Source organism: Nocardioidaceae bacterium, from assembly GCA_018672315.1.
In the GTDB taxonomy this organism is placed as follows: domain Bacteria; phylum Actinomycetota; class Actinomycetes; order Propionibacteriales; family Nocardioidaceae; genus TYQ2.
This window is the reverse complement of the sequence record CP076053.1, coordinates 1378711-1834046: the sequence shown is the minus strand read 5'-3', so window position 1 is coordinate 1834046 and position 455336 is coordinate 1378711. Positions and strand designations below refer to the sequence as shown.

The window sequence follows — 455336 nt, the reverse complement described above, 5'->3', positions numbered from 1 at the left end:
TGACGACCATCGTGCAGCCGGCGGCGACCGCGGGACCGATCTTGCGGGTCCCCATCGCCAGCGGGAAGTTCCAGGGCGTGATCATCAGGGTCGGCCCGACCGGCTGCTTCATCGTCAGCAGGCGCGTGGCGCCCGAGGGGTCGACGCTGTAGCGCCCCGCGACGCGGACGGCTTCCTCGGCGAACCACTGGAAGAAACCGGAGCCGTAGTCGACCTCGCCGGCCGACTCGGTCAGCGACTTGCCCATCTCCAGGGTCATCAGCAGGGCGAAGTCGTCCTTGCGGCGCTGGATCTCCTCGTACGCCCGGCGGAGGATCTCCCCGCGCTCCCGGGGCGGGGTGGCGGCCCAGTCGGCCTGCGCGGCGACGGCGGCGTCGAGGGCGGCGCGCCCGTCGTCCGCGGTGGCGTCGGCGACCGAGGCGAGCACACCACCGGTCGCGGGGTCGAGCACGTCGAAGGTGCCGCCGCCGTCGGCCCCGCGCCAGGTGCCCCCGATCAGGAGGTCGGTCGGCACCTCGGCGAGCAGCGCACGCTCGCGGTCGTCACGGGCCGCTGGGTGGGCTCCTGGGTGGTCCTGGCTGCTCACGGTGTTCCTCTCGCCGGGGAGGGCCCGGCGAGTCGCCGGGTCCGGTCGTCCCAGCCTCTACCCACCGGCCCTGGCGGCGTACGCAGGGCTCGTGCCCGCGCTCGCGTGGCAGGCGACGGCTTCTCCCCCTCAGGCGGGGGCGAGCGCCTCGTCGACGGAGTCGTGGATCGGGAACACCTTGGCCAGACCGGTGATGCGGAAGATCTTCAGCAGCCGTTCGCTGGTGCACACCAGCCGCATCGTGCCGGCGTGCGCGCGCACCCGCTTGAGCCCGCCGACGAGCACGCCGAGCCCGGTGGAGTCCAGGAACTCGACCCCGCCCATGTCGACGACCAGGTGGATCACCCCGTCGGAGACGAGGTCGCTGATGGCGTCGCGCAGCTGCGGCGCGGTGTAGACGTCGATCTCACCGGCGACCTCGATGACTGCGCGGTCGCCGTCACGACGGGTGTCGAGGCTGAGTTCCACGGGTTCCTCCCGGCATCGAGGGGCAGTCGAGGGGGGTCGAGGTGCCTCGCGGCGCCCCGGGTGCGGGAGTCCGCGTACCGACAGCATAGGACGGAACCGCGCCCGTGGCCTGCAACGAGCGACATCCGCACGGCTGCAGGACAGGTGTCCTCGCGCGCGTCCGCGGGCAAGAGGAACCCATGTTGGCCCTCGGCGTGATCCTGCTCGGTCTGTCCTCCATCGTGTTCGTCGTGGCGCTCGTGGCCGGGTCCGACGACCCGGCACCGCTGGCCATCGGCGGCCTCGAGATACCCATGAACGCCACCGTGCTCTTCCTCGTGGGTGCCGCGACGGTGCTGGTGTTCATCGCCGGCCTCGAGCTGTTCCGGTCGGGCACCCGCAAGGGTCTCGAGCACCGGCGAGACCGCAAGAAGGTCGAGAAGCTGGAGAAGAAGCTCGCGACGCAGGACTCCACCGGCAAGGACGGCAAGGACTCCACGGCTAAGGACTCCTCGAAGGCCGCGGCCGGGGCGACGGCAGCGTCCTCGGGTGCTGCCGGCTCCTCGTCCGCTCCCTCGACCGGCGGGTCCTCGTCGTCGGCGGCTCCGGGCACCCCGGGGGCCTCGGGCGGCTCCGGTGCCTCGGCGCCCGGGGGGTCGACGTCGCGCGGCACGACGGCCACCACCGCCTCGGGCGCGGCGACGACCACGGGCGACCGCGGCGGTGCAGGCAGCTCAGGCGCGTCGGGGAAGTCCGCCGGCAAGGGCTCCTCGTCGTGGAAGTTCTGGAAGTCCTGAGCCCCGAGACCGTGCGCGCCTAGGGACCGGCCCGCGCCGCGCGGACGACCTCGTCCCAGGCGCTGAGGCCGAGCACCGGTGCCACGTCGGCCCCGGTGGCGACGCTCACGACCTCACCGGCCACGACGCATCGCACGAGGCGTACGTCGTGGGCCATGGCCACCGTGGACGCCGCGGCGCACGCGTCCTGGTGCTGCTGCACCGCCTGCGCGGCGGCGAGGGCGGCCAGGTCGGCAGCCGCGGCCGCTCGCCGGCTCGCCTCGAGGACGCCGCCGAGCACCCCCACCACCACGGTGGCCAGGACCAGCACGGCACACAGGCCGACGAGCAGCAGGCTGGCGAAGCCGCCCTGCTCACCTCGCCGGCAACCTGCCGACGGCCGGGTGGGTCGCGCGCGGGTCATGGCAGGACCTCGCGGACGGCGGTCGCCTCGGCATCGACGGTGGCGTCGGTCAGACCACCGAGCGCGGACCCGAGGAGGCCGCCGAGCGCCGTGGGGACCACGGGCATCTCGACGCGCACCCGCACCAGCTCCGCTCCGACCTCGACGTGGACCGCCGAGGCGCCCTCCGCCACCCGTCGGGCAGCGGTCCGGGCGGCTGCGACCGACTCGCCGCGGGCCGCGACCCGGGCCGCCTCCCGGGAGGCGTCGATGGCCGCGATGCGCAGGGCGACCAGCGAGATCGCCCAGACCAGGGCCAGGGTCACGAGCACGAGGCTGGGGATCACCAGCGCCGCCTCGGCGGTGACCGCACCCCGCTCGGTCCGGCGGGTGCCACGCAGGTGGCGGGGGCTCAGCGGGCGGCGGGGGCTGAGCGTGCGGCGGGAGGGCGCGACCCCGGTGGGTCCCCCGCTCCCACCGGGGTCGCGACGCATCAGCCGATCCCGCCGATGAGGCCCTTCACGATGCCCTTGACGATGTCGACGATGAAGCCGGCGACACCACCGCTGGCGAGGGCCTTGTAGAGCAGGAAGGCCATGCCGGCGCCCACGCAGAGCAGCACGGCGAACTCCGCGCTGAGGGCTCCGCGGTCGAGGGTGCGGACGGCGTGGAAGCGACGCTGGACCCGGGTACGGAGGCGGGCGTTGGGTGAGGTGGGGCGGTTGCTCTGCACGGTCATGGTGTTCTCCTCGTGGGCTGCGCCCCGACCTGGTGCCGTGGCGTCGAGCAGGACTCTGCTGGCGACCGCGGCGATCTCCGAGGCCTCCGCCGACCGGTGGTGGAGAACGACTCGCGCACCCCGCCCGGCAGGACAACCGGCTCGCGGGCCTCACAGGCCGCCGAGGAGCGGCACGACGAGCGAGGCCACGAAGGGCACCACGCCGATGCACAGCAGCGCCGGCAGGAAGCAGGCGGCGAGCGGCAGCGTCGCCCGGACGCCGACCGCCTTGGCGTGCGCGGTCGCGGCGGCACGCGCCTCGCGACGCAGCTCCTCGGCGACCCGGTCGACGACCTCGACGACGCGTGCACCGCTGTCCAGCGACCGCAGCATCGCCGATCCCAGCAGCGCCGTGGCCTCCTGCTCGGCCACGGGCCGCCACACGGCGTACGCGTCGAGTCCCGCCGCGGCGCGGCGGGCGACCGCGGACATGGTCTCCCCCGCAGGCCCCTCGACGGTGCGACCGACGAGCCCTGCCGCCTCGGTCGGGGCCTGTCCTGCGCGCAGCAGCGCCGCGAGCAGGTCGACCGCATGGGGGAGGTCCGCCGCCAGCCGAGCCCTGCGTCGACTCTCCCCCGGAGGCTCCTGGCGGCGCAGCCACACCCAGACCCCGACCGCAGCGACCACGCCCGCGGCCGTCCCGACACCGGGCCCCAGCGCCAGGTTGCCGACCAGGAGCAGGGAGCCCGCGGCCATCACGCGGGAGCGGGGGGACACCGGTCCGTCGCGCTCGGTGCGCGGCGCGGCCCCGCGCCGCAGCCGACGCGCGCCCGCTCCCCGGGACCCGGGACGGGGACCGGTCGCGGACCCGGGGCCGGACAGCGGCAGCAGCCACCACGCCGCCGCAGCGGCCAGGAGCATCGTGACGGGTGCGACGGCAGGGACGACGACGCTCATCCGGTCATCCCCTGGCGCTCGATGCGCTCCATCCATCCCAGCCCGGCGAAGGCGAAGGCCGTACCGGTGGCCGCGCAGGCGACTCCCGGCCAGGTCATCAGGAGGAAGGCCGCCGCGCCCCCGCCCCCCAGGGAGGCGGCACCCACCAGCACCCACGGCAGGACCGCCATCAGCCGCGCGGTGGCCCGGGCCTCCGCGAGCTCCCCCTGCACGAGGCGCCGACGGGCGGCGACGTCCCGCTCACCGGCCGCGACCTGTGCGATCACCGGGGCCAGGGTCGCTCCGCTGCGCGCGGAGACCTCCCAGGCGTCGGCCACGCGGTCCCAGACCTCGACCCGCGACGCTCGGGCCAGGTCGCGCAGCGATGCCGGCACGTCCACGGCCATCGCGCTCGCCCCGACCGCGGGCAGCAGCGCGGGGTGGTCCGCCGCCACGCGCCGCAGGGCCGTCCCGGGCGGCACCCCGGCGCCGAGCTCGCCGACGAGGAGCTCGCAGGCGACCCCGGCGGCCGTACGCCGGCGTTGCTGGTCGCGGTCGATCCGCGCACGCCGCAGCAGCACGACCGCGCCGAGCACGCAGCAGGCGAGGACGACGCCGCTGCCCACCGCCGGACCGGGAGGGTCCCACGGGCCTGCCACCGCCACCGTGACCGCTGCGCCGACGAGCAGGACGCCGCCGCGAAGGCCCGTAGGGCGGGGCAGGTCCGCGGCGACCTGCCCCGGCGTCGCGGTGCGGGACCCGCGGCCCGCTCGGCGGCCGACCGGGGTGCCGCCCCCGCCCGGCGGCAGCATCATCGGCCAGACCAGCAGCGCGCCCGCGAGCCCGACGAGGAGCACCGCCGTGCTCACACCGGACCCCGCTCGCGCAGCAGCTCGAGGAGCACGGGCGCCCCGGGTCCCTCGCGCATGGTGTCGTCACGGTCGAGGGAGAGGGCGAGGAGCACGCGGACCAGGTGGTCCTCGCCCACCTCGACCACGCCGATCTCGCCCACCCGGCGGGAGCCGTCCGGCCGGCGCACGAGGTGCACGACCACGTGCAGCGCGGCGCCGATCTGGCTGTGCGCCGCGTCCCGCGGCAGCCCGGCGGCGAGGGTGAGCGTCTCGAGCCGGGAGACCACGTCCACGGCCGAGTTGGCGTGCACGGTGCCGCACCCCCCTTCGTGGCCGGTGTTCAGCGCGGCGAGCAGGTCGACCACCTCGGCACCCCGGACCTCCTGCGGAATCCAGCGGGAGTTTCCCGGGATCTACGCGGGGGCGTCCACTGAGGAAACTCGGCTGGACGAACATCGCGTCCGATGAGGAAACTTCGCCCGTCCACTCGGGAAACTGCCCGTCCAGCCAGGAAACTCAGCGGCAGCCGTCCGCGTGGGTGTGTGCCTGGGCACGACGAAGGGCCCGGAGCTAGACAGCTCCGGGCCCTGCGGGGGTGAGGGTTCGTAGTCAGCGCCGCCGCGGGCGCTTGTCCTGGACCGAGTCGAAGATGCCCCTGATGGGCTCGAGGGGGTGGCAGCCGGCCACGCGGCGGCTGGTCCGCAGTCGTGCCACGGCATCGCGGCGCTCAGCGGGGACCGGGACGTCTTGGCCTTCCACATGAACGGTTGCGCCGTCTGGCGCCACGTCGCGCACAAGTAGGTCGGCGGCCGTGGGTGCGACGTAGGCGAGTGCGTCCATCCCGGGGGTGTAGAAGTCCCGGCCGGCTGCGGTCAGGTGCCACCGGTCGATGACCGATGCCGTGGGGCGATGTGCCCATTCCACGAGGCGTTGTCGGTGCAGAGTCGGACTCGTCTGACCGAGGCTGAGTCCGCGGCGTCCCCAAGACATCAGGCAGTCCGCAAGGTGCCGGTGGGCCGGGCAGGGGTGGAGCTCGCGGTCGCGGCGGAGCGGCTCGGTCCACCACGACAGCGAGGGGACGGCGCAGAGCTCCGAGCCGGCTCGTCGGGACCACTGGTCGAGGACCTCGTGGGATGGGATGACCTCGGCGGCTCCGTCCAGCCACCTGAGGAGCGATGTCCGGTGGCGTTCTTGGGGTGCCGGGCCGGTAAAGACACTGGTCGGGTCGAGCAGCAGCCACAGCGAGAGGTCGCCGAGGATGGCGGTCTGGTGCAGTTCGGCCAACGTCTCGACGCTCAGCGCTTGGGCGCCTTCGACGACCAGGTGTCGGACGGGTCCGTGGATGAGGTGGACGAGGGGTCGGAGTAGGTGGCGTTCGCCAACTGCTCGCGGGCGGCTGAGTCCGACGGCTCCCAGCGCGTCGAGGAGGTCCTGGCTGAGGGTCGCGAGGCCGCTGCCGGTCTCGCCGGGCGCGGGTCTCACCCAGGCGGTGTCATCGAAGCTGGCGGTGGCCGCGCGCAGAGCCCGGAGCAGGTCCGTCAGCTCGGCCGGCGCTACGAGCGTCGCGACCGTGGTTGGCGCTGGGGTCATCGCTCGGCTGCACAGGTCAGGTCGACTGGGTATCCCGCGATGGCGTGGATGGCTCGTTGGGCTTGGGCGATGGTGATGGGGCCGCGTTGGTTCAGGTCGCGCAGTTCGAGGAGGAGCTTGGACCAGGCTCGCCACGACCCTTTGGCGTAGTGGGCGTCGATGGCCGCGAGGACGTCTGGGTCGGTGTCGGCGGCGCCGGGGTGGTGGGCGCGGATGTTGTCGACCATCTGGTCGGTGGCTTGGTAGTCGAGGAGGATGCGCCGGTCGATGCGCGTCCCGATGGCCGGTTGGGCGTCGAGGTGCTCGAGCAGGTTCGACCCGGCCAGGATGATGGCGAACTGCGGGAAGGGGTGGTCCCATAGCCAGCGGAGCTGTTCGAGGGCCTTCGGGCTGATGTGCTGTGCCTCGTCGACGATGAGCAGGGTCGGCTGCCGGGTGAGATGCTCACGGGCGGCCTTGCGCATCTCGGCTGCCGTCCCGTCCACGGGGGCGCCGATGACGGCTGCCGCGATCTCGTCCCACAGCTGCTTGTCGGTGTAGCCGCGCGGGATGTTCGCGGTGGCGGTGTGGACGTCGGCGACCGCAGCCACCGCCGCGAGCAGGGTCGACTTGCCTGACCCCCAGGGCCCTGAGACCGCAATGGCCGCGCCGCGCTTCAGAGCGCTGGGCATCCCGGCCGCCAGTGTGCTCATCTGCCGCGTGACCACCAGCCGGGACCCTTCGACCAGGTTCCGCTGCAGACGAGCCGGCAGCTGGCCCTCCGCGTCCTCGATGCGCCAGGGCCTGCGCTTCAAGGTGGGCTCGCTACTCATCGTCGCTGCCTTCCTCGCTGTCGGCGTTCTGGCCGTATGAGTCGGCCAGATCTTCGAGCTGGTCGTCGCTCAGCGCATCGGGTGGACGCACCTGCGGGTCCTGGCGCCCTCGGCGGGGTGACCTGCGGTTGCGGGTGGTGCCACCCGCAGGAGCCGCTGAGGGCCTCTGCGACGGCGAGGTGGCGGTGACGCCCTCGTAGGTGGGCGGCAGGTCCTGGTGGTCGCGGCCCGCAACTTCTGGTCCGACGGCCTCGGTTGCGTCGCTTTCGGAAGCGTCCGCGAGCGCGTCCCCGACCTCGTCCCAGGCGTCAAGCGCGTCGTCACGAGCCTGGCTCGCCCGCTGCTCCGCCACGGCGCGTTGCGTGAACCTGTCTCGCTGTGCCCGGTGCTGGTGCCCCTTCTCGACCTCGCCGACGGGGGCCTCGTCGCGGGGCGAGACCGTGCCGATGAAGCGGCCCTTGCGGTCGTACGCGTAGAGGGTGTCGGGGTCGAGCAGCTGCCGCAGGGTGATGCGCTCGCCGGGCTTGGCGGTGTCCGCGAGCGTGTTCGAGAGCCAGTAGCGGCCCTCGAAGTGGAGGCCGCGGGTGGCGTCGTAGGTGCGCTCTCCGGCGTACCGGGCGACCGCGCCTTCATCCTCCTCGGTCAGGGTGGGGCCTTCGTAGACCTGCTCCTGGGCGCGGAGGTCGGCGTAGACCTCGAGGCGACTTCTGCCGGCGTACGGCCCGGACTGGTAGGGGGTGGCGATGTAGGTGGCGAACCAGTCGTCAACCTCGGCGACGACAGCCTCGAAGGGCAGCTCGCCGTGGTCGAGTCGTTCGTCGGCGATGTTCTTCCAGCCGCGACGGGAGCCGGCGCCGTCGGCGAAGTGACCGACCAGCGACAGGTGCATCTGCTCGTGGTCGCCGTTGGACTGCGGTGTGTGGGACGCGATGGGGTCGTTGCCGATGCCGAGCCGTCGCGCGGCGGCCTTCGCGTCGGTGCCGATGAGGTTGCCGTGCTGGTCGGACACGAGCAGCCGGGCCACACCGGAGACTTCGACCGTGCGGGAGGGGTCGCGCGGGTCCGGGCAGCTGTAGCCGATCGCGGCGGCGGCGAGGAGCACTCCGGTGTCTTCTCCGCGGGCTCCGTAGGGCAGGACGCTGTAGGCGAGCGGGAGGCCGCTGGCGCGGTCGCGGATGAGGAGCAGCTTCGGTTCGATGAGCTCGCCGTTCTCGTTGCGTGCCGACAGCTTGAGGTCGTACTCGTCGATGGACCAGGTCTCGTTGACGCGTTCGCGGCCGGTGAGCGGCCAGGTCGCCTCGATGGCCCGCTGTGCGGCCGACCCCTTCCGCGCGCCCTCACGCACGGCTTTGCTGACGTTGTCCCAGGCTCCGTAGAGCGCGCTGCGGGAGTAGTGGTGCAGGCGGTGGGTCGGGTCTGCGTGGATGGCGCGGATGGCGTCGATGGTGCGGCTGAACCGGCCGAAGAAGGACACCTCGGCGGGGGTGAGCTGCAGGTCATTCGCGTCCTGGTAGCGGTAGAGCCACGACGGCAGCGGCTCGGTGCCGGTGACGGGCTGGAGCTCCTCGACCTGCAGTTCGCAGGCGGCACGCCACCACGTGTTGATGGTGCGGACGGTCACGTCCGCGCGACGAGCGGCGACCTTCTTGTCGTCCAGGGTCACCTTGCCGGTGATGGTGCCGCGCTCGAGGAGGAACAGCACCGCGGCGTCGCGCGTCGCCTCGCTGGTGCGCTTGCCGTGGTCACCCAGGCCGCGTCGGCTCCCGGTCGGCGAGGAGCGCCGCTGGCGGGCCTCCTCGAGGCTGACCGCCTGCCCACTCACGACGCCACCGCCGTCGAGCCCATGGCCGACGTGGTCGAGAGTGGCCGGGCTTGTGTTGGCGAGTCGAGCAGGGACCGCCCGGTCTCGTGACTGGGGTCGCAGACCCAGCAGTCGCCGATGGTGTGCGGCGCGCCCACCACCAGGTCGCCCTCCTGCGTCCGTGCCGCTGGGAAGTGGACGCTGCGGTAGGGCACCCGGTGGGACAGGACCCGAACCCCCAGGACGCGGCTGAGCTCCTGGTCCGCGTCAGTCGTGGGGAGCGTGTGGCGCAGGTAGGTCAGAGCCCGGCGGAGGTCGTCGGCGACCTTGCCGCGCACCCACCGGTCGACCTCGATGTGACCTGGCCGGGACGCGTAGTGAACGCGGTCGAGCAGGAGACCGCCCTCGACCCCGTCCCGGTGGACCCACACCGGTCGGCGACGGCCCACGAGCTCAGGTGCCTCGTCCGGCTCGCCGTCGGTCTCCGCTGCCGAGGGGCTCGGCTGGTTGGCCGCCAACGCTGCCGAGAGTGCGGCGTGCGAGGCGAAGCGCAGCCCGGCCGGCTGCTGGTGGGTGACGAGGTGTCGGGCGCTGGCTTCGAGGAACGCGACGCCTCGGCGGTCGAGCCTATCGGCGAACTCGGTCACGATCGGGTCGCACCACGTCGCCAGCGCGTCGGCTTGACCAGCGAGGGTGGCGGGGAAGCCTGTCGCGAGGAGGTCGTGCGCGAGCTGCTCGCCGGCGACCATCGCCGCCTTCTGGACTCGCGAGGGTCGAGAGTCGATGAGGTCGCTCTGACTGCTGCGGCGGCGGTTGGGGGTCACCGTGATGACGCCTGGCATCGGCCGAGCACGACCGCCGCGCCGACCTGCGCCGTTCTCGACGGTGCCGGAGGGTGCGGGTCGGCCGCCGACGTTCGGGTCTGCGCTCACGGGGACCACCCGGTCGAGGGTGGCTGCGAGGGTTCGGTTGAGTGACACGGCGCCACTGGTGCCTGGGCACCCCTGAAACGGCGCCGCGAGCACGCCGAAATCACTGTGCATCGCTTCTGCAAAGCGGTGAACGGTGACGTACGGCGGCGTGCGACCGCTCGTGCGCCCCCAGCGCTGCGAAGGTTCGCCTCGTGAGCGAGCAGGCGGCGGGACCCCAGCGCCGCTCGCCTCTGGACAACCTCACCCCGGCCGACTTCGTCGCGGGCGGGTGGCCGCACGGTCGTCTCGTCGTGCCTGCTGAGGCGTTCCGGACCTACGGCTTGACGCGTGACCAGGCCAGGGCGCATCTGCGAGCGGTTCGGGATCTGCGCCAGCTGGTGCTGGACTACGAGAAGTACCTCAAGGTGAAGAACACGACCCAGCTCGCGTTCTCCGCGCGCATAGGCGTGAGCGTCAACCGGCTTTCCGCACTCCGATCGGGAACGGCGTGGCCATCCTGGCGGCTGGCGGCGGTCCTCCGTTCGGCCGTCCCTGCAGCCGAGGTCCTGGAGCGCGGCCGGACTGACGGCGACCTCGACGACCAGTAGGCCAGACCCAGGCGGCGTCGCTGCTGCCCGGCTCTTCCGCACCGTGACGGCGCGCACTGAGGGTGCGTCTGTCTCGCGGCGTGTAGAGGTCTGCACGGCATCTCAACGGGTCTGGTGGCGGGTGGATGAGTGCAGGATAGAATCGAACATGTGTTCGAGTCAATGGGGTGGTGCGGGTGGGCGGCGATGAGTCGGCGAGTGCGGTAGAGCCGCACCTGCCGTGTGGGCGGTTGCCTGACGGGGCGTGGCTGTTCGCGCCGTTCGGTGAGGTCCTGGTCACCAACAGTGGCCGGTCGGTGGTGTGTCACGCGTGCGGTGATGCGCTCGCGGCCGTCTCGGCGGGGCACCTGCGGCGGCACGGGTTGTCGCTGGCGGGCTACCGCGAGCGGTTCGGTCTGAACCGAAAGACGTCGCTGGTGGCACCTGCTCTGGCGCAGGTGCGGCGTGAGGAGGGCGCGCGGCGGTGGGCGGACAACGTCAGCGTCCGCGAGGGGCTGGCGGTGGGTCAGGCGATGGCGCGATCGGGTGAGCTGCACGATCTGGGGGTGGCGGCGCAGCCTGCGGGCAGCCGCCGTTCCCAGGGGCGTGTGGCGGCGTCGTCTGCGGGCGCGTCGGGGTCGTTGCGGTCACATCGGCGGCAGCGCTCGGAGTCGGCGCGGCTGCGATGGACGGAGGCCGCCGCGCATCTGGGCTTCGAGTCCCTGGAGGCCTACCTGGACGACCGCCGGGGACAGGATGCGTCAGCGCACCGGGTGCGAAAGGAGCTCGGATGTGGTGGTTCTGCAGCTGCCCGGCTTCTGCGCGGTGCCGCGCCGCCCGGCCCGGGCGCGTAGGCGTGGGGCCAGGTTGGTCAGCGGACTATGACGATGGCGCCGCGTGCGGCTCCGCTGGCGATCTCGGCGTTGAGGCGCTCGGCGGAGATCTCGTTCTTCGAGTCGATAGCGTTCTGCGCGAAGATCACCGGCACTTGCCCGGCCGTCGCGACTGACTTTGCCCAACCCGGGTCGAGGTCGTCGAGCGGGAAGTTGCCCCGCGAGCCGTCCGGGAGGGTCACGTACAGCTTCGCCGTCGAAGCCCCGAACGGAGACAGTTCCAGTTCGACAGCGTGCGACGTCTGCCAGGAAGTCGGGGATGCGCTGATCGTGTCGAACCCGAGTGTGGGTAAGACAGCGACCCAACCGTCGTAGGAGCGCTGTCCGTCGCCGGCTGGGAACACGCCCATCGGTGGGAGCTGCATCACCAGAAACAAGTCGGGTGCCAGGCTGGCCGACCACTGGAAGTCTTCGCTGAGGATGAAGGTGGGTCCGCTCACACGCCGATCTTGCCCTATGCGTTGCCGCGCTGCGACGTCAGAAGCGCCGCGGCGGCTCGGCGAAGATGACGGTCCCGCGACCACCGCGTGACGAGGTGACCGCGAGACCAGCAACGGCAGGCGCTATCTCGCTGGGGGTCGGGGTGGGGGCAGGTGTCTGCTGCTCAGGGGTGTCCATCCCGTCGAGGGTCCGGCTTCTCGAGGCTTGCGCACGAGGCCGTCGTGCGCTGCTGTCGAGAGGGGTGTCGCCCGTCGCGACCGACGCCGGGAGGCGACCTTGGCCGCTCTCCTGCCGCTCCACGCGTCCACCCGTGACGTCGGCCGCGGACGTCTGCGGCCACAGCGCTTCTGCTCGCGGATGTCGCCGTCGCAGTCGGTGGCGTTGCGGTGTCGGCACCCGCTGCTACGGTGCTGCGCAGAGGTGGACGTGAACACCTGAGCGATGTGAGAGCCAGCCCGCGCCGGCGTTCTCGCACTCGAGCGGAAGCAGACCTGCGGCATCACGCGAGCAGCACACATTCGTTCATCCACACCTGCACAGGGGCGACAGAACGGGCGCGGCCGTCGACGACCCCTGGGACCAGGAACCACGATGAACCACTCCAAGCTCAAGAAGCGCGTCCGCGACCTGCAGTCGATCACCGGGATGGGCTACCAGGCGGCACGCGCCCACGTCCTCCGCGACGGCGGCGTCACCGCCTCACTCGAGTCCGGCTACGAGCTCCGGCACTTCGTCACCCCGGCCGCGATCCGCGCCTGGTTGCAGGTCAACCACCCGGCGGCGCTGGACTGCGCCCGCGGACGGCACTTCTACCCCCCGATGCCGATCGGCGAATGCGTCGCATGCGGGGTCTGCCTCACCGACGGCTACACCGGCGACGGCGACGAAGCCGAAGTCCACCTGAGCGAAGAAGAGTTCCTCGAGCAGTGCGTCCAGGTGAACGCCTACTACGAGTGGGCGCCTCCGCTGAGGTTCCTGTTGGAGCGGGGCGAGTTCGACAGTCAGGCCGCCTACCGTGACGCCGCCCGGGCTGCGACGCCGGACTCCGCGTTCTGGTCTGACGAGGACGGACTCGATGACAGCAGGTCGGAGCCGACAGCCTCTGCGACTGACCCATGGGGTCTGCAGGTCTGACGCACTGGGGCAGAGAAGCTCACGGCCGCAGTACCGCAGCTCGCCCCGCTACCCAGACGGTTGCGGGGCGAGCCGACCGGGCGGCATCGACGCGGCCCCGTCGCTTCATGCCGGCGCTGACTCCCGCTGCGAGGTCGTGTGCCAGCCGTGACAGCCGCGGCAGAAGTAGCTGCGCACCTCACGCCGCCGGCAGGCCTCGTCATCCGTGTCGCTGTGATGACGGGCGGCCGCGGCTGCGTGGAGCACCTGAAGGCACTCGGCCTTGTCGCGGAAGCGGCGCTTGCCGGTGACCCCGCACCGACCGGCCTTGCCCCGCGGCCCCACGCGCGCGTGCCTCCGCCGACTCATCGGGCTGCCGCGATCACGAAGCCGTGCGCCGGCAGAACGCCCTGGATCAACCGCCTCAGCCACCCCGGCCCGGACTGGAGCTGGGTCGTGAGGTCATCGAAGGCCTCTACGTAGCCGGGATCCTCGTTCATCTTCTGGACGTGCCGCCGGAGCGATCCGGCAACGCTCACTCCGCCCCGGCGCGCCCAGCGCCGCAGCGGAACCCAGTAGCTGGCCACCTCGCAGCGCGCACGCTGCCAGCTGCTTCGCGGCACCTGCCCAGCACCCGGGCCTCGGCCCGGAAGTCGCTTCTCTCCGTCACTCACTTCGTGTCTCCTCTGCCGCTTTGCGGCTGTTGTCGCACCCTGTTGGCACTCGTCGTAGGAGCCGACGGTAGACCCGTCCTCGGCGTGAGCGCAAGGCTCTGACAAGAAATCTTGCAGCGAGTCCCGTCTTGTTGCAGGTGAGGCGCTATCCGGGGCTATGATGAGGCCGTGGACGAGGAGACGAGAGGCCCGCGCTCGGGTGAGGATGAGTCCGAGGGCGCCATCGGAGATGGTTCGAGCGCGTACGAGGTCTGGTGGGTCGCCGGCTCCGAGCCGGGCGCCACGCGGTTCGGCCAGCTGGCCCAGCGACTGAGGCGAGATCAACGGCTCTCGGTCGAGAGAGTGGCGACTGAGGCGAACTTGTCGGTCGGTTCGGTCCGCGCCGTCGAGCAAGGTCGCCGCGCACCCTCCAGAGACTCTGCAGTTCGGCTGCTCACAGCGCTGCTGCCCGAGGACGCTGTCCAGGTGCATGAGGGCGGCGGCGACGCGGCCGCCGACCTCGAGGTGCTCGACCCGAACACCGGTCAGCGGGTCTTGATGCAGTTCAAGGCGAAGTCTGCGGGCGACAACCGTCGATGGTCCGCAGATCAGGGCTCGGTCTCGGAGACTCCGCTCGAGGCGCGTCTACGGGAGCGCTTGGAAGGGATGAAGTTCGACAACGAGGCGTTCGCGCGTGGCATCGCGCCAACGATGGCGGTCCTCGAGTCGTTGCCTCGCGAGGTCTCCACGGAGGGCATGTCTGCGGCTCTCACGACGATGGCCGCGCGCGTAGACGCGTTCTGGGGGTGGGCCCGCGAGCCCGCCGACGACGCTGCTCTGGGGTCTCTGGTGCGCCGCGCGGCGACCTTGAACGGGCTGCAGGCTCACCGCACCAAGGAGCTCCTGCACCTGTGGGACGCCACCGCGTCAGGTCAGGCGTCCACGAGGGAGCGCGAGGTGCTGCGCGAGGTCGAGCAGCTTCTGGACTCGCTGGAGGCGACCAGGGAGCTGCAGCGACTGGAGCGCGAAGGCGACGACTCCCAACCTTCGGAGTGACTGCTCAGCGGATGTTCTCGCGCCCTGCCTGCGCTTGCTCGTCAGAGCCCTCGGCCGTGCGCTGCCGTTGCAGGAGGCGCTCGGTGAGGTCGACGGTCGCGAGGTACCACCAGAACACCCAGTCGAGGAACGCCTCGTCGTAGTCGCTGCGCTGCCGCTCTTCGTTGTGCCGCATCGCGAAGTCGTTCGCGATCTGGAACAGCGCGCCCTCGTCCTTCCGGAAGAGGCTCGAGATGAGCAAGGCCCGGTGGCGTTCGAGGACGGCGTACAGGGCGTTGCAGGCGGAGACCTTGTCGCGCCGCGTGGCCTCGCGAGCGCGGAAGAGGGCCAAGGCGTGGCGGACGCGTTCGCCGGTGTCGTCGCCGGGCAATGCCGCCATCCTCGCGGCGAGGTCGGCTCGACCCTCGTCGACCACAGCCACGAGGCGGCCCTGGTCATCACCGTCGTCAGCGAGGCGGAGACCCAGGCTCGACCGCTCCAAGATGCGGTTGACCTCCCACCGGTACACCGCCCGCCCGACACTGGCCGAGTGGCCGACGTGGTGCCAGGCGCAGTCCTGAAACCCGTGCATCCAGCGCGTTCGCGGAAAGCCGGCCAGATCGTGGATGACCTCGATGAGGTCGAACAGGTTCACCGGGTCCGCTGAACCGTCCGGATCCTCGAGCAACGTCTCGACGTCGGCGTTCCACGAGACGAGGCGGCCGAGACGCTGCTCGATGGCCTCGTCGGCTCGCCAGTCGTGCTCGTCGGGACAGTCCTTGCCGAAGTGATGCTCGAAGTAGCCGCGAGCCTCCAGGTCCGCGACCAGCGCCCGGAACGCCACCGCGACACCGCCGGCGTCGAGGCCCCCGCCGGCGCCGCCGCGCCCCCATTGAGAGTAGAAGGGCCTGGCCGCGCGAGGGTGCGGCAGCGACTCCGCTCTCGTCAGCAGGTAGCTCACGAACTCCGACGCCGCCGACTGCGCCGAGGACTCCTTGTGGTGGCCGGTGGCCCACGGGTCGCCCCCGACCTCGCGGGCCCGCCGCGCGGCCGTCTGGAAGTCCTCAAGCGGCTGATCGCCGGTGAAGGCGTCCACGAGCAGCGCCTCCACGCGGTCGTTCACACCGCCGGGTGCAAGAGCTGCGATCGACTGCAGCTCATCGCGGAACGTGTCGCGGGGCCAGCGCAGCTCGTAGTCGTCGTCCTCGGCCACGTCTCTCCTCAGGGTCGGGGACCTCTGTCCACCGTGACACAACGCCGGCAGCGGTCGACAGAGGCTGGAACTCGCCCGCACTGGGGGCGTGCTCTCAGCGTCGGACCTGCCCAGTGCCGTGTAGACCTCTACACGCGAGGTGCATGCCGGGGACGCCGAGGGAGCTGGTGCGCGGTCTACGCGCTCGCGGTGGCGGCCGGGCCGGTCAGAGGTCTCGTCCTCGCAGCGCGGCGATGAGCTTCAGCAGGTCCTCACGCAGGCGCGGGGTGGCGCCAGCGAAGACGTGCAGGAAGCGGAAGCCGACTGCGAGGGACGCGATGACCAGGACGCAGGCCAGCGCAAGCACCACCGAGCCGCTGTCTGACGACAGCGCGCAGCAGACCACAAGGGTCGTCGGGGTGGCGAGCACGGACTTGGATGCCATCTCGTGTTCCTCGGGCAGCAGAAAGGCCCGCACGGCGGCGGGCCTCGGATGGGCGGGCACGCACCTCAAGGCGTGCCCGGGCAGCGGTAGCTCCTCTCAGTCAGGGGTCATGAAGACAGGGTGTGCGCCGGCGAGAACATCGAAGTCACGGCGGTAGGCCGACCGTGTCGTCGGGAGGCCGGGCACGGCGGGGTGGCGTGCTGCCAGCGCGTCACGCACGCGTCGGGGAGCCGGCGGCGGCAGCCCGCTTGGAAACGGGCTGGGGCCGGCGGGCGAGGAGCGCAGCGAATGCGCGATACCCCTCTACCTGTTGGATTTTCCCGGAGAATTCGCTGACCTGCGGCCTTGGGTCTTGGGAGGCGAGCACGTGAGGCACAAGGTGCGGGGACGTCCGCGGCCGGTGGAGGGCAGCGGCAAGGCGTTCCCGCAGATCCGGCAGTTGCCCGTCGGCGACGACACCTTGCCCCGCGGCGGCGCCGGCGCGGGGACGCGGGCGTCGTTGAGTCGGTTCGCGAGGAGGTTGGGAACGTGCGCTTGCGGGTGGCGCTCCGCGGCGAGCCGGCGGGAGAAGGCACGGAGCTCGTGGATGATGCGGGTGACCTCGTCAGGGCGGGCGGGTTCGGGTCGCTCGAGCTCGCCGAAGTGGCGGTCGAGAGCCTCCTCGTAGCCGTCCTCGAGGTCGTACAGATGCTCGCGCCCTGTCAGGTCGTCATCGTCGAACTGACCCGCGGGGAACTGGTCGAACCAGTCGCCTGGCACCGGGACGCTTCCCATCAGGGCGTCACCTCCACCTGCCGAAGTGTGGGCAGGCATGACGGCCCCACACAGCGACACGGTGACAGATCGCCGCTCTGTCACCGTGGAGGCGCGCCGAGGGTGTGCTGCCCCGGGCTGACGACTTCCTTCGCGCAGGCGCGATCCTCCCGGCGTGTGACAGCCTCGCACGCGCCGCGGCCCGGCGACGGGACCGCGCTGTCGTGGCGCGTCGCGGGGCCGGTGCCGTCAGACGGCGCCGAGGGCCCTCGGCAGGACGGCGTCGACGTGCGCACCGACACGGGGTCGCGACACACTGCGGGGATCCCCTGCTGTGAGCTGTGGCATCCACCGAGACTCTGCTCTGGTGAACGAACCGCCGCCGCGGCTCCCTCTGACCTGGCATCTGTGGCGCACGGCGACCGGAAGCCCTGACCGACGAGCGAGCACCGGGGCCACCCAAAGCGCCGTTGCCAAGGCGTCCAGGAGCAGAACCTCGGGCAGTCCCACGCGCTTCGTGTCGCTGACGGACCGCCTGCAGGGCCGAGGCGATCGAGGCTTCTCGTCACCCAGGGTGCGCACGGAGCTGGGCTGCGGTGGTCCCGCCGCCGCGATGCTGCTGCGGCGTGATCCCTGAACTGGCTCATAGGGTGAAGGCATGAGGGGGACTGTGCACTCGGTGGCGTGGGAGCACTGCACGAGCAAGCTCAAGCTGGCGGGTATCGAGGCCGAGGGCCGTCTGCGGATGCCGGAGTCGAGCGACAGGTACGGGTGGGGACCCACGGCGTGGCTCAGCAGCGGTTGCCAGTTCAACCCTCCCTGCTGGCGAGCGCTGTTCGGGCTGAATGAAGTGGCCAGGGTTCGTTCGTTGAACGATGACTCCAGCCTCGTGGGCGGTCAGGCGCAGTCGGGGTGGGATGCGGCGGTGTTCCCGGGCAGCGCCCACCAAGGCGGCCCAAACGGGCTGTGGCTCGCAGTGTTCAGGCCAGAGCTTCTCGCGTTCGTGCGCGCCGCTCCCGGTCCGAACGAATGGCTGGACCCGTTGGCGCAGGGAGACTTCTCGTGAGCTGCTGCACCCCGACCTCGACGCCGGGCTCCAAGGTGATGTCGAGGGTGCCGAGCCAGTGGCTCAGCGCCATCAGGAAGCCGATGAGGTCATCCTCATCCAGGTGGGCGTCCAGGTCGACCCCACCGCGCGGATGCACCCGAGCGACGGCATCGCGGGCCTGCTGAACGCTCTGCGCAACGTGTTGGGGCACTTCAGACAGGTCGCTCGGCGTGGTCACGCTGACCACAGTGCGCACCTCCGCGGCCGGGCACCACGGTCCACGCGGTCTCCGCACCCAGGTCCTGGCACCCGATGCCTGACTGCGCGTCAGCGCCGCAGCCAAGATGACGGGGACGTCACCAACAACAACGGTGACGCCATCTGCGGGTTCGGTCGGGCTCAGGCGTCGAGGCGCACGCGGTACGCCTCGCCGATGCGACCAGACTCCACCGCCATCACCACCGCTGAGATGAGCGCGCTGCCCGCGTCTGTCGGTGCTCGCCACGATGCTGCGTAGATGAATGAACGCCCTGCCGAGGCTCCGACCCAACTGGACTTCGTGACGGACGGCAGCCACGACCGGGGGCGCCACATCGTCCGTACGGTCACCGGCAGCTACCTCCTCGACCTGACCCAGCGGCGCCTGATGCGCACACCCACCACCCTCACCTGCGGCACACAGGCGATGACCCTGACCTTCGACGTCGACGGCCGCTGGCTGCCGCTCCGGGAGCTCAACGAGTGCGAGGTCGGCAAGCCCCTGCGCGCGCGGGTGCTCATCGCCGGGGTCTCACAACCCCTGCGGAGCTCGCCGGTGCAGTGCATCGAGGCGACCGACTGACCACCCGAACAAGAAAAGAACCGACGGCCGAGCCCCAAGTGTCAGGGCACCCGGACCTGCGCTCCTAGCGCCAGTCGGCCCGAGCGTGCCGCGGAACTCGGACGTCAGAGGTCGCGCTCGGCGGCGGCGCGGGTCAGCTGCGCGACTCGGCCCTTGGACAGGCCGGTCGCGTCGGCGATGCGTGCGTAAGACCAGCCGCGCGCCCGGAGCTCCGCGACGGCACGCAGCCGCGCCAGTGCGACCTCGTCGAGCGCGTCGTCCAGCGCAGCGTAGAACTCCCCGACGGCCGCGACGGTCTCTACAGGGCCCGGCACCGCCTCGAGCCGGGCGGCCTCAGCCGTGATGGCGTCCTGCAGCTGCTGGGAGAGCAGTGCGGGACGGTACCCGTCCCGCCGTCGTCGAGGTGGCACCGCATCACCCTCGGTCCGTGTAGAGGTCTACACGAAACAGGCGCGCCGAGCCGCCTCCCCGGTCGGAGATGTACTGACGAAACCCTGACGGAAGTGGGGCGGCGAGCGTGCAGGGGGACCTCGCAACGATCCGAGGATGCACGCGCTCAGAGCCCCACCCGACACGCGCACCCGCGCCGGGCAACGCATCTGGCAGTGCTTCGTGCTCGTCGGGCTCAGCTCTTCGCAGCGCTATCCACAGGCGCGGCGGGCTGACCGGCCCTGAGCCATCTGAGACCTACAGTGGCTCCGCCGGCTTCGGCCGGACTTGTTCGCGAGCTGCGGTGGGTTGCGCACAGCCGTGAGTCGTCGTGAACGGGGTGCGTGAGGCCTCGCAGTCAGGACGATGCGAGACCGCGGGCGGGAAGGTCGCTCCGCAGCCTGGTGCCTTGCCGGGTCATCGCCGTCGGATAGGAGTTGAGTGATGTCGGGATGGGGTTCGGACGCGCCCAAGCGCGTCATCCCACCACCGACGCCGTCGATGATGGCGCGCCATCGTGTCGCGCCGGGCCTCGGCAAGGCGCGCGACCCCGACGCCATCTACCTGTTGGACTCCGGGGTCGCGTTCGCATTCGCGTACGTTGACCGGCTCGAATTGCTCTCGCGGCACTACGCCGGCCAGGTCGTGTACACGGGCGCCGTTTGGCGGGAGTGGCAGGACCGAGCGGACTCTGCATACAGACCAGGTCAACCCGGCGAGGACGCCGAGGGGCGCGCCCGGCGGCAGAGGCACAACGGGCTCCGCGTCGCCGCGGGCCGGCTCGTCAAGCAGGCAGAGATCTTGTTCGGTCCCCCCATCGAGCTCGACCCGCGTGAGCACGGCGAGGAGATCGCCGCGCTGAAGCGGCAACTTCTCGACCTCACCGGACACGATCAAGATCCGGAACTCGTTCCAGCCGAGGACCTGACACACGCGGGCGAGTGCGAACTTGTCCGCTACGGGGTGGTCCTCCGAGAGGCCGATGCCCGACAGGTGGTGGTGCTTTGCGCCAACGACGGCGGCGCACGAAAGCTGGCGCGCGCACAAGCGCTTGCTCAGCGTCAGATGCACGGGGTCCTCGAGGAGATGGCGGAGGCAGGTTCTCTGACTGCAGGTCAGGTACGCGCCCTATACCTCAAGATGACGCAGGTGACCGAGCTTCCCGCGGTCGACCGGCCAGACCTCGGTCCTCCCGCCACCTGACAGCTGTGAGCCAGCCGCGCAAACCCACTCCGTAGGACGACTCTGGGCGAGACCCGTCCCGGTGAGGGCAGCGCGGTCCCTGCGGCGGGTCGTCTGATCAGTTGAAGGCGGGCACGTACCCGGCAGACTCGAAGTCGCGGCGCAGGGCTGCCGGGTCGTCAGCGTGCCAGAGTCGCGCCATCGTCCCGAGGCCGACCAGCCCCTCGGTGTAGGCGTACAGGGCGTCGCGGGCCAACGTCGCGGGCGGCTCGATCTCCCCGGCCTGCGACGTCACGGTCTTGGCGAAGTCAGCAAAGCCGTGTCGCCGAAGCAGTTGAACCGCTGCCAAGCCCTTGACCCGCTCCTTCTCGTCGGGGTCGAGCCAGCGGAGCCTGTTGCACCTGATCGCAGCTGCCTTCACGCTGACGTTGAACGTGGCGGCGACCGCGCACGTCAGAAGCTCGGCGTCCTCACCGTGCAGCTCTGAACCGGCAGGGCCGACGCCGAGTTCTGTGACGAGCGCCTGGACGCCACCCTTCGGCATCAGGAGCTCGCCGGCGAAGTCGTTGGCTCGCCACTCGTGCTTCTGTTGCTTTCCGTCGCGGTAGTCAGGCAGCACCACGTTGGCGTCACCAAAGAGCAGATGCGCGAGTTCGTGAGCGATGGTGAACCGCTGCCGGGGCACGGGGTCGGTGCTGTTCACCAGCGCGAGCGCCATCGCCGCCGCCCCCGACGGCGCCTGGACTCCGTCCGTCACGAGGAGCCCGACGAGGTCCGTGTCGAGCGGCTCACGGGCGACCATCAGCCCGAAGGTGGACTCGACCAGCGCGCTGATGTCTTCGATCGGCTCGTCGCCGAGTCCGAGTTCCGAGCGCACCTGGGCTGCCAGTTCTGTGCCCTGGTCGATGTGGCGCCGGGACGGGCTCGGGAGCTTCTCGATCTTGAGGAAGGAGGTCGCCTCCGCGGCTACGAGACCGTTCAGCTGGTCCCGGACCTCCAGCAACTCGCGGGCACGGTCTTGGGCTTCCGGGTACTCGGCGTCTGCGTGCGCCAGGCGGGCCGCCAGGGCCAGTTCGCGCGACCGCTGCGGCGTCTGGTCGGGCTCGCCGAGCAGCGAGGCTACTGACACACCGAGGGCGACCGCCAGGACTCCGAGCTCCCCGGCCCCTATTCCGCGCTTGCCGCTGAGCATCCGGCTCATCGCCGCCTTCGACAGGCCTGCGCGGCCGGCGAGCGCGGTCTGGGACAGGCCAGCCCGTGTCATCGCGTCGTGGATGCGCGCCACGATGGCGTCGGTGCCCGCGGCGGGGCTGTCGCTTCGGGGAGTGGTGTTCATAGGTGGATGCCTCACTCTCAGACTACGGACTGTTGCAGTTTCCGCAACTCGAAACGGTGCAGGCACGCCCGCCACGCGCAAGGGGCTTGCGCGGGCTTTGCGCAAGGAGTCTCAGCGCCGGCGCCGGCGCGCGGGTGGCGTCGACGAGGTGTGCGCGGTGAACCGGATGCCGCGCAGCGGCACCGGGCATCGTTGGCGATGTGACCACGTTGTTCGAGCACTACGACCTTCCTGAGCCTCAGCGCATCGGAACAGCTCATAGCCTCGCCATCGAGAAGGAGCTCGGGAGGCTCAAGCGCGCGGAGGACGCAGACGACCCTGGCCAGGTGCTCGGGGAGCTGAAGTCCTCGCTCGAGGCCATCGCGAAGGTCGTGCTTGACCTGAACGGGACGCCTGCCCAAGGTGCCGCCCCTTTCGAGAAGACCCTCAACGCCGCGCACGACCTCCTGGCCGACCAGCCGGGAGTCGAACTGGCCGTCGGTGGTCCGTTCGCTCGCATCGCCTCAAGCGCACGCAAGGCCGCCGGGTCGATGGCCCAGATCCGGAACGAGTACGGCACTGGACACGGCCGGTCGTGGACGCCGGAGGTGAAGGACGAGATGCGCCTCTTGGCGTTCGACGCCTCGATGCTGTGGGCTCGATGGGCGCTTCGTCGCCTCGACCGGTTCGCCCAGGGCCGTCCTGAGACCCTGGTGCGCGACCTGATCGGCGATCCCTACGGACAACTCACCTTCACCGCCGGCAGCCTCGGTGTACGCCTCCGGGAGGCCAACCTGCCCGCGCAAGAACCTCGGCACGCGCGCGCCATCGGGGTGGCCGTCGGCCAGCGCTCCGCCTCAGGGACCTTCGTGGTGACCGACGACGGAGTCCGAGCACCCATCGCCGACCCGGACCTCGCGACCTGGCCCGCCGACTACCGACTCGGCGTCGCCACCGGTCTCCTCTTCACTCCACAAGGCGCGTCGACCAGCAGCGCCCACACTCTCCGCTTGGCCGTACGGGTCCTCCAGCCGGTGACAGACCGCTCCGGCGAGGTCGCCGATCTCCTTCGCCGCACCATCCAGGCCACAGCGCCGCACCCCATCGCGAGGGACCCCCAGCTGCTCGCGGAGTTGCAGGCGCTACTCCAGGCTTGTGCCGCGCAGCGACCGTGGGAAGAGCGGCCGGTCTGGCGCGAACTGGCCCAGCACTTCGGGCTCGCGTGAGTTGAGCCCACCTGGGCGATGCCGCAACGATGCCGGTCCTTCGGGCCCGGTCGAGGTGGGTGCAGTGGAAGCTTGCGCCGCCGCCGGCTGGCCCGGCGAGCCGATGACGAAACCCTGACGGAAGGCGGCAAGGTGTGGCCGGTGTCCACGGCCTACAAGCGACGGTCCTGCGGGAACTGCTCCGCACCCCTACAGCAGCCGGGCAGCGGCCGCCCCCGGCGGTGGTGTTCCCCCGCGTGCCGACAGTCCGCCTACGCCCGACGCCGCCGTCGCGAGCCCGTGCGCAACGAGTGGTGGACCCCGGCGGAGCTGCGGGCCCGCGTGCTCGCCGAGCACCGCATCGTGCTCGACGCCGCAGCCTGTGCGCAGTCGAAGCTCGTCGATGAGTACCTCGGCCCCGACCACCAACTGCCCGGACGGCGGGACGCGTTGGCGTTCGACCACTGGCACGACCTCGTCGACCACGCACTGGGTGACTGTGAAGGGGCGCCGGCCGTTGTCTGGCTGAACGCTCCGTACCTACCGTCGAAGACGCTCTACGAGTTCCTCGGCCGCGCTGTCGCGACCGCGGCGGCGGGCACTACGGTGCTGGCGCTCGTCCCGTCGGCGACGGGGACTCGCTGGTGGTGGGACCACGTGCTCGACGGCGGCGGGTCGGTGGAGTTCCTCCGCGGCCGCTTGGCGTTCACGGGACCGCACGCCGGGTCGGGCTCTGCGACTGTTGCGCCGTGGGCGTGCGCTCTGGTGACCTGGAGACCACCACCGCAGCCCGGTGGGCAGCGTCGGTCGGCGGCGCCGACACCCACGTGCAGCGGGTAACGGACGGCCCTCCAGTACCGACCCCGGAACTGCCGAGACTGCTTGTGAGCGGGATAGCCTCTGTCCCTTACGCAACTATCGGGAAGTGCGGATGTCGAGAAACCGACTGCAGCTGGTCTGGCCGAACAAGGAGAAGCGGCTCCTGACCCACGGCAGCGACACCTACGAATGGGTCGACCCGGAGGACTGGCGCTCCAGCGAAGTGCGGCTGCTTGAGCCGGTCAACGACGTAGGTGACGCGTCTGCCGGCAACCTGGTCATCCACGGCGACGCGCTGCATGCGCTCACGAGCCTTGCGCAGCTTCCTGAGCTCCGAGCCCGCTACCTGGGCAAGGTGAAGCTGGTCTACATCGACCCGCCTTTCAACACCGGCCAGGCGTTCACGAACTACAACGACGCGGTCGAGCACTCGGTCTGGCTGACGATGATGCGTGACCGACTCCGTCAGATCCGCAGCCTTCTCGCAGAAGACGGCACCGTCTGGGTGCACCTCGACGACGTCGAGGTGCACCGGATGCGGTGCGTGCTCGACGAGGTCTTCGGCTCTGAGAACGGCGTCGCCAGCTTCCTCTGGCGCAAGGTCGACAGCCCCAACGACAACAAGGTCACCGTCACGCCCGATCACGAGACGCTGCTGGTCTACGGCAAGCGGAAGAACGTCGCCAGCGCGTTCAGCCGCAAGCCCGACCTCAACCTCCTGAACGCCTACGGCGGGGAGGACTCTGAGGGCCGTCGCTACCGCGACCGCCTGCTGAAGAAGAACGGCAAGAACAGCCTGCGCGAAGACCGCGAGACGATGTGGTTCCCCATCACCGACCCCGACGGCGGCGAAGTCTGGCCCATCCACGACGACGGACGTGAAGCTTGCTGGTCCCTCGGGCAGAAGCGCGTGCGAGAGCTCATCGCACAAGACGCTCTCATCTGGAAGAAGCGCCCCGACGGCGACGGCGGCGAGAAGTGGGTCCCCTACACGCGCGAGTACGCCTCTGAGACTCCCTCGCGTCCCTGGCCGACGATGTGGACCGACCTGCCCACGACTCGTCAGGCCAAGGCGCACCAGCGCGCGTTGCACCCCGGCGTCCGGGAGGTCTTCGCGACACCCAAGCCGGAGCAGCTGCTGCAGCGCGTCATCGAGATGGCGACCAAGCCTGGCGACATCGTCCTCGACTGCTTCGCCGGAAGCGGCACCACCGCCGCTGTCGCGCTGAAGATGCAGCGGCGCTTCATCACCATGGAGGTCGAGGAAGAGACCGTCGAGAACTTCCTGGTTCCACGACTCACCCAGGTCGTCGAGGGCGCCGACCCGGGCGGGGTGACGGCCGGGACCACCGAAGTCCCCGCAGCGCCGCTCCCCGAGGGCGTCGACCTCGAGGCCGTGAAGGCCGCCGTGAGGACGATCGGGGCGCTGTCTGACGAAGCTCTCCTTGATGAAGTCCTCGAGCCAAAGGCACGCAAGCAGCTGCTCCGTAGGCTGCGCGCACTGTCGAAGTCGACCATGGTCGACACAGGGACGGGCTGGGACGGCGGTTCGGGGTTCCGCGTCCTGCGGGTCGCGGAGTCGATGTTCGTCGCAGACGACGACGGCGACCTGTACCTCGCCGAATGGACCCACCGCACCGAACTGGACCGAGCCGTGTGCGCGCAGCTGCGCTACACCTACGAACCCGCCGCCCCGTTCGTCGGACGTCAGGGCCGGTCCCGCCTCGCCGTCCTCGATGCGATGGCGACCGAAGGCGCCGTCCGCCTCCTGGTCGATGCACTCGGACCAGGCGAGACCCTCCTCGTCGTGGCACAGGCCATCGGCGACGGGGCCGAGGCCCTGCTGCGAGACCTACGCAAGGGCTCCAAGATCCGGAAGATGCCCAACGACCTCGCCCGCGCTGGCGTGCTGCCGAGTCAGGTGGTCCAGCTCGAGGGCGCGACGGACGGTGACGACTCGTGAAGACACTTCTCTCCGTAGAGCACGACGAGGCGGCAGTCGCGGACGCCGCGGCACGCCTGCAGCTGCGACGCCCCAACGCACAGGCGCTCGACAAGGTCGCAGAGGCCACCGCAGCCAGCCCCGGCGTCAGCCTCGAGGTCGTCTGCGCGATGGCCACCGGAGTCGGCAAGACCTACCTCGCCGCCGGCGTCATCGACTACTTCGTCGCCGCGGGTGTCAGGAACTTCCTGATCGTCACACCTGGCTCGACGATCCAGCGCAAGACGGTCGACAACTTCACACCAGGACACCGGAAGTCCGTCATCGAGGGCCTCAATTGCGTCCCGACCATCGTGACCCCCGACAACTTCAACACCGGCGCCGTCGCCTCCGCCCTCGACGACGACGAGCAGGTCAAGGTCTTCGTCTTCAACATCGACTCACTGACCCCGCCGACCAAGGGGCGCCGCAAGCGCACCCACTCGTTCACCGAGTGGGTCGGCGGGGACCTCTACAAGCACCTCTCGGAGCTCCAGGACCTCGTCGTGCTCTCCGACGAGCACCACACCTACTCCGACGACGCAGAGGTGTTCGCCAAGACAGTCCGCTCGCTCGAGCCGGTCGTCCTCGTCGGCCTGACCGCAACGCCGACCCCCACCGACCGACAGAAGATCATCTTCGAGTACCCCCTGGCCAGGGCCATCGCCGAAGGGTTCGTCAAGACTCCGGTCCTTGTCGGCCGCACCGACTCCTCCACCGACCGCGAGCTGCAGATCCGCGACGGACTCGCGATGCTCGCCGCCAAGCAAGAGGCAGCAGACGCCTGGGCTGACTCCCAGGGCCGCGAGCGCGTGAACGCCGTGATGTTCGTCGTCGCCGAGTCCATCGCCGACGCCAACGACATCGGCCTGCTGCTCCGCAAGCCCGGCCTGTTCGAGAACGACTACAGCGAACGCGTCCTCGTCATCCACTCCGACGCCAGCGAAGAAGCACTCCTGCGCCTCGCCGACGTGGAACGTCCAGACTCCAAGGTGCGGGTCATCGTCTCGGTCTCGATGCTGAAGGAGGGGTGGGACGTCAAGAACATCTTCGTCATCTGCTCTTTCCGCCCCTCGATCTCCGAGACCCTCACAGAACAGACCCTCGGACGGGGCCTTCGACTCCCATGGGGCGGCTACACCGGCCGGGAGTTCCTCGACTCAGTCGAAGTGCTCTCCCACGAGCGCTACGCCGACATCCTGCGTCGCGCCGATCAGCTCCTGGACGGCCTTGTCGCCGAGCGCATCGCAGCGAGCACGCCCAGCGACGAGAACGCGCGAACGACCTCGAGCAGCCCATCGGAGGGAAGCGACGCCCCCTCCGCGGGCGACACCCCTTCACCGCAGCCCACGTCGCCGCACACGATCTCGACGACGGCGCCTGGCACGGGACCCGACGTGGGTGTCGGCCCTGAACTGATCGGAACCTCCGGCAGCGGCGGTCTCGACGCCTCCCACCACGACCGCGGCGTCTTCGCTGACAAGGTCGACGACGAGCCCGCCCCGGCCGTCGTAACGATCGAGGAACGCAAGGAGATGGGCAAGAGCGCCGCCGCGGACAAGCCACGCACGCTGACGTTGCGCCACGACTTCGAGGTCCCCCGCGTGCGCCGCGAGGTCGCCGGCCGACCAGCCCTGACGCTGTCATCCATCCCGGAGGCGGACTTCAGGGACCTCGGACGTCAGATCGGGGCCCACGACACCGCGAAGCTCTCGCGGATGGAGCTTTCCGTGGTCGAAGACGGCGAGTCGCCGTCCGGGTTGAAGCTGGTCCCCAAGGAAGTCGAAGGCGTCAGCCTGGCCGCGTCGATCGTCGAGCTCCCGCTCGAGGACGTCCAGCGGTCCTTGAAGCAGGGACTGCTCTCGGTGAGGTTCGTGCGCTCCTCCGCCCCGGCCGACGGGAACGCCGCGAACCGGCTCGCGAATGCCCTCATCGAAGGGGCGGGTGGCGAGCGCAAGGTCGCGCCCTACGTCAGCCAGACCATCAAGCTCATGACCCAGTTCCTGGCGAAGAAGCATCGTCAGTCCCCAGACCAGTACGAGAACCACGTCGATGAGAGCTACAGCCTGCCGGCGGAGCGGCCTGTTCTCCGCAAGCGAGAGTCCAACAGGTACGGCCAGTTCGACCGGAAGGCCTCCTACAGTGGCTGGTCGAAGAAGGCGGCATACGAGGAAGCCTGGTTCGACTCCGAGCCCGAGCGCGCCTTCGCCAACCTCATCGACTCCAGTGACTCCGCCATGGTCACCAAGTGGGCACGCCTGCACATCGACGACCTCGTGGTGGAGTGGGAGGGCGGCCGCTACAACCCCGACTTCGTCTTCACCACGGACACCGGCGTGCACTACCTGGTCGAGGTGAAGGGTCAAGACCGCCTCAAGGACGCGGAGGTCCTGGCGAAGCGTCGGGCCGCAACCGAGTGGGCGCGCTTCGTCAGCGATGACGGCCGGTCCGGCGAATGGCGGTACCTCTTCGTGCCCCAGTCCGAGGTCCGGACACCGCTGTCCACGCTCATCAACCGCCTGACCGCCGAGTAGAAGGCGGAGACGGCTCAGCCCGAAGGACGCCCGCTCCGCACACCCTGCCGAAGGTCGCGGAGCCGCCGAAGTCTCGCCACGTTCACCGGGTCGTAGGCGTAGGTCTCCGGCCGGTCGAGCAGCTCATTGAGGACCTGGAAGAAGCGGGTCATAGACCACCCCAGGGTGTCGTAGACGTGGCTCTCCATCACACCCGAGTGCTTCCAGCGTCGGCTGGCGATCGCGAGGACCGCCTTCTCCTCGTCGGTCAGATCCGCGGCGGTCGGCGCCGCGGCCTCACCTGCGGTGTCGTCGGACGGTGGCTGCTCCACTCCTGCGACGGTGCCCGCGTCCGCGCCGACGTCAGTTGGCGGCCGCGCCCGTCGGTGCCAGCGAGGGGAACCACGGAGACTCCGCGACGACCGTGCCGGTCGCTGAGACCGACCACACGTCGACGCCGCCGGGTCCCCGGCGGCAGCCCAGGCGCGCGGTGGCGGCCCCGGCGAGCTCGGCGGGCACGACCACCGCCAAGCGAGCCTCCCGACCGTGCGCGACTTCGGCTCGCGTCTGCTCGAGCACCGAGCAGGCCTCGTCGAGGTCACCCGCACAGTCAGCGAAGGCCAGGAGGAGCGTGTCCGCACCTCGACGCGCCATCAGCGCCGTCGTGTCAGTGGGGAGGACGTCCCAGGCCCGTTCCAGAAGGACGTCGAGCACCGGGGGCAGCAGTTCGTCTGGGTTCACCTCGGAGACGTTACGGCGCTGTTGGCACCGGCCCAGAAGTTATCCACAGGCGTGGCCTATCGGCCAGGCTGGGGGCGCTGGTCCAAGGCGAGGACGCCGAAGGCCGCCCAGGTGGAGTGACACCGGCGCAGCGCCTCGGCGGCGCGGGGCGGCGCCCGCCTTCCGTGCTTGAGGACGCGTGGGCGTGTGCCGGGGCGCGGCGGGGTCGGGGGGCGGGTGTGTCCAGGTGCGGCGGGGAACGGACGGCCGAACCTAGGATCGGGGCGTGAGCGATGCAGATGCGCTGCCGGATCCGGGCTTGCCGTGGCCGGCGATCCGGATGTGGGTCCGGCGGGTGCTGGCGCTCGGGTGGCTGGCGCTCGGAGCGGTGCTGGTGCTGCTGGTGGGGCTGCCACGCCAGTGCGCGACCACGGGGAGCCGCACCGACTTCGTCCGGACGTGCGAACCGATGTCGGCCACGGCCCCGGAGGTGCTGGTGTTCTTGCTGGTGCTGGCGATGCTGCTGGCCCCGGAGTTCTCCGAGTTCGAGGTGCCGGGGCTGGTCGCGTTCAAGCGCAGCGTCGCCGCGGCCACCGGTGAGGTCGAGGACCTGCGTGAGCAGGTGGCGGCGGTGTCCCAGGACGTGAAGCTGTCCTCGGCGTCTGCGGCGGAGGCGAGGGTGGCCCAGCAGTTCGTCTTCCCGCTACTTCGGGAGACCGGTGAGGCGCTCGGCGTCGCGACAGGCGCACCGCCGGGCACCGTGAAGCCCCGGGTCGCGCTGAGTGCGCCCGCGCAGGCGCAGGCGGCGTTCGTGGCGGGGTTCACCGGCCTGGACTCCCTGCTGCCCGGGCCGACGCGTCTGGTCGGGTTCACTACCGATGGTGAGGGGTGGGAGGCGCCGCACGCCGATGAGGGGACCGAGGAGCTGGTCGGTGAGCTCGAGCGGCTGCTGCACGAGGCGACAGCGGCCGACCCGGCCGGCGGACCAGGGGAGTCGTGGGACTTGCTCTACGAGCGCAGCCCGTCGGATCCGTCGTTGCTGCTCGTGGTGGCTCCGGCGCGCCAGTCAGGTCAGGTCGTGGCCGCGCTGGGCGTCATCGCCGACACCAGCGCCGACACCGGCACCAGTCCAGGTGACAGCGCAGGTGGCGGACCAGGTGGTGAGATGGGCGTCGACGGGCCGGTCGACGCGGCGAGTGTGGAGGAGCTGGCTGTGGCTACGCAGACGGCTGCTGATGTGTACGCGACGCTGCTGGTGATGCTGTTGGGAGAGTCCGCCCCGGTATCGCGGGTATGATGGGGGCGTTGCACAGTCCCGGAGAGGACGGTAGGTAGTCATGGCGACTCGTATGCGCATCACACCCGAGCAGCAGGCGCGGGCGCTGCAGGAAGCGCTGCGCTCTCCGCGCGGGGTGACGATCAAGCTCACGACGGGGCAGAAGCGCGCCCTGGCACAGGCGAGCCGTGACGGTGCCGCGAAGAAGGACATCACGGCCCTCCGTCGCCGCACCGCCTCTTCCTGACCCTCGACCCGCTACCCGCCGCGTCGAGGCGCAGCGGACCCTGTCGACTGCCCGTCGCGGGCGCGTCGACTGCGGGAGCCCATGCAGGCGGCGTCCGGGGTGCCGGTTCGTGGCGGCGGGTGCCCCGCCGGCGCGCGGTCGTGCTGTTGCGGCCCCTTGGAGGCCGCGACCGACTTCCGCCGCGTCGTCGCACTCGCGCCCTGACCCGCTCGCCTTGCCGCTGCTCCCTGAGCGGCAGGGACTCAGTACCAGGAAACCGCCCCTGGATCGTATTGGTCCAGGGGCGGTTTGCATTCGGCAGCATCAGTCGCCGGTCACCCAGGGGAGCTGCTGGTCCACGAGAACCTCGACGCTCCCGTTGCGCGTGAGCAGCCAGCCGTCGGCTTCGAGATCGCGGAGCTGCACCCGCCTGCGGCGAGCGTCTTCGGCCGCGGCCTCCTCGGCGAACCAGTCGTCCTTGACGGGCGGGGGCGGGTCGTAGAGCTCGGTGGCTAGGAAGAACTCGAGGTCGCCGAGGGTGACGCGGCGACCCACCGGAACGAGGCGGGCCCTGCCGGCCCGGTTGAGGGCAACGAGGACGGGCTCGTTCGGGTAGTAGTGGCTGAGGTCGCCGAGCTGCGAGGTAGAGAGCCGGTCAAGGTCGCCGGGGTCTCCTCGCAACAGCTCCACGTTGCCGTGTTCGTCACTGCGCACCAGAGGCAGGTGCGCCAGGTCCGGGTGGTCGGGGTCGTGTCGAACGGTCGGGGGGCGCCGTTCCGGCGGTGGCCAGGGCAGCCTGAGGGTGAGAGCCACGTGGACTCCTTCGCGTCGGTTGTGACGACCGTCTGGTCGTGCGGACGCGCGGAGACCGTTGATGCCCGGGCGGGAGCGGCAACACAGGGAGTTTCCCGACTGGACGAGGCAGGGTGCGGGAGTCTCCCGACTGGACTGGAGTTTCCTGCTTGGACGCCAGGAAACTCCCGCTGGATTCCGCACCTCCCCGACGACGACACGGTCGGGTCTCATCCGCAGCGACTGCCTGACCAGGTCCCGCACCGTCACCTCGCCGCTGCCCTCGACGTTGGCCGGACGCGCCTCGAGCGCGACCAGATGAGGGTGCGGCGGGTCCAGCTCGGCGGAGTCCTCGACGACGACGACGCGCTCCTCGTCCGGCACCTCGCCCAGCAGGGCTGCCAGCAAGGTGGTCTTGCCCGAGCCGGTGCCGCCGGAGACCAGGAAGGCCAGACGGCGGCGGACGACCGCACGCAGGATCTCCGCGGTGCCCGCGTCCATGGAACCAGCGGTGACCAGGTCCTCGAGCGAGGTCGCCCCCCGTCGCGGGACCCGCAGCGAGATCGACGTGCCGCCTCGGGCCACCGGCGCCAGCACGGCGTGGAACCGGGTCCCGTCGCGCAGCCTGAGGTCGGCGTGCGGCATCGCGTCGTCGAGCCTCCGACCCGCACCCGCCGCCAGCCGCTGCGCGAGTCGACGCACCTCCGCGTCGTCGGCGAAGCGCACCTGCGCCGGCTCCAGGCCCCTGCCGCGGTCGACGTAGACCGCGTCGGGGCCGTTGACCAGCACGTCGGTGACCCCGGGCAGCCGCAGCAGCGGCTCCAACGGACCGGCGCCACGCACCTCGAGCGCGAGCGCGTCGTGCACGGCGAGCACGGTGCCGTCGCCGTGCACCTCCCCGGTGCGACGCAGCGCCGCGGCGACACCGCGCACGGTGAGGTCGCCGTCGCCGGAGGCGAGTGCGGCACGCGCGACCTCGACGAGCGGGGCGGGCGCCGCGGTCACGGTGCGAGCCCGAGTGCGGCCAGGTGGGCGTGCAGCGACCGGGCGCACCGGGCGTACGGCGACGACCGCCGTGGGGCGACGCCCAGGCCGAGCGCCACGTGCTCGTCGAGCCGCGCGTCGCGGCGGACGGAGCCGGCCAGCGGCAGGTCCAGCGCCTCGGCGACGTCCTCGGGATGCAGTCCCGCCGTCGCCCGGCGGGCCACGAGCAGTCGCACCGGGCCACCCGCGCCACCCGGGCCGCCCGCGCCACACGGGTCGCCTGCGGCGAGCGCGCCGACCGCCGCCGTGAGCCCGGGGACGGTGCAGGGCACCACCAGCACCTCCACGTCGAGCGCGGGCCGGAGCTCCGGGTCCGCCTCCGCGCCGGGGAGGTCGACGACGACCTGGTCCCCGCTGGCGGCTGCGGCGTCGACGACCAGACGGATCCTGGCGCCCGGCGGCTGCTCCCGCGGCCCGCGCCCGTGCCCCACGACCCGCAGACCCTCGACGGCGGGCAGCCGTGCGCGCAGCAGTCCGGGATCGACCTGCCCGTCGAGGGCGCGGACCCGGTGCCACCCGGCCGGCTGGTTCTCCGCCGCGCCGCTCCACGGCCGGCCCAGCAGGGTCTCGACCCCGCCGGCGCGCGCGTCGGCGTCCACCAGCACCGTCGGGGGACCGGGATCGAGCGCCAGCGCCGCAGCCAGGCAGGACGCCCCGGCACCACCGGTGACGGGTCGGACGCCGACCACGGTGCCCCGCCCGGGCGTCCCGCGCCCGAGCAGCCACCGCGTCGCGGCGTCGCGCGCCCGTCTGACGACTTCGAGCAGCCGCAGCTCCTCGGTGCTGCCGAGCACGGCGGCCGCCCCCACCGCCAGGGCTGCGCGCAGGACGGCCGGGTCGTCGGGCTGCTCGGTCAGGGCGACCACCGCGTGCGCACCCCAGGGCGCGACCGAGCGGGCGTCCTCGGGGGCCCGCGTGCTCAGCATCCGCAGGGCCTCGGGGGCGAGCAGCACCAGCGCGGGACCCGGACCCGCGTCGGGCGCGAGCCAGGGATCCGGCTCGCGGCCGCTCAGCACGAGCTCGCTGCCGGAGCAGTCCGCCGCCTCCACCGCCCGGGTGCTCATGGCTGCGTACCTCGGACCGTCGTGCGGGCCGCGGACGAGTCGCACCTCGACGCCGGTGGTGGGTGCGGCCGGGGTGCGGACGCCGGGCGCGGGCAGAGACGGCGGAGTGATCACCAGCGCAGGCTCTCCCCGCGACGCCACGTCGCCGAGCCCGAGAGCGGACACCGGTGGACAACCGCTCCCGAGCGCGGTCCGGCACGACAACCGGCCCGGCCCGTGCTGCCTGACCGGATCCCGTGGCGTGGCCGGGTGCGATCTGTCACTGTGCCCGCGCCGCAGGACCCCGCGGCCTACATTGGAGAGGTGGACGCTCCCGGGCAACGACCGACCGGTGCGGGGACCGCTGCCTTCTTCGACCTCGACAAGACCATCGTGGCGCGGTCCAGCGCCCTGGCGTTCTCACGGCAGTTCCAGGCCGGGGGGCTGATCAACCGCCGGGCGGTGCTGCGGTCGGCGTACGCCCAGCTGGTCTTCTCCCTCGGCGGCACCGACCACGCCCAGATGGAGCGCATGCGTGCGTTCCTGACCGCGTTGGTGCGCGGCTGGGACGTCGCGACGGTCACCGAGATCGTCGCCGACACCCTCGACACCGTGGTCGATCCTATGGTCTACAACGAGGCCGTCTCCTTGATCGCGGGCCACCACGCCCAGGGGCGCGACGTCGTCATCGTCTCGACCTCCGGCATCGAGATCGTGGGACCGATCGGCGAGCGGCTCGGCGTCGACGACGTCGTCGCGACGCGCCTGGAGGTGAAGGACGGGCGCTACACCGGTGAGATCGAGCGCTACGTATACGCCGAGGAGAAGGCGGTCGCCATCCGTGAGCTCGCCGAGAGCCGCGGCTACGACCTGGCGCGCTGCTTCGCCTACTCCGACTCCGTCACCGACGTCCCCATGCTCTCGGCGGTCGGGCACGCGTACGCGGTGAACCCCGACAAGGACCTCCGCGCCCACGCGGCCGAGGTGGGCTGGCCGGTGCTCGTCTTCTCCGACCCCGTCGGGCTGCAGCCGACCAGGCACCGCGCCCAGGCCGGGTCCGCTCTCGCGGCGGTCGCCGTGACCGGTGCCGTCGCCGCCGGTGGTCTGGCCTGGGCCCACCACCGTCGCCAGCACGCCTGACCTGCGCCGACTCCTCCAGCGGAGCGCCCCGGCCCGTGACCCGGGTCACATCGTGAGACGGATCGGGTCACGACTCGGACGGCTCTTCCCCCGCCCCCGGGCCTCGCCGCACCATGGAGGCACAACCACAGACCGCACGGCGAAGCGGTACCCACGCGGCGATCTCCCTTCTTAGAGGGCGCGAGTCCCCGGGTCCCGGGGCAGCAGAGATGAGTGCACGCCTGGTAGCCGCTCCTCACCGTGCAAGCAACGGCACCCGGTCCCGAGTCGGGTGCCGTTGTTCTGTGCCCCTCAGCCGCTGAGCGGGCTCGCCTCGGCCCCGGCGGCGAAGGCCTCACCGGCGTACAGCAGCCAGGAGTGGACCCCGGCGCTGCCGCCGTCCCGGTAGCCGCGCAGGTTCGACTCGTACGCCGCCCGCAGGGCGAGGTGACCGGCCTCGGGCACCGTGACGGAGACGGGGTCGACGCCGCGCGCGGCCAGCACCAGACGCTCCAGGCCGCGGGCGACGAGACCGTCACGCGAGCCGAACGGCTGGAGGGTCGCCACCTCGGCGTGCGCCATCGCGGCTTCCAGCAGCGCGGGGGCGGCCGTGCCCTGCTGCAGTCGTCGGGCGAGCGCGGTCAGTCGGGCGGCCGCCTCGGGCGACCGGGGTCGTCCGGCGCTGTCCGGCTGGGGCGCCACGAGTACGTGCATCCGCGCCAGCGCCTGGGCGGGCGCCGTCCGGAACGTGCCGAGCAGACCGAGCAGCTCGACGTGGAGGCGTACGGCGGCACGGGCCAGGTCGTCACCCCCCTCCGCGCGCACCTCCTCGAGCGTCGCGGTCGATCCCTCGAGGGTGGCGCTGGCGTACGCCCCGCGCAGCAGGGCCTCGGCGGTCGTGCTGCGGTCGACGCGTCGCATCCCGCGATCGCGCAGCAGGGCGTCGATGCCGTCACGCGCGGCCGCGAGGCCGGACCCGACGCCCTCCCAGCTCGCCAGGCCCACCAGCGGGTCGCTCGCCGGCGGATCGGTGGCCGCGGGAGGCGACCCGTCGCTGTCAGACACCCGCGGAAGGCTAGCGGTTAGGCTGCGCGAGCCATGTCGACCCCGCCCCCGCCTCCCTCCTCCCGGCCCTCGTCCCGGCCCTCGTCGCGGCAGGCCCCGGCCGCCGCACCGCGTCCCACCGGACCGCCGCTGCGCCTGCCCGCGGCCCCGGACCCGCGGGGTGCCCGCGCGTTCGCCGGCGTCGCGGAGGCCTTCGAGCGCGGCCGCCCCGGGTACGCCGAGGCAGCCCTGCGGTGGGTCGCCCCCGGCGAGCGGCTGCAGGTGCTCGACGTGGGCGCAGGCACCGGCAAGCTCAGCCGCGGCCTCCTGTCGCTGGGCCACGCCGTCACCGCGGTGGAGCCGGTGCCCGAGATGCTCGAACAGCTCCGCGAGGCGGTTCCCCGGGCGCATCCCGTACGCGCTCGCGCCGAGAGCATCCCGGTGGTCTCGCGCTCGGTCGACGTCGTGCTGGCCGCCGACAGCTTCCAGTGGTTCGAGGCCGGCGCGTTCCTCGCCGAGGCGACACGGGTGCTGCGCCCCGGCGGCGTGCTCGCCCTGCTGTGGAACCAGCCGGACGTCCGGGTGCCGTGGGTACGGCGCCTGGCGCGGCTGCTCGGTGACGACCACCTGCTCACCGAGCCGGTCGAGGAGCGGCTGCCGCTCGCGGCGGTCGACGACACCGGACAGTTCGAGTCCGTCGAGCAGGGCGCCTTCCGGCTGTGGCAGCGGCTCCGCAAGGCCGAGCTGCGAGACCTCGTCGCGAGCCGTCCCGACGTCGTCGCCCGGGGGCCCGTCGCGGTCGACCGGCTCCTGGTCGAGGTCGACGAGCTCTTCGCCGACGCGGCCGCGGGGTCCGAGCTCTCCATGCCGCTGGTGACCCACGCCTTCCGCGCCGCGGTGCTGCCCTGGGCGTACGTCGGGGCTCCCCGGCTGGGCCGCGGCTCCCGGGCAGCGGCTCCGAGCGCCCCGACGGGCGTCCCCCCGACCAGCGCCGAGGACGCCCCGGAGGCCCCCGACCCCCAGGACGACGGGGCCCCGGCTGTCGGGACCGCGGACCCGGCCGACGACACCGACGGCCCCGAGCCCGTCGGGTCGTGACACGCGCCACAGGGCTTGGGAGACTGCCCGGGTGCGACGACTCGGCATCTCCCGGCGCCCGCTCGGCAGCGACGCCGACCGGGCGACCTTCCGAGCCCTGCACCTCGCCTCGCTGGCGGGCCCGCCGCTGCGCGAGGGGCTCGACGCCGAGTCGGCCTCGCTCAGCCTGACCCACCTGCACCGGCTCCTCGGGTCACCGGTGACGGCCCTGACCGGCACCGAGGAGCTGCTCGCCTGGGAGGGCCGCTACGGCCACCACCGGGCGGACGCCCCCGAGATCGCCCGTCGCGCCCTCGCGTCCGGTCGCACCGAGGTGGTCGAGCGCGGACGACTCGCCTGCGACCGTCCCGGCTGCGAGGTGCGGCACGCGGTCGCCGCTCCGCTGGTGGTCGAGGGGCGCGGCGTCGGCACCCTCCAGGTGTACGCACCCCGCGCCTCGGGCGCGTTGCTGCGAGCCACGGAGGAGGTCGCGGCGTGGGTCTCGGGCCAGCTCGAGCTGGCCGAGCTCGACGAGTCGCGCACGCGACTGGTCGAGGCCGAGCTGCGGGCGCTGCGAGCCCAGATCAGCCCGCACTTCGTCTACAACTCGCTGTCGGCGATCGCCTCCTTCGTCCGCACCGACCCCGACCGCGCCCGTGAGCTGCTGCTGGAGTTCGCCGACTTCACCCGCTACTCCTTCCGCCGGCACGGCGAGTTCACGACGCTCGCCGAGGAGCTGCGCTCCGTCGAGCGCTACCTCGTGCTGGAGCAGGCCCGCTTCGGCGAGAGGCTGCGGGTGCAGCTGCAGGTGGCGCCGGAGGTCCTGGGCGTGACGATCCCGTTCCTGTGCCTGCAGCCGCTGGTGGAGAACGCCGTACGCCACGGGCTCGAGGGGCAGCCCGACGGCGGCCGGGTGACCTTGACCGCCCGCGACGACGGCGCCGAGGCGGTCGTGAGCGTCGAGGACGACGGTGCGGGCGAGGACCCCGACCGGATCCGCCGCATCCTGGCCGGCGAGGACGCGGGCGACTCCGTCGGCCTGGGCAACGTCGACGCACGCTTGCGCAGCGTGTTCGGCGAGGAGCACGGTCTGGTCGTCGAGACCGCCCGGGGCGCCGGCACGAAGGTGACGGTGCGGTTCCCGAAGTTCGCGGTGGGGGTGAGCGCGTGAGCGACCACGGCCGTGGGGCGGGGCTGCGGGTGCTCGTCGTCGACGACGAGGCACCGGGCCGCGACGAGGTCGCCTGGCTGCTGGACCGTCACGAGGACGTCGCCGAGGTCCGGACGACCGGCTCGGCCACCGAGGCGTTGCGCCTGATCGGGGAGACCGAGCCGGACGCGGTGTTCCTCGACGTGCAGATGCCGGGTCTGACGGGGCTGGAGCTGGCCGGGGTGCTCGGCCGGTTCGCGGCGCCGCCGCCGGTCGTGTTCGTCACGGCGCACGAGTCGCACGCCGTCGAGGCCTTCGACCTGCACGCGGTCGACTACGTGCTCAAGCCCGTCCGCCCGGAGCGGCTGGCCGAGGCCGTACGCCGGGTCCTGGGGGCCGCCGCGACGGCGGAGCCCGTGCCCGCACCGGCGGCCCCGCCGGCGGTCCCGTCCGTCGAGACGGACCCGGACCGCCGCGAGGACTCCGAGCAGATCCCCGTCGAGCTCGGCGGGGTCACCCGGTTCGTCAGCCGCGCCCACATCACGCACGTCGAGGCCGCGGGCGACTACGCGCGCCTCCACACCGCGGAGGGCAGCCACCTGCTGCGCGTCCCGCTCTCGACGCTGGAGGAGCAGTGGTCCGATGCCGGGTTCCTGCGGGTCCACCGGTCGGTGCTGGTGGCGCTGCACCACGTGCACGAGGTGCGGATGGACGCCGGTCACTGCACCGTGGTCGTGGGCCGGGGCCCCGCTCGCCACGAGGTCGGTGTGAGCCGCCGCCACACGCGTACGCTCCGCGACCGACTCGTGAGACGGAGCGGACCGTGAGCGACCGCGTCCCGTCCCGTACGCCGCCCCGGGTGCGGGTGACCGCCCCGCGCCGGGGCGCCCCGTCGGGCGGCGGCGCCCGGTCGCGGCTCGAGGACTCGGTACCGCTCGAGGAGATCTACGTGCGCTCGTTGCTGCGCGCGCAGCTGCGGCTGGCGCTGCGGTGCCTCGGCACGGTCGCGCTGCTCGCGGTCGTCGTGCCGCTGCTGTTCTTCGTGCGCCCCGAGCTGGCGGAGGTCTCGGTGCTGGGGCTGCCGCTGGCGTGGGTGCTCCTGGGGGTCGTGTCCTACCCCGTGCTGCTGGGCGTGGGCTGGTGGTACCTGCGTGGCGCCGAGCGCAACGAGCAGGACTTCGCCGACCTGGTCCGCCGAGGGCCCCGGTGAGTGCACCGATGAGTGCCTCGGTGGAGGTCCCGCTGAGCGTCCCGGCGGTCGCCGACGGACTCGTCGGTGGCCCGGCGCCGCCGCTGGTCGCCGTGCTCCTCGTCGTGGGCGTCACGCTCGCCGTGGGCATCTACGGCCTGCGCTTCTCCCGCACCACCAGCGACTTCATGGTCGCCTCGCGCTCGGTGGGCCCGCGGTTGAACGCGGCGGCGATCAGCGGGGAGTACATCTCCGCCGCGTCCTTCCTCGGCATCGCCGGGCTGCTGCTCGTGCACGGCGCGCAGATGCTGTGGTACCCGATCGGCTGGACGGCGGGCTACCTCGTCATGCTCGCTCTCGTGGCCGCGCCGCTGCGTCGGTCCGGGGCGTACACGCTGCCCGACTTCACCGAGGCGCGCTTCGACTCGCGGCGGCTGCGCACGGTCACCGCGGTGCTGGTGCTGGGCATCGGGTGGCTCTACCTGCTGCCGCAGTTCCAGGGAGCCGGCATCACCCTGGCGCTCGCGCTCGGCACCCCGACCTGGGTGGGGCCGGTGGCCGTGTCGGTGGTGGTGCTCGCGAACGTGATGGCCGGAGGCATGCGGTCCATCACCTTCGTCCAGGCGATGCAGTACTGGCTCAAGCTCACCGCCCTGCTCCTGCCCGCCGCGGTGATGCTCGCCGTGTGGGTCGGGCAGGGTCGGCCGCAGCCGACGCTCTCCGGCGGACTCGCCGGCACCCGTGTCGAGCAGCCCGCCGGCGTCGGCGGCGCCGCGGGCGCCGGCGTCACGGACTGGTCGCTGCCGCTGGTGGGCGACGGGGCGCTCGGTCTGTACGCCACCTGGTCGCTGGTGCTCGCGACCTTCCTGGGCACCATGGGGCTGCCCCACGTCGTGGTGCGCTTCTACACCAACCCCGACGGCACGGCGGCGCGCCGCACGACCCTGACGGTGCTGGGGCTGCTCGGCGCGTTCTACCTGCTCCCCCCGATCTACGGGGCGCTGGGGCGCGCGTACGCCGACGGCCGGGTCGAGAGCGTGCGCTCGGACGTGTTCGTGCTCGAGCTCCCCGCCCTCGTGCTCGGCGGCGGGGACGGGGCGCCCGACGGCCTCGGGCAGGTCGTGGCCGTGCTGCTGACCGCGCTGCTCACCGCCGGCGCCTTCGCGGCGTTCCTCGCGACCTCCTCCGGGCTGGTCGTGGCGGTCTCCGGCGTGCTCAGCCAGGAGGTCACGAACCGCGCCGTACGCGGGCGGCGTCTGGTCGGGCTCGGCCCGTTCCGTGCCGGCGCCGTCGTCGCCGCCGCGGTGCCCCTCGTGCTCGCCCTGGCCCTGCCGCACGTCGGGATCGCCCGCACCGTCGGACTCGCCTTCGCCGTCGCCGCCTCCACCTTCGCGCCGCTGCTGGTGCTCGGCATCTGGTGGCGCGGCCTCACCGCTGCCGGCGCGTACGCGGGGGTCCTCGCCGGCGGCCTCGGCTCCGGCGCCGCCGTGCTGTCGACGCTGGGCGGCGCGGCCCCGGGACCGCTGGCCACGGTGCTGCTGGGTCAGCCGGCCGCCTGGTCGGTGCCGTTGGCGGTGCTGGTGATGGTGGTGGTCAGCCGGTTCACCGCGCCGGTCGAGGGCGTCGACCGCATCCTGGCCCGGCTGCACCTGCCGGAGGACCTGCTCACCGGCGAGCGGCCCCGCGCCGAGCGTCCACCCCTGTGACCGGCACGGTGACCGGCACGGTGACCGGCACGGTGACCGGCACGGTGACCGGCACGGTGACCGGCACGGATCTCAGGCCGAGCGGGCCAGCCGCACCGCCGCGAGCAGCGCCGCCACGCCGCCGCCGAGCACCATCAGCAGGCCGAACCCGGGGAGCCAGCCGGAGAACCCGACCAGCGTCGTGAGCCGCACGAGCTGCCAGGTCGTCAGCGCCAGGGCGACGGCACCCATGACGGCGGCCTGCCCGGCCGCCACCCGCAGCCACGGGATGAACATGCCGGCGAAACCGAGCATCGAGACGTAGAAGGTCCACAGGCCGGCGCCGGCGTAGCCCGGCACGTTGCCGACCGCCGTGTGGATCCACGGGAGGAACGACCCGAGCGCCACGAGCACGGTCGCGAGCATGAGACCGCGACGTCCTCGGCGGGCGAGGTCCGGGTCCGACGCCACGATGACGCGGGGGGCGCGGGCGGTGCGCGGCGTACGGCGGGAGCGGCTGGTGGGCGTGGTTGCGGTGGCCATGCGGTGACTGTAAGCGGCATCACAGGCCTCCGGACGGGTCGCAGACGACCGTTCGTCGCAGCCGGCGACCGGTCCCGCGCGACGGACGGTGCGCTCCGCACGACGAGCGGTCGCGATCGCACGACCGACGGTCGAGAGCTCCCGCCCACACGAACATCTCACCCGCTCGTCGCAGATTCCCGACCACCTGCCGCCCCGTGTGACCGCAGTCACGAACGGCCGTTGACCGGCTCTCGGCGCCGGCGCTTCAGTCGGGGCGACGGCACCGCCGGGTGCCTCAGCGACCCGACCAGGAGGACGGCATGGACGACGCACCGGACGACAACTGGCGCCAGGAGTACTGGCGCAGGAACCTCAGACTGATGGCGGTGCTGCTCACCGTGTGGGCCCTGGTGAGCTTCGGCGCCGGCATCCTGTTCGTGGACCCGCTCAACAACATCGTCATCGCGGGCTTCCCGCTGGGCTTCTGGTTCGCCCAGCAGGGCTCGATCATCACGTTCATCGCGATCATCGCGATCTACGTGCTCCGCATGGACAAGCTCGACGCCGAGTTCGGCGTCGAGGAGCTCGAGCAGACCCCGGGCACGGCGCAGGGGGGTGCGCACTGATGGGTGACGTGCAGCTGTGGACCGGCATCTTCGTGGTCCTGACCTTCGGCCTCTACATCTACATCGCGTACGCCAGCCGGGTCTCCGACACGGCCGGCTTCTACGTCGCCAGCGGGGGCATCCCCGCCTCGGCCAACGGCGCGGCGATCGCCGCCGACTGGATGAGCGCCGCGTCGTTCATCTCGCTGGCCGGCATCGTGGCCTTCACCTACAACGGGTACGCCGGCTCGGTCTTCCTCATGGGGTGGACCGGCGGCTACGTGCTCCTCGCGCTGCTGCTGGCGCCGTACCTGCGCAAGTTCGGCAAGTACACGCTGCCGGAGTTCGTGGGCGACCGGTACTCCGAGACCACGCGCCTGGTCGCGGTGGTCGCGGCGATCGTCGTCTCCTTCGTGTACGTCGCGGGGCAGATGGGTGGCGCAGGCGTCGTGTTCTCCCGCTTCCTCGGCGTCGGCACCGCCACGGGTGTCGTCATCGGCATGGTCGTGGTCTTCTTCTACGCCGTGCTCGGCGGCATGAAGGGCATCACCTGGACCCAGGTCGCGCAGTACTCCGTGCTGATCGTCGCCTACCTCATCCCCGCCTTCGCCGTCTCCCAGCAGGTCACGGGCATCGCCGTGCCGCAGATCGGCTTCGGCCAGATCCTCGACGAGCTCAACGGCCTGCAGCAGGACCTGGGGATCGCCTCCTACACCGAGGCCTTCACCCAGACGAACATGGCCAACATGCTGCTCATCACCGGCGCCCTGATGTTCGGCACCGCGGGTCTGCCCCACGTGATCGTGCGGTTCTACACGGCCAAGAACGTACGCGCCGCGCGCTACTCGGCCCTGTGGGCGATCGGCTTCATCGGCATCCTCTACCTGACCGCCCCGTCGGTGGCCTCGTTCACGAAGCTGCAGATCCTCCAGGACCTGCGCAACACCACCGTGGGCGCGGCGCCGGACTGGTTCTCCAACTGGGCGGAGATCGGCCTGATCACCACGGCGGCCGGTGACCCGATCTCCACCGCCCCGGAGACCGCGATCCGCTTCAACGACATCCTCGTCAACCCCGACATCATCGTGCTCGCCAGCCCGGAGATCGGTGGCCTGCCGGCCCCCATCGTCGGTCTCGTCGCCGCCGGTGCCCTGGCCGCCGCCCTGTCGACGGCCTCGGGCCTGCTGCTGGTCATCAGCTCCGCGATCGCCAACGACGTCTACTACAAGAAGATCAACCCGCAGGCCACCGAGGCCCGCCAGCTGCTGGTGGGACGCATCGCGATGGCCGGGGCGATCGTGGTGGCCGGCTACCTCGGCATCAACCCTCCCGGGTTCGTGGCGCAGGTCGTCGCACTGGCGTTCGGACTGGCGGCCGCCAGCTTCTTCCCGACGCTCGTGCTCGGCATCTTCTACAAGAAGACGACCGCCAAGGGGGCCGCGGCGGGCATGATCGCGGGCCTCGGCGTGACGATGGCCTACATGATCTGGACCATCGACATCTACGGGAACTCCGAGGGTCTCTTCGGGATCCCGGAGACCGGCTTCGGCACGGTCGGCATGCTGATCAACTTCGCGGTCACGCTGGTGGTCAGCCAGTTCACCGAGAAGCCGTCCCAGCAGATGCAGGACCTGGTCGAGGAGATCCGCTACCCCGGGTCGCCCCGCACCCCCACCCCCTCGGCCTGAGACGCCACCACCGAGGAACCGGACCCGGCCGGCGGCGAGGACGACCCTCGCCGCCGGCCGGCCTCGTCCCGTGCCACCGACTCCATCCCCGCAGTCCGTCCGCGCCACTTGTCACCGGCCACCCCCAGGGGTAGGCATGGGACGAGGCTGTGACCCAGCGCACCGACCGCCCCACGAGAGGACCACCGTGAGCGACTCCAGTTCGACCCTGTCCAACCTCAGCCGCGAGGAGCGTCGCTTCCCCCCGCCGGCCGACCTCGCCGAGCACGCCAACGTCACCGCGGAGGCGTACGACGAGGCCGCGGCGGACCGCCTCGGCTTCTGGGAGGCGGCGGCCGAACGGCTGGACTGGGGGCAGCGCTGGGACCAGGTGCTCGACTGGAGCGACCCGCCCTTCGCGAAGTGGTTCACCGGCGCCACCATCAACGCCGCCGTGAACTGCGTCGACCGCCACGTCGAGGCCGGACGCGGCGACAAGGTCGCCATCCACTGGGTCGGTGAGCCGGAGGACGACACGCGCGACCTGACGTACGCCGACCTCAAGGACGAGGTGTGTCGGGCGGCCAACGCCCTGACCGACCTCGGGGTGGCGAAGGGCGACCGGGTCGCGATCTACATGCCGATGATCCCCGAGACCGTGATCGCGATGCTCGCCTGCGCCCGCCTGGGCGCACCCCACACCGTGGTCTTCGGCGGCTTCTCCGCCGATGCCCTGGCCAGCCGCGTCAAGGACGCCGGCGCGAAGGTCGTCGTCACCGCCGACGGCGGCTACCGCCGCGGCGCTCCCTCGGCGCTGAAGCCGGCGGTCGACGAGGCGTGCGGCAAGGCCGACGGCGTGGTGGAGCACGTGCTCGTCGTCCGGCGCACCGGCCAGGACCTCGGCGACGACAGCTGGGTCGAGGGGCGCGACGTGTGGTGGCACGACGTCGTCGACGGCGCCTCGAGCGAGCACGAGGCCGAGCTGCACGACTCCGAGCACCCGCTCTACGTCATGTACACCTCGGGCACCACGGGCAAGCCGAAGGGCATCCTGCACACCACCGGCGGCTACCTCGTGGGGACGTCCTGGACCCACCACGCGGTCTTCGACCTCAAGCCCGAGACGGACGTCTTCTGGTGCACCGCGGACGTCGGCTGGGTGACCGGTCACTCCTACCTGGTCTACGGCCCGCTCGCCAACGGCTGCACGCAGGTGATGTACGAGGGCACCCCCGACAGCCCCCACAAGGGCCGCTGGTGGGAGATCGTGCAGCAGTACGGCGTCACCATCTTCTACACCGCCCCCACCGCGATCCGCGCCTGCATGAAGTGGGGCGACCAGATTCCCGCCGAGTACGACCTCAGCTCCCTGCGGGTGCTGGGCAGCGTGGGTGAGCCGATCAACCCCGAGGCGTACGTCTGGTACCGCGAGAACATCGGCGGCGGCGCGGCGCCCATCGTGGACACCTGGTGGCAGACCGAGACCGGTCAGATCATGATCAGCCCCCTGCCGGGTGTGACCGAGGCGAAGCCCGGCTCGGCGATGCGGGCGCTGCCGGGGGTGGCGGCCGACGTGGTCGACGACCAGGGGCAGTCGGTGCCGGACGGCTCCGGCGGTCTGCTGGTCCTCAAGGAGCCGTGGCCGGCGATGCTGCGCACCATCTGGGGTGACGACGAGCGCTACAAGGACACCTACTGGTCGCGCTTCGCCGACGAGGGCTTCTACTTCGCGGGCGACGGGGCGAAGAAGGACGAGGACGGCGACGTCTGGGTGCTCGGCCGCGTCGACGACGTCATGAACGTCTCGGGCCACCGTCTCTCGACGACGGAGATCGAGTCGGCACTGGTCTCGCACCCGAAGGTCGCCGAGGCCGCGGTGGTCGGCGCGAGCGACGAGGACACGGGCCAGGCGGTCTGCGCGTTCGTCATCCTGCGCGAGGACGCCGGCGACGGCGGGGACGACATCGTCGACGCGCTCCGCAAGCACGTCCGCAGCGAGATCGGACCGATCGCGACGCCGCGGCAGGTGATGGTCGTGCCGGAGCTGCCGAAGACGCGGTCGGGCAAGATCATGCGCCGCCTGCTCCGCGACGTCGCCGAGAACCGCGAGGTGGGCGACGTGACCACCCTGGCCGACTCCTCGGTGATGGACCTCATCTCCCGGGGCCTCGACAGCTCGGAGAGCTCGAACGCATGAGCCGGGTCGGCACCGTCCGCGCCACGGGGGCGCTCGACGCCCTCGCTAGGCTCGGTCGGTGCCGTCCGCCGGTCGGCTGAGTCGCGAGCGCCAGGAGTCGTCATGTCCGAGGACCAGCACGAGACCGCGGACGGGGCTGAGACCGAGCTGGACGAGCGGGAGCCGCACACGCTGCGGGACCGCGACGACGGCAGCACGCGTCTCTTCAGTCCCGGCACGTTCCTGGAGTCCAGCCGCATCGCCGAGGTGCTGCGTACGGAGGCCGTCGGCGGGGCCCTGCTCATCGTCGCCGCGCTGGTGGCGATCGTGTGGGCGAACACACCGTGGGGCGACGTCTACACCTCGCTGAGCGAGCTGAAGGTCGGGCCGCACTTCGAGGTCGGCCCCGTCCCGGTGCACCTGGACCTGACGCTGTCCACGTGGGCCGCCGACGGCCTGCTGGCGATCTTCTTCTTCGTCGTCGGTCTCGAGCTCAAGCGCGAGTTCGTCGCGGGCGACCTGCGCAACCCGCGCCGGGCCGCGCTGCCGGTGGCAGCGGCCGTCGGCGGCATGGCGCTGCCGGCGCTGATCTACGTGGCGGTGCAGCTGTCGATGAGCGACGGCGCCCTGACGGGGTGGGCCATCCCCACGGCCACCGACATCGCCTTCGCCGTGGCGATCCTCGCCGTGATCTCCAGCCACCTGCCCTCGGGGCTGCGGACGTTCCTGCTCACCCTCGCCGTCGTCGACGACCTGCTGGCCATCACGATCATCGCCGTCTTCTACACCTCGGAGCTGAAGCTGGTCTACCTGCTCGCGGCCCTGGTGCCGCTCGCGATCTTCGCCCTGCTGGTGCAGAAGCGGGTCTCGGCGTTCTGGCTGCTCGCCCCGCTGGCGCTGATCACCTGGTTCCTGGTGCACGAGTCCGGCGTGCACGCCACCGTCGCAGGCGTCCTCCTCGGCTTCACGGTGCCGGTGCTTCGACGCGACGCCGCGGACGGTCCGGGTCTCGCCGAGCACCTCGAGCACCTGGTGCGGCCGTTCTCCTCCGCCATCGCGGTGCCCGTCTTCGCCTTCTTCGCCGCCGGCGTCGCGATCGGCGGCTTCTCCGGGCTGGTCTCCTCCCTCACCGACCCGGTCGCGCTCGGCATCGTGCTCGGCCTGGTGGTGGGCAAGACGGTCGGCATCTTCGGCTCCACCTGGCTGCTGGCGCACTTCACCGCGGCGGACCTCGACGACGACCTCGCCTGGATCGACGTCGTCGGTCTGGCGATGCTGGCGGGCATCGGGTTCACGGTCTCGCTGCTCATCGGCGAGCTCGCCTTCGGCGGCAGCTCCGAGCGCGACGAGCACGTCAAGGTCGGCGTGCTGCTCGGATCGCTCATCTCGGTCACGCTCGCCACGATCGTGCTGCGCAGCCGCAACCGCACGTACAAGAAGATCCACGAACGGGAGACCGCCGACCTCGACGAGGACGACATCCCCGACGTCTACCAGAAGAGCTCCCCGGACCGCGCCACGTGAGGCCGGCGACGCGGGCGGGCAACCCGTGACGCGCAGGGGGCGTCAGCACCGCCTGAGTGGTTAGGCTCCCCCCATGGCAAAGAGTGAGTCGAGGACCCCTCCCAGCGAGCAGCCCGCGGTCCTGGAGTCCGGCACCCCGGTCGCGGACGAGCCGACCGTCGGTCGACTCGTCGCGGACGTCAGCCGTGACGTCTCCTCGCTGGTCCGGCAGGAGATCGAGCTGGCGAAGTCCGAGCTCAAGGTCTCGGTGCGCCACGGCGGCCTGGGGGCCGGCCTGTTCGCGGGGGCTGCGTTCCTCGCGCTGCTCGGCATCATCATGCTCTCGGTCGCCTTCGCCTACTTCCTGCACTTCACCGGGTTGGACCTCGCCTGGTGCTTCCTGATCGTCTTCGGTGTCTACATGCTCCTGGCCGGCGGCCTGGTCTTCGGCGGCGTCAGGCAGATCAAGCGGGTCGGGCCGCCCAAGCGCGCCATCAGGCAGGGCCAGGAGATCCCCAACGCCTTCAAGCGCGGCTGAGACTCGTGACCAGTCGGTGACCAAGCGGTGACCGCGTCCGTCGTCGAGGCGCCGGGGCCCTGGGAGCACCGCTACGTCTCGGCCAACGGGGCACGCTTCCACGTCGTGGTCTGCGAGCCGGCCGCCTCACCCGTCCGCGGCACGGTGCTGCTGCTGCACGGGTTCCCGCAGCTGTGGTGGACGTGGCGGGCGCAGCTGGTCGGTCTGGCCGACGCCGGATGGCGCGCCGTCGCGATGGACCTGCGCGGTTACGGCGGGTCCGACAAGACCCCTGAGGGCTACGACCCCGGCACCCTCGCTGCCGACGTCGCGGGTGTCATCGGCTCCCTGGGGCTGGGCCGCGCGGTCGTGGTGGGCCACGGGTGGGGCGCGTACGTCGCCTGGACCGCCGCCGTCGCGCACCCCGACCGTGTCGCCGCGGTCGGCTCGGTCGCGGCCACGCACCCGCAGTCGATGCTGCGCAGCCTCTGGCGCCACCGCCCGCTCGCGTTGCGGCACGTCGTGCGCATGCAGCTGCCGTGGCTCCCCGAGCGCAGGATCCGCACCGAGGGCTACCTCCGGCGCCACCTCGGCGCCTGGTCGTCCCCCACCAACGACTTCCCCGACGCGCAGACGGTCAGCGCGTACGCCTCGTCGCTGGCGCTCTGGCCGGCGCCGCACTGCGCGCTGGAGTACCACCGCTGGCTCGGCCGGTCCCGCTTCCGGGCCGACGGCCGGGCGTACCGGCGGTTGATGAGCACGCCCGTCTCCCAGCCCGCCCTCGTGCTGCTCGGAGCCGACGACCCGGCTCTCGGGCCGCTGACCTCCGACCGCACCCCGCGCTTCGTCGACGGCCCGGTGCGCCGTGTCGCCCTGGAGCAGGCCGGTCACTTCCTGCCCGAGGAGCGGCCCGACGCGGTCACCGCCCAGCTGGTGGACTGGCTCGGCCAGCTGGAGCTTCCCTGAGGCGTCGGACCCGGGTCAGGCGCAGTCGCCGGTGTCGACCGTCCGGGACCGGTTGATGCCCCGTGCGGCCGCCCGGCTGACCTGGTCTGCCGTGAGCACGTAGCCGGTCTGCTCGTCGGTGACCGACGCGGCGAACACCACCCCGACCACCTCGCCCTGCCGGTCGATCATGGGGCCGCCCGAGTTGCCCGGCCGCACCAGACCACGCACGGCGTACACGTCACGGGTCACCGTGCCCTCGCCGTAGATGTCGGAGCTGCGCAGCTGCTGGTTGGAGCGGATCCGGGCGGGCTGCACGTCGTACGGTCCGTCCTCGGGGTAGCCGAGGACGGCGCCGGCCTGCCCGTCACGGGCTGACCGGTCGAAGGACAGGAACGGCCGGTCCAGGCCGTCGACGGCCAGCACGGCCACGTCGACCTGGGGGTCGTAGAAGACGACCCGCGCGGGCACCTGCTCGCCGTCGACGATGAGGAAGGGCTCCTCGACCCCGGCCACGACGTGGGCGTTGGTCATCAGCCGCGTGGGGTTGTAGAGGAAGCCGGACCCCTCGACGCCGCGGCCGCAGGAGTTGTTGGCGCGGATCTTCAGCACGCTCGCCTCGGCCGAGGCCACCTGCGGGTCGCCGGCGATGCGTGCCGGCGGGCGACGCACGTCGACGATGCGCTCGTTGGCGAAGGGCTCGAGGTAGCTGGGGAAGAACGAGCTGGACGCGACCGTGTCGTTGAAGCGTCGCAGCGCCTGGTCCACCGGCGTAGGCACGACCTCGTCGACGGCCGAGAGCACCGAGGAGGTGCGGACCTCCTCCGACACCGCGGGGATCTTCGCCCCTGCGACCGCCACGCCCAGCGCCCACGCGACCACGAGCACCGCCACCGAGGACAGGGCGGCACCGCCGACGGCGTCGAGCACCCGCGCCGGCTGCCAGGTGAGGGTGCGCCGGATGCGGGCGCCGACGCCCTGGAAGATCACCTGCCCGATCGTCGCGGCGAGCAGCACGATGAGCAGCGCACCCAGCGACACGGTCAGGGACGGGTCGAAGCCCTCCAGCGCGATCGGCGCGACGGCGACGCCGGCGGCACCGCCGACGAGCAGACCGACCGTGGCGAAGGCACCGGTGACGAAGCCCTGCCAGTAGCCGCTCAGCGCGTACGCCAGCACGAGGACGACCAGCACCCAGTCGAGGAGGTTCACGCGGTCAGTCCCCCTGGAACGAGGTGTTGGGCTGCGGCACGTCGATGTCGGCGGAGTCGCCGCGGGGTCCGCGGCGCTCCCGGCCGGCGAGCATGTGCGCGGGCAGCTTCTCCTCCCGGTCGGTGTCCCAGGGAAGGGTCCAGCCGACGTGGTCGAAGAGCCGCGAGATCACTCCGGCGGTGAAGCCCCACAGCAGCACGTCCTTGTTCTCACCGACCCAGAAGCCGGGCGAGCGCCAGGTCGAGGGACCCACGACGGTGAACCGGTGCTCGGGGTCCAGCAGCTCGTCGATGGGCTCGACCAGCACCTCGTGCACCTCGGCGGGGTCGACCACGGACACCGGGGAGGGCTCGGCCCACCACCCCACGTGGACGGTCACCGAGAAGTTCGACGGCGGCAGCCACAGGTCGGGCAGTCGACCGAAGACCTCGACCCCGGCGGGGTCCAGACCCGTCTCCTCCTGCGCCTCCCGCAACGCCGCGGCCTCCGAGCTGGCGTCGCCGGGGTCGACGGCCCCGCCGGGGAACGAGACCTGTCCGGGGTGCGACCTCATGTCGTGGGAGCGCTCGGTGAGCAAGAGCTCGCGGCGGCCACCCGCGCCCTCACCGAACAGCATGAGGGTCGCACCGGCGCGGGTGTCGGCGTCCTCCGGCGGCGCGAAACGGGTGAGCTGGTCGACGCTGATCGTGCGGGCGCCCTCCCTCACCGGCTCCAGCCAGCGCGGGATCACGGGGTGATCCCGAGCTCGGAGCCGACCAGGCCCTCGAGCTCCTCGTAGCTCGCGATCTCGGTGAACTCCGAGTAGGCCACCGAGCCGTCGGAGTCGACCATCATCAGCAGCGGGAGCCCGGTGAGCCAGGGGTAGGACTCCTTGAGACGGGTGCCGGGATCCGCCACGGAGGGGAAGGTGACGCCCTTCTCCTGCAGCAACCGCAGCGCGGCCTCGGGCTGGGTGTCGAGGTAGTTGATGCCGAGCACGTCGACGGTGCCCGAGTCGGCGAGCTGCTGGAAGATCGGCAGCTCCTCGCGGCACGGACCGCACCACTGCGCCCAGACCGTGATCACCGTCGGACCCCGCAGCGTGGCGAGGTTGACCGCCTGACCGCCGCCGAGACACGGCAGCGTGAGGTCGGGCAGGGCGTCGGGACGGTCGCTCGGTGCGCCGGCCCCCTCGGGGCACGGGTCCAGGCCCACCTGGTCGCGGACGCGCTCCAGGTGGGGCGTGGCGACGTCGACGGTCGCCCCGACCCCCGAGGCGTCCTGGTCCTCCATCAGCCCGCACCCGGCCGTGGCGACGAGGGCTCCCGCCAGCGCGGCGCCACCGAGGGCGCGCGTACGGCGTCTCATGCGCGCCCCTGGTCGCGGACGAGCTTCTCGGCGGCCGCGGTCTCGGTCGGGCCCTCCCCGTACGCGGGGCACCAGTGGGCCACCGGGCAGGCGCCGCACGCCGGGCGTCGCGCGTGGCAGCGGCGACGGCCGTGCCAGATCAGCCGGTGGGACAGCATCGTCCAGTCCTTGCGCGGGAACAGCGCGGCGACGTCGGCCTCGACCTTCACCGGGTCGTCCTCCTCGGTCCACCCCAGCCGCCGGGCCAGCCGCCCGAAGTGGGTGTCGACGGTGATGCCGGGGACGTCGAAGGCGTTGCCGAGCACGACGTTGGCGGTCTTGCGACCCACGCCGGGCAGCTTCACGAGCTGCTCCAGGCGAGCGGGCACGTGGCCGTCGTGGTCGGCGACGAGCGCGTGGGAGAGCTTCAGCAGGCTCTCGGTCTTGGCCCGGAAGAAGCCGGTCGGCCTGATCAGGTCCTCCAGGTGCGCCCGGTCGGCCCCCGCCATCGCGGCGGGGTCGGGGTAGGCGGCGAAGAGGGCGGGGCGTACGCCGTTGACGCGCCGGTCGGTGCTCTGCGCCGAGAGCACCGTGACCACCAGCAGCTGGAAGGCGTCGTCGAAGTCGAGCTCGCAGCCGGCGTCGGGGTAGGTCTCCGCGAGGACCCGATGGACCTTGCGGGCCCGGCGGACCAGAGCGGTCTCGGGCCGGGGCCTCGTCGCGGTGCCTGCGGGGCTCGGGGGTGCCACGGCCTCAGGTTACGGGGCGGGACCACGGGCGGACCCAGATGGCGACAGGCGTGCAGGCGCGTTCCGTGGGCAAGAAGCCCAGGACAGGGCACACTGGCCCCGACGTGCGTGATGAGCGCCGCAGACCCTGCGGCGCCGACTGACCGAGATCGGTTCGACCCAGGAGGACACAGTGGACAACGACCTGCTCCGCCAGGCCCCGCTGTTCAGCTCGCTCAACGACGAGGCTGCCAGCGCGCTGCGGGCCTCGATGACCGAGACCCGGCTGCGGCGCGGGGAGGTGCTCTTCCACGAGGGCGACTCCGGCGACAAGCTGTACCTCGTCGCGTCCGGCAAGGTGAAGCTGGGACGCACCTCCTCGGACGGCCGCGAGAACCTGCTCGCGATCCTCGGTCCCGCGCAGATGTTCGGTGAGCTGACGCTCTTCGACCCCGGCCCGCGCTCCGCGACGGTCACCGCCGTCACCGACGCCACCTTCCTGTCGCTGTCGCACGAGGACCTGCTGCGCTGGCTCGACGGACGTCCCGGTGTCGCCCGCGCGCTGCTGACCCAGCTCGCCTCGCGGCTGCGCAAGGCCAACGACGTGGTCGCCGACCTGGTCTTCTCCGACGTGCCGGGCCGTGTCTCCAAGGCGCTGCTCGACCTCGCCGACCGCTTCGGCCGCACCGCCGACGACGGGGTCCACGTGCACCACGACCTCACCCAGGAGGAGCTCGCCCAGCTGGTCGGCGCCTCCCGCGAGACGGTCAACAAGGCGCTCGCCGACTTCGCCTCCCGCGGCTGGTTGCGCCTCGAGCCGCGCTCGGTGGTCCTGATGGACCTCGAGCGGCTGCGCCGCCGCGCCCGCTGACCGGGCCCCGCACGGCCGGCCTACCGCGAGAAGTCAGTCGAGAAGGAAGGCGAGCTGCGCTCGTACGCTGAGCTCGGCGGCGCCCCACAGGGTCCGGTCGACGTCGGTGTAGACGACCTCGACCACACGCCGCGCGAGCTCGTCGTCGCGACGCAGGGCCTCCACGTCGTCGCCCGGGTCGTCGCTGCCGCGGAGCGTACGGAGCGCCTCCCGCACCTGATCGAGCCGGTCGCGGCGGTGCCGCTGGTAGTGCTCGATGACGCCCAGGGCGTCGTCCAGCACCGGCCCGTGCCCGGGCCACACCCCGTCGATGCCGTGCTCGGCGGCGAGGTCGTGCAGCCGGTCCAGGGAGTCGAGGTAGGCGCCCAGCTGACCGTCGGGGTGCGCCACCACCGTGGTGCCCCGGCCGAGCACGGTGTCACCGGTGAGCACCGAGGACTCCGCGGGCAGGTGGAAGCTCAGCGAGTCCGCGGTGTGGCCGGGGGTCGCGACGACGTGCACCTCCAGGCCGTCGATGTCGACGACGTCCCCGTGGTGCAGCCCCTCACCGCCCAGCCGGTACGCCGGGTCGAGCGCCCTCACCCCGCAGCCCATCCGCTCGGCGAACTCGCGCGCGGCCTCGGAGTGGTCCAGGTGGTGGTGGGTCAGCAGCACCACGCCCACCCGGCCGGAGCCGTCGGGCCCGGCCGCGGCCTCGGCGACGGCGTCGAGGTGGGACCGGTCGGGGGGACCGGGGTCGACCACGATGCTGCGGGTGGCACCGGGCTCACGCAGCACCCAGGTGTTGGTGCCGTCGAGGGTCATCATGTTCGCGTTCGGGGCGAGCACGCAGCGGCCCCGCTCCCCGAACGTGCCGCCCTGCCAGGCCGCGTCCCCGCTCACGACCGACCCCGCGCCGTGCGGCGTTCGGCGACCTGCGCGGCCAGCTCCACGAGCCGGCTCGGCACCTCCAGGTGCGCCTCGTCCCCCTCGAAGCGCGCGGCCGGCTCGACCTGGTGCCACTCCCGTCGGGACGCGAGCTCCGCCGCCGCGGCGGCGGTGGGGGCGTCGTACAGCTCGGTGAGCGTGTAGTACTGCGGCGGCATCATCAGCAGCTCGCGGTCGTCCGCCGCCTGCATCGCGTCCGCGACGGTGCTCCACCGCACCTCCACGGACTCGGTGGAGACGTCACGGGTGACCTGCCCGGCCGGGAGGGTCGCGAGGAAGAACCAGGTGCGGTAGCGGCGTGGCTCGAAGACCGGGGTCACCCAGCACGACCACGGCGCGAGCAGGTCCGTACGCAGCACCAGGTCGCGACGTGCGAGGAGCTCGCTCATCGACAGCTCGTGCGCCTCCAGGGCCGCACGGTCGGCCTCCCACTCCTCGCCGGTGGTGTCGGCGACGACGTCGTCCTCGCGCGCCCCGGCCAGCAGCACCCCGGACTCCTCGAAGGTCTCGCGCACCGCAGCCAGCACCAGCGCCCGGGCGAGGTCCTCGTCGGTGCCGAGCCGGGCGGACCACTGGGCGAGGTCGGGCCCGGCCCAGCGGCGTACGACCTCGTCGTGCTCGGCCTCGGTCAGTGCGTCGCTCGCGGCGAAGTCGCGGGTGTCGACACCACCGCCGGGGAACACGGCCATCCCGCCGGCGAAGGCCATGTCGATGGTGCGCCTCAGGAAGTACACGTCGAGACCACCCGGCTCCGCGTCGCGACCGTCCCGGACCAGCACCACGGTCGCCGCGTTGCGCGGCTCGGCCGGGGTCGCGCGACCGTCCGCGACGTCGCGGGCCTGCCGCGCCAGGTGTGCGGGCAGAGGCATCCGTGCGTCCACGGGCGCTCAGGCCTCGACGACGAGCTCGACCTCGACGGGGGCGTCCAGCGGGAGCTGGGCGGCGCCGACGGCCGAGCGGACGTGCGTGCCGGCGTCCCCGAAGACCTCGCCGAGGAGGTCCGAGGCGCCGTTGGCGACCTGTGCCAGGGCCGTGAAGCCCGGCGCCGCGGCGACGTAGACGCAGACCCTGACGACGCGACGGACGTGGTCGACGGACCCGATCTCGGCGGCCACCGCCGCCAACGCGTTCAGCGTCGCCGTGCGCGCGGCGTCGTACGCCTCCTGCGCGGAGACCTCGCCACCCACCGCGCCGGTGGCGACGAGCTCGCCGTCCACCGACGGCAGCTGCCCCGCGGTGAGCACCCAGGAGCCGCTGCGGACCGCCGGGACGTACGCGGCCAGCGGTGCAGCGACCGCAGGCAGCTCGAGCCCGAGCTCGGCGAGACGCTCGCCGGGGGTGGCGCCCGACTGCCCCGTGGTCACGAGCGGGGGCGCTTGAAGTAGGCGACCAGGTTCTCCGCGTTCGGGCCCGGCACGACCTGCACCAGCTCCCACCCGTCGGCCCCGAAGTTGTCCAGGATCGCCTTGGTGTTGTGGATCAGCAGCGGTGCGGTCAGGTACTCCCACGTCGTCATGGCGCGACCCTACGACAGGCCGCACGGCTCGCTAGTGTCGTGCCGTGGCCCGAGACGACCGCGGTGACTTCCCCCGCGCCCAGCTGCACATCGTCACCGGCAAGGGCGGCACCGGCAAGACGACCGTCGCCGGCGCCCTGGCTCTCGCGCTGGCCGCGAAGGGCCGCAGGACGTTGCTGTGCGAGGTCGAGGGGCGTCAGGGCATCGCCCAGCTCTTCGACCGGGCCCCGCTCCCGTACGCCGAGACGCGCCTGGCGTCCGGGCCCGACGGCGGGGCGCCGGTGTACGCCATCGCCATCGACGCGGAGTCCGCGCTGATCGAGTACCTGCAGATGTACTACCGCCTCGGGCGCACCGCGAGCCGCTTCGACCGCTTCGGGGTCATCGAGTTCGCCACCACCATCGCCCCCGGCGTACGCGACGTGCTGCTGACCGGCAAGGTCTACGAGGCGGCGAAGAAGGACCGGCGCGGCAAGGACGCCCGCACCTACGACGCGATCGTGCTCGACGCCCCACCCACCGGACGCATCGCGCAGTTCCTCAACGTGAACTCCGAGCTCGCCGGCCTCGCGCGGATGGGACCGATCAAGGGCCAGGCCGACCTGGTGATGACGCTGCTGCGCTCGCCGCGCACCGTGGTGCACCTGGTGACCGTGCTGGAGGAGATGCCCGTGCAGGAGACCATCGACGGGATCGCCGAGCTGCGTGCGAACGACCTGCCCGTCGGCGGCGTCGTCGTCAACCTCACCCGCGACCGCTCGCTGGGTCCCGAGGCGCTCGACGCGGCCGCGTCGGGCACCCTGCCGCGCGAGCGCATCGCGGCGTCCCTCACGCAGGCGGGCGCCGGCCCGGAACCCGTGGCCGCCGACGGTCCGCTGGTCGACGCGCTGGTCACCGAGGCCCGCGACCACGCCACCCGGCGGCGGCTCGAGGACACCCAGCGCACGGCGCTGGCGGGGGCGCGGGTGCCGACGTACGAGCTGCCCCGTCTGCCCGAGGGCATCGACCAGGGCGCGCTGCTCGAGCTCTCGGCGATGCTGACCGCCCAGGGCATCGCATGAGCGCGCCGGTCCTGGACGTCGACGCCCTGATCGACGACCCGGGCACCCGCATCATCGTGTGCTGCGGGGCCGGCGGTGTCGGCAAGACGACCACCTCGGCCGCGCTGGCGCTGCGGGCTGCCGAGCGGGGTCGCCGGGTCGTGGTGCTCACCATCGACCCGGCGCGGCGTCTCGCGCAGTCGATGGGCATCGAGCAGCTCGACAACACCCCGCGACCGGTGCCGGGGCTGCAGCCCGACGGACCGGCCGCGGGCTCGCTCGACGCGATGATGCTGGACATGAAGCGCACCTTCGACGACGTCGTGGAGAAGCAGGCCTCACCCGAGCGTGCCGCAGCGATCCTGGCGAACCCCTTCTACATCGCGCTGTCGAGCTCCTTCGCGGGCACGCAGGAGTACATGGCGATGGAGAAGCTCGGGCAGCTGCGGGCGGAGGCGGCCACCACCGGCTACGACCTGATCGTCGTGGACACCCCGCCGTCCCGCTCCGCGCTGGACTTCCTCGATGCGCCCGAACGACTCTCGCTGTTCCTCGACGGTCGGTTCATCCGCCTGCTCCTGGCGCCGGCCAAGGGGCCGGCCCGCCTGATGACGGCCGGCTTCGGGCTCGTCACCTCGGCGATGAGCAAGATCCTCGGCGCGCAGGTGCTCACCGACCTCCAGGCGTTCGTCGCCGCCTTCGACACGCTCTTCGGCGGCTTCCGGCAGCGCGCGCAGGCGACGTACGAGCTGCTGCAGGACCCCGAGACGGCCTTCGTCGTCGTCGCGGCGCCCGAGCCCGACGCCCTGCGGGAGGCGGCCTACTTCGTCGAGCGGCTGTCGGACGAGCAGATGCCGCTCGCCGGTCTCGTCGTCAACCGCGCCGCCACCGCACCCGAGGGCGACCTGACGCCCGAGGCGGCGGTCGCCGCCGCGCAGCGCCTCGACGGGGTCGACGACACCACCGCGGCGCTGCTGCGCCTCCACGCCGACCACAGTCGCATCGTCGACCGGGAGCGGCGGTTGCGGCAGCGCTTCGCGGTCGCCCACCCGGGCGTACGCACCGTCGTGATGCCGGCGCTCGCCTCGGACGTGCACGACCTCGACGGGCTGCGCACCGTCGGCGCCGCACTCGCGGCCGCCGCGGACTGACCCGCCCCCACACGCGTCAGTCGGACCTGGACCTCAGACGCCTGCAGCGCGCGCGGACAGCTGGTCCTCGTACGCGCGAAGCGCCGTGTCGACGCGGTCGCGCCACGAGGTCACGTCGGGACGGTCGGCCAGTAGCTGTCGGCGTTCGCGCTCAGTCATGCCACCCCACACGCCCCACTCGATGCCGTTGTCGAGGGCCTCGGCGAGACACTCGACGCGCACCGTGCAGCGGCCGCAGATCTGCTTGGCGCGCTGCTGACGGGCGCCCCTGGAGAACAGCTCCTCGGCGGTGGCCTGTCGGCACGCCGCTGACACCGCCCAACTTTCGTTCGTCATGTCCCTCTCCCCTCAGCCGGATGGCTGCCTCACGGCACCTTCTCCAGACAGGGACGAAAGTAAACAAATGACACCGCGGACGGTGGGACGGACGAGATGCAGGTGCTGCGACCGCGATCGCTGCGCGGTGTCCTCAGGCGCTGCGCGCCGGCCGCGAGGCCGGTGCGCCCGTGCCGCCGGCGAGCTGCTGCTCGCGGGCGGTCTCCAGCAGGCGACGCCACGACGTCACGAAGGGACGCTGACGCAGCAGGGCCCGGCGCTCGCGCTCGGTCATGCCTCCCCAGACGCCCCACTCGATCTCGTTGTCGAGCGCCTCGGCCAGGCACTCGGTGCGTACGGGGCACCCCGTGCACACGGCCTTGGCCCGGTTCTGCTCGGCTCCTCGCACGAAGAGCTCGTCCGGCTTCGCCGTCCGGCACGCCGCGTCGCTCGCCCAGTCCTCGTTCCACATGATGCAATTCCCTCCCAGGAAGTTCCCCTCGGCGAAAGCGTTTCCCCCGGGCCCTCCCCAGAACCCGACGCCTTCGCGACCGAGAGAACCGTAAGACAGGTCGAAGGACCCTGGACAGGTCACTTCAGGTGATGTTGCGGTAGTTCCCCTGGGCTATTCGCAGCATGGCCCCGTGCGGATCGCCCGGAATGATCCCTCTCTCACGACACGCGTCTCACGTCGCTACCCTTCGCGACGCAACGTAACCTCGGTGGTATGCGCCGCGCCCGACGTACCGACCGTCTCTCCTTCTCCGGGGTCCTCAGCCACCTGGGCGGCCTCGCCGTCGTCTCGGTGGTGCTCGGACTCCTCGTGGGAGGACTCGCCATCCCCTTCGCCGGCACGCTGGGACTCACGGCCCGCTCCGCCGCCGAGCGCCTGCAGGACCTGCCCTCCGAGCTCAGCGCCGACCCGCTGGCCGAGCGCTCCCTGATGCTCGACGCGCGCGGCAACGTCATGGCGAGCTTCTACGACGAGTACCGCATCAACGTCGGTCTGCAGCAGGTCTCGCCGGTCATGCGCGACGCGATCGTCGCGATCGAGGACTACCGCTTCTACGAGCACGGCGCACTCGACCTGCAGGGCACGCTGCGCGCCTTCATCGCCAACGAGGCGGGCGGCGAGGTCGTGCAGGGCGGCTCCTCCATCACCCAGCAGATGGTCAAGCAGACCCTCATCAACCAGGCCGAGACCAAGGAGGAGGAGCTCGCGGCACAGGCCGAGACCTACGAGCGCAAGCTCAACGAGCTCCGCTACGCGATCGCCTTCGAGGAGAACTACTCCAAGGACTGGATCCTCGAGCGCTACCTCAACATCGCCTACTTCGGCGACGGCGCGTACGGCATCGAGGCCGCGGCCCAGCACTTCTTCTCCACCTCCGCCTCCCAGCTCGACGCCAAGCAGGCCGCTCTCCTCGCAGGTCTGGTGAAGAACCCGGTCGGCTACGACCCGATCGACAACAAGCGCGACGCGCGCGAGCGGCGCAACGTCGTGCTGAGCGTGATGGCACAGCGGGGCGTCATCTCCGAGGAGGAGTCGCTCGAGCTGCAGGAGCAGGCGCTGGGTCTGCGGGTCAGCGACGTGCCCAACGGCTGTCTCTACTCCACGGCTCCCTTCTTCTGCGACTACGCCTACAACTACCTGATCTCCGACCCCTCCCTCGGCGAGACCGAGGCCGAGCGCCGCCGCCTGCTCCAGCAGGGCGGCCTGACCATCCAGACGACGATGGACCCGCGCATGCAGCAGGCTGCGGACGACGCGGTCGAGCAGTCGGTGTACCCGACCGACCAGGCCATCGGCGCCCTGGCGACGGTGAAGCCCGACACCGGCGAGGTGAAGGCACTCGCGCAGTCGCGTCCGATGGGACGGGACGAGGAGGCGGGTGAGACGTTCCTGAACTACACCGTCGACTCCGAGTACGGCGACTCCGCCGGGTTCCAGCCCGGATCGACCTTCAAGGCGTTCGTGCTGGCCGCCGCGATCGAGCAGGGCGTTCCGCTGCGCACCTCCATCGAGTCCCCGCAGACGCTCGAGATCCCCATGCAGGAGTTCCAGACCTGCGGCGGTCCCTACACCTCGACCGACACCTGGGAGGTCAGCAACTCCACCGGGTCGGGCACCTACGACCTCTACTCGGGCACCCAGCAGTCGGTGAACACCTTCTTCGCGCAGCTGGAGCTGCAGACCGGGCTGTGCGCGCCGTACCAGCTCGCCAAGGACACGGGCGTCACCCTGACGAACCCCGACATCGAGCGGGTGCCGAGCTTCACCCTCGGCGTCGCGGACGTCTCGCCGCTGGAGATGTCGAGCGCGTACGGCGTGTTCGCCGCCGGCGGCATGGCCTGCGAGCGCCGCCCGGTGCTCGAGGTGCGCGGGCCCGACGGCGCGATGGTCTCGGCGTTCGACCAGTCCTGCGAGCGCGTCATGGAGCAGGGCACCGCCGACGCGGTCGCCGACATCATGAAGGGCGTGCAGGAGCCGGGCGGCTTCGGCTACGGCGCCGGTCTCTCGCTCTCCCAGGAGAGCGCCGGCAAGACCGGCACGACCCAGAGCAACCGCGCCGTGTGGTTCGTGGGCTACACCCCGAACCTGTCGACCGCGTCGATGATCGCCGGTGCCAACCAGGACGGCGAGCCGCAGACCCTGAACGGCAACTACGTCGGCGGCAGCTACATCAGCTCGGCCTCGGGCTCGGGCACCGCGGGTCCGCAGTGGAAGCTCGCCATGGGCGTCATCGACGACTTCCTGCCCGACGCGGAGTTCCGTGAGCCCGGCGAGGAGGTCGTCAACGGCGACCAGGACGCCGTGCCCTCCGTCGCCGGCAGCTCGATTTCCGAGGCACAGGCGACACTGGAGGCCGCCGGCTTCACCCCCGTGGTGGGCTCCTACGTCGACTCCGACTACACGGCCGGCACGGCCGCCGGCACCTTCCCCGGCGCCGGCACGGAGGCCGGGGCCGGCAGCACCGTGACGATCTACCTCTCCGACGGCACGGCGTACGTCGAGCCCGACGACGGCGAGGGCTGAGCCCGCCGGGCCTCGACGCGGGGCCCTCCGTCGGGACTCAGGCGAGCTGCTTGCGCACCTCGGCGGCCACGACGCCGCCGTCGGCGCGGCCCTTCGTGCGCGGCGTCAGCACGCCCATCACCCGGCCCATGGCCCGCATGCCGTCCTCGGCGGCGCCGGTCTCGGCGATCGCCTCGGTGACGAGGTCCCGGACCTCCTCCTCGCTGAGCTGCGCAGGCAGGTAGTCGGCGATCACCTCGGCCTCGGCGCGCTCCCGGGCAGCCATCTGGTCGCGCCCCGCGCCCTCGAACGCCTCCGCGGCCTCGCGACGCTTCTTCGACTCCGAGGTGAGCACGCCGAGCACATCCTCGTCGCTCAGCTCGCGCGCCTCCTTGCCCGCGACCTCCGCGTTCGTCACCGCCGTGAGCAACATCCGCAGGGTCGAGGAGCGCACGTCGTCGCGCGCCTTGATCGAGGTCGTCAGGTCGTCCCGCAGTCGCTGCTTCATCTGGCTCATGGAGGCATCATCCCAGGCCGCCGAGGACGGCTCCCGGTCACTCGCGACCTGTGGGATGCTGTGGCGTGCCGTCGACGTCCTCCGCCCGCGCCTGGTCGCGCCGGGCGGGCCGCGCGGCCGCCTGGGGGGCCGCAGCGGGCACCGCCGGCGTCGCGTACGGGAGCCTCGTCGAGAGCCGCTGGTTCGCGCTGCGGCGTGTCGACGTCGCCGCGCTCCCCATGGACGCCGACCCGATCCGGGTGCTGCACCTCACCGACCTGCACCTGCGGCCCGGGCAGCGCGCCAAGCGGGCCTGGGTGCGTACGCTCGCCGGCCTCCGCCCGGACCTCGTGGTCGACACCGGCGACAACCTGGCCCACGCCGACGCGGTGCCCGCGCTGCTGGAGTCGCTCGGGCCCCTCCTGGACGTGCCGGGTGTGTTCGTCCTGGGGTCCAACGACTACTTCAGCCCGTCGCTGCGCAACCCCGTGCGCTACCTGCTGCCGGACGACGGGTCCCGCAACGTCCACACACCGCAGCTGCCCTGGCCCGAGCTGAAGCGTCGTCTCGTCGGCTTCGGCTGGCAGGACCTCACCAACACCACGGGCGCACTGCGCATCCGCGGTCTCGACCTCGCCTTCACCGGCGTCGACGACCCGCACCTGGAGTACGACGACCTCCCCGCGGTGGCCGGGCCCGCCGACGTCTCCGCGGACCTGCGGGTGGGCGTGACCCATGCGCCGTACCTGCGGGTCCTCGACCAGTTCGCCCGCGACGGCCACGAGCTCGTCTTCGCCGGGCACACCCACGGTGGTCAGCTGCGCCTGCCCGGCAAGGGCGCCCTCGTCACCAACTGCGACCTCGAGCCGGCCCGCGCGCGCGGACTGCACCGTCACCCGGCCGACTCGGTGCCCTGGCAGCCCCGCAGCTCGTGGCTGCACGTCTCCGCGGGGCTCGGGTCCTCGCCGTACGCCCCGGTGCGGTTCTGCTGCCGCCCCGAGGCGACGCTCATGACGCTGCTGCCGCGGTCGTCCTGAGCAGTCGTCCTGAGCAGCCGTCCTGAGCAGCCGTCCAGGGCGGCACCGGGGCACTCCCCCCGATTCGTCGGGCCCCGTGCCGCTGGGCTAGGATCGCTGAGGCTTCGGGCTGTGGCGCAGCTTGGTAGCGCGCCTCGTTCGGGACGAGGAGGCCGCAGGTTCAAATCCTGTCAGCCCGACCATCCGACGCCTCGGCGTCACACACAGCCGGACTCCCACGGGAGTCCGGCTGTGCCTGTCTCTGTGTCTGTCTCTGTGCCTGCTTCCGCGTCGGTGCCGTCATGTCCAGGCGCAGCGAGGCGGGGTTGTCCGGCGCGGCTGTGTGGCATCATTCGCCCATGGCCCAGGAGAAGGACGAGTCGAAGCTCGAGCTGCCGTCGTTCAGCATCTTCGGAGGTGGCAAGGGCAAGCGGCGCGCGGGCCGCGACGAGCCGCCGGCACCCGACGCGAGCGAGCAGGGCTCGACCGAGACCACCGAGACCACGGAGATCCCGATCGATGCGGACGCCGACACCGAGGTGATCGACGTCCGGGCCGAGTCGGCGAGTCAGCCCGAGCCCGCCCCCGAGCCCACCCCCGAGCCCGCTCCTGAGCCCGCCCCCGAACCGGAGCCCGAGCCGGCACCCGAGCCCGAACCGGCGCCGGAGCCGGCACCCGCCCCGGAGCCCGAGGCCGAGCGGGCGACCGAGCCGCAGCTGCTGGCCGCCACGACGGGCCGCCGCCGCGCCGACCGTGAGCGCAGCCCGGGCGGCGTCGGTGAGGCCATCCCCCCGCGACCGGTCGAGCAGAGCTCGGGGCCGGCGATCACGATGGCATCGGACTCCCCCGGGTCGTCCCTGTCCGGCCGACTCCCGTCCCTGTCGGGTCAGGTGGCCGCCGCCGTGACCGGCGCCGTCGTCGGACTGGCTGGTGTGCTGCTGACCGTCGGCGCGCTCAAGGGCTGCGAGGCCGTGCGCGGCACGGCCACCTGCGGCGCCGCGGGGTTCCCGCTGCTGATCGCCGTGCTGCTGCTGATGGTCCTCATCGGGCGCATTCTGCTGGGCGCCTGGAAGATCATGGACCCCACCGGCACCGCAGTGCTCGCCGTCGGTCTGGTCGCCGTGATCTCACTGCTGTTCTTCATCCCGATCCTGCTGCAGTGGTACATGATCATCGTCCTGCCGCTCGTCTCGGTCGTCGCGCACCTGATGAGTCATTTCGTCACCACGGCGTACGTCGAGCTCGAGGACGACGACTACCAGAAGACGACCACCACCTGACCCTGAGCCACCCTCACGACTGCAGCAGGGCCCCTCACCGCGTCGGCCTGTTCGGCTTTTAGTGTGGGTTCACGGCGCGCCTGTGGCGCATCGAAGCGCCCCCCGGTCCGATCGGACCGGGGGGCGCTTTCGCGTCTGCGCCTCCGAGCCGATGGCTCCAGCCTGCACGCGATGGGCGGAGCTCGGGGGCAGGTAGCGGTCGGGCGGCGTGTCGGCGAGCGCTACTCGAGCGTGACCGGCGCGCGGAGGAGCGTTCTCCTGTCGAGGGTGACGGCGACTAGGCCCGCGCTACCTGCACGTGCTCGACCGCTGGCCAGGCGAAGCATCAGAGCCCGAAGGCTCCGCCGCTGTAAAGGATGACCAGGCCCAGGCCGATGAGGACGACCGGGAACAGGATGTGCTCCCAGCGTTCGAGGACTTCGTCGATTCCTGGTCGGGTGGCGACGAACCTGGCTGCGACCACCAAGGCAGCGACGAGGACGAGGAAGACGACGCAGTAGGCGGCTGTCGCGGCGGGGCCCACGTTCAAGAAGACGGGGACGTAGACGCCGATGTTGTCGCCGCCGTTGGCGAAGGTGACGGCGGCGACGGTCCACACTGCGACGGCCTTGCCGGCGACTTTGGCGTCGTCGTCGTCATCATCATCATCGCGCCATGCCTGCCATGCAGCCCAGAGGCCGAGGACGAGCGGGATGAGGCCGAAGTAGGGGATCGCGGCCTCGGGCAGGAAGGCTCCGGCGCCGAGCGACACGAGCACTGCCGCGGCGAGGATGCCGGCGAACCCCAGGTACTGCCCAGCCAGGATGCGCGACGTGGTTCCGGGCCGTCCAGCTCCTCGGGCGAAGAACAGCGACAGCACGATGATGTCGTCGATGTTGGTGGCGATGAACAGGCCGATGGCCTGCGCTGCGGAGGTCAGCATCAGGCGCCGGCCCCTTGGGTGCCACACCCGGGCAGGACACATTGCTGGTCGATGCAGGGTGCGCTCTCGTCGACGGCGAGGGTGACGTCGATGAGCGCAGTGAGAGCCCGGGTGAGGTGCGGGTCAGCGACGGCGTAGCGCGTGTGTCGGCCTTCGGGTTCGGCTACGACGATGCCGCAGTCGCGCAGGCACGCGAGGTGGTTCGACACGTTGGACCGGGTCAGGTCTAGGTCGCGGGCGAGGTCGCCGGGGTAGGCGGGGCCCTCCAGAAGGGCCATGAGTAGGCGGGAGCGCGTGGGGTCGGCCATCGCCCGACCCAACCTGTGCATCACGTCAAGACGGCTAGCAGTGGTCAGCATGTGCTGAATAGTACAGCGTGCGCTGAACATTGCTTTCATCGCGGTGGGAGAACGGGGGCGCGCGCTTCAACGCCGGCTGGGATGTCCGACTGGTTCGTCCATCAGCGCGGCAGGTAGGGGTTCGGGTTCACGCGCCCTTCGGGGCGGGCGAGGCGCCGGTGGGTGATGGTGCGCGGCTGCTGGGCCCGGGCGGTGGCGACCGCGGCCTGCTCGTGCCAGGTCATCCACAGTTCGAGCTCATCGTAGGCCGGGTCGGTCGTGCGGCCGGCGAGCACCGTCCCCGCGGCCTCCTTCGCTGCGGTCAGCCCGCGGGTCTCCGCGATCGACTGGCACGCGATCCGGGCCAGCCGCGGCTCGTGCAGGTGGAGGTCCTTGCTCATCGCGGCGGCGAGGTAGTCGTTCGCGGCGAGGACCCGGTCCTCCTCGACGGTGAAGGTGAACACCATCCAAGCCATGTACGCGGTCTCGCGCGGGTGGGTCGGTGACCAGCGGTTGATGCGACGGTCCTCGCGCTTGCCGAAGAGGCGGTCTCGGATGCCGGTCTTGGTGAGCCTGCCCTGCTCGCCGAGCACCGCGATCCGGGTCACCGGCTGGTACAGCGTGTCGCGGGGGCAACCGTGACCTTCCCAGCAGTCGGGGCAGGAGGGAGACCCGGACGGCTCGCACGGGGTGGAGGCTTCGACCTGGGGCCGCTGCTTGGCCCACCAGCGCAGCGCCCGGGTGTGCGCGAGCGCGGGCGCGGCCGCGGGCGGGTCGGCACCAGGGCTGGAGGCGGTGATGAGCGCGGCGACGGCGCCGAGCAGGGTGCCTGCCTGGCCGGGCTCGGTGACGGTGGCCAGCAGCGCGACGAGTGGGTCGAACAGCGCGGCGCCGTTCTCCTGGGCGGCGAGGGTGGCTTCGGTGCGCAGGTGCGGGCAGCGCAGCCGCACGCACTCCACGGCCAGCTCCAACCACGCCTGCTGCTCGGCCGGAGTGCCCGCGTGGGTGAGCGGGGAGTCGTGGCGGACCAGGTGCTCGGTCGGGACGACGGGCGCTTCGCGGCGGCTGCGGATGTAGCCAGGAAGCTTCGGGTCGTGGGTAGTGCCCCGGGCGTGATCTTCGAGCAGCGCCTCGAGGCTGTCGTAGGCGAACGCCCCGGCGGCGTGAAGGAGCAGCTTGACCAGGGCGTCGGCGGTGGCGCGGGCGTCCGCGCGGGCGTGGTGCGCCTCGGCGTTGGCGACCCCGACGAGCTGGCACAAGGTGGCGAGGCTGACGACGCCGCGCTGACCGACGCCGGGCAGCCGGAGCAGTCGCGGCAGGGGGCTGGTGTCGATGATGGGCAGCTCGGGCAGCTGCTCGAGGCCGACGGTCACCGTCGCGTCCCCGGTTGCCCTCGCCTCGTCGAGCCGCTCCAACTCGCGGCGCAGCACCCGGATGTCGCTGCCGGTGTGGCAGACCAGCACCGCGTCGGGGACGGTGAGGGCGTCGAGCACCGCGGGCGCGTAGTAGCCGAAGCGGCGCTTGCGGGCCACGGCCTCGGTGGTGAAGCCGTGCACCGCGGTGGAGCGGGGGTCGACGGGCACGCCGGGGTTCATCTCGACGTACAGCTCGCTGTCGCGAACCCGTTTCCCGCCGACAACCGGGGTGATGGCCAGGGAGATGATGCGGTCGCCATCCCCGTCGGGGTCGCGGGTGTACTCGGTGTCGAGCACGAGGAAGGTGCGGGCGGTGAGGTGCTGGAACAGCTCGAAGCCGGCGTCGGTGAGCGTCACGGTCGCCCTCCGCTCTGCTGCCCGCCCTGCTGCCGAACGGGTGGTTGGGTGAGCCGCTGCTCGGCGAGCGCGGCGACCAGCAGCGGGTTCAACAGCGAGGAGTACACCGGTGGCGGCTCACCCTCGGCGCGCGGTGGCGGTTGAGCGTCGGCGAGGGTGCGCGGGGCGGGTGCCCACCCGCCGGCGGCCTCGTTGTCTTCGCGCAGCAGCCGGGTGACCTCGTCGAGGTCGGTGAACGCGCCCCGGGCCCGGGCGACCGCGAGATCGAGCAGGAAGTTCGTCCGGGCGAGGTTGCGGTACAGCTGCTTGCGGTTGTCCAGGAACGGCTCAAGCGCGTGCCGGATCCGGTTCTCGACCGCGGCGTTGGACGCCGGCAGCTGCGGCTGTCGGGCCAGGATGGGCAGCGCGGCCGCGACCCGGGGTTCGTAGATGCGGCGCTGCTCCAGCACTCCGGTCACGGGCGCCGGCAGCGTGGCGACGGCTCCGATGAGGTCGTCCCACCACCGTGTCCAGTCGGCGGGGCCGAGGTTGAGCAGCTCGTCGCGAGCGAGCACGTCGAGGTGCTTGGCCAGTTCGGGGACCAGCACGGTGCGCCCCTCGAGCTTGGTGGTCGCCCCTGGCAGCTTCCTCAGTGCGTCGCGGAGGTTGCGCTGGATGTGGAACAGGCTCGGGACCAGTCCGACGACCCCTGCGCCGTACTGCTTCGTCACCGCGTTGCTGATGGCTTCGGCGTTGTCGGCGACGATGAAGTCCGGGCGTTCGCCGAGCTCGTCCAGCACCAGCCGCCACGCCTGTTCGTTCGCGCGCGGGTAGGCGCGCGCCAGCCGGAGCCGGTACTCCCGACGCGGGTAGCTCATCGGGTCCTCGGCCGGGTGCCAGCGGACCTCGACGACCACCAGCAAGCTCCACTGGTTCCGCTCCAGGCGCCGCTGCTGGCCGCGCCGGCGACGGCCGGACAAAATGACCGGCTGCTCGTCGAGCAGCCAGGTGATGGGGGTGGCGAGCGCGGCGTTCGGTGCAGCGGCGAGCTGCTGGTCGTTCGCGGCGCGCTGCTGCCGGTCGCGGTCGCGCATCTGCTGCTCGACGGGGCGCCACAGCAGCGGTGCGTACTGCTCCACCAGGTCGGCGGCGAGGTGCCAGGCGGACTTGCCCTGCGCGGCGGTGTACGACTGCGCGGCCCCGGTCGCCTGCCCGTCGAGCAGCGCGCCGCCGCCATGGTGCTCGAGCAGGTGGCGGCTGGCTCGGTCGCGGTACTCGCGCATCATCAGCGACACCGCCGCGTAGCTGGCGCCCATCGAGAGCTCGTTCAGCGCCCGGGCGTACAACGCGAGCGTCCACGGGGTGTGCCGGGCGCCGGTGAGCGCGCCGCGGTGCGGGGAGAGCAGTTCGTCGCAAGTCGTGCAGCTCTCGACACCGACCTCGACGGCCTCCCGTGCCAGTGGCGGGGTGAAGGTGTGTGGCGCCGTGCCGTCGGCGGGGACACAGCGGTAGCGCTGCCGCTTCGTGGCGCCGCGGCCGTACACGCCCTGCCGGGTCACCTTCGAGACCGCGTGTTCGGGGCACCCCGGCGGGCGGTCGAGCGAGGTGAGCTGGGTGCCGGCCGCCGAGGCGAGCACCTGGAAGAAGTGCGAGCTGCCGTCGGGCCGGGTGCACCGGAACCGCCGCCAGGTGCCCGCCTTCGTCGTGCGCGTGCCTCGTCCCTGGACCCGGGCGTCGGCGTGCCACGGGTCAGGGCACCGCTGCCTCGGTGAGCGTCCAGCCTCGACCGCTCCGGCGGCCGGGGTGGTGAAGAAGTGCCGCTTTCCGGTCTCGGGCAGGCACTCGAACCGCTGCCGCGTGCCGGCCGCGGAGGCCCTGAGCCCACGGCGGCGCACCCGGCTCCCCGCGTGTGACGGGTCCGGGCACTGCGGTGCTGCTGCGTCGGTCAGTTGTCCTCCTGGCGGGACGTCTCCGCCAGACAGCGTGCCGGCGCCGGTCCCACCGGCAGTGCCGTCCTCGAGGTCGCGGGCGGCAACCACCAGCGACCCCTCCGAACGCGAACCGGCCCTCCCGGGCCCTGACCGAAGGGTCAAGGCTACCGGGAGGGCCGGACAAGGCGCGCCCAAAACCACACTAAAAGCCGAACAGGCCGCGTCGGTGAGGGGCCCTGCTGCCGTGTCGGTGCCGTGCGGGTGCTGCGGGATCAGAGCTGGGCGGCGAGCAGCTCCGCGATCTGGACGGTGTTCAGCGCGGCCCCCTTGCGGAGGTTGTCGCCCGAGACGAACAGCGCGAGGCCGCGACCGTCGGGGACACCCTCGTCGGCACGGATCCGGCCGACGTACGACGGGTCCCGCCCTGCGGCCTGCAGCGGCGTCGGCACGTCCGAGAGCTCCACGCCCGGGGCCTGCGCGAGCAGCTCGGTCGCACGCTCGGGCGAGATCGGCCGGGCGAACTCGGCGTTGATCGCCAGGGAGTGACCGGTGAACACCGGGACGCGTACGCACAGGCCCGAGACCCGCAGGTCCGGCAGACCCAGGATCTTGCGGGACTCGTTGCGGAGCTTCTGCTCCTCGTCGGTCTCGTTGCTGCCGTCGTCCACGAGCGCGCCTGCCATCGGCAGCACGTTGTAGGCGATGGGGCGTACGTACGGGTCGGTGTCGCCGGTGTCCACGGCGGACCCGTCGTACGCGAGACCGCGGGCGTCGCCCGCCTTCTCCAGCTGCCCCGCGAGGGCCTCGACGCCCGCGACGCCGGACCCGGAGACGGCCTGGTAGCTGCTGACCACGAGCCGCTCGAGGCCCGCCTCCTCGTGCAGCGGCTTGAGCACCGGCATGGCGGCCATCGTGGTGCAGTTCGGGTTCGCGACGATGCCGCGCGGGATGCGCGCGAGGTCGTGCGGGTTGACCTCGCTGACCACCAGCGGCACGTCGGCGTCCTTGCGGAACGCCGAGGAGTTGTCCACCACGGTCACACCGGCCTCGGCGAAGCGGGGGGCGTGGGCCCTCGACGTCGCACCACCGGCGCTGAACAGCGCGATGTCGAGCCCGGTGGGGTCGGCCGTGGTGGCGTCCTCGACGGTGACCTGGCGGTCGCCGAAGTCGATGACACGGCCGGCCGAGCGCGGTGAGGCGAAGAGCCGCAGCTCCTCGATCGGGAAGCGGCGCTCCAGGAGGATCTGGCGCATCGCGACGCCGACCTGCCCGGTCGCGCCGACGATGCCGAGGCGTACGGGCCGGGCCGCGGGCACCTGCTGCGGGGCGGTCATCGGCCGGACCCGCCGTACACGACCGCCTCGACCTCGGCCGAGTCCAGGTCGAAGGCCGTGTGGGCCGCCTGCACCGCCGCGTCGACCTGCGAGGCGTCCACGATCACCGAGATGCGGATCTCGGAGGTGGAGATCATCGAGATGTTCACCCCCGCGCCCGCGAGGGCGGTGAAGAACTTCGCCGAGATGCCCGGGTGCGAGCGCATGCCGGCACCGATCAGCGAGATCTTGCCGATCTGGTCGTCGAAGAGCAGCTGGCTGAAGCCGATCTCGGGCTGCAGCTTCTCCAGCGCGGCGACCGCCGCGCTCGAGTCGTTCGCCGGCAGCGTGAAGGAGATGTCGGTCAGGTTCGTCGACGCCGCCGAGACGTTCTGCACGATCATGTCGAGGTTCGTGCCGGCCTCCGCGAGCGCCTCGAAGATGCGTGCGGCCTCGCCGACCTTGTCGGGCACCCCGACGACGGTCACCTTCGCCTCGCTGCGGTCGTGCGCGACACCGGCGATGATCGCCTGCTCCATGTCGGACCCCTCGTCTCTCTCGGTGCTGTCGGTGATCCAGGTGCCGGTCTTCTGGGAGAACGAGGACCGCACGTGGATGGGCAGGTTGAAGCGGCGGGCGTACTCCACGCACCGCAGGTGCAGGATCTTCGCGCCGCACGCGGCCATCTCCAGCATCTCCTCGTAGGAGATGTGCTCGCGCCGCCGCGCGCTCGGCACGATGCGCGGGTCGGCGGTGAAGACGCCGTCGACGTCGGTGTAGATCTCGCAGACGTCGGCGTCCAGCGCCGCCGCCAGGGCGACGGCGGTGGTGTCGGAGCCGCCGCGACCCAGCGTGGTGATGTCCTTCGTGGACTGCGAGACACCCTGGAAGCCCGCGACGATCGCGATGGCGCCCGCCCCGAGGGCGTCGGAGATGCGGCCTGGCGTGACGTCGATGATCTTGGCCCGGCCGTGCACCTCGTCGGTGAGGACGCCGGCCTGGGAACCGGTGAAGGAGCGGGCGTCGAGCCCGAGGTTGCCGATCGCCATGGCCAGCAGTGACATCGAGATGCGCTCACCGGCGGTCAGCAGCATGTCGAGCTCGCGGCCCTCGGGGCGCGGCGACACCTGCTCGGCGAGGTCGATCAGCTCGTCGGTCGTGTCACCCATGGCCGAGACGACCACGACCACGTCGTTGCCCTCGCGCTTGGTCTCGGCGATGCGCTTCGCCACCCGCTTGATGCTCGTGGCGTCCGCGACGGAGGATCCTCCGTACTTCTGCACGACAACACCCACAGGTCGGCTCCTTCACGCGGGGACGATCCGGGCACGCCCCGTACGCGGACAATCGTAGGGATCGGCGGGCGCCCGCACGAATCCGCCGTCAGGCCCGTGGCTCAGGTCACCCTCAGCCTCATGCCAGCGCGCGGCGTCCCTCGAAGGCCCTGCCCAGCGTGGCCTCGTCGGCGTACTCCAGGTCACCGCCCATCGGCAGGCCGCTCGCGAGCTTGGTGACGGTCAGTCCCATCGGGCGCAGCATGCGGGAGAGGTACGTCGCCGTGGCCTCGCCCTCGAGGTTCGGGTCGGTGGCGAGGATGACCTCCTCGACCGTGCCGTCGGCGAGCCGGCCCAGCAGCTCCTTGATGCGCAGCTGGTCGGGGCCGACCCCGTCCATCGGGGAGATCGCGCCACCGAGCACGTGGTAGCGGCCGCGGTACTCCCGCGTGCGCTCGATCGCCAGCACGTCCTTGGACTCCTCGACCACGCAGATCAGGCTCACGTCGCGGCGTGGGTCGGTGCAGATGCGGCACGTGTCGGTGTCGGAGACGTTGCCGCACACGTCGCAGAACTTCGCGGTCAGCTTGACGCGTACGAGGGTCTCCGCCAACCGCTTCACGTCCTGCGGGTCCGCGTCGAGCACGTGGAAGGCGATGCGCTGAGCACCCTTCGGACCGATGCCGGGCAGCCGCCCCAGCTCGTCGACGAGATCGGCGAGGACTCCCTCAAGCACGCGGCGGCTCACCCCCGCCGAGCAGCCCGCCGAGGTCTCCCAGGTCGGGCATGCCGCCGCCGGCTCCGAAGGCGTCGCCGCCGACACCCGGTCCGCCGCCCATGCCGGCCGCCGCCGCCAGCGGACCGAGCCGCTCCTGGGCCAACCGGTCGCTGGCCGCCTTCGCGTCCCGCCAGGCGGCCACGACCAGGTCACCCAGGTCGGCGAGCGAGTCCTCGCTCGGGGCGCCGTCACCCAACGCCGCCGGCGTGATGCGTACGTCGGTCAGGTCTCCCGTGCCCGTCAGTGCGACGACGACGGCACCGCCGGCCACCGAGCCCTCGACCACCTCGTCGGCGAGGGATGCCTGCGCGTCCACGAGCTGCTGCTGCATCTCCTGCGCCTGACGGAGCAGTGCTCCCATGTCGACGCTGCCGAAGGGGTTCTCGCTCACGGTGACTCGCTCTCGGGGTGTGGGACCTGGGGACCGCAGGCAGACGCCGAGCGGACGACCGGGTGTCGGCTCAGCGTAGGGCGCTGACGCCGCGTGCCACGCGCACCACGACCGGCGGCGCTGCCTTGCGAGTGGAGCCTGCCCGGACTCCGGGGGGTGGCAACCCTCCGTGGGCCCGTCGATGGCCGTGGCAGTCGCGTGGCGCCAGGGGCGGGTCAGTCCTGGTCGTGCCTGATCTCCTCGATCAGCTGCGCACCCAGCTCGCGCTCGAGGAGCTCGGCGCCGCCGAGCCCGGCGTCGACCGACGGGTCGTCGGGGTCGGCCTCGTCGTCGGGCACGTGCGCAGGACCCGCCTCCGCTCGGCCTGCGCCCTGGCGTTCCGCGGCGACCTCCCAGGGACGACGACGCGGCTGCGCGCCGGCATCGGCGACCGCCGAGGGGCCGGTGCCGGCGGTGGCGTCCTGACCGTCGGGGTGGCTGCTGCGGCCCGCGCCGGACCAGCCCGGGTCGGCGGGGGGCGGTGGCTCCTCCTCGTCCGGGGGCTCGGGGAGGTCGACGGGCGCGCGGGGGGCCTCCGAGGCCACTGGGGCACCCGTGGCACCGGAGTCACCCGAGGGCGCTGCGGGAGGCTGCTGCTCGTCGCGCCGTGGGACACGCGGCACGTCCCACCCCGGGGGTTCCTGCGAGTCCTGCGCCGGCGCCTGACGCTCCGGCGGGGCGGCCTGCTGCGCGGGAGGCTGGGACGGTTGCTGCCGGGGTGCTTGACGGCCCTGCTGCGGGGGTGCGGACTCGGCCGGGGCTCCGCCCGGCGTCGCTCCCGGCTGCACGATCGCGTCGACGCGCCAGTCGGCGCCGACGACGTCGATGACGGCCTGTCGCAGCACCTCCGGTGACCCTCCGCCGGCGAAGGAGTCGCGGGCGCCGGCGTTGTGGAACCCGAGGGTGAGCACACCATCGGCGACCGAGAGCACCTGCGCGTTGCTGGTCAGGTGGATCCAGGTGATGCGTCGCCGCTCCTTCACGGCCTCGACGACGTCGGGCCACACCCGGCGGACGTCGGCCATGGTCAGTCCACTGGCTCCGACCGGCTCCCCCACCGACTCCGAGGTCGTGGAGGTGCTCGGGGCGGTGGGCCCGGGCGGGGCGGCGGGGGCGGGCTCGTCCGCGGACGTACGCGGCTGCGAGCTCGGTGGCTGCTCCACGTGCTCGCCGGGCTGCTCCTCAGCGGCGCCCGAGGACCCCACCGACGTCTGGTGCGGACGCGTCGGCTCCGCGGAACGGGCCGCCTCGGAAGCGGCCTGGGGTCCGGCGGCGGGCTGACCGTACGCGTCCTGCCCGTGCACCGGACGCTGGTCGGGCGAGCGCGTCGGCCCACCCGCGTCGCGCGGTGTCGCCGACGTGCCGGGCGCGCTGCCCTCGGGACCCCGCGTCTGCGGCCGCTGCGCCGGACCGGGTGTCGTCGGGGACGAGGCGACCTCGCCCGAGGGCGTACCCCCCTCGATCGAGACCCGGCGCTCCAGCCGGTCGAGCCGCGCGAGCACGCCCGAGGTCGTGTCGTCGGCCGCCGGCAGCAGCACGCGGGCGCAGATCAGCTCCAACAGCAGCCGTGGCGCCGTCGCGCCGCGCATCTCGGTCAGGCCGACGGCGACCAGGTCGGCGGCGCGGGACAGCTCGGCGGCCCCGAACCGGTTGGCCTGACCGACGAGCCTCTCGGCGGCGTCCTCGCCGACGTCGACGAGACCGCTGACCGAGGCGTCGGGCACCGCCTTGATCACCACCAGGTCGCGCAGCCTCCGCAGGAGGTCCTCGGTGAAGCGGCGCGGGTCCTGACCCGACTCGACCACCCGGTCGACGGCACCGAAGACCGTGCCGCCGTCGTGCGCGGCGAACGCCTCGACGACGTCGTCGAGGAGGGAGTCGGGGGTGTAGCCCAGCAGCGACGTGGTCAGCTGCAGCGTCACCCCCGCCTCACCCGAGCCGCCGATCAGCTGGTCGAGCACCGAGAGGGTGTCGCGGGCCGAGCCACCGCCCGCGCGCACGACCAGGGGCAGGGCCGCGGGCTCGATCGCCACGCCCTCGGCGTCGCAGAGCTGCCCGAGGTAGTCCGCGAGGGTGCGCGGCGGGATCAGCCGGAAGGGGTAGTGGTGCGTGCGCGACCGGATGGTGCCGATGACCTTCTCGGGCTCGGTCGTGGCGAAGATGAACTTCAGGTGCGGCGGAGGCTCCTCGACCAGCTTCAGCAGGGCGTTGAATCCCTGCACCGTGACCATGTGGGCCTCGTCGATGACGTAGATCTTGTAGCGGCTGGCCACCGGCGCGAAGAACGCCTTCTCCCGCAGGTCGCGGGTGTCCTCGATGCGGCCGTGGCTCGCGGCGTCGATCTCGATGACGTCGATGGAGCCGGGACCACCGCGCGCGAGGTCGCGGCAGCTCTGGCACACACCGCACGGCGTCGGGGTGGGGCCCTGCTCGCAGTTCAGGCAGCGCGCCATGATGCGCGCGCTCGTGGTCTTGCCGCAGCCACGGGGACCGGAGAAGAGGTACGCGTGGTTGACCCGGTTGCTCGCCAGCGCCGCCCGCAGCGGCTCGGTGACGTGGTCCTGCCCGATGACCTCGTCGAAGGTCTCCGGTCGGTAGCGCCGGTACAGCGCGAGGGGGGCATCCACGTCTCGGACCCTAGCCGCGGGAGCCGACGCTCCAGAACCCCCGTCCACAGCCCGGGGCGCCTCCGGCCCCGGACGCACAAGGCCCCCCGTGCACCCGACAGAGCTCACCTGCCCTTGCTGCCTTCCGGCCCTGGGGGATTCAGCGAGATGCCGCCGCACGGGGGGTTGGCACGAGTGTAGGACAGCGGCGTACGCCCCCCGATCGCCGGGGACGCCTCGTCCACGGTGCGGGGCAGGCTGGGCTCGTGGACCCCACCGAGCTGGTCGTACGCCACCCCCGGGTGTGGCACGTCGTGCCCGCCGAGGCCTGGCCCTCGGTCGAGGCGCACGGCCTCCTCTCCGCAGCGGCGCTGCTCGACCTGCACGTGCCCGACGAGGCCGAGCGCGCACGGCTGCGACGGACCCGACGTCTCACGCCCCACCGTCTGGGGACGCCGGCGCGACCTGAGCTGGGCACCGCGGTGCTGCGCGACCAGCTGCCGCTGAAGTGGATCGACCAGCGCATCGCACCCGGGTCCTCGGTGCCGCAGTTCCTCGAGGCGCTCAACGCACGCGTGTTCCTCGCCGCGACCAGGCGACGGCTGGACCGTCTGCTCCACGCCCGCGCGAACCGTGGCGTGCCGCACCTCGTGATGACCCTCGACACCGCAACGCTCGTCGCCCGTCACCTCGACTCGCTCGACCTCAGCCGCCTGAACTCCGGTGCCGTGACGCAGCTGAACCACCCCGTCCGGGGTCATGACCTGTGGCGGTCCGTCGCGGACTACCCCTACGAGGCCTACCGCCGCCGGTACGCCGACCCGCTCGCCGAGGTCTGCGTGCCGTACGCCCTCCCGGACGCCCTCGACCTGTTGCTGGGCCTCGAGCAGGTGACCCCGTGACCACGGCGACCGCGTACGCCTGTCGCCCAGGTGTCCTCACGGCGGACGCGCCTTGTAGAGTCCTCCGCGGAGGATTCGCCTAGTGGCCTATGGCGCTCGCTTGGAAAGCGGGTTGGGTTAACGCCCTCAGGGGTTCGAATCCCCTATCCTCCGCCAGCGACCTCGACGCCGGCACGCGCCTACGGGCTCGTGCCGGCGTCGTCGTTCTGCCTCCGGTGCCGCAACGCCACGGTGACCCCGCCGGCGGTGGCGGCGCCCGCCACACCCAGGAGACCGAGGGCGACACCGCGCCGCGTCGACAGGGCGTCGGGGCACGAGGCGAGCGTGGTGTCGGCGTAGGCCTCGGACACGTCGCGCCCGCGGAGCGGTGCGTACGAGCCGTCGTAGACCACCCGTGAGGTCGTCGACGAGACCCAGGTGCCGCACTCGACCCCGGCCGAGGAGGTCGGCACGAACGAGGCCCACGCCGCGCCGAGCACGCAGGCCAGCGCCACCAGGGCGAGGAGGGCTGGGAGGCGCGTACGCGTCGTCCTCATCGCTCCCGGCCCCTCCACCGAGCCCACGCACCCGTGCACCACAGGGCCCACGCGATGAGCAACGGCTGGAAGAGGAGCCGCACCACCCGCGACGTCGTGGTGTCGAGCCCGAAGGAGTCCGAGCCGTTCACCGCCTGCCACACGTTGCCCGGGAAGACGGCGACGAAGAACACCGCGACGACCGCACCGAGCAGCGCCAGCGGCCTACCCCGGAGGAGCAGCAGGAGAGCGCCGAGAAGCAGCTCGACGACGCCGGAGACGAGGACGATCTCCTCGCGCAGCGGGAGGAAGGTGGGCACCTGGCCGAGGAACGCCTCGGTGTCGACGAAGTGGGCCGTGCCGGCGACGAGCAGGAAGGTCCCCAGGAGCACGCGACCTGCAAGACGGAACCCTCGGCCCACGGCTGAGCGTCGGGCGTGGTCGACCTCGCCGCTGTCGGTCGAGGAGCGCGTCATGGTCAGGAGTCTCGCGCATCGTTCGTGTGGATGTCCCGCAGCGGCCACGAGATGATGAGGCCGTGATCTGGGTGCGCGTCCGAGACTGGATACTCGTCGAGGCCGGGTGGCCCGAGCCATCGCCGGGTGACGTGCTCCGCGGAGTGGGCGTACGGATCAAGGGGGAGCTCGTTCCCGCTCCGGCCGGCCGCCCGGAGGGCATCGAGAGCCTCGCATTCGCAGGAGCGATGGGACCGCGAGCCCCTTACCGGCTCACCGGAACTGCTGGCGAGGCATGGAACGTGTCGATCTCGAGAAGCACGCGTGTCCGGTGGCGCACACGACTCGAGCATCGGCAGGCGGGCGCCGAGATCGTTCTCGTCGTCGGCCGCGATCGCTTCATCGCGGGGCACGGCGGCAGCGCCCACGACGTCGTACCCGGTTCCCGCGTGACGGTGACCGGGAAGCCGACGCTGGTCGGAGACTACGAGTGGGACGGATTCGGGCTGCCCGACCTCCGCGCCGACTGGGCTGTGCGCGAGGTCGTCAAGGGCTTCGACCGGGAGGTCAACGTGCTGATCGAGCCCGTCCACGGACGCTTCGAGGACCCGTCTGCGTCACATTCTTAGCTCAGGGAGCCCGGGCGAATTGCGCTCGCCGATCCTCGTCGAGGACGAGCACGGTGCCGGGTCGGTGGGCGAGGCGGTGGTGGCGTGGGCAGAGCAGGACGCCGTCATCGACCGTCGTGTGTCCGCCCTGGGACCAGGGCCGCAGGTGGTGGGCGTGACACATGCCCGGTGGCCAGTCACACCCATGAGCCCGGCAACCGCCGTCGCGGACGCTCATCGCGAGACGCTGCGCGCGGGAGTGGAGACGGCGCTCACGCCCGAGGTCCAACGGCTGGGACGCACCACCCAGGACCACGGGCACGACCCCTGCGGTGCACGCCAGCCGGCGGGCCTCGCCCGCGGACAGCCGGCCACCGGTGTCCAGGGTGGCAGCGCCGGCGACCTCCTCGCCCAGGTCGGTCCGGAGGTCTTCGAGACTGGTCGTGACCACGACGGTCGCGGCGCCGCCGGCGGCTGCGGGCAGCGCGGCGGCGGGGAACCGTTCGACGTACTCACAGAACGCCTCCCCGAGCTTCAGCCTCGGCGACCGGCGAAGGGTTGTCCCAGCCGGCTCCTCACGACCGGCTGAGGCGCCGGGATCGGTGGTGCGGGCGGGGTTCGCGATCGCAGTGAGGGCCTTGTGGAGCATCGACCCGGTCAGCTCCGGCAGCACGAACCGGCCCACCCAGCACCCCTGCGCGTCCTGGGCCATCGACAACGACCACCGTGCGTGCGCGGCGCCCTCCTGTGCGGCCAACCGTGCGGCCTCGCGGGTCTCGGCACCCTCGGGGTCGATGACCTCGTGGATCCGGCGGCCGAGCTTCCGCAGCGCCGGGACGTGCCAGGTGCGCGCAGCCTCGATCAGATGCGTTCGCGCCAGATCACGGGCCGGCGTCTCGGTCGCCTCCCCGCCGTCGTCTGCACCGACGACTGCCCCGACGACTGCCCCGGCGGGGACCCGGTCCACGGCCTCGATGATCACCGCGGCCTGGGCAGCCGAGACCCTCCCAGCAGCCATCGCGGCGGCCACCGGTGCGTGATCGCCGGTGTCGAGATCACGCGCGGCCCTGACCCGCCGCCCGGCCTCGGCCCGCGTCACCGGCAACGACTCGGCCAACCACCCGACCAGGTCGCCCTGGGAGACCCACCCCGACCGATCGTCGTGTGCACCCCCGGACCGGCCCGAGGTCGCAGACCCGGTGTGCCAGGTGCCGGCATCCCGCGCCGCGTGCGCCAGCACTCGCGCCTGCAGCGCCGCCGCCTTCGCGGTCAGCTGCTCCAAAGCCACGATCAGCTCACCGGTCTGCGACCCGGTCAAGGACCACACCGGCGCCTCCGCGACACCGTCGAGCACCTCATGCGCCTGCCTCACCGCGCCCGCCACGCCCGCCACGCCCGTGCGCCGCGGCGCGGGCCGCACCACCGCAGCCCACGCATCCCCGAGCACGAGCTCCAGGGGTGAGGTGAGCACGTCCGCGGCGACCGACATGAATCGAACGTACGTTCGACCACCGACAGAACCGGCGCGTCGGCCTGCACCTGTCCAGACAGGGTTCTCAGTGGGTCAGCTTCAGACCCACGACACAGCCCACGAGCACCGCGATCAGCGCCAGCCGCAGCAGCGACGCAGGCTCGGTGCCGGTGACCATCCCGTACGCCACGGTCAACGACGCGCCGATGCCGACCCACACCGCGTAGCCGGTGCCGAGCGGGATCTCCCGCAGCGCGTACGCCAGACCTCCCATGCTCAGCACGAGCCCGATGACGAACACGATCGTGGGCCCGACCCGGGAGAATCCTTCGGACCGGTCCAGCGCGATCGCCCAGACCGCCTCGAGGCCGCCCGAGACGACGAGTGCCAGCCATGCCATGACGACTCCTGACGGCCGTCTTGTCGCGGGCTGGGTACGGCTCCCTCGTCCAGGTGAGCCGTGGCGGCTCCGCCACGACCGTAACCACTGGCCCGCCCGGCAGCCACCGGCGACGGCCGAGGGTGACGTGTCCGACCCCGACGACTCGTCCCCGGGTGGCAGTCCTCGCGGGCGACGGGGTAGGAACCGGGACATGCTCAGCGTCATCTCCCCTGCCAAGTCCCTCGACTTCGACTCCAAGCCCGCGACGAAGAAGAGCAGCGAGCCGCTGTTCCTCGATCGCTCCGAGACCCTCGTGGAGCTGATGCGCGAGAAGTCGCCCGCGGACCTGCAGGAGCTGATGGACATCTCCGAGGACCTCGCCCAGCTGAACCACGACCGCTTCGCGGACTGGACGACGCCGTTCACCAAGCAGAACGCCCGCGCCGCCGTCCTCGCCTTCGCCGGGGACACCTACACCGGCCTCGACGCCCCCGCGACCTTCGACGAGCGCGACTACACCCACGCGCAGAAGACGCTGAGGATCCTCTCCGGCCTGCACGGGGTGCTGCGACCACTGGACCTCATGCAGCCGTACCGGCTCGAGATGGGCACGGCCCTGGACACGCCGGAGGGCAAGGGCCTCCATCGCTTCTGGCGCAGGCAGGTCACCGCGCACCTCGCCGAGGCGATCGACGCCTCGCCCGGCGCGAAGGTGCTGGTCAACGCGGCCTCGCAGGAGTACTTCGGTGTGGTCGACGCCGACGCCCTCGAGGAGCAGGGCATCACCGTCGTCACGCCCTCCTTCCTCGACGCCAAGGGCAGCGACGAGCCCAAGGTCGTGAGCTTCTGGGCCAAGCAGGCCCGGGGCGCGTACGCCGGCTGGCTCGTGCGCGAGCGCATCACCACCCGCAAGCGCCTGACGAGCTTCGACCGCGGCGGCTACGCCTACGACGGTGACCGCTCCACGCGTCGCGAGCCGGTCTTCGTACGCCGCCACGCCTCCTGAGCAGGCGGCACAGCCCGGTCGGGGGCTGTGCTGCGTGGGATCATCGCGGCATGACGGCACCACCCCGGGGATTCGCGCGGCTCACCGCGCACGACCCCCCGGGTGTGCCCGCGCTCGAGGTGGACGACGAGGCCGAGCCCTCACGCGTACGCAACCCGCTGGACGCCCTCCGGCTCGCACTGGTCGGCACCGGGATGCTCGTGCTGCTGGGCTGGGGGCTGCTGGCCGGTCGACCGACCGACGTGCTGTCGCCGACCGTGCCGCTGACCGCGGCACCGGGCATCGCCCGCTTCGTCACCGTGCTGGTGCTGCTGGCGGGCACCGTCGCGCCGCTGGCCGTGGTCGTCTCCGCGGTGCTGGGCCGCCGCCTGCGCAACCTGGCGGAGGCGAGCGCGACCGGCCTGCTCACCGCCGGCACGGTCTTCTCCACCGACCTCCTCGTCACCGCCACCGCCGACCCCGGTGAGAGCGCGGCGCTGCGGAGGCTGGTCGTCGCGCTCGACGGCGCCGGCTTCTCCCCCGGCGGCCACCTGGACCCCTTCCTCGCCGGTGTCCTCGCCTTCGCCGTGGTCGCCCGGGTGTCCTCGCGGCCGTGGCTGCGGACGTGGGTCCTCACCGCCCTGGCCGTCTACGGCGCCGGCGTCATGCTCACCGGCCAGCACTCGGCGTACGCGTTCGGCGTCTCCGCCATGCTCGGCGGCACCGTCGGGCTCGCCGTGAGGCTCGGCACGGGGCAGCTCAACGACCTGCCGCACCCCACCCGGGTCGCCGAGGTGCTGGCCGAGGCGGGTCTGCCGGTGACCAGCCTGCGCCGTCGGGAGTACGCCGGCCTCGCCCGCGCCTACGAGGCCCGTACCCCCGGTGGCGACGCCCTGGAGGTGCGGGTGCTCGACCGGCCCGTGGTCACCACGACGGTGCTCATCGGGCTCTACCGGCTGCTGCGCGTCAACTCCGACCTGCTGGTCACCCCGGCGCTGTCGCTGGAGTCGCGCGCCGAGCGCCACGCGGTGCTCGCGATGGCGGCGAGCCAGGCCGGGGTGCGTACGCCCACCCTGCTGGCCTGCGTCCCGTGCGACGAGGACGCCGCCGTGCTCGTCTACCGCCACCACGACCTCGTCGCCGCCGACCACCACGTCAGCGACCTGCAGCTGCAGGCGTGGCACTCCCAGCTCATGCTGCTGCACGGACGCCGCATCACCCACCGCGGGATCACCCCGGACGGTCTGCGGACCGACGCGACGGGCGGCGTCATGCTGCCCACGCTCACCGAGGGCAGCCTGCTGGCCAGCGGGCAGCAGCTCGCCGTGGACCGGGCGCAGATGCTCGTCTCCCAGGCCGTCCTCGTCGGGCCTCGGCGAGCCGTGGCCGCGGCGTGCGCCGTGTGGTCCCCCGAGCAGGTCGGCGAGACCCTGCCGCTGCTGCACCCGACGCTCCTCTCGCCGCCCGTCCGCAGGGCCGTGCGTCACGCCGCACGCAGCGAGGAGGGGACGGGCACCGACAACACCGACAACACCGGCGAGACCGACGAGGCCGACGAGGCCGACCTGACCGGTCAGGCGCAGGACCTGCTCGCCGGCCTGCGCGAGGAGCTCGGCGACCACGTCGGGTCCGGGCACACCGACTCGGTCAAGGTCGAGCGCTTCCGCCCGCGCACCGTGATCTCGATCGTGCTGCTGCTCGTGGCGGCCTACCTCGTCGTCGGCCAGCTCAGCGAGGCCGGGCTGTCGCGGCTGTTCACGGGGCTGCGGTGGCAGTGGGTGCTGGTCGCTCTGCTCGGGTCGGCGCTCACCTACCTCGGCGCCGCCCTCGGTCTCATCGGCGTCGTCCGCGAGAGGCTCGGGCTGCGCCGCACGATGCTCGTGCAGCTCGCGACGTCGTTCGCGAACCTGCTGACCCCGCAGGCGATCGGCGGGGCCGCGGTGAACGTACGATTCCTGACCCGCCGTGGCGTCCCGCTCGCCGACGCGGGCGCCTCGGTCGGCACCCTCCAGGTGCTCAACGCCGTGTGGCACGTCGTCGGCCTCCTCGCGCTGCTCGCCGCCACCGGCACGGCGCGCCAGGGCGAGATCGCGCTGCCGTCGTGGACCACCGCCGCCGTCGGCATCGTGCTGGTGGTCGTCCTGGTGCTGCTCGCCTGGCAGCGCACCCGGGTGCTGTTGCGCGACAAGGTGCTGCGCCCGTTCCTGGGAGCGGTGCCGCGGATGCTCGACGTGCTCACCACACCACGCCGGCTCGCCGCGAACCTCGGGGGTGCGGTGCTGCTGAACGGTGCGTACGTGCTGACGTTGTGGGCGTCCGTGCACGCCTTCGGCGGCACCGCGACACTGCTCACGGCCGCGATCGCGTACTTCGCCGCGGTGTCGATCGGCGCGCTCTCGCCGACGCCGGGCGGTCTGGGCACCATCGAGGTCGCGCTCGTCGCGGCCCTCACGACCTCAGGCGTCGCCGGCGGCGTCGCGGTCAGCGCCGTGCTGCTCTACCGCCTCACCACCCTCTGGCTCCCGGTGCCGCTGGGGTGGCTGGCCTTCCACCGGCTGCAGCGCGACGACCTGCTCTGAGGTCCGCCCGCGCTTCCGGGCGCGGCCACTGTTCACACGCGGCCCGGAATTGTCACGTTCCAATGCCCCTGGTCGTAACTCTCCGGAAAACTTCGGGTCCGACAGTGGTGCCTCCACCACCACCCCCGGAGGACATCATGAGCACCGCACCCGTGGAGACCACCCACCTCGACGCCGCCCGCACCCCCGGCCAGGACCGCACCGGCGGCCTCGCCGTCGTGCTGGACCTGCGCGCCACCCGCGCCGACTCCCGCGACGAGCGCGTCGTCGCCGGCCAGCGTCGCCGACTCGACGTGCAGGCCCGTCAGCTCGGCCGGCTGATGGACCGTCGCCCCGAGCTCCGCGGCGCGTACGCTCCGGCCGACCTCGCGCTCGAGGGACTCCTGGCGGGCGTCTGAGGAGAGGGCGCGTGCGGCGGCCACCTATGCTGAGGGGGCCGTAGCACGCCGACGCCCGGCCGCCACCGTTCCTCGGCCGGGCGTCCTCAGCCCGACCGGAGAGGCTCGATGACCGCACGCATGATCACCTCGGTGGTGACCCTGATGGTCCTCGTGGCCCTCGTCATCGGCGGCGTCTACTACGGCTTCCGTGAGCTGACGGCCCCCTTCCCGTCGCTGAACAGCGAGCCCGAGCAGGTCTGCGAGACCGTGCCGGGCGGGTCCCAGCTCTCCACCGACCAGGTGGTCGTGAGCGTCTACAACGCCTCGGACCGTTCCGGCTTCGCCAGCACGACCCTGACCCGCCTCGAGCGACGTGGCTTCCAGCCCGGCTCCGTCGGCAACGCCCCCACCGGCACCTCCGTGCGGCGCGTCGAGGTCTGGGCGCAGGACGTCGACGACCCGGCCGCGCAGCTGGTCGCCCGGCAGTTCGGCCGGCGTACGGAGGTCGTGCAGAAGACCGAGCCCCTCGGCCCCGGCCCCGACGTGGTGCTCGGCCCCCGCGCCCGCAAGCTGAAGAAGGCGCCGCGTCAGATCACGGTCGACGAGACCCGCACCGAGTGCCGGCCCGCGGAGAGCCCGGCCCCCTGAGCCCCAGCCCAGGCGTCACCTGAGCCCCACCCCCGGGCCTCACCTCGAGCCTCACCGGGTGGAGCGGCCCGGCTCCTCCGGCTCGAGCCAGCGTGCCAACCGGCCGCCCTTCGACACCGCTCGCAGACGCTCCTCGGTCACGACCCGGCTGCTGCGCGGAGTGACGACGAGCAGGTCGTCGTCGTGCCGCAGCGCCGTCCGGCCCGAGGGGGTGAACGAGGTGCCGTCCCGCACGATCAGCGCGATCGAGGCGCCCTTCGGCAGCCGCAGCTCGGAGACCTCGACGCCGTGCAGCTTCGACTTCGGACTCACGCGCACCTGCAGCAGGTCGGCGGCGATCCGCTCGAGCGGCGCGGCCTCGACGTCGAGGTCGCGGGGCTCCTCCCGGCGCGCCACCCGCAGGAACTTCGCGGCCGGCCCGAGCGTCGGTGCCGTGAGCAGCGTGGAGATGACCACGAGCACGAAGACGGTGTGGAACAGCGCGAAAGAACCCGGCACCTCGGCGGCCAGCGGGATGGTCGCGAGCACGATGGGCACGGCTCCGCGCAGTCCCGCCCAGGAGACGAAGAGCAGCTGCCGCGCAGGCAGCGGTTGCACCACGGCCGCGACCAGCACCGAGACGGGCCGGGCGACGAAGGTGAGCACCAGGCCCACGACGACCGCGATCAGGGCGCCGCGCCACGTCAGCGCCGCCGGGGAGACCAGCAGCCCGAGCATCACGAACAGGCCGATCTGCGCGAGCCAGGCGGTGCCCTCGGCGAACGACCTGGTCGTCGCCCGGTGCGGCAGCTCGGAGTTGCCGAGCAGCAGCGCGGCGACGTACACCGCGGCGAACCCCGAGGCCATCACGGAGGCGCCGCCGGCGTAGGCGAGCGTGGCGAAGGAGATCACCGCGAGGGGGTACAGGCCCGAGCTCGGCAGGGCGGCCCGTCGCAGCACCCAGACCCCCGCACTACCGATCACCAGGCCGATCAGCAGACCCACGAGCAGCTGGTAGAGCACGATGCCGGCGAACCCCGCGACGCCGTACTCCAACGCCGTGCCGCTGCTGACCAGCGTCACCAGCACCACCGTCGGGGCGTCGTTCAGGCCCGACTCCGACTCCAGGGCCCCCACCAGCCGCCGCGGCAGCGGGATCCGACGCAGCACCGAGAACACCGCTGCGGCATCCGTCGAGGACGTCACCGCCCCCAGGAGCACCGCCAGCTGCCAGGACATCCCGAAGACGAAGTGCGCGGTGACCGCGACGATCGCCACGCTCACGCCGATGCCCACCGTCGCCAGCGACGCCCCCAGCCGGACCGTGGGGCGCAGCTCGCGCCAGTTCGTCGTCAGACCACCCTCGATGAGGATGATGACCAACGCGGCGAAGCCCAGGGCCTGGGCGGCGGTCGCGTCCTCGAACTGGATGCCCACCCCCGCCTCGCCGAGGGCGACACCGATGCCGAGGTAGAGCAGCAGCGAGGGAAGACCCACCCCGACCGCGAGGCGCACCGCGAGGATCGCGGCCAGCAGGACGGCAGCACCGATCAGCAGGAACTGGTCGAGCTGCTCGACGTCGAGGGTCACGGCGTCTTCCTGGTCGGGCTCGGCGGGGTGGTGGCAGTTTATCGGCGTACGCCCCCACGGGTGCGGCGGCATCCGACCGGTGGGACCGCACCCCCGCCGGGCATGGTGGGTCCATGAGGTCCAGCACAGACCGCGAGCCGACGTACGCCCGCTTCACCGCCGCGAGCCGCGCAGCCGTGGCGCCCTTCCACGTGATGGACCTGCTCGCCGCTGCGGCCGAGCGCCGCACCAGCCACGGCGACGTGCTCGACCTCGTCGCCGGCCAGCCCTCGACACCGGCTCCGCAACCGGTGCGCGCCGAGGCGGCACGCGTGCTGGAGTCCCAGGTGCTCGGCTACACCCCCGCCGTCGGCATACCCGCGCTGCGTGAGGCGATCGCCGCCTCGTACGCCACCCGCTACGGCGTCGACGTCGATCCCGCCGAGGTCGTGGTCACCACGGGCAGCTCCGGCGGGTTCCTGCTCAGCTTCCTCGGCGCGTTCGAGGTGGGCGACCGGGTCGCGATGGCGAGGCCGGGCTACCCCTGCTACCGCAACGTGCTGTCAGCACTGGGCTGTGAGGTCGTGGAGCTCCCCACCGATGCGGCCACGCGGTTCCAGCCGACCGTGGACGCCGTCGCCGCCGCCCACGCCGAGCGCCCGCTGGCCGGCCTGGTGGTGGCGAGTCCCGCGAACCCGACCGGCACGATGCTGACCCGAGCCGAGCTGGCCGCACTCGCGGCGTGGTGCGAGGAGCACGGCGTACGCCTGGTCTCCGACGAGATCTACCACGGCATCGTGCACGGCCGCGCCGAGCAGGGACCGTGGGAGAGCTGCGCGTGGGAGACCTCCCGCACGGGGTTGGTGCTCGGGTCGTTCTCGAAGTACTTCTCGATGACGGGGTGGCGCATCGGCTGGATGCTCGTGCCCGCCGACCTGCGTCGCACCGTCGACGTGCTCGCCGGCAACTTCACCATCTGCGCGCCGGTGCTCAGCCAGCACGCGGCCGTCGCCGGCTTCTCCGCCGAGGCCACGACCGAACTCGACGCGCACGTGCTGCGCTACCGCGAGAACCGCGACCTGCTGCTCGACGGTCTGCCCCGCCTCGGCATCGACCGGCTGGCGCCGGCCGACGGGGCGTTCTACGTGTACGCCGACGTCGACCACCTCACCGAGGACTCCCTGGCCTGGTGCCGCCGGCTGCTCGCCGAGACCGGGGTGGCCATCACGCCGGGCATCGACTTCGACACCGTCGACGGGAACCACCACGTGCGGTTCAGCTGCGCCGGCGACACCGGCGAGGTGCGGGAGGCTCTGGAGCGCCTCTCGTCCTGGCTCCCCGCCCCCTGAACGCCCGCGTATGCGGGCATTCAGGAAGTTCCGCGGGTCTGTACGCCCGCGCAGGTACCGGCTGAGCCGCGTACGCGGGCGTTCAGGGTGGGGTGGTGGGGGTGGCGGAGCGGCCGGCGGGTCAGCGGGACAGACGCCGGAACAGGGCCTTGCGCATGAAGCCGTTGCGTACGCGCTGCGGGTGGTCGCCGACCCGCGTCGTCTCCACGACCCTGCGGGTGCGGTAGCTGATCTTCGAGACGGTGTCGGTGCCCGACCAGGAGACGTAGCAGAAGCGCCCGTTCTGCGACGGGGTCGCCCAGTACGCCTTCTCGCCCGCTTTGAGCAGCGGCCCGCGCTTGAAGTTGCCACGATTCACGACCGTGGCGTAGTCGCTGACGGTGCCGGCGACGCAGATGCGCTTGCCGTTCGGGTTCATCGCGATGCCGTGGTGGGCCGAGTCCAGCACGTACTGCTCGCGCAGGGTGAACGGCCGCAGGTCCGGCAGCCGCTTGACCCGGGTGATGCGCTCGGTGCGTCGGTCGTACTCGAAGAACCCGTGGAAGAAGCTGAGCTGGAAGTACAGGAAGCGCTCGTCCGGCGAGACCGTCAGGGGCCGCACCGCGTTCGAGACGCGGGTCAGGCCACGTGCGTCGAGGGCGCCGCGCACGTCGATCATCTCCTTGATGCGGCGCGTACGCGTGTTGACGACCTGCAGCTGGCGGTCCCCCTTGGTGGAGTCGAAGTCCTCACGGTCCAGCGGCGTGTAGACCAGGCCGATCGAGGCGTGCAGGATCTCGCGGCCGTCGGCGAGGTAGACGTTCTCGTGCGGGCTGTCACCGGAGGGGAAGGTCCACTTCTCCCGTCCGGTGCGGATGTCGAGGACGTGCACGACGTTGCCGGTGGAGGCCGAGACCGCGACCTCGGTGCCGTCGGGGGAGACCGCCATGTGGTCGCTGCGCTGCCCGTCGACCTCGAACCGCCAGGCCAGACGACCGGTCCGCAGGTCGATCGAGACGACGTCGGCAAAGCTCGGCCGCGAGACCACGACGTTGCGGCCGTCGGGGGTGAGGTACATGTCGTCGACGTACTGGTTGTTGCCCTCGCCGATCGCCAGCGCGATCAGGTTGAAGAAGGCGAGCCGCTCGGGGTCCGTCGCGATCTCGGCGAGGCGACGGCGCTCGTCGGGGATCGCGTCGATCCGCGCCACGTTGCGCCACGAGCCCGGGGTGAGCACGTCGATCGTGCCCGCCCAGTTGTTGCCGACCAGCACCACCGGGCGCAGGCCCGGGCCGCCGCCCGAGGTCGAGCCGGCGGCCTGGGCCGGTCCGGCACCGAGGGGTGCGACGAGTGCCGCTGCGCAGGCAGCCGCCAGCGCGCGGGTCAGCAGGCGGGGACGGCGTACGCGACCGGACATGAGCGAAGGGTGCCTCACCGGTCACATCCGCGCCAGTGGTTCGGGTGAGGTTCAGGCGAGGTTCAGGCGAGGTCGTGCACGAACTCGCCGAGCTGCTCGAGGTTGCGGCACTCCCGCATCGGCACGACGGTGCCGAGCTCCCACGCCGCCGAGTCGCCGGTGCCCCACTGGCGACGCGCCTCGGGGTTGAGCCAGTAGGCGTGCCGGGCGTCCTCGACCATGCCGCGCAGCACGTCCAGGTGCAGGTCGGCGTGGTTGGAGCGGGCGTCGCCGAGCACCAGCAGGGACGTACGCGGGTCGAGGGCGTCGGGGAACTGCGCGGCGAAGGAGCGGAAGGCACGTCCGTAGTTGGTGCGCCCGAACCGGCTGGCGTGCGCGGCGGACTCCCGCAGCACCGTCATCGTCTCGGCGACGTCGTCGCCGGGTGAGAACCAGTCGGTCACCTCGGTCACCTGGTCCACGAACGTGAACGCGCGCACCCGGTTGAACTGCTCGCGCAGCGCGAAGACCAGCAGCAGGGTGAAGGAGGCGAAGTTCGCCACCGAGCTCGACACGTCGCACAGCACGACGAGGTCCGTACGCCCCGGCCGCTTCGGTCGGTGCCGCAGGTCGACCGGCACCCCGCCGGTGCTCATCGCGTGGCGCATCGTGGAGCGCACGTCGACCGGTCCGCGGCGACGGTCGCTGTGGGCCCGGGTCAGCCGCGAGGCGAGTCGCCGCGACAGAGGGTAGATCTCGCGACGCACCTCGTCGAGGTCGGCGCGCTTCATGTGGGTGAACGCGAGCTGCTCGATGGGCGGGCGCGTGGAGTAGTCGGCGACGTACGCCGGGCCGCGCTGCTCGGCCTGCCGGCGCCGCGCGTCGGCCTCGACCGCCTCGGTGAAGGCGCTGACGCCCGCCGCGACCTCGGCGCCACCGTCCGGCACCACCGTGCCGGGGTCGACCCGTCGGAGGGCGGCGTACGCGCTGAACTGCTGCCCCTGGTCCGGCCGCGCGCCGAGCCGCCCGAACCTGCTGACCGCCTCCCGCGCCAGGGCCTCCATCGCCGACCGACGGTCGAGGTGGCCGGCATCGGCATGGCCGCCGCCGACGCCGCCACCCTCTCCCCCGCCCTCACCGGACCCCGCCGGCAGCAGCAGGGCGGCGAGGCGCTCCCGGAGGTCGGCCAGGGCCTCGGCGTCCGTGGGCGGTCGTCGCTCGCCCTCCGCGTCGTCCTCGGCCGCGAGGTCGCCGTCCCCGAGCACCCCCTCGCCGATCGCGGGCGGGAAGTAGAGGTCGAAGAGCACGTCGAAGGCCGCCTGGTGGGCGGCGCGCTTGACGAGCGTGGCGGCGTACGCCCGGCGCAGGTCGGTGCGCGAGGCGACGCCGACGGCCTCGACGGCGTGCACCGCGTCCAGCCCCTCGGCGAGGGAGACGGGAAGCCCGGCCTCCCGGAGCCCGTCGAGGAAGGCCAGGTGCTGGTCGAGGAGGCTCACGGGTGCCGGCTCCGGTCGCGGCGGACGCCTACTCCGCGGCTCGGCGCACCGTCACGTCGGGAGTCCGTGACGGCGGCAGGGGCAGCGGAGCGGCCGGGCGCGGGGACGTGGCGCGTCGGCCGGTCGTCCTGGTCCAGGCCCGTCGGGAGGAGTGGCACAACTCCATGATGAAGGGCATCGGGTCGCGCCGCGACCACACGGCATGCACCAGGGGCCTGCGCAGGTCCTGCGACCACTCCCGGGCGGTCATGGCGCCGGCTCGCCGGGCGGCCCAGAAGGCCAGCGCGTCGCGGCGGAGGTTGATCCACGCGGGTCCGCCGGGTGCCTGCCGTCGCTCGGCGGCGGGCGGGAGCGGGAGCCCGACCGCGTCGGCGTACATCGTCATGAGCAGCTCCACCCCGCTGGCCTCGGCCATGGCCGACCGGCCGGTGGGCCGCCCGACGTTGGCCTCAATCAGGACCGGGCGGCCCGAGGCGCGGTCCCGCTTGACCTCGAGGTAGGCGAGACCGTGGAACCCCGCGTCGGCGAACAGCCGCTCCGCCAGCGCGGCGACCTCCGCGTCCTCGACGGGTTCGGCGTAGGACGCGATGCCCAGGGCCGGCGGCCACTGACGACGCTTGCGGCTGGTGAAGCTGGCGAGCGTACGCCCGTGCCGGTCGACGTAGCTGTTGCAGGTGATCAGACGGTCCTCGTCCCCGTCGACCAGCTCCTGCACGACCAGGGCCCCCGCGGCACGACCGACCCGCGCGCACAGCTCGCGCAGCCCCGTCGGGTCCTCGACCCGGCAGACCTTGGACCGCGTCACCGTGCGCCAGTGGTGGGACTTCACCGACGGCTTGACCACCACGGGGAAGCGCAGACCTGCCGCGATCTCGACGTCGGCAGCGTCCCGGACGACGCGGGTCGCCGGACCCTGCAGTCCGACACGGTCGATGAGGTCGGCGAAGGCGGCCTTGTCCGTGAGGGCGTGGACCGTGTCGAACCCGGAGAGGGGCACCTCGAACCAGCGCCGCAGCGCCGCAGCGTGCTGCGCGACGACCAGCACGGCACGATCCGTGCACGGCAGCAGCACCGGCCCGGGCAGGCCCGCGGCGCGCGCGTCGGCCAGCTCCTCGGCCAGCTCCTCGCCGAGCACCTCGAGCACCTCGAGGAAGCCGGGTCCGTGCACGTCCGCGGCCAGGACCCGCTCACAGGTCCTGGTGCGCGCGGCGTAGTGGCCGGGGTCTCCCGCGAGGCCGATGACGCGGATGCCGCGGTCGTGCAACAGCCGCGCGGTCTGGAGCCCGATCACCGAGGCCAGCCCGACGAGGACGACCGGAGGTCGCTGGGGGTCGTCACCACGCCCGGTCACGGACGCGGCGCGCGGGGGAAGCACCCGACTCATGCTCCCCGTTTACGTCGTCACCGTGCCGCAGATGCGGCTCCTCTGCGTGTCGCTCCCGTTCGTATCGGTCCTCATCGTCCGCGCCGACCTCGGCGCATCCCGACCACGGCGGTCGCGAGCTCCTCCAGCTCCGGCGCGCGCAGGAGTCGCAGCACGAGGGCGTACGCACCGCACAGCACCGTCGCGGTCAGCAGCAGGGCCCCGAGCTGCGTGAGCAGGCCTTCCGCAGCCGTGGCGAGCTCCGGCAGACCGAGCAGGAGGCACAGCGACGCCGCGAGCAGCGCGGCCACGCCGGCACGGCCCGTCGTGGCGAGCACGCCACCCACCGAGACCGCTCCGTGGCGCCGGTGCAGCGCTCGCACGACCAGCACCACACCGACCGCGAGCGACAGGCTCGTCGCCGCGGCCAGTCCCACGATGCCGAACAGCAACCCGAGGGTCAGGTCGCCGACGACGTTCACCGCGAGGACGACCAGCGAGACCATGATCGGGGTGCGGGTGTCCCCCATGGCCAGACAGGCGCGCGTCCCGAGCGATCGGAGCGCGAGGGCGACCGCGCCGACGGCGTAGCCCGCCACCGCCAGACCCGTCGCCGCCACGTCGGCGTCGTCGAAGCTCCCCCGTCCGAAGAGCAGCGCCACCACCGGCTCCGCGACGAGCACGAGTCCGATCACGATCGGGGCGAGCACCGTGATGACGACCCGCATCGCACGGGTGACCAGCCGCCCCACGGTCGCCCCGCCGTGGCGGGCCGCCGCCCCGAAAGCGGGGTAGAGCGCTGCCAGCAGCGTCACGACGAGCAGGGTGTCGACGAGCGTGACGATGCGCCAGCCCAGGCTGAGGGCGGTGATGACGCCCTCTCCCTGGGCGGAGCCGACGGCCCTGTCGACGAGGGTGCCGACGTTGACGGCCGCAGCCGTGAGCAGCAGGGCCGGCACGAGGTGCAGCACCTCGCGTACGCCCGGGTCACGGAGGTCGAGCCGGGGGCGGGCGGTGAGACCCGTGGCCCGGGCGGCCGGCAGCTGCATCAGGAGCCGTACGGCGGAGCCCGCGACGAAACCCCAGGCCAGGGATGTGATGCCGTACCGCACCCCCAGGGTCGCAGCCACCCCGATCATGACGACGTTGAAGCCGATCCCCTGCAGCCCCGACCAGAGGAACCGACCGTGGGCCTGCGCCGCCGCAGCGAGGATGTCGGTGCCGGCGACCAGCACGGCGGCGAGCAGCACGATGCGTGACAGGTCTGCCGCGACCTCTCGCGTGGCGTCGTCGAAGCCGGGCGCGAGGATCGCGACCAGCCCGTCGACGGCGAACCACGCGGTGGCGGCCCCGGTGAGCAGCACCAGTGCGGTGAGGGTCAGCACGGTCCGGGTGACGCGGTGGCCCCCCGAGGGATCCCCGTCGGCCACGGCCCGGCTGACGGTGGGCACGACCGCCCGCGCCATCGCCGAGGCCACCAGGGCCAGCACGAGGTTCATCAGCCCCTGGGAGACCAGGTAGGCGTCGAGCGCGGCCCCCGCGCCGAACACCGCGGCGACGACCGCGTCACGGACGAATCCGAGCAGCTGGCTGACCGCGGTGAGCACCGTGAGGAGCCCCGCCGCCCGGGCGACGCCCCCGCGATCCACGACGTGTGCCGGTCGGCTCAGCCGAGCTTGAGCTCGCGGACGGCCTTGTCGAGGTCGCTGCGGTGCTTCAGCACGACTCCCAGGGTCGCCTTGATGGTGGCGTCGTCGGCGCCCTTGCGGCCGGAGGCGCCGAGCGCGAGGAGCGTACGCGCCCAGTCGACGGACTCGGCCAGGGACGGGGACTTCTTCAGGTCGAGGTCGCGCAGGCGGCCCACGACGTCGACGACCTGCGCCGCGAGCCGGGAGTCGATGCCGGGCACGCGGGACTCGACGATCTCCCGCTCGCGCTCGGAGTCGGGGTAGTCCAGGTGGAGGTAGAGGCAGCGCCGCTTGACCGCCTCGGACAGCTCGCGGGTGGCGTTGGAGGTCAGCAGCACGAACGGACGCCGGGTCGCGGTGACGGTGCCGAGCTCGGGGATCGTGACCTGGAAGTCGCTGAGCACCTCCAGCAGCAGACCCTCGACCTCGATGTCGGTCTTGTCGACCTCGTCGATGAGCAGCACGGTCGCCCCGTCGCGGCGGATGGCGGTGAGCAGCGGGCGGGAGAGGAGGAAGTCCTCGGTGAAGATGTCGTCGTGGGTGGCGTCCCAGTCCCGGTCCTCGGGGGCGGCCTGGATCCGCAGCAGCTGCTTCTTGTAGTTCCACTCGTACAGCGCGCGGGCCTCGTCGAGGCCCTCGTAGCACTGCAGGCGGACGAGCTCGGCGTCGCAGGCGGCCGCGACGGCCTTGGCCAGCTCGGTCTTGCCGACACCCGCGGGGCCCTCGACCAGCAGGGGCTTGCCGAGCTCACCGGCGAGGTAGGTCGACATCGCCGAGGCGTCGTCGGGCAGGTAGCCGTGCGTCCGCAGACGGGCGGCTGCGTCGTCGGCGGAGCCGAACCAGGTCACGGAGTGCTCTCCTCGAGGTCGGCTGCGATGACGGCCGCGGCGGCGCGGGTCTCCTCGAGGGTGTTCGCCCGAGGGTCGAGGCCACCGTAGGTGACGACGTACCACTGGTCGTCGGCGAGCACGTTGAGCTGGCCCAGCTCGGGTGCCCAGAAGGCCTGCTCGCCGAGCCCGTCGACCGGCTCGGCGCCCGTGGGCCGCTCGGCGTCGGAGAAGCGGTCCCGGTTGGCGGCGACACCGGCGGCGGACAGCGCGGTGCGTACGACGAGCCCCACGGCGTTGCGCGCGCCGTCCTCGTCGCGGTCGACGGAGAGGTAGCTGCAGCTCGTCACCGCGAGGTCGGGCCCGGCGGTGCCCGTCGTGGCGGCGGTGGGGAGGTCGGCGACGGACCCGAGCACCTGCTCTGCCCGCTCGGCCGTGAGCACGTCGCACGCCTGGATCGGCTCCTCGCGGACGACGCCGTCGCCCGGGCTCAGCGACGCTGTCGGGCGTACGCCCGGCGCGGTGTCCGCGCGCGAGGTCGACGGGTCCGGCGCTCCGGTGCACGAGGCCAGGAGCAGTGCGAGCGTGCCGAGGGCAGCGGACGCGGCCGTGCGGCCGGGACGGCCGGGGCGCCCAGGACCGGCGGCAGCAATCACGGCCTCATGCTCGCAGGTCGTCGTGCTCGCTCTCCGGAGCCGCCCCCGCGGCGTCGGGCAGCAGCAGCGAGCCCAGGTCCTGCAGAGTCCCCCGGTCAGCGGCGTACCAGGACTCGGAGCTCCGTCGCTCGGCGGTCACGAGACCTGCTGCGACCAGCTGCCGCAGATGGTGGGTGACGGTCGGCTGGGTGAGACCGAGAGGGTCGACGAGGTCACGCGTACGCAGGCCGGGCCCGTCGCCGGACAGCAGCAGCGACAGGAGCCGCAGACGGTTCCCGTCCGCCAGGGCCTTCAGCCGCCACGCCAGCTCGTCCGCTTCCGAGGAGGTCAGGGGCGCCTGGCCCAGGGGGGCACAGCACTGGCGTGCGGGGACCGGCGCCGGCAGGTCCGGGAGCGGCTTCGGGCTCATGGCGCGATCCTCCCACGCCGTCATCGACAGCGTTCGATGACTTGCGCCGACGAAGCCCCTGCTGGCATCGTGTCATTCACATCCATCTATGACAGGAGCCTCATGAGCACGCCGCCCCTCGACCGGGTGCAGCTGGCGCTGCACGTCCCCGACCTGACCGAGGCCATCGCCTTCTACCGCGACCTCTTCGCCACCGAGCCGCACAAGGTGCGTCCGGGCTACGCGAACTTCTCGATCACCCGGCCGCCGCTGAAGCTCGCCCTCCTCGAGGACCCGTCACGAGCCGGCGGCCTCGACCACCTCGGGGTCGAGCGCTCGTCGACCGAGGCCGTCGAGGCGGAGGCGCGCCGACTGGAGGCGTCGGGCCACGTCCTGCGCCGCGAGGACGGGACCGTCTGCTGCCACGCCCGCCAGGACAAGCACTGGATCACCGACCCCGGCAGCCTGGAGTGGGAGAACTACGTCGTGACCGACGACGCGCCGGAGGCGTCCGCCGCTCCGTGAGCCGCGGTCGTCTCGCGCGTGGGCCCGTCGCCTGAGGGCGTCGCGAGGGCCTCGACCAGCTCGGCCGGGACGCGGCCTGCGACGACCTCGCCGATGACGTGGCCGATGCGGTCGGAGAGCTCGTCGAACTGGTCGATGAAGCGATCGAGGTCGGCCTCGTCCCAGTCGGCCACCAGACGGGCCATGAGGCGACGGCGGATGCCCGTCGTCTGCTCGGCCACGCGTTCGCCCTCGTCGGTGAGCTCGAGCAGCACGCGACGCCGGTCCGTGGGGTCGTGCTCGCGGGAGACGAGACCCAGACGCTCACAGTCCCCGAGCAGCCGGGACGCGGTGGAGCGTTCGAGCGAGAGGTGCGCGGCGACCTGCCCCACCATCACCGGACCGTCCTCGCGCAGGGAGGCCACCGCCTCGCAGGCCGCGATCTTCGCCGGGTCCGCCTCGACGACGTCGCTGTCGCCGAGGGTGCTCGTGAGGGCCTCGAGCCGCTGCGGCGACGGCGGATTGCTCATCCATCGACGCAGCCGGAGGAAGGCCGCGTCGAGGCGTACGACCGCGTCGGCGAGACGAGGCGAGCTCGGCACCGCGGAGTCGACGCCGCGTGGCTCGGACCCGGTCACGTGGCCCTCCTCTCACTTGACGTCGTCGCGTTTGAAACCCGTGTGCAGCACACACATAATGCATGTGTCCCACACATGATGCTGGGCGCCCCCGTTTCTCTCAAACCTCACTCGGACCTCGCCCCGATCCACCTCAGCCTGGAGACGCCCTATGACCTCCGTGTTCCGCCACGCCGTCCGTCGACCGCTCGTCGCCATCCTCGTCTGGGTGGTCGCCCTGGTCGCCCTCGGCATCGGCGCCCTCGTCGGCGGCGGCTCCTACGACGACTCCTTCACCCTCCCCGACACCGAGTCCTCCACGGCCCAGAACATCCTGGCCGAGGACTTCGGGGGCGCCACCAGCCAGGCCGTGGTGCAGGTGGTCTACCGCAACGAGGCGCCCGTACGCGAGGCGGTGAGCACGCTGCTCTCCGAGGCCTCCGACGTCGACGGCGTCGCCCAGGTCGTCTCGCCGATCGACCTCCCGGCACGGCAGGCGGCGCAGCAGGGCCTGGTCAGCGAGGACGGCTCGATCGCCCAGGGGCGGATCGTCTTCGACGGTGAGATGCAGGACGTCGACGTCGCCTCGGTCCGCGAGATCGTCGACCTCGCCGAGCAGGCACGCGCCGACATCCCGACGGGCGACCTGGGCCTGGCCGGCCAGATCCTGCAGGCCGCCACGACCGAGCCGCCCGCGACCGGCGAGATCGTCGGCCTGACCGTCGCTGCGATCGTGCTGCTCATCGCCTTCGGGTCCGTGGTGGCCGCCGGTCTGCCGATCCTCACCGCCGCCCTGGGACTCGCCGGCGGTCTGGGTGCGGTGACGATCCTCGCCAACGTCTTCACGATCGCCACCTTCGGACCGACGCTTGCCACGATGATCGGTCTGGGCGTCGGCATCGACTACGGGCTCTTCGTGGTCAACCGCTACCGCCGCGCGCGCCACGACGGCGCCGAGCCGCGCGACGCCGTGCTCGAGGCGGTCTCCACCGCCGGACGCGCGGTGCTCTTCGCCGCCTTCACGGTGATCATCGCGCTGCTCGGCCTGTTCGTGCTCGGCATCGGGTTCATGAACGGCCTCGCCATCGCCGCCGCCGTCACCGTCGCCTTCGTGATGCTCTCGGCGACCCTGCTGCTGCCCGCGGCGCTCTCGCTGCTGGGCAAGCGCTCGCTCGCCGGCAAGGTGCCCGGCGCCGACAAGCGCTCGGCGCGCGAGGGGCGCCTCTTCTCCCGGTGGGCCGACGTGCTGCAGAAGCGCCCCGGCGTGATCGCCACGCTGGCGACCGTGGTGCTCCTGGCGATCGCCTCCCCGGTGCTCGACCTCCGCAGCGGCTTCCCCGACGCCTCCGGCGACGCCGAGGGCAGCCTGACGCGGGTGGCGTACGAGCTGACCGCCGAGGGCTTCGGCGACGGCGCGAACGGCCCGTTCCTGGTGGCCGTGGAGCTCGGCGGCACCGGCGAGCAGGCCCTTGCGCCGGCGGCCCAGCTCGTCGAGCGCCTCAACGGCACCGAGGGCGTCGCCTTCGCCAGCCCGCCCCAGCCCTCCGAAGCCGGCGACACCGCCCTCATCCAGGTACAGCCCACGACCGGGCCGCAGGACCCCGCGACCGGCGACACCCTCGACCGCATCCGGGACGACGTGGTGCCTGCTGTCCTCGATGGCACTGACGCACAGGCGTACGTGGGCGGCTCGACCGCCATCTCCGCGGACTTCACCACCGTGCTGGTCGACGCGCTCCCGCTGTTCCTCAGCGTCGTGGTCGGACTGGGCTTCCTGATGCTCGTGCTGCTGTTCCGCTCCGTGCTCGTGCCGGCGCTCGGCGCGGTCTCGAGCCTGCTCTCGCTCGCGGTCTCGCTCGGCGTCACCACGCTGGTCTTCCAGGACGGGTTCGCCAACGGCCTGCTCGGGGTCACGGGCACCGGACCGATCCTGCCGTTCGTGCCGATCATGGTGTTCGCGATCCTGTTCGGCCTCGCGATGGACTACCAGGTCTTCCTGGTCTCGCGGATGCAGGAGGAGTGGCAGCTCACCGGGGAGCCGACCCGCGCTGTCCGCGCCGGGCTCGTGGGGTCGGGTCGGGTCGTCGTGGCCGCCGCCCTGATCCTGGCGAGCGTGTTCCTCGCGTTCGTCTCGGCCGACGACCGGATCATCAAGACCTTCGGGCTGGCGCTCGGACTGGGCGTGCTGGTCGACGCCTTCGTCGTGCGGCTCATCATCGTGCCGGCCGTGATGACCAAGCTCGGCCGTGCCACCTGGTGGCTCCCCTCCTGGCTCGGGCGCGTGCTCCCGACCGTCGACGTCGAGGGCGAGTCCGCCGCCGACCCGCGGGGCCGGCACGCGGCGCCCCGGCCGGAGGACGAGCCCGAGCCGGTCGCGGCCGGGGGGCGCCACCGCGCCTGAGCGGGGCTGCGTGACGACGGCGGCGAGGGGTCAGTCCTCCTCGCCGCCGTTGTCGTTGCCGCCGCCGTTGTTGTTGCCGTTGCCGTTGCCGTTGCCGTTGCCGTTGCCGCAGGATCGGGCGAACCGCAGGTCGGCCGGGTAGGTCGTCTCGGTGACCTGCCCGTTGCTGAGCTCGTAGGTGAAGACGAGCTCCGCCACCGAGGAGTCCCGCTGCGCCGTCACGTGCACGACGGGGAGCACGGTCCGGTTGGCCCGCAGGTCGGTCCCGACCATGTCCGAGGCGTCGCGTACGACGATGAAGCGCCCCACCTGGTCGGCTGTCAGGGGCCATGCCCCGACGCCGCCGACACGGCCCGTACGCCCGGCCAACGGGACCTGCTGGGTGTCCTCGACCGTGACGGTCACGCCGGTGGAGTCGACAGCCCGTACGTCGGTCAGGCGGCCGCTGGCGGTGACGTTGACCGCGGAGGCGTACCAGGCGACCTCGCCCGGGTCGTCCCCACCGAGCGCGTAGCAGGTCGCCTCGGCGTCCTCGCCGGGCTGCTTCACGAAGGTGAGGGCGGGCACGGGCTGCGCCGTCGGCTGACCGGAGGGCTGGCCCGAGGGCTGGCCCGACGGCGGCTCCGAGGGCTGGGACGTGGAGCTCGCCCCGGCCTCGTCGCCGGCCTCGTCGCCGGCCTCGTCGCTCCCCCCGCAGCCGGCGACGGACAGCCCGAGACACAGGGCGAGGCCGACCGCGGCGGTCGGGCGCGGGAGGGGAGCCTGGCGGCGTACGACGGTCATGTGCGTCATCTTCGCGCTCTGCGGCGCAGGTCACACCTCACGAATGGGCCACGGGGGGTGCGCGCGAGCGGCTCCTAGGATGTGGGGGTGACCACCGACCGACGGCGCCGGCACCTGATCGACCCCGCCGACCCGCGGCCGCGGCAGTCGGCCTCGGGGTACGAGATGAGCCTGTCGACCGTGCAGATGTGGGTCATGTCGGTGCTGGCCGTGTCGACGATCCTGCATCTGGCGGCGGGGGTCTTCTACGCGGCGTTCACACTCGGCGACCGTCGCGCGGGTGCCGAGACCGGTCTCATCCTCATCGCCGGGATCTTCTGCGTCATGGCGGTGGTCGCCGGCCGGGCCATCCACCGCAAGCCGGTCCTCAGCCCGTGGCTGCTGCTCGGTGTGGCCCCCGTCGTCGTCGCGCTGCTCGTGCGCTGAGCGCTCAGGCTCCCAGCTCGGCCAGGCGGGCGGCGACGAGCGCGTGGTCGCGTACGAAGGTCTCGGCGTGGGCGCGCGCGTCCGGTGAGGTGCCCCGCGCCGCCGTACGCCGGGCCGGCTGCAGCAGGGCCTGCTGGTGCTCGGCGACGGTGAGCAGCCAGAACGGCGCGAAGCCGGGGCTGTCGCGCTGCTCCTCGAGCAGCGCCAGACTCTCCTCGACCGTCCCGAGCGCGGTTTCACCGTCGACGGCGCGGGCCGGGAGGTGCGTGTCGCGGTCCCAGACCGCGAGCAGGTCGTGGAGCCCCTCGACCCGGCTCGCCTGCGTGGCCACGAGCAGCTCCGCCAGCGCGCGGTGCTCGTCGGTCGCGCGTGCTTCGGCGAGCATCAGGTCCGCCAGGCGGCCGGTGAGCTCGTGGTGCTCCACGGCGGCGAGCACGTACGCAGCGTCCTGCTCGTCGTGGACCCGGCTCAGGTCGTCACCGCCCGCAGGGTCGGACTCGGACTCGGACTCCGTGCTCGGCGCGACGACCGGCGACGACGCGGCGGCCGGGCGGATCGCCGTCGCACTGCTCGCCTCGGCGTAGACGCATCCGCTGAGCAGCGCGGTGCCTATCACGGCAACGCCCGCCACACGTGCACGACGCGCCGCACCGGTGAGCATGACGCCGTCCTACCCATCCGGGGGTGAACGACTCACCCCCCGGCGCGGTGGCACCTCAGGCGAGCGAGAGGAACAGCTTCTCCATCTTCTTGACGTCGACCCCGTCGACGCCGTCCGACCCGGAGAGGCACTGCTCCATCCCGCTCGCGACGATGGCGAAGCCCGCGCGGTCCAGCGCCTTCGAGACCGCGGCGAGCTGGGTCACGACGTCCTCGCAGTCCCGACCCTCCTCGAGCATGCGCACCACGCCCGCCAGCTGACCCTGCGCGCGCTTCAAGCGGTTGACGACCGGGGTCATCGTGGTGGGCTCGAGCTTCATCGAGCGTCCTCCTGGGGGGCGTCGGCGAGGGCCGACAGCATGGCGGTGAGCCGCTGCCTGGCGTCGGCGGCGACGGTGTCGAGTCCCCCGGCGGAGGACAGACCCATCATCGCGTCGGGGTCGAAGGCCTCGACCACGGTGGTCCCGGCGTCCACGGCGCGGACGACGACGTTGCACGGCAGCACGGTCGCGATCGAGGGATCCACCTGCAGGGCTTCGTGCGCCAGCGGCGGCCGGCAGGCCCCGAGGATGACCTGGGACGGTACCTCGACGTCCAGCTTCGCCTTCAGGGTGGCGCGCAGGTCGATCTCGGTGAGGATGCCGAAGCCCTGGTCGGCCAGGCCCTCACGGACCTCGGTGACGGCCGCGTCGTACGGCATCGCCAGGGTGGTGGACAGGGTGTAGTCGGCCATGGGTGCGCTCCTCGCAGGTGCGGGTCTCGGTCGCTGCCGACTATACCCCCGGGGGTGTTATTGTCCGGACATAGCTCGGCGCATTCGGTGCGCCCCGACGAACGAAGGAGCCCTCATGTGCCGTCCCCTCACCTGCGACGTCTGCGGCAAGACCACCTGGGCCGGATGCGGCCAGCACATCGCCCAGGTCGAGGCCGGTGTTCCCGCCGGCCAGTGGTGTCCGGGCGAGCACGCGCCCGGTGAGCGCAGCGCCGCCGACCGGAGCCCCGCACCGGCCGGGGGCGCCTTCAGCCGCCTGTTCCGTCGCGGCTGACGTCAGGCGATCAGACCGTCATCGACGCCGCGTACGACGGGCCGACACCCGCCTGAGGGTGCCGGCCCGTCGTGACCAACTGGATGTGGCGGTGGCGGAGGGATTTGAACCCTCGGTTGGGTTGCCCCAACAAACGCTTTCGAGGCGTTCTCCTTAGGCCGCTCGGACACGCCACCGGGAGAAACCCTACACAAGGCGTACGCGCGCGAGGTCGGCGGTTCGCAGCCGACGAGGCACGAAGTGTCGTACGGTTCTGATACTCATTCCCACGTGAGCAGGAGCCCCATGAGCACGCCGACCGCGCAGGACTCCCGTGAGAGCCCACCCCGCTCGACCATCGGTCAGACCGAGGTCGTCGCGATCGTCATGTCGCTCGTCGTGGTGGCCGGGTCGTTCGCCGGGCTGAGCCTCTCCCAGCCGCTGCTCGCGTCGTGGAGCACGATCTTCCTGGCGATCGTCGTGCAGTCGGCGCCGTTCCTGGCCTTCGGCGTGCTGCTGTCGGCGGTCATCTCCTCCGTGCTCTCCGAGCGCGTGCTGCGCCGCGCCGTCCCGAAGAACCCGATCCTGGGCGTGCCCGTCGCCGGGGCGGCGGGCATCGGGCTGCCGGGGTGCGAGTGCGCCGCGGTGCCGATCGCCGGCAGCCTCATCCGGCGCGGGGTGGTCCCTGCCGTCGCGCTGACCTTCCTGCTCGCCGCCCCTGCGGTGAACCCGGCCGTGCTCATCTCGACCGCGGTGGCCTTCCCCGGCCAGCCCGAGATCGTCCTCGCCCGCTTCCTGGCGTCGCTGGCCGTGGCGATCCTCGTCGGCTGGTGGTGCTTGAGCCGCGGCGCCCGGCTGCCGATGCGCCGACTCGACCGCGTGCCGTGGGAGGGCTCGACCACGCGCGAGCGCTTCACCGCCACCGCCCGCCACGACTTCGTGCACGCCTCGGGCTTCCTCGTGCTCGGCGCGATGATCGCCGCCGCCGTCAACACGATGGTCCCCCGGGCTCTCATCGACACCGTCGCCGGCCAGGCCGTCCTCGCCGTCGGCACGATGGCGCTGTTCGCCTTCGTCATGGCGCTGTGCTCGGAGTCCGACGCCTTCGTCGCCGCGAGCCTCACCGCCTTCTCCGACACGGCGAAGCTCGTCTTCCTCGTGGTCGGGCCCGCGATGGACGTCAAGCTCGCCTCGCTCGAGGCCGGCTACTTCGGAGGCGCCTTCGCCCGCCAGTTCGTGCCCGTCGTCCTCGGCGTCGCCGTGGCCGTCGCCTCCCTCGTGGGCTGGTGGCTGCTGTGAGGGCTGCGACGCAGGGCCTGCTCATCGCGATGCTCGGGGCGGTGCTCGTCCGCATCTCGCTGACCGGGGAGTACCTGCGCTTCGTCACCGACTGGATGCGATGGCCCCTGCTGATCACCGGCGTGCTGCTGCTGGTCATGGCCGCCGGACCGATCCTGCGACCGGAGCGCCACGAGGGCGACGGCGGCGAGGAGCACGACCACGCGCACCCCGTCCCGCTCGTCACCTGGTTGCTGGCGCTGCCCGTCATCGTGCTCTTCGTCGTCCCACCCCCGGCCCTGGGCGCCTTCGTCGCCGAGCGTCGCGCCTCGGACGCCACCCCCGTCCTGCAGCCCGCGCCGTTGAGCGCGCTGCCCGAGGACCAGGTCTCCCGGATGAGCCTTGGGGAGTTCCTCTACCGCGCCTCGCGCGGGCAGGGCGGCAGCCTCGAGGGCGTCGACGTACGCCTCACCGGGTTCGTCAGCTACGGCGAGGGGGGCGAGTGGTACCTCACCCGCCTCACCATCGGGTGCTGTGCCGCCGACGCGGCGCCCTACCGCGTACGCGTCGAGGGGTCCGCCGCCCCGCCACGCGACCAGTGGGTCACGGCGACCGGTCGGCTCGTGCCCGGCACCGGCTCGCGCTCCTCGACCACCCCCGCCTCCCTGGAGATCTCCGGGCTCCGGGAGATCCCGGAGCCGGCCTCCCCGTACGAGTGACCCCGGGCGTCCGAGGGGGCGGCTACGGCGAGCGCCGGTCGGCGAAGAACGCGTCGAGCACGTCACGGCAGCGTTCGGCCTCGACGCCGCCGACCACCTCGGGACGGTGGTTCAGGCGTCGGTCCCGCACCACGTCCCACAAGGACCCGGCCGCGCCGGCGCGGTCGTCGTACGCCCCGAAGACCACCCGCGCGACCCGGGAGAGCACCGCGGCACCGGCGCACATCGTGCACGGCTCGAGCGTCACCACCAGCGTGCAGCCCTCGAGCCGCCAGTCCGCGCCGTCGGGGTGCCGTGCGGCGGCGGCGCGACGCAGCGCGAGCACCTCGGCGTGCGCCGTCGGGTCCCCGGAGGCCTCCCGTTCGTTGTGCGCCGTCGCCACGACCACACCCGCGGCGTCGAGCACGACCGCCCCCACGGGCACGTCGCCCGCCGCCTCGGCGACGCCCGCCTCGTCCAGCGCCTCCTGCATCGCGGGCCGCCATGGGACGTGCCCCGCCAGACGTCCGGGACTCACGTCGCGGAGAGTCCCCGCACCTCGTCGACGAGCCCGTCCAGGCCGATCTCGACCGCGATGCCGGCGATCATCTCGTCGGGGAAGAGGTCCTCGTCGTCCAGGATCTCGTCGACGTCGGACTCGGTGAGCCCGAGGTCCTCGAGCAGGTCGACGTCGCCGACGGTCTCGGGGTCGTCGTCCTCGTCGGGCAGGTCCTCCCCGAGCGCCTCCAGCGCACCCCGGGCGACGTCCCACTCCAGGGCCGCCGTCACGTCCGAGAGCAGCACCTGCACCCGCGCCCCGCGCACCCGCACGACCAGCAGGAAGTCCTCGTCGTACGCCACCATCGCGATCGCACCGTCATCGGCGCTGCGTCGGCGCAGCTGCTTGGTCAGCGTCTCGAAGTCGAGCACCAGCTCGGGCTCGAGCTCCTCGACCTGCCACACCTCGTCCTCGCGGTAGGCGACCACGGCCAGGTCGACGGCATCGGAGGGATCCGTGGCGTCGACCGGCGGCTCGGTGTGCGGGCTCACCAGGGAATCGTCGCAGAGTCGGCCCACCCAGGCGAATGAGTTCCCGCGCGGGGAGCGCCTAGGGTTCGGTCATGCAGCTACGCGTCGTCGACCACCCGCTCGTGGCCCACAAGCTCACCACCCTGCGCGACCAGCGGACGACGTCACCGACCTTCCGGCTCCTCGCCGACGAGCTCGTGACGCTGCTGGCGTACGAGGCCACCCGCGACGTGCGGGTCGAGCCCGTGCAGGTCACCACGCCGGTGGCCGTGGCCGACGGCGTCCAGCTGAGCACGCCGCGGCCGCTGGTCGTGCCGATCCTGCGCGCCGGCCTCGGCATGCTCGACGGTCTGCTCCGGCTCGTGCCGACGGCCGAGGTCGGCTTCCTCGGCATGGTGCGCGATGAGGAGACCCTGGAGGCCACGACGTACGCCGAGCGACTGCCCGCCGACCTGTCGGGGCGACAGTGCTTCGTCGTCGACCCGATGCTCGCCACCGGTGGCACGCTCGCCGCCGCCCTGCGGTTCCTGGTCGACCGAGGCGCCTCCGACATCGTCGTCGTGGTGCTGCTCGCCGCACCGGAGGGCGTGGAGCTGCTCAAGCGGGATCTGGCCGACATCGACGCCCCGGTCACCGTCGTCACGGCGGCCGTCGACGACCGGCTGACGGAGAAGGGCTACATCACGCCGGGCCTCGGCGACGCCGGGGACCGGTTGTACGGGCTCGTCTGAGGTCGATCCGCACCGGTGGGGGCCGGTGGGTGCCGGTGCTGGGACGGCTCAGTAGGAGTAGAGCGGGATGGCCCCGGTCGCACCGAGCACCATGATGATGAGCACGACGGCGCCGAGCACCAGGAAGTCGATGCCCTTGGCCTCTTCTTCCTCCCGGGACTCCGGCGCCTCGTAGCGGTGGCCGTCGTCCTTCGCCAGGCGCTCCTCGTCATCCTGTGTGGACATGAAGGCTCCTCGGGGGTGTGGGGTACGCACAGATGCGCCCTCCATACCCTCCCACGTCCGGCGCCACGCGGCAGCGTGATCGGGAGAACAGGTGTGCTGCGACCTCGGTCCCGCGCTGCTCAGAGCGCCTTGACGGCGCTGAGCAGCTTGCCCAGCTGCTCCTTGGCGTCCCCGAAGAGGAGCGTCGTCTTCGGGTCGAAGAGCAGCTCGTTCTCGATGCCCGCGAAGCCCGGACGCATCGAGCGCTTCATGAACACGATCTGCTGCGCCTCGTCGGCGTCGAGGATCGGCATCCCGTAGATCGGCGCGCCCGGCGTCGTCTTGGCGGCCGGGTTCACGACGTCGTTCGCGCCCACGACGACGACCACGTCGGTGTGCTTGAACTCGCCGTTGATGTCGTCCATCTCCTTGAGCTGCTCGTACGGCACCTGCGCCTCGGCCAGCAGCACGTTCATGTGGCCCGGCATGCGGCCCGCGACCGGGTGGATCGCGTAGTCCACCGCGATGCCGCGGGCGGTGAGCACCTCGACGAGCTCGCGCAGGGTGTGCTGGGCCTGCGCGACGGCCAGGCCGTAGCCGGGCACGATGATGACGCGGCCGGCGTACCCGAGGAGGATCGCGACGTCCTCGGCCCCGGCGGAGCGTACGGGTCGGTCCGAGGCCTCCCCGGCACCCAACGTCGAGCCGCCCTTCAGCGCCCCGAAGAGGATGTTGGCGACCGAGCGGCCCATGGCGGAGGCCATGAGCCGGGTCAGGAAGGTGCCGGAGGCACCGACGAGGGTGCCCGCGACCAGCAGCAGGGTGTTGCCGAGCACGTAGCCGCCGGCGGCGACGGTGAGGCCGGTGAAGGCGTTGAGCAGCGAGATCACGATGGGTACGTCGGCCCCGCCGACCGGGAGCACCAGCAGCACGCCGACGGCCAGGCCGAGCAGCGCGAGCACGACGCCGATCCACACCGCCGGGCTGGTCACCAGCAGCACCGAGAGCACCAGGGCGAGCACCAGCGAGCCGCCGAACGCGACCGGGAGGCCGGGGAAGAGCACCGGCCGCGAGGTCATGAGCTCCTGGAGCTTCAGGAACGTGATGACCGAGCCCGCGAAGGAGACCGCACCCACGACGACGGTGAAGGCGGTCGCGACCAGCGCGAAGGTGCCGGGCTCCTCGGCGCCGGGGGCGAGGAACTCCTCGAGCTCGAGCAGCGCCACCAGTGCCGCCGCGCCGCCGCCGACGCCGTTGAACAGCGCGACCATCTGCGGCATCTGCGTCATCTGGACGCGTTGGGCGCCGACCAGGCCGACCACCGAGCCCACGGCGATCGCGACCAGGATCGGGACCAGGTTGTCGAGCTCGACGTAGAAGAAGGGGATCGCGCAGCCCACGACGGCCGCCGCGGCGCCGATGAGGTTGCCGCGACGCGCCGTGCGCGGGCCCGAGAGGCCGCGCAGCGCGAGGATGAACCCGACGGCGCAGACCAGGTACGCCAGCTGTGCCCAGACGGGGACGCCGCTGACGGGGCTCACGCCTCGAACTCCGAGGTCGTGACGGTCGGCTTCTTCTTCGCGCCGAACATCTGGAGCATCCGGTCGGTCACCACGAAGCCGCCGACCATGTTGATCGCGGCCAGCACGATCGCGACCAGTCCGACACCGATGGCGAGGGCGGACTCGGCCGTGCCGGTCACGAGGATCGCGCCGAGCAGGATGATGCCGTGGATCGCGTTCGCGCCGCTCATCAAGGGGGTGTGCAGGGTCGAGGAGACCTTGCTGATCACCTCGACCCCCACGAAGACGCTGAGCACGAAGATCGTGAGCAGGGTGATGGACTCGTTCATGACGCTCCTCCAGCCGTGGACCCGGGCTGCTCCAACGCGGCGCGGGTCTGCTCGTGCCGCACCTCTCCGCGGTGCACGACGCAGGATCCGATGACGATCTCGTCCTCGTGGTCGGGCGCGAACCCGCCCTCGCCGTCGCTCATGAGCGTCACGAGGTTGACGACGTTCTGGGCGTAGAGCCTCGAGGCGGGGCCGGGCATCTGCGAGGGCACGTTCGCGCCGCCCCACACCGAGGCGTGACCGACGCGTACGACGCTGCCCGCGACCGAGCCCTCCACGTTCCCGCCGGTCTCGGCAGCCAGGTCGACCACCACCGATCCCGGCTTCATCTGCTCGACCATCGCGGCGGTCACCAGCCGCGGCGCGGCGCGGCCGGGCACCGCGGCGGTCGTGATCAGGGCGTCCGCCGCGGCGATGTAGGGGGTGAGGAGCTCGCGCTGCCGCGCAGCCCGGTCCTCGGTCATCTCCCGCGCGTAGCCGCCCGAGCCCTCGAGGGTCTCGAGGTCGAGCTCGATGGCCTGGGCTCCCACCGAGCGGATCTCCTCGGCGGCCGCGGCGCGTACGTCGTACGCCTTGACGACTGCGCCGAGCCGCTTCGCCGTGGCGATGGCCTGCAGACCCGCGACCCCGGCACCGAGCACGACCACCTGGGCGGGCGGCACCGTGCCCGCCGCGGTCATGTTCAGCGGGAAGAAGCGCTTGAGCATGCCGGCGGCGACGACCGCGCAGCGATACCCGGCGACCAGCGCCTGGGAGCTCAGGGCGTCCATCGACTGCGCGCGGCTGATGCGGGGCACCAGCTCCATCGCGTACAGGTCGACCTGGGCGTCGCGTGCCGCGGCGACGGCGTCGAGGTGCTGGTGGGGGTGCACGAAGGAGACGACCGCCGTCCCGGGTCGCAGGCCACGGACCTGCTCGGCCTCGAGAGGGTTCACCGCCACCAGGACGTCGGCCTCGGCGCGGGCGTCGGGTGTCACGGAGGCGCCGGCGGCGACGTACTCCTCGTCGGCGTGCAGCGACCCCTCGCCGGCCCCCGGCTCGACCAGCACCGCGTAGCCCAGCGCCGTCAGCTTGGCGACCAGCTCGGGCACCATCGCGACGCGGGCCTCGCCCTCCCGGGTCTCTGCGACCACTGCGATCTTCACGGTCGGTGACCCTACGGCTCAGGCCCGGGCCTGGCGAGAGGCCGCTGGAGGCTGAGAGCGGTCTCACCCGGAGTTACGACTCGACAGTCGTCGGATCGTGGGGGCCGGCCGCCCTGGTCACTTTGGGGCCACTCCCTGAACGCCCGCAGGTGCGGGCGTACCCGTGCTTGCGCGGGCTTACAGACCCGCGCAAGCACCTGGACAGCCGCGTACGCGGGCGTTCAGGGGCGCGGAGACCACGATGGCCGCACTCAGTCGGCGAGGATCTCCTCGACCCACTCCGGGACGCTCACCGTCGCAGGTCCCCCGCGGAACTCCTCGAAGCGACCCGAGCACAGCGGGTTCAGCTCGACGGTGTGCGCACCCATCGCGTGGGCGAGCTCCACGAAGCCGGCGGCCGGGTAGACCTGCCCGGACGTGCCGACGGCGGCGAACACGTCGCACTCGGCGATGCGGTCGGAGATCTCCTGCAGCCGGTACGGCATCTCGCCGAACCACACGACGTCCGGCCGCATCGACGCGACACCGCACTCGGGGCACGGCGGGGCGTCGCCCAGGTCGAGGTCCCACGCGCTGCGCCGGTCGCACGCGGTGCACCAGGCACGTCGCAGCTCGCCGTGCATGTGCACCACCGAGTCGCAACCGCCACGCTCGTGCAGGTCGTCGACGTTCTGGGTGACGACGTACGCCGTCTTGTTGGCCTCGCACAGCCGACCGAGAGCCTCGTGCGCGGGGTTGGGCTCGACGGCCAGCAGGAACCGTCGACGTTCGTCGTAGAACCGCTGGACCAGCTCGGGGTCGCGCGCGAACGCCTCGGGCGTCGCCACGTCCTCCGGGCGGTGCCCTTCCCACAGACCGTCGGCGTCGCGGAACGTCGGGATGCCGCTCTCGGCGGAGATCCCGGCGCCCGTGAGCACGACGACCTTCACGGCGGTCCTCCTCTCAGGACGGGTCCTGCCCCGGTCGGGCGTGCACGGCGACGACGTAGCCGCTGGCCCCGTCGTCCCAGGCATCCCCGTCCCACGTGGCGTAGCGACGCGAGAGCTCCAGCCCGGCGTCCGTGCACGCGGCGTCCCACGCCTCGAAGGAGGTGACCGGGACGTCGCCCGGCAGGTGCTCCTCGTCGAGCCCGAAGCCGGCGACGACGACGCCGGAGCGGGCCAGCTGCGTGGCGCAGTGTGCCGCGACGTCCCCGAGCGTCCCCTCCGCCACGAGCGGGACGACGTTGCCGGCCAGCAGCACGACCTCGAACGGCCCCTCCTCGACGGCGCCGCCGGGACCCAGGTCGAGGGCGGCGAGGTCCTGGTGGACCCAGGTCACGTGCTCGCTCGCGGCACGGGCGACGTCGAGCATCTCGGCGTCGGAGTCGACGCCGACCACGCGGTAGCCGAGCTCGGCCAGTCGCACGGCGACCCGGCCGGTGCCGCACCCCGCGTCGAGCACCCGGGCACCCGGGGGCACCACCGAGGCCACGAGGTCGGCCTCGCCGTGCGCCTGCCCGGCCGACTCCGGCGACGGGGCGACGTCCTCGGCGTACGCCTGCGCGGTGAGGCCCCGGGCCTCGCGCAGCATGTCCCAGCGCGTCTTCATCGGATGTCCACCGCACGATCGATCTTGTGGTGGTAGCGGTTGCCCACCGCTCCGCCCAGGACGGCCGCGAGCAGAGTCAGCAGCAGCACCCCGACCCCGATCGCGATGCCTGCGATGGTCACCTGATCGGCCGAGGCCGGCAGCGTGGGCAGCTCGACGCGGTCGAGCACGTTGTAGCGCTCACCGAAGACGACGCCCGCCACGGCGGCGGCAGCGGTGACGAGCAGTCCGATCGCCCACACGCCGCCCCCCTGCCGCTTGCCGTCGTAGCGGCTCATGCGTCCGGCGACGTAGCCGCCGGTGTAGTAGGCCAGGAGCAGCAGCACGAGCAGGGCGACGCCGGCGATGATGCCGGCCTCGCCGGTGCCGAGCTGGTCGAAGCGGCTCTGCAGGTCATAGCTGGTGTCGAGTCCCGCCAGCACCGCCGAGACGATGCCCGTCAGCAGGACGAAGACGCCGACGGCGACCAGCCAACCGAAGAAGCTGGCACCGAGGTTCAGGCCGCCGAAGCGCTCGCGCGCGAGGCGGTCGTCGACCACCGGCTGGGACGCCGTGTCGGCGCGACGGGTGCCGTCACCGGTCACGGGACTCGGGTCGGGGTCGCCCTGGGTGGGGTTGCTCATGGGTGTCCTCCTGCGCTCGTCGCCCGCGAGGTACCCACCGTCTCTGTCGGATGATCCCGGTGGCGGGCACGATCCGGAGACGACCGGCCGCGTCCTCGACAGGTTGAGGAGCCGGTGCCCGCGTACGACACTCCCCACACCCGCAGCGGTCTGGTGCCCGGGGCAGCGATTGCGGCAAGGGAGCGTCGGGACCGCGTCTCTTTCATCACCTCGGATCGGGGAAGAATGTGATGAAGGTTCAATCACCCACCGGCGCGGCCGGCCGAGCAGGAAGGATCCGTCGTGCGTCACTCCCTCGGTCGCCTCACCGGGTCGGCGGTCGCCCTGGTCGCCCTGGGCACGGTGGCCGCCTGCTCGGACACCAGGGACACCAGGGACCCCGGAGGCACAGGCCCCGAGACGACGGACACCACGAGCGACGGCTCGGCGCTGGGCTCCTCCGGCATGTCGGGGTCGTCCTCGGGCTCGGGCGCCGGCCGCGACGACGGTGACCTCGCGGCCCCTCGATCACCCGAGGGGTCGCGCTCCCAGGAGCGCGACGACGGACCGCCGCGCCGCCTGTCGCTGGCCTTCGCCGGTGACATCCACTTCGAAGGCGCTCTCGAGGGCCTGCTGACCAGGCGCGGGTCCGACCTCGGTCCGATGGCTCCCCGCCTGCGTGAGGCCGACCTGGCCGTCGTCAACCTCGAGACCGCGCTGAGCGGGTCGCGAGCCCGGGACCCGAAGGCGCTGGAGGTGCCGGGGCAGCGCTACTGGTTCCGCGCCGACCCCGACCGTGCCCTGGCCGTGCTCGCTCGATCCGGTGTCGACGCGGCGTCCATGGCGAACAACCACGCCGGCGACTACGGCCAGGGTGGCCTGCGCAGCGCCCTGGGCGCGGCCTCACGCAGTCCGGTGAAGGTCGTCGGCGCCCGCGGAGACCGGGCGGCGGCGTTCCGACCCGCGACGTTCCGCGTACGCGGGGTCTCCGTCGGCGTTCTCGCCGTGGACTCCTCGATCATCGAGGGAGCCTCGCCGGTCTGGTCCGCCGAGCGCGGTACGGGTCCCGGCATCGCCGCCGCCCACGGCCGCGACACCGGACGCATCCTCGCCGCCACCCGGCGTGCGGCGCGCGACCACGACGTCGTGGTCGTGATGCCTCACTGGGGCACCGCGGGCATGCGCTGCCCGGACGCGGAGCAGCAGCGCATCGCGGCCGAGCTGACCGAGGCGGGCGCCGACGTGATCGTGGGCGCCCACGCGCACGTGACCCAGGGCGCCGGGATGATGGGCGACAGCTACGTCGGCTACGGCCTCGGCGACTTCGCCTGGTACCACGGGCAGCGTCCCCGCACCGGCGTCCTGACCGTCGACCTGAGCGTCGACGGCGACCGGGTCACGGTCGTCGGCGACGACTGGGCGACCGCACGCATCCCCGCCGGGGGCGGGGTCCCCCGACCCTCGGAGACCCCGCGCCAGGACACCGAGCACTGGCAGAACCTGCGCGGCTGCGCCGGTCTCGCTCCCGTCGGGGCTCCCGAGCAGCGGCGTGACGACGCGCTGCGCACGGCCTCCGCGCCGCGCACCGACGACGGCCTCCCCGCATACGAGGCCCAGGTCGACGAGCTCCCCCCGGCCGTGCGACGCCGCATGACCGGCGTGAGCCACCAGCCCGACCAGTGCCCCGTGTCCCTGGACGAGCTGCGGCTGCTGACGGTCGACCGTGTCGCCTTCGACGGCTCCGCGAAGCAGGGACGCATCGTGGTGCACCAAGACGTCGCCGACGAGGTCGTGGACATCTTCGGCGAGATCTACGACGCGGGCTTCCCGATCCGTCGCATGCGGTTGGTCGACGCCTACGGCGGCGACGACAACCGCTCGATGCGGGCCAACAACACCTCCGGCTACAACTGCCGCACGGTCGCGGGCACCGACCGCCTGTCGAACCACGCCTTCGGCCGGGCCATCGACATCAACCCGCGGCAGAACCCGTACGTCACCTCCAGCGGGGTGCAGCCCCGCGGCGCCGACGGCTTCGCAGAAGCGCCCCGCCAGGCCGGCGCGGACGCCGCCGACGGCGTCATCGTGCGCGGTGGTCCGGTGATGAACGCCTTCACGATCCGGGGCTGGAGCTGGGGCGCGGACTTCGCCGACTACCAGCATTTCGCCAAGAACTGAGCCGGGCCACGAGCTGAGGGCGCGACCGCGGTCGGTCAGGGGCAGCCCACGTCGGTCCAGTCACGGTCACGGCGTACGCCCCCGGGCGTCTCGAGCCGGTAGGCCGAGCAGTAGGCGTAGCTGGTGAGGCGGCGACGCGGGAGCGCGACCGGCTCCCACGCGCCCTCGTTCCGCGGCTCGAGGTAGGTGAACCGCCTACCCAGCAGCGCACGGTCGTTGCGCTCGTGCTGGAGGTACCGTCTCAGCCAGGCCTGCACGTAGTGGCTCGTCAGCGCCTGCCCGTAGCGGCTGGCGGGGAGGACGAGCGGGATGTCGGTGAACTCCAGGTGGGTGGAGGCACGCGGCACCAGCACCAGGGAGTCCACACCGGCGCGGTTCCAGGCCTCCCAGCCCGTACGCCGCTCCCGGCGAGGGTCGGGGCCCTGTGGCGACGGCGTCGGCGTCAGCGACGAGCCGCCCGAGAGCGGCCAGGGCGTGACGGTGAAGCCGTACTCGGACTGGATCGACAGCGCCGGCACGACCGGCTCGACGCGACCGGGCCGCAACGGGCCCTGGGCCTGCGCGGCGAGCTTGTCCAGCGCGACGACGGTCATGACGCGGTTGTCGACGCCCTGCACGCGGCTGACGGCCGCGGCGCCGAGGCTGTGGCCGATGATCGCGACGCGCCGGGTACGCCCCGGGGTGTCGGTGCGGCGGTCGCGCGATCGGTCGAAGAGACGGTGCCAGGGGCTGAAGGCGTCCACGGCCACGTCGTCGCTGTTCGGGTTCCGCCAGGGACGGCGAGGGGTCGAGAGGAAGAACGACAGCGCGTCGCGGGTGCCCTTGGTGAAGTTCGCGAGCTGCTGGAACGGCACGCCGGGACAGCCGAGCAGCTCTCCGGCGGCCGGCGGGGCGAAGGGGTTGCAGAAGGGCAACGCGTTGATCTGCTGACCCTGGTGGGGGAACGTCTCGGAGGTGCCCTGCCCCTGCACGTCGTAGGTCAGCACGAGGTAGCCGCGCTCGGCCAGGTCCTGCGCGAGCCAGCGGTACATGCCCTCGCTGCCCTGCACGGAGCCGGGCGTGATGACAACGCCCGGGAACGGACCGCGCAGCACCTCACCGGTGTAGGGGTCGCGGGCGGCCGGGAGCGGGGCGTACAGGGTGCCGCGGACGAGCGCGCCGAAGCGGTTCGTCCACTGCACCGGCCGCATGCGGCCGCGGGTGCGGTCCCAGGAGGCGCGCAGCGGGTTGCCGACGTTCCAGCCCGGGATGAAGGCGCCGGCGGTGAGCGAGGGACGCGACGGGGTGGCGACCTGCTCGAGCAGCTGGGCGACGCTCGTCCGGCTCGTCTGCTCGACGAGTGCGGGGAGGTACGCCGGGTTGCGCAGCTGTCCGCCGGGGCCGGTGATGCGGCCGTACGCGTCGGCGATGTTGCGGGCGTCCCGCAGGGTGTAGCGCGGGTCGGTCGGCTCGAGGTCGGCCGCGCGCGCCGGGGCCGTCGGGCCGACGAGCGGCGCGGCCAGGGCGAGGGCCGCGCCGAGCGCGGTCAGGGTCAGCCGGTGGCGACGAGGCGTACGCATGCACGTATCAGACCCCGCCGGGCGCCTCCCGTCGAGCGGTTCACGCACGGACGCCGGCCGCGAGCGGTGCTCGCGACCGGCGTCCGGTGTCGTACGACTGTGTGGCGGAGAGCCTCAGGAGGCGTCCGGCAGGGCCTGCTTGAGCGCCGTGGCCGGCTTGAAGGCCGCGGTGGTGCTGGCCTTGATCTCCATGGACTCACCGGTCTGCGGGTTGCGGCCCGAGCGCGCGGAGCGGGTGCGGATCTCGAAGGTGCCGAAGCCGCTGATCGAGACCTTCTCGCCCTTGCCGAGCTCGTCGGTGATCGCGGCGATGACGGCGTCGACGGCTGCGCCCGCGCTCTTGTTGTCGAGGTCGGTGCCGTTCGCGACGGCGTCGATGAGCTCGCGCTTGTTCATGGAGTCTCCTGGTTCAGGGTCGGTCGTGGGAAGTCCGTGCTGAGCGTGCGTGTCATGGGCCGCGGAATCAAGTCGGCGCGCCCAGGCGGTCCAGGCCCAGCTCCTAGAGTCTGACCGGTGGAGACGTACAACCGCTTCGTCGCCCTGGGGGACAGCCAGGTCGAGGGCATGAACGACTACCGGCCCGACGGGACGCTGCGCGGCTGGGCGGATCGGCTCGCCGAACGGCTGGCGGCGACGACCAGCCCCGACCTCCTCAGCGCCAACCTCGCCGTCCGGCGCGTGGGTGCTGCCCACGTCCGGGAGGTGCAGCTGCCGCGGGCGCTGGAGCTGCAGCCCGATCTGGCGACGGTCGTGGTCGGCATGAACGACGTGCTGCGCCCCGGCTTCGACCTCGCCGTGACGATGGACCACATCGAGACCACCCTGGTCGCGCTGACGCGGCAGGGCGCGGAGGTGGTGTCGATGACCGCCCCCGACGTGGTCGCGATGTTCCCCTCGATGCGTCACCTCGGTCCACGACAGCGGGCGCTGCACGCCGCGGTGCGCGAGCTGCACGCCGACCTGGGCGTACGCACCCTGGAGCTGACCGACCAGCCGATGAACCGTGACCCCGGGCTGTGGGACCCCGATCGGCTCCACGGATCGCCCGAGGGGCACCGCCGCGTGGCCGAGGGCATGGCACTGATGATGGGACTGCCGGGTGACGAGGCGTGGGCCGACCTGAGGCCGCCGCGTCGGGGTCCGGTGCGCACGGCTGCGCGCGAGGCGTGGTGGTGGACGACGTACCTCGGTCCGTGGGTGGCCGGACGCGTCCGGGCGCGGAACGCGCCGCCCGAGGCGCAGCCGGTGTGCAAGCGGCCCGACCTCGAGCGGGTGGCCGACTGGTCGACGACCGCCCGGGGCTGACCGTCGCCGGCCCCGGCAGCCGGGTCAGGCCCGCTCCGGCTGGGGCCACACGACGGTCAGGCTGCCGCCGACCTCGACCGCGCGCCACCGCGCGGACAGGTCGTCGAGGCGGCCCAGGACCCGGTCCAGCGTCGGGGGCGTGAGCTGCGTACGCGGGGGTCCGTCGACGGCGTAGCGCCCGCCGATGTGTCGCAGCCAGCGTGGGTAGACCGCGGCGACCAGGTCCTCCGACCGCTGCATCTGCGTCCCGGTGGTCCTGTTGCGACGCTCGATCTGCCGTGCCCAGGCCTTCGTCCGCAACTCCTCCGTCGGGACGAAGGTGCCCGCGTTGCCGCCCGCCGCGAGCTGGCCGAAGATGCCGTCGCGCAGACCGAGCTCGTCCTCGACGACCAGGTGCACGAGGTCGTGCGGGATGAGGTCGGAGTAGCCGGGGGCCGGATCCATCCGGAGGTCGCCGTGCAGATCGCGGAGGATCACGACGGCGTAGCGGCGCTCACCGGTGCGCTCGAACCTGACCTGCATGACCCGGACGGTAGTCAGGACGCGGCGAAGGGCGCGAGAAGTTTCCGCCTCGCTCCCGCGTGCCGCGTCAGTAGTACCAAGGGAAGCGCGGCACGCTCAGCGGCTGGTAACGATTGCTGACGGCACTATGCGGTTGACCTGCGCAAACGTGACTGTCGGCGTTGGTGGTCGATGACCTGCGATGACTCTCCTGCCACGTTTCTGCCACGCACCAACCCACTGCGATCGCAACACGAATCGACCCAACTCGACTGGACCGGGTCGCTGCAACGGCGCTACGCCACGCAGAACTGTGAGCTCCGAAAGCCTCTGATCTGGGCAACCCCTGGCACAGGATCGGGCCACCCTCCCAGGATCGCCGCCTCGACTTGAGCCGCGCCGGCGGACAAAGCCGCCGCAGCAGCGTCAGCCAGCCTCACAGGGCCAGCCGCGTGCCCACCGACCAGCAGACAGGTCGAACCTTGGGGAAAGCCGCTTGTGTAGTCGTAGACGTCGAGGTCGACCTCCGCGACGGTCATCGCCGCGCCGATGATCCGCTCGCCCGCATTGTCGACGGCCATCAACAGGACGCGCCGTTCCGAGCACAGATCTGCGAGGTGTTCGGCAGCTGCACGAAGATCGCCGCCCGCGAGGGTTGCGTTCGCGCGCTGCGCGTCCAGCACGCTCATGAGCAGCTGGTGAGTCATGGAGTAAGTATGTAAGTCGCTGCAGTCAAGCGGGCTTCGACGCGCTGACATCACAAGCACTTCCTTACATACTGTTCTCATGGCAAGGTCTCGTCTCCTAACCCTGGCAGAGGCCGCCGACGCCCTGAACGTCTCAACCCAACGGGTCCATCAACTACTTCTCGCCGACGAACTCGAGGGCCCCGAACGCCCCCCTGGACGGCTCCGGTTCCCTCCAAACTCCGGCCGCGTGACCCGCGATAGCGTCGATCGACTTCTGCGCTCGCGCGCAGCCGCTGCAGACGCTCGTACGAAGACGAGCCGCGGTGGGCTCGCCGGCCCGTCGCCCACCGCTGGCTCGGCGAACCCGGCGGCGGACGACCAAGTTCGTGCCGCCGCACAGGAGCTCAAGGTCAAGCTCGACGTTCTCCGAGACCAGATCCGCGCCGAACGCGCACGCAATCGCAAGCTCATCGATGTCGCATCCGATCTGCTAGCGATGCTGAAGACCGCCTCGACCGACGCCGACACACTCGACGACGTCACCGACGGGTACTCCCACGCACTCACGCAGCTGCTCTCCCCCGACGGACCCACGGCCTAACCGACCGGACCAGAGGCGTGGCCAGAGGTAAAAAAAGGCCCCTGAACGCAGCACTCAGACCCGCTTGTCGACCAGACCGGACAATGCAGCGGCCGCTGCCGGACCGCGGTTGCTCCGCTCGACGAGACCGACGCCGTCAGCGTCCAGCGCAGCCTTGCCCGACCGGTTGTAGGCGTGCGCGCACGCCACACCAGTCCTAAGGTGCGTGTTCGCGACGTGCTCGTGGGCGGCAGCCGTCACGGCGCCTTCGACGACCAGCCGTAGCCGCGGGCCGTCCTTGTTGGTTGGACGCGCCGACATATCGGCGCGGCGCACGATGACGATGTCGGGGCTCAAGGTGGAAACGCGACCAGACACGGCTCGGAAGTAGCCGCTGGCCAGCTCAGCCCAGTCGTCGTCCGGCAACGTCAGGTCGAACTCGGTCTCGACGGTCACGTCACCCAGGGCCGGCACCTGAGCCGCATCGAACGGATCATTCAGAAGAACGACCCGGACCACGGGTCGCATCTGCGTCGGCACATCGACGTGAAGACCCAGAGCTCGCACGACGCCTTCCCCTACCTTGTGGAGTAAGACCGCCAACATCTTGCCCGGGAACTCCCCGCTCGGGCGCCGAATCCACAACAGGTACCGCATCGACGGCTACCTCGGTGGCGGACAGAACGGCCACGTCTACGAGGTTTGGGACGAAAAGCAGAAGCAGCAGGTAGCGCTCAAGCTGATGGACGCCAACCGTGCCGCTCCGGTAGGCACCTGGTTCGAAGCGGAGGTGCTGACCGGCCTGCGCGGGGACTTCATCCTTCCCATACTGAACGCCGACGACGACGCCGGTGTGCCGTTCATCGTCACCGAGATCATGCACAACGGCAGTTGCGCGGATGCTGTTGTGGCGGGCGTCGGGGTTGCTGTCGACCGTGCCGCCAAGTGGACCCAGCAAGCGTGCATAGGGGTCTCCCGTATCCACGATCTCGGGCTCCTCCACAACGACATCAAGCCTGCGAATCTCTTCCTCGACGGCGACGACAACGTGCTAGTCGGAGATCTCGGACTCTCGTGCCGCTGGGACGCCAACGGCAACGGCCACGCAGCCGGGAGCGTCGAGACGATGGCTCCAGAAGTCGCGCGGGCGAACCCCACGACCATCAGGACCGACGTCTATTCCCTCGGCGCGACGCTGTACCAGCTCCTTGCCGGTCACCCGCTCAACCCTGAACTCGAGCGGGCAGAAGCCGCCGGAGCGACCCCCCAACAGATATGGGCGATGGTCGCCGCACACACGCCAAGGCCCTTGGGCGACGTGGCACCCCACGTACCCCTGGGATTGCGTCAGATCGTGATGAGAGCGATCGACCCGAATCCCTCCAACCGGTACGCAGCCCCAGCAGACCTGGGGTCCGCAATCGGATCCCGAACCCGACTTCCACGGGTCTGGACGCGGGACGCACCCTGCCCCGGCCACACGACATGCTTCACTGGCATTCGGCCGGGAGCCGCCACGTTCAAGGTGTGCGCAGTCCCGACCGGAAAAGGCGTCCGACTTTTAGTCCAGGCGCATCGAGTGCCCGCCGGCACGCGCATCAAGACGCCTGCGTGGAAAGAGGTCACCCCCGCCAAGCTCAGCCAAGAACTTCGCGCCCGCATGAGTGCGCTGACGTAGAGGCTCCGGCGCGCTGGGTCGGAGGACACTGACCCGGGCGTTCACGAATCCTGTTGGCTATGGGGCCAGCCGCGGAGTCGCCATACAGGGGTGGCTCATCCATCTGCGTCCGAGACGCCTTGCCCCTCTTTGAGGGTGGCCTCCCAGTTCTGGCCGCCGTGGAAGACGCCGAGGATATTGACCACGAGCTCGTCCGACGACTCGTCGACCTCGTAGGCGATCAGCGTCCGCTTCTTGTACGTCGTTGTCCGCATGCCCGGACGTATGTCGTCGCGGGCACGGCCACCGCGGGGAAACACGAGGATCCCGTCGATGTGCTCAAGGATCGCGGTCACGAAGCGACGAGCGATATTTGAGGTCGCCTTCGATGCGATCCGGTCGTCGATCTCGTTGAGTTGCCGTTCAGCTTCGGGAGTGAGGTTGATCCGCCCCGTCATGAACGGGCGGCCCACTTGGCCTCGAAGCGATCGCGAACGTCCTCGACCGGGATCGCACGGGACGGGTCAGCCTTGAGCGCGTCGTACGCCGCGGCCGCCTCGGTGCGAAGCCACGCCTCCGCTGCCTGGCCGAAGGCCTCGTCCGGATCGACCGATTCGAGCAACCGCAGAGCCACGTGCTTGCGCACGTCAGGAGGCAAGGACATCCCCGCCTCGTAGAACTCCGACTCGCTCAGCGACATGCATTGAGTCTACGCCGGGCTGACGACCAATCGCCTTCAGAGCAGCCGCAGGACCACGTTGTCCTCTGCCTCGGCACCACCCGGGCCGTGGGCCTCGATGATCTCGACGATCCAGTCGAAGAGTGTCGTTCCCTCCCCGCGTCTCGCGGCTTCGAGTTCGGCCGTGAACCTCGGGGCGTTGGAGGGATGACACCTGTCGATGGTGTCCTCGAGCCACCGAATCGTGGCGGGCCAACCGAGCGCAGTTCGTGAGCGCTCCGAGTTCAACCAGCGAAGCTCGAAGCCGCCGTCCGGCGTGCCGCAGCCGCCACGGAGGATGTCGTTGAAGGCGTCGAGGCTGCCCCGCCACCCGAAGTCGTCGAGCAGTCCTGAGAAGCGCGACACGAACCCATCGAAGTCATCGAACCGGGCACCGTCGATGGTGAGGATGGGCAGTCCGACCGGCATCGCTCGCCGCCAGTTGTCCTCGAACTGGTCGGCGGTCAGAGGTAGAACCTCGAGCTCTTGGGCGTCGATCTCCGCCTCACTCGGTGTTGTCACCCAACTCAGCGAGGTGGCCGCATCAGCGATGCGGTCCGCGCGCTCCAGCCTGCCATCGGCGAACTCGTGCACCTTGCGTACCTCGTATCGCGCCCCATCCAGCTCGCTGAGAATGAGCACCGGGTCTTCGGCGTTCGAGTGAGTCCAACGGCACGCGAGGTAGGCCCTCGGGGGCGGGAACTCACTCAGCGCGTCCTCCGCGTCGAGCACAGCACGTGCGAGGCCCTGGAGACCGGCAAAGTAGGCGGCGTCGGTCGAATCCGTGAGCAGTGTCGCCAATCTCCGTGCCTCGTCCATGCATTGCGCAAGGACCCGCTGCCGGTTCCGGTCGAGTCGTCCTGACCCGAGCCACGACGAGACGAAACCCGCGATGTCCGCGTCGAGCAACACGACCTCGACATCGCCGACAGCAACTCCCCGCAGGTCCGGCGGGAATGGTCGAGCAAGGTGCTGCGCCCATAGCCTCTCGACCTCCGCGCGATGCGGCTGCGTCATGACCTTCCCTCCCCATGCTGCGCGTTCGCCGTCAGGGGAGGTACATCGTCTTCTTGAAGTGCTCGGAGGTGACTGCGGATCTCGTCGTCGATCGCTGGGCGCTGATCTGGGTGATCGTCCCAAACCTTCAGCAGAACCATCAGGGCTTCCCCACCGCCGGGCTCCCAGAGGCCCTCGTAGTCACCGATGATCTCGAGAACATGCTGAGCTGACGCATATGGCCTGTGCGTTCGGTCCATGCGGTCGACCGCCCACCAGATGCCCTCCCACTGGCCACGCCACGGTAGGTGTTCGTAAGGGGAATCGACGTCACGGATCGGATGGCCGAGCTCGGCCAGAACGTCGGCGAGGCGCACCTTCCCTTCAAGTGCCTCCCTTGATGTCAGCGACGCCAGCTCTCGCAGAAGCGGCGAATCGTAGCCGTCGACCAACCACTGCGCCGCAAGCATCGGCAGGTCGCGATCCGGGATGACCCGACCATGAGACGCCTGCTCGGGCGTGACGTCGTAGTCGCTCACCGGAACTCGCAAACGACTTCGATCAAACCGACGATGTGCCGGTTGAACTCGTCGAGGTCCTCGGCCGGGATCCAGTACTCCAGGATCGTCTCGCCGCCGGCGCGCTGGACGTCGTACTGGTCTAGGTAGTCCTTCTCGACATCGAAGCGCGTCACGTAGCCGACGCCGCTCGCCTTGACGTTCGGGACTGCTGCACGATCAGGTGACAGGTTGGGTCAGGCTGCCTGAGCAACCGTCGTGGTCATGATCGTCTCGTACTCGATGGGGGTCAACCGGCCGAGCGCTGCTTGTCTGCGGCGGCGGTGGTAGGTCCGTTCGATCCAGGTGACGATCGCGATCCGGAGCTCCTCGCGGGTGGCCCAGGAGCGGCGGTCGAGGACGTTGCGTTGCAGCAGCGCGAAGAACCTCTCCATGGCGGCGTTGTCGCAGGCGGCGCCGACGCGGCCCATCGATCCGACGAGGCCGTGGCGGTTCAGAGCGTGCCCGAATTTCCGGCTGCGGAATTGAGAGCCTCGGTCGCTGTGCACGATGCAGCCGGCGACATCGGCGTCCTCGACGCGGCGCCTGGACACGGCGGACTCGAGCGCGGTGACCGCGAGGCGCGACTTCATGCGTGAGTCGATCGAGTAGCCGACGATGCGGTTGGAGTAGGCGTCCTTGCTGTCACGGGATGGCGCAGAGGTAGAGCTTGCCCTCGCGGGTCTGGTGCTCGGTGATGTCGGTGAGCCACAGCCGGTTCGGAGCGTCCGCTTGGAACTAGTGCCGCACCCTGCCGTGCTTGTCGGTCACCGCGCACAGGTCGTCGCGCACGGGCGGACCGGGACGGCCGGCCTTCCCGCGCGTGGGTTTGCCGAAGGCGCTCCACCAGCCGTTGCTCGAGCAGATCCGCCACGCGGTCCGCTCTGCCATCGGCTGCCCGGCGCTGCTGGCTTCGTCGAGCAGGAACCGGTAGCCGAACTCGGGATCGTCGTCGTGGGCGTTCCACAATGCGTTCGCGCGGTACGCCTCGGTCAACTCAGCGTCCGTGACCGGTGCCGCGAGCCATCGGTAGTAGGGCTGGCGGGCGAGCTTGAGGACCCGGCACGTCACCGACACCGGGATTCCCTCGGCGGCGAGCTCACGGACGAGCGGGTACATCATTTTCCCGGCAGGTTCGCCTGCGAGAGATACGCCGCGGCACGACGCAGGACCTCGTTCTCCTGCTCCAGCAGCCGATTGCGGCGGCGCAGATCGCGAAGCTCGGCGTTCTCGCTGACGGTCGTCCCGGGCCTGACGCCGTCCTCGCCGTCAGCGGACTTGAGCCAGTTCGTCAGACAGGACTCGCTGATCCCGAAGTCGGCAGCGATCTGCTTGAGATGGACTCCCGGCTCGCGGTTCCGGGCGACCCGGACGACGTCCTCGCGGAACTCTCGGGGATAGGGCTTGGGCACGGTGCACATCCTTCCAGCGGCATCTCTCGGCACCACAGATCAGATGTCACCCATCCGTGCAGCAGTCCCTACGTCGCACTGTGTGCCTTCGTCGGGCTGCGTCGTGGCGAGGCGCTCGGTGTTCAGGTCGGCGACATCGACTTCCTAGGGCGCAGCTTGCGCGTCACTCGCCAACTGCAACGAGCTAAGGCACCTGACGTCGCGGCTGGGAAGAACCTGGTCGAAGCGGCAGGCGGGATCACCGTAGTGATCCGCCCACCGAAGTACGAATCGGAGCGGACCATCTATCTGCCTGACGAGGTGATCGCGATCCTCGCCGAGCACGTCCGCGTGCACACGCCGGACGGCGAGCCGTCGCGGTGGCTGTTCGATGAGGTCGGCAGGCCATGGCACGACAACCTCGTGGACTACCGCTGGCGATCCACCCGTACCGATGCCGGAGTGGCCTACAAGCTCCACGAGCTGCGGCACTACTTCGCCAGCGGCCTGATCGCCGCCGGGTGCGACGTCGTCACGGTCCAGCGAGCGATGGGCCACGCCTCCGCCACGACGACGCTCAGCACCTACGCGCACCTCTGGCCGACGGCCGAGGACAAGACCCGGGCGGCCGCCGCGGGGATGGCGGTCGAGGTGCTCGCGGTCGAGGGCAAAGACGAAAGTCGAGGGACCGCGACCACGACGCGATGAGACAGTTGCCCAATGAAGTGGTTCGGCCGCGCCAAGGCACCCTCAGCTGAAGAGCAGTGGGACCAGCACAAGGCGGCGATCACGGCCGCGAAAGAGTCACGCTTCGCCCAAACCGTCACCCGGCGCGACCTGGTTGCCGAGGTCTCGCGGATTCTGTTCGAAGCCGACCCGATCGGAATCAACTTCGAGTCGAACACCGACGAGTACGTCGCTGAGGCAGAGACGATCGTGATCGCCCTGCCGCATGCGCGGAACGCCGACGACGTCCGGGCGCTCACCTACGAGACGTTCGTTCAGTGGTTCGACCCCGAGACGGCTGGCCCCATCGAGCGATACCGAGCAGTCTCTGCCGAGATCTGGCACGCGTGGCAGCGCGACCAGGGTCAGGCCGCACTGTCCGCTCCGGAGACGACGAGCGGGCTGAACAACGATGCGGACGCCACCGTGCGCGGCCTGAAGATCACGGGCATCAACTTCGTGCACGACTTCATCGAGGTGCACATGGACGACGTCATCCTGACGGGCTACACGGAGCCGTTCGGCATCATCGGGTGCCAGGGAGTGGGTCCTTCCTCGATCACTCAGCTGATCGGTAAGACCGTCGAGCAGCTCTCGGTCGTCGAGGGTGAATACGTGGCGATCGACTCCGGCGAGAACCGTCTGGCATTTCCAATCGGTGGTCCATCGGTCAAGGGCCCCGAGTCAGTCCGCCTGTACGTGCGCGGCCAGGACGAACTCGGAATCCGGAGCGCGCACTGGATCTGGTGAGGGACGTATTGCAGGGCCGCCGCGAAGTCGAGTTCACCTACCGCCTGACCGGAGCTGGGTGGAGCGAAGCGCGTCTGACAATCGGTGCCGCTTCGACGCCGCTGTCGGCTTCGTACCTCGATGACGCGCTCGGGGACCTGGTCGCTGCTGCCGTCCTCCTGCCTGACGCAGAATCGACGATTCGGGTGTCGTGGGCAGAGGAACCTGGCGAGTTCCGCTGGGTGCTCGACCGTTCCGGAGATCAGGTGGCTGTTCGAGTTCTCTGGTTCCACTCGCTCTGGGGACCGGACCCCGACGAGAAGGGCAAGGTCCTGCTCGACGCGACGTGCTCGCTGGTCGCGTTCCAGCGCGCGATCGCCTCGGGTGCGCGGGCGGTGCTGGATGAATGGGGCGAGGCCGGCTACCGCGCGAAGTGGATCGACCACGACTTCCCAACTGCCACTCTCCTTGAGCTGGAGAGCGCCATCTGGGCCGACTGCTCCCTCATGGCTGAGGAGGGTCGCCTCCAGGGCGTGAAAGCCTGGGCGTCCCGGCTCGCCGGTGCTTGCCGAGCCCTGCTAACCACTCTCCAAGGTGATCGTCCTGATGGCCTGCTTTGGCTCGCCGTTCTCCGTCCAGGAGGCGCGGATCTCGACGGTGCTACCCGACGCGCCCCAACTCGGCGTCGGAATGAGCGTCCACGAGAGGCTCGAGCGCGGATGGACCGTGACAGGCCCGTCGGGCGGCTCCGGGAAAGCGAAATGCGTCGGGCCCACAGCCACGATCTCGAACGTCAACTCCTCGGCGGGCACCGAGCCGTCGTTGGTGACAACGAGATCGTTTGCCGTCGTCCGATACTGCATCTTTCCCCGCTTGTCGAAGCCCTTGGGCTCGCGCCCATGGATATGTCTCCAGACGAGGTCGGCACCGGCCTCCGCAGTCGAGGGCGAACTCGGATCGGCCCAGCCGGCATCCTCGATGTCCAATTCGATGGCGCGGACCACCTGGCCGACCAGGTCCGCTGGGTCCGCGTAACGACCCATCAGTCCCCGCTGCTCCATCTCGGCTTGGAATGCTCTCAGTGCCTCGAGTTGCTCGCCGTCGACATCCCGGGGGAGCGGCTCCTCCGAGAAGTACACATGTACTGGCTTGCCGAGGTCGGCGGCCCGGTTGATCTCCTCGGCCGTCCCCGAAACGTCCACCTCCGTTGCCGTTCCGAGTCGACTGTCGAAGAACGCCACGACGACGTCGGCCTTGTCAACGGCCTGCGCGTTGATAATCGCCTGCGGTCGGTCGCCAACCTTTGCCACCGCGTGTCGCTCGAACAGCCACGGCAGAAGTGCGACGCGCTCCCGTCGCCCACGGGTGATGTTCCAGTCGACCAACGCTTCACGCACCGCCGCCCGTTCCTCAACCGCGTCACCTGGGGATGCGATGAGGACCAGGACTCCGTTCGTGAGCTGTGGCACGATTCCTCCCGATGATTCCTTGCGGTTGAGTACGCCATCTTGTCGCACGTTGAAATCCGAACCAGCCGTTCACGGCTCGCAGAGCTGGCTTAGCCGCGAAGGAGTCATTGATCGCCGTGCGCCCAATCGTCTCAACGCCCGACAGCGATTCTTGCCACGCACCTGCCACGCATGAGTCCCGAATAGGCCTCTGGCCTGCGCAAACGCGCAAGATCAGTAGTACCAGGGGAAGTCGGCGACCGGTTTTCGAGCTGCGTTGGAAGTTGATGGCGACGTACGAAAACAGCCGCTGAACTGGGCGTTCGCGTGACGGAATCTGTTGAACGCTTCGATTCGACGACGGGTCCCGACGAACTTTCTGCGGACTTTCTGCGGACCGAGGAGCTGTGCACCGGATGGCTTTGCGCCAAGGGCTGCACCCGTGTGAGCGACTGTCAACCCGGGTTGCGGCATTGCAACGACCCGGCAAGGTGGCCGGGGGTGACATCCGACGGTCGAGTGAACCTGGGCAAGCCAAAGTCGCCGTCTCGGCACGCGGGGGCTGCTGCCGGGAGCCCCCGAATGCTTGGGGTCGAGCGGCGGATCCACACCAATCAGGCTCTCGGTAGTCCCATCAGGTCCCCGCGCGCTCCGAGTCCAACAGTGAAGCGGGTCAGTCCGCTCCCCCTAAGCCCGGGCCGCGATCTCCCCCGGCGGGGCGAGGCGGACGCGGACGACGCTGCGGTCGCGGAACGCTGCCCGGAGGAGCGATGGGGCTCAACAGCTACTCCTAGTAACGTCGCCACGGCACCCGCGTTTCGTCGTGCCTCGGCGAGACAGCGGAAACGAGCAAGCGGCGATCGTCTACGAGGCGCAGTCGATCCTCGTGCGCCAGAAAGCCGTGCTCGACCGCGCGAGTCCCGGGCGATACCGAAAGCTCACGCCTCGGTCACGCCACTCCCGCGGTCCATCAAATCTCGCCGGGGCACCACGCCACGAAGCGGTCAACGGCTAGAACTTGCGGGACTGACCTGCGCCGTCTACGTTACCTGCTCGTGACCTCGCGAGGTTCCGCTCGTCGGACCGGCAGGGTTGCTGTCCGGGCCACCCGCCGTCGGGTGCCCGACCACAACTTCATGCCAGTCCGGGTACGCCGAGTCCTGCCCCGTCCGTGAACTGGTCCTGTCAACCCACCAACCACACGGGGCAGGAGTGGGGGACCCACATCACCACGCGTCCAGGCCGCCAGCGGCCCGGCGCTCGGGGTGAAGCCGCACCCGTGCGGCGGAGCACCTTTCCGGCTCCAACCCGACAGCTGACCTCACAGGCGTGGGAAAGGAACCCGACCCGTGCCCGCTGCTGCCCGTTTCCCCCTCCGCACCCTCCGCACCCTCCGCACCGCGGTGCTGCTCCCCCTGATGGTGCTGGCCTTGGTGCTCACCACGGTCGCCATCGCTGCCCCTTCGGCTGACGCCGCCGGCAGCGCCCGACTCGAGAAGATCCGCAAGGCGGTCCGCATCGTGGCCGCCCAGAAGGGCGACGCCTACCAGTGGGGCGCAGCCGGCCCGAACGCATTCGACTGCTCCGGCCTGACCTACTACAGCTACCGCAAGGCGGGCTTCCGCAATGTGCCCCGCACCTCCAACCAGCAGGCGTCGGCGTACAAGCGGGTCAGCAAGCGCAGTATGCGTCGAGGCGACTTCGTGTTCTTCGCGAAGAACGGGCGCGTCTACCACATGGGCGTCTTCGCGGGTCGCAAGAACGGCAGCGCGTACATCATCCACGCGCCTTACGGCTCTCAGCGCGTCAAGCGCGAGCGGATCTGGACCAGCTCTTGGTTCGGCGGCTCGCTCCGCTGAGCCGCCCCGGACCACTCCGGGCGCCCCACGTGGGCGTGGCGCAGGCCCAAGAACCAGTGCGGCCCGCCTTCCGCGCCATGTGATCGAACCGTCACACATCGCCCTCCTCGACTACCGCATGTGCGACTGCCCGCGGACGCTCAGGATGCCGGTCGACTTGCTGACGGGCCTCCCTCGGCGTCGTGGCTTCCGAGTGGTGCCGGCGCCGAGGCTGCTTCTCACGTTGCCCACGCGTACGCCGCTGGCACCTTGCTAGTGGTGATCACCATCACCGGCGCCTCCGGGCTGACGGTCCGGGCAGGCGTCGGGGCGACATCCGATTACTTGGTCGTCGCCGTCCTGCCCGTCGCCGCTGCCAGTCGGCTGCGTCGCGGGCGCCTGGGATCGTGGACCGGCTAAGCACGGCGAGGCTCTCAGGAGACTTCACCGTCCCGGTACGCGGTCGCCGCGGACACCGCCGCCCGCGGCGCCTTCTCGCCTTCTTCTGGCTCTCGCCACGACCCCGGCGCACGCCGCGGCGACGGAGCAGACCTTTCGAACGTCGTTCGTTGTTGTTGAAGTTGATGTCGAGCAAGGCAAGCGAACTAAGGCTCGTGGAACATGTGTCGCGTTGCTCTAGGCTTGCCTGGATATGACACCCTCCCGGTCTCTGGCTCGCGCTGTGTGTACACGGTCCTCGGTCCGCCGCCTGAGCGTGGTCCTACCGGTCCTTGCCGCGCTGATCATGATGCATGGCTTCGCTCAGAATGCCGCGTCGGACGATTCGTACAGCGCGGTCGCCACCATCCCCCACCACGGCACCGCGGCCGTCACGGTTCTCCCCGGTGCATCCGTACACCAGTCGTCCGCCGGCTCCGATGGCTCAATCGGCGAGGCCGCAGAGGTGCTTGCCGGCCCCCCGCCGATGACGATCGGCATGAGCATGGGGCTCTGCTTGGCGCTGCTGGCGACAGGGCTGGCCCTCCTCACCGCGCTCGCGAGGTCTCGATGTCGTCTCCTCACGGTCTGCCCCCGGGCGACACGCCAACGCGTCCCGCCTCCCGCGTCTCGGAGACGTGATCGCCCAAACCTGCATCGACTTTCGATCCTGCTCTGCTGAGGCCGGACCGGGTGTCTTCCGGCTCCGGATCCAACTGCGCGCCCTTTCGACGTCGCAGCCCCTCATCAGTCTGAAAGTTGAGATCGCCATGTCCTTGAACCACAACTTCACGCGTCCTGCCGTCGCCGTCCTCGCCGCCGTAGCCCTCGGGGCATCGTTGACGGGATGCGCTCCAGACGACGCCGACGGCAAGTCGCCGGCAAGCGCCAGCGCTGCCCGCGCTCACAATCTCGCCGACGTCCGCTTCGCCCGTCAGATGATCCCGCACCACGCCCAAGCGCTCGAGATGGTCGACCTCGTCGAGGGTCGCCCGCTCTCGTCCGACGTGAGCGCTCTCGCCGAAGAGATCCGCACAGCCCAGACACCAGAGATCAAGCAGATGTCGGGATGGCTTCGCGAGTGGGGCGAGCCAGTGCCCTCGACCATGGCCGACCACGGTTCCGGTGGTGCCGCAGGCATGCCGTCGATGGAGGGGATGATGTCCGAGCAGGACATGAGCGACCTCGCCGAGGCCTCCGACAGCACGTTCCAGCAGATGTGGCTATCGATGATGATCGAGCACCACGCGGGCGCCATCGCCATGGCCCAAGCCGAGGAGCGCAACGGCAAGTTCGACCCAGCCATCGCCGTGGCCCGCTCCATCGCCTCATCGCAGCAGCAGCAGATCCGCACGATGAAGCGGCTCCGTCAGCCGTAACGCACGCTTGCCAGCCGTGCTTCCTCGATGTCGCAAGGAGGCGCGGCTGGCGCCGCAGTGCGCGCTCGGCACCTGATCCCCGCCGACAGATCAGGCATGACCTGATCGTCAGATCTCTCAAGGATATCCTCTTGTACTGGGTCTTCACCATCCTCGGCGTCAGCCTCGTCACGGTCGCGTTGCGCGACATCTTCCACACCCTGTGGCACCCCGGTGGCTTCGGACCGTTGTCCCACGCTGCTTTCGTCCTCACGTGGCGGGCAACCCGGGTCCTGTCGCGCCGGCCACGCGGCTCCGAGCTGGGCGGCCCGCTCGGTCTGTTGCTCACCCTCGCCGTGTGGACGGTGATGCTGGTGGCCGGTTTCGCCTTGATCTACCTCCCGCGCATGCCCGACGGGTTCAACTACGCCTCATCCCTCGACGTGCCGACGTCCTCAGGCCCGCTCGGGGCGGTGTACGTGTCCGTCGTCGCCCTCACGACGCTCGGGCTCGGTGACATCCAGCCGGCCTCGTCGACGCTCCGTCTACTCCTGCCGATAGAGGCTCTGCTGGGCTTTCTGCTCCTCACCGCAGGCATCTCGTGGATCCTGCAGCTGTATCCCGCACTCGTCCGACGACGTGCGCTGGCCCGCCACCTGACGACGATGCGACGATGCGGCACCGCGGAGCAGGTCGGGTCGGGCGACGCAGCCGCGGTTCACCACCTGGAGGGACTGCGCAGCGAGCTGGCGATGGTCCACGTTGATTTAGTGCAGTACGAAGAGTCCTACTACTTCCGCGAAGCGTCCCCGGACCTCGCCCTCGCCGCCGCCCTTCCGTACGTGGACACACTCGCCTCCGCCGGGCAGCGCTCCTCGTCCCCGGCCGTGCAGCACAGCGCCAGGTTGCTCGCGGGCGAGTTGTCCGCTTTGCTGCAGCGGTTGCGGCGCCATCACCTACGGCGGTCCGAGGACGAGGCCAGCACCCTGGCAGCCTTCGCGCGAGATCACGGGTACGAGGGACAGACCTGATGCGACCAAGGTCGGGTCGGAGACACGACTACCATGCGACCACCGCAGCAGCAGGAGGTCCTCGGTGTCGATGGGTGTGCTCGAGTCAGCCGTCATGTCCCAGATGTGGGACCGGGGAGACGAGGCCACCGTGCGTGAGGTCCGCGACTCGCTCCTGGCCGTCCGTCCCGTGGCGTACACCACCGTTCTGACGGTGCTGCACAACCTGCATCGCATTGGCTTCGTCTCACGTCGCACGGCCGACCGTGCGTTCGTCTACCGGGCCGTGTCGAGCCGCGAGGAGTACGCGGCCTCGCTGATGGGCGAGGTGTTGGAGTCCGTGGAGCGACGCGACGCCGTGCTGTTGCAGTTCGTGCAGCGGCTGCATCCCTCCGAGCTCGAGCAGCTGCGACGCACGATCGCCTCGATCGAGGTGGAGATCGAGGTCACCCGGGGCCAGGAGCAGTGATCGCAGCCTCTGCCTTGCTCATGCTCGCTGGGGTCCTGGGTCACCTGGTAGCGCCACGGCTGGTGCGCAGCGAGTGGACGCGTCGAGCGCCCGGCCAGGCCCTGGCGGCCTGGGTGGTGCTGCTGACCTTCGTGATCGTGTCGCTCATGCTCGTGGGTGTCGCCCTCGTCGTGCCCCACGTGGCCCCGGCGCACGACTTCTCGGGTCTCCTGCACATGTGCACCGAGCTCTTTGGCGGCCATCTCGACTCAACGATAGGAGCGCTCTCCGTCGTCGTCGGGACGTCGACCACCGTCGTCCTGGCCATACGTGTGGCGATGGCCTGACGCCGTTCCTCACGACTGCGTGAGGCCTCGGCGGCCGCGGTACGTGCTGCGGTGTCGAGCGCCTGGTCGAAGCGGTCCCACGACGAAGACTTCGTGGTGGTGCCACACCACGGTGCTGCTGCCTTCTGCCTGCCCCGCTCCTCGAGGCGGGGCAGGACCTCGTCGTTCTGACCAGCGCCGCCCTGTCCACGTTGACCGACGCAGAGCTGGAGGTGGTGCTCGCCCACGAACGGGCCCATCTCGACGGCCGGCACCACCTCGTCCGACAGGTGGCCGTCGTTGCTCACGACGCCCTCGGAGGGAGGCTCGGCACGCGTGGGGCCAAGGGCGCGATCGCCTGGTTGGTCGAGCTGCACGCCGACGACGCGGTGCCGCCGGCGAGACGGGTGTACTTCACCGGCGCTCTGCTCGCGCTGGCCGGCCACGGGTCGACGAAGGACACGGGTGGACGAGACGGCGGTGCGCCGGAGGGGCTGAGCGCCCTCGGCGACACCGAGGCGCTCGCGAGCAGGGTTGACAGGATGGCGCTCCCCCGTACGCCGCTCTCACGGGTCCACTCGGTCGGCGTCGGCGCGACGGTTGTCGCGATGCTCGGCGTCCCCTTCGTGGTCGCCGCGTCACCGACGATGGCAGTCGATCTCGCGCACGTCTGTCACACCTCGGCGGGGCACCCCAGCCGTGACGCCCCGGCGGTCAGTGACCGTGACCATCGTCCGCGTGCTCGGCCAGGTCACGTCGCGACGAGCCTGGCTCGACTGACCGACGAGGCTCTGTCGTAGGAGACGCAGCGTCGTCAGGCAAGGTCGCGTGGGCTGGTCCTGGGCTGTCGGGCGGACTCGAGCCCGGTGCACCCGCCTCAGGAGAGTGAGGGGCTGTCCGGTCGTCGTGCCGCTCGGCGTCGTCGTGGGGTTCGGCGTCCTCGTGGGGCTGCCCGTCGTCGGCGTGAGCGCCGTGGTCGTGCGCGAGGGCCCCCGACACCCCCCAGGCCGTCGGCGCCGTCACCAACAGGACTCCTGCGGTCAGAGCCACCGCCCCACCCTTGTGTGGTCGCGAGGGCCACGCCAGCGCTCAGCCCAGCGCAGAAATCGTCGCTATCTCCAGACCGGTACTCGCGATCCCCGCAGGACCGATGGGCAGTTCCGTGCCGGCTTGCGGCCCGAACGGTTCCCCGGTCACCCAGCGGGTCAACGCCCACAGGGTGGCCGACGAGACGCTGACGAGCATCCCGGATGCCAGTAGCACGGTGCGGAGGCGGCCAGCGGAGACCACGGCCGGCGCGGCGGCAGGGCGCACTCCCCACGCGAGCTGGAAGACGGCCAGCAAGGCGAAGAAGGCGCCCGAGACCCACCACACCCGGGCGTGGTCGGTCACCACAGCGACGTAGATGACGACCGAACCGAAGGAGGCGAGAGCTGCGATGCGGACTGCGGTATGGCTGCGGAGGGGCAGGGCACTCCTCGGTGACGGCGGTGATCTACTATTTCAGGTAGTAGATCACGTTCGACGGGTCTCGTCCCGCATGCAGGAGAGGGAGGCGCGTCATGAGGCACGCGTACCTGACAGGTCGCGTAGGTAGCCCCGTAGACGGGGGCAACGGCCTCGCCGACGGCACCAGCTGGCTGGTCGCCCTACTGGCGCTCCTGGTTCTCATCGCTGTCGCATGGTGGGCCGTGCGCCCGGCGCGCCGCGCCAAGCGGGCCGAGCGCCGGGCGCCGAGAGAGCCGGACCTGGCATCACCGCAGCATGGTCGCAAGCGGCGGCCCTGAGCGGTGCACGGATATCCATCACTGGACGGACCGGCCGACGCGCTCTCACAATCAAGACACACGTGCACGACAAAGGAGAACCGTGATTCGCACCCGATGCCGCATCACCTCCATGTCACACCGCCGTCCGAAGGTCCTCTCGACCACCGCAGCGCTCTTCTTCTTGCTGTCGGGTTGCAGCGACGGAAGCGAGTCAAGCGGCTCTGACGCTGACCGAGGCACGCCCGGAGCCCAGACCAACGACGCGGTAGCTCTCGCCGTGTCCCACGTGCACGGCCTGTCCCCGACGCAGGCCGGTGACGGGGTGCTGATCGCGACGCACCAAGGCCTGATCACGTATGCCGACGGACGCCTACGCCGTGTGGGCCAGCTGCGCAGCGACATGATGGGCTTCGCAGCGGGATCCGGGCAGCGGCTGTACGCCAGTGGTCACCCAGGTGAGGGCGAGGACGGGCCCGCCGCCCTGGGGCTGATCTCCTCGGCCGATGCAGGCCAGACCTGGCAGTCGGTCTCGCTGACCGGCCAGGTCGACTTCCACGCCCTCGACGCCTGGAGCGACGGCGTGGTCGGCTACGACGGCGCGAGCACCTCCCTGCTCCTCAGCGAGGACGAGGGCGCCACCTGGGCGCGACTCCCGCTCGTCGATCCCGTCGCGGACCTGGCTGCCTCCGAGGACGGTCGACTGGTCGCCACCACCCAAGCGGGGCTCCAGGTCAGCGACGACGGAGGCCGCTCGTTCCGGGTGGTCGACGGCGCCCCCACGCTCTACCTGGTGGACTTCGCCGAGGACGGAAGCCTCGTCGGTCTCGACATCGACGGCCGGGCGCACGTCAGCGACGACGACCTCTCGTCGTGGGAGGCCAGAGGCGTCGTCACGCAGGAGATGACCGCCATGACGACGACCCCCTCGGGTGACGTCTGGGTGTCCACCACGACCGGTCTGGTGCGGAGCCGCGACGACGGCGCGACCTTCTCCACCGCGGTCGCCTGGTAGCCGGCCTCGCCGCCGGGCGCTCTGGCCCGCAGGCGTCGTGGCGGCGAGGCCAGATCATCGGGGACTCATCTCGTGAGAGTCAGCGCGGGCCCGGCGACCAGACCCAGCACCACCGCGCCGGCCGCGCACGAGACAGCCAGCCGTCCGGCGGTGCGTCCCGCGAGGAGCGGTCCGGGGTCGCCCGTCGGAGGCGAGACACCTTGACCCCCGTCCCGGCCCTCGGCCCCGGACGTCGCCTGGCTGAGGCACGCCGCGAGCCACCGCAGGTAGTACGCGAGGCTCAGCACGGTGTTCAGGGCGACGATCACCGCGAGCCACCGCAACTCGGCCTCCCAGGTCACGGCGATGGTGAGCAGCTTCGCGACGAACACCGCCGTCGGCGGGGTCCCGACGAGGCCGAGGACGCCCACGCCGAGCGCTCCAATCAGGACCGGGCGGGACCGGCCGACCCCGCGCCAGTCAGCGACGGCGCGACGCTCGGGCTCGGCAGCCAGCACGGCGAAGCAGCCGAGGTTGGTGACGGCGTACGCGGCGAGGAACAGCAGCAGCGCCGGCAGCGCGTCATCGGAACCCGTGACGGCGGCTGCGGCGGCGAGCAGGTAGCCGACCTGGCTGATCGTCGACCACGCGAGCAGCCGGCGTACGTCTCGCTGCCCCAGCGCCGCGAGATTGCCGACCGTCATGCTCGCCGCGGCGATCGCCCCGATCAGAAGCGGCCAGGTGCGATCTTCGGGGAGGACCTCAAGGAGTCGCGCGATCGCCAGCACGGCACCGAGCTTGGGCACGGTCGTGAGGAACGCCCCGGTGACGGTCCACGACCCCTCGACGGCGTCAGGGACCCACGGGTGCGCCGGCACGGCGCCCGCCTTGAACAGCAGCCCGACCAGCAGCAGCACCACGCCAGCGACCGCGGCGGCCGAGGACACCTCCTCGAGTCGGCTGAGCGCCTCGTACGACGTGGCTCCACCGAGGCCGTAGAGCACGGCGGCCCCGAGCATCATCAGGATGCCTGAGAGCCCCCCGAGCAAGTAGGTCTTGACCGCCGCCTCGGGGGCCGAGGACCCTGCGGACAGACCGATCAGGCCGTAGAGCGGGATGCTGGCCAGCAGGAAGCCGACCACGAGGACCGCGAGGTCGGTGGCCCCTCCCACCAGGATCACCCCGAGTGCTCCCAGCAGGAGCATCACGTAGACCTCGGACTCGCGCGCATGACCGCGGATCTCGGCCCGGGCGAGGATGAGCAGCACCGCGAGCGAGAGGCCGACGACGAGGCGGAGCACGTCCGTGGTGGCGTCGACGGCGAAGGTGCCGGAGAAGGCCGACTGCGTCTGGGCCGTGATCCCCGCCGGGCCGGCCGCGGTCGCCAGCAAAGAAGCGGCCACGGCGACCCCGGCGGCCACCGCCACGCGGCGCTGACGCCAGCGTGGAGTCCAGGACCCCAGGAGCAGGCAGCCGATGGCTCCCACGAGCAGGCACAGCTCGGGCAGCAGCGCGAGGGTGTCCGCCGTCATCCCGTTCATCGCCAGGTCACCTGCTCACCAGCGACACCACGACAGCGGCCGCCGGTTCGACGAGGTCGAGCAGCGGGCGGGGCAGAACACCGACCGTGACGGAGAGGAGCAACAGCCCGGCGACCGGCGCCGACTCCCGGGCTCGTACGTCGGGGAACCCGTCGGACAGTCCGCCCACCGGCCCGGTGAGCAGCTGCTGCACCGCCCGGAGCATCACGGCGGTCATCAGCAGGATCCCCACCAACCCGACCGCCGCGACGGGGGTCGTCGCGATGCTCCCGGCGAAGACCTGCAGCTCCGCGACGAAACCGGAAAGGCCCGGCAGGCCGAGGGAGCCGAGGGCGGCGATGCCCAGCAGGGCGGCGAAGCGTGGCGCCGGCACGGCGAGGCCTCCGTACTCCCTCATCGTATAGCTCTCCCGACGCTGCCAGAGCACCCCGGCGAGCAGGAACAGCGCGCTGGTGAGCAGGCCGTGGCTGACCATCTGGGTGACGGCGCCGGAGACCGCCGTACGTCGCGCCTCGGTCTGGTCGCCCCCGTCAGCGGCCAGGCCGGCGGCCCCCAGGGCGAGGACAACGTAGCCCATGTGGTTGATCGAGGTGTAGGCGACCATCCGCTTGAGGTCGGTCTGTGCGAGCGCGACCAGCGCCCCCCACAGCACCGACGCGATGCCGACGCCGATCAGCCACGGGGCCCAGGCGCGGAACGCCTCGGGCAGCATCGGCATGGCGATGCGGACGAACCCGTAGGTGCCCAGCTTGAGCAGCACCCCGGCGAGCACCGCCGAGCCGATCGCGGGAGCGTCGGTGTGGGCGGGCGGCAGCCAGGTGTGGAACGGCACGGTCGGCGTCTTGATCGCCAGGCCCAGGAGGATCGCACCCAGCACCAGCACGCCGGTCGTCCCCGATCCCTGCAACGGCGGTGACGAGGCCAGCTCGACCATGTCGAAGGTGTGGGGTGCCGAGGCGATGTAGAGCCCGACGAAACCGAGCAGCAGCGCCAGCGACCCGAGGAAGGTGTAGAGGAAGAACTGCAGGGCCGAGCGGGCCCGGTCACCGTGTCCCCAGCCGTGGATGGAGAGGTACATCCCGACGATCGAGAGGTCGAAGAAGACGAAGAAGAGGATCAGGTCGGCGGAGGCGAACACGCCGAGGCACGTGGTCTCGAGGAACAGGAACAGGGCGGCCTGCAGGCGGGGACGCTGGTCCTCGGCGAGCGCGAACACCGCGCAGGCGAGGAACACGACCGTCGTCATCGCCGCGAGTGGCAGCGACAGCCCGTCGAGGCCGACGTGGTAGCTGGATCCGATGCCGGGGATCCACGGCACCCGCTCCTCGAAGGCGAGGCGGCCGGGGCCGGGGTTCTCGTAGGCCGTCCACAGCGCGACGACGCCGGCCACCTCGATCGCGGTGACGACCAGGAACGCCCGGCGGGCGAGACGGTCGCCGATGCCGGGCCACAGCAGTCCCACGGCGACGAGGAGCGGGAGGAACACCAGGACGGAGAGCACGGGCTACCTTCCGAGGAGCACGAGGGCGGACACGATGACGACGAGCACGAGCAGCGCGACGACGAGCTGCTGGTAGTAGTGGTGGAGCTGGCCGGTCGAGGACGGGCGCCGCACCAGTCGGCCCCCGTCGCGGGCACCGGCGGCGACGGCACGGACGCCCTGGTCGACCTGGGCGTCCCCGCGGTCGGTGCCACGGGCCAGCCGCAACGCGCCCGTGGCCACACCGGTCACGAGCGCGGCGAGCACGCGGTCGTCGACACGCGCCGCGAGGTCGGCTCCGCGCAGGGTGGGGCGTACGACGAGCGCGTGGATGACCTGCTCCAGGTGCAGCCACCCGTGCAGCAGGGCGCGCGCCCGTCCACGAGGCGGTGCCGTGCCGGGACCCGAGGACCGGCGTCGCAGCCACACGACGGACGCAGCGCCCGCCAGCAGCACCACCACGGCCGAGAGGACCAGCTCGTCGGTCGTCGGCTCCGCCGGCACCCGGCCGGGCAGGCGCTGCAGCACCTCGGGGAGGACGAAGACGCCGAGTGCCACGGCCGCAACCGCGAGCGGCGTCGAAGCCGCCGGCACGCGGCGGGGCACGACGCGGCTGCCGGGCAGCTCGTCGTCGAGGACCGGCAGCTGCCCGAGGTCGGAGGGAGGCGTCCGCAGCAGCGTCACCAGGGCGAGCGTCGCGTACGCCACGGCGACCACGGTCGCGACCAGTCCGGCGAGGTAGAGAGCGAGCGACTCCCCGTGGGCGGCGGCCAGCACCGCGTCCTTGGTGGCCCACAGCGAGAGCGGTGGCAGGCCGCCGAGCGCGAGCAGCGCGGCGACCGTGACCGCGCCGAGCGCCGGCCAGCGCCGGGCGGCGCCCGACAGCGTGGTGAGCTGCTTGCTGCCCAGGGCGTGCAGCCAGGCACCGGCGGCGAGAAAGAGCAGCGACTTCACGGCTGCGTGAGCTACGAGGTGGGCCGTTCCCGCGGCGGTGGCTCCCAGCCCCGCCGCCATCACCACGAGCCCGAGCTGGGCGGCCGTGGAGGCGGCGAGGAGCTGCTTGAGGTCGGTCTGAGCGAGCGCCACGAGGCCCAGGGCGACAGCGGTCGTGACCCCGGCCCAAGCGGTGACCGGGCCGGCCCAGCCGGTGGCCGCGAGCAGCGGTGAGAGCCTCACGAGGAGGTAGCCGCCGAGCGCGACCATGGCGGCGGAGTGCAGCAGCGCCGACACCGGGCTCGGCCCGTCCATGGCGCGGGAGAGCCAGAACGAGAACGGGAGCTGCGCTGCCTTGCCCAGTGCGGCGACCAGCACCCCCGCGGCGACGACGTCGAGCCAGCCGGGACTCGTCGTGGTCAGCGCGTCCAGGCTCAGGTCGGTCCGCCCCGCCAGTGCCGCCGCCACCGCGACGTAGAGCCCGAGGTCCGCCGCCCGGGTGGTCAGGAACGCGGTGGCGCCCGACCCGACCGCACCCGGGTCGCGGTGGCGGTACCCGATCAGTGCGTAGGACGCGGCTCCCATCAGCTCCCACCCGAGGAGCAGGGTCGGCAGGGTGCTCGCGAGGACCGTGAGCGTCGCGGCTGCGGCGAAGAGCAGCATCATGCCGACGAAGCGGGCCTGACGGGTCTCGGCGACGGCGGTGGCGACGACCATGACCAGCATCGCGACCACCAGGATCATCGGCAGCAGCACCTGGGCCGGGCCGGTCGCCGCGAGCCCGAGGTCGGCCCCGGCGACGAAGGGAGCGGTGACGGTGGTGCCGGCGTCCACCACCGCGTACGACGCCACGGCGCTCACCCCGAGCACGCCGACACCGAGCGACGGTGCGAACCGGTCGCGGCCGGGCACCGGGACGGGCAGTGCGAGCACTGCCCCGACCAGCGCCGGGCCCAGGAGCACCGTGAGCAGTATCGCGGTCACGCCTCACCGTCCGCGACGCGTTCGTGGAGGTCTGTGAGCATGTCGGTCATGTCCGCACCCGCGCGCCGGTGAAGCAGGGTCGCCACCGCGAACCCGGTGGCCATCTCGACCGTCATGGCGGCGAGCACGACCAGCAGCAGCACCTGGCCGGAGGGGTCCGGGGACAGGAACCACCAGAGGCCCCCGAGCGCGAGCAGCACCCCGGCGATCATCAGCTCCAGGCCCATCATCACCATCACGACGACCTGTTGGGACAGGGCACCGTAGAGCCCCACCGCGACGAGGGCGGAGGCGATGAGCAGCACGGTCTCGAGGGTCATCGGGAGGCCTTCTGACCGGTGGAGCCGCCACCGACGCGAGGTGGGTCCGACGGGGGCTGGTCCAGGTCGTCGCCCAACCGGTCGTAGCGGCTGCGGGCGGAGGACAGCACGACACCGACGACGATGGTGCCGACCATGACCGGGCCCACGGCCATCATCACGAGCATGTGGCTCTCCATGATCGCCCGACCCAGGGCGGCCGTGACGTCCGGCGAGGGCGCACCGCGCCGCGTCGGCCACGGCACGAGCACGGCGCCGGACCCCAGCACGACGAAGGTGACGACCGCGACACCGACGGCGGTGCGGTGGGAGTGCACCATGCTCATCGGCATGAGGGCCGGGTTCATCCCCATGAACATCATCATGTAGACGGCCATGACGGCCATCTCCATGATCATCATCAGCACCACGATCACGCCGAGGTAGTCCTGCTGCATCAGCAGCAGTGCGGCACCGGTGGCCAGGAACGAGGTCATCAGCGCATACGTCGCGCGGGCCATGGAGTCGAACACGAACACCAGGGCGCCCGCCACCACGGCGACCACCCCGCAGACCCAGAAGGTCACGTCGACCAGCACGCTGCTGTCGATCGCGAACGTCGTCATCGCAGCACCACCACGACCCCCACGACAAGGTCCTGCGCCACGACCAGGGGCAGCAGCTTGGTCCACAGGGGCTCCATCAACCGGTGCACCCGCCAGGCGGGGAGTCGTCCCGCGACGAAGGCGAGCCCCGCGGTCAGCGCCAGCGCCTTGACGACGACCCAGACCGCAGCGGGAAGCAGAGGCCCCGCTCCCCCACCGAGGAACAGCGGCACGGCGACCGCCGCGCCGGCACCCAGCAAGGCGTGACGCCCGAGACGAGCCACGAGGAGATCGGGTCCCGAGAGCTCGGCCAGCACGCCGCAGGTGGACTCCGACCCAGCCGGGGCGGCCAAGGGGCCCAGCACGGCGAAGCCGAGCACCCCGACCAGGTAGGCGGCGAACGCCACGGGCATCCACACGGCGTACCAGAGACCGGTCTGGGCGGCCCCGATGGCGGCGAGGTCGAGGCTGCTCGCGGCGAGCGCCGGGGCGACGATGGCGAACATCAGCGGCAGCTCGTAGGCCAGCCCCAACGCGAGGAACCGGTAGCCCCCGACCAGACCGACCACCGAGTTGGCCCCCCACCCGAGAAGCCAGACCAGGCCCCAGACGGCGATGTCGAGGGTGTTCGTCCACACCACGCCGACGGGGCTCGCGAGCAGCGCCTCGTCCCCGAAGGGCACCAGCGCCAGCAGCAGCGCAGCGGTCGGCAAGAGGCCCCAGGCGCCCAGCCGCCACAGGGGCAGGTCGGCCGCGAGGGTGCGTCGCCGACGTTGCCGCACGAGACGCACCGCCTCGACGGGGCCGTGGCTGACCGATATCGGGAGCGGACGACCGGTCGCGACGGCGCGGACCGCGCTGGAGGTCCACGCCAGGGCCAGGACGAGGACGAGGACGGCGAGCTCAGGCATCGCTGCCCTGCTCGGTCAGGTCTGACGGCGATCCGTGCGGACGACAGTGCAGGAGCGGCGCGTAGGAGGCGACCAGGAGACGCACGTCGCCGAGGTCGCGCCCGGCGAGCACCGCCACGAGGTCGTCGTCGTCCAGGGGGTCCGCGTCACCGTCGAGCTGGCGTAGAAGCGTGCTGACCGCCTCGCCGGGCAGCACCCCCAGGCGCTTGAGCCTCCTCAAGCGCCGCCGCAGACCCGGGGCGTCGCGACCCGCAGGGCCGCCTGATCCCTCCGCGCGATTCCGGCGAGCGCGGTGGGCCCAGCGCTCGTCGCCGACGAGGGACAGGACCGTGGCGACCGCGTCCAGCGCGTCGGTCGCTCCTCCGCGGTCGTCGGCGAGCGACGACACACCGGTGCGCGCCCACCACCTCACCTCGACCTCAGCCACCGTGTCGCCGTGCAGTCTCGTGGTCAGCTGCAGACCCCCGGGCCACCGGTCGAGCAAGGGCCCCAGGGGGTGCTCGAGCACGTCCATCTCGAGTCCGTCCCGATCCTCCGCGCCCCCGGCGAGCGGAACTCCGCCCGGGGCCATGTCCATGCCCTCGTGGTCGTGGTCGCCGCCGCCGCCATCGTGGTGGTCCTCGTGCTCGTGGGACGTGTCAGCGTGGTCGTCGTGACCCAGGCTCACCCAGGGCTCGACCAGGTCGGTCGGGCGCTGGCGCGCATCACGCCGCACCGCCTCCGCGTCGCGCAGAGCGCGCCGTGCCCGGTCCAACGCCGGAGCGGCCTCACGCGCATCCGTGATTGTGGTGCGGGTGCGGGGTCCGGGCAGCTGGGACCACAGCAGCTGCTCGGCGTCGACGAGGGCGGCGGGCGTCGCGCCGGCCAGCAGCAGCACGTCGGCCGAGGCTGGGCTCTCGGCGGCCAGCCAGTGCCGGCGGTCGAGCTCGTCCTCGACCGCCATGCGTACGGCCGCGCCGCCGGGCGACTCGACGACGTACACGCGGGGTCGGACGGTCGCTGCGGAGACCAGTCGTCGCCTCAGGCCCACCGGAAGGCCCCCTCGCGGCGCGCCCAGGCCACGGCGGCGAGCAGTACGCCGAGGAACACGAACATCTCGATGACCGCCCCGGGACCGAGCTCGGCGACGACGACGGCCCACGGGTACATGAAGAGCATCTCCACGTCGAAGGCCAGGAACACCACGCTCGCGGCGTACCACCGCGGGTGGTAGCGCGACAGGGCGTGCTGGGTGGGCACGCGGCCCGACGCCTGCGGCAGCACCAGGAGGGGGGTCCGCGCGTCGGCCAGGCTCCAGTGGAAGGCCGCAAGCATCAGGCCTGCCGCGACGAGCATGGCCAGCAGGGTGACGAGACTCAGCACGACAGCTCCTCTCGGGGTTCTGCGACGGATGCTCCAAACAGGGATACTATGCGGGGGTATAGTATCAATACGACAACACGGCAGGTGAACGAGCCGACGCCCAGGCACGCTCGGGCCGGGCGGTGTCGCCGGGGAGAGGTCGATGTGGCGGACACGACGCCTGGCGAGGGTGCAGGGACCTCCTCTGGAGACCACCAGCACGGCTACATCCACGACAAGGACGGCTACCTCAAGCGGCTTCGCCGCATCGAGGGACAGGCCCGCGGGCTGCAGCGGATGGTCGAGGAGGAGAAGTACTGCATCGACATCCTCACCCAGGTGTCCGCCATGACGAAGGCCTTGCAGTCCGTCGCGCTGGGCTTGCTTGACGAGCACCTGAAGCACTGCGTCGTCGATGCCGCCAAGGCAGATGACGCCGCAGCTCGAGCCAAGATCCGAGAGGCCTCGGACGCCATCGCCCGCCTCGTCAAGTCCTGAGCTCAGCCGCTAACGCCGCGTCAAGAAGGAGAATCCAGTGTCACACCCCCCGGGAGGCCCCCGCCTCACCTGCATTCGCCGGAACCTCGACTCGACCACCCGGCGAGACCGTCAGTGATGGGCGGTGGCGCCGGTCTGGGATTCGGCCTGTTGATGATGATCGGTCTGGTGCTGATCGTCGTGGTCGTCGTCTGGGCGCTGCTCGGGGGTGTCAGCGGCCGGACCGGGGACCAGAAGTCTTCCCAGGCGCCTTCGTCTTCGTCTGAGCTCTCCGCGCGCGAACTGCTGGACCAGCGCTACGCGCGCGGAGAGATCGACGACGAGGACTACGAACGGCGCAAGCGCGCGATGGGCAGCGACTGAATGCGTCCTGTCGGTCGTCGTCGCTTTCTCGCTCTGGGTGGGCTCGGAGTCGCGAGCGCCGTCACGGGCGCCACCGGACTCTTCGTCCAGCGCAGCACCCTCGACGTCGTGACGGGCCAGGACCTGAGGGAGCCCCCCGTCCTGAGCAGCACGGGCGGAACCCTCGACGCACGCCTCGTTGCGGCCGAGACCGAGCACGAGGTGGGGGGCGTCGCCGCACGCACGATGAGCTACAACGGCGGACTTCCCGGACCGACGCTGCGAGCGCGCCCCGGCGAGACGATCCGCCTCCAGCTGGTGAACCGCCTCGACCAGCCGACCAACCTGCACGTCCACGGTCTGCACGTCTCACCCGAGGGTCGCAGCGACAACGTCTTCCTGACCGTCGGCCCTGGCGAGGAGCAGGCCTACGAGTACCGCATCCCCTCCGACCACCCGACGGGACTCTTCTGGTACCACCCCCACCTTCACGGCAGCGTCGCCGAGCAGGTCTTCTCCGGGCTGTACGGCGCCATCCTCATCGAGGGGTCGGACGACGGGGTCCCTGTCGCACGCACTCGGCTCATCGTGGTCTCCGACATCACCCTGGGCGGTGACGGCACCGTCCGCAGCGGCTCGATGGAGGAGCACATGACCGGCCGCGAGGGCGACCAGGTGCTCCTGAATGGACAGGTGATGCCCCGGCTCCAGCTCACGACCGGCGAGACCGAGCGGTGGCAGATCGTCAACGCTTGCTCTTCGCGCTACCTCAGCCTCGGCCTGCCGGGCCACTCGCTGCAGCTGCTCCGCCGCGACGGGCACCGGCTCCCCCAGTCGCGCGACGTCAGGTCGGTCGACCTCGTTCCGGGCAACCGGGCGGATCTCCTCGTGACGCCCGGCAGCGGCAGTTCCCGGCTGGTATCGGCGGCCGTGAACCGGTCGGCCGGCATGGGAGGGATGTTCGGCGGGTCCGTGTCGCCGGAGGTGGAGCTGGCCACCGTCGTGACGAGCGGGTCGAGCCGGGAGGGTCGGGATGGCAGGGGGCTTCTCTCTGCGTCCACGCTGTCGGCCCCTGCCCTCCGCGACCTCAGGGACGAGCAGGTCGCCAGACGACGGACCCTGACGCTGACCACCGGCGGCGGAATGATGGGGATGGGTGGCGGCATGAGTTTCGGCTTCGACGGCAGAGCGTACGACGCCAACCGCGTCGATCAGCGCGTGGACGCCGGAGCCGTCGAGGAGTGGACGATCCGCAACGCGAGCACGATGGACCACCCCTTCCATCTCCACGTGTGGCCCATGCAGCTCATCGAAGAGGACGGCGCTCCCCGGAACGAGGTGGGGCGGCTCGATGTGGTCAACGTGCCTGCCGATGGTGAGGTGAAAGTGCTCATCGCATTCGATGACTACACGGGCAGCAGCGTGTACCACTGCCACATCCTCGACCACGAGGATCGAGGCATGATGGGTGTCGTGGAGGTGCGATGACCTGTCAGTCCACGCATCGGCAACATCGACGCCACCCGGGGCTCCGTCGCTGGAAGGTAGCGCCGACTCTGGCCGCAGTCGCGATGCTCCTCGCAGCCTCGTGTTCCGTCGATGGTGAAGACGACGCGGGCGTCGCCCAGGGGACCCGGTTCGCCCACGTCCATGGCCTAGGGGTCAATCCAGCAGACGACCGTCTGTACGTCGCGTCGCACACGGGCGTCTTCCGGCTGGAGTCGGACGGATTCAGTCGGGTCGCCGATCGCTACCAGGACACCATGGCCTTCGCTATCGCCGGGCCCGATCGATTCTTGGCCAGTGGGCACCCGGACCTGCGCGAGGACCTTCCCACGTTCCTCGGACTGATCGAGTCGACCGACGCTGCACGGACCTGGACTCCGGTGTCCCTGAGCGGCGAAGCGGACTTCCACGCCCTGGAGACAGTGGGCGGCACGTTCTACGGCCTCGACTCGCAGTCGGGCGATCTGCTGGTCTCGCGTGACGGGACGCGATGGGAGTCGTGGGGACGCGTCCCAGCAGTCGACCTCGCGGCCGACCCCGATGGACGTCGCGTCGTCTTGTACACCGACCCTCGCGGCGGCCTCCGTCGCCTTCAGTCCGGCCGCGCCCCCGAGCGCATCGCGACGGCACCTCCGCTCGCGCTGGTCGACTGGCAGCCCGGGGCGCTCGTCGGTCTGGGACCCGACGGCGACGTGCAGGTGAGCGTCGACGAAGGGGTCACCTGGGTGTCGCGGGGTCGGCTGCCGGGAGCGCCCCAGGCGCTCGAAACCGGGAGCAAACGCTGGTTCGCCGCCATCGACGGCGCGATCCTGATCTCGCAAGACGAGGGCGACTCCTGGACCGAGATCACAACCGCTGTCGACCTGTGAAAGTTGAGTCCCCGATAGTGGTGTAGCGCGAGGTCGCCCAGATCGTCACCGGCATGGGGCCGGACGAGGACGCGGCCACCACGTGATCCTTCGAGTTCACCTCTCACAGCTCTCTCGAACGGACCCCACGATGACCGCTCCACACATTGTCGACCCTGCAGGCCTCCTCGAAGAAGCCCTGGGCGAGGCGAGCCCTGACCTGTTGCGGCAGCTGCTGCAGACGATGATCAACGCACTGCTCTCTGCCGACGCCGACGCCGTGGTCGGCGCCGAGTATGGCCGCCCCAGCGCTGGTCGCACGTCTCAGCGCAACGGCTACCGGCACCGGCCGCTGGACACCCGCGTCGGCACCGTCGACGTCGCCGTGCCCAAGCTCCGCAAGGGCACCTACTTTCCCGAATGGCTCCTCGAGCGCCGAAAGCGCGCAGAGTCAGCGCTCATCACCGTCGTGGCGGACTGCTACCTCGCCGGCGTCTCGACCCGCCGGATGGACAAGCTCGTCAAGCAGCTCGGCATCGACTCGCTCTCGAAGTCCCAGGTCTCCCGGATGGCGGTCGAGCTCGACCAGCACGTCGAGGAGTTCCGCCACCGACCCCTCGACGGGGCCGGGCCGTTCACCTTCGTCGCCGCCGACGCCCTGACGATGAAGGTCCGCGAGGGCGGCCGCGTGGTCAACGCCGTCGTGCTCGTCGCGACCGGCGTGAACGGCGACGGGCACCGCGAGGTCCTCGGCATGCGCGTCGCGACCAGCGAGACCGGGGCCGCCTGGAACGAGTTCTTCGCCGACCTGGTCGCCCGCGGCCTGGCTGGGGTCGGGCTCGTCACCTCCGACGCCCACGCCGGCCTCGTCGACGCGGTCGCAGCGAACCTGCCCGGCGCGGTGTGGCAGCGCTGCAGGACGCACTACGCCGCGAACCTGATGGCTGTGACGCCGAAGGCGATGTGGCCGGCGGTGAAGGCGATGCTCCACTCGGTCTACGACCAGCCCGACGCCGACTCGGTGCACGCGCAGTTCGACCGCCTCATCGACTACGTCGACCAGCGGTTGCCCGCGGTGCACGACCACCTCGACGGCGCCCGCGCCGACATCCTGGCGTTCACCACGTTCCCGAAGGACGTGTGGTCCCAGATCTGGTCCAACAACCCCGCCGAGCGGCTCAACCGAGAGATCCGCCGCCGGACCGACGCCGTGGGGATCTTCCCCAACCGCGAAGCCATCGTCCGGCTCGTCGGCGCCGTCCTGGCTGAGCAGACCGATGAGTGGGCCGAAGGCCGCCGCTACCTCGGCCTCGAGGTCCTCACCCGCTGCAGACTCACCACCGTCCTCGACACCGACGCCCAGATCGGAGGCGACGACCTGCCCTCACTGACCGCCTGAACCACCCGGTGAAGGAGAACGCAGCGCTACACCACTACCTGGGACTTGACCCCTGTGAAGGCAGTACCTGCCGGGGGCTGACCCGCGCGGGCCATCACGCGCACCGCTGCGAGTCGAAGATTCTCGAGTTCGAGACTTCACCGACTGCTGGCGTCGGGTGACGAGCGTGGCGCGCGGCCTCGACGGGTGCGTGAGGTCGTCTCAGCGCTTGAAGGGCTGGCGGCCGTCGAACCGGCCAAACCCCCACCGACTTCACGCTGGTCGCTCCGGGCCGCCGACCGACGTCGCCTGCGGCCTGCCGACACCGCTTCGATCTTCTTTGGCGACCCGACGCCGAGCAGCTGCGTGACCTCATCTCATCACCGCCACTCAGACCCATGATCGCGTCAGATCTCACGAATCATCCCGACGGCCACGCCCCATGGTGACCAGCGCTACCGACACGGTGAGGATGACCGCCCAGTACCGCGGAGCGTCTTGGAAGCCCTGCTTGCCTGGAAGCGCTCAACAGCCGACATGGCGGCCATCCCACCTGCGGCGCCCACGCCGATCGCGGGCAGCGTCATCGCCGCCGTCCAAGCCATAGCCCCCCGATGGCGCACCCTGCGGTCGATCGAGATGCGGTTGTCGGCAGGATGTCGAGGTCATCGCTAAAGGGTGGACCCCGCGCTTCCAGGCGCTTAGCCGTTTGCTTAGTGTCGCGAAGGCAGGGGCGGTACATCCTCAAGCTAGGACCTTGTCCTAGGGCTTCCGGCGCACGGGTGCGGATGACAGGTGGCTGTCTCTGTGACCGTCTGAGTGATGGGTCAGGCTGCAGTCTTGCGCAGCCGCTTCTTGAGGTGCTTCTTGACCTCCAGGGGTGTCCTTCCTGCCATGTAGGCGCCGTGGTTGGGGCGGGCGGTGTTGTAGTCGACCAGCCAGGCCTGCAGCGACCGGTCCAGCAGCCTGACGTCATCGACCCGCCCGCGGTGGAATTGGGGCCGGTAGAACTCATCGAGCACGGTCCCGTGGAACCTCTCGCACACCGAGTTGTGGTTCGGCGACCGGGGCGGAATCCGGTGATGTGTCAGCCCGAGCTCAGCGGCACGGGTCGTGAACGCCTTGCCGGTGAACTCCGGGCCGTTGTCGGTGAGCACACCGTCCAGGCCGATGCCGTGCTGACGCAGCGCCCTTCGGAGGTGGTCCAAGAACGCCGCCGCGACGGCTGCGGTCTTGTCCCCCACGATCAGCTGCACGACCGCGGTGCGGGTCGCGACATCGACCGCGGTGAGCTGCCAGACCCCGCCGATGCCTTTGAGCCGGCGGGGCCTTACAACGGGGGTACGGCTGCGCTGCTTTCGCACACGCGGCTGCTGCGCGTACAGGTGACTGCTCGGCTCGCTGCCAAGGGATCGCAGAATGAGTTCTGCGGGAACACCCGACCGCAACTTTTCCATGCCAAGCGTCGGCGAGACCGTTGGTCGTGGCCAGGATCCTCGACACGGGTGGCGAATCGCCGTGATGACCCTTCACAAACTTCACGCAGGCGACGGCTACACCTATCTCACCCGGCAGGTCGCCGCCGCGGACATCGGCCGCTCTCCTGGCCAGCTTCTGGCGGACTACTACGTCGCGTCAGGCAATCCGCCAGGGCGATGGATCGGTTCTGGCGCGCACGATCTGGGCGTGGACGGCATCGTCGAAGAGCGTCAGATGAGAGCCCTGTTCGGCAAGGGGCTCCATCCGGATGCCGAGCAGATAGTGGCGCTCGAAGTAGCCGCTGGCGCCACCGCTACCGAAGCCGCTCAGGCCGCCAAGCTGGGTCGCGTGTTCCCGGCGTACACGCCCCTGGGGCCTCGCGCCGAACGCGTCGCTGCCCGTATCGCCTCATTGACAGCCAAGCTCGGCCACTCCCCCAGCGTCGCGATCCAACAGCGGATCGAGCAGGCCGAGCGCCGTAAGGAGCGCAAGCCGGTCGCTGGGTACGACCTCGTCTTCACGCCGGTGAAGTCGGTATCTGTCCTGTGGGGCCTGGGGCCTGCGTGGATTCGCGAACAAGTTGAAGAGGCGCATCACGCCGCCGTCGCTGACACCCTCGCCTGGCTCGAGCGAGAGACCGCCTTCGCCCGCATCGGTGACCGGGGCGAGCAGCAGATCGAGACCCGCGGCTTCATCGCCGCTGCGTTCGATCACTTCGACTCGCGCGCCGGAGATCCCGACCTCCACACACACGTCGCCATCGCGAACAAGGTCCGCGCACTGCAGGACAGAGACGACGGATGCCCGAGGTGGCTCGCGCTCGACGCGCGAGCGCTCCACGCAGCCGCCGTCGCCGCCTCGGAGCGATACAACACCCGCATCGAGGACCAGATCGTCCGCCGACTCGGAGTCGAGTTCGTCGACCGTCCGGGCAGCGGTCGCGATCAGAAACGGGTCATCCGCGAGGTCGACGGTGTGCCCATTGCGTTGATCCGGCACTTCTCGCGACGCCGAGCGGCGATCGAGACCCGGCTCGATCAGCTCGCCGTCGACTACCGCCTGCGGCACGGCCGGGACCCAGACAACACGGCGAACCTCCGCCTCGCTCAGCAGGCGACCTTGGAGACCCGGCAGGGCAAGCCGGCACCCGTCGCGCTGGCCGCGAAAATTCAAGACTGGCGCACGCAGGCCATCGAAGTCGTCGGTGCTGCACGGCTTGAGGCCCTCGGCCGTCCGCTGAGCGGACGGACGAAAGATCCAGCCGTTGAGAACCGAACCGTGAATGAACTGGCTCAGGGAGTTCTGTCTGAGCTCTCGGCACGACGGTCGACGTGGACCCGATGGAACGTCATCGCCGAGGCGGAACGGCAGTTGCGTACACACCGATTCGCTTCCGCCGTAGATCGTGAGATCGCCACCACCGCACTTGTCGATCGCGCCCTCTCCCCCGACCTCGCCACTGCGCTCACTCCAACCGTCGACGCGCAGCTCAGCACGCCAAGCGCGACGACATCGCTGAATCCTGGTCAACGACGACGTGATGGCAGCAGCGTCCTGACCCAGCATGGAGCGGGGCGGTGGACCGTCCCTTGGATCCTCGACGCCGAGCGCCGGCTGCTTGACCACGCCGCCGCAGCCACGACGTACGCGATGGACCCGCAGTCTGCGTCGACGGCGGTCACGGACTTTGATCAGGCGGAGAGCGGTGGGCTCGATGCCTCGCAGCGGTCGCTCGCGGTCGGGTTCGCCTCCGACCCTCGTCGACTCGTCGTCGGTATCGGCCCGGCGGGTGGGGGCAAGACGACGGCCATGCGGGCGCTCGCGTACGCCTGGAGAGGCGAAGGCAGGCGACTCGTCCCCCTCGCGCCCACCGCGTCAGCTGCCGAGGTCCTGTCTGCCGAGCTCGGCTGCCGTGCGGAGAACCTTCACAAGTTCCACCACGCCCTGACCCAGTCGACGTTCGAAGAGCAACCGACTGCGGACGGTGCGCCAACCACAGATGAGTGGTTCACGCTGCGCCGAGGCGATCTCGTCCTGGTTGACGAAGCCGGGATGGCCGGGACGAAGATGCTCGACTGGCTCATCACCTATGCGCGCGAGCGCGGGGCACTCGTACGTCTGCTCGGGGACCCGGCGCAGATGTCACCCGTTGAGGCGGGAGGTGCCCTGTCGCTGCTGGCGCAACAGACGCCGACGTACGAGCTTACCGACCTGCACCGCTTCTCCGACCCGGGTGAGGCGGCCGCGACACTCGCGATCCGCAACGGTGACCGTGCCGGCCTCGACTTCTACCTCCGCGCGGACCGCGTCCACGGAGGGATCCGCGCCGGCATGACGCACGACGCCTTCACCGCCTGGACCCGCGACACCGAGCGCGGACTACGTAGCCTCCTCATCGCCGACACCGCCGCCGACGTACGACGCCTCAACTCACGCGCTCGAGCCACACGAGTGGCCACCGGCGACGTCGACGCTGACGGAGTCGCTCTGCACGATCATACCCGGGCTGGCGTCGGCGACGTGGTGGTCACCCGCCGCAACGACCGACGCCTCTCCCTGACCCGCGGCGCCTTCGTCAAGAACGGGGACCACTGGACCGTCACCGCCCGGCACGCCGACGGTTCGCTCGGCGTACGCCACACCGGCACCGGCGCGAGCACGCGACTGCCTGCCGCGTACGTCGCCCGCGACGTGGAACTCGGCTACGCCACCACCGTCACCCGCGCGCAGGGCGCCACCGCTGACACTGCCCACGCCCTGATTTCCACCCGCACGACGCGCGAGGCGCTGTACGTCGCCCTCACCCGAGCCCGGCACAGCACCACCGTCTACGTCGCCATTAGCGACACCACGGGTGAGCACCTCGACCAGGATCCCGCGTCCCCCGAGGACGTCCTCGAAGCAGTGCTCGCACACACCTCGGCACAACAGCCCGCTACGCCGCTACTACCGAAGGCGCAGAGGCCCGAGACGGCCCCTGGACCACACGACGAACCGCCATCGAATCCGCCGGTCCGGCGCCGGACTGCGCCACTCGCGCACGCCACGACCGGACCGGTCCGGCGCATGTGAGCGTCCCGCCTGCACTTTTCGTCGGAGCTATTCACAAACCGGGGTGACCCTCTTGTCAGGACGATTCGCGGGGTTTCTGATTGTCGTGGGTTGTCGCAACCGGTCTCGGCCGGGCCGTCAGCGGTGATCTTGGTAGCAGGTCGCCGGCGGTGAGGTGAGAGATGACGAATCGGATCAAGGACGCACGGCTGCAGCACGGATGGTCACAGACCCAGCTGATCACCGAACTGACCAAGGCCGGCGCACGCAAGGGCACCAAGCTCCCGTCACGGGAGACGCTGAAGTCGCGCGTCTCGCGCTGGGAGAACGGGCGGGCCGTGCCCGACGACTTCTACCGCAGCCTGCTGCGCGAAGTACTCGGCCGCGACGACGTCGAGCTCGGCTTCGTCGACGCCGGAATCACCACGCGACTCGGCGCCGAGGACGAGCTCAAGAACCGACTGTCATTGGAGCGCGTCCCCGACCCCGAGCTGCTGTCGCTGCTCGCCGGCCAGACCGAAGCGATCAGACGCATGGACCGTCAATACGGCGCCGGACAACTCCTCGAGCAGATGCGCGGACACGTTGCGCACCTGGAGGACCTGGTCCACTTCGCCGCCTTCGACGCCGTTCGTGCGGCGTACGCACGCCTGCTCGCCGATGCCGCCGCTCTCGCTGCCTGGCAGGCCCTCGACCTGGGCGGGCTGCAGCAGTCCTACCGGCTCTACGAGACCGCCAACCGCGCCGCGAGCGCTGCGGGCGACCGCGAGCTGCACGCCTTCGTACGCATGGAGATGGCGCACGTGCTCGCCGATCTCGGCTACCTCGACGACGCTGCTCAGCTCGCCCACGACGTGTGGGGGACGTTCAAGAACGACGTCGGCGGCGCGCTGCGGTGCTGGCTCGTCTCGGCCGTGGGCGAGATGCTCGCGCACGCCGGCAAGGCTACCGAGGCGCGCTCCGCACTCGCGCTCGCCGAGCGGCTCTCCCCCGCCCTCGACGGTGACCGTCCGACGTACCTGGTCTTCAACGACGTCCACCTTCACCGGTGGACCGGTCACAGCCTGGCAATGATGGGCGACGTCGCGGCCGACAGCCTGCTGCGGCAGGCGCGCAGCGACATGGACAAGACGTTCACCCGAGCGGCCGTGTCGCTGGGCGTCGACCTCGCCCAGTGCGCTCTTCTGACCGGCGACCGCGAGCGAGCCGACATCGAGCTCAGAGACGCCGAAGCGAGCGCACACAAGATCGGCTCGCTCCGGCAGCTCGGCCGGGTCGCCACGCTGCGACGCGAGAAGATGTAGCCGGCTCAGGCAGTCCGAGAGGCCAGCAGGTAGAGCACTGCGGTGACCGACGCGCCGTCGCGGATCTCGCCGCCGCTCACCATCGCGAGGAGTTCGTCAACCTCGACCCAGCGGGTCGCGCCCGCTTCCTCGGCATCCGTGGGCTCGCCCGCGTGGGAGAGGCCGTCGAGCACGAACACTTGATGCGGACTGTCGGCGATCCCCAGCATCGGCTGAAAGGTGAGAGCCTCGGTGCATCCGGTGGCCTGCCAGCCGGTCTCCTCCCGCAGCTCGCGCACGGCAGCCGCCGCGGGGTCTTCGCCTGCCTCGACGATGCCGGTCGGCAGCTCCCACCCCCAGGAGTCGTCGACGAAGCGGTGGCGGCGCATCATCAGCACTGAGTCGCCGGGATCGCTGAGAGGGACGCAGACCACGACGCGCTGCATCCGCACGACGTGATGCTCGAACCGTCGACCGGTGGGGGTCTGCACGTCGACGAGTTCGACGCGAAGCCAGGGCGGGCCGTCATAGACGGTGCGCGAGCTGAACGCGTCCCACCGACGCGAGACCTCCCCCGAGCCATCAACTGACGTGTCCAGCCGCGCTTCGTCGCGCTCGTCGTCCATGAAGTCCGACGCTACCCGCATCGACGGGTAGCGCCGGTTGCCGTCGCAGCCGCGCGGCAACGCAACACGAGACCGCTTCTGCCGCGTACGCGGAAATCCGACGCTTCTCGGGACGAGAGGAGCAGTCATGGACACCCCTTGGGTCGACGCCGTCAACCACTGCGCGTACGTTATCGAGGCTGACGAGATGCCGCTGTTCCGGCAGCTCCTGGTGATGGAGGCGTACAACGAGCTCGTCGAAGGCCGCGAGCTCGACGTCCCACCGGTATCGGTGGCGCGCATGCCGATCGAAGACGCTCTCGATCGCGCCTCCGAAGCCGCTGAGCACCTGCTCGCCGAGACCATCGACGCAGCCACACGATCACGCTGGATGCGGGCCCTGCTGTTCCTCCAGGGAGCAGCGTCGTCGTGACCGAGTCGTACGGGCCGTATCAGGAGTTCGCCGCTCTCGCCCTGCAACATCTGGTCACGCAGCGTTCAACGCTCCAGCCGGAGAGCATCACGCCGGTGCTGCAGGCCCGGAACCAGATCATCCTGACGCTTCGCGATCGCGCAGCGCTTCTCGGCGCGCGCCGACGCGTCGACCTCGAACCTCGTAGTTGAGTCCCCGATAGTGGTGTAGCGCGAGGTCGCCCAGATCGTCACCGGCATGGGGCCGGACGAGGACGCGGCCACCACGTGATCCTTCGAGTTCACCTCTCACAGCTCTCTCGAACGGACCCCACGATGACCGCTCCACACATTGTCGACCCTGCAGGCCTCCTCGAAGAAGCCCTGGGCGAGGCGAGCCCTGACCTGTTGCGGCAGCTGCTGCAGACGATGATCAACGCACTGCTCTCTGCCGACGCCGACGCCGTGGTCGGCGCCGAGTATGGCCGCCCCAGCGCTGGTCGCACGTCTCAGCGCAACGGCTACCGGCACCGGCCGCTGGACACCCGCGTCGGCACCGTCGACGTCGCCGTGCCCAAGCTCCGCAAGGGCACCTACTTTCCCGAATGGCTCCTCGAGCGCCGAAAGCGCGCAGAGTCAGCGCTCATCACCGTCGTGGCGGACTGCTACCTCGCCGGCGTCTCGACCCGCCGGATGGACAAGCTCGTCAAGCAGCTCGGCATCGACTCGCTCTCGAAGTCCCAGGTCTCCCGGATGGCGGTCGAGCTCGACCAGCACGTCGAGGAGTTCCGCCACCGACCCCTCGACGGGGCCGGGCCGTTCACCTTCGTCGCCGCCGACGCCCTGACGATGAAGGTCCGCGAGGGCGGCCGCGTGGTCAACGCCGTCGTGCTCGTCGCGACCGGCGTGAACGGCGACGGGCACCGCGAGGTCCTCGGCATGCGCGTCGCGACCAGCGAGACCGGGGCCGCCTGGAACGAGTTCTTCGCCGACCTGGTCGCCCGCGGCCTGGCTGGGGTCGGGCTCGTCACCTCCGACGCCCACGCCGGCCTCGTCGACGCGGTCGCAGCGAACCTGCCCGGCGCGGTGTGGCAGCGCTGCAGGACGCACTACGCCGCGAACCTGATGGCTGTGACGCCGAAGGCGATGTGGCCGGCGGTGAAGGCGATGCTCCACTCGGTCTACGACCAGCCCGACGCCGACTCGGTGCACGCGCAGTTCGACCGCCTCATCGACTACGTCGACCAGCGGTTGCCCGCGGTGCACGACCACCTCGACGGCGCCCGCGCCGACATCCTGGCGTTCACCACGTTCCCGAAGGACGTGTGGTCCCAGATCTGGTCCAACAACCCCGCCGAGCGGCTCAACCGAGAGATCCGCCGCCGGACCGACGCCGTGGGGATCTTCCCCAACCGCGAAGCCATCGTCCGGCTCGTCGGCGCCGTCCTGGCTGAGCAGACCGATGAGTGGGCCGAAGGCCGCCGCTACCTCGGCCTCGAGGTCCTCACCCGCTGCAGACTCACCACCGTCCTCGACACCGACGCCCAGATCGGAGGCGACGACCTGCCCTCACTGACCGCCTGAACCACCCGGTGAAGGAGAACGCAGCGCTACACCACTACCTGGGACTTGACCAACCTCGTCGACGGCAGATCACCACTATCGGCGTCGCAAGCCGCCCACTGTCACACGTCGCGACAACCCTCGCGGCTCTTCCGACTCCCACAGACGGTGAAGGGTGGCCCTCCGAGGTGCTTCGGCTGCGGCCGCAGGATCCGCCCATAGTCGGCGCCTGGCGTCACGCTGCCCGGGCCCTCACCCTCGCCACGGCTGCACTGCAGCGCGCGGAGTCGAAGCCGTGGGAGGACGACAAGTCAGCCGCCTGGCATCTTCTCGGCGACCTCGCGATGACGACCGCAGCGATGTGCAGCCTGGATGACCGTTTGGGCGCTCAAGAGATCCTTCCGCGGCTGTCCGGCAACGCCCGAATCGGTCGGCAACTCTCCCTGCTCGACGTCGCAGGCCTCGCCGATGCCTGGGGTCGCAATCCTGCAGCGGACACGATCGCGCCTAGCGTCGGGGCGCAGACCGCAGGCAACGCTGCGATACGCATTGTCCGAACCTCGGCGGACCTACCCGGAGCCCTCATCTCCCTCGCTGCCGCCCTGCATGGGGACCCGTCGATGCCAGGCGTGACCGGAGCCCACACACGCGCCGGCTTACGCGCGCTCCGCACCGTCGCCGTCGGCCAGGCGCAACTGTCCCTCGCGTACGCACGAGGAGCCGACGCTATGGGTGACGAGGAAATCGCCGTGCGATTCCGCGGGCGAGCCCATGCGTACGCGGACCTTCACCGCAGCTGCGTAAAACTTCGCGACCATATGCCCGACCGCGGCCAGAAGACCATCCTGCAGCAACGCGAGATCACGCTACTCGTGCGACGCAGCGGCCGGCTCGAACCTGCGAGCGCCGATACAACGCCGCACACACTCGCTCAACTGGACCGCGCCGTCGCGCAGCGAGTCCTCGCGATAGCGCACGAGGGACTCGTGGGCGCCACCCGGCAGACACAGGAATCCGTCACTCCCCGGCCGCCATTCCTAGCCCTCGATAGCTGCGGCGACGCCATGCCGGCGACCCAACGCACCCGACTCGCGAAACTGATGCGGACGCTCCCGGGGGCACCCATGCGTTCGCTCGGACGGTGAGCCATCGACTCCCAGGTTCGTCGTTGCCCGTCACCCTGAAGAGCCTCTACTCCCCTCAACCTGGCGGTCACGCTTCGGCTCTCACACTGCGTCTCGCAACCACTGCGTCCCGCAAAGGGATCGTCGCGCGGGACGCGCTCCGAACAGGATCGTCACGCGGAGCCTGACCACTACGGAATCCAACTTCGGCCTGGCAAGCGCAACCAGCTCACGTCGGCCGATGTGACATCGAACATCAACTGTGTCGGTGCCGTCAGGCAGGATGCTGAGTGCGGTCGCCTTCCGTGCGGCCGTCTATGTATCAATCTCAGCTTGATGGAGCCCGATATGACCGTCGGCGATGGTGTTGTCAACCTCGGCGAGGCTACGCCACGCCGCCTTCTCGTGGACTGGGCGAACGGCCAAGACGCCTGGGTGCGAAAGCTGACGGCGGAGACGATCCTGTCCCGACAGGCACCCACCGCCGACCTGATCGACTCGGTCTACGCGGTGTTCCTCTCCGAGAAGGGACTCTCGGACGAGGAACTGGCGAGCGTGCCAAAGCTCGAGGTTCAGGAAGTCGAAGACACGAAGGACGAGACGCTCGAACTCGCCAGCCTCGGCAACGTTCAGAGCGTCAACGCTTTGGCGAGCGATCAGGAACTCGAGTTCGACCAGAGCTTGACGATCCTGTTCGGCCAGAACGGGTCGGGCAAGACTGGCTACGCACGCATCATCAAGCGGCTTTCGGCCGTGCGCTCACCCGAAGACATCTTGCCGAACGCCCACACGGCGCATTTCGATCCACCACCTCAACCGTCGGCAGACATTAAGTACCGGGTGGGCGCCGAGGAGCGCACGGCGCGATGGAACAACGAAGCCGGTCTAACGCCGTTCACCAGGATCAGTGTGTTCGACGCGGACGCCGTGCAGCTTCACGTCGACACCGATCTTGGCTACGTCTACACGCCCGCCGAACTTGCGCTCTTCGGCCACGTTGCCGCCGGACTACAGGATCTCCAGCAACGCATCGCTTCGGAGGTCAGCAGCCTGGCTGGCGGCTCCAATCCGCTGCTCGGGAGATTCGCTCGCGAGACTAAGGTCTACCCCCTGATCGAGACCCTCGGCGCGGCGACCGACCTCGGCGAGCTCGAAGCGGCCGCAGCCGTCGACAGCGATGCCGAATCCATCCACGAGCGGCTGACCGGTGAGGTCCATGCGCTGCGCGCGAACGCACTCGACGCGCTTGTCACAAACGCCCAGCAGGCCGAACGCGAACTGCGGCGCCTCAGCGGGCTCCTGTCCATGATCAAGAGCTTCGACGCCGGTCGATACGACGCCGCCGTTGCGGCTGTCGCCGAGGCTGAGCAGCGGCGCGCCGAAGCGCGCGAGCAGCTTTTCAGCGAGGACGAGCTGCCGGGGCAGCCGGACGAGGAGTGGCAGCGATTCGTTGCAGCAGGCGACACATATCGGCAGCATCTGGGTCACGACGAGTACCCACAGGACGGCGACGCCTGCCTGTACTGCATGCAGCCGCTATCACCGACCGCGATCGACCTGCTAACTCGCTACCGCACATTCCTCGACGAGACGCTTGTGCAGCAGCTCACGACAGCGCAGACCATTCTCACCGCGGCACGCCTGGTGCTGGACGAGGCTGAGTTGAGTCGAGCCAAGGAGTACGTCACCGACCTCGCGCACGAAGACGAGGCTCCCGAGTGGTCGACCGCGGTGGCGAAGGCCTTGGTTGACGCGGCCACCGTGAGGACGGAGACGGCCAAGGGTCAAGCGCTGTCGGTAACCAGCGTGGCGGCGGATGCCGCCAGCGCCGCCTCGGAGGTCGACGCTGCGCTTGGTGCCGCGAAAACACGTGCCGAACAACTCGCCACCGACAAGGAGAACTCGGCGGCCGCACTCGCGACCAAGCAGAAGGAGCTCGCCGAGCTTACCGCCCGCATAGAGCTCAAGAAGAACCTGGCAACCGCGCGGGAGTACGTCCGTCGAGCGAAGCGGGCACAGCAGTTGGAGAAGCTGTCGCGCGCCATCTCCAGCGGTGCAACCAAGCAACTGACCATCCAGTCCAAGCTGGCAAGCGAAGACCTGGTCAACAAGAACTTCGAGACGCTCTTCGCCGAGGAGTGCGAGCGACTCAACGCCCCGAGGGTTGCGCTGCACTTCCAGGGCAGGAGCGGCAAAGCGCAGCGCAAGAAGGTCGTCGCGAACTACCGTCCCTCAGCCGTCTTGTCAGAGGGTGAGCAGAAAGTACTGGCGCTGGCTGACTTCCTGGCGGAGAGCCGCATGCGCGGCACCCGGGCTCCACTGGTGTTCGACGACCCGGTGACCAGTCTGGACTACCGACGCCTCGACGAGGTCGCGGCACGCATCCAGCACCTCGCCGAGACACATCAGGTGATCGTGCTGACGCACAACATCATGTTCGCCTCGGCGCTGATCTCCAACCGGCAGAAGAAGAAACTACGCGTGAAGATCTACGAGGTTCGCGACGGCGGCGACCAGAAGGGCATCCTCGCGCCCAACGTCGAGCCACAGCTCGATACGCCGGCCGATCTGGCGAGCCGCATCAACGTGAAGCTGCAGGAGATGCCGAAAGCCGAGCCGGTCGTGCAGGACGCGCTGATCAAGGAGGCATACGACCTGCTACGTGCCTGGTGCGAGGCATTCGTGGAACAGGAACTGCTCCAGAGCGTCACCCAGCGCTATCGACACAACATCATGATGACCAAGCTGTCGAAGATCGACGCCAGTCGACTCGACGCCGCGACCGCGGTTATCGAGCCACTCTTCGCGAGGGCGTGCGACCGGATGACCGGTCACTCGCACGCCGCTGAGAAGATGAGCACGAAGCCGACTGTTTCGGAGCTTCAGGCGGACTGGGAGAAGGCCAAGGCGGCGCGGGCCGCCTACATCACGCCGTAGTGCCGGGTACCGCCGTACGGGGAGTTCCCCTCCGAGATCAGGTGCGGGCGGTGCTCAGCGACAAGCTGTGCTACTCGGTTTCAGCTACCTTCAGATCGATAACTGTGCGCCAGTTCAAATCCCAGTTCGGCGAGTGCGGCGCGTGCACCTTCACGAACCGTCGGAGTTGGCCCGCTCGATGAGCAGGTTTAGAGCAAGCTCTGGAACCCACCCTCGAGCGCAGCCCGGTGTGTCTCCTCGGGACCGGCCCGCTGAGCCGTTCGAGGAGCTCGACCAGGCTCTTGCTCTTCTGCTTGTCGCGCAAGAGGTTGCCGTGTTCGTTCACGTTGTCAAGGTGCCGGAAGGTGCCGCTCAGGGATCGTCGCGCGGGACGCGCGCACACAGGGATCGTCGCGCGGGACGCGCGCTCGCTCAGCCCGGATCCACCACCGTTGATTTGTGGTCGGTGATTCCGGTGGAGCCTTCGCGTCGCTTGGTCTCGGGGCGTGGCTGATCTGCCGGTCGGTGCCGGCTTTTCCACTTCGAGGTCCTCGGTCGCGCCGTCTCTGGCTGGGTGGTCAGGTCGTGACAAGGGCTGGTGGCCCGGACGCGGTCGACCACAACAGTTTCCAGCGCGATGCCCACGGCCAGTGGGTGGGAAGGTGCAGGACGAGGCGCCGGCCGGTGGTCGCGATCCGGCCGGGGATGTTGATGATCCGGGTGCGCAGGGTTGCCCAGCGGGCGGTGCGCATCGAGGCAGCGACCGCGGTAGCGCGGGCGATGTTGAACGCGATCACGGCATGGGAGACCCAGGCGGCGTTGGCCGCGTACTTCCCCGACGGCAGGTGCGCGAGCGGACCATCCTTGAGCTCGGCGATGACCTGCTCGACCAGCGCGTGGTCACGATGACGTTGATCAGCCTCGACGGTCGAAAGTGTGCTGTTGGTGATGAAGGCGTGGTGGCGGTAGGTCGCGAACAGCTCGCCCTGCTCGGTCCCGTCCGATGCCAGGGGCTGGAGTCGCTTGACCCGGCGCACGACCAGACGACACCGGACGTGCTCGCGCTTGCGGCGGCCGGTGAACGCCACGAAGGGAACTTCGGCGACCTCGGCGTCGCTGACCCAGCGTTGCTCGTCCTCGTCGTAGACCGCGTTGGGGTACTCGATCGGCTTCCAGGCACCTGCGTCGATGCTGGTGATCGCCGCGGTCACGCTCGGCGTCATCCGCGCGGTCACCGAGAACCACGTCTTGTGCCGCAGGGCGGTGCCGACGAACGCGTGCCCGTAGTAGGCGGAGTCCGCACGCGCCAGGATCCGACCGGTCACGCCAGCGGCGCGGGCGGTCGTGATCACCTGGGCCAACAACCTGCCGGCGCCCCTCGCGGAAGCGGTGTTGCCCTTGCGGAGCCGGGCGCGGGCGATGACTGGTGCTGCGGTCGGAGTCGAGATCGCCGCCAGCTGGACGTTGAGACCGCGCTGGCCGGTGTACCCGAACGCCGCTCCCTGCTTGGCGTAGCCGTGGACCTCGCGGACGGTGTCGTCGACATCAACGAACGCAATCCCGTCCGCGTCCGAACCGGCGAGCAGGCCGGGCACCCGGGTCGCGAGTCCGGCCAGCAGCCCGGCGTTGATCTTGTCGAGCTGCTGCACGTGCCCGTGGGTGAACGAGCGCAGGAACGTGCCCAGCGTCGACGGTGCCCGGACCCCGGCGAACAGTCGGCCCATCCCACCGTGGCGCAACAGGTCGAGGTCATCGATGGAATCCGCACCGGCGAGCATCCCGCCGACCACCGACGCGGTCTTCGCAGCAGCGTTCGGCGAGGCCACCGTCAGGTCGTCGAGAAGGTCGTAGAGCCCGGCCGACTCGGCCAGCCGCAGCGCCGGGACCAGACCGGCTGCCGACACCAGGTTCGGGTCATCGAACACAGGCCGGATCGTGTGAGAAGGTTTCACTTACGAGGTGCCCCTCTTGAGTGGTTCGGATCGGACGTCGCAATCCAGATCCTCCCTGCTCAGGAGGGCATTCTCGTTCTACGCCACGCTCACGCCACCACTCGACATCGGTGGATCAGGGCTCAGGCCCTGCTCGACGACGTCCAAGGCGTCTGCGAAGCATCCCGATAGCTGAACCTTGACTGGGACGCCGGCCCTCTCGGCCGTGGAACCTTGCCGCTGTTCTTGAGCAGCTCACCGTATGACCCGTCCGCGTCGTTCGCCGGGACAGAGAGCCCGCCCGTGCGCAACGAGTTGGTGACGACTCGGCATCACGCGCTGGTGCAGAGCATCTGCAAGAGGTGTGTCCTCTTCTGCTCTCGACTCGGGATCGGACTCGACAGGCCGGCCTGAAGACGAATTTCCCACCGGCTGGTCGCTCGGCCTCTAGCCCGTCGTGCATGCCGCGTGCTTTCCTGAAGTTCGGAGGAGTTGCCATGACCGACAAGAAGCTGGACAGGGATGGCCGGCCTCGTCGTGTCGTGATGGTCGACGCCGACGACCCGATGCGCGAGATTGAAGGCGACTTCGTCTGGGTCGAGGAACACGAGCAGGCGATCGCAGCCGCACGTGCTGATGCGTACGCCGAAGGCCTGGCCGCCGGACGTGCCGAGGGCCGCTCGACAACCGTGACCATCCGGCGCCGGCGCGGTCTGCGCCGCCGGCTCCGCCTGATCGGCCTCGCGATCATGGCGCTGTTCGTCGTTCTGATGCTTGTAGCGATCCTCGCCGGCTGAGCAGAGCCACTGGTCAAAAGCGCCGGCAGCGACCGGCGGAGGTGCCGGCCTTGTCGCGTGCGCCGCCGACGGGTTGCGCCACACCAGCACAACAGAAGACACCTTCTGCGAGCGACAGGCTCCACGTTGGGTGAGGGCTGTGCCTCGGCCTCGATGTCCGGGTCGGGCACGACACCGGCCCCGAGGCGTCGTACACGGTGCGGCTCCTCCCTCACCCAGGAGCAACCATGCACCGGATCCTCCCGCTCATCACGACCAACCCCGACCCGAGCAAGCTCCCCGGCGGCCGCGTCATCCAGCAGCTGATCGACGGGCTCGCCGGCTGGGCGCTGTTCGCCTCGCTCGCCGCGCTTCTGATCAGCGCGCTGGTGTGGGCGCTGGGTGCCAACAGCGGCAACTACCACGCTGCCGGCCGCGGGAAGACCGGCGTCGTCGTCGCTGGCATCACTGCGTTGCTGATCGGTGCCGCGCCGGCGCTGATCAACTTCTTCAACAGCCTGGGCCAGCAGGTCTGACTCGTGCGCCCCTCCCCTGCAGACCTGCTGCCCGCCACGTCGACGTCAGTCCCTGCCGTGGCCGTCGAGCCGCGCGCGGAGGGCCTGGACTGCGACTGGTGGAACCTGGTCTGTCAGGGCGGCCAGCAGGTCGCCGACAGCGGCTTCTCGGCGATCACGTCCTGGATGGTGACCGGCCTGGTCGCCCTGTTCGGTCAGATCACCAAGATCGTCGACGAGTCGACGCGCGTGCCGCTTGGCGACCCGGTCTACCGCGACACCTACTACGGATTCGCCCAGCTGGCGGTGCCGCTCATCGCCATCATCTACATCATCGCGCTGCTCGTCTCGGCCGTGCATCACGACCTCCGGGCGGTCACCCGCGCTACGGTCGGGCTGATCGTGGCCTGCATCGGCAGCGTCGTGTACGTCATCTTCGCCCAGCTGCTCGTCTCACTCGACGACTGGCTCGCGCATGGCATCGTCGCCACGACCGGCGCCGACTTCGGCGAGCAGATGGGCGACCTCACCGACAAGTTCGACGTCATGGGCGACACCGCCGGCGGTCTCGCCGCCAACGCCCTGATGCTCATCTTGATGGCAGCCGCCCTCGTCGCCGGCATCGTGCTGTGGGTCGTGCTGCTGCTCCGCAAGATGGCGATCCTCGTCGTCGTCGCGTTCGCGCCCATCCTCATCGCCGGCTGGCTGTGGGCGCCGACCCGCAGCTGGTCCCGCAAGGCGACCGAGGTCCTCGTCGCGCTGGTCTTCGCCAAGTCCGTCATCTACATGGTCTTCGGCATCGGGATGTCGCTGCTGCTCCGAGGCAACCAGTCCCTGTCGGACTTCGTCGGCGTCGTCGTCCTGCTGTGCGGCGCATGCTTAGCGCCGCTGGTGATGCTGCGACTGGTGCACTTCGCCGCGGACTCCCACGTCGCCGGCGACATGGTCGCCACCCTCCGGTCCGGTGCCCAGCCGACGATGGCCAAAGTCGCAGCGGCCGGTCACGTCGCCGGCGCACCGCGGCAGAGGATGGCCGCCGACTACGCCAGCACCGCCCGGACCTCGAAGGCCACCACGCTCGGCGGTGGAACCGCCGGCAGCTCTGCCGGTACCGGCGCTGCGGGACCCCGCGCGGCAGGCGCCACCAACGCCGGTGCAGCGCGGGCCGCCGGCTCGGGCGCAGCCGGATCGTCGTCCGCCGGCGCGGCCGGTGCCGGGGCCGGCGCCGCCGCGTCGGCGGCAGTCCCCGTCGCCGGCGCCGCGGTCATGGCGGCCGGCGCCGTGAAGCAGAAGAACGGCGCAGCGAAGGCGAACGTCTCCCGCGCCGTGCGCAGTACCGCGTCGGCCGCGACGGCAGGAAGTGGCGCAACAACAGGACCTGCGAGCAGCCCTGACAGCTCGATGCGCCAGACCGATGGTCCGACCGCACCCGCTCCCGGCCCCACGAAGGAGAACTGATGTCGACCACGACCGAGGCAGCAGCCGCCAACGAGCCGACGTACATCTTCGGACCCCGTGACCGGCGAGCGCTCCTGCTGGGAATGCGACTGCCCCAGCTCCTTCTCGTCGCACTCGGCGGAGGCGTCCTCCTGCTCGGGCTGCTCGGCACGCTCGTCCCTTTCCCGCTCGCTGCCGCCATCGCTCTGCTGACGCTCGCGGTGGCGTTCCTCCCGGTGCAGAGCCGGCCGATGGTCGACTGGGTTCGACCGATCGGCAACTACCTATTCGGCCGGTTCACCGGTGAGGCCTCCTATCTCGGCGGCCCGTGGGCGCTGCACTCCCCCGATGGCGGCAAGCGCCTGGCGCTTCCCGGAGCTGCCGGTCCGATGCAGGTTCGGGCGTTCACCATCCAGCACCGCGAGATCGCGGTCATCCGGCAGGGCAACCGCTGGGTCGGTGTCGTGCAGGTCGCTGCGCCGGCGTACCCGCTGGCCGACCGCGCGACCCAGCACGAGCGGGTCTCAGCGTGGGGGTCGCTCCTGGCGCAGCTCGGTCAGGAAGGCTCGCGCATCGCGTCGGTGCAGTGGCTCACCCGCACCATCCCGGACTCCGGCCGCGGTCTCGAGGACTGGTGGCAACGTCACGGGCAGACCGGCAGCCCGGCCGCCGAGTCCTACCGGCTGCTCATCGACGGTGCCGGCCCCGCCGCCACCCGGCACGAGACCTTCGTTGCCGTCGCGGTGGATGAACGCCGCTGCCGTCGCGCGCTCCGCGCAGCGGGCGGCGGACCCGAGGGCATGGCGTCGGTCCTGGCCACCGAGCTGTCCTGGCTGGAGGCAGGTCTGCGCCGCAGCGACGTCGAGGTCCTGGGCTGGCTCAACAGCGAGGACCTCGCGCGCCTGGTCCGCACGCAGTATGACCCGATGGCGCTCACCGCCATCGACAAGCGTCGTGGCGCGGGCGTCGACCTCGCTGCCGCCGGCCCGATGGCGGCGCACGCGGCGTTCACGCACTACCGCACCGACTCCGGCTTCCACGCGACTTATTGGGTGGCCTCGTGGCCGCGGATGCAGGTCGAGGCCGCCTGGCTCTACCCGCTGCTGGTCCTCGGCGGCGTACGCCGCACCGTCTCGCTCACCGCCGAGCCCGTCCCGCCGTCGCAGTCCTTCCGCGAGGTGCGCAACGCCAAGGTCCAGAAGCTCACCGAGGACGCGCAACGCGAGCGTCTCGGGCAGGTCGACAGCGCGCTGGACGACGAAGCCCACGCCGCGCTGCTGCGACGCGAGCGTGAGCTCGTCGCGGGGCACATCGAGTACCGCTTCACCGGCTACGTCACCGTCTCCGCCACCACCGAGAACGAGCTCGAGGACGCCTGCGCCCAGGTCGAGCAGGCCGCAGTCCGCAGCGTCCTCGAGGTCCGCCGCGTCTACGGCGAACAGGACCAGGCCTTCGCCGCAGCAGCCCTACCGCTGACCCGAGGTGTCAGATGAGCACGCCGCAGCTGACCACCCGCCCGACCCGCATCATCACGAGGCCCAGCCCGACCGAGTCAGCCGCGCGTCGCGAGCTGGAGGCGCTCACCCCGCGGCGTACGCGCCGAAGCCGGATCGCCCGCCGCCGCGACATGACCGCGGACGCGCCCGGCACCGTCGAGATCCCGAAGCTCGGCCCGCCGGCGAAGCGGCAGCGTCGACGTCACGGCGCGGATCCGCTGCTGCCGATGCGGCTGCCGTTCCACCGAGGCACCACGGCGAACCTGCAGGCGGCGTACCCGTTCGTCGTGGAGTCAGGGCTCGGCAGCGAGGGCGCGTACGTCGGCCGCGAGGTCGGCTCCGGCACGTCGTTCGTGTTCGACCCGTGGCACCTCTACGCCCGGCAGGTGCTCTCCAACCCCAACATCCTGCTCGCCGGCGTCCTCGGACGCGGGAAGTCCTCGCTCGCCAAGACGCTGGCGTACCGGCTGGCCGCGTTCGGGGTCGGCATCTACGTGTCCGCGGACCCCAAGGGCGAATGGGCGCCGGTCGCACGGGCGCTCGGGGTCGAGCCGCTGACCCTTGGACGCGGGCTCGCCTCTCGGATCAATCCGTTGGACGCCGGACGCCGTCCCAGCGACCTCGACGACGAGGGCTGGGTTGCCGAGATCCGCGCTCGCCGCATCGGGCTGCTGCAGGCACTCAGCGAGACCGGGCTCGAACGCCGGCTCCGACCGGTCGAGCGCAACGCCCTCGTGCTCGCTCTCGATGAGACGACGCGCGCCCACGCCTCGCCCGGTCGTCAGGCCGTTCCGATCCTGCCCGACGTCGTCGAGGTCCTCATGCGACCGACCGAGGAGATGGCGTCGCTGATCGGTATGACTGCCTCGGACCTGGCGACGCAGTCCCGCGACGCCACCCTCGAGCTCCGTCGCCTGGTGGTCGGCGACCTCGCGGGCCTCTTCGACGGCCCCACCACCCACCCGCTGGACTTCGACGCTCCTTGCCAGGTCGTCGACACCTCCCGATTGAGCGGTGACGACACCGCGATCGCGCTGCTGATGTCATGCGCATCGGCCTGGATGGAGACGGCACTGACCGATCCGAACTCCGGGCACCGTCTCGTCGTCTACGACGAGGCCTGGCGGATGATGCGGATCCCGGCGCTGGTGCGGCGGATGCAGTCGCACTGGAAGCTCTCCCGTGCGTGGGGCATCTCGAACATGGCTGTCGTCCACCGGCTCAGCGACCTCGGTGCGGTCGGGGACGCCGGGTCTGAGGCCGTCGCTCTCGCACGAGGTCTGCTGGCCGACTGCTCCACCCGCATCGTGTACGCCCAGGAGTCCGACCAGGTCGGTGTCACCGCGTCCTCCCTCGGGCTCACCGACGTCGAGGCCCACCTCCTCAACGGCTTCCCCGTCGGCCGGGGACTGTGGAAGGTCGGACGTCGGTCGTTCGTCGTCGACCACGTCCTCGGCCCGCACGAAGCCGCCCTCATCGACACCGACAGCCGGATGCGATGACGTCTCCCCGTGCGGCCGGGCCGGCGACATCGCCGCTCAGCCTGGACCCCCGCGAGAGCGTCACCGGCATCCTGCTCGCGCTGGGCGGTCTCGTGCTGGTCGGCGGCGCGGCCGCTTACGCCGCAGCCCTGGCAGCGCACAGCCTCACTGGCGGTGGCCGAGCCACCGCAAGCAGTGAGCACCTCGCTGAGTACCTCGGTGGGCTCGCCACGACCGGGTCCCTCGACGGCGCGTGGCGGGCGGCGTACGACGTCACCCCGCCCGCCACCTGGGCCACGGCCGGCCTGCTGCTTGTCCTGGTGTCCCTGCTCGCCGTGGGCGTGTGGGGCGTCAGCCTGCTCCGTGGCCGCTTCACCGCTGGTCATTCGGGCGGCCGATCTTGCGGCGAGGCCGAGGCTGCCGCGTGGGCTACTGCCAAGGACGAGAAGCGCCTCACCGTCCCTCGGGACCCGGCAGATCGGCCGTTCCGGCTCGTCGCCGGACGCAGCCGGACGACCAAGCGGCTGCTGGCCGCCGAGGACTGCATCTCCGCCGTCGCGTTCGGCCCCAATGGGTCGGGTAAGACCGCCGGGCTGATCCTGCCCAATACGATCGAGTGGGCGGGGTCGGTGGTCATGACGACCGCCAAGCCCCAGGACCTCACCGCGGTGCTCGCCGCCCACGCTGGCCGTCGTACCTGGGTCATCGCGCCCGGCGGGGCACCCGGTGTCCCTACCGCAGGCTGGTCACCGGTCGACTACGCAGAGGACCCCGAGACCGCCGACCGTATGGCCGGCTGGATGGTCGACGCCTCCGGCATGACCGGCGACGTCCGCGCCCGACCGTGGAACGCCCAGGCCCGCAAGTACCTCAAGGGACTCTTGCTCGCCGCGAACGTCTCCGGCCGCGGGATCAGCGGGTTCGTCGAGTGGGCCTACGACGGCGAGCTCGCCTCCGCCGAGGTCGGCGAGATCCTCGAGCAAGCCGGCCACGACGAAGCGCTGCGTGAGTACCGCTCCACCTGGCGGATCCACGAGGAAGGCAAGGGTTCGGTCATGTTCACGGCTTTCGGGCTCGCCGACACCTACAACCGACCCGGCGTGCGCCAGGCCTGCAGTCGAAGCGACCTCACCCCCGCCGACCTCCTCGGCCCCGAGCCCGCGATGCTGCTCCTGGTCACCCCGCAGTCCGAGGTCGAGCGCTTCACCCCGTACTTCACCGCCCTGCTCTCTGCGATCGTCCACGAGGCCGAGACCCGCGCCGCGCACACCGGCGGCCCCGTCAACCCGCGCCTGCTGCTCGCCCTGGACGAGGCCGGAAACGTGTTCCGCTACCCGCGACTCCCCCACCTGCTCACCACCGCCCGCGGGAACGGCGTCCAGCTGCTGCTCGCCTACCACGACATCGCCCAGATCGAGCACCTGTACGGCGGCCGCGACGTCGCCCGCACCGTGTTGTCCAACGCCAAGATGCGGCTGCTGCTCCCAGGTGTCGGCGACATCGACACCCTGCGGTACTTCTCCGACCTCCTCGGCCACACCACCGTCGGGGCCGTCAGCCGCCAGACCGGACCCGACGGCCGTCGCTCCAGCTCCGAGACCGACCACCGCGAAGCCCTCGCACCGGTCCACCTGCTCCAGCAGCTGCCCGCCGGCCACGCCGTACTGGTGTACGAGAACCTCCCCGGCACCCGCGTCACCCTGCGCATGTGGTTCCGGGACCGCCGACTCCGCTCACTCGTACGACCACTTGACCAAAAGCCGTCGTCCACCGCCATCAGCACGCCGCGCAGACCTGGGGAGGCGGCATGACGATCGACCTCGTCCACCCCGAGACCGGGGAGCTCCTCGACGCCGATTCGATCCCGGGCCTTGCCGAGATCGCCGCCCTGCACGACCAGCAGATCGCAGCTATGGCCGAGGCACTCGCGGAGCTCGTCGACAAACCGCCGCCTGGGTCCGTGCTGCGCCGGCCCATCGTCTGGGCGCAGCTCGCCCCACACGACGCAGACCACCTGTGGCAGCAGCTCGGCACCTGGGTCGGATGGCTCCGAGGCCGCTACCCGCTCGCCCGGAAGGTCCCGCCGTGCTGGTGGCGCCACCCCGAGCTCGTCGAAGAGATCACCGCCCTATGGCTGGCCTGGCGCGAGGCGTACACCGAGAGAGACGCACCGCTCTCGGCCGGCGCCGACTGGCACGGCCGCTGGCTACCCGAGTTCCTGCGCCGCATCGGCACCGGCGGGTGGAACGTCGCCTGCGAGACCAGCCACCGGCCCCTCGTCGCGGGCCAGTACGGCGACTCCGCCGTCGACGACGCCGACGCCTTCGCCGCCGCCACACCCGGCAACCGCGCTCAGACAGCCGAATCGGAAGCCGGATCGGTACTCGGAGACAGCCACCCCTCTATCACCGTCGCGTCACGTCAGGAGACCTCGATGGACCACGCCACCATGCGCCAGCTGCTCGCCACCGGACGCGCCACCTCCCTCGGCGGCCTGCCGGGGTCACCGGTCGCCGTCGACGAGGACTTCTACGCCCCGCTCGACCACGCCTGGACCCTCATCGAGGAGCCCGAGACCGTCGCCTACCTGCACCAGGTACGCCGCAGGCTCGCTCTCGCCGACGAAGCCGTCGCCGCACAGGAACGCGCCCGCAACCAGACGCTGAACGACGGGCCCGATGACGCAGACGCCCCCAGAAATGGTGAGACGACGTGAGCGTCCGACAGGCCGCCGAGCGCGCCGTGATCGGATCGATCCTCACCAACCCGAGCTGCTACGACGACGTCCGCGAGTGGCTCGAAGTCGAGGACTTCTTCGGCGCACCCGAGCAGCAGGCGTACGCCGCGATCCGCGACCTGTACGGACGCGGGCAGACCCCGACGCCAGTGGCCGTCGACGCCGAACTCCGCGAGACCCTCATCCGCGGCACCCAGCGTGCCGACGCTGCCTGGCTCACCGACGTCATGACCTGGGCGCCCGAACCGACCCGAGCCGCCACGTACGGACGCATGGTCCTCGAGCTCTCCATCCGCCGGCACGTCGCCGACAGCGCCATCCGACTGCGGCAAGTCGGGGAAAACGCCACCGAGACCGACCAGCTCAACCGCGTCTTCGCCACCGTCGACCAGCTCCGTCGCGGCGTCGAGCACCTCCACACCCGCGTGGCCGCCGCCAACAGCTCGCTGTCGGTCAGCCCGCCCCTGCCAGAGCACGACCTCCCTCGGCTGCTGCGCCCCCACCGCAGCGAGCACCACGAAGCCGAACGCGACCTGATCCTCGACCTCGTGCAGCAGCCACGCGCACTCAACGACATCATCGGATGGCTCCGCACCTCCGACTTCGACGACAACGAAGCCGGACTGCTTTACGGCGAACTCACCGCGCTCCACCACGCCCGCAACCCCATCGACCGACTCACCCTGGCCTGGCGAGCAGCCCGCGTCGGCATCGCCGGCCCCATCTGCGAAACCCTCACCGACCGAGCACCCCTCCCACCGCTCGTCGGCGACACCGTCACCACCGCGCGCCGCGTGCTCGACCAGTCGGTCCAGGCCGCCGTCCTCGCCACCTCCGACGAGCTCGACCGACTCTCCACCGACCCCGGGACGTCGGCCACGAGTCACGCCTACGCACGACTGAACTCGCTGTGGCCTCAGCAGCGGCGGATGATCCGTGCACGCCTCGGACTGACCGAATGATCGCGGCGGTGCTCCGATGGAATCCGGCCAGGATCCGTGAGCTGCGGAGCCGGGAGGGACGCTGGGTCGACGAGACCGGCGGGATCCTGCTCAGGATTGTGGTGGTTCTCGCGATGGTCCTCGGCACGCCTTTCTTCGCCATCCTCTTCGTCCTGATCATCGGGCCCAGCTCCCGCAGCGCGGCGTGCCTCAGCGCTGCTGACGCGGACGGAGGATCTGGCGGCGCGGCGACCTCCGGCGGAGCAGCGAACCTGGCCGACCTCACGCCGGCGCAGCGGGCGAACGCGAGCACGATCATCGCAGAGGGCGAGCGCCTCCATCTGCCGGATAAAGCGATCGTCATCGCGCTGGCCACCGCCAGCCAGGAGTCGCGCTTCCTCAACTACGCCAACGACGGGCTCGGCGGCGACCTCACCTACTTCCGGGACGGGATCGCCGCCTCCCTGCGCCTCCCGCATGAAGCCGTCGGGACCGACCACGGCTCTCTCGGGGTCTTCCAGCAGCAGTGGCCCTACTGGGGATCGATGAGAGAGCTGATGGATCCCGCCATCTCTGCACGTATCTTCTACCGATCTCTTATCGAGGTGCCGGCCTGGGAGCAGATGCCGGTCACCGCCGCCGCCCAGGCCGTGCAAGTCTCCGCGTATCCCGATGCGTACGCCGACGACGAAGCCCTCGCACGACAGCTCCTCGCCGAGACGCGGCGCGGCACCCCCGGCATGTCGAACGCATCCTTCGCGTCAGCAGCGGCTTGCGAACCCGCCATCACTACCGTCGCCGCCATCACTGGACCTCGCGCTTTCCCGCTGCCCGCTGGCACCGCGTACGTCGACCAGCACAACTTCGGCGGCACCAGCGCACGCTGGGCCAACACCCACACCGGCACCGACCTCTCCGCCGCTTGCGGCACCCCCGTCCTCGCCGCTCACGCTGGCGTCATCGAGATCGACACCACCCAGTCCTGGTCGGGGCCATGGCTCGTGAAAGTCGCCACCGCACCCGGCCAGCTCACCACCTGGTACGCCCACATGAGCGACGTCCGCGTGCACGACGGCCAGGCCGTCGCCGCCGGACAACAGATAGGCGAAGTCGGCGACCTAGGCAACTCCACCGGCTGCCACCTTCACTTCGAGGTCCACCCCGACGGCGGCAGCATTTACGAAGACCCCATCGACCCTTCGCCGTGGCTCGTGAATCAGCCTGTCCGCAACTAGCCGACAGCCCGCGGCCTTCCGCGCAGAGTGACGCGACCGGTCACGGTCTTGTGCTGCCGCCAGCCAACGCTCGTTGGGCGGGAGAGAGAGTGCTCCCTCCCTCTGGTGGGGTCGCAACGGAATAGGCGAACTCCTTACCGCCGCGCGCCGAGCCCAGAATCTGGCTCTTGCGCAGTGCGCCGACATCGACCAGGCGCTTGAGTCGGTTGTTCGCGTTCTGCGGTGTCAGGTTGAGCTTGGCGCCAACGTCGCTTGCTTTGAACTCGATCAGGTCCCGGGCGACTTCGAACGTCATCCCAAGGATTGGGTCACCGAGGAGCGACACTGAGCCGTCGACCTCAAGGACGGCGACGGCCGTCTTGCGGCGTTCGACACAGACGAGGACTGAGTAGCGGTTGTCTGCATTGAGGCCGGCGACTCTGACGGTCGCACTACTGGCCGAGAAGTCGTGCGAGGTCAGAAACTTGCCGAGAAACTCATCGGCAAAGCTGATGTTCATGACTTCGACTCCGCTGAAGTCGATGGTCAGGTCGAGTCCAGCACGGCCCTCGAGTAGGTCGTCGAGTCTGGCTCGGCCTTCTTGACCACGCGCGCGCGTGGCGGGGTACTTGCCGAGCTGGACGACGGAAAAGATGGTTGCATCTGTCATGGCTTCTCCGGCTTCATTTTCTCGATTGAACCACAGTGTTGCTTCCCGCGCTCAGCCGATGGGTAAGCCACGCCCATGTGCCCGCAGTCTGATCTGGACGGTCGTGCAGCGTCTGCTGTTGGCTGGTCGGGGAGCCTTGGATGCGGACTTCGCCCCTGCCGGACCGGATCTGTAGAGACACTTCTCCGACCTGCCTCGCCTTGATGACGTCGTACAAGCCGTTGCCCCGCTCATCGTCGGGAACACCTGTGACTCCCGCTTCAGTAGCCTTCGCGATGGCGTGCTTGTCGAGGGTGTAGTGCGCGTACTTGGGGTTCAGCCGTAGATGCTCCATGACGCCCATGCCGGTGTCGCAGACCGCGAACTCGAGTCTGGGGCCGCCTGTGGTTGCGCCCCTATGAAGTTGAGCGGCCATGAAAGCGCCGCGTTCGCTGTGGCCGTGCTCGGTGGCGTTCCCAACGAGCTCACCGCAAGCTCGCAGGACGGCAGCGCCAGCCTCGCTGTCCTCGCCGTAGAACCCCATGACGAGCGGTCCGAGACGTTCGGCGAGGTCATCGACGTTGCCGCGATTGAGCGCGGTGACCTCGAGTAAGGACCCGGATCGATCGGACCTGGTGTCGGGTGGGACGCGGCCGACGATCTTGGGCCGAGACGGCAGGTGGCGCAGCACGTCCATCCGTTGTAGGTAGGACGCCATTCCTTGATCCAACGGCATCATCAGTGTCACCGGGATCGCGCTCGAAGCCGCCCAATGCGCCAACCCCACTATCCCGGCTAGGTCGAGCGGGCACGCGAACGTGAGGGCCGTCGCGTCAAGGACAAGCTGGTCCGCATCCTCGCCCATAAGGAACGCCCCGTCAGTCAGCGGCATCGCTCCGGCCAGGTTCAGTTCCACCCGCAGATTGTCCCGCGTAGGACCCGCAGACACGAGGACCGACGCTGTGTTGACAAGAGCAGGACGACGGCCTACCGTTTCATTTTGTACAGTGAAACCGTGGATATCAGAATCTCCGGTGCCGCAAGTCCTTGAAGGAGACCCCAATGAACACCCAGTCTGTGACGTCCCACGACAGAGACGTCGTCGTCCACGCGACCTTTGCGGCCGCGACGAAGCAGTTCAACCAGAAGTTCACGTCGGACGCGTCGATCGGCCAAGTGCTCGCGGCCGTGCTTGCCTTCCTCAACATCGAGTCCGACGGCACGACCCGGTACTTTTTCGTCGCCAACGGTGACGAGCAGGACCCCGGGACGACCATCGGCGCGATCGCAGAGGACGGCCCGGGCCACTCGCGTTCGATCAAGTTGTCCCTGCGGACCGAAACCATTTCGGGCAGCTGAGGGTGGACTTCGAGAGCCAGTTGCGCCTCGAGCGCGACGCCGCCGTGGTGCGCGCCACGCTAGAGGCTGCCGGTGGTCGTCTCGTCCACCGCGTTGCCGACCCCGATGCCCCTGACGCCTCAGTCGACCCACCCGGGCTGTACTGGGCCGTGATCCAGCCGACCGAGCCGGACACCAAGCCGTTCATCGTCCGAACGCTGTGGTCCGTCTACCCTGACCGGCCGCCATCGCTGCTGTTCGCCATCTCCGTCGGTGGCCCTACGAACGTCACCAGCGCGTGGCCGGCGGCCACCGGCTACCGGGCGCCGAACGACGTCTGCAAGCCGTTCACCGCCGAGGGCCAAGATCTTCACGGCGAGTGGACGATCGGCCCTCAGTCATGGCGTTCGGGTGGCAACCCGTTCCTGTACGTCATTGAGAACGTGACCGACGACATCAACCGAGTTCAAGGAGCACGGGCAGCATGAGCAAAATTGATCTGGGAGCCGACGCCCTCGATGTTCTCGTCGGTGACGTCGCCCGGTACGGCGCCCTCGGCCTGGAAACGGGTGCGCTCTTCCTCACGCCGCCCGGTGAACCGTCGGTCACCGTCCTCGCGCTCGCGGGGACCGCCGACATCGATCGCCACGCTCGCCTCCTAGTTCTCTCCTCCGCTGCGCTGAACCCGCTATTCGCGTATGCCGAGCAAAACAACGTCCAGGTCCGCGCACAGATTCACTCGCATATGCACGAGGCGTTCCTCTCCAACACCGACAAGACCGGGAACATCCGGATGCCGGGCTTCATCGCCTCTGTCATCCCGAACTTCGCGACTCCGTCCCACGATCCGGCGACCTGGGGCTGGTGGGCCTTCCAGGACAGCGATTGGGTGCCAATCGCGCCCGCTTCCGTCAAAGCCCGGACCACTACGGTCATTACCTTCGACGCGGACGGTGTCCGTGAGCACTGACCACACCAACTACAGCCGTCCGCTGCGCCTCGCGGCGGGCAGCTCAGGTGCGAACGAGGCTGACCTGCAGACGCGGCTTGAGAACAGCATCGTCTTGGTCACCGCCGACGCTGAAGCCCCCGCCGTCGCAGCGACCCTCCGGGTCCTGGTGGGCAACCTGCGTCGCCTCCCCGTCCGGCTTCACCTCGACCCTTCCGGGGGAGATGGCGAACTCGACCCGAACCTCGTCACCGACCTTGAGCAGCTCACCGCCGGCATCGACGCCGACCGGTCCCTTTCGGTGATCCGGCCCGAGCACGTCACGTTTCACGTTCACGTTGGTACGAGCTCGACCTCGGCACATGTCAGTGGTGTCGCGGACGGTCATGGCACCCGGCTGCGGCCCGCAGGCGCCGCGGTCGGTTCACTCCAGCAGACCGGAACCGGTCTAGGAGGCGTCCTCACCGGCGCGATGCTCACCGCCGAGGTCTTCAAAGACGTCGTTGCCGTCCTCCTCGACCGCCAGGGACCAATCAGGTCCATTGACTTCTGCCCCGTCACCCTCGGCGAACCCGACGACACCATCCGGTCCCTGGCACCGCTGCGGGACATTGCGCTCATCGGCGGCGGCGCCATCGGCACCGCCATCGCGCTTATCTTCCGCGAGCTGAACGCCACAGGTCTCCTCGCCGTCGTTGACCCCGAGACCTACGACCACCCGAATGTCACCACATACAGCCTTGGCGACCGCGCCACAGCCGCAGCGAGGACACCCAAGGTCCACCTCATCCGAGACCAACTTTGCGACGTCACCGTCGATCCCATCATTGGGACCGCGCGAGATTACATCGACGCAATCGATGCCGGCGACAAGCACATGCCGACCACCGTCCTCGGCGCCGTGGATAGCGTGGATGCCCGACACGAGATCGCGGCCATCCATGCCAGCCAAACCCTCGACGGGAGCACAGGTGGCGACACCGGGACGATGCTCAGCCTTTCCGAAGCAACCTGGACGGGCCCGTGCCTGCGCTGCTACTACCCACAGCGTCCCGCTCAAGGCCCGTCGGTCATCGACCTGCTCACTCTTCGCACCGGACTTCCACGAGACCTCCTCGCCCGCGGCACCGACAAACTGACCGCCGACGAGCTCACCTCCCTTGACAACCTGACGCCCAAAGACCGCGCCATCCTTCAGAGCCACGTCGGCAAAGACATCTGCGGCCTTGGGAAGGCCTTTGGTCTCACCGGCGAGAACCAAGGATTCAATCCGTCCGCGGCCTTCGTCGCCCAGCAGGCTGCCGCACTCGTTGTCGGCTCCCTAATTCGCGGGGGCGTCACCACGGAGGCGAACAACGTGCAGTACGACGCGCTTTTCGGTCCGCACGGCGACATGACCCTGTCGAGAAATTCGAAGGCAACCTGCCGCTGCCAGCTCGAGCGGGACATCCACCAAGACGTCCGGACACACCGAAGGGGTCGGTGACGCGCCGATGCCCCGGTGCCCCACATTGCTGAAGAGAGGAGGTGACGACATGGCTGGCAAGCCGAGCAAGGCCGCGCTGTCAAAAGCGGGCAGGACCCTCGCGTCCAACGGATCCTCCAAGGGCGCAAAGTCGAAAGCTGGTAGCACCCTCGGTAAGGGCTGAATCCGCAGCGGCCGCTCTCCCATCCGAATGGGAGAGCGGCCGTCTGGATGCGTCATCCGCCGCAGGTGAGAGAGAGCAGATCGTCTTTCGCGTTTTCGCTCCCGCATCCGGAGACGCTGAGGCACTCGCACGAGAGTTGTCGCGGTCATGAGCATCGGTCGTCACCTTCTTGGAAGTGGACGCACGTCGCACGATGAGTTCCACGCCCGCCACCCCAGATCGAGGGAGTTCATCATGAGTAGCAAATCCACCGCCCGTGTCGAGGGACCGCGCACTGGGGACGCGCTACTCACGCTAGGCGAGGTCTCCGAACTCGTCCGCGTCCCCGCCGCCACCCTTCGCTATTGGCGGCACATCGGCGAGGGACCTCACAGCTTCAAGGTCGGGCGATGTGTCCGCTACTGGCGCGCCGAGGTCATCGAATGGCTCGAGGCGCAGTCTCGAGGCTGCAGCTCTCGCAGCTCTTCCACCTGAAGCGCTGACTCCGCGGAGCGATGTTCCGCCGACACTCTGCACCCACCAAGGGGTCTCGCCCTGACTCATGAGATGAGACGCCATCGATCCTTGGATCGACGGCGGTGGAACCAGCACGATCCGATGCAAGCCAGGATGTCCAGCCGAGAGGGGCCGCGAGGTGGCCGGCAGCGTCGCGAAGCGTCCGGACGGCAGATGGCGCGCCCGCTACCGCGACGAGGCCGGCAAGGAGCGCGCCCGTCACTTCGCCAGGAAGATTGACGCGCAACGCTGGTTGGACGACATCAGCTCGACGCTGATCGCCGGCACCTACGTCGATCCATCGGCGGGCAAGGTCACCTTCAGGCAGTTCTACGACCAGTGGGCGGAGCGTCAGCTCTGGGTGCCGTCGACACGGGCGAACGCCGATCTGGCGGTCAACTCCGTGCCCTTCCTCCATAAGTCACTTAGCGCGGTGCGACGGTCAGACGTCGAGTCATGGATCAAGACGGGTTCGCAGCGATGGGCAGCCACAACCATCAAAACTCGCTTCGTCATCGTGCGATCGATCTTCCGCGGCGCCATCGCAGAACGTCTCATCAGCATCGACCCGACCGCTGGCGTTGCTCTCCCGCGCCGACGTAAGGCCGCTGCTGCGATGCGCGTACCCACGACGAAGGAGGTCGGCCAGCTGCTCGCGCTCGCCGATGGCTCACTCATTTCAAGCCGCCGAGGCTTCCGTGCGTACGTCGCACTGTGCGCATTCGCGGGCCTTCGCAAGGGTGAGACGGCCGCGGTCCAGGTCGGCGATGTGGACTTCTCGGGGCGTTGTCTCACGGTGGCCCGACAGCTTCAGCGCGATGGCGCGACGTACGCGATACGAGCCCCGAAGTACAACTCCGAACGGCTTGTCTACCTCCCTGACGACCTCGTCGTCATCCTGCAAGAGCACGTCTCGCGGCACGTGAGCGGCACGGCCGTCGACACATGGCTCTTCACCGTCGGCGGCGAGCCGCTGAACGACAACGCCATCACGTGGCGATGGCGGGCTACCCGCACCGCCGCGCAGCTTCCGCACGTGCGTCTGCACGACCTCCGCCACTTCTACGCCTCTGGCCTGATCGCTGCAGGATGCGATGTCGTCACCGTCCAGCGAGCACTGGGGCATGCCTCCGCCACCACCACGCTGAACACCTACAGCCACCTCTGGCCGACGGCCGAAGACCGCACCCGGGCCGCGGCCTCTGGGCTCCTTCGCGAGGCCCTCGACCAGGCGTCGGACATCGTCGACGAAGTCCACCTTCCACCTCGGGACTGAGACCAGTCAACGGCGTCCAACCAAGACGCGTCAGTGGAAGCGTTGCGGACTCTGTGCGGACTCCCGGCTCCCTGCAGGTCGCTGAACTGCGGAAACAGGCCGATTCAGTAGTACCAGGGGTAGGGCGACCAGTCCGGCTCGCGCTTCTCCAGGAACTGGTCGCGGCCCTCGGTGGCCTCGTCGGTCATGTACGCCAGCCGCGTGGTCTCGCCGGCGAACAGCTGCTGGCCGACCAACCCGTCGTCGAGGAGGTTGAAGGAGTACTTCAGCATCCGCTGCGCCGTGGGGCTCTTGCCGTTGATCTTGCGGCCCCACTCCAGCGCCTCGGCCTCGAGGTCGGCGTGGTCGACGACCTTGTTGACCGCGCCCATCCGGTGCATGTCCTCGGCGCTGTAGGTGTCGCCGAGGAAGAAGATCTCGCGGGCGAACTTCTGGCCGACCTGGCGGGCGAGGTACGCCGACCCGTACCCGCCGTCGAAGGAGCCGACGTCGGCGTCGGTCTGCTTGAAACGGGCGTGCTCGCGGCTGGCGAGCGTGAGGTCGCAGACCACGTGCAGGGAGTGTCCGCCGCCCGCGGCCCAGCCCGGCACGACGCAGATGACGACCTTCGGCATGAAGCGGATCAGGCGCTGGCACTCGAGGATGTGCAACCGGCCCAGCCGGGCCTTGTCCTCCGGGGTGCGCTCGTCGGTCCTCTCACCGCCCGTGCCGTCGGCGTACTGGTAGCCCGTACGCCCCCGGATGCGCTGGTCGCCCCCGGTGCAGAAGGCCCACTTGCCGTCCCTGGGGCTCGGTCCGTTGCCGGTGAGGATGACGCAGCCGACGTCGGAGGTGGTGCGCGCGTGCTCGAGCGTACGGAGCAGCTCGTCGACCGTGTGCGGCCGGAACGCGTTGAGCACCTCGGGCCGATCGAAGGCGATGCGGACCGTGCCGTGGGCCTTGGCGCGGTGATAGGTCAGGTCCGTCAGGTCCTCGAACCCCGGCACCGGGTCCCAGGCGTCCGGGTCGAACGGGTTCTGGCTCTCGGCGCTGCCGGCGCTCTCGGGGTTCTCGGGGCTCACGCGCCGAGGCTACTGACCGCCGGCCCCTCCCCCGGGACCGCCTGCGTCGCTTCGCGGATCGTCCTCGGTGATCTCGTCGGGCTTCTCCGCGGCCGCCGCCTCCCGGGACTTGCGCTGCCGCTCCTCGGCCTGCAGTCGCTGCACCTCGGCGCGCTCGCGCACGCGACGTTGGAAGTCCTCGCCCGACTCGCGCGTCGGGCGCTGCGACCAGGGTGTGGACTCGCTGGGTGGCTGATAGCCCACGACCTTCGGGGGTCGACCCAACGTCAACCACAGGATGCCGCCGAGCGGCGGCAGCAGCAGGATCACCAGGATCCAAGCCCATCGCGGGAGGCGGCGTACGCCCACCCTGGAGGCGCGGGCGTCGAAGGCGCACCAGATGGTGAACGCCAGGGCGACCGGGCCGGCGATGATGGCCAGACGGACCAACGGGACCTCCTCGGGGGGATCTCTCCAGCGTACGGCGGGGGTGGTTCTCCCGCCTCGATGTCCGCGGACCGGCGGTCGAGGCGCGAGGCGCCGGCAACCCGGTGGTCGAGGTGCGAGGCGCCAGCCGAGCCGCGAGACCCGACGACTTCTGACACCGATCCACACACCCGTCTCATTATTCGAACACGCGTTCGAGGAACTGTCGGTGGTCGCACCTAGATTCATGCTCGTGACCAGCACCCACGACAGCCGCGAGCGCCACGGAGGCCCAGGCGGATCAGGCGGATCGGGCACGCCCGCCGATCTGCTCGCGGCCGTGCGCGCCGGTGACCGGGCAGCTCGTGCTGGAGAGGTGGCCCGCGCCCGGGCGGTGCTGGCCTGGCTCGACGCTCACCCGGCGGAGTCGATCCGTGATGCGGCCGGTCACGGCCCGGACACCGGTGGCGCGCTCCACGGCGAACGTGCCCTGCTCCTCGGCGGGCCCGGGACCCCGATGATCGCCGAGTTCTGTGTGGCCGACCTCGGTGCCGCGCTCGGAACGACGACCGACTCCGCCCGGATCCTGGCCTCGGACCTCCTCGAGCTGCGCCACCGCCTCCCCGCCACGTGGGCACGGGTGGAGGCATTGGATCTGCCGTTGTGGCGGGCCCGACGCATCGCCACCCGCACCACCGTCCTCGACCTTGACCGGGCTGGTGCCGCGGACCGGTGGCTCGCACCCAAGGCGCACCGGCTCGGGGTGCCGGCGCTGGACCGCACCCTCACCGGCCTGCTGCGCGTGCAGCAGGCCGAGGCGGAGCTTGTCCGTGAGGCCGGCGGTCTCGAGGCGCTGGCGCTGACCGACGCGACCACGGTGCACGAGCGTCTGCGCGAACAGACCCGCGCACTGTCCGAGGCGGCCGCAAAGCTGCGGAACCAGCAGCACGTGCGGATCGCGCTGCCGGTGCAGAACCGGTCCGGGTCACCCACCGCCGAAGACCTCGCCGGGCTGGCATGGGTCGACGGGCGCATCGATGCCCTCGACGCAGCCGACCTCGATACCTCCCTGGACCTCATCGCCACCCGCCTCGCTGCCACCGCGCCCGCTCACACGAGCGAGGGGTGCCTCCGCGCCCAGGCCCTGGGGGTCCTCGCCCGCGGGGAACTCGTCCTCCCCTACGACACCAGCGACGCCGATACCGCGGAGAGGCCGACCGACGGTGCCGAGCGGATCATCGACCGCGAGCACCGCACCCGCGCGACCCGCGAGCTCGTGCTCCACGTCCACCTCTCCGCCGCCACCCTCACCCGCAGCACCGATGGGCTCATGCACGCGGCCGGGTTGGCGACCATCGAGTCCGGCCCCGTACGCCTGGTCGACGAAGCCACCGTCCGGGCCTGGGCCCACGCCGCCCTGGCCGACACCGGCCCCACCGCCGGACAGACCCGCCTGACCATCCGGCCCGTCCTCGACCTCAACGAAGAACACGCCTCCACTGCGTACGCCCCCGGACCCCGGCTCCGCGAACAGGTGATCCTGCGCGACCGCACGTGTGTGTTCCCGCACTGCCACCGCCCCGCGCGCGCAGCCGACCTCGACCACATCGACCCCTGGCACGACCCGCCCGACGAACCCCACAGGTCGGGCGGGTCCCAGCCGCCGCAGACGTGCACCGACAACCTCGCCGCACTCTGCCGCTTCCACCACCGCCTCAAGACCCACAGCGGCTGGACCTACCGGCGCACCGGACCACCCACGTCCCCCACGTACGAGTGGCGCTCCCCCACCGGCCGGACCTACCGCCGCGGACCCGACGGAGACGTCGACGACCTCGGCCCACGCCAGCCACCCGGCCCACTCAAGCCGCCTGTCTGACGCCCGCGAGACCGACCGGCGCGACACCGGCGCACACCCCAGCCGGCACCGACCGGTCACGCCTGTCGGTGCCGGCTCGTACGCTCAGCGGCGATGGACCTGACCCTGCTCGACGACGCCGACCTGAGGCGCATGTTCGGGGTGCCCACGATGACGCGGGCGCGGTCGTACGCCCAGCGCGGCCAGACCCGACTGCTCGAGCTCGACCGCGAGGACGACGCCGTCTGGCTCATGGGTGAGTCCGACGGCTCGCACGGTGAGCTCTACCGCGGCAGCATCGGCGTCCAGGACGGCCCGCGGGGCCCACTGCAGCACAGCTCCTGCAGCTGCCCGGTGAGCACAGGCTGCAAGCACGTCGCCGCGATGCTCCTGCTCGCCATCACCCGGGAGGAGGAGGCACGACGGGCCGGCCCCGTCGGCGTCCCCATGTGGGAGCGGCGCCTCGAGGCCCTGCTCGAGGAGCTCGAGGCCGACGACGTCGACGGCGACGGCTGGCACGGTGAGCCTCTGCCACCCGAGCCCCTGGCCCTGGAGGTGAGCCGCGGGCCGATCGCCACCGCCCGGCAGGCGTACCGCTGGGCCAGCGACCCCGCCGGTCCCGCCCGCGGCCCCCTCCGCATCCGACCGCTGCAGCAGAGCCGCCGTGGCCGGTGGGTCAAGCAGGGGGCCGCGTGGGCCGACCTGCGACGGCTGCGCGCGCAGGGCGCTGAGCCCACGCACTGCGACGCGCTCGAGACCCTGCAGGCGCTCTACCGCGCAGGGCTGAACACCTACTACATGACCTCGGAGACGCACCTTCGTCTCGCGGCGTTCGGCTCCGGACTGTGGCCGGCGCTGGCCCGGGCGCGTGAGGTCGGCGTCGAGCTCGTCGCCGGTGACGGGGTGCGCGACGTACAGCTCGCGGACCCGGTCTCCTTCGAGGTCGACCTGACCGCTGAGGGGTCCGGGGAGTCGGGACGGGGCGGCGGCTCGCGCGTACGCCTCGGTGTCGCCGTCGCCGGTGAGTGGGTGCCCAGCGGCTCCCTGGAGATCATCGGCGACCCGGGCCACGGCCTCGCGGCGTGGGCTGCCGACGGCATCCTGCTTGCACCGCTGGTCAAGCCCGTCGGTCCGCAGCTGGCACGTCTGCTGGCCGACGACTCACCGCTCGTGGTGCCCGACGCCGACCGCGACGTGCTGGTGCACGACTACCTCCCCCGTCTCCAACGTCAGGTCTCGGTGGTCTCGGGCGACGCGTCCGCACCGGTGCCCGCACCGGCGCGCCCGGTGCTCGTGCTGACCCTGGACTGGAAGGCCGCCGACGAGGTCGACGTGCGCTGGACGTGGCGGTACCGAGACCCCGGCGGACCCGTGACGACCGACGACGGCTCCGAGGCCGGGGGCGAGCTCGTCTACGAGCTCGACGAGCAGCGCGGCACCACCCGCGGCGTACGCCGCCCCCGCCTGGAGGCGAGCATCCTCGCCGCACTGGACCCCGGCGAGGACACCGTGCACCGCCTCTACCTCGAGCGCGACCGCCACCAGGGGCCGCGAGCGCGCCAGACGATCCGCGGCTACGAGGCCGTCGGCCTCGTCGAGGACGTGCTGCCCGAGCTCGAGACCCGGGCGGCGGCCGGCGTGCTCGAGATCGAGGAGCTGGGCGACCGCCCCGACTACCGCGCCGCCGAGCAGCCGCCCGAGGTGCGGTTCACGTCGCCGCGCGGCGAGCACGGCGACGACCCGGACGACCCCGACGACGAGTTCGTCGGCGGCCGCCGCGGCAAGGGCGACCCGCAGGACCCGGACTACCGTCCCGACTGGCTCGGCCTCGAGGTCGTGGTCACCGTCGAGGGCTACAGCATCGGCCTCGCCACCGTGCTGGAGGCGCTGACCACCGGGCGTACGAAGGTCGTGCTCGGCAAGGGACTCGTCGTCGACCTCGACGTGCCCGCCCTGCGACGTCTGGCCGAGCTCGTCGAGGCCGCCGGCGACCTGGTCGAGCAGCCCCGCGACGGCATCGCCGTACGCCGCCCCGACCTCGGCCTCTTCGAGGAGCTCGCCGACCTCGGCATCGTCGAGGGCCAGGCCGCGCGCTTCGTCGAAGCCGCCCGCGGTCTCACGTTGCCCGACCAGCTGCCGGCCGTGGACGTCCCCGACGTCGACGCCACCCTGCGCAGCTACCAGGACGAGGGGCTTCGCTGGCTCGCCTTCCTGCACCACCACCGCCTCGGCGGGCTGCTCGCCGACGATATGGGGCTGGGCAAGACGCTGCAGACCCTCGCGTTGATCGCCCATGCGCGGCGTACGCGACCCGACGACGGCCCCTTCCTCGTCGTCGCCCCCACCAGCGTGCTCGGCACCTGGGCGGGCGAGGCAGCCCGCTTCACCCCGCACCTCGACGTCCGCGTCGTCGTCGGCACCCAGAGCCGTCGCGGCTCCACGATCGCCGAGGTCGTCGAGGCCCACGGCGGCGCGGACGTCGTCGTCACCTCCTACACGCTGCTGCGTCTGGAGGCCGACGCGTACGCCGCACGCACCTGGGGCGGCGTCGTGCTCGACGAGGCGCAGGCGGTGAAGAACCACCAGGGCAAGACCTACCAGGCCGTACGCCGCCTCGAGACCGACTTCCGTCTCGCGCTAACCGGCACCCCGGTGGAGAACCGGCTGATGGAGCTCTGGTCGCTCCTCTCGATCGTCACCCCCGGCCTCTTCCCGTGGCCCGACCGGTTCCGCCAAGCCGTCGCCGACCCCGTGGAGAAGGAGAGCGACGCCGAGGTGCTGGAGCGGTTCCGGCGGCGGGTCGCGCCCTACCTGCTGCGGCGTACGAAGGACCTCGTCGCCGCGGACCTCCCGCCCAAGCAGGAGCAGGTGCTCAGCGTGCGCCTCGGCCGCGCCCACCAGCACCTCTACGACACGCACCTGCAGCGCGAGCGCCAGCACGTGCTCGGCCTCGTCGACGAAGGCATGGACGCCCACCGCATCGCGATCTTCCGCTCGCTCACCCGGCTGCGGCAGCTGGCGATCGACCCGGTGCTGCTCGACGAGGAGCACGAGGGCGTCGGCGCCGCGAAGACCGACGTGCTCGTCGACCACCTGCGTGACGTGGTCGCCGAAGGACACAAGGCGCTGGTCTTCAGCCAGTTCACCACCTACCTCCGCCGGGTGCGTGAGCGCCTGGACGCCGCCGGACTGCACACCCACTACCTCGACGGCGCCACCAGACGACGCGGTGACGTCGTCGAGGCCTTCCGGGACAGCGGCCCGTCGATCTTCCTGATCTCCCTGAAGGCCGGCGGCACCGGCCTCACGCTCACCGAGGCCGACTACGTCTTCGTGCTCGACCCCTGGTGGAACCCCGCCGTGGAGGCGCAGGCCGTCGACCGGGCGCACCGCATCGGGCAGGACAAGCCCGTCATGGTCTACCGCCTGGTCAGCGCAGGCACGATCGAGGAGAAGGTCGTCGAGCTGCAGGCACGCAAGGCCGCGCTGGCCGCGTCGGTGCTGGACCCCGCGGCGCTGCAGCAGACCCGCGACCGTGCGGCCGGCTCGTCGCTGGGCGCGGACGAGGTGCGCGAGCTGCTCGCCTGAGCGTCGCCCTCAGCCACCCACATCGGGATCGATCAGTTGCACGTCGAGCGCAGACGCCAACCGATCCAGGTCAGACAGGTCGCCGATGACACGGCGGCTCGCGTACGCGCTGTGGGCGAGGACCGTCGGCGTGGCCACGACACCGGCCTCGTCCGCCCGCTCCGGCTGCTCCTCGACGTCGACGACCTCCACCGACTCCGGAGGCAGGCCCGAGGCACGGCACAGCCGGTCGAGGTTCGCGACGGCTCGCTGCGACCGCTCCTTGTCCCTGGCGATGAAGAGGACGAATCGTGTGCTCATACGACGCTCCGGGTAGGGATCGCTGTGCCCGAGAGAACCGCCTCCTTCCCCCGGTTCGCCCGACTCACGCGTCGGCTGCCCTGATGCCGGTCCCGCTGCCGGTCTCGTCCGTCGGCTCCGACAGCCGGGCCGCCAGCAACGTCGCGCGTCCGGCCGACCGACCGACCGCGGCCTCGACGGAGGCCTCGGTGCCGATGAGCGTCACCCGCCCTGACGCGCGCGTCAGGGCGGTGTAGAGCAGCTGACGGGTCAGCACCCGGGAGTCCGCGTCCGGCAGCAGCACCGCCACGTGGTCGAACTGGCTGCCCTGCGCCCGGTGCACCGTCATCGCGTACGCCGTGGTCGTGCCCGCCAGCCGCGGCAACCCCAGCACGCGTCCCGACCTGCTGCCGTCGTCCACCACACCGACGAGACCGGCGGACCCCTCACCGCCCGCCGGTGCGGCGGCGACGAGGGCCGTGTCGCCGTTGAAGAGCCCCAGCGCGGGATCGTTGCGCTCGACCAGCAGCGGGCGCCCGACGTACGACAGGGGCAGGTGCCGCTGGAGGCTCGCGCCGAGCAGCCTGGTCGTCAGCCGGTTCCAGGTGCCCGCGCCGTACGGGCCCTCCCGGTGGGCCGTCAGCAGCCGGAAGCCCCCCAGCGCTGCCAAGGCGTGCTCGGGATCGCCGGTGCGACCCGCCTCGTCGAGCGATCTGGCGTACGTGAGCATGAGCTGCTGCAGCTCGCGCCCGCCCGCCTCGGAGGGAGCACCGTCGAGCGGCACCCACCTCACGCCGTGCGGCTCGGGCCCGGACCGGGCGGACTCCAGGTGACGCAGCGTCGCCGCGACGTCCCCGTCGCGCACGGCGGCAGCGAGGTCGCCGATCTCACCGGTGAAGCGACGCGAGCCGCGCAGGCGCGCCACGGGGGGATCGGCGCGGCGTTCGAGTCCCTCGACCATGTCGGTGAGCACCGCCCCGGCGTCGACGGAGGCGAGCTGGTCGGCGTCGCCGAGCAGCACCAGCCGGGCTCCGGGCCGCAGCGCCTCCAGGAGCCGGGCGGTGAGGGTGAGGCTGAGCATCGACGCCTCGTCGACCACGACCACGTCGGCCGGGAGGCGCAGCGCACGGTCGTGCCTGAAGCGTGAGCCGTGCCCGGGTCGGGAGCCGAGCAGGCGATGCACCGTCGTGGCCGGCAGCGCCGTCAACCGCTCGCGCAGGTCGTCGAACCCGAAGTCCGGGTGCTCGGCCGCCGCCCGCACCGACTGGGCCATACGGGCTGCCGCCTTGCCGGTGGGCGCGGCCAGGTGCACCCGCAACGGCGGCGCCTCCGGCGACCGGGCCGCGTGCAGCCGCATCAGCACGGCGATGAGCCGGGCCAGCGTCGTCGTCTTGCCCGACCCGGGGCCGCCGGTGATGATCGAGGTGCGGTGGGTGCAGGCGGTGCGCACCGCGGCGCGCTGGTCCGCGTACGCCCCCTCGCCCTCACCGGCGCCCTCGCCCCCTGCCGCGCCGAGGCCGTACGCCTCGTCGAGCGCCTCCTCGAGGCCGTCACCACCGGGCCCGACCGACGCGGACTCCTCGCGCGCGGCGAGATCGGCCGCGACCTGGCGCTCGTCCTCGAGGTGGCGGTGCAGGTAGAGCCGGTGCCGCTCCCAGACCCACGGTGCGTCCGGGCCCACCAGGGGGCTCGCGGCCACCCGGGCAGCCCAGGACTCGGGGTCCGGCAGCGGCGGCACCTGCTCGGCGCCGGGGTGCTCGACCTCGCCGAGGTGCAGGCACACCGAGCCCTCCCGGACGGCGCGCACCGCCAGCGCGCACGCCAGCAGCACCTCCGGGTCGGCCTCCCCGGCGAGCTCACCGAGGGTGACCGCGAGATGCAGGTCGGCGGCCTGCAGACCGTCGGCGTCGTTCCAGGCGCGCAGCAGGTCGGGCACCTGCCGGCCCAGCACGCGGCCGGGCCGCCACGGGTCCAGGTCGGTGTCGGTCGATGCGGTCACGGCACCTCCACCCCCGCCCGCAGACCCGCCAGCAGGTCCGACGCGGCGACGACCAGCGCGGCCGGCGGACGCCACGAGAAGACACCGGTGGGATGCCCATCGACGACCGGCGTCGCCGCGCCGGCCATGCCGCGCACGTACAGGTAGAGCACGCCGCCCAGATGCGACTCGGGGTCGTAGTCGGCCACCCGCCAGCGCAGCAGGCGGTGCAGCACGACGGCGTACAGCAGCGCCTGCAGCGGGTAGGTCGAGCCGACCATCGCCGCCGCGAGCCGGTCGGGGGTGTACGCCGCGAGGTCGTCGGTCTCCACGGCCTCCCCCAAAAGGTTGGTCTTGTAGTCCGCGACCAGGTAGCGGCCGTCGTGGCGCAGCACCAGGTCCAGTGATCCCGAGAGGTAGCCGCGCAGGTGCTGTGCTGCGTAGCCGGGGCCGGCGAGGCGGTCGGCGAAGGCGTACAGCGGGTCGTCGGAGCGCAGGTGCGTACGCCACAGCCCCGCGAGGTCCGCGAGCGTGCCGCCGGACGGGTCCGGACGCGGCGCGGAGTCGGGGGACGGGCCCAGTCCGTCACCCCCCGCGAGGGGGATCTCGAAGTCCAGCTCGGCCAGCCGGTCCGCCGACCCCAGCGTGGCGAGCGTGAGCCCGGGCGCCAGCGGACCCAGCGGTGTCTCGACGACGGCGGCGAGACCGTCGGCGAGGGCGTCCTCGTCGAGGTCCCCCACCGGCCAGCGCGGCAGCTGCTCGGCGACCTGCGTACGCAGCGCGTCCCGTCGCCCCTCGCCCGTCGCCCCGGAGTGCTGGGAGGGCGGGGCCTCGAGGTCGACGTGCTCGAGCACCGCGTGCACCAGCGACCCGAACGCGGCACCGCCGGGCAGCCCCTGCAACGGCGAGGGCACACCCGTCGTCCCGGTCGCCGGGGCACCGAGGGCCGGCGGCACCTCCTCGTCGTCCCGCAGCGTCACCTCGGGGTCCGCCGTGGTGTCGAGGCCGGCGTCACGGGCCCGGTCGTACGCCTGGTCGTTCGCCTGGTCGTACGCCTCGTCGTACGCCTCGGCCGCCGCGGTCAGGGCGGAGTAGGACGTGCGCCGCCACTGCTGGTCGACGGTGCGGTCCCAGCGGCGCGCCGCGATGACGCCCGCGTCCGGCGACGGAGGCCTGACGACCTCGCGGGCCGGTCCGACGAGCTCGACCGTCATGCCGCCGGCCTGCTCCCAGCGGCTCAGCCAGTCCTGCACGTGCTCGTCGGTCTGCACCGGCACCGCCTCGGGCACGTCGGCACGGCCCGGCGTACGCCCCAGCAGCATGCGGTGCAGCGGTGAGGACGACGTGTGCGAGGACGTGGGAGCCCACCAGCACACCAGCCGCGACTGCGCCCGGGTCATCGCGACGTACAGCAGCCGCAGCTCCTCCCCCGCCTGCTCGGCCGCCGCGCCCTCGAGCACCTCCCGGGGGAACGGCATCCCCCCGACGTCACGCCACCGTGTGCCGTCGGGGCCGTGCAGCAGCGGGAACCGCTCCTCGCGCACGTGGTGGTCCCACACCGAGGGCAGCATGACCACGGGGAACTCCAGGCCCTTCGAGCCGTGGATCGTCATGACCTGCACCGCGTCGGAGTCGGAGTCGAGCCGCCGGGATCGCTCGTCGGCCGCGCTGGTGCGGTCCTCCTCGCGCTGACGGCGCAGCCACGTCGCGAGCGCGGCGAGCGAGAGGCGTTCGCGCACCGACACGTCGTGCAGCACCTCGCCGAGGTGCCGCAGGTCGGTCAGCAGCCGCTCACCGTCCTCGCGGGCCATCACCCGTGCGTACAGGTCGTGACGCTCCACGCACGCCGTGAGGACCGCGGCCGGGCCCTGACGTCGCCCCAGGTCGGCGAGGTCCTGCAGCTCCTCGGCGAGACGCTCCGCCCGGGACGTGTCCAGCAGGTCCTCCGGCTCCAGGCCCCGGAACACCGTCGTCGCCGCGTTGCGCACCCGGCTCGGCCTGGTGGGCGCCACCAGCGCCTCGAGCAGCCGCGTCCAGTGGTCGGCGGCCTCCGTACGCAGCACGCTGCCCCCGCCACCGGTGACCGCCCGGATGCCCGCGGCCGCCAGCGCGGACCGTGCCGCCTCGCACTGGCCGGAGGTGCGGCACAGCACGCCGACGTCCGCGGGCCGCAACGGCCTCCCGGCGAACGTGGCCCCGGCGTCGAGCAGCGCCGCGATCTCGCCGGCGAGGTCCTTCATGACCGCCGACCGCGCCGACGGCACGATCGGCAGCCGCGACGGGGTGCCGCCGGCCCGCGCCCGGTCGAGCACCCGCAGCCGCACCGGCCGGTCCGACGGAGTGCCGTCGGCGTCCGCCAGGCGAGCCTGCTGGTGGTGGGCGGTGACAGGGCGGGCCACGATGCCCGGGTGCCCCAGCTCGGCGCCGTCGAGCACTGCGTCCACCCGGGCCGCGAGCTCGCCGTCGGCGCGGTAGCTCGTCGCCAGCGTCGCCCGGTGGTCGCACTGCTCGGCCGCAGTCAGGTAGGTCTGCACGTCTCCGCCACGGAAGGCGTAGATCGCCTGCTTGGGGTCGCCGACCAGCACCATCGTGGCGTGGCCGGCGAACGCGCGGGAGAGCACCTGCCACTGCACCGGGTCGGTGTCCTGGAACTCGTCGACCAGCACGACGCGCCACCGGTCCCGGACCCGTCGCCGCGCCAGGGAGTCCTGCGCCTCGAGGGCGTCCGCGAGACGGGAGAGCAGGTCGTCGTAGGAGAGCAGCCGCAGCCGCCGCTTGCGACGCTCGAGCTCCTGACGCACCGCCGACCCGAATCCCGTGCGCCGCGCCCGCACCCGCGCACTGTGGGACTCGCGTCCGGGCTGCTCGTCCGACCACAGCCGCGCCTGCGGGTCGCCCGCGACGGCGCGCGCGACGGCCAGGGCGGTGCGCCGGTCGAACTCGGGTGCGCCCTCCGACGCGGCGAAGCCCCGCAGGTACAGGTCGTCGGCGACCTCCACGACGAGGTCGTCGAGGTCGTCGCGGAGCTCGGCGCCCGGGTCGGAGTCGCCCGCGATGCCGAGGGAGTCGAGCACGAGCCGACAGAACTGGTGGGTGGTGGCGATGGTGGCGGCGTCCGCGTCGGCGAGCGCGTCGCGCACCCGCCGGCGCCGCAGCCGCAGCTCGGCCTCAGTCGCGTCCAGGAGGTGGTCCAGCACCGTGTCGCCCGTCGGGACGGGGTCACCGCCCAGCCGGCGTGCCAGGGCCCGGTCTGCGTCGGTGAGCGCGGCGCGTACGCGCGACCTCAGCTCGGCGGTCGCCATGCGACCGAAGGTCAGCACGAGCATCTCGTCGAGACGGGCCGCGCCCTCGGCGACGTGGCGGACCACGAGGCCCGCGATGGCGTACGTCTTGCCCGTGCCCGCCGAGGCCTCCAGCAGCCACGTGCCCTGCGGCAGGTCGCCGGTGAGGTCGAAGGGGGTGGTCGGATCGCTCACGCCGGCCCCTCCCGCTCCAGGTCGAGCAGGGGCCTCCAGGTGCGCCACGCGTACTGACCGAGCCGGGTCGAGTCCTCGGGGTGCCACCGCTCCTCGGCGCTCGCGTGACCCTGCACCGTGCGCCAGCTCGCGTCGCCGTAGACGAGGTGGTGGGCAGGGTCCTCGGCGAGCCCGGGGATCGTGGAGCCGAACTCGCCGAACCACTCCCGCCGGGCGGTGAGCTTCGTACGCCCCTCCAGGCGCTTCTCCTCCAGCCACCGCCACGCGAGCTTCGGGTGGATCGGCAGCGGCTGCCGCAGGCCCTCCTCGCGGACGGCGACGAGGTCGGCCAGCAGCTCCGCCGCCTCGTGACCGACCTGGGGCAGGCGCGAGGCGGTCGGGCCGGAGCGGTGGCTGCCCACGGTGACAGCGGTCCAGCCGTGGTCGGGATCCGATGCGGTCAGCGCGAGCAGGTCGATCCAGGAGGAGAGCCGGTGGCCCGGCCCCAGCCGGGAGTACCCGATGCGCACCAGCTGCGAGCCCCGGACGTCCGGCACGACCCCGGTGAGCCGCACGCCGCCGGCGGGCCCGGACAGCTCGACGTCGACGTCGACGCTGCGCGCCGCGCGCTGCCGGAGCTCGGTGGTGGCGCGGAAGATCTCACCGGCCTGCTCCTCGACCGCCTGCAGGGCACCGAGCCCAAGGCGCCCCGGCGGCAGGTCGCCGCGGACCTCCTCGGCGCGCCTGGCCCGGGCCGGCGGTCGACCGCCGAGCACACCGCGGAGCATGCGGTCGCCGACCTTCCAGGCCGCCAGGGGGTCCAGGTCGACCGGGATCGCCTCGGGGAGGTCCTCGACGCGCTCCGGCATCGCGACGTCGAGACGCTGCCGGACGAACGCACGGACGGGGTGGGTGAAGAACTCCTGCAGCTCCGCCAGCGACACCGCCGCCTGCTCGGCGGGGTCCCGCGGCGGGAGGCGTACGCCGGACCAGCGCCGCGGCGCTCGACGGTCGCCGACCCAGGCGCGGGCCCCTGCTGCCGCAGCGGCGTCGAAGGAGAACGGGCTGCCGGTGCCCCCAGGACCGTGGACTCCCGTCTCGGGGGTGAGGCCGCCGACCCGGTGGTGGCGCGGGTCGACCGGCTGGAGGGGGTGGTGCCAGGTCACGAGGCTGCTGACGGGCACGTGCCGACCGTCGGCGTCGTGCGCCGTCGCGGTGAGGTCGAGCGCGTCGAGCAGGTCGCCGAGCGGCAGCGACGGCGGCCGCGACGCGCCGCTGCGCTCGTCGTGGCCGGTGTAGGTGACCAGCAGCTGCTCGCCGGCGGCCATCACCGCGTCGAGCACGAGCTGACGGTCCTCCGCGCGCGGGTCGCGCTCCCCGGTCACGGGGTCCCGCGCCAGCACGTCGTCGCCGTCGGGCACCGGGGTGCGCGGGTACCGGCCGTCGTCGAGGCCGACCAGGCACACCACCCGATGGGGCACGGAGCGCATCGGCACCAGGCTGCACACGGTGATCGCCCCCGTGCGGAAGCTCGACCGCGTCGGCCGCGGGGCCCATCGCTCACGCAACAGCTGTCGCACCTCGGGCAGCGTGAGCGTGCTCTGGTCGCGTCCCGTGGCCTGGCCCGCCGCGGTCGCCCGCGTCGTGCCGTTCAGCTCCTCGAGCTCGTCCTGCAGCTGGTGCAGCTGCCACTCCTCACCGCGGGCGGGAGCGCCGAGCGCCTCCACCGTCCAGGCGATCGCCTCGGTCCACTGCGCGAGCGTGTGCGCGCTCTCCAGGTGACCGACCGCCGTGCGCAGGCGGCCGACGGCCTCGGCGAGCCGGCCGGCGAGATCGAGGTCGGCGGAGCCCACGTCGTCCAGCGGCACCCGGTCGGCCCAGGGGCCGTCAGGCTCGGCCATCGCACCGCCGAGGAGCAGCCGCTCGAGGCCGGCCAGCCAGGTGTTCTGCGCCAGGCCCGTGAGGCCGAATCCGGAGCGGGCGTCGACGTCCAGCCCCCAGCGCACGCCGGACTCCACCGCCCACGCCGTGCACCGCTGCACGGCGTCGTCGTCGAGCCGGAACCGGCGACGCACCGGCTCCGAACCCAGCAGCGCCAGGACCTCGGGCAGCGTGGCGCGACCGTCGACCAGCTCGAGGACCTCCGCGGCGAGCGAGAGCATCGGGTTCGTGCGGGCCAGGCCCCGGTCGGCCAGCTGCACCCGCAGCTGACGCGCCGGGTGCGCCGCCGGTCCGCCCTCCGCCGCGGCACGTCCGTCGACCAGGCCGAACTCCGCCGCGAAGAGAGGCGCGACCGCGTCGACGTCGGGACACAGGACCAGCACGTCGCGGGGCTCGAGCGTCGGGTCGTCGGCGAAGACCCCGAGCAGCGCCTCACGCAGCACCTCGACCTGGCGGGCCAGGCCGTGGCAGGCATGGACGGACACCGACGCGGCCCGCACGTCGCCGGGCTGCAGCTGCCGGTGCGTACGCGTGGGCTCGTCCGGCTCGCGGTCCTCGCGCAGGTCGTGCTGGAGCATCGCCAACAGGGAGGCGGAGTCCGCGGCGCCGTGCGGCTCGGGCTCCCGGTCGGGTGGCGGCTCGTGCACCGTCAGGGTCGCGCCGGGCAGGAGCGGCGACAGGCCGCGCTGCAGCTCCCGGACGTCGCGTCCGAGGGCACGCAGCAACGGATGGGACAGCGCGCGCGCCGACCGGTCGTCGCGGCGGCGTACGGGGCCTGCGGCCACCACCGGTTCCAGCCGCCGCCATCCCGCCGGGGAGCCCACGGGGAGCCACACGTGCACCTCACGGTGCTGCGCCGCGGCCTCGAGCAGCTGCAGCTCGGGGGCGGCGAGCCGGGTGTGGCCGAAGACCGAGAACCGGTCGGGCAGCTCCACCGCCTCGGGGGCCGCTCGCAGGTGCGCGGCGCGGTGCTCGTGCCAGGCCACGGGGTCGAGCGCGTCTGCCCCGTGGTCGACCGTGGTGCCCGTGGTGCCCGTGCCGCTGTGTCGTTGCACCAGCAGCCGCCACAGCGGCGGCTGCCAGTGCAGGTCCTCGGGCAGGTCGGACCCGAGGCCGTCGGTGGCCTCGCCGTGCTGCCACGCGGACAGGAGCGCGGGGCGCTGGGTGGCGTACGAGGCGAACAGCCGCGCCAGGCGACGTGCCGTCGGCAGACGCCGGGCGCTGCGGTCGGGCCCCGTCGGTGCGTGCCCGGGCTCGGGCTCGGCGTCACGGTCCGGTGCCGCCCCGAGGTGCTGCAGCAGGGGGAGCGCCCACGGTGGCGCCTCCTCACGCCCCGCGGCCTGCACCAGGTCGTCGAGGCAGGCGAGCAGGGCCCAGGTGAGGCGTTCGGGGTGCCACGGATCGTCCTCCGCGCCCTCGCGACCCGCGAGGGCCGTGGTCAGGCTCCACGGCGAGACGAAGTCGACGCAGGCCGTGACGCCGTCTCCGCCCGGCCCGGCTCCGAGCACGTGGGAGAGCCGTTGCGAGAGCCACCTCTCCACCCCGTGGGCCGGCACGACCACCAGCTCCCGGGCGAACGGATCGGCGGGAGGCACCGAGAGCAACCCCGCGAGCCCCTCCGCGAGCGTGCCGGCCGAGGCGGCGACATGGACCTGGAGGCCCACCTCAGCCCTGTCGCGCCAAGGACGCCGCCAGAGTCGTGAGGTGACGGAACCGCACGATCTCCCCGTCGAGGATCTCGGGCCCGCCCCGACGGACGAGCACCACGAGGTGGTCGTCGTCGACGGTCGCGGCCGCCGCGACGAGGTCGTCCCAGCCGGCGGGGAGCTGCAGCGTGCCCCCGCCGTCCAGGGACGGCCAGGTGAAGTCGGCCGGCCACTGCTCCGGCGCCGTGGGTGTGCGGTGCACGATGCCGTCGCGCCGGTGCAGCAGCACCGCCCAGTCGGCGCGGTAGGTCACCGGTGTCAGGTCGACCAGCCGCTCGACCGCCGAGGCGGGGTCGGCCGACATCTCCTCCACCGCCTCCAGGTCGAGGAAGATCTGACCCCCGGCGGCGTACCGGGAGATCCACAGCACCCGGACCCCGTCGAGCAGGTTGCACGCCGAGACGATCGAGTCGGGCATCACGCCCGGGACCGTCTCCAGGAGCACGTCGTCGACCACGAGGCCGCCGCCGCGCTTCTCCACGATCTCGATGGCGTCGATGTCGCCACCCGCCTCACCGATCGCCGTCGCGACGCGACCCAGGGAGCCGGGAACGTCGGGCAGCTCGACGCGGAGCAGGAACGGCACGGGGACTCCCGGGTGAGGCGGTCGGTCGCGGTCAGCAGCGGCCCGTCGGTCGAGCCAGGGCCCGACCTTAACGCTCACGTGTGACAGTCAGGTCACCTGAAGGCCACGCTGTGGACGACCGCGTCGGCGCCCGGCCCCCCGGGCCGTCGCGACCGCTCAGACCAGCCGCAGCAGCGACAGCGCGGCCCGCGCGGACGCGCCGCCCTCGGCCTCGCCGAGGTCGAGCGCGCCGGACACGTCGAGGTCGTCCAGCAGGCGGTCGAGCACGGCGCCCCGGGCCGATGCCTCCACCTCGGCCGAGCGGGTGCCGGCCGGTCGTGCCGCCGCGGCGTACAGCCGGGCGAGCCGGTCGCCGGCCGCCTCCAGCCGGTCCGGCGCGTACGCCCAGTCCCGGCCCCACGGACTCGGCCAGGCCGGCGCGTCGGCCCCGCTGCGCCGCCACACCGGCACGTCCCAGACCGAGCCGGCGCCGGACCCGGGGCCGGGCGCGGGGGCCGTGTCGCCGAACAGCTCGCTGCGACGGAGGGCCTCCTCCTCGCTCAGACCCGAGGCGGCCACGGTCGCCTCGCCGCGGAACCACACCTCGCCGTCGCGCTCGTACGCCGCACCGGTGGCCAGGAGCGCAGCGGCCAGCTCGACGACGGCGCCGACGTGCGCCCGCGCCCGCGGCGCCTCGTCGACCCGCTGGACAGCGAGGGCGCCGAGGTCGCGCTCGAGGCGGTACTCCCCGGTCAGGGCGAGCTCGTCGTAGGGCAGCCCGCCCCGCGCCGCCGCGTCGAAGAGCACGTCGTCGACGTCGGTGACGTTGCGGGCCACGCGGACGTCCACGCCCATGGCGCGGGCGACGGCAGCCACCGTGTCGGCCCAGACGAACGTGGCCGCGTGACCCAGGTGCGTCACGTCGTAGGGCGTGATGCCGCAGACGTAGACCCGCGCCGTGCCGACCAGCGGCAGCGGCCGACCCGCCAGGCGCAGGCCGGCGGACCGTGCCGGCTCGGGGTCGCGCGCCGGCACGCGGCCCGCCTCCCCCACGACACCCGAGGCGGACAGGCGGCTCCCGGAGGCTGGCATGCGGTCGATCATGCCTCAGCCGGAGGACCTCCAGCAGCCCTCAGTGCGTACGCAGGCGACAGGCGCGGACGACGTCGTCCGGATCGACGAAGGGCAGCGTGGCCTGCAGGGCACTGCGCGGGAACGCATCGATGTCGAGGCAGCGTGCCCACCGGCGGTTCGGGGTGCCCTCGGCGCCCTCGTCGAGCAGCTCCTGCCACGGGTCGAAGGCGGAGAGCAGCGTACGGCCCAGCGGCACGTCCAGCACCATCACGACCACGTCGTCGAGGGTGCCGCTGGGCCAGTGCGCCACCAGCTCCTCGAAGCGCACCCGCGCCCACGCCCAGATCGGTGCGTCCACGACCTCCCAGCCGAGACGTTCGAGCTGCACGCTCATCCACGCGTACGCCGCGACGTCCCGGTCCGTCACGTGGCGCGCCGAACCGGTCAGCCGCTCACCGGCCGCGAGGGCGCGGGCGGCGTCGGCCGCCTGCACGGTGAGCAGCCGGATCATCCCGGTCGGGGAGTCCCCGGCGCGCCAGAAGTCCTCGACCTCCGCGGGCGCGAGAGGGGGCAGCTTCGAGGGCGCGGCGAGCTGCGCCGGGCCCACCACCAAGGGCGCCTCGACGGGTGTGGTCATCCGCGCAGCGTAGGAGCGCAATCCCTTGCGTGTCCCCCGACTGCCTCACTTCTCCCGGTTGCTCCCGCCCGGCGCGCCGTCGCCCAGCCGGTCGCAGATACGCGTCAAGGCCTCTGCGAGCACCTCGCGCGAGGTCGCCACGTTGAGCCTGGCGAAGCCCGTGCGTCCGTACTGCGGACCACCGCCCAGCGCCACCCGCGCCTCGCGGCGCAGCTTCACCGCCGGGTCGTCGCCGAGGTCGTGGTCACGCAGGTCGAGCCAGGCCAGGTAGGTCGAGGGCGGCGGCTCGTGGCGTACGCCCACCGGAGCCAGCGCCTCCGCCGCCTGGGCGTGACGGTCGGCCACCTCGCGCAGCAGCTGGTCGAGCCAGTCGCGCCCCTCGCGCAGCGCAGCCGTCTGCGCGATCAGGCCGAGGTGGCTGGCCCCGTGGGTCGTCGCGGCGTGCAGCGGCGGGGTCCGGTGCGCCTCCCCCGACACCACCAGCGCGGCCTTCAGACCGGCGAGGTTCCAGCCCTTCGAGGCCGACAGGACGCTGTGCCCGCGACCGGTGCGGTCGGCGGTCAGGTAGGGCACGAAGGTCGTGCCCGGGTGCACCAGCGGCGCGTGGATCTCATCGGCCACCACCGTGACGTCGTACGCCTCCGCCACCCGTGCCAGTTGCTCCAGCTCGTCCGCGGTGTGCACCGTGCCGGTGGGGTTCTGCGGGCTGCACAGCAGGTACGCCACCCGGTCCCCGTCGGAGGACAGCTCGGCGAAGGTGCGCTCGATCCCGGCGAGGTCCAGCCGGCCGGCACCGGTCAGGGGCGCGTCGACCATGCGGCGGTCCACGGAGTCGATGAACAGGCCGAACGCGTCGTACACCGGCGTCGAGACGACCACCGGCCCGCCGCGATCCGTGGCCCGACGCAGCAGCGCCGCCACACCCGACATCACGTCCGCCACCGGCGCCGACCGGTCCACCGGCAGGTCCCAGCCCCACCGGTCGCCGGCGAACTCGGCGAGCGCCGTGGCGTACGGAGGGTTGCGCGGGTGGTAGCCCGTGTCGCCACGACCCACCGCCGCGCGGACGGCCTCCACCACCGCCTGCGCCGGCACCGCATCCATCTCCGCCACCCACAGCGGCAGCACGTCGGCGTCGTGCGTACGCCACTTCACGCTCGTGCGGCTCTCCCGCAGCTGGTTGGCGTCCTCAACGAGAATCTGGTTGTCGTGCGGCATGCGTCCACTGTGCCCCGGGCAGGGTTCCCGACATGAGCATGATCCCAGAACTCGAACTCAACGACGGCCGCTCGATCCCCCAGCTGGGCTTCGGCGTCTTCCAGATCGACCCCGCCGAGACCGCCGAGAAGGTGGCCAAGGCGATCGAGGTCGGCTACCGCCACATCGACACCGCGCAGATGTACCAGAACGAGGAGGGCACCGGGCAGGGCATCAAGGACTCCGGCGTCTCCCGCGACGACATCTGGCTCACCACCAAGCTGAACAACAACAACCACGAGCCCGAGAAGGTCAAGGCCTCCCTCGAGCAGAGCCTCGAGAAGCTCGGCATGGACGCCGTGGACCTCTTCCTCATCCACTGGCCGCTGCCCGGCGCGTACGACGGCGACTACGTCTCCACCTGGGAGGCCATGATCGAGTGCCGCGAGGCCGGCCTCGCCAAGTCCGTGGGCGTCTCGAACTTCCAGACCCACCACCTCGAGGAGCTCGCCTCAAAGACCTCCGTGGTCCCCGCTGTCAACCAGATCGAGGTGCACCCCTACTTCGCCAACGAGGACGTCCGCCGCTACGACCAGCAGCACGGCATCCACACCGAGGCGTGGTCACCCATCGCCCAGGGCGGCGTGCTCGACGACGACACCATCAAGCAGATCGCCGAGGAGACCGGCAAGACCCCGGCCCAGGTGGTGCTGCGGTGGCACATCCAGCGCGGCGACATCATCTTCCCGAAGACGAACACGCCCTCGCGCATGGAGGAGAACTTCGACCTGTTCGACTTCCAGCTGAGCAAGGACCACGAGATCCTCATCGACCGCCTCGACAAGGGCGCGGACGGGCGTACGGGGCCCCACCCCGACGAGTTCAACGTGATTCCTGATTGATTGGCGGCGGCTCGGTCGCTCAGCCCTGATCCACCGATGTCGAGTGGTGGCGTGAGCGTGGCGTAGAACGAGAATGCCCTCCTGAGCAGGGAGGATCTGGATTGCGACGTCCGATCCGAACCACTCAAGAGGGGCACCTCGTAAGTGAAACCTTCTCACACGATCCGGCCTGTGTTCGATGACCCGAACCTGGTGTCGGCAGCCGGTCTGGTCCCGGCGCTGCGGCTGGCCGAGTCGGCCGGGCTCTACGACCTTCTCGACGACCTGACGGTGGCCTCGCCGAACGCTGCTGCGAAGACCGCGTCGGTGGTCGGCGGGATGCTCGCCGGTGCGGATTCCATCGATGACCTCGACCTGTTGCGCCACGGTGGGATGGGCCGACTGTTCGCCGGGGTCCGGGCACCGTCGACGCTGGGCACGTTCCTGCGCTCGTTCACCCACGGGCACGTGCAGCAGCTCGACAAGATCAACGCCGGGCTGCTGGCCGGACTCGCGACCCGGGTGCCCGGCCTGCTCGCCGGTTCGGACGCGGACGGGATTGCGTTCGTTGATGTCGACGACACCGTCCGCGAGGTCCACGGCTACGCCAAGCAGGGAGCGGCGTTCGGGTACACCGGCCAGCGCGGTCTCAACGTCCAGCTGGCGGCGATCTCGACTCCGACCGCAGCACCAGTCATCGCCCGCGCCCGGCTCCGCAAGGGCAACACCGCTTCCGCGAGGGGCGCCGGCAGGTTGTTGGCCCAGGTGATCACGACCGCCCGCGCCGCTGGCGTGACCGGTCGGATCCTGGCGCGTGCGGACTCCGCCTACTACGGGCACGCGTTCGTCGGCACCGCCCTGCGGCACAAGACGTGGTTCTCGGTGACCGCGCGGATGACGCCGAGCGTGACCGCGGCGATCACCAGCATCGACGCAGGTGCCTGGAAGCCGATCGAGTACCCCAACGCGGTCTACGACGAGGACGAGCAACGCTGGGTCAGCGACGCCGAGGTCGCCGAAGTTCCCTTCGTGGCGTTCACCGGCCGCCGCAAGCGCGAGCACGTCCGGTGTCGTCTGGTCGTGCGCCGGGTCAAGCGACTCCAGCCCCTGGCATCGGACGGGACCGAGCAGGGCGAGCTGTTCGCGACCTACCGCCACCACGCCTTCATCACCAACAGCACACTTTCGACCGTCGAGGCTGATCAACGTCATCGTGACCACGCGCTGGTCGAGCAGGTCATCGCCGAGCTCAAGGATGGTCCGCTCGCGCACCTGCCGTCGGGGAAGTACGCGGCCAACGCCGCCTGGGTCTCCCATGCCGTGATCGCGTTCAACATCGCCCGCGCTACCGCGGTCGCTGCCTCGATGCGCACCGCCCGCTGGGCAACCCTGCGCACCCGGATCATCAACATCCCCGGCCGGATCGCGACCACCGGCCGGCGCCTCGTCCTGCACCTTCCCACCCACTGGCCGTGGGCATCGCGCTGGAAACTGTTGTGGTCGACCGCGTCCGGGCCACCAGCCCTTGTCACGACCTGACCACCCAGCCAGAGACGGCGCGACCGAGGACCTCGAAGTGGAAAAGCCGGCACCGACCGGCAGATCAGCCACGCCCCGAGACCAAGCGACGCGAAGGCTCCACCGGAATCACCGACCACAAATCAACGGTGGTGGATCCGGGCTCAGACCGACGCCTTCCGCACTGCGCGCGCACGCCCCGGCTCGTACCTCGCTGGGGCGTGCGTGCTCGTTTGTGCAGGCGTCGGCGCTCCCCGCGCCATCCGCCGGCGTCCGTGCTCATCCGTCCAGGCGACGGCGCTACGGAACGGGCAACCCTCTCGGGTCACTGTGGTCCGTCGGCGCCACGCGCTCGGTTCAGTACCTCGCGAAGACCTGCGTGTAGTACTTCGTGCCGTCCGCGCTCGTCGCGACGCCGATGCCGAGGTGCGAGACGTCCCGCATGATGTTCGCGTAGTGGCCCGGGGAGTCCAGCCAGGCGCCGACGACGTCGGGCACCGCGTAGCCGTACGCCACGTTCTCCGCCCAGGTCGTCCACCCCGAGGGGATCTGGTCGCCGACCTTCGGGTTGTGGGACATCGTGGTCGTCTTCGCCATCTGCCGGGTCCACCGCTGGGCCGTCCGGTGGAGGCCCTTCCTCATGCGTAGGCGGGGCTGGCCCTCGGCGATGCGTGCACGGTTCGTCTGGCGCAGGATGACGCGCCGCGCCGTACGCAGGGGTGAGGCCTTGCGCGAGACCGGGGGTTCGTCGGTGGCTGCCGGGGGCCGCGGGCTGGCCGTCGGCTCGGCGGGCGCGGTCGGTGTCGGGGCGGCAGGCGTCGCGTCGCGGTCGGTGGCCTGGTCGATGCCGACCACCGCGCCGCCACCGATGAGTGCGCCGGCGAGCAGGGGGGCGACGAGACGCTTGATCCTGGGCACGTCACCATCGTCCGCGCGCCCGGCCGGTCATGGGCCGGAATCATCGATCCGTAGGCAAAATCCGGTCGGCCACGGACGCGACGAGGGGCGTCACCCGGACCGGGTGACGCCCCTCGTGAGAGGGTTGCGGGCCGCGACGGCTCAGGCCATCGGGTCCGAGTTCTTCGTCTTGCGACGGGTGACCTCCTCGGTGCCGTCGGCGTTCTGCTGCACCTCGACCACCTCGCGGCTGGTGGACCGGTTGCGCTCCACGAGTCCCAGGACGATGCCGATCGCACCGGCGGCGACGAGGATGCCCCCGACGATGTAGAAGTTGATGCCGGCGATGTCGGTGTCCTGCAGGGCGAACATCAGGATGAGCCCCACGGCGACGAGTCCGATTCCGCTTCCGGTCTTCATAGTCCCTCCTCGGTTGTGCGACGACGTGCGATCGTCAGCTGGCAGGTCGTCTACCCACGGTGCAGATCCGTCAGACCTGTCGCGATCGACTGAGTCCCGGCCGTGACCTGCGGAGTCACCCCGGATGACGCGTACGCAGCCACCAGTCGGCGAGCATCACCGCGCCGACACCCACGACGGCGAGGCCGGGCACCCAGCCGTCGGAGCCCTGCTCGCTCCCACCCGCGACGGTGCCGCGGGAGTCGATCGAGAACGCCGACGCCGTCGAGCCGGCACTGAAGAGGCTGCCTCGACCGGCGGCGGACCCCACGGACCACAGGGACGCCGCCGAGCCCACGCCGAGCACCGAGAGCGTCGAGCCGTGGGACCACAGCGACCAGAGGTTGTCGTCGGGGTCGGACGCACCCGACCAGTGGGTCTTCCAGTCCCGCTCGACCTCGTGACGGCGCACGGGCTCAGGCGACCTCGTAGCCCGCCTCGGCCACGGCGGCGCGTACGTCGGACTCCGCCGCGTCACCCTCCACCACCAGGGTGCCGGCGTCGAGGTCGACCACCACGCGGTCGGCGCCCGCGACCTCCGAGACCTCCTCGGTCACCGAGGCGACGCAGTGCTGGCAGGTCATGCCGGAGACGGCGTAGGTGCGGGTGGGTGCAGACGTGGTCACGAGGTGCCTCCTGCGGACGTGGTCAGGTCGACCGGCTCAACGGGCGATGCGTACGGCTCATTCCCGCGCATCCGGTGATCACCACCTCGACGTCAGGTCTGGGGGCCGCACGAGACACCGGACAGCAGTCCGCGCGAAGCGGAGCGGCTGCTCGCCGGTCCGACCCACTCGGTGCCCGGCAGAGTCGGCACGACGCGCACGGATCTCGTCCCGAAGCCCAGCAGGCCGAAGTTGAAGCGCACCGAGTATCGCCCTGCCTCCGGAGTCACCGTCGTCGGCGTGGAGCTGCCGTTGAGGAACACCTCGTACTGCAACGGCACCGGCACCGTCTGCCCGGTCCACGCGATGGTGGCGGAATTGCCCTGGGTCTCGCAGTCCAGGGTCGTCGTCGGGATCAGGTACGACGACGTCTCCGCCCCGACCGCCTGCTGCTGGTCCGACCAGACCGCCCACGCGACAGCCGAGGTCAGCACCACCAGGGCCACGACCATCCCGAGGAGCCCGCGGAGGCGGACTCGGGTCACGGCAGCACCTGCTGCGCGTTCAGCGTGAGGGTGGGTCGCATGGTCTTGCCCTGCGCCGCGTTGTCGGCCGTCGTCGGCAGCGAGACCACGACGCAGAGCGTGCGCGGCGAGCCCGGCGACGGTGCCGGCAGCGACGAGAGCTGCGTGCTCGTCGACGTCAGTGACCCCGAGAAGTGCTGTGTGCCGCCGTTGCACGTCTCCTGGCGCGGGTACGTCGTGTCGTCGGCGCTCGGCGTCGCACCTGTCTTGACCGTCACCGTCGCGAACGGGCTCAGGGCCCCGGTGGCGGCACCCGAGATCGACAGGGTGAAGGGAGTCGTGCCGACGTCCCGCAGCTCGACGGCGGAGGAGACGCTCTCGCCCGGCGCCGCGTTCACCAGGCCGAGGTCGTTCCACGCGTACGTCGCGCTGCTCCCGGCGACCTGCAGATCCAAGGTGCCTGAGGAGAAGGCGGCACCCTCGAGCTGCTGGGTATCGGTCCAGAAAGCGAAGGTGCCGGCGCCGCCGACGCCGGCCAGGAGCGCGGTCGACGCGAGACCGGTCACCACCATCGCTTGGCGGCTGCGTCGACTCGAGACCCGACGACCCATGGCCGGCGCCCGGTCGCGAAGCGTGGCGCGGTGACGTCCGCCGCTCATGAGGCCTTCCCCCCGTCGGTGCCGCGACGACGATCGCGGACACCCCTGAGCACCAGCACCGCGGCGTAGGCGATCAGAAGTCCACCGGCCGCCCGCGAGAGCACGGTGCGCTGCTCGGTGCCGAGCACGACCCCGATGTGACCGACCCACGGCAGTGAGTACCAGACCGTGCCGCGCACCTGCTCCGCGCGGACCAGCTCGGTGTCAGGTGTCTCGTTGGCGTCGCCCTGAGTGAGCAGTCGCCGCTCACCGCTTGCCGCGGCTGCGAGACCGACGACGCGATGGGTGACCGTACGCTCCTGCCCGCTCTCGAGCTGGTAGGTCACAACATCGCCGACGGCGACGTCCTCGATCGCGGTCGGCCGCACCACCACGATCGTCGCGGGAGAGAGCGAAGGCTCCATGGAGCTCGTGAGGATCGTGTACGTCTGAGCCCCCGTCACGCGCGGGACGACCACCGAGGCGAGCACGACCGCGCCGACCATCGCGACGAGCATCCATCCGAGGACGGCCAACACGGCCGACACCGCGGCGAACGCACCGCGGTGTCGACGCTCCGGACCGGACGCGGACGCGTCCTCGGAGGGAGAAGTCTCGAGCACGGGGGTCGTCACGACTGCCTCAGACCTGCTGCCTGATCACGACGGTGATGGCGTCCAGCGTCGCGGTGAGGTCGGCCCCGTTGGTGAGATTCTGGTTCTGCAGCGGGTCCGCGAGAGCTGCCTGGTCGAGGATTCTCGGGTCGCCCAGATCGCTGAACACCACGCTCAGATCCACGTCGACCGTGTCGCCGTTGTTCTCGTCGTCGAGCTCGGCGGGCACGGGCTCACCGTCGATCGAGTAGGTGGCGGTCGGGGTGAGCTGAACCGTGAAGTCGTTGCTCTCGAGGAAGATCGGAGCGTCGGTCAGCTCGAGCGCCGCACGGGCGTTGTCACCCTCCATCGTCACGTCGAAGCTGCAGCTCTTGCTGACGACGTCGCCGGGCACGATCTGCTCCCCGTCCACCAGCGGGTCGCCGTCGGCGAAGGTCCAGCCGTCGGGATCGCACTCGAACGGGCTCAACGTGATCTCACCGGTGGCGAGCTCGATGCCGTCCGTGATCTCGGTGTCGGTCCAGTACGAGAGGGTGCCGGCCCCTCCGATGAGCAGCAGGCCTGCCGTGGCAGCGGCGGCGGCACGAGTTCTACGACGCAAGGTTTCCCCCCGGGTGATGGGGCACCCTGATGGCACCCGCTGGGAGAGCAAACGCATGCGCCGCCTCGAAGTGACGGTGTGAAACCTCAGCAGTCGGGAAAGGGCCGCGGCACGGGTGGACAGATGACGACATGTCGGACGATGCCCGCCCATGGCGTCGTCGGACCGGTCTAGTCAGCGCACGCGCATGCTCGTCAGGTCAGCCGAGCCGCAGCAGCGCCGCCACCACGGCGGCTCCGACGACCACCACCAGGAACGGCGCCCGCAGCATCAGCAGGGCCCCCGCGGCCACGAGCGAGCCGGCCCTCGCGTCGATCACGACCTGCGGCCCCGCGTCGGTGGCACCGTCCCCGACGCCGGCCACGACCTGCACGGCGACCAGCGCCGCCAGCAGCGCGACGGGCACGAGCTCGGCGGCGCGGCGTACGACGGGGTGCGCCAGCACGGACGCCGGGACGGCGAGGCCCGCGAGCTTCGCCGCGTAGCAGCCTGCCGCCGTGCCCAGCACCGCCCACCACAGCGCGCTCACAGCGGCTCACCCCCTCGTCGGTCCTGGCGAGTCGCCGGGCGGAGCACGCCGGCCACCACCGCGACGAGACCCGCGACCAGCACCGGCAGCCCTGCCGGGGTGACCGGCACCAGTCCGACCGCCACCGCCGCCGCGCCCAGCGCCACGAGCCGCGGGAGCCACGCGTCGAGCCGCGGCCACAGCAGGGCGGCGAACGCGCCGACGACCGCACCGTCGAGGCCGTACGTGCGCGGATCTCCCAGCGCATCACCCGCCAACGCCCCCACGAGCGTCATGAGGTTCCACAGCACGAGCACGCCGATGCCGGTGACCAGGTACGCCAGCCTCACCCGTCGACGGTCGGGGTGACCGAACGCCATGGCCGTGGACTCGTCGATGAGCACGTGCGCGGCGGCCGCGCGGCGCCATCCCGTCCACGCGAGCGACGGGGCCATCCGGAGGCCGTAGAGCGCGTTGCGCGTGCCGAGCAGCACAGCGGTCGCGGCGGCAGCCACCGGAGTGCCGCCCGTGGCCACCACGCCGATGAACGCGAACTGCGAGGCGCCCGTGAAGGCCAGCAACGAGAGGGCACAGGTCTGCGCCACGCTCAGGCCCGACGCCACGGCCACCGCTCCGAAGGACGTGCCGTAGAGACCCGTCGCGATCGCGACCGCCAGACAGTCACGGACCAGCGCGCGGTCGGTGCTCGGGGTCACTGCGCCCGGGAGCCCGACTCCCGCGCCCACGCCGCGACGAAGGAGGCGGCCGCACCGTCGAAGGACCGCGGGTGCCCGACCATCCCATGGGTGCCTCCGGGCACGTCCTCGACGCTCACGTCGGCGCCCTCACGGCGCAGCCGCTCCGCCAGTCGTCGCACCTTCGCCGGGTCGGCGACCCGGTCGTCGGTGCCGTGGACCAGCAGCACCCGTCGCCCGGCCAGCTGGGGCGCGTCGCTGTCGTAGACGTACGCGTTGAGGCCGACCACGGCCCGCACCCGGTCGTCCTGCGCGGCGACCAGGGCCGTACGACCACCGAGCGAGTGCCCCACCAGCGCCACCGGCACGTCGCCGTGCCGCTCGGCGAGCGTCCGCAGCGAGGCGCGTACGTCCTGCACCGGCCCGCGCTGCTCGTCCCACCCGCGCCAGGTGTTGCGCTGCCGGTAGACGGCCACCCCGGCACGACGCGTACGCCACGCGATCCACCACGCGGTGGGCACCAGCCGCACCACCGAGAGCTGCGTACGCGTCGTCGCGGTGCGCACTCCGCGGGCCGGCGCGGCGCCCCCGTGGAGGACGACGACCGCGGCGCTCACGCGGCGCGGGACCCGCACCCCGGTCAGCGCGTAGCCGCCGCTCACGAGCGGGTCACCGCGCGGACCTCACGCAGGACGCCCGACGACCGTGACGTCGATGTTGCCGCGCGTGGCCTTGGAGTAGGGGCAGAACTCGTGGGCCATGTCCGCGACCTGCTGGGCCGTCGTCTCGTCGAGGCCGGGGATCTCCGCGGTGATCTCGACGGCGAGGCCCACACCGGTGTCGGTGGTGCCGAAGGAGACCGCCGCGCTGACCTTCGCGCCGGAGACGTCGATGCCCTCCTGCTTGGCGCGGAACTCCATGGCGCCGGCGAAGCAGGCGGCGTACCCGGAGGCGAACAGCGTCTCGGGGTTGGCCTTGGGGGTGTCGGTGTTGCTGGGCTTGGCGAGCTCCAGGTCGATGACGCCGTCCTCGCTGCGGACGTGGCCGTCGCGGCCGCCCTCGCTGGTGGCGGCGATGGTGTAGATGGTCTTCTCGAGCGACTCGGGCATGAGGACTCCTGCAGATCGGGTGAGGTCGGTGTGCTGCGTCGCCGACAGCCTTGCAGAGGTCGTGCAGAACCCGGCCGGGGGCGTACGCGGCACGTGCGCGTGGTGGGGCAGTCTGGACCCATGACTCCCCCGCTGGTCCTCCTCGCCACCTGCGCCGAGGTGCCCGACCTCGACGACGACGCGCAGGTGCTGCGCACCGCGATCAGGCAGCGCGGCATCGACGCCGAGCCCGCCACCTGGACCGACCCGGCCGTCGCCTGGGAGCGCGCCGACCTCGTCGTGGTGCGCACGACCTGGGACTACTCGCTGCAGCGCGACGCCTTCCTCGGCTGGGCCGAGCGCGTGGCGGCGGTGACCACGCTGGCGAACGCGCCCACGCTGCTGACCTGGAGCACCGACAAGCACTACCTGCTCGACCTGGCCGACGCCGGGCTGCCCGTCGTGGACACCGAGGTGCTCGAGATCGGCGACCACACCGACGGCGGGCACGCGTTCGTCGACGTCGAGCACGTGGTCAAGCCGACGGTCTCTGCCGGTTCGAAGGACACCTACCGCATCGACGCCGGCGACGAGGCACGCTCCGCGGCCGCGGTGCAGGCGATCCACGCCACCGGCCGGGCGGTCGTCGTGCAGCCCTACCTCGCAGGCGTGGACGAGCACGGCGAGACCGCCCTGCTGTACGCCGACGGCACCTTCTCCCACGCCATGCGCAAGGGGCCCCTGCTGGCGCCCGGCCACGATGCCGCCGCGGTCGATGGGCTCTTCCTCGCCGAGGAGATGACCGTGCGCGACCCCTCCCCCACCGAGCTCGAGACCGGCGCGCGGGTGATGGCCGAGGTGGTCCGCCGCTTCGACCGCGCACCGCTCTACGCCCGGGTCGACCTCTTGCCCTCGCCCGAGGGTCCCCAGGTGCTCGAGGTGGAGCTCGTCGAGCCCTCGCTCTTCCTCGAGCACGCCCCCGAGGCCGCCGGCGCGTTCGCCGATGCCGTCGAGGCACGCCTGGGCCGCGCATGAGTCGCGAGGGGACCTGAGACCGACAGGCATCACCGCGCGGGCGCCGTCGCGACCTGCCTGGCGCCTGGCGTCGGCCCGCGTCGACGTGCGTGATGCCTGTTCGTCTCAGGACGTCCGTCGATCGACCTGTGGATGAGCCGGCTCGCCGAGCTCTCATGTGCCGCAGGCTGTCCGCATGCATCCGACGGAGACCCTGCGACGCCTGGGCGGCGTGGCCGACTGGTCGACGCTGGTCAGGAGCTGTCCCGACCACGACATCCGGCGCCTGGTGCAATCCGGGGACATCGTGCGGCTCGCGCGCGGCCGGTTCGCGCTGCCCGAGGTGGCCTCGGCCCTCACGGTGAGCCATGCCCTGAGCGGCACCCTGTCGGTGCGCAGCGCGGCGCTGCACCACGGGTGGGAGGTCGCTCGTGTCCCGGTGCGGCCCGACGTCACCGTCCGCCGCAAGCGGCACCTGACCGATGGGCAGAAGAGGCAGGCGACCTTCCGCTACGTCGATCTGCGGCCGGAGGAGATCTGCGACGGCGTCACGACACCGGAGCGGACGATGGCCGACTGCCTGCAGCACCTGCCTGCCGAGGAGGCTCTGTCGATCGCCGACTCGGGCCTGCGTCTGCACGCGTTCACACCGTCGTCGCTGGTGCGGCTCGCCGACGGCCTCACCGGTCGCGGGCGACGCCAGGCGGCGCACATCGCCTCGTTGGCCGACGGTCGTGCGGCGAACCCGTTCGAGTCCGTGCTCCGTCACCTGGCAGGACAGGTCGGGGGTCTCGAGGTGGTCCCGCAGACGAACCTCCACGACGAGCGCGGGAACTTCCTCGCCCGTCCTGACCTCGTGGATCCTCGACTCCGCCTCGTCCTCGAGGCGGACTCCTTCGCCTGGCACGGCTCGCGCCGCGGGCTGCGGCGCGACTGCCGGCGCTACACGGCGTTGGTGGTGCACGGCTGGCTGGTGCTCCGCTTCACCTGGGAGGACGTGATGCATCGACCCGAGTACGTGCTCTCGGTCCTCAGGCAGGCCGTCGCCACCGCCTCGACCCGAGCGGACGCGCACGGCGCCTGAGACGCCCCCCTGAGAGCAACAGGCATCAGCGCCCCGTCGCGGCAACAGATCGCGCAGCCAGGCCTGTCTCACCTCCCGGAGCGGCGTGATGCCTGTCCGTCTCAGATGTCTCGCGACGGTTGGGCTCTGGACGACACCTGTCGGGGTGGGAGACGTCCGGTCGCGAGTGGGTAGTGGCGTGCAGACGATGCACGCACCACGAGGAGGAACCAGATGATCCGCGAAGGCTCGAACGTGTCCTGGAACTGGGGCAACGGCTCCGCGTCCGGTGAGGTGGCGGAGATCCACCGCGAGGAGGTCACCAAGCAGATCGACAACGAGGAGATCACCCGCAAGGGCAGCGACGACAACCCCGCCTACCTGATCAAGCAGGAGGACGGTCAGCGCGTCCTGAAGCTCAAGAGCGAGCTGAACGAGGACTGAGGCGTGGGGAGCTCGGGCACCACGGCACTCGTCCTCGACGCGGGTGGAGCGCGCTCGGCCTACCAGGTCGGGGCGCTGCGGGTGCTGTTGCCCGAGCTCGAGGCGCGCGGCCAGCAGCCCCGTCTGCTGGTCGGCACCAGTGCCGGCGCGCTGCTCGGTGCGGGACTGGCCTCGACCGCGCATCTCGACGCCGAGCAGCAGGCCGAGCGTCTGACGGGGCTGCTCGATCGGGCCACGAAGAGCCAGGTGATGCGGCCGCTGTGGCGCCAGGTCCCCGAGGTGGTCCTGCGCTACGCCAGCGAGACCCTCGGGCTGGACGGGTTCCGGCTCCGCGGCCTGTTCGGCACCGCGCCGCTCGCGGAGACGCTGACCCGCGAGATCGACTGGGGGCGGATGCACCGCAACCTCGAGGACGGCCTCGTCTCCGCCGTCGCGGTGACGACCACCGCCATCCGCACCGGCGAGGTCGTGCTGTTCACCGAGACCGCGGGCCCCGACGCCGTCGACCTGCCGCGGCCACCGGACGAGCACCACCGGCGCTTCGTCTCCACCCGCCTGGACGTCGAGCACCTCATGGCGTCCGCCGCCATCCCCGCGCTCTTCCCCTCGGTGCAGATCCGGGAGCCGGCCGACGCGGCGGGCTGGTACGTCGACGGCGCCACGCGACGTCGCTTCCCCCTCGCCCCGGCCCTCGAGCTCGGCGCGGAGCGTGTCGCGGTCATCGGTACGGGACGTCTCGAGCCCCTCGGGCCCGACGCCACCCAGGACTCGGTGCCCGTGGACCTGGGCGACGCCGCGGCGACCCTGCTCGGGTCGGTCATGGACGAGCCCCTGCGGCACGACCTGCACCGCATCGCGTCCCGCAACGCCGAGGTGCGCGACCCCGACCTCGCGCCCGCGCTCGCCGCGCACCGCGAGGCCCGGGGCAAGCGGCCGCACCGGGAGGTGCCGTACGTCGGCATCGCCCCGCACGCCGGCGACGACCTCGCCGACCTCGCACTCGAGGTGTACCGCTCGAACCACGGGTCGCTGCGGCGCACCCTGCGCGACCCGGACCTGCAGATCATGCACCGGCTGCTCGGCAGCGACTCACCCCTGCAGGGCGAGCTGCTCAGCTACCTGCTCTTCGACCGCGACTTCTTCGACGGAGCGAGCGACATGGGCCGTCGCGACGCCGAGCGGTGGATGCGCGAGCACCCCGACCTCTGGACGGTCTGACGGGTCCCACGCTCACGTCAGTCGGCGCACCAGCTCCCGACCGAGGTCGCGGCCGGAGCACCAGGCCCCCTCGACCTTCGAGACCGGCCCCCAGCCGTCACCGCAGACAGCGAGAAGCCCGCTCCGGGCGCCGCTGCCCACCTCGCTGAGCAGGTACGGGTCCTCGCGCTCGCCCGTCGGCTTCGCGAGGCTCCACCGGTGCACGTGGGTCCACCGGGGCTCGGGTAGGTCGAGCGTCTCCCGCAGGGCGGCGACCATCCCGGGCCCGGCCGCCTCCGGGTCCTCGAGGTGCGGCACGGCGAACTCGGCACTCGAGTGCGCCACGAGCACTGCTGCGCCGTCGCCACGACGCGCGCCGTCGTCGGCGACCCAGTCGAGCACGTCGGAGTCGTTGGTGAACCACCCGTCGGCGTCCCACGTACGCCGCTCGAACCCGGCCGCCAGCGCGATGACGGGGTCCGAGGGGCGTACGAGCGCCTCGACGACCCCCTCGAGACCCGCCCCGGGCTCGGCCTCGAGGAGCCCACGGGCCTGCTCGTCCGGCATGGCCAGCACGACCGCGGGGGCGGTGCGGCCGTCGACGGCCGGCCCGGCGGCGCCGAGCGTCACCGACGCGACGGTCACGGGGTGCTGCACGTCGACGTCGTGCGCCAGGTGCTCGACGAACGCGCGCAGCCCGTTGCCCGCGCCCCATCGCGTCGGCCCGGACTTCGGCGTCGCCTCACTGTCCTCGAGCGCGACGAAGGTGTCGGTCCAGGGGCGGACGACGCCGACTCTCTCGGCAGTGCGCACGACCTCGTCGAACTCGTCGTCGGAGACCGTGAAGTAGGACGCGCCCAGGTCGACCTGCCTGTCCTCGATGCGGCGACCTCCCATGCGTCCTCCGATGCGGCGGCCGCGATCGATGACGTGCACGGGGACACCTGCGGCTCGCAGCTCGCGTGCGCACTGGATGCCGGCGATGCCCGCACCGACCACGATGACCGGACCGGACGCCCCACCTGAGCTGCTCATGGCCTGCCCCTACCCCCCAAGCGCTCGATCCCGACGTCGAGTTGCACACAACCGACAGTGCGCCGAGGACGGCGTGCCGGTCACGTCGGCTGGGTAGCGACTGGTTGACCACGACATCTTCGACAGTCCAGGAAAGGACTCCCATGACCACCATGGCCATCGTCGGCGCCGGCCGCGGGCTCGGCGCCGCAGTCGCCCGCCGCTTCGCCAAGGAGGGCTTCTCCATCGCCCTCATCTCGCGTACGCAGAGCAAGGTCGACGCGCTCGCCGCCGACCTGGAGAACGACGGCGTCACCGCGCAGGGCTTCACCGCGGACGTCCGGGACCCCGCCTCGCTGCGCCGGACGCTCGAGCAGGTCACCGAGACGATGGGGCCGATCGAGATCCTGCAGTACTCGCCGCTGCCGCAGAAGGACTTCATGCGCCCGGTGCTCGAGACCCGTCCCGAGGACCTGGTCGGCCCGGTCGAGTTCTCGATCTACGGACCGGTCGCCGCGGTGCAGCAGGTGCTGCCGGGCATGCGGTTCCTGCCCGACGGCGGCACGATCCTGTTCATCAACGGCGGGTCGGCGGTCAAGCCGGGCCGCACCGTCACCGGCACGACCGTCGCGTTCCACGGGCAGCGGGCCTACATCGACCTGCTGCACGAGGAGCTCAAGGACGAGAACATCCACGTCGGCCAGCTCATCATCGGCGGGGCGATCGACCCCGAGGACGAGAAGAAGAGCCCCGAGGCGATGGCCGAGCACCTGTGGCGCATCCACAGCGAGAGGGAGCAGCGGTTCCAGGTCGACGAAGACTGAGTCGCGCAGTCCGGTCGCCGGGTCCCGTTAGAGGGACCCGGCGTCGGGCAGGTACACCGCATGGACGACCCGGTACGACGGCGTGACGCCGTCCTGGCGGACCGCCTCCACGCGATCCACGCGGCGCCGGAGGGTCCGACCACGACGGCCTACGTCGACTACGACGGCACGTTGATCGCGGGGTTCAGCGCGGTGGCGTTCTACCGGCACCGCATCCGGTCGGGTCGGATCGGCCCGCTGGAGCTGGCCCGCACCCTGGCCGCGACGGTGAACGCGACGGCGACGGTCGACCGGTTCGAGAAGCTGCTGGACGTGTCGGTGGCGGGTCTGGCGGGCGCGACGCCGGAACAGCTCCGCCGGGTCGGGGCACGGGTCTTCGACAACCAGATCGCCGAGACGATCAGGCGTGAGGTCTGGGACCTGTGCCGTGCCCACCAGGAGCGCGGCCACCGCGTCGTCATCGCCACCTCCGCCACGCGCATGCAGGTGCAGGACATGGCCGAGACGCTCGGGGTCGACGCCCTGCTGTGCACCGAGGTCGAGGTCGACGCCGAGGGGCGGCTGACGGGCCAGGTGGCGGGGCGGTCGCCGTACGGCCCGTTCAAGGCGGCGGCGGTGCGCGAGGACGCGGCGGCCCACGGCGTCGACCTCGACGCCTCGTTCGCCTACTCCAACGGCCGTGAGGACGTGCGGTTCCTGGCCACCGTCGGCCACCCCATGGCGGTCTCTCCCGACCGTGAGCTGCGCGAGGTCGCCGAGGCGCGCGGCTGGCCGGTGCTCGACTGCCAGGAGCAGCCGGGGCCGGTGCCGGGAGTACGCCGCGTGGCCCGCACCGCCGGCTTCTACGGCGGCCTCGTGGGAGGCCTGGCCACCGGCCTCGGTCTGGGCGCTTTGAATCGCGACCGGCGCCAGGCGATCGACCTGGCGGTCGGGTTCGCGGGCGACGCGTCGCTGGCGGCGGCCGGCGTCCACGTGGAGATCGAGGGCATCGAGCACCTGCGGCGTACGCGCCCCTGTGTCGCGGTCTTCAACCACCAGTCGACCTTCGACGTGCCGGTGCTGATGAAGGTGCTGCGCGGCGGCTTCACCGGGGTGGCGAAGAAGGAGGTGGCGCGGATGCCGATCTGGGGGCAGTTCTTCCGCTTCGCCGACGTCGCCTTCATCGACCGCACCGATCGGCAGCAGGCGTTGAAGGCGCTGGAGCCGGCCGTACGCCTCATCCGGGACAAGGGCATCTCGGTGGCCATCGCCCCCGAGGGCACGATCTCGCCGACCCCGGACCCGTTGCCCTTCAAGAAGGGCGCCTTCCACCTCGCGATCCAGGCGGGTGTGCCGATGGTCCCGATCGTGCTGCGCAACACCGGCAACCTCGCGGGGTCCTCGGCGATCGCGGTCAACCCCGGCACGGTGCAGGTGCGGGTGCTGCCCCCGGTGGACACCTCGGGCTGGTCCGCCGAGGAACTGGACGGCCCGGTGGAGCAGGTTCGTGACCTCTTCATCCGCACGTTGCGCGACTGGCCGACCACCTCGGCGTCCTAGTGTGGGCGGGTGGACGCCACCCGCCGCCTCGACCGGTTCCAGCGCAGGCGTCGCTGGGTGTCGGTCCCGCTGTCGATCGTCTACAAGTTCGTCGACGACCAGGGCGTCTACCTCGCCGCGATCGTCACGCACTACCTGTTCGTCGCGATCTTCCCGCTGCTGCTGCTCTCCACGACGCTGCTCGGGTTCGTCCTGTCCGGCGACTCGGGCCTGGCGCAGACGCTGCTGAACTCCGCGGTGGCGCAGTTCCCGATCGTCGGCACGCAGCTCTCCTCGCCCAACGGCCTCCAGGGCAGCTTCGGCGCCGTCGCGGTCGGTCTGATCGCGTCCCTGTACGGCGTGCTCGGGCTGGGGCAGGCGGTGCAGAACACGCTGTGGGTCGCCTGGGCTCAGCCGCGCAACTCCCGCCCGAACCCGGTGCTGAGCCGCGTACGCTCCGCCGGTCTGATCTCGGGCTTCGGCCTCTTCGCCCTCCTGGTCTCCGCGGCGTCGTTGACGGTGCAGCAGCTCACCGACGAGTTCGAGTCCTTCTCCGGCTGGATCGCAGCGGGCGCCGGCCTTGGCACGGTCGCGCTGATCTCGCTGGCGGTCGCGTTCCTGTTCCGTCTGGCCTCCCTGCGCTCGGTCGCCTGGTCCCACGCGGTCGCGGGCGGCGCCGTGGTGGGCGTCGGCTTCGCCCTGCTGCAGCAGCTCGGCGGGGTGTACGTCGCGCGCATCCTGAGCCAGGTCACCGACGTCAACGCGGTGTTCGCCCTGACCCTGGGCCTGACGGCCCTGCTCTTCCTCGCCGCCAACGTCTTCGTGCTGGGCACCGAGACCTGCGTCGTGCTGGCCCGTCGGCTCTACCCCCGGGCGCTGCTCACGCCGTTCACCGACGAGGTGACGCTCACCGAGGCGGACCGCAGGGCGTACCGCTACTACGCCCGGATGCAGCGGCACAAGGGATTCGAGTCCGTCGAGGTCGTGTGGCACGACCTCGAGGACGTCGGCCCGGGACCCGGCATGGCGCCCATCGGGGGCCCGCCGACGGTCGGCTTCACCCTGGCCGGTGAGGAGGAGCGGCCGGACCGCCCCGACCGGTCAGGCTGACTGGTTGGAGTGGTCCGCGAACTTCTCGACCGCGGACCGGGTGCCCGAGACGATGATGATGTCGTCGACGCTGATGACGGTGTCGGCGTCGGCGTAGGTGAAGTCGTCGTGCGGCCGCTTCACGCCCACGACCGTGATGCCGTACTTGCTGCGGAAGCCGCCCTCGGACAGCTTCACGTCGCACACGTTGCGCGGGGGCCGCGTCTTGACGAAGGCGTACCCGTCGTCGAGCTCGATGTAGTCGAGCATGCGTCCGCGGACGAGGTGCGCCACCCGCTTGCCCATGTCGTCCTCGGGGAAGACGACATGGCTCACCCCCAGCTTCAGGAGGATGTCGGCGTGCCGGCGGCTCGCGACCTTCGCCCACACGGTCGGCACACCCAGCTCCATCACCGCGGTGCACACGAGGATGCTGCACTCGAGGTCGCTCATCGCCACCACGACGCGTCCCATCTCGGCCACGCCGAGCTCGCGCAGCGTCGCCTCGTCGGTGGCGTCGGCCTCGACGACGTGGGTCAGCTCGGGGGCGACCTCCTCCACGAGCTCCTCGCGCCGGTCGATGCCGAGCACCTCGACGTTCTCCGCGACGAGCTCACGGGCGAGCGCGAGCCCGAACCGTCCCAGTCCGATGACGGCGACGCCGTCGGCCTCGGCTGCTGTCTTCCTAGCCAATGATCGGCCTGCCTTCCGGATAGCGGTAGTGACGACGCGTCTGGCGCAGCGCCAGCGCGGTGATCGCGGTGATGGGCCCGATGCGGCCGAGCAGCATCAGCACGACCAGCAGCAGCTCGCCGCGTACGTCGAGGCCGCCGGTGACCCCCGTGGAGAGGCCGACGGTGCCGAACGCCGAGACCGCCTCGAACATCAGCGGGAGCGCGCGGACCTCCTCGAAGACCATCAGCAGCATCGAGGCGGCGATGGTGACGGTGCTGGCCAACGCGAAGAGCGTGAACGCCTGGCGCACCGTGCCGTCGTCGACCCGACGGCGGAAGACCGTCACGTCCCGCTCGCCGCGGACCTCGGTGATGACCGCGACCACGAGGATGGCGGCGGTGGTGACCTTGATGCCGCCCGCGGTGCCGGCCGACCCGCCGCCGATGAACATCAGCACGATGGTGCCGAGCAGCGCCTCGTCGCTCATCGCACCGGTGTCGACGGAGTTGAAGCCCGCCGTACGCGGCATCGCCGACTGCATCAGCGAGCCCAGCAGCTTGCCGTCGAGACCCAGGGAGCCGAGGGTGCCCTGGTTGCCCCACTCGACGACGGCGAAGAAGATCCATCCGCCCACCAGCAGCACGCCGGTGCCGATCAGGGTGAGGCGTACGTGGAGGTTCCACTGCCGCGGTGCGATGCGACGCCGCAGCTCGAGGATGACGGGGAACCCGATGCCGCCGAGCACCACGGCCACGACGACGGGGACGATGATGAACGGGTCGGCGACGTAGCCGATCAGACTGTCGCTGAAGAGCGAGAAGCCGGCGTTGTTGAACGCCGAGACGGCGTGGAAGACCCCCTGCCAGACCGCCTCGCCGAAGGTGAAGCGGTCCCCGTACGCGAGCCAGAACCGCAGGGTCAGGATCGTCGCCACCACGGCCTCGACCTGCAGGCTCGTGATCGCGACGTTCTTCACGACCGTGCGGACGTCGCCGATGCCCACCGTCTTGGTCTCCGCGGCGGCGGTGACGCGCGTCCGCATACCGAGCCGGCGGTAGAGCAGCAGCCCGAGCAGCGAGGCGAACGTCATCGCCCCGAAGCCTCCGACCTGGATGAGCAGCAGGATCATCGCCTGCCCGAAGCCCGACCAGTAGACCGGCGTGTCCACGACGATCAGGCCGGTCACGCACACCGCGCTGACGGAGGTGAAGAGGGCCTCCATGAACCCGGCGCCCGCGTCACCCGCTCGCGAGACCGGGAGCAGGAGCAGGACGGTGCCGATGGCGCTGGTGCCGACGAACCCGCCGACGACGAGTCGGCCGGGGCCGGCTCGGCGGATGCCCTTCTTCGTCGAGCCCTCTCCGGTGCCCGGTCGATCGGACTCGGCCATGAGCGCGACGCTAGACCATGTCCGAGGGGTCCGACGCGTTCTCGCGTGTCGGGACCGGTCGCGGATGGGACAGGAACGACGCCGTGGCCTCGAGGCAGGCGCGTACGCCGTGGCGCAGCAGTGCTGCGTCCATGCTCGGCAGCGACGGGTCGACCACGGCCAGGTCGGGTGTCGCCGGCACGTGCACGAACCCGGCCGGTACGTGCCCGCGGCGCGTGGCCCGCAGGTGCGCCAGCACCCCGAAGAGGACGGTGTTGCAGACGTACGTGCCGGCCGACTCCGAGACCGCGGCGGGCACCGCGGCCTCACGCAGCGCCGCAACCAGCAGGTCGGGAGGGAGCGTGGCCAGGAGCGCGTCGGGGGCCCCCGGGTCGACCGGCCTGTGCCGGGGTGCGGCGCCGTCGTTGTCGGCACGGTCGTGGCCCCCGTCGGTGTCGCGGCCGCCCACGGCCGGCTCGACGTGCGCCACGTTGACCCCGATCCGCTCCGGCGTCATGACGGGCCTCCCCGCCGCGAGACCCAGGCCGAGGACGGCGTCGGGACGGTGCTCGTCCAGAGCGCTGCGTACGCGCTCGAGGGCGCCCGCGAAGCTGACGGGCAGCAGGACGGGGACGATCTCCACCCCGTCGGTCCGCAGCCCGTCGGGGTCGCCCACCAGCTGCTCGGTGGGGTTGGACGCCATCCCGGCGAAGGCCTCGAAGCCCGTGACGAGCACGCGCGGGGTCGCCGCGGTCACGACCAGGACCTCCGCGACCGGGCGGTCCAGTAGTCCTCCGGGGGCTCGGCGAGGGCGTCGAGGCGGTCGGCGTACGGGATCAGGTCGGTGGTCGGGAGGCGCTCGGCCGCGAGGTTCGAGGCGAGCTGGTCGACCGTCACGGCACCCGAGAGCACCCGCCACGCCCACGGCTGCGCGAGGGCGGCCAGGGTGGCGAGCTGGTCGAGGGGGACGCCCAGCTCGGCGGCGATCGCGTCGGCGCCGGCGTGAGCCTCGTCGGTCGGCGCGAGGCGGCCGTTGGCGACGACCTCCTTGACGATGACGCGGACGCCCGCCTCGGCCGCTCGGGCCAGGGACGGCCCGGCCGCGGGCTCGAGCAGGTTCCACGTCGACTCGACCGAGGTGATGAGCAGGGGTCCGCCGTCGGCCACCGGTCGGGTCGGGTCGCGGGGGACACGCAGGGCCTGCTCGACGGTGGCGGCCTGGTCGGGCCCGGAGGTGGAGATGCCGATGCGTACGCCCTCCGCGGCGAGGTCGCGCAGCCCTGCGAGCACGTCCTCGTCGTCCAGGACGCCGGACTCGGTCGTCGCGGAGTGGACGTGGTGGACCGCGAGCCGGTCACCGAGCGTCGTTCTCGTCTGCCCGAGCTGACGGTCGAACGTGCCCCGGGTGAGGTCCTTGACCTCGTGGGCGCCGTCGTCGTCGCCGTCCATGCGCCAGCCGCCGGTGTAGGTGTAGCCCCACTTCGAGCCGACCTCGCAGTCCGCCGCCGCTTCCGGGCGCGCGTCGAACCATGCGGCGAGGAACTCCTCGGCGCGGCCGTAGGACCGCGCCACGTCGAGGTAGCGGACGCCGTGGGCGTACGCATGGTCCAGCAGCGCGTGGCTCCGGTCCCGCAGCGCGGTCACCGACCGGTCGGCGTCGGTGTCCGGCTCACCGAGGGAGGCCCGGGTGGCGGTGATGTACGCCGGGCGGCCGACCGCGGCCAGGCCGAGGCCGAGACGGCTGGGTGGGGGTGCGGGACTCACCGGGTCCTCGTACCCCCTGGCCGCTGCCTCTCACGACCGTGACGCTGCGCACCCCGTGACCTCACCCGGGAATGACGGTGTCCGCGACTCGGTTGCTGGCAATGATCTCGATCGTTGCCACCTTCACCCACTCCGGAGGACCCATGACCGACCTGTTCACCCCCCTGCAGACCCCGCTGGGCAAGTTCCCGCACCGCATCGTCATGGCGCCGCTGACCCGCAACCGCGCCGGCGAGGACGGCGTGCCGGGCGACCTGCACGTCGAGTACTACCGCCAGCGCGCGAGCGCCGCCCTCATCATCACCGAGGGCTCGCAGCCGAGCGCCGTCGGCAAGGGCTACCTCGGCACCCCCGGCTTCCACTCCGACGAGCAGGTCGTCGGCTGGCGCCGGGTCGCCGACGCCGTGCACGCCGAGGGCGGCCGCATCGTCGCGCAGCTCATGCACGCCGGCCGCATCGCCCACCCCGACAACAAGGACGGGCTCGAGTCCGTCGCCCCCTCGGCCATCGCCGCCCCCGGCCAGATGGTCACCGCCGACGGGCAGAAGGACCACCCCGAGCCGCGCGCCCTGGAGGAGTCGGAGATCCCCGGCGTCGTCGAGGAGTACGCCCACGCCGCCCGCAACGCCGTGGCCGCCGGGCTCGACGGAGTCGAGGTGCACGCCGCGAACGGCTACCTGATCCACCAGTTCCTCGCCCCCGGCTCGAACACCCGCGACGACGCCTACGGCGGCTCCCCGGAGAACCGCGCACGCTTCGCCATCGAGGTGACCCGCGCCGTCGCCGACGCCATCGGCGCCGAGAAGGTCGGCATCCGCCTCTCCCCCGCACACAACATCCAGGGCGCCACCGAGGAGGACCCCCTCGACGTGCTGCGCACCTACGGTGCCGTCGTCGACGGCATCAAGGACCTCGGCCTCGCGTACGTCTCCGTGCTCGCCGACCCCCGCGCCGACGTCACCAACCAGATCCGCGAGGGCGTCGACGCGCCGTTCCTCATCAACGACGGCTTCGGCACCGTCACCACCCGCGACGACGCCGAGAAGCTGCTCGCCGACGGCCTCGGCGACGCGGTCGTCGTCGGTCGCCTCTTCATCGCGAACCCGGACCTGCCCGAGCGGTGGCGTACGGGCGCGGAGCTCAACGAGCCGAACCCGGACACCTTCTACGGTGGCGGCGGCGAGGGCTACATCGACTATCCGTTCCTCGACGACTGACCCGCGAGAGGGCAGAAAGTTTCCGCGAGAGGGCACAGAATGACGCCCCAGGCTGTCATTTTGTGCCCTCTCGGCACGATTTTGTGCCCTCTCGGCGTCAGGTGAGGGCGGAGCTGAGGCGCTCGGAGATGATGCGCTCGGCGTCGGCCATGATCTCGTCGACGACCTCGGCGCACGTGCCGACCGAGTCGATGACACCCTGCGCCTGGCTCGCCCACCACATGCCGCCCTCCATGTCGCCACCGTCGATGACGGCCTCGCGGGCGCGCTTGCCCGAGGCGAGGTGGGCGACGTCGTCGAAGGTCGAGTCCTCCCGGGCACCGATCTCGGCGATCTCCATCGAGATCGAGTTCTTCGCGACGCGCGCGGTGTTGCCGAAGGACCGGAACACGATGACGGTGTCGGTCTCGTCGTTCTCGACGATCTGACGCTTCATGTTCTCGTGCACCGGCGCCTCGGCCGTCGCCACGAAACGGGTGCCCATGTTGATGCCCACCGCGCCCAACGCCAACGCCGCGACGAGACCCGCACCGTTGCCCAGGCCGCCCGAGGCGATGACGGGGATGTCCAACGCGGCAGCGGCCGCCGGGATCAGCACGAGGCCGGGCACGTCGTCGTTGCCCGGGTGACCCGCACACTCGAACCCGTCGATGCTGACGACGTCGACCCCGATGGACTGCGCCTTCAGCGCGTGGCGCACCGTCGTGGCCTTGTGCACCACCTTGATGCCGGCCTCCTTGAAGGTCGGCAGGTGCGGAGCAGGGTTCGAGCCGGCGGTCTCCACGACGCCGACACCGGACTCGGCGATGACCTGGCGGTACTCGTCGTACGGGATCGGGTCGATGCTCGGCAGGATCGTCAGGTTGATGCCGAAGGGCTTGTCGGTGAGGTCGCGGGTCTTCGCGATCTCCTTCACCAGCGCCTCCGGCGACCCGGGCGTCAGGGCGGTGAGGAAGCCGAGGGCTCCCGCGTTCGCCACCCCCGCGATCAGCTCGGCGGTGCCGACGGCGGTCATGCCGCCGCAGGCGATGGGGTGCTCGACCCCGAACATCTCGGTGAACTCGGTGCGGATCATGGACCGATCCTGGCACGGACCTAACCTCGGGCCATGCGCGAGCGACGGTGGTGGACCTCCCGGGACCGTCAGATCGCAGCCCTGGCCGGCCCCGCGTTCCTCGCGCTGATCGCCGAGCCGCTGTTCCTGCTGGCGGACGCCGCCATCGTCGGGCGTCTCGGCACCACCCCGCTCGCCGGCCTCGGTCTCGCCGCCGCCGTGCTGCAGACGGTGGTCGGGGTCTGCGTGTTCCTCGCGTACGGCACCACCGCCGCCGTCGCCCGACGGCTCGGCGCGGACGACCGCCGCGGTGCGCTCGCCGTCGGCATCGACGGGATCTGGCTCGCCGTCGTCGTCGGCGTGCTCGTCACCGTGCCCGGCATGGTGCTCGCCGGACCACTCGTCGGACTGTTCGGCGCCTCGGAGGAGGCGACGGCCCAGGCGGTGGCGTACCTGGTCCCCGCACTGCTCGGGGTCACCCCGCTGCTGGTGATCCTCGCCGCCACGGGCGTCCTGCGGGGCTTCCTCGACACCCGCACACCCCTGCTCGTCGCGGTCGTGACGAACCTCCTCAACGTCGTCCTCAACGTGGTGCTCGTCTTCGGCCTCGACCTCGGCATCGCGGGCTCGGCGTACGGGTCCGTGATCGCCCAGACCCTCGGCGCCGTGTGGCTGCTGACCGTCGTGGTCCGCGGCGCGCTCCGCGAGGAGGCGTCGCTGCGCCCCGACGTGCGCGGCATCCGGCTGGCAGCCCGGGCCGGTACACCGCTGGTCGTCCGCACCCTGACCCTCAGGGCGGCCCTGCTGCTCACCACGTACGCCGTCGCGCTCGGCCCCGCCGGGCCGGACCAGGACGTCGACCTCGCCACCCACCAGCTCGCCCTGACCCTGTGGAGCACCCTGGCCTTCGCACTCGACGCCATCGCGATCGCCGGTCAAGCCCTCACCGGGCGGTCCCTCGGCGCGAGCGACGTGACGACGACGCGCGCCGACACCCGCCGGATGATCCAGTGGGGTCTGGCCGCAGGCTTCCTGACCGGCGCCGGACTCGCCGCGCTCAGCCCGGTGCTCGGTGCGCTGTTCACCCCGGAGACCGCCGTGCAGGAACGGCTGGTGCCCGTGCTGCTGCTCGCGGCTCTCGCGCAGCCCGTCGCCGGGGTGGTCTTCGTGCTCGACGGCGTGCTCATCGGCGCCGGCGACGGCCCGTACCTGGCGTGGGGCGGCCTGCTGACCCTGCTCGTGTACGCCCCGCTCGCACTGCTCGCCGGTGCCGGCCCGGGGCTGGTGGCGGTCTGGGCGGCCTTCGCGCTGGTCTTCATGGGCGCACGCGCCGTCGTGCTGGTGCACCGCGAACGCGGCGACCGGTGGCTGGTGACCGGTGCCTGAGCACGAATTGGACGCGTGGGGCACCGTGGGCGCAGAGCCACCCGCTCGTGCCGTCCACCGCCGGGAGTCCCCATGCCGTCCGCCGTCCTCGCCCCGACGTACGGGGATCCCGCCGTCCTCGAGCTGCGCGACATCCCGACACCCGAGCCGGGTCCCGGGCAGGTCGTCGTCGAGGTGCGCGCCGCCGCCCTGAACCCGGCCGACCACAAGCGCTTCGGTGGCGCCTGGGGTGAGGACCCCGACGCCCTGCCGCTGCGGATCGGCTGGGAGGCGGCCGGCGTCGTCATCGCTGTCGGCGACGGTGACGTCACCGGGCCCACCGGCGAGCTGCGGGTGGGCGACGAGGTCATCGCGTACGGCCCCGCCGGCGCCCAGGCCACGCACCTCGCCCTCGACGCCGGCGACGTGCTGCACAAGCCGTCGTCGCTGTCCTTCGAGGCCGCGTCGGGGCTGATGCTCACCGGCGTCACCGCGGTACACCTGCTGGAGGCGACGAAGGTCGGCCGCGGCGACACGATCCTCGTGCACGGGGCGTCCGGAGGGGTCGGTCTGGCCCTCGTGCAGCTGGCGGTCGCCCGGGGTGCCAGTGTGGTCGGCACCGCGTCGGAGTCCGCGTTCCTGACGTTGCGTGGCTACAACACCCGCCCGGTGGCGTACGGGGACGGGCTCCTCGAGCGGGTCCGCGACCTCGCCCCGGCCGGCTACGACGCCGCCCTGGACTGCGTCGGCACCGACGAGGCGATCGACGTCTCGCTCACCGTCGTCGACGACCGCGACCGCATCGCGAGCATCGCCGCCTTCGGGCGGGCTGAGGCCGACGGGTTCCAGGTGCTCGACGGCAGCGGCGACGGCGCCGAGATCCGCAGCGCGGCGCGTACGCAGCTCCTCGCCGCCGTCGAGGCCCGCGACCTCGAGGTCGTGGTCGACCGCACCTTCCCACTGGCCGAGGCGGCCGCCGCCCATGCCCACCAGCGCGAGGGGTCCCCCCGCGGCAAGGTGGTGCTGGTCCCGTGAGGCGGCGCCGCACCCCAGGCGTGCTGCTCGCTGCGCTGGCCCTGACGGCCTCCGCGTGCACCGCGGACACTGATGGCACCGGTGGCACCGGTCCGGCCGAGACATCCGAGTCCGCACCGTCGTCGGACTCCGGCGCCCCCTCGGCCAGCCCCTCGGCCACACCGTCACCGACCGAGTCGCCCGCCGAGTCACCCACCGAGTCACCCACCGGGTCACCCGAGCCGGACGACCCGTTCGAGACGGCTCCGCGCGGTGAGGTCTCGATCCCGTCCTTCGCCCGCAAGCCGATGCGCGGCGGCGGACTGCGCATCACCGGCACCCGGGAGCAGACCTCCGCGTACGCCTCCTACGACGTGGTCTACCGCAGCAACGGCCTCCGTGTCACCGGCGTGCTGAACGTGCCGCGCAACCAGGGGCCGGGGCCGTTCCCGGCGGCGGTGCTGGCCCACGGCTACATCGACCCCGACATCTACGTGCAGGGCCAGGGCATGACCCGCGAGCGGGGCTACCTCGCCGAGCGCGGGTACGTCGCCCTGCACACCGACTACCGCGACCATGCCGGCTCGAGCGACACGAACGCGGAGCGCCAGGTGCGCCTGGGCTACGCCATCGACGCGATCAACGCGGTGCAGGCACTGCGCAAGGCGCCCCGCTCGCTGCAGGGCGAACGCCTCGGGCGCATCGACGACGACCGGATCGGGCTCTTCGGTCGTTCGATGGGCGGTGGCGTCGTCTACCGCGCGCTGGTGATGCGGCCCGACATCGTCGGGGCCGCCTCCGCCTGGGCGCCGGTGAGCTCCAAGGAGAGCGAGAACCTGCAGCAGTTCCAGCTCGACGACGGCGCGGACTCCGAGCTCGTCTCCTTCATCCGATCCGAGTACGGCCTGCCGGGCACGCCGCGTGGCCGACAGTTCTGGCCGGGCGTCAACGCCGTGAACTACTTCGACCGGGTCGAGGCGGCGGTGCAGATCCAGCACGGCCGACTGGACGACACCTGCCCGCCGCAGTGGACACGCGACACCGCACGCGCGCTGCGCGCGGAGGGCGTCGACACCGAGGTCGAGTGGTGGCCGAACGAGGGGCACGCGTTCGGGCCGGCCTTCCCCGCCGCGATGGACCGGCTCATCGACTTCTTCGATCGTGAGCTCTGACGCGCCCCAACCAGTTGCACTCCATAGGCTCAAGCCGTGAGTCGGCGGGTCGCGGCCGCCATCGGCACGGCTCTGGACCGGATGGGCCTCGACCGGCGCCTGCACGAGTCGGCAGCGCACGAGCAGGTCGAGCAGTTCATGCCCGGTGCGAGCCCGACCCGCGGGATCCGCAGCGTCGTCTTCTACCTGATCTTCTTCTTCATCGTGACCGCCATCGGCGCGCTGGGCATCTCCGTGGTCTCCGCGTTCGTCGAGGGCGTGGTCGGCTACCTGCCGAACATCATCGCCGCGATCCTGATCTTCGTCGTCGCCGCGCTCGTGGCGGGTGGCGTCGCGGCCGCGGTCGTCCGCGTCATGGGAGACACCCCGACCGGCAAGATCGTGGCGAGCGTCGTGCCGTCCCTGGTCATGGTGATCGCCTTCTTCATGATCCTGAACCAGCTGCAGATCGCCGAGGAGATCGTGACGATCGCCTTCGCCGCCGTCATGGGTGCGCTGGCCCTCGGCCTCGCCCTGGCCTTCGGTCTCGGCGGCCGCGACGTCGCGCGACGGATCCTCGAGGACTCCTACGCCAAGGCGCAGGAGCAGCGTGAGCAGGTGCGCGAGGACCTCGAGCAGGGCAAGCAGCAGGCCCAGGAGGACGCGCAGCGCGTCTCCGACGAGGTGCGCGACCGCATCTGACCCTCATCCCACCGATCGACGACAGGGCCGAGGCGCAGGTGCGCGTCCCGGCCCTTCGGGTAGGAGCAGCACGTGGATCTCTCCGGAGTCATGTACGTCGTCGGCGGTGTGCTCGTGGTGCTCGTCCTCGCGGCGGGCATCGCGTACGCCGTCCGGTTCGCCGCGTCCCGCTCCGTGCGCGGGCGGCAGGCACGCGCGGAGGCGTTGCGTACGCAGGCGCGTGAGGCCGACCGTGAGATCGCGCAGCGCGAGAGCGAGGCCATCGAGGCCGAGCGGGCCGCGGAGGCCGCCCGGCGTGAGGCCGAGAACCTCCAGGCCGGCGCCCAGAGGCTCAACGCCGAGGCCGCGCAGCTGCGCGCTCGGCAGATCGACGACCTCGCCGAGGCCGACCGGCTCGACCCGGAGGTCGACACGCGCGCCGAGACCTACACCGAGCCGGGACGCCCCGACGAGGCACCGCCGGAGGATCGCAGCAGCTGAGCCTCAGCGTCGCCGCAGGCTCGCGTCCTGCACGGGGTCCGGCACGAAGCCCGCGTCGACCGGGTCGAGGTTGCGGCCGGGCGGGACGATCTCGTCGATCCGGTCCAGCACGTCGGCGGCGAGGGTCACCTCGAGCGCGGCGAGCTGGCTGTCGAGGTGCTCCTGCGTGCGCGGGCCGATGATCGGCGCGGTCACCGCCGGGTGCTGCATGACGAAGGCCAGGGCGAGCTGGATCAGGGTGATGCCGGTGTCGTCCGCGAGCTGGGCCAGCTGCTCCACCGCGTCGAGCTTCGCTGCGTTCTCGGGTGTGGAGTAGTCGAAGCGGTCCGGCATCATCTGGGCCCGGTTGGTGTCGGGGGCGTCCTGCCCCTTGCGGTACTTGCCGGTCAGCCACCCGCCGTTCAACGGGCTCCACGGCAACACACCCATGCCGTACTGCTGCGCCACCGGGAGCAGGTCGGCCTCGACGCCGCGGGCCAGGAGGCTGTACGGCGGCTGCTCGGTGACGTAGCGCCGCAGCCCGCGTCGCTCGGCGGTCCACTGCGCCTGCACGACGTGGTGGGCCGGGAAGGTCGAGGACCCGAACGCGCGGATCTTGCCCTGCTGCTGCAGGTCGGTCAGGGCGGCGAGGGTCTCCTCGTCGCTGCTGATGCCGTCGGGACGGTGCACCTGGTAGAGGTCGATCCAGTCCGTCTGCAACCGGCGGAGGCTGTTCTCCACCTCCTGCACGACCCAGCGGCGGGAGTTGCCCCGGTAGAGCGGGTTGCCGGTCTCGCCCATGTCGACGTCCATCGGCCCGTGGAACTTCGTGGCCAGCACGACGTCCTCACGCCGACCCTTCAGCGCCTTGCCGACGATCGTCTCGCTCTCGCCACGGGCGTAGATGTCGGCGGTGTCGATGAAGTTCAGGCCGGCGTCGAGGGCCGAGTGGATGATCGAGATCGAGACGTCGTGATCCTTCTCGCCCCACGCACCGAACATCATGGCGCCGAGACACAGGGGCGAGACCTGCATGCCGGTGGGGCCGAGGGGACGCATGGCGGAGGGTTCGATCGTCATGTCTCGACCGTGCCCGGTGAGTCCCGTGGACAGTCCGCCGCGATCCCGACGATCTGGGGTCGATCTGTCGATTCGCCGACATTCGACCGTCCCGGTTCGTAATCTCCTCGTGACCGTCGCTGCTGAGGATCCCGGGAGGACCCATCGTGCACGCACCGAGCCGACGACGTGTGCCGTACGCCCGACTCGTCGTGAACGCCCTGCTCACGCTCGTCCTCGCCACCCTCTCCGCCCTGGTCGCGTTGCCCGCCGAGGCGGCGCCGGCCAAGACCTGGAACCGCGTCGCGTCGTGCGAGTCCGGTGGCAACTGGTCGATCAACACCGGCAACGGCTACTACGGCGGCCTGCAGTTCTGGCAGCCCACGTGGAAGGACTTCGGCGGCCTCGCGTACGCCCGCAAGGCGCACCGCGCGACCAAGGCCGAGCAGATCACGGTAGCCGAGCGCGTGCTGAAGGTGCAGGGGTGGAAGGCGTGGCCGGCCTGCTCGCTCAAGCTCGGGCTGCGCGAGCCGGAGCCTAAGAAGGACGGCAGGAAGGCCGGCGGCACCAAGAAGGCCGACGTCAAGAAGGCCGACGGCAAGAAGGCCGAGGCGAAGGCGAAGAAGGCGCGGGCGAAGGCCGAGAAGGCGACAGCGCAGGCGAAGAAGGCCAAGGCCGCCGCCAAGAAGGCCGCCGCGAAGGCGAAGAAGGCGAAGGCAGCCGCCAAGAAGGCGAAGGCGCAGGCGCGCAAGGCGCGTGCCGCCGCGAAGAAGGCGAAGGCGAAGGCCCAGGAGGCGCGCGCCGAGGCGAGGAAGGCGACCGCCACGGCGAAGAAGGCCAAGGGCAACAAGGCCAAGGGCAAGAAGGGCAAGAAGCGCCGATAGGTGGCCCCCTCGGCATGGACCGGTTCACCGCGCTGTGCGGCGCTCCCGTGACCGTTCCGTAATCTGGTCGAGACCCGGGCCGCCGTGGCCCGCCCGCCGCCCGGGTCGTGACCTGACATCGAACGGACGACTCCGGACCGGGCGGGCTCGGGGGACGTACGCGGGCGCCAGGACGGCGACCGCAGGCGCCGGACAGGGAAGTCCACGTGCAGATCAACGACACCACCACCCGCCCTCACCGCAGCCGGATCGGCATGGCCGGCCGAGCCGCCGCGGTCGCCGGCCTCGCCGCGGCCCCGACCCTGCTGGCCTCACCTGCCGAGGCCGCGTCGACCGCGACCTGGGACCGCCTGGCGCAGTGCGAGTCCAGCGGCGACTGGTCGATCAACACCGGCAACGGCTACTACGGCGGGCTGCAGTTCTACCAGCCCACCTGGGAGGGCTTCGGCGGCCTCGCGTACGCGCCCCGCGCCGACCTCGCGAGCAAGTCGCAGCAGATCGCGGTCGCCGAGCGCGTCCTCGACACCCAGGGATGGGGCGCCTGGCCGGCGTGCTCGGCGAAGCTCGGCCTCGGGCAGGCGGACAGGAACGGGGGCGGCGACCGCGACGTACGCCCGAGCCGCGGCGGAGACCGCTCGGCCTCGTCATCGTCGGGGAGCACCACCAGCGCAGGCACGATCAACTACGTAGTGCAGGCGGGTGACACGCTCGCCCGCATCGCCGCACGCGAGGGCACCAGCTGGCGCGACGTCTACGCCGTCAACCGCGACACGGTGTCGGACCCGAACCTGATCTACGTCGGGCAGACGCTGCAGATCCCCGGCTGACGAACCGGCACGAGGTACGACGCACCAGCCACGAGCCTCGCGCACGCACGAGCGCCCCGTTCCCTGCACGGGAACGGGGCGCTCGTCGCGTCGGGACCTCAGTCGGTCAGGTCGTACCGGTCGGCCATCATCACCTTGTCCCAGGCGGCGACGAAGTCGCGGACGAACTTCTCGCCGCCGTCGCTGCTGGCGTACACCTCGGCGACGGCCCGCAGCTCGGAGTTCGAGCCGAAGACCAGGTCGTTGCGGGTGCCGGTCCACCGGACCTCCGAGGAGCCACGCTCGTGGCCCTCGTAGACGTCGGGCTCGCTCGACGACGGCTTCCACTCGACGTGACCGCCGAGGAGGTTGAGGAAGAAGTCGTTCGTCAGCGTGCCGACGCGCTCGGTGAGCACCCCGTGGGTGGACTCACCGGAGTTGGCGCCGAGCACCCGCAGCCCGCCGACCAGCACGGTCAGCTCCGGAGCGCTCAGGCCGAGCAGGTTCGCCCGGTCGACCAGACGGTACTCCGCAGGGAGGATGTCGCCCTTGCCGAGGAAGTTGCGGAAGCCGTCGTTGATCGGCTCGAGCCACGCCATCGACTCGACGTCGGTCTGCTCCTGGCTGGCGTCGGTGCGACCCGGGGTGAAGGGCACGGTGATGTCATGCCCGGCGTCGCGGGCGGCCTGCTCGACACCGGCGCAGCCGGCGAGCACGATCAGGTCGGCCAGCGAGATCTTCTTCGGCCCGTCCTGGCCGTCGAAGTCGGCCTTGATGCCCTCGAGCACACGGAGGGCACGGGCCAGCTCGTCGGGGTCGTTGACCGCCCAGCCCGACTGGGGCTCGAGGCGGATGCGGGCGCCGTTGGCGCCGCCCCGCTTGTCGCTGGAGCGGAACGTCGAGGCCGAGGCCCACGCGGTGGCGACCAGCCGCGAGACCGACAGCTCCGAATCCAGCACGCGCCGCTTCAGCTCGGCCACGTCGGCGTCGTCGACGAGCTCGTGGTCGACGGCCGGCACGCGGTCCTGCCAGAGCAGCTCCTCGCTGGGCACCTCGTCGCCGATGTAGCGCTGGATCGGACCCATGTCGCGGTGGGTCAGCTTGAACCACGCGCGGGCGAACGCGTCGGCGAACTCCTCGGGGTTCTCCAGGAAGCGGCGGGAGACCTGCTCGTACGCCGGGTCCTCACGCAGCGCGATGTCGGTCGTGAGCATCGTCGGCGGGCGCGACAGCGAACCGTCCTCGGGGTTCGGCACGGTGCCGGCACCGCCGCCGTCCTTCGGCTGCCACTGGTGGGCGCCGGCGGGGCTCTTGGTGAGCTCCCACTCGTAGCCGAAGAGGTTCTCGAAGTACTTGTTGGACCACTGCGTCGGGGTCTGGCTCCAGGTCACCTCGATGCCCGAGGTGATGGTGTCGCGACCCTTGCCCGAGCCGTACGTGTTCTTCCAGCCGAGGCCCTGCTCCTCGATGTCGGCGCCCTCGGGCTCGAAGCCGACGTACTCGCCGGGGTCGGCCGCACCGTGGGTCTTGCCGAAGGTGTGACCACCGGCGATGAGCGCGACGGTCTCCTCGTCGTTCATGGCCATGCGGCCGAAGGTCTCGCGGATGTCGCGCGCCGAGGCGAGCGGGTCGGGGTTGCCGTCGGGGCCCTCGGGGTTGACGTAGATAAGACCCATCTGGACCGCGGCGAGGGGACCCTGCAGCTCACGGTCGCCGGAGTAGCGCTCGTTGCCCAGCCAGGTGGTCTCGGGACCCCAGTAGACGTCGTCGTCGGGCTCCCAGACGTCGGCGCGACCGCCGGCGAAGCCGAAGGTCTCCAGACCCATCGACTCCAGCGCGCAGTTGCCGGTGAAGACCATGAGGTCGGCCCAGGAGAGCTTGCGGCCGTACTTCTGCTTCACGGGCCACAGCAGGCGCCGGGCCTTGTCGAGGTTGGCGTTGTCGGGCCAGCTGTTCAACGGCGCGAACCGCTGCATGCCCGCCCCGGCGCCGCCACGGCCGTCGGCGACGCGGTAGGTGCCGGCGGAGTGCCAGGCCATGCGGATGAAGAAGGGGCCGTAGTGGCCGAAGTCGGCCGGCCACCAGTCCTGCGAGGTCGTCATGACCTCCTCGATGTCACGGCGCAGCTCGTCGAGGTCGACGGTGGCGAACTCCGCGGCGTAGTCGAAGTCGGGGTCCATCGGGTCCGCGACCTCGGAGTGCTTGCGCAGGATCTTCAGGTTGAGCGACTCGGGCCACCAGCGCTCGTTCGACGAGCCCTCCGTGGGATGGCTCATGCGGCCGTGGGCGACGGGGCAGCCCGCGGCCTCCTCCTTGCTCATCTTGCTCTCGACGGTCACGTGGTCTTCGGCAGACACCAGACGGTCCTCTCGCGGTGGGGATCAGGGACGGACGGGGTGGTCTCAGCCGCCTACCCTGGTGGGCAGGCGGTACGCGCTCACCCTCCCGCGTTTTCTGGAACGGATCAAGAAAAGACACCGCCGAGGAGGCGACACCCTGATGTCGTACTACGTGCTGCAGCCGATCCTCGCCGGCGGTCTGGTCGTGCTCGGCGTCCTCGGGGGCGCCCTGGCGCTCCGCGCCTTCAGCTCCGGCCGGGTGCGCGACGGCCTGCGGCGTACGGGCTGGGCGCTCATCCCGTTCGGCCTGCTGGCCGTCGGCGTGGCCGGGCTGGCCGCGCGCCTGGTCGGGGCGTTCACCCGCTGGGCGTTCCAGCTCGCGTTCAGCCCCGTCTCGTGGATCGGCGTCGGCATCCTGGCCGTGGGGGTCGTGCTGGTGCTCGCGGCCCGTCCTCGCGGCGGTGCGGCAGAGCAGTCACAGGTGACCGGGCGGGCCGGACGCGGCGACCCGTACGCGCCGCGCGAGGCCGAGCCGGCCGCCGCACCGCGCTCGGTCGGCCGCGGACGCGCCTCACAGCGAGACGCGGGCGCCTCGGGACTCCTGGCCGAGCTCGACGACATGGGACTGCTGGACGACGACGAGCGGCGGTGAGCGCGACCGCGTACGCGACCGCGGTCAGAAGGCCCCGCGCAGCAGAGCCGCAGCGACCACCAGCACGACGGCGAGGGTGAGCTCGACGCACGCCCCGAGCACGTCGCCCGTGATCCCCCCGAGCCGCAGCCGTGCCCAGGCGGCGACCAGCACCGACACGGCGCGCGCCATCACCCACGACCAGGCGAGGATCACCAGCCCGGGCAGACCCAGCACGGCCCCCGCTGCGAGCAGCAGCACCAGCAGGACGCCGGTGGCGGCGCGGCTGCGCCCCGCGGTGAGGCCCTCGACGAGTCCCTGGCCCGTGCCCGCCTCCCGCGGGTAGCCCAGCACCAGCGCCGCGTGCAGCAGCGACCAGCGCGAGAGCGCGTACGCGGCCGCGACCAGGACGACCACCGACGGCGCCGGCAGTCCCACGACGACGAGCCCCGCGAGCACCGCGACCCGCAGGGCCAGGTCGAGACCGACGGCGAGGGCGCCGTACACGCCGATGGCGTGGTCCCGCATGATCCGCAGGCGGTGCTCGGGGTCGCGCCCGGCGGTGCCGTCGGCGGTGTCGGCGAGACCGTCGAGGTGCAGGGCCCCGGTGAGCAGCACCTCGACGACGACTGCGAGCACCGCCGCCTCGAACGCGCTCAGCACCGTCGACGCCAGCACCAGCACCGACGCGACGACGATCCCGACGGCGGCCCCGACGAGCGGGAACCACGTGGCAGCGACCTCGGGGCGGCCCGCACCCCCGCCGACCGGCACCCGGGTCAGGAGCGTCGCGGCGTCGCGTACGCCCCCCAGCTCGCGTCGCACCAGCCCGGCGGCGCTCACGGCGCGAGCCCGAGACTCGCGAACGTCGCCATCTGTGCCAGCACTGCGGCGGCGGCACGCACCAGCGGGACCGCCAGGCACCCGCCCGAGGCCTCCCCCAGGCGCAGGTCCAGGCGCAGCAGCGGGTCCAGACCCAGTGCCTCGAGCTGGTGCGCGTGCCCGGGCTCGGCCGAGAGGTGCCCCGCGATCATGACCCGCGTCGAGGTCGGGCTGAGTGCCTGCGCGACCAGAGCCGCCGCGCCGGTGATGAACCCGTCGAGCAGCACGGGCACGTCGGCCTCGACCCCGCCCAGGACGACGCCGGCCAGCGCCGCGATCTCCAGACCGCCGACGGCCGCGAGCACCGTCACGGGGTCCGCCCCGTGGTCGGGCCCCAGATCGTGGCGGTCCAGCGCGGCCTGCACGGCGGCGACCTTGCGGGCGTACCCGGCGTCGTCGACGCCCGTGCCGCGTCCGCACACGGCCTCCGCGGGCCGTCCCAGCAGCGCGGCCGACAGCGCCGCGGCGGTCGTGGTGTTGCCGATGCCCATCTCCCCGAGAACAAGCAGGTCGGCGCCCTCGCCGATGAGGCGGCGCCCGAGCCGGATGCCGTGGGCGAGCGCCCGTTCGGCCTCCTCCCTGGTCATCGCCTCCTCGACGGTGCTGTCGGCGGTGCCGGCGCGGACGCGCAGGTCGAGCACCGGCGAGTCGTCGGGTCCAAGCTCCGGCGGCGCCACCGTGCCGAGGTCGGCGACCACGAGGCGTGCGCCGGCCTGCTGGGCGAGCACGTTCACCGCGGCGCCGCCGGTGGCGAAGCTGCGCAGCATCAAGCCGGTGATCTCGGCCGGGAACGCGCTGACGCCCTGCGCGGTGATGCCGTGGTCGGCGGCGCAGACCACGACGACGGGGTCCTCGACCCGCGGCGTCGCCGAGCCGGTCGCACCGGCCAGGCGTACGGCGAGCGTCTCGAGCCGCCCGAGACTGCCGGGCGGCTTCAGCTTGCCGTCCATCTCGGCCGTCGCGGCGTCACGGGCGGCGGCGTACCGGCTCATGTCCTGCGCCTCGATCGCAGCGCAGACATCTGCGAGGGCGGCGCGTGCAGCGTCGGCCTGGTGGTCGGCCTGGTGGTCGGCCCGGTCGGCCCGGGGGTCGGGAGTGCTCATCGGGATCCTCCGGTCGCGGGTGGGAGCGGGGACGGTGCCTCGAGGTCGAGCGTGCACCCGGCGACGACGAGGACGGCGTGGTCGGCGTACGCGGCGACGGCTGCGTTCACCCGACCGAGCGCGTCGCGGTAGGCCCGGCCCACGGGGTGCATCGGCACGAGTCCGAGACCGACCTCGTTGGTGACGACGTACGCCGGAGCATCCCGCGCCGCCAGGGCGCGGCCCAGCTCCTCGCCGCGGTCGCGGCAGGCGTCCTCGTCGAGACCGTCCTCGAGCAGCGTGGAGACCCACAGCGACAGGCAGTCGAGCACGACGCAGGTCGCGGCCGGCAGCGCGGCGACCGCGGCGGGGACGTCCCGGGGCTCCTCGACCGTCGACCAGTCGGCCGGACGCTCGGCCCGGTGGCGCGCGATCCGCTCGGCCATCTCACCGTCGCCGGCACGGCCTGTGGCGACGAAGGCGACGGGGCCCTCGTACGTCTGCGCCCAGCGCACCGCGAGCGCCGACTTGCCGCTGCGGGCACCGCCGGTGAGGAACGTCAGGCTCATGGGTGCACCCTGCCCCGTCCCACGGCCGACCCCAGCGCGACCCCGACGAGACCGGCCACCAGGGCCAGCTCCACGTGGTCGAGCAGCCGTCGGGCCCGGGCGACGTCGCCCGGTGTCGGGCGGGGACCCTCACCGAGGCGCGGCCGCTGCTCGACGCGTGCGTCGGAGCCGTCAGCGTACGCGTAGGTGAGCGGGCCGCCGAGCTCGACGCCCAGCGCTGCGGCCGCCGCGGCCTCGGCGACGCCGGCGTTGGGCGAGGGGTGGGCGGGGGCGTCGCGGCGTACGCAGCGCGCGACCGCGCGGGCCCGGTGCGGGCGTACTCCGGCCACCAGCACCGCCGTGAGCCGGGCAGGCACCCACGCCATCGCGTCGTCGAGCCGCGCAGCGGCGGTGCCGAAGCGCGCGTACCGCACCGAGCGGTGACCCACCATCGCGTCCATCGTGTTGGCCGCCCGGTGCGCGATCACGCCCGGCGCCCCCGCGAGCAGCGCCCAGACGACGGGCGCGACGACGGCGTCGACGGTGTTCTCGGCCAGCGACTCGATCGCGGCTGCGCTGATGCCTGACGCGTCGAGCTGCGTGGGGTCGCGACCGACGAGCGCCGGCAGCGCCGCGCGGGCGGCGTCGAGGTCACCCCGGAGCAGGGGGTCCGCCACCTGGTCGCCGGCGTCGCGGAGCATGCGCCCGGCCACGGCCACGGCGACCGCGGGGCCGAGAGGGGTGAACCGGCCGGCGAGCAGTCCGAGCGCCAGCCCGGCCCCTGCGTACGCGGCCCCGGCGGCTCGCCCGTCGGCGTAGGTGAGCCGCTCCACCCGCGCCATGACCGAGGCGAACCCGACCACGGGGTGGACCTGTGTGGGCGGCTCGCCGAGCAGCCGGTCGAGGAGGAGGCCGGTTGCGACCCAGCCGGCACGGTGCCGGACCCGCCTCGCTGTCCTCGGTGGTGCGTACGTCAGCCGGAGGCCGCCGGAATCCTGACGTGAGTACCACTGAGGCGGGGTGGTCAGCGGCTCGACGAGGGCTGCGTGTCCAGACACTCCGCCGGCGCTCCGTTCCTCACCCATCGGACGCCCCCCGCAGGCCGGAGGTCACCGCGGCGTGCACGGCCAGTGCCACGCGCGCGCCCCACCACGAGCGCACGCCGCCGAAGGGATCGAGGTCCTGCCCCGACACCGATGTCGACGCCGACGTCGACGGGGGCAGCCCGGCGACCACCACGGCGTCGCTCGCCGTGCCCGTGCCGGCCACCCCGTGCTCGAGGCACGCCTGCGCACGCGCCTCGGTGGCGGTGTGGCTCAGCTGCAGCAACGCCGCCGCGGTGAACGCCGCCGGCACCAACACGACGACGTTGATCGTGCCGGGCAGCCGTTCCCCCGCACCCGGCAGTGCCGCACGGTCGGCAGGCCAGGTCGGGCGCGTGACCCCGACGGTCGCCCACGCCTGCACCTCCTGCCCACCGGGCAGTCCGGGCTCGGTCGCGTACGTCACCCGCTCCACGGCCGCCGCGGTGAACAACGCCATCCCGGGGCCTGCGAGGTCCGCCGAGGCGGCGATCTGTGCAGCGTGGGCGTCGAGGTCCGTCCGCCGGTAGTCCCGATCGACGCCCACGTTGAGCACCCACGCGGTCTCGCCGAGGCCACCACCGACCGCGGCCGTGGACACCACCGGTCGCGGCGTCGGGAAGCGCCACCACAGGACGCCCCGGTGATCGGCTCCCCGGTCAGGAGGCAGCAGTCCGTACGCCGTCACGGGGCGGTCACCGGGCCGTCACGGTGCGTCCCACCCCGGCTCGGAGCCGACCGCGACCGCTGTCGCGGCGATGTCGTCGAGCACCTCGAGGTCGAGGTGTGCCTCGAGCCAGTCGGCGAGCTCCTCGATGTGGCGGTCACGGAGGTCGGCGAAGCACACGTCGGAGCCCGGCCACGGACGCCCCCGCCGTGAAGCGACCGCGGCGAGCAGCTCGTGCCGGGTCGCGTCGTCGTCGAGGCAGCCGTGGATGCTGGTGCCACGCACCGACCCGTCGGCGCTCGCGTACGCGTCCGGGTCGGGGCGCCCCCAGCGGATCTCGTAGCCGCCCGGGCACCCGGCGCCCACCTGCCGCACGATCTTCGGCGCACGGAACGTCGTCACCACCGGGGTCAGACCGAGCCCCGGCACGCTGCCGCGTCCGGACTCGAGGTCGTCGTGGATCATCGCGCCCATCATCTGGTGGCCGGCGCAGATGCCGAGCAGCACCGGGCCGTGCGGTGTCGTGGCGAGGTCGCGCAGGGCTCGGTCGAGGCCACGGGCGCGCACCCAGTCCAGGTCGGCGACCGTGGCGCGGCTGCCGGGCACCACGACCAGGTCGGCGCCGGCCAGGTCGGCGGGACGGGTCGCCCACCGCACCGCGACGCCCGGCTCGCAGACCAGCGGGTCGAGGTCGGAGGGGTTCGCCAGCCGCGGCAGACGCAGCACGGCGACACTCAGGGGGTCGGCACCGTCCACGCCGTGCCCGCCGTCGGCCTCACCCAGCGCATACGCCGCGTCGAGGTCGAGCGAGTCCTCCGCGCCCAGCATCGGGCGCTCGCCCAGGTGCGGCAGCACCCCCAGCACCGGCACCCCGGCGACCTCCTCGAAGGCCGCGAACCCGTCGGCGAACAGCGACGCGTCCCCGCGGATCCGGTTGAACACCACCCCGCGCACCGTCCGGCGCAGGTGCCCGGGCAGCAGCGCGAGGGTCCCGTACGCGGCCGCGTACGCCCCGCCGCGGTCGACGTCGACGACGAGCACCGCGGGGATGCCGGCGGCCGCGGCCAGCGGCAGGTTCACCAGGTCGCGGTCGAGCAGGTTGATCTCGGCGGCGCCGCCGGCGCCCTCGGCGACCACCCAGTCGTGCTCCCTGCGCAGGCCGACCAGCGCGTCGAGCACGGTCCCGCGCAGGTCGCGCGCCTGCTCGCGGTAGCCGCGCGACCCGGCGCGACCCACCTCCTCCCCGAGGACGACGAGGTGGCTGGTGCCGTCGGCGGCGGGCTTGAGCAGCACCGGGTTCATCCGCCGGTCCAGCGGCACCCCGGCCGCGTACGCCTGCATCGCCTGCGCCCGCCCGACCTCGCCGCCGTCGGCCGTGACGGCGGCGTGGTTGGACATGTTCTGCGCCTTGTACGGCGCCACCCGCCGCCCACGCCGCGACCAGGCCCGGCACAGGGCCGTGGCCGCGGTCGACTTGCCGGCGCTGCTCGTGGCACCGACGACCAGGAGCGCGCCGGCGGCGGGTGGGGCGCTCAGAAGTCGATCCCCCGCAGCGCGCGGATGCCGTCGGCGAACGCGTGCTTGACGACCTGCATCTCGGTGACGGTGTCGGCGACCTCGACCACCGGGGCCGGCATCTCGCGGCCCGTGGCGACGACGTTGACCGTGCGCGGACGGTCGCGCAGCACCGCGGCGACGTCGTCGGCGTCGATCCAGCCCCAGTTCATCGGGTAGCTGATCTCGTCGAGCACGACCAGCTGGTGGCTCGCCGCGGCGATCAGGTCGCGGGAGAACTCCCACGCGGCGACGGCCTTGGCCTGCGACTCGTCCATGTCGCGCGAGTCCCAGCTGAACCCGTCGCCGGCGGAGAACCAGTCGACGCCGAGGCTTCGGCAGACCTTCTCCTCGCCGGTGTGCCACTTACCGGACTTCAGCGACTGCACCACCGCGCAGCGCCACTCCAGCGCCACGCCGCGCAGCACCGTGCCGAACGCGGCGGTCGACTTGCCCTTGCCGTGGCCGGTGTTGACCAGCACGAGGCTGTCGGCACGACGCAGCTCGCGCTGGTCGTACGGCTTCTTCGTACGGGGCTCGGCGTGGTCCTTCGGCTCGCGCTGGTCGCTCACGGGGACTCCTGACGGTCGGGCGATCGGTGGGGGCGGGGCGACCGGGGCGAGGCGGGCAGCACCACGAGGTCGCCGCCGACGACGTGCACGGCGAGCGGCGTGGCGTACACCTCGGACAGCAGCGTCGCCTCGAGCACCTCGGCGGGCTGGGCGACGTGGCGTACGCGGCCCTCGTGGACCAGCGCGAGCCGGTCGGCGTAGCGCGCGGCCGTGCCGAGGTCGTGCATGGCGGCGAGCACGGTGAGCCCGTCGGCGCGGCGGAGCTCGTCGACGAGGTCGAGCACCTCGACCTGGTGGCCGACGTCGAGGGCCGAGGTCGGCTCGTCGAGCAGCAGCACGTCGGCCTCCTGCGTGAGCGCGCGGGCGAGCACGACGCGCTGGGCCTCGCCGCCGGAGAGGCTGGAGACCTCCCGGTCGGCGAACCGGGCGAGGTCGAGGCGGCGCAGCACCCCGGTCACGACGTCGCGGTCCGAGCGCGACTCGCGTTGCAGCCAGCCGAGGTGGGCGGTGCGGCCGAGCAACGCGTACTCCACGACCGTCATGCCCGCCGGCAGCATCGGCTGCTGCGGCATGAGGGCCACCTCGGTGCGTCCCACGGGTCGGCCGTCGGCGCCGAGGACCCGCCCGGTGGGTCGGCCGAGGCCGAGGATGGCGCGGAGCAGCGTGGACTTGCCGGCTCCGTTGGGCCCGATGACCCCGAGCCACTCGCCCCGGCAGACGTCGAGGTCGATGTCGTCGAGCAGCACCTTGCCGTCGATGCGGACACCGAGACCACGCGTACGCAGCGCCAGACCCTCCGCGGAACCGACAGGGACCCCGTGGTCGGTCCGGTGGTCGGTCCCGTGGTCGGCCCTGTGGTCGGCGGCGTGGCCGGCAGGCAGGGCGCTCACACGCCACCCCGGCGACGGGTCATCAGCACGAGCGCGAAGAACGGTGCGCCGATGAAGGCGGTGATCACACCGACCGGCAGCTCGGCCGGTGCCACGAGCGTGCGGGCGCCGACGTCGACCAGCGCGAGGAACGCCCCGCCGGCGATCATCGAGACCGGCACGACGACCCGGTAGCTGCTGCCCACGAGCAGCCGCACCAGGTGGGGCACGACCAGTCCGACGAAGGCGATCAGCCCGGAGACCGACACCGCCGCCGCCGTCACCAGCGTGGCCGCCACGACCACGACGAGCCGGCTGCGCGTGGGGTCGAGGCCGAGCGCGCGGGCCTCGTCGTCGCCCAGCCGCAGCACGTCGAGGTGCCGGGCGTGCACCAGGAGGACGGTGCCGCCGACCACCAGGTACGGCAGCACCAGCAGCGTCGCGTCCCACCCCGCGGTGGACAGCTGGCCGAACAGCCACGACAGCACCTGTCGGGCGAGGTCGGGGGTGAGCTGGGTGATCGCGTACGTCTGCGCGGCGGAGAACAGCGCGGCCATCGCGACCCCGGCGAGCAGCAGCGTCGCGGGGTCGGAGAACGATCCCCGTGAGACGACCGCCGACCCGGCGACCGCCAGCAGCGCCCCGCAGAAGGCCGCCGCGGGCACTGCGGAGACCGGCCCGACCGCGAGGTCCAGGTCGAACCCCAGCGCCAGCACCGCGCCGAGGCCGGCGCCGGCGGAGACGCCGAGGAGGTACGGGTCGGCCAGCGGGTTGCGGAAGGTGCCCTGGAAGGAGGCGCCCGCCAGCGCCAGGCAGCCGCCGACGACGGCGCCCAGCGCCAGCCGCGGCAGGCGGATCGAGAACAGCACCGCCTCCTCCGACGCGCTCAGCGTCGACTCGACGCCCAGCAGCGGCACGCGGTCCAGCAGCGCCGTGATCACGCCGCCCACGGGCAGCCCGGCGGCCCCGACCGCCGTGCTGAGGAGGCCGACCGCGACGAGCGTGCCGAGCGCGACCAGCAGCGGCACGAACGGCAGCCGGAAGGCCCGCGCCGCCGCCTCGTCCAGGGCGTCCGGTGCATGGACGTCACCGTCCGCCCTCGCAGCGGGCGCCCCGGAGCGCGGTCGCTGGGCGGGACTTGAGCGGCGTACGACGGACAGGTCGGCCATCAGCGACGACCCCCTCAGCCCGTCACGGCGGGAACCTGGTTCATGGCCTCCGCGACGGCGTCGATGAACTGCGGCAGGCGAGGTCCCCAGCGCGAGGCGATGTCGGCGTCGACGGTGACGATGCTGTCCGAGCGCACCGCGGCGACGTCCCCCCAGCCGGGACGCTGCGCGACGTCCTCGGCGGTGTAGGAGACCTGGTCGGTGATGACGATGAGCTGCGGGTCGGCGGCGATGACGGCCTCGGCGGTCAGCTGCGGGAAGCCGCTGCCGTCGCTGTCCGCTCCGTCGGCGATGTTGGTGGCGCCCATGGCCTCGTACACCGAGCCGATGAAGCTGTTCGAGCTCGCCGCGAAGTAGGTGTCGTCGAGCTCGTGGTAGACGCGGACGTCGGCGTCCTGCGGAGCCGCGTCGAGGGCGTCGGAGATGCGTCCGCGCAGGTCGCTGACGAACGCGGCGGTCTCGTCGACGCGTCCGGTCGCCATGCCGAGGAGGGCGAAGTTGTCGTAACCGGACTCGATGTCCGCCGGTGCCCCGCTGATCAGCGTCGGCACCCCGGCGGCGTCGAGCCCCGCGACGAGGTCGTTGGTGTCGGCGGAGGCGATGACCAGGTCGGGCTCGTAGGACAGGATCGCCTCGACGTTGGGGTCGAAGCCCGAGAGGTCGGTGGTGGGGGCCTCGGCGGGGAAGTTGCTGTACTCGTCGGCCGCCACGACCTGCTCGCCGGCGCCGATCGCGAACAGCGACTCGGTCGCCGACGGCGACAGCGACACGATGCGCTCCGGCTGGGACTCCAGGGTGATCTCGCCCTCGCCGCTCTCGAGGGTCACGGGGAAGTCCGACGACGCGGACGACGAGCCGCTCGGGGTCGGTGAGCCGGCTTCGGAGTCGTCGCCGGCCGGCTCCGGGTCGCCGCCGCAGGCCGCGAGCGTGAGAGCGAGCAGAGCTGCGGTGAGCCCCGAGGCGAGAGGGCCCCGGCGAGTGCGCGGATGCTTCATGGATGTCCTCCTGTCGTCGAGGCTCGCTGCGCCCGACGACGGTGAGCCCGCCGCACGGACCCACCCTGGACCTCGAGGGTGATGTGGTCCCTGCCGTCGGTGGCTCGACCGGACTCGTCCCCTCAGCCGGCATGGGCTGCGGGGCTTCACCGTTGCGGGTCAGTGCCGGGATCCCACCGGACTTCGTCCCACCGACGCGTACGCCACCCTACGGGCCCTCGGGCGTCGGGGCGACCGCCCGGGACAGGGCCTGGGTCACACGGACGAGACCCGCGGAGTCGGGCACCGCGACCCGCGCCCAGCCGGGCATGCCGAAGCTGGTGCAGTCGCGCACGAGCACGCCGTGCGGGGCGAGCAGCTCCCTCAGACCCGGCCGGTGCACCAGCACCCAGGGGGCATCCGCGGCCTCGACGACGAGGTCGTACGCCTGCAGCACCGCGACCAGCTCAGCCCGTGCCCGGGCGACGGCGCCGGCCCACCCCGGCAGGTCCGCGGAGGCGAGCAGGTCGGGCAGGCACGCCAGCGCCAGCGCACCGACCGACCAGTGCGGCTGTCGCTCGGCCAGGGCGGCCCGCTCGTCGGCGTCGCGGGCGACCACGTACCCCAGGCGCAGCCCGGGGCAGGCGAAGGTCTTGGTGAGGGAGCCGACGACCACGCTGCGGGTGTCGTCGGTGGCGCCGCGGTCGGCCGACCAGTGACCCGTGGCCAGGGCGTGGAATGCCTCGTCCCACACGTCGGCGTGCTCGTCCGCGGTCGCGAGGCGGCCGGACGGGGAGTGGGGGTTGCTGCGCCACACCGGACCGGCCCCCTCGCTCGTGCCCGCGGCTGCGCGCGGGTGCAGCGCGAACTCGGGTTCGCTGCGGACGCGTCCGCCGATCCGTGCGGCCACCAGGCTGATCGCCTCGCTACCGCCGTTGGTCAGCAGGAGCCTGGCCGGATCGACCCCCAGCGCGTCGGCGAGGAGAGCCGTGGCGTCGCGGTCGTCGGGGTAGCGCCCGACCGCGTCGAGGTGACGGCGTACGACATCGGCAGCGGGCGGCGCGAACGGGTTGAGGTTCTGCGAGAGGTCGAGCAGCTCGGACGGGTCCAGGCCGAGCGCGCGGGCGACCGCGAGGCCGTCGCCGCCGTGGGTGCCGGCGAGCGGCAGGGGCGACGGGTCCGAGGTCATGGTCGCCGAGCCTGTCAGACGGCCGCCGCGGTTCTCCGGTCACGGCCTCGGCAGCCAGCTGACCTGCCCGGCGAGCAGGGCGTACCCGACGAAGGCCCCGATGTCGAGCAGCCAGTGCGCGGCCACGAAGGGCATCACCCGACCCCAGCGGGCGAAGAGCCAGCCGAAGAGCAGACCCATCGCGAGGTTGCCGAGGAAGCCGCCGAACCCCTGGTAGAGGTGGTAGCTGCCCCGGAGCAGCGCTGCGATGCCGATGGCGCCTGCGTTGCCGAACCCGAGCTGGCGAAGCCTGACCTGCACGAAGCCGAGCACGATGAACTCCTCGACGACCGAGTTCTGCAGCGCCGCGAGCACCAGCACCGGGACACGCCACCACGTGTCGGTCAGCCCGGAGGCGCTCACGGCCAGGTTGATGCCGAGGGCGTACGACGCGAGGTAGAAGACGACCCCGACCGACCCGACGCCCAGCGCCAGCAGGGCGCCCCACCCTGCGTCGGACAGCCGCACCCAGCGGTCGCCCGCCGCCCACGTCTCGCGCAGCGAGGTGCCGGCACGCACGAGCAGGTAGCCCGCCAGCGCCACCGCCACGAGCGCGAAGCCGATGGCCAGCAGCTGGTAGGTGAGATCGAGGTAGGACCGTTCGGAGCGCGACGCGTTGAGCGTCGCGGTCTGTCCGCTCAGCGGCTCCGGCGCGGTGAGCGCGGCGACGATGCTGACGACCGAGTAGACCGCGGACCGGCCGAGGCTCAGCAGCAGCACGAGCGCGATCTCGAACCACAGGAGCGAGCGCGCCAGGTCCGGCAGGCCCCCGGGCACGGCCGGGTCGGGCCGCAGGGCCTCCACCAGACGCGTACGCCGGGACCCCTCGCTGCTCACGAGGCCAGCATGCCCGGACCGGCTAGCGGTGGCCCACGACCGGGTGCGGCGCGTAGTGCTCCTGCAGTGCCTCGATCTCGTCGTCCTCGAGCTGTACGTCGAGGGCGCCGACCGCGTCCTCGAGGTGCGCGATGCTCGTGACGCCGACGATCGGGCTGGTCACGACCGGCTGGTGCAGCAGCCACGCCAGGGCCACCTGGGCCCGGCTCGCCCCGCGCCGCTCGGCGATGTGTCCGACGGCGTCGACGATCTGCTCGTCGGAGTCGCGGTAGAGCGTCTTGCCGAACTCGTCGGTCTCGCTGCGCGCGGTGTCGGTGTCCCACGGACGCGCCAGCCGACCACGGGCCAGCGGGCTCCACGGCAGCACCCCGACACCGCTGTCGGCGCAGAACGGCAGCATCTCCCGCTCCTCCTCGCGGTAGAGCAGGTTGTAGTGGTCCTGCATCGACACGAACGGCGTCCACCCGTTGCTCGCCGCGACGTGCTGGGCCTTGGCGAACTGCCACGCCCACATCGAGGAGGCGCCCAGGTAGCGGACCTTGCCGGCGCGCACGACGTCGTGCAGCGCCTCCATCGTCTCCTCGATCGGGGTGTCGGGGTCCCAGCGGTGGATCTGGTAGAGGTCGACGTGGTCGACACCGAGCCGGGCCAGCGACGCGTCGATCTCGCGGAGGATCGCCTTGCGGGAGAGGCCGGCACCGTTCGGGCCCTCGTGCATCCGGCCGTGGACCTTCGTGGCGACGACGACGTCGTCGAGGTCGTGGCCGCCCAGGACCTCGCGGAGAGCGCGGCCGGTGAACTCCTCGCTGGACCCGCCGGAGTAGACGTTGGCGGTGTCGAAAGTCGTGATGCCGAGCTCCAGGGCGCGCTCGATGATCACCCTGGCCTCGTCGTAGCCAAGCACCCACGGGTGGCCCCCACGGGACGGGTCACCCCAGCTCATGCAGCCGAGGGTGAGTCGGGAGACCTCCAGGCCGGTGCGGCCGAGTCGCGCGTGATCCATGGCCCCTCGTTACCCGCTCACGGGCCCTGCTCATCAGGCGACGCCCGATTACATCGCGCGCGATGGGTAGGAGGTTCCCATGACTGATCTCGCACAGCACTGGACCGACACCTACGACCGCGTACGCGCCCTCGCCCAGGGCCTGTCCTCTGAGCAGGCCGAGCAGACGGTGCCCGCCACCGACGCCTGGACCGTCCGGCAGCTGCTGTCCCACATGGTGGGCGTCAACGACGACGCCCTCAAGGACGCGGTGCCCGACGACCTCAACCCGGAGTGGACGACCCACCACGTCGAGGACCGCGCGAACCTCTCCCCCGAGCAGCTGCTCGCCGAGTGGGACCAGCACGCGCCGAAGATCCAGGAGGCGCTGCGGCAGGGTCCCGAGGACGAGGTCGCGAGCCTCGTCGTCGACGCCTGGGTGCACGAGCAGGACATGCGCTCGGTGCCGGAGTTCCCCGCGGCCGGACGCGAGGACGGCGCCGTCGACGTGACCCTCGGCGCCTTCACCCAGATGGGCCTCGGGGCAGCCTGTGCGAACGGCGACTGCCCTCCCCTGCGACTCGTCGCCGAGGACTTCGACACCGTCGTCGGAGACGGCGACCCGGCCGCGACCGTCACCGCACCGAGCAAGTGGGAGCTCTCCCGAGGACTCGGCGGCCGTCGCTCGACCGACCAGGTGCGCGCCTGGGACTGGGACGGCGACCCCGAGCCGTACCTGGCACACCTGTCCCCCTTCGGCGCGCTGCGGGAGACCGACCTGCAGGAGTGAACCGTCAGGAGCCGCCGAGGACGACCTCGAGCAGGCGGCTCGCGGTGTGACCGGGCCGCGACCCTCGGCGCCACACGGCGCTGAAGGGTCGCGTCAGGTCGAGGTCGACGGTCGGCACGGCCACCAGCTCCCCGCCCTCGACCGCCCTCGCCAGGACCCGCTCGGACAGGGCGACGGGTCCGGCGCCTGCGAGCGCGGCGGCGCGCAGGGCGGCGTTGGAGGCCATCACCGTGGGCCGCACGGCGGCTTGTCCGTGCGCGGCCAGGGCCGCGTCCAGCGTCTCCCGCGTGCCCGACCCGGACTCGCGGAGCAGAAGACCCGCGTACGCCAGCTCGCCCGGCCCGACCGGTGCCGCGCGGCCGGCCCACGGGTGGGTCGGGGCGACCGCCACCATGAGCCGGTCGCTGCCGACCCGGCGGTGGGCGAGGCCCTCGGGGATGCGTGGACTCTCCACGAACCCGAGGTCGACCTCGGCGCGGCGTACGCGTCCCACGACGTCCTCGGAGTTGCCGACGGCCATCGCGACCTGCACGTCGGGCGCCTCGGCCCGCAGCCTCGCCACCCACGCCGGCGCCAGGTGCTCGGCGATCGTGACGCTGACGGCGATGCGCAACGCCTCGCCACCGTCGGCCCGAAGCGTCGCCACGAGGCGCGAGAAGTGGTCGGCGTGCTCGAGCAGCTCCGCCGCCCAGTCGGCGACCACGCGGCCCTGCGCGGTGAGCACGGACCCCCGCGGGGTGCGCTCGACGAGGCCGACGCCGAGCTCGCGTTCGAGGGCGGCGACACGGCGGGAGACGGCGGGCTGCGAGGCGCCCAGCCGGTCCGCGGCGCGACCCATGCTGCCCTCGCGCACGACGGTCAGGAGCAGCGCGAGATCGGTCAGCGCCGGTCGGGCCTCGGTCATGCACTCAGCGTATGCCTCGGATGCACCGACGGGCACTACTGCCCACGCACCGGTCGGGCCACGCTGGCGTCATGGCACTCCTCGACGTCGCGCGGCACCGCCGCCCGCTCGTCGACTCCACGGCTGATGTCGCGTCGTCCCCGCTGCCGGGTCTGGTGCTTACGACTGCTGGCGTGGGCGCCGCCCTGGGCCTTCACGCCCTGGTGCCGGCCGTCGGCTCGCTGACCTGGGCGATCGCCGTCGGCGCGGTGCTCGCGAACCTCGGCCTCGTCCACGACCGGGCGCTCCCTGGTGTGCGCGTCGCGTCACGGCGACTGCTGCGGGCGGGCATCGTGCTGCTCGGTCTCTCGCTCCCCCTGGCGACGGTCGCGGCGCTCGGACCCGAGGTGCTCGTGCTGATCGTGCTGACCGTGGCGGTCACCTTCACGGCGACGCTGCTCATCGCGGGACGCATGGGGCTCTCCGGTCCTCGAGGTCTGCTCCTCGCCACCGGCTTCTCGATCTGCGGTGCCTCCGCCATCGCCGCGATGGAGCGTACGGCCGACGCCGAGGACGACGACGTCGCGACCGCGATCGCCGCGGTGACCCTGCTCGGGACCGTCACGATGGTGGCGCTGCCGCTGCTGCAGGGGCCGCTCGGCCTCGGCGACGCGGCGTACGGCACCTGGGTCGGTGCGGGCGTGCAGGAGGTCGGCCAGGTCGTCGCCGCCGCGCAGCCCGCGGGTGCCGCGGTCGTCGGTGTCGCCGTGGCCGTCAAGCTCACCCGGGTGCTGCTGCTCGCCCCGGTCGTCGCCGCGGTGGGCCTGCAGCGGCGGCGGGCGCTGCGGACGTCCGGGCGCCCGACCCAGGACGGGCTCCCGCCCCTGGTGCCCGCATTCGTGCTCGGCTTCCTCGGCTGCGTGCTGCTCCGGTCGACCGGGGTCCTGCCCGCGCCCGTGCTGACGGTCGCGGAGCAGGCGCAGACCGTGCTGCTCGCGGCCGCGCTCTTCGCGCTCGGCACGGGGGTGCACCTGCCGCGCCTGCTGCGGTCGGGCGTACGCCCCCTGCTGGTCGGCACCGCTGCGACCGCCGTCGTGCTCGCCGTCCCTCTCGCGGGTGTGCTGCTGCTCTGACGGGCAGGGTGACCGGGTGACCGCGTACGCCTCGTCCCCCCACGCCGTCGACGACGGCTGCGTCCGCGTCCGCGGCGCCTCCGAGCACAACCTGCGCGACGTCGACGTCGACCTGCCGCGGGACGCGTTCGTCGCCTTCACCGGCGTCTCCGGGTCCGGCAAGTCCTCGCTGGCGTTCGGCACCCTCTACGCCGAGGCGCAGCGCCGCTACTTCGAGTCGGTCTCGCCGTACGCCCGGCAGATGATGGGGCAGGTCGGCGCCCCGCACGTCGAGGAGATCAGCGGGCTGCCGCCGGCGGTGGCGTTGCAGCAGCGACGCGCCCAGGCGTCGGCCCGGTCCAGCGTCGGCACGATCACGACGCTGTCGAACCTGCTGCGCATCCTGTACTCCAGGGCCGGCGACTACCCCGGGGGGCCGGCCGCCCGGGACCACGACCACCCCGCGCACCTGCCCGCCGAGGCGTTCAGCCCCAACACCGTCGCCGGCGCCTGCCCCGCGTGCGGCGGTCTCGGCGAGACCCACGACGTGGCCGAGGACCTGATGGTGCCCGACCCCTCCCGGTCCATCCGCGAGGGAGCCATCGCCGCCTGGCCCGGCGCGTGGCAGGGCAAGAACCTGCTGCGCATCGCGAAGCTCTCGGGCGTCGACATCGACGCGCCGTGGCGCGAGGTGCCCCGGGCCCAGCAGGAGTGGCTGCTCTTCACCGACGAGCAGCCGACGCTGCGGATCACGCGCGAGGACTTCGCCGGCGACCCGGACGCGACGGTGGGCCGCGACTACAACGGGCAGTTCTGGAGCGCCCGCAGATACGTGCGCCACATCCTCGCCGACTCCGGCTCGGAACGGCAGCGCGCGAAGTTCATGGCGTACGTGCGCTCGACCACCTGCCACCTGTGCGGCGGTGCCGGCATCGGCCGCGACGCACTCGCGGTGACGTTCGCCGGGCACTCGATCGCCGCGCTCAGCACGCTGCCGCTGGTCGACCTGGCCGCCGCGCTCGCGGCGTGGGAGGCCGACCCCGGTCGCGGCCCAGGGCGCGCGCAGACCGCGCCGGACGAGGCCGCGACCCGCATCGTCGCGGACCTGCGGGCGCGCATCGCCGTGCTCGTCGACCTCGGGCTGGGCTACCTCGCCCTGGCGCGACGCTCGACCACCCTCTCCCCCGGCGAGATGCAACGGCTGCGCATCGCCACCCAGCTGCGGTCGGGGCTTTTCGGTGTCGTCTACGTGCTGGACGAGCCCTCGGCGGGCCTCCACCCCGCCGACGCGGAGCCCCTGATGCGGGTGCTCGACGCACTCAAGGCAGCAGGCAACACGCTGTTCGTCGTGGAGCACGACATGGACGTCGTACGCCGCGCCGACCACGTCGTCGACATCGGCCCGGGGGCGGGCGAGGCGGGCGGCACGGTGCTCTACTCCGGTCCCGTCGAGGGACTGGAGCAGGTCGACTCCCCGACCAGCGACCACCTCTTCGACCGCGCCGAGACCCTCCCGCCGCGCGACCGCGCGCCGGTCGGGCGCGTCCTGCTGCGGGGCGTGCGCCGGCACAACCTCGACAGCGTCGACGTCACGTTCGGGCTCGGCCAGCTGACCGCGGTGACCGGCGTCAGCGGGTCGGGCAAGTCCACGCTGGTCACCCAGGTGCTGGCCGGCGCCGTCCGGGACCACCTCGCCGGGTCGCAGGCAGGCGCCGTGGAGGCCGCGGAGGGTCTCGACCAGGTCGACCGGCTGGTGGTCGTCGACCAGAAGCCGATCGGGCGGACGCCGCGGTCGAATCTGGCGACGTACACGGGACTCTTCGACGCCGTGCGCCGTGCGTTCGCGGACACCGAGGAGGCACGGCGCCGCGGGTACGACGCCGGACGGTTCTCCTTCAACACCCCCGAGGGGCGGTGCGAGACGTGCCAGGGCGAGGGCTTCGTGAGCGTGGAGCTGATGTTCCTGCCGGGCACGTACGCCCCCTGCTCGACCTGCGGCGGTTCCCGCTACGACGCGGAGACCCTCGAGGTCCGGCTCGACGTCACGCCCGAGGGTCTGACGATCGCCAACGTGCTGGACCTGACCGTCGAGCGAGCGGGCCCCCTCCTCGGTGGGCTGCCCGCCGCGTCGCGCGCGCTGGCGGCACTGGAGGAGGTGGGGCTCGGCTACCTCCGGCTCGGGCAGCCGGCGACCGAGCTCAGCGGCGGGGAGGCCCAGCGCATCAAGCTGGCCACGGAGCTGCAGCGGGTGCGCCGCGGACACACGCTCTACCTGCTCGACGAGCCCACCTCGGGGCTCCACCCGAGCGACGCCGCCCTGCTGGTGCGGCAGCTGCACCGGCTCGTCGACGAGGGCGACAGCGTGGTGGTCGTCGAGCACGACCTCGCCACGATCGCGACGGCCGACCACCTGCTCGACCTCGGACCAGGGGGTGGTGACCGGGGAGGTCGGGTCGTCGCCTCCGGCCGCCCGCGGGACGTGGCCGAGGGTGACGGGGCCACGGCGCGGCACCTCGCCGCCCACCTCGCGCGCCGGGGAGCGCGAGCGGGCTGAGAAGAACAGGCATCACGGGGTTCGGCGGGCTGCTCCACGCCTTGCGCGCCCCGGGGCGACGGTGTAATGCCTGTTCTTCTCAGGCGGTCACGGCCCCCAGGCGCGCCTCGGGCCGAAGGTGGTCGGGGAGCTCCTCGCCGTCGACGACGGCGGCGAGCTGGCGACCGAGCCCGGGAGCCTGCTTGAAGAGGTTGTGGCCGGCGGGCACGAGCACCCCGTCCAGGTCCCACACGCCGATGCCGTCCTCGCCCCACGGCAGCCGGGTCACCCAGCAGTGGCGTACGTCGACGGGCTCGGGGTCCAGGCCCGGTAGTGCGGCTCGCACGTAGTCGGTGGCGTCCTCGGCGAACTGGTCGAGCTGCCCCGGGTCGAGGAGCGTGCCGTCCTGCTGCGCGGGCGTCGCGTCGGGGTTGCCGACCGCGAAGTGGGTGTTGCCCGGCAGGGCGGCGGCGTAGATGCCCGAGGCCCCGAAGTGGCCGCTGGAGTCCTGCAGCGTCGCCAGCTGCTGCGGTGCGGCTCCACGCACGGCGTACGTCAGCCGCACGTGGGCGGCCTGCTCGATCGGCAACGAGGCCCCGAGCGTCCGGGCGATGCGGGGCGACTGCTGTCCGGCGCACACCACGACGCGGCGGTAGCGGTGCGTGCTCGCGCCGGCGCGCACCTCGACCTCGTCGCCGACGTGACGCACCGAGATCACCTCGTCGGTCGTGAGGCGGTCGCCGAGCTCCTCGACGAGTGCCGAGACCAGGGCGCGCGTACGGATCGAGCCGCCACGCGGATCGAGCATCGCCGGGCCGTCGTAGGAACCCAGGATCGGCACCAGCCGGGCCACCTCCTCGGGGTCCACCAGCCGGGCGTCGACCCCGGCCTCGGTGAGCATCGGCAGCTGGTCGTGCACCTGGGGTCCCAGCGCAACGGCACCGTCGGGCGAGACCAGCTCGACGCCGAGGTCGCGCGACCAGTCGTCGTAGGTCTGCCGGCTGGTGACCGTGTCGGCGACCAGGCGCGGGTCGCCGTGGGCGTGCCGGAAGATGCGCGCCTGCCCGCCGGACTGGGCGTTGCCGGGCAGGCCGGTCTCGTAGACGCGCACCTCCAGGCCCCGCTCGAGCAGGGCGTACGCGGTGCTCAGCCCGACCGCGCCGGCACCGATCACGGCGACGTCGGGGGCACGGGTCGGGGCGGGTCTCGGCGCAGGCATCCTGTCGTCCTGCCCGCCGGGCCGGACCGTCACGCCCACCCTGCGGGGCGGACCCAGGGCGGACCCAGTCAGTTGTTGCGCAGCACCCGGATCGTGCGCGCGGCCATGCGGCGAGACCCCAGAGCGTTCGGGTGGACGATCACGGGGTTCGTGCCGAGCACCACCGGCTCGACCCAGCGCACACCGATCTCCTGGCACGCGTCGTGGCCGTTCGAGGCGCGGTTGAGGCCGACGAAGGTGGTGCCGGTCGCATCGGCGGCGCGGCGTACGACCCGGTTGAGCACGCGCTGCAGCTCACGCAGGTAGCGGACGTCACCGCGGGCCACCGGCATCTGCGGGAAGCAGCCGACCCGCTTCGGGAGGATCCAGGGGTAGGACAGGATCGCGACCTCGGCGTTGGGCGCCTTGCGGTGCACGGCACGCAGCGCCTTCCGGATGGCCGGGAAGGTGTCCTGCCGCACGGTGCGGACGAAGGACCTGCCGTACTGCTGCTCGCACGGGTTGCCGCGGCCGAGCGTCGTGAGGGCCGCCGCGCCGCAGGAGAGGATCGCGTCGCTGAAGACGCTCGAGTCGTTGCCACCGATGGTCATGGTGACCAGGTCGGTGCGACGGTCCAGCGCCGCCAGCTGGCGCGGCACGTTGTCGTACTGCGCGGTGAAGAAGTCCGAGGTGTCCGCGGCGCCGCAGCTCACGTCGGTCAGCCGGGCACCGAGGCGCGAGGCGATGACCGAGGGGTAGTTGCGCTCCGAGCGCAGGCACTGCGGCTGCGCGTTGACCTCGAGCGGCAGCACACCGGTGGCGGCGGAGTAGGAGTCGCCCAGCGCGACGTACGTCAGCGGGCCGCGGCCGTCGCCGGCGATGCGGGCGGCCGCCGGCGCACCGACGACCCCGGGCACGGTCGCCAGGGCCATGGCGACACCCGCGGCGGCAGCGAGGAGACGGCGAGCGGTGAACGGCATGGGGACCTCCGGGTCGGGTGCGCTCACAGTAGGCGCGGCATCCGCCCGCTGTCAGGAACCGCCGAGGATGAGTCCCGCGGGGACCGTTGACACCCACCCGCGCCGGGCCGACCCTGGCACGGTGCCCCTCCTGACGCGCATCGCCGCGCTGCTCGCACCCGCTCTCGCCTCCGCCCTCGCCGGTGGCCTCCTGCTCACCCCCAGTCCGGCGCTCGCCGCCGACCGCTGCGACGACCAGCGCTCGATCGTCTCGCTGCCCCGGTCGATCGGGGCGGACCGGTTCCACACCTACCGCGGCGCGCAGGGCCCGCTGGAGGACCTGCCCCGCGGGACGGTGCTGAAGTCGCGCACGCTCGCGTACTCCCTGGGCGGCCTGCCCCTGCCGGTCGAGGTCGAGCAGATCCTCTACCGCAGCAACGACGCCCGCGGCTGCGCGACCGCCAACGCGACCTCGGTGCTGAAGCCGCCGCTGCCGCTGAACCCGGACCGGGTCGTCGCCTACCAGTCGTTCTACGACTCCCTGGACCCCACGCACGGGCCGTCGTACACGTTCGCGGGCAGCACCGACCCCGGCGCCCAGGTCGCGAACGTGGAGCTGACCCAGATCGCCGCGTTCCTCACTGCGGGCTACACGGTCGTCGTGGCCGACACCCAGGGCCCCACCGCCGACTTCGCCGCCGGCCCGGAGTACGGCCGGACGACGCTCGACTCGCTGCGGGCGGCCATCCGCCACCCCGGTGCCGGGATCCCGAGACGTCCCGACATCGGCCTGTACGGCTACTCCGGCGGCGCGATCGGCACGGCGTGGGCGGCCTCCCTCGCCCCGCGGTACGCGCCGGCCATCGACCGGCTGCTGGTCGGCGCCGCCAACGGCGGGGTACTCGTCTTCCCGCACCACAACCTCGGGTACGTGCTGGGCTCGAAGATCTGGGCCGGGGTCGCCCCGATGGCGCTGATCGGCGTGTCCAGGGCGTACGACATCGACCTCGCTCCCTACCTCAACCGCCAGGGCAAGCGGCTGGTGCGACAGATGCGGGACGACTCGATCGCCGAGGTGCTCGGCGCCTACCCGGGGCTCCGCAAGAAGGACTTCCTGAAGAAGAGGTTCCGCGACATCCGCACCATCCGGCCGTACGTCCGCACCGTCAACAAGCTCAACCTCGGCCGCCGACCCGTCCCGACCACGCCCGTGTTCCTCGGCCAGGGCGCCAACGGCACGCTCGAGGGCACACGCAACGACCAGCCCGTCGGCGCCGGTGACGGCGTGATGATCGCGGGAGACGTCCGCGCCCTGGCACGCCGCTGGTGCCGGCTGGGCAACGACCAGGTGGTGCACCGTCAGTACGACCTGACCAGCCACTTCACCACCATCGCCGCCTGGCAGCCGGACGCGACCGCCTGGCTGCTCGGGCAGTTCGAGGGCGTCAGCCGGCCGAGCAGCTGCGGTGCGATCGCGCCCGGCAACGGTCTGGCGCCCGTGCGGGCACGCTGACCACGGCCGAGCCGGATCCCGGCTCAGCCCTCGTCCGCGGCCTCCACGGACGGCGGGACGATCGGCGCCTCCTGCACCTGCGCCATCGCCCGCCGCGAGGCGCCGATCAGGTCGTGCAGGGCGGGCCGGTCGGCCTGGGTGTGCGCGTACGCCAGCAGCAGCTGCCGGGAGACCGGTGCGCGCAGCGGACGCACCTGCACCCCCGGCGGCGGAGAGCTGCGCCCGAAGTCGCTGACCAGGCACACACCCAGGCCGGCGGAGACCAGCGCCAGGGCGGTCGCCTGCTCCTCGACCTCGTGGGAGACCCTCGGCTCGAAGCCCGCGCGGCGGCACGCCGAGCGCGACGCGCGTCCGACGTACGTCGCGGTGCTCGCCATGATCCAGTGCTCGTCGGCGAGGTCCCGCAGCCGCAGCGGACCGTCGGGCAGCTCGCGGTGCTCGGGCAGCGCGACGGAGAACGTGTCGGCGCCGATGTCGGCGAGATCCAGGCCGGGCGACCAGCTCTCGAGGGCCTCGGGGTAGTCCAGCACGAACGCGGCGTCGAGGCGGTTGCGCAGCACGTCGACTCGGGCCTGCTCGAGGTCGATCTCGCGCGTGCTGAGCCGCAGGTGCGGAGCGCTGGCGTCGATCTCGGCAGCGAGAGCCGGCATGAGGCCGAGGGCGACGGAGGCGAAGAGCCCCACGCGCAGGCGTACGGTCGCGGTGGCGATGGCGTCCAGCACCGCCGTCCGCGCGACGCTCTCGGCCGCGAGCAGGCCCTCGGCGTGCGCGAGCAGCACCTCGCCCGCGCCGGTGAGGCGGACACCGCGGCCGACGCGCTCGACCACCTCGGTGCCGAGCTCGGCGTGCAGCGCGGCCATCTGCTGGGACACCGCCGACGGGGTGAGCTGGAGCGCATCGGCCGCCGCTCCGACACCGCCCTGCTCGGCGATCTCCTGCAGCGTGCGGAGGTGACGGAGGTTGAGCACGACGACGATCAGACCATGAAGCGATGCTTACCGTAAAGCGTCAGTTCTCGTCGCTGGTGCTGTGACTTCCGGTAGGTCACGATTCGGTACGAGGCCGCGTGCGGCGGCCCGTGTCGACGTCGGCCCCGCGCCCGCGTCCTGATCGAGGCAAGGCAGGGAAGGTCATGTTCGAGGAGCTCGCCGGATGGATCGGCGGAGTCGTGATGCTGGTGGCGTACGTGCTGGTGTCCACACGACGAACTCCCAGCGACGGCACGGCCTATCAGGCCATGAACGTCGTCGGGGGCCTCCTGCTGACCGTCTCGGCGTACCACGCGGGAGCGTTCCCCAACGTCGGGCTCAACGTCTTCTGGATCGCCGCCGGCGTGCTGACCATTGCCTGGAACCTGCGCCGCCGGGTGCGCGACGCCGAGACCGTGCGCGAGAGCGACCTCGCCGCCGCCGTCGAGTCCTGGGCCGCCCCGGTCGAGCCGGTCGAGCCGACCGAGCCGGCCGAGCCGGCGATGCGCTGACGCGTCGCGGCGTGCGCGCATGATGGAGGCGTGAGTCAGACGCCGCACCAGCCGCAGCAGGCCCGACGCTGGGTGCTGCACGTCGACCTGGACGCGTTCCTCGCCTCCGTCGAGCTGCTGCGGCGTCCCGAGCTCGCCGGGCTGCCGGTCGTCGTCGGGGGTCGCGGTGACCCGACCGAGCGGGCGGTCGTCTCGACCTGCTCGTACGAGGCCCGCGCGTTCGGGGTGCGGTCGGGCATGCCGTTGCGGATCGCGGCCCGGAAGTGCCCGGACGCGGTGTTCCTGCCGGTCGACAAGCCGCACTACGAGGAGGCCTCCGAGCGCGTCATGACCGTGCTGCGGGACCACCCCGGGGCGACGGTCGAGGTCGTGGGCTGGGACGAGGCGTACGTCGGCCTCGTCACCGCTGACCCCGAGCGCGAGGCCCGCGCGCTGCAGCAGGCGGTGACGCAGACGACCGGGCTGACCTGCAGCGTCGGCATCGGCGACACCCTGCTGCGCGCGAAGACGGCCTCGGACTTCGAGAAGCCGCGCGGCGTCTCGTGGTTGACGGCCGAGACCTGGCCGACGGTGATGGGGCCGCGTCCGGTCACCGAGCTGCACGGTGTCGGGTCCCGCATCGGCACACGCCTCGAGGCCCTCGGCATCACGACGATCGCCGGTCTCGCCGCCGTCGACGAGAGCGTGCTGGCGACCGAGTTCGGGCCGACGAACGGGCCCCGGCTGCGCGTACGCGGCCGTGGGGAGGGGCCCACCTGGCCCGACCCGACGCCGTGGGTGCCGAAGGCGCACGGGCGCGAGACGACCTACCAGCAGGACCTGGGGTCGCGGGAGGAGGTCGCGGTCGGGCTGCACGACCTCGCGGTGCGGGTCGTCGAGGACATCCGTGCCGAGGGCCGCCCGTGCCTGCGGGTGCACCTCAAGGTGCGCTTCGTGCCCTTCTGGACCGTGAACCGCTCCCGGGTGCTGCCCGCCCCGACCCTCGACCCCGCCGTCATCGCGGAGACCGCGCTGGCGCTCTTCGACGCACTCGAGGACGACCGTGACGTACGCCTGCTCGGGGTGCGCGCGGAGATGACGCCCCCGCAGGCCTGAGCGCGGGCCGGGCCGCGGACTTCTCCAGGCCTACTCCAGGCCTACTCCATGTCCTCGAGCTCCTTGGCGTTCGTCTCGGGCACGAACTTGACGACGAAGACCAACGACAGCAGCGCCATCACGGTGAAGAAGCCGTAGGAGACCGTCAGCGAGAACTCCGCGGCCCGCGGGAACGCCGTGGAGATCACGAAGTTGGCGAGCCACTGGGCGCCGGCGGCGATACCGAGCGCCGTGCCGCGGATCTTGTTGTTGAACATCTCCCCGAGCAGCACCCAGACCGCGGGGCCCCACGACATGCCGAAGAAGACGACGAAGGCGTTCGCCGCGACCAGCGCGACCGGACCCATGACGTCGCCGAGCATGGGGGTCTCCTCGCCGTCGACCATCCGGACGGTGGCGGTGGAGAACGCGTATGCCAGCGTGCCGAGGCTCAGCACCATGCCGCTGGAGCCGATCGTCAACAGCTTGCGCCGCCCGATGCGGTCGATCAGGGCGATCGCCAGCACGGTGACCACGATGTTGGTCACCGAGGTGATCACCGACTGCAGCAGCGCGTCGGACTCGGAGAAACCGACCGACTGCCACAACGACGTGGAGTAGTAGAAGATCACGTTGATGCCGACGAACTGCTGGAAGACCGAGAGCGCGATGCCGATCCACACGATCGGCAGCAGGCCGAAGGCCGGGCCCTTGAGGTCCGCCAGCGACGTCTGACGCTCTCGGCGCAGGGTGCGACGGATCTCGGAGATGCGGTGGTCGATGCCGCCCTTGATGACACGCCTGAGCACGTCGCGGGCCTTCTGCTCGTTGCCGAGCGACATCAGGTACCGCGGCGACTCGGGGATCGTGGTGGCGAGCACGCCGTAGAGGACCGCGGGGATGATCTCGGCGAGGAACATCCAGCGCCAGGCGTCCAGCCCCAGCGCGAGCTCCTCGTTGGCGCCGCCCGCGAGGCCGGCCAGGGCGGCGTCGCTCAGGAGGGCGACGAAGATGCCCGTCACGATGGCGAGCTGCTGCAGCGAGCCCATGCGACCGCGGATCTGGGCCGGGGAGATCTCCGCGATGTACGCCGGCGCGATCACCGACGCGGCGCCCACGCCGAGACCGCCGACGACGCGCCAGGCGATCATGTCCCAGGGGCCCACCGCGAGTCCCGAGCCGATCGCCGAGATCGTGAACAGGGCGGATGCTCCGAACATGACGCGGAGCCGGCCGTACCGGTCCGCGAGGGTGCCGGCCAGGTAGGCGCCGACCATCGCTCCGAGCAGCGCGGTGGAGACCACGAACCCGGTGAGGAGGCCGCCGATCTCGAAGTCGGCGCTCATCGCGTCGACCGCGCCGTTGATGACGGAGGTGTCGAAGCCGAAGAGGAACCCGCCCAGCGCGGCGACGCCGGCCAGGAGCACCACCCGCGAGGTGTGGTACCCCTCCTCCGCCTGAGCGGCGGACAAGCCGCCGGTCCCGCCTGATCCGCCTGTTCCTGCCTCGGTGCTCATGGCAGCTCCTCATCGCGTCCGGGTGCCGTGGTGGTTGTCTTCCGCCACGATCTGGCCCCGGCACGGTTCCCAGCAGGACCTCAGGTCATGCTCAGGTGCGCCTCAGCAGGTGCGGTCACCGCCTGGCGGCCCACACGGCGAGCAGTGCTGCTGCGCCGTCCTCGAGCAGTGCCGCCCTCAGGTCGCTCGCACCGGCCTCGGCCGCCTTCTCGCGCCAGGCCAGGCCTGCGACGGTGCCGAGCGCGGCACCGGCGGCGCCGGCCACCGCGGGCAGCAGCGTGCCGACGGAATCGTCACGGGACAGGGCCATGCCACCGACCGCGCCGAGCACCGCCCGGCCCACGAAGGGGCCTGTCTGCGTACGCGCCGGCGTCGAGGGCTGCTTGTCCATGACCAGCTCACCGAGCACACCACCGCCGATGGCGAGCTTCGCCAGCCGCGAGTCCACGGCACCGGCCGAGGGAAGCAGACCCAGCGAGCTCCGCCCACCCGTCGCCAGACCGAGCGCGAACGCCTTGGTCAGCACACGGCCCCGGGGGCGGGCGGGCGTACGCCGGGTCACCGCCGGCTTCACCGCCTCACGCCGCTCCAGACCACGCAGGGTGCCAGCGACGGCGAGCCCGTACGCGTAGTGCGGGACGGCGTCGCGCACCCAGTCCTCGCTGCTCCACGTGCTCACGTCGGAGACCCCCAGGGCGTGCATCGGCCCGTCGGTCGCGGCCATGGCACCCGCACCGATCACGGCCGCCTCGGCGAGCAGGGGCAGACGCACTCCCGCCGCACGCACGCCCGCCGCGAGCACGCCGACCGCCACACCCGTCGCCGCGCCGACGAGGGCCCCGTACGCCTCGGGCCGCGACCCGTCGGTGTCGAGCGCGACGTCGAGGTGGTCCGCGGCCGCCAGCACGGTGTCGGCGGGCGCATTGCTGGGGGCGCGTCCGGTGAGTGCCATGTCGAGGTAGGTCGCGGCGTTCAGGGCGGTGGCGCCGACGGCGCCGGCGAGGATTCCGTTGCTCATGGGCGACCTCTACCCGGCCGGCGGTGGCTTATCGCCGCCCGGCTCAGCGGGTCGCCGTCCTCAGGAGCTGCTCTTGGGACCGTTCGACCGCCGCCACCGCCTCGTCGAGGCCGGTGATCCCGTGGCGGTCCACGAGGTCGGAGAAGTCGGGCGCGAGGATCTCGCTGCCCCGGTCGTCCCCGTCGTCCCCGCCCCTGTCCCCGTCCCCGTCCCCGTCGGCCGCGACGAGGAAGCGCATCGGCAGGTCGATCCCGATCGTCCGCCGGGCGGCGATGAACGGAGTGCCCGCCTCCGGGTTGCCCGCCAGCGTCAGCCGCAGGGGAGTCAGCGACCGACCGATCGAGCGGGCGTTCGCGGCGTGGTCGACGACCGCCACGATGCTCAGGGGGCTGCGCTGCAGGGCCTGGCGCAGGCGGCTCTGCGTGGCGGCCACCGCGCGGTCGGAGTCCGCGTCGACGTCCTCGACCTCGCGGTCGTCGTCACCGAGGCCCCGGGAGCCGTCGGTGAGCGGATCCGTCGTGCCCGAGGCGGTCTCGGCGAGCATCGCCGAGGCCTGCCGGACCGGCTCCAGAGCCCTCCGACCGGCGGCGTCGTCGAGGTCGGCGCGCTCGGCGAGGTAGTCGGCGGAGTTGTAGGCGAGGTAGACCTGGCCGTCCTCCTCCCAGGCCAGGAAGCGCAACGGCAGCTCCAGGCCTGCCTCCGACTCCTGCTGCAGCACCGGTGTGCCGACCTCGGCGTTGCCGCCGACGACCAGCACGGTGGGCGGCAGGGACATGCCGACCGACGCGGCGTTCTCGGCGTGGTCCAGCGTCGCGACGACCGTGCCGGCGCCCCCCAGCGCCGACTGCAGCCGGGACACCGTCTCGGGCACGTCGTACTCGGACGCGTGCACCACGAGCCCCGGCACCTGCGGCACCCCTGCCGTGGTCGGGTCCGTCGAGGGCGACGACGAGCCGGTCGCCGACGGCGACGCGGTGGCCGACGTCGAGCCGGTGGCCGACGGGCTGACGACGACCGTCCCCGGGCGGGGCGGCTCCGGCTCCGCCGAGGAGCCGCACGCGGCGAGGGTCGAGACGGCCAGAGCAGCGGTGGCGGTGGTCAGCAGGACCCGGTTCGTACACACGACCCGCTCGTACCCACCCCCGCGGGTGGGGCACCCGATCGAGCGACCCGGACCTCAGTCGAATGTCGACCTGTCGACGAAGCAGTACGCCCACGACTCCCCCGGCTCCGCGCTCCCGGCGATCGGGTGCCCGGCGAGCTCGGCATGTCCGCGCGCGTGCCGGCCCTCCGAGGAGTCGCAGCAGCCCACGTGACCGCAGGCCAGGCACACGCGCAGGTGCACCCAGTCCAAGCCCTCACGGAGACACTGCAGGCAACCGCCCGCGCTCGGCAGGACCGGCCGCGAGGACTCCCCGTGCACGCAGCCGGCGTCAGCCGGCACCGGCCGGTGGAAGACGCGGGAGGTGTCGACGCGGAAGCGCCGGTCCTCGTCGGGACCGAGGTCACGGGGCAGCTCGAGCAGGTCCAACGCGGCCACGAAGAGTCCGCGGCGGCTCGTGGCGAGCGGGTCGACGACGTGGTCGACCCCCGCCTGGGCGAACGACGCCACGTCGGCGGCCCCCCGGGAGCGCACCATCACCGGGGCGTCGGTCTGCGTACGCACGACGGTGGCGATCGCCTCGGCCTGCTCGGGACGGTCCTCGGCGATCACGACCAGTCGGGCCGCCCCGACGGCGGCGAGGTCGAGCACGGCCCCCCGGGAGGAGTCGCCGGTCACGACGTGGATGCCGAGCTCGGCAGCCTCCTCGGCGCCGGCCGGGTTCAGCGTCGTCATCACGACCGGCACGTCGCGGTCGCGCAGGATGCGCGCGAGGTCGACGGAGTCCTCGCCCCAGCCGAGCAGCACGACGTGGTCGGTCAGGTCCGCCTCGCCGGTCGGCCGGGTCGGCGCACGGTCGTCGACCCGGCGCGGTGCGGCGGCCAGCAGCCGGTCGCCGGCGTACGCGAGCCCCGGTGTCGCCATCATCAGCAGCACCGTGGTGGCGACGACCAGCTGGAAGCCTTGCTCGCCGAGTCCGGCCGGGCTGAGCCCGGCGTCCCGACCGACGGTGAGGAGCACGAAGGAGAACTCGCCGACCTGCGCGAGCAGCAGTGAGGTCGCCAGCGCCGTACGCCACCCCTGCCCGGTCGGCAGCACCGCCGCGAACGTCACGACGGTCTTGAGCACGAGCACGCCGAGCGCTGCGGCGAGCACCAGCGGCAGGTTCTCCAGCAGGGCACCGACGTCGAGGAGCATGCCGACGGAGACGAAGAAGACGGCCGAGAAGATGATCTGCAGCGGCAGGATCTCGCTGAGGGCCTGCGTCGACTGACGGGACTCCGAGACCACGAGACCGGCCAGGAACGCCCCGAGGGAGACCGAGACGCCGGCGAGCGCGGTGACGTACGCGGTGCCCAGGCAGATCGCCACGATCGCGAGCAGGAAGACCTCCGGGGAGCACAGTGCCGCGACCCGTCCCAGCAGCGGCGGCATCACCCGGCGTGCCACCACGAGCACCAGGCCGATCACCAGCGCCGCCGTGCCGAGCGCCCTGCCAAGCGACCCCGCGCCGCCCTCGGCGTCGGCCCCGAGCAGCGGCACCACGACCACCATCGCGACCACGGCGAGGTCCTGGAAGACCAGCACCGCCAGCGACAGCTGACCGCGGGGGGTGTTCGTGGCGTTCTTGTCCGAGAGCACGGTCAGCACGATCGCGGTCGAGCTCAACGCCACGAGGAACCCCGTGAACAGGCCGACGCCCCAGCCCTCGCCGAACGCGACGACGAGTGCCGCGGTGAGCAACGAGGTCACCACCACCTGGGCCCCGCCGCTGCCGACGATCCACCGCCACACCCGGGCGAGGCGCTCGAGGGAGAACTCGATGCCGATGGTGAAGAGCAGCAGGATCACGCCCACCTCGGCAGCTGCGTCGACGGCCTCGGTGGAGGCGACCAGTCCGAGCTGCGACGGGCCGATGAGCACGCCGGCCAGCAGGAACCCCACGATCGGGACGACACCCGCCCGCACGCTGAGGTAGCCGATGGCGGCCGCCGCGACGACCAGGGCGGCGGTGGGTGCGAGGTAGGCGGGCACCTCAGCGGACGCCTGGGGGACGATCAGCACCTGGGGGACGGGCAGCACGGTCGCCTCCTGCTCAGGCGGGTAGCGGGTCGAAGTCCCGCAGGCACTGGAGCACCGCAGCGACCTGCGGCACCTCGTGCGTACGGAAGATCCCGGTGCCCCCCAGCGCGGCGAGCACGGTGAAGAAACCCTCGGCGTGCCGTACTTCTTCCCCGAAGGTGTCGGGCGCGGCCGGGAGGGCGTGGCAGACCGGCACCCCGAGGCGTCGCAGCCTGAAGGACTGCAGCTGCGTGGTCGCCTGCCACCGCACCCGTTCGGCGGGCGTGGTGATCCAGGGCGTGGAGAAGCCGACCCCGGGGTCGATGGACACGCTGCGTACGCCGGCCGCCCTCGCGGCCCCGAGCCGCGCCTCGAAGGAGGCGAGCATCGCCGGGAAGGGGTCCGCGACCTCCTCGTCCGGGGCCTCGGTCCGCAGGTCGCGGGCGTGGGACCCGCCGATGTGGCAGAGCACGAGAGCCGCGTCGAAGCGGGCCGCCAGCTCGAACATCGCCTCGTCCTCGCCGGACCCGGTCAGGTTGACGACGCTCGCCCCGGCGTCGAGGCAGGCCTCGACGACGCTCGGGTGGTAGCTCTCCACCGACGTCGCGACGCCTGCGTCGGCGAGGCCGGAGATCACGGGCACGAGCTGCTCGCGCTGCCGCTCCTCGCCCACCCGCTCGGCGGTGGTGACGACGGACTCCGCCCCCACGTCGACGAGGTGGGCGCCCTGGGCGGCGAGCACCGTGCCGCGGCGTACGGCCGACGCGCGCGTGGCTGCGACGGACTCGCGGTACCAGGAGTCGCGCGAGAGGTTCACGATGCCCATCAGCACCGGCTCGGTGTCGGTGTCGATGTCGCGTCCGGCGAGCCGGAAGGGGGAGACGGGACGGTCGAGGTCCTCGGCGTACGCCTCGGTCAAGCGTGCGAGGGCACGGAGATCTATCACGGTGCTGACGCTAGCGGCAAGGGTTCGTCCGAGCGGCTGCAGATGTCGTCCGGCTGCGGCAGACTCGGTCGCGGCTGGTCGGGAGCCCGGCCGGTGCGCGGCCGGGGAGCGGTCGCGCGAGAGGTCGGTGGGAGGTCTCGTGCCAGGTCGCGAGTCGCCGCGCGAGGCATCCGCGGGGGTGCCGGCCGGGCCGGGTGACGCCGGCTCGCGCATCGCGGCCAGGCTGCTGAGCAGCACGCCCACCCTGGTCGCCCTGTGGGACCCGGACCTCCGTTGTCTGTACAGCAACGCCGCCCACGAGCGGTTCTTCGGCTACGACGACGGTGGGCTGCTGGGGGTGCACCTGGGCGAGATGCTCGGACCGGTCGCGCTGGAGTTCGAGTCCGTGCGCCTCCGCGACGTGCTCGACGGCGTGCCGCAGCGGTTCACCGCCAGCATCGCGAACGCCGCGGGCGAGGCCCGTGAGCTGGAGATGCTCTACCTGCCGGACGAGACCAGTGGGGGCTTCTTCGCCGCCGGCACCGACGTCACGGCGCGGGAGGCGGCGTTGCGTACGCTCCGGCAGGCCGAGCTCATCGCCGGACTCGGCAGCTGGACCGCCGACGGCGACGGCGACCCCTGGTTCTCGCCGTCGATGTACCGCCTCGTCGGTCGCGACCCCGCCACCTGGACACCGAACTGGGCCGACCAGACCGAGCACATCCACCCCGAGGACCGCGAGCGCGTCACCGAGACGGCCACGACGGCACGGGACCGGGGGGCCGGCTACGAGCTGGAGTACCGCCTGCGCCGACCCGACGGTGAGACGCGCACGATCCGCGCGCGCTGCGACATCGAGGTCACCGCCGAGGGCACGGTGCACCGCCACGGCACGGAGCTCGACATCACCGACCTGCGTCGTGCCGAGGAGGACGCGCGTCTCGCCCACACCCGCGTGGCCCGCCTGGCGCAGACCCAGGCCGACCTCATCGCCCTGATCGGTCACGACGCCAAGCAGCCGCTGACCGTGATCCGCGGGCACCTCGGCCACCTCGAGGAGGACTGGGACGATCTTCCCGAGGACATGAGACGCCGCGGGCTGACCCGCGCGATCGCGGCGGCCCGACGACTCGACGGGCTCATCGACGAGGTCCTGGCGATGGCCAGGCTGGAGTCCCTCGGCGACGAGGAGGTGCCGACCAGCCCACGTCAGGTGCTCGTCGCGGACGTCGTCGCCCAGGTCGTCGAGGAGATGACCGACCCGGACGGCGTCACCGTCTCGGTCACCGGACGGCCCACGGCGTACGTCGACCCCTGGCAGCTGCGTCAGGTGCTGGCGAACCTCACCGCCAACGCCGTGAAGTACGGCGTCACGCCCATCACCGTGACCGCACGCACGCTCGACCCGGACCCCGAGGGCCGGCAGTGGGTCGAGATCCGTGTCCTCGACAGCGGGGAGGGCGTGCCCGCCTCGTTCCTCCCGCGGCTCTTCGGGCGCTTCGAGCGCGCCGAGGAGGGGGTCGCGAGCACCAAGCGGGGCAACGGGTTCGGTCTCTACATCGTGCGACGGCTGCTCGCCGCCAACGGTGGCCGGGTGCGGTACGAGACCGCCCCGGGCGGCGGGGCGTGCTTCGTGGTGGAGCTCCCCACGGACTGAGGCGGGACCATCGAGGCGGACCTCCGGGGCCACCGGACGAGAAGTGGCCCTCCCCGAGGGTGCCACTCGCGGTCAGACTGGGGGCATGGCATCGCACGTGTCCGCGTCACGGCTGAGGCTCCTGCTCGGTGAGATCGACACCGACCCGGCCTACCTGGGCCTCGCCGACGCCGTCGTACGCCTCATCGTCTCCGGCCGCGTCGAGAACGGCGCGCGCCTGCCGAGCGAGCGCGACCTCGTGACCGCGCTGGGCCTGTCGCGCACCACGGTGTCGCGGGCGTACCAGGTGCTGCGAGACCGGCGCTACGCCGAGTCGCGGCACGGGTCTGGCACGTATGCGCGCGTCCCCGAGGGTCACCGCCGCCGCGTCGACCGCACCCTGATGCCGCAGCAAGCGGCCGACGGACGCACCCTGGACCTGTCGTGCGCCACCGCCGTCTCGGCCGACCAGGACCTCGTCACCGCGATGCGGGCCGCGGTCGAGCAGGTGCCGGCGTACCTCGACCAGACCGGCTACTTCCCGTCGGGCCTGCCCGACCTGCAGGCTGCGCTGGCGGACCGCTACGCCGCCCGAGGACTGCCGACGACTCCGGAGCAGATCATCATCACCCCGGGGGCGCTCGCCGCCGTGGCCGTCATCGAGCGGTGGTCGGGGCGCCCCGGCACGCGCACCCTGGTGGAGGACCCGAGCTACCCGAACTGCCTGCAGGCGCTGCGGTCGCGCGGTGCCCGTCTGGTGACGACGCCCGTGGACCCGGACGGGTGGGACCTGGAGGCCTTCGAGCAGTCCGTCCGCACGGTGCGCCCCGACCTCGCGTACCTGCTGCCGGACTTCCACAACCCCACAGGGCTGCTGCTCGACGACGACGGTCGCGCCCGGATGGCGCGGGCCCTGCGGGAGGCGGGGACCCTGACGGTGGTGGACGAGGCGCACGTCGACCTGCGCCTGGACGAGACCCCGGTGCCGTCCCCCTTCGCAACCCACCTGCCCGACACCCTGACGGTCGGCAGCGTCGGGAAGTCGGTGTGGGGCGGGCTGCGCCTGGGCTGGATCCGCAGCCCCGTGCGTCACGTGGACGGGTTGGTGCGGGCGCGGGTCAGCCTGGACCTGGGCGCGGCGGTGCTCGAGCAGCTGGTGCTGCGCGAGCTGCTGTCCGCGCTGCCCGTGGGGACCGGCCTGGCCTCGCCCGCGCACCTGGGACGCATCCGCGAGGCACGCGACCGGTTCGCGACGGGACTGCGCGAGCGGCTGCCGTCGTGGGAGTTCCGTACGCCGGGCGGCGGTCTGTCGTTCTGGGTGCAGCTCCCCCACGGCAGCGCCACGGACCTGGTCGCCGCGGCCGAGGCACGGGACGTGCTGCTCGTCCCGGGACCGACGTTCTCCGCGCACGGTGGCTTCGCCGATTTCGTACGGCTCCCCTTCGGCTATCCGCTCGACCAGATCGACACGGCACTCGATCGGCTGGTCTCCGCGTGGTCGGACGTGGAACGCCACCAGCCGGCACCGCTGCCGTCGCGGCGCATCACGATCGCCTGATCGCCTCTCCCGCCCCCGGGTGGGCCCACGCCGTGGTGCACAGGCTCGAGGTGCACGCGGCCCTGCTCGTCGATCCTGAGCTGTACGCCGGGTCGGTGGGCGAGGCGGTGGTGCCGCCGGGCAGAGCAGGATGCCGTCATCGACGGTGGTGTGTCCGCCCTGGGACCAGGGCCGCAGGTGGTGGGCGTGACACATGCCCGGCGGCCAGTCACACCCATGAGCCCGGCAGCCGCCGTCGCGGACGGTCATCGCGAGACGCTGCGCGCGGGAGTGGAGGCGGCGTTCACGCCCGAGGTCCAGCGGCTGGGACTTGCCGTCGAGGACGACAGGGACGATGCCGCCAGAGCAGGCCAGACGGCGGGCCTCGCCCGCGGAGAGCCGCCCACCGGTGTCCAGAGTGGCTGCGCGAGCGACCTCTGCACCCAGGGCGGTCCGGAGGTCGGTCTGGAGGTCGGTCTGGAGGTCGGTGAGAGTGGTCGTCACCACGATCGTCGCCGCACCACCCGCGGCAGCGGGCAGCGCGGTGGCGGGGAACCGTTCGACGTACTCACAGAACGCCTCCCCGAGCTTCAGGCTCGGCGAACGTCGTGCTGCCGCCTGACCGAGTTGGTCGTGGTGGCCGATGGCCTCGTCGGTGGTGCGGGCGGGGTTCGCGATCGCGGTGAGGGCCTTGTGGAGCATCGACCCGGTCAGCTCGGGCAGCACGAACCGGCCCACCCATGACCCCTGCGCATCCTGGGCCATCGACAACGAGCACCGCTCGTGCGCCGCATCCTCCTGTACGGCCAACCGGGTTGCCTCCCGCTCATCGGCATCATCGGGGTCGATGACCTCGTGGATACGACGCCCGAGCTTCCGCAGCGCCGGGACGTGCCAGGTGCGCGCGGCCTCGATCAGATGGACACCAGCGGCGTCCCGTGCCGAACCCGCCTGCCCGCCCTCGTCTGCACCGACGGTCGCTTCGGCAGGGACCCGGTCCAGGGCCTCGATGATCACCGCGGCCTGGGCAGCCGAGACCCTCCCAGTAGCCATCGCCGCGGCCACCGGTGCGTGGTCCTCGGTGTCGAGATCACGCGCGACCCTGACCCGCCGCCCGGCCTCGGCCCGGGTCACCGGCAACGACTCGGCCAACCACCCCACCAGGTCGCACTGCGAGACCCACCCCGACCGATCGCCAGGTGCACCCCCCACGTACGTTCGACCACCGACAGAACTCGCCCTGCCGCTGATCAGCCGTCTAGACGGATGCTCCCGTCGTCCGGCTGAACCGCTGTCGGTAGATGGCCGGGCTGATGCCCCGCACCCTGCCGAAGTGCGCTCGCAGCGTCGCCGCGTTGCCGAACCCCACGGCCCGAGCGACCTCCTCGACCGAGAGCGAGCTGGTCTCGAGCAGTTCCTCGGCCCGCTGGACACGCTGCCCGGTCACCCAGGCGTGCGGCGTGCTGCCGGTCTCGTCGCGGAAGCGGCGCGCGAACGTACGCTCCGACATCATCGCCCGGCGCGCCAGTGAGGGCACGTCGAGACGCTCGGCGAGATGCGCGGCGATCCAGTCCAGGAGTGGTCCGAACGTCTCCGCCTCGACCTCGCGCACGGGCGCGGCGATGAACTGCGCCTGCCCGCCGTCGCGGTGCGGCGGCACCACGATGCGCCGCGCCGCGGCGTTGGCGTGACGAGCGCCGAACCGGTCCCGCATCAGGTGGAGCGACGCGTCCAGGCTGGCCGCGGACCCCGCCCCCGTGAGCACGTTGCCGTCGTGCACGTAGAGGACGTCGGGGCGCACGTCCGCGTCCGGGAACTGCTGTGCGAGCTGCGCGGCGAAGCGCCAGTGCGTGGTGCACCCGCGCCCGTCGAGCAGCCCGGCCTCCCCGAGCGCGAAGACCGCCGAGCAGTGCGCCAGCACGTCGGCGCCCCGGCCGTCCGCGTGCTGCAGCAGCTCCGTCACCGCCGCCGAGGGTGGTCGGCTGTCCTGGCTCGCCGGCGTGATGGCCACCAGATCGGCTCCGGCCGCCCAGTCCAACGACTCCTCGACGGTCAGCTCGAGCGTCCGCCCGCGCACCGTGCCCGGGGTCGAGGAGCAGAGCCGGAAGTCGAAGACGGGGTTGTCGTCCTCGGGGTGGTAGGGCTCCGCCCACACCTCGACCAGGCAACCGAGGCCGAAGGCCTCGACGCCCTCCTCCACGACGACGGCGATGGTGCGCATCGACCCAGCGTACGCGCGATGGCAGGAAAGCGATGCATGGAGGCAGAGCAGCCACTCGTGGCAGCATCTCCACTTGACGCACGCTTCTTGCCATGACCTCTCGACGCACGGTCCCACGGCCCCACGAGTCCACTCCCGCCCCGGTGGCCTGCTCACCGGCTCCGCCGTGGCCAGTCCACGGCCTCGGTCCGTGGATCTGTGACACCTGCGCCGCAGCGACGAGCGTGAGGGCATGACGATGCCGCTGACCCTCACCGCCCTCGCCGTCCTCTCCGTCGCGCTCTTCCTCGTCCTCATGGCCCTCACGGCCGTCTGCATCGCTCGAGACTGCCGGCCGCGTTCGCGCCCGGCGCCGAGCAGCCGTCGTCCGCTGAACTCCTCGGGGTGGCACCAGTGGTAGGCCTCGGCCTGTGGGCGCTCCTCGTCGCGGCGTGGCTGATCGCGCTGGGCCGGGCGACCGCACCGGAGCGGCGGCGTACGCCGTGGACGCGTCTGGGCCTCCGCGAGAGCGCGTCGCTGGGCTGGGCGGGACTCGTGTGGCTCAGCAGCACCGGGCGGGCACACTGCGAGGAGTGAGCTCCTGGCGCCCCGCCCTCCCCGCCCTCGCCGCCGACCTGGTCGCCGTCGTCGCGTTCGCGGCGGCCGGTCGCCAGTCCCACGAGCCCGGCAGCGCGGTGTGGACGGTGGCGACCATCGCGTGGCCCTTCGCCGTCGCCGTCGTGGCCGCCCACGTGGCGCTGGCCCTGGCGGTCCCGCGTGGTCCGGCGGTCGGCTCGGTCCGCGGCGGGGCCGTGGTCGTCGCGACGACCTTCGTGGTGGGGATGACCCTGCGTGGGCTCTCGGGACGCGGCCTGGACCCGGCCTTCCTCGTGGTCGCCCTGCTCAGCCTCGTGGTGCTCATGGTCGGCTGGCGCCTGGTCCGGGTGCTGGGGCGGCGCCGCGGCTGAGGTCCCACCCCCGCGGGTGCGTGTGCGTACGCCCAGATCGGCAACGCATCGAGGGTGACCACTCGAACCCTCCCGGCGCCGGTCGTCGTCGCGTCCGTGCCGCACCAGCACGTGTACGTACGCCACCTCGCCCCCCTCGAGGGCGACGGCCCGCGGCGTCTGCCGGACCCCGTCCCCCGGGTGCCGCGGCCGCAGCCCGGCCAGTGGTGGCCGCCCGCGATGCTGTCGCCGACCTGGGTCGCGCAGGCCGAGTTCGACGTCTTCCACCTGCACTTCGGGTTCGACGCGTGGGAGCCGAGTCGCCTCGCCGAGGTCGTCGACGCCGTGCACGCACGCGGTCGCCCCTTCGTCTTCACCGTCCACGACCTCCGCAACCCCCACCACGTGGACCGGGCGCTGCACGACGCCCAGCTCGACGTGCTCGTGCCGGCCGCGGAGGGTCTGGTGACCCTCACCGAGGGTGCGGCAGCGGAGATCCGACGGCGGTGGGACCGGGAGGCGACCGTGATCCCGCACCCGCACGTGGTCGACCTCCCGACGATGGAGGCGTACGCCTCGCGCCCCCGACCCGACGGCCCGTTCCGCGTCGGGGTGCACGCCAAGAGCCTGCGCGCCTCGATGGATCCCGACGCGGTGCTGCCGGCCCTCGCCCGGGCCGTCGGCGACCTGCCCGACGCGGTGCTCCAGGTCAACGTGCACACCGAGGTCATGGAGGGCGGCGCGGCGCACGCCCCGACCACGAGCTCGCTGTTGCGCGACCTCGCCGAGCGTGACGACGTCGAGCTGCACGTGCACGACTTCCTGCCCGACGCCGACCTGTGGGCCTACCTCGCCTCGCTGGACCTCTCGGTGCTGCCCTACCGCTTCGGCACCCACTCCGGCTGGCTCGAGGCCTGCCGCGACGTCGGCACGACGGTGCTCGCCCCCTCGTGCGGCTTCTTCGCCGACCAGGGCCCGGTGCTGACCTACGGTCATGACGAGTCCGGGCTCGACGAGGCGTCCCTGACCGCCGCGGTGCGCCGGGCGTACGACGAGCGGCCGAGGTGGGGTGCGACCGTCGACGCACGCCGCGCGCAGCGTGCGCAGGTGACACGCGCGTACGACGAGGTGTACGCCGATGCCCTCGACCTCGCCACGCGCCTGCGGCCCATGAAGGCGTGAGCGGCGGGGAAGGAGTGCTCGGGTGACCGTCTTCGTGGCCTGGAGCGACGCCGTGATCCCCGCCGACCTCGACGGCTCCTCGAACGGACCGTGGCGGGAGGTCCGGCGCGTCGAGGAGCACCTCGTGCTCGTCGACAGCACCGAGAGCCTCTCCCGTGTCTTCCACGCGGTGAAGTGGGAGCTGCCCGACGACGCCGCTCTCCTGGTGACGCCGTGCGACGGCGCCCCGAAGATCCGCTACCTCCCGTCCGGCACCCAGTCCTGGCTCCGCGCCAGGGCCGTTCCGGGCACCTGATCCCCCACCGAGCAGAGGTGACCGCATGAGCAGCAACCGACGCGTCGTGGACGCGACGCCCGACCAGGTCTGGGACGTGCTCGCCGACGGCTGGCTGTACCCGTTGTTCGTCGTCGGCGCCACGCGGATGCGCGAGGTCGACGACGACTGGCCCGCCGCGGGGGCGCGGTTGCACCACTCGGTGGGCGTGTGGCCGTTCGTGGTGGACGACGTCACCGAGGTCGAGGAGTGCCGTCCCGGCTCGATGCTGCAACTGCGGGCCCGCGCCTGGCCCTCGGGTGATGCCCGCGTACGCCTCCACCTCACCCCCCACGGCAGCGGCACGGAGCTGCGGATCGAGGAGGACGTGCGCTCCGGGCCCGCACGGCTCGTCCCGTCCGTGCTGCGTCAGGGTCCGCTGCACTGGCGCAACCACGAGACGATCCGCCGGTTGCGGCTCATCGTGGAGAACCGCCGCCCGACGTCCTGAGGCGGGCGCGCGGACCGGCGCGCCGATGCGTCAGGGTCGGGTCATGGCCATCGACCCCACAGGACCGGACCTGAAGCAGTTCCTCGCCGACGACGACGGCGGCCCCGTCGTCATGCTGAACCTGCTGCGCTGGAAGGACGAGGCGGGCAGGCGCTCGTACAAGGACTACTCCCGCGCCGTCGGGGAGACCTTCCTGCCGCGGGTCGGCGGCGAGGTCCTGTACGCCGGCTCAGGCACCTCCGCCCTGGTCGCGGAGGACGGCCAGGCCTGGGACGCCGTGCTGCTCGTGCGCTACCCCAGCCGACAGGCGTTCCTCGACATGGTCGGGGATCCCGGGTACCAGCAGGTCACCGCCCTGCGGACGGCCGCGCTCGAGGAGGCCGTGCTGCAGCCGACGAAGCCCTGGGGAGCCTGAGCGAGCGCGCGACCGGGTTGCGTGAGCGTGTGAGGTGCGTACGGTGGACGGTTTACACCCGATTCACGCGAAAGGCCCCATGCTGACTCTCACCGAGAACGCCTCCTCCATCGTCCAGCAGCTCGCCGCCCAGCCCGGCAGCGAGGACGTCCACCTCCGCATCGCCACCGTCGAGGGCGAGCAGGAGGGCTTCGGGATCGCCCCCGCGACCCAGCCCGAGCCGGGCGACCAGGTCGTCGAGCAGGGTGGCGCCGTCGTCTACCTCGAGACCGAGGCCGCTGCCGCGCTCGACAACGCCGTGCTCGACGCCGGCGTGGACGACTCGGGCAACGTGCAGTTCGCGCTCGGCCAGCAGGGCTGAGTCTCCCCGCGCCGCAGCGCCCAGGAGCACGAACGAGCGCCCGCCCCGGACCCCCGCGGTCCCGGGCGGGCGCTCGTCGTCTCAGGCGGGGCCGCGGTCGACCCAGCGGTAGGCCGTCTCGGGACGTCCGCTGGCCACGTAGCGCGGACGTCGGGTCAGGCTGCCCTCCTCGTGCAGGTGCTCGAGGTACCGCCGGGCGGTCACCCGCGAGACGCCCGCGGAGAGCGCCAGCTCGCTCGCCGAGACGTCCTCCTCCGCCGCCCGCAGGCAGTCGACGACCAGGCGCAGGGTGTCGGCGTTGATCCCCTTCGGATACGCCGTGGTCGCTCCTCGCGGCCGCAGCGCGACGAGCAGCTGGTCGACCTCGTGCTGGACGACGAGGTCCGGTGCCGCGGACGCCTCGGCGCGATAGGCGGCGTACGTCTCGAGCCGGCTGCGGAACATGGCGAACGTGAAGGGCTTGATGAGGTAGCCGACCACCCCGAGAGCGATCGCGCGCCGCACGACCTGTGCGTCCCGGGCGGCAGTCACCGCGAGGACGTCGCAGGTCGCCTGCTCCGCGTGCAGCTGCTGCACCAGTCGCAGACCGTGTCCGTCGGGCAGGTTGAGGTCGAGGAGCACCAGGTCGATCGTCGGGTCCTGACGCAGGGTCCGGTGGGCGTCGCGGGCCGACCGCGTCACCGCGACCAGCTCGAAGCCCTCCAGGCGGCCGACGTAGTCGGCGTGCACCTGCGCCGGGATCTCCTCGTCCTCGACCACGAGCACCCGGATGCTCACGAGCGCACCGTCCTCACCCCGGCGAGAGGGATCTCCACCTGGAACTCCGCGCCCCCGAGGTCGGAGACGCCGAGCGTGATCTCTCCACCGTGACGACGCACGGCCTGCGTCACGAGGGCGAGGCCGATGCCGCGTCCGTCCGCTGCCCCCTTGGTCGTCACGCCGCGGACCTGCAGATCGGCGAGGTCGCGGCCGCCGGTGCCGTCTCCGCTGTCGCCGACGGTCACCACCAGACCCTCCTCGTCGCCGTCGAGGTGGCAGGACACCTCGCGGACGGCCCCGCCCGCCGGCAGGGAGGTGCTCCGGGCCTCGACGGCCTCGACGGCCTCGACGGCCTCGAGGGCGTTGTCGATGAGGTTGCCCACCACGGTGACTAGGTCGCGGGTCGGCAGGTCCTCCCGCGCGGGCAGGGCCCCGTGGAGGGTCAGCGTGATACCACGCTCCTCGGCCTGCGACAGCTTCGCGAGCAGGAGCGCACCGAGCACCGGCTCGCCCGCGGCGGCGAGCACGTCGTCGGTGAGACGGCGTACGACGTGCAGCTCGCCGGTGGCGAACTCGACCGCCTGTGCGGTGCGGCCCGTCTCGATCAGGGACACCACGGTGTGGAGCCGGTTGGCCGCCTCGTGCTGCTGAGCCCGCAACGAGTCGGTCAGTCCCCGCACGGTGTCGAGCTCGCCCATCGTCTCCTGCAGCTCGGTGCGGTCACGCAGCGTCACGACCGATCCCACCTCCCGGCCGCGCGCGACCGCGGGGGTGGCGCTGACCACCAGCACGTGGTCGCCGACGACGTGGACGGCGTCGTGCTCGTCCGCGCCGGCCCCGACGGCCGAGACCAGGGAGGGCGGCAGGCCGAGGTCGTCGAGACGACGACCCGCGACGGCGCCGGGCAGCCCGAGGAGTCGCTGCGCCTCGTCGTTGGCGAGCTGCACGACGCCGCGGGCGTCCAGCAGCAGCAGGCCCTCACGGACCGCGTGGAGCACGGCCTGGTGGTACTCGTAGATCCGCGCGATCTCCCCAGGTCCGAGGCCGTGCGTGTCGCGCCGCAGACGGCGTACGACCCCCCAGGCGCCGGCGTACCCGAGACCGAGCACGGCGACCGCTGCGGCCAGCACCCAGGCGAGCTCGCCCCGCAGGCCCGCATCGACCTTCTCGAGGGTCACCCCGGCCGAGACGAGCGCGATCACCGAACCGCCGTCTGGCCGGGAGCCGTCGACCACCGGCACGACCGCGCGCTCGGACGGTCCGAGCGTCCCCTCGTACTGCTGGGTGAAGGCGCGCCCTTCCGGCGCTCCGCCCAGGCCTCCGACGAAGCTCTCACCGATCAGGTCGGGCATCGGGTGGGAGAAGCGGGTGCGGTCCAGATCCATCACGACCACGAAGTCGACGCCCGTGTCACGGCGGACCCGCTCGGCGTAGGGCTGGATCCTCCGCGACGGGTCGGAGTCGGCCAGGGCGTCGCGCACGCTGGGAGCGCCGGCGACCGCCCACGCCGTGGCCAGTGCCTGGGAGCGGGCGACGTCGCGGGCGTCCCGGCGGGCGTCGACGACGGCCAGGACCGTGGCGACCACGACGAGCACGAGCACGAGCGCGGCGAGCAGGCTCAGGATGCGGGCAGCGACGGACCGCTCGCCCGCTGCCGGTCCGCGTCCACCTCGCCTCACCGGCTCATCATGACGCGGCCGGCCAGCGATGTCGTGAACGCAATGAACAGAAGGGAGACGTGAGTCACACGAGCCGTGACGGTAGGCACATGCACCGTTCACGAGGAGGCCTCGACATGAGCACGACACCGACGAGCCCACGGACCACCGGTCCGACCGACTCACCCCCGACCGCCGTCGACGACGGCGGACCGTCCGGACGGTCCCGGAGGACCACCTGGATCCTCCGGGTCGCCGGCATCGCCGCAGCTCTGCTGACCTACCTCGCGCTCGGCGGCGGCTCGCTGGACGGCGATGCGCGGGCCGTGGCCGCCATCGGCGTGCTCATGGCGTTCTGGTGGATCACCGAGGCGATCCCCCTGGCAGCGACCTCGCTGATCCCGATCGTGGCGATCCCGGCGCTCACCTCGATCGAGGTGGACGACGCGACGGCGCCGTACGCGAGCTCGATCGTGTTCCTGTTCCTGGGCGGCTTCCTCATCGCGATCGCGATGCAGAAGTGGAACCTGCACCGTCGGATCGCGCTGCTGACGCTGCGTCGGGTGGGCACCTCGCCGCGACGGATCATCCTCGGGATGATGGTCTCGACCGCGTTCCTGTCGATGTGGGTGTCGAACACGGCCACGACCCTCATGATGCTGCCCATCGCGATGAGCGTTCTCGCCCTGGTGGTGGAGCGGCGCTCCGACCTGGCCTCGGACGCTGGGACTGCCGGCGAGGACCTGCGCGAAGGACTTGCTGCCGGTCGCGCCATCAGCGACATCGTCGCTGACAAGCAGGTGCGGACCTTCGGGGTCGCGCTCGTGCTCTCCATCGCCTGGGCCGCCTCGATCGGCGGTCTCGGGACGCTGCTCGGCAGCCCACCGAACGCGATCGTCGCCGGCTACCTCAGCGACGAGCTGGGCCAGGACGTCGGCTTCCTGCAGTGGATGATGCTGGGCGTCCCGATCGTCATCACCTTCATCGCCGTCTCCTGGCTGCTGATCACCCGCGTGCTGTTCCGCTTCGACCTCCCCGAGGTGGCCGGCGGCGCTCAGATGATCGAGGCCGAGATCGATGCGCTCGGCGAGATGACGCTGGGCGAGCGGATGGTCTGCGTCGTCTTCGGCGGCGCGGCGTTCCTGTGGGTCGTCCCGGGCCTGCTGGCCGAGATCGACGCGGTCTCGACCCTCCTCCCCTGGATCGGCGGCCTCGATGACACGGCGATCGCGATCGGTGCCGGCCTCGCGCTCTTCTTCCTGCCCGGTGACCGCGAGGGCGCGATGGTGCTCGACTGGAAGGACGCGGAGACGGGCCTGCCGTGGGGCGTGCTGCTCCTGTTCGGCGGCGGCCTGAGCCTGGCGGCCGCCGTGGCCACCTCCGGGCTCGACGTCTACTTCGGCGAGCAGGTCTCCGGGCTCGAGGTGCTCCCGATCGTGCTGCTGCTCGCCGCGGTCTCCGCGATCGTGCTCTTCCTGACCGAGGTCACCAGCAACACCGCCACCGCGGCGACCTTCATCCCCGTGCTCGGCGGCGTGGCCGTCGGCATCGGCGTGGACCCGACCACCCTGCTGATCCCCGCTGCGCTGGCCGCGACCTGCGCCTTCATGCTGCCCGTCGGCACGCCACCGAACGCGATCGTCTTCGGCACCGGGTCGGTGACCATCGCCGAGATGGTGCGCGGAGGCTTCGTGCTCAACATCGTCGGCCTGGTGCTCATCACCATGTTCACGGTGCTCATCGGCCCGATGGCTCTGGGGCTGGTCATCTGACCTGGTCGTGTCCGAGCCGGGCGTGCGCCTTCGTCACGAGATGTCGGGGATTCCTCCGACGAATCGCTCAGGTCGGTCCATCCGGGGCCGATCACCACCCCAGCGGGACACGAGACGAGCCCCTCCTCGCCTCGTCCAGCACCACCACGACTCGGACGCGCGCCGCGTGAGGGAGCGGAAGGCGTACGAGACACCCCGAGCGGTCGGGGGTGGCCTGTCAGGGAGGCGGGTCACCCCCGACAGCCATGTCCGGACCCCGACGCGGCCGGATCGGGACGACTCAGCCGACTTCGATCGGGGAACCTCGCGACGGTGGCTGACACAGCACGCACCGGAGGAGGGAGGCACCCGTGACGGCTCACGACCACGCGCACCCGATGCCCGACCACCGCGGCCGCCTGGCCGTCGTCCTCGCCATCACCGTGACGGTGCTGGTCGTCGAGGTCGTCGGCGCGATCGTCTCCGGGTCGCTGGCCCTGCTCGCCGACGCCGCACACATGCTCACCGACGCCCTCGGCCTGACGATGGGCCTGTTGGCGGCCGTGCTGGTGACCCGCCCCTCGACCTCGCAGCGCACCTGGGGCTGGCATCGCGCCGAGGTGCTCGGCGCCGCCGCCCAGGCCGGACTGCTGCTCGTGGTCGGGGGATACGTGCTGGTCGAGGCCGTACGCCGCCTCTTCTCGCCCGAAGAGGTCGCGCCGACCGCGATGATCGTCTTCGGTGCCGTCGGACTGGTCGGCAACATCATCGGCCTGCTGGTCCTGGCCGGGGGGCGCGGCGACAACCTCAACATGAGGGCGGCGTTCCTCGAGGTCGCGAACGACGCTCTCGGCTCGGTGGCGGTGCTGGTGGCCGCGGCGACCGTGGCCACGACCGGGTTCCTCCGCGCGGACGCGATCGCGTCCCTCGTGATCGCTGCGCTGATCCTTCCCCGCGCCGTGCGACTGCTCCGCGAGACCGGACACATCCTGCTGGAGGCGACCCCGGCGGGCCTGGACCTCGACGCCGTCCGCGACCGGTTGCTGGCGATGGAGCACGTGCACGAGGTGCACGACCTCCACGCCACCCAGGTCGCCACCGGGCTCCCGGTCCTGACCGCGCACCTCGTCGTCGACGACGCGTGCTTCTTCGACGGCCATCTCGCCCAGCTGCTCGACGAGGCGCAGGCGTGCCTGGCCGATGAGTACGACGTCGAGCACTCGACCGTGCAGTTCGAGATGCTCAGTCACGGGGCGCACGAGAGCGGCATGCACACCTGATCGTCGTGCCGGCCGCGGTGGCGGCTGACAGGCCCGCGGTCAGCCCAGGGCGGCGACGAGCTGCTCGCGCACCGTCGTCATGCGCTTGCGGTTCGCGCCGAGGTCGGAGCCGGCGTACGGCACGGACTCGGAGCGGAAGTGGACCATGTTGTCGTCGGCGTCGATCTCGAACTCGACGGTGTCCTTGAAGCGGAGCACCTTCGTCTTGAAGACCGCCGAGACGTAGTCGGCCTCCTCGGTCGTGACCGAGGTGCGCGGGAAGTCGGCGATGACCTTCATGACCGCGGCCTTCGCCTGCTCGGGCGAACCGGTGAACGGCACGGGGTCCATCGCGCAGTACTCCTGCGTGTCCAGCGTCGAGACGCACTTCTGCGATCCCTCGGCACACGGGCTCAGTCGCTTGGCGGCCATGGTGGCTCCTTCGTGGCGCGTACGGCAGTGGTCGGTCCGCAGAGACCCTAGCGGCGGTCGTACGGTCTCCCGGTGACCTCGACCGCGAACTCGGGCCTGCGCCGCGCGATGCTGCTCATCGGCGGCTGCGTCACCCTCGGGATCGGGGTGGCGATGGTGCTGCGCGCGGACCTCGGGTCCGACGGCTTCTCCACTCTCGTGAACGGGGTCGCGCTCGGCACGGGGTGGGCGTTCGTCGTCGCGAACGTCGTCGTCAGCCTGACCTTCCTCGCCCTCGCGGCGCTGCGGAAGGTCGTGCCGGGCGTCGGGACGGTCGTCCAGGTGGTGGTCGTCGGCCTCGTCGCCGACCTCGCCCTGCGGGTGCTCGAGACGCCCGGCTCGCTGCTCGGCCAGGCGTTGCTCCTCGCGGGGTCGGTCCCCGTGATCGCCGTGGGGATCGCGGCCTACCTCGGCAGCCGGCTGGGGGCGGGCCCGGCCGAGGCGGCCGCGCTCGCGTACGACCCGCCGGTGCCGTTCCGGTGGAGCTACAACGCCGTCCAGGGTGCCTCGGCCCTGCTCGGCTGGCTGCTCGGCGCGACCGTCGGTGTGGGGACGCTCGTGGTGGTGCTGGCGCTGGGCCCGGCCTCGAGCCTGGCCGCGCGCCTCCTGCGCGTGGAGATCGGCGGGACGCGCGCCGTCGAGGACTGAGCCCGCGCGCACGCCTGGGACCATGAGGAGATGCCGGGTCCCCGCGAGCGCGCCGCTGACCTCGCCGAGCGCGTCGCGACCGTCGGTGACCGGTTGCGCGAGGCGGCGCTCGGGCGCAGCGAGCGCTTCGCCTCCCGCGCCCCGGCGCCGGTGCGCACGGGGCTGGAGCTCGCCGTCGCCACCGTCCGCGACGCCCGTCGCGACCGCGTCCCGGGCCTCGCGGCCGAGGTCGCGCTGTTCACCCTGATCTCGCTGCCCGCGCTGCTGCTGGTGGTGCTCGGCTCGCTCGGCTTCGTTGCCGACGTCCTCGGACCCGACGGGCGCGCCGAGCTGGACCGGCTGGTCTTCACCGTCCCGCGGGCGGCGCTGTCGGGCGACACGTTCGCGGCGTACGAGCAGCTCGTCCGCCCCGTCACCCGCGAGGGACGGGTCGACGTGATCGGCTTCGGGCTGCTGCTGGGTCTGTGGACCGGGTCGCGGGCCACCAACCGGGTGCTGGAGACGGTGACGATCGCGTACGACCTCGAGCACCCGCGCGCCCGCTGGCGCCAACGGATCCTCGCGCTCGGGATGACCGTCGCGGCGACGGTCGGAGCGGTCGCGCTGCTGCCGCTGCTGGTGCTGGGACCGCGCCTGATGCGTGCCCTCGCGCCCGACGGCGTGGCCGCAGCCGGGTCCTCCGTTCTCGACTGGTTGTTCTGGCCGCTGGTCGGCCTGCTGGTCGTCGTCGCGCTGGCGACCGTGTTCCACGTCGGCGTCCCGTGGCGTACGCCCTGGCGGCGCGACCTGCCCGGGGCGGTGCTGGCGATGGCGTTGTGGCTCGTCGCCGCGGCGGGCCTGCGGCTCTACCTCGCGCTCAGCGGAGCGAGCCTCGACGGCGGCGAGACCGTCTACCGGCAGCTCAGCGCGCCCATCGCCGTCTCGCTGTGGTTGTGGGTCTCGGCGCTGGCGGTGCTGCTCGGCGCCGAGCTGAACGCCGAGATCGAGAAGCGGTGGCCGACCGGGGCGTACGGGCCGCGAACCGCAGACGGACCGCCACATCGACGAGACGAGTCCGCCGACGGTCGACCAGAGCGAGGCTGAGCGCACGATCCTCCCGATACGGCGGCGAGGCGATCGATGTGAGGTGATACTGCCGGGATGGAGGACACGGGAGCGACGGTGGAGAAGGCCATACGGCTCCGCTACGCCGGCTCCTGTCGCGTCTGTGGCACGCCGCTCGACGCCGGCACACGCGCCGTCCACGAGCGACGGACACGCACCGTCCGCTGCCTCAGCCACCTCGCCGATGCAGCCGAGCCGACATGGGGGTCGACGCCCGAGGAAGATGCCGACGAGGCCGTCGCAAGCGGTCATGCCGGAGCCTCGGCACGCCGTGAGTTCGAGCGTCGCCGCGAAGCGCGGGACCGACGCATCCGTGGGCGATTCCCCCACATCGGTGGACTGGTGCTCGCGCTGAGCAGCGATCCGCCATCGACGCAGGCCTGGGACGCAGGCGCGCTCGGCGAGGAGAGGCTGGGTCGGGCCCTCGATCGACTGGCGGGAGACGACGTACGTCTTCTCCACGACCGCCGCATCCCTCGCTCGCGGGCCAACGTCGATCACCTGGTCGTCACCACGAACGGTGTCTGGGTCGTCGACGCCAAGAGGTACCGCGGCCGCCCGTCCCGCAGGGTCGAGGGCGGTGTGCTGCGACCCCGTGTGGAGAAGTTGCTCGTCGCGGGACGCGATCGCACCTCGCTGGTCGACGGTGCCCTCCGCCAGGTGGACCTCGTCAGATCGCTGGTCGGGGACGAGGCGCCCGTGCGCGGAGTGCTGTGCTTCCTCGAGGCCGACTGGCCGCTGATCGGCGGCGCGTTCTCGGTGCGCGGCGTCGAGGTCTGCTGGCCCAGGACGCTCTACCCGAGACTGACCGCCGTCGGCGATGTGACGCCGGCCCAGGTCGACCGGATCCACCGGACCCTGGCCGCCGCACTGCCGAGGGCCTGATATCAGGGCATGACCGCGAGACCGTCGACCACCACGCGCTTGCGGCTCGTCGTCACGACGGTGACGTCGGTGCCGCTCCCGCTCCAAGGAAGCTCGACCAGGCGCCGGTGACGAACCGACGGCGACCGCAGACTGACGGCGCCGCCTAGCCACCGCCCCTCGCTACGGAGCCGGATCGAGCCGCATGTCGGACACGTGTCGGCGATCAGCCAGACCCCGGTCGACCAGCGGATCGGGAGGGACAGGGTGCGGCCGCGCTGCACGGTCGACATCGCAGCTCGGTCGAGGAGCTCTCGACCGCGGACGGTTCGCCACCCGGCGCTGCGCTGCAGCGCAGTCTCGCGGAGGGGACGCACGGTGCAGCCGGCCCTCGTCCACGGCCCGACGTTGCCTTGGCCGTCGACCGCCCGGAACTGGACGCATGTGCTGGCACCCTCGGTCACCTGCACGACCACGGAGCCACGGTCGGTGCCGACTCGCTCCGCCGAGGAGTAGCGCCCGTACACGGTGCGCGGCGTCGCGCTGGCCTGTCGCACCTCGACCCGGGCGACGCCGCTGCGGTCGGTGGCCGACGCCGAGGCGCGCGCGTGACCGGTGAGGGTCACCGCCGGCAAGGCCGCGATGGTCAGCCGCGGCGGTGTCCGGTCGATCCCGGGCGAGACATACGCGACGCTGGCCGACGACGACGAACCCTCTTCACCCATGACGACGACGCTCACCCGGCCCTCGGTCGCGGCGTCCGCGACGAAACTCGCGGACCTCTGGTCAGAAGCCACCAGCTCGAGCTGACGACCGTACGCGTCCTGCAGTTCGAAATACCGGGCGCGAGGTGCGTACGGCTGATCCTCGTAGTCCCAGCTCACCGTGACGCGCGAGGTATCGGGATCGACGCTCACGCGCAGGTTCGTCGGGGTGGGCGGCATGGCGCGGCCGACCTCGACGTACGTGTCGCGTCGCCCGGCGCCGTTCACCGCCGTGATCGTCCCGCCGGCGGCCGCCCGCGGGTTCGACGGCGTGAACACCTCACTGAGACGGTCGCCGGGGACCGTCCAGACGGCCGGATCGTGGCCGAAGCCACTGAGCACGTAGTGGTCGACGGGCTGCTTCGGCTCCGCGGACCACGAGATGCGCAGGCCTGCCCCCTCGTGGACCACTTCGGCGACCGGCGCGGCGGGGGCCCGATAACCGAGCGTCACCGGAGCCGGGAGCGCGCCGGTGGCCGGGACACGGGCGACGGTCGCCGCACCCTCGGCGTCCACCCAGCCCACGAGCGGGTCGCGACCGGTGGAGACGTCGAGGTCGCGCAGAGGCCCCGAGGCCGAGGCGAGCGGCCGCCAGCCGCGGTCGGCGGCGTCGAGGTCGATCCAGCGGATGACGCCCTCGGCAGTCCAGGTCACAGCGAAGCCGTTGCCGAGCATGACCTGCGAAGCCGAACCGTCGAGGGACGCGGGAGCTGGGGGCAGCGTCACCGCGGGGGTCGTCCCGCGTTCGTCGATCACGCGTGTCGAGGTGGGTCCGTCGTGTGCTGCGCCGCCCTGGCACACGGCCAGCACGTACGGTCCGGCAGCCTGCACCGCGGTCACCAGTCCGCAGCGCGGGACGGTGAGATCGACCGCGGTCTGCGAGGTCACGTCGTAAGAGGCGACCAGCCCGTCGAGGCCGGAGAAGATCGTTCCCGGGCTGTACGCGCGTCCGTGTGTCAGGGCGTCGGGGTCTGGCTCGATGAGCGTCCCGGCGCCGCGGGGACGCTCGAGGCGCATCGGATCCTGTGTGGGATCCACGGTGTCGATCAACTGCGAGCCGATGACGTCGACAGGTGCGACCAGAGCCACGGTGCCGCTGACACCGATGATGCGGGTGCTGTCCTGCGTCGCGCCGAGGCCGGCCGTGCGGGCAGTGCCGCCACGGTCGATCAGGGTGAAGGGCTGCGTCGTCGACATGATGGCGGAGGCGCCCTCGCGAGCGAGCACGTCGAGAGCCGGTCTCGCCGACCGCACCGGCTTCCCCAGGGCGAGGCCGGCACCGACGGCCCGGCTGGTCAGCCGCCCCTTCCCGCCGGCTGCGCCGTCGTCGACCACGAGCACACGGCCGTCGTCGACGGAGATCCGAGACGCCTCGGCAGGGAGTCGCCGCTCGGGGAGCAGCTCGTTCAGACCGCCCGACGAGAGGTCGACCGTCGCCAGGCTGGTGCCGTCGACGCTGACCACCGCGCCGTCGTCGTACGCCACCGCGTCGTGCGCCGTCGCGGGCAGGGCGCGTGAGCCGTTGCGATCCATCACGAGGCCTGCGGGCGTCTCGGCGTAGGAGTACCACCGCGAGGTCAGCACGACGGCGCCGTCGGGGCCGCCGACGGGGAGTACGTCCAGATCCGCCCGCGCCAGGGTGCCGAGCTGCTCGGGGCCGCTCACGGACCCGCTCGTGTCCACCGCGGCGCGACACACGGTGTGCACGTCGCTCCCGCTCTCCCACGTTGTCCAGGCCAGCGCACCGTCGTGCAGACGTGACTCCTGGACCGGGTAGCCGCAGGGACCCGGGGGGCGTACGCGGCGAATGGTGCCCGTCGCCGCATCGACCGTCGCGAGGGACCGGAAGCCGTCGTCCGGTCCGACGATCGTGAAAGCGAGCACGGAGTCGCTCGACCCGACGGAGTAGCGGCCGATGGTCTCACCGTCCTCGAGCCCGGGAAAGCGCGTCGCAGCTCCACCGGCCCAGGAGGTGAACTCGAGGTGGGAGGGGTCCGGCAGCGGGCGGGCGAGAGTCAGCACGCCGTCATCGGTGAAGCCGACGAGCTGCCCATTGACCGGCCACGTCGCGAAGCTCTCGAGAGGAGCGATGGTCTCGCCGTCGACGACACCCGTCATCAGCGTGCTGCGAGAGCTCTCGATGGCAGCCACACGACCGTCATCTCCGAAGGCGACCGGTGACAGCCCGTCCAGATCGGCGGTGAGGGCGGCCGTGGAGCCGTCGCGCGAGACAGAGAAGATCCGCCCCCCGTCCCCCCACCCGATGTCGTCGCGCCTCACCAGCAGGCGGTCACCCACCTGGGCCAGCGGTGTGATCGGCACTGCCGTGTCGCGAGGCGTGATCGGCACGCCGGCCAGGGGGACGGGGGTGCCGGCGTCCTCAGCGACAGCGGTCGCGGCGGGAGCGGCGCCGAGGACCGCTGCGGTGACGGCGGATGCGACAGACGCGGCGATCGGGCGCCGCGAGGAGCTGAAGAACACGATTCTCCCAGGTGAGCGAGCCGCCCCACTTGGCGGCAGCCAATTGTGCGCTGTACGTCCCGAGATCTCCTCATCCCGCTCCCTGCGCCTTCTCGATTCGCCCGGTGCCGGACTCCTCGCCGGACGCCGGACGCCGTCCGCTGTCCGCTGTCCGCTGTCCCGCTGAGGTGATCTCTCGGCGGGACAGGGCAGGCTTCATGTGCACCCGACGAGAGGAAGCGCTCGATGACCGTCACCTCAACCGCCCCGCCCGTCGAGCCGGGCCCCGCGCCCACACCGACACCGGTTCCTGCTCCCGGGCCGGCTCCCTCGCCCGGCCCCGCACCGACACCCGTGCCGGGCCCCGGCCCCGGGCCCACGCCGCAGCCGGGACCGACCCCCGTCCCGGGACCGGACCCGAGCCCCGAACCGGCACCGATGCCCGCCTGAGACGGGCTCCCAGCCGCGGCGCAGCCGGCCACCTCAGGTGGCAGGCTGCGCCGTCGGCCGTGCGCTTGCCTGCTCGCCCGCCTCGTCCACCTCGTCTGCGTCTGAATGTGCCTGCGACGGCCTTCTGGGGATCGTCAACGTGACGGCGACGCCGACGAAGGCGGCGATCGCCCCGAAGACGAAGCACGCCTCGAACGCCCCCTCGGTCGGCACCCGTACGGAACCCAGCGGCTGCGTCGAGCTCGACAGCAGCGTGCCCATCACCGCGGAGGCGATGGCGGTGCCCAGACTGCGCATGAGGGTGTTGACGCCGACCGCCGAGCCGGCCTCCTCGGCAGGCGACGCGTCGAGGACGAGGGTGGGCATCGCGGCGTACCCGATGCCGACACCGGCCGAGATCACCAGCGTCGCGACCATGACCTGCCACGGCGCCGACATCAGCAGGAACGCGACGACGTAGCCGAAGCCGAGCACCGCCGCACCGAGCGCGAGAGCGGTCTTGGCACCACGACTGTCGATGATGCGGCTGGCGACCGGCGCGAAGAGCAGCATCATCAGGCCGCCGGGAGCCATCCAGAGGCCGGCGGCGAGGATCGACTGGTCGAGGCCGTAGCCCGTGGCGCTCGGCAGCTCCAGCAGCTGCGGCATGACGATCGCCTGGGCCATCATCCCCATGCCGACGGCGACCGCAGCGATGTTGGTGAGCAGCACCGGCGTACGCGCGGTGCTGCGCAGGTCGACCAGCGGGTTCGCCGTCCGCAGCTGCATCGCACCCCAGACGACGAGCACGGCCAGGCCGGCGACGATCGCGCCCACGGTGCGACCCGACGTCCAGCCCCAGGTGCTGGCCTTGGAGATGCCCACGAGGAAGAGCGAGAGACCGAGCGCCAGACCCACGGCCCCAGGCACGTCGAAGCGAGCCCGTTGGGCAGGCGGCGTGTTCGGCACCAGGGTCGCGACCGCCACGACGACGACCAACGCCGCGGCGCTGGAGACCCAGAAGAGGTTGTGCCAGTCACCGCTCTGCGCGATCCACGCCGAGAGCGGCAGACCGATCGCGCCGCCGACACCGAGCGTCGCGCTCATGGTCGCCACGGCGCCGGAGGCCTTCTCGGGCGGCATGACCTCGCGCAGCAGGGCGATGCCGACCGGGATGAAGCCCATGGCCACGCCCTGGAGACCGCGGCCGACGAGCAGGGAGAAGAGTCCGCTGGACAGGGCACTCACGACGGACCCGGCGACCAGGAGGAGCCCGGACCCGAGCAGCACGCGCTGCTTGCCGTGGATGTCGGCCAGGCGTCCGCTGATCGGCATCGTCACCGCGCCGGCCAGCAGGGTGATGGTGATGACCCAGGCGGCGTCGGCGACCGTCGCGGCGAGCAGCCGCGGCAGCTCGGCCTGGATCGGGATGACCATGGTCTGCGTGAGGGCGGCGACGAGGCCTCCCAGGCAGAGGGCGGCCACGACCACGGTCGGGTGGTCGGGGCGTGCGGAGCGGGCTGCTGTTCGCTCGGCGGAGGACGTACGGACGGACACGGGCTCACCTCTCCGGCCGCGGACTTCACGGCGGGACGACAGAACGACGGGATGACTCAGAAGATGTCGCCGTCAACCATAAAGCAGTTGCCTTAAAATTGGCGCCGGCTCCACCGTGATCTACGTCGCCGTGTGGGACGGGGCGGTCCAGAGACCGGCCAGCGCATCGACGACCTCGGCGCCCGCCGTACGCCAGGCACGGGCCGCCGTCTCGTCGTCCCGGCCGTCGGTGAGACGCAGCTCGAGCGAGGCGAAGCCGTGCAGCAGCACCAGCCGGGTCATGTCACCCCGGGCGCGCTCCGCGGTCGGTGACAGGGCAGCAACGCTGGCGCGGAGGCCCTCCTGTGCCGCACGGAGGCTCGGCGCGTGCTCGGCCCGCAGGCGCGCGATCGTCTCGGCGTGAGCCGGGTCGGCGCGCAGCTGCGCTGCACACCGCAGGTGGAAGGTCGGCCGCGGCAGCTCGAGGGCGTGGTCGACCAACGGATGCACCAGGGCACCGATCCAGGCGCGCGGCGGGGCGTCCGTCGGGAGCCCCGCGATGATCGCGGCGCACCGACGTTCCACCGTCGGGAGATGCCGCATGACGAGCGCCTCGACGAGGTCGGCGCGCCGGCCGAAGTGGTACGCGACCGCAGCGTTGTTTCCTTGCCCGGCCTCAACCGCCACCCGCCGGTCGGAGACGGCGGCGACGCCGTGCTCGGCGAAGAGACGCTCGGCCGCGTCGAGGAGGGCGTCGCGGGTCGCGGCGGGGCGACGCCGGTGCCGGGAGCCGTCGTCGACCACCCCACCAGCGTACGGACGGCGAACTCGGTGGCCGCGTCGGCGAGCCTCGCCGGAGTGCGCGACGCCCGTAGGATGAGGTCATGGACGACGGGGTGACGCGGCTCGTACGCGCATCGGCCGCGCACGCGATCGCGCTCGTCACGGCCATCGTCGGCATCCTCGCGCTGGCCTCCGTCGTCCCCGTCGGTCCGACCGAGCTGCTCGTCCTGTCCCTCGGCGTGCTCGCTGTCCGAGCCGGTGTCACCGACGTGCGGGCGGCGCTGCCGGTGGTCCGTCGCCCTGCGACGTCACCGACCGTCCGGCGCCGACGGACGCCCTCGCTCCTGCACGGTCGGGTCACCGACGCCAAGCGCTCACTGCTGGCTCCCCGGGCTCCGGGACTCGTCTGACGCTCGCTCCGGCGAGCCACGCAGACCCGTCCCGTCCCACCTCAGGAGCCCTCGTGTCGCTGCTCGACCCCCTGTCCCATGCCCTTGCCCAGACCCTGCACCTCGCTCATGCCGGACTGACCGCGCTCGGTCCCGACCCGGCGTCCGGCCTCGTCTGGACCGCTTCCGTCGCCGTCCTCGTGGTGACCGTCCGCCTCCTGCTGCTGCCGTTCGCAGTCCACGGCGTACGCACCGCTCACGCCGCCGCCCGGGCCCGACCCCAGCTGCGCGCACTCGCGGAGACCTACCGCGAGCGACAGGACCCCGCGTCGGTCCGCGCGTACGCCGAGGAGCGTCGACGCGTCGCCGCCGAGCACCGGCTCAGCCCCTGGGGCTGTCTGCCGGTGCTGGTGCAGGTGCCGATCTGGTTCGCGCTCTTCCACCTGCTCTCGGACCTCGCCGCCGGGACGCCGGTCGGAGCTGTCGACACCGGGCTGGTGGCGTCGTTCGGCGCGGCCACCCTGGTCGGGGTGCCCCTCGCGCAGCACGGGTACGCCGGGCTCGACGTCACGCACCTCGCCGTCATCGCAGGCCTGGCCGCGGCGGCCGCGACGCTCTCCTTCGTCACGCAGCGCTTCCTCGTGCTGCCGAACGCGGTGCCGTACGACGGCGGCACGGTGATGACGCAGGTGCTGCAGGCCATGCCGCTGCTGTCCGCGGTCGCGCTCCTCGTCACCTCGGCCTTCGTGCCGGTCGCGCTGCTCGTCTACTGGGTGGTGAACAGCTCCTGGACCCTGCTGCAGACCGCCGTGGTCGTGCGCTGGTGGCCGACGCCAGGGAGTCCCGCGGCGCAACGAGCGGCGCTGAGGCGACGCGCCGCGTAGCCGTTGCCAGGGCCCGCCGACTCAGGCGATCTGCTCGCCGCGCACCGCGTCCCGCGCCTGCGCCCACGCCCGGTCGCAGAACGCAGCCACGGTGCGCACCGCGTCCCGCGCCTCGGGCACCCAGGGGGCCGCCTGGAAGACGTGCACGTCGAGGTCCCACGCCTGGAGCTCGCAGTCGATGCCGCGGTCCCGCAGCGTCTGCGCCAGGTGCTTGATCTCGGGGAACAGCGACTCCCGACGCGCGGCCTGCATGAGGATCGGCGGGGTGTCGGGAGCGCACAGCTCGTGGGGGTGGGCGTAGCCGGCCGACCCTCGGGCGCGCTCGATGCCGTCGGCCAGGCGCAGCATCGCGGGGATCGCGGCCGGCCCGAAGACCGCGCACGCCGTACGCCGCGGGTCGCGCTGGTCGGCCCGCACCTCGCACAGCGGGGACAGTGTCACCGCGCCGGCGGGCATCGGCAGACCCTCGGCCTGTGCCGCGGCAAGGACGGCGAGCGTCAGGAAGCCGCCGGCGGAGTCGCCCATCACGACGAGGTCGTCGGTGCCCTTCTCGACAGCTGCACGATAGGCGTCCAGGCAGTCCGCGACGGAGGCCGAGATGGGGTGGCGCGGCATCTTGCGGTACCCGACGGCCGTGATGCGTGCGCCGGTCTTGTGGGCGACGTGCGCCAGCAGACCGCGGTGCAGGTGCTGCCCCCCGACCAGGAAGGCGCCCCCGGGGAAGTACAGGATGCGACGCCCGTGGACCCGCTTCGCCGGCACGACGTCGACCACCCTCACGTCTCCGGAGCGGGAGGAGACGAAGGACGTGCCCTTGACCGGGACGGTCATCAGCCCGCCGAGATCGGCCAGCGCGTACGGCCACGGCAGCCCGGGGGCACGCGACCACACCGCGATGAAGGGTCGCACCGTCATGCGCAAGGACAGTCCGAGCATTCGCGCCTGCACGCTCATGGGACACCTCTCAGTCCGGCTCCCGCCCACCGGTCTCGGGGCGGCTGCTCAATCTAGGTGCTTCACCGTTGAAGCACCAGGATCACCGCGCCATCGGTGCCCGATCGAGGACCGGTTCACGCGCCCCTGACCTGGGACGATCCTCAGGCGAGGGTCTCCGTAGGCTCGGTGGCCGCCCCCTTGTTGCGGTAATCCGTGTACATGTAGGGGTTGTCGAGCACCTTCGACTCCGGGATGTCGGGCTGCATGCCGCTGACCCACTCCTCGGCGCCGAGCTCGCCGCGCAGGTGGTCGAGGGTGTTTTCGACCTCCGTCCGCGCCCGCTGCAGGTCGGCGTCGACCAGGCGGCCGTCGGACTTCACGGTCCGGCCGTTGACGAGCACGGTGTGGACGTCGCCGCGCTGGGCCTGCATCACGACGTGCCCGTACGGGTTGGTGATCGGGAACATCACCGGCGAGGCGTCGTTCTTGACCAGCACGAGGTCGGCCCGCTTGCCCGGCTCGATGCTGCCGACGACGTCGGCCAGGCCCAGGGCGCGGGCGCCGCCCATGGTCGCGTACTCCACGGCGTCCTCGCAGCGCAGTCCGATGTGGGTGACGGTGTCACCGGTGCTGTGGGCCTCGAAGTGCTCCCGCGTACGGTCCGCGTTCAGCGTCGACCTCATCGCCGAGAAGATGTCCGCGCTCATCCAGACGCTGGTGTCCATCGACAGCGAGATCGGGATGCCGTGCCGCCGCAGCGACCACGACGACGGGTACCCCTGCCCGCAGCTGGCCTCGCTCTCCGCGGCGACGGACGCGTGGCCTCCCGTGGCGGCGATGCGCTGGTAGGAGTCGTCGCTGAGGGTCGCGGCGTGGACGTACACGGTCTCCGGCCCCATGAAGCCGTGGTCGTGCATCAGCTGGATGCCGTTGTCGTTGGTGGCGCCCCAGACGCCCGCGTGCGTGGTGACGGGCAGGCCGAGCTCGCGGGCGACCTCGAAGGCGGCCTTCTCGGGGAACGCAGGGTCGCCGGTGACGTCGAACGCCAGCTGGGCGCCGAGCATCTCGCTGCGCGGCATGCGGCGCTCGACGAACGAGCGGAAGTCCGGGTCGGCCGTCCACTCCCACGGGCCGGCCTGGATGTTGCCGTACGCGAAGACGAACCTCCCCGGCGTCTGCTCCAGGGCGTCCACGGCGGCGTCGGCGTGCTGAGGGGTGTGGAGGTTGTGCGACCAGTCGACGCTCGTGGTCACCCCGGAGTCCAGCGCCTCCCAGGCACTGATCAGGTTGCCCGCGAAGATGTCCTGCGGGCGGAACTTGCGGCCGTGCTCGAGGTAGTTCCACACGAAGTACTGCGTCAGGGTCCAGTCGGCCCCGTAGCCGCGCAGCGCGGTCTGCCACATGTGGCGGTGGGTGTCGATCATGCCCGGCATCAGGATGCCGCCACGCGCGTCGACCTCGGTCGTGCCCTCGGGCACCTCGAGGTCGGGGCCCACGGCGGCGATGTCGGTGCCGACGACGAGCACGTCGGCGTCCGGGAGCACCTGGTGCTGCGCGTCCATCGTCAGCACGATGGCGTTGCGGAAGACGGTGGCGGGTTGTCCGGTCACGGCGGGTCGCTCCTCAGGGCTGGTGCTGGTGGATGGTCAGGTGCTGATGTCGGGGTACGGCAGGCCGATGTGGGCGAGCCTGGCTGCGTAGTCGAGCTGCATGCCCAGGGGTTCGTCGAAGTCCCGCTCGAACATCGCGATCCACAGCGTCAGCGTCAGGAACGGGTGGGCGCCCAGCTCGAAGAGCGCGACGTGGTCCTGCTCGACGAGCGCGCGGCGCTCGGCGTCCTCGAACGCGAGCCAGGTGCTGCGCTCGGCGGGGATGCAGCTGAGGATCCGGTTCGCCATCTCGGCCTCCCACCAGGCGACGGTGCCGGCGGGGTCCTCGCGGTACCGCTCGGTCAGCTCGACGTCGCGGTCGACGGTGAAGAGGAACTTGTTGACCAGGTACCTGCTCACAGCAGCGACCCCCTCGAGCTCAGCGCGGGCCCCTCGATGAGGTGGGGGTTGGGGTACCAGGTGAAGTACGCCTCCATCGTGTGGAACAGGTCGAGGTTGTCGGCGTAGTCGGCCCGACGGTGGCCGGCGATGCCCATCATCAGCATGAAGTCCATGAACCCGTGCGTGGCGTTGCCGGGGGCGTGGAGGCTGTCGAGCGACACCCCGGACAGGCACCCGTCGATGTCGCCCTCGGCGATCCACCGCACCGCCCTCGCGTCGAACTCCGGGTCGGGTCCGCTCGGCCCGAACTGGCGGGGGCCGCCGAGCTCCAGGGAGAGGTGGCCGGTGCCGATGACCGCGACCCGCAGGTGGCTCGGCCAGGCGTCGATGATCTCGCGGATCGTCCGGCCCAGCTGCACGAAGCGTTCGGGACGCGGCAGCGGCGGGGCGAAGATGTTGGTGTAGATCGGCACGATCGGCAGGTCGTTCTGCGGCCGCACCGTGAAGATCGGGCAGGTGATCGAGTGGTCGACCCGCAGCTCGTTGGAGAAGGCCAGGTCGAAGCCCTTGTCGATGCCCTCGCGCAGCATGTACGCCGAGAGCTCCTCGTCGCCCTTGAAGAAGAGCTTGGGGAGGCCGAACTCCCGCATCTCGTTCTCCCAGTTGCCGTCGTAGAACGGCGCCTTGCCGACGAGGAACTGCGGCATGTTGTCGAGCCAGAGCTGGTGGAAGTGGTCGGAGCCGACCATCACGAGCACGTCGGGCCGGGCCCTGGTCAGGGTCTCCCGATAGGCCTCCACGTGCCGGACCCAGTCGGCCGCGAACGGCGGTGCCTCCTCGGCCGGCATCTGGCTGGTCTTGTAGTAGAAGGGGTGGTGGGTGGTCGCCAGGATCGCGACGAGATCGGCCATGGGCGCTCCTTCACTCCGTCCGGGTGGAGACGTCGGAGGGGTCCACGAACGCGGCGTTGTCCTCGACGGTCCGGTAGACGTCCATGCCGACGGGCATCCGCAGCTCCTCGGCCAGCTGACCCAGCAGGCCGCCCGCGCGGGCGAACAGCGCGAACCCCCGCAGCAGCTCCATCGGCAGCCCGAGGTCGGCGAGGGCCGCTCCGACGACCCCGGCGCCGTTGAGCACGAGTCGCCGACCGAGCACCTCCTCGTGGACCCGCCCGATCGCCTCGAACAGTGCGAGGTGCGGTCCGAAGCAGTCCTCCTCGCGGGCGATGCGGGCCAGGGCCGGCGTACGCGGGTCAAGCTCCTTGTGCACCGGGTGCCCCAGCCCCGGGATGATGCGGCGCGCCTTGCGCTCGCGGCGTACGACCTCCAGCGCCACGGCGTCCCAGCCGGTGTCGTCGGTCGGCACCTCCTCGAGGTCCTCGACGACGCGGTGCAGGAACTGACCGCAGTCCTCGGTGACGCCGAGGAACCGTGAGCCCCCACCCAGCAGCCCCGCGGCCATCGCTCCCTGCACGGAGTCCGGCGCCGAGAGGAAGGTCAGCCGCGCCACCAGGGCGGTCGGTGTGAAGCCGTGGTCGGCCAGCGCCAGCAGGCAGGCGTCGAGCATGCGCACCTGGCCCTCGGTGGGCACCTCGAGCGTCACCATGCGGTAGACGAGCCCGGTGAGGCTGACCGTCCCCATCAGGTCCTCGGCGAGGTCCTCGCCGAGCAGCGTGATCGTCGACGTCGTCGACATCCCGAGCGATGTCGGGAACCGGAGCTCGCTCATACCTGGCCCTCCTCGGTCTCGCCGCGCAGCCAGGCGCGCACCTCGTCGGAGTGCTCCCCCAGCGCCGGCGGGGGCCGCTCGTAGCGCACCTGGGAGCGCGAGAACGTCAAGGGGTTGCGGATCAGCGGCACTGCCGCCTCCCCCTCGCCCACCTCGACGACCGGCTCGAGCCCGAGGCTGTCGGCGAACTCGACCCCCTCGGCGATCGTGTTGATCGGCGCGGCGGGCAGGCCGGCGCCGGTGAGGGCCTCGAACCACTCGTGGCGGGTGCGCGTCGCCAGGCGCTCCTCGAGCAGCGGACGCAGCTCGTCGCGGTTCTCGGTGCGGTCGCCGACGGTGCGGAAGCGCGGGTCCTCGGCGAGCTCGGGCACCTCCAGCACTCTCGTGAGGGCGGCGAACTGGCGGTCGTTGCCGGCGATCACGATGAGCTCGCCGTCCGAGGTCGGCATGGGCTCGTACGGGTAGAGGCTCGGGTGGGCGTTGCCCATGCGCTGCGGCACGACGCCCCCTGCCGCGTACGCCCCGGTCTGGTTCACCAGACCCGAGAGCGCCGAGGTCATCAGGTTGGCCTCGACGTGCTGGCCCTTGCCCGAGACCGCCTTCTCCTGCAGGGCGGCGAGGATGCCGATGAGGGTGTGCATGCCGGTCATCACGTCGAAGACCGAGATGCCCGCCCGGTACGCCGGCCCCTCGGGCGACCCCGTGAGGCTCATGAGGCCGGACATCGCCTGCACCATGAGGTCGTAGCCGGGGAGGTGCGCTCCACCGCCGGTGCCGAACCCGGTGATGGAGGCGTAGACGACCTCCGGGTTCACCTGCGCGACGGAGTCGTAGTCGAGGCCGTACTTGCCCAGCCCGCCGGGCTTGAAGTTCTCGATCACGACGTCGGCGCGGGCGGCCAGCGCCTTCGCGACCTCGAGGTCGTCCGTGTCCTTGAGGTCCAGGGTGATCGACTGCTTGTTGCGGTTGATGCTCAGGTAATAGGTCGATATGTCGCCACGCAACGGTGGCATCCAGGTGCGGGTGTCATCACCGCCCGGTCCCTCGACCTTGATGACCGTGGCGCCCATGTCGGCGAGCAGCATGGTGGCGTACGGGCCCGCGAGCACCCGCGAGAAGTCGGCCACCAGGAGTCCGTCCAGGGGGCCGCTCGGACCACTCGTGTCGGGCATCGAACCTCGCTCGTCGCTGCTGTCCGCCAGGCGGACGATTGTCCGTTGTCTGCGTACGAGCATGACGAGCGTCACGCCGAGGTGTCAAGACCTCCGGCGCGATCCGTGGACCGGGTCAGCCGTTCGAGGACTCCGCCGTGGGCATCTGCTGACGCCTCGCCCAGTCGGCCGTCACGCGCTCGGCGGCCGACCGGAGCAGCGGCAGGTGCTCGCCGACCAGGTGGTCCAGGCTCGTCTCAGCGGCGTGGGTGGTCACGTTCATGGCGGCGAGCACCCGCCCCTGGCCGTCGGGCACCGGGACGGCGATGGACCGGATCCCCGGCGCGAGCTCCTCGTCGGCAAGGGCCCAGCCGCGCGTACGGACCTCGGCGAGCTCGCGGCTCAGCTGCTCGCGGTCGATGGGACGGGTGGCGACGCCGGCGCGCGAGGGCTGCTCCAGTGCGGCGCGCAGGTCCGCCTCGTCCAGGTGGGCCAGCAGCACCTTGCCCTGGGAGGTGAACGGGGCCGGGAAGCGCGTACCGATGTCGACGCGCAGCGTGATGATCTTCGGCACCGACACGCGCGCGACGTACACGATGTCGTGACCGTCGAGCTGCGACATCGACGAGGACTCGCGGGTCCGGGCGACGAGGTCCTCCAGGTGCGGCCGGGCGACGTCCCACAGCCCGAGCGAGCTGGCGTACGCGATGCCGAGGCGCAGCACCTGCGGGGTGAGGGCGAAGGCGCCGCGCTCGGTGGTGCGGACGTAGCCCAGCTCCTGCAACGTCAGCAGGAGACGCCGAGCCGTGGGCCTGGCGAGGTCGGTGGCGGCGGAGACCTCCGTCAGCGAGAGCTCACGGCGGGTGGCGTCGAAGCAGGTCAGCACGTCGAGACCACGAGCGAGCGACTCGACGAAGTCGGGCCCGTGCCCACGTCCGGCCACCTGTCCTCCTCTGCTCGACCTGCGCGGACGCGAGCATCCCACGGACGCCCTCCCTGAGCAGGTGGCGACGCGGCTCGGCCTCAGCGACCGCCTCGGTCCTGCTCGTCCTCCTCGCGCAACCGCGGCTCGGTGCGGTTCTCGGGCTTCAGACCGCGCTTGTCGGCGTAGAAGGCGCGGACGACGTCCATGTCGGCCCTCACGTCACCGCTCGGCGTGAGGGCCGGCCCCATCCCGAGCGTCTTGGACGGCCCGTCGACGAAGCCGAGGATGACCGGCAGGCCGGTCTGGCCGGATATCCGGTAGAAGCCGGACTTCCAGTACTCGCCCTTCGACCGGGTGCCCTCGGGCGCGATGCAGAGCTGGAAGTTCTCCTGCTCCGCGGCCATCGCGAGCACGGCGCGGATGGTGTCACCCGGGTCGTCGCGGTCCAGCGGGATCCCGCCCGTCCGGCGCAGCGCCCAGCCCTTGATGCCGTCGAAGTACGTGTGGGCGACCAGCACGTGGGGGCTGACCCCGTTGCCCCAGGCGATCGCCAGCATGACCAGGTAGTCCCACCTCGAGGTGTGCGGGGCACCGACGAGGATCCCGGACTGCGGGACCTCGCCGGTGAGCCGCCACCCGAGCAGGCGGAGCAGGGCGCGCACCAGGCGCCGTCGGACGGGCATGCGGGACGAGGGGCGCGACATGGGTCGACGCTAGTGGGCGGGTCCTCGTCGCGGCGACCTCGCCGGCATCGGTGCGCGGCGTACGCGCCCCGGGTCGCGAGACCTCTCACGCCCGGGGCCCGTACGTCAGCTCGCGTTGCCGAGCGTCTTGATCTCGTCGCGTGCCTTCTTGACCTCGTTGTGCTGACGCGAGACGACCTGGCGGAAGCCGTCGCTGAGGTCCTGGTCCAGCGCCTTCTCGTACTCGGAGACGGCGTGGTCCTCGCCGTCCGAGGCCGCCTTCAGCACGGCCGAGGCGTCGTCGCCGGTCAGGGCGTCCTTCAGACCGACCCAGCCACGGTGCACGGCGGCTGCGGCGCTGCCGGACTCGTCGACGTCGTCGCCGTAGTCCTCGCCCATGTCGACGATCTCGGCACGGAAGTCGGCGCGCTGCTGCGCGTACCGCTCGAGGGTCTCGGCCCAAGGGGCGTGCTCGTCGCGGACCTTGTCGGCGGTCTGCCGCAGTCCGTTCTCGCCGTCCCGCAGGGTCTCGACGAGTTCCTGGGCGACCTGCTTGTCATCACTCATGTGCGCTCCTCCTTCAAAGGGGGTGAGCCCACCGCGTACCAGCCTCGTCGGATCGCAAAACGGACCCCGACGGGCGGTCGACAGCCGCTGTCGTCCGACGCAGAACGGCCGGAGTCCTGCATCAATGCAGGTCACCGGCCGTCATCTCACGAAGCGCGCCTGTAGGGATTCGAACCCCAAACCTTCTGATCCGTAGTCAGATGCTCTATCCGTTGAGCTACAGGCGCTTGGTTCACACTGGCACGCATCGCTGCGAGCCGACGCTCACTCTAACCGACCTGCTCCCGGGTCGGAAACCGGGCCGTGCCACGTGCGACGACTCCCCCGTACGGGTAGTTGGTTGCCATGGCAACCAGTTCTCCCACGGCTGCCGCACACGACGGTCGTTGGTGGACCCTCGGCGCGGTGTGCCTCGGCATCTTCATGCTGCTGCTCGACATCACGATCGTGAACGTCGCCCTCCCCGACATCCAGTCCGAGCTCGACACCTCCCTGGCCGGCCTGCAGTGGGTGATCGACGCGTACGCCCTCAGTCTCGCCGCCCTTCTGCTCACCGCGGGGTCGCTGGCCGACCTCTACGGCCGCAAGCGCGTCTTCATGATCGGCCTCGCGCTGTTCACGCTCGGCTCCGCCCTGTGCGGGTTCGCCCCCGACATCGTCACCCTCGGCGCAGCCCGCGCGTTCCAGGGCATCGGCGGGGCCGCCGTCTTCGCCACGGGTCTCGCGATCCTGTCCTCGACCTTCTCGGGCAAGGAGCGCGGCACGGCGTTCGGCCTGTTCGGCGCCACCACGGGTGTCGCGGTCGCGGTCGGCCCGGTGCTCGGCGGCGTGCTCACGACCGGCCTGTCGTGGCGTTGGATCTTCTTCGTCAACATCCCCGTCGCGCTCTTCGCGCTCGCGGTCAGCAAGCGGTACGTCACCGAGTCCAAGGACCCGCACGCCGGACGGCCCGACTACGTCGGCTTCGCCAGCTTCTCGCTCGCGCTGGGCCTGCTGGTCTTCGCGCTGATCGAGGCCGGCGAGCGGTCCTTCACCTCCACGCTCGTCACCGTCCCGGCGGCGATCGCGGCCGGCCTGCTGCTCTTCTTCGTGGTGTCCCAGCGGCGGCGTACGGACCCCATGTTCGACCTCGCGCTGCTGCGCAAGCCGTCCTTCGTGGGCGGCCTGATCGCGGCCTTCGCGGTCTCGGGCTCGATCTTCTCCCTGCTGACCTACCTCACGATCTACCTGCAGAACGTGCTCGGCTACTCCGCGCTCGGTGCCGGCTGGCGGCTGCTCTTCCTCTCCGGTCTCGCGTTCTTCGCCTCCGCAGCGGCGGGCCGCCTGACCAACACGGTCCCGACGAAGTGGCTCATCGCGCCGGGCTTCCTGGTCACGTCGGTGGGCCTCGCGCTGCTGACGCTGATCGGGCCCGACACCTCCTGGACCGCGATCATCCCGGGCCTCGTCGTCGCGGGCATCGGGATCGGCTTCATCAACGTCCCGCTGGCCTCGACGGCCGTCGGCGTCGTGACTCCCGACAAGTCCGGCATGGCCTCTGGCGTGAACTCGACCTTCCGTCAGGTCGGCATCGCCACAGGCATCGCCGCGCTGGGCTCGATCTTCAGCCAGCAGACCAGTCGCGACATCGCCGCGGCCCTGCAGAACACGCCGGCCTCCGACCGCGCCGAGCAGATCAGCGAGGCCACCCGCGCCGGTCAGCTCGACCAGGCCCTGATGAACGTGCCCACCCAGGTCGCCGAGCGCATCACCGACGTGGCCACCGCCGCGTTCGTGAACGCGCTCGACACCATCACCTGGATCGCCGCCGGCCTCGCGCTCGTCGCCGGGCTGCTCTGCTTCTGGCTGATCCGGGCCGAGGACTTCGAGGTCGGTCAGGACGCCGAGCGAGACGACCGCGGTGCTGACGACGGTGCCGGCGACGGTGATCGGGTATCCGAACCGGTGTGAACCATCGAGATGACATGCGCCGCGCAGGACAGGACGAGCCCGAGCGCCCCGGCGGCACCGGAGCGGACTTCCCGCTGAGCCACCCCGGGTTCCGGTCCACGGGCGTACGCCTCGGCTGGGTCGTCGCCGTGATGCTGGGGCTGATCCTGCTGGCGCTGCTCCTGCTCGGCTGACATCGACCGCCGCTCGTCGTCCGTCGCTTGAGTACCCCCGGGGGGTACCCGTACAGTGGTGTCATGAGCACCACGTCCGACACGCCCACCACGGTCGACGTCGACCTCGCCGACACGGAGCTGCTGCTCACCGGCATGACCTGCGCCTCGTGCGCGAACCGCATCGAGCGCAAGCTCAACAAGCTCGACGGGGTGACCGCGACGGTCAACTACGCCACCGAGAAGGCACGGGTCCAGCACGGCGCCGACGTCACCGCCGACTCCTTGATCGCCACCGTCGAGGCCGCCGGCTACGGCGCCGCGCTGCCCGCACCCCCGCGGGCGGACCGCTCCGAGGAAGGCTCGCCGACCGACGGCGCCGCCCCCGACGAGGCCGACGCGCTGCGGCAACGACTGATCATCAGCGCCCTGCTCACCATCCCGGTCGTCGCGATGGCGATGATCCCGCCGCTGCAGTTCACGAACTGGCAGTGGCTCTCGCTGACCCTGGCGGCGCCCGTGGTCGTCTGGGGAGCGCTGCCGTTCCACCGCGCCGCGTGGACCAACCTGCGTCACGGCGCCGCGACGATGGACACCCTGGTCTCGCTCGGGGTGATCGCCGCGACGGGATGGTCGGTGTACGCGCTCTTCCTCGGCACCGCCGGCATGCCGGGCATGACCCACCCGTTCAGCATCACGCTCGACCGCACCGACGGCAGCGGCAACATCTACCTCGAGGCCGCCGCCGGCATCACGACCTTCATCCTGCTCGGACGCTGGGCCGAGGCCCGCTCCAAGCGTCAGGCCGGCGCGGCACTGCGCGCCCTGCTCGACATGGGCGCCAAGGAGGTCACGGTGCTTCGGGACGGGGTCGAACACCTCGTGCCGGTCGAGCAGCTCGTGGTCGGGGACCACTTCGTCGTACGCCCCGGCGAGAAGGTCGCCACCGACGGCACCGTCGTGGACGGCCGGTCGGCGGTGGACGCCTCCATGCTCACCGGGGAGTCCGTCCCGGTGGAGGTCGAGGTCGGTGACACCGTCGTCGGCGCGACCGTGAACGCCGGCGGCCGCCTCGTCGTCGAGGCCACCCGCGTCGGCGCCGACACCCAGCTCGCGCAGATGGCGCGGCTGGTCGAGGACGCCCAGACCGGCAAGGCGCCCGTGCAGCGTCTGGCCGATCGCGTCTCCGGTGTCTTCGTGCCGGTCGTCATCCTCATCGCGGTCGGCACGCTGGTCACCTGGCTCGCCATCGGCGCCGGAGCGGCGACGGCCCTGACAGCGGCCGTCGCGGTGCTGATCATCGCCTGCCCCTGCGCCCTGGGCCTCGCCACACCCACGGCGCTCATGGTCGGCACCGGACGCGGCGCCCAGCTCGGCATCCTCATCAAGGGACCCGAGGTGCTCGAGCAGACCCGCCGCGTCGAGGTCGTCGTGCTCGACAAGACCGGCACCGTCACCACCGGCGAGATGGCGCTGGTCGACACCGCGGTCGCCGACGGTGAGCAGGTCGCCGAGGTGCTCCGCCTCGCGGGTGCGTTGGAGGCGGCCTCGGAGCACCCGATCGCGCGAGCCGTCGCTGCCGGGGCACGGGAGGCGGGCCCGCTCGCCGCGGTGGAAGACTTCGCGAACGTCGAGGGCCTGGGCGTACGCGGCACCGTCGAGGGTCGCACCGTCGTCGTCGGACGCCCGGGCCTCCTCGAGGAGGCCGGCATGCCGATGACCGCCGACCTGCGTACGGCACTCGACACGGCCGCCGAGCAGGGCCGCACCGCCGTCGTCGTCGGCTGGGACGGCGCGGCCCGGGGCGTGCTGAGCGTCGCCGACACCGTCAAGCCGTCCTCCGCCGAGGCGATCGGCGAGCTGCGCGCGCTCGGGCTGCGGCCGATGCTGCTGACCGGTGACGACGTACGCGTCGCCCGCGCGGTCGCCGCCGAGGTCGGCATCGACGGCGACGACGTGATCGCGGGTGTGATGCCGCAGGACAAGGTCGAGGTCGTACGCCGGCTCCAGGCCGAGGGGAGTGCCGTCGCCATGGTCGGCGACGGCGTCAACGACGCGGCAGCCCTCGCGCAGGCCGACCTCGGCCTCGCGATGGGGACGGGCACCGACGTCGCGATCGAGGCGAGCGACCTGACGCTCGTCAGCGGGGACCTGCGGGTGGCGGTCGACGCCATCCGCCTCTCGCGCTCGACTCTCGGGGTCATCCGGTCGAACCTGGTCTGGGCGTTCGGCTACAACGTCGCGGCGATCCCGGTCGCAGCGCTCGGGCTGCTCAACCCGATGTTCGCGGGAGCCGCCATGGCCTTCTCGTCGGTGTCCGTCGTGCTCAACAGCCTGCGGCTGCGACGCTTCGAGGCGCTCCGATGACCGACGACACAGCCGCTCCCGGCTACATCAGCGACAAGGCGGCGCTGCTCGCGCGGCTGCGCCGCATCGAGGGGCAGGTGCGCGGCCTGCAGCGGCAGATCGAGGACGAGACGTACTGCATCGACGTGCTCACCCAGGTCGGCGCGACCACGAAGGCCCTGCAGGCCGTGGCGCTCAAGCTGCTGGACGACCACCTCGGCCACTGCCTGCTCCACGCGAGCGAGGACGAGCGGGAGGCCAAGGTGCTCGAGGCCTCCCAGGCCATCGCTCGGCTCGTCCGCACCTGACCGCCCGGCCCGTACGCCCCCGGCCACCGCCCCCTGAACGCCCGCAGGTGCGGGTGTTCCCGTGCTTGCGCGGGCTTGCAACCCCGCACATGCACCTGGACGCCCGCATGTGCGGGCGTCCAGGGTGTGGGACGGGCGGGCGACTCAGGGGATCACGGCAGCGGGTCGTACTCCCCGTACTCCTCGAGGCCCTTGCTCAGCGCAGCCACGTGCACGCGCTTGTCACCGAAGACGTGCTCCAGCGCGGTGAGACGGCTCAGCACGTGACCGACGCGGTACTCCGCGGTCATCGCGATGCCGCCGTGCAGCTGGATCGCCTCCTGACCGATGTGCCGGCCGGCCGTCGCGACCTGTAGCGACGCGCGGGCGGCGGCGTCGGCCACGTCCGAGGAGTCACCGGACTCCCGCGCCGCGTCGAGCACCATCGTGGCCCACAGCACCAGCGAGCGGGTCAGCTCGAGCTGCACGTACATGTCGGCCGCCCTGAAGACGAGCGCCTGGAAGTTGTTCAGCGTGACGCCGAACTGCTTGCGCGACTTCAGGTAGTCCGTCGTCGACTCCAGCGCCATCGCCATCGCGCCCATCGCCTCGTGCGCGGCGACCACCCGGGCGATGTCGAGCAGGCGGGCCACGACCTCGGTCGCGTCCCCGCCCTGGCCCAGCGGCTGGGCCGCGACGCCGTCGAAGACGACCTTCGAGGCACGACCGCCCTCGTGCGTGGCGTACGCCGAGGCGCTCACCCCGTCGGCTGAGGCGTCGACCAGGAACAGCCCGGTGCCACCGTCCTCGAGCGCGGCGGTGACCACGTACGCCGCCGCACCCCCGGCGAAGAGCACCGGCTCCTTGGTGCCCGACAGCGTCACGGAGTCACCGGAGCCCGAGGCCTTCACGTCCACGGCGTGCGCGTCCGCGCGGCCGCCGGGCTCGAGGTGGGCCCATGCCAGCAACGCGGAGCCGTCGGCGAGCGACGGCAGGTGCGCCTGACGCTGCTCGTCGGATCCGGCCGCGGCCACCGCGCCTCCGGCCAGCACCACCGCGGGGATGAACGGCTCGGGTGCGAGCACCCGGCCCATCTCCTCGGCGACGAGGCCGATCTCGACGGTGCCGGCGCCGACGCCGCCGTCCTCCTCGGTGAACGGCAGGCCCAGCACGCCCATCTCGGCGAGCTGCTGCCAGGTCTTGGTGGAGTAGCCCTCGTCCGTACGGCTCGCGTCGCGCCGCTTCTCCCAGTCGCCGTAGGCGTCGTTCAGCAGGTCGCGCACCGCCTCGCGAAGCGCCCTCTGCTCGTCGTCGTACTCGAAATCCATGTGTCTCTCCTGCTCAGCCTGGTCTGCGGGTCTCGCGGCTCAGAGGCCGAGGATGGTCTTGGCGATGATCTGGCGCTGGATCTCGTTGGACCCGCCGTAGATCGACGCCTTGCGGTGGTTGAGGTAGACCTGCGAGGCCTGCGCGGTCCAGTCGGCGAGCGCGGACTCGGTGCCGTTCTCGTTCGAGCCGGACGCCAGCGACGCGGGCCCGGCGAGGTCGACGACCAGCTCGGAGACGGCCTGCTGCAGCTCGGTGCCCTTGAGCTTCAGCACCGAGGACGCCGGGTGCGGCTTGCCGTCGGCGGAGTTCGCGACGACGCGCAGCGCGGTCAGCTCGAGGGCGAGCAGTTCGTTCTCGAGCTCGACGACCTGGGCGGCCGTCAGCGGGTCCTCGAGCAGCGAGCCGCCGCGGTCGGCGGTCTTCGCCCACTCCTTGGCCGAGGCCAGCGTGCGCTTGACCTGGCCCACGGGGGCGACGCCGGCACGCTCGTTGCCGAGCAGGAACTTCGCGTAGTCCCAGCCCTTGTTGAGCTCGCCGACGAGGTTCTCGGCCGGCACGCGCACGTCGGAGAACCAGACCTCGTTGACCTCGTGGCCGCCGTCGATCAGCTCGATGGGGCGCACCTCGAGGCCCTCGGACTTCATGTCGATGAGCAGGAAGGAGATGCCGGCCTGCTTCTTCGCCTCGGGGTCGGTGCGCACGAGGCAGAAGATCCAGTCGCCGTACTGACCCAGCGTGGTCCAGGTCTTCTGGCCGTTGACGATGAAGTCGTCGCCGTCACGCACGGCCGTCGTACGCAGCGAGGCGAGGTCTGAGCCCGCGTCGGGCTCGGAGAAGCCCTGGCTCCACCAGATGTCGAGGCTCGCGGTCTTGGGGAGGAACCGCTCCTTGATCTCCTGGGAGCCGAACGCGGCGATCACCGGGCCCACCATGGAGGCGTTGAAGGCCAGCGGGTGCGGCACGCCGGCGCGGTCCATCTCCTGGTACCAGATGTGCTTCTGCAGGTTCGACCAGTCGCGGCCGCCCCACTCCTCGGGCCAGCTCGGCACCGCGAGCCCGGCGTCGTTGAGGATCTGCTGGGACTCCACGATCTGCTCCTTGGTGAGCTCGTGGCGACCCTTGACGGTGTCGCGGATCGACTCCGGCACCTTGGTGGTGAAGAACTCGCGCATCTCCTGACGGAATGCGACCTCGTCCTCGGACAGCTCCAGCCTCATGCGGACTCCTGTGCTCGATCTGACGTGTGCTCGTGGTGACTTCACGGCTGTGGTGACACCGCGTAAGCGTGTGTCGTTGACACCTAATCTGTCACGGTCGTGGTCGGCGGGCCACCTCGCTCAGCCCAGCAGCGAGCCGAGGAAGTCGCGACCGCGGGTCTCGGCGTTGGCGGCGACCGTGCGTACGGAGGCGGGCAGCGGCGCCGAGATGCCGGTGAGTCGCTCAGGCCACAGCTGCGACCGCGTCCAGGCGGCGTCGCCCGGCTGCGGCTGGTGGGACTCCAGGCCCGGGACGGGCGTACGCGCCAGCGAGGCGTCGATCGCGTCCGCGATCGAGGTGTCGACCCCGTCGAGGGTGAGGTGGTGGTCGGGGCGGCAGACCATCTCGTGCTTCAGCGAGGCGACGAGCGCCTCGACGGTGTGGGCCGGCGCGCTGCAGAAGAGCGGCGCGAACGTCGACACGGCGCGTACGGGCACCAGGGGCACCGGCACGCGGGCTCGCAGTAGCCTGGCGCGGCGACTGAAGGTGGCGAGCAGCTTGGGGTACGGCACGACCTGCGAGCAGCCGATGTCGAGGCTGCCCTCGACGTCGTCGTTCTCCAGGGCGTGCACCAGCATCGTGATCGCGTCGGCGACACCGATGGGCTGGATCCGTGACCGCAGCCAGGTCGGCACCGGCTGCACGACCATCGTCGAGGCGATCTGCCGGATGATCTCGTAGGAGGTGGAGCCGGCGCCGAGCACGACGCCGGCTCGCAGCGAGGCGACCGAGGCGTCGGCGCCCAGCAGCACCTCCTCGACCTCCAGGCGCGAGGACAGGTGGGGGCTCAGCTCGTCGTGCGGGAGGTCGGGCACGAGGCCGGAGAGGTAGACGCAGCGGCCGACGCCCTGCTCGCTCAGCTGCCGGCACATGATCTGGGCGGCGAAGCGGTCGACGTCGACGAAGTCCTTGCGGTTCAGCGCGTGCACGAGGTACGCGACCGCGTCGGCCCCCGCGATGGCCTTGCCGACCTGGTCGGAGTCCAGCGCGTCCATCACGACCCACTCGACGTCGTCCGACCAGGCGTACGGCGGGTCGCTCGGCTCGCTCGAGGCAGTGGCGACCACGGTGTGCCCGCGCTCGAGGAGGGCCGGCACCAGGCGGGACCCGATGTAGCCGCGGGCTCCCGTCACGACGATGCGGCGCGGGTGCGGGGCAGCGCTGGGAGCCATGGCGTTCCTATACCCCCGGCGCGGGGGTGGCACCCCGGGCCGGGGTGTGCCTCCCGGCTCACGTGACGCGGGACACCGGCGCTCTGGATCGTTCCAAGGTGATTCGCACCGCGTGTCGTGAGTATCGTGCGCGAATCGGCTGGCGCCGCGCTCACCCGCAGCGGCCCACCACTCTCCACGTCGCCGGCGTCACGACGCTCCCTCGGCGGGGAGGTCATCAGACAAACGCCGAGGTCATCGGCGTACGCCGCCCCGCGAGAGGTCGATCGAACCCCCCATGACTGCCGAGACCACCACCAGCAGCAGCAACGCGCCGACCAGCCACCAGGGCATCGCCGCCTGGGTCGCCGAGATCGCCGAGCTGACCACGCCGGACTCGATCCACTGGGTCACCGGCTCCGACGAGGAGTGGACGCAGCTCACGGACTCGCTCGTGGAGACCGGCACGTTCACCCGGCTGAACCCCGACATCAAGCCGAACTCCTTCCACTGCGCCTCGGACCCCTCCGACGTGGCCCGGGTCGAGGACCGCACCTACATCTGCTCCGTCGAGGAGCGCGACGCCGGTCCGACGAACAACTGGATGGACCCGGGCGAGATGAAGGAGATCATGCGCGGGCTCTACGCCGGCTGCATGAAGGGCCGCACGATGTACGTCGTCCCGTTCGTCATGGGGCACCTCGACGCGGCCGAGCCGATGTTCGGCGTCGAGATCACCGACTCGGCGTACGTCGTGGCCTCGATGCGCGTCATGGCCCGCATGGGCACGCACGTGCTGCGCCGCATGGAGGAGCTCGACGCCGCGTACGTGCCCGCCCTGCACTCGGTGGGCATGCCGCTCGAGCCGGGCCAGAGCGACGTGGCGTGGCCCTGCAACGACACGAAGTACATCGTGCAGTTCCCCGAGGAGCGCGCGATCTGGTCCTTCGGCTCCGGCTACGGCGGCAACGCCCTGCTCGGCAAGAAGTGCTATGCGCTGCGCATCGCCTCGGTGATGGCGCGCGACAACGGCTGGATGGCCGAGCACATGCTGATCCTGAAGCTGACCAGCCCCGAGGGTGTCAAGAAGTACATCGCCGCCGCGTTCCCGAGCGCCTGCGGCAAGACCAACCTCGCGATGCTCGAGCCGACCATCCCCGGCTGGGAGGTCGAGACGCTGGGCGACGACATCGCCTGGATGCGCATCGGAGACGACGGCCGCCTGTACGCCGTGAACCCCGAGTTCGGCCTCTTCGGCGTCGCCCCCGGCACGAACGAGCTGACCAATCCCAACGCGATGCGCACCATCGAGAAGGGCAACTCGGTCTTCACCAACGTCGCGCTCACCCCCGACGGTGACGTGTGGTGGGAGGGCCTGGAGAACCCGCCCGCGCAGGCGACCTCCTGGAAGGGCGAGGAGTGGACCCCCGAGAGCGACGTGCTCTCGAGCCACCCGAACTCCCGCTACTGCACGCCGATCAAGCAGTGCCCGATCCTCGCCGACGAGTACGACGACCCGAACGGCGTCCCGATCGACGCGATCCTCTTCGGCGGTCGCCGCAAGACCACGATCCCGCTGGTCTCCGAGGCGCGGGACTGGATCCACGGCACCTTCCAGGGCGCGACGCTCTCCTCGGAGACCACCGCCGCCGCGACCGGCGCCGTCGGCGTGGTCCGTCGCGACCCCATGGCCATGCTGCCCTTCATCGGCTACAACGCCGGTGACTACTTCGGCCACTGGGTCAACATGGGCAAGGACAACGACGCCTCGAAGATGCCGAAGATCTTCTACGTCAACTGGTTCCGCCGCGACGAGGACGGCGGCTTCCTGTGGCCCGGGTTCGGTGAGAACTCCCGCGTGCTGAAGTGGATCGTCGAGCGCATCGACGGCCAGGCCGCGGCCGTGGAGACCCCGATCGGTCACGTGCCGACGCCGGAGTCCCTCGACACCTCTGGCCTGGACATGACCGACGAGGCCCTCGAGGCCGCCCTCGCCGTGGACGTCGAGGAGTGGAAGGCCGAGATCCCGCAGATCACCGAGTGGTTCGAGAAGTTCGGCGAGGACCTGCCGGCGACCATGTGGACCGAGCTCGACGCACTCAAGGCCCGACTCGGCATGTGACCTGGTCGGACCGACGTGCACAACCCGCCCTGAGCGCTCCTTCGCGAGCAGCAGGGCGGGTTGTGCACGTTCTACGGACTCCGTGTCTGCGGACTCCGCCTCGGGTCCGAGCCGACGGGGTCAGCGCTCGGCCTTCACGACCTCGTAGTCGTCCGTCACCTGGCCGAACTTCGCGTTCGGCAGGTAGAGGTCGCCGGCCCACGTGGTGACCGTCGTCGGCACGTCGAAGTCCGGGTCGGTCACGGTGTCGACCTGGTCGGCCGAGGTGCCGTCGCTCGCGACCTCGAGCACGGCGACCTGGTTGTCGCTGTTCTGCACCACGTACAGGGTGGTGCCGCGCAGAAGCAGCCCGTCACCGTTGCTGAGGCCGTCGCCACCCTCGACCTCGGTGGCGTCGCCGGTGGCGGGGTCGACACGGTAGAGCTGCGCCTGGCCGGAGTTGATGACCAGCAGGGCGGAGCCGTCGGGCGTGGTCTCGATGCCGTTCGCGCCGAAGCCCGTGCCCTGCACCCACTCCCCGGTCAGCGGCAGCGTCTCGACCTCGTCGGCGTCGGGCAGGCCACCCTCCAGCGGAAGGCGGTAGAGCACGGCCTGCTGGGAGTCGGTCACGTACGCCGCGCCGTCGAGCACGACGACGTCGTTGGTGAAGGTGCCGGCGGCGGGGTCGCCGAGCTGGTACTCGGCGAGCAGGTCGCCGGTGCGGCGGTCCACGACGATCAGGTCGCCGTCGGTGTTGCCGGCGCCGAAGATGTAGCGGCCCTGCACCTCCAGGCCCACGGTCGGGGTGCCGTCACCCTCGTAGAACGGCTTCACGGTGCCGGTGCGCAGGTCGACGGTGACGATGTCGCCGTCGGCGAGCGAGCCGACGTACGCGGTCTTGCCGACGCTCTCGATCCCCTCGGGCTGGAAGCCGTCGGGCAGCGCGATGGTCTCCGGCGCCGACGGCGGTCCGGCGGACGCCGGCGCGGCGGTTACCGCGGCCGCTGTGACCGCTGCGGCGGCGAGGGATCCGAGGACGGTCAGGGGACGGGCAGTGCGCACGGGTGCTCCTGTGGTCGCGGATGATTGTGCGTTCAATTATCTCCGTCCTGCGGGGGACGAAACGGGCGCGCGGGCCGCAGACGCAGAACCGCCCCCGGATCGACGACCCGGGGGCGGTGGTGGCGGAGGTGGAGGGATTTGAACCCTCGATGGGGTTGTAGCCCCAAACCCGCTTAGCAGGCGGGCGCCATAGACCGGACTAGGCGACACCTCCAAGACCGAGTCGCACGATACCTGCTGCTCAGCGACGGTCGACCAGCCGGTCCTCGATGTCGGCCAGCAGCGTCTCCGGACCGGGTGAGAGGAGCGCAGCCGGGATGATCGTGCGGCGGCCGTCGCGCAGTCCGAGCACCACGCACGGCTCACCCTGGATGCGCTGCACCCCCACGTCGGCGACGTCTCGCCACGGCGCGACCTTGACACCGGCGGAGCGTACGAACCGCACCTGGTAGCCGCGGTCGTCGACCCGCACGACCCACGGTCGGCGGCGCACCAGGTGACTGCCCGTCACCGTGCCGACCCCGACGAACAGCGCCACTGCGCTGACCAGCGCCGGGCCGATGTCGAGCACCACCGTGAGCGCCACGACCACGAGCAGCACCAGCCCCAGCCCGACGGCCAGCCGGTTGACGAACCGGGCGGCGAGCACCGGGTCGAAGGAGTAGTCGTGGACCCGGTCGGGGTCAGGCGTGGCCACGGCTCAGGGCTCCTGGTGCGGTCGGCGGCTCGGGCGGAGGTCTCCGGTGAGTTCTCGGCAGAGGGGGCGGGATTCGAACCCGCGGTGGGTCTCCCCACGACCGCTTTCAAGGCGGTTCCGATAGGCCACTCCGGCACCCCTCCTCGGCGTACGCCTCGCGGCGCGGCCGGAGGCCGATCCTACGCAGTGCCCTGCCAGGGTCCACGCAGTGCCGACTCAGGCCTGCGTGAGCGCCATCCAGCCCATGCGGCGGTTCGCGAGCGAGGGGTTCGTACGCCGGGCCTCCGCCACCGCCCCGGGGCTGATCACGGCGCGGAGCACCTCCTCGTCCGGACCGGCCTCGGCCACAGCCCTCCCCCAGGGGTCCACCACCAGCGACCGCCCGGTGTAGCGCGGCTCCGGCTGCCCGGCGCCCACGACCCAGCACACGTCCTCGATCGCCCGGGCGGTCAGCAGCGTGCGCCAGTGGTGGGGCTTGTGCTCGCCGGCGACCCAGGCGGCGGGGGCGACCAGCACCTCGGCGCCCGCGTCGACGAGCGCGCGACCCATCTCGGGGAAGCGCAGGTCGTAGCAGGTCATGAGGCCGACCGGGACGCCTCGTACGTCGACCACGCTCGGGAGCACCTCCCCAGCCCCCATCACCTCGGACTCCTTGAAGCCGAAGGAGTCGTAGAGGTGCACCTTGCGGTAGGTGTCCAGGGAGCCGTCGGGGTGGACGCAGGCGAGGGTGTTCCAGGGGCGCTCGGGGTCCTCGGAGACCTCGAGCATGCCGGCGACGATGGTCACCTCGCCCGCGGCGGCCAGCTCCCGCAGGGCCGTGACGAAGGGCCCGTCGAGCGGCTCCGCGTGCGGACCCAGCGGATCACCCGGCGATCCGAAGTCGCGGGCGAAGACCTCGGGGAGCACGATCAGGTCGGTGTCGGCCGCGAGCGCCTGGAGCTCCGCGAGCCGCGACCGGTTGGCGCCGGGATCGGTGCTGGCTGCCCACTGCAGCACGGTCACGCGCAGGTCGGCGGGGTGCTCTGGCATACCGGCCAGCGTGCCACGTCTCCGCGCAGGGAACCGTGCCGTGCATGGGACACGAGACGAGCGAGAGCGCGTACGACCTGGTCGTGCTCGCCGGCGGCGGCGGTGAACGCCTCGGGGGCCGCGACAAGGCGCTGCTCGAGCGGGACGGTCGTACGCTCCTGGACCGGTTGCTCGCCGAGCTGGACCACGCCCGCGACGTGGTGGTGGTCGGCCCGCGCCGTGACGGCGACCGCGACGTCGCCTGGGCGCGGGAGGACCCGGCGGGAGGTGGACCCGCGGCCGGGCTCGTCGCCGGGCTCCGCGCCCTGGCCCCGGGCGGCGACGGGTTGCCGGTGCTGGTCGTGGCCGTCGACATGGCGTACGTCGACGCCGGCACCGCCTCCCGTCTGGCCGCAGCGATGCGTGACGGCGCGCCGGACGGTCAGGCGGACGGTCAGGCGGACGGGGCCGCGCTCGTCGACGACGCGGGGCGCCGCCAGCTGTGCCTCCTGCTCGGGGCCGCCGCGGCCGAGCAGCTCACGCGACCGAGCGACCCGGCGGGGCTGTCGATGGGTGGGCTCCTCGACGACCTGACGCTCGTGGACGTGCCCGCCCAGGCCGAGGAGAGCACCGACATCGACACGCCCGAGGACCTCGCCCGCCTGCACTAACCTGAGCACGGTCCAGCCGGACCGCAGAAGAGGGAGCCGTCATGGGATCGATCCTCGCGCTCGTCGTCGTGCTCGCCATCGTCGCGGGCATCGGCCTGGCCGCCGTCGCCGCTGTCCGCTCGGTCGGGTCGAGTCCCTCCAAACCGTGGGAGGGCTACCAGAAGCCCACGAGCGGCCGGCCGGGGCGTACGGGGACCGAGCCGCAGCAGCCGACCGCCGAGCCCGACCGGCCTGGCGAGCCCGACCAGGACTGACCAGCCTCCGCCGGTGGCAGAGTGACCGGCATGCGCGCAGTCACCGCCCCCGAGCCCGGAGGGCTCGACGCCCTCGTCCTGTCCGACCACGACGACCCGGTCGCCGGACCCGGCGAGGTCGTCATCGACGTCACCGCGACCGCGGTGAACCGTGCAGACCTGTTGCAGCGACAGGGCAACTACCCGCCGCCCCCGGGCGCGAGCCACGTGCTGGGCCTGGAGTGCTCCGGACGTGTCGCCGCCCTCGGCGAGGGAGTCGACGCGTACGCCGTGGGCGACGAGGTCTGCGCCCTGCTGGCCGGCGGCGGGTACGCCGAGAAGGTCGCCGTGCCGGTCGAGCAGGTCATGCCCGTGCCGGACGGTCTCGACCTCGCCGACGCCGGCGCCGTGCCCGAGGTGGCCTGCACGGTCTGGTCGAACCTCGTCATGGTCGCGGGACTCAGCGAGGGTGAGACGCTGCTCGTGCACGGCGGCACCGGCGGCATCGGTGTCATGGCGATCCAGGTGGCGAAGGCGCTCGGCGTACGCGTCATCACCACCAGCGGGTCGGCCGAGAAGTGTCAGACCTGCCGCGACCTCGGCGCCGACGTCGCCGTCAACTACCGCGACGCCGACTTCGTCGCGGAGGTCAAGGAGGCCACCGACGGCCGCGGGGCCGACGTCGTCCTCGACGTCATGGGGGCCTCCTACCTCGAGCGCAACGTCAAGGCGCTGGCCACCGGCGGCCGGCTGGTGGTCATCGGGATGCAGGGAGGGACCAAGGCCGAGCTCAACCTCGCGGCGCTGCTCACCAAGCGCGCGTCGGTCGCCGCCACCTCGCTGCGGGCCCGGCCGGTGGCGGAGAAGGCCGAGATCTGCGCCCAGGTCGTCGAGCACGTCTGGCCGATGATCACCTCGGGCGCCGTACGCGTGCACGTGCACGAGCGCCTCGGGCTCGACCAGGCCGCGCGAGCCCACGAGATCCTCGAGGAGTCCAGCCACATCGGCAAGGTGCTGCTGCAGCCCTGAGCCCTCGGGCTCCGTCCCCCTGAACGCCCGCGTACGCGGGCGTTCGAGGACTTGCGCGGGCTCACAGACCCGCGGGAGTACCGGAATGCCCGCGTACGCGGGCGTTCGGGAAGGCCGGGCCGCAGCCCCGGACGGTCGTCATCACTGCTCCCCTAGGTTTGAGGGGTGACTGAGGACAGCGAACAGCAGGACTCTCCCGAGGTGGTCGTGCTCGACCCCTCGACGATGTCGATGGGACGCGCCGGCGGCGACGACGACAGCGAGGACGGCGAGAAGAACCTCACCGACCTCGTCGAGCAGCCGGCGAAGGTCATGCGCATCGGGTCGATGATCCGCACGCTGCTGGAAGAGGTGAAGTCCGCGCCGCTCGACGAGCCGTCGAGGGCCCGACTGGCCGAGGTGCACAACAGCGCCATCGAGGAGCTCGAGGCCGGCCTGGCACCCGAGCTGGTCGAGGAGCTGCGACGCATGAGCTCGCCGTTCTCCGAGGCCTCCGCGCCAAGCGACGCCGAGCTGCGCATCGCCCAGGCCCAGCTGGTCGGATGGCTGGAGGGGCTCTTCCACGGCATCCAGACCGCGGTGTACGCCCAGCAGATGGCCGCCCGCGCCCAGCTCGAGCAGATGCGCCGAGCCCTGCCCGGAGGCAGCGGAGGACCCGGTGCCCCCGGTGCCCCCGGTGGGCCGGGTCAGGGCATGCCCGGCATGGGCGGACCGCAGCAGCCCGGCCGCGGCGTGAACGACGACGGCCAGGGCGGCGGGATGTACCTCTGAGCAGCGCTCAGGAGTCGCTGTTCCGCGGCTGACAGACCTCGACCTCGTCGACGAACCAGCGCTCGTCGATCTGCTCGGCGGACGTGCGCGCGAGCACCGCGCCCTCGGCGTCCCGCACGAGCAGCACCGCGAGGTCCGTACGCGGGGCCAGCACCCCCACGTCGCGCGGACCCGCCGCCGCCGCCTGGTCACCGACGCGCGCAGCGAGCGTGGCGACCACCCGGGCCGTCGCCCGCAGCCGCAGCAGCCCGTTGCGGCGTACGGGCACCTCGACGGTGCGCAGCGCGCCGGCCCGGCAGTCCGGTGTCGTCCGCAGCACCGGCTCGCTGTCCTCGTCGAGCACACGCAGCGCTGCGGGCACCTCGCCGGCGGCCACCGCGGCTGCGTCCTGCGGGCCGATCGGCTCCGCGCCGACGAAGGAGACCCGGAGGACATCTGACCGATCCCCACCGTCGCCCGTCGCGGAGGTCGGCGACGGACTCGTCGGCGCCGACGCAGCTGTCGAGGGTGCCGATGACGACGGGACCGGTGTCGACGCAGCCGGCTCCCCGGGCCTGTCCCCTGTGGACGCCGTGCACGCCGTGCACGCCGTGAGCAGCAGCGTGACCGCCGCCGGCCCCACGAGCCACCGGCTCATCGCGCCAGCAGCTCCTCGATGACCTGCGCCACCCCGTGCTGGGCGTGGTGCGGCGCGACGTGGTCCGCCATCGCGCGCACCGAGGGGTGCGCGTTGCCCATGGCGTAGGAGACCCCCGCCCACGAGAGCATCGGCAGGTCGTTGGGCATGTCCCCGAGCGCGAGCACCTCCGAGGCGCCGATACCGCGTGAGGCGCACAGCCGTTCCAGCGTGCTGGCCTTGGAGACCCCGACCCCGCTCATCTCGACCAGGGGACCGAAGGCGGACCACGTCGTCGTCACGCGGTCGCCGACGGCGTCCTCCACGAGTCGCCAGTACTCCTCCGGCTCGCGTCCCTCGTCCAGGGCGAGCAGCTTCACGACCACGCCCTGCGGCTCGTCGAGCAGGTCGCGCAGCGGGGCGACGCGTACGTCGGGGGGCTTGGGACGTCCGGGCGCGAAGCCCGGCTCGACGTAGCCGCCGCGCAGCTTCTCCAGCGCGTATGCCGTGCCCGGCGCCACCTCGCTGATGCGCGCGGCGACGTCGAGCACGGTCGAGGTCGAGATCGGTCGGGCCCGCACGACGCGGTGGGCGGCGGCGTCGTACACCACGCCGCCGTTGGAGCAGATCGCGAGACCGTGGTCACCGACGTGGGTCCAGAGCTCGTCCATCCAGCGCAGCGGACGGCCGGTCACGAAGACCACGGTGATGCCGGCGGCCTCGGCATCGAGCAGCGCGCGCGCCGTGCGTGGGCTGATCAGCCCGTCGCCGTCGAGCAGGGTGCCGTCGAGATCGGTGGCGACCAGCCGGACGCGGGAGGTGTCTGGCAGGGCGTTCACCACCATGACGTACCCGGCGGTGTGGCGACCTTCACCTGAGAATCAGCCGAACCAGCGCTCGAGCTCGTGCGCGGCGCCGTCCTCGTCGACGGTGGCGGTGGTCGAGTCGGCGGCCTGGTGCACGAGGTCGACGGCCTGGCCCATCGCGACACCCCGGCCGGCCCAGCGCAGCATCTCCAGGTCGTTGCGGCCGTCACCGAGCGCGAGCACGTCGGAGGCGTCGACGCCGAGCTGGTCGCACACGTGCTGCAGGGCGGTGGACTTGTCGACCCCCACCGGGGCGAGGTCGAGCCAGGCGGTCCACCCGATGAAGTAGTTGGTGCCCTGCAGGCCCAACCGGTCGGCGAGCTCGGCGAAGACCTCCGGCGTGGACTGCGGGTCGCGGATGATCACGCGGCTGACCTCGTCGGCGACCATGTCGTCGAGGTCGGTGACGATCTCCTCGCCGCTCAGCTCCCCGGCCGGGAACGGCTTGTTCACCCGGTAGCCCACCCCGTGCTCCTCGACCGCGACCAGCGCGTCGGGCAGCTCCCGGAGGACCTCGGCGACCGCGTCGCGGGCGTCGAACGTGGCCTCCTGCACCACCTCCACCGGCGGGTGGCGGAACACGACGGCACCGTTGGACGCCACCATCCACAGCGGCTCGTCGAGCTGCTCGGTGAGACCGGCGTCGTCAGCGATCTGCGCCATCGAGTACGCCGCGCGCCCCGAGGCCAGCACGATGGGCACCCCAGCGGCGCGGACGGCGTCGAGCGCGGCGCGTACGCGGGGCGTCACCTGCTCGTCGGCGTCCGCGGGATCAGCGGTCCACCGCAGCAGCGTGCCGTCGATGTCGCAGACGACGAGCTGCGGGCTCCAGTCAGTCACCGATCGGCTCCAGCACCTCGCGCCCGCCCAGGTAGGGGCGCAGCGCCTGCGGGACCCGGACGGACCCGTCGGCCTGCTGATGGGTCTCCAGGATCGCCACGATGGTGCGGGTCATGGCGCACAGCGTGCCGTTCAACGTTGCGACCGGGGCGGTCGCCCCACCCCCGGTCGGTCGCGCGCGCACGTCGAGGCGACGGGCCTGGAAGTCGGTGCAGTTCGAGGTCGAGGTGAGCTCGCGGTAGCTGCCCTGGGTGGGGATCCACGCCTCGCAGTCGAACTTGCGCCTGGCCGAGAGCCCGAGGTCGCCGGCGGCGACGTCGATGACGCGGTAGGCCAGCTCGAGCTTGTCGAGGAACTCCTTCTCCCACCCCAACAGGCGCTCGTGCTCGGCGTCCGCCTCCTCGAGGGTGGTGTAGGTGAACATCTCGACCTTGTCGAACCAGTGCACCCGGATGATGCCGCGGGTGTCCTTGCCGTGCGACCCGGCCTCCTTGCGGAAGCAGGGGCTGAACGCCGCGTAGCGCCGCGGCAGCGTGCCGACGTCGAGGATCTCGTCGGAGTGGTACGCGGCGAGCGGCACCTCCGAGGTGCCGACGAGGTAGAGGTCCTCGCCCTCGATGCGGTAGACGTCGTCGGCCGCCTGGCCGAGGAACCCGGTGCCCTCCATCGCGCGGGGCTTGACCAGCGCAGGGGTCATCATCGCGGTGAACCCGGACTCGCGCGCCTGCGCCATCGCCAGGTTCACCAGCGCCAGCTCCAGCTCGGCGCCGACGCCGGTGAGGTAGTAGAAGCGTGAGCCCGACACCTTCGCGCCGCGCTCGAGGTCGATGGCGCCGAGCATGCGGCCGAGCTCGACGTGGTCGCGCGGGGTGAAGCCCTCGGCCTCGAAGTCGCGCGGCTGCCCGACGTGCTCGAGCACCACGAAGTCCTCCTCGCCGCCGGCCGGTGCCTCGTCGGCGACGTTGGGGATCGACACCAGCGCCGCCTGCCACGCCTGCTCGGCGCGGGTCTGCGCGGCCTGTGCGGTCTTGACCTGCTCGGCGAGCTCCTTCGTACGCCCCAGCAGCTGCTGCTTCTCCTCGCCCGAGGCCTGCGGGATCTGCTTGCCGAGGCTCTTCTGCTCGGCGCGGAGCCGCTCGAAGTCGCTGATGGCGGTGCGACGCTCGGAATCCGCGGCCAGCGCGGCGTCGACCACGTCGTCGGAGAGCCCCCGCCTGTGCTGGCCGGCGCGGACGCGGTCGGGATCGGTGCGGAGCAGCTGGGGGTCGATCACACCGGGCAGCCTAGAGGCCACCGGTGACAGCGCCTGTGACACCGCCCGCCACCCGGCGGGCATACTCGCCCCCGTGAGCGAGCCGAGGCAGACCTCCGCGACGGCGAGACTCGGGCTCTGGTTGGTGGCCGCGGTCGCCGTGTTCGTCGGGCTGGGCGCCCTGGTGCTCCTCGACGTCGCGGCGCTGGCGCGGGTCGACGAGGCCGTCGGCGAGCTGCCGTACGAGCTGACGCGCGAGCACGACTCGCTGCGCGTCGCCGCGCTGGTGGTCTCAGCCGTCTTCGGCACCATCGGACTGACGGCGATGACCACCGTCACCAGCGTCGCCCTGTGGACGCGTGGCCACCGCCGGGCGGCGTGGTGGACGGCCGCGGTGATGACGGCGACCTGGATCTCGGTCAGCGCGCTGAAGTTCGCGTTCGCGCGGCAGCGCCCGGAGTTCCCGGACCCGATCACGGTGCTGGAGAGCAACGCCTTCCCCTCGGGCCACGCCACCGGCACGGGCGCCGGGGCCGGCGTCGCGATCGTGCTGACGATGATCTTCGTACGCCGTCGCGGGTTGCGTCGCGCGCTGACCGCGCTGTGGCTCGGGGTCGCGGTCGTGGTGGGGCTGGACCGTCTGCTGCTCGGTGTTCACGTCATCTCCGACGTCGTCGCCGGGTGGGCGCTGGCGTCCGCGATCGTGCTGGCGGCGCTGCTGGCGTACGACCCGGCGCCGCAGGCCACCGAGCGCCAGGCGCCGCCGAGCGGTCCCCTGCAGGGACGTCGGCTCGCGGTGGTGCTCAACCCGATCAAGGTCGAGTCCGTCTCGCAGTTCAAGCGCGAGGTGATCCGGGCGGCGGCCAAGGGCGGCTGGGACGAGCCGCGGTGGTACGAGACGACCGTCGAGGACCCCGGCGCGTCGATGGCCGAGCAGGCCGCCCTGGACGGCGCCGAGCTGGTCATCGTGTGCGGCGGGGACGGGACCGTACGCGCCGTGTGCTCCGAGCTCGCCGGCACCGGTGTGCCCGTCGGCATCGTGCCCGCCGGCACCGGCAACCTGCTGGCACGCAACCTCGACCTGCCGCTGTTTCTGCCCTCGGCGGTCGACGTCGCCCTGCACGGGCAGGACCGCGCCATCGACCTCGTCCGCATCGGCGGGGACGGCATCGAGGACGGCCAGCACTTCCTCGTCATGGCCGGTATGGGTATGGACGCCCAGCTGATGGACGGCGTCAACGAGAAGGTGAAGGCGAAGGTCGGCTGGGTCGCGTACATCCTGTCGGGGCTGAAGAGCCTGATGTTCCCCGCGGTGCGCCTCGAGATCACGCTCGACGACGGCCAGCCCACCGTGCACCGGGCGCGCACCGTCGTGATCGGGAACGTCGGCTACCTGCAGGCCGGCATGCCGCTGCTGCCCGACGCGGCGATCGACGACGGCACGATCGACGTGGTGCTCATCAACCCCCGACGGTTCCTGTCGTGGCTGCGGGTGGTGTGGCGGGTGCTCACCCGCGGCAAACGCACCGACGACGTCGTCAACCGCTTCACCTGCCGGTCGGTGGTCGTCACCGCCTCGACGGAGACGCCGCGACAGCTCGACGGGGACTCCATCGGCCCCGGACGCGAGCTGCGCGCCGATGTCGAGCACGGACGCCTGCTGGTGCGCTCACCCCGCTGACAGACCCGCGAGAGGTCACTTCCCGCGAGGGGTCACTTTCCGCGAGAGGTCACTTTCCGCGAGAGGTCACTTTCCGCGAGAGGTCACTTCCGGCGAGAGGTCACTTCCGGCGAGAGGTCGTTTCTCGTGAGAGGTCACTTCCCACGGACCCCAGCGGCGCTCGACCCATGCCAGTCCATCGACGAAGAGCAGGCCGACGCGTACGCGGGTGTCAGCGCCCCGCGGACAGCACCCGCGCTCATCGACCTCTCGCCGAAACTGACCCCTCGCGAGAACTGACCCCTCGCGAGAACTGACCCCTCGCGAAAAGTGGCCCCTCAGGGGAGGGACCACTGGGGTCAGAGGGGCGTCAGCAGCCACACGTCCCACTGCTCGGCGGCCTCGCGGTCACAGTCCTCGTACGCCGGCCACGCCCGCACCAGCAGCGGCCACCAGCGCTCCCGCTCCTCCGGGTCCGCGTGCTGCACCCTCACCGGCACCTCGCGCCCCCGCACCACCAGGCACGCCGTGTCGGTGGAGCGCAGCGCGGTCGTCCAGGCCGGGCGTACGGGATGGTGGTCGACCGGTCGGCCGTCGTCGCCCCCGGCGATCAACCACTGCTCGCCGTAGCGGCACCCGACCACGACCGCCTCGACGTCGCCACCACGACGGCGCGGCACCCGGAGCCGCAGCAGCGGGAGTCCCGCGAGCTCCACGACGGAGACACGGCCGCGACTGGCGCGCACCAGCCGCCGGTCGAGCGGTCCGAGGCCGACGGCGAGACGCCGCGCCCACGAGCGGCGGGCGAGCCGCCGTACCGGCTCGGAGCCGGCCACGGACGCCTACTCCTGCCGCGCCAGGCCGATCGCCTCGGTCTCCTCGGGCGACAGGGGCTGCTCGGAGGCCCAGGCGGTGACCGACTTGGCGTACGACCGCACCTCCTGGCGCCCGTGGATGGAGGTCAGCACGACACCGTCGCCACGGTCGTCGAGCAGTGCGAGGCTCCACGACAGTGCGCCGCCGGTGTCGCCGAACGCGTCGTAGCGCACCACCGCGAGCTGTCGGAGGCTCTCGGCGACGTCGGCCTTGACGTGCGCGAGCTCCAGGCGCATGCCCTCCAGGTCGATGCCCTCGGACTCACCGGCGCGCCACCCGCGTCCGCGGCGGGCCGCCGTCAGGGCGACGAAGAGCGCGATGACGCCGGTGACGGCCCCGACCAGCGCGAGCACGACCACGAGGACCTCTGCCATGGTCGGATCGTAGTCAGCGCGAGGGCCGCAAACCGTCCAGCCACGCGCGGGCGGCGGCGAAGTCCTCGTCGGCGTGTCCAGGGGGTACGGACGTCGGCGCAGGACTGCCGGGGCTCCCGGGACCCGCAGCACCGCCGGCGGCCCGCGGGTAGGACCCGAGGAAGCGCACCTCGGCCGAGGTGCGGTGCAGGCTCATCAGGGTCTCGGCCACCCGGGCGTCCTCGAGGTGCCCCTCGGCGTCGATGGAGAAGCAGTAGTTGCCGAGCCCCTCACCGGTGGGGCGCGACTCGATCCGCACCATGTTGACCCCGCGCAGGGCGAAGGACTCCAGGATCTCCAGCAGCAGACCCGGGCGGTCCTCCCCGGGGAACACGACCAGCGAGGTCTTGTCGGCGCCGGTCCGTGCGGGCACGGTCGCCGACCCCGGCGGCGCGACCAGCACGAACCGCGTCACCGCGCCCGCGGTGTCGGCGATGCCGGCGGCGAGCACCGTCAGCTCGTAGCGCTCGGCGGCCAACGGGGCCGCGATGCCCGCGTCCCAGGTGGCCGTGCCGTCGACCAGCGCCGAGGCCGACGCCGCGTTGGACGGCGCGTCGACGACGGTGGCGTCGGGCAGGTTCGCGGCCACCCAGCGCCGCACCTGGGCGGCGGCGTGGGGGTGGGCGCCGACCGTACGCACCTGCTCGGGCCCCACGCCCTCCGGTGCGACCAGGCAGAAGGTCACCGGCACCTCGACCTCGCCCACGATGACCAGGGGCGTGCCGGTGGCGAGCTCGTCGAGGGTGACCGAGACCCCGCCCTCCACGGAGCTCTCGATCGCGACCATGGCGGCGTCGGCGGTGCCCTCGCGGACGAGGTCCAGCGCAGCGGGCACGGTCGGGCACGCCACGAGCTCGGCGCCGACGGCCTCGGGGCGGGCCAGCAGCGCCTGCTCGGTGAAGGTGCCCGACGGGCCGAGGTAGGCCAGGCGGCTCACGCGGGGCGATGCGGAGGTCACGGGCGCCAGACTAGGCCGACCGCGACCCCGCGGGGGCTCTGCGGGGCGGCTAGGGTCCGGCCATGAGCAGCGAGCACGCAGCGGCAGGTCCGTCCGGGCGGGGCGTACGCAGCGAGGTCGGCCGGTTGCGCACGGTGATGCTGCACCGTCCCGGACCGGAGCTGACCCGGCTGACACCCCGCAACAACGACCGGCTCCTCTTCGACGCGATCCCGTGGGTCGGCAAGGCCCAGGACGAGCACGACGCGTTCGCCCAGGCGCTGCGCGACCGCGACGTCGAGGTCCTCTACCTGACCGACCTCCTGGAGAGCACGCTGGAGGCGGCCGAGGCCCGCGCCGTCGCCATCGCCGGCGTCACCGAGGACCTGCGGCTCGGCGCGACGCTGCGGCGCTACCTCTCCTCGGCGCTGGCCGAGCACTCGCCCGAGGAGCTCGCGCTCGTGCTGACCGCGGGCCTGCGCAACGACGAGCTGGACGCCGGCGCGGGTGGCCGCGGGCTCGTCACGAGCATGATGGCGCACGACGACTTCCTCATCGACCCGCTGCCGAACCTGCTCTTCACCCGCGACTCCTCGGTGTGGATCGGCGACCGGGTCGCCATCACCTCCCTCACGATGCCCGCGCGTGACCGCGAGACGCAGCTGACCGAGCTCATCTACACCCACCACCCGCGCTTCGCGGGCACGCGCACGCTGCACGGCTGGCACGCCGAGCACGTCGAGGGCGGCGACGTGCTGCTGATGGCGCCGGGCGTGATCGCCGTGGGTGTCGGGGAGCGTACGACCCCCGCCGGCGTCGAGCGCCTGGCTCGTGAGGTCTTCGAGGCCGACCTCGCCCACACCGTGCTCGCGGTGCCGATCGCGCAGGAGCGCGCCACGATGCACCTCGACACGATCTGCACGATGGTCGACGTCGACGCGGTCGTGATGTACCCGAACGTCGCCGATGCGCTCACCGCGTACGCCGTCACCCCCGGCGAGCGCGACGCGCACGGTCTGCGCCTGGCGGTCGCCGAGGCTGCCCCGTTCCTCGAGGCGGCCGCCCGAGCGATCGGCGTGGACCAGGTGCGTCAGATCGACACCGGCCTCGACCCCGTCACCGCCGAGCGTGAGCAGTGGGACGACGGCAACAACACGCTCGCGATCAGCCCGCGGGTGGCGGTGGCGTACGAGCGCAACACCCGCACCAACGCCCGCCTGGAGGCCGAGGGGATCGAGGTCGTCGCGATCTCCGGGTCCGAGCTCGGCTCGGGCCGCGGCGGACCGCGGTGCATGTCGTGCCCGATCGACCGGGACCCGGTCGAGGTCACAGCCGGGGCGTCGGCGTGAGCGCCCGCACCTTCGGGGTCGCGTACGCCGCCGCGCTCGTCGCCTTCGTCGTCGTCGACGGCGTCTGGCTGGCCTTCATCGGCGGCCCGTTCTACCGCGAGCAGCTCAGCGACCTGCGCGCCGAGGAGGCCAACCTCTGGGCGGCGGCGATCTTCTACCTGCTCTACCTGGGCGGCGTGGTGCACCTGATCGTGCGGCCGCACCTGGCCTCGGGGTCCGTACGCCCCGTGCTGCGCGACGGTGCCGTGCTGGGACTCGTCTCCTACGCCGCGTGGGACCTCACCAACGCCGCCGTCATCGAGGACTTCCCCCTGGTGCTCGTGCCGATCGATCTGGCGTGGGGCACGGTGCTGACGGCGGTCGTCGCGGGCGCCGCGTGGGTGGTCGCCCGGCGTGCCGGCGGCGGCCGGCGTACGCAGCCCTCCTGACTGGCCTCAGCCCTGGTGCGCGCCCTGCTCGGGCTTGCCCAGCTTGCGCGCGCCGGCGTAGCAGCCGGCTGCCAGCAGCAGCGGCACGAGACCGTTGGAGAGGGCGTACGCGTACTCCCCCTGGCTCACCCGGATGACCGCGGCGACGACACCGAGCACGGCGAGCGCCGCGGCGAGGAGGAGCAGGGCCGGGTACCCGAGTGCGCGCATGCGGCGATCATCACAGAGAAGGGGCGTCCTGCCCACCCTCCGGGGCGAGGTCGTCCACCCTCACCAGCCCCAGGAGCCCGGCGTGCCCTTGAACGGCCCGACCACGTCGTCGGTGACCCAGCCGCCGTAGAAGCCACCCTCCTGGGGGCGTACGCGCTCGTCGTCGACGTAGATCGCCTCGACGCTGAGCGGCATCACCGACCAGTGGTCGACGAGATCGGTGAAGCCGGGCGTGGGGTCGGGGTAGGTCCACGCGGCCCGCGGGGCCACCGCCCCGTCACCCCCGGCGGCGGCACTGACGATGTCCGCGTACGCCGCCCGCCCCTTCCACTCGCAGTAGCTGCCGCCCTCGACCGGACGCAGCACGCCGTCGACGAAGGCCGAGCCCGGGACGTAGTAGGTCGGCGGGTGGGACGTCTCGAGCACCCGGTACGCCGTCGTCGACTCGGCGACGACGACGCCGCCGTGCACGATGCGTACGCTCCCGCGGAACGGCACCAGCGCCGGCGGGCGCGGGTAGTCCCACACCGACTCCTGACCGGGACCGGGCTTCACGGGCTTCGGGGGGCGCAGGCTCATGCCGCGATCCTCCCGCCCCGGCAAGCCTCCCCGCCCCGGCAAGCCTCCCCGCCCGGCGTGGCGCGGCACCGGTGGCGCCGCGGGCTAGGTTCGGACGGTGTCCCTGAACGCCCTCGCGAACCTGCTCACGCTGACGAGCCTCGCCTTCGGCATCGCCGGGCTCGTGCTGTTCCTGCGGTGGGGCATGCGGCAGCGCGACGACGACGGCACGATGGACACCCCGAGCCCGCTGCCGACCGACCGACCCACGAACGCGCTGATCCTGGGCGCAGGCTGGTTCGTGTTCGCGATCGCCGGCCTGGCGCTGCGGGCCTTCAACACCTGACCCGTCCACCGACCGGCCGACAGGGGCTCAGAAGCCGAGCCAGTCCCACCGCTTCACGGGCCACACGATGACGAAGGTGTTGCCCACCACGCTGTCGACGGGCACGAAGCCCTGGCCGGGGTCGTCCTGGTGGAACCGGGAGTCCTCGGAGTCGCTGCGGTTGTCGCCCATGACCCACAGGTAGCCCTCGGGCACCGTGGCGCGGAACTCGATCGCCGAGGGACGCGTGCCGGCGGGCAGGTACGGCTCGTCGACCGGCACGCCGTCACGCAGCAGCCGCCCGTCGGGATCGCAGCACGCGATGGTCTCGCCACCGGTCGCGATGACCCGCTTGACCAGGTGGCCGCCGGTCGGCAGCAGACCGATCGCGCTCAGCGCCTTCTGCGCCGTCGTCTGCTCGGGCAGCTGACCCAGCCACCCGCCCGGGTCGGCGAAGACCACGATGTCGCCGTGGTCGGGGTCCCCGGCCCAGTAGCTCGGCTTCTCCACCAGGATCCGGTCGTTCGGTGCCAGCGTCGGCGCCATCGACTGGCTGGGCACGTAGAACGCCTGCACCAGGAACGCCTTGATCAGCGCGGCCAGCACGACCGCGATGACGACGAGCACCGCGGTCTCGGTGAGCACCGCGACCGGGCCACGGCGGCGGGGACGAGATCCGCCCTGCGTACGCGAGGACGACGTCTCAGCAGCCATGCGCCCAGTCTCTCACCCGGGCACACCTCAGAGCTGCGCCTGCACCGCCTTCGCGATCTTCTCCGGCTTCGTGGTCGAGCCGAACCGGTCGACGACGCGACCGTCTCGGCCGATCAGGAACTTGGTGAAGTTCCACTTGATCTTCGACCCCATCAGCCCACCCTGCTCGTCCTTGAGCCAGGTGAACAGCGGGTGCTCGTGCTCGCCGTTGACGTCGACCCTGTCGAAGACCGGGAACTCGACCCCGTAGTTGCGCTGGCAGAACTCGCCCTCCTCCGCACCGGTGCCGGGGGCCTGCCCGCCGAACTGGTTGCAGGGGAAGCCGAGCACGACCAGGCCCTGGTCGCGGTAGGTGGCGTACAGCTCCTGGAGCCCCTCCAGCTGCGGTGTGAACCCGCACTGGCTCGCGGTGTTCACCACGAGCACGACCTTGCCCTCGTAGTCGGCGAGGCTCTGCTGCTTCCCGGAGGTGGTGGGTGCCTGGAAGTCCTGGAGCGTCGTCATGTGCCTGGTTCGTGCCCTGCGCCTCACGAGATGGGTCGGCGGGACGGGTCAGCGCCGCGCGGCGGCGCGGGCGGTGTCGCCCAGCATGCGCGCGAAGACGAGGCGGTGCGCCGGGCCGAGGGCGTGCCAGTACGCCCGCCCCAGCGGCCCGTCGGGCGCGAAGGTGTTGACCTGGTGGACCAGGCTGCCGGTGCCGCGGTCGGGGTCCGGCTCGACGGTCAGCTCGAGGGTGGCCCGGCCGGGCAGGCGGGCGACGGCCTCGAGGGCGATGCGACGCGGCGCCTCCTCCGCGACCACGCGCCACGCCCGTCCCTCGCCGCCGACGAGCCGGTCGGCGAGGTTGCGGGCGGCCCACGCGTACGCCGTCAGGCCCGTGCCCTCCCCGGCGGTGCGCCGGACGGCGGCCCACGCCGCGTCGGGGGCGGCAGGCGTACGCCGGGTGCGCCGCTCCACGTAGCGCGCGTCGAGGTCGGGCGTGGGTCGGTCGGTCCCTGCTGGTCGCCCCTGGCTGCTCGGCATGACGTGATCGTGGCACGGGCAACCTCACCTGCATGGAGACCGATGTCGACCTCGTCGTGGTGGGGGCCGGCCTGGCCGGTGTCAGGACGGCCCTGGCTGCCGAGGAGGCCGGTCTCGAGGTGCGGGTGCTCGAGGCCTCGCACCGGGTCGGGGGGCGCATCGTCACCGACGTGGTCGAGGGCTTCCGGTGCGACCGCGGGTTCCAGCTGCTCAACCCGGCCTACCCGGCCGTGAAGCGCTTTGTCGACATAGCGGCACTGGGGCTGCAGCAGTTCGGCGCCGGGGTTCTCGTACGCCGCGACGACGGTCTCCACGCCCTCGGCGACCCCCGCCGGGCGCCGCAGCACCTGCTCTCGACCCTGCGGTCCGGCCTGATCTCCCCGCGCGAACTCATCGGGATCGCACGCTGGATCGCCCCGGCACTGGCACGCCCCCAGGCCGTGGCCGACCGGGACGCCGGGCCCGAGGGAGGCCTGTACGACACCTGGCAGCGCCTCGGCATCACCGGGCCGCTGCGCCGCGAGGTGCTCGAGCCGTTCCTCGGCGGCACCCTGTCGACCTCCCGGGGCGACACCTCGGCCGCGTTCGTGAGCCTGCTGCTGCGCAGCTTTGTCCTCGGCACCCCGGGGCTCCCCCGGGGCGGGATGCAGGCCTTCCCCGAGCAGCTGGCCTCCCGGCTGCGTACGCCCGTGTCCCTCGAGACCCCGGTGACCGGTGTCGAGGAACGGGACGGGGGCGTCCGCGTCGCCACCGACGGCGGCGCCGTGACGGCGCGTGCCTGCGTGGTCGCGGTGGGCCCCGAGAAGGTGCCCGGCCTGCTGCCCGACCACCGCGAGATCCCGACGAACTCGCTGCACACCTGGTGGTTCGAGGCCGACGCCCTGCCGCACGACTCCGACCTGCTGGTGCTGGACGGTCGTGCGGTGCGCCCGCCCGGCGGGCCGGTGCAGCACGCCGCCGTGGTCAGCAACGCGGCGCCGTCGTACGCCCCGCCCGGACGCCACCTCGTGCAGGCCACCGTGCTGCCCGACCGGGTCGAGGGTGGTGGCACGGAGTCGGCCGTGCGGGCACACCTGGCGGGCATCTACGGCGTCTCCACCCGTGGCTGGGAACTGCTCGTGCACCACGAGGTCGCCCCGGCACTGCCCGCGCAGCTGCCGCCGCTGCGCATCGCGCGCGAGCAGCGGGTCGGCGAGGCCGTCTGGGTCGCGGGCGACCACACCGACTCCGCCTCCATCCAGGGAGCCTTGGTCGCCGGGGAGCGCGCCGGCGCGGCCGTGGTGGAGGCGCTGGCCTGACTCAGCGGCTGCTGGCGAGCTCCTCGAGCACCTGCGCGATGTCCGGCTCCTCGGCACCGCGGTTCCACGGCATCCGTGCGAGCACCATGCCCATGGCGCACGTGTTCGTCAGCGCGGCGAACGTCAGTCCCAGGCCGACGAACGCGGCGAGGAACACCAGGCCCGGCACGAGCAGGCTGCCGAGGGCGCCGATCGCCACGAGGGTGCCGGCCACCAGGCGCACCTGGCGCTCGAGCTCCCAGGTCTCACGACCGCGTCGGACCTCGGCGCCGTCGAGGGACTCCCAGGCGAGCATCCCGCCGCTGAGCACGCGCACCCGCAGGCCGCTGCCGGCCAGGGCCCGCTCGGCCTGACCGGCCCGGTTGCCGGAGCGGCAGATGATCACCGTCTCCTCCTCGAGGTGCCGCGCGAGGTCGTCGCGGTGCTCCTGGAGGGTGTCGAGCGGGACGAGCCACGAACCGGGGATGTGGGCGTTCTCGAACTCGGCGGGGGTGCGGACGTCCAGCAGCCGCGGCGGGTGGTCCGAGGCCATGGCCTCGGCGAGGCCGGCGGCGTCGAGCGTACGAGCGGGGCTGCTGGGGCTGGTGGTGTCGGTCATGGGTCCTGTGTCTCCTGTTGCGAGGGGTGTCGCTCGGCCGGTCTCAGGCGGCCGAGCGGGTGGGCAGGTCGGTGTCCGCGACCGAGGTGTACGGGTCGTCGACCGCGACGACGTCGTGCCCGTGCGCGGCGAGGATCCCGGCCACGACCGAGGCGCGGTAGCCGCCGGCGCAGTGCACCCACAGGCGCTCGCGGGGGATGTCGTCGAGGTGGGCGAGCACGTGGTGGATCGGCACGTTCAGCGAGCCCTCGATGTGGTCGCCGGCGTGCTCCTTGGCGCGGCGTACGTCGAGCACGACCAGGTCCTCCCCGGCGCGCAGGGCCGCGGCGAGACCGGCGAAGTCCGACCTCTCGAAGGAGGCGAGGTCGCCGTCGGTCCACTCCTCGGGCCCACCGGTGGCGTACGCGGCAGGACGGTCGATGCCGATGCGTACGAGCTCGCGCTGGGCCTCGGCGACCTGCTCGGCGCTCTCACCCAGCAGCGTGAGCGGCGTGCCCCACGGGATCAGCCAGCCGAGGTAGGTCACGAACGGCCCGTCGGTGCCGAAGTTGAGCGTGCCCGGCACGTGGCCCGCGGCGAAGGCGGAGCGCGTACGCAGGTCCACCACCCACTCGCCCGCGTCGATGGCGCGCCGGATCGCCGCGACGTCCGCGGCGGCGGGCGCGGAGAGGTCGGGCGCCCCGGGGCCCGCGGCGTTGGCCGGGCCCATGTGGGCGTAGTAGGCGGGGTAGGCCTCGAGACCGGCGAGCAGCTCGGCGACGTAGTCCTCCTGCTGCTTCAGCAGCACCGGGTTGACCTGCTTCTCCCGGCCGATGGTGGAGGAGTCGGCGTCGGAGGGGTTCGCCGAGCAGAACGAGCCGAACCCGTGGGTCGGCAGCACCGGCGTCTCGTCGGGCAGGGCGTCGGCCAGGCGTCGTGCCGAGCTCCACTGGTCGCGGACGAGCTGCTGGGTGTGGTCCGGCCCGAGCAGGTCGGGACGACCGGTCGCGCCGATCAGCAGCGATCCACCGGTGAAGGCGCCCGACACACCGTCGGGGCCTTCCAGCACGAACGAGAGGTGGGTGTGGGTGTGGCCCGGGGTCGCGACGACGCGGACGCCCATGGCCTCGGAGACGCGTACGCGGTCGCCGTCGCGCACCCCGACCCGGTCGAAGTCGACGTCGTCGTCGGCGTTCACGTGGTAGGCCGCGCCGGTCTCGCGGGCCAGCGCGAGGCCGCCGGAGACGTAGTCGTTGTGGATGTGGGTCTCGAAGACGTGGGTGATGCGTACGCCGTGCTCGGCCGCGAGCTCGAGCACGCGGTCGATGTCGCGCTGCGGGTCGACGACCAGGGCGACCTCGCCGTCGTGGGCGAGGTAGCTGCGGTCGCCGAGACCGGAGGTCTCGATGGTGACGACGGCGGGGTGTGGCATGGGTGCTCCTCGTGGCTGGGTGCGTCTCGAATGTACGGACATTGGGTGAAGCCTACATACCCCTGCCCGTATTCCGCGGTCCGGTCCGCAACACGGCCGTCACCGCGAGGTGTTGTGGACGTCAAGGAGTTTTCGTACGTTGCTGCCTGCAACGGGAGGTCCAGGCCACACCGGACGACCGTCCATGGGGCTCCCGCCACCACCCCCCGCACCCGGAGGTCCTGCCTTGTCACGCACCACCCGTCGCCGCGGCGCCCGCCCCACGCGGGCCCTCGCGGCCACCGCCGGCCTCGCGCTGGCCGTCACCGGACTGGCCGTCACCGGTCCCGTCACCGCGACCGCGGCGCCGTCGGAGAACTCCGACGCCCCCGGTCGGCTCGCGAAGCAGGCGGACGGCGCCGTCGTCGCACAGCTCTCGCTCGCCCCCCTGGCCACCAGCAAGGCCGTCGCGCGCGGCCGCGACGGCGAGGTCGCCCAGGGCGCCCAGAAGACCAGGAACGCCCGTGCCCAGCTCGCACAGCAGCGCAACGAGCTGCGCCGGTGGCTGAAGCAGAACGCCCCGTCGGTGACGATCACCGGCCAGTTCGACTTCGCCCTCAACGGCGTCGCCCTCGAGCTGAACGGCACCCCGTCCGCCACGGTCGCCGACGCCCCCGGCGTCGTCTCGGTGACGCAGCAGCAGACGTACGCGCCGCTCGCCGAGGCCGCGCCGAGCCGCTACACGGTCGCGGACGACCCGGACCTCGACCTCGTCGACGCTCCCGAGGGCTGGACCGCCACCGGCGCCTCGGCCGACGACACGACCGCCCCCAGCACGTGGGCCGGCGCCGGCGTCCGCGTCGGCATCATCGACTCCGGCATCGACGTCACCCACCCCTGCTTCGACGACACCGGCTTCGCACAGACCCAGCAGCTGGGCGAGAAGGCGTACACGAACAACAAGGTCGTCGTCGCGAAGGTCTTCAACAACAAGGCGCGCAACCTCGGGCTGGACGCCGAGGCCGTGGACTCCCACGGCACGCACGTCGCCGGCACGGTCGCCTGCAACCTGCTGACCCCTGCCGAGGTCGAGGGCGTCGAGATCCCGTACGACCCCTCCGGCGTCGCCCCCGGCGCGCTGCTCGGCAACTACAACGTCTTCCCGGGTGCGGTCGCGAGCGCCCGTTCCGAGGACATCCTGAACGCGTTGGACGCCGCCGCCGCAGACGGCATGGACGTGCTCAACATGAGCCTGGGCGGCGGCTACTCCGGCCGCCAGGACCTGCTGACCACCGCCGTGGACAACCTCGACCGCGCCGGCATCGTCGTCGCCGTCGCGAACGGCAACGACGGCCCGGGCTACTTCACCGGCGGCTCGCCGGGCAACGCGGAACGGGCCCTGACCGCCGCCGCCAGCTCGGTGGGCCACATCCTCGGCGTGCCGCTGCGCGACGCCGACGGCGAGCGCCTCGCCGTCGCCGCCGCGGGCGACTTCCCGGTGCCCGAGGACTCCTTCACCGGCACCGCCGTCGCGCTGACCGGCTCCAACGCCGCCACCGGCCTGAGCGAGGCCTGCACCAGCGTGCCCGCGGCGCCCGAGGGCGACGCGGTCGCCCTCATCAGCCGCGGCACCTGCGCCTTCGCCGACAAGCTGCGCGTGGTCGAGGCCGCGGGGTACGAGGCCGCCGTCGTGGTGAACAACGCCCCGGGGGACCCCATTGCGATGGGTGGCGACGGCCTCGCCCCCGAGCCGCAGGTCTTCGCGGTGATGGCCCCGCTCGACGCCAGGGACGCCCTGGTGGCGACCGACGGCGAGGAGCTCACCATCGACGGCTTCAGCTACGTGCGCACCGGCAACGACGACCAGCTCGCGAGCTTCTCGAGCTGGGGACCGACCCGCGTGGGCTACCGCATCAAGCCCGACGTGACCGCTCCGGGCGCCAACGTGCTCTCCAGCGTGCCGGCAGGCGAGTGCTCGGACTCGGGAGACTTCGACCCGAGCATCGGGTGCTGGGCCTTCTTCTCCGGCACCTCCATGGCCACGCCGCACCTCGCGGGCATGGCCGCGGTCGTCCTCGCGGACCGTCCCGGGCTCGACGCGTACGCCGTGCGCTCGGCGATCGTCAACACCGCTGACCGCACGGGTGTCACCGACACCGACGGCACGGCCGTGACCGACGTGCAGAAGGTCGGCTCCGGCCTCGCCCAGCTCGACGCCGCTGTCGACTCCACGCTGGCCCTCGACCGGCCCAGCATCTCCTTCGGCGCGACCCCGTCGGGCAGCGGGAAGACGCTGCGGGAGACCGTGCGGGTGACCAACATCAGCGACTCCGGTCTGCTCACCAAGCCGGTCGTCACCGGCGACGACGGCGGCTTCTACTCCGTGACCGGTCCCGATCGGCTCGATGCCGGTGCGACCGGGTCGTACACGGTGACCTTCGCGGCACCGAAGGGCGCGGCGGGAGACCCCGGGACGGGCTTCACCCAGGCCGTGCTTGACTTCGGCAACGAGGCACACATGGCGCTGTTCGCAGCGCTGAAGTGAGCCGCGGCCGCGACGCGCGGACACCCTGACGCGTCCCGGCACCTCGAAGGCCCGCCCCCGCACCACGGGAGGCGGGCCTTCGTCACGTCACGACGTGATCTGCACCTGGTCTGCACCTGGTCTGCGCAGCCCCGCCCCGGGTAGTCACCACAGTGAACCCGCACCCCGAGGAGAGGCCCACCCATGTCGCACCTGCACGACGACCAGGACACGTCCACCGCCACCGAGGAGGACGTCGCGAAGATCCGCGACCTGGTGAAGGACGCGAAGATCTGCATGCTCACCACGATCAACGCCGACGACATGCTCGTCTCCCGCCCGATGTCGACCCAGCAGATCGAGTTCGACGGCGCCGCCTGGTTCTTCGCGAAGGCCGACCAGCCGAAGGTCGCGGAGATCGAGGCGAACCCGCACGTCAACGCCGCCTACAGCGAGTCGGCGTACGTCTCGATGTCGGGTCACGCCGAGATCGTGCGCGACGACGCGAAGAAGAAGGACCTGTGGAACGACCAGGCCGCCGCCTGGCTGCAGGCCGAGCCGACCGACGACTCGGTGGTGCTGATCAAGGTCGTGCCCGACACCGTGGAGTACTGGGACACGCCCTCGACCCCGTCGACGATCCTGGGCCGGCTGAAGGCCAAGGTCACCGGCGACCGCCCCGACGGTGGGGAGAACGACACCGTCGACCTCTGAGCGGTGCGAGGGACGGCGGCGCCCCCCTCGGGCGCCGCCGTCGCCGCGTTCACTGGTCCCGGAGCGCCTCGATGAGCTCGTCCTTGCTCATGTCGGAGCGGCCGTCGACGTCGAGCTCCTGGGCGCGCTCGTAGAGCTCGTCCTTGCTCCACTCCTCGTACGCCGGCTGCTTGCCGCCGCGGCGGCCCACCTCCTCGCGGGACTCGTCCGCCGCCGCGTTCGCGATCGCCGCAGCCGTCGACTTGCTCTTGCCCTCCTCACGGAGCTCCTCGTAGAACTCGTCGTCCTTGACGCTCGGGCCGTGGTCGGGGGTGTTGTCGCTCGCCATGGGTCCCGTGTGCCCCGTGCCGCGGGTGCGTACGCTCGCCGCATGAGTGCCTCTGCAGCCCGAGCGGCCGGAGTCCCGACCGCACCCGTCGTCGCCGCCGGGCTGCTCGGCGGCTACAGCGTCGCGCGCTACTCCGGCGTACGCCCGGCAGGCGGCGCCGTGCTCGCCGTCGCCGGCGGGGTCGCCTGGCGTGAGTGGCACCGGACGCACGGTGGCGTGGTGGCCACCGGTCTGCTGACGACCTACGTCGCCGGCTTCGGCCTGTCGCACCCGCTGGCCAGGAAGCTGGGGGCGTGGCCCTCGGTGCTGACCGTCACCGCCTGCGCCGCCGGTGTGGCGCACGTCGTGCACGACCGCCGCGGCTGAGCGGCCCCCGACGACCGTGAGCGGTGCCGCCCGGCGGTGGGCGTACGCGCTCCTCGGGTTGCTCGCGGCCGTGGCCGGCACGGCGTACGCGGCCGTCCCGCTGCTGCGGTGGCGGCAGGTGCTCACCCCCTCGTGGGACAACGCGATCTTCAGCCAGGCCCTGATCTCCTACGCCTCCGGTGAGCTGCCGACGGCGACCATCAAGGGGCCGGGCTTCGCCCTGCTCGGCGACCACTTCTCCCCCGCGGTCGCGGTGCTGACGCCGTTGTGGTGGGCGTGGCCGGACGGCCGCGTGCTGCTGCTCGCGCAGGCCGTCCTGCTGGCGTTCTCCATGGTCGTGATCGGGCGGGCCGCGGTGCAGCGGCTCGGTGCAGTCCCGGGGCTGGCGATGAGCGTCGCGTACGCGGGCTCGTTCGCGATCGCCGCCGCGGTGGCCGTGGACTTCCACGAGGTCACGCTCGCGGTCCCGCTGCTCGCCCTGGCCGGTGCGGCCTGGCTGCGCGACGACATCCGCGCCGTGATCGGCTGGTCGCTGCCGTTGCTGCTCGTCAAGGAGGACCTGGGAGCCACGGTCGCGGCCGTGGGTCTGGTGCTGCTGCTGGACCGTCGTCGGCGCCACCCCCGCGCGGGCACCGCGCTGCTGGTCGGCGGCCTGGTCGCCGCCGCGCTGACCGTGCTCGTGGTCGTGCCGGCGCTCGGGCAGGGCGGCTACGACTACCTCGCCGGCTTCGAGGGTTCGGCCTCGACGACCTCGGGCGCCGTCGGCCTCGACGGGCTCACGGCGGGGTGGGGCACCAAGCTGACGACGCTGCTGGTGACACTGGGGTCCGTCGCGTTCCTCGCGCTGCTCTCGCCCTGGGCGCTGCTGCTGCTCCCGACGCTGGCCTGGCGCTTCGCCGGTGACAACGCGACCTACTGGGGCACGGACTGGCACTACTCGCTGGTGCTCGCCCCCGTGCTCGCCGTCGCCGCCGTCGACGCGCTCGAGCGGCTGCGTGGGCGCGGGCGCCCCCGTGGTCCGGCGGCCGCAGCGGCGCGCGTCGCCCCCCTGGCCGCGGTCGGCGCCACCCTCGGGCTGGCCTGGGGCGGTCCGTACGCGACCCTCCTCGACCCCGGCTCGTACGCCACCACGGCGCGCACGGCCGACGCCCGGACCGTGCAGGCGACGCTGCCCCGCGGCAGCGTCGTGGAGAGCGACATCGGCCTCATCACCCGGTTGGTCGCCGACCACCGGACCTGGTGGGTGGGCACCGCCCCGGCCGGGCTTGATCCCGACTACGTGGTCGTGGACCAGGTGTACGGCGGCTGGTCCGGGCCGGTCGATCCCGTGGCGTTCGCCGAGGAGAAGCACGCCGGCACCGCGTACGACCTGCTGCTCCGGGCGGGTGACTTCGCCGTCGCCCGGCGCGTCAGCTCGCCTGACGCGCCTGGGGCTGACGCCCGGTCGACCGCGGCGTCGCCGCGAGGTGCTCGGTGAGGTCGGTGCGCATCGTGGTGGCGGCGTCGAGGATGTAGTTCTGGCGCACCTGCCAGGGGCCGGAGTCCCCCTGCTTCGGGAACGCCCCGATGGAGCGTTGCACGTATCCCGAGGAGAGCTCCAGCAGGGGCCGCTCCTCCATGTCGCCGTCGGTCTCGGGCACCACGGCCGCGTAGTCGCGGTCGGACATGAAGTTCAGGACCTTGGCCACCAGGCGCGAGGTCAGGTCGGCGCGCAGTGTCCAGGAGGCGTTGGTGTAGCCGATGCAGACGGCGAAGTTCGGGACGCCCGTGATCATGGCGCCGTTCCAGATGAACTGCTCGGAGAGGTCGACCTCCTCGCCGTCGACGCTCGGGGCCATGCCGCCGAACATCTTCAGCTTCAGCCCGGTCGCGGTCACCACGATGTCGGCCTCGATGCTCTCGCCCGAGACGAGGTCGACTCCGGTCTCGGTGAAGGTGTCGATGTGGTCGGTGACGATCGAGGCGCTGCCCTTCTTCAGCGCCTTGAACAGGTCGGCGCTCGGCACGGCGCACAGGCGCTGGTCCCAGGGGTCGTACGGCGGGGTGAAGTGCTCGTCGATCATCTTCTGGTCGCCGAGGATCTTGCGCAGCTGGGCGTGCAGCAGCTTGCGGGCGGCTGCGGGCCGGGTCTGGCAGAACTGGTAGAAGCCGATCGAGAACGCGATGTTCTTGCTGCGCACGATGCGGTAGGCCAGCTTCTCGGGGAGCTTGGACATCAGGGTGTTGGCCAGCTTGTCCTGGGCCGGCACCGCGGCGATCCACGACGGGGTGCGCTGCAGCATCGTGACGTGCTCGGTGCCGAGCGCGGCGAGGCTGGGGACGAGCGTGACGGCGGTGGCGCCGGACCCGATGACGACGACCTTCTTGCCCGCGACGTCGAGGTCCTCGGGCCAGAACTGCGGGTGCACGACCTGCCCGCCGAAGTCGTCGAGCCCGACCAGCTCGGGGTCGTGGGGCTGCTCGTAGTCGTAGTAGCCCGCGCAGGAGTAGACGAAGTCGCAGGTGATGGTGCGCTCACCCGTGGGCGTACGCAGGCTCAGGGTCCATCGCGCGTCGGCGGTCGAGTAGTCCGCGCCCGTGACCTGCACGCCGTACCGGATCTTCTCGTCGATGCCGAACTCGGCGGCGGTCTCCTGGATGTAGTCGAGGATGCTGCCGCCGTCGGCGATGGACTGCCGGTCCGTCCACGGCTTGAACGGGTACCCGAGCGTGTACATGTCGGAGTCCGAGCGGATGCCGGGGTAGCGGAACAGGTCCCAGGTGCCGCCCATGGCCTCGCGCGACTCCAGGATCAGGTAGTCGCGGTCGGGGCACTCGGTCTGCAGCCGGTAGCCGGCGCCGATGCCGGACAGTCCGGCGCCGACGACGACGACGGACACGTGGTCGGGCAGGAACGGAGCGGCAGCCGGGATCGTCATGCGGGGACCTTACCGGACGACGTTCAATTGCGCTGCGCCCTGAGCTGTCGGGTGATCAGGTCGGCGCTCTCGCGCAGGTCGGCACCGAGCACGTGCGCCCGGGTGAACTCGACGGCCTCCGCGCCGGGTCCCCCGACGTAGAGCCGCAGCCTCGGCCCGTGCACGTGCAGGGCGTGGAGCGCCTGGGTGGCCTTGCCGGCGTCCTCGGCCAGCGGGACGACCACCACGGCCGCCGCGGCACCCCCGCCGGAGGCTCCCCGCACCCACTCCTCGGCGGGCAGGTCGGAGGCGAGGTACTGCACCTGCAGGCCGCGACGCTGCAGCAGCAGCGCGAGCGTCATCGCGCCCAGCTCGTGGCGGGCACCCTCGGGGAGACCGACCATGACCCGGGGGGCGTCCGCATCGGAGCGGGTCTGCTGCAACCGCGTCGAGAGACGTCCGAGCACGGCGGAGGACACCACGTGCTCGCCGGCGACGCTGATCTCCTGCTCGGCCCAGGCGAGACCGACCTCGGCCATGGAGGGGATCAGCCAGTCCACGAGCATCTCCTCGAGATCCTCACGGGCGAACATCGTGTCGAGAAGCCGCTCCATCTCCTGGCTGTCCAGTGCCTCGGCGACCTCGGCGAGCTGCAGGTAGGCCGGGTCGGGCACGGAGCCGTCGGGGCGCCGGCGAGGGGTGGTGCGCCGGTCGACGGCACCCTCCTGCTCGCGGATGTGGTCGGCCGCCTTCGAGGGGGACCACCCGGCGTGCACCAGAGCCGCCATCGTGCGCAGCCGATCGAGCGCGGCCTCGTCGTAGATGCGGTAGCCGGCAGGCGTACGCCCGGGCTCGAGCACGTCGTACCGCCGCTCCCAGGCGCGCAGCGTGGTCGGCGAGATGCCGGCGCGCTGGGCGGCCTGCTTGACGGTCAACATGCGGATCCTCCGACGGCTCTGCTCAGCAGCATGCTGAAGAGCCGCGCGGAGGGGTGGGACAACCGTTTGCGGCCCTTGCTCCGGGTCAGCCTAGTGGGTGTGGGAGTGCTCCTCGACCTGCTGCTGGCGGCCTCCGTCCTCCACGCGGGCTTCCAGCTGACGGTGACGTTGGTCGTCTACCCCGCGCTGGCGGACGTGCCTGCCGCGCAGTGGTCGTCCGCCCATGCCCGCCACTCGCGGCGCATCGCGCCGGTCGTCGGGCTGGTGTACGTGCCGCTCGCCCTGGTCTGTGCCGCCGTGCTGCTGACCCAGGTCGGCCTGATCGCCGACGGATCCGACGGGTTCGCCCGAGTCGCTGCGCTCGTCGCGGTCGCCGCCGCCGGGGGTGCGGCGCTGACGACGGCCCTGGGCCCGGCGAGGGTTCACGGTCGACTGGGTGAAGGGCACGACCAGGTGCTCGTACGGCGGCTGGTGGTCCAGGACAGGGTGCGGTGCGGGTTCGCGGTCCTCGGCGCAGCAGCGGCGCTCGTCGCTGTGCTCGCCTGAGGGGTCGTCCGGCGTACGCGGGTCCACCGCGGGGGACGGTGGTCCCATGGCCCCACCCCGACTCGTCGTGCTCGACGTGAACGAGACCCTCAGCGACCTCGGTCCGATGCGGCACCGCTTCGCGGACGCCGGTCTGGCCGAGACGCTGGTCGCGACCTGGTTCGCCCAGGTGCTCCGCGACGGCTTCTCGCTGTCCACGCTGGGGACGTCCTCGCGCTTCGCCGACCTCGGCCGCGACGTGCTGCACGACCTCGCCCCCGACCTCGACGAGGACGCCGTCGACCACGTGCTGGCCGGCTTCTCCGCGCTCGACCTGCACCCCGACGTCGCTCCTGGTCTGCGCGCATTCTCCGACGCGGGCACCACCGTGGTGACGCTCAGCAACGGGTCGACCGACGTGGCCGAGGGGCTGCTCGCACGTGCCGGCGTCCGCGACCTCGTCGACCACGTCCTCAGCGTCGACGACGTCGGGGTGTGGAAGCCGCACCCGCGGGCCTACGCCCACGCGCTGCGCACCTGCGACGTGTCGCCGGCCGACGCGCTGATGGTCGCGGTCCACCCCTGGGACCTGCACGGCGCCGCGCACGCCGGGCTCGACACAGCCTGGATCACGCGAGACCCCCGCGCCTGGCCCTCGGCGTTCACCCCTCCGACGCACCGTGCCGAGGGTCTGGACGCGGTCGCCGGCCTCGTCCGCGACTCGTGAGCGCCGGCGTACGCCCCACCACGACCCCGGGTCTGCACCACCGCGGCACGTCGTGGTGGAACCAGCTGTGGCGTCCGTTCTGGGCGCTGCCCGCCGCGCTGATCGTCGCGAGCGCGGCCCTGGGGCTCACACTCCCCTACCTCGACACCGGGGACCTGCCGTACGTGTTCTCCGGTGGCGCCGACTCGGCCCGCACGGTGCTCTCCTCGATCATCGGCGGGATGATCTCGCTGACCGGCCTGGTCTTCTCGATCACGATGGTGGTGCTGCAGCAGGCCAGCAGCCAGTTCACGCCGAGGATCCTCCGGCAGTTCCTCGAGGCCCGCGTGGTGCAGGTGACGCTGGGCGTGTTCACCGGCACCTTCGTCTACGGCCTCACGGTGCTGCGCACGGTGCAGAGCGCCAACGACGGCAACGACGTCACCTTCGTGCCGCAGGTGTCGGTGACGGTGGCGATGGTGTTCGTGCTGGTGAGCGTGGCGCTCTTCATCGCGTTCATCGCCTACATCATGCGGTCGGTCCAGGTCTCCCAGGTCATCACCGACCTCACCCGCGCCACCCGCGACGTCGTGCTCCGGTTCGAGGAGTCCGCCGACGCCCCGCCGCGAACGGCCTGGTCGGCACCCGGTGGTGCGCGCGCCGACGAGCTGCTCAACGGCGACCGGCAGGGCTACGTCGTGGCGATCCGGGCTGACGACCTCGCGCGGCTGGCCGCCACGCACGGCGTCGTCGTCGAGCTGGAGCTGGCGATCGGGCAGCACGTCGCACCGGGCGCCCGGCTCGGCCGGGTCTGGCACCTGCCCGGTGACGGAGGAGGCGATGGGGCCGACCTCGACGGCACCGACCTCGCCGGCCTGCGCGACGCCGTGCGGCTCGAGGACGACCGTCTGCTCACCAACGACCCCATGTTCGGGCTGCGCCAGCTCGTCGACATCGCCGAGCGCGCTCTCTCGCCCGGCGTCAACGACCCGACGACCGCCGTGCAGGTGGTGGACTTCGCCGAGACGGTGCTGCGCGCCGCGGGCTCGCTCGCCGACCCGGCTCCCGTGCTCGTCGACGACGACGGTCACCCCCGGGTGGTGTACCGCCCCTGGACCTTCGAGCGCATGCTCGCGCTGGCCGTGGACGAGATCTCCCGGTACGGCGGGAGCAGCCCCCGGGTACAGCGCTCCCTGCACGACCTGCTGACGTCGATCGAGCCCGCCGTGCGGACGGAACACGCGGTGCTCGTGCGACGTTGGATCCGTGAGCTCGAGGCGCACAACGCCCCCGAGGACGTCGACGAGGACGAGGACGCAGACGCATGAGTGAGAGCCAGCAGGTCAGTGTCGGGTACGACGCGTCGAGGCAGGCGTACGTCGCCCACCTCGACGGGCGGGAGGTCGGGCACCTCGTCGCCGAACGGCCCGACGATCGCGGTGAGTCCAACCCCGCGGACACCGGCCCGGGTGTGGTCGTCATGCCGCACACCGAGGTCGACGACGCGGCCGAAGGTCACGGCGTCGGGTCGGCCCTGGCGCGCGAGGCGTTGGACGACGTGCGCCGTCAGGGCCTCGTGGTGCAGCCTGTCTGCCCCTTCGTGGCGGGATGGATCGAGCGGCACGCCGCGTACGCCGACCTCGTCGCCGGCTGAGCCCGCCTCACTCGAAGGGGCCGAGCTCCTCCTCGGGCTCCGGTGACTCCGAGAAGCGTGCGATCTCGGGGTTGTAGTCCTTGTCGGCGTTGTTGACCTCGGCGCCGTCCGCGCGGTTCGCGGGGTCCAGCCGCTCCTGACGGAGCTGCTCGTTCTGCGCGTTGGTCGCCTCGGCGGGGTCCTCGGGGATGTCGCCGCCGGGCTGACCCGGGTCGGCGTCTCCCGTGTCGTCGCCTGCCGGCTCGATCTCGGTCAGGAACGTGCCGGGGTCGCCCGGCTTGCCCACGTCCTCCTTCGGCACGTCGACCTCGCCGGCGGCCACCTCCTGGTGGTCGCCGAGGTCGACGGAGTCCATCTCCTCGCGCGCCTTGTCGTGCGCCTCCTGCGCCTGCTTCATGGACTCCTCGAAGGAGGCCTCGGAGGAGCCGCTGACGATCGGGTCCTCGGCCGCCTCGGCCTCGTCGAGGTCGTCGACCGCCTGCGGGTCCTCGGTGTTCTCGTCGCTGCTCAACTCAACGCTCCCTCGTCACGGTCCGGTTCGCACACTCAGGGTGGCGCTTACCCAGGCACGGGTGAGCCACGCCACTGCGCTGCGCCGGTGGTGAGGCGCCGCTCAGCCGTTGTTAGACGACACGGAGATGTCAGTAGGCGCGACGCCGCCTGTCAGCACTGACAGCGGATGTCGTCTGTCCACAGGCTCGCCCGACGACTTCCGCCCGACTTATCCGTTGAAACAGTCGCGGTCGCGGTCAGGACGGCCGCTCCCCCGGTACGTCCGCTACGGCGACGGCAAGTCAAAGGAGGGCACGGAAAACGGCCTTCAATCGGGTTGTGGCTTTCGAGTTGGTGACCTCGTCGCAGTGGGCGGTGATGCGGTTCCCTCCCCGGTACCGCGTCTCGATCCGAGTGCGGTGAGCCGCGGCAGCGGGTGAGGCACAGACGTGGATGGACTTGCCCTTGGCTGCTGCGGGATGCACGGCGTCCCAGCAGCGGCCGCTCGTCGCGCACGGAGACACTCGCGTGATGACACGGCTGGGTGTCGCCAGTTTGGAGAGCGCGCTGTCGAGATCGTTCGCGGTGGCAAAGCGGTCGGCAGGGTTGACTGCAGTGGCTGTGGAGATCACCCGTGCAAGGCCGAGGGTGATGTGCGGGGCCTCATCTCTGGGGTCGGGGACCCCTTGTGACACGGCGTGCTCCAGGGCGCTTATGTCGTGCCCGTTCCCCGCGAGGGTGTGAGGTAGTTGCCCGGTGATCATGGCGTAGAGGGTGACGCCGAGCGAGTACACGTCTGATTGCACTGAGCAACGGGTGGTGAACGTTTCTGGTGCTCGGATGTCGCAGTCGCCGTGGGGATCGGCCGTGCCATCGGTCGCCATCTTGGCGGCGACCCCGAAGTCACCTAGTAGTACGTCTCCGGTTGCAGAGAGCAGGAGGTTGTCTGGCTTCACGTCTCGGTGGAGGACGCCGCTCTCGTGGCACAGGTGGAGACCCCGGGCCGTGCGCAGCCCCCACCTGACTGCTGTTGCTTCGGCTGTCCCCAGTGTCGGGAGGGCCTTGGCCACGCTGCCTCTGGGGAGGTACTGCATGTCGATGTACGGGATACCGAACTCGTCAAGTGCGGCACCGTGAACCTGGGCGATGTACTTGCTGCGCAGGCCGGTCAAGGTTGTTGCCTCCCGCCACGCGTCGTCGGGCGTGGTGTAGGCCGGGTCGAGAAGTTTGAGCGCAATCTCGCGACCGGTATTCGTGTCGGTGGCGAGCCAGACCTCCCCGAAGGCACCGCCACCTTTGTAGGCGATGAGGTCGTAGCGGTCGTGGAAGCGCACCGCTGATGAGACTGTCGGAAAGCGCGACTGTAACATCGGGTACATCTTAGGGTGCCTGTCATGGCATATGTCGGGATCGCGGTTCGGATCGAACAGGGGAAGCCGCGGCTACGTGGAGTAGTTCTCGACGGGACGAACGTCGCTACGTTCGATTATCTCGCGCCGGATACAGACGACGTAGCCGAAAAGATCATCGCCATCTCTGACGGTCTCGATGGCAGGCTCAGCGCCCTGAGCGCAATCGAGCGAATTGTGGTCCGACAGGGCGATGATGGCGCCCGCGGTGGGCTGACCGGGCCGACGGTGCTGCGATTGCGTGCAGAAGGCGCGGCGATCTACATCGCCCGTCAGTACTGCAGCGATGTGCGTGTGTTCAGTGGGCCACAGGTCGGGACGGCGTGCGGGAACGGCCTGGCGGACGCAGAAGAGCAAGCGAAGAAGATCGCGGCTGCAAAGTGGAAGGTCGCCGCCTCTGCGGCGTTGGCGGCACGGTCAGTCAAGTAGGCCGTTGACGTCCACGTGGTCGGCTTCAATGGCTTCCTGGTTGAGACGTGGCGATGCCCGCCATACCCAGGCTGCGACCCAGTCGGCCCCCGCCAGTCGGACTTCGCGAACGGCTCGCTCGACGACGCCATGACCGACAGCAACGGCATCGACGACCATGACCTTGGTGTGGCGTTGCTGCATCGTTCCAGGGGCTGCATGTTGAAGCGCGCCCTTACTCATGACGGATGCGGCACCCACGATGAGTGCCCCTTGTCTGCCGACGGGCCGGACGGCCACGTCGCCCGCACTTGCCACCGCGTCGAGAAGCGCGGCCGCCGCCGACGTGAGCACGTCGTGGTCGGTTAGGGCGTCGGCGTGGTGAGCACCGAGCAACGCGGACTCCATGAGTGAACCGGCTGGAATCGTGACTGTCATTGCCGCCTCCTGTTCAACGCGCGACACTGTTACTTAGTTTCACAGTAAGGGTGACCACTGACATGTCCCAGCAGGCACGCGGGCAACGCGGCCCGAAGCCGAACCCGAACCGGGGTGAACCCATCGGGTACCGGGTCACGCCACGGACCCGATTCGAACTGCAGGTCGCAGCCGCGTTCGTCGGAACGACGTCTTATCAGGAGACGATTGATCTCGCCGTGCAGGACTTTCTCTCTCGCCTCCGTCGTGACGCGGACGGCTACTCAGAAGCCTTGGATCGCGCGGAGGCCCATCAGCAGTCCCGCGCCGGGGTCAGACCGCTGGGGCCGACGCCCTCGTGACGCCACATGCAGGTGAAGCCACCTGCAGGAGCGATCAGTAGTTCTCGCTGATATAGGCGTAGGCGTTGTCGAACAGCGGACCGGTGGGCGGAAGTCTGTACTTGTTGAGAACGAGACGCAGTTCCTTGCGGACGGTGCGGTCGCCTTCCTGGGTGTCGTTCCAGCCGGTGTAGCGGACCTGGCGGACGATGGTGTCGATGTCTCGGACGACGTCGTCGACGATGACGGGGGTGCCGTCGGGCTTGTACTCGTTGACGATCTGGGTGAGCGCGCCGACGTGCGGGTTGAGCAGATGACCGCCGTTGTCGTCGAGGGTGCCGTCGGCTTCCATTTTCTCGGCGACCACAGCAGTCTTGGCGACTTCGAGTGCCTTCTTGAGGAACTCGCGGCCGGTCGGATGCGAGGTCATGTCTGGCATCGCCCGCACCCGACCTGGCCCGTTATGGCTGACCGATGCTCTGAGAGCCACGGCCACCACGGACTGGCGGTCGTCAACGACTGGCTACTTCTTCGGCTTCTTCACCGACTCGTTGACCGTGGTCTTTGGGCTGCGCTTGACCGTGGACTGCTTCACGAACCGACCGGACACGGCGCTCCGCCCGCGCTTGCCGCCGCCGCTGCTGGATTTGCTGCTGGCCATGGGGCCCTCCCTGGTGTCGGAGGGGCTCTGCTGGCCCCTCATCCGATTCAAGGGTGCAGCGGACCACCGACAGTTCTGCGGTCCCAGAGACAGCGCCCTGGATTTCAAGAGGGCCCGCACTCAGTCATCGTCAGAAGATGAGGTGCCCGCAGATCCGGACGGCGGCTTCACCGACTCCGGGGGGCGGGCACCGGCGGGGGGTTTCCAACCGCGTTGACCGCCCTTCTTCGTCGAATCGGAGAACGGAGTTGACTTCCGACCCGGCTTGGTGGGCTCCTGCCCCTTTGGGGTCTTTTCATTTGGCACGGCTAACTCCTGCTGATCCTTTAGGAGGGTTCTTGACGTACCGGCCAGTCTTCGCTGACCGGTTCGATTTGGACACCTTGGACCCCCCAGTCGCGGCCGACCTTCCCTTCTTGGACGAAGACTTCGGGGCCTTGGCAGCCGACGTAGACCCACCGGAGTAGCCGCCGCCAGCGGGGGGGAGCCACTTCGTCATCCCTTCTCACCTACCTGTTCGGCTGCGCCGTCCTCGTCGGGTCGGAGGACTTGCAGCAACTGTAGGTCCGAGCAGTCGAGCAGTACTCCGGCTGAGCCTGGAACCTCTCCTTCGAATGTCCCGTCCTCAGACACCACGTAGGCACGTTCGAGGAACAGTTGCTGGGGCTCCGGGAAGGAGGTGGCGTACGAGTTGGCGCCGTAGTAACCGCCCGCCCATCTGCCCTCGCGGTTCAATACCCGGATGAAGCATTCACCTGAGGACTGGAATGTCTTGTCCCATGCCGTCGGTGTGACGTCGTAGGTGACGAATTCCGGCAGTCGCTCTTGCGCCCATTCGCGCAGTCGGGTCACCCAATCCCACTCCGGTAGACGCACGAGAGCCACGACAGAGGGGATCACGATCCCTCCGGCGAGCGCGAGAAGGGCAGCCAGACGCGGATGCGCCAGGACGAACCCGCGCCCCTCAACGGCGTCGACGAGATGCCGCCCCAGGATGGCGACGTAGACCAGACCGAATATGGCGGACGCGACGACCGCTCTGACGATGCGGGCGGAGAGTTCAACGTCAAGCGGCAGTCGCCCGCGAACAGAGATTCGGACCGACTGATAGACGAAGCCGGGCACCACGAACGTGAGGAACAGCAGCAGTTGAGGTACGGACTGAGGTGCCATCGCCTACTCCTCGCTGGTCTCGGCTTGCTGTCACTCCGGCCGAGCGCCACCGGTTTACTCGTATCGGATGCGTTCAGCGGCTTCGAAGCGCCTTCGCCCTGCTCAGGCGTTGAGAAAGTTGCGGAGGCTTAGATCCAGGAGCGTGCGGTTGGGCAGCGAAGCGTTCGAGAACTGCCACTTCAGCGTCCAGGTCGCCGTTCTTGCGGTAGATGATGGCGGCCTGCTCGTAGTACGAGGGAGCGACACCCCACTGCTTTCCTTGGTGCGCGGCCTCTGCTTCGGTGGCGTCCATGAGGTGCGTTAGAAGGAGCAGGGCGTCCTCGTTTCGTCCTGACCGCCTCAAAGTCTTCACCTCTTCAACCCATTCAGTGAAGTGACGTCCACGGTGATAACCGGCTTCGCTCATCAATGAGTCCTCGACTTGGTGACCTGCCAGCACTGGCTTCGTGACGCCGTGTCCCTGGCTCCTCGGACACCCTGTGGATGAACGACAGACGATGACAGCGCTGACGTCTCATGTCGTTGCTCCACAACAGGCACTGACACGATCTGTCGTTCCACTGACATTTCGGTGTCGCCGTCCGCTGACATCTGGCGTCGTTCCACTGACATCTAGATGTCGCGCCTCAGCCGTGGGCCATGTCGACGAAGCGGGAGTAGTGGCCCTGGAAGCTGACGGTCACGTCGCGGGTCGGGCCGTTGCGGTGCTTCGCCACGATGAGGTCGGCCTCGCCGAGGCGGCTGGACTCCTTGTCGTACGCGTCCTCGCGGTGCAGCAGGATGACCATGTCGGCGTCCTGCTCGATCGAGCCGGACTCGCGCAGGTCGGAGACCATGGGGCGCTTGTCGGAGCGCTGCTCGGGGCCACGGTTGAGCTGGCTCAGGGCGATGACGGGGATCTCGAGCTCCTTGGCGAGCAGCTTGATCTGCCGGGAGAACTCCGAGACCTCCAGCTGCCGCGACTCGACCTTCTTGCCGGAGCTCATCAGCTGCAGGTAGTCGATGACGACGAGCTGCAGGTCGTGCTTCTGCTTGAGCCGGCGGGCCTTGGCCCGGATCTCCATCATGGTCAGGTTCGGGGAGTCGTCGATGAACATCGGGGCGTCGTTGACCTCGCCCATCTTGCGCGCCAGGCGCGCCCAGTCGTCGTCGGTCATGTTGCCGTTGCGCAGGTGGTTGAGCGGGATGCGGGCCTCGGCCGAGAGCAGACGCATCATGATCTCGTTGCGCGTCATCTCCAGGCTGAAGATCGCCGAGGTGCGGTTGTGGTGGATCGAGGCCGCGCGGCAGAAGTCGAGGCCGAGGGTCGACTTGCCCATCGCGGGACGGGCGGCGATGACGATCATCTGGCCCGGGTGGAGACCGTTGGTCAGGTCGTCGAGGTCGGCGAAGCCGGTGGGCACCCCGACCATCTCCCCGTTGCGGTTGGAGATCGTCTCGATCTCCTCCAGGGCGCCCTCCATGATCTCCGAGAGCCGGGCGTAGTCCTCGCTCGCCCGCTTCTCGGTGACCTGGTAGACCTCGGCCTGGGCGGTGTCGACGACGTCGTCGACCTGGCCCTCGCCGGCGTAGCCCATCTGCACGATCCGCGTCCCCGCCTCGACCAGCCGCCGCAGGATCGCCTTCTCGCGGACGATCTCGGCGTAGTGCGCGGCGTACGCGGCCATGGGCACCGCCGCGGTCAAGGTGTGCAGGTACGGCGCGCCGCCCACCCGCGCCAGCTCGCCCTTGCGGGTCAAGGTGGCCGCGACCGTGATCGGGTCGGCGGGCTCGTTGCCCCCGTAGAGGTCGACGACGGCGTCGAAGATCGCCTCGTGGGCGGGGCGGTAGAAGTCTGCGCCCCGCAGCGTCTCGATGCAGTCGGCGATCGCGTCCTTGCTCAGCATCATCGCGCCGAGCACCGACCGCTCGGCGTCGAGGTCCTGCGGCGGCGTACGCCCCACCTGGCTGCCGCGCCCGTCGGACTCGGCCAGCCACCGCATGGCCTCGGCATCGGCCTCGTCGTCGACCCCGGCCTCGTGCCTGACCACGCTCACGGCTGCCCCTCTCCCGACTGCTCACTTCGGCCACGGCCCGCACCGGCGGACCGCGGTCGACGTCTTGTCCCGATCACACACCCGACCTCTGACACTCCACGTCCACCGTGCTCCGGCCCGGGGAGCGACGACGGCCGCGAGGGTCTTCCCCGACCCCTCGCGGCGACGCCGGACGCTGAACGTATGGGACGCGCGGGACGTGTGCCAACCGCGTTATCCACAACATCTGTGGACAGCGGTGGATAACTCGCCGGTCCACGCGGGGTCCCTGTGCACAGGATGTTGACAAACCAGTGGACAACACGACGAGGAATCCGTCGACAGCGTCACTGACCTGCGGCTTCGCGCAGTTCCGCTGTGTAAACAAGAAAGTTCTGCAACACGCCGCGAGCCCGGGGGTGTGACACGCCGGACACGCCGAAGCCGCGTGGAAGACACCTTCTCGTCATGCTGTCAAGCCCGCTCCGGCCCATTATCCACAGTCGGGAGCAGCCAGGCCGCAGGCTACGGTGACGGGGTGACGCCGCTGCAGAGACTCGGCATGGGAGTTCTCTTCCTGCTCGTCCCCGTGAGGTTCGCGCCGACTGAGGTCACCGGCCCCTTCGGACCGGTCGTCGTGTTCTTCGACGGCCTCCCGAACCCTGTCGGCTGGGCCCTGGTCATCTGGGGGCTGCTCGCCCTGCCGGCCGCCTTCCCACGCCGGCAGGAGCTCCTCGCGGGAGCACTCGTGTCGCTCGCGGTGTCGGTGCCGCTGTGGTTCCCCGACGTCCAGGAGGTCACGATCCTGACCCCTGAGCTCGGATGGGTCGCGAGCCTCCCGCAGGGACTGACGCTGCTGCTCCTCTGCCTCGCCCTCCTCGCCGCCCCCGCGAACGGCTTCTGCGACGACCTGCCACCGGGGCGCCGCTTCCCCGACTTCGGGCTGCGGGCCACCGCCATCGCCCTCGGGGTCTCCCTGGCCGCGCCACCCCTGATCTTCGGCGGCGGTCTCACCGTGCTGGCCCTGCCGGCCGATGCCGCGGTGAGCCTCGGGCTGATCTACCTGATCTGGACGCTGTTCCGCCTCCACCGGTACGTGCCGGGCGCCGTCGCCCCCGAGCGGAGCACGAGCGGTTGACGCAACCTCGCCCGTGAGGGCCCGGATCCTCCTACCCTGAGCTGGGGCCGCCGGGGCCCGGGGGACGAGGGAGACCGACCATGAGTCACACGCCACGGCGTACGCACGCCCTGCACCGGTCGCTGGCGCGAGGCCTGGCCGTCGCCCTCCTCGCGCCCACGCTCGTCGTCCTGGCCGGTCCCGGCGCCCACGCCGGTCCGCTGGACGACCTGCTCGGCGCCGGCCCCTGTCTCCCGCTCCCGGGCATCGACGACTGCGACACCGCAGCTCCCGAGACCCTCATCGACACCGTCACGCCCACACCGGTCGACGGCTACGTCACCACCGGCCGCGTCTCCTTCGCCTTCAGCGCCGTGGACGACCGCGAGGACGCGACGCTGAGCTTCGAGTGCCGCCTCGTACGGCCCGCGGACCAGGAGCCGGCATGGTCCTCGTGCGATGCCACCGAGGGGGCCGCGTACGACGTCAGCGACAGCGAGGCGGACGGTTACCGCTTCGAGGTGCGCGCCACCGACGACGCGGTCACCTTCCCGGCGGAGCCGTCACCCAACACCGATGCGACCCCGGCGGTGCAGTCCTTCGGTGTCGACACCACCGCTCCGGACACCTTCCGCTTCAGCGGGCCGCGGTTCTACGAGCCGTCGCGCGTCGCCGAGTTCGTGCACGGATCCTCCGACGCCGGTGACGGGTTCGTCTGCACCCTGGACCGGCGGCCTGTCGCCTGCGACGAGCAGTACCTGAAGCTCGTCGGACTCAGCAGCGGCCGGCACCGCGTCACCGTCGCGGCGGTGGACGCGCGCGGCAACGTCGATCCGACGCCGGAGGCGACCACGTGGTGGGTGCCGCGCAACCGCATCGGCACGACGAGCGAGCGCTCACGGTGGACGAAGGAGACGCGCGCGGGCGCCTTCGACGGTGACGTGCTGGTGACCGAGCAGCGCCGTGCTCAGCTCAGTCGCAAGGTCACTCGCGCCACACGCATCGGTGTGGTGGTGGAGAAGGGACGCGACCGCGGGCGGCTGCGGGTCGCGTTCAACCGCACGAGGCTCGGCGTCATCGACCTCGCGCAGCCTCGGCAAGGCACCGAGACGGTCGAGTTCGACCTGCCAGGGCGTACGAGGCGTGCCGGCACGGTGCGTCTGGTCCCGCTGGACGACAAGACGGTGGCGGTGGACGCGTTCTTCGCCTCGTGAGACTCATCGGGACAGACGAAGGGCCGCCCCCCGGTCGGGGAGCGGCCCTTCGTGCGTACGCGTCGGTGGTGCTTGCGATCAGGCGGCGACGACGTTCAGCGTGACGGTGGCCTCGACCTCGTCGTGCACGCGGACGAGCACCTGGTGGGTGCCCAGGCTGCGGATCGGCTGGTCGATCACGATCTTGCGCTTGTCGACCTTGGCGCCGGTCTCCTCGATCGCCGAGGCGATCTCGGTGACGCTGACGGAGCCGAAGAGGCGCCCCTCTGCACCGGAGCGCACCTGGACCTGCACGGGGTTGGCCTCGAGGCCGGCCTTGATCTGCTTGGCCTGGTCGAGGTCACGCACCTCGCGCGAGGCGCGGGCGGCCTTGATGGAGTCGACGGTCTTCTGACCGCCGCGGGTCCAGCGGGTGCCGAGGCCCCGCGGGATGAGGTAGTTGCGGCCGTAGCCGTCCTTGACCTCGACGACGTCGCCGGCGGCACCGAGACCGGTGACCTCCTGGGTGAGGATGAGCTTCATGTCTCCCGCCCCTCTCAGCGAGCCGTGGACGTGTAGGGCAGCAGCGCGACCTCGCGGGCGTTCTTGACCGCGATGGCGACGTCGCGCTGGTGCTGCACGCAGTTGCCGGTGACCCGACGCGCGCGGATCTTGCCGCGGTCGGAGATGAACTTGCGGAGGAGGTTGGCGTCCTTGTAGTCGACGACCGTGTCCTTCTCCTTGCAGAACTGGCAGACCTTCTTCTTGGGCTTGCGCAACACTGCCTTGGCCATTGTGGTGCTCCTTCTCTGAGCCCGGCTCGCGCCGGAATGGTGGCTGTCTGGTTGGTGGTGCTGTGTCCGAGTCGCCGTGTCGGCGGATCAGAACGGGGGCTCGTCGCCGCCCTGGTTGGCCCACGGGTCTCCCCCGGAGCCGCCCTGGCCGGGCACGCCCCAGCCGCCGCCCCCACCGGAGTTGCCCCCGGAGTTGCCGCCGCCGGAACCGCCCTGGTTGCCCTGACCACCCTGGTTGCCCCAGGGGTCCTGCGCGGCGCCGCCACCGCCGGGGTTGCCCCCGCGGTTGCCACCGCCGCCGCCGCCGAAGCCGCCGCCTCCGCCGCCCGTGGTGCGGGCGACCTTGGCCGTCGCGTACTTCAGGGACGGACCGACCTCTTCGACCTCGAGCTCGAAGACGGTGCGCTTCTCACCCTCGCGGGTCTCGTACGACCGCTGCTTGAGGCGACCCTGGACGACGACGCGCATGCCCTTTTGCAAGGACTCCGCGACGTTCTCGGCCGCCTGCCGCCAGACCGAGCAGGACAGGAACAGCGCTTCGCCGTCCTTCCACTCGTTGGTCTGGCGGTCGAAGGTGCGCGGCGTCGAGGCGATCCGGAAGTTCGCCACGGCCGCACCCGAGGGGGTGAAGCGCAGCTCCGGGTCGTCGACGAGGTTGCCGACGACGGTGATGACGGTCTCGCCTGCCATGGGGGCTCCCGATGTCTGGGGTCAGTCTGGGGTCAGGGGGTTGCTGGTGGCTGATCCTGCCTGCGTACGCCGACAGAATCGAGTGGCCAGCGACTGATCTGTGGATCAGTGCGCGTCGGGGCGCATGACCTTGGTGCGGAGCACGGACTCGTTGAGTCCGAGCTGGCGGTCCAGCTCCTTGACGGTGGCGGGCTCCGCGGAGAGGTTGACGACGGCGTAGATGCCCTCGGCGTTCTTGCGGATCTCGTACGCCAGACGACGACGTCCCCAGACGTCGACGTTCTCGACGGTGCCACCGTCGTTGCGGACCAGGTTGAGGTAGTTCTCGAGTGACGGGGCGATCGTGCGCTCGTCCAGGCTCGGGTCCAGGATGATCATCAGCTCGTAGCTGCGCATGGCGATCTCCACCTCCTTCGGACTGAAGCGGCCGCGGTCTCTCCGCGGCAGGAGGGCTCATGCATGTGCTGGCCGCGCATCGGACGCGACAGCGACACGCCAGAGTAGCCGAGCGTGGGGTCCTACGCCCAATCAGCGATCCGGGCTGGAGCAGGCGTCCGTGCTTCCAACTCTCCATGTGCCGTCGTCGAGCCACTCAAGTTCGAAGCTCATCCGCGCGGCGCCACCCCCGTCGGACCAGTGGTCGTAGATGCCGTGCGAGCGCGAACCGGTGTCGCAGGTCAACGAGGTCGGCACGATCGGCTTCGAGACGACGGGACCAGGTGGCGTCGAGGTTCCTACCGTCTGGGCGACCTCGTCGCTGGCGCAGCCCATCAGCACGGCCAGCAGTAGAGCCGTCGCACACGTGATGAGGGACCTCACCTTTCGAATCCTCCCGATCTCTCGCAGAGTGCGATGACGCTGCGTGGTCGCGGCCTACCGCGGAGGTGTCGGACGCTCAGATCTCACGATGGGGATCTGACCTGTTCGGTTCGACCGGTTCCGTGACCGCCAGGCATGCTCGGGCCCATGAGTGAGACCGCCGTACGTCTGGGAGCCCACGTCCACGGAGACCCGGTAGCCGAGGCCGAGGCCCGCGGCGTCGACCTCGTGCAGATCTTCCTGGGCGACCCGCAGTCCTGGAAGGGTCCGGCGCTCGAGCGCGACGGCGGGGTCGCGCAGCTGCGGGCCGACGCCGAGGCGGCCGGGCTCGCGATCGTGGTGCACGCGCCGTACGTCATCAATGTCGCGAGCACGAACAATCGTGTCCGCATGCCGAGTCGCAAGCTGCTCACCCAGCACCTGGCTGCTGCCACAGAGCTCGGCGCGGTCGGTCTGGTGGTGCACGGCGGCCACGTGACGGCGAAGGACGACCCCGCGAAGGGTGCCGACAACTGGCGCAAGGCGATCGAGGCTGCCGAGCTCGACGCCGCGAAGACCCCGGTTCTCATCGAGAACACCGCGGGGGGTGACCACGCGATGGCGCGACGTCTCGATGCCTGGAGTCGATTGTGGGAGGCGGTGCAGTCGGCGGAGGGCGGCGAGCACGTCGGCGTTTGCCTGGACACCTGCCACGCCCACGCCGGCGGCATCGACCTGACCGGGGCCGTCGAGGCGATGACCGGCATCACCGGCCGTCTCGACCTGGTGCACGCCAACGACTCCCGCGACGACTTCGACTCCGGTGCCGACCGGCACGCCAACCTCGGCCAGGGCCACGCGGACCCCGATGCACTCGCCGCCTGCATCGCACAGGCGCGTACGCACGGGGCGCACGCGCTGCTCGAGACCCCCGGCGACGCCGACCAGCACCGCGAGGACCTGGAGTGGCTCCGAGCCAGGCTGTAGGTCACGGACGACGTCCTTGCGTGAACAACTGCAGGGGCCTCTTGTATTCGAACACATGTTCGAATAGCATGCAGGCATGACCTCGCTCCTGGACCCCGCCCCGATCGTTGGGCGGTCGCGTGAGCGGGGTCCTCGGGAGACGGTCAGCTCGGTTCATGACGCCCTCGACGCCGCGGGTCCGGTCGAGGGGTTGTCGTCGCGGGAGTGTGATGCGTTGATCGCCGAGGTTGCTCGGGCGAGGGCGCGGTTGCAGGCGTACGAGCTGCGGCTGGTCGCCGCGGCTGCGAAGACGACCGTGGCCTCTGATGCGGGGGTGCGTACGACCAGCGACTGGCTCGCGGCCCGCACCCGCACCACCGGTGCAGCCGCTGCCCGCACCGTGGGTCTGGCTGCCGACCTCGATGACCGGCTCCCGGCGACCGGGCAGGCCCTGGACGCCGGGCTGGTCTCCCGCGAGCACGCCGCGGTGATCGCACACGCCACCGCCCAGCTCCCGGCCGGGCTGTCCGCCCAGGACAAGGCCACCGTCGAGCAGCGGCTCGTCGAGCGCAGCCGCACCCTGGACCCGACCCAGCTGCGACGCCACGCCCGCCGGGTCCTCGAGGTCGTCGAACCCGACCCCGTCGTGGTCGATGCCCATGAGGACGCGCAGCTGGTCGATGAGGAGTCCCGGGCCCTGGCCAAGGCCCGGTTGACGCTGCACGACAACGCAGATGGCACTGTGACCGGGCACTTCACCGTCCCCCACCTGGCCGGGTCGGTGCTGCGCAAGATCCTGGCCGCGATGACCGCACCCCGCCGCGCCGCCCTCGGCGCCACCCAGGCACAAGGAGCTCAGCCGCTGGGTGACGGTGGGCGGGACTGGGCCCATGAGCGTGGGGTCGCGTTCGCGGACCTCCTCACCCACCTGCCCACCGACCGGCTGTCCGGCAAGACCGCGACCACGCTCGTGGTGACGATGGACCACACCACGCTCGCGGGGGCGGTGAAGGCGGCCGGGATCGACACCGGTGAGCGGCTCTCCTCCGCGACCACCCGGCGGCTCGCGTGCAGCTCCGGGCTCGTGCCCGTCTTGCTCGGTGGGGAGTCCCAACCGCTGGACCTCGGCCGGCAACGCCGCCTGTTCTCCGAGGCCCAACGCCTCGCGGGAGCGACCCGGCACACCACCTGCGCCGCGACCGGGTGCCAGACCCCCTACGCCTGGACCGAGCTGCACCACCGCAGACCCTGGTCCCACGGCGGCACCACCGATCTGGACGACATGGTCCCGTTGTGCGCGTTCCACCACCGCCGCATCCACGACGGCCGCTACGAGCATCGTCGAGAACGCGACGGCACCGTCACGTTCACGCAACGACCAGGCGGAGGCCCGCGGCGCGCGTTCGTCACCTCTTCGACCGGCGGCGACGACCGTTAGCCTCGCCCGGTGAGCATTCCCGTACGACCGGACACCGTGAAGCACTCGCTGCAGGTGCGCACCATCTCCGGCGAGCAGCACGCCGAGTTCCTGCGCCGCTGCCGGTCCGCCTCGTTCCTGCAGACGCCTGCCTGGGCGGCGGTGAAGCCCGAGTGGGCCGCTGAGTCGATCGGCTGGTTCACCCACGGCGCCACCGAGGCCGACGACGAGCTCGTCGGGGTCGGGCTGGTGCTCTACCGGCAGCTGCCGAAGGTGAAGCGCTACCTCGCCTACCTCCCCGAGGGACCCGTCATCGACTGGGCGAGCGACGACCTCGTGTCCTGGCTCGGCCCGATGAGCGACCACGTGAAGAAGAAGGGTGCCTTCGGCGTACGCATCGGCGCCCCCGTCGTCCACCGCCGGTGGGACGACGAGGCCATCAAGGACGGCATCAAGGACGAGTCCGCCACGGCCCTGACGGACCTGCCGCCGACCGGCCGCTACCAGGTCGGCGCCGCGGTCGTCGGACAGCTGCGCGACGCCGGCTGGGTCGAGCAGGGGCTCGGCGAGGGGTTCAGCGCGGGCCAGCCGCGCTTCAACTTCCACGTGCCTCTGCGCCACGACCTGCCCGACGGCGAGCCGCTCACCGAGGACGAAGCCCTCGCCCGCATGAACCAGCAGTGGCGCCGCAACATCCGCAAGGCCGACAAGGCCGGCGTACGCGTCACCCAGGGGTCCCTCGACCCCACTGACGGCGACCTCGCCGCCTTCCACGCCCTCTACGTCGAGACCGCGCAGCGCGACGGCTTCACTCCGCGACCGGCCTCGTACTTCGACACGATGGTCACCGCGCTCGGCGCCGAGGACCCGGACCGGATCCGCCTCTACCTCGCCCACCACGAGGGCGACCTGCTCGCCGCGACGATCTGGATCTCGGTGGGGACGCACGCCTGGTACTCCTACGGCGCCTCCTCGACGGTCCGTCGGGAGGTGCAGGCCTCCAACGCGGTGCAGTGGCAGATGATGCGCGACTCCCTCGCGCTCGGCTGCGACGTGTACGACCTGCGCGGCATCACCGACACCGTCGACGCGGAGGACGCCGAGATCGGGCTCATCCGCTTCAAGGTCGGCACGGGAGGCCAGGCCGTGGAGTACGTCGGCGAGTGGGACCTGCCGTTGCGGACACTGACGTACAAGGCGTTCGAGCTCTACATGAGCCGCCGGTGAGCTCACCCGTACGCGTCGAGCGCGACGGCCCCGTGACCACGGTCGTCCTGCACCGTCCCGAGGCCCGCAACGCCGTCGACGGGCCCACGGCTGCTGCCCTGGCCGACGCCTTCCGTGCGTTCGACGCCGACCCAGAGCAGCACGTCGCGGTGCTGTGGGGTGACGGCGGCACGTTCTGCGCCGGCGCCGACCTCAAGGGCATCGGCACCGACCGCAGCAACCGGGTGGACGACCTGCCCGCCGACGGTCCGATGGGACCGAGCCGCATGCAGCTCGGCAAGCCCGTCATCGCAGCCATCGAGGGGTACGCCGTCGCGGGCGGCCTCGAGCTCGCCGCCTGGTGCGACCTGCGCGTCGCCGCCTCCGACGCGGTGCTGGGCGTCTTCTGCCGTCGCTGGGGCGTGCCGCTCATCGACGGCGGCACCGTACGACTCCCCCGGCTGATCGGCGAGAGCCGCGCGATGGACCTCATCCTCACCGGGCGGGCCGTCGACGCGGACGAGGCCGAGCGCATCGGGCTGGTGAACCGCGTCGTCGAGCCGGGGCGTACGCGCGAGGCCGCCGAGGCCCTCGCCCACGAGCTCGCCGGCCTGCCGCAGACCTGCCTGCGCCGCGACCGGCTCAGCGTGCTCGAGACCGCGGGGCTCCCCGAGGGCGAGGCGCTCGCCGTCGAGCTGCGGCACGGCCGGGTCTCGCTCGCCGAGGCGCAGGCGGGAGCAGGCCGGTTCGCCGCGGGCGCCGGTCGACACGGCCGGCCGGACCCCGCGGTCTGACAGGATCGCCTGCGTGCCGCTGACCCTCTACGTCGACACCGACCGCTGGCAGACCCACCTGCGCGGGGTGATCGAGGCCGAGCCCCTGACGGTGCCGGTCATCAAGGGCAACGGGTACGGCCTGGGCCGCGAGCGTCTCGCCCGCCAGTCCGGCGACCTGGGCCTGGGCGTGGTCGCCGCCGGCACGTACGCCGAGGTCCCCGCCCTGCTCGACGCCTTCGACGGCGACGTCGTCGTGCTCAGCCCGTGGCGCTCCTTCGACGTCGGGCTCGCCGACCTGTCCGACCCCGCCCGCGCCGCCCGGGTGATCCACACCGTCGGACGCCTCGAGGACCTCGGAGCCCTCCAGGCCCTCCAGGCTCAGCAGGCCCGGCAGCAGCCAGACGTCGAGCCGCGGGTGCTGCTAGAGCGTCGCACGTCGATGCTGCGCCACGGCCTCGACGCCCGCGGCCTGCGACAGGCCGGTCGCGTGGCCCGCGAGGGTGGCGTACGCATCGAGGGCGTCTCCGCCCACTTCGGCCTCGCCGGCGCGCACCTCGCCGAGGCGCGTCGGGTCATGCTCGACGTGGTCGCGGCGGGACTGGACGGCGTCGACGTCTGGGTCTCCCACCTCACCGCCACCGAGGTGGCTCAGCTCCGCGCCGAGCACCCCGGCACCACCGTGCGCACCCGGTCGGGCACCGGGCTGTGGCTCGGCGAGCGGGACGCGCTCACGGTGCGGGCCACGGTGCTCGACATCCACCCCGTCGAGCGCGGCCAGGCGTACGGGTACCGCGGCCGCACCGCCCCGCGGGCCGGCGTCGTCATGGTCGTCTCGGGCGGCACCGCGCACGGTCTCGGCCTCGAGGCCCCGACCGGTGCCTCAGGTCTCCGGTCCCGCGCCGTCGCGCTCGCCAAGGGGGGCATGGACGCCGCCGGGTGGGTGCGGTCGCCGTTCACCGTCGACGGTGAGCAGCGCTACTTCGCCGAGCCGCCGCACATGCAGGCATCGATGCTCTTCGTGCCCCACGGGCCGCACCTGCCCGACGTCGGCGAGGAGGTGGACGTCCGCGTCCGCTTCACCACCGCGTCCTTCGACAGGGTCCTCACGACCTGAGCGCTCAGCCGTCCTCGTCGAACATCCTGCCGAGCAGACCCTGCTCGTCGCTCGGTGAGGAGCTCGGCGTCGGGGTCGGTGACGGCGTCGGGCTCGGGGTGGGCGTCGGCGTCGGCGTCGGACTCGGAGTCGGCGACTCCGAGGGCGTCGGGCTGGGGGTCGGCGACTCCGACGGCGTCGGGGAGGACGTCGGGCTGGGTGCCGAGGTCGGCTCCGGCGTCGACGTGGGAGTCGGCGGGGCCGTGCGTGCGTCGCCGTCCACGTCGCCCGGCGGCGGGAACTCGGCCACGTCGGTGCCCTCCAGGGCCCGGCTCATGACCGCGGCCCAGGTCTGGGCGGGGTAGACGGAGCCGAAGAACGACGGCAGGTAGCCGTCGAGAGGGTCGTTGCCGTCCCCGCGGGCATACATGACGGCCGTCGACAGCTGCGGCGTGTAGCCCACGAACCACGAGGAGGACACGTTGCCGTTGCCGTCGGTCGCGGTGCCCGTCTTGCCCGCTGCCGGGCGGCCGATCGACTGGACCGTCGACCCGGTGCCCTCCGCGACCACCTGCTGCAGCGCGTACGACGCGTCGTCCGCGACGTCCTGGCGCAGCACCCGGCGCGACTCGTCGAACTGCTCCCACAGCACCCGCCCGTCGAGATCGGTGACCTCCTCGAGCACGTGCACCGGCGTGTACTGACCGCGGTTGGCGATGGTGGCGTACGCGTTCGCCATGTCGATGGGCGAGATCGTCGCGGAGCCCAGCGCGATGCCGGTGTTGGCCTCCAGCCCCGGCGCGTTCTGCGGGATGCCCATGTTCGTGGCGGTGTTGAGCACCTTCTGGGCGCCCAGCTCGAGGGTGAGGTCGATGAAGGCGGTGTTGACCGAGTTCTCCGTCGCCGTCTCCAACGTGATCGCCGAACCGTAGGACTGGTTGCCCTGGTTCTCCACGTCGGTGCCGTCCGGCAGCACCAGCGGCGAGTTGCCGTCGAAGGTGTCGTCCAGGCTGAACCCGTTCTGCAGCGCGGCGGCGACCGCGAAGGCCTTGAACGTCGACCCGGGCGAGGAGCCCGTGGTCGCCCAGTTCAGCTGGGACTGCAGGTAGCCCTGGCCGGCGTAGAAGCCGCGCAGCGCGCCCGACCCCGGCTCCACCGAGGCCACGGCGACGTGGAGGTCCGAGGCCGGGAAGCCGTCGGGGCGTACGGCCTGCATCCCGTCGCGGGCCGCGTTCATCGCCGGCTGGGTCAGGCTCGTGCGTACGCGCAGACCGCCACCGTCGATCTCCTGCTCGCTGAAGCCCTCGGCCAGCAGCTCCTGCCGCACGAGGTCCAGCACGAAGCCGCGCTGACCGCCGTTGACGTTGCGGATCCTGATCTGCGGGAACCGCGGCAGGCTGCCGGTCAGCTCCGCGGCCTCGGACGCCTCGAGGGTGCCGGTCTCCACCATCGAGCGGATGACGTAGTCGTAGCGCTCCTGGAGCGCCTGCCGGTTGTCCTCGCCCGCCTTGGGGTCGAGGTTGCCGGGCGAGTTCAGCACGGCGGCGAGCACCGCGCCCTCGGCGACGGTCAGCTCGGAGGCCGACTTGTCGAAGAAGGCCTGGGCCGCGGCCTCGATGCCGTACGCCCCACGCCCGAAGTAGATGGTGTTCAGGTAGCCCTGGAGGATCTCGCGCTTGGACATCTGCTGCTGGATCTTCAGAGCGACGAACGCCTCCTTGACCTTGCGGGTCAGGGACTGCTCGGTGCTGAGGTAGAGCACCTTCACGTACTGCTGCGTGATCGTCGAGGCGCCCTGGGTGGCGTTGCCCTGCGCGTTGGAGAAGGCCGCCCGCACGATGCCGCGGGGGTCGATGCCCTTGTTGGAGTAGAAGGTGCGGTCCTCGGCGGCGATGACGGCGTCCTGCACGTGCTGCGGCACGTCCCCGAGGGGGACGGACTCGCGGCGCTGCTCCTCGAAGCGACCGATCTCGCGGTTGCCGCCGGCGTAGTAGACGTAGGTCGTCTGCGTCTGGAAGTCGCGGTTCGGGTCCGGCACGTCGGTGCTGGCGTACACGAAGAGGAAGACCGCGATGCCCGTCGCGGTGCCGAGCAGACCGGTGACCAGGACCCCCTTGAGGATCCGACGCCACAGGCTCCTGCCGCCGCTCTTCGTCGAGCGGCCGCCCTTCTGCGTGCGGGCGGTCTTCCCTGCGCTGCTCATCTGACCAGTATTGCGTCCCCCGCGTGGTGACATGCGTGACTTCCCTCGCGTGACCCCGCGTGTGAGTTCTCGTTATATCGGTTCGATATGTTCAACTGCTACATCGACGGGTATCCGCAGCGGGTACGCGCCACGAACACCAGGGGGAGGACAGAGCCATGGCACGACGGTCGGCCTCCCTCGAGCTCGCGGTGCTCGGCCTGCTCCACGAGGAGCCGATGCACGGCTACGAGCTGCGCAAGCGGCTGGGCGTCATGCTGGGCTGGCGCCGCGTGCTCTCCTACGGCTCGCTGTACCCGGCGCTGAAGAAGATGCTCCGGGCCGGCCACATCGCCGAGGCCGGCAGCGCCGACCCCGCCGCCGGCCAGGCGGCGTCCGCGATGGGCCGGCGGCAGCGCATCGTCTACCAGGTCACCCCGGCGGGCCGCGAGGAGTTCGCGGCCCTGATGCGCGAGGCCGGACCCGCGGCGTGGGAGGACGAGGACTTCGACATCCGCTTCGCGTTCTTCAGCCGCACCGACATGGAGATCCGCCTGCGGATCCTCGAGGGCCGCCGCGCGCGCCTGTCCGAGCGGCTGCAGCGCGTGCAGTCCGAGCTGGAGCGTACGCAGCGCGAGGTCGACTCCTACGCGACCGAGCTGCAGCGCCACGGCGCCGAGTCGGTCGAGCGCGAGATGCGCTGGCTCTCGGAGCTGATCCAGCGCGAGCGGGGAGAGCCCCCCGCCACCACGACCGGCTGACCCGCACCACGCGGCATCAGCCCAGCACCAGTCAGGCTGCGGCATCCCGCAGCACCACCAGACCCCGACCAGTCCCGTCACACCGGGACGGAGACGCAAGTGAAGGAGAACCCATGGGTTCGGTACGAGTCGCCATCGTCGGCGTGGGCAACTGCGCCACCTCCCTGATCCAGGGAGTCGAGTACTACAGGGACGCCGACCCGGCGGGCACCGTCCCGGGGCTGATGCACGTCACCTTCGGCGACTACCACGTCTCCGACGTGGAGTTCGTCGCCGCGTTCGACGTCGACGACAAGAAGGTCGGCAAGGACCTGTCGGAGGCGATCAACGCCAGCGAGAACAACACGATCCAGATCTGCGAGGTCCCCACCCTCGGCATCGAGGTGCAGCGCGGCCCGACGCTCGACGGTCTCGGCAAGTACTACCGCCAGACCATCGAGGAGTCCGCCGCCGAGCCGGTCGACGTGGTCGCCACGCTGAAGGCCGCCGAGGTCGACGTGCTCGTCTCCTACCTCCCGGTGGGCAGCGAGGAGGCCGACAAGTTCTACGCGCAGTGCGCGATCGACGCCGGCGCCGCGTTCGTCAACGCCCTGCCTGTCTTCATCGCCTCCGACCCCGAGTGGGCCAAGAAGTTCGAGGACGCCGGTCTCCCGATCGTCGGCGACGACATCAAGAGCCAGGTCGGCGCCACCATCACCCACCGCGTCATGGCGAAGCTCTTCGAGGACCGCGGGGTCGCGCTGGACCGCACCTACCAGCTCAACGTCGGCGGCAACATGGACTTCAAGAACATGCTCGAGCGCGAGCGTCTGGAGTCCAAGAAGACCTCGAAGACCCAGGCGGTCACCTCCAACCTGACCGGCAGCCTCGCCGGCCTGGTCGATGACAAGAACGTCCACATCGGTCCCTCGGACTACGTCGCCTGGCTCGACGACCGCAAGTGGGCGTACGTGCGCCTCGAGGGTCGCGCCTTCGGTGACGCCCCGCTGAACCTGGAGTACAAGCTCGAGGTCTGGGACTCCCCGAACTCCGCCGGCATCATCATCGACGCCCTGCGCGCCGCGAAGATCGCGAAGGACCGCGGCCACGGCGGCCCCGTGCTCTCCGCGTCCTCCTACCTGATGAAGTCCCCCCCGGTGCAGCGTCCCGACGACGAGGGTCGCGCCGCCGTCGAGGCGTTCATCCGGGGCGAGAGCGACAGCTGAGCGTACGAACAGAGCTGGGGCACCTGCTCCGCGGCCGCCGGTTCCGGCAGCTGCTGGGGGTCAGGTGCCTCAGCCAGTTCTCCGACGGCGCCTTCCAGGCCGCGCTGGCCTCCTTCGTCGTCTTCTCCCCCGAGCGGGCGGCGACGCCGGCCGCGCTCGCCGGCGCGTTCGCGGTGGTGCTGCTGCCGTTCAGCGTGCTGGGCCCGTTCGTCGGTGTCTTCCTCGACCGGTGGCCGCGACGCTCGGTGCTGGTGTGGGCCAACTGGGCCCGTGTGCCGGTCGTGGTCGTCATGGCCTTCGGCACCTACGCCGGGTGGGGCACCGGGGTGCTGCTGCTGCTCGCCCTGCTGGCGCTCAGCGTCGACCGGTTCCTGCTCGCGGGGCTCTCGACGGCGCTGCCGCGGGTCGTCGCTCCCGAGCGGCTGGTCACGGCGAACTCGATCGTGCCCACGGCGGGCACCGCGTCCTTCCTCACCGGTCTCGCCGCCGGGTCGACGCTGCAGGTGCAGTCGGGTTCCGAGGCGCTCGTGCTGGGGTCGACGGCCGTGCTCTACGTGCTCGCCGGTGCCTCGGCGCTGGTCTTCCCACGCAGGCGTCTCGGCCCGGACCCCGACGTGCCGCGGGCCGACCTGCGGACGGCGCTCGTCGACGTGGTCACCGGACTGCGCGGCGCCCTGGGCCACCTGCACCAGCGGCGCCCCGCGGCGTACGCCCTCGCCACCATCGGTGCGCACCGCTTCTTCTACGGCATCAGCACGGTCGCGGTGATCCTTCTGTACCGCAACTACTTCTACGCCCCCGACCAGAGCGAGCAGGCCTTCGCCGCCCTGAGCGTGGCGGTGCTGGTCTCCGGAGCCGGCTTCGTCTCCGCCGCGGTGCTCACCCCGGTGCTGGCCGGTCGCGTCGGCACCCGCGACTACGTCGCGGGCCTGCTGGCCGTGGCGACCGTCGTGGTCGTCTTCCCGACCGCGCTCTACACGGTCCCGGCCGTGCTCGTGGCGTCGTTCGTGCTCGGCGTCGTCTCCCAGGGGGTGAAGATCTCCGTCGACACGACCGTGCAGCTGGCGGTCGCCGACACCTTCCGCGGCCGCGTGTTCGTCCTGTACGACGTGCTCTTCAACGTCGCCTTCGTGGTCGCGGCGGTCGTCGCCGCGGCGGTGCTCCCCGCGGACGGTGTCTCGGTGCCGGTGCTGGTCGCCTCGGCCCTGGGGTACGCCGCCATCGCCCTGGTGTGGGTGCGCGTGCAGCCGCGGGCCCTCAACAGGGTCGCCGAGCCGAGCTGAGCCCAGCCGGGCCGGGGATCAGCCCGCTGCCTGCAGCAGCTGCTGCAGCAACGGCCCGGCGGTGCCGGACCCGGAGTCGCCGCTCTCGACGTACGCCGCGACGGACAGGTCGCCGCGTGTCGCCACCATCCACGCGTGGGTGGGCAGGGAGCCGTCGGGGCCGGGTTCGCCGAACTCCGCGGTGCCGGTCTTGGCCCCGGACGCTCCGACGCCCTGCAGCACCTGTCCGGACCCGTCCGCCACCACACTGGCCAGCATCGAGCGCAGCTGCCGCTGCTCGGCAGGCGTCAGCGGCGCCGTCGGCTCGCTCGGCGTGACCTCGACGCCCTCCACCAGTCGCGGGAGCACGACGCCTCCCGCCTGCACCGAGGCGGCGACCACGGCCATCGCCACCGGCGACGCGGTGAGGCGCCCCTGACCGATGAGGTCCGCCGCCGCCTCGGTCTGGGTCTCGGGCGGGGGGATCGAGCCGAAGAAGACGGGGTAGCCCATGTCGTGGTCGACCCCGAAGCCCAGCGCAGCGGCCGCATCGGCGAGCACGGCGGGCTCGATCTCGTCGGCGGCGCCGATGAACGCGGTGTTGCAGCTCTGCGCCAGGGCGGTGCGCAGGTCGATGCGGCCCAGCGCCGAGGTGGGATAGCCGTCGTAGTTGGAGAAGGTACGCCCGTCGACGACGGTCGTCTCCTCGCAGCGCAACGGGCTGTCCGGGGTGAGCCCGGCGCGAAGCAGCGCGAGCGCGGAGACGATCTTGAACGTCGAGCCCGGCGGCTCCGCGCCGAAGGTGGCCGTGGAGAGACCCTCGGCCCCCTGTCCCGAGGCCACGGCCAGCACGGCGCCGTCGGAGGGACGCAGCGCGACGAGTGCGGTGGCGCCCGCCGCGTCGGGAACCTGGTCGAGGATTCGCTGCGCCTGCTGCTGGAGGCGTACGTCGAGGGTCAGCCGCAGCGGCCGCCCGTCCTGGGCCGGCACGTCGAACAACGCCTCGACCTCGCCCGATGAGGACTCGCGGCGCACGACCAGCCCGTCGGTGCCGCGGAGCTGCTCGTCGTAACGGGCCTGGAAGCCTGACAGCCCCACCGTGTCGCCGGCGGCGAGATCCCCACCGGACTCCTCGGACTCGGCGAGGATCTCCGCCGTCACGGGCCCGACCCGCCCGATCAGCGGGGCCGCGAAGTCACTGGTGGGGGCGAGGGGCTCGGTGGTCGCGAAGGCGAGCCCGCCGGGGATCGCCTCCACGCGGTCGATCAGGTCACGGGCGCCCTGCGTACGCACCGTCAGCGCCGGGACGAACGCCGCGTCGCCGGAGGCCTCGACCTGCTCGACGTAGGACCCGACAGTCACGTCGACCGCCCGGGCGAGGCGGCGCGCCGACCTGGTGGCGTCGGCGCCGTCGAGCCTGGTCTTGTCGATGCCGAGACGCACCACGTCGCGGTCGACGACGATCGGGCGGTCCGCACCGAGGATCCGGCCTCGTGCGGCCGGCTGGGTCGCGACGTCGAGGGAGTCGCCCGCCTCGAGCGCGGGGTGCACCCACGACGGGGTCCAGGTCGCGGTCCACCGGGGTCTGCCCTGAACATCAGTCGATGTCTCCCCGTCCTCGGTGAGAGGGGTCAGCACCGCTCGGGTGCGGTAGCGCCAGGTCTCCCCGGCCAGGTCCCACGTCCAGGTCAACGGGAGCACCGCACGCGACTCCTCCACGCTCACCTGGCCACCGGCGACGTCGACGTCGGCGCCGACCCGGTCGGCGAGATCACCCAGGGTCGCCTGCAGGTCGGCGGTCGCCTCGTCGGTGCCGCTGACCGCGACGCCACGCAGGTCACCGCCGGACAGACCGGCCACCAGCGCGGTCGCGTACGCCTGGGCGCTCTGCTCGCTCTCGTCGGGGCCGGTGCAGGCCGCGAGGAGCCCGGTCGTCAGCGCTGTCACCGCCACCACGGCGGCCGTACGCGGCAGCGCCACCTCAGCTGCTGAGGTTGCCCAGCAGGCCGCCGCCACCGCCGGAGTTCTGCCCCTGGGCCACCGGGGCCCACTCCGAGGGCTGCACGACGACGAAGCCGGGGCCGTGGAAGAGGTACTGGAACGCCTCCCCGGACCCGCCGCGCAGCAGCGAGGAGAACTTCATCGAGTTCACCAGCTGCGGCTGCAGGTGGGAGGACCAGGCGACCGCGGCCTGGACGTCGACGTAGGTCGGCTGCTGGCTGCAGTCCAGCACCACCGGCGAGCCGACCGAGTGCATCGCCACGGTGCCGTTGCCCTCGATGACGGTGTTGAACAGGCCCCCGGCCATCATGCCGGCGCCCTTCGTACGCTTGATGTCCCAGGTCAGCGCCGCGTCGAAAGCCAGCAGGTTGCGCCCGTTCACGCTGATGCCGTCTCCCTCGAGCGTGACCGTGTAGACGAATCCCGCCTCGGAGGCGAAGAAGACCTCACCGCGACCCGAGACCCGCATCAGCGGGATGTCCTCGGCGGTGAACATCTTCTTGAGCAGGCGACCCATGCCGGCCTTCTCGTGGTCGAACTCGACCTGGCCCTGGTAGGCGACCATCGCGCCCTTGATCGCCAGCACGTCCTCGCCGAGGGCGACGCGGAGCATCTGGGGGTTCTGCAGCGCGAACCGCTCCCCCTGCTCGTTCTCGAGGTTGGCCGGGTCGAAGAGCGGGCTGCGCATGGGCCGAGCGTAGACCGCTCAGCGGACGAAGGACGGCAGCGGCGCGTGCAGCACCCCGTGGGTGCCGAGCGCGGTCTCCAGATCGAGCCCCGCGGTGCGCGCGACCCGTGCGGCCAGCTCCACCAGACGGCTCTCGGGGGCCCCGGCAGCGAGCGCCGCCAGTCCGGCGCCCAGCCCCGGCAGACCGGTAGGAGCCAGGCCGAGCGAGGCGTTCGGCGCCTCGGAGTTCGGCGCCGGGAGCAGCCGCGCCAGTGCGGGCACGTCGGGGTAGCGGACGACGTCGAGGTCGCCGCGCTCACGGCCGGCGGCCTTCGCCGCGGCTGCGATCGCGGCATCGAGACCGCCGAGCTCGTCGACGAGCCCCCGCTCGTGGGCGTCCGCTCCGGTCCACACCCGCCCCCTGGCGAGGGCCTCGAGGTCGTCGTACGCCATGCCGCGGCCCTGCGCCGCCTTGCCGACGAAGTCGGCGTAGACCTCGTCGAGCCAGGCGTCGAGGCGCGCCAGCTGGGCCTCGTCGAAGGTCTGCTGCGCCGACCACATCTGCGCCTGCTCGCCCTGCTGCACCGCCTCGGTGCGGATGCCGACCTTCGCCAGCGCGTCGGCCACGACCACCTTGCCTGCGAAGACGCCGATCGAGCCCGTCAGCGTCGTCGGCGAGGCGAAGACGGTGTCGGCCGCCATGGCGACGAAGTAGCCCCCGGACGCGGCGACCTGCCCCATCGAGGCGACCACCGGGATCTCTTTGTCGACAAGACGACAGATCTCCCGGTGGATGGCGTCGGAGGCCGTGTACGACCCGCCCGGGCTGCTGACCCGCACCACGACCGCCGCGACGTCGTCGTCGCGGCCGGCCCGCCGCAGCGCGGCGCACACCCGGTCGGCGCCCGCACGGGGGCCCGACATCGGGCCACCCCCGCCGCGCCCACTGACGATGGCACCCTCCACGCCGACGACCGCGACCGTGCCGGGCCGGTGCGCGCGACGTACCCGGGCCACCAGGCGGCGTCCCTCCTTCGCGAGTGCCCTCGGCAGCTCCCGACCGGTGGCGCGCGCCACGCGCTCGGCCGGGGCCGGGCTCCACCGGTGCAGGTAGCGCAGGGTGACCGACCCGTCCTCGGAGCCGGTCAGCGCGCGCCGCGCGGCGGCGTACGCCTCGTCGCGGTAGCCGAGGTGGTCGACCAGCCGGTGCTCCTTCGCCTGCGCCGCGGTCAACGGCGCCGCCGCGACGGACTCGCGCACGGAGGACTCCCCGATGTCGCGGTTGTCGGCGATCGTGCTGACGGCCTGCTCCACCAGTGAGTCGGCGAGGCGCTGGTAGGACTCGCGCTGGGCGTCGCTCATGGAGGTGCGCTGGAAGGTGTCCGGCGCCGACTTGTACTCCTTGCGCGCGCTGACCTGCGGGACCACACCGAGCCTGTCGAGGCCCTCCTTGACGAACTGGCTCGCCAGTGCCACCCCGACGAGCCCCAGACCGCCCGACGGCTGCAGGTACACCTCGTCGGCGTGGCTGGCCAGCAGGTAGGGCGCCGTGCCGTCGCCCTGCTCGCCGTAGGACTCCGACCAGGCCACGACCTTCTTGCCGGCGGCCCGGAACGCGCACAGCGCGGCCCCCAGCTCCTCGGCCTGGGCCAGACCGGGACCCTCCGCACCCACCACCAGCACCAGGCCGCCGACCGACGGTGAGGCCGCGGCCTCGCGCAGCCGCCGGATCGTCGTCGGCAGCACGGGGATGTCGCGGGCCCGGAACGCCGCGAGCGGCTCCTCGGGCACGGCCTCCAGCAGGCCGCGGGTGAGGTCGAGCTCGAGCAGCACGGGGGTCGCCATGCCGGCGAACCTATCCAGGCGCGCGAGGTCGCTGCTCAGGCCTGCTGCTCGGCCTCGGCCTTGATCCTCGCCAGCGTCTGCTCCAGGCCCTGCTTGAGCTCGGCGGTGAAGTCCTCCTGGCCGCCGAGGACCTTGTCGACGAGCACGGAGGAGAGCTTCAGGGTGCCCTTCTCGGCCTCACGACCGGCGGTGAGCGTCGTCGCGGTGCCGTCGGGACCAGCCGGCGTGAGCCGGTAGTACCAGGTCGTCTGGTTCTCCTTGATCCTGAAGGCGATCTCGGAGTTCTCGTCGTAGCGCACGACCTTGCTCTGCGTCGGCCAGTGCAGCCAGCCGCGGTGGTTGATGTTCAGCGCCGTCGCGCCCTGCTTGGTCTCGCCGCCGAAGACGTGGGTCCAGCGGCACTGCGGGCTCCACCGGCCCATGTTGGTGAGGTCGGAGACGAGGGCCCAGACGGTCTCGACCGGGGCGTCGACGGTCGTCGAGCGCTCGATGTTCTTCTCGATGCCCTCGGTGACGTACGTGGCCATGCGGATCTCCTGTGGTCGGTGGGTCGATCGATCGGTGCCGTGCTGAGGTCGCAGGAACGCTAGTCCAGACCGGAGCACCGGGTCATGCGGCCGCGACGGATCTCACCCCGTCGTGGCCCCGATCCCCAGCAGCGCCGACAGCCCGAGCGCGCTGCGCGGCGCGAACGGCGCCCGCCAGAGACCGCCGTGGGCGGCGGCGTACGCCTCGTCCTGCCAGGGCTCGTCGTGCCGCGGTCCGCCGTCGGTGTGCAGGTCGTGCACGAGCAGGATCGCGCACAGCACCGCCGAGGTCGCCGGGTCGAAGATCTGCACGTCGAAGCGGTGGGCGCCTGCGTACGCCGCCGCGAGGGCACGGTTCTTGATCACCGACCGGGTGCGGGTGGGCGGGGCGATGTTCATCGAGACCGTTGCACCGGCGGCCCGGGCGTCGGTGGCCCGCCACCGCTGCAACCGCTTGGCCAGGGCGTAGTTCGGTCCCTGCTGCGGCACGATCGCATCGTGCACGGCCGGGTCCAGGCCCGGTCGGTACTGCCGCTGCAGCAGGCGACCCGCACTGACCGTGCGCAGCGCGCGGCCGAGGTTCTTCGACAGGCCGGAACGCTCCTCGTACCGCGCCGTCGCCTGGTCCACGGCGTCGCCCGGCACGGCGAAGACGTCCGTCGGGGTGGCCAGGAACGCCAGGGCCGTGCGGTCGTCACGCGCGAGGGCGCGCCGACTGACCTCGTCGACGGCAGTGGCGACGCGGACGTTCAGCGCCCCGTCGGCGTACACGTAGTTGCCGACGACGAGGCTCCCGTCGCGGGCCGCGCTGCCGGTGAGCCAGTCGGTGATGCGCGGCACGTCGGTCAACAGGTCGACGCCGAGGTCGTCGTCGTCGGGGTCGTCCGGCGCCAGCAGGGTCCCTGCACTCGACCCGGCGGTCTCGACGAGGCGTGACCAGAGGTCACGGCGCGGCAGCTCGACGGCGGCGACCCGAGCGCCCCAGCGCAGCAGGGTGGCGACGGGACCCATCTCCGAGCTCGCGCCGAGGGCCGCGACCGTGCGCCCCTCGCAGCGCAGCCACCCGGGGTTGTCCACCACGGCGCGCACGGCCTCTGCCAGCGAGGGCTCCACCACCCCGTCGGCGACCCAGGTGTCGACCTGCCGCAGCAGCTCGTCGCCACGCAGGCGGTCCCCCTTGTAGGGCAGCGAGACCTCGCTCGACGGTTCGGCGGACCCGTTGATCTCGCGGGTCAGCAGCGGCGGCCCCGAGGCCTCCCAGTCCGCGAGCGGGCTCTCCTCACCGTTCAGGTCCACGCACATCCGCTCGTGCACCGCACCGATGCCCTGCGCGGCGATCCGTCGTGCTCGGTCGGCGTCACCGAGACCTGCTTCGACGAGCCGACGGAAGTGCTCGGGGTACCCGGTGCGCCACGCGCTCTCCGAGAACGCGCTGCGGGCCCCGGTGTCGTCCACCGACGCCAACGCCATCGCCACGACGGCACGCCCGGTCTCGGTGGTGCTGCGGTTCCCGTCCGCCCCGGTCGGGAAGACGACACCCTGCTGCTGATGCTCGGCCATGACAGCACCCTTGCCGATGCCCGGCGCGCGGACCACCTGTCCAGACACGTCCGACCTGTCGGAAGCGCTGGTGACAGCGCAGGTCAGGAGGGGTCAGGGGAGGGTCAGGACTGCTGTGCCCACCACGCGAGCAATTCCTCGCGGGCGGCTTCCTCGCCGAGGGGGCCACGGTCCATGCGCAGCTCCAGCAGGTGCTTGTACGCCTGTCCGACCTGCCGGCCTGGCGGCACCCCGAGGATCTCCATGATCTGGTTGCCGTCGAGGTCGGGACGCATCGCCGCGAGCTCTTCGGCCTCCCCGAGCTTCTCGATGCGGGCCTCGAGGTCGTCGTAGGTGCGCCGCAGCCGGTCGGCCTTGCGTCTGTTGCGCGTGGTGCAGTCGGCACGGGTGAGCACGTGCAGGTGCTGCAGCTCCTCGCCGGCGTCGCGCACGTAGCGGCGTACGGCGGAGTCGGTCCACTCCCCGGAGCCGTAGCCGTGGAAGCGCAGGTGCAGCTCGACCAGCCTGCTCACGGCTTCCACGACGTCGCCGGGGTACCGCAGCGCCTTCAAGCGCTTGCGCGCCATCTTCGCGCCGACGACGTCGTGGTGGTGGAAGGTGACCGACCCGTCGTCGAGGAAGCGTCGGGTGCGCGGCTTGCCGATGTCGTGGAGCAGCGCGGCCAGACGGTTCACCAGGTCCGGGCCCCCGCCGGGCAGGCGCGGCTCCAGGTCGATCGCCTGCTCGAGCACCGTCAGGCTGTGCTCGTAGACGTCCTTGTGCCGGTGGTGCTCGTCGCGCTCCAGGGCCAGCGCGGGGAGCTCGGGCAGCACCCGCGCCGCGATGCCGGTGTCGACGAGCAGGCGCAGGCCGTCGCGAGGGTGGGGTGCCAGCAGCAGCTTGCTGAGCTCGTCGCGCACCCGCTCGGGGGAGATGATCTCGATGCGGTCGGCCATCGCGGTCATCGCGGCGACCACCTCGGGGGCCACCCCGAAGCCCAGCTGGGCGGCGAACCGGGCCGCCCGCATCATGCGCAGCGGGTCGTCGGAGAAGGAGACCTCGGGCGTGCTCGGCGTCCGCAGCCGACGTTCGGCCAGGTCCAGCAGACCCCCGTGCGGGTCCTCGAAGGTGCGACCGGGCAGCGAGATCGCCATGGCGTTGACGGTGAAGTCGCGGCGCACCAGGTCTCCCACGAGCGAGTCGCCGTACGCGACCGCGGGCTTGCGGGAGGAGCGCTCGTACGCGTCCGCCCGCCAGGTCGTGATCTCGACGGTCCAGGCGCCCTTGCGCCCTCCGATGGTGCCGAAGGCGCGACCGACGTCCCAGGTCCCCTCGGCCCAGCCCTTCAGGAGCCGCTCGGTCTCCTCGGGTCGGGCGGACGTCGTCAGGTCGAGGTCGACCAACGGGCGACCGAGCATCGCGTCGCGCACCGGGCCACCGACCAGGGCCAGCTGGTGGCCCGCGGCGGCGAAGCGCTCCCCCAGCGGTCCGAGCACGGGCTCGAGCCGGTCGAGCTCCCGGGTGACCGCAGCCTGCACCTCGGCCATCCGCAGTGGCTGGGCGCGCGGCGGCGTCCCGTCCGCCACCACGCCGGTGGCGGCGCGGGTGGCCGGGGCTGCGGGGTCGGGGACGGCGTCGGGCACGGCGGTCCACTCTAGGTGCCCGCCGGCCGGGCCCGGCACGAGGATCCACCGTCCTCCTGGTCCACGCCACTAGCATCGGGGGGTGAGTCCCTCGCCCACGCCAGCTGCCGCGTGGACCCCGGACCCCCCGATGCGGCCCGGGTCCCGCACTCAGCCGTACGCCGTCGTCCTGCTCCTGCTCGGCCTCCTCCTCGCGCTGCTGCCGGTGCTGAGCACCCCGTCGTACGCCGACGCCTCCGTCACCGCTCCCCTCGGGACCCTGTCGGACCCCACCGCAGACCCCAGCGCAGACCCCAGCGCAGACCCCAGCCTCGATCCCGGGCAGCCCGAGTCCGAGCCGGTCGCCCCCGAGGAGGACGAGCTGCCGCTGCGCGTCACCCTGACGTCGATCACCCCCTCCACGCTGCCCGCGCCCGGCACCGAGGAACAGGTCACGGTGCAGGGCTCGATCGAGAACCGCGGACCGGTGCTCTCCGAGGACGTGAAGGTCTACCCGGTGCTCGGGACCACGCCGATGACGACGTCGGCCGAGCTCCGCGACGCCTCCGCCCTGCCCCGCAACTTCGTGATCGGTGATCGCAACCTCGATCCCGACAACTTCGCGGACATCGGGGATCTCGACCCCGGCCAGCAGGCGTTGTTCACGCTCTCCATCGGCCCCGACGACGTCGGACTGGTCGAGAGCGGCGTCTACTGGCTCGGGGCGCAGGCCCTGGGCAGCGTGGACGGGGTACGCGACACCGTGGCGGACGGCCGCGCGCGCACCTTCGTGACGCTGCTCGGCGACGACGTCGACGCCGACCCGCGCGGTCCGCGCAGCGACCCGCCGCAGGTCGACCTGACGATGGTGCTCCCGCTGCGCAGGGCCGTCCGGCGCGACGCGGACGGTCACCTCACCTCCCCCGACGCCTGGGAGGACGCGCTCGGCGAGGACGGTCGACTGGGGCGTCTGGTGGCCCTGGGGTCCTCGACGGGTCTGGAGCCCTCGTGGCTCCTCGACCCCGCTGTCGTCGACGCCGCGGTCTCGTTGGCCCAGGGCGACCCGGGTTTCCCGCTCACCGCGCGCGAGGCCGTCGCGGCGCTGTCGCAACCGGGCACGGTGCAGCCCTCGGGGTCGGACACCTCCGGGGGCAGTGGCTCCGGCGGCCCCGGTGGCCCCAGCGGCTCCGACGGCCCCGACGGGTCCGGGGGCGCGAACAACGGCACGGACGGCGACGGACAGGGGCCGAGCTCGAACGACCCCCCCGCCGCCGACGACGCCGGCTCTCCGGGCTCCGAGGGCGGGTCCGACGGGTCTGGTGACGGGCAGGGCGACGGCTCCGACGCCGGCACGGCCGGGCCTCTCGATCCCGACGCGGCGTACGCGCGACCCGGGTCGTCCGCAGCCGCCTGGCTGACGGCTCTCGGGGACGCGCTCTCCTCGGGCACCGGCCTGTCCCTCCTGCCCTACGCCGAGCCCGACGTCAGCGCCCTGGCACGCGAACGTCAGCGCGGACTGCTGCGCCAGGCCACGGGGGCGACCGTCAGCTCGGCCGAGCGGCTCGGCCTGCAGGGCGACCTCGTCGTGGCCCCCGCCCGCGGGTTCGCACGTCCTCGGCTGGTCGCCGAGGACGGCCCGCTCGCCACCACCGTCCCCGTGCTCCTCAACGACCGGGCCGTACGACCTGTCGATGCCGCCGACGACGCCGATGAAGTCGACGACGCCGCCGAGGGCCTGGCCCCCGCCGACGACCGCCCGGTGCCCGGAGCCGCGCTGCGGACGGACTCCGGCCACCGGATCATCGCCTTCAACCAGGGCGTGCAGCGTGGCGGACCGGACCCGGCGGCCGACCTCTCGGCCCTCGGCGTGCGGCAGCGCGTGCTGGCCGAGTCCATGGCGACCCTGCTGGCGGATTCGGCCGACGGCGTCACCCCGGGACTGGTGGCGATGCCTCCCGCCCGCTGGGATCCGGGTCCGCAGTGGGCGGCAGCCGACTTCCTCGACGGCCTCGACGTGCCGTGGATCTCGCAGACCCCCCTCCCGGGTGCCGCGATCGAAGCGGACACCACCGCTCCCGACACCGACGAGACGCCCGATCCCGCCGTACCGACACCCTCCGAGCCCTCCGCACCGCCCACGCAGTCGCCGACGACGCCGCCCTCCACCGAGCCCACCGAGCCCACCGACCCGGTCGCCCCGACCGACCCGACCGACCCCGACCAGGCGCCCGAGCTGTCCCAGGACGAGCTGGAGTCGGCGCTCCTCTCCCCTGGCGAGAGAGTCGTGTCCCTGCGCTACCCGGAGCGGCAGGCACGTCGTGAGCTGAGCGAGGCGCTGCTGGCCTCGGCCGCGGACCAGGTGCGTCTCTCCGAGGCCGTGGGCGCGGTGCTGGCGGAGAACCCGGCGGCCGGTCCGCAGCTGGTGCGTGCCGCGCTGACGGGTGTCAGCGTGTACGTCCGCGGCCGGCAGCCCACCGCAGCGCAGCGCCTCGCAGGTCAGGCGGTGACCTCTCTCGAGCTGCTCCGCCGGATCCAGCTGGAGGTGCCGAGCCTGGTCACGATGTCGAGCTCCTCCGGCAGCATCACCGTCAAGATCGTGAACGGCCTCGACCAGCCGGTGCGGGTCGGCATCGACGCCGCGGTCTCCTCGGGCACCGAGCCCGGCGCGCTCGTGCTGGACCTCCCGCAGTCCCTGGCCATCCCCGCGGAGCAGCAGGTGACGCTGCGCCTCCAGGCCCGGGCCGCCCGAGTCGGAGTCAACGTGGTCGAGCTGCGCGCCGCGTCCCCCGACGGCCTGCCCGTCGGCCTGCCCGCCGAGGTCAACGTGAGGGCCTCCACGCTCGGCATCCAGATCTACCGGGTCATGGCCGCCGGCGGTCTCGTGCTGCTCGCCGTGGTCTTCTTCCGGGTGCGGCGGCGCATCCGCGTACGCCGGGCCACCCACGGCCCCCTGCTCGCCGCGACCGACCGAGGGGCCTCATGAGCGACACCAGACCCGGCTCCGACGAGGCCGCTGACCAGGCCACCGCCGAGCCGGTGCCCGACGAGACCACCGGTGAGGCGGCGCAGAGCTCGGTGCTCTCCTCCTCCGCAGTGATGGCGGCCGGCACGTTCTTCTCCCGCATCTCGGGGTTCCTCCGGGCCGGCCTGCTGGCCGCGGCCCTGGGCATCACCACGGTGCAGGCCGACGTCTTCACGATCGCCAACACGATCCCGAACATGCTCTACATCCTGCTGGCCGGCGGTGTCTTCAACGCCGTGCTGGTCCCCCAGCTCGTGCGGGCGATGAAGGCCGGCGAGGCCGAGGGCGAGGCGTACACCTCCCGTGTGATCAGCGCCGCCGTCGTCTTCCTGGCAGCGGTCACCGTGCTGCTGGTCGTCGGGGCGCCGTTGCTGATGCGGCTGATCCTCGACGGCGACTACTTCAGCGACCCCGCGCTCGCCGGGGCGCGGGACTCGGCCGTGATGCTCGCGAGGCTGTGCCTGCCCCAGGTGTTCTTCTACGGCGTCTTCGTGCTGCTCGGCCAGGTGCTGAACGCGCGGGGCACGTTCGGCCCGATGATGTGGGCCCCGATCGCGAACAACGTGATCTCGGTGGCCATGCTGGCCGCGTACCTCGTGGTCTTCGGCGCCGGCGACCCCGCGACGGAGTCGTTCACCCTCGGTCAGGAGCTGCTGCTCGGCATCGGCTCAACGGTGGGGATCCTCGCGCAGCTGCTGGTGCTCGCCCCGTACATGCGGGCGTCGGGCTACCGCTTCCGCTTCCGTCTCGACCTGCGCGGCTCGGGTCTCGGTCACACCCTTCGCCTGGGCAGCTGGACCGTCGGCTTCGTGATCGTCAACCAGATCGCATACACCGTGGTCATCCGACTCGCCTCGTCCGGCACCGCGGAGGCGGCGACGGGCGCCGAGTCCACCGGCACCGGTGCGACGGTCTACTCCTTCGCCTTCCTGCTCGTGATGGTGCCGCACTCCATCGCCACCGTCTCGCTCGCGACGGCCATGCTGCCGCGCCTCTCCCGCGCGGCCGCAGGCCACGACCTGGCGGCGGTCGGCCGTGGCGTGAGCTCCACGATGCGGTCCGCGTACGCCCTCGTGGTCCCCTTCGTGCTCCTGCTGCCGCTGATCGCGCCGCACCTGGCGAACCTCGCGTGGGGGTGGGGTCAGTCCGCCGAGGACTACCGCGCCGGCATCCCGACCCTGCAGCTCTTCGCGATCGGCATGTTCTTCTTCACCGCGCACTACCTCGTGCTCCGCGGCTTCTACGCCCTCGAGCAGACCCGTCGCGTGTTCTGGGTGCAGTGCGTGATCGCCGTGGTGCAGGTCGGCGCGGCCGTGCTGCTCACGGCCTCCGGGCCGGCCTCGCAGACCGCGGCCCGGCTGGTCGTGGCCTACAGCCTCGCGTACGCGGTCGGTGCGGTGCTGTCCTTCGCCGTCCTGTCCCGTGAGATCGGGGGCCTGCAGGCGGCCCGGCTGGTCCGGTTCGGCGTCCGTGTCGGCCTCGCCGCCGGGATCGCCACCGCCGTCGTCGCCCTGGTCGCCCTGGGTCTGGACCAGGTGTGGGACGGGGACTCCAAGCTGCGGGCCGTGGTGCTGCTCGGTTCCTTCGGTCTGCTCCAGCTCTCCGTCTTCGGTCTGCTGGCGCGCCTGATGCGTGTCGAGGAGGTCACCACGGTGCTGGACCTGCTGCTCTCGCGCGTACGCCGTCGCCGTCGCGCGGCCGCCTGAGGGCCGCGAGGGCCACGTCACCGCGCAATCGCCTGCCCCGGCGCCTACCATCGTGAGGATGCGACCAGCGGTCCAGCACCGCGACGGTCCGAGCACAGCACAGGGACCTCGAGCAGCCAGAGGAGTGGCGTGAGCCCGGATTCGGTGGGACACGGCAGCGTGATCGCTGGACGCTACCGACTGACCGACCTGCTGAGCGAGCACGACGGCGCCCGCTTCTGGCGGGCCGAGGACGCGGTGCTCTCCCGTGACGTCGCCGTGCACGTGGTCCCGGGCGACGACCCTCGTGCCGGGCCCATGCTGGATGCCGCCCGGCTGGCCGCGGTGGTGCACGACACGCGTCTGCTGCGGGTCCTCGACGCGGACGAGACCACGACCGAGCAGGACGAGCCGTACGCCTACGTCGTGCACGAGTGGGGCCAGGGCCGGTCCGTGGACCTCCTGCTGCTCGACGGCCCGCTCAGTCCGCGGCGCGCCGCGTGGCTGGTGAAGGAGGTCGCCGAGTGCCTGGCCGCCTGCCACGTGCAGGGCATCGCCCACGGGCGGCTGGTGCCCGAGAACGTCCTCATCAACGACGCCGGCGGCGTGAAGCTGATCGGCTTCGTCGTCGACGCCTCGCTGCACCCCGGCATCATCACCTGGCCGCTCACGGGTCAGGAGCTGCAGGAGCACGAGGCCGACATGGTCAACCTCGCCTCGCTGCTGTACGCCGCGCTCACCGGCCGGTGGCCGGGAACGCCGGGCACCGACGTCCCCGAGGCACCCGGCGAGAGCGGTCGGGTGCTGCGGCCGCGGCAGGTGCGGGCCGGCGTCCCGCGACCGTTGGACCGCATCTGCTCCCAGGTGCTCTCCGGACCCGAGATCGCCGTGCTCACCGCCCACGACGTGGCCTCGCGGCTGGCCGACTACGTCGGCGACCCGACCCCGTCCGAGCCGACCCTCCTGCAGGACCCGGTCGAGCGCCGGGCGTACGCGTGGACACCCGCCCAGGACCGTGACAACGACGCCGACCCACCCGCACGGGCGCCCGAGGACGTCGACACCGCCGTGGGCGCCCCGGTCTTCTTCGACGACGACACCGCCGTCGGGTGGAGCGAGGGGGCACCGACACCCCGCGGTCCGGGTGCCTCGTCCGACGACCCTGCGGCGTCGGGCCCTGCGCAGTCCGAGGGCGGGGGCAGGTCGTCCGCGACGCAGGTGGCCGGCACCCCGGTCGACGGCGTACGCCCCCTGTTCGTCGACGACGACGGCGGCAGCCGGTGGAACCACCCGGCCCGCAACGACGACCACGGCTCGGCCGTGCGATCCATGGAGGACTCCCAGCCCTCGAGCGCGAGCGGCTCGTTGTGGCCCCTGATCGACAGCGAGGCGCCGGAGTCCAGCACGCAGCACTCCGGGCGAGGCTGGATGAGGCTGGCCATCGGCCTGACCGTGCTCGTGGTCATGGTCGTGGCGGTCCTCCTGGCCTTCAACCTCGGTCAGCGGTCCTCGCTCGACCGTCTCGACCCCGCGGAGTCCGACGCCGGCGCCTCGGACGGCACGTCGGCCACCGCCACCGGGGAGGACGACGGAGCCCCGGGCGAGCCGTGGCCGATCCAGGCTGCCATCGACTTCGACCCCCAGGGATCCGACGGCGAGAACCCCGAGCTGACCGGCGACGCGATCGACGGCGACACCGGCACGGCGTGGACCTCGCTGCGCTACGAGAACCGCCCTGACCTGGGTGGACTCAAGTCCGGCGTGGGACTCGTCCTGGACCTCGGTCAGCAGCGCCCGGTCTCCGCGGTGCAGGTGACGTTGCGAGGCGAGCCGACGGACTTCCAGGTGCTCGCCGCCCCGGGTCGCGGCGCCGTTCCTGACGGCCGAGCCGGGTTCTCCCAGGTGGGCCAGGCCCAGCAGGCCGGCGCCGGCCGTACGACGGTCGAGGTCGCTCCCGACACCACGACCAGGTACGTCGGCCTGTGGTTCACCTCGCTGCCGCAGGTGGACGACGCCCGCTACCAGGTGCAGGTCGCCGACGTCGTCGTCCGCCGCTGAGCCCTTGCCGACGCCACCTGGTCAGGTGGGAGCCGGGTGCTTGACACGGCCTCGACGGCCGGACACGGTCACGCTGTGACGGGTGCCGCGGAGCTGGACGACCGGGACGACCGGGCGCTGCTCGCCGCCCACGTCGCCGGGGACCCCACGGCCTTCGGGCAGCTCTTCGCCCGCCACCGTGACCGGCTCTACGCCGTGGCCCTGCGCACCGCCGGTGACCCCGACCTCGCCGCCGACGCGCTCCAGGAGGGCCTGATCGCAGCCTTCCGTCGTGCGGGGACCTTCCGGGGGGACAGCGCCGTCACGTCGTGGCTCCATCGCATCGTCGTCAACGCCACGCTCGACCTGCACCGGCGCAACGCCGTCCGGTCTGCCGAACCGCTCCCCGAGCACGGGCTCGACTCCCGTGGCGGGATGCGGGACGCCACCAGGGACCGCGAACGGTCGGAGACCGCCGACCCCCTCGACGTCGTCCTCGCCGACGAGCGACGAGCGCAGGTGCTCACCGCGCTGCGTGAGATACCGGCCGACCAGCGCGCGGCACTCGTCCTGGTCGACATGGAGGGCTGGTCGGTGAACGAGGCGGCGAGCGTGCTCGGCTGTCGCCCCGGGACGGTCAAGTCGCGCTGCTCGCGCGGTCGGAGGCGTCTGGCGCAGCTGCTCGCAGAGGCCCCACGACCGCCGGCTCACGATGACGGGAACCATGACGTCGTCTCGTCCGTCCCACACAGTGACATGTCGACTCGCGACCCCGGAGAGGATGGTTCCCCGTGAAACACGAGGACGAGCCCACGCCGCACGGGTCGACGCCTTCCGAAAACGAGGTGCGGGCGCTCCTGCAGAGCCTGCGGGTCGAGAGTCCGGTGCCGCCGGAGCTGGGCGCACGTCTCGAGGAGACCGTGACGTCGTTGCAGGCGGAAGGGTCCCGCACCCCCGCCCGGACGGAGCGGGCGCGACGGGCCCGACCCGCCCGCGTCGCGCTCGCCCTCGCGGCCGGCGTGGCCGTCGCCGTCGGTGCGGGAGGGCTCGTGCTCCCGCTCCTCGACGGAGTCTCCGGCGGGGATCCCGCCGCCTCGACCGCGGCGGACGCGGCGGGTGGCGCCGAGTCCGCGCAGCAGTCCGGGGCGCTCGAGCCGACTCCTCGTCAGGACCTGCCCCGGCTCAGCCGCGCGGACTTCGCGCTCCAGGTGCAACGCGAGCTGCAGGCGCAACGGTCCACCGCCCGGGCGCTCAGCGGTCTCGCGGCTTCGGAGACCTCCGAGGCCCCCGAAGCTCGCGAGACCCCCCAGGCTGCTGCTGCCGCTGACGAGGCCCCGCCGCCGATGCAGGACGGTGTCCCCGACGCGACCCGCCCGGCCGCCACGTGCGACGCGGGCGTCGCTCCGGGTCCGCGTCAGCGCTCCTTCCTGGCCACGCTCGACGACCGGCGGGTGCTGGTCGTGGCGGGCAGCGCACGCGCGGTCGCGTACGCCTGCGCCGAGGACGGCGGGCTGCGTCTCACCTCACGCCCCGAGGCGATCCTCAGCCGCCCGCTGGACTGAGACGCACCGCGCACGGGGTGCCGTGGAGCGCCGGGAACACCGAGGGGTGAGAATCGGTTGTCCCGCCACGACCCCGTGCCCCACCCCAGCAGTCTCGAGAAGGTGCTCGTCTGATGTCTGACTCCGTCCGCAACGTCGTGATCATCGGTTCCGGCCCGGCCGGGTACACCGCCGCGGTGTACGCCGCACGCGCCAACCTCGCGCCGCTGGTCTACGAAGGCGCCGTCACCGCCGGCGGTGCGCTGATGAACACCACCGAGGTCGAGAACTTCCCCGGCTTCCGCGACGGCATCATGGGTCCGGCCCTCATGGAGGAGATGCGGGCGCAGGCCGAGCGCTTCGGCGCCGAGCTCGTCGCCGACGACGTCGTCTCGGTCGACCTGGACGGGCCGGTGAAGACGATCCGCACCGACTCCGGCGAGGTGCAGGCCAAGTCCGTGATCCTCGCGATGGGCTCGGCGTACCGCGAGCTCGGCGTCGACAACGAGAAGCGCCTCTCGGGACACGGCGTCAGCTGGTGCGCCACCTGCGACGGCTTCTTCTTCCGCGACCAGGAGATCGCCGTGGTCGGCGGCGGCGACTCCGCCGTCGAGGAGGCCACCTTCCTCTCGCGCTTCGCGAGCAAGGTCTACCTCGTGCACCGCCGCGACGAGCTGCGGGCCAGCGCCATCATGGCCGAGCGGGCCTTCGCCGACCCCAAGATCGAGATGGTCTGGAACTCCGAGGTCGCCGCGATTGACGGCGAGGACAAGGTCAGCGGCATCACGCTGCGCGACACCCGGTCGGGCGAGGAGCGCGACCTGTCCGTCACCGGACTCTTCGTCGCCATCGGTCACGACCCCCGGTCCGACCTCGTCGCAGACCAGGTGCACCGCGACGAGGAGGGGTACGTGCTCGTGCAGCCCCCGTCGACCCGCACCAACCTCGACGGCGTCTTCGCCTGCGGCGACCTCGTCGACCACACCTACCAGCAGGCGATCACCGCTGCCGGCACCGGCTGCGCGGCCGCCCTGGACGCCGAGAGGCACCTGGCCGACCTCGAGCACCTCGCGACCGTCGGCGTCTGAGCCGCACCCCACCGACCCGAACCACCAAGCAGGAGGAGAACCCCATGGCCGACATGCAGGCAGTGACCGACGACAGCTTCCAGACCGAGGTCCTCGACGCCGACAAGCCCGTCCTCGTCGACTTCTGGGCCGAGTGGTGCGGACCGTGCCGCCAGGTCGCCCCGATCCTCGACGAGATCGCCGCCGAGCACGGCGACAAGGTCTCGTTCGTCAAGCTGAACGTCGACCAGAACCCGGTCACCCCGGCGAACTACCGCATCACCGGGATCCCGGCGCTCAAGGTCTTCCAGAACGGTGAGGTCGTCCGCGAGATCATCGGCGCGAAGCCGAAGTCCGCGATCCTCAAGGAGCTCGAGGAGTTCCTGGGCTGACATCCAGCCGTCGTACCAGCCGTGAGGCCGGGCCGTCCTGAGGGACGACCCGGCCTCGTCGTGTCCCGCGTCGTGTCCCGCGTCGTGCCGGCTCTCCTCCCCCAGGATGAGAGCATCAGGTCATGACCTCCGAGCAGCCGGCGACCGGGCCGGACACGCCACCTGCCCCTGCCGCCGCCCGGGCGAACCGGCTCGACAACTACGTCGACCGGTACGCCGCCCGCACCCACGGCATGACGGCCTCGGAGATCCGAGCGCTGTTCTCGGTCGCGTCCAGGCCGGAGGTCGTGTCGCTGGCCGGTGGCATGCCGAACATCTCCGGGCTGCCCCTCGACGTCGTGGGTGAGGCCATCGGCGACCTCGTCGACCAGCGCGGTGCCACGGCGATGCAGTACAGCTCCGGCCAGGGCGACCCGCGTCTGCGCGAGCAGATCTGCGACGTGATGCAGCTCGAGGGCATCGACGCCCATCCCGACGACGTCGTCATCACCGTCGGGTCGCAGCAGGCCGTGGACCTCGTGACCCGCATCTTCTGCGACCCCGGCGACGTGGTGCTGTGCGAGGCGCCGTCCTACGTCGGGGCCCTGGGCGTCTTCCGCGCCTACCAGGTCGACACCGTCCACATCGAGATGGACGCCGACGGTCTCGTCCCCGACGCGCTCCGGCAGGCCATCGCCTCGGTGCGGGCGTCGGGACGCAGCATCAAGTTCCTCTACACGATCCCGAACTTCCACAACCCCGCCGGTGTCACGATGAGTCGGGAACGGCGTCCCGAGATCCTTCGCATCTGCCGCGAGCACGACATCCTCGTGCTCGAGGACAACCCGTACGGGCTGCTCGGATTCGACGAGCAGATCCACCGGGCGCTGCGCGCCGACGAGCCCGAGGGCGTGCTGTACCTCGGCTCGTTCTCCAAGACCTTCGCCCCCGGGCTGCGCGTCGGCTGGGTGCTGGCGCCGCACGCGGTCCGCGAGAAGCTGGTGCTGGCCCAGGAGTCGGCGACCCTGTGTCCGCCCACGTTCAGCCAGATGGCCGTCTCGGCGTACCTCGACAGCCACGACTGGTGGGGCCAGATCAAGCAGTTCCGCACCATGTACGCCGAGCGTCGCGACGCGATGATCGAGGCGCTGGAGGACCTGATGCCGGCCTCGTGCTCCTGGAACGTGCCCGACGGCGGCTTCTTCGTGTGGGTCACGCTGCCCGAGGGCATCGACGCCAAGGCCATGCTGCCGCGGGCCGTGACGGCCCGGGTGGCGTACGTGCCGGGCACCGCCTTCTACGCCGACGGCTTCGGGACGCGCCACATGAGGCTGTCGTTCTGCTACCCGACACCGGAGCGCATCCGTGAGGGCGTACGCCGCCTCGCCGGTGTGCTGCAGGCCGAGATGGAGCTGCGCCAGACGTTCGGGGCCCCCGGCGGCCTCTCGCGTGCCCTCGGTGCCCGCGGCTACGAGTCCCCCCAGTCCGACCTCAGCTGAGGAGCACGATGACCACTCCCGCGAGCACCTCACCCACCAGCACCGTTCCCGAGCTCGACGGCACCGGCGGCCGGGACGGCCGCGTCGTCGTGCTCGCCGGTGGTCTCTCGCACGAACGCGACGTGTCGCTGCGGTCGGGCCGCCGGGTCGCCGAGGCGCTGCGCGACGCAGGGCTCACCGTCGACGTGCTCGATGTCGGCGCCGAGCTGCTCAGCGACCTCGAGGCCGACCCGCCGTCGTGCGTGGTGCCCCTGCTGCACGGTGAGACCGGCGAGGACGGCGCCGTCCGTGAGGTGCTGGAGCTCCTCGCCGTCCCCTACGTCGGCTCCCGACCACGGGACTGTCGCCGGGCCTTCGACAAGTGCTCGGCGAAGGACGTCGTCTCCCACGCCGGCATCGCCACTCCCACCTCGGTGCAGCTGCCGGCGCAGACCTTCCGCGAGCTGGGCGCGCCCCGCCTCATGGGTGCCATCGTCGAGCACCTCGGGCTGCCGCTGGTGGTGAAGCCGGTCCGCGGCGGATCCGCCCTCGGCTGCACCGTCGTGCGTCACGCCGAGGACCTCCCGAGTGCCATGGTCGGGGCGTACGCGTACGGGGACACCGCCCTCCTGGAGCGCTTCGTGGAGGGCTTCGAGGTCGCCGTCGCCGTCGTGGAGGACGAGCAGGGCCCTCGTGCCCTGCCGGTCGTGGGCATCGTCCCCGACGGTGGCAGCTACGACTACACCGCCCGCTACACCGCGGGGAGCACCGAGTTCCGGGTCCCCGCACCGCTGGACGCATCCGTGGCGGAGCGGTGCCGGGAGGTCGCTGTCACCGCCCACACCGCCCTGGGCCTGCGCGACCTCTCGCGCTCGGACCTCATCGTGGACGCCGACGGCGAGGTCTGGTTCCTCGAGGTCAACGTGGCTCCCGGCCTGACCGAGACCTCGACGGTGCCGCTCGCGATCGACGCCGACGGCCTGGACCTCGGTGCGGTGATGGCCGGGCTCGTCGCCCGGGCCGCGCAGCGCCGGCCCACGGACGCGGCGCTGGCCTAGGCTGACGGCCAGCCCCGCCGCGCCATCCCAGGAGACCCGTTGCTCGACATCACGTACCCGGTCATCATCGTCTCGGCCAAGACGGCCTTCCGGCTGATGGACTTCCGCTTCGACATGACCGGGACCGAGCACGTGCCGGAGTCCGGCGGCGCGCTGATGGCCTTCAACCACATCTCCTACATCGATTACGTCTTCGGGGGCTACGCGGCCCAGCCCTCGAACCGACTGATCAGGTTCATGGCGAAGAAGGAGATCTTCGACCACCCGGTCGGCGGGCCGCTGATGCGGTCCTTCCACCACATCCCGGTGGATCGCGCCGACGGTCAGCAGTCCTTCGACGACGCGGTGGACTACCTGCGGCGTGGTGAGATCGTCGGGATCTTCCCCGAGGCCACGATCTCGCGCAGCTTCGAGGTCAAGGACATCAAGACCGGCGCGACGCGCATCGCGGCCGAGGCGGGGGTCCCGCTCCTGCCCAGCATCATCTGGGGCACCCACCGCATCTTCACCAAGGACCACGACCGCGACCTGGCGCGGGGCAAGACCATCATCATCGACGTCGGGGAGCCGATGTACCCCACCGGCGAGGACGTCGAGGCCGAGACGGCGGAGCTGCACCGCCGCATGAAGCAGCTGCACCACGACGCGGTCTCGCGCTATCCCGCCGAGGAGCAGCCCCCCGGCTCCTGGTGGCTGCCGCAGTCCTTCGGCGGATCGGCCCCCACGCTCGAGGAGGCCGCGGCGATGGACGTCGAGGAGAAGCGCCGTCGTGCCGAGCGCAAGGCGGCCCGCGACACGTAGTCGGGCTCAGAAATCGGCTCACGCAATGGTGCCTCTGAGCCCCGTACGCAGGTGCGACGGGGGTGGGCCGCTCCGCGGTCCCCCCAGGTCCTCAGATCGGCGCTGAGGGCTTCGTCCGCCCGATCGGTGCCGCCGCGGGCGCACGGAGCGCCACCACGCCGGTCCTACGACGCGTCGGAACCGTCCGTCCCGGCGATCAGGGCGGTGATGCGCGCCAGGTCCTCCGCGGTCGCGAACTCGATGACCACACGCCCCTTGTCGCGGCCCATGTCGACCTTCACCCGGGTCTCGAGGCGGTCACCCAGCCGCTCACCGAGAGCGAGGAGCTCGGGGTCGGCACGCCGTGGCGCCCGCGGTGCCTTGGCGCGCGCCTGCTCGGCGCGCGAGGTCGCCACGATCTCCTCCAGGGCGCGGACGGAGATGCCCTCGGCCACCACCCGGGCGGCCAGGCTCTCCTGGAGCGCGGGGTCCTCGACGGTGACCAACGCACGGGCGTGACCGGCCGAGAGCACGCCGGCGGCCACGCGGCGCTGCACCGGCGGGCTGAGGCGCAGCAGGCGCAGGGTGTTGGTGATCCGGGGGCGGCTGCGCCCGATGCTCTGCGCGAGATCCTCGTGCGTGCACCCGAAGTCCTCGATCATCTGCTGGTAGGCGGCGGCCTCCTCCAGCGGGTTGAGCTGGGCCCGGTGCAGGTTCTCCAGGAGCGCGTCCCTGAGCATGTCGGCGTCGTCGGTGGCCCGCACGATGGCCGGGATCCGCTCGAGGCCCGCCGCCTGCGCAGCGCGCCACCGTCGCTCACCCATCACCAGCTCGTACGCGTCGCGACGCGTCTGCCGCACCACGATCGGCTGGAGCAGGCCGACCTCGCGGATCGAGTGCACGAGCTCGGCGAGCGCGTCCTCGTCGAACACCTCCCGCGGCTGCCGGGGGTTCGGCGTGATCGCGTCGAGGGGGACCTCCGCGAACCTCGGACCGTCCGGGGTCGTCTCCACAGCGTGGGACTGCGCGGGCAGGCGCAGGTCGGGGGTCGGCTCCGAGGGCACCCACGCGGAGGCGGCGGACCCGGAGGAGTCCGACGGCCCGCTGGGAATGAGCGCCCCGAGGCCTCGGCCGAGGCCTCGACGCACCGTGCTCGTCTCGTGGCTGCTCATCGTGCGGCTCCTCTCAGGGCGATCTCCCGGGCGGCCTCGAGGTAGCCCCGGGCGCCGGGTGATGCGGGGTCGTAGGTCAGGACGGTCTGGCCGTGGCTCGGGGCCTCCGAGACACGGACCGAGCGCGGGATCGCGGTCGCGAGCACCTGGTCGCCGAAGTGTGCACGCACCTCGGCGGCGACGCCCGCGGAGAGGCGGGTGCGGCCGTCGTACATCGTGAGCAGGCACGCGGCGACCCGCAGCTCCGGGTTCAGGTGCGTACGCACCAGCTCGACGGTGTGCACCAGCTGCCCGAGTCCCTCCAGCGCGTAGTACTCCGCCTGGATCGGGATCAGGAGCTCCTCCGCAGCGACCAACGCGTTGAGCGTCAGGAGTCCCAGCGACGGCGGGCAGTCGATGAAGACGTAGTCGTAGGTGTCGGCGTCATCGAGCACGGGGCGCAGCACCCCTCGCAGTCGTGTCTCCCGCGCCACCGCGCTGACGAGCTCGATCTCGGCACCGGCCAGGTCGGCGGTGGCCGTCAGCACGTCGAGTCCGGGGACGAGGGCACAGGGCACGACGGCCTCGGCCACAGGCATCCCGTCGACCAGCACGTCGTAGGCCGTACGCACCCGCTGCTCCCGCTCGACCCCCAGGGCCGTCGAGGCGTTGCCCTGCGGGTCGAGGTCGACGAGGAGAACCCGCAGGCCTCCCCGGGCCAGTGCCGCGGCCAGGTTCACGGCCGAGGTGGTCTTGCCGACCCCACCCTTCTGGTTCGCGACGACGAGCACCCGGCGGCGGGCAGGCCGGGGCATCTGCTCGATCGGGGCCGTGGGCGGCCACTCCAGGGACGTCATGACCCCGACGGTAGACGGAGCCGCGGACGCTTCAGTCGCGCCACACCCGGGCCAGGGTCACCGGCCGGTCGAGGGCTTCGTCACCGACGGTCAGCACCTCCGGCTCGCCGCAACCGATGCGGCGCAGCGCCTTGCGGTGCGTCGCGATCTCCTCACGCACCGAGGAGCCCTTCATGGCCAGCACCTGACCGCCGGGGCCTGCGAGTGGCCAGCACCAGCGCATCAGACGGTCGATGGGCGCCACCGCCCGGGAGGTGACCACGTCGTACGTCGCCCGCCCGTGCTGCTCCTCGGCCCTGGCGCGCACGACCTCGACCCGGTCGAGCCCCAGGTCAGCCACGACCTCGTCGAGGAAGGTGGTGCGCCGCAACAAGGGCTCGACCAACGTGACCGTGAGGTCGGGTCGGGCGATCGCCAGCACGAGACCGGGCAGCCCGGCGCCCGTGCCGACGTCGCACAGGTGCGCTCCCTCGGGGACGGCCTCGGCGACGACGGCGCAGTTCAGCACGTGGCGCTCCCACAGGCGGGGCGTCTCGCGCGGACCGATCAGGCCGCGCTCGACGCCGGCGCCGGCGAGCCAGTCGGCGTACGCCTGCGCGATGTCGAACCGCTCTCCGAAGAGCCGTCGCGCACCGTCGGGCGCCACGACGGTTTCACGGGAAACCTCGTCGGACACCTCAGTCGGGGAGGACCACGACGTGACGTCGCGGCTCCGCGCCCTCGGACTCCGAGCGCAATCCCGCGGCGGCCACGGCGTCGTGGACGACCTTGCGCTCGAAGGCGCTCATCGGCTCCAGGTGGGCGGCCTCACCGGCCTTGCGTACGCGCGCCACCGCCTCGGTCGCCTGGGCCGTGAGCGCCTGTCGCCGGTCGGCGCGGTAGCCGGAGATGTCGAGCATCAGCCGGCTGCGCTCACCGGTCTCCCGGTAGACCGCCAACCGCGTGAGCTCCTGCAGCGCCTCCAGCACCTCACCGTCACGGCCGACCAGCTGGCTGAGATCGGCGCCCACGACCGAGACCGCGGCCCGGTCGTTCTCCACGTCCATGTCGAGATCGCCGTCGAGGTCGGCGATGTCGAGCAGCTCCTCGAGGTAGTCCGCGGCGATCTCGCCCTCGTTCTCCAGGCGCTTCACGCGCGAGGGGCGCGTACGCGTCTCGTCGTCCTCGACCATGGTGGTGCTCTCGCTCACTGCTTCTCCTCAGGGGTCGCGCCGCCGCCTGTGCGGTCCCGCGGGACCTCGCTCGGTCCGGGACGGGGCTGCTTCTTCCGTCGCGCGGACTGCTGAGCCTGCTGGGGCTGCTGGTTCTGCTGGCGGTTCGGCTGGTTGCCGCTGCCGGACCTGCGCTGGCTGCGGCTCTGCTTCTTGGGCTGCTGACGCTGACGGTCGACCGGCTTGGGGGCGACCTCGGGCTCGGGCTCCGGGGCGGGCGCCACGCCACCACGGGCGGCCTTGCGCTCCGCCTTGGCCTTGTCGCGCTCGAGCTTCGCGTCGGCGGCGGGTGTGTTGGGCGCCGGGTTGTTGCGGATGACGTAGAACTGCTGACCCATCGTCCACAGGTTCGAGGTCGTCCAGTAGAAGAGCACGCCGATCGGGAAGGCGATGCCGCCGATGCCGAAGACGAGCGGGAGCACGTAGAGCAGCAACTTCTGCTGCTGTGCGAACTGCCCCGTGAGCGCCTCGGGCGGCATGTTCTTGCTCATCAGCTGCCGCTGGGTGAGGAACGTCGTCGCCGTCATCGCGACGACGAGGATCGCGGCGAAGATGCGGACCTCGGTCAGGCTCGTGCCGATGAAGGTGTCGGCGATGCGGGCACCGAAGAGGGTCGCCTCGCCGAACTGCGAAGCCTGTGTCTGGTCCAGGAAGCCCTTGGCCTCGCTGTTCGCGGCGCCGTTCAGCAGGTGGAACAGCGCCAGGAAGATCGGCATCTGCAGCAGCAGCGGGAGACAGGACGCGAACGGGTTGGTGCCCGAGTCCTTGTAGAGCTTCATCGTCTCCTGGGCGAGACGCTCCCGGTCGTGACCGTACTTCTTGCGCAGCTCGGCGACCTTGGGCTGCATCAGCTGCATGTTGCGACTGGACTTGATCTGCTTGACGAACAGCGGGATAAGCGCGATGCGCACCACGAGGGTCAGGAAGATGATCGACAGCACCCACGACGCACCCGAGGCGGGGTCCATCACCAGGCTGAAGAGCTCGTGGAACGTGACGAGCACGAACGAGATGACGTAGTACAGCGGCGTCATGATGAAGCTGCCGATGGCGCCCAGGGTGTCCACGGGTCAGACCTCTCGTCGGGGAGTCTCGGGAAGTGGTGACGGATCGTGCTCGTAGGTGATCTCGGTGCCGGGCACCGGGTCGTAGCCACCCTCGGCCCAAGGATGACACCTGACCAGTCGCCGGCCCGCCAACCACGTGCCTCGCAGGCTGCCCTTGGTCTCCACGGCCGTGAGTGCGTAGGCCGAGCAGCTCGGGTGGTAGCGGCACACCTGGCCGTACAGCGGGCTGATGAGGAGCCGGTAGAGCCGCAGAAACCCGATCAGGAGCCAGCGCACGGGGTCGTACCTCATGAGCTGCTCACGTCCCGGTCACGCGCCACGACGCGCGACACGGCCGACCGCCGTGCGCAACGCGCGGTCCAGGTCGGCGCTAAGCTCTGCGCTGGAGCAGTCGGCCGCAGCCGGTGAGGCCCGCAGCACCACCCGCGCACCGGGCGGGATCGTCGCCAGGCGATCGGCAGCCAGGTGACGCAGCCGGCGCGAAACACGGTTGCGGACGACCGCGTTGCCGACCGCCTTGCTCACCACGAGACCGACCCTCGGGGACGACTCGGTCCCCGGGGCCAGGTGCACGGTCAGCGTGCGACTCCCCCCGCGTGCACCGCGGCGGATGCAGTCACGGAAGTCCGACGCCCGGGTCAGGCGGTGGGCCGACGGCAGCACGCTCGCGCGGGCCGGCAGGGTGCGGGCCGGGCTCAGGCCGACAGCTTCGCGCGGCCCTTGCGGCGACGGTTGGAGATGACCGCACGACCCGCACGCGTGCGCATGCGCAGGCGGAAGCCGTGGGTGCGTGCCCGGCGGCGGTTGTTCGGCTGGAAGGTGCGCTTGCTCATCGGACACTCCGGTGATCGGTGACGAACTGGTCGGGGGCGTGCCCTGCGAACGGCCTCGGGACACGGCGGCGTCGACGGAGGTCGGCGCCAGGGCGAGCCTGCGCCACGACACGTCTCGTCGACCGGCCCACGGTACGTGCTGGCGCTGGGACCGGTCAATTCGCGTCCGTCGCGACGGACACCGCGGCGACAGCCTGTGGACAACTGTTGCTGGGGCCTCCCGTCTGGGGATAACGTACCGATTCGTTACCGACCCGCACAGCGGGAGCCCCCGTGGAGAAGCGTCGGACGTCCAGTTCAGACGCCACGGAGGGCGACGATCGAAGTGTCCACAAGCTGTGGACAACGTTGTGGACGGCGCCCCGTCAGTCGAGGCTTGCCGTGCCCCTCGCTGTGCCCTGTGCTGCCCGGACCGCCGACCTCTGGAGACCCGACCGCCGTGACCGACGCCCACACCGGACCAGTTCCCAGCGCTTCCGACGAGCCGCTCACGCCGCAGCACGAGGCGCGTGCCTTCGAGCCGCTGTGGCAGCGGCTGCTGGGCCAGCTCGTCTCGAGCCAGCGGGCGTGGCTGGACGGCAGCCGGCCTTACGCGATCCACCGCGACATGAACCTGGTCGTCATCGCGGTGGGCAACGAGTTCTTCCGTCAGCAGATCGAGCAGCGGCTGCGACCGACGTTGGAGCAGGAGCTGTCGCTGCTCACCGGCTTCGACAGCCGCCTCGCGGTGACGGTGGACCCCGACTTCCTCGCCGAGCTGCCCCCGCTGGAGGCCGAGCGTGACCTCGGGCCGGCGGTCGCCGCCGATGTAGATTCGTCGACACAGACACATGACGACAGGTCGACAGGTGCATCTGTCGACATGTCGCTGAACGACCGCATCGCACGTCGTGACATCGACGAGCCCGCTTCGGACCCGACGGCCCCGACCACCACCGGGTCCGCTGCGTCCTCCGCACCATCGGGCGACGCGGACTCGAGCCTGAACCCGAAGTACTCCTTCGACACATTCGTGATCGGCAGCTCCAACCGGTTCGCGCACGCCGCCGCCATCGCCGTCGCCGAGGCGCCGGGGCGCGCGTACAACCCGCTCCTCATCTACGGCGACTCAGGCCTCGGCAAGACGCACCTGCTGCACGCCGTGGGCCACTACGTGCGCTCGATGTACGCCTCGATGCGCGTTCGGTACGTCTCGAGCGAGGAGTTCACGAACGAGTTCATCAACTCGATCCGCGACAACGACCGCAACGACCGGTTCAAGCGGCGTTACCGCGACGTCGACGTGCTCCTCATCGACGACATCCAGTTCCTCGAGGGCAAGATCCAGACGCAGGAGGAGTTCTTCCACACCTTCAACGCCCTCCACAACGCCGGCAAGCAGATCGTCATCACCTCCGACCGCCCGCCCAAGCGCCTCGAGGCCCTCGAGGACCGCCTGCGCAGCCGGTTCGAGTGGGGCCTGACCACCGACGTGCAGCCTCCCGACCTGGAGACGCGCATCGCGATCCTGCGCAAGAAGGCCGCCCAGGAGCGGCTCGACGTGCCCGCCGACGTGCTCGAGTTCATCGCCTCGAAGATCGCGACGAACATCCGCGAGCTCGAGGGCGCTCTCATCCGCGTCACCGCCTTCGCCAACCTCAACCGCCAGCGGGTGGACGCCACCCTGGCCGAGATCGTGCTCAAGGACGTCATCCCCACCACCGGCGAGGTCGAGGTGACACCGGGCCTGATCCTGGCCCAGACCGCGGCCTTCTTCGACGTCTCGATCGACGACCTGTGCAGCGGGTCGCGCAACCGGGCGCTGGTCAACGCCCGCCAGATCGGCATGTACCTGTGCCGGGAGCTGACCGGGCTGTCCCTGCCGAAGATCGGTCAGCACTTCGGCAACCGCGACCACTCCACCGTGCTGTACGCCGAGCGCAAGATCCGGGAGGCGCTGGCGGAGAAGCCCACGACGTACAACCAGGTCGCCGAGCTCACCACCCGCATCCGGCAGGCGGCCCGCAGCAGCTGACGCTCCTGTGCACGAACCTGTGATTCACCTGTCGACTCCCGGTGGACGACAAGGCGTGCACCGTCACGGAGGCTCCTGCGTCCCCAGCCCTCCCGGACCCACGGGGTGCCCTCCACACCGGCGTCCACAGGCACACGCACGGGACGACCTGCGAGGACCGTGCTTGTCCACAGACTCGACAGGACCTATGACCACCACCTACCTGTCACATGGATCGAATGACGAGAAAACCTGACACGCCCGCTGCCTGGGGAGAACCGCCGGGACCGTGACAGGATGCGAGTCCGCCGAGCAACGAGGAGAGACCGGTCGTGAAGTTCCGTGTGGAGCGAGACGTTCTCGCAGACGCCGTCGCCTGGACCGCCCGCAGCCTCCCGGCGCGCCCGAGCACGCCGGTGCTCGCCGGGCTCCTGATCGAGGCCGGTGGTGGCACCGACGGCAGCGGTGCGGGCCCGGACTCCCTGGTGCTCTCGGCCTTCGACTACGAGACCTCCGCCCGGGCGACCCTGTCCGCCGAGATCTCGGGCGAGGGCCGGGTGCTGATCTCCGGGCGCCTGCTCGCCGACGTGTGCCGCAGCCTGCCCGACCGACCGGTCGAGATGGTCGCCGACGGCTCGAAGGTGACCCTGACCTGCGGGTCCGCGCGGTTCTCGTTCCAGACGATGCCGGTGGAGGAGTACCCGTCCCTGCCGAGCATGCCCGAGGCGACGGGCACCGTCTCCGCCGAGACCTTCACCGCGGCGGTCGGTCAGGCCGTCACCGCGGCGGGCCGCGACGACATGCTCCCCGTCCTCACCGGCGTGCGCGTCGAGATCGAGGGCTCGACGATCAACCTGCTCGCCACCGACCGGTTCCGGCTCTCCCACCGTGAGCTCGGCTGGGACCCCGGTGCCTCCGACGTCTCGGCGGCCGCGCTCATCCCGGCCAAGGTGCTCAACGACACCGCCCGCGCCCTCGCGGCCGGCGGCGAGATCACGATCGCCCTCAGCTCCGCCGGCCAGGGCGAGGGCATCATCGGGTTCGAGGGCCGCGCCGGCGGGGGCGTACGCCGCACCACCACGCGCCTGCTGGAGGGCGAGTTCCCCAAGGTCAGGTCGCTGTTCCCCAGCGAGCACGGCACCGTGGCGAAGCTCGACCGGGCCACCCTCGTCGATGCCGTGAAGCGGGTGAAGCTCGTCGCCGACCGCAACACCGCGGTGCAGCTGGCGTTCACCGCGGGCCAGCTGACCCTCGACGCCGGCAGCGGCGAGGAGGCCCAGGCCTCCGAGGCGATCGAGGCGGAGGTGACCGGTGAGGACATCACCACCGGCTTCAACCCCGACTACCTCCTCGACGGCCTCTCCGCCCTGGAGACCCCGCAGGTCGAGATGGCCTTCACCCAGTCCTCGAAGCCGGTGGTGATCTCCGGCGTCCGCAGCGAGGGCGACAACGGCGAGGTCGTGGACTCCTCGTTCCGCTACCTGCTGATGCCGCGCCGCCTGCTCGGCTGAGAAGTTCCGCAGGCTCCACCACCCGACGACCAGGAGGAATCCTCGTGAAGCTCGGCATGATCGGACTCGGCAAGATGGGCGGCAACATGCGCGAGCGTCTGCGCCGCGCCGACCACGAGGTCGTCGGGTTCGACCAGAGTCCCGACAAGCGCGACGTCGACTCCCTCGAGGCCCTGGTCGAGGCCCTGCCCTCGCCGCGGGTGATCTGGGTGATGGTCCCGGCCGGGGAGGCGACCGCGCAGACGATCTCCTCGCTCGGCGACCTCCTCGACGAGGGCGACCTCGTCATCGACGGCGGCAACTCCCGCTGGAGCGACGACCTCGAGCACGCCGAGCTGCTGGGGTCGAAGAAGATCGGCTTCGTCGACTGCGGCGTCTCCGGCGGCGTCTGGGGTCTGCAGGAGGGCTACGCGCTGATGGCCGGCGGCTCCGACGCCGACATCGCGACCGCACAGCCGATCTTCGACGCGCTGAAGCCGCCGGGCGACTTCGGCTGGGTGCACGCCGGGCCGTGCGGTGCCGGCCACTTCGCGAAGATGGTGCACAACGGCATCGAGTACGCGGTGATGCAGGCGTACGCCGAGGGCTTCGAGCTGCTGCAGGCCAGCGACCAGGTCGAGAACGTCACCGAGGTGTTCCGGTCCTGGAAGCAGGGCACCGTCATCCGCTCCTGGCTGCTGGACCTGCTGGTCGACGCCCTCGACGAGCGACCCGGGCTCGAGGGCATCGCCGGCTACGCCGACGACTCCGGTGAGGGCCGGTGGACGGTCGAGGCCGGCATCTCCCACGCGGTCCCGACCCCGGCCATCGCGGCCGCGCTCTACGCGCGCTTCACCTCGCGGCAGAGCGACTCCCCGGCCATGCAGGCGGTCGCCGCGATGCGCAACCAGTTCGGTGGTCACGCGATGAAGACCGACGGGGACGGCTGACCGCACAGCGTGCACGTCCGCCACCTCACCCTGCGCGACTTCCGCTCCTACGCCTCCCTCGACGTCGAGCTCGGTCCCGGGCCCACGGCGTTCGTCGGTCGCAACGGCCAGGGCAAGACCAACCTCGTGGAGGCCGTGGACTACCTCGCCCACCTCGGCTCCCACCGGGTGGCCTCGGACGCCCCGCTGGTCAGACGCGGAGCCGAGGCGGCGCTGGTCCGTGCCGCGGTTGAGCGGGACGGACGGCTGGCGACGCTCGAGGTCGAGATCATCCCGGGCCGCTCGAACAGGGCGCGCGTCAACCGCAACGCGCTCCCGAGGTCACGGGACCTGGTGGGTCTGCTCCGGACGGTGGTCTTCAGTCCCGAGGACCTCGCCCTGGTCAAGGGCGACCCCGGGGAGCGTCGCCGGTTCCTCGACGACCTGATGACCCTGCGTACGCCACGCCTGGCGGGCGTCCGCGCGGACTACGAGCGGGTGCTGAAGCAGCGCGCCTCGCTGCTGAAGACGGCCCGTGGCGTACGTCGGGGCACCGGGCGGGGGGCCGGTCGGGGGACCCCCGACGAGAACCTGGAGTCGACGTTGGCGGTGTGGGACGAGCGCCTGTGCAGTCTCGGCGCGGAGATTCTCGAGGCCCGGCTCCTGCTGCTGGCCGCGCTCCAGCCGTACGCGCAGTCGGCGTACGCAGCGGTGGCCCTCGGCGTCGCCCGCGACGACCTGGTGCTCGGCCACCGCGCGAGCGTGGAGCTCGGCGAGCACGGTGACGTCAGCGGGGAGACCGAGCCGCGGCCGGGGCGGCGTGCCGAGCTGGAGGCGCGGCTGCAGTCGGGCCTGGCGGCGCGCCGCGACGAGGAGCTGGAGCGGGCGCAGAACCTCGTGGGACCGCATCGCGACGACATGTCGCTGGAGCTGGGGGATCTGCCGGTGAAGGGCTACGCGAGCCACGGTGAGTCGTGGTCGGTCGCGCTGGCGCTGCGGCTCGCCTCCTACGAGCTCTTGCGCGCCGACGGCGACGACCCGATCCTGGTGCTCGACGACGTCTTCGCAGAGCTCGACGCGGGGCGGCGCGACCAGCTCGCGGCGCTCGTCGCCGACGCGGAGCAGGTGCTGGTCACCGCGGCCGTGGAGGCCGACGTCCCGCAGTCGCTGGCAGGCGCCAGGTTCGTGGTCGAAGACGGGGAGGTGCAGGGTGAGCACGACCCCGCCGTCGGGCCCGGAGGAGCAGACGAGCCGGCCAGCGGAGACTGAGCCGCACGACGTGAACGGCACCGAGCTGGCGCTGTCGGTGGCCCGGGCCATGGCTCGCTCGCCACGGCCGGTCTCCCGTGCGTCCTCGTCGGGCGCGCCCCCCTCCCGGCGTCCGCAGGGCACCTGGGCGCGTCGTCGCGACGGCGGCGTCAGCGGCGCCCACCCCGACGACCGTGATCCGCAGACCGCCGCCGCCTCCCTGGGGCGGCTCGTCGCCGAGCAGGGCTGGTCCACCGACCTGCGCGTGCACGGGGTGATGGCGCGGTGGGCGGGCGTGGTCGGCGAGGACATCGCCGCGCACACGACACCGGAGTCCTACGACGGGGGCCGCCTGGTCGTGCGCGCCGAGTCGACCGCCTGGGCCACCCAGCTGACGCTGCTGGCCTCCTCGCTCGTGGCGCGGCTCAACGCCGAGCTCGGCGACGGGACCGTCACCTTCCTGGAGATCCAGGGTCCACGCGGCCCGAGCTGGCGTCGCGGCAACCGGCGGGTGAAGGGTCGCGGACCCCGCGACACCTACGGCTGAGAACGCCGCTGTGGCGGCCCAGCAGGACCGGGGGCGTACCCGTGGCTGATCGCGAGCCCACCGGCGGCGCCAGATGCCCGTCACAGGGCTCTGAGAGCCGTCTGTCCTGTCCGGCTGTCCCCAGATCGAGCTCGCGGTCCTCGCCTGCAGCACCTCGAGCGGGTAAACTGGTCGTACTCGTCGATCGCGGCGTCCAGGCCCTGCGTCTGCGCCGTCGACGCCTTGCTCCGCCTCGCGCGCGCGTGCGCGCGAGCACCTGACCGCTCCCCGCGGTCCCCCCGGCTGCAGAGAGGCCCCCGTGACCCAGACGCCCTCCCCCGACCCGGCCGACTCCCCGATCTCCGCTGCGGAGGTCCAGGCCGGCTACGACGCCTCAGCGATCCAGGTGCTGGAGGGCCTGGAGGCGGTGCGCAAGCGGCCGGGCATGTACATCGGGTCGACCGGCGAGCGCGGCCTGCACCACCTGATCTGGGAGGTCGTCGACAACTCCGTCGACGAGGCCCTGGCGGGGCACTGCGACCGGGTCGACGTACGCCTCACGCCCGAGGGGGCGGTCGAGGTCAGCGACAACGGCCGCGGCATCCCGGTCGACATCCACCCGGTGGAGAAGATCCCGGCGGTCACCGTCGTGATGACCGTGCTGCACGCCGGCGGCAAGTTCGGCGGCGGTGGCTACAAGGTCTCCGGCGGCCTGCACGGCGTCGGCGTCTCGGTCGTCAACGCGCTGTCGAGCCGGGTCGAGGTCGAGGTCAAGCGCGACGGCTACCGCTGGACCCAGGCCTTCGCGTACGGCGTGCCCGAGGCGCCGCTCGAACGACAGGAGGCGACCGAGGACACCGGCACCACGATCCGCTTCTGGGCGGCCGAGGACGTCTTCGAGACGCTGGACTACAAGTTCGAGACGATCGTGAACCGCTTCCGCGAGATGGCGTTCCTCAACAAGGGCCTGACGATCTGCGTCCGCGACGAGCGGCCCCGAGGGCTCGAGGCCGCGGCGGCCGAGGCCGACGCCACCGTCACCGACAACGTCGAGGCCGAGGCCGGCGCCACGGGGGCGACCGACGCGCTGGAGCGCACGTTCCGCTTCGACCGCGGCCTGGTGGACTTCGTCGACCACCTCAACAAGTCCAAGCAGGTGTCGAACCCCAGCGTGATCAGCTTCGAGGCCGAGACCGCCGCCGACGTCGAGAACCACATGAGCCTCGAGGTCGCGATGCAGTGGAACACCTCCTACGCCGAGTCGGTCCACACGTTCGCCAACACCATCAACACCCACGAGGGCGGCACCCACGAGGAGGGCTTCCGCACGGCCCTGACCAGCCTGGTGAACTCCTGGGGCGAGGCGTGGAACCTCATCAAGAAGAAAGAGGACCGCGTCTCCGGCGACGACATCCGCGAGGGCCTGTGCGCCATCGTGTCGGTCAAGCTGGGTGAGCCGCAGTTCGAGGGTCAGACGAAGACCAAGCTCGGCAACACCGAGGCACGCACGTTCGTCCAGCGCGTCGTCTTCGAGCAGTTCGGCGACTGGCTGGAGAAGAACCCTGCCGAGGGCAAGGACGTCATCCGCCGCGCCCAGGCGGCGGCCTCGGCGCGGCTCGCGGCCCGCAAGGCACGGGACCTGGCGCGCTCCCGCAAGGGGCTGCTCGGCGGCGGCGGGATGCCGGGCAAGCTGAGCGACTGCCAGTCGACGAACCCGGAGGAGTGCGAGGTCTTCATCGTCGAGGGCGACTCGGCCGGTGGTTCCGCGCGCCAGGGACGCGAGCCGCGGATCCAGGCGATCCTGCCGATCCGCGGCAAGATCCTGAACGTCGAGAAGGCCCGCCTCGACAAGGTGCTGGGCAACACGGAGGTCCAGGCGATCATCTCGGCGCTCGGCACCGGCATCCACGACGAGTTCGACATCGCCAAGCTGCGCTACCACAAGGTCGTGCTGATGGCCGACGCCGACGTCGACGGCCACCACATCAACACGCTGCTGCTGACGCTGCTCTTCCGCTTCATGCGGCCCCTCATCGAGGGCGGGTACGTCTACATGGCGCAGCCGCCGCTGTACCGCATCCGCTGGAACAAGCCGCACGAGCATGAGTTCGTCTACTCCGACGCCGAGCGCGACGCCCTGCTGCGCGACGGCAGGGAGCAGGGCAAGAAGCTGCCGAAGGAGAACCCGGTGCAGCGCTACAAGGGTCTCGGCGAGATGAACGCCGAGGAGCTCTGGGAGACGACGATGAACCCCGAGCAGCGCCTCATGCTGCAGGTGACCCTCGACGACGCCGCCCAGGCCGACGCGGTGTTCAGCGTCCTGATGGGCGAGGACGTCGAGCAGCGCCGCAGCTTCATCCAGCGCAACGCTAAAGACGTTCGCTTCCTGGACATCTGATCTGCGTTGCGATGCACGCACGCTGGCGGCGTTCTCGTCGCTCGCAGGGCCGCTCCGCTCAAAGCCCAGCTTCGCTCCTCGGCCTTGCCATCGCACGCACCTCGCAACGCATATCCCACTCGCGACCGAAACCGCCGTACGGAAGTGACATATGACTGAGACGCCGACCCCCGCGCCAGGTGGACGGATCGAGCCCGTCGAGCTGCAGACCTCGATGGAGCGGGCGTACATCGACTACGCCATGGCCGTCATCGTGGGTCGCGCGCTCCCGGACGTGCGCGACGGCCTGAAGCCGGTGCACCGGCGCGTGCTGTACGCGATGTTCGACGGCGGCTACCGCCCCGACCGGGGGTTCTCCAAGTGCTCCCGCGTCGTCGGCGACGTGATGGGTCAGTACCACCCGCACGGCGACTCGGCGATCTACGACACCCTCGTGCGGCTGGCGCAGCCGTGGGTGATGCGCGCGCCGCTGATCCACGGGCAGGGCAACTTCGGCTCGCCGGGTGACGACGCGGCGGCGGCGATGCGGTACACGGAGTGCCGCATGGCGCCGCTGGCGCTGGAGATGGTCCGCGACATCGAGCGGGACACGGTCGACTTCCAGCCGAACTACGACGGCCGGTCCTCCGAGCCGACGGTGCTGCCCTCGCGCTATCCGAACCTGCTGGTCAACGGGTCGGCCGGCATCGCGGTGGGCATGGCGACGAACATCCCGCCGCACAACCTGCGTGAGATCGCGGCCGCGGCGACGTGGGCGCTGGACCACCCGGACGCGCCGCGCGAGGAGCTGATCGAGGCCCTGATCGAGCGGGTGAAGGGTCCCGACTTCCCGAACGGCGCGACGATCGTGGGCCGCGCGGGCATCGAGGAGGCGTACCGCACGGGTCGCGGCTCGATCACCCAGCGCGCGGTGATCGACGTGGAGGAGGAGAAGGGCCACAACGTGCTGGTCATCTCCCAGCTGCCGTACATGGTCAACCCCGACAACCTGGCGAAGAAGATCGCCGAGCTGGCCGTCACCGGCAAGGTGCAGGGCATCTCCAACGTGCGGGACGACTCCTCGGGGCGTACGGGCCAGCGGCTGGTCGTCGTGCTGCGCCGCGACGCCGTGGCGCGCGTGGTGCTCAACAACCTGCTGAAGCACACCGAGCTGCAGACCAACTTCAGCGCCAACATGCTGGCGCTGGTCGACGGTGTGCCCCGCACCCTGACGCTGGACCAGTTCATCACCGCCTGGGTGGCCCACCAGATCGAGGTCATCGTCCGGCGTACGCGCTTCCTGCTCGCGGAGGCCGAGCGTCAGGCGCACATCTACCGCGGTCTGGTGAAGGCGCTCGACGCCCTGGACGAGGTCATCGCCCTGATCCGCAACAGTCCCGATGCCGACGAGGCGAGGCAGGGGCTGATGGGGCTGCTCGACATCGACGAGGACCAGGCGACCGCCATCCTCGACATGCAGCTGCGCCGACTCGCGGCGCTGCAGCGTCAGCAGATCATCGACCGGCTCGCCGAGCTCGAGCGCACGATCGAGGACTACAAGGACATCCTGGCGAACGAGTCGCGGCAGCGCACGATCGTGCGCGACGAGCTCGCGGAGATAGTCGACAAGTACGGCGACGAGCGGCGTACGCAGATCATGGCCGCCGACGGCGACCTGTCGATGGAGGACCTGATCCCCGACGACGACCTCGTCGTCACCATCACCCGCGGCGGGTACGCCAAGCGCACCCTGGCGGCGCAGTACCGGCTGCAGAAGCGCGGCGGCAAGGGCGTACGCGGTGCCTCGCTGCGGGGCGACGACGTGGTCGACCACTTCATCGCCACGAGCAACCACCACTGGCTGCTGTTCTTCACCACGGCCGGCCGGGTCTACCGCACGAAGGCGTACAACCTGCCCGAGGCGTCGAGGGACGCGAAGGGCAGCCACGTCGCGGGGCTGCTGTCGTTCCAGCCGGACGAGGAGATCGCGCAGGTGCTGGCGATCCGCGACTACGACCAGATGCCGTACCTGGTGCTGGCCACCCGCGCGGGCCTGGTGAAGAAGACGCCGCTGGGCGACTACAACTCCCCGAGGCAGGCCGGCGTCATCGCGATCAACTTCCGCGCCGACGACGACGAGCTGATCGGCGCCGAGCTCGTCGGCCCCGACGACGACATCCTGCTGGTCTCGCGCAAGGGTCAGGCGATCCGCTTCAAGGCCGACGACGCGCAGCTGCGGCCGATGGGTCGCGCCACCGGCGGCGTGACCGGCATGAAGTTCCGCGGCGAGGACGACCTGCTGTCGATGTCGATCATCCGCTCGGAGGACATGGTGGACGCGACCGGCGACTTGGACGCCGCAGAGGAGGGGGCTGACGCCCCCGGTCAGTACGTGTTCACCATGACCGACGGCGGCTTCGCGAAGCGCTCGGCGATCGGGGAGTACCGGCTGCAGTCCCGCGGTGGTCTGGGCATCCGCGCGATGAAGCTAGAGAACGAGGAGCGCGGCCAGCTCGTGGCCGCCTTCATCGTCGTCGACGGCGACGAGGTCCTCTCCATCACGACCTCGGGCCAGGTGGTCCGCAGCCCCATCGATGCGGACTTCAGGGCCACGGGCCGCTCCACCATGGGCGTGAGGTTCGTCTCCCCGAAGGGCAAGGACGTGGTGGCCGTCGTCACGCGGTCGGTCGAGAAGGCCGTGGAGGACGAGGCGGAGGAGGCGGCAGCCGCCGCAGATCCGGTGACGCCGACCACGGCGGAGCTCGCCGCCGACCCGGCTGTCGTCGCCGCCGACGACGCTGCTGCGGAGCCCGACACCACCGGTGGTGCCACAATCGGTGACGGCGACGACCCGGTCGCCCCCGAGGAGGACTGATGGCCGACAGCAGCACGTCGAAGAGCCGGCCCACCCGGCGTGACGCCGAGGAGGTCCGCGTGCCCTCCCGTGAGAGCTGGGACCCGACGGCCGGGGACGCCGCTCCCGGGACCACGTCGTCCGGCAGCTCCTCGTCGTCGGGGGGTGCCTCGAGCTCCGGACGCTCCTTCGCGGACAAGGTGAGGTCCGCTCTGAGGGACGCCGGGCGCAACCTCGACGACGCCCGGACGGCCCCCGCCGGCGGCGCCGCCCCGTCCAAGGCGACCACCAACAAGCGGCCCACGCGGCGCGCACGGCTGCGGCTGACGCGGCTCGACCCGTGGTCGGTCGCGAAGACCGCCTTCCTGCTCTCCATCGCGCTCGGCGTGATGACGGTGGTGGCGGTGGCTCTGGTGTGGGGCGTGCTGGACGCCGCCGGCGTGTGGGACTCGATCAACGCGATGGTCTACCAGGTCATCGGATCGGAGTCGAGCACGGACTTCGATGTCGAGAACTACCTCGGCACCTCCCGGATCGTCGGCTTCACCCTCATCGTCGCGGGCATCAACGTCGTGCTGCTGACGGCGATCGCGACCCTCGCCGCGTTCCTCTACAACCTCGGCGCCGCGCTGCTCGGCGGTATCGAGGTCACGCTGGCGGAGGACGCTCGCTGAGGGTCTCCCCCGGATTGGGTGGGGCCCCGGCCGTGCGGTAATCTCCACCGGTCAGCCCAGCTGGCCATCCCCGGGCCTATAGCTCAGACGGTTAGAGCGCTTCCCTGATAAGGAAGAGGTCAGAGGTTCAAGTCCTCTTAGGCCCACCGGTGCACGTGTGAGAGGAGCATGGTCATGAAGCGACTTCTCGTCCTGGCAGCAGCTGCCGCCGGCGCCGCCTACGCCACGCTCGAAGCACGCAAGAACGCGCACGAGCAGCAGCTGTGGGCCGAGGCCACCGACCCGGTGCCTTCACGCAGCGGCAACGCGCGGTAGGCGGTCGACAGCCACCGCGCACCACCACCAGGGGCCATGGCGCAATTGGTAGCGCACCTGCTTTGCAAGCAGGGGGTTAGGGGTTCGAGTCCCCTTGGCTCCACCAGACTCTGTGCAGCGGCCGCTCAGTCGGTCGGCGCGACGTGCGCCTGCGAGGCGGCCTTGCCGTCGGCGTGCAGCTCGGTGAGCACCTCGTTCTCCGCGAGCAGCGGCGTGAAGGTCTGCACCGGCTGGTCGATCAGCTCGTCGACGGCCTCCCGAGCCAGGTCGCGGACGCGCCCCTCCTCGGCGGTCACGCCGGGCTTGTCCATCACCTTCTCGACGGCCTCGTCCACGATCTGCTGGCGGTGATCTCTCTCGGTCATGCCGGGAGGCTGCCCCTCTCGTCGGCGACCTCACGGCCAGCGGGACGAGTTCGTCAGCTGTTCACGTGACCGAGACCCCGGCGAGTCTCTCGAACTGCGCGGTGTCGTGGGAGGCGACGATCTCGATGTCGTCGTGTCCCGCCCGCAGCTCGCGCAGGCGCTCCCGGTTCTGCGCCCAGGCGGTGCCGTCCATCTTGATCAGGTGCTGGTAGGCGCGCAGTCCCCACGGGCAGGACGAGGAGGAGCCCGCCTCGGAGGCGTCGAAGATCGCATCACCGGCGTGCAGGAACCAGCCGGCGTCGTCCGGGCGGCGTACGGCCACACCGCAGTGTCCCCGGGTGTGGCCCGAGAGCGGCACGAGGACGACGTCGGAGATGATCTCGACGGAGTCGAAGCCCATCCACCCGTCGCCGCCGCCCTCCACGGGCTTGTACGTGCGCCACTGCGGCGCGGGTGTCCACTGCGGCGGCACGTACCTCTGCTGCTCCTTGAGCGACGGCCGGCCCCGCGCGGCCTGCAGCTCGTGCTCGTGCAGGTGCACCACGGCGTTCGGGAAGTCCTTGATGCCGCCGGCGTGGTCGAGGTCGAGGTGGGTGAGGACGATGTCGGTCACGTCGCCGGGCGAGAGTCCGAGCTCGCCGAGCTGTGCGTGCGCCGTACGCTCGTAGCTCAGCTCGGCGCGCAGCGTGCGCCCGGTGGCGCCGAGCCGCTCGGGGCGCTCGGCGTCGCCGCGCCCGAAGCCCGTGTCGACCAGCGTCAGCCGGTCGGAGCTCTCGACGACCATGACGTGCGAGACCAGCACCGCCGGCGCCACCTTGGGGTGGACAGCGCCGAGCGGACGCATCCTGGCGCAGTCGAGGTGGTGCACACGGGTCGTCATGTCTGTCAGATTGCCTGCCGGTGACCTGCGTCAAACGGGGGCGTGGCCGCCGGCCGACCGATGCAGGCGTCGCACCTAGGATGATGGTGTGCAGAGCATGGCCAGGATCCTCCTCGGTCGACGCACCCTGGGGGCCACGGCGCTGCTCGTGGTCGCGCTGGCGATCTTCAGCGGCCTCGGGCTCTGGCAGCTCGAGGGCTGGCAGGCGCAGCGCGCCGCCGAGGAGCGCGACCTGTCCACGCGGCCGCCGGTGCCCCTCACCCAGGTCATCGGGGCCGACGACCCGTTCCCCGGCGACGACGTCGGCCGTCCCGTCACCGTGCACGGCACCTGGTTGCCCGACACCGGCTTCGTCGTCGGCCCCCGGCCGCTGCGGGGCCGCGATGGATGGTGGGTCGTCGCCGTGGCCGTCCTGGAGGACACGGGCGCTCCTGACCGCACCGAGACGTCCGTGCCGGTCGTGCTCGGCTGGTCTCCCGACCCGGATCCGGCCTCGCCCTCCGGCCCGGTCGACCTGACCGGCTTCCTGCAGCCGGGCGAGGGGTCGTTGGCGCGCGACGACGACCCGACGGACCGGCGCTTCCCCGAGCTGCGGCTCGCCTCGTTGACCGAGATCGTCCCCGTCGACCTGGTCAGCGCCTTCGTGGTGGCCGATGACGAGCCGACGCTGGCCCTGCCGGCGGTGCCGCCGGAGGACGTGCCCCCCGTCGGGGCCTCGACCGCGCTGCGCAACCTCCTCTACGCCCTGCAGTGGTTCGTGCTCGCCCTGGGCGCGCTCGTGGTGTGGGGGCGCTTCCTGCGCGAAGAGCTCGCGGGCCCGGAGACGGTGCCGCGGTAGGTTCGCAGGGTGAGTCCCACGCAGCCCGCCGACGCCGCCGCCCCTGTGAAGGACCCGCCCCTGCTGATCGCGTTCCGGGTGCTCGCGACGATCGTCGGCATCCTCCTCGTGCTGTTCATCCTGGTGGCCGAGCCGCTGGCGCGCGCGCACCAGGTCATCCCCGCCCTGTGGCCCGAGGGGTCCACGCCGCAGCGGTTCGGCGAGGCGATGATCCCCTGGGTCGCGTTCCCGCACGGCTGGATCTACATCGGCTACCTGATCGTGGCGTTCCTGCTCTCCCGCCGGGCAGCATGGTCCACCCGCTTCACGGTGCTGTCGCTGCTCGCCGGGCTGGTCCCGGTGGTGACGTTCCTGGTCGAGCGGCGCGCGACTGCCTACACCCGCGCGCATATCGCCTCGACCGCCTACGACACCGACGTCTAGGCCCGACGGGACTCGGGGTCGTGGGGAGCGCGCGATGACGATCGCCTACGTGCTGGGCGGCGGTGGCGTCCTCGGAGCAGTCGAGGTCGGCATGCTGCGCGCCCTCACCGAGCGCGGCGTACGCCCCGACCTCGTGCTCGGCACCTCGGTCGGTGCCCTGAACGGCGCCGTGATCGCGAAGGACCCCGGGCCCGAGACGATAGACCGACTTGTCGACATGTGGTCCACGGCCGGGGCGGCCGACGTCTACGCGTCCGGCCCCGTACGCCAGGTCGTGCGCGCCGCGCGCACCCGCACCCACCTGCACTCCGCTGAGCCGCTGCGCCGACGCCTCCGCGAGGAGCTCGGCAGCCGTGACTTCGCCGACCTGGTCGTGCCCTTCCAGTGCGTGGCGTCCTGCATCGAGCGATCCGCCGAGCACTGGTTCAGCAGCGGACCGCTGGTACCGGCGATCCTCGCCTCCGCTGCGGTCCCGGGCCTCTTCCCGCCCGCCGAGGTCGACGGGGAGCACTTCCTCGACGGCGGCATCGTGAACTCCGTGCCCGTCGGGCGTGCCGTGGAACTCGGGGCCACCACGGTCTACGTGATGCAGGTCGGACGTCTCGAGCGGCCGCTCACACCGCCGAGCCAGCCCTGGGAGGTCGCGCGCGTCTCCTTCGAGATCGCGCGGCGCCACCGCTTCGTCCGGGAGACCTCCGCGGTGCCCGAGGGCGTCTCGGTGCACGTGCTGCCGACCGGTGAGACGAGCCGAGCCGACGACAGGCTCCTCGCCTTCCGCGACTTCTCGGCGGTGCGTCGCAGGATCGACGCGGCGTACGAGGCCACCCGCGCCCACCTCGACGGCACCGGAGGCGTGGCCTCATGAGGATCCTGCGTCGTCTGCTGCCCCCGAAGCGGCTGGTGCTCGTGCCCGTCGTGCTCGCGTCGACGGCAGCGGTCTGGACGCTGCTGCCGCTGTGGCTGATCGCGGCCGCCCTCGTCTCGCCCGGGGTGCCCGGCACCTGGCGTCCGCTGCGGCTGCTGTGGTTGACGGTGCTGCACCTGACCGTCGAGACGATCGTGCTCGTCGAGCTGCTCGGCCTCTGGATCGCCTCGGGCTTCGGGCTGTTCCTCCGGCGGCCGTGGTTCGAGGCGACGCACTACGAGATCGCCCGCACCTACCTGAGGCTCTTCCACCGTGAGGCCCGGCGTGTGCTGCACCTGGAGATCGACGTGCAGGGCCCCACCCCGGACGCCTGGCCGGGGACGCCGCTCATCGTGTGCTGCCGCCACGCCGGGCCGGCGGACTCCTTCGTGCTGCTCTACGCCCTGATGCAGTGGTTCGCGCGCGAGCCCCGACTGGTGCTCAAGGACACGATCGCCTGGGAGCCGATGGTCGGCACCCTGCTGCACCGCATCCCCAGCCGGTTCGTCGAGCCGCACCCGGAGCGTGGCGAGGACCTGCTGTCCCAGATCGCCGACCTCGCCAGGGACCTCGACCACGACGACGTCTTCGTGATCTTCCCCGAGGGCGGCAACTACACCCCGCAGCGTCGTGCACGGGCCATCGAGAAGCTTCGCGAGATCGGACGCGACGACATGGCCGGACGGGCCGAGGGCATGGAGCACGTGCTGGCCCCCCGTCCGGGCGGGTTGTGCGCCGCCCTGGGCGCGGCACCGCAGACCGACGTCATGTTCGTCGCCCACACCGGCCTGGATCACGTCTACGGCGTCCGCGACATGTGGCGCGAGCTGCCGATGGACAAGCGCATCACGATGCGCTGGTGGCGGGTGCCGCACACCGAGATCCCCGACACCGAGGAGGAGCAGGTCGACTGGCTCTTCACCTGGTGGGCGGTGATCGACGACTGGGTCGACGAGCACCGCCCCGAGGACCTCGCGGCGTCGGGGTGACCCGCTGCACTCAGTTCTTGTCGGCCTCGACGTCCACGACGTCAGCAGGGTCATCGGGCGTGCTCGAGGCGTGCGGCCCGTCCGCGTCGTCGGCCACGGCCTCCCCGGGGTTCCCGCCGCCGGTGTCGTCGGCGCGGTGCCTGCCGCTCGCCGCCGTCGACTCGGCGCCGCCTGCCGCGCTCGCGGCGGGTCGCGGCGGGTTCGTGGTGTACGCGGACTCCCAGGCCTGCGCGGCCTGCCGGTCGCCCAGCTTCTTCGCCACGAGTCCCGCGACGCCGGCGAGACCGACCGCGAAGAGCACCTTGCGTACGCGGCTGCTCTCCTTCGGGGGCTCCACCTCGCCCTTGAGCGCCGCGACGGCGGCGGACCCGCGGCGGGTCGCCTCGTGGCGGAATTCCGCGGTCGCGTCGTCGGCGGCGGTCATCGCCGTCGCGACACCGGGGAGGACGCGCTCGTCGTAGAGGTCCTCGGCGCGCCGTCGGGCCTCGTGGGCCAACGGCGCGGCCTTCGAGCGAGCCTCCTCGAGCGCGGGCTGCACCCGACGCCGGGCCTCGTCGAGGGCGGGCTCCACCTGACGTCGCGCCTGCTCCAGGTACGGCGAGGCGGTCTCACGAGCCTCCTCCCAGGCAGGCTGCACACGCTTGCGCGCCTCGTCCAGCGCCGGAGCCGCCTTGCTGCGGGCCTCGGCCGCGACACGGCTGGCCTCCCCCCGGGCACGGTCGGCGGCCTCGCGCAGCGCGGGCTCGGCCTTGGCGCGGGCCTCGCTCACGGCCGGACCGGCCTTCTTGCGGGCTTCGTTGCGTGCCTCCTCCAGACGGGGGCGCACCTGGTCCGCGACTCCGGAGGCGGAGTCGCGCAGCGAGTTCTTGCGTGACAGCACGGGGGCCGTCCTTCCTTCAGCTGAACTGATCGGCAGACATGACGGTCCTCGGCCTCATGCCCGTTGCGCCCGGGCCGCAACCTCCAGGGGCCGGCTCCCGGTCGCGTGCCATGATCTTCGGGTCCAGGCCCCGCACCGACCGAGAGGACTCCGATGTCCGGCGAGCCCACCGCGATCCTTCACACCAACCACGGCGACATCACCATCACGCTGTTCGGCAACCACGCGCCGACGACGGTGGAGAACTTCACCGGCCTCGCGCAGGGCGAGAAGGAGTACGCCGACCCCCAGACGGGCGCGAAGACGACCGGCCGCTTCTACGACGGCCTCATCTTCCATCGCATCATCGACAACTTCATGATCCAGGGCGGCTGCCCCCGCGGTGACGGCCGCGGTGGACCGGGCTACCAGTTCAAGGACGAGTTCCACCCCGAGCTGCAGTTCGACCGGCCCTACCTCCTGGCGATGGCGAACGCCGGACCGGGCACCAACGGCTCGCAGTTCTTCATCACCGTGGCGCCCACGCCGCACCTGAACCGTCGCCACACGATCTTCGGCGAGGTCGCCGACCAGTCCTCACGGGACGTCGTGGACAAGATCGCCACCGTGCGGACCGGTCCGATGGACAAGCCCGTCGACGACGTCGTCATCGAGTCCGTCGAGATCCAGGACGCCGCATGAGCGTGTCCGCGCCCCGCGCGTGACCGAGCCGTCCGACGGCGCGGGCGGTCCCGGCCCGGCCGGCGAGCCGGGCGGGCCCGCCCGTCGCACCTGCTACCGGCACCCCGACCGGTACGCCCCGGTCCGCTGCCAGCGGTGCGACCAGCCCATCTGCACCGACTGCATGACGCCCGCCTCCGTGGGCTTCCAGTGCCCCCCGTGCGTCCAGGCCGGCCAGAAGGCCACGCGGCAGGGCCGCACCGCCTTCGGCGGCACCTTCTCCAGCGACCCCACCATCACCTCGATGGCGCTGCTGGCGATCAACGTCGTGGTGTGGCTGGCCGTGCAGGCCTCGGGCGGTCGCGACAGCAGGCTCGTCGACCTGCTCGGGCTCCGCGGGCTCGGCATCTGCTCGGACGGGTTCTCGGGCTACCCCAACCTGCCCCGCGCGGCCTGCGAAGCCCAGCCCGGTCTGACCTACCTGCCCGGGTTCGGCGACGGCGCCCTGTGGCAGCCGCTCACCAGCCTCTTCACGCACGTCGACCTGCTGCACATCGGCTTCAACATGGCGGCGCTGTTCTTCCTGGCCCCGCAGCTCGAGCGGGTGCTGGGACGCGTACGCCTGCTGGCGGTCTACCTGCTCTCGGGCCTGGCAGGCAGCCTGGCGGTGCTGTGGGTGGGGCCGCCGTACACGCCCACGATCGGGGCCTCGGGCTGCATCTTCGGGCTGCTCGGCGCGTTGCTGATCGTGTTCGTGCGCCGACGCCTGCCGCTCGGCGGGCTGCTGTTCTGGCTGGGCCTGAACGCGGTGATCACCTTCAGCGTGCCGAACATCTCCTGGCAGGCGCACCTCGGCGGCTTCGTCGGCGGCCTGGTGACCATGGCCGTGCTGGCGTACGCCCCGCGCCGATCGCGCATCGTGGTGCAGGCAGCGGGGCTGGCTGCCTTCACGGTGCTGCTGCTCGCGGGCTTCGCGCTGCGCCTGCTGGTCGGCTGACCAGCAAGAGGACGGCGAGATCGTCCACAGCCTTGCTCACAGTCTGGTGATTCACACCGGTGTAGTTCTGCACACCGGTGGAGAACCCTGTGGACAACTACACGGTTGTCATTCGTGAGGATCCGTAGGAGCGGGTCACTCCCACTTGGTGGCGAAGACGAAGCCCACGGCCATGAAGCCGATGCCGACGACCAGGTTGTACTGCCCCACCTCGGTCATCAGCGGCACGTCCATCTGGGTGCCGACGGCGTAGTAGACGCAGATCCAGATCAGACCGATCAGGAAGCAGCCGAGCATCCCCACCACCACGCCGCGGCCGCGGCCGAGCGGGGCGCGACGGTGGGATCCGACCATCAGGCCGAGGAAGAAGACGGCGAAGCCGATCAGGTACGCCCAGCGGCCGAGGTCGGCGATCGCAGCCGGGGTGCCGCTGTCGACGACGAACGCGGTGACGTAGACCAGGAACGCGATGCCGCCGAGGGCCAGCACGCCGGCCAGCGCCGTGCGCGGCACCGAGAGCGCCACCCGGTCGGCGTCGTCGGGGATCGTCGTCTCGGTGCTGGACTTGGCCACGATGCTCTCCTGCGGAGGGGGTCGGCGGACGCTGCCGGGGATCGCACGCCCCGGGCTCGGCTAGCGTAGTCGCGTGTCCGCGTCGCGCCCCGTCCGCCCGACCCGGTGGCGGATCGCGCTCCCCGTCGCGACCTCCGTCGCCGGCCTGCTGGTCGCGACGTCCTACGTCGACGCCGACGGCACCGACCTGCGGGCGGTCGACCGCAGGACCGATCTCGCCGATCTCGTCGTCGCTGCGGGCGAGCGCGTCGAGGCGGCCCAGCAGCGCGTGACCCGCCTGCAGGACGAGGTGGACGGTCTCGTCGCGGAGGCCGCCGACTCCGCCGCGGGCACCGAGCTCGATGACGTCGAGGCAGAGCTCGACGGTCTGCGGCAGCAGGCTGGGCTCGCGCCCGTCGCGGGCCCCGGCCTCACCGTCGTGCTCGACGACGCCCCTGACCGGGCGATCGACGCCGCCGACGAGACAGGCGAGGTGCCTGTCTCCGACCTCGTGGTGCACCAGCAGGACATCCAGGCCGTCGCGAACGCCCTGTGGGAGGGCGGCGCCGAGGCCATGACTATCCGCGGGCAGCGCGTCGTGGCGACGACGGGCATCAAGTGCGTCGGCAACTCCGTGATCCTGCACGGCGTGCCGTACTCCCCGCCGTACGACATCTCCGCGGTCGGGGACCCCGCGGCCCTGCGCGCGGCGCTGCAGACGTCGTCCTACGTCGGCTCGTACCGCGAGGTCGCCGACGCCTTCGGTCTGGGATACGTCGTGCTGTCCGCCGACGAGCTGCGCATGCCGGCGTACACGGGCACCACGGCGCTGCGTCACGCCCGCCGCACGACCGCGCGAGGCTGAGTCGGCTCAGCGGCCGCCCGGCCCCGCGGAGGAGGGCCCGGCCTCCGCCGGGGCAGGCCGCGGCGCGCGTCCGGGAGGGCCCGCACTCCCGCTGCCGGAGGCGGCCGGCGCCCGCTCGTCGCCGGGCAGCGGGGCTCCCTGGGGCTGCTCGGTCGGTGAAGGCTCCCCGGTCGGCTGTCCGTCGGGCTGTTGGGTCGGCTCCTCGGTCGGCGTGGGCGTCGGCTCCGGGGTGGGCTCGACCAGCTGACTGACCACGATCGTGACCTGCGACCCCTCCGAGGCCTCGGAGAGCCCCTCCGGCGACTGCCGCAGCACGATGCCGTCCTCGCCCTCGGTGACGGTCTCCTCGACGACGAAGACCGTGAAGTTGCGGCGCTCGAGGATCTCGGTGGCCTGCCCCTGCGACTGGCCGACCACGCTCGGCACGGTGCGAGGTCCTCGGGAGACATCGAAGGAGACCGTGCTGCCGGCGGCGACCTCCTCCCCGGCATCGGGGGACTGCGCCACCACCGTGCCCTGGGGCGCGTTGTTCGTGACGACGTTCGGATCCGCCTCGAGGTCGAGCGACTCGAGTGCCGCGATCGCGTCGGACCGCGAGCGGTTGATCAGCGAGGGCACCTCGCGATCGGGCAGGCCGGAGGAGACGACGACGTCGATCCTGGTGCCCGGCTCCGCCCGGTCGTCCGCCCCGGGATCCTGGGAGATGATGAGGCCCTGCTCGACCTCCTCGCTGGGCTGCGGATCGCGGTTGCCGAGCCTGAAGCCCTCGGCCTGCAGGCGCTGCCCGGCCTGCTGCACCGTGAGCCCCTCGAGGTCGGGCACCGGCTCGGTCGTCGGGGAGGCGAGCAGGTTCGGCAGGATCAGGACCGCGGCGACGATCACGCCCAGCAGCAGGAGCAGCAGGGCGATGAGTCCGCCGCGACCTCGTCTGCGCTTCTCACCCGGGCGCCCCTGCGGGCTGCCTGCGTACGCCGGCGCGACCATGGTCGTGCTCTGCCCCGCGGGATCGTCGAGCACGGTGGTGGCGGGAGCGGCCGCGACGGGCGCCGCGAGCACCGGGGAGCCCTCGAGCCACCGGTCGATGTCGGCCTTCATGGCGGCGGCGGACTGGTAGCGCTCCCCCTGGGGCTTCGCCAGCGCGGTGAGCACGATGCGGTCGATCTCCGGCGGCAGGTCCGGCTCGAGCTGGGACGGCGGAGCCGGTGCCTGGCGTACGTGCTGGTAGGCCACGGAGACGGGGTTCTCCCCCTGGAACGGCGGCCGGCCGGTGAGCAGCTCGTACAGCAGGCAGCCGGTGGAGTAGACGTCGCTGCGCAGGTCGACGTTCTCGCCGCGGGCCTGCTCGGGCGACAGGTACTGCGCGGTACCCACGACGGCTGCGGTCTGCGTCATCGTGGAGGTGGCGTCGGCGACGGCGCGGGCGATGCCGAAGTCCATGACCTTCACGTCGCCGGCGGGCGTCAGCATGACGTTGCCGGGCTTGATGTCGCGGTGCACGATGCCGGCGCGGTGGCTGTAGTCGAGTGCGGCGCAGACGTCGGCGACGATCTCCAGCGCACGCTCGGGGAGGATCTTGCGGCCCTCGCGCAGCACGTCGCGCAGGGTGCGCCCCGCCACGAGCTCCATGACGATGTAGAGGTTGCTGCCGGACCCCTCGGCGTCCAGCTCCTCGCCGGTGTCGTAGACGGCGACGATCGAGGGGTGGTTCAGCTGTGCCGCGGACTGCGCCTCGCGCCGGAAGCGCGCCTGGAACGTGGCGTCACCGGCCAGGTCGGTGCGCAGGCGCTTCACCGCGACGGTGCGGCCGAGACGGCTGTCGTACGCCTTGCGCACGTCGGCCATGCCGCCGCGGCCCAGCAGCTCGCCCAGCTCGTAGCGGCCCCCGACGATCGTCGGCTCGTTCGCCATCAGTCGTCCTCCTGCCCCGGCGGCCCCTCGCCGTCGGGTCCGTTGCCGTTGCTCGCGCCCTCGCCCCCGCCCGGGCCTGAGTCCTCCGCCGGGTCCTCCGCGGGGGGCTCGACCTCCGGCTCCTCGGGCCGGTCGTAGACGAGGAGGGTGATGGTGGTGCCCTCCTCGACCTCGCCGGTCGGGCTGAGGTCGGCGACCACCCCCTCGGCGTTGCTGCCGTCGTTGGTGATCGTGTCGCTCTCGACCCGCAGTCCGAGGTCCTCCAGAGCCTGCTCGGCATCGTCCTCGGTGCGTCCGACGTAGTCCGAGCGGTCCACGGTGACCGTCGGCACCGCTTCCTGCGTCGGCTCCGTCGGCTCGGGGGTCTCGCGCTGCGCACGGGGCGAGGGGGACTCGGAGGTCTCCTGCGGCGCGACCGGGTCGCGGTCGGCCCCCTGGGTGCCGAGGATGCCGACGGCGATCGCCACCAGCAGCAGCACCAGTCCGGCCGCGACGGCCGCCGGGACCCATCCGGGTCGTCCTCGACGGTCCTGCGGCTCCTGGGGGTCCCGCGGTCCCTGCGGCCCCTGCGGCCCCGTGGGCGAGCCGCCGGCCGCACGGGCGGCACCGGCAGCACCGGCAGCACCGGCGGCCCCGGCCGCGGCTGCCCCCGCCATGCCGAGCCCGGGCATCACCTTGGTCGCGCCCGCAGCCGCGCCGGCCGCTCCCAGAGGAGGAGATCCGAGGTCGGCGCGGCGCAGCGCCGCAGCCAGTGCCGCACCGTCCTCGTACCGGTCCGCCGGGTCCTTCGCCATGGCGCGCTGCACCACGGCTGCGAGGTCCGACGGCACGTCCTCGGGCAGCGGCGGCGGGTCCTGGCGCAGGTGCGCCAACGCGGTCTGCACGGGGCTGCCCTCGTCGAAGGGCCGCTCGCCGGCGAGGCACTCGTGCAGCACGACGCCGAGGGCGTACACGTCGCTGCGGGCCGTCGCCTGCTCGCCGGATGCCTGCTCAGGGGAGAGGTAGTGCGGGGTGCCGAGGACCTCCCCGGTCTGGGTCACGGCGGCGGAGTCGACGGCGCGGGAGATGCCGAAGTCGGTGATCTTCACGGCGCGCTGCGGCGTGACCAGCAGGTTGGCCGGCTTCATGTCGCGGTGGACGATGCCGTCGGCGTGGGCCGCGCCGAGCCCGTCGGCCACCGAGGCGATCAGGTCGCGGGTCTGGGCGGCGTCGAGGGCACCGTCGCCCAGCAGCTCCGAGAGCGGCTTGCCCCGCACCAGCTCCATCACCAGCCACGGCGGGAGGCTCTCGGAGCCCTGCGACCCGTCGCCGAAGTCGAAGACCGAGGCGATGGCCGGGTGGTGCAGGGAGGCGGCGTTGCGCGCCTCGGTGGCGAAGCGACGACGGAACGTCGGGTCGCCCACCAGCTCCCGTTTGAGGAGCTTCACCGCGACGCTGCGGTCCAGGCGGGTGTCGGTCGCGCGCCAGACCTCGCCCATGCCGCCGGTCGCGATGAGCTCGTCGAGGCGGTAGCGGCGGTCGGGGTCGGCGAAGCTCTCCATGGCCTGGGTCTGGTCGGGGCTCATCGCAGCACCGCCTCCATCACGGCCTTCGCGATCGGCGCCGCGAGGCCGCCGCCGGAGATCGCATCACGCTCCACCCCGGCGTCCTCCACCAGCACGGCCACGGCGACCCTGGGGTTGTCTGCGGGCGCGAAGGAGACGAACCAGGCGTACGGGGGGCGGTCCGGTGCGCTCTGCGCGGTGCCGGTCTTGCCGGCGACCGAGACGCCCTCGATCGCGGCGTTGGCCGCGGTGCCCTCCTCCACGACCGAGACCATCATCTGGGTGAGGTCCCGCGCCACCGACGGGCTGACGGCATCGGTGCGCAGGGCCGTCGGCTCGGTGCTGGAGAGCACCTGGAAGTCGGGGCTGGTGACCGTGTCGACCAGGTACGGCTGCATCACGGTGCCGTTGTTCGCGATGGCCGCGGTCACCATCGCCATCTGCAGCGGCGTCGCGGACACGTCGAACTGGCCGATCGCGGAGAGCGCGGTCTGCGGCTCGTCCGCGTCGCGGGGGAAGCGGCTCTGGGCGACCTGCTGCAGCTCGGGGAGGTAGTCCTGCTCGAAACCGAACCGCCGGGCCTGGTCGCTGATCGCCTCGGGACCGAGCTGCAGCCCCAGCCAGCCGAACGCGACGTTGCAGCTGACGTTCAGCGCCTGGGTGAGGGTGATCTCCTCGCCGCCGCAGGAGGCCCCGCCGGAGTTGATGAGGTCGGTGTCGGTCTGCGGCAGGTCGAGCGCGGTGCCGCCGGGGACGGCCGACTGCGGCGTGTACTGGCCCGAGGACAGCGCCGCCGCCGCCGTGACGAGCTTGAAGGTCGACCCCGGCGGCAGGGTGTTCGCCACCGCGCGGTTGACCAGCGGGTCGGCGGGGTCCTCCAGCAGACGGTCGTACCGTCGCTGGATCGCGCCGAGGTCGTGCGTGGCGAGCGCGTTGGGGTCGAAGGTCGGGTTCGAGACCATCGCGAGCACCTTGCCGGTGGCGGGCTCGAGGGCGACGACGGCGCCCCTGGTGTCCTCGCCGAGGGCGCGCAGCCCGGACCAGGCGGCCTGCTGGGCACGGGCGTCGATGGTCAGGGAGATCGATCCGCCCTGGGGCTCGGCGGAGTCGAGGAGGTCGACGACCTGACGGACGAAGAACCGCGAGTCCTCACCGGAGAGCACGGGGTTCTGGGTCTGCTCCAGCTGCGAGGCGCTGAAGTAGTTGAAGAAGCCGGTCAACGGTGCGTACTGGGGTCCGGCCGGATAGACGCGCTGGTAGTCGAAGCGGTCGTTGCTCGGCTCCGACGTCGCGATCGGCCGGCGCCCCACCAGGATCGAGCCGCGGTCCTGGGAGAACGCGGCGTCCTGCACCCGGCGGTTGCCGGCACGGTCGTTCAGGTCGCCTGCCTCGACGTACTGCAGCCACGTGACGTTGACCAGCAGGGCGGCGAAGAGGAGCAGCACGAAGACCGCCATCGTGCGGATCGGCTTGTTCACCTCAGTCTCACCACCTGCGTGTCGTCGTCGGAGGCGTCGTAGGCCACCTGGTCCCGGTCGGACGTGCTGCCGTCGCTGTCGTCGCCCCCGTCGGTGCCGAGGTCCGGCGGCGGACGCCGGGCCTGGTCGGAGATGCGGATCAGCAGCGCGATCACGACCCAGTTCGCCACGAGGGAGGAGCCGCCGTAGGACAGGAACGGCGTGGTCAGACCCGTCAGCGGGATCAGCCGGGTCACGCCGCCCACGACCACGAACACCTGGATCGCGAGGATGAGCGCGAGGCCGGAGGCGATGAGCTTGCCGTACGCGTCACGTGCCACCAGCGCGGTGCGCAGGCCTCGCTCGACGAGCAGGGCGTACACCAGCAGGATCGCCATCATGCCCGTCAGCCCGAGCTCCTCGCCCAGGGTCGAGATGATGAAGTCGGAGTAGGAGTACGGCACCAGGTCCGGCTGCCCCTGGCCCAGACCGCGGCCCACGAGCCCGCCCCACGCCATGCCGTACAGGGCCTGCACGATCTGGAAGCCCGAGCCGTCGGCGTCCGCGAACGGATCGAGCCAGGCCCCGACGCGGCTGCGCACGTGACCGGCACCGAGGTAGGCGAGCGTGGCACCGGCGATGAAGAGCGTGCTGCCCACGACGATCCAGCCGGGACGCTCGGTGGCGATGTAGAGCATCGTCAGGAACAGGCCGAAGAACAGCAGCGAGGAGCCCAGGTCGCGCTGGAAGACCAGGATGCCCAGGCTGACCAGCCACATCGCCAGGATGGGGCCGAGGTCGCGGCCGCGCGGCAGGTCGACGAACAGCACGCGCTTGCCGGCCAGGGCGAGGGCGTCGCGCGTGCGCACCAGGTAGCCGGCGAAGGCGAGCACGAGCAGCACCTTCGCGACCTCGCCCGGCTGGAAGCTGAACGGTCCGACGTTGATCCAGATGCGGGCGCCGTTGATCTCGGTGCCCAGCCCGGGCACGAGGGGCAGCAGCAGCAGCACGATCGCGGCGAGCCCGAGCGTGTAGGTGTACGGCTGCAGGATCCGGTGGTCGCGCACGGCGACCAGCACGGCGACGAAGAGCACCACGCCGACGGTCATCCAGATCAGCTGCCGGCCCGCGAAGAGCTGGGTCGCTTCGGGGCTCGCTGCCAGCGTGCCCTCGTCGATGCGCTTGATCAGGGCCAGTCCCAGACCGTTCAGCGCGCTGACCACCGGCAGCAGCACGGGGTCGGCGTACGGGGCGGTCAGACGCACCGTGACATGGGCCCCCACGACCAGGGTCACCAGCCAGCCGCCGTACCCGATGATGTCGGTCGGGATCTCGCCGCGCACGCCGAGGCCGACGGCCGCGTACGCCCCGATGCCGACGAGCAGGCTCAGCACGAGCAGGAACAGCTCCGCGACGCCGCGTCGCTTGTGCACGAGCTCGGGTCCGACCTGGTCGGGACCGGCGGTGAGGCCCGCGTAGCGAGAGGACCGTGAGGCCATGCTGCTCACCCCGTCCCGCAGCTGTCGGGGACCGGGTCGACCAGGGACTGCGGCGCCGTCACCGGTGACGGGCTGGCGGATGGGCCGGCAGACGGGTCGGGCGAGGGTGCGGTCGTCGGCTGCGCGACCGGCTGCAGCACCTCGCCGGGCACCAGGCGCGGGCACTGCACCAGCCGGGTGAGCCGGTCGACGATGGCCCGTGCGTCGTCGAGGTCCTCGGCGGGGATCGCGCCGTCGAGCTCGGCGAGGCTGTAGCCGGGCAGGCTGTCGGAGGCGAGGTCGGTGGTCTCGGCCACCCGGTTCAGCTCCAGCCCGGGGAGGTCTGCGTCGACACCGCGGAAGATCGCGACACGCTCGCCGTCGAGGGAGACGTAGTACTGCTGCTGGCTCCACGACCAGGCGGCGTACCCGGCGCCGCCCACGAGGCCGAAGACCAGCAGCGGGATCAGCAGACCACGCAGGCGCCACCACCGGGGGCGGTCCTGCGGGGCGTAGCGCAGCTCCTCGGGATCGCGCGGGGTGGTCCGCGCGGCGCGGCCGCCGCGGGCGGGTGCGGCGTCGCGCGCGAGCGACTCGCGGACCCCTTCCAGCTCGCCGGTGTCCCCGGACCGGTGACCGCGGAACCCGCCCCCGGGGGCGAGGTCGCGCGGCTGGTCGGCCGCAGCGCCCACGAGCATCGGACCGGTGCTGGCCGCGGCGTAGGTGTCGGCGTCCTCGGTCGCCGCGGCACCGGGATCGACGACCTCGGCGACCACGACGGTCACGTTGTCGGAGCTGCCGGCCTCCAGCGACTGGCGCACCAGCTCGACGGCCACGAAGTCCAGGCTGCCGCCGGTCATGATCTCGGCCAGCTCGTCGTCGTCGAGCACGCCGCTGCAGCCGTCGCTGCACAGCAGCACCCGGTCCCCCGCCTGCACGGCGAGGCTGAAGAGGTCGGGGTCGACCTCGTGCACGGCGTCGACGGCCTTCAGGATCACGTTGCGGTGCGGGTGCGTACGCGCCTCGTCGGGGGTGATGCGGCCCTCGTCGACGAGGCTCTGCACGAACGTGTGGTCGCTGGTGAGCTGCTCGATGCCGCCCGCGCGGAGCAGGTAGGCGCGGGAGTCGCCGACGTGGCCGAAGCCGAGGCGGACGCCGTCGAAGAGCGCGACCGTCGCGGTCGTGGAGGTGCCGTCGAGGTCGGCGTCGGCCTCGACGAGCTCCGCGATGCGGTCGTGGGCGCGGTGCAGACCGCCGGCCACGGCGCGCAGCAGCTGCTCCTCGCCCTCGTCGTGGCGGGACTGGTCGAGGCGGCGTACGGCGGCCACGGCCGTGGAGGACGCGACGTCACCGCGGGCGGACCCCCCGACCCCGTCGGCGACCGCGAGCAGATGGGGTCCGGCGTACCCGGAGTCCTGGTTGTCCTTGCGTACGCGTCCGACGTCGGACAGCGCGGCGTAGCGCAGAGCGAGGGCCATGGTGCGACCCGTCTACTTCCGCAGCTCGAGGATCGTCTTGCCGGTGCGCACCTGGGTGCCCGGCGCGATCGTCGTCGGCGTGGTGATGCGGCGGTTGTCGACGTAGGTGCCGTTGGTGGAGCCGAGGTCCTCGACGAACCACTGGTCGCCCGACCTGCCCACGCGGGCGTGGCGGGTGGAGACGTAGTCGTCGTCGAGCCGGATCGCGGCGTCGGATCCCCGGCCGATCAGCAGCGGCGCGTCGTCGAGGTCGGCACGGGCCCCGACGTTGTCGCCCTCGACCACCTCCAGATGCGTCGGCGCGCCACGACGCTTCGGCCGACCGGGCTTGGCGCCGCCGCGGCCCGGATCGGGACGACGGTCCGGCGTACGCGCCGAGCTCGGCACCCGCGCACCGAACAGGTCCGAGCGGACCACGGAGACCGCCGAGAGCACGAAGATCCACAGGATCGCCAGGTAGGCGAACTTGATGAGGACCAGGGTCAGCTCGCTCACTGCGCATCCTCCTCGTACCGGTCGCGGTCCTCGCGGCGGACGACGTGGAGGACGAGCGTGGTGTTGCCGATGCGCACCTCGGAGCCGTCCGTCAGGCGGGCGCGGGAGACGTCGTGACCGTCGACGCGCATGCCGTTGGTGGATCCGAGGTCCTCGACGTGCACGTCGGGGGTGCCTCGGCCGCCCGCCACCTGGAACTCCACGTGGCGTCGGCTGATCGAGGGGTCGTTGATGCGCAGCGTCGCGTCGGAGCCCCGCCCGACCACGACGCCGGGGGGCTCGAGCGGAACGCGTTCGCCGTTGACCTCGAGCACCAATCTGGTGCCGCGGCGGCCGGGCTCGGGGCCTCGGGAGGAGCCCGACGCGGCCGAGACGCTCGCGACCGCCTTGCTCAGCACCCGGAAGCGCCCGGTGCCGAACTCCTCGGCGGTCTCGAAGTCGATGACCAGCGGGCCCGCGAAGACGTAGCGTTGCTCCTCGGCGTAGTCCTTGAGCATGTCGGCGAGCTCGTCGGAGAGGGCGTCGGTGTACTCCGCGAGACGCTCGTGGTCGTACGGGCTCAGCTGGACGCGGAACGCGTTCGGCACGAGCCGGCGCTGGCGCGACAGGGCCTGGGAGGAGCGGTCGCACTCACGCTGCAGGGCCGCGGCCAGCTCGACCGGTTGCACGGCCGAGCGGAACGCGCGGGCGAAGGTGCCCGCCACGATCTCCTCGAGGCGGTCCTCGAAGCGTTGCAGCACTCCCACGGGCTCCTCCTCTCGAAGCGGTGCGGACCTCACGCCGGCTCTGTGCGCCGGCCGACGCGTGCGCCGACGTGACGGCGTCGAGTCATGCTAGCCGCCGGAGGTGCGGGTACCCGCGGGCGGAACGCCCATCCGCCGGCGGGCCGCGGCTGTCGTGCTCCTCACCCCGATTCGGCCGAGCCGCGGGGGCTGGGCTACGCTTGCCCGGCTGCTTGCGCGAGTGGCGGAATAGGCAGACGCGCACGGTTCAGGTCCGTGTGCCCGAAAGGGCGTGGGGGTTCAACTCCCCCCTCGCGCACCACAGAGAAGCCCCGGGTCGACTCCGACCCGGGGCTTCTCGTCTCTGCTGCCGAGATTTTGCAGGTCTGAAGTCCCGAATCGGGCGGCTGAAGGTCCCGGTGGAGGGGATCCTGGTGTCGGGAGGACCCAGGGAGGGGTCCTGGACGAGATCGGACCCGACATGATCGACAACGCTCCGCGGATAGGGCCGACCGTTGCGAACGGCAGATCAGGGCAGGCGGGACAGGTCGCCGTGCGTCTCGTCGTCCTCGTGGTCGCACTGCTGATCGCTGCACTCCTGGCGGGTCCGGGGTCCGCCGAAGCGGCCCCGGGCGGGGTCAAGGGCCGCAAGGCCCCGGCTGACGTGCCGACGACGGCGCCGACCACGGCGCCGACCACGGCGCCGGAGCCGGCACCCTCACCGTCCGGCCCCCGCTTCTCCGTGTTCCTGCCCGGCACCCCCGGTGATGCCGCGGACCTGGCGGCGCTCACCGAGCGCGCGGGAGCCGCACCGAGCATGGTGATGTGGTACGAGGCCTGGGCCACTACGCCCGACTTCCCCGCTGCGGCGGCCTCCCGGGTCGCCGCGGCCGGAGCGATCCCGCAGATCACCTGGGAGCCGTGGGACCCGGCGGCGGGCACCGCGCAGCCGGCGTACGCCCTGTCCCGCATCGCCGCGGGGCGGCTGGACCCCTACCTCCGCACCTGGGCCGACCAGGTGCGCGACTACGGCGGTTCGGTCGAGCTGCGGATCGCCCACGAGGCCAACGGCGACTGGTACCCCTGGGCCGTCGGGGTCGACGGCAACACCGCAGAGCACTACGTCGCGGCCTTCCGGCACGTCGTGGACGTCTTCGACGCCCGCGGGGCGACGAACGTCACCTGGGTGTGGTCGCCGAACATCTCCTACCCGGGGTCCACCCCGCTGGCGGCGTTCTACCCCGGTGACGCGTACGTCGACCAGGTGGCTCTCGACGGCTACAACTTCGGAGCCAGCCAGTCGTGGTCGACCTGGCAGAGTGCCGGCGAGCTGTTCTGGCCCACCATCGGTGAGGTGCAGGCGCTGACGGCGAGGCCGATCCACCTCGGCGAGGTCGCCTCGACCGAGGTCGGCGGCGACAAGGCGGCCTGGGTGGCTGACTTCTTCGCCGTGCTCGATGCCACGGCCGCGATCGAGGGCTTCTGCTGGTTCGACGTCGCCAAGGAGACCGACTGGCGCATCGACTCCTCCGAGGCTTCCCGTCAGGCGTTCGCCGCGGGACTGGCCTCGCTCGGCTGAACCACCGGGGACGCGACCGCCCCCGGACCAGGCAGGATCACCGTGAAGACCGATCCCGGGCGCCCGTCCCGGTAGCGGGGACGATAGGTGACGTCGCCTCCGTTGGCACGTGCCAGATCGCGCGTGATCGCCAGTCCGAGGCCGGTGCCGTGCAGTCCGCTGTGCGTCTCGGCGCGGGCGTACCGCTCGAAGAGGCGCTCGCGTACGTCCGACGGGACGACCCCGCCGTCGGCGACCTCGATCCTCACGCAACCGTCCGGGCCGGCCACGGCGGTGAGCGAGGTGACGCCCCCGGCGTACTTCTCGGCGTTGCTGGCGAGGTTCGTGAGGATCTGGTGCAGGTGCCCGGGCTGCACCCGCACCGTCGTCTCGTCGGTCGCCTGCGTCGTCGGCAGTCCGACGTCGCGCAGCAGGGGCGCGAGCTCGACGGTCTCCGGATGCGCCGAGAGCGCCCCGGTGTCGGCCGCGACCATCGCGGTGATGTCGGCGAGCACCTCGCGCGTGCGGCGTACGCTCCGCTCGGCGGTCGTGAGCGCGTCGCGCGCACCCTCGAGGTCGCCTGCCTCGACCGCCTCGGTGGCCACCTGGCTCCACCCGATCACCGACGTGAGGGGGTTGCCGACCTCGTGACCGAGCATCGAGAGCAGCTGCACCTTGAACGCGTTGGCCTCGGCGAGCACCTCGTTCTCGGCGGCGAGCACGGCGGCCTCGGCTGCCCGCTGCCGCACGGGCTGCAGCAGGGCGGCTCGCGCCGCGAGCACCTGCAGCGGGAGGGCGAGCAGCAGGAACCATGGGCCCGCGCTCCAGAGCACCGCGGTCAGTGCGCCGACGACGAGCACGGCTGCCTCGGTCACGTAGAAGGACACCGAGCGCAGCTGCCCGCGCAGCCACTGCTCCTGCTCGGCGTGGTTCAGCAGCGCGCTGCCGGCGAACAGCAGCATCTCGACCGTGAGGAACGCGAGTGCGGCGAGCGCCAGCGTGACCTCGGGGAGCGCGCTGCCCGAGACCGAGGCGTCGCCCGGCACGAGGGGTCCCGGACCGAGCACCACGTGGCGTACGACCAGCGCGGCGCACCCCGCCAGCACCAGGAAGGCGCCGGAGAAGACCCACTGCCACAGCGGCACGCGCATCCCGCGCCAGCGGGCGTGGGCGTACGTCGCCACGACCACGACCAGGAGCATCGGGGGCGGCAGGAGCAGCGCGCTCGCCAGCGCCCAGGCGGACAGCGCCTTGTGGGGCTGCTGTCCCTCCACCCGGCCGCCGATGAGGACCCGCGCCACCTCGATGTGGAAGACCGCGACGGCCAGCAGCATCAGCAGCGTCACCGGCGCCGGCGGCCCCACGGGCGTCGGGGCCAGCGGCAGCAGCAGCCACGGGAGCACCAGGGCGCCGACGCCGACGGTCACGAGGTACAGCCGGACCCGGCGGGTCGTCGAGGTCCACCCCTCCCACTCCGCGGCGGCTCTCACCCGCCCATCGTGGCATCCCGCGGGCGGACGGGGGTCAGGATCGGTGACGGAGGTGTCGCGCCCGCGCGAAGGCGAACAGGCCGTACGCCGCGAGGCCGACGGCGACCGCCATCACCGCGACGCGCCCGTACGGCTGGCTGACGAGCTCTCGGAGCGCCTGGTCCAGCCCGCCGGACTGCTGGGCGTCGTGGGTGAGGCCGCTGATGACGAACAGCAGCCCGACCAGGACGAACGCCGTGCCCTTGCCGACGTACCCGACCCGGGCGACCTTGTCGATCGCGGAGCCCGAGAGGCCCGACCAGCCCTCGGCGGCCAGCTTGTCGCGGTAGCGCGCGGTCAGGCCGGTGCGCAGCAGACCCCCGGCGTACGCCCAGACGGCGAGTCCGACGCCGACGACGAGCACCTGCCCGCCCGGCATCGACATGACCTGCGCCGTGAAGGTGTCGGTCTGCCCGCCGTCGCTGCCGCCGCCCAGCACGATCTTGGCGGTGCTCCAGGCCAGCGTGGCGTACAGGGCGGCCTTCAGCGTCGAGTACGCCGGCATGACGACGGCCTTCGCGCCGGTCTCGTCGCGGTGCGAGTACGCCGCCTCCAGCAGCCTCGCCACGACCAGGGCGACGAACCCGACGGCGATCACGATCAGCAGGATGCGGCCGAAGGGTGCGCCTGCCAGCTGGCTCAGCGCGCCGTCGCTGGTCGCCCTGCCGGAGCCGGCACTGCTGCCCAGGGCGATGCGGACGGCGATGAGCGCCACCAGCAGGTGCACGGCGCCGAAGCCGAGCAGCCCCAGACGCACCACCTGCTGGAAGGTCTCGCTGTCGTCGAGGCGTCTGCCCCACGCGTCGACGTCGCGGGCGAGCTGCTCGCCGGGACCGGCGGAGTCCACGGGCCTCAGCGCGGTGGTGCGACGTCGGCGAGCATGCGGCTCGCGAGGGGGAACTCGCGCACGGCCTGGGTCACCGCGCTGCGGACGGCCTCGACGACGCCGTGTCCGCCGCGCCGCTCGAGCACCTGCTCGAGCCAGTCCCAGGCCTGGGACACCGCACCCGGGTCGTTGACGATCAGGGCCGCCTCGAGGGCGCCCAGCACGTGTGGCAGCTGGTCGTCGACGAAGTCGCGCCAGTCGCGCTCGGAGGTCAGCGTCAGGGCCGTCATGGCGGCGGCGGCGATGTCGCGTCGGCGTGCGGTGAGCTGCTCGGCCTCCTCGCGGGCGGCGGAGCGTACGAGCACCAGGGGGGCGACGCGCGCCGGCAGGGCGCGGATGACGTCGGGCAGGGCTCCTCCGCGCTCGGCGTGCGCCGTGGCGCCGAGCGCCGCCGCACGCAGACCGTCGGGGTCGAAGGCGGACCCGCCGACCACGACCGGGACGCGCGCCGAGCGCACGACCTCGACCAGCCGCTGCACGTACGGCAGCGAGGAGGCGAGCGAGGCGCTGACGACGACGGCGCGGGTGTTGAGGCGCACCGTCTCGTGGTGGACCGCCGGCACGTGCAGGTCGGCGCCGAGGAAGACCGCGGGCACGTCCTGGTCGTTCAGCAGCACCGTGACCGCGAGCCCGGGCAGGGCGTGCCACTCGGACTCTGCGCAGACGACCAGCACCTCGGCCCCTGCCGGCTTGGTCTGCGAGGTGCGGCGGATCGTGCCGACCCGACGCAGCACCGCCTCGTTGAGCGCGGTGGCGGCGTGCTCCCGCGAGACCGACCAGGCGTCGTCCGCCCACAGCTGGCCGACGTGGTGCTGGGTGGGGGTGAGGAGCCGCTCCACGATGTCGGTGACGCTCCATCCCTGCTCGATGAGGGACACCGCGGCACCGAGGGCGCCGGACAGGTCGTCGGCCTCGACGTGCTTCCAGTAGTCCCGGACCTCGGGGGTCGCGAGCTCGGTGACCGTCCCGGTCATGAGGCCCGGGAGTCGAGGGAGCGCGGCTCGTCGAGGTGGGCGGCAGCCGTCTCGACCGGTCGCACGGGACAGCGCACCACCATGACCGTGCGGTCGTCCTGGTCACGCAGCCGGTCGGCGAAGTCGTCGACGAGCAGGCCGAGGCGCTCGGCCATGGCCTGCGCCCGGAGCCCGGCCAGGGGGACGAGCTCCTCGGTCAGCCGCTCCTCGCCGAAGACGTCGTCGGCGCTCTGCGCCTCGGTGATGCCGTCGGTGTAGATGAGCAGGGAGTCGCCGGGCTCCAGCGTCACCGTGTCGGCGGTGAACTCCGGGTCGGGATACAGACCGAGCACGGGCCCTCGCGCCTGCATCGTCTCGACGATGCCGTCGGCCCGGAGCACCAGGGGCGGGCAGTGGCCCGCGGTGGCCACGTCGACCAGCAGGCTGCCCTCGGGCTGCGGGCGGCTGCGTACGCAGGCGGCGGTGGTGAAGAAGCCGGCGTACTCCTCGGGCTCGTCGGAGGCGACCTGGTTGACGATGTCGAGGACCCACGACGGGCGGCGGTCCACACGGGCCGCGGTGCGGAAGGCCGCGTGGAGGCGCTTCGCGGTCACGGCCGCCTCGACGCCCTTGCCCATCGCGTCGGCGACGACGACCGAGAGGTCGTCCTCGTCGCCGGTCACGGCGACGCAGTCGCCGCCGAGGCCCAGGCCGGCGTCGGCGACACGGCTCCACAGGCCGAGCTCGGCGCGCGCGAGCTGGGGCATCGGGGGGATCAGGGCCTCGCGCATCGTCGAGGCGAGGTAGCGGCCCTCGGAGAGCAGCGCGCACGTGTCGAGCGACATCGCCACCCGGTCGACGAGCAGCTCCAGGTCGCCGACAGCCTCCGAGCGCAGCTCCGCGGACCCGCGGAAGGCCACCGACAGCAGGCCGTAGCCGCGGCCGCGGGCGCGGAGCGGGAAGAACAGCAGCTCCTTGCTCGCCGCCTCCTCGATGCGCTCGACGAGCTCGGTGTCGCCGAAGACGAGCGAGAGCAGCCGGATGCGGTCCGCCGTGTGCGGGGGCAGGACCCAGCGCTGGGTCGTGCCCAGCTGGATGATCTCGTGCAGCGCCTGCGCCTGGGGGCGGCCGACCGAGCAGAGCTCGGCGTCCAGCGGCACGACGTCGGTGGTCGCCGCCGCGGCGATCCAGGACGTGCCCGGGTGCACCGCGATGTGGGCGACGGCGAGACCGTGCTCGACGAGCTCGCAGACGACGGCCTCGACGGCCTTCTGCGGGTGCTGCACGGCTTCGATGTGGCGTACGCACAGGTCGGCGAGCCGGTGGGCGGCGTAGCGTTCGCCGGCCGCGTCGCCGGAGGTCTTCGAGGAGACGAAGAACGGACTGGTCACGGGAACACCTCCCAGACCCGTGGTGGTTCACGTCGGTCGTGCACTGAGCGTGCAGAAACGACGCGCTTGCCGTCTCAGCGTAGCGCGCTCGGGTTCAGAGGTACAGATCGCGACAGGGCAGGGTTACCCTGTCGATCGTGGACCGACCATATGCGGCTACCCCGGATCCCGCCTCGCGAACCTTCTCGGTGGCAGGGACTCTCGACGAGCTCTCGACGCCCCGCTTCCGCGACGAGCTGTTCGCGTTCATGGAGGCAGCCGGGGGCGGGGAGGAACGCACCCCTGAGCCGGTGACCGTGTCGGTCGAGCTGACCGAGGTGGAGTACCTGCTGAGCGTGGCCATCGCGGCCCTGGCAGCGGCGAAACGGCACGGCGACGACATCGGTACGCAGGTGCGCTTCGTCGCCGCGGCGGGCAGCATCGCGGCCCGCATCCTGGAGATCTGCGGGCTCCCGTACGACGAGACGGCGGCCCCCGCCGAAGGGGTCGGTGACCCGAGCGACGGGAGCGAGAGCTCATGACGATCGAGCGCGAGCGCACCGAGCAGACCGTGCACCACGCCCGGCCGCGGGCCACCCACGCCGCCTGCACCGAGACCCGGAACGCCTTCGAGCACGTCCTGGAGGACGGTCGTGTGGTCCGTCACGCCGCCGCGATGGCCGCGTTGGCGCTCGGTGAGCTGCTGAGCAACGCGGTGCGGCACGGGCAGGCGTACGCGGACGGCTGCATCGAGGTCTCCTGGACCCTCGCCGCGGACCGCGTACGCATCTCCGTGACCGATGCCGGGGTCGCCCCCCGACTCGACGCGACGCTCCCGAGCGCCGACTCGCCCGGCGGCCGAGGCCTGTGGATGGTCGAGCAGGTCAGCGTCGACTGGGGGGTCGTCCGTGAGGGTGGCACCGAGGTGTGGGCGGTGTTCGCCGCACCTCGTCGCGGCTGAGACGTCGCGGCTGGGTCCTGGCAGCCCGTCAGTCCGTCAGTCACCCCAGCGTCCGGTCGAGGTTCAGGGCCGAGCTGATGAGGCTCAGGTGGGTGAACGCCTGGGGGAAGTTGCCCTGCTGGCGTCCGGTGAGCCCGACCTGCTCGGCGTAGAGGCCGAGGTGGTTGGCGTAGGTGAACATCTTCTCCAGTGCCAGGCGCGCCTCGTCGTGCCGGCCGAGGCGGGTGAGCGCCTCGACGTACCAGAACGAGCACATGCTGAAGGTGCCCTCGTCCCCGTCCAGACCGTCGGAGGTCTCGTCGGGGTCGTAGCGGAAGACCAGGCTGTCGGAGACGAGCCGCTCCTCGATGACCTGCACCGTGGCGACGAACCGCGGGTCGTCGGGGGCGACGAACTTCAGCAGCGGCATGAGCAGCGCCCCGGCGTCCACCGCGCTCGACCCCTCGAACTGCATGAACGCACCGACCTCGTCGTCCCAGCACTCCTCCATGATGCGGTGGTAGACGGTGTCGCGCACCGCACCCCACTTCTGCAGGTCACCGGGGAGACCGCGCTGCCGGGCGACGCGCATCATGCGTTCGATGGCGACCCACACCATGAGACGTGAGGACGTGTGCAGCTGGGGGTCGTCGCGGATCTCCCACATGCCGGCGTCGGGCTGGTCCCAGTTCTCCATCACCCACTCGAGCACGCTCGTGAGGTCCGACCAGGTCGCGTGGTCGAGGCCCGTGCCGTACTTGTTGTAGAGGTAGACCGAGTCGATCAGCTCGCCGTAGATGTCGAGCTGCAGCTGCTCCACCGCGGCGTTGCCGACGCGCACCGGACGGGAGTCGCGGTAGCCGCGCAGGCCATCGAGCTCGCGCTCGGCGTCGGGCACGTTGCCGTCGATGTCGTAGAGCACCCTCAATGGCCCGAGGTCGTGCCCGTCGTCGTCGTGACGCTCCTCGTCGCCGCGACGTGCGGGCTGCTCGGCGAGACGCTGGGTCAGCCACTGGACGAAGGCGCCGGCCTCGTCGGTGAAGCCGAGGCGCATCAGGCCGTACATGCTGAAGGCGGCGTCGCGGATCCACACGAAGCGGTAGTCCCAGTTGCGCTCGCCGCCGATGTCCTCGGGCAGCGAGGTGGTGGGGGCGGCGATGATCGCGCCGGTCGGCTCATGGGTGAGCAGCTTCAGCGTCAGCGCGGAGCGGTCGACCATCTCGCGCCACCGGCCCGTGTAGGTCGACTGGCTCAGCCAGTCGCGCCAGTAGCGGGCCGTGGCGTCGAGGAGCTCGTCGGTCGAGGCGCAGTCGCGGGCGTCGGGCTGCTCGTCCCCGTCGAGCACCTGCAGCACCCACAGGGCGCTCTCGCCGCTGCTGAGCTGCGCGCCGGAGGTCACCGACCCGTCCTCGACCTCCAGGTCGGCGGTGGAGACCAGGCCGAGGCGTACGCCGTCGCCGCTGAGCAGCAGACCGTCGTCGGTCGCGGTGGCCTCGACCCCGGTCGACCCGTACGCCGGTCGTGCCTCCAGCCTGGTGCGGACGGTGACCTCGCCGCGGACGCACCGCACCAGACGCACCAGCCGCTGCCGGTGCTCGTGGTCGTGCGCCCGCCGGATCGGCATGAAGTCGTGGACCTCGGCCACGCCCTCCTCGGTGTGGAAGCGCGTGACGAGGACGTTGGTGTCGGGCAGGTAGAACTGCTGCGTCGTGGCCAACGACCCGGTGGGTGCCAACGTCCAGGAGCCGCCGACCTCGGGATCGAGGATCGAGGCGAAGACGCTCGGCTCGTCGAAGCGGCCGGGGCAGAACCAGCCGATGGTCGCCTCGGTCGAGACGAGCGCGGCGGTGCGGAGGTCCCCGATGAGCCCGTGGTCGGCGATCGCGGGGAAGTCGGGTGCGGCGTTGCCCTCCTGCCGCGCGTCGGACCGTCCCATCAGGCAGGCTCGACCTTGTCGTCGTCGGCGGTGCCGACCCACCAGCCGCCCTCGGGCAGCTCCAGGGCGGGCTCGGGACCCCACGAGCCCTGGGCGTACGCGTGCACCTGCGGCCGGTCGTCCATGACCGGCTGGCAGACCTCCCACAGCCGCTCGACCTCGTCGGAGCGGGTGAAGAAGGTCTGCTCCCCGCGCATCACGTCGAGCAGGAGCCGCTCGTACGCCTCGAGCGGGTCGTCGTCGGGGTGCTGCTCGGCCATGAAGAACTCGAGGTCGGCGCTGGTGAGCGCGAGCTCGGGTCCGGGCCGCTTGGCGCGCAGCGCGGCGACGATCTGTGCCTCGTCGGAGAGCTCGAGCACCAGGTCGTTGCGACCCGGCAGGTCCGGGAACAGGCCGGAGTCGGGCTCCTTGAAGCGCAGGGTGATGGTGCGGCGCTTCTCCTTCAGCGCCTTGCCCGTGCGCAGGTAGAACGGCACACCGGACCAGCGGTCGTTGTCGACGTAGGCCTCGATGGCCACGAAGGTCTCGACGTCGGAGTCGTCGTCGACGTCCTCCTCGTCGGTGTAGCCGTCGTACTGGCCGAAGACCACGCGGTCCCGGTCCAGGGGTCGCAGGGCGTCGAAGACGGCGGCCTTCGCGTCGCGCACGCAGCCGGCCTCCAGGGAGCCCGGGTCCTCCAGGGCGACGAAGCCGAGCAGCTGGCACAGGTGGGTGGAGATCATGTCGCGCAGGCAGCCGGTGGACTCGTAGAACGAGCCGCGGCCCTCGATGCCGATCGCTTCCGGCACGTCGATCTGCACGCTGGCGACGTGCTGGTTGTTCCAGGCGGGCTCGAGCAGGCCGTTGGCGAACCGCAGCGCCAGGATGTTCTGCACGGCCTCCTTGCCGAGGAAGTGGTCGATGCGGAAGATGTGCTCCTCGTCGATGACCTCCTTCAGCGCGGCGTCGAGGCTGCGGGCGGACTCCAGGTCGGTGCCGAACGGCTTCTCGATGACCAGGCGGGCGCGGTCGACGAGGTCCTCGCGACCGAGCATGCCGATCATGGGCTCCATCGCGCCCGGGGGGACCGAGAGGTAGACGAGGCGGCGTACGTCGGACACGTCGCCGTCCCCCGCCAGCTGGCGCTCGACCGCGGCGACACGCTCGGCGAGCTCGGAGCCGTCGTCGGAGTTCGAGGTCTGGAAGGAGACCTTGGACAGGACGTCGTCGAGAAGCTGGGCGTCGACGTCGTCGATGGTCTCGGTGAGGGCCTCGCGCAGCTGGTCGCGGAACTCCTCGTCGGTGCCGGGGCTGTGGCGCCCGGAGCCGACGACGGCCCAGGCGTCGGGAAGACGCCCGGCGGCGGCGAGGTGGTAGAGGCCTGGGAAGAGCTTGCGTTCGGCGAGATCGCCGGTGGCGCCGAAGAGCACCATGACGTGGGGACGGAGGTCGGATCCGGTGTTGCTCACGATTCCACCGTGCCCTGCGGGCGCCGGCCATAACGACGTGTGATCGTGTTGGCGGCTACCGCGAGGATGGAGAGATGTCGGTGAGGGAGTCCAGCGTGGGGCCGGACGTGCACGCCTGGCTGCGCGAGCAGGCCGGGGCGTACACGCTGCTCGAACGTCCCGGTGCCACCGACGCGGGTGAGGCCAGCGGGCGTCGGCTGTGGCGCCTGGACACGACGCGATGGGGGCGGGTCGTCGTGAAGGTGGAGCCCCGCCCGCAGGCGTGGCGGGCCGAGGTGCGTGCGTACGAGCGGTGGATCCCGAAGATGCAGGGCCGCGCAGCCCGACTGCTCGCCCACGACGAGGACCTCTCGGCGATCGTCCTGACCGAGCTGCCCGGGGAGGAGCCCGTGCTGGCCGGCTTCCCGGTCTACCGGCGGGCGGGTCGGCTGCTGCGGATGCTGCACCAGACCATGCCCGAACGCCACCGCGAGGGTTCACCCGGCGCCGCCGCGCAGGCGCAGCGCCTGCTCGTAGCGGCCCGGGACCACGTGTCGCAGGAGGAGCGGGACTTCGTCGAGCGTCGCGCCGCGATGCTCGTCGAGGAGCCGGAGACGCGGGCGGTGCCCACCCACGGTGACTACCGCCCACGCAACTGGCTGCTGGGTCCCCACGGCACGCTGCGGGTGCTGGACTTCGGCGCCTCGGGGTGGGCGCCCGCCTCGGTGGACTTCGCCCTCCTCGCCCACGGCCCGTGGCAGCGCCGTCCGAAGACGCGGCAGGCCTTCCTGCGCGGCTACGGCCGCGAGCTGACCGACCGCGAGGAGCAGGCGGTGGTCAGCCGGGGGAGTCTTCTGGCGCTGCGCGAGATCGAGCGCGGTTCACGGCTCGGCCTCCCGGCCGTGCAGCGACGCGGGCACGACCGCATGCGGCGCCTGATGCGCGAGACGGCTGCCGCGTCACATCACGAATAGATCTCGGGACCCCCGGGGATCAGTTGTCCATGACTGATCTGCACTTCACCACGCCCGGGATCTCCGAGTCCGACGCCGTCACCCTCGTCGAGGCGCTGCAGTCGAGGCTGCACGCCGTCAACGACCTGCACCTCGTGCTCAAGCACGTGCACTGGAACGTCGTCGGCCCCCACTTCATCGCCGTCCACGAGATGCTCGACCCGCAGGTCGACGAGGTGCGCGGGCACGCCGACGACCTCGCCGAGCGCATCGCGACGCTGGGCGGCTCCCCGAAGGGCACACCGGGATCACTCGTGTCCGAGCGCACCTGGGACGACTACTCGCTGCGCCGCGCCAGCACCCAGGAGCACCTCGCCGCGCTCGACGTCGTCTACACCGGCGTCCTCGAGGACTACCGCAAGGCCCGCGCCACCGCGGCCGAGATCGACCCGGTCAGCGAGGACATGATCATCGGCCAGATCCAGAAGCTCGAGCTGTTCCACTGGTTCATCCGGGCGCACCTGGAGACCCAGGGAGGGGCGTTGCGTACGGACGGCGCCGACACCGAGAAGGGCGCCGCCTCGCAGGTCTGAGCGCGCCACTCCACACGCGACTCCGGCCCACCGTGCGATCCACGGTGGGCCGGTCGTGTGTGCGGGGCCGGTGCGAAGGGGGTGGCTCAGGCGCCGGCGTTCGCGGCCTGCGTCTTCTTCTCGGCCTCGTCGCCGCTGCTGCCCTGGGTCTGGTCGCCGACGAGCTTGTCGGAGGCCCAGGTGGCGATCCTCGCGACCACGATGTTGAGCAGGATGTAGATCGCGGCGAGGATCAGGCCGACCCACAGCGGGTTGCCGAACTGGTTCTGGATCTGCTTGAACACGTAGCTCACGCCGTTGGCGTTGATCGCATACCCCAGGCTGGTGTCCTTCAGCGCCACGACCAGCTGGCTGATGATCGCCGGCAGCATGATCCGGACGGCCTGAGGCACCATCACCTCCCGCATGACCTGCGTCTTGCGCATGCCTATCGCGTACGCGGCCTCGGCCTGGCCCTTGGGTACCGCGTTGAGGCCGGCGCGCAGCACCTCCGCCAGCACCGCGCCGTTGTAGAGCATGAGACCGGCGACGAGGGACCAGAAGTTGCCGATGCCGCCGTCGCCTGCCCCGAAGGTCTGGAAGATGAAGTAGATGAGGACCAGCACCGGCACGGCACGGAAGAACTCGACGAAGAGCCAGGACGGCCAGCGGACGAACGCGCGCTCGGACGTCTTGCCGAGACCGAAGGCGAGACCGATCAGCGTCGCCAGCACGATCGCGAACACGGCCGCGGACAAGGTCTGGCCGATCCCTGTGATGATGGCGGAGACGAAGCTCGGGGTGACGAAGACCTCGAGCTGGTCGGCCGTGAACTGCTCGTTCTCGACCATGAGGTAGATGACGTAGGCGAGCACGGCGACCCCGACCGCGATGCTCGCGATGCTGGCGATGCGGTGCCGTCGACGGGCCTTCGGTCCGGGCAGGTCGAAGAGGACGCTGGAGCCTGCGCTCATCGGGAGGTACCCACTTTCCGCTCGGCGAGGTATCCCACGGCACTGATCAGCTCCACGATGACGACGTAGCCGAGAGAGATGACCAGGAAGATCTGGATGCGTTGGTCGGCGTTGTCGTTGAGCAGGCCCTGGAGCCTTGCGTACGCCTCGGCCAGGCCGAACAGGCCGACGACCGAGGTGTTCTTGGTCATCGCGATCAGCACGCTCACCATCGGCGGGATCGACGCCCGGTAGGCCTGGGGGAGAACGACCTGCGACATGGTCCCGCGGAAGCCGAGACCGATCGCGCGCGCCGCCTCAGCCTGACCGAGGGGCACCGAGTTGATGCCGGAGCGCAATGCCTCGCAGACGAACGGTGAGGTGTACACCGTCACCGCGACGAAGGCTTTGACCAGGAAGCCGGTCTGGTTCAGCAGCCCGATCGCCGGCAGTCCGCTGAAGACGATGATGCAGACGACGAGCAGGGGGGTGTTGCGCACCAAGGTGACGAACCATGACGCGAACGAGGACAGGGCCGGCACGGGGCCCACGCGCATCGCTGCGAGGAGCGTCCCGAACAGGAGCGAGCCGAACCCGGAGAGGGCAGCCAGCTGAATGGTGAGCCAGAAACCCCTCGCGATGGACGGGCCGAACTCCTCGATGACGGCGATCACACGGTCTCCTCCGCGGGTGTGCGGTCGACGGGCGCCCGGTCTCCCGGGGCGCCCGTCGACCGGGTCAGGCTGTGCTCAGCCCTGGTTCTCGCTGCAGTCGTCGAGCTGGGGCGGCTGCGGGGTCTCCACGCCGGACTGACCGAGCGTCGACTCGAAGGCCGTCGCCCACTCGCCGCTGTCGTAGGCCTGCGTGAGGGTGTCGTTGATCCACTGGCACATCTCGGGGTTCTCCTGCGGGTACCCGATGCCGTATCGCTCCTCGGAGAACGGCTCGACGACCACCTTCAGGTCATCCGGGTTGTCGGCGGCGTAACCCAGCAGGATCGCGCCGTCGGTCGTCATCGCCGGCAGGGCGCCGTTGAGGACCTGGTCCACGCACTCGGAGTAGGTGCTGAAGCCACGGGGGGTCGCACCCTCCTCCTCGATGTTGCTCAGCGAGGTGGACCCGGTGACCGAGCAGACCTCGGTGCCCTCGACGTCTGCCAGGGATGAGATGTCGGAGTCGCTCGGGACGAGGAGCTGCTGGCCGGTCAGGTAGTAGGGCCCGGCCTGGCCGACGACCTCGCGACGGTCGTCGGTGATCGAGTACGACGCGATGACCAGGTCGACCTCGCCTGACTGCAGGAACGGCTCACGCTGATCGGACACGGTCTGCACGAACTGGATGTCGCCGGGCTCCAGGCCCAGCGAGGCGGCCATGATCTTGCCCATCTCGGGGTCGAAGCCGATCGGTCGGTCCGCGCCCGCAGGCTGGAACCCGATGCCCGGCTGGTCGACCTTCACGCCGATCCTGATGGTGCCGCTCTCGGCCAGCTCCGCCATGCGGGACCCCTCGGGGAACGACGGGTTCTCGGCGATGGCGTAGTCGTTCTCCGGTTCGGTGGACGTGCCGCCGCCCGCGTCACCGCACGCTGCGGCGGACAGGGCGAGTGCGACCGCGGCGACGGCGGTCCCTAGGTGACGGATTCTCACGGTGTCTCCTCTTTCTGGGGAAGGATCAGTGGTTGAGGATCTTGGACAGGAAGTCCTGCGCACGGCTGGACTGCGGGTTGGTGAAGAACTCCTCGGGGGTGTTCTCCTCGACGATCGCGCCCTCGGACATGAAGACGACCCGGTGGGCGGCCGTGCGCGCGAATCCCATCTCGTGGGTGACCACGACCATCGTCATGCCGCGCTCGGCGAGGTCGACCATGGTCTCGAGGACCTCGTTGATCATCTCGGGGTCCAGCGCGGAGGTCGGCTCGTCGAAGAGCATCACCTTCGGCTCCATCGCCAGCGCACGGGCGATGGCGACGCGCTGCTGCTGGCCGCCGGAGAGCTGGGCGGGGAACTTGTCGGCCTGGTTGCCCACACCGACCCGGTCGAGCAGCTCACGAGCACGCTTCTCGGCGTCCTCCTTGCTCTTGCCCCGCACCTTGATCGGGCCGAGCGTGACGTTCTCCAGAATCGTCTTGTGGGCGAAGAGGTTGAAGCTCTGGAACACCATGCCGACCTCGGCACGGTGCTGGGCCAGGGCCTTGCCCTCCTCGGGCAGGGCCTCACCGTCGAGGGTGATCGACCCCTTGTCGATCGTCTCCAGGCGGTTGATCGTGCGACACAGTGTCGACTTGCCGGACCCGGACGGCCCGATCACCACGACGACCTCGCCCTCGGCGATCGAGAGCTCGATGTCCTTGAGCACGTGCAGGTCGCCGAACCACTTGTCGACGTGGTCCATGACCACCAGGGGCTTACCGCTCATGAGCGGAGAACCTACGGGGTGTCACAGGTCACGTACAGGAGCAGGGCCTCCGCACGACCTGTGTCGGTCGCACGGAGACCCGATCGTGACCGCGACGGGCGTCGGTCTAGCCCTCGCGCTGCTGAGCCAGCGCGGTGCGGACGCGCTCGGGCAGGCCGTCGACGACGGCCTCGTCGAGCACCTCGCTCGCATAGGTGCCGCCGCCCGGCCACCCCTCGTGCTCACCGACCACGCGACCGGTGGTCGCGTCGAGCAGCACCTGCTCGCGCCAGACCGAGGGGACCGGGGCCCAGCGGTCGTACGTCAGCCGCACCAGCTCGCGGCCGTCCTCGGTGACCTCCTCGGCAGACGTGCCCGGCACGGTGTCGAGCACGGTGAGGACGGTGCCGAGCAACTCTGCAGGGAGCAGACCCGAGCGCAGCAGGTCGGTGAGGGCGACGTAGACGGCCTCGTCGTGGCTGTTCGAGCCGCTGACGGTGCGGTCCAGGCGGTCGCGGAGCTCCGTGGGTGAGCCCGGCAGGTCGGCGATGAAGGCGGGGGTGGGGGTGCCGTAGCCGGCCTCCGGCAGGCCCAGGTCGGAGACCTCGCGCGCGCCTCCGGGGCGTGCCTCGTCGAGGACGACGCGGCCCTGCCACGACGTCCACAGGGTGTACGAGCGCGCGTACCGGTCCCGGTTGCCGTCCAGCAGCCCGTTCTGCTGCACCGACCGGGAGTCGACCCTCAGCCACTCGCCCGGCCGCAGCACGTCGCCCGGCTGCTGCTCGACACGTGCGGCGAGAGCACTGAGGTCGGCCTGCGCCGGCGCGAGCAGCGTCTGGGTCCCGAGACCGGCACCGATCACCAGGGCGACGGCCGTGAGTCGCCGGGAGACCGTCGCGCGCCTCGTGCGTCGCGCGGCGGGAGCAGGCGCGGACGGTGTCGACCGGTGGGCCCGTCGAAGCGTCGCGGCCCGCGCGGCGGTGGGGTCGGCGTACAGGTCGCGGAGGGTCTCGTGGTCGGGCCGGGCCGCGCGGAGGTGGTCGAGGGTGGCGGTCATGGGTGGCTCCTGGAGATCGAGGGGGTCGCGAGGCGGGGTGCGGGCTGCACGCGAGGGGGCGGGTGGTCGAGCTCGAGCGACCTCTCCGCCTCCGCCAGGCGGGCCCGGGCACGGTGCAGACGGACGTGCAGGGTCGCGGGACGCACCCCGAGCACGACCGCCGCCTCGGCGACCTCGAGACCGTCCCAGGCGAGCAGCAGCAACAGCTCCCGGTCGCCCTCGCGGAGCGCGCCGAGTGCGCTGATGGCCGCTTCGCGGGCGATCGCGGCGTCGGTCGCGGCATCGGGAGCGGCATGGTGCCCGCCCGGCTGCCAGGTCTCCCGCAGCAGCTGCTGCCACAGGTCGCGGTGGCGTCCGGCCGTGCGACGGTGATTGGCCGCGAGCTTCCTGACCACGGCGTAGAGCCAGGGCCGGGCCCGGTCCGGGTCCGCGGGGACGGCGTCGAGCCGCCTCGCTGCCACGCAGAACGCCTCGGACACCAGGTCCTCGGCGTCGGCGGGTTCCACGAGGCGACGGGCGTACCCCAGCAGGCGCGGGGCGTGGGCGTCGAACAGGTCGCCGAGGCGAGCTGTCTCGTCGGGTGTCATCACACTCGGTACGTGTCGGGCACCGGCCGATTCTTACCTCCGCTTGTCAGTCCCCCTGGCTAGCGTGGCCGCCGTGAGCCAGACCGACCTCCCCCTTCCCCCGGCGCACGACGCCGACGGCGCCAAGACCTGGGTCGCCGAGCACCTCGGTGACCTGACCGCGGAGGGTGCCGACGGGGTCGTGGCGAGCGGACGGTTCAGGGGCGGACAGTCCTCCGCCGACGCGGCGCTCGCGACGTACGACGTCTCGGGCTACGCGCGGCAGCGCAACGAGGTGTGGCCCGAGGACCGGCGCGGTGCCTCGGCGCTCTCGCCCTACATCCGCCACGGTCTGCTGACCCTGCCACGGGTCTGGGAGCACGTCGGTGGCGGTCCGTCCAGGGACGTGAAGAAGTTCCGCGACGAGCTGATGTGGCAGGAGTGGTCGCGCCACCTGTACGCCCGCCTCGGGCGCGCGACGAGGGAGTCCTTGCGCTACGCCGCGCCGTCGTACGAGCCCCGCCCCGGGGCGATGGACGACCCGACCGCCCGCACCGCGCCCTGGAGCCGCGAGATGGCCTGCCTCGACCTCGTGGTCGGTGAGCTCGAGACCGACGGGTGGCTGGTCAACCAGACGCGCATGTGGCTCGCGAGCCACTGGACCGTGCGCGAGGGCTGGGGGTGGCGCCACGGTGAGGACGCCTTCTTCACCCACCTGCTCGACGGGTCCCGCGCGGCCAACCGGTCCGGCTGGCAGTGGGCCGTCGGGGCCGGCAGCAGCACGCCGTACGGCTTCTCCCGCTGGCAGGTCGAGAAGCGCGCCCCCGGTCTCTGCGACACCTGCACCCTCAAGCACGACTGCCCGATCCAGGACTGGCCCGACGTCGACTCCGGCACCTTCCCGAAGGTCGAGAAGGACCCGAGGCTCGGCTCCGACCCCGACCCGTCCGCCACCGCCGGCCCCAAGAGGCCCGAGACCGACCAGGACGTCGGCGACCCCCAGGTCGTGTGGCTCACGGCGGAGTCCCTCGGCGACGAGGACCCCGCGCTCACCGCGCACCCCGACCTGCCCGTCGTGTTCGTCTTCGACGCCGCCCTGCTGCAGCGGCTGCGGTTGTCGTCGAAGCGACTGGTCTTCCTCGCGGAGACGCTCGCCGAGCTCGGCGAGGAGCGCGACCTGACCGTGCACCTCGGCGATCCCGTCGACGTGCTCGCCGACCGGCCGCTGGCGGTGACGTACGCCCCCGTCCCGGGCTTCCGGACGCGCGCCGCGCGACTCGACATCGCCGTACGCCACCCGTGGCCGTGGCTGTCCCGCCCGCACGGTGGGGCGATCCAGTCCTTCAGCGCCTGGCGGCGCAAGACCAGCAGGTGAGCCGCACGACCACCCGCGCGAGCGCCTCGGCCGTGCTCCTGCCCGCGCTGACGGGATTCCTCGTGGTGCGGATGCTGGTGCTGGTGGCCGTGCTGCGGCTGCGTCCGGCCGACGCCGACACCCCGCAGGGGTTGCTCGATCCGCTGCTGAGCGCGGACGACGGCGTGATCGGGAGGGTCGCCGCCCAGGGGTACGGCGGGGTGGTCCGCACCGTGGACGGCGGTGCGTTCTCCGACACGGCGGTGTGGCCCCTCCAGCCGGCGCTGGTCCGTCTCGTCGGCGTCCTCACCGGCGCCGAACCGTCGGCGGCGAGCCTCGAGGAGCTGTCGCTGGCGGTCTCGGTGACGGCCTCGTTCGCGGCGGCCGCGGTGCTGTGCCTGATGGTGCGCGCGACCTACGGCAACCGGGCCGCCGTCGCGACCACGTGGCTCTGGGCGGCCCTTCCGGTGGGCGCGTCGCTGTGGACGAGCGGTCCGTACGCCGTGCTCGCCGCGCTGTCGTTCGGCAGCCTGCTCGCCTGGTCGGCCGGCCGTCCGGTGCTCGCCGGGGCCCTCGCCGGCGCGGCGGCTCTGACGGATCCGGTCGGGGTCGCCGCCTCCGCCGCGCTCGTCACCGGTGCCGTCGCTGCACTCGCACGCGGCCGGATGGCACGAGCCTCCGGCGCGTGGGCCCTGACCCTGGCTGCGACGCCGCCGGTCGCGTACGCCGCCTGGCTCGCCGACCGGCGGGGGTCGGTCGACGCGGTCGTGACGGTGCTGAGGTCGCGCGCGGAGACCGAGGGAGGCGTCCGTCTGCTCCGTGAGCAGGTCTCGGCGCTGCTCGACTCCCCGGCGGTCGTGCTCGTGGCCGCGCTCGTCGCCGCCCTCGCGGTCGGTCTGGTGCTCTCCGTGGCCGACCGGCAGCCTGTCGAGCTGGCGGTGCACGCCGCCGTGGCGCTGCTCCTGCTCGGCCTGACCGCACCCGGTCTGGCAGCGGCGGGCGCGCTGTCCCTGGTGGTGGTCGGTGCGTGGATGCCGCTCGGTGACGTGATCGCGGCGCGCAGCCGTACGCAGCAGGCGTTGATCCTGACGACGTTGCTGGTCATCGCGCTGGCATGGACCTCCAGCGGTCTGCCGGGATCGCCGTGGGCGTGATCCGTTCGGACCACCTCGACATCGTCGAGCGTGTGCGTCCGTCGACCGCGTGGCACCGTGGCGAGGTGCCCACCCCCGACTTCGACGTCCGCTCCGTCCCCGCCGCCCAGCAGGCGTGGCGCGAGGCTCCCTCCGGCGACCTGACCCTGCTCCTGGGCGACCACCGGGCGGAGTTCATCGGCCCGTGGCGGATGCGTGCACCCCGGCCGGCCTTCTTCGCGGCCACGGGCATGCAGGGCTGGTGGGGCAAGGCGTTCCACGAGCCTCACGCCGACCACGTCGAGCGGCCGGACGAGCTGCACGGGGCGAACCTGGTGCGCAGACGCCGCGGCCTGGTGCGCTCGATGGAGCTGGTGGCCACCTTCGAGGACTCCGAGATCGACGACCGGCCGGCGCTGGTGGTCCGCTACCGCCACACCGACCGCTGGCCGTGGCGCGGGGTGAGCGACCACTTCCGGCCGGTCGGCGACGGGCTCCTCCTCGGCCTCACCCTCGGCATCCCGATGACACCACGGGGTGGCGCGCCGTTCCTCTTCCACCGCAGCCCGTCGACGGCCGGCAGCCACCCGAGCTAGCCACGGCTGTTGGAGGGGCGTTCCTACAGTGGGGTGCAGCCGATCCGCCCGCGCCCCGGAGGTCACCGTGACCGAGCAGCCCCGCGTACGCCGTCCCTTCCGCCTGCTCGCCGCCGCCGCGTCGCTCGTGACGCTGGCCGCCGGCCTCGCCGCGTGCGGGGACGACACCGACACCGGCCCCGAGGCAGGCGTGCCCGACCTGCGGGTACGCACGGTCGCCTCGGGGCTGTCTGTGCCCTGGGACGTGGCGGTGCTGCCCGGTGGGCCGCTGCTGGTCACCGAGCGCGAGAGCACCCGGCTGATGGTGGTGCGGGGAGGCACGGCACGGGAGGTCGGTCGACCGGGCAACGCGTGGGCCTCGGGCGAGACGGGCCTGATGTCGGTGGCGCTGGACAAGCGCTTCGGGCGCAACGACCGCTTCTACACGTGCCGGGGCTGGACCGACGGCTCGCGCACCGACGTCCGCGTCACGGCCTGGCGCATGAACGAGGACTACACCAGGGCTCGTGAGACCGGTGTCGTCATCGACGGTTTCCCGACCAGCTCGGGCCGGCACGGCGGCTGTCGCCTGGAGATCCTTCGCGACGGCTCGATGCTCGTCGGCACCGGTGACGCCGCACTGAGCTCGACCCCGCAGGACAAGCGGTCCCTCGGGGGCAAGACGCTGCGCCTGAACCCGCGCACGGGCCAGCCGTACGCGAAGAACCCCTGGGTCAACGCCCGCAACGAGAACCGGCGCTACGTCTGGACCTATGGGCACCGCAACCTCCAGGGCCTGGCGCAGCGCCGCGACGGCACCCTGTGGTCGGCCGAGCACGGACCGGACCGCGACGACGAGGTCAACCTGCTGCGCAAGGGCGGCAACTACGGCTGGGACCCCGGCCCGGGCTACGACGAGGGCGTCCCGATGACCGACCGGTCGCTGCCGGGTCGCCAGATCGGCGCGCGCTGGAGCTCCGGGGTGCCGACGCTGGCGGTCTCGGGAGCCGACTGGGTCCGCGGCAAGCGGTGGGGTCGGCTCAACGGCACCCTGGCGGTCGCCGGACTCAAGTCCAGCCGGCTGGTCTTCATGAAGTTCGACCGCGACGGCGAACTGCGCTGGACCAGGAGCCCGGCCGCGCTGCAGCAGGACGGTCGGCTGCGCTCGGTGCAGACCACGAAGAACGGCGCCCTGCTCGTGACGACCTCCAACGGGTCGAACGACAAGGTGCTGCGTGTCGTGCCCGGTGGAGGAGGCTCATGAGCCGCCCCGGACGCCGTGTCGCGACAGGATCACTCGGTTTGTAAATTTACATCTGCGAATCTCTTGTCAAGAAGTTGGACATTGCCTACCGTGATGTCCAACGTTGGACGAGAGAGAGGTCACTCCTGTGTCCGTTGCAGACCGGCTTCCCGCCGAAGACATCGCGAACTCCACGATCAGTGCGGAGTCCCATGAGCGTTGGAAGGACAAGAAGCGCTACCTGTGGCTGATCGGCCTCGTCGTGCCGTCCCTGGCCGGCGTCGCCGTGGGCATGTGGGCCCTCACCGGCTGGACGGCCTGGTTCTGGATCGGCCCCGTCGTCATCCTCGGCATCGTCCCGGCCATCGACCTCGTCGTCGGCCTCGACCGGTCGAACCCGCCCGACGACGTCATCGAGTCGCTCGAGAACGACAAGTACTACCGCTGGGTGACCTACGCCTACCTTCCGATCCAATACGTCGGCTTCATCGGCGCCTTCGCGCTGATCGGTCTCAACGACTCGCTGCCCTGGTACGCCAAGCTCGGCATCGCGGTCTCGATCGGCTGCGTCGGTGGCATCGGCATCAACACCGCGCACGAGCTCGGGCACAAGAAGGAGAGCCACGAGCGCTGGCTCGCGAAGATCGCGCTGGCGCAGGTCGCGTACGGCCACTTCTACATCGAGCACAACCGCGGCCACCACGTACGCGTCGCCACCCCCGAGGACCCCGCCTCCTCGCGCCTGGGTGAGACCTTCTACGCCTTCTGGCCCCGCACCGTGTCGGGCTCGTTGACCAGCGCCTGGAGCATCGAGAAGAAGCGGTACGCCCGCAAGGACACCCACCCCTTCCACCTCGGCAACGACGTGCTGAACGCGTGGCTGATGACGGCCGTGCTGTGGGGCGGCATCATCGCGGCCTTCGGCTGGATCACGATCCCGTTCCTGCTGGTGCAGGCGGTCGTCGGCTTCAGCCTGCTCGAGGTCGTGAACTACATGGAGCACTACGGCATGCTGCGGCAGAAGGTCGGCCCCGAGGGCCGCCGCCGCTACGAGCGCTGCGACCCCAGCCACTCCTGGAACTCCAACAACATCGCGACCAACGTGCTGCTCTACCACCTGCAGCGCCACTCCGACCACCACGCGAACCCCACGCGCCGCTACCAGGCGCTGCGGGACTTCGAGGAGTCCCCGGTGCTGCCCACGGGGTACGCCGGCATGATCCTGCTGGCGCTGTTCCCGCCGCTGTGGCGTCGGGTGATGGACCGACGGGTGCTGGACCACTTCGAGGGCGACGTCACCCGCGCCAACATCCAGCCGAGCAAGCGTGAGCGCATCCTCGCGAAGTACGGCACCCACGCCACCGACGGCAGCGTCCCGGCCGGCAGCCGGGACCTCGGCCCCGAGGCCGAGCAGCTCACCGGTGCGGCCGAGCAGTCCGCCGCCGACATCGAGGTGCTCGCCGCCCGCTGCCCCAACTGCGCGTACGTCTACGAGGTCGCTGCCGGGGAGGAGCGCGAGGGCTTCCCCGCCGGCACGGCGTGGAACGACATCCCCGAGGACTGGTTCTGCCCGGACTGCGGTGTCCGCGACAAGGTCGACTTCACCCCCGTGGACCCCGAGACGCACCGCCCGGTCGGTCAGAGCGTGCGCAGCGAGGCCGAGCGCGCCGCGTCCGCGGAGACGATCGACGCGCAGCGCGAGCAGCTCAAGGAGCAGCAGGCCGGTCAGCAGAAGGAGGGCGCGCGATGAAGATCGAGGTCGATCGTGACGTGTGCCAGGGACTGGGCATGTGCGAGTCGATGGCCCACGAGGTCTTCGAGGTGGACGACGACGGCATGCTGATCATTCACGAGGAGAGCCCGCCGGAGGCCAAGCGCGAGGAGGTCGCCGCCGCCGTGGAGTCCTGTCCGGTGCAGGCACTGCGTCTGCAGGGATGACCGCTGCGTCTGCAGGGATGACGGCGGTCGGCCTGTCGTCGGTGCGACCTACGATGGGCGTCATGTCCTCCTTGCGCCGGCCGCCCGCCCCGGTGGTCTACGACCGGCTGCTCGACGAGGCGGCCCAGTTCCTCATCGAGCACGGGTGGGGGGCGGTGACGATGGCGAAGCTCGCCGACCGCGTCGGCGTCAGCCGGCAGACCGTCTACAACACCGTCGGAGGCAAGCAGGACCTCGCCGAGGCGCTGGTGATGCGCGAGCTCGCCAGCTTCCTCGCGCTGGTCGACGCGGAGCTCGGGCAGGGCGACGACCTGGTCGACGCGATCCGGCGCACGGCCGAGCAGGTCTTCCGGGCCGCCGCGCACAACCCGCTGCTGCGCTACACGCTCTCGGCGACGCACGGCAAGGACGCCGACGAGCTCCTCCCGCTGCTGACGACCCAGTCCGAGCCGCTGCTGGTCGCGGCCACCGAGGCGGTCACCGCGCACGTGCCGCGCTTCGCGCTGCCGCTGAGCGAGCGGGAGACCCGCATCGGGGTCGAGACCGTCGTACGCCTCGTGCTCAGCCACGTGATGCAGCCGAGCTCCTCGCCCGAGGACGCGGCGGCCGACCTCGCTTGGATCGCCTCGCAGGTGCTGCACGGCTGAGCCCGCGCACGACGCGGCGCAGGGGGTGGCACGGCGGTGCGCTCGATCCGCAAGACTGACCCGGACGCACCGTTCGACCCAGGAGACACCACCATGCGCGAGACCACCATGCGCGCCGTCACGAAGACGACGTCCGCGATCGCCGTGCTGTCGGCGTTGGCACTGACCGCCGCCTGCGGCGGCGACGACAGCGCCGCGGGCGGGGCCGGTGCCGAGCCCAGCGCGTCCGGCAGCGCCGACGCGGCGGCCGAGCTCGTCGGGGCCGGCTGCGCCGACTACGCCAAGGCCGTGCCGGACGGCCCTGGGTCCTTCGAGGGCATGGCCGCCGAGCCCGTCGCCGCAGCCGCGGCCAGCAACGTGCTGCTCACCACCCTGACCGCAGCGGTGTCTGGTCAGCTGAACCCGCAGGTCAACCTGGTGGACACCTTGAACCAGGACGAGTTCACCGTCTTCGCGCCGGTCGACGACGCTTTCAGCGCGCTGCCGCCCCGCACGGTGAACCAGCTCGCGAAGCCGCGGCAGTCCACGCGCCTGACCAACATCCTGACCTACCACGTGCTGCCCGGCCGGACCTCGCCCTCGGACATCGAGGGCGAGCAGGAGACCGTGAACGGCGCTCCGCTCACGGTCTCGAGCGTCGACGACACCCTGGTGGTCAACGAGGGAACGGACAGCGAGGCAACGGTGATCTGCGGAGGGGTGCAGACGGCCAACGCCACGGTGTACCTCATCGACGCGGTGCTGATGCCCTCGGCGGCGCCGTCGTCCGAGTCCGACTCCGAGTGAGCACGTCGCGCCCGGGTGACGCCCGGGCGCCGGTGGGTAGGGATGCGCCATGAGCGAACAGAGCAGTGAGTCGCAGGGTTCGGCGGGGTCGGAGGAGTCCGGCGACCTGATCGGGGACGACCAGCTCCCCGAGGACCTGGTGCCCAGCGAGGACAACCCGCTGGCCAAGGGTCCGAAGGACGACGACGAGCAGGACGAGGGGGGCTCCGCCTGATGCGAGCCGTACGTGTCACGAGCCTGGACGGGCCCCGAGCCCTCGAGGTCGCCGACATCGAGGAGCCGGGCGAGGACGGGCCGTTCGGTCCGCAGGTGCTGGTCGAGGCGAAGGCGGTCGGTGTCAGCTGGCCGGACCTGCTGCTGACCAAGGGCGAGTACCAGATGAAGCCCGAGCTGCCGTTCACCCTCGGGGTGGACTACGCCGGCGTCGTACGCTCCGCGCCGGACGGCTCCGGCTTCAGCCCCGGCGACCGCGTCGCGGGTGTGCTCGGCAACGGGGCGGCCGCGGAGGTCGTCGCGACCGGGGTCGAGAACGTGTTCCCGCTGCCCGACGCCATGAGCTTCGCCCAGGGTGCGGCGATCCCGATGAACTACCTCACCGCCCACTTCGCGCTCAAGGAGCGCGCCGGCCTCGCCGAGGGCGAGACCGTGCTGGTCAACGGCGCCTCCGGCGGTGTCGGCACCGCGACGATCCAGGTCGCCAAGGGCATGGGCGCCCGGGTGCTCGCGCTGACCTCGACCCAGGACAAGGCCGACTTCGCGCGCGAGGCCGGCGCCGACGAGGCCCTGCTGATCGACGGCTTCCGTGACCGGGTCAAGGAGCTGACCGACGGCCGCGGCGTCGACGTGCTGCTCGACGTGGTCGGCGGGGACCTCTTCACCGACTCGCTGCGCTCGCTGGCACCGCAGGGCCGCCTGCTGGTGGTCGGGTTCACCGGCGGTGACATCCCGCAGGTCAAGGTCAACCGGCTGCTCCTCAACAACGTCGACGTGCGCGGCGTCGGGTGGGGGGCGTACGCGATGGTGCGCGAGGGCTACATGCGCAGCCAGTGGGACGACCTCGTGCCGATGATGGAGTCCGGTGTCATCGACCCCCCGATCGGGTCGACCTACACGCTCGAGCAGTTCGGCGAGGCGCTGGTGGAGATGGACGAGCGGAAGACGTTGGGCAAGAGCATCCTGGAGGTCTGAGCCGCCGAGGTCGCACTGTCGCGGGTGGATAGGTTCGGGGCATGACCTCCACCAGCTCTCGCAGCTCCATGCTCGACGACGCCCGCGACGGGTTCGACCACGACGTACGCCCCCAGGACGACCTCTTCGGCCATGTCAACGGGTCCTGGCTCGCCACCGCCGAGATCCCCGAGGACCGGTCGTCGTGGGGGCCGTTCGTCACGCTGAGCGACCGCGCGGAGCAGCAGGTCAAGCAGCTCGTCGACGACATCACCGCCGCGGTGGACCAGGGGCGGGGCGCGGATGACGTGGATGACGAGGACCGCAAGATCGCCGACCTGTACGCCTCCTTCATGGACACCGATCGCATCGCCGCACTCGGCACCACCCCGCTGCGCGACCTGCTGACGTGGGCCGACGAGGTGACGGACGTCGCGTCCCTGTCGGGCGTGCTGGGACGGGCCGAGCGGGTCGGCTCCGGCGGGCTGTTCGGCTCCTACGTCAACACCGACGCGAAGGACTCAGACCGCTACCTGTTCCACATCGGCCAGGGCGGCCTCGGGCTGCCCGACGAGTCCTACTACCGCGAGGAGAAGTTCGCGGAAACCAGGGAGAAGTACGAGGCGTACCTGACCTCGATGTTCGCCCTCGCCGGGCTCGACGAGTCCGCCTCCGACGGGCGTACGCCGGCCCAGCGCGCGGCCGCCGTCCTCGCGGTGGAGACGCGGCTGGCGTCGGGCCACTGGGAGCGGGCGGAGACCCGCGACATCCAGAAGACCTACAACCTGCGCAGCCGCGACGAGCTGGTGGCGCTGTGCCCGGCCTTCGACTTCGCGGCGTACGTCGACGGCCTGCGCGGCTACCAGTCGGGCGAGCACGAGACGCTCCGTGAGGTCGTGGTGCGTCAGCCGTCCTACCTCGAGCACCTCTCGAGCGCGCTGGAGGAGGTCGACGTCGCGGACTGGCGTGACTGGCTGCGCATCCGCCTGGTGCGGTCGATGGCCGCCTACCTGCCCGAGGAGTTCGTGGAGACGAACTTCGACTTCTACGGTCGGACGCTCGCGGGCACCCCGCAGATGCGGGCGCGGTGGAAGCGCGGCGTCTCCTTCGTCGAGGGTGCGATCGGTGAGGCCGTCGGCAAGCGGTACGTCGCCCGTCACTTCCCACCCGTGGCGAAGGAGCGGATGGACGAGCTGGTGGCGAACCTCCTCGAGGCGTACCGGCGCTCGATCACCGACCTCGACTGGATGAGCGAGGACACCAAGACCCGCGCCTTCGACAAGCTCGACAAGTTCACGCCGAAGATCGGCTACCCCGAGGAGTTCCGCGACTACTCCGCCCTCGAGGTCGACCGCGGCGACCTGCTCGCGAACGCTCGCGCCGCGTCGGCGTTCGCGACCGACCGGGAGCTGCGCAAGGTCGGCTCGCCGGTGGACCGCGCGGAGTGGTTCATGCTGCCGCAGACCGTCAACGCCTACTACAACCCCGGCACCAACGAGATCTGCTTCCCCGCCGGCATTCTGCAGCGGCCGTTCTTCGACGCCGAGGTGCCCGACGCGGAGAACTACGGCGGCATCGGGGCGGTCATCGGTCACGAGATCGGTCACGGCTTCGACGACCAGGGCGCGCAGTACGACGGCGACGGCAACCTCGAGGACTGGTGGACGCCCGCCGACAAGGAGCGCTTCGGCGAGAAGTCGAAGGCCCTGATCAGCCAGTACGACGGTCTCGAGCCCCGCAACCTGCCCGGCGAGAAGGTCAACGGGTCGTTGACCGTCGGCGAGAACATCGGCGACCTCGGTGGACTCACGATCGCCATCAAGGCCTACCGCATCGCCTGCGAGGACACCGACCTGACGCCTGAGGAGGTCACCGACGGTGTCCGCGACCTCATGCTCAGCTGGGCCCACGTGTGGCGCACCAAGCGGCGCCGCGAGCTCGACCTGCAGTACCTGACCGTCGACCCCCACTCGCCGCCGGAGTTCCGCGCCAACATCGTGCGCAACGTCGAGGAGTTCCACCAGATCTTCGAGACCCGACCGGGCGACGGCCTGTGGCTGGAGGAGGACCAGCGGGTCGCCATCTGGTGACGGGCCCCGGCACGTAAAGACTTGCCGCTTCCCGCCCGTTTCGCGCGGATCGGGGATGTCATCGGAGGGTGTCAGCTCCCTCCCGTCCGCAGCGCCGCGTAGCGCGCCCGCGACCGAGTCGTCGCCTCACGGCGTCGCGGGTCGCGGGCGTCCTGAGCGCGGCGCTGCTGTGGGTGGCGCCGATCGGCCCTGGCCCGGTCGTGCCGATGAACGGTGAGGGTCTCGGCGAGACCGCCGGGGTGGCCGTGGCGTCGGTCGTCGTCGGTTCCTCCGGCGTACGCCGCCCCGACCTCGCCGACGGCCGCGCCTGGCCCGGCGGAGTCGTCACCTGGCACGCGGACGTGCCGCCGCGCTACCGCTGGAGCGTGCGGCACGGCGTACGCGCCTGGAACCGCACCGCCACCGGCGTACGGCTGGTGCGGGCCCCGGCCGACACCGCGGCCCTGCGCATCGTCGTCGCGGACGTGGCCGGCGCCGCGGCACGGGCGACCGTCGGCCGCCAGCTCGCGGCCCCCAACCGGATCACCATCGACCGGGTCCCGCTCGTCGGGTGGCAGCAGAGGCAGGTGTACGGCCGGGTCGTGGCGCACGAGATCGGGCACGTGCTCGGCCTGCGCCACTCCGAGGGTCTGACCTGCGGACTCATGGAGGCAGCCTTGGAGACGTCCTGCACCCCGCGTCCGGTCGCCGGGCGGTACGCGTGCCGCTGGATCGGTCCGGCCGTCGGCGACAACGTCGTCGCGCGCTACGGCGGCGACTTCCGACTCGGACCCCGGTGGTGCCGGTTGGGCGGGCGGTCGTCGTGATCTCCCGGACCGTGCGCCTGCTGCTGGTGCTCCTCACCGCCCTCGTCATGACCCTGGCCGGCACGGTCATGACGGCCGCCGTCGCCGACGGCGTGGTCGCTGACGGCGACAGCCCGACGGTGGGGAGCTCGCCCGAGGCCATCGTGGCCGCGGCCGACCTCGTGCTCGGTCGACAGACCTCGCCCCTGTCCGACGTGCTGCTCGACGACGACATGGTCGGCCGGCCGGGGTCGGCGCGACCATGGCGGGCGCGGCGCGTGACGTACACGAGCGGCCTGCCCGAGGCGTACGCGTGGTCGGTGCGCGCCGCGGTCGCCGCGTGGAACTCCTCGGGCGCCGACGTGCGCTTCGTGGAGGCACGCGGCTCGCGGGCGATGCTGAGGATGGGTCTGACCTCGCGCACCGCGCCGCTGTCGACGGTGGGGCGTACGCCGCGCGCGTTCGTCGCGCTGCCCCGCTGGGACGTCACGACCTGGGCCGACCGCGAGGCCCTGGGTCGCATCATCACCCACCAGCTCGGCCACGTGCTCGGGCTCGGCCACCGTCCGCGCCCGGCGTCGGTGATGTCCGTGCGCGGTGGCCGGGGCGACCTGCTGGCGTGGGGTCGGTACGCCTGCCGCTGGGTGCAGGGTGCCGAGGGGCGACGGGTGGCCCGCACGTACGGGGGCCGCTTCAGCCCGGCCCCGCGCGCCTGCACCTTCGAGGCGACCCCCACCACCCTCGGCGCCGTGACCTGGTCCGGCGGCGACGGCGAACCGGTCACCGCGAGCTGGACCCCGCCGACAGGCGTCGCCGACGGCGCGCGGGTGCTGGTCTGGGCGCAGGCGACGGAGACCTGTGACGCCCGCACCAGGTTCACCCGCCTGGTCGCGAACCTCGACCCGCGGGCCGGACGTTGGGAGTCGCTCGACGGTCCCGGGGAACAGTGCTTCCGGTTGCAGCTCGTCGGCTCGTCGGGGCGGCCGACGCCGCCGGTGGTGGAGAAGCGCGGTGGGGTGCGCGAGCCCGAGCCCGAGCCCACGCCGGAGCCCACGCCCGAGCCCACGCCGGAGCCCACGCCGGAGCCCACGCCGGAACCGACGCCGGAACCGACGCCGGAGCCCACGCCCGAGCCTCCCGCACCGACCCCGCAGCCGCCCCCGCCCGCACCGGTCCCCGAGCCGCAGCCCGAGCCGCAGCCGCAGCCTGAGCCCGAGCCGCAACCCCAGCCCGAGCCGCAACCCCAGCCCGAGCCCGAGCCCCAGCCCCAGCCCGAGCCCGTCGTACGTCCGGACGCCCCGGTGGTGGACTGGCTCTGGTTCGACCGCGCGTTCCTCGCGTGGCTGGTGCAGGGAGACCTGCCGGCGACCGAGCCGGACGCGCGCATGATCTGGGCGAAGGGGTCGATCGGGCAGTGCCCGCAGACCTGGCCGGCCGCGCTCGACCCGGAGACCCGGGTGCTGGCCGGGATGGGCGATGACGACGACGACAACGCGTACTGGCTCGAGGCGACCCTCGGCGCCACCGACTGCGTCTCGTTCTTCACCCTCACCAGCGACGGTCGCATCTCGAAGCCGGAGACCTACCAGCTGCCCGACGGGGGCTACGACCTCGACTGACCCACCAGACTGCTTCCCAGTGACGTGCGGGCGGTCAGCGGCCCCGTGAGGGAGCCCGTGCGTCACTGGGAAGTGCAATCGGCATGCGCTCGGCGAGCGGCGATCCCGGAGGTCGGGTGCGTACACGATCATCGAGGTGAGCCCGTGAGCCCGTGAGCCCGTGAGCGAGGAAGCGCTCCTCACGGGTGGTGTCGCGGCGGCGGTCCTCGAGCTCTCCCACCCGGGTGACCTCGTCGACGACAGCCCGCGCGGGTGCGGTGACCCTGAGCCCAAGGGGGTGTCGATGAGCGAGAGCGCGGCATCTCGATCTGCGAGACGGACACAACCGATTCCTCCGTCGCTGGCGTCCCTGATGATGTGAGTACCTCGAGCATCCTGGACACCCAGGGCAGCCGGGCCGGGAGGAGACCCGTGGACGAGCGGTCGTAGCCGACTTCGTGGCCGGATGCCACCAGCGGCTCTTCAACGTGGCGTACGCCCTGTGCGGCAACCGGCAGGACGCGGAGGACCTCCTCCAGGTGACGCTGGAGAAGATCTACAGCCGCTGGTCCAAGGTCGACGCCGACGTCGACGACCCCTACGCGTACGCCCGGCGCACCCTCACCCACGCCCACATCAGCGAGCGGCGGCGGGCACGGTGGCGTCGCGAACGGACCGGCGAGGTGCCCGAGCAGCCCGCGAGGCACGACGTGCCCGAGGACCGCCTCGCCCTGCAGCAGGCGCTGGCGAAGCTGCCCCCGCGACAGCGGCAGGCCGTCGTGCTGCGCCACCTCGAGGACCTCTCGGTCGCCGAGACCGCCGAGCTCATGCGCTGCGGTGAGGGCACCGTCAAGCGGTCCGCGTACGACGGGCTCCGTGCCCTGCGGCGCGATCTCGACCCCTCTTTCCGCAACGACCAGGAGGAGGCCCGATGAACGGCACCCCGCACGACGACGGCGACCGCGGCGACCGCGGCGACCAGGCCTTCGTGGCCCGGCTGCGCGACGCGTACGACCAGCAGCCCGCCCACGCCGCACCTGCCCCGAGAGCCGGCCGCACCTCTGTCGGACGGCGTGGCCCGGCGCGGCGGTGGTTCGCAGTGGGTGCCGTGGTGGCGCTCGCCGCGGCCGTCCCGATCGTCGGTGCGCAGCTCCTCGACGAGTCCACACGGACGACCTCCCCGGCAGCCCCGGCGCCGCCGTCGCAGCCTGCGGACGCGACGCCGTCCGCAGGCGACAGCATCGATGGCAGGGACTTGCGTGCGTGCCAGGTCGGCGAGCTGGAGCTGCGTGTCGGCGACGACCTGAGCCTCCCGGGCAACCGGCGCGGGCGAGTCGTGCGGCTGCTCACCGACCGGGACCGCGTCTGCCAGCTCACCGACCCCGTACGCGTGCGCGCCGCGGTCGGGCCCGCCAGCGACGGGACCCCACCCGTGCGCGACACGGTGACGGTTCCCGGCGGACCGTTCAGGCTCGGTCCTGACGGTGGACCGACGTTCATGGTGTCCGCGGAGGACTGCGGAGTGATCGACGCGGCGCGAGGCACGATCACTCGGTTCTCGGTCGCCACCGGCGGGGCGGGCACCCAGATCGCCGACGAGCTGGGGACCACCGGCACCTGTGGTGAGCTGGCGATCGACTGGGTCGTCAACGAGGGTCTCGACGAAGACGGCACCGCGCGCCCTCTCGTCGGTCGCATCATGGTTCGCGACGGGCTGGTTCGCGGTCAACCCAGTCGCATCGTGGCCACGATCCGCAACACCTCCGAGGCTCCGCAGACGGTGTCGCGCTGCGCTCTTCGGGCGCTGCCCGGTGTCGGTCTGAGGGTGGTGCCGGAGCGGTGTGACGACACAGACGAGCGGACGCTGTCCCCGGGCGGCACGACGCGGCTGAGCCTGACGCGAGTGTTCATGGATCCCGCCGGCCAGAGCTTCGCCTTCACCCTCGACGGCGTCAGCGCCAAGGTCGAAGTCGTGACCGTCCAACCGCGCGGCTGATTCACCCACGGGCGGAGGGGGAGGGTCGAGGCATGACGACGGCACCGACCGGGACCCTCGACGCCTGGACCAGGAGCTCCTTCTCCGCCGACGGGAAGACCCACGGCGTCTACCGCCGGGGTTCGGGCCCGGGCGTGATCGTGATCCACGAGATCCCCGGCATGACGCCCGAGGTGATCGGGTTCGGCGAGACGGTCGTCGACGCAGGTTTCACCGTGGTCATGCCCCAGCTCTTCGGAGACCCCGGGGCGCCGGCGTCACCGAAGACGTACGCGAAGTCCTTCGCCCAGGTCTGCGTGAGCTCGGAGTTCACCAAGCTCGCCACCGGCGTCACCACGCCGATCGCGGGCTGGCTGCGGGCACTGGCCCGTGACCTGCACGGCGAACTCGGCGGACCGGGGGTCGGGGCGCTCGGCATGTGCTTCACAGGAGGCTTCGCCCTCGCGATGATGGTCGACGACGCGGTCGCCGCGCCGGTGCTGGCGCAGCCGTCGACGCCGTTCCCGGTCGGGAAGAAACGCGCGGCCGACCTGAACCTGTCGCCGGACGACCTGGAGCGGGTCAAGCAGCGTGCGGCCGCCGGCTGCCCGGTGCTGGGACTGCAGTACTCCGGCGATCCGTCCACCGGATCACGCTTCGCGACACTGCGTCGCGAGCTCGGCGAGAACTTCCGTGCGGTCGAGTTCGAGGGCAAGAAGCACTCCACGCTCACCGAGCACCGTCAGCAGCGAGGCGTCGACGAGGTGCTGGCGTTCCTGAAGGAGCGGTTGACCACGACGGGTTGATCTAGGCGCGTGAAGCCCAGCACGCGCTCGAGCGCGTCGACGGCTTCACTTACGAGTGGAACCAGCGGGCGGCCGCGCGCGTCTCAGACGCATGAGAACCAGTCACGCCCTCGCCGGCGTCATCATGGTGGCGGCGCTGGCGAGTGCATGCACGGGACAAGTGGCGGAGGAGCCGGATCGAGACGGTCGACCGAGCGTGCTAACTGTGACCCCGGCGGCTGCGTCGCAGGCCGGCACCCAGGAGTCCCGCTGCGCGCCTGACGTGCTGCGCGATGCCGGCCGGCAGAGTCCGGCGGTCGACCCGGGGATCCTCTACGACGGCATCCTCGACTACGCGCCCTTCGCGTCGCTGCCCGACATGGTCGACGCATTCGATCTCGCGGTGCTCGACGAGGTCACCGGCTGGCGCACGGCCGTACGCGGCCGTGATGACGCGGCGGCAGTCATGCAGGTGGCGGTGATCGAGTCGTACGCCTCGACGCCTGCCGGCATCGATGACATGGCGATCCGCTTCGGACCGTCCCACCGCTTCTTCTCGGGAGACCGCGTGCAGCTGACGCTCGAGGAGAAGTCGTCCGCGATCCCGATCGGTGCCTGCGTCATCGTCGTCGGCGAGCGCGGCGGGAACGTCTCGCTGCCCCCGCAGGGGCTCATGGTCGAGCGCGCGGACGGATCCTTCACCGGTGCGAGGGTGCCGCGCCGCGACTTCTCCCGCTGGCTGCCTCCCGACACTCCGCCCCGCGACGAGTTCGCCGTCCTGGTCGCGCAGCTCCAGCGGATGGACTGAGTCCGCGCACCGAGTCGTGACACCGTCTCGACGCGCTCCAGCGCGTCCTCGCGCCCATGCAACGGTGAAACGAATCATCCGGAGCGTCGACTCAGGCGGGGCTGAACCCCCACCGGCGCCCGTAGAAGTCCAGCTCCAGCTGCCACGCCCGCTCGACCGCCGCCGGGTCGCGGAACCCGTGCCCCTCTCTGGCGAACTCGACGAGCTCGACGTCGCCACCGCCCTCGCGGACGGCCTCGGCGAGCAGCGAGGACTGGTTGGGCGGCACGACCTCGTCGTCGAGTCCCTGCAGCAGGAGCAGCGAGGCGGTGATGCCCTCGGGGTGGAACAGCGGCGAGCGGGCGTCGTACGTCTCCTTCGCCGCCGGCCACGGCCCGACCAGCCCGTCGGGGTAGCGGGACTCGAACTTGTGCGTCTCCTGCGCGAGGAGTGAGAGGTCGGAGACGCCGTACAAACTCACCCCCGCGCTGAAGACGTCATGGAAGGCCAGCGCCGCCAGCACGACGAAGCCGCCCGCGGAGCCACCGCGCACCGCCATCCGGTCGGGGTCGACGACGCCGGTGTCGGCGAGGTGCCGGGCCCCGGTTACGACGTCGACGATGTCGGCCTCGCCCCAGGTGCCCGCCAGACGCTCACGGTAGGCACGGCCGTAGCCCGTCGACCCGGCGTAGTCGACGTCGAGCACCGCGATGCCACGAGAGGTGAAGAAGGCGGTCACGCCCCGGGCGACGGCGACCGTCGCGCTGGTCGGTCCGCCGTGCGCCATCACGACCAGCGGCGGCAGCTCACTCGCGGGTCCCACGACGTCGGGGTGGGTCGGGCGGTGCAGGAAGCCGTGGGCGGTGTCGCCGCCGTGACCGGTCCAGGTGATGGCCTCGGGCGGGGCCGCGTACGCGGGATCCGGCGCCGGGGTCGCGACGTGGATCGGGCGGGGGTCGCTGCCGTCGAGGGGGACGACGAACGTGCCGGACCCGAGCCCGGGCACCGACCCGTGGCAGATCACTCCCTCGGGATGGGCACCGAGACCGGTGGGTCGCAGCAGCGCGTCGGCCGCGAGCGGCACGGGGTCGGCGCCGTCCGGGTCGAGGAGCACCAGGCCCGTACGCCCCTCGACGGTGTGCACGCCCGCGAGACGGCCGTCGTCGAGCCGGACGAGCGTCCGCATGCGCAGCTGCCAGGCCGGGACGCCGTGCTCGGGTCCCGCGGGATCCTGCGGAGCCAGGGCGACCGGCTCGGCGTCGTCATCGGTGACGTCGACCAGCCAGGGTCGGGCGACGGGGCCGATCTCGGCGTACGCGGCGAGGTGGGTCCCGTCGACCCAGGTCGGGGACGAGGCGGCACGCCCGGTCCCGCCGAGCACCGCCCGCGGCCTGACGAGGTCGCCGGCGGCGTCGAGCTCAGCGACCCAGACCTCGCCCGCCTCCCACGGCATGTGCGGGTGCGACCACTGCACCCAGGCCAGACGGCTGCCGTCGGGGCTGAGCACGGGGTCGGCGACGAAGTCAGGACGTGCGGGATCCCCGGCGTCGTCGCTGTCGGGACGGGGCAGCGAGCGCTCCCTGCCGGCCACGAGCACGACACCGTCGTCCGGCCCGGACGCCGCCACCTCCAGCGGGACCCGGACGAGGCTGTTGACCGGCTCGCCCGGCCCCCGGTGGTCCTCGCGCACGACGATGCAGCAGCCACGGCGTACGTCGACCTCCGGCGCACCCCAGCGCAGCGCCGCGCCGGACGACCCGGGCACCTCGGGCGTCAATGCCACGGGGTCGTCGCCGTCGAGGCGCCAGAGCCGCTGGGTGGAGAAGTCGACCGCCACGACGACCCCGTCCGCGGCAGCCCAGGCGCCACCGCCGTACTCGTGCACCCTCGACCGCACCGACATCCACGGCGGCGAGACCGGCTCCTCGGCGGCGCCGGCGATGCCCAGCGACCTGCGCACCAGGACGACACGACCGCCGTCGCGACTCTCCTGCCAGAGGAGGTCACCGTCCACCACGCGCGGGTCGGAGGCCGTGGAGGAGCCAGAGGCGAGCGACGCGGCGGAGATCGGGGAGGGCCAGGCGCCGTACGGGATGGTCGTCATGTCACCCAGCCTGGCACCGACACACTGCGACCACTCCGGAGGCGGACCCGGCTAGGTTGGCCCGCGTGCCCGACGAGCCCGCTCCGACGCTCCGCGACCTGACGAGTGACCTGCGCGATCGGCTGGAGCGCGTACGCCGGGGCGGGTCGGAACGCTCCCGCGAGCGGCACGTCGCCCGCGGCAAGCTGCTGCCCCGCGAGCGTGTCGACCGGGTGCTCGACCCCGGCTCCCCGTTCCTCGAGCTGGCGCCGCTCGCCGCCGGGGGGATGTACGACGACGAGGTGCCCAGCGCCGGCATCGTCACGGGCATCGGCATGGTCGCCGGCCGTCCGACGGTCGTGGTGGCCAACGACGCGACGGTCAAGGGCGGCACCTACTACCCCGAGACGGTCAAGAAGCACCTGCGCGCCCAGCGCATCGCCCTGGAGAACCGGCTGCCCTGCGTCTACCTCGTCGACTCCGGCGGCGCGTTCCTGCCGAGGCAGGACGAGGTGTTCCCCGACCGCGAGCACTTCGGGCGCATCTTCTTCCACCAGGCGCAGCTCTCCGCCCAGGGCATCCCGCAGGTCGCCGCGGTGATGGGCTCGTGCACCGCGGGCGGGGCGTACGTGCCGGCGATGAGCGACGAGACCGTCATCGTCAAGGAGCAGGGCACGATCTTCCTCGGCGGCCCGCCGCTGGTGAAGGCCGCGACCGGTGAGGTGGTCAGCGCGGAGGACCTCGGCGGCGGGGACGTGCACGCGCGCACGTCCGGTGTCGTCGACCACCTCGCCGACGACGACGCCCACGCGCTGCAGATCGTGCGCTCGATCATGAGCACCGTCGAGACCGTGGGTCCGGGCGCGCAGCCCGGCGACCGCTGGATCACCCGCGACGCGGACGCGTACGTCGAGCCCGAGCTCGACCCCGAGGGCCTCTACGATGTCGTGCCCGTCGACGCCCGCACCCCGTACGACGTGCGCGAGGTGATCCGCCGGGTCGTCGACGGCAGCCGGTTCCACGAGTTCAAGCAGCTGTACGCCGAGACGCTGGTCTGCGGGTTCGCCCGCATCCACGGCTACCGCGTCGGCATCGTGGCCAACAACGGCATCCTCTTCAGCGAGTCCGCCCGCAAGGGCGCGCACTTCGTCGAGCTCTGCAACAGCCGAGGCGTGCCGCTGGTGTTCCTGCAGAACATCACCGGATTCATGGTCGGGCGGGAGTACGAGAACGCCGGCATCGCCCGCGACGGCGCCAAGCTCGTCACTGCGGTCGCCAGCTCGGTGGTCCCGAAGTTCACCGTCGTGATCGGGGGCTCCTACGGCGCCGGCAACTACGGCATGTGCGGCCGGGCGTACGACCCGCGCTTCCTGTGGATGTGGCCCAACGCCCGCATCTCGGTGATGGGCGGCGAGCAGGCCGCCTCGGTGCTGGCGACGGTCGCGGGCCGTGAGGACGATCCCGACGTGGACGAGTTCAAGGCCCCGATCCGCGCGCAGTACGAGACCCAGGGCTCGCCCTACTACGCCTCCGCCCGGCTCTGGGACGACGGGATCATCGACCCGGCCGACACCCGTCGCGTGCTCGGCATGGGTCTCGCCACGGCCGCGCAGGCCCCGATCCCGACGCCGTCCTACGGCGTCTTCAGGATGTGATGGGCGTGTCCTCCGTCCTCATCGCGAACCGCGGCGAGATCGCCCGCCGGGTGATCCGCACCTGCCGTGACCTGGGCGTACGCACCGTCGCACTGGTGACCGAGGCCGACGCGGGCGCGATGCACGCCCGCGAGGCCGACGCCGTCGCCGTGGTGCCGAGCTACCTCGACGTCGAGGCCGTCGTGGCCGCGGCACGCGAGCACGGCGCGGCGTACGTCCATCCCGGCTACGGCTTCCTGTCCGAGAACGCCGCGTTCGCCCGCGCCCTGGACGCCGCCGGCATCACCCTCGTGGGTCCGAGCGCCGAGGTCATGGACCAGATGGGACGCAAGGACCGCGCCCGCGACCTCGCCGTCGAGGCGGGAGTGCCCGTCGTGCCGCAGGGCGAGCCCGAGACCGACGCGGGCTTCCCCGTGCTCGTCAAGGCCGCCGCGGGCGGCGGCGGCAAGGGCATGCGCGTGGTGCGATCGGCCGCCGAGCTCGACGAGGCGGTCGCCGCCGCGAAGCGCGAGGCCGCGAGCGCCTTCGGCGATGACACCATGCTCATCGAGCGGTACGTCGAGCACGGCCGCCACCTCGAGGTGCAGGTGCTCGCCGACACCCACGGCACCGTCGTGCACCTGGGGGACCGCGAGTGCTCCGCCCAGCGCCGCCACCAGAAAGTGCTCGAGGAGGCACCCGCCCCCCGCCTCACCGACGAGGTGCGCCGGACCGTCCGCGACAGCGCCGTCGCGCTGGCCGGACACGTCGGGTACGTCGGAGCCGGCACCGTCGAGTTCCTCCTCGACGACGCCACCGGCGAGGTGTTCTTCCTCGAGATGAACACCCGCCTGCAGGTCGAGCACCCGGTCACCGAGGAGGTCTCGCGGGTCCGCGGCGAGCGGGTCGACCTGGTCGCGGAGCAGCTGCGCGTGGCCGCCGGTGAGCGTCTCGGCTACGCCCAGGACGACGTCACGACCGTCGGTCACGCGGTCGAGGTGCGCATCTACGCCGAGGACGCGTACGCGGGCTTCCTTCCGCAGGCCGGCACGGCGACCGGGGTGGTGTGGCCCGACCCGGCTCATCACCGGGGAGTCCGGGTGGACCACGCCCTCGAGTCGGGTCAGACCGTCGGCACCGGGTTCGACCCGATGCTCGGCAAGGTGGTGGCGTACGCCCCCCACCGCGACGCCGCCCTCGACCGCCTGACCGGCGCCCTCGACGCGACGGCGATCACGGGTCTGACCACCAACACCGGCTTCCTCCGCTGGCTCACCACCACCCCCGAGGTGCGTGGGGCCCACGTCGAGACCGCCTGGTTGGACCAGGTCGAGCTCGAGCCGCCGTCCTCCGCGGTCGCGGCCGCGGTGGCCGCCCTCACGACGCGACCCGAAGCGGGTCATGGCGAGCCGTTCGCGCCCGACGGGTGGCGGTCCGGTGCGCCGGCTGCCGTGGTGCGCACCGACCTGGTCGCCACCGCGGTCGACCCGGCCGTGACGCAGCTGTCGTCCGCGGTCGATCCCGGGGAGGGCCTGACCCGGCTGCAGGTCTCACACGAGGGCGAGCCGTCCACCTGCTTCCTTCGGCGGACGCCTCTCCGCACCGAGGTCGTGCACCGGGGTCATCGCCACGTCTTCGAGCGTCCCGACCCCTTCCGGGACTCCGCCGCCGCCGTCGGCGACGGCACTCTCACCGCGCCGATGCCGGGCACGGTGCTGGACGTGCACGTCGCGCCCGGCGACGCGGTGGTCGAGGGTCAGGTGCTGGTGGTCATGGAGGCCATGAAGATGGAGCTGGCGCTGAGGGCTCCCTTCGACGGTGAGGTGCGACGGGTCGACGTCGCGGTGGGCGACCGCGTGTCCCTGGGCGCCGAGGTCGCCACCGTGGAGGGGGTGTGACCGCCTGGGGTCACGTGCTTGCATGACCCCATGCGCCAGCCCACCGTCGTGACCCGCCCCGGCCTGCCGGACCGCGTCCGCATCGTCGAGGTCGGCCCCCGGGACGGCCTGCAGAACGAGTCGACGGTGCTCGACGTGCAGGTCAAGGCCGAGTTCGTGCGCCGCCTCCTCGCGGCCGGCCTGCCCACCGTGGAGACGACCAGCTTCGTGCACCCGCGGTGGGTGCCGCAGCTCGCGGACGCGACCGAGCTGCTCGAGGTGCTGCGCACCGACGGTGGTCCGATGACGACCCGACCCGAGCACCTCCCGGTGCTCGTGCCCAACGAGAAGGGTCTCGACCGGGCCCTGGCCGCGGGTGTCCGGGAGATCGCCGTCTTCGCCTCCGCGACCCAGACGTTCGCCCGCCGCAACCTCAACTGCACCTACGAGGAGCAGTTCGCGATGTTCGAGCCGGTCGTCCGCCGGGCGCGCGAGGAGGGCGTACGCGTCCGCGGATACCTCTCGATGTGCTTCGGCGACCCGTGGGAGGGCGCCGTGCCGGTCGAGGACGTCACCCGCGCCGCCCAGCGCCTGCTGCGCCTCGGTGTCGCCGAGGTCTCCCTCGGCGACACGATCGGGGTCGGCACGCCGGGCCACGTGCGGGCGGTGCTGCGCGAGCTCGTCGAGTGCGACGTCGACCTGGCGCAGATCGCCGTGCACTTCCACGACACCTACGGCCAGGCCCTGGCCAACGCGTACGCCGCCCTCGTCGAGGGGGTCACGGTCTTCGACGCGAGCGCCGGCGGGCTCGGCGGCTGCCCGTACGCCGAGTCCGCCACCGGCAACCTGGCGACCGAGGACCTGGTCTGGATGCTGCACGGCCTCGGCGTCGGCACCGGTGTGGACCTGAAGGCCCTGGCGGGCACGTCGCGCTGGATGGCGGAGCAGCTGGGCCGGCCGAGCCCCTCGCGCGTCGTCGCGGCCGTCTGAACCTGCCACCGCCCTCGACAGGTGCCAAGATGACCCCCGTGACCGACCCCGGATCCCCTCACCGACCGCGGTGCCGGGTCGTGGTGCACGTCGGTGCCCCGAAGACCGGCACGACGTACCTCCAGGAGCGCCTGGCCGCCAACGCCGCGCGTCTGGCCGCCCACGGTGTGACGTACCCCGTGC

General features: G+C 71.8%; 452 protein-coding genes, 9 tRNA genes, 1 other RNA gene and 2 pseudogenes (2 of these 464 only partly in view). 218 read left to right on the top strand and 246 right to left on the bottom strand.

Features of this window, described 5'->3' with window-relative positions:
* Positions 1-586: the 5' portion of an NAD-dependent succinate-semialdehyde dehydrogenase gene (locus KLP28_08730; GenBank protein QWC83734.1), read on the bottom strand. Its footprint begins 914 nt before the window's first position; 586 of the gene's 1500 nt are visible here — the first part of the coding sequence; it begins with the start codon at positions 584-586; the stop codon falls past the left edge of the window.
* Between the two features lie 129 nt (positions 587-715).
* Positions 716-1054, bottom strand: coding sequence for an anti-sigma factor antagonist (locus KLP28_08725; protein QWC83733.1), 339 nt, complete (start codon positions 1052-1054; stop codon positions 716-718).
* A 179-nt stretch (positions 1055-1233) separates the two neighbouring features.
* On the opposite strand from KLP28_08725, the gene KLP28_08720 reads away from it, so the two are divergent.
* On the top strand, positions 1234-1830 hold the full coding sequence (locus KLP28_08720) for a hypothetical protein (protein QWC83732.1): 597 nt from the start codon (positions 1234-1236) through the stop codon (positions 1828-1830).
* 19 nt (positions 1831-1849) lie between these two features.
* Here KLP28_08720 and KLP28_08715 read toward each other — a convergent pair whose 3' ends face one another.
* The 10 genes from KLP28_08715 to KLP28_08670 all read right to left on the bottom strand — a co-directional run bounded on the left by KLP28_08715 (position 1850) and on the right by KLP28_08670 (position 9852).
* A complete protein-coding gene (locus KLP28_08715) occupies positions 1850-2233 on the bottom strand; it encodes a hypothetical protein (protein ID QWC83731.1) in 384 nt (127 codons plus the stop codon).
* On the bottom strand, positions 2230-2706 hold the full coding sequence (locus KLP28_08710) for a pilus assembly protein (GenBank protein QWC83730.1): 477 nt from the start codon (positions 2704-2706) through the stop codon (positions 2230-2232). The genes KLP28_08715 and KLP28_08710 overlap by 4 nt, the downstream gene beginning before the upstream one ends.
* Positions 2706-2951 (bottom strand): DUF4244 domain-containing protein, encoded by a 246-nt coding sequence (locus tag KLP28_08705; protein ID QWC83729.1) that lies wholly within the window; start codon positions 2949-2951, stop codon positions 2706-2708. The genes KLP28_08710 and KLP28_08705 overlap by 1 nt, the downstream gene beginning before the upstream one ends.
* Positions 2952-3101: 150 nt before the next feature.
* Positions 3102-3887, bottom strand: coding sequence for a type II secretion system F family protein (locus KLP28_08700; protein QWC83728.1), 786 nt, complete (start codon positions 3885-3887; stop codon positions 3102-3104).
* Positions 3884-4735, bottom strand: coding sequence for a type II secretion system F family protein (locus KLP28_08695; protein QWC83727.1), 852 nt, complete (start codon positions 4733-4735; stop codon positions 3884-3886). Before KLP28_08695 ends, KLP28_08700 begins: the two co-directional genes overlap by 4 nt.
* Complete coding sequence (locus tag KLP28_08690; protein ID QWC86890.1) at positions 4732-5130, bottom strand: CpaF/VirB11 family protein; 399 nt, start codon at positions 5128-5130, stop codon at positions 4732-4734. Before KLP28_08690 ends, KLP28_08695 begins: the two co-directional genes overlap by 4 nt.
* Before the next feature lie 196 nt (positions 5131-5326).
* Entirely contained in the window at positions 5327-6307 is a 981-nt protein-coding gene (locus tag KLP28_08685) for a hypothetical protein (protein ID QWC83726.1), read from the bottom strand.
* A complete protein-coding gene (locus tag KLP28_08680) occupies positions 6304-7119 on the bottom strand; it encodes an ATP-binding protein (GenBank protein QWC83725.1) in 816 nt (271 codons plus the stop codon). The genes KLP28_08685 and KLP28_08680 overlap by 4 nt, the downstream gene beginning before the upstream one ends.
* On the bottom strand, positions 7112-8941 hold the full coding sequence (locus KLP28_08675; GenBank protein QWC83724.1) for a hypothetical protein: 1830 nt from the start codon (positions 8939-8941) through the stop codon (positions 7112-7114). The genes KLP28_08680 and KLP28_08675 overlap by 8 nt, the downstream gene beginning before the upstream one ends.
* Entirely contained in the window at positions 8938-9852 is a 915-nt protein-coding gene (locus KLP28_08670; GenBank protein QWC83723.1) for a hypothetical protein, read from the bottom strand. Before KLP28_08670 ends, KLP28_08675 begins: the two co-directional genes overlap by 4 nt.
* Before the next feature lie 191 nt (positions 9853-10043).
* Here KLP28_08670 and KLP28_08665 point away from each other — a divergent pair, with 191 nt between their 5' ends.
* Entirely contained in the window at positions 10044-10439 is a 396-nt protein-coding gene (locus KLP28_08665; protein QWC83722.1) for a helix-turn-helix domain-containing protein, read from the top strand.
* Between the two features lie 176 nt (positions 10440-10615).
* Complete coding sequence (locus KLP28_08660) at positions 10616-11272, top strand: MucR family transcriptional regulator (protein QWC83721.1); 657 nt, start codon at positions 10616-10618, stop codon at positions 11270-11272.
* A gap of 17 nt (positions 11273-11289) precedes the next feature.
* Here the strand turns inward: KLP28_08660 and KLP28_08655 are convergent, their stop codons facing one another.
* Entirely contained in the window at positions 11290-11751 is a 462-nt protein-coding gene (locus tag KLP28_08655) for a hypothetical protein (GenBank protein ID QWC83720.1), read from the bottom strand.
* A gap of 592 nt (positions 11752-12343) precedes the next feature.
* Here KLP28_08655 and KLP28_08650 point away from each other — a divergent pair.
* Together KLP28_08650 and KLP28_08645 are read left to right on the top strand one after the other, a co-directional pair.
* Positions 12344-12886, top strand: a complete 543-nt coding sequence (locus tag KLP28_08650) for a hypothetical protein (protein QWC83719.1) — start codon at positions 12344-12346, stop codon at positions 12884-12886.
* 821 nt (positions 12887-13707) lie between these two features.
* Entirely contained in the window at positions 13708-14574 is an 867-nt protein-coding gene (locus KLP28_08645) for a helix-turn-helix domain-containing protein (protein QWC83718.1), read from the top strand.
* A gap of 4 nt (positions 14575-14578) precedes the next feature.
* Here the strand turns inward: KLP28_08645 and KLP28_08640 are convergent, their stop codons facing one another.
* The 4 genes from KLP28_08640 to KLP28_08625 all read right to left on the bottom strand — a co-directional run bounded on the left by KLP28_08640 (position 14579) and on the right by KLP28_08625 (position 18229).
* Positions 14579-15766, bottom strand: coding sequence for a hypothetical protein (locus KLP28_08640; GenBank protein QWC83717.1), 1188 nt, complete (start codon positions 15764-15766; stop codon positions 14579-14581).
* Between the two features lie 205 nt (positions 15767-15971).
* Positions 15972-16190, bottom strand: a complete 219-nt coding sequence (locus KLP28_08635; GenBank protein QWC83716.1) for a hypothetical protein — start codon at positions 16188-16190, stop codon at positions 15972-15974.
* A gap of 303 nt (positions 16191-16493) precedes the next feature.
* Positions 16494-16964, bottom strand: coding sequence for a hypothetical protein (locus tag KLP28_08630; GenBank protein ID QWC83715.1), 471 nt, complete (start codon positions 16962-16964; stop codon positions 16494-16496).
* A gap of 959 nt (positions 16965-17923) precedes the next feature.
* A complete protein-coding gene (locus KLP28_08625) occupies positions 17924-18229 on the bottom strand; it encodes a hypothetical protein (protein QWC83714.1) in 306 nt (101 codons plus the stop codon).
* Positions 18230-18508: 279 nt separating this feature from the next.
* Between KLP28_08625 and KLP28_08620 the strand changes: the two genes are divergently transcribed.
* Positions 18509-18832 (top strand): hypothetical protein, encoded by a 324-nt coding sequence (locus KLP28_08620; GenBank protein ID QWC83713.1) that lies wholly within the window; start codon positions 18509-18511, stop codon positions 18830-18832.
* A 104-nt stretch (positions 18833-18936) separates the two neighbouring features.
* On the opposite strand, the gene KLP28_08615 is transcribed toward KLP28_08620, so the two are convergent.
* Entirely contained in the window at positions 18937-19242 is a 306-nt protein-coding gene (locus tag KLP28_08615; GenBank protein ID QWC83712.1) for a hypothetical protein, read from the bottom strand.
* Positions 19243-19705: 463 nt separating this feature from the next.
* Here KLP28_08615 and KLP28_08610 point away from each other — a divergent pair, with 463 nt between their 5' ends.
* Positions 19706-20464, top strand: a complete 759-nt coding sequence (locus KLP28_08610) for a hypothetical protein (GenBank protein QWC83711.1) — start codon at positions 19706-19708, stop codon at positions 20462-20464.
* Between the two features lie 97 nt (positions 20465-20561).
* Here the strand turns inward: KLP28_08610 and KLP28_08605 are convergent, their stop codons facing one another.
* Entirely contained in the window at positions 20562-21728 is a 1167-nt protein-coding gene (locus KLP28_08605) for an ImmA/IrrE family metallo-endopeptidase (GenBank protein ID QWC83710.1), read from the bottom strand.
* A gap of 251 nt (positions 21729-21979) precedes the next feature.
* Between KLP28_08605 and KLP28_08600 the strand changes: the two genes are divergently transcribed.
* The 4 genes from KLP28_08600 (at position 21980) to KLP28_08585 (ending at position 28297) form a co-directional block, all read left to right on the top strand.
* Positions 21980-22984 (top strand): abortive infection family protein, encoded by a 1005-nt coding sequence (locus KLP28_08600; protein ID QWC83709.1) that lies wholly within the window; start codon positions 21980-21982, stop codon positions 22982-22984.
* Positions 22985-23263: 279 nt separating this feature from the next.
* Positions 23264-23803, top strand: coding sequence for a phage N-6-adenine-methyltransferase (locus tag KLP28_08595; GenBank protein ID QWC83708.1), 540 nt, complete (start codon positions 23264-23266; stop codon positions 23801-23803).
* Complete coding sequence (locus KLP28_08590) at positions 23757-25745, top strand: site-specific DNA-methyltransferase (protein ID QWC83707.1); 1989 nt, start codon at positions 23757-23759, stop codon at positions 25743-25745. The genes KLP28_08595 and KLP28_08590 overlap by 47 nt, the downstream gene beginning before the upstream one ends.
* Positions 25742-28297 carry a DEAD/DEAH box helicase family protein gene (locus KLP28_08585; GenBank protein QWC83706.1) on the top strand — a complete coding sequence of 852 codons (2556 nt, stop codon included), beginning with the start codon at positions 25742-25744 and terminating at the stop codon, positions 28295-28297. Before KLP28_08590 ends, KLP28_08585 begins: the two co-directional genes overlap by 4 nt.
* A 14-nt stretch (positions 28298-28311) precedes the next feature.
* Here KLP28_08585 and KLP28_08580 read toward each other — a convergent pair whose 3' ends face one another.
* Together KLP28_08580 and KLP28_08575 are read right to left on the bottom strand one after the other, a co-directional pair.
* On the bottom strand, positions 28312-28608 hold the full coding sequence (locus tag KLP28_08580) for a DUF3263 domain-containing protein (protein QWC83705.1): 297 nt from the start codon (positions 28606-28608) through the stop codon (positions 28312-28314).
* A gap of 31 nt (positions 28609-28639) precedes the next feature.
* Positions 28640-29017, bottom strand: a complete 378-nt coding sequence (locus tag KLP28_08575; GenBank protein ID QWC83704.1) for a hypothetical protein — start codon at positions 29015-29017, stop codon at positions 28640-28642.
* A gap of 265 nt (positions 29018-29282) precedes the next feature.
* On the opposite strand from KLP28_08575, the gene KLP28_08570 reads away from it, so the two are divergent.
* Both KLP28_08570 and KLP28_08565 read left to right on the top strand, forming a co-directional pair.
* Positions 29283-30293, top strand: a complete 1011-nt coding sequence (locus tag KLP28_08570; protein ID QWC83703.1) for a hypothetical protein — start codon at positions 29283-29285, stop codon at positions 30291-30293.
* A gap of 40 nt (positions 30294-30333) precedes the next feature.
* Positions 30334-30519: a hypothetical protein gene (locus tag KLP28_08565; GenBank protein QWC83702.1), complete on the top strand. Its 186-nt coding sequence runs from the start codon at positions 30334-30336 to the stop codon at positions 30517-30519.
* Between the two features lie 303 nt (positions 30520-30822).
* Here KLP28_08565 and tadA read toward each other — a convergent pair whose 3' ends face one another.
* A complete protein-coding gene (gene tadA / locus KLP28_08560) occupies positions 30823-32295 on the bottom strand; it encodes a Flp pilus assembly complex ATPase component TadA (protein QWC83701.1) in 1473 nt (490 codons plus the stop codon).
* A gap of 173 nt (positions 32296-32468) precedes the next feature.
* Here tadA and KLP28_08555 point away from each other — a divergent pair, with 173 nt between their 5' ends.
* Positions 32469-34517 (top strand): HAD-IB family hydrolase, encoded by a 2049-nt coding sequence (locus KLP28_08555; protein QWC86889.1) that lies wholly within the window; start codon positions 32469-32471, stop codon positions 34515-34517.
* A 291-nt stretch (positions 34518-34808) separates the two neighbouring features.
* Here the strand turns inward: KLP28_08555 and KLP28_08550 are convergent, their stop codons facing one another.
* Positions 34809-35504: an oxidoreductase gene (locus KLP28_08550; GenBank protein ID QWC86888.1), complete on the bottom strand. Its 696-nt coding sequence runs from the start codon at positions 35502-35504 to the stop codon at positions 34809-34811.
* 90 nt (positions 35505-35594) lie between these two features.
* Between KLP28_08550 and KLP28_08545 the strand changes: the two genes are divergently transcribed.
* From KLP28_08545 to KLP28_08525, 5 genes are read left to right on the top strand one after another with little or no spacing between them, the layout of a single operon-like run.
* Complete coding sequence (locus KLP28_08545; GenBank protein ID QWC86695.1) at positions 35595-36638, top strand: class I SAM-dependent methyltransferase; 1044 nt, start codon at positions 35595-35597, stop codon at positions 36636-36638.
* 31 nt (positions 36639-36669) lie between these two features.
* Complete coding sequence (locus KLP28_08540) at positions 36670-37788, top strand: histidine kinase (GenBank protein ID QWC86694.1); 1119 nt, start codon at positions 36670-36672, stop codon at positions 37786-37788.
* Positions 37785-38594: a LytTR family DNA-binding domain-containing protein gene (locus KLP28_08535; GenBank protein ID QWC86693.1), complete on the top strand. Its 810-nt coding sequence runs from the start codon at positions 37785-37787 to the stop codon at positions 38592-38594. The genes KLP28_08540 and KLP28_08535 overlap by 4 nt, the downstream gene beginning before the upstream one ends.
* Positions 38591-38977 (top strand): hypothetical protein, encoded by a 387-nt coding sequence (locus tag KLP28_08530; GenBank protein QWC86692.1) that lies wholly within the window; start codon positions 38591-38593, stop codon positions 38975-38977. The genes KLP28_08535 and KLP28_08530 overlap by 4 nt, the downstream gene beginning before the upstream one ends.
* 8 nt (positions 38978-38985) lie before the next feature.
* Positions 38986-40662: a cation acetate symporter gene (locus KLP28_08525; GenBank protein ID QWC86691.1), complete on the top strand. Its 1677-nt coding sequence runs from the start codon at positions 38986-38988 to the stop codon at positions 40660-40662.
* Positions 40663-40734: 72 nt separating this feature from the next.
* Here KLP28_08525 and KLP28_08520 read toward each other — a convergent pair whose 3' ends face one another.
* Positions 40735-41184: a hypothetical protein gene (locus KLP28_08520; GenBank protein ID QWC86690.1), complete on the bottom strand. Its 450-nt coding sequence runs from the start codon at positions 41182-41184 to the stop codon at positions 40735-40737.
* Positions 41185-41486: 302 nt separating this feature from the next.
* Between KLP28_08520 and KLP28_08515 the strand changes: the two genes are divergently transcribed.
* From KLP28_08515 to KLP28_08490, 6 genes are all read left to right on the top strand, one after another.
* Positions 41487-41792, top strand: a complete 306-nt coding sequence (locus tag KLP28_08515; GenBank protein QWC86689.1) for a DUF4212 domain-containing protein — start codon at positions 41487-41489, stop codon at positions 41790-41792.
* On the top strand, positions 41792-43459 hold the full coding sequence (locus tag KLP28_08510) for a cation acetate symporter (protein ID QWC86688.1): 1668 nt from the start codon (positions 41792-41794) through the stop codon (positions 43457-43459). The genes KLP28_08515 and KLP28_08510 overlap by 1 nt, the downstream gene beginning before the upstream one ends.
* Before the next feature lie 136 nt (positions 43460-43595).
* Entirely contained in the window at positions 43596-45635 is a 2040-nt protein-coding gene (gene acs / locus KLP28_08505; protein QWC86687.1) for an acetate--CoA ligase, read from the top strand.
* A gap of 102 nt (positions 45636-45737) precedes the next feature.
* Positions 45738-47138: a Na+/H+ antiporter NhaA gene (nhaA, locus tag KLP28_08500; GenBank protein ID QWC86686.1), complete on the top strand. Its 1401-nt coding sequence runs from the start codon at positions 45738-45740 to the stop codon at positions 47136-47138.
* 73 nt (positions 47139-47211) lie between these two features.
* The gene (locus KLP28_08495) at positions 47212-47655 is read left to right on the top strand and encodes a phage holin family protein (GenBank protein ID QWC86685.1); all 444 of its coding nucleotides are present in this window, start codon (positions 47212-47214) and stop codon (positions 47653-47655) included.
* Positions 47656-47682: 27 nt separating this feature from the next.
* Positions 47683-48600: an alpha/beta hydrolase gene (locus tag KLP28_08490; GenBank protein ID QWC86684.1), complete on the top strand. Its 918-nt coding sequence runs from the start codon at positions 47683-47685 to the stop codon at positions 48598-48600.
* 15 nt (positions 48601-48615) lie between these two features.
* Here KLP28_08490 and KLP28_08485 read toward each other — a convergent pair whose 3' ends face one another.
* From KLP28_08485 to nth, 4 genes are read right to left on the bottom strand one after another with little or no spacing between them, the layout of a single operon-like run.
* Positions 48616-49791, bottom strand: a complete 1176-nt coding sequence (locus KLP28_08485; protein QWC86683.1) for a MarP family serine protease — start codon at positions 49789-49791, stop codon at positions 48616-48618.
* A gap of 4 nt (positions 49792-49795) precedes the next feature.
* Positions 49796-50521: a CoA pyrophosphatase gene (locus tag KLP28_08480; protein QWC86682.1), complete on the bottom strand. Its 726-nt coding sequence runs from the start codon at positions 50519-50521 to the stop codon at positions 49796-49798.
* A complete protein-coding gene (locus KLP28_08475; protein ID QWC86681.1) occupies positions 50518-51138 on the bottom strand; it encodes a TlpA family protein disulfide reductase in 621 nt (206 codons plus the stop codon). The genes KLP28_08480 and KLP28_08475 overlap by 4 nt, the downstream gene beginning before the upstream one ends.
* A complete protein-coding gene (gene nth, locus KLP28_08470) occupies positions 51135-51812 on the bottom strand; it encodes an endonuclease III (GenBank protein QWC86887.1) in 678 nt (225 codons plus the stop codon). Before nth ends, KLP28_08475 begins: the two co-directional genes overlap by 4 nt.
* Before the next feature lie 226 nt (positions 51813-52038).
* Here nth and KLP28_08465 point away from each other — a divergent pair, with 226 nt between their 5' ends.
* A complete protein-coding gene (locus KLP28_08465; protein QWC86680.1) occupies positions 52039-52716 on the top strand; it encodes a Crp/Fnr family transcriptional regulator in 678 nt (225 codons plus the stop codon).
* Between the two features lie 33 nt (positions 52717-52749).
* Here KLP28_08465 and KLP28_08460 read toward each other — a convergent pair whose 3' ends face one another.
* The 4 genes from KLP28_08460 to KLP28_08445 form a co-directional block, all read right to left on the bottom strand.
* On the bottom strand, positions 52750-53523 hold the full coding sequence (locus tag KLP28_08460; protein ID QWC86886.1) for an MBL fold metallo-hydrolase: 774 nt from the start codon (positions 53521-53523) through the stop codon (positions 52750-52752).
* Between the two features lie 71 nt (positions 53524-53594).
* Positions 53595-54512 (bottom strand): NUDIX hydrolase, encoded by a 918-nt coding sequence (locus KLP28_08455; protein QWC86679.1) that lies wholly within the window; start codon positions 54510-54512, stop codon positions 53595-53597.
* 18 nt (positions 54513-54530) lie between these two features.
* Positions 54531-55007: a RidA family protein gene (locus KLP28_08450; GenBank protein ID QWC86678.1), complete on the bottom strand. Its 477-nt coding sequence runs from the start codon at positions 55005-55007 to the stop codon at positions 54531-54533.
* Positions 55004-55159: a DUF4177 domain-containing protein gene (locus KLP28_08445; protein ID QWC86677.1), complete on the bottom strand. Its 156-nt coding sequence runs from the start codon at positions 55157-55159 to the stop codon at positions 55004-55006. The genes KLP28_08450 and KLP28_08445 overlap by 4 nt, the downstream gene beginning before the upstream one ends.
* A gap of 89 nt (positions 55160-55248) precedes the next feature.
* On the opposite strand from KLP28_08445, the gene KLP28_08440 reads away from it, so the two are divergent.
* On the top strand, positions 55249-56220 hold the full coding sequence (locus KLP28_08440) for an ATPase (GenBank protein QWC86885.1): 972 nt from the start codon (positions 55249-55251) through the stop codon (positions 56218-56220).
* Complete coding sequence (locus tag KLP28_08435; protein ID QWC86676.1) at positions 56217-57350, top strand: AAA family ATPase; 1134 nt, start codon at positions 56217-56219, stop codon at positions 57348-57350. The genes KLP28_08440 and KLP28_08435 overlap by 4 nt, the downstream gene beginning before the upstream one ends.
* Positions 57351-57383: 33 nt before the next feature.
* On the opposite strand, the gene KLP28_08430 is transcribed toward KLP28_08435, so the two are convergent.
* Both KLP28_08430 and KLP28_08425 read right to left on the bottom strand, forming a co-directional pair.
* Entirely contained in the window at positions 57384-57686 is a 303-nt protein-coding gene (locus KLP28_08430; GenBank protein ID QWC86675.1) for a WhiB family transcriptional regulator, read from the bottom strand.
* Between the two features lie 133 nt (positions 57687-57819).
* Positions 57820-58137, bottom strand: a complete 318-nt coding sequence (locus tag KLP28_08425; GenBank protein QWC86674.1) for a WhiB family transcriptional regulator — start codon at positions 58135-58137, stop codon at positions 57820-57822.
* Positions 58138-58392: 255 nt separating this feature from the next.
* On the opposite strand from KLP28_08425, the gene KLP28_08420 reads away from it, so the two are divergent.
* Positions 58393-60702, top strand: coding sequence for a penicillin-binding protein (locus tag KLP28_08420; GenBank protein QWC86673.1), 2310 nt, complete (start codon positions 58393-58395; stop codon positions 60700-60702).
* A 37-nt stretch (positions 60703-60739) separates the two neighbouring features.
* On the opposite strand, the gene KLP28_08415 is transcribed toward KLP28_08420, so the two are convergent.
* On the bottom strand, positions 60740-61198 hold the full coding sequence (locus KLP28_08415) for a GatB/YqeY domain-containing protein (protein ID QWC86672.1): 459 nt from the start codon (positions 61196-61198) through the stop codon (positions 60740-60742).
* Between the two features lie 218 nt (positions 61199-61416).
* On the opposite strand from KLP28_08415, the gene KLP28_08410 reads away from it, so the two are divergent.
* The 3 genes from KLP28_08410 (at position 61417) to KLP28_08400 (ending at position 63473) form a co-directional block, all read left to right on the top strand.
* On the top strand, positions 61417-62214 hold the full coding sequence (locus KLP28_08410; protein QWC86884.1) for a metallophosphoesterase family protein: 798 nt from the start codon (positions 61417-61419) through the stop codon (positions 62212-62214).
* Between the two features lie 105 nt (positions 62215-62319).
* A tRNA-Pro gene (locus KLP28_08405) sits at positions 62320-62396 on the top strand.
* A gap of 156 nt (positions 62397-62552) precedes the next feature.
* Positions 62553-63473, top strand: a complete 921-nt coding sequence (locus tag KLP28_08400) for a hypothetical protein (protein QWC86671.1) — start codon at positions 62553-62555, stop codon at positions 63471-63473.
* A gap of 325 nt (positions 63474-63798) precedes the next feature.
* Here the strand turns inward: KLP28_08400 and KLP28_08395 are convergent, their stop codons facing one another.
* The 10 genes from KLP28_08395 to ffs all read right to left on the bottom strand — a co-directional run bounded on the left by KLP28_08395 (position 63799) and on the right by ffs (position 75004).
* Positions 63799-64398, bottom strand: a complete 600-nt coding sequence (locus tag KLP28_08395; protein QWC86883.1) for a cadmium resistance transporter — start codon at positions 64396-64398, stop codon at positions 63799-63801.
* Positions 64395-64754 (bottom strand): metalloregulator ArsR/SmtB family transcription factor, encoded by a 360-nt coding sequence (locus KLP28_08390; GenBank protein QWC86670.1) that lies wholly within the window; start codon positions 64752-64754, stop codon positions 64395-64397. Before KLP28_08390 ends, KLP28_08395 begins: the two co-directional genes overlap by 4 nt.
* Positions 64755-64855: 101 nt before the next feature.
* Positions 64856-66505, bottom strand: a complete 1650-nt coding sequence (locus KLP28_08385; GenBank protein ID QWC86669.1) for a 3'-5' exonuclease — start codon at positions 66503-66505, stop codon at positions 64856-64858.
* Positions 66502-68523 carry a hypothetical protein gene (locus tag KLP28_08380; GenBank protein QWC86668.1) on the bottom strand — a complete coding sequence of 674 codons (2022 nt, stop codon included), beginning with the start codon at positions 68521-68523 and terminating at the stop codon, positions 66502-66504. Before KLP28_08380 ends, KLP28_08385 begins: the two co-directional genes overlap by 4 nt.
* 164 nt (positions 68524-68687) lie before the next feature.
* Positions 68688-69749, bottom strand: a complete 1062-nt coding sequence (locus KLP28_08375; protein ID QWC86667.1) for an aspartate-semialdehyde dehydrogenase — start codon at positions 69747-69749, stop codon at positions 68688-68690.
* Positions 69746-71023 (bottom strand): aspartate kinase, encoded by a 1278-nt coding sequence (locus tag KLP28_08370; GenBank protein ID QWC86666.1) that lies wholly within the window; start codon positions 71021-71023, stop codon positions 69746-69748. Before KLP28_08370 ends, KLP28_08375 begins: the two co-directional genes overlap by 4 nt.
* Positions 71024-71141: 118 nt before the next feature.
* Complete coding sequence (gene recR / locus KLP28_08365; protein ID QWC86665.1) at positions 71142-71738, bottom strand: recombination mediator RecR; 597 nt, start codon at positions 71736-71738, stop codon at positions 71142-71144.
* Positions 71731-72171, bottom strand: a complete 441-nt coding sequence (locus tag KLP28_08360; GenBank protein QWC86664.1) for a YbaB/EbfC family nucleoid-associated protein — start codon at positions 72169-72171, stop codon at positions 71731-71733. The genes recR and KLP28_08360 overlap by 8 nt, the downstream gene beginning before the upstream one ends.
* A 215-nt stretch (positions 72172-72386) precedes the next feature.
* A complete protein-coding gene (locus KLP28_08355; protein ID QWC86663.1) occupies positions 72387-74837 on the bottom strand; it encodes a DNA polymerase III subunit gamma and tau in 2451 nt (816 codons plus the stop codon).
* Positions 74838-74914: 77 nt separating this feature from the next.
* Positions 74915-75004, bottom strand: an RNA gene (gene ffs / locus KLP28_08350) — signal recognition particle sRNA small type.
* A 78-nt stretch (positions 75005-75082) separates the two neighbouring features.
* Here ffs and KLP28_08345 point away from each other — a divergent pair.
* Together KLP28_08345 and KLP28_08340 are read left to right on the top strand one after the other, a co-directional pair.
* On the top strand, positions 75083-75718 hold the full coding sequence (locus KLP28_08345) for a hypothetical protein (protein ID QWC86662.1): 636 nt from the start codon (positions 75083-75085) through the stop codon (positions 75716-75718).
* Between the two features lie 68 nt (positions 75719-75786).
* A tRNA-Ser gene (locus tag KLP28_08340) sits at positions 75787-75874 on the top strand.
* 23 nt (positions 75875-75897) lie between these two features.
* Here KLP28_08340 and KLP28_08335 read toward each other — a convergent pair.
* Positions 75898-76254, bottom strand: a complete 357-nt coding sequence (locus tag KLP28_08335) for a hypothetical protein (GenBank protein QWC86661.1) — start codon at positions 76252-76254, stop codon at positions 75898-75900.
* Positions 76251-76607, bottom strand: a complete 357-nt coding sequence (locus KLP28_08330; protein ID QWC86882.1) for a hypothetical protein — start codon at positions 76605-76607, stop codon at positions 76251-76253. Before KLP28_08330 ends, KLP28_08335 begins: the two co-directional genes overlap by 4 nt.
* Before the next feature lie 383 nt (positions 76608-76990).
* Here KLP28_08330 and KLP28_08325 point away from each other — a divergent pair, with 383 nt between their 5' ends.
* Complete coding sequence (locus KLP28_08325) at positions 76991-77317, top strand: hypothetical protein (protein QWC86660.1); 327 nt, start codon at positions 76991-76993, stop codon at positions 77315-77317.
* Between the two features lies 1 nt (position 77318).
* Here KLP28_08325 and KLP28_08320 read toward each other — a convergent pair whose 3' ends face one another.
* Positions 77319-78785, bottom strand: a complete 1467-nt coding sequence (locus KLP28_08320; GenBank protein ID QWC86659.1) for an HNH endonuclease — start codon at positions 78783-78785, stop codon at positions 77319-77321.
* Between the two features lie 67 nt (positions 78786-78852).
* Positions 78853-79167, bottom strand: coding sequence for a multidrug efflux SMR transporter (locus KLP28_08315; GenBank protein ID QWC86658.1), 315 nt, complete (start codon positions 79165-79167; stop codon positions 78853-78855).
* 193 nt (positions 79168-79360) lie between these two features.
* Here KLP28_08315 and yaaA point away from each other — a divergent pair, with 193 nt between their 5' ends.
* The 4 genes from yaaA (at position 79361) to KLP28_08295 (ending at position 83741) form a co-directional block, all read left to right on the top strand.
* A complete protein-coding gene (gene yaaA, locus KLP28_08310; protein ID QWC86657.1) occupies positions 79361-80155 on the top strand; it encodes a peroxide stress protein YaaA in 795 nt (264 codons plus the stop codon).
* Between the two features lie 50 nt (positions 80156-80205).
* The gene (locus KLP28_08305) at positions 80206-82713 is read left to right on the top strand and encodes a flippase-like domain-containing protein (protein ID QWC86656.1); all 2508 of its coding nucleotides are present in this window, start codon (positions 80206-80208) and stop codon (positions 82711-82713) included.
* Between the two features lie 137 nt (positions 82714-82850).
* A complete protein-coding gene (locus KLP28_08300) occupies positions 82851-83111 on the top strand; it encodes a hypothetical protein (GenBank protein ID QWC86655.1) in 261 nt (86 codons plus the stop codon).
* Between the two features lie 108 nt (positions 83112-83219).
* Positions 83220-83741: a LytR C-terminal domain-containing protein gene (locus KLP28_08295; GenBank protein ID QWC86654.1), complete on the top strand. Its 522-nt coding sequence runs from the start codon at positions 83220-83222 to the stop codon at positions 83739-83741.
* 51 nt (positions 83742-83792) lie between these two features.
* On the opposite strand, the gene KLP28_08290 is transcribed toward KLP28_08295, so the two are convergent.
* Positions 83793-85382: a potassium/proton antiporter gene (locus KLP28_08290; protein QWC86653.1), complete on the bottom strand. Its 1590-nt coding sequence runs from the start codon at positions 85380-85382 to the stop codon at positions 83793-83795.
* A 41-nt stretch (positions 85383-85423) separates the two neighbouring features.
* Between KLP28_08290 and KLP28_08285 the strand changes: the two genes are divergently transcribed.
* Positions 85424-86638, top strand: coding sequence for a pyridoxal phosphate-dependent aminotransferase (locus KLP28_08285; GenBank protein ID QWC86652.1), 1215 nt, complete (start codon positions 85424-85426; stop codon positions 86636-86638).
* 121 nt (positions 86639-86759) lie between these two features.
* On the opposite strand, the gene KLP28_08280 is transcribed toward KLP28_08285, so the two are convergent.
* The 7 genes from KLP28_08280 to KLP28_08250 all read right to left on the bottom strand — a co-directional run bounded on the left by KLP28_08280 (position 86760) and on the right by KLP28_08250 (position 94452).
* Positions 86760-88034, bottom strand: coding sequence for a PQQ-binding-like beta-propeller repeat protein (locus KLP28_08280; GenBank protein ID QWC86651.1), 1275 nt, complete (start codon positions 88032-88034; stop codon positions 86760-86762).
* Between the two features lie 62 nt (positions 88035-88096).
* Positions 88097-89509, bottom strand: coding sequence for a VWA domain-containing protein (locus KLP28_08275; GenBank protein QWC86650.1), 1413 nt, complete (start codon positions 89507-89509; stop codon positions 88097-88099).
* Between the two features lie 28 nt (positions 89510-89537).
* Entirely contained in the window at positions 89538-90884 is a 1347-nt protein-coding gene (locus tag KLP28_08270) for a hypothetical protein (protein ID QWC86649.1), read from the bottom strand.
* Positions 90885-90964: 80 nt separating this feature from the next.
* Positions 90965-92521 carry a murein biosynthesis integral membrane protein MurJ gene (gene murJ / locus KLP28_08265; protein QWC86648.1) on the bottom strand — a complete coding sequence of 519 codons (1557 nt, stop codon included), beginning with the start codon at positions 92519-92521 and terminating at the stop codon, positions 90965-90967.
* Between the two features lie 17 nt (positions 92522-92538).
* On the bottom strand, positions 92539-93330 hold the full coding sequence (locus tag KLP28_08260) for a MoxR family ATPase (GenBank protein ID QWC86881.1): 792 nt from the start codon (positions 93328-93330) through the stop codon (positions 92539-92541).
* A 74-nt stretch (positions 93331-93404) separates the two neighbouring features.
* A complete protein-coding gene (locus KLP28_08255) occupies positions 93405-94043 on the bottom strand; it encodes a hypothetical protein (protein QWC86647.1) in 639 nt (212 codons plus the stop codon).
* Positions 94044-94047: 4 nt separating this feature from the next.
* Positions 94048-94452, bottom strand: coding sequence for a metalloregulator ArsR/SmtB family transcription factor (locus KLP28_08250; protein QWC86646.1), 405 nt, complete (start codon positions 94450-94452; stop codon positions 94048-94050).
* 102 nt (positions 94453-94554) lie between these two features.
* On the opposite strand from KLP28_08250, the gene KLP28_08245 reads away from it, so the two are divergent.
* The gene (locus KLP28_08245) at positions 94555-94956 is read left to right on the top strand and encodes a VOC family protein (GenBank protein QWC86645.1); all 402 of its coding nucleotides are present in this window, start codon (positions 94555-94557) and stop codon (positions 94954-94956) included.
* Here the strand turns inward: KLP28_08245 and KLP28_08240 are convergent.
* Positions 94911-95573, bottom strand: a complete 663-nt coding sequence (locus tag KLP28_08240) for a MarR family winged helix-turn-helix transcriptional regulator (GenBank protein QWC86644.1) — start codon at positions 95571-95573, stop codon at positions 94911-94913. The two genes, KLP28_08245 and KLP28_08240, sit on opposite strands and share 46 nt — an antisense overlap.
* Positions 95574-95724: 151 nt before the next feature.
* Between KLP28_08240 and KLP28_08235 the strand changes: the two genes are divergently transcribed.
* Positions 95725-97953 carry an MMPL family transporter gene (locus KLP28_08235; GenBank protein ID QWC86643.1) on the top strand — a complete coding sequence of 743 codons (2229 nt, stop codon included), beginning with the start codon at positions 95725-95727 and terminating at the stop codon, positions 97951-97953.
* A gap of 30 nt (positions 97954-97983) precedes the next feature.
* On the opposite strand, the gene KLP28_08230 is transcribed toward KLP28_08235, so the two are convergent.
* The gene (locus KLP28_08230) at positions 97984-98745 is read right to left on the bottom strand and encodes a PT domain-containing protein (protein QWC86642.1); all 762 of its coding nucleotides are present in this window, start codon (positions 98743-98745) and stop codon (positions 97984-97986) included.
* A gap of 72 nt (positions 98746-98817) precedes the next feature.
* On the opposite strand from KLP28_08230, the gene KLP28_08225 reads away from it, so the two are divergent.
* Positions 98818-99162 carry a hypothetical protein gene (locus KLP28_08225; protein QWC86641.1) on the top strand — a complete coding sequence of 115 codons (345 nt, stop codon included), beginning with the start codon at positions 98818-98820 and terminating at the stop codon, positions 99160-99162.
* Between the two features lie 4 nt (positions 99163-99166).
* Here the strand turns inward: KLP28_08225 and KLP28_08220 are convergent, their stop codons facing one another.
* From KLP28_08220 to KLP28_08210, 3 genes are all read right to left on the bottom strand, one after another.
* Positions 99167-99778 carry a DUF305 domain-containing protein gene (locus tag KLP28_08220; GenBank protein ID QWC86640.1) on the bottom strand — a complete coding sequence of 204 codons (612 nt, stop codon included), beginning with the start codon at positions 99776-99778 and terminating at the stop codon, positions 99167-99169.
* Between the two features lie 100 nt (positions 99779-99878).
* Complete coding sequence (locus KLP28_08215) at positions 99879-100142, bottom strand: metal-sensitive transcriptional regulator (protein QWC86639.1); 264 nt, start codon at positions 100140-100142, stop codon at positions 99879-99881.
* Complete coding sequence (locus KLP28_08210) at positions 100139-100555, bottom strand: DUF302 domain-containing protein (GenBank protein ID QWC86638.1); 417 nt, start codon at positions 100553-100555, stop codon at positions 100139-100141. Before KLP28_08210 ends, KLP28_08215 begins: the two co-directional genes overlap by 4 nt.
* 115 nt (positions 100556-100670) lie before the next feature.
* Here KLP28_08210 and KLP28_08205 point away from each other — a divergent pair, with 115 nt between their 5' ends.
* On the top strand, positions 100671-100868 hold the full coding sequence (locus KLP28_08205; protein QWC86637.1) for a hypothetical protein: 198 nt from the start codon (positions 100671-100673) through the stop codon (positions 100866-100868).
* A gap of 86 nt (positions 100869-100954) precedes the next feature.
* On the opposite strand, the gene KLP28_08200 is transcribed toward KLP28_08205, so the two are convergent.
* A tRNA-Ser gene (locus KLP28_08200) sits at positions 100955-101044 on the bottom strand.
* A gap of 109 nt (positions 101045-101153) precedes the next feature.
* Between KLP28_08200 and KLP28_08195 the strand changes: the two genes are divergently transcribed.
* Both KLP28_08195 and KLP28_08190 read left to right on the top strand, forming a co-directional pair.
* Positions 101154-102146, top strand: coding sequence for a permease (locus KLP28_08195; protein ID QWC86636.1), 993 nt, complete (start codon positions 101154-101156; stop codon positions 102144-102146).
* The gene (locus KLP28_08190; protein QWC86635.1) at positions 102134-102844 is read left to right on the top strand and encodes a TIGR03943 family protein; all 711 of its coding nucleotides are present in this window, start codon (positions 102134-102136) and stop codon (positions 102842-102844) included. Before KLP28_08195 ends, KLP28_08190 begins: the two co-directional genes overlap by 13 nt.
* A 22-nt stretch (positions 102845-102866) precedes the next feature.
* On the opposite strand, the gene KLP28_08185 is transcribed toward KLP28_08190, so the two are convergent.
* The gene (locus KLP28_08185; GenBank protein QWC86880.1) at positions 102867-103316 is read right to left on the bottom strand and encodes a nucleoside deaminase; all 450 of its coding nucleotides are present in this window, start codon (positions 103314-103316) and stop codon (positions 102867-102869) included.
* Between the two features lie 41 nt (positions 103317-103357).
* Entirely contained in the window at positions 103358-103873 is a 516-nt protein-coding gene (locus tag KLP28_08180; protein ID QWC86634.1) for a tRNA adenosine deaminase-associated protein, read from the bottom strand.
* 71 nt (positions 103874-103944) lie between these two features.
* Here KLP28_08180 and upp point away from each other — a divergent pair, with 71 nt between their 5' ends.
* A complete protein-coding gene (gene upp, locus KLP28_08175) occupies positions 103945-104583 on the top strand; it encodes a uracil phosphoribosyltransferase (protein QWC86633.1) in 639 nt (212 codons plus the stop codon).
* A gap of 48 nt (positions 104584-104631) precedes the next feature.
* Here the strand turns inward: upp and KLP28_08170 are convergent, their stop codons facing one another.
* From KLP28_08170 to KLP28_08140, 7 genes are all read right to left on the bottom strand, one after another.
* On the bottom strand, positions 104632-104808 hold the full coding sequence (locus tag KLP28_08170; protein QWC86632.1) for a hypothetical protein: 177 nt from the start codon (positions 104806-104808) through the stop codon (positions 104632-104634).
* 119 nt (positions 104809-104927) lie between these two features.
* Positions 104928-106328 carry an NAD(P)(+) transhydrogenase (Re/Si-specific) subunit beta gene (locus KLP28_08165; GenBank protein ID QWC86631.1) on the bottom strand — a complete coding sequence of 467 codons (1401 nt, stop codon included), beginning with the start codon at positions 106326-106328 and terminating at the stop codon, positions 104928-104930.
* Positions 106325-106639: an NAD(P) transhydrogenase subunit alpha gene (locus KLP28_08160; GenBank protein QWC86630.1), complete on the bottom strand. Its 315-nt coding sequence runs from the start codon at positions 106637-106639 to the stop codon at positions 106325-106327. The genes KLP28_08165 and KLP28_08160 overlap by 4 nt, the downstream gene beginning before the upstream one ends.
* On the bottom strand, positions 106636-107784 hold the full coding sequence (locus KLP28_08155; protein ID QWC86629.1) for an NAD(P) transhydrogenase subunit alpha: 1149 nt from the start codon (positions 107782-107784) through the stop codon (positions 106636-106638). Before KLP28_08155 ends, KLP28_08160 begins: the two co-directional genes overlap by 4 nt.
* A gap of 251 nt (positions 107785-108035) precedes the next feature.
* A complete protein-coding gene (locus tag KLP28_08150; GenBank protein QWC86628.1) occupies positions 108036-108797 on the bottom strand; it encodes an NAD-dependent deacylase in 762 nt (253 codons plus the stop codon).
* A complete protein-coding gene (locus KLP28_08145; GenBank protein QWC86627.1) occupies positions 108727-109374 on the bottom strand; it encodes a class I SAM-dependent methyltransferase in 648 nt (215 codons plus the stop codon). Before KLP28_08145 ends, KLP28_08150 begins: the two co-directional genes overlap by 71 nt.
* Positions 109371-109997: a hypothetical protein gene (locus tag KLP28_08140; protein ID QWC86626.1), complete on the bottom strand. Its 627-nt coding sequence runs from the start codon at positions 109995-109997 to the stop codon at positions 109371-109373. Before KLP28_08140 ends, KLP28_08145 begins: the two co-directional genes overlap by 4 nt.
* A 282-nt stretch (positions 109998-110279) precedes the next feature.
* On the opposite strand from KLP28_08140, the gene KLP28_08135 reads away from it, so the two are divergent.
* Positions 110280-112154, top strand: a complete 1875-nt coding sequence (locus KLP28_08135) for a CapA family protein (protein ID QWC86625.1) — start codon at positions 110280-110282, stop codon at positions 112152-112154.
* Between the two features lie 35 nt (positions 112155-112189).
* Here the strand turns inward: KLP28_08135 and KLP28_08130 are convergent, their stop codons facing one another.
* Together KLP28_08130 and KLP28_08125 are read right to left on the bottom strand one after the other, a co-directional pair.
* A complete protein-coding gene (locus KLP28_08130; GenBank protein ID QWC86879.1) occupies positions 112190-113656 on the bottom strand; it encodes an alpha/beta hydrolase in 1467 nt (488 codons plus the stop codon).
* 171 nt (positions 113657-113827) lie between these two features.
* On the bottom strand, positions 113828-114109 hold the full coding sequence (locus tag KLP28_08125) for an HU family DNA-binding protein (protein ID QWC86624.1): 282 nt from the start codon (positions 114107-114109) through the stop codon (positions 113828-113830).
* A gap of 117 nt (positions 114110-114226) precedes the next feature.
* On the opposite strand from KLP28_08125, the gene KLP28_08120 reads away from it, so the two are divergent.
* Positions 114227-115018 carry an SGNH/GDSL hydrolase family protein gene (locus KLP28_08120; protein QWC86623.1) on the top strand — a complete coding sequence of 264 codons (792 nt, stop codon included), beginning with the start codon at positions 114227-114229 and terminating at the stop codon, positions 115016-115018.
* Positions 115019-115042: 24 nt separating this feature from the next.
* Here the strand turns inward: KLP28_08120 and KLP28_08115 are convergent, their stop codons facing one another.
* Positions 115043-115540 carry a hypothetical protein gene (locus KLP28_08115; protein ID QWC86622.1) on the bottom strand — a complete coding sequence of 166 codons (498 nt, stop codon included), beginning with the start codon at positions 115538-115540 and terminating at the stop codon, positions 115043-115045.
* 275 nt (positions 115541-115815) lie between these two features.
* Entirely contained in the window at positions 115816-116226 is a 411-nt protein-coding gene (locus tag KLP28_08110; GenBank protein QWC86621.1) for a hypothetical protein, read from the bottom strand.
* A 79-nt stretch (positions 116227-116305) separates the two neighbouring features.
* Here KLP28_08110 and KLP28_08105 point away from each other — a divergent pair, with 79 nt between their 5' ends.
* Positions 116306-116809 (top strand): helix-turn-helix domain-containing protein, encoded by a 504-nt coding sequence (locus KLP28_08105; GenBank protein QWC86620.1) that lies wholly within the window; start codon positions 116306-116308, stop codon positions 116807-116809.
* A gap of 54 nt (positions 116810-116863) precedes the next feature.
* Here KLP28_08105 and KLP28_08100 read toward each other — a convergent pair whose 3' ends face one another.
* Positions 116864-117355: a hypothetical protein gene (locus KLP28_08100; GenBank protein QWC86619.1), complete on the bottom strand. Its 492-nt coding sequence runs from the start codon at positions 117353-117355 to the stop codon at positions 116864-116866.
* A 16-nt stretch (positions 117356-117371) separates the two neighbouring features.
* On the opposite strand from KLP28_08100, the gene KLP28_08095 reads away from it, so the two are divergent.
* Complete coding sequence (locus KLP28_08095) at positions 117372-118466, top strand: serine/threonine protein kinase (GenBank protein ID QWC86618.1); 1095 nt, start codon at positions 117372-117374, stop codon at positions 118464-118466.
* A gap of 95 nt (positions 118467-118561) precedes the next feature.
* Here KLP28_08095 and KLP28_08090 read toward each other — a convergent pair whose 3' ends face one another.
* From KLP28_08090 to KLP28_08065, 6 genes and pseudogenes are all read right to left on the bottom strand, one after another.
* Positions 118562-118918 carry a type II toxin-antitoxin system RelE/ParE family toxin gene (locus KLP28_08090; protein ID QWC86617.1) on the bottom strand — a complete coding sequence of 119 codons (357 nt, stop codon included), beginning with the start codon at positions 118916-118918 and terminating at the stop codon, positions 118562-118564.
* The gene (locus KLP28_08085; GenBank protein QWC86616.1) at positions 118900-119145 is read right to left on the bottom strand and encodes an addiction module protein; all 246 of its coding nucleotides are present in this window, start codon (positions 119143-119145) and stop codon (positions 118900-118902) included. Before KLP28_08085 ends, KLP28_08090 begins: the two co-directional genes overlap by 19 nt.
* Positions 119146-119181: 36 nt before the next feature.
* Entirely contained in the window at positions 119182-120180 is a 999-nt protein-coding gene (locus tag KLP28_08080) for a hypothetical protein (GenBank protein ID QWC86615.1), read from the bottom strand.
* Complete coding sequence (locus tag KLP28_08075; GenBank protein ID QWC86614.1) at positions 120177-120698, bottom strand: hypothetical protein; 522 nt, start codon at positions 120696-120698, stop codon at positions 120177-120179. The genes KLP28_08080 and KLP28_08075 overlap by 4 nt, the downstream gene beginning before the upstream one ends.
* On the bottom strand, positions 120695-120853 hold the full coding sequence (locus tag KLP28_08070) for a hypothetical protein (protein ID QWC86613.1): 159 nt from the start codon (positions 120851-120853) through the stop codon (positions 120695-120697). The genes KLP28_08075 and KLP28_08070 overlap by 4 nt, the downstream gene beginning before the upstream one ends.
* 60 nt (positions 120854-120913) lie before the next feature.
* A pseudogene (locus KLP28_08065) lies at positions 120914-122128 on the bottom strand (IS3 family transposase).
* Between KLP28_08065 and KLP28_08060 the strand changes: the two are divergent.
* Both KLP28_08060 and KLP28_08055 read left to right on the top strand, forming a co-directional pair.
* A complete protein-coding gene (locus KLP28_08060) occupies positions 122054-122815 on the top strand; it encodes a site-specific integrase (GenBank protein QWC86612.1) in 762 nt (253 codons plus the stop codon). The pseudogene KLP28_08065 and the gene KLP28_08060 overlap by 75 nt on opposite strands.
* Before the next feature lie 12 nt (positions 122816-122827).
* Positions 122828-123583: a hypothetical protein gene (locus KLP28_08055; protein QWC86611.1), complete on the top strand. Its 756-nt coding sequence runs from the start codon at positions 122828-122830 to the stop codon at positions 123581-123583.
* A gap of 557 nt (positions 123584-124140) precedes the next feature.
* Here KLP28_08055 and KLP28_08050 read toward each other — a convergent pair.
* A complete protein-coding gene (locus KLP28_08050; protein ID QWC86610.1) occupies positions 124141-125031 on the bottom strand; it encodes a DUF4062 domain-containing protein in 891 nt (296 codons plus the stop codon).
* A gap of 1328 nt (positions 125032-126359) precedes the next feature.
* On the opposite strand from KLP28_08050, the gene KLP28_08045 reads away from it, so the two are divergent.
* Positions 126360-126869 carry a C40 family peptidase gene (locus KLP28_08045; protein QWC86609.1) on the top strand — a complete coding sequence of 170 codons (510 nt, stop codon included), beginning with the start codon at positions 126360-126362 and terminating at the stop codon, positions 126867-126869.
* A gap of 741 nt (positions 126870-127610) precedes the next feature.
* Here the strand turns inward: KLP28_08045 and KLP28_08040 are convergent.
* Entirely contained in the window at positions 127611-127793 is a 183-nt protein-coding gene (locus KLP28_08040; GenBank protein ID QWC86608.1) for a hypothetical protein, read from the bottom strand.
* Between the two features lie 131 nt (positions 127794-127924).
* On the opposite strand from KLP28_08040, the gene KLP28_08035 reads away from it, so the two are divergent.
* From KLP28_08035 to KLP28_08015, 5 genes are all read left to right on the top strand, one after another.
* Positions 127925-128665, top strand: coding sequence for a DUF305 domain-containing protein (locus tag KLP28_08035; GenBank protein QWC86607.1), 741 nt, complete (start codon positions 127925-127927; stop codon positions 128663-128665).
* A gap of 131 nt (positions 128666-128796) precedes the next feature.
* Positions 128797-129675: a potassium channel family protein gene (locus KLP28_08030; GenBank protein ID QWC86606.1), complete on the top strand. Its 879-nt coding sequence runs from the start codon at positions 128797-128799 to the stop codon at positions 129673-129675.
* Positions 129676-129739: 64 nt separating this feature from the next.
* Positions 129740-130123 carry a BlaI/MecI/CopY family transcriptional regulator gene (locus tag KLP28_08025; GenBank protein QWC86605.1) on the top strand — a complete coding sequence of 128 codons (384 nt, stop codon included), beginning with the start codon at positions 129740-129742 and terminating at the stop codon, positions 130121-130123.
* Positions 130124-130143: 20 nt separating this feature from the next.
* Positions 130144-130449, top strand: coding sequence for a hypothetical protein (locus tag KLP28_08020; GenBank protein ID QWC86604.1), 306 nt, complete (start codon positions 130144-130146; stop codon positions 130447-130449).
* A 191-nt stretch (positions 130450-130640) separates the two neighbouring features.
* A complete protein-coding gene (locus KLP28_08015) occupies positions 130641-131228 on the top strand; it encodes a hypothetical protein (protein ID QWC86603.1) in 588 nt (195 codons plus the stop codon).
* Positions 131229-131517: 289 nt separating this feature from the next.
* Here the strand turns inward: KLP28_08015 and KLP28_08010 are convergent, their stop codons facing one another.
* The gene (locus tag KLP28_08010; protein ID QWC86602.1) at positions 131518-131820 is read right to left on the bottom strand and encodes a hypothetical protein; all 303 of its coding nucleotides are present in this window, start codon (positions 131818-131820) and stop codon (positions 131518-131520) included.
* 654 nt (positions 131821-132474) lie between these two features.
* On the opposite strand from KLP28_08010, the gene KLP28_08005 reads away from it, so the two are divergent.
* Positions 132475-133209, top strand: a complete 735-nt coding sequence (locus tag KLP28_08005) for a glycoside hydrolase (GenBank protein ID QWC86601.1) — start codon at positions 132475-132477, stop codon at positions 133207-133209.
* 65 nt (positions 133210-133274) lie between these two features.
* On the opposite strand, the gene KLP28_08000 is transcribed toward KLP28_08005, so the two are convergent.
* From KLP28_08000 to KLP28_07965, 8 genes are read right to left on the bottom strand one after another with little or no spacing between them, the layout of a single operon-like run.
* Entirely contained in the window at positions 133275-134720 is a 1446-nt protein-coding gene (locus tag KLP28_08000) for a hypothetical protein (protein ID QWC86600.1), read from the bottom strand.
* A 16-nt stretch (positions 134721-134736) separates the two neighbouring features.
* Positions 134737-136230 carry an NADH-quinone oxidoreductase subunit M gene (locus tag KLP28_07995; GenBank protein QWC86599.1) on the bottom strand — a complete coding sequence of 498 codons (1494 nt, stop codon included), beginning with the start codon at positions 136228-136230 and terminating at the stop codon, positions 134737-134739.
* Between the two features lie 3 nt (positions 136231-136233).
* Positions 136234-138126 carry a hypothetical protein gene (locus KLP28_07990; protein QWC86598.1) on the bottom strand — a complete coding sequence of 631 codons (1893 nt, stop codon included), beginning with the start codon at positions 138124-138126 and terminating at the stop codon, positions 136234-136236.
* Complete coding sequence (locus tag KLP28_07985) at positions 138123-138446, bottom strand: NADH-quinone oxidoreductase subunit K (protein ID QWC86597.1); 324 nt, start codon at positions 138444-138446, stop codon at positions 138123-138125. Before KLP28_07985 ends, KLP28_07990 begins: the two co-directional genes overlap by 4 nt.
* Positions 138443-139051, bottom strand: coding sequence for a hypothetical protein (locus KLP28_07980; protein ID QWC86596.1), 609 nt, complete (start codon positions 139049-139051; stop codon positions 138443-138445). The genes KLP28_07985 and KLP28_07980 overlap by 4 nt, the downstream gene beginning before the upstream one ends.
* Positions 139048-139941 carry an NADH-quinone oxidoreductase subunit H gene (locus tag KLP28_07975; GenBank protein ID QWC86595.1) on the bottom strand — a complete coding sequence of 298 codons (894 nt, stop codon included), beginning with the start codon at positions 139939-139941 and terminating at the stop codon, positions 139048-139050. The genes KLP28_07980 and KLP28_07975 overlap by 4 nt, the downstream gene beginning before the upstream one ends.
* Positions 139934-140971, bottom strand: a complete 1038-nt coding sequence (locus tag KLP28_07970) for a hypothetical protein (GenBank protein ID QWC86594.1) — start codon at positions 140969-140971, stop codon at positions 139934-139936. The genes KLP28_07975 and KLP28_07970 overlap by 8 nt, the downstream gene beginning before the upstream one ends.
* Positions 140962-141303, bottom strand: coding sequence for an NADH-quinone oxidoreductase subunit A (locus KLP28_07965; protein ID QWC86593.1), 342 nt, complete (start codon positions 141301-141303; stop codon positions 140962-140964). The genes KLP28_07970 and KLP28_07965 overlap by 10 nt, the downstream gene beginning before the upstream one ends.
* 207 nt (positions 141304-141510) lie before the next feature.
* Between KLP28_07965 and KLP28_07960 the strand changes: the two genes are divergently transcribed.
* The 5 genes from KLP28_07960 to KLP28_07940 all read left to right on the top strand — a co-directional run bounded on the left by KLP28_07960 (position 141511) and on the right by KLP28_07940 (position 145875).
* Positions 141511-141780, top strand: a complete 270-nt coding sequence (locus tag KLP28_07960; GenBank protein QWC86878.1) for a metal-sensitive transcriptional regulator — start codon at positions 141511-141513, stop codon at positions 141778-141780.
* 117 nt (positions 141781-141897) lie between these two features.
* The gene (locus KLP28_07955) at positions 141898-142143 is read left to right on the top strand and encodes an SHOCT domain-containing protein (protein QWC86592.1); all 246 of its coding nucleotides are present in this window, start codon (positions 141898-141900) and stop codon (positions 142141-142143) included.
* A gap of 108 nt (positions 142144-142251) precedes the next feature.
* Positions 142252-143610: a multicopper oxidase family protein gene (locus KLP28_07950; protein ID QWC86591.1), complete on the top strand. Its 1359-nt coding sequence runs from the start codon at positions 142252-142254 to the stop codon at positions 143608-143610.
* 275 nt (positions 143611-143885) lie between these two features.
* The gene (locus KLP28_07945) at positions 143886-144497 is read left to right on the top strand and encodes a hypothetical protein (protein ID QWC86590.1); all 612 of its coding nucleotides are present in this window, start codon (positions 143886-143888) and stop codon (positions 144495-144497) included.
* A gap of 130 nt (positions 144498-144627) precedes the next feature.
* On the top strand, positions 144628-145875 hold the full coding sequence (locus tag KLP28_07940) for an IS256 family transposase (GenBank protein ID QWC86589.1): 1248 nt from the start codon (positions 144628-144630) through the stop codon (positions 145873-145875).
* A gap of 806 nt (positions 145876-146681) precedes the next feature.
* Here the strand turns inward: KLP28_07940 and KLP28_07935 are convergent.
* Positions 146682-147218 (bottom strand): DDE-type integrase/transposase/recombinase, encoded by a 537-nt coding sequence (locus KLP28_07935; protein QWC86588.1) that lies wholly within the window; start codon positions 147216-147218, stop codon positions 146682-146684.
* Between the two features lie 157 nt (positions 147219-147375).
* On the opposite strand from KLP28_07935, the gene KLP28_07930 reads away from it, so the two are divergent.
* Both KLP28_07930 and KLP28_07925 read left to right on the top strand, forming a co-directional pair.
* Positions 147376-150405 (top strand): relaxase domain-containing protein, encoded by a 3030-nt coding sequence (locus tag KLP28_07930; protein QWC86587.1) that lies wholly within the window; start codon positions 147376-147378, stop codon positions 150403-150405.
* A gap of 161 nt (positions 150406-150566) precedes the next feature.
* Positions 150567-151688 carry a helix-turn-helix domain-containing protein gene (locus KLP28_07925; GenBank protein ID QWC86586.1) on the top strand — a complete coding sequence of 374 codons (1122 nt, stop codon included), beginning with the start codon at positions 150567-150569 and terminating at the stop codon, positions 151686-151688.
* Positions 151689-151693: 5 nt separating this feature from the next.
* Here the strand turns inward: KLP28_07925 and KLP28_07920 are convergent, their stop codons facing one another.
* A complete protein-coding gene (locus KLP28_07920; GenBank protein ID QWC86585.1) occupies positions 151694-152293 on the bottom strand; it encodes an NUDIX hydrolase in 600 nt (199 codons plus the stop codon).
* A gap of 127 nt (positions 152294-152420) precedes the next feature.
* Here KLP28_07920 and KLP28_07915 point away from each other — a divergent pair, with 127 nt between their 5' ends.
* From KLP28_07915 to KLP28_07895, 5 genes are all read left to right on the top strand, one after another.
* The gene (locus KLP28_07915; GenBank protein QWC86584.1) at positions 152421-152705 is read left to right on the top strand and encodes a hypothetical protein; all 285 of its coding nucleotides are present in this window, start codon (positions 152421-152423) and stop codon (positions 152703-152705) included.
* Positions 152702-152896 carry a hypothetical protein gene (locus tag KLP28_07910; GenBank protein ID QWC86583.1) on the top strand — a complete coding sequence of 65 codons (195 nt, stop codon included), beginning with the start codon at positions 152702-152704 and terminating at the stop codon, positions 152894-152896. Before KLP28_07915 ends, KLP28_07910 begins: the two co-directional genes overlap by 4 nt.
* A 123-nt stretch (positions 152897-153019) precedes the next feature.
* Positions 153020-154267 (top strand): IS256 family transposase, encoded by a 1248-nt coding sequence (locus KLP28_07905; protein ID QWC86582.1) that lies wholly within the window; start codon positions 153020-153022, stop codon positions 154265-154267.
* A gap of 167 nt (positions 154268-154434) precedes the next feature.
* Positions 154435-155391, top strand: a complete 957-nt coding sequence (locus KLP28_07900) for a hypothetical protein (GenBank protein QWC86581.1) — start codon at positions 154435-154437, stop codon at positions 155389-155391.
* A 315-nt stretch (positions 155392-155706) separates the two neighbouring features.
* Complete coding sequence (locus KLP28_07895) at positions 155707-158307, top strand: AAA family ATPase (protein QWC86580.1); 2601 nt, start codon at positions 155707-155709, stop codon at positions 158305-158307.
* Positions 158308-158864: 557 nt separating this feature from the next.
* Here the strand turns inward: KLP28_07895 and KLP28_07890 are convergent.
* The gene (locus KLP28_07890) at positions 158865-160238 is read right to left on the bottom strand and encodes an IS1380 family transposase (GenBank protein ID QWC86579.1); all 1374 of its coding nucleotides are present in this window, start codon (positions 160236-160238) and stop codon (positions 158865-158867) included.
* A 476-nt stretch (positions 160239-160714) separates the two neighbouring features.
* Between KLP28_07890 and KLP28_07885 the strand changes: the two genes are divergently transcribed.
* The 9 genes from KLP28_07885 (at position 160715) to KLP28_07845 (ending at position 170835) form a co-directional block, all read left to right on the top strand.
* Positions 160715-161014, top strand: a complete 300-nt coding sequence (locus KLP28_07885) for a hypothetical protein (GenBank protein ID QWC86578.1) — start codon at positions 160715-160717, stop codon at positions 161012-161014.
* Between the two features lie 227 nt (positions 161015-161241).
* Positions 161242-161529 carry a hypothetical protein gene (locus tag KLP28_07880; GenBank protein QWC86577.1) on the top strand — a complete coding sequence of 96 codons (288 nt, stop codon included), beginning with the start codon at positions 161242-161244 and terminating at the stop codon, positions 161527-161529.
* 3 nt (positions 161530-161532) lie between these two features.
* A complete protein-coding gene (locus KLP28_07875; protein ID QWC86576.1) occupies positions 161533-162966 on the top strand; it encodes a type IV secretion system protein in 1434 nt (477 codons plus the stop codon).
* A complete protein-coding gene (locus tag KLP28_07870) occupies positions 162966-164438 on the top strand; it encodes a PrgI family protein (GenBank protein ID QWC86575.1) in 1473 nt (490 codons plus the stop codon). The genes KLP28_07875 and KLP28_07870 overlap by 1 nt, the downstream gene beginning before the upstream one ends.
* 230 nt (positions 164439-164668) lie before the next feature.
* Entirely contained in the window at positions 164669-165943 is a 1275-nt protein-coding gene (locus KLP28_07865) for an ATP-binding protein (GenBank protein ID QWC86877.1), read from the top strand.
* Positions 165940-167733: a type IV secretory system conjugative DNA transfer family protein gene (locus KLP28_07860; GenBank protein ID QWC86574.1), complete on the top strand. Its 1794-nt coding sequence runs from the start codon at positions 165940-165942 to the stop codon at positions 167731-167733. The genes KLP28_07865 and KLP28_07860 overlap by 4 nt, the downstream gene beginning before the upstream one ends.
* A complete protein-coding gene (locus KLP28_07855) occupies positions 167730-168638 on the top strand; it encodes a DUF4913 domain-containing protein (GenBank protein QWC86573.1) in 909 nt (302 codons plus the stop codon). Before KLP28_07860 ends, KLP28_07855 begins: the two co-directional genes overlap by 4 nt.
* Positions 168635-169621 (top strand): hypothetical protein, encoded by a 987-nt coding sequence (locus tag KLP28_07850; protein ID QWC86572.1) that lies wholly within the window; start codon positions 168635-168637, stop codon positions 169619-169621. Before KLP28_07855 ends, KLP28_07850 begins: the two co-directional genes overlap by 4 nt.
* On the top strand, positions 169618-170835 hold the full coding sequence (locus tag KLP28_07845) for a M23 family metallopeptidase (protein QWC86571.1): 1218 nt from the start codon (positions 169618-169620) through the stop codon (positions 170833-170835). Before KLP28_07850 ends, KLP28_07845 begins: the two co-directional genes overlap by 4 nt.
* 40 nt (positions 170836-170875) lie before the next feature.
* On the opposite strand, the gene KLP28_07840 is transcribed toward KLP28_07845, so the two are convergent.
* Both KLP28_07840 and KLP28_07835 read right to left on the bottom strand, forming a co-directional pair.
* Positions 170876-171484 (bottom strand): STAS-like domain-containing protein, encoded by a 609-nt coding sequence (locus KLP28_07840; protein ID QWC86570.1) that lies wholly within the window; start codon positions 171482-171484, stop codon positions 170876-170878.
* A 13-nt stretch (positions 171485-171497) separates the two neighbouring features.
* Complete coding sequence (locus KLP28_07835; GenBank protein ID QWC86569.1) at positions 171498-172379, bottom strand: hypothetical protein; 882 nt, start codon at positions 172377-172379, stop codon at positions 171498-171500.
* Positions 172380-172525: 146 nt separating this feature from the next.
* On the opposite strand from KLP28_07835, the gene KLP28_07830 reads away from it, so the two are divergent.
* From KLP28_07830 to KLP28_07805, 6 genes are all read left to right on the top strand, one after another.
* Positions 172526-172822, top strand: coding sequence for a hypothetical protein (locus KLP28_07830; GenBank protein QWC86568.1), 297 nt, complete (start codon positions 172526-172528; stop codon positions 172820-172822).
* 2 nt (positions 172823-172824) lie between these two features.
* The gene (locus tag KLP28_07825) at positions 172825-173289 is read left to right on the top strand and encodes a hypothetical protein (protein QWC86567.1); all 465 of its coding nucleotides are present in this window, start codon (positions 172825-172827) and stop codon (positions 173287-173289) included.
* Positions 173286-173771, top strand: coding sequence for a hypothetical protein (locus KLP28_07820; GenBank protein ID QWC86566.1), 486 nt, complete (start codon positions 173286-173288; stop codon positions 173769-173771). The genes KLP28_07825 and KLP28_07820 overlap by 4 nt, the downstream gene beginning before the upstream one ends.
* The gene (locus KLP28_07815) at positions 173761-175236 is read left to right on the top strand and encodes a ThiF family adenylyltransferase (GenBank protein ID QWC86565.1); all 1476 of its coding nucleotides are present in this window, start codon (positions 173761-173763) and stop codon (positions 175234-175236) included. The genes KLP28_07820 and KLP28_07815 overlap by 11 nt, the downstream gene beginning before the upstream one ends.
* Before the next feature lie 397 nt (positions 175237-175633).
* On the top strand, positions 175634-175873 hold the full coding sequence (locus KLP28_07810; protein ID QWC86564.1) for a helix-turn-helix domain-containing protein: 240 nt from the start codon (positions 175634-175636) through the stop codon (positions 175871-175873).
* Between the two features lie 160 nt (positions 175874-176033).
* Positions 176034-177170, top strand: coding sequence for a site-specific integrase (locus KLP28_07805; GenBank protein ID QWC86563.1), 1137 nt, complete (start codon positions 176034-176036; stop codon positions 177168-177170).
* Between the two features lie 104 nt (positions 177171-177274).
* Here KLP28_07805 and KLP28_07800 read toward each other — a convergent pair whose 3' ends face one another.
* Together KLP28_07800 and KLP28_07795 are read right to left on the bottom strand one after the other, a co-directional pair.
* Positions 177275-178231: a 1,4-dihydroxy-2-naphthoyl-CoA synthase gene (locus tag KLP28_07800; protein ID QWC86562.1), complete on the bottom strand. Its 957-nt coding sequence runs from the start codon at positions 178229-178231 to the stop codon at positions 177275-177277.
* Positions 178232-178240: 9 nt separating this feature from the next.
* Positions 178241-178660 carry a PLDc N-terminal domain-containing protein gene (locus KLP28_07795; GenBank protein ID QWC86561.1) on the bottom strand — a complete coding sequence of 140 codons (420 nt, stop codon included), beginning with the start codon at positions 178658-178660 and terminating at the stop codon, positions 178241-178243.
* A gap of 229 nt (positions 178661-178889) precedes the next feature.
* On the opposite strand from KLP28_07795, the gene KLP28_07790 reads away from it, so the two are divergent.
* Entirely contained in the window at positions 178890-180515 is a 1626-nt protein-coding gene (locus tag KLP28_07790; GenBank protein ID QWC86560.1) for an HNH endonuclease, read from the top strand.
* Positions 180516-180608: 93 nt separating this feature from the next.
* Positions 180609-184082, top strand: a complete 3474-nt coding sequence (locus KLP28_07785; GenBank protein ID QWC86559.1) for a DEAD/DEAH box helicase — start codon at positions 180609-180611, stop codon at positions 184080-184082.
* A 9-nt stretch (positions 184083-184091) separates the two neighbouring features.
* Here KLP28_07785 and KLP28_07780 read toward each other — a convergent pair whose 3' ends face one another.
* The 8 genes from KLP28_07780 to KLP28_07745 all read right to left on the bottom strand — a co-directional run bounded on the left by KLP28_07780 (position 184092) and on the right by KLP28_07745 (position 196935).
* A complete protein-coding gene (locus KLP28_07780) occupies positions 184092-184382 on the bottom strand; it encodes a circadian clock KaiB family protein (protein QWC86558.1) in 291 nt (96 codons plus the stop codon).
* Positions 184383-184446: 64 nt separating this feature from the next.
* On the bottom strand, positions 184447-186360 hold the full coding sequence (gene recD, locus KLP28_07775) for an exodeoxyribonuclease V subunit alpha (GenBank protein QWC86557.1): 1914 nt from the start codon (positions 186358-186360) through the stop codon (positions 184447-184449).
* Complete coding sequence (locus tag KLP28_07770) at positions 186357-189815, bottom strand: UvrD-helicase domain-containing protein (protein QWC86556.1); 3459 nt, start codon at positions 189813-189815, stop codon at positions 186357-186359. The genes recD and KLP28_07770 overlap by 4 nt, the downstream gene beginning before the upstream one ends.
* Positions 189812-193399 (bottom strand): exodeoxyribonuclease V subunit gamma, encoded by a 3588-nt coding sequence (gene recC / locus KLP28_07765; GenBank protein ID QWC86555.1) that lies wholly within the window; start codon positions 193397-193399, stop codon positions 189812-189814. Before recC ends, KLP28_07770 begins: the two co-directional genes overlap by 4 nt.
* Position 193400: 1 nt before the next feature.
* Positions 193401-194027 (bottom strand): ACT domain-containing protein, encoded by a 627-nt coding sequence (locus KLP28_07760; GenBank protein QWC86554.1) that lies wholly within the window; start codon positions 194025-194027, stop codon positions 193401-193403.
* Positions 194028-194183: 156 nt separating this feature from the next.
* Positions 194184-195098 carry a hypothetical protein gene (locus KLP28_07755; GenBank protein QWC86553.1) on the bottom strand — a complete coding sequence of 305 codons (915 nt, stop codon included), beginning with the start codon at positions 195096-195098 and terminating at the stop codon, positions 194184-194186.
* Positions 195099-195138: 40 nt separating this feature from the next.
* Positions 195139-195717, bottom strand: coding sequence for a DUF3841 domain-containing protein (locus tag KLP28_07750; protein ID QWC86552.1), 579 nt, complete (start codon positions 195715-195717; stop codon positions 195139-195141).
* 45 nt (positions 195718-195762) lie between these two features.
* On the bottom strand, positions 195763-196935 hold the full coding sequence (locus KLP28_07745) for an aminotransferase class I/II-fold pyridoxal phosphate-dependent enzyme (protein QWC86551.1): 1173 nt from the start codon (positions 196933-196935) through the stop codon (positions 195763-195765).
* A 32-nt stretch (positions 196936-196967) separates the two neighbouring features.
* Here KLP28_07745 and KLP28_07740 point away from each other — a divergent pair, with 32 nt between their 5' ends.
* Both KLP28_07740 and KLP28_07735 read left to right on the top strand, forming a co-directional pair.
* On the top strand, positions 196968-197816 hold the full coding sequence (locus tag KLP28_07740; GenBank protein QWC86550.1) for an aldo/keto reductase: 849 nt from the start codon (positions 196968-196970) through the stop codon (positions 197814-197816).
* A gap of 144 nt (positions 197817-197960) precedes the next feature.
* The gene (locus KLP28_07735; GenBank protein ID QWC86549.1) at positions 197961-199334 is read left to right on the top strand and encodes an IS1380 family transposase; all 1374 of its coding nucleotides are present in this window, start codon (positions 197961-197963) and stop codon (positions 199332-199334) included.
* 336 nt (positions 199335-199670) lie between these two features.
* On the opposite strand, the gene KLP28_07730 is transcribed toward KLP28_07735, so the two are convergent.
* The 12 genes from KLP28_07730 to KLP28_07675 form a co-directional block, all read right to left on the bottom strand.
* Complete coding sequence (locus tag KLP28_07730) at positions 199671-200231, bottom strand: CAP domain-containing protein (protein QWC86548.1); 561 nt, start codon at positions 200229-200231, stop codon at positions 199671-199673.
* Positions 200232-200372: 141 nt separating this feature from the next.
* Positions 200373-200630, bottom strand: coding sequence for a hypothetical protein (locus tag KLP28_07725; protein ID QWC86547.1), 258 nt, complete (start codon positions 200628-200630; stop codon positions 200373-200375).
* Between the two features lie 115 nt (positions 200631-200745).
* Entirely contained in the window at positions 200746-201081 is a 336-nt protein-coding gene (locus KLP28_07720) for a hypothetical protein (protein ID QWC86546.1), read from the bottom strand.
* Positions 201082-201085: 4 nt separating this feature from the next.
* The gene (locus KLP28_07715) at positions 201086-201253 is read right to left on the bottom strand and encodes a heavy-metal-associated domain-containing protein (GenBank protein ID QWC86876.1); all 168 of its coding nucleotides are present in this window, start codon (positions 201251-201253) and stop codon (positions 201086-201088) included.
* 134 nt (positions 201254-201387) lie between these two features.
* Positions 201388-201819, bottom strand: a complete 432-nt coding sequence (locus KLP28_07710) for a hypothetical protein (GenBank protein ID QWC86545.1) — start codon at positions 201817-201819, stop codon at positions 201388-201390.
* Positions 201816-202457 carry a SipW-dependent-type signal peptide-containing protein gene (locus KLP28_07705; protein QWC86544.1) on the bottom strand — a complete coding sequence of 214 codons (642 nt, stop codon included), beginning with the start codon at positions 202455-202457 and terminating at the stop codon, positions 201816-201818. Before KLP28_07705 ends, KLP28_07710 begins: the two co-directional genes overlap by 4 nt.
* On the bottom strand, positions 202454-202954 hold the full coding sequence (locus tag KLP28_07700) for a signal peptidase I (protein QWC86875.1): 501 nt from the start codon (positions 202952-202954) through the stop codon (positions 202454-202456). Before KLP28_07700 ends, KLP28_07705 begins: the two co-directional genes overlap by 4 nt.
* A 124-nt stretch (positions 202955-203078) precedes the next feature.
* Positions 203079-203708: an alternate-type signal peptide domain-containing protein gene (locus tag KLP28_07695; protein ID QWC86543.1), complete on the bottom strand. Its 630-nt coding sequence runs from the start codon at positions 203706-203708 to the stop codon at positions 203079-203081.
* A gap of 142 nt (positions 203709-203850) precedes the next feature.
* Positions 203851-204171, bottom strand: a complete 321-nt coding sequence (locus KLP28_07690; GenBank protein QWC86874.1) for an AzlD domain-containing protein — start codon at positions 204169-204171, stop codon at positions 203851-203853.
* A gap of 5 nt (positions 204172-204176) precedes the next feature.
* Positions 204177-204905, bottom strand: coding sequence for an AzlC family ABC transporter permease (locus KLP28_07685; protein QWC86542.1), 729 nt, complete (start codon positions 204903-204905; stop codon positions 204177-204179).
* Entirely contained in the window at positions 204872-205516 is a 645-nt protein-coding gene (locus KLP28_07680) for an alpha/beta fold hydrolase (protein ID QWC86541.1), read from the bottom strand. Before KLP28_07680 ends, KLP28_07685 begins: the two co-directional genes overlap by 34 nt.
* Positions 205517-205537: 21 nt before the next feature.
* A complete protein-coding gene (locus KLP28_07675) occupies positions 205538-205963 on the bottom strand; it encodes an Ohr family peroxiredoxin (protein QWC86540.1) in 426 nt (141 codons plus the stop codon).
* A 120-nt stretch (positions 205964-206083) separates the two neighbouring features.
* On the opposite strand from KLP28_07675, the gene KLP28_07670 reads away from it, so the two are divergent.
* The 4 genes from KLP28_07670 to KLP28_07655 all read left to right on the top strand — a co-directional run bounded on the left by KLP28_07670 (position 206084) and on the right by KLP28_07655 (position 209681).
* Positions 206084-206977, top strand: coding sequence for a hypothetical protein (locus KLP28_07670; GenBank protein QWC86539.1), 894 nt, complete (start codon positions 206084-206086; stop codon positions 206975-206977).
* 175 nt (positions 206978-207152) lie between these two features.
* Positions 207153-208040: an endonuclease domain-containing protein gene (locus KLP28_07665; protein ID QWC86538.1), complete on the top strand. Its 888-nt coding sequence runs from the start codon at positions 207153-207155 to the stop codon at positions 208038-208040.
* A gap of 213 nt (positions 208041-208253) precedes the next feature.
* A complete protein-coding gene (locus tag KLP28_07660; GenBank protein ID QWC86537.1) occupies positions 208254-208463 on the top strand; it encodes a DUF2945 domain-containing protein in 210 nt (69 codons plus the stop codon).
* A 3-nt stretch (positions 208464-208466) separates the two neighbouring features.
* Positions 208467-209681, top strand: coding sequence for a patatin-like phospholipase family protein (locus KLP28_07655; GenBank protein QWC86536.1), 1215 nt, complete (start codon positions 208467-208469; stop codon positions 209679-209681).
* Positions 209682-209693: 12 nt separating this feature from the next.
* On the opposite strand, the gene KLP28_07650 is transcribed toward KLP28_07655, so the two are convergent.
* Positions 209694-210695, bottom strand: coding sequence for an NAD(P)-binding protein (locus KLP28_07650; protein QWC86535.1), 1002 nt, complete (start codon positions 210693-210695; stop codon positions 209694-209696).
* 143 nt (positions 210696-210838) lie between these two features.
* Here KLP28_07650 and KLP28_07645 point away from each other — a divergent pair, with 143 nt between their 5' ends.
* The 3 genes from KLP28_07645 to KLP28_07635 are packed head-to-tail and all read left to right on the top strand — an operon-like array spanning position 210839 to position 214126.
* Positions 210839-211498, top strand: coding sequence for an SDR family NAD(P)-dependent oxidoreductase (locus tag KLP28_07645; protein QWC86534.1), 660 nt, complete (start codon positions 210839-210841; stop codon positions 211496-211498).
* Between the two features lie 60 nt (positions 211499-211558).
* A complete protein-coding gene (locus tag KLP28_07640; GenBank protein ID QWC86533.1) occupies positions 211559-213037 on the top strand; it encodes an HAD-IB family hydrolase in 1479 nt (492 codons plus the stop codon).
* 9 nt (positions 213038-213046) lie between these two features.
* Positions 213047-214126: a YihY/virulence factor BrkB family protein gene (locus tag KLP28_07635; GenBank protein QWC86532.1), complete on the top strand. Its 1080-nt coding sequence runs from the start codon at positions 213047-213049 to the stop codon at positions 214124-214126.
* On the opposite strand, the gene KLP28_07630 is transcribed toward KLP28_07635, so the two are convergent.
* The 4 genes from KLP28_07630 to KLP28_07615 all read right to left on the bottom strand — a co-directional run bounded on the left by KLP28_07630 (position 214118) and on the right by KLP28_07615 (position 217913).
* On the bottom strand, positions 214118-214798 hold the full coding sequence (locus tag KLP28_07630) for a TrkA family potassium uptake protein (GenBank protein QWC86531.1): 681 nt from the start codon (positions 214796-214798) through the stop codon (positions 214118-214120). The two genes, KLP28_07635 and KLP28_07630, sit on opposite strands and share 9 nt — an antisense overlap.
* Positions 214791-216119, bottom strand: a complete 1329-nt coding sequence (locus tag KLP28_07625) for a TrkH family potassium uptake protein (protein ID QWC86873.1) — start codon at positions 216117-216119, stop codon at positions 214791-214793. Before KLP28_07625 ends, KLP28_07630 begins: the two co-directional genes overlap by 8 nt.
* Positions 216120-216180: 61 nt before the next feature.
* Positions 216181-216906: a hypothetical protein gene (locus tag KLP28_07620; GenBank protein ID QWC86530.1), complete on the bottom strand. Its 726-nt coding sequence runs from the start codon at positions 216904-216906 to the stop codon at positions 216181-216183.
* Entirely contained in the window at positions 216903-217913 is a 1011-nt protein-coding gene (locus KLP28_07615) for an aldo/keto reductase (protein ID QWC86529.1), read from the bottom strand. Before KLP28_07615 ends, KLP28_07620 begins: the two co-directional genes overlap by 4 nt.
* A 143-nt stretch (positions 217914-218056) precedes the next feature.
* Between KLP28_07615 and KLP28_07610 the strand changes: the two genes are divergently transcribed.
* Positions 218057-219130, top strand: a complete 1074-nt coding sequence (locus KLP28_07610) for an alkene reductase (protein ID QWC86528.1) — start codon at positions 218057-218059, stop codon at positions 219128-219130.
* 97 nt (positions 219131-219227) lie between these two features.
* On the opposite strand, the gene KLP28_07605 is transcribed toward KLP28_07610, so the two are convergent.
* The gene (locus KLP28_07605; protein ID QWC86527.1) at positions 219228-220205 is read right to left on the bottom strand and encodes a nitronate monooxygenase; all 978 of its coding nucleotides are present in this window, start codon (positions 220203-220205) and stop codon (positions 219228-219230) included.
* A 33-nt stretch (positions 220206-220238) separates the two neighbouring features.
* Between KLP28_07605 and KLP28_07600 the strand changes: the two genes are divergently transcribed.
* The 5 genes from KLP28_07600 (at position 220239) to KLP28_07580 (ending at position 224896) form a co-directional block, all read left to right on the top strand.
* Entirely contained in the window at positions 220239-221570 is a 1332-nt protein-coding gene (locus tag KLP28_07600; GenBank protein QWC86526.1) for an MATE family efflux transporter, read from the top strand.
* Positions 221571-221642: 72 nt separating this feature from the next.
* Positions 221643-222584 carry an NADP-dependent oxidoreductase gene (locus KLP28_07595; protein ID QWC86525.1) on the top strand — a complete coding sequence of 314 codons (942 nt, stop codon included), beginning with the start codon at positions 221643-221645 and terminating at the stop codon, positions 222582-222584.
* On the top strand, positions 222581-223735 hold the full coding sequence (locus tag KLP28_07590) for a prolyl oligopeptidase family serine peptidase (protein ID QWC86524.1): 1155 nt from the start codon (positions 222581-222583) through the stop codon (positions 223733-223735). Before KLP28_07595 ends, KLP28_07590 begins: the two co-directional genes overlap by 4 nt.
* A 36-nt stretch (positions 223736-223771) precedes the next feature.
* Positions 223772-224416: a hypothetical protein gene (locus KLP28_07585; protein QWC86523.1), complete on the top strand. Its 645-nt coding sequence runs from the start codon at positions 223772-223774 to the stop codon at positions 224414-224416.
* A 72-nt stretch (positions 224417-224488) separates the two neighbouring features.
* Entirely contained in the window at positions 224489-224896 is a 408-nt protein-coding gene (locus KLP28_07580; GenBank protein ID QWC86522.1) for a hypothetical protein, read from the top strand.
* A gap of 3 nt (positions 224897-224899) precedes the next feature.
* Here KLP28_07580 and KLP28_07575 read toward each other — a convergent pair whose 3' ends face one another.
* Positions 224900-225934 carry an aldo/keto reductase gene (locus KLP28_07575; protein QWC86872.1) on the bottom strand — a complete coding sequence of 345 codons (1035 nt, stop codon included), beginning with the start codon at positions 225932-225934 and terminating at the stop codon, positions 224900-224902.
* Positions 225935-226098: 164 nt separating this feature from the next.
* On the opposite strand from KLP28_07575, the gene KLP28_07570 reads away from it, so the two are divergent.
* The gene (locus KLP28_07570) at positions 226099-226818 is read left to right on the top strand and encodes a transglycosylase family protein (GenBank protein ID QWC86871.1); all 720 of its coding nucleotides are present in this window, start codon (positions 226099-226101) and stop codon (positions 226816-226818) included.
* Positions 226819-227024: 206 nt separating this feature from the next.
* A complete protein-coding gene (locus tag KLP28_07565; GenBank protein QWC86521.1) occupies positions 227025-227645 on the top strand; it encodes a LysM peptidoglycan-binding domain-containing protein in 621 nt (206 codons plus the stop codon).
* A 98-nt stretch (positions 227646-227743) separates the two neighbouring features.
* Here the strand turns inward: KLP28_07565 and katG are convergent, their stop codons facing one another.
* Complete coding sequence (katG, locus tag KLP28_07560; GenBank protein QWC86870.1) at positions 227744-229945, bottom strand: catalase/peroxidase HPI; 2202 nt, start codon at positions 229943-229945, stop codon at positions 227744-227746.
* A gap of 178 nt (positions 229946-230123) precedes the next feature.
* Between katG and KLP28_07555 the strand changes: the two genes are divergently transcribed.
* Positions 230124-230615, top strand: coding sequence for a hypothetical protein (locus KLP28_07555; GenBank protein ID QWC86520.1), 492 nt, complete (start codon positions 230124-230126; stop codon positions 230613-230615).
* Between the two features lie 24 nt (positions 230616-230639).
* Here the strand turns inward: KLP28_07555 and cobS are convergent, their stop codons facing one another.
* The 13 genes from cobS to KLP28_07490 all read right to left on the bottom strand — a co-directional run bounded on the left by cobS (position 230640) and on the right by KLP28_07490 (position 243061).
* Positions 230640-231437 carry an adenosylcobinamide-GDP ribazoletransferase gene (gene cobS, locus KLP28_07550; protein QWC86519.1) on the bottom strand — a complete coding sequence of 266 codons (798 nt, stop codon included), beginning with the start codon at positions 231435-231437 and terminating at the stop codon, positions 230640-230642.
* The gene (gene cobT / locus KLP28_07545; protein QWC86518.1) at positions 231434-232579 is read right to left on the bottom strand and encodes a nicotinate-nucleotide--dimethylbenzimidazole phosphoribosyltransferase; all 1146 of its coding nucleotides are present in this window, start codon (positions 232577-232579) and stop codon (positions 231434-231436) included. Before cobT ends, cobS begins: the two co-directional genes overlap by 4 nt.
* Entirely contained in the window at positions 232576-233127 is a 552-nt protein-coding gene (gene cobU / locus KLP28_07540) for a bifunctional adenosylcobinamide kinase/adenosylcobinamide-phosphate guanylyltransferase (protein QWC86517.1), read from the bottom strand. Before cobU ends, cobT begins: the two co-directional genes overlap by 4 nt.
* Positions 233124-234164 (bottom strand): adenosylcobinamide-phosphate synthase CbiB, encoded by a 1041-nt coding sequence (cbiB, locus tag KLP28_07535; GenBank protein ID QWC86516.1) that lies wholly within the window; start codon positions 234162-234164, stop codon positions 233124-233126. The genes cobU and cbiB overlap by 4 nt, the downstream gene beginning before the upstream one ends.
* 19 nt (positions 234165-234183) lie before the next feature.
* Complete coding sequence (locus KLP28_07530; protein ID QWC86515.1) at positions 234184-234876, bottom strand: adenosylcobinamide amidohydrolase; 693 nt, start codon at positions 234874-234876, stop codon at positions 234184-234186.
* A gap of 18 nt (positions 234877-234894) precedes the next feature.
* Complete coding sequence (locus KLP28_07525; protein ID QWC87078.1) at positions 234895-236253, bottom strand: cobyric acid synthase; 1359 nt, start codon at positions 236251-236253, stop codon at positions 234895-234897.
* A 134-nt stretch (positions 236254-236387) separates the two neighbouring features.
* A complete protein-coding gene (cobO, locus tag KLP28_07520) occupies positions 236388-236981 on the bottom strand; it encodes a cob(I)yrinic acid a,c-diamide adenosyltransferase (protein QWC86514.1) in 594 nt (197 codons plus the stop codon).
* The gene (locus KLP28_07515) at positions 236978-237871 is read right to left on the bottom strand and encodes an ABC transporter ATP-binding protein (protein QWC86513.1); all 894 of its coding nucleotides are present in this window, start codon (positions 237869-237871) and stop codon (positions 236978-236980) included. Before KLP28_07515 ends, cobO begins: the two co-directional genes overlap by 4 nt.
* The gene (locus KLP28_07510; GenBank protein ID QWC86512.1) at positions 237868-239019 is read right to left on the bottom strand and encodes an iron ABC transporter permease; all 1152 of its coding nucleotides are present in this window, start codon (positions 239017-239019) and stop codon (positions 237868-237870) included. The genes KLP28_07515 and KLP28_07510 overlap by 4 nt, the downstream gene beginning before the upstream one ends.
* Before the next feature lie 14 nt (positions 239020-239033).
* Positions 239034-240014 (bottom strand): ABC transporter substrate-binding protein, encoded by a 981-nt coding sequence (locus tag KLP28_07505; protein QWC86511.1) that lies wholly within the window; start codon positions 240012-240014, stop codon positions 239034-239036.
* 208 nt (positions 240015-240222) lie between these two features.
* Entirely contained in the window at positions 240223-241182 is a 960-nt protein-coding gene (locus KLP28_07500; protein QWC86510.1) for an aminotransferase class I/II-fold pyridoxal phosphate-dependent enzyme, read from the bottom strand.
* Positions 241183-241221: 39 nt separating this feature from the next.
* Positions 241222-241986 carry a CPBP family intramembrane metalloprotease gene (locus tag KLP28_07495; protein QWC86869.1) on the bottom strand — a complete coding sequence of 255 codons (765 nt, stop codon included), beginning with the start codon at positions 241984-241986 and terminating at the stop codon, positions 241222-241224.
* A gap of 94 nt (positions 241987-242080) precedes the next feature.
* Entirely contained in the window at positions 242081-243061 is a 981-nt protein-coding gene (locus tag KLP28_07490) for an aldo/keto reductase (protein ID QWC86509.1), read from the bottom strand.
* A gap of 79 nt (positions 243062-243140) precedes the next feature.
* On the opposite strand from KLP28_07490, the gene KLP28_07485 reads away from it, so the two are divergent.
* Positions 243141-243830 (top strand): maleylpyruvate isomerase family mycothiol-dependent enzyme, encoded by a 690-nt coding sequence (locus tag KLP28_07485; protein QWC86508.1) that lies wholly within the window; start codon positions 243141-243143, stop codon positions 243828-243830.
* Between the two features lie 4 nt (positions 243831-243834).
* Here the strand turns inward: KLP28_07485 and KLP28_07480 are convergent, their stop codons facing one another.
* Positions 243835-244734 carry a LysR family transcriptional regulator gene (locus KLP28_07480; protein QWC86507.1) on the bottom strand — a complete coding sequence of 300 codons (900 nt, stop codon included), beginning with the start codon at positions 244732-244734 and terminating at the stop codon, positions 243835-243837.
* A gap of 71 nt (positions 244735-244805) precedes the next feature.
* On the opposite strand from KLP28_07480, the gene KLP28_07475 reads away from it, so the two are divergent.
* Complete coding sequence (locus KLP28_07475) at positions 244806-245846, top strand: putative sulfate exporter family transporter (GenBank protein QWC86506.1); 1041 nt, start codon at positions 244806-244808, stop codon at positions 245844-245846.
* 16 nt (positions 245847-245862) lie between these two features.
* Positions 245863-248379, top strand: coding sequence for an excinuclease ABC subunit UvrA (locus KLP28_07470; GenBank protein ID QWC86505.1), 2517 nt, complete (start codon positions 245863-245865; stop codon positions 248377-248379).
* A gap of 79 nt (positions 248380-248458) precedes the next feature.
* Here KLP28_07470 and KLP28_07465 read toward each other — a convergent pair whose 3' ends face one another.
* Entirely contained in the window at positions 248459-249577 is a 1119-nt protein-coding gene (locus tag KLP28_07465) for an FAD-binding oxidoreductase (GenBank protein ID QWC86504.1), read from the bottom strand.
* A gap of 68 nt (positions 249578-249645) precedes the next feature.
* Positions 249646-250536, bottom strand: a complete 891-nt coding sequence (locus KLP28_07460; GenBank protein ID QWC86503.1) for an SGNH/GDSL hydrolase family protein — start codon at positions 250534-250536, stop codon at positions 249646-249648.
* A 121-nt stretch (positions 250537-250657) separates the two neighbouring features.
* Here KLP28_07460 and KLP28_07455 point away from each other — a divergent pair, with 121 nt between their 5' ends.
* Entirely contained in the window at positions 250658-252028 is a 1371-nt protein-coding gene (locus tag KLP28_07455; GenBank protein QWC86502.1) for a lipase family protein, read from the top strand.
* Between the two features lie 23 nt (positions 252029-252051).
* Here KLP28_07455 and KLP28_07450 read toward each other — a convergent pair whose 3' ends face one another.
* Complete coding sequence (locus KLP28_07450; GenBank protein QWC86501.1) at positions 252052-252996, bottom strand: LysR family transcriptional regulator; 945 nt, start codon at positions 252994-252996, stop codon at positions 252052-252054.
* A gap of 164 nt (positions 252997-253160) precedes the next feature.
* Between KLP28_07450 and KLP28_07445 the strand changes: the two genes are divergently transcribed.
* Together KLP28_07445 and KLP28_07440 are read left to right on the top strand one after the other, a co-directional pair.
* Entirely contained in the window at positions 253161-253508 is a 348-nt protein-coding gene (locus tag KLP28_07445) for a hypothetical protein (protein QWC86500.1), read from the top strand.
* Positions 253509-253538: 30 nt separating this feature from the next.
* Entirely contained in the window at positions 253539-254603 is a 1065-nt protein-coding gene (locus KLP28_07440) for a DNA polymerase IV (GenBank protein QWC86499.1), read from the top strand.
* A 41-nt stretch (positions 254604-254644) separates the two neighbouring features.
* Here KLP28_07440 and KLP28_07435 read toward each other — a convergent pair whose 3' ends face one another.
* From KLP28_07435 to KLP28_07415, 5 genes are all read right to left on the bottom strand, one after another.
* The gene (locus KLP28_07435) at positions 254645-256099 is read right to left on the bottom strand and encodes a sugar porter family MFS transporter (protein QWC86498.1); all 1455 of its coding nucleotides are present in this window, start codon (positions 256097-256099) and stop codon (positions 254645-254647) included.
* A gap of 115 nt (positions 256100-256214) precedes the next feature.
* Complete coding sequence (locus KLP28_07430) at positions 256215-257117, bottom strand: hypothetical protein (GenBank protein QWC86497.1); 903 nt, start codon at positions 257115-257117, stop codon at positions 256215-256217.
* Between the two features lie 43 nt (positions 257118-257160).
* Positions 257161-258240: a DUF302 domain-containing protein gene (locus KLP28_07425; GenBank protein QWC86496.1), complete on the bottom strand. Its 1080-nt coding sequence runs from the start codon at positions 258238-258240 to the stop codon at positions 257161-257163.
* 54 nt (positions 258241-258294) lie between these two features.
* Positions 258295-260301 (bottom strand): cation:proton antiporter, encoded by a 2007-nt coding sequence (locus tag KLP28_07420; protein QWC86495.1) that lies wholly within the window; start codon positions 260299-260301, stop codon positions 258295-258297.
* Between the two features lie 13 nt (positions 260302-260314).
* Positions 260315-261226: a dihydropteroate synthase gene (locus KLP28_07415; protein ID QWC86494.1), complete on the bottom strand. Its 912-nt coding sequence runs from the start codon at positions 261224-261226 to the stop codon at positions 260315-260317.
* Between the two features lie 139 nt (positions 261227-261365).
* Here KLP28_07415 and KLP28_07410 point away from each other — a divergent pair, with 139 nt between their 5' ends.
* Together KLP28_07410 and KLP28_07405 are read left to right on the top strand one after the other, a co-directional pair.
* Positions 261366-262862 carry a PAS domain-containing protein gene (locus KLP28_07410; GenBank protein ID QWC86493.1) on the top strand — a complete coding sequence of 499 codons (1497 nt, stop codon included), beginning with the start codon at positions 261366-261368 and terminating at the stop codon, positions 262860-262862.
* Positions 262863-262947: 85 nt separating this feature from the next.
* Positions 262948-264399 (top strand): PLP-dependent aminotransferase family protein, encoded by a 1452-nt coding sequence (locus KLP28_07405; protein QWC86492.1) that lies wholly within the window; start codon positions 262948-262950, stop codon positions 264397-264399.
* A 234-nt stretch (positions 264400-264633) separates the two neighbouring features.
* Here the strand turns inward: KLP28_07405 and KLP28_07400 are convergent.
* Both KLP28_07400 and KLP28_07395 read right to left on the bottom strand, forming a co-directional pair.
* Positions 264634-265632 (bottom strand): annotated as a pseudogene (locus tag KLP28_07400) (13E12 repeat family protein).
* Between the two features lie 4 nt (positions 265633-265636).
* Complete coding sequence (locus tag KLP28_07395; protein ID QWC86491.1) at positions 265637-266599, bottom strand: helix-turn-helix domain-containing protein; 963 nt, start codon at positions 266597-266599, stop codon at positions 265637-265639.
* Positions 266600-266831: 232 nt separating this feature from the next.
* Here KLP28_07395 and KLP28_07390 point away from each other — a divergent pair, with 232 nt between their 5' ends.
* From KLP28_07390 to KLP28_07355, 8 genes are all read left to right on the top strand, one after another.
* Positions 266832-266999: a hypothetical protein gene (locus KLP28_07390; protein ID QWC86490.1), complete on the top strand. Its 168-nt coding sequence runs from the start codon at positions 266832-266834 to the stop codon at positions 266997-266999.
* A complete protein-coding gene (locus tag KLP28_07385) occupies positions 266984-267175 on the top strand; it encodes a hypothetical protein (GenBank protein QWC86489.1) in 192 nt (63 codons plus the stop codon). The genes KLP28_07390 and KLP28_07385 overlap by 16 nt, the downstream gene beginning before the upstream one ends.
* Entirely contained in the window at positions 267163-267546 is a 384-nt protein-coding gene (locus KLP28_07380; GenBank protein ID QWC86868.1) for a DUF3054 family protein, read from the top strand. Before KLP28_07385 ends, KLP28_07380 begins: the two co-directional genes overlap by 13 nt.
* A gap of 111 nt (positions 267547-267657) precedes the next feature.
* Positions 267658-268707 carry a glycosyltransferase gene (locus tag KLP28_07375; protein QWC86867.1) on the top strand — a complete coding sequence of 350 codons (1050 nt, stop codon included), beginning with the start codon at positions 267658-267660 and terminating at the stop codon, positions 268705-268707.
* Positions 268708-268729: 22 nt separating this feature from the next.
* Positions 268730-269002: a hypothetical protein gene (locus KLP28_07370; protein ID QWC86488.1), complete on the top strand. Its 273-nt coding sequence runs from the start codon at positions 268730-268732 to the stop codon at positions 269000-269002.
* A 25-nt stretch (positions 269003-269027) separates the two neighbouring features.
* Positions 269028-269471, top strand: a complete 444-nt coding sequence (locus KLP28_07365) for an SRPBCC family protein (protein ID QWC86487.1) — start codon at positions 269028-269030, stop codon at positions 269469-269471.
* Between the two features lie 43 nt (positions 269472-269514).
* Positions 269515-269886, top strand: a complete 372-nt coding sequence (locus KLP28_07360; GenBank protein QWC86486.1) for a DUF1330 domain-containing protein — start codon at positions 269515-269517, stop codon at positions 269884-269886.
* Positions 269887-269965: 79 nt separating this feature from the next.
* Positions 269966-270247 (top strand): Fe-S cluster assembly protein HesB, encoded by a 282-nt coding sequence (locus KLP28_07355; protein ID QWC86485.1) that lies wholly within the window; start codon positions 269966-269968, stop codon positions 270245-270247.
* Between the two features lie 81 nt (positions 270248-270328).
* Here the strand turns inward: KLP28_07355 and KLP28_07350 are convergent, their stop codons facing one another.
* The gene (locus KLP28_07350) at positions 270329-271024 is read right to left on the bottom strand and encodes a response regulator (protein ID QWC86484.1); all 696 of its coding nucleotides are present in this window, start codon (positions 271022-271024) and stop codon (positions 270329-270331) included.
* Positions 271021-272685, bottom strand: coding sequence for a sensor histidine kinase (locus KLP28_07345; GenBank protein ID QWC86483.1), 1665 nt, complete (start codon positions 272683-272685; stop codon positions 271021-271023). The genes KLP28_07350 and KLP28_07345 overlap by 4 nt, the downstream gene beginning before the upstream one ends.
* Before the next feature lie 116 nt (positions 272686-272801).
* Between KLP28_07345 and KLP28_07340 the strand changes: the two genes are divergently transcribed.
* Positions 272802-274436: an anion permease gene (locus KLP28_07340; GenBank protein QWC86482.1), complete on the top strand. Its 1635-nt coding sequence runs from the start codon at positions 272802-272804 to the stop codon at positions 274434-274436.
* Positions 274437-274813: 377 nt separating this feature from the next.
* Complete coding sequence (locus KLP28_07335) at positions 274814-275695, top strand: cation diffusion facilitator family transporter (GenBank protein ID QWC86866.1); 882 nt, start codon at positions 274814-274816, stop codon at positions 275693-275695.
* Between the two features lie 39 nt (positions 275696-275734).
* Here KLP28_07335 and KLP28_07330 read toward each other — a convergent pair whose 3' ends face one another.
* Positions 275735-276106, bottom strand: coding sequence for a DUF1499 domain-containing protein (locus KLP28_07330; protein QWC86481.1), 372 nt, complete (start codon positions 276104-276106; stop codon positions 275735-275737).
* 72 nt (positions 276107-276178) lie between these two features.
* Here KLP28_07330 and KLP28_07325 point away from each other — a divergent pair, with 72 nt between their 5' ends.
* The 3 genes from KLP28_07325 to KLP28_07315 are packed head-to-tail and all read left to right on the top strand — an operon-like array spanning position 276179 to position 278782.
* Positions 276179-276793 (top strand): hypothetical protein, encoded by a 615-nt coding sequence (locus KLP28_07325; GenBank protein ID QWC86480.1) that lies wholly within the window; start codon positions 276179-276181, stop codon positions 276791-276793.
* A 30-nt stretch (positions 276794-276823) separates the two neighbouring features.
* Positions 276824-277876: a YihY/virulence factor BrkB family protein gene (locus KLP28_07320; protein QWC86479.1), complete on the top strand. Its 1053-nt coding sequence runs from the start codon at positions 276824-276826 to the stop codon at positions 277874-277876.
* A gap of 57 nt (positions 277877-277933) precedes the next feature.
* Entirely contained in the window at positions 277934-278782 is an 849-nt protein-coding gene (locus tag KLP28_07315; GenBank protein QWC86478.1) for an NERD domain-containing protein, read from the top strand.
* A gap of 2 nt (positions 278783-278784) precedes the next feature.
* Here the strand turns inward: KLP28_07315 and KLP28_07310 are convergent, their stop codons facing one another.
* From KLP28_07310 to KLP28_07300, 3 genes are all read right to left on the bottom strand, one after another.
* Positions 278785-282006 carry a hypothetical protein gene (locus tag KLP28_07310; protein QWC86477.1) on the bottom strand — a complete coding sequence of 1074 codons (3222 nt, stop codon included), beginning with the start codon at positions 282004-282006 and terminating at the stop codon, positions 278785-278787.
* Between the two features lie 462 nt (positions 282007-282468).
* Positions 282469-283971, bottom strand: a complete 1503-nt coding sequence (locus KLP28_07305) for an MFS transporter (GenBank protein ID QWC86476.1) — start codon at positions 283969-283971, stop codon at positions 282469-282471.
* Between the two features lie 120 nt (positions 283972-284091).
* Positions 284092-284754: a TetR/AcrR family transcriptional regulator gene (locus KLP28_07300; protein ID QWC86475.1), complete on the bottom strand. Its 663-nt coding sequence runs from the start codon at positions 284752-284754 to the stop codon at positions 284092-284094.
* A gap of 80 nt (positions 284755-284834) precedes the next feature.
* Here KLP28_07300 and KLP28_07295 point away from each other — a divergent pair, with 80 nt between their 5' ends.
* Positions 284835-285143: a hypothetical protein gene (locus KLP28_07295; GenBank protein ID QWC86474.1), complete on the top strand. Its 309-nt coding sequence runs from the start codon at positions 284835-284837 to the stop codon at positions 285141-285143.
* Positions 285144-285196: 53 nt separating this feature from the next.
* Complete coding sequence (gene yidC / locus KLP28_07290) at positions 285197-286006, top strand: membrane protein insertase YidC (GenBank protein QWC86473.1); 810 nt, start codon at positions 285197-285199, stop codon at positions 286004-286006.
* 21 nt (positions 286007-286027) lie between these two features.
* On the opposite strand, the gene KLP28_07285 is transcribed toward yidC (KLP28_07290), so the two are convergent.
* The 10 genes from KLP28_07285 to KLP28_07240 all read right to left on the bottom strand — a co-directional run bounded on the left by KLP28_07285 (position 286028) and on the right by KLP28_07240 (position 294214).
* Positions 286028-286960, bottom strand: coding sequence for an alpha/beta hydrolase (locus tag KLP28_07285; GenBank protein ID QWC86472.1), 933 nt, complete (start codon positions 286958-286960; stop codon positions 286028-286030).
* Positions 286961-287103: 143 nt separating this feature from the next.
* A complete protein-coding gene (locus KLP28_07280) occupies positions 287104-288552 on the bottom strand; it encodes an amidohydrolase family protein (protein ID QWC86471.1) in 1449 nt (482 codons plus the stop codon).
* A gap of 36 nt (positions 288553-288588) precedes the next feature.
* Positions 288589-288951 carry a hypothetical protein gene (locus tag KLP28_07275; GenBank protein QWC86470.1) on the bottom strand — a complete coding sequence of 121 codons (363 nt, stop codon included), beginning with the start codon at positions 288949-288951 and terminating at the stop codon, positions 288589-288591.
* Positions 288948-289844, bottom strand: a complete 897-nt coding sequence (locus tag KLP28_07270; GenBank protein ID QWC86469.1) for a hypothetical protein — start codon at positions 289842-289844, stop codon at positions 288948-288950. Before KLP28_07270 ends, KLP28_07275 begins: the two co-directional genes overlap by 4 nt.
* 10 nt (positions 289845-289854) lie before the next feature.
* Positions 289855-290661, bottom strand: a complete 807-nt coding sequence (locus tag KLP28_07265; protein ID QWC86468.1) for a citryl-CoA lyase — start codon at positions 290659-290661, stop codon at positions 289855-289857.
* Positions 290658-291833 carry a CoA transferase gene (locus KLP28_07260; protein QWC86467.1) on the bottom strand — a complete coding sequence of 392 codons (1176 nt, stop codon included), beginning with the start codon at positions 291831-291833 and terminating at the stop codon, positions 290658-290660. The genes KLP28_07265 and KLP28_07260 overlap by 4 nt, the downstream gene beginning before the upstream one ends.
* Before the next feature lie 115 nt (positions 291834-291948).
* Positions 291949-292755 (bottom strand): helix-turn-helix domain-containing protein, encoded by an 807-nt coding sequence (locus tag KLP28_07255; GenBank protein ID QWC86466.1) that lies wholly within the window; start codon positions 292753-292755, stop codon positions 291949-291951.
* Positions 292756-292835: 80 nt separating this feature from the next.
* A complete protein-coding gene (locus tag KLP28_07250) occupies positions 292836-293420 on the bottom strand; it encodes a 1-acyl-sn-glycerol-3-phosphate acyltransferase (GenBank protein ID QWC86865.1) in 585 nt (194 codons plus the stop codon).
* Positions 293421-293546: 126 nt separating this feature from the next.
* Complete coding sequence (locus KLP28_07245; protein ID QWC86465.1) at positions 293547-293987, bottom strand: PA2169 family four-helix-bundle protein; 441 nt, start codon at positions 293985-293987, stop codon at positions 293547-293549.
* Positions 293988-294141: 154 nt separating this feature from the next.
* Positions 294142-294214: transfer RNA gene (locus tag KLP28_07240), tRNA-Arg, on the bottom strand.
* Positions 294215-294332: 118 nt separating this feature from the next.
* Between KLP28_07240 and KLP28_07235 the strand changes: the two genes are divergently transcribed.
* From KLP28_07235 to KLP28_07220, 4 genes are all read left to right on the top strand, one after another.
* On the top strand, positions 294333-295937 hold the full coding sequence (locus KLP28_07235; GenBank protein ID QWC86464.1) for an MFS transporter: 1605 nt from the start codon (positions 294333-294335) through the stop codon (positions 295935-295937).
* A gap of 14 nt (positions 295938-295951) precedes the next feature.
* Positions 295952-296110: a hypothetical protein gene (locus KLP28_07230; protein ID QWC86463.1), complete on the top strand. Its 159-nt coding sequence runs from the start codon at positions 295952-295954 to the stop codon at positions 296108-296110.
* 63 nt (positions 296111-296173) lie between these two features.
* Positions 296174-298456: a heavy metal translocating P-type ATPase gene (locus KLP28_07225; protein QWC86462.1), complete on the top strand. Its 2283-nt coding sequence runs from the start codon at positions 296174-296176 to the stop codon at positions 298454-298456.
* Complete coding sequence (locus KLP28_07220) at positions 298453-298743, top strand: metal-sensitive transcriptional regulator (protein QWC86461.1); 291 nt, start codon at positions 298453-298455, stop codon at positions 298741-298743. The genes KLP28_07225 and KLP28_07220 overlap by 4 nt, the downstream gene beginning before the upstream one ends.
* 152 nt (positions 298744-298895) lie before the next feature.
* Here the strand turns inward: KLP28_07220 and KLP28_07215 are convergent, their stop codons facing one another.
* The 3 genes from KLP28_07215 to KLP28_07205 form a co-directional block, all read right to left on the bottom strand.
* The gene (locus KLP28_07215; GenBank protein ID QWC86460.1) at positions 298896-300050 is read right to left on the bottom strand and encodes an acyl-CoA dehydrogenase; all 1155 of its coding nucleotides are present in this window, start codon (positions 300048-300050) and stop codon (positions 298896-298898) included.
* A gap of 39 nt (positions 300051-300089) precedes the next feature.
* A complete protein-coding gene (locus tag KLP28_07210; protein QWC86459.1) occupies positions 300090-301268 on the bottom strand; it encodes an acyl-CoA dehydrogenase family protein in 1179 nt (392 codons plus the stop codon).
* A gap of 120 nt (positions 301269-301388) precedes the next feature.
* On the bottom strand, positions 301389-302480 hold the full coding sequence (locus tag KLP28_07205) for an NAD(P)H-binding protein (protein ID QWC86458.1): 1092 nt from the start codon (positions 302478-302480) through the stop codon (positions 301389-301391).
* 277 nt (positions 302481-302757) lie between these two features.
* On the opposite strand from KLP28_07205, the gene KLP28_07200 reads away from it, so the two are divergent.
* Complete coding sequence (locus KLP28_07200) at positions 302758-304581, top strand: phosphoenolpyruvate carboxykinase (GTP) (GenBank protein ID QWC86457.1); 1824 nt, start codon at positions 302758-302760, stop codon at positions 304579-304581.
* Positions 304582-304701: 120 nt separating this feature from the next.
* On the opposite strand, the gene KLP28_07195 is transcribed toward KLP28_07200, so the two are convergent.
* The 5 genes from KLP28_07195 to KLP28_07175 all read right to left on the bottom strand — a co-directional run bounded on the left by KLP28_07195 (position 304702) and on the right by KLP28_07175 (position 307348).
* Positions 304702-305622: a superoxide dismutase gene (locus tag KLP28_07195; protein ID QWC86456.1), complete on the bottom strand. Its 921-nt coding sequence runs from the start codon at positions 305620-305622 to the stop codon at positions 304702-304704.
* A gap of 120 nt (positions 305623-305742) precedes the next feature.
* A tRNA-Ser gene (locus tag KLP28_07190) sits at positions 305743-305836 on the bottom strand.
* 27 nt (positions 305837-305863) lie between these two features.
* The gene (locus KLP28_07185) at positions 305864-306319 is read right to left on the bottom strand and encodes a hypothetical protein (protein ID QWC86455.1); all 456 of its coding nucleotides are present in this window, start codon (positions 306317-306319) and stop codon (positions 305864-305866) included.
* Positions 306320-306377: 58 nt separating this feature from the next.
* Positions 306378-306462 (bottom strand) — tRNA-Ser (locus tag KLP28_07180).
* Positions 306463-306535: 73 nt separating this feature from the next.
* Positions 306536-307348 (bottom strand): carbon-nitrogen hydrolase family protein, encoded by an 813-nt coding sequence (locus KLP28_07175; protein QWC86454.1) that lies wholly within the window; start codon positions 307346-307348, stop codon positions 306536-306538.
* A 44-nt stretch (positions 307349-307392) separates the two neighbouring features.
* Here KLP28_07175 and KLP28_07170 point away from each other — a divergent pair, with 44 nt between their 5' ends.
* The 4 genes from KLP28_07170 to KLP28_07155 all read left to right on the top strand — a co-directional run bounded on the left by KLP28_07170 (position 307393) and on the right by KLP28_07155 (position 310031).
* Positions 307393-307998 carry an NTP transferase domain-containing protein gene (locus KLP28_07170; protein ID QWC86453.1) on the top strand — a complete coding sequence of 202 codons (606 nt, stop codon included), beginning with the start codon at positions 307393-307395 and terminating at the stop codon, positions 307996-307998.
* 41 nt (positions 307999-308039) lie between these two features.
* Positions 308040-308252 carry a hypothetical protein gene (locus tag KLP28_07165; GenBank protein QWC86452.1) on the top strand — a complete coding sequence of 71 codons (213 nt, stop codon included), beginning with the start codon at positions 308040-308042 and terminating at the stop codon, positions 308250-308252.
* A gap of 30 nt (positions 308253-308282) precedes the next feature.
* Entirely contained in the window at positions 308283-309260 is a 978-nt protein-coding gene (locus KLP28_07160; protein QWC86451.1) for an NAD(P)H-quinone oxidoreductase, read from the top strand.
* A gap of 225 nt (positions 309261-309485) precedes the next feature.
* Positions 309486-310031: a bacterial proteasome activator family protein gene (locus KLP28_07155; protein ID QWC86864.1), complete on the top strand. Its 546-nt coding sequence runs from the start codon at positions 309486-309488 to the stop codon at positions 310029-310031.
* 7 nt (positions 310032-310038) lie between these two features.
* Here the strand turns inward: KLP28_07155 and KLP28_07150 are convergent, their stop codons facing one another.
* The 4 genes from KLP28_07150 to serS form a co-directional block, all read right to left on the bottom strand.
* Positions 310039-310407 carry a hypothetical protein gene (locus KLP28_07150; GenBank protein ID QWC86450.1) on the bottom strand — a complete coding sequence of 123 codons (369 nt, stop codon included), beginning with the start codon at positions 310405-310407 and terminating at the stop codon, positions 310039-310041.
* Between the two features lie 257 nt (positions 310408-310664).
* Positions 310665-311492, bottom strand: a complete 828-nt coding sequence (locus tag KLP28_07145) for a Cof-type HAD-IIB family hydrolase (GenBank protein QWC86449.1) — start codon at positions 311490-311492, stop codon at positions 310665-310667.
* Between the two features lie 36 nt (positions 311493-311528).
* Positions 311529-312353, bottom strand: coding sequence for a Cof-type HAD-IIB family hydrolase (locus tag KLP28_07140; GenBank protein QWC86448.1), 825 nt, complete (start codon positions 312351-312353; stop codon positions 311529-311531).
* Positions 312346-313626, bottom strand: coding sequence for a serine--tRNA ligase (serS, locus tag KLP28_07135; protein QWC86447.1), 1281 nt, complete (start codon positions 313624-313626; stop codon positions 312346-312348). The genes KLP28_07140 and serS overlap by 8 nt, the downstream gene beginning before the upstream one ends.
* A gap of 304 nt (positions 313627-313930) precedes the next feature.
* Between serS and KLP28_07130 the strand changes: the two genes are divergently transcribed.
* On the top strand, positions 313931-315286 hold the full coding sequence (locus KLP28_07130; GenBank protein QWC86863.1) for a phosphatase PAP2 family protein: 1356 nt from the start codon (positions 313931-313933) through the stop codon (positions 315284-315286).
* Between the two features lie 338 nt (positions 315287-315624).
* On the opposite strand, the gene KLP28_07125 is transcribed toward KLP28_07130, so the two are convergent.
* From KLP28_07125 to pheA, 3 genes are read right to left on the bottom strand one after another with little or no spacing between them, the layout of a single operon-like run.
* Entirely contained in the window at positions 315625-316101 is a 477-nt protein-coding gene (locus KLP28_07125) for a nitroreductase family deazaflavin-dependent oxidoreductase (GenBank protein QWC86446.1), read from the bottom strand.
* A gap of 6 nt (positions 316102-316107) precedes the next feature.
* Complete coding sequence (locus tag KLP28_07120) at positions 316108-316515, bottom strand: DUF4446 family protein (GenBank protein ID QWC86445.1); 408 nt, start codon at positions 316513-316515, stop codon at positions 316108-316110.
* A gap of 13 nt (positions 316516-316528) precedes the next feature.
* Positions 316529-317491: a prephenate dehydratase gene (gene pheA / locus KLP28_07115; protein ID QWC86862.1), complete on the bottom strand. Its 963-nt coding sequence runs from the start codon at positions 317489-317491 to the stop codon at positions 316529-316531.
* Between the two features lie 83 nt (positions 317492-317574).
* On the opposite strand from pheA, the gene KLP28_07110 reads away from it, so the two are divergent.
* Positions 317575-318840: an arginine deiminase gene (locus KLP28_07110; GenBank protein ID QWC86444.1), complete on the top strand. Its 1266-nt coding sequence runs from the start codon at positions 317575-317577 to the stop codon at positions 318838-318840.
* Positions 318837-319268, top strand: coding sequence for a DUF2177 family protein (locus KLP28_07105; protein QWC86443.1), 432 nt, complete (start codon positions 318837-318839; stop codon positions 319266-319268). The genes KLP28_07110 and KLP28_07105 overlap by 4 nt, the downstream gene beginning before the upstream one ends.
* A gap of 6 nt (positions 319269-319274) precedes the next feature.
* Here the strand turns inward: KLP28_07105 and KLP28_07100 are convergent, their stop codons facing one another.
* Together KLP28_07100 and KLP28_07095 are read right to left on the bottom strand one after the other, a co-directional pair.
* Positions 319275-319478 (bottom strand): hypothetical protein, encoded by a 204-nt coding sequence (locus KLP28_07100; GenBank protein ID QWC86442.1) that lies wholly within the window; start codon positions 319476-319478, stop codon positions 319275-319277.
* 60 nt (positions 319479-319538) lie between these two features.
* Positions 319539-320057: a DUF427 domain-containing protein gene (locus KLP28_07095; GenBank protein QWC86441.1), complete on the bottom strand. Its 519-nt coding sequence runs from the start codon at positions 320055-320057 to the stop codon at positions 319539-319541.
* Positions 320058-320154: 97 nt separating this feature from the next.
* Here KLP28_07095 and KLP28_07090 point away from each other — a divergent pair, with 97 nt between their 5' ends.
* Positions 320155-320382 carry a hypothetical protein gene (locus KLP28_07090; protein QWC86440.1) on the top strand — a complete coding sequence of 76 codons (228 nt, stop codon included), beginning with the start codon at positions 320155-320157 and terminating at the stop codon, positions 320380-320382.
* Between the two features lie 27 nt (positions 320383-320409).
* Here KLP28_07090 and lepB read toward each other — a convergent pair whose 3' ends face one another.
* Genes lepB through KLP28_07075 form a run of 3 tightly spaced genes read right to left on the bottom strand, consistent with a single transcriptional unit; the run spans position 320410 to position 322098 of the window.
* On the bottom strand, positions 320410-321075 hold the full coding sequence (gene lepB, locus KLP28_07085; GenBank protein ID QWC86439.1) for a signal peptidase I: 666 nt from the start codon (positions 321073-321075) through the stop codon (positions 320410-320412).
* A 27-nt stretch (positions 321076-321102) separates the two neighbouring features.
* A complete protein-coding gene (locus KLP28_07080) occupies positions 321103-321579 on the bottom strand; it encodes a glutathione peroxidase (protein ID QWC86438.1) in 477 nt (158 codons plus the stop codon).
* 48 nt (positions 321580-321627) lie between these two features.
* Complete coding sequence (locus tag KLP28_07075) at positions 321628-322098, bottom strand: DUF2867 domain-containing protein (GenBank protein ID QWC86437.1); 471 nt, start codon at positions 322096-322098, stop codon at positions 321628-321630.
* 32 nt (positions 322099-322130) lie between these two features.
* On the opposite strand from KLP28_07075, the gene KLP28_07070 reads away from it, so the two are divergent.
* A complete protein-coding gene (locus KLP28_07070) occupies positions 322131-323396 on the top strand; it encodes an FAD-dependent oxidoreductase (GenBank protein ID QWC86436.1) in 1266 nt (421 codons plus the stop codon).
* Position 323397: 1 nt separating this feature from the next.
* On the opposite strand, the gene KLP28_07065 is transcribed toward KLP28_07070, so the two are convergent.
* Together KLP28_07065 and KLP28_07060 are read right to left on the bottom strand one after the other, a co-directional pair.
* Positions 323398-323994, bottom strand: coding sequence for a rhodanese-like domain-containing protein (locus tag KLP28_07065; GenBank protein ID QWC86435.1), 597 nt, complete (start codon positions 323992-323994; stop codon positions 323398-323400).
* Positions 323995-324037: 43 nt separating this feature from the next.
* Entirely contained in the window at positions 324038-325447 is a 1410-nt protein-coding gene (locus tag KLP28_07060) for an MBL fold metallo-hydrolase (protein ID QWC86434.1), read from the bottom strand.
* A gap of 184 nt (positions 325448-325631) precedes the next feature.
* Between KLP28_07060 and KLP28_07055 the strand changes: the two genes are divergently transcribed.
* Together KLP28_07055 and KLP28_07050 are read left to right on the top strand one after the other, a co-directional pair.
* Positions 325632-327929 (top strand): S8 family serine peptidase, encoded by a 2298-nt coding sequence (locus KLP28_07055; GenBank protein ID QWC86433.1) that lies wholly within the window; start codon positions 325632-325634, stop codon positions 327927-327929.
* 183 nt (positions 327930-328112) lie between these two features.
* Positions 328113-328622 (top strand): pyridoxamine 5'-phosphate oxidase family protein, encoded by a 510-nt coding sequence (locus KLP28_07050; protein QWC86432.1) that lies wholly within the window; start codon positions 328113-328115, stop codon positions 328620-328622.
* 49 nt (positions 328623-328671) lie between these two features.
* Here KLP28_07050 and KLP28_07045 read toward each other — a convergent pair whose 3' ends face one another.
* Entirely contained in the window at positions 328672-328950 is a 279-nt protein-coding gene (locus KLP28_07045) for a Rho termination factor (protein ID QWC86431.1), read from the bottom strand.
* Positions 328951-328992: 42 nt separating this feature from the next.
* Between KLP28_07045 and KLP28_07040 the strand changes: the two genes are divergently transcribed.
* Positions 328993-329316, top strand: coding sequence for a hypothetical protein (locus KLP28_07040; protein ID QWC86430.1), 324 nt, complete (start codon positions 328993-328995; stop codon positions 329314-329316).
* A 16-nt stretch (positions 329317-329332) separates the two neighbouring features.
* Entirely contained in the window at positions 329333-330793 is a 1461-nt protein-coding gene (locus tag KLP28_07035) for a DUF2079 domain-containing protein (GenBank protein QWC86429.1), read from the top strand.
* Here KLP28_07035 and KLP28_07030 read toward each other — a convergent pair.
* Together KLP28_07030 and KLP28_07025 are read right to left on the bottom strand one after the other, a co-directional pair.
* On the bottom strand, positions 330726-332234 hold the full coding sequence (locus KLP28_07030; GenBank protein QWC86428.1) for an NAD(P)/FAD-dependent oxidoreductase: 1509 nt from the start codon (positions 332232-332234) through the stop codon (positions 330726-330728). The two genes, KLP28_07035 and KLP28_07030, sit on opposite strands and share 68 nt — an antisense overlap.
* A 23-nt stretch (positions 332235-332257) precedes the next feature.
* Positions 332258-333151, bottom strand: coding sequence for a MerR family transcriptional regulator (locus tag KLP28_07025; GenBank protein ID QWC86427.1), 894 nt, complete (start codon positions 333149-333151; stop codon positions 332258-332260).
* A gap of 99 nt (positions 333152-333250) precedes the next feature.
* Between KLP28_07025 and KLP28_07020 the strand changes: the two genes are divergently transcribed.
* From KLP28_07020 to KLP28_07005, 4 genes are read left to right on the top strand one after another with little or no spacing between them, the layout of a single operon-like run.
* Positions 333251-333697 carry a hypothetical protein gene (locus tag KLP28_07020; protein ID QWC86426.1) on the top strand — a complete coding sequence of 149 codons (447 nt, stop codon included), beginning with the start codon at positions 333251-333253 and terminating at the stop codon, positions 333695-333697.
* A gap of 46 nt (positions 333698-333743) precedes the next feature.
* Positions 333744-334403, top strand: a complete 660-nt coding sequence (locus KLP28_07015; protein ID QWC86425.1) for a haloacid dehalogenase type II — start codon at positions 333744-333746, stop codon at positions 334401-334403.
* A complete protein-coding gene (locus KLP28_07010; GenBank protein QWC86424.1) occupies positions 334400-335710 on the top strand; it encodes a DUF2254 domain-containing protein in 1311 nt (436 codons plus the stop codon). The genes KLP28_07015 and KLP28_07010 overlap by 4 nt, the downstream gene beginning before the upstream one ends.
* On the top strand, positions 335707-336036 hold the full coding sequence (locus KLP28_07005; GenBank protein QWC86423.1) for an N-acetyltransferase: 330 nt from the start codon (positions 335707-335709) through the stop codon (positions 336034-336036). Before KLP28_07010 ends, KLP28_07005 begins: the two co-directional genes overlap by 4 nt.
* Positions 336037-336043: 7 nt before the next feature.
* Here the strand turns inward: KLP28_07005 and KLP28_07000 are convergent, their stop codons facing one another.
* Positions 336044-336547, bottom strand: coding sequence for a hypothetical protein (locus KLP28_07000; protein QWC86422.1), 504 nt, complete (start codon positions 336545-336547; stop codon positions 336044-336046).
* Positions 336548-336830: 283 nt separating this feature from the next.
* Entirely contained in the window at positions 336831-337862 is a 1032-nt protein-coding gene (locus KLP28_06995; GenBank protein QWC86421.1) for a serine/threonine protein kinase, read from the bottom strand.
* Between the two features lie 60 nt (positions 337863-337922).
* On the opposite strand from KLP28_06995, the gene KLP28_06990 reads away from it, so the two are divergent.
* Positions 337923-338366 (top strand): hypothetical protein, encoded by a 444-nt coding sequence (locus KLP28_06990; protein ID QWC86420.1) that lies wholly within the window; start codon positions 337923-337925, stop codon positions 338364-338366.
* Here the strand turns inward: KLP28_06990 and KLP28_06985 are convergent.
* The 6 genes from KLP28_06985 to dnaB all read right to left on the bottom strand — a co-directional run bounded on the left by KLP28_06985 (position 338355) and on the right by dnaB (position 342919).
* A complete protein-coding gene (locus KLP28_06985) occupies positions 338355-338783 on the bottom strand; it encodes a hypothetical protein (GenBank protein QWC86419.1) in 429 nt (142 codons plus the stop codon). The genes KLP28_06990 and KLP28_06985 overlap by 12 nt on opposite strands.
* Before the next feature lie 375 nt (positions 338784-339158).
* Complete coding sequence (locus KLP28_06980; protein QWC86418.1) at positions 339159-339542, bottom strand: hypothetical protein; 384 nt, start codon at positions 339540-339542, stop codon at positions 339159-339161.
* An 84-nt stretch (positions 339543-339626) separates the two neighbouring features.
* A complete protein-coding gene (locus tag KLP28_06975; GenBank protein ID QWC86417.1) occupies positions 339627-339764 on the bottom strand; it encodes a hypothetical protein in 138 nt (45 codons plus the stop codon).
* A gap of 495 nt (positions 339765-340259) precedes the next feature.
* The gene (locus tag KLP28_06970; GenBank protein QWC86416.1) at positions 340260-340937 is read right to left on the bottom strand and encodes a hypothetical protein; all 678 of its coding nucleotides are present in this window, start codon (positions 340935-340937) and stop codon (positions 340260-340262) included.
* A gap of 73 nt (positions 340938-341010) precedes the next feature.
* Positions 341011-341343 (bottom strand): hypothetical protein, encoded by a 333-nt coding sequence (locus KLP28_06965; GenBank protein QWC86415.1) that lies wholly within the window; start codon positions 341341-341343, stop codon positions 341011-341013.
* Between the two features lie 220 nt (positions 341344-341563).
* Entirely contained in the window at positions 341564-342919 is a 1356-nt protein-coding gene (gene dnaB / locus KLP28_06960) for a replicative DNA helicase (GenBank protein ID QWC86861.1), read from the bottom strand.
* A gap of 571 nt (positions 342920-343490) precedes the next feature.
* On the opposite strand from dnaB, the gene KLP28_06955 reads away from it, so the two are divergent.
* Positions 343491-344090: a hypothetical protein gene (locus KLP28_06955; protein ID QWC86414.1), complete on the top strand. Its 600-nt coding sequence runs from the start codon at positions 343491-343493 to the stop codon at positions 344088-344090.
* Positions 344091-344170: 80 nt separating this feature from the next.
* Positions 344171-345283, top strand: coding sequence for a hypothetical protein (locus KLP28_06950; GenBank protein QWC86413.1), 1113 nt, complete (start codon positions 344171-344173; stop codon positions 345281-345283).
* Positions 345284-345361: 78 nt separating this feature from the next.
* Here the strand turns inward: KLP28_06950 and rplI are convergent, their stop codons facing one another.
* The 5 genes from rplI to KLP28_06925 all read right to left on the bottom strand — a co-directional run bounded on the left by rplI (position 345362) and on the right by KLP28_06925 (position 347565).
* Positions 345362-345805 carry a 50S ribosomal protein L9 gene (rplI, locus tag KLP28_06945; protein ID QWC86412.1) on the bottom strand — a complete coding sequence of 148 codons (444 nt, stop codon included), beginning with the start codon at positions 345803-345805 and terminating at the stop codon, positions 345362-345364.
* A gap of 14 nt (positions 345806-345819) precedes the next feature.
* Positions 345820-346056, bottom strand: a complete 237-nt coding sequence (gene rpsR / locus KLP28_06940) for a 30S ribosomal protein S18 (GenBank protein ID QWC86411.1) — start codon at positions 346054-346056, stop codon at positions 345820-345822.
* A gap of 87 nt (positions 346057-346143) precedes the next feature.
* Positions 346144-346746, bottom strand: coding sequence for a single-stranded DNA-binding protein (locus KLP28_06935; protein QWC86410.1), 603 nt, complete (start codon positions 346744-346746; stop codon positions 346144-346146).
* Between the two features lie 105 nt (positions 346747-346851).
* Complete coding sequence (rpsF, locus tag KLP28_06930; protein ID QWC86409.1) at positions 346852-347142, bottom strand: 30S ribosomal protein S6; 291 nt, start codon at positions 347140-347142, stop codon at positions 346852-346854.
* Positions 347143-347274: 132 nt separating this feature from the next.
* Positions 347275-347565, bottom strand: coding sequence for a hypothetical protein (locus KLP28_06925; GenBank protein ID QWC86408.1), 291 nt, complete (start codon positions 347563-347565; stop codon positions 347275-347277).
* Positions 347566-347712: 147 nt separating this feature from the next.
* Here KLP28_06925 and KLP28_06920 point away from each other — a divergent pair, with 147 nt between their 5' ends.
* The 5 genes from KLP28_06920 to KLP28_06900 all read left to right on the top strand — a co-directional run bounded on the left by KLP28_06920 (position 347713) and on the right by KLP28_06900 (position 353023).
* Entirely contained in the window at positions 347713-348531 is an 819-nt protein-coding gene (locus tag KLP28_06920; protein QWC86407.1) for a deoxyribonuclease IV, read from the top strand.
* 76 nt (positions 348532-348607) lie between these two features.
* On the top strand, positions 348608-349948 hold the full coding sequence (locus KLP28_06915; protein QWC86406.1) for an HNH endonuclease: 1341 nt from the start codon (positions 348608-348610) through the stop codon (positions 349946-349948).
* Positions 349949-349996: 48 nt separating this feature from the next.
* Positions 349997-351154: an aminoacyltransferase gene (locus tag KLP28_06910; GenBank protein ID QWC86860.1), complete on the top strand. Its 1158-nt coding sequence runs from the start codon at positions 349997-349999 to the stop codon at positions 351152-351154.
* The gene (locus KLP28_06905; protein ID QWC86405.1) at positions 351151-351927 is read left to right on the top strand and encodes a crotonase/enoyl-CoA hydratase family protein; all 777 of its coding nucleotides are present in this window, start codon (positions 351151-351153) and stop codon (positions 351925-351927) included. The genes KLP28_06910 and KLP28_06905 overlap by 4 nt, the downstream gene beginning before the upstream one ends.
* 13 nt (positions 351928-351940) lie before the next feature.
* Positions 351941-353023, top strand: a complete 1083-nt coding sequence (locus KLP28_06900) for an alanine racemase (GenBank protein ID QWC86404.1) — start codon at positions 351941-351943, stop codon at positions 353021-353023.
* A gap of 4 nt (positions 353024-353027) precedes the next feature.
* Here KLP28_06900 and KLP28_06895 read toward each other — a convergent pair whose 3' ends face one another.
* A complete protein-coding gene (locus KLP28_06895) occupies positions 353028-355205 on the bottom strand; it encodes a penicillin-binding protein (protein QWC86403.1) in 2178 nt (725 codons plus the stop codon).
* A gap of 158 nt (positions 355206-355363) precedes the next feature.
* Between KLP28_06895 and KLP28_06890 the strand changes: the two genes are divergently transcribed.
* The 3 genes from KLP28_06890 to KLP28_06880 all read left to right on the top strand — a co-directional run bounded on the left by KLP28_06890 (position 355364) and on the right by KLP28_06880 (position 358433).
* Positions 355364-355945 carry a PadR family transcriptional regulator gene (locus tag KLP28_06890; protein QWC86402.1) on the top strand — a complete coding sequence of 194 codons (582 nt, stop codon included), beginning with the start codon at positions 355364-355366 and terminating at the stop codon, positions 355943-355945.
* Positions 355946-356058: 113 nt separating this feature from the next.
* Positions 356059-357150: an inositol-3-phosphate synthase gene (locus tag KLP28_06885; protein QWC86401.1), complete on the top strand. Its 1092-nt coding sequence runs from the start codon at positions 356059-356061 to the stop codon at positions 357148-357150.
* Positions 357151-357323: 173 nt separating this feature from the next.
* Complete coding sequence (locus tag KLP28_06880) at positions 357324-358433, top strand: MFS transporter (GenBank protein ID QWC86400.1); 1110 nt, start codon at positions 357324-357326, stop codon at positions 358431-358433.
* 18 nt (positions 358434-358451) lie between these two features.
* On the opposite strand, the gene KLP28_06875 is transcribed toward KLP28_06880, so the two are convergent.
* The 6 genes from KLP28_06875 to KLP28_06850 form a co-directional block, all read right to left on the bottom strand.
* Positions 358452-360392, bottom strand: a complete 1941-nt coding sequence (locus KLP28_06875) for a penicillin-binding protein (GenBank protein QWC86399.1) — start codon at positions 360390-360392, stop codon at positions 358452-358454.
* Position 360393: 1 nt separating this feature from the next.
* Positions 360394-361101 (bottom strand): AIM24 family protein, encoded by a 708-nt coding sequence (locus KLP28_06870; GenBank protein QWC86398.1) that lies wholly within the window; start codon positions 361099-361101, stop codon positions 360394-360396.
* 18 nt (positions 361102-361119) lie between these two features.
* On the bottom strand, positions 361120-362925 hold the full coding sequence (sppA, locus tag KLP28_06865; GenBank protein QWC86397.1) for a signal peptide peptidase SppA: 1806 nt from the start codon (positions 362923-362925) through the stop codon (positions 361120-361122).
* A 35-nt stretch (positions 362926-362960) separates the two neighbouring features.
* The gene (locus KLP28_06860) at positions 362961-363452 is read right to left on the bottom strand and encodes an SRPBCC family protein (protein ID QWC86396.1); all 492 of its coding nucleotides are present in this window, start codon (positions 363450-363452) and stop codon (positions 362961-362963) included.
* 102 nt (positions 363453-363554) lie between these two features.
* The gene (locus KLP28_06855; protein QWC86395.1) at positions 363555-365012 is read right to left on the bottom strand and encodes a hypothetical protein; all 1458 of its coding nucleotides are present in this window, start codon (positions 365010-365012) and stop codon (positions 363555-363557) included.
* Positions 365013-365116: 104 nt separating this feature from the next.
* A complete protein-coding gene (locus KLP28_06850) occupies positions 365117-366538 on the bottom strand; it encodes a CCA tRNA nucleotidyltransferase (GenBank protein ID QWC86859.1) in 1422 nt (473 codons plus the stop codon).
* 178 nt (positions 366539-366716) lie between these two features.
* On the opposite strand from KLP28_06850, the gene KLP28_06845 reads away from it, so the two are divergent.
* From KLP28_06845 to KLP28_06800, 10 genes are all read left to right on the top strand, one after another.
* Positions 366717-369596 (top strand): hypothetical protein, encoded by a 2880-nt coding sequence (locus KLP28_06845; protein ID QWC86394.1) that lies wholly within the window; start codon positions 366717-366719, stop codon positions 369594-369596.
* Entirely contained in the window at positions 369593-371341 is a 1749-nt protein-coding gene (gene murJ / locus KLP28_06840) for a murein biosynthesis integral membrane protein MurJ (protein QWC86393.1), read from the top strand. Before KLP28_06845 ends, murJ (KLP28_06840) begins: the two co-directional genes overlap by 4 nt.
* Before the next feature lie 159 nt (positions 371342-371500).
* Positions 371501-373378, top strand: a complete 1878-nt coding sequence (locus KLP28_06835) for a hypothetical protein (GenBank protein QWC86392.1) — start codon at positions 371501-371503, stop codon at positions 373376-373378.
* Between the two features lie 75 nt (positions 373379-373453).
* Positions 373454-374152, top strand: a complete 699-nt coding sequence (sigM, locus tag KLP28_06830; protein ID QWC86391.1) for an RNA polymerase sigma factor SigM — start codon at positions 373454-373456, stop codon at positions 374150-374152.
* A complete protein-coding gene (locus tag KLP28_06825) occupies positions 374149-374919 on the top strand; it encodes a hypothetical protein (protein QWC86390.1) in 771 nt (256 codons plus the stop codon). The genes sigM and KLP28_06825 overlap by 4 nt, the downstream gene beginning before the upstream one ends.
* A gap of 113 nt (positions 374920-375032) precedes the next feature.
* Complete coding sequence (trxB, locus tag KLP28_06820; GenBank protein ID QWC86389.1) at positions 375033-375986, top strand: thioredoxin-disulfide reductase; 954 nt, start codon at positions 375033-375035, stop codon at positions 375984-375986.
* Between the two features lie 44 nt (positions 375987-376030).
* The gene (trxA, locus tag KLP28_06815) at positions 376031-376357 is read left to right on the top strand and encodes a thioredoxin (protein QWC86388.1); all 327 of its coding nucleotides are present in this window, start codon (positions 376031-376033) and stop codon (positions 376355-376357) included.
* Between the two features lie 122 nt (positions 376358-376479).
* Positions 376480-377835 (top strand): PLP-dependent aminotransferase family protein, encoded by a 1356-nt coding sequence (locus tag KLP28_06810; protein ID QWC86387.1) that lies wholly within the window; start codon positions 376480-376482, stop codon positions 377833-377835.
* 8 nt (positions 377836-377843) lie between these two features.
* Positions 377844-378872, top strand: a complete 1029-nt coding sequence (locus KLP28_06805) for a D-alanine--D-alanine ligase (protein ID QWC86386.1) — start codon at positions 377844-377846, stop codon at positions 378870-378872.
* A gap of 39 nt (positions 378873-378911) precedes the next feature.
* Positions 378912-379673 (top strand): 1-acyl-sn-glycerol-3-phosphate acyltransferase, encoded by a 762-nt coding sequence (locus KLP28_06800; protein ID QWC86385.1) that lies wholly within the window; start codon positions 378912-378914, stop codon positions 379671-379673.
* A 164-nt stretch (positions 379674-379837) separates the two neighbouring features.
* On the opposite strand, the gene KLP28_06795 is transcribed toward KLP28_06800, so the two are convergent.
* The 8 genes from KLP28_06795 to rpmH are packed head-to-tail and all read right to left on the bottom strand — an operon-like array spanning position 379838 to position 384771.
* Positions 379838-380824 (bottom strand): ParB/RepB/Spo0J family partition protein, encoded by a 987-nt coding sequence (locus KLP28_06795; GenBank protein QWC86384.1) that lies wholly within the window; start codon positions 380822-380824, stop codon positions 379838-379840.
* On the bottom strand, positions 380821-381660 hold the full coding sequence (locus KLP28_06790; protein QWC86383.1) for an AAA family ATPase: 840 nt from the start codon (positions 381658-381660) through the stop codon (positions 380821-380823). Before KLP28_06790 ends, KLP28_06795 begins: the two co-directional genes overlap by 4 nt.
* 31 nt (positions 381661-381691) lie before the next feature.
* Positions 381692-382336, bottom strand: coding sequence for a 16S rRNA (guanine(527)-N(7))-methyltransferase RsmG (gene rsmG / locus KLP28_06785; protein QWC86382.1), 645 nt, complete (start codon positions 382334-382336; stop codon positions 381692-381694).
* A 1-nt stretch (position 382337) separates the two neighbouring features.
* On the bottom strand, positions 382338-382832 hold the full coding sequence (locus KLP28_06780; protein ID QWC86858.1) for a KH domain-containing protein: 495 nt from the start codon (positions 382830-382832) through the stop codon (positions 382338-382340).
* Positions 382833-382846: 14 nt separating this feature from the next.
* The gene (yidC, locus tag KLP28_06775) at positions 382847-383929 is read right to left on the bottom strand and encodes a membrane protein insertase YidC (protein QWC86857.1); all 1083 of its coding nucleotides are present in this window, start codon (positions 383927-383929) and stop codon (positions 382847-382849) included.
* A 12-nt stretch (positions 383930-383941) separates the two neighbouring features.
* Complete coding sequence (gene yidD, locus KLP28_06770; GenBank protein ID QWC86381.1) at positions 383942-384229, bottom strand: membrane protein insertion efficiency factor YidD; 288 nt, start codon at positions 384227-384229, stop codon at positions 383942-383944.
* Positions 384230-384247: 18 nt separating this feature from the next.
* A complete protein-coding gene (gene rnpA / locus KLP28_06765; protein ID QWC86380.1) occupies positions 384248-384601 on the bottom strand; it encodes a ribonuclease P protein component in 354 nt (117 codons plus the stop codon).
* A gap of 32 nt (positions 384602-384633) precedes the next feature.
* The gene (rpmH, locus tag KLP28_06760) at positions 384634-384771 is read right to left on the bottom strand and encodes a 50S ribosomal protein L34 (protein ID QWC86379.1); all 138 of its coding nucleotides are present in this window, start codon (positions 384769-384771) and stop codon (positions 384634-384636) included.
* 391 nt (positions 384772-385162) lie between these two features.
* On the opposite strand from rpmH, the gene dnaA reads away from it, so the two are divergent.
* From dnaA to KLP28_06705, 11 genes are all read left to right on the top strand, one after another.
* A complete protein-coding gene (gene dnaA / locus KLP28_06755; GenBank protein ID QWC86856.1) occupies positions 385163-386785 on the top strand; it encodes a chromosomal replication initiator protein DnaA in 1623 nt (540 codons plus the stop codon).
* A gap of 311 nt (positions 386786-387096) precedes the next feature.
* Complete coding sequence (gene dnaN / locus KLP28_06750) at positions 387097-388275, top strand: DNA polymerase III subunit beta (GenBank protein QWC86378.1); 1179 nt, start codon at positions 387097-387099, stop codon at positions 388273-388275.
* Positions 388276-388319: 44 nt separating this feature from the next.
* Positions 388320-389204, top strand: a complete 885-nt coding sequence (gnd, locus tag KLP28_06745) for a decarboxylating 6-phosphogluconate dehydrogenase (GenBank protein QWC86377.1) — start codon at positions 388320-388322, stop codon at positions 389202-389204.
* Between the two features lie 9 nt (positions 389205-389213).
* Entirely contained in the window at positions 389214-390452 is a 1239-nt protein-coding gene (gene recF, locus KLP28_06740; GenBank protein QWC86376.1) for a DNA replication/repair protein RecF, read from the top strand.
* Between the two features lie 49 nt (positions 390453-390501).
* Entirely contained in the window at positions 390502-390978 is a 477-nt protein-coding gene (locus KLP28_06735; protein QWC86855.1) for a DUF721 domain-containing protein, read from the top strand.
* Positions 390979-391276: 298 nt separating this feature from the next.
* Entirely contained in the window at positions 391277-393355 is a 2079-nt protein-coding gene (gyrB, locus tag KLP28_06730; protein ID QWC86375.1) for a DNA topoisomerase (ATP-hydrolyzing) subunit B, read from the top strand.
* Positions 393356-393506: 151 nt separating this feature from the next.
* Complete coding sequence (gene gyrA / locus KLP28_06725) at positions 393507-396209, top strand: DNA gyrase subunit A (protein ID QWC86374.1); 2703 nt, start codon at positions 393507-393509, stop codon at positions 396207-396209.
* Positions 396209-396862 carry a DUF3566 domain-containing protein gene (locus tag KLP28_06720; protein QWC86373.1) on the top strand — a complete coding sequence of 218 codons (654 nt, stop codon included), beginning with the start codon at positions 396209-396211 and terminating at the stop codon, positions 396860-396862. Before gyrA ends, KLP28_06720 begins: the two co-directional genes overlap by 1 nt.
* A 72-nt stretch (positions 396863-396934) precedes the next feature.
* A tRNA-Ile gene (locus KLP28_06715) sits at positions 396935-397008 on the top strand.
* 28 nt (positions 397009-397036) lie between these two features.
* Complete coding sequence (locus tag KLP28_06710) at positions 397037-397177, top strand: DLW-39 family protein (GenBank protein QWC86372.1); 141 nt, start codon at positions 397037-397039, stop codon at positions 397175-397177.
* Positions 397178-397207: 30 nt separating this feature from the next.
* Positions 397208-397283, top strand: a tRNA-Ala gene (locus tag KLP28_06705).
* A 19-nt stretch (positions 397284-397302) separates the two neighbouring features.
* Here the strand turns inward: KLP28_06705 and KLP28_06700 are convergent.
* Both KLP28_06700 and KLP28_06695 read right to left on the bottom strand, forming a co-directional pair.
* A complete protein-coding gene (locus KLP28_06700) occupies positions 397303-397542 on the bottom strand; it encodes a hypothetical protein (protein ID QWC86371.1) in 240 nt (79 codons plus the stop codon).
* Between the two features lie 61 nt (positions 397543-397603).
* On the bottom strand, positions 397604-398422 hold the full coding sequence (locus tag KLP28_06695) for an MBL fold metallo-hydrolase (GenBank protein ID QWC86370.1): 819 nt from the start codon (positions 398420-398422) through the stop codon (positions 397604-397606).
* Positions 398423-398510: 88 nt separating this feature from the next.
* On the opposite strand from KLP28_06695, the gene KLP28_06690 reads away from it, so the two are divergent.
* Genes KLP28_06690 through KLP28_06675 form a run of 4 tightly spaced genes read left to right on the top strand, consistent with a single transcriptional unit; the run spans position 398511 to position 401576 of the window.
* Positions 398511-399260, top strand: a complete 750-nt coding sequence (locus KLP28_06690) for an SURF1 family protein (protein ID QWC86369.1) — start codon at positions 398511-398513, stop codon at positions 399258-399260.
* A gap of 60 nt (positions 399261-399320) precedes the next feature.
* Positions 399321-399683, top strand: a complete 363-nt coding sequence (locus KLP28_06685) for a DUF3817 domain-containing protein (GenBank protein ID QWC86854.1) — start codon at positions 399321-399323, stop codon at positions 399681-399683.
* 34 nt (positions 399684-399717) lie between these two features.
* Positions 399718-400548, top strand: a complete 831-nt coding sequence (locus KLP28_06680) for a patatin-like phospholipase family protein (GenBank protein ID QWC86368.1) — start codon at positions 399718-399720, stop codon at positions 400546-400548.
* Positions 400545-401576, top strand: coding sequence for a 1-acyl-sn-glycerol-3-phosphate acyltransferase (locus KLP28_06675; GenBank protein QWC86367.1), 1032 nt, complete (start codon positions 400545-400547; stop codon positions 401574-401576). Before KLP28_06680 ends, KLP28_06675 begins: the two co-directional genes overlap by 4 nt.
* Positions 401577-401586: 10 nt before the next feature.
* Here KLP28_06675 and KLP28_06670 read toward each other — a convergent pair whose 3' ends face one another.
* Positions 401587-402456 carry an apolipoprotein A1/A4/E family protein gene (locus KLP28_06670; protein ID QWC86366.1) on the bottom strand — a complete coding sequence of 290 codons (870 nt, stop codon included), beginning with the start codon at positions 402454-402456 and terminating at the stop codon, positions 401587-401589.
* Positions 402457-402609: 153 nt separating this feature from the next.
* Here KLP28_06670 and KLP28_06665 point away from each other — a divergent pair, with 153 nt between their 5' ends.
* Both KLP28_06665 and KLP28_06660 read left to right on the top strand, forming a co-directional pair.
* A complete protein-coding gene (locus tag KLP28_06665) occupies positions 402610-403137 on the top strand; it encodes a peptidylprolyl isomerase (protein ID QWC86365.1) in 528 nt (175 codons plus the stop codon).
* Between the two features lie 19 nt (positions 403138-403156).
* Positions 403157-404113, top strand: a complete 957-nt coding sequence (locus tag KLP28_06660) for a rhomboid family intramembrane serine protease (GenBank protein ID QWC86364.1) — start codon at positions 403157-403159, stop codon at positions 404111-404113.
* 135 nt (positions 404114-404248) lie between these two features.
* Here the strand turns inward: KLP28_06660 and KLP28_06655 are convergent, their stop codons facing one another.
* Complete coding sequence (locus KLP28_06655; protein ID QWC86853.1) at positions 404249-404467, bottom strand: cell division protein CrgA; 219 nt, start codon at positions 404465-404467, stop codon at positions 404249-404251.
* Positions 404468-404759: 292 nt separating this feature from the next.
* Here KLP28_06655 and KLP28_06650 point away from each other — a divergent pair, with 292 nt between their 5' ends.
* A complete protein-coding gene (locus tag KLP28_06650; protein QWC86363.1) occupies positions 404760-405530 on the top strand; it encodes a DUF881 domain-containing protein in 771 nt (256 codons plus the stop codon).
* Between the two features lie 6 nt (positions 405531-405536).
* Here KLP28_06650 and pknB read toward each other — a convergent pair whose 3' ends face one another.
* The 7 genes from pknB to KLP28_06615 are packed head-to-tail and all read right to left on the bottom strand — an operon-like array spanning position 405537 to position 414636.
* Positions 405537-407438, bottom strand: coding sequence for a Stk1 family PASTA domain-containing Ser/Thr kinase (gene pknB / locus KLP28_06645; protein ID QWC86362.1), 1902 nt, complete (start codon positions 407436-407438; stop codon positions 405537-405539).
* Complete coding sequence (locus tag KLP28_06640; protein ID QWC86361.1) at positions 407438-409003, bottom strand: protein kinase; 1566 nt, start codon at positions 409001-409003, stop codon at positions 407438-407440. The genes pknB and KLP28_06640 overlap by 1 nt, the downstream gene beginning before the upstream one ends.
* Positions 409000-410460 (bottom strand): penicillin-binding protein 2, encoded by a 1461-nt coding sequence (locus KLP28_06635; protein QWC86360.1) that lies wholly within the window; start codon positions 410458-410460, stop codon positions 409000-409002. Before KLP28_06635 ends, KLP28_06640 begins: the two co-directional genes overlap by 4 nt.
* Positions 410457-411938 (bottom strand): FtsW/RodA/SpoVE family cell cycle protein, encoded by a 1482-nt coding sequence (locus KLP28_06630; protein ID QWC86359.1) that lies wholly within the window; start codon positions 411936-411938, stop codon positions 410457-410459. Before KLP28_06630 ends, KLP28_06635 begins: the two co-directional genes overlap by 4 nt.
* 5 nt (positions 411939-411943) lie before the next feature.
* A complete protein-coding gene (locus tag KLP28_06625) occupies positions 411944-413395 on the bottom strand; it encodes a protein phosphatase 2C domain-containing protein (GenBank protein ID QWC86358.1) in 1452 nt (483 codons plus the stop codon).
* Positions 413396-413407: 12 nt separating this feature from the next.
* Positions 413408-413890 carry an FHA domain-containing protein gene (locus tag KLP28_06620; GenBank protein ID QWC86357.1) on the bottom strand — a complete coding sequence of 161 codons (483 nt, stop codon included), beginning with the start codon at positions 413888-413890 and terminating at the stop codon, positions 413408-413410.
* Complete coding sequence (locus tag KLP28_06615) at positions 413887-414636, bottom strand: DUF3662 and FHA domain-containing protein (GenBank protein QWC86356.1); 750 nt, start codon at positions 414634-414636, stop codon at positions 413887-413889. The genes KLP28_06620 and KLP28_06615 overlap by 4 nt, the downstream gene beginning before the upstream one ends.
* 211 nt (positions 414637-414847) lie before the next feature.
* On the opposite strand from KLP28_06615, the gene KLP28_06610 reads away from it, so the two are divergent.
* Together KLP28_06610 and KLP28_06605 are read left to right on the top strand one after the other, a co-directional pair.
* Positions 414848-414934 (top strand) — tRNA-Leu (locus KLP28_06610).
* 231 nt (positions 414935-415165) lie between these two features.
* Positions 415166-416191: a hypothetical protein gene (locus KLP28_06605; GenBank protein QWC86355.1), complete on the top strand. Its 1026-nt coding sequence runs from the start codon at positions 415166-415168 to the stop codon at positions 416189-416191.
* Here KLP28_06605 and KLP28_06600 read toward each other — a convergent pair.
* From KLP28_06600 to KLP28_06585, 4 genes are read right to left on the bottom strand one after another with little or no spacing between them, the layout of a single operon-like run.
* Complete coding sequence (locus KLP28_06600; protein ID QWC86354.1) at positions 416155-417660, bottom strand: HAMP domain-containing histidine kinase; 1506 nt, start codon at positions 417658-417660, stop codon at positions 416155-416157. The two genes, KLP28_06605 and KLP28_06600, sit on opposite strands and share 37 nt — an antisense overlap.
* Positions 417661-417694: 34 nt before the next feature.
* Positions 417695-418546, bottom strand: coding sequence for a DUF1206 domain-containing protein (locus KLP28_06595; protein QWC86353.1), 852 nt, complete (start codon positions 418544-418546; stop codon positions 417695-417697).
* Positions 418547-418551: 5 nt separating this feature from the next.
* On the bottom strand, positions 418552-419559 hold the full coding sequence (locus KLP28_06590) for a cobalamin B12-binding domain-containing protein (GenBank protein QWC86352.1): 1008 nt from the start codon (positions 419557-419559) through the stop codon (positions 418552-418554).
* Positions 419556-420929 carry a serine/threonine-protein phosphatase gene (locus KLP28_06585; protein QWC86351.1) on the bottom strand — a complete coding sequence of 458 codons (1374 nt, stop codon included), beginning with the start codon at positions 420927-420929 and terminating at the stop codon, positions 419556-419558. Before KLP28_06585 ends, KLP28_06590 begins: the two co-directional genes overlap by 4 nt.
* A gap of 188 nt (positions 420930-421117) precedes the next feature.
* Here KLP28_06585 and KLP28_06580 point away from each other — a divergent pair, with 188 nt between their 5' ends.
* Complete coding sequence (locus KLP28_06580) at positions 421118-421450, top strand: hypothetical protein (GenBank protein ID QWC86350.1); 333 nt, start codon at positions 421118-421120, stop codon at positions 421448-421450.
* Positions 421447-421869: an ATP-binding protein gene (locus tag KLP28_06575; protein ID QWC86349.1), complete on the top strand. Its 423-nt coding sequence runs from the start codon at positions 421447-421449 to the stop codon at positions 421867-421869. Before KLP28_06580 ends, KLP28_06575 begins: the two co-directional genes overlap by 4 nt.
* A gap of 40 nt (positions 421870-421909) precedes the next feature.
* On the opposite strand, the gene KLP28_06570 is transcribed toward KLP28_06575, so the two are convergent.
* Positions 421910-423784, bottom strand: coding sequence for a glycoside hydrolase family 15 protein (locus KLP28_06570; GenBank protein QWC86348.1), 1875 nt, complete (start codon positions 423782-423784; stop codon positions 421910-421912).
* Complete coding sequence (zwf, locus tag KLP28_06565; GenBank protein QWC86852.1) at positions 423784-425196, bottom strand: glucose-6-phosphate dehydrogenase; 1413 nt, start codon at positions 425194-425196, stop codon at positions 423784-423786. The genes KLP28_06570 and zwf overlap by 1 nt, the downstream gene beginning before the upstream one ends.
* Before the next feature lie 110 nt (positions 425197-425306).
* Here zwf and KLP28_06560 point away from each other — a divergent pair, with 110 nt between their 5' ends.
* Both KLP28_06560 and KLP28_06555 read left to right on the top strand, forming a co-directional pair.
* Entirely contained in the window at positions 425307-426185 is an 879-nt protein-coding gene (locus KLP28_06560) for an aminoglycoside phosphotransferase family protein (protein QWC86347.1), read from the top strand.
* 29 nt (positions 426186-426214) lie between these two features.
* Positions 426215-426757, top strand: coding sequence for a DNA starvation/stationary phase protection protein (locus tag KLP28_06555; protein QWC86346.1), 543 nt, complete (start codon positions 426215-426217; stop codon positions 426755-426757).
* A gap of 86 nt (positions 426758-426843) precedes the next feature.
* Here the strand turns inward: KLP28_06555 and KLP28_06550 are convergent, their stop codons facing one another.
* From KLP28_06550 to KLP28_06525, 6 genes are all read right to left on the bottom strand, one after another.
* Positions 426844-427710: an amino acid ABC transporter permease gene (locus tag KLP28_06550; GenBank protein QWC86345.1), complete on the bottom strand. Its 867-nt coding sequence runs from the start codon at positions 427708-427710 to the stop codon at positions 426844-426846.
* A complete protein-coding gene (locus KLP28_06545) occupies positions 427707-428360 on the bottom strand; it encodes an amino acid ABC transporter permease (GenBank protein ID QWC86851.1) in 654 nt (217 codons plus the stop codon). The genes KLP28_06550 and KLP28_06545 overlap by 4 nt, the downstream gene beginning before the upstream one ends.
* 78 nt (positions 428361-428438) lie before the next feature.
* Entirely contained in the window at positions 428439-429335 is an 897-nt protein-coding gene (locus tag KLP28_06540; protein ID QWC86344.1) for a glutamate ABC transporter substrate-binding protein, read from the bottom strand.
* Between the two features lie 25 nt (positions 429336-429360).
* The gene (locus KLP28_06535; protein ID QWC86850.1) at positions 429361-430089 is read right to left on the bottom strand and encodes an amino acid ABC transporter ATP-binding protein; all 729 of its coding nucleotides are present in this window, start codon (positions 430087-430089) and stop codon (positions 429361-429363) included.
* 121 nt (positions 430090-430210) lie between these two features.
* The gene (locus KLP28_06530) at positions 430211-431140 is read right to left on the bottom strand and encodes a hypothetical protein (GenBank protein ID QWC86343.1); all 930 of its coding nucleotides are present in this window, start codon (positions 431138-431140) and stop codon (positions 430211-430213) included.
* Complete coding sequence (locus KLP28_06525) at positions 431137-431727, bottom strand: RNA polymerase sigma factor (protein ID QWC86342.1); 591 nt, start codon at positions 431725-431727, stop codon at positions 431137-431139. The genes KLP28_06530 and KLP28_06525 overlap by 4 nt, the downstream gene beginning before the upstream one ends.
* 73 nt (positions 431728-431800) lie before the next feature.
* On the opposite strand from KLP28_06525, the gene KLP28_06520 reads away from it, so the two are divergent.
* From KLP28_06520 to KLP28_06440, 17 genes are all read left to right on the top strand, one after another.
* The gene (locus tag KLP28_06520; GenBank protein QWC86341.1) at positions 431801-433081 is read left to right on the top strand and encodes a deoxyribodipyrimidine photolyase; all 1281 of its coding nucleotides are present in this window, start codon (positions 431801-431803) and stop codon (positions 433079-433081) included.
* Entirely contained in the window at positions 433078-434214 is a 1137-nt protein-coding gene (locus tag KLP28_06515) for a hypothetical protein (protein ID QWC86340.1), read from the top strand. The genes KLP28_06520 and KLP28_06515 overlap by 4 nt, the downstream gene beginning before the upstream one ends.
* On the top strand, positions 434175-434789 hold the full coding sequence (locus KLP28_06510) for a hypothetical protein (GenBank protein ID QWC86339.1): 615 nt from the start codon (positions 434175-434177) through the stop codon (positions 434787-434789). Before KLP28_06515 ends, KLP28_06510 begins: the two co-directional genes overlap by 40 nt.
* 67 nt (positions 434790-434856) lie before the next feature.
* On the top strand, positions 434857-436032 hold the full coding sequence (locus KLP28_06505; GenBank protein QWC86338.1) for a PQQ-dependent sugar dehydrogenase: 1176 nt from the start codon (positions 434857-434859) through the stop codon (positions 436030-436032).
* 271 nt (positions 436033-436303) lie between these two features.
* Positions 436304-437761, top strand: coding sequence for a fatty acid desaturase (locus tag KLP28_06500; GenBank protein ID QWC86849.1), 1458 nt, complete (start codon positions 436304-436306; stop codon positions 437759-437761).
* Positions 437758-437949, top strand: a complete 192-nt coding sequence (locus KLP28_06495) for a ferredoxin (GenBank protein ID QWC86337.1) — start codon at positions 437758-437760, stop codon at positions 437947-437949. Before KLP28_06500 ends, KLP28_06495 begins: the two co-directional genes overlap by 4 nt.
* Before the next feature lie 62 nt (positions 437950-438011).
* Positions 438012-438596 (top strand): TetR family transcriptional regulator, encoded by a 585-nt coding sequence (locus tag KLP28_06490; protein QWC86336.1) that lies wholly within the window; start codon positions 438012-438014, stop codon positions 438594-438596.
* Between the two features lie 93 nt (positions 438597-438689).
* Complete coding sequence (locus KLP28_06485; GenBank protein QWC86335.1) at positions 438690-439382, top strand: fasciclin domain-containing protein; 693 nt, start codon at positions 438690-438692, stop codon at positions 439380-439382.
* A gap of 49 nt (positions 439383-439431) precedes the next feature.
* Positions 439432-439596, top strand: coding sequence for a hypothetical protein (locus KLP28_06480; GenBank protein ID QWC86334.1), 165 nt, complete (start codon positions 439432-439434; stop codon positions 439594-439596).
* Complete coding sequence (locus tag KLP28_06475; protein ID QWC86333.1) at positions 439596-440570, top strand: NADPH:quinone oxidoreductase family protein; 975 nt, start codon at positions 439596-439598, stop codon at positions 440568-440570. The genes KLP28_06480 and KLP28_06475 overlap by 1 nt, the downstream gene beginning before the upstream one ends.
* A 68-nt stretch (positions 440571-440638) precedes the next feature.
* Complete coding sequence (locus KLP28_06470; protein QWC86848.1) at positions 440639-442639, top strand: peptidase M13; 2001 nt, start codon at positions 440639-440641, stop codon at positions 442637-442639.
* Between the two features lie 206 nt (positions 442640-442845).
* Positions 442846-443445, top strand: coding sequence for a hypothetical protein (locus KLP28_06465; GenBank protein ID QWC86332.1), 600 nt, complete (start codon positions 442846-442848; stop codon positions 443443-443445).
* The gene (locus KLP28_06460) at positions 443442-445043 is read left to right on the top strand and encodes a hypothetical protein (GenBank protein QWC86331.1); all 1602 of its coding nucleotides are present in this window, start codon (positions 443442-443444) and stop codon (positions 445041-445043) included. Before KLP28_06465 ends, KLP28_06460 begins: the two co-directional genes overlap by 4 nt.
* A 437-nt stretch (positions 445044-445480) precedes the next feature.
* Positions 445481-445957 (top strand): SigE family RNA polymerase sigma factor, encoded by a 477-nt coding sequence (locus KLP28_06455; GenBank protein ID QWC86330.1) that lies wholly within the window; start codon positions 445481-445483, stop codon positions 445955-445957.
* Complete coding sequence (locus KLP28_06450; GenBank protein QWC86329.1) at positions 445954-447018, top strand: hypothetical protein; 1065 nt, start codon at positions 445954-445956, stop codon at positions 447016-447018. Before KLP28_06455 ends, KLP28_06450 begins: the two co-directional genes overlap by 4 nt.
* 32 nt (positions 447019-447050) lie before the next feature.
* Positions 447051-447803: a dienelactone hydrolase family protein gene (locus tag KLP28_06445; GenBank protein ID QWC86328.1), complete on the top strand. Its 753-nt coding sequence runs from the start codon at positions 447051-447053 to the stop codon at positions 447801-447803.
* Positions 447804-447999: 196 nt separating this feature from the next.
* Entirely contained in the window at positions 448000-448590 is a 591-nt protein-coding gene (locus KLP28_06440; GenBank protein ID QWC86327.1) for a hypothetical protein, read from the top strand.
* Positions 448591-448681: 91 nt separating this feature from the next.
* On the opposite strand, the gene KLP28_06435 is transcribed toward KLP28_06440, so the two are convergent.
* Positions 448682-450673 carry a prolyl oligopeptidase family serine peptidase gene (locus KLP28_06435; GenBank protein QWC86326.1) on the bottom strand — a complete coding sequence of 664 codons (1992 nt, stop codon included), beginning with the start codon at positions 450671-450673 and terminating at the stop codon, positions 448682-448684.
* A 56-nt stretch (positions 450674-450729) separates the two neighbouring features.
* On the opposite strand from KLP28_06435, the gene KLP28_06430 reads away from it, so the two are divergent.
* The 4 genes in view from KLP28_06430 to KLP28_06415 are tightly spaced (at most 38 nt apart) and all read left to right on the top strand, a layout consistent with a single transcriptional unit that may run on beyond the window.
* A complete protein-coding gene (locus tag KLP28_06430) occupies positions 450730-452307 on the top strand; it encodes a methylcrotonoyl-CoA carboxylase (GenBank protein QWC86325.1) in 1578 nt (525 codons plus the stop codon).
* Positions 452307-454184: an ATP-grasp domain-containing protein gene (locus KLP28_06425; GenBank protein QWC86324.1), complete on the top strand. Its 1878-nt coding sequence runs from the start codon at positions 452307-452309 to the stop codon at positions 454182-454184. Before KLP28_06430 ends, KLP28_06425 begins: the two co-directional genes overlap by 1 nt.
* 30 nt (positions 454185-454214) lie before the next feature.
* Positions 454215-455153 (top strand): hydroxymethylglutaryl-CoA lyase, encoded by a 939-nt coding sequence (locus tag KLP28_06420; GenBank protein ID QWC86323.1) that lies wholly within the window; start codon positions 454215-454217, stop codon positions 455151-455153.
* A 38-nt stretch (positions 455154-455191) separates the two neighbouring features.
* Positions 455192-455336, top strand: partial view of a hypothetical protein gene (locus KLP28_06415; protein ID QWC86322.1) — the 5' portion only. Its footprint extends 1064 nt past the window's final position; the window shows 145 of its 1209 coding nt (coding positions 1-145); the start codon lies at positions 455192-455194; its stop codon lies off the right edge, out of view.

What these genes read in the sequence shown, in the direction of transcription:
- KLP28_06970 (QWC86416.1), bottom strand. Translation starts at nt 340,937, where the DNA reads ATGGCACCTCAGTCCGTACCTCAACTGCTGCTGTTCCTCACGTTCGTG.
- KLP28_06625 (QWC86358.1), bottom strand. Translation starts at nt 413,395, where the DNA reads ATGGCCCTCGCTCTGCGCTACGCCGCGCTGTCCGACGTCGGACGCGTA.
- sppA (QWC86397.1), bottom strand. Translation starts at nt 362,925, where the DNA reads ATGGCGACCCCCGTGCTGCTCGAGCTCGACCTCACCCGCGGCCTGCTG.
- KLP28_08680 (QWC83725.1), bottom strand. Translation starts at nt 7,119, where the DNA reads ATGAGTAGCGAGCCCACCTTGAAGCGCAGGCCCTGGCGCATCGAGGAC.
- KLP28_06735 (QWC86855.1), top strand. Translation starts at nt 390,502, where the DNA reads ATGGCTCGCTCGCCACGGCCGGTCTCCCGTGCGTCCTCGTCGGGCGCG.
- KLP28_07365 (QWC86487.1), top strand. Translation starts at nt 269,028, where the DNA reads ATGAGCAGCAACCGACGCGTCGTGGACGCGACGCCCGACCAGGTCTGG.
- KLP28_08495 (QWC86685.1), top strand. Translation starts at nt 47,212, where the DNA reads ATGGCAAAGAGTGAGTCGAGGACCCCTCCCAGCGAGCAGCCCGCGGTC.
- KLP28_07905 (QWC86582.1), top strand. Translation starts at nt 153,020, where the DNA reads ATGACCGCTCCACACATTGTCGACCCTGCAGGCCTCCTCGAAGAAGCC.
- KLP28_08055 (QWC86611.1), top strand. Translation starts at nt 122,828, where the DNA reads ATGAAGTGGTTCGGCCGCGCCAAGGCACCCTCAGCTGAAGAGCAGTGG.
- KLP28_08475 (QWC86681.1), bottom strand. Translation starts at nt 51,138, where the DNA reads ATGAGACGCCGTACGCGCGCCCTCGGTGGCGCCGCGCTGGCGGGAGCC.
- lepB (QWC86439.1), bottom strand. Translation starts at nt 321,075, where the DNA reads ATGGCTGCTGAGACGTCGTCCTCGCGTACGCAGGGCGGATCTCGTCCC.
- KLP28_07605 (QWC86527.1), bottom strand. Translation starts at nt 220,205, where the DNA reads ATGATCCGCACCGAGTTCACCGAGATGTTCGGGGTCGAGCACCCCATC.
- KLP28_07810 (QWC86564.1), top strand. Translation starts at nt 175,634, where the DNA reads ATGAGTAGCAAATCCACCGCCCGTGTCGAGGGACCGCGCACTGGGGAC.
- KLP28_08315 (QWC86658.1), bottom strand. Translation starts at nt 79,167, where the DNA reads ATGGCATGGCTGGCACTCGTCGTCTCGGGCGGCCTCGAGGCGGTCTGG.
- KLP28_08700 (QWC83728.1), bottom strand. Translation starts at nt 3,887, where the DNA reads ATGAGCGTCGTCGTCCCTGCCGTCGCACCCGTCACGATGCTCCTGGCC.
- KLP28_07755 (QWC86553.1), bottom strand. Translation starts at nt 195,098, where the DNA reads ATGCCAGCCTCCGGGAGCCGCCTGTCCGCCTCGGGTGTCGTGGGGGAG.
- KLP28_06560 (QWC86347.1), top strand. Translation starts at nt 425,307, where the DNA reads ATGTCGGTGAGGGAGTCCAGCGTGGGGCCGGACGTGCACGCCTGGCTG.
- KLP28_06530 (QWC86343.1), bottom strand. Translation starts at nt 431,140, where the DNA reads ATGACCGCCACCCTCGACCACCTCCGCGCGGCCCGGCCCGACCACGAG.
- KLP28_07985 (QWC86597.1), bottom strand. Translation starts at nt 138,446, where the DNA reads ATGACCCTCGAGACCGTGCTGCTCATCGCCTCCGCCCTCGTCGCGGTG.
- KLP28_07390 (QWC86490.1), top strand. Translation starts at nt 266,832, where the DNA reads ATGACGATGCCGCTGACCCTCACCGCCCTCGCCGTCCTCTCCGTCGCG.
- KLP28_06555 (QWC86346.1), top strand. Translation starts at nt 426,215, where the DNA reads ATGACTGATCTGCACTTCACCACGCCCGGGATCTCCGAGTCCGACGCC.
- KLP28_08080 (QWC86615.1), bottom strand. Translation starts at nt 120,180, where the DNA reads ATGACGCAGCCGCATCGCGCGGAGGTCGAGAGGCTATGGGCGCAGCAC.
- KLP28_07555 (QWC86520.1), top strand. Translation starts at nt 230,124, where the DNA reads ATGTCGTACTACGTGCTGCAGCCGATCCTCGCCGGCGGTCTGGTCGTG.
- KLP28_08245 (QWC86645.1), top strand. Translation starts at nt 94,555, where the DNA reads ATGAGCACGCCGCCCCTCGACCGGGTGCAGCTGGCGCTGCACGTCCCC.
- KLP28_06795 (QWC86384.1), bottom strand. Translation starts at nt 380,824, where the DNA reads ATGAGCAGCCACGAGACGAGCACGGTGCGTCGAGGCCTCGGCCGAGGC.
- KLP28_07025 (QWC86427.1), bottom strand. Translation starts at nt 333,151, where the DNA reads ATGTTGACCGTCAAGCAGGCCGCCCAGCGCGCCGGCATCTCGCCGACC.
- KLP28_06980 (QWC86418.1), bottom strand. Translation starts at nt 339,542, where the DNA reads ATGCCAGACATGACCTCGCATCCGACCGGCCGCGAGTTCCTCAAGAAG.
- zwf (QWC86852.1), bottom strand. Translation starts at nt 425,196, where the DNA reads ATGGTGCTCTTCGGCGCCACCGGCGATCTCGCCGAACGCAAGCTCTTC.
- KLP28_08230 (QWC86642.1), bottom strand. Translation starts at nt 98,745, where the DNA reads ATGACGCACATGACCGTCGTACGCCGCCAGGCTCCCCTCCCGCGCCCG.
- KLP28_06655 (QWC86853.1), bottom strand. Translation starts at nt 404,467, where the DNA reads ATGGTCGGATCCCACCGTCGCGCCCCGCTCGGCCGCGGCCGCGGCGTG.
- rpmH (QWC86379.1), bottom strand. Translation starts at nt 384,771, where the DNA reads ATGAGCAAGCGCACCTTCCAGCCGAACAACCGCCGCCGGGCACGCACC.
- KLP28_07780 (QWC86558.1), bottom strand. Translation starts at nt 184,382, where the DNA reads ATGAGCACACGATTCGTCCTCTTCATCGCCAGGGACAAGGAGCGGTCG.
- KLP28_07155 (QWC86864.1), top strand. Translation starts at nt 309,486, where the DNA reads ATGTCGATGGGACGCGCCGGCGGCGACGACGACAGCGAGGACGGCGAG.
- KLP28_08715 (QWC83731.1), bottom strand. Translation starts at nt 2,233, where the DNA reads ATGACCCGCGCGCGACCCACCCGGCCGTCGGCAGGTTGCCGGCGAGGT.
- cobU (QWC86517.1), bottom strand. Translation starts at nt 233,127, where the DNA reads ATGAGCCTGACGTTCCTCACCGGCGGTGCCCGCAGCGGCAAGTCGGCG.
- KLP28_07465 (QWC86504.1), bottom strand. Translation starts at nt 249,577, where the DNA reads ATGCCTGCGCCGAGACCCGCCCCGACCCGTGCCCCCGACGTCGCCGTG.
- KLP28_06485 (QWC86335.1), top strand. Translation starts at nt 438,690, where the DNA reads ATGCGCGAGACCACCATGCGCGCCGTCACGAAGACGACGTCCGCGATC.
- KLP28_06575 (QWC86349.1), top strand. Translation starts at nt 421,447, where the DNA reads ATGACGATCGAGCGCGAGCGCACCGAGCAGACCGTGCACCACGCCCGG.
- KLP28_08215 (QWC86639.1), bottom strand. Translation starts at nt 100,142, where the DNA reads ATGAAGCTCGAGCCCACCACGATGACCCCGGTCGTCAACCGCTTGAAG.
- KLP28_08150 (QWC86628.1), bottom strand. Translation starts at nt 108,797, where the DNA reads ATGCCTGGGACGACGGGGCCAGCGGCTACGTCGTCGCCGTGCACGCCC.
- trxB (QWC86389.1), top strand. Translation starts at nt 375,033, where the DNA reads ATGTCTGACTCCGTCCGCAACGTCGTGATCATCGGTTCCGGCCCGGCC.
- KLP28_07285 (QWC86472.1), bottom strand. Translation starts at nt 286,960, where the DNA reads ATGAGCGTGCAGGCGCGAATGCTCGGACTGTCCTTGCGCATGACGGTG.
- KLP28_07070 (QWC86436.1), top strand. Translation starts at nt 322,131, where the DNA reads ATGGAGACCGATGTCGACCTCGTCGTGGTGGGGGCCGGCCTGGCCGGT.
- KLP28_06805 (QWC86386.1), top strand. Translation starts at nt 377,844, where the DNA reads ATGACCACTCCCGCGAGCACCTCACCCACCAGCACCGTTCCCGAGCTC.
- KLP28_07750 (QWC86552.1), bottom strand. Translation starts at nt 195,717, where the DNA reads ATGACCACACCCGTCGAGGCGCCCTTGGTGGTGGGCCCGGCGCAGCTC.
- KLP28_08520 (QWC86690.1), bottom strand. Translation starts at nt 41,184, where the DNA reads ATGGCCACCGCAACCACGCCCACCAGCCGCTCCCGCCGTACGCCGCGC.
- KLP28_08630 (QWC83715.1), bottom strand. Translation starts at nt 16,964, where the DNA reads ATGGGAAGCGTCCCGGTGCCAGGCGACTGGTTCGACCAGTTCCCCGCG.
- KLP28_08460 (QWC86886.1), bottom strand. Translation starts at nt 53,523, where the DNA reads ATGATGACCCTCGACGGCACCAACACCTGGGTGCTGCGTGAGCCCGGT.
- KLP28_07675 (QWC86540.1), bottom strand. Translation starts at nt 205,963, where the DNA reads ATGCCCGAGTCGCTCGAGAAGACCATCTACACCATCGCCGCCACCAGC.
- KLP28_07015 (QWC86425.1), top strand. Translation starts at nt 333,744, where the DNA reads ATGGCCCCACCCCGACTCGTCGTGCTCGACGTGAACGAGACCCTCAGC.
- KLP28_07845 (QWC86571.1), top strand. Translation starts at nt 169,618, where the DNA reads ATGATCGCGGCGGTGCTCCGATGGAATCCGGCCAGGATCCGTGAGCTG.
- KLP28_06895 (QWC86403.1), bottom strand. Translation starts at nt 355,205, where the DNA reads ATGAGCAGCGCAGGGAAGACCGCCCGCACGCAGAAGGGCGGCCGCTCG.
- KLP28_07435 (QWC86498.1), bottom strand. Translation starts at nt 256,099, where the DNA reads ATGAGCACCGAGGCAGGAACAGGCGGATCAGGCGGGACCGGCGGCTTG.
- KLP28_06490 (QWC86336.1), top strand. Translation starts at nt 438,012, where the DNA reads ATGTCCTCCTTGCGCCGGCCGCCCGCCCCGGTGGTCTACGACCGGCTG.
- KLP28_07175 (QWC86454.1), bottom strand. Translation starts at nt 307,348, where the DNA reads ATGCCAGAGCACCCCGCCGACCTGCGCGTGACCGTGCTGCAGTGGGCA.
- KLP28_06630 (QWC86359.1), bottom strand. Translation starts at nt 411,938, where the DNA reads ATGGCCTCACGGTCCTCTCGCTACGCGGGCCTCACCGCCGGTCCCGAC.
- KLP28_06675 (QWC86367.1), top strand. Translation starts at nt 400,545, where the DNA reads ATGAGGATCCTGCGTCGTCTGCTGCCCCCGAAGCGGCTGGTGCTCGTG.
- KLP28_07075 (QWC86437.1), bottom strand. Translation starts at nt 322,098, where the DNA reads ATGCCGAGCAGCCAGGGGCGACCAGCAGGGACCGACCGACCCACGCCC.
- KLP28_08335 (QWC86661.1), bottom strand. Translation starts at nt 76,254, where the DNA reads ATGAGGACGACGCGTACGCGCCTCCCAGCCCTCCTCGCCCTGGTGGCG.
- KLP28_08565 (QWC83702.1), top strand. Translation starts at nt 30,334, where the DNA reads ATGGCGACTCGTATGCGCATCACACCCGAGCAGCAGGCGCGGGCGCTG.
- KLP28_07575 (QWC86872.1), bottom strand. Translation starts at nt 225,934, where the DNA reads ATGCGTCCCCTCGGCCCCACCGGCATGCAGGTCTCGCCCCTGTGTCTC.
- KLP28_08400 (QWC86671.1), top strand. Translation starts at nt 62,553, where the DNA reads ATGGCCCAGGAGAAGGACGAGTCGAAGCTCGAGCTGCCGTCGTTCAGC.
- KLP28_06710 (QWC86372.1), top strand. Translation starts at nt 397,037, where the DNA reads ATGAAGCGACTTCTCGTCCTGGCAGCAGCTGCCGCCGGCGCCGCCTAC.
- KLP28_07840 (QWC86570.1), bottom strand. Translation starts at nt 171,484, where the DNA reads ATGACAGATGCAACCATCTTTTCCGTCGTCCAGCTCGGCAAGTACCCC.
- KLP28_06495 (QWC86337.1), top strand. Translation starts at nt 437,758, where the DNA reads ATGAAGATCGAGGTCGATCGTGACGTGTGCCAGGGACTGGGCATGTGC.
- KLP28_07270 (QWC86469.1), bottom strand. Translation starts at nt 289,844, where the DNA reads ATGGCCGATCTCGTCGCGATCCTGGCGACCACCCACCACCCCTTCTAC.
- KLP28_07205 (QWC86458.1), bottom strand. Translation starts at nt 302,480, where the DNA reads ATGGCTCCCAGCGCTGCCCCGCACCCGCGCCGCATCGTCGTGACGGGA.
- KLP28_07820 (QWC86566.1), top strand. Translation starts at nt 173,286, where the DNA reads ATGAGCAAAATTGATCTGGGAGCCGACGCCCTCGATGTTCTCGTCGGT.
- KLP28_08635 (QWC83716.1), bottom strand. Translation starts at nt 16,190, where the DNA reads ATGGCATCCAAGTCCGTGCTCGCCACCCCGACGACCCTTGTGGTCTGC.
- KLP28_06860 (QWC86396.1), bottom strand. Translation starts at nt 363,452, where the DNA reads ATGGCCACGTACGTCACCGAGGGCATCGAGAAGAACATCGAGCGCTCG.
- pknB (QWC86362.1), bottom strand. Translation starts at nt 407,438, where the DNA reads ATGGCGAACGAGCCGACGATCGTCGGGGGCCGCTACGAGCTGGGCGAG.
- KLP28_07855 (QWC86573.1), top strand. Translation starts at nt 167,730, where the DNA reads ATGACGATCGACCTCGTCCACCCCGAGACCGGGGAGCTCCTCGACGCC.
- trxA (QWC86388.1), top strand. Translation starts at nt 376,031, where the DNA reads ATGGCCGACATGCAGGCAGTGACCGACGACAGCTTCCAGACCGAGGTC.
- KLP28_06680 (QWC86368.1), top strand. Translation starts at nt 399,718, where the DNA reads ATGACGATCGCCTACGTGCTGGGCGGCGGTGGCGTCCTCGGAGCAGTC.
- KLP28_06510 (QWC86339.1), top strand. Translation starts at nt 434,175, where the DNA reads ATGGACCTCCAGCGGTCTGCCGGGATCGCCGTGGGCGTGATCCGTTCG.
- KLP28_07005 (QWC86423.1), top strand. Translation starts at nt 335,707, where the DNA reads ATGAGTGAGAGCCAGCAGGTCAGTGTCGGGTACGACGCGTCGAGGCAG.
- KLP28_08020 (QWC86604.1), top strand. Translation starts at nt 130,144, where the DNA reads ATGCTCGCTGGGGTCCTGGGTCACCTGGTAGCGCCACGGCTGGTGCGC.
- KLP28_07865 (QWC86877.1), top strand. Translation starts at nt 164,669, where the DNA reads ATGCGGCTGCCGTTCCACCGAGGCACCACGGCGAACCTGCAGGCGGCG.
- KLP28_08320 (QWC86659.1), bottom strand. Translation starts at nt 78,785, where the DNA reads ATGTCGGTCGCCGCGGACGTGCTCACCTCACCCCTGGAGCTCGTGCTC.
- rplI (QWC86412.1), bottom strand. Translation starts at nt 345,805, where the DNA reads ATGAAGCTCATCCTCACCCAGGAGGTCACCGGTCTCGGTGCCGCCGGC.
- KLP28_07030 (QWC86428.1), bottom strand. Translation starts at nt 332,234, where the DNA reads ATGACGATCCCGGCTGCCGCTCCGTTCCTGCCCGACCACGTGTCCGTC.
- KLP28_07745 (QWC86551.1), bottom strand. Translation starts at nt 196,935, where the DNA reads ATGCCGCACGACAACCAGATTCTCGTTGAGGACGCCAACCAGCTGCGG.
- KLP28_06435 (QWC86326.1), bottom strand. Translation starts at nt 450,673, where the DNA reads ATGACGACCATCCCGTACGGCGCCTGGCCCTCCCCGATCTCCGCCGCG.
- KLP28_07595 (QWC86525.1), top strand. Translation starts at nt 221,643, where the DNA reads ATGCCGTCCGCCGTCCTCGCCCCGACGTACGGGGATCCCGCCGTCCTC.
- KLP28_07920 (QWC86585.1), bottom strand. Translation starts at nt 152,293, where the DNA reads ATGGACGACGAGCGCGACGAAGCGCGGCTGGACACGTCAGTTGATGGC.
- KLP28_07235 (QWC86464.1), top strand. Translation starts at nt 294,333, where the DNA reads ATGGCAACCAGTTCTCCCACGGCTGCCGCACACGACGGTCGTTGGTGG.
- KLP28_06640 (QWC86361.1), bottom strand. Translation starts at nt 409,003, where the DNA reads ATGAGCCCCGACCAGACCCAGGCCATGGAGAGCTTCGCCGACCCCGAC.
- KLP28_07320 (QWC86479.1), top strand. Translation starts at nt 276,824, where the DNA reads ATGCCGGGTCCCCGCGAGCGCGCCGCTGACCTCGCCGAGCGCGTCGCG.
- KLP28_07725 (QWC86547.1), bottom strand. Translation starts at nt 200,630, where the DNA reads ATGAAGACCGGAAGCGGAATCGGACTCGTCGCCGTGGGGCTCATCCTG.
- KLP28_08420 (QWC86673.1), top strand. Translation starts at nt 58,393, where the DNA reads ATGCGCCGCGCCCGACGTACCGACCGTCTCTCCTTCTCCGGGGTCCTC.
- KLP28_07915 (QWC86584.1), top strand. Translation starts at nt 152,421, where the DNA reads ATGGACACCCCTTGGGTCGACGCCGTCAACCACTGCGCGTACGTTATC.
- KLP28_08260 (QWC86881.1), bottom strand. Translation starts at nt 93,330, where the DNA reads ATGTCGACCTACCTCGCCGGTGAGCTCGGCAAGCCCCTGCTGGTCGAG.
- KLP28_07250 (QWC86865.1), bottom strand. Translation starts at nt 293,420, where the DNA reads ATGCCCGTCCGACGGCGCCTGGTGCGCGCCCTGCTCCGCCTGCTCGGG.
- KLP28_06470 (QWC86848.1), top strand. Translation starts at nt 440,639, where the DNA reads ATGCTCGACGACGCCCGCGACGGGTTCGACCACGACGTACGCCCCCAG.
- KLP28_08425 (QWC86674.1), bottom strand. Translation starts at nt 58,137, where the DNA reads ATGTGGAACGAGGACTGGGCGAGCGACGCGGCGTGCCGGACGGCGAAG.
- yaaA (QWC86657.1), top strand. Translation starts at nt 79,361, where the DNA reads ATGCTCAGCGTCATCTCCCCTGCCAAGTCCCTCGACTTCGACTCCAAG.
- KLP28_07340 (QWC86482.1), top strand. Translation starts at nt 272,802, where the DNA reads ATGAGCACGACACCGACGAGCCCACGGACCACCGGTCCGACCGACTCA.
- KLP28_06850 (QWC86859.1), bottom strand. Translation starts at nt 366,538, where the DNA reads ATGGCCGAGGTGCAGGCTGCGGTCACCCGGGAGCTCGACCGGCTCGAG.
- KLP28_07295 (QWC86474.1), top strand. Translation starts at nt 284,835, where the DNA reads ATGGACGACGGGGTGACGCGGCTCGTACGCGCATCGGCCGCGCACGCG.
- KLP28_08390 (QWC86670.1), bottom strand. Translation starts at nt 64,754, where the DNA reads ATGCTGACCACTGCTAGCCGTCTTGACGTGATGCACAGGTTGGGTCGG.
- KLP28_07360 (QWC86486.1), top strand. Translation starts at nt 269,515, where the DNA reads ATGGCCATCGACCCCACAGGACCGGACCTGAAGCAGTTCCTCGCCGAC.
- KLP28_08295 (QWC86654.1), top strand. Translation starts at nt 83,220, where the DNA reads ATGACCGCACGCATGATCACCTCGGTGGTGACCCTGATGGTCCTCGTG.
- KLP28_06870 (QWC86398.1), bottom strand. Translation starts at nt 361,101, where the DNA reads ATGCGCAGCCCGCTCTTCGACCCGGCCAACCTCGAGAACGAGCAGGGG.
- KLP28_06420 (QWC86323.1), top strand. Translation starts at nt 454,215, where the DNA reads ATGCGCCAGCCCACCGTCGTGACCCGCCCCGGCCTGCCGGACCGCGTC.
- KLP28_07060 (QWC86434.1), bottom strand. Translation starts at nt 325,447, where the DNA reads ATGTCCGTACATTCGAGACGCACCCAGCCACGAGGAGCACCCATGCCA.
- KLP28_08235 (QWC86643.1), top strand. Translation starts at nt 95,725, where the DNA reads ATGACCTCCGTGTTCCGCCACGCCGTCCGTCGACCGCTCGTCGCCATC.
- KLP28_08210 (QWC86638.1), bottom strand. Translation starts at nt 100,555, where the DNA reads ATGGCCGACTACACCCTGTCCACCACCCTGGCGATGCCGTACGACGCG.
- KLP28_06790 (QWC86383.1), bottom strand. Translation starts at nt 381,660, where the DNA reads ATGACGTCCCTGGAGTGGCCGCCCACGGCCCCGATCGAGCAGATGCCC.
- rpsR (QWC86411.1), bottom strand. Translation starts at nt 346,056, where the DNA reads ATGGCCAAGGCAGTGTTGCGCAAGCCCAAGAAGAAGGTCTGCCAGTTC.
- KLP28_08205 (QWC86637.1), top strand. Translation starts at nt 100,671, where the DNA reads ATGTGCCGTCCCCTCACCTGCGACGTCTGCGGCAAGACCACCTGGGCC.
- KLP28_07785 (QWC86559.1), top strand. Translation starts at nt 180,609, where the DNA reads ATGGACCTGACCCTGCTCGACGACGCCGACCTGAGGCGCATGTTCGGG.
- KLP28_07660 (QWC86537.1), top strand. Translation starts at nt 208,254, where the DNA reads ATGATCCGCGAAGGCTCGAACGTGTCCTGGAACTGGGGCAACGGCTCC.
- KLP28_07740 (QWC86550.1), top strand. Translation starts at nt 196,968, where the DNA reads ATGAGCATGATCCCAGAACTCGAACTCAACGACGGCCGCTCGATCCCC.
- KLP28_08285 (QWC86652.1), top strand. Translation starts at nt 85,424, where the DNA reads ATGAGGTCCAGCACAGACCGCGAGCCGACGTACGCCCGCTTCACCGCC.
- KLP28_08445 (QWC86677.1), bottom strand. Translation starts at nt 55,159, where the DNA reads ATGACGACGTGGGAGTACCTGACCGCACCGCTGCTGATCCACAACACC.
- KLP28_07170 (QWC86453.1), top strand. Translation starts at nt 307,393, where the DNA reads ATGGGACACGAGACGAGCGAGAGCGCGTACGACCTGGTCGTGCTCGCC.
- KLP28_07110 (QWC86444.1), top strand. Translation starts at nt 317,575, where the DNA reads ATGAGCAGCGAGCACGCAGCGGCAGGTCCGTCCGGGCGGGGCGTACGC.
- KLP28_07610 (QWC86528.1), top strand. Translation starts at nt 218,057, where the DNA reads ATGACCGACCTGTTCACCCCCCTGCAGACCCCGCTGGGCAAGTTCCCG.
- KLP28_07225 (QWC86462.1), top strand. Translation starts at nt 296,174, where the DNA reads ATGAGCACCACGTCCGACACGCCCACCACGGTCGACGTCGACCTCGCC.
- KLP28_08040 (QWC86608.1), bottom strand. Translation starts at nt 127,793, where the DNA reads ATGCTCATGCCGATCGTCATCGGCGGGGGGCCGGCAAGCACCTCTGCG.
- KLP28_08620 (QWC83713.1), top strand. Translation starts at nt 18,509, where the DNA reads ATGAATGAACGCCCTGCCGAGGCTCCGACCCAACTGGACTTCGTGACG.
- KLP28_06450 (QWC86329.1), top strand. Translation starts at nt 445,954, where the DNA reads ATGAACGGCACCCCGCACGACGACGGCGACCGCGGCGACCGCGGCGAC.
- KLP28_07265 (QWC86468.1), bottom strand. Translation starts at nt 290,661, where the DNA reads ATGAGCGAGCTCCGGTTCCCGACATCGCTCGGGATGTCGACGACGTCG.
- KLP28_07260 (QWC86467.1), bottom strand. Translation starts at nt 291,833, where the DNA reads ATGCCCGACACGAGTGGTCCGAGCGGCCCCCTGGACGGACTCCTGGTG.
- KLP28_08105 (QWC86620.1), top strand. Translation starts at nt 116,306, where the DNA reads ATGGCAAGGTCTCGTCTCCTAACCCTGGCAGAGGCCGCCGACGCCCTG.
- KLP28_07700 (QWC86875.1), bottom strand. Translation starts at nt 202,954, where the DNA reads ATGCTCGTCGCGATGGTCGGCGCGGTCGTGCTCGCCTCGGTGGTCGTC.
- KLP28_07600 (QWC86526.1), top strand. Translation starts at nt 220,239, where the DNA reads ATGCGCGAGCGACGGTGGTGGACCTCCCGGGACCGTCAGATCGCAGCC.
- KLP28_06465 (QWC86332.1), top strand. Translation starts at nt 442,846, where the DNA reads ATGAACGGTGAGGGTCTCGGCGAGACCGCCGGGGTGGCCGTGGCGTCG.
- KLP28_07200 (QWC86457.1), top strand. Translation starts at nt 302,758, where the DNA reads ATGACTGCCGAGACCACCACCAGCAGCAGCAACGCGCCGACCAGCCAC.
- KLP28_06915 (QWC86406.1), top strand. Translation starts at nt 348,608, where the DNA reads ATGACCTCGCTCCTGGACCCCGCCCCGATCGTTGGGCGGTCGCGTGAG.
- KLP28_07395 (QWC86491.1), bottom strand. Translation starts at nt 266,599, where the DNA reads ATGCGCACCATCGCCGTCGTCGTGGAGGAGGGCGTCGAGGCCTTCGGC.
- KLP28_08650 (QWC83719.1), top strand. Translation starts at nt 12,344, where the DNA reads ATGAACCACTCCAAGCTCAAGAAGCGCGTCCGCGACCTGCAGTCGATC.
- KLP28_06985 (QWC86419.1), bottom strand. Translation starts at nt 338,783, where the DNA reads ATGACAGTCACGATTCCAGCCGGTTCACTCATGGAGTCCGCGTTGCTC.
- KLP28_07315 (QWC86478.1), top strand. Translation starts at nt 277,934, where the DNA reads ATGGAGGACACGGGAGCGACGGTGGAGAAGGCCATACGGCTCCGCTAC.
- KLP28_07925 (QWC86586.1), top strand. Translation starts at nt 150,567, where the DNA reads ATGACGAATCGGATCAAGGACGCACGGCTGCAGCACGGATGGTCACAG.
- KLP28_07880 (QWC86577.1), top strand. Translation starts at nt 161,242, where the DNA reads ATGCACCGGATCCTCCCGCTCATCACGACCAACCCCGACCCGAGCAAG.
- KLP28_08455 (QWC86679.1), bottom strand. Translation starts at nt 54,512, where the DNA reads ATGCCTCTGCCCGCACACCTGGCGCGGCAGGCCCGCGACGTCGCGGAC.
- gyrA (QWC86374.1), top strand. Translation starts at nt 393,507, where the DNA reads ATGACTGAGACGCCGACCCCCGCGCCAGGTGGACGGATCGAGCCCGTC.
- KLP28_08195 (QWC86636.1), top strand. Translation starts at nt 101,154, where the DNA reads ATGAGCACGCCGACCGCGCAGGACTCCCGTGAGAGCCCACCCCGCTCG.
- KLP28_07895 (QWC86580.1), top strand. Translation starts at nt 155,707, where the DNA reads ATGGAGCCCGATATGACCGTCGGCGATGGTGTTGTCAACCTCGGCGAG.
- KLP28_06965 (QWC86415.1), bottom strand. Translation starts at nt 341,343, where the DNA reads ATGAGCGAAGCCGGTTATCACCGTGGACGTCACTTCACTGAATGGGTT.
- rpsF (QWC86409.1), bottom strand. Translation starts at nt 347,142, where the DNA reads ATGCGCAGCTACGAGCTGATGATCATCCTGGACCCGAGCCTGGACGAG.
- KLP28_07940 (QWC86589.1), top strand. Translation starts at nt 144,628, where the DNA reads ATGACCGCTCCACACATTGTCGACCCTGCAGGCCTCCTCGAAGAAGCC.
- KLP28_06780 (QWC86858.1), bottom strand. Translation starts at nt 382,832, where the DNA reads ATGGTCGAGGACGACGAGACGCGTACGCGCCCCTCGCGCGTGAAGCGC.
- KLP28_06975 (QWC86417.1), bottom strand. Translation starts at nt 339,764, where the DNA reads ATGGCCAGCAGCAAATCCAGCAGCGGCGGCGGCAAGCGCGGGCGGAGC.
- KLP28_08720 (QWC83732.1), top strand. Translation starts at nt 1,234, where the DNA reads ATGTTGGCCCTCGGCGTGATCCTGCTCGGTCTGTCCTCCATCGTGTTC.
- KLP28_08000 (QWC86600.1), bottom strand. Translation starts at nt 134,720, where the DNA reads ATGACGGCGGACACCCTCGCGCTGCTGCCCGAGCTGTGCCTGCTCGTG.
- KLP28_07705 (QWC86544.1), bottom strand. Translation starts at nt 202,457, where the DNA reads ATGAGCGGCGGACGTCACCGCGCCACGCTTCGCGACCGGGCGCCGGCC.
- KLP28_07505 (QWC86511.1), bottom strand. Translation starts at nt 240,014, where the DNA reads ATGAAGCATCCGCGCACTCGCCGGGGCCCTCTCGCCTCGGGGCTCACC.
- KLP28_08300 (QWC86655.1), top strand. Translation starts at nt 82,851, where the DNA reads ATGAGCACCGCACCCGTGGAGACCACCCACCTCGACGCCGCCCGCACC.
- KLP28_08430 (QWC86675.1), bottom strand. Translation starts at nt 57,686, where the DNA reads ATGACGAACGAAAGTTGGGCGGTGTCAGCGGCGTGCCGACAGGCCACC.
- KLP28_06550 (QWC86345.1), bottom strand. Translation starts at nt 427,710, where the DNA reads ATGAGCGCAGGCTCCAGCGTCCTCTTCGACCTGCCCGGACCGAAGGCC.
- nhaA (QWC86686.1), top strand. Translation starts at nt 45,738, where the DNA reads ATGTCCGAGGACCAGCACGAGACCGCGGACGGGGCTGAGACCGAGCTG.
- KLP28_06920 (QWC86407.1), top strand. Translation starts at nt 347,713, where the DNA reads ATGAGTGAGACCGCCGTACGTCTGGGAGCCCACGTCCACGGAGACCCG.
- KLP28_07165 (QWC86452.1), top strand. Translation starts at nt 308,040, where the DNA reads ATGGGATCGATCCTCGCGCTCGTCGTCGTGCTCGCCATCGTCGCGGGC.
- KLP28_08125 (QWC86624.1), bottom strand. Translation starts at nt 114,109, where the DNA reads ATGAACAAGCGCGAGCTCATCGACGCCGTCGCGAACGGCACCGACCTC.
- KLP28_08110 (QWC86621.1), bottom strand. Translation starts at nt 116,226, where the DNA reads ATGACTCACCAGCTGCTCATGAGCGTGCTGGACGCGCAGCGCGCGAAC.
- KLP28_07095 (QWC86441.1), bottom strand. Translation starts at nt 320,057, where the DNA reads ATGAGCCTGCGCCCCCCGAAGCCCGTGAAGCCCGGTCCCGGTCAGGAG.
- KLP28_07640 (QWC86533.1), top strand. Translation starts at nt 211,559, where the DNA reads ATGGACGACCCGGTACGACGGCGTGACGCCGTCCTGGCGGACCGCCTC.
- KLP28_07335 (QWC86866.1), top strand. Translation starts at nt 274,814, where the DNA reads ATGCCCGACCACCGCGGCCGCCTGGCCGTCGTCCTCGCCATCACCGTG.
- KLP28_07525 (QWC87078.1), bottom strand. Translation starts at nt 236,253, where the DNA reads ATGTCCAACCACGCCGCCGTCACGGCCGACGGCGGCGAGGTCGGGCGG.
- KLP28_08085 (QWC86616.1), bottom strand. Translation starts at nt 119,145, where the DNA reads ATGTCGCTGAGCGAGTCGGAGTTCTACGAGGCGGGGATGTCCTTGCCT.
- KLP28_08375 (QWC86667.1), bottom strand. Translation starts at nt 69,749, where the DNA reads ATGACCGCCCCGCAGCAGGTGCCCGCGGCCCGGCCCGTACGCCTCGGC.
- KLP28_07230 (QWC86463.1), top strand. Translation starts at nt 295,952, where the DNA reads ATGCGCCGCGCAGGACAGGACGAGCCCGAGCGCCCCGGCGGCACCGGA.
- KLP28_07100 (QWC86442.1), bottom strand. Translation starts at nt 319,478, where the DNA reads ATGCGCGCACTCGGGTACCCGGCCCTGCTCCTCCTCGCCGCGGCGCTC.
- KLP28_06525 (QWC86342.1), bottom strand. Translation starts at nt 431,727, where the DNA reads ATGACACCCGACGAGACAGCTCGCCTCGGCGACCTGTTCGACGCCCAC.
- KLP28_06890 (QWC86402.1), top strand. Translation starts at nt 355,364, where the DNA reads ATGGCACGACGGTCGGCCTCCCTCGAGCTCGCGGTGCTCGGCCTGCTC.
- KLP28_07245 (QWC86465.1), bottom strand. Translation starts at nt 293,987, where the DNA reads ATGAGTGATGACAAGCAGGTCGCCCAGGAACTCGTCGAGACCCTGCGG.
- KLP28_08545 (QWC86695.1), top strand. Translation starts at nt 35,595, where the DNA reads ATGTCGACCCCGCCCCCGCCTCCCTCCTCCCGGCCCTCGTCCCGGCCC.
- KLP28_07670 (QWC86539.1), top strand. Translation starts at nt 206,084, where the DNA reads ATGACTCCCCCGCTGGTCCTCCTCGCCACCTGCGCCGAGGTGCCCGAC.
- KLP28_08685 (QWC83726.1), bottom strand. Translation starts at nt 6,307, where the DNA reads ATGACCCCAGCGCCAACCACGGTCGCGACGCTCGTAGCGCCGGCCGAG.
- KLP28_07955 (QWC86592.1), top strand. Translation starts at nt 141,898, where the DNA reads ATGGGCGGTGGCGCCGGTCTGGGATTCGGCCTGTTGATGATGATCGGT.
- KLP28_06885 (QWC86401.1), top strand. Translation starts at nt 356,059, where the DNA reads ATGGGTTCGGTACGAGTCGCCATCGTCGGCGTGGGCAACTGCGCCACC.
- KLP28_07145 (QWC86449.1), bottom strand. Translation starts at nt 311,492, where the DNA reads ATGGTGGTGAACGCCCTGCCAGACACCTCCCGCGTCCGGCTGGTCGCC.
- KLP28_07650 (QWC86535.1), bottom strand. Translation starts at nt 210,695, where the DNA reads ATGAGCAGCTCAGGTGGGGCGTCCGGTCCGGTCATCGTGGTCGGTGCG.
- yidD (QWC86381.1), bottom strand. Translation starts at nt 384,229, where the DNA reads ATGAGGTACGACCCCGTGCGCTGGCTCCTGATCGGGTTTCTGCGGCTC.
- KLP28_08305 (QWC86656.1), top strand. Translation starts at nt 80,206, where the DNA reads ATGACGGCACCACCCCGGGGATTCGCGCGGCTCACCGCGCACGACCCC.
- KLP28_06665 (QWC86365.1), top strand. Translation starts at nt 402,610, where the DNA reads ATGTCCGGCGAGCCCACCGCGATCCTTCACACCAACCACGGCGACATC.
- KLP28_07130 (QWC86863.1), top strand. Translation starts at nt 313,931, where the DNA reads ATGACCACCGTCACCAGCGTCGCCCTGTGGACGCGTGGCCACCGCCGG.
- KLP28_08555 (QWC86889.1), top strand. Translation starts at nt 32,469, where the DNA reads ATGCAGTCCCGCCGTCGCCCGGCGGGCCACGAGCAGTCGCACCGGGCC.
- KLP28_06695 (QWC86370.1), bottom strand. Translation starts at nt 398,422, where the DNA reads ATGACGACCCGTGTGCACCACCTCGACTGCGCCAGGATGCGTCCGCTC.
- KLP28_08170 (QWC86632.1), bottom strand. Translation starts at nt 104,808, where the DNA reads ATGTCCACACAGGATGACGAGGAGCGCCTGGCGAAGGACGACGGCCAC.
- KLP28_07045 (QWC86431.1), bottom strand. Translation starts at nt 328,950, where the DNA reads ATGGCGAGCGACAACACCCCCGACCACGGCCCGAGCGTCAAGGACGAC.
- KLP28_07355 (QWC86485.1), top strand. Translation starts at nt 269,966, where the DNA reads ATGCTGACTCTCACCGAGAACGCCTCCTCCATCGTCCAGCAGCTCGCC.
- KLP28_06480 (QWC86334.1), top strand. Translation starts at nt 439,432, where the DNA reads ATGAGCGAACAGAGCAGTGAGTCGCAGGGTTCGGCGGGGTCGGAGGAG.
- KLP28_06445 (QWC86328.1), top strand. Translation starts at nt 447,051, where the DNA reads ATGACGACGGCACCGACCGGGACCCTCGACGCCTGGACCAGGAGCTCC.
- KLP28_07885 (QWC86578.1), top strand. Translation starts at nt 160,715, where the DNA reads ATGACCGACAAGAAGCTGGACAGGGATGGCCGGCCTCGTCGTGTCGTG.
- KLP28_08280 (QWC86651.1), bottom strand. Translation starts at nt 88,034, where the DNA reads ATGTCCGGTCGCGTACGCCGTCCCCGCCTGCTGACCCGCGCGCTGGCG.
- KLP28_06810 (QWC86387.1), top strand. Translation starts at nt 376,480, where the DNA reads ATGACCTCCGAGCAGCCGGCGACCGGGCCGGACACGCCACCTGCCCCT.
- KLP28_07500 (QWC86510.1), bottom strand. Translation starts at nt 241,182, where the DNA reads ATGACCTCGGACCCGTCGCCCCTGCCGCTCGCCGGCACCCACGGCGGC.
- KLP28_08185 (QWC86880.1), bottom strand. Translation starts at nt 103,316, where the DNA reads ATGCAGGAGGCGCTGGACGAGGCGGGCGTCGCCGAGGCGGCGGGCGAC.
- katG (QWC86870.1), bottom strand. Translation starts at nt 229,945, where the DNA reads ATGAGCAAGGAGGAGGCCGCGGGCTGCCCCGTCGCCCACGGCCGCATG.
- KLP28_07040 (QWC86430.1), top strand. Translation starts at nt 328,993, where the DNA reads ATGAGTGCCTCTGCAGCCCGAGCGGCCGGAGTCCCGACCGCACCCGTC.
- KLP28_08410 (QWC86884.1), top strand. Translation starts at nt 61,417, where the DNA reads ATGGACGCCGACCCGATCCGGGTGCTGCACCTCACCGACCTGCACCTG.
- KLP28_07210 (QWC86459.1), bottom strand. Translation starts at nt 301,268, where the DNA reads ATGAGGCTGGAGCTGTCCGAGGACGAGGTCGCATTCCGTCAGGAGATG.
- KLP28_07830 (QWC86568.1), top strand. Translation starts at nt 172,526, where the DNA reads ATGAACACCCAGTCTGTGACGTCCCACGACAGAGACGTCGTCGTCCAC.
- KLP28_07980 (QWC86596.1), bottom strand. Translation starts at nt 139,051, where the DNA reads ATGACGACGTTCGCGATCGACAGCAGCGTGCTGGTCGACGTGACCTTC.
- dnaB (QWC86861.1), bottom strand. Translation starts at nt 342,919, where the DNA reads ATGCGGTGGCTGGCCGAGTCCGACGGGCGCGGCAGCCAGGTGGGGCGT.
- KLP28_08290 (QWC86653.1), bottom strand. Translation starts at nt 85,382, where the DNA reads ATGCCGCCGCACCCGTGGGGGCGTACGCCGATAAACTGCCACCACCCC.
- KLP28_07510 (QWC86512.1), bottom strand. Translation starts at nt 239,019, where the DNA reads ATGGCCGACCTGTCCGTCGTACGCCGCTCAAGTCCCGCCCAGCGACCG.
- KLP28_06935 (QWC86410.1), bottom strand. Translation starts at nt 346,746, where the DNA reads ATGGCAGGCGAGACCGTCATCACCGTCGTCGGCAACCTCGTCGACGAC.
- KLP28_07485 (QWC86508.1), top strand. Translation starts at nt 243,141, where the DNA reads ATGACTGATCTCGCACAGCACTGGACCGACACCTACGACCGCGTACGC.
- KLP28_07695 (QWC86543.1), bottom strand. Translation starts at nt 203,708, where the DNA reads ATGCGTTTGCTCTCCCAGCGGGTGCCATCAGGGTGCCCCATCACCCGG.
- KLP28_08515 (QWC86689.1), top strand. Translation starts at nt 41,487, where the DNA reads ATGGACGACGCACCGGACGACAACTGGCGCCAGGAGTACTGGCGCAGG.
- KLP28_07460 (QWC86503.1), bottom strand. Translation starts at nt 250,536, where the DNA reads ATGCCGTTCACCGCTCGCCGTCTCCTCGCTGCCGCCGCGGGTGTCGCC.
- KLP28_06700 (QWC86371.1), bottom strand. Translation starts at nt 397,542, where the DNA reads ATGACCGAGAGAGATCACCGCCAGCAGATCGTGGACGAGGCCGTCGAG.
- KLP28_07665 (QWC86538.1), top strand. Translation starts at nt 207,153, where the DNA reads ATGCATCCGACGGAGACCCTGCGACGCCTGGGCGGCGTGGCCGACTGG.
- KLP28_07975 (QWC86595.1), bottom strand. Translation starts at nt 139,941, where the DNA reads ATGCCTGAGCTCGCCGTCCTCGTCCTCGTCCTGGCCCTGGCGTGGACC.
- KLP28_08250 (QWC86646.1), bottom strand. Translation starts at nt 94,452, where the DNA reads ATGAGCCCGAAGCCGCTCCCGGACCTGCCGGCGCCGGTCCCCGCACGC.
- KLP28_07860 (QWC86574.1), top strand. Translation starts at nt 165,940, where the DNA reads ATGACGTCTCCCCGTGCGGCCGGGCCGGCGACATCGCCGCTCAGCCTG.
- KLP28_06425 (QWC86324.1), top strand. Translation starts at nt 452,307, where the DNA reads ATGGGCGTGTCCTCCGTCCTCATCGCGAACCGCGGCGAGATCGCCCGC.
- KLP28_08610 (QWC83711.1), top strand. Translation starts at nt 19,706, where the DNA reads ATGTCGGGATGGGGTTCGGACGCGCCCAAGCGCGTCATCCCACCACCG.
- KLP28_06590 (QWC86352.1), bottom strand. Translation starts at nt 419,559, where the DNA reads ATGACCGGGACGGTCACCGAGCTCGCGACCCCCGAGGTCCGGGACTAC.
- KLP28_06475 (QWC86333.1), top strand. Translation starts at nt 439,596, where the DNA reads ATGCGAGCCGTACGTGTCACGAGCCTGGACGGGCCCCGAGCCCTCGAG.
- KLP28_07480 (QWC86507.1), bottom strand. Translation starts at nt 244,734, where the DNA reads ATGACCGAGGCCCGACCGGCGCTGACCGATCTCGCGCTGCTCCTGACC.
- KLP28_07930 (QWC86587.1), top strand. Translation starts at nt 147,376, where the DNA reads ATGACCCTTCACAAACTTCACGCAGGCGACGGCTACACCTATCTCACC.
- KLP28_08525 (QWC86691.1), top strand. Translation starts at nt 38,986, where the DNA reads ATGAGTGCCTCGGTGGAGGTCCCGCTGAGCGTCCCGGCGGTCGCCGAC.
- KLP28_07475 (QWC86506.1), top strand. Translation starts at nt 244,806, where the DNA reads ATGGCACTCCTCGACGTCGCGCGGCACCGCCGCCCGCTCGTCGACTCC.
- KLP28_07080 (QWC86438.1), bottom strand. Translation starts at nt 321,579, where the DNA reads ATGACGACGCTCCAGGACTTCCAGGCACCCACCACCTCCGGGAAGCAG.
- KLP28_07430 (QWC86497.1), bottom strand. Translation starts at nt 257,117, where the DNA reads ATGAGCAACGGAATCCTCGCCGGCGCCGTCGGCGCCACCGCCCTGAAC.
- KLP28_07870 (QWC86575.1), top strand. Translation starts at nt 162,966, where the DNA reads ATGTCGACCACGACCGAGGCAGCAGCCGCCAACGAGCCGACGTACATC.
- KLP28_07945 (QWC86590.1), top strand. Translation starts at nt 143,886, where the DNA reads ATGGCCTTCGCTATCGCCGGGCCCGATCGATTCTTGGCCAGTGGGCAC.
- KLP28_08060 (QWC86612.1), top strand. Translation starts at nt 122,054, where the DNA reads ATGGACTCCCGGCTCGCGGTTCCGGGCGACCCGGACGACGTCCTCGCG.
- KLP28_07050 (QWC86432.1), top strand. Translation starts at nt 328,113, where the DNA reads ATGTCGCACCTGCACGACGACCAGGACACGTCCACCGCCACCGAGGAG.
- KLP28_08140 (QWC86626.1), bottom strand. Translation starts at nt 109,997, where the DNA reads ATGAGCAACCCCACCCAGGGCGACCCCGACCCGAGTCCCGTGACCGGT.
- KLP28_07645 (QWC86534.1), top strand. Translation starts at nt 210,839, where the DNA reads ATGACCACCATGGCCATCGTCGGCGCCGGCCGCGGGCTCGGCGCCGCA.
- KLP28_08710 (QWC83730.1), bottom strand. Translation starts at nt 2,706, where the DNA reads ATGCGTCGCGACCCCGGTGGGAGCGGGGGACCCACCGGGGTCGCGCCC.
- KLP28_08115 (QWC86622.1), bottom strand. Translation starts at nt 115,540, where the DNA reads ATGCAGGTCAGGTTCGAGCGCACCGGTGAGCGCCGCTACGCCGTCGTG.
- KLP28_06950 (QWC86413.1), top strand. Translation starts at nt 344,171, where the DNA reads ATGAGTCACACGCCACGGCGTACGCACGCCCTGCACCGGTCGCTGGCG.
- KLP28_08415 (QWC86672.1), bottom strand. Translation starts at nt 61,198, where the DNA reads ATGAGCCAGATGAAGCAGCGACTGCGGGACGACCTGACGACCTCGATC.
- KLP28_07715 (QWC86876.1), bottom strand. Translation starts at nt 201,253, where the DNA reads ATGACCTGCCAGCACTGCGTCGCCTCGGTGACCGAGGAGGTCTCGGAG.
- KLP28_07215 (QWC86460.1), bottom strand. Translation starts at nt 300,050, where the DNA reads ATGGATTTCGAGTACGACGACGAGCAGAGGGCGCTTCGCGAGGCGGTG.
- KLP28_07160 (QWC86451.1), top strand. Translation starts at nt 308,283, where the DNA reads ATGCGCGCAGTCACCGCCCCCGAGCCCGGAGGGCTCGACGCCCTCGTC.
- KLP28_07120 (QWC86445.1), bottom strand. Translation starts at nt 316,515, where the DNA reads ATGGCAGAGGTCCTCGTGGTCGTGCTCGCGCTGGTCGGGGCCGTCACC.
- KLP28_07065 (QWC86435.1), bottom strand. Translation starts at nt 323,994, where the DNA reads ATGACCGACACCACCAGCCCCAGCAGCCCCGCTCGTACGCTCGACGCC.
- KLP28_08435 (QWC86676.1), top strand. Translation starts at nt 56,217, where the DNA reads ATGAGCGCGCCGGTCCTGGACGTCGACGCCCTGATCGACGACCCGGGC.
- KLP28_07330 (QWC86481.1), bottom strand. Translation starts at nt 276,106, where the DNA reads ATGGCCGCCAAGCGACTGAGCCCGTGTGCCGAGGGATCGCAGAAGTGC.
- KLP28_07405 (QWC86492.1), top strand. Translation starts at nt 262,948, where the DNA reads ATGGCATCGCACGTGTCCGCGTCACGGCTGAGGCTCCTGCTCGGTGAG.
- acs (QWC86687.1), top strand. Translation starts at nt 43,596, where the DNA reads ATGGGACGAGGCTGTGACCCAGCGCACCGACCGCCCCACGAGAGGACC.
- KLP28_08705 (QWC83729.1), bottom strand. Translation starts at nt 2,951, where the DNA reads ATGACCGTGCAGAGCAACCGCCCCACCTCACCCAACGCCCGCCTCCGT.
- KLP28_08145 (QWC86627.1), bottom strand. Translation starts at nt 109,374, where the DNA reads ATGAAGACGCGCTGGGACATGCTGCGCGAGGCCCGGGGCCTCACCGCG.
- KLP28_07445 (QWC86500.1), top strand. Translation starts at nt 253,161, where the DNA reads ATGTTCGAGGAGCTCGCCGGATGGATCGGCGGAGTCGTGATGCTGGTG.
- KLP28_06570 (QWC86348.1), bottom strand. Translation starts at nt 423,784, where the DNA reads ATGGGACGGTCCGACGCGCGGCAGGAGGGCAACGCCGCACCCGACTTC.
- KLP28_08510 (QWC86688.1), top strand. Translation starts at nt 41,792, where the DNA reads ATGGGTGACGTGCAGCTGTGGACCGGCATCTTCGTGGTCCTGACCTTC.
- KLP28_06855 (QWC86395.1), bottom strand. Translation starts at nt 365,012, where the DNA reads ATGGCCGAGCATCAGCAGCAGGGTGTCGTCTTCCCGACCGGGGCGGAC.
- KLP28_06720 (QWC86373.1), top strand. Translation starts at nt 396,209, where the DNA reads ATGGCCGACAGCAGCACGTCGAAGAGCCGGCCCACCCGGCGTGACGCC.
- murJ (QWC86393.1), top strand. Translation starts at nt 369,593, where the DNA reads ATGAGCGACACCAGACCCGGCTCCGACGAGGCCGCTGACCAGGCCACC.
- KLP28_06990 (QWC86420.1), top strand. Translation starts at nt 337,923, where the DNA reads ATGGCATATGTCGGGATCGCGGTTCGGATCGAACAGGGGAAGCCGCGG.
- upp (QWC86633.1), top strand. Translation starts at nt 103,945, where the DNA reads ATGCAGCTACGCGTCGTCGACCACCCGCTCGTGGCCCACAAGCTCACC.
- cobT (QWC86518.1), bottom strand. Translation starts at nt 232,579, where the DNA reads ATGAGCACTCCCGACCCCCGGGCCGACCGGGCCGACCACCAGGCCGAC.
- KLP28_07490 (QWC86509.1), bottom strand. Translation starts at nt 243,061, where the DNA reads ATGGATCACGCGCGACTCGGCCGCACCGGCCTGGAGGTCTCCCGACTC.
- KLP28_08160 (QWC86630.1), bottom strand. Translation starts at nt 106,639, where the DNA reads ATGAACGAGTCCATCACCCTGCTCACGATCTTCGTGCTCAGCGTCTTC.
- KLP28_06500 (QWC86849.1), top strand. Translation starts at nt 436,304, where the DNA reads ATGTGGGCCCTCACCGGCTGGACGGCCTGGTTCTGGATCGGCCCCGTC.
- KLP28_07220 (QWC86461.1), top strand. Translation starts at nt 298,453, where the DNA reads ATGACCGACGACACAGCCGCTCCCGGCTACATCAGCGACAAGGCGGCG.